Origin of the sequence: Chryseobacterium sp. G0201, from assembly GCF_003815655.1 — a bacterium.
Lineage (GTDB): Bacteria > Bacteroidota > Bacteroidia > Flavobacteriales > Weeksellaceae > Chryseobacterium.
Window position 1 is genome coordinate 2652884 of the sequence record NZ_CP033917.1, and the last position, 461373, is coordinate 3114256.

A 461373-nucleotide genomic window follows, 5' to 3' on the forward strand; every position below is an offset into this window, starting at 1 on the left:
TTCCGTCAATCAAAAAATTATCAGGAAAACAGCCTAAATATCCGGCTAATTTATCATCATCAAACGCTAAAATAAGCAATGTATGATCATCATTCGCCTTCGGATTATTAATTTGAGAATGGGCTCTGTGTGTTGTAATTGGCAGAAAATCATATTTTTTGAAATCTCCGGATGATACAAATTCTCCCAATTGCTTTTTATTAAATGTCTTTAAATGTATCATTTCCTTATGATTTTATTTTTATTGAAAATACCTTTTAATTGATAATATGTAATTTCTTTTTTTAAGATTGTATCTGCATTTTCTCCAGTTTCCATCGGGATTCTTTGTAGGTTTTTTGAGATGCTATCGAGTTTTATTCCTGCGCTTCCGAAAGTGCAGAACATTTCATTATTTTTAAATAATTCATCGAAAAAAGCCTTTTCCACTCCAAAATCAGTAAAAGGAAAAGCAAAACTTTCGTAGAGAAATTGATTGTCTTTTAAGTAATTAAATGTCTTGTTAGTCGTTTCAAGTTTTTGACTTAAAGATAATTCATGATACAAAGGATGATCCCAACTATGCGAGGAAATTCCGAATCCTTTTTGAGTTAATGATTTTAATTGATCGAAGCTTAAATAAGGCTTTTGTTCTCCTAAAAATTCATTGATATTAATTTCAAGTATTTCTGTAAGCTTATCCAGAATTTCTGTTTTATAATAATTAAGCTTTAAAATTTTCTGTTTGATTTCTGCTTTCGAATCACTTTTAAACTGAAGAATATGATAGATTTCCGGATTTATATCTTTATTTTTTTCAATTTCATTAATGATTAAACTTGCCTTGCAGCGGAACATCAGATCTTTATTATCAATGAAAGCCGGATTGATAAAATTGACGGCATAAATTCCCTTTCTTTCTAAAATTGGGACAACTACATCATAAAATTCCCTGAAACCATCATCAAAAGTAAGAAGAGCTATTTTCTTTTTAGGTTTAAAATTTCCGTTGATAAAATCTTTAAATTCTCCCCAATTTACAAACTGAAAATATGTTGAAAGATAATCTAGATCTTCTTCAAACTGCTTTACATTTTTATACTTGATAATATGGTTAAGATGGAGTAGGTTTTCATCAGAAACACAATGGTAGACAGGAAGACAATAGGGAAGAGGAAACGATTTTTTGATGTCATTTCCTGCAAAATTGGCCAGTAAATTTATGATTCGCTCTTTCATACAATAAAAAAGAATCTATTTAAATTGATATTGAAAATTTAAATAGATTCTTAAAGTTATCATTAAAAAAATTACTTTATCACTTTCATTTCATCGATAAGCCATTTAGAATCGGCATATTTATCAATAATGAAAAGAATGTATTTGGTATCAACCATGATATTTCGGCTGAAACGTGGGTCATAATTGATATCACTCATCGTTCCTTCCCACTGTCTGTCGAAATTTAATCCAACAAGATTTCCATTAGCATCCAAAACCGGACTTCCTGAGTTTCCTCCCGTCGTATGGTTCGTTGCCGTGAATCCTACAGGAACATCGCCTGTTTTATCTTTATAGTTTCCGAAGTCTTTTTTGTTGTAAAGATCGAGAAGTTTTTTAGGAACATCAAATTCATAATCTCCAGGAACATATTTTTCGATTACTCCTGCCAAATGCGTCTGGTAACTGTAAGAAACACCGTCTCTTGGCGTAGAGCCTTTCACTTTTCCGTAGGTTACACGAAGCGTAGAATTGGCATCCGGGAAGAATTTTCTGTCCTTATCCGTATCGATTTGCTGAGCCATGAACGTTTTTTGCAACGCATCAATTTTAGTCTGAAGAGAGGTGAATTGAGGATCAGCAGTTTTCATATATGTATCTCTGATTGACAGATAAAGCTGATAAACAGGATCTTTTTTCAGGTTTTTGATTAATTTATCCTGATTAGAGAAAGCTTTTTCAATATCTGCACTAAGCATTGCTCCGTTCACAGCAGTTCTTCCCGTAATAATTGAATTTTTCGAAATATCTTCAATGACAGTGATGTTTTGAGCTTCATTTTTATACTTGTCAAAACCTGCAGGTAAGAATTGTGGAGCTGTTTTGTTAGCGTATAAAGCTAATAGTTTTGCCGTCACTTTTGCATCCAATTCTGCACTGTAATCTTTGTAGAATGCAGTTAGTTTTGTTTTAAGTTTGGTGAGCTCTTTTTCATCCATTCTGCCGGATTCTACAGAATTGATGTAAGTATAATAATCACTTGCAAGCTTTAATGTTTCTGCATTTTTGATGACTTCTGTGTAATATGCATTATTTAAAGCAAAAGGTGCCTGATCGTTGTATAATTTATTTAATTGGTCTAAAGTTGCTTTCACCTCATGGTTTTTAGCGACCAAAGAACCTTCATACATTACTTTTTTCTCAACGGCGTTGGATTTTTTCAAACCTTCTACTTCACCGATCCACTTTTTCCAGTAATTGGCAACGGAAGCGAATTTTGAAGCATATTTGATACGGGTTGCATCATCGGCACGCATTTTTTCGTCCAAGGTTTTCAGAGCAACATCACGTACGTCAATTTTTGCAGGATCGACCTCTTTCATGATCTTTTCTACGGCGATTGCAGGAAGATATTCTGTTGTTTTTCCGGGAAATCCGAATACAAATGTGAAGTCATTCTCGTTTTTATCCTTGATAGAAACCGGAAGATAATGCTTCGGCGTGTAAGGAATGTTATCTTTTGAATATTCAGCAGGCTTGTTATTTTTGTCAGCATAAATTCTGAACATTGAGAAATCTCCCGTATGTCTTGGCCAAACCCAGTTATCGGTATCAGAACCAAATTTTCCAATGCTTTGTGGCGGTGCTCCTACCAAACGAATGTCTTTGTACGTTTCGATGGTGTAAGCGTAGTATTTATTTCCGTAATACATTGGTTTTACAGAAATAGATTGATAAGATTCTGTTTTTTGAGAATTTTTATAAACTTCAATATTGGTATTGATCTTTTTGGTAAGATCAGGTTCTGTAAGGTTATCAGTTCCTTCTAAAATTTGATTGGAAACATCTTTGATATCTACGATAAAATCTACTGTTACTCCCGGATTTGGTAGTTCTGTACTCATATTTTGTGCCCAGAAACCGTTTGATAAAAGATCATTTTGTACTGTAGAATGAGCTTGGATCTGACCGTAACCGCAGTGGTGATTGGTCAATAATAATCCTTTTGGAGAAATGATTTCGGCAGTACAACCTCCGTTGAACTGTACCACAGCATCTTTTATGCTTGCTTTTTGAGGATTGAAGATGTCTTTGGCAGAGATTTTCATTCCCAAATCTTTCATTTCCTTTTCATTGAGCTCTGTTGGGATCCACATTCCTCCGTATTGCTGTGCAAAAGCCATCGCAGCCGGCAAAAGAAATACAGATAAAAGTATCTTTTTTGTCATAATCAAAATTTTGCCCTAATTTACAAAGAAAAATAAAATTAGTCCTTATGAAAACGGGGAATTATGAACATTCAACTGTTAATTTTGAACATCAAAGGATATTAATTATTTTTTAATGCTTAAACATTCGTAGAATTTGTAAAAAATTAACTTAAAATCTTGATGGGCTTGATTTTTGTTCATTGATTACTAGCTTAATATTAATATATTTAAATTACTTATCATGAACAAATTACAAATTTCAGGTATTGCAGCAATGGCTTTTCTGGCTTCTTGCTCACCGAAAGAAAAAACAAGTGAACTATCATCTGTCAGTCCTAAAACTGATCCGATGTCCATTCAAACACCTATGGATACTACATCTAAAGAAACAGTTGCAACAGCTCACAATTCACAAAATTCTCTTGACTGGAATGGAACTTATGAAGCAGTTGTCCCTTGCGCCGACTGCCCTGGAATAAAGACGACTTTACTATTAAATAAAGATAAAACCTTCAGTATTACAGAAGAGTACATCGACAGAAATTCAAAAAATAACGACAAAGGTACTTTTGATTGGGATGCTACCGGAAGTGTGATCACTCTTAATGGTAAAAGTGCAAAATACAAATATAAAGTGGGAGAAAATAAGCTTTCTCAACTGGATATGGACGGTAAGGAAATCGATGGTCCAAACAAAAATCTATATGTTTTCAATAAGAAATAAGGGCAATTTGTCTTTATTTCTTGCTTTATTTTAAAATTGATAGGCGGTTATTTTAGGATCATTCATCAATTGTTTAATTAAAGTTTCATGATGTTTATTTTTTCCTGTGAGCCTCCAGGTTGTTGCCAAATTTCCTACCGTGTATTGTTGTCTTATCATCAGGTGTTTCAAATTATTATTTCTGAATAATTCTTCACAATGTCTTATTTCATCAGAGGCTGTAACGGCGATTTTATATTCTCTGATCTTGTGATTGTTATCAATAAAGTTTTGAAGATAAGTAAGTGAACTTAAAATCAATAATACCAAAACAGTTCCCAAAAGCGATAAATAAACATATCCGGAACCTACAGCCATTCCGATCGAAGCGGTTGCCCAAATCGTTGTTGCAGTGGTGATTCCATCGATTTTATTATCACCTTTAAAGATAACTCCAGCGCCCAGAAAACCGATTCCGGTAATGATATTGGCGGCTAAACGATCTGGGTTTTCAACACCAATTTTAATGGAAAGAATCGTAAACAGGCAAGATCCAAAACATACTAAAATAAAAGTACGCAGCCCTGCTGATTTGTTTCGATATTCACGTTCTGCGCCTATGAAAACGCCCAAAAGAACAGAAATAAATATCAATAACAGTTCATTTTGAATAGAATGATCCTGTAAAAATTCCATTTTTTAAATTTTAAACTTCTTTCAATAAAAATACAATAAAATCTTCATTCATAAACATAAAAAAGACTGCCTATAAAGACAGTCTTTTGGTTTGCTGTTGAGTTGAATTAATTTTTAATTAATTTCTGAGTCATCGTTTTATCTTTTGTAGATAATTTGATGATGTAATTTCCTTTTGAAAGTTCAGAAACATTGATCGAATTGTCTGTTACACTTGCTGAATTTAAAATTCTTCCGGCAACATCGTAAATTTCTGCTTTCACGATTTTTTCTTTTGATTTAATAAATAAAACATCTTTTACAGGATTCGGGTAAATGCTGAATTGAGTTTTGTCATTATTAATTTCTGATGTTCCTAAAGTATTTTGAACCGTTGTTGTATAGGTATTCGTAATAATTGGATGGTTGTAATCAAAATAAATATTGGCTTTGTTACTGAAGCTATCGCCAATGTTTAAAGTAGATTTTGTCTTGATTTTAAATGAAACATATCCGTCATTCGTAGTATTATTAAATGGAAGCTGAATATTTTCAAAGATAAATTCTACAGTATTTGGATTTGTAATTCTCGTTACAAAATTATGACTTCCGTTCAACGAAACTAAACTTGACATATCGAATTTAGAAGTATCAATAACATCTTTCACCACAATGTTTTGTGCATTTGCTGTTCCTGTATTCTCAAATCGGATTAAGTAATGAATATAATCTCCAACCTGAGCCTGAGTAATAGAAGCTCCTTCAAGACAAGTTTTATCATTTGGGTCAAAAGAATTGACAACCGTTTGGTTTAGTGTAAATGTATTGTCTAAAGGCGTTTCATCTGTTCCTGCATTGATTTGAGCTGTGTAATGAATAATATCACCTCCGTTTAAAGCCGGTGTTTGCGTTGGAGTGTTTAGATTTAAAGTTACAATAATTTCTTTCGTTTCAAAAGGAAGTAGGTTCGTAAAATTCCAGTTTAATAATCCTGTTGATTGAGAATTTGGAACTAATGTTGAGCTTAAATAATTCATCAAATTATCATTATAATTAAATGAAATTGTTCCGGATTGCGTTCCTGTTCCTTTGTTTTTGTAAACAATCTTATATTTAGCATCAAAGCCTGGTGAAGCCGCTGTAACCGGAATAATTAGTACTTCCAGATCATTATGACTTCCATTGGCTGCAATACAAAAATTCTGTACTAATGGACTTGCCTGCGTCGGGAAATTTGCCGTTAAACTTGCTGGTGAAATCGTAAAATAAGTCGGGTTTTCAAGGATTGGTGTCACTGTATGCGTACCGGTTCCCACAGCAATTGAGTAATTTCCTGAATTATTGGCTACTAAACTTCCGGATACTGTTCCGTTTGTAATAGTGAATTTTTGAAAAGCCTTATTGACATCGTTACTATCACATCCATTATTATTGCTGTCATATTTCGTATTTCCCTGAATGGTATAGAATGTTCCTCCAGGTGTGAACGAACAGTATGAATTTACAACAACATTGCTATAACCATAATTGCTCAGTGCAGATAAAGTATAGTCGACTTTATCATCATCGATACAAATAAACTGCAATTGAGGAAGATTGCTGATAGAAATACCGTATGGGAAATTCGGGCTTCCACTTTTTAAATTTATGTTTTGTAGATTATTATTAAAGCCACAGTCTATCGTGTAAAGAACCGGATTATGGCTAAGATCTAATGATTGCAAAAGGTTTTTAGTGCATTGTAATTGTGCAAGAGCAGTATTTTGACTAAGATCTAATGTCTGAAATTTATTTTCATCACATCTTAACAATTGTAATGAGCTTAGAGATGAGATGTCAATTGAACTGAATTTATTCTTATATATGTCTAAAATTAAAAGGCTCGGAAGATTATTTGCTGTTAAGTTTGTAAGATTACTGTTATTATTTAATACCAATCTTTCTAATGTGGCACAATTGGTGGCACTTACAGTCGTTAAAGCTCCATTATCTGAACATGTAAATTTCCAAAGTGCCGGAAGATTCGCAACGCTTACATTGGAAAGACCGGATCCTGATATAGAAACTGAATACAGTTGATTTGATCCCTGAAAATTGATGTTTTGTAATTGATAATTACTTAAAAGATCAACATTTTTAAGATTAGCAAAATTTGATAAATTAAGCGTAGCTATTTTTGTAGCTTGTAGAGAAAGCCCCACAAGTGCAGGACAATTAGTAACATCAAGCTGATTCATGTTTCCGCTAAATACAGTGATGTTTTTAATTGAGGAAGAAACCGGGCTTAAAGAAGTTAATGCTGCACAGCTCGTAATTTTTAAATTCTCAAGGTTTGTACAATTTGCGATGTTAATTGATGTCAAATTATTTAAAGCCTGAATTGTTAGATAATTTAGATTGCTCAGGCCGCTTACATTAATAGTTGGAGCAGCAAGACCAAATAACGTTAATGATCGAAGATTTGAAAAACTTTGAATTCCTGTGATATCTGTGATTGAAGAAACGGAAACGGTAAGGAAAGCTACATTGGCAGCTTCTGAAACTTCAATTTCTCCGTTGCTGTTGGCATCAATTTTTATAGCTTGTCCCGAAATATTACTTGCGATCTGGTTGTTTGTTGTGACATTCGCAGACAGTAATCTTGCTTTAAAAACCGGATCCGGAATATTCACAATCTGCGCCTGAAACACAGCAAACAAAATCATTGAAATGATTAAGTAGATTTTTTTCATGTATTATTAGTTATTTATAATTAAAAAGCAAAAGTAAGCCATTGAAATTGAATCTCAATGGCTTAATATGTTAAAATATTTTCAAAGATTTTACTGTTTCTCAATCAAATCCAAAAACTGCTGTTCATCCAAAATCTCAATCGTTCCGATGTCCTGAGCTTTTTTCAGCTTACTTCCGGCTTTTTCACCGACAACAAGGAAATTAAGGTTCTTAGAAACTGCAGAAATATTTTTTCCGCCGTGCTTTTCTACCATATCTTCAGCGGATTCTCTTGTGAATAAAGATAATTTTCCGGTAAAAAGGAAAGTTTTTCCATCCAAAACATTGGATAAAACTTCATTTGTATTTTCTCCTTTTTCAAGCTGAACACCGTAAGATTTTAAGCGTTCAAGCATCAAAATATTTTCAGAATTTGCAAAGAAATCAACGATGCTTACCGCGATTTTGGTTCCGATATCTTCAACCTGACAAAGTTCTTCTGCAGTCGCAGCTTTTAAATCATCAATCGTAGCAAAATTTTTGACTAACTTCTTGGCAACCGTTTCTCCAACATGTTTTATACCAATTCCGTACAATACTTTTTCAAACTGAATTTCTTTAGAATTTTCGATTCCCGTAATGATGTTCTGAGCAGATTTTTCCGCCATTCTTTCCAATGGAAGAAGTTGTTCTTTCGTTAAAGTGTAAAAATCAGCAGGATTTTCTACTAATTTTTCTCTGTAAAGCTGTTCGATCGTCTCACTTCCAAGATTATCAATATTTAAAGCTTTTCTTGAAACATAATGAATCATTCTTCCCACAACCTGTGGCGGACAATGAAGTTCATTTGGACAAAAATGAATGGCCTGATCTATAATTTTCACCAATTCCGTTCCGCATTCAGGACAGTTTTTAATGTATTCAATTTCTTTACTTTCAGAAGTTCTTTTTTCTGTGTTTATGCCTACAATTTTAGGAATAATTTCACCTCCTTTTTCTACATAGACGAAATCGTTTTCATGAAGATCTAGTTTTTTAATAATATCTTCATTATGCAGAGATGCTCTTTTTACAATCGTTCCCGCTAATAAAACAGGTTTCAGATTGGCAACAGGAGTAATCGCTCCGGTTCTTCCGACTTGATAAGAAACGCTTTTTAATTCGGTTTCTACTTTTTCAGCTTTAAATTTATAAGCCATTGCCCAACGTGGAGATTTTGCGGTGTATCCAAGTTGTCTTTGTTGTTGTAATGAATTGACTTTTAGAACAATTCCGTCAATCTCAAAAGGTAAATTATGACGTTCTGTATCCCAAAAATTGATAAATTCTTTCACTTCATCCATCGTAGAACAAAGTTTTGCTTGTTGAGATGTTTTGAAACCCCATCCCTGCGCTTTTTGAAGTAGTTCCCAATGCGTTTCTGCAGGAACTTCTTCCGAAATATATTGATATAAAACCGAAGAAAGAGAACGTTTTCTCACTTCCGCGCTGTCCTGCATTTTTAAACTTCCACTCGCTGTATTTCGAGGATTCATAAAAGGATCTAAACCTTCTTCTTCACGCAGTTTATTAAGTTTGTCGAAATTTTTTCTTGTTAAATAAATCTCTCCACGCATGAAAAACTGATTCGGAAAATCTCCTTTTAACGTCAAAGGAATATCCGAAATCGTTCTCACGTTTGCAGTGATTTCATCTCCCTGAAAACCATCTCCACGCGTCACTGCCTGAACCAATTTTCCCTTTTCATACAAAATAGAAATTGAAGCACCGTCATATTTTAATTCCGCTACAAATTCTACAGGATCATCAATTGTTTTAATGATTCTTTTTTCCCAATCTTCAAGATCATCAAAATCATAAGAGTTGTCAAGAGAATACATCCTGAATTTATGTTGAACGGTCGGAAAATTCTTCGTTACAGCTCCGCCAACACGCAAAGTAGGTGAGTTGATATCATTAAATTCCGGATACTGCGCTTCAAGATCCTGAAGTTCTTTTAATTGAGTGTCAAATTCAAAATCTGAGATGGTGGCCTCATCAAGAATGTAGTAATTATAATTATGCTGATGCAGCTCTTCACGAAGCTTTTCTATCTTTTGTTGAATGTTTTCAGGCATTGCTATTCTATCTTTTAAGCAAAAATAACTAAACTAATTGCATTTAAAAAAATAAGACAATTAAATATTTTGAGAAAATTAATATCACGTAACATATTCCAACGAATTGATTGTGTATAGAATAAATTTCATGTTAAAACTAATTTAACATAATGTTCCAATAAAGTTTAAAAAATGTTAAAACTCCCGTAAACAGACGGCTCGTAAAGTCATGATACCTTTGCACAGCTAATTTGAAGATATGAAAAAAGTAAAGATTGTATTAGGGTTGTTATTCCTGAGTTTTGGAACGATGGCATATGCACAGACCACTCAGGCATCTATTGTCGGAAAGGTTATTAATGCAGCAAACAGCGCTCAGGAGAAAGTAAAAGTCACGATTATTAATGAGTCAACAGGTTTTAAAACTGAAACTGAGACAAATTCAAAAGGAGAGTATATTTTTAAAGAAATTCCTCTTGGTGGACCTTACACGGTGATCGTAAATGATGAGAAAAAGGAAGGTTACACGGTGAATTTTGGTGATCAGGTAACGGTGAATGTTGACTTGGCAAATAGAGAAAAAAATATTGAAGAAGTTGTCATCACAGGAAACCTGAAAAACAAAATCGGGAATTTAGGTGCTGCAACAGCTATTTCTGCTAAGAATATCGGGATCTTACCCGTGAACGGAAGAAATTTCAACAATCTTACGGAACTTTCTCCATTAAGTGGAAAAGGTGGTAATTTATCCGGACAATTAGGATCTTCTACTAATTTTACGATTGACGGGATGACCGCGAAAAATCCAACATCTGCGGGAGCTACAACAAGCCGAAGCGGTGCACCATTTTCAATCTCGATCGAAGCAGTTCGTGAATTTAAAATTACAACCAACCAATATGATGTTACGCTGGGAAGAAGCGGTGGTGGTACGGTAAGTGCCGTTACAAAATCAGGGACGAATAAATTTTCAGGAAGTGCTTGGGAATATCTTAGAACAAATTGGCTTTCAAGTCCGTATGACATCAGAGGGAATAAAAGAACAAATGATTTCTCAACTTCACAGTTCGGATTTTCATTGGGTGGACCGATCATTAAAAATAAATTACACTTTTTTGTAGCGTGGGATCATCAGTTGGATTCAAGGCCATTGGTGATTGCGGATGTTCAATCAAAAGAAGACGCTTTAAGATTTGGGGTTACAAATGAAACGCTTAATCAGGTGTTAGACATCGGAAGATCAAAATACGGTGTTGGAAATTCACCACAATTCGGGACTTTTGATAAAGTGAGAAACTCTGATGCAGGTTTTTTACGTTTAGACTGGCAGATTAACCCTAAAAACTTGTTAACCATAAGAAATAACTTTACGTACGATTTAAACAAAAACGGATTGACTGATAACACGGCAATCAATTTCTTTGAATCTTATGCGAATGATAAAAACTTAGATAACAGTTTGTTATTGACATTGAGATCAAACTTAAAACCTAATGTAACTAACGAATTAAAAGCGCAATATTTATATACTTTCCAAGATAGTTATCAGAATGATCAATTGGGACATCCGGTTCCAAGAGCTATTGTGGAACGCGTGCAATCGGTTATTGATGATAAGAATAAACCAACGACAAGTTTCCAGATCGGAGGGCATCGTTTTGCCCAGGAGGGGTTTAGAAATAATGTATTCCAGATTGTGGATAACTTATATTACAACACAGATAAAATTAAATATACTTTTGGCGCAGACTTAATGTATACTGGTTCAAAATCAATATACGGAAGTGAGGTTAACGGGAGATTTCATTTTGATGGGTTAACCAATTTTAATAACCTTGTTTCAAACAGATTTTATAGAGAAGTTCCTTTGGTGGATGATACTTCTGTAAAATCTAACATTTGGAATGTTGGTATTTATGGACAAATTCAAACCAAAATTGCAAAAGGCCTTGATTTAATGGCTGGTTTAAGACTAGATTACGGTGGTTATCCGAAAGCTGAATTTAACCAGAAATTATTTGATGAAATGGGAATCAGAACGGATAATCAGATCAAATCATTTGTGATTCAACCAAGATTTCAGTTTGAATGGAATATCAACGAGGGAAATAAAGATTTCTTGAAATTCGGAGCCGGGATCTTCTCTTCGGATATTAATAATTACATGGTCATCAATAATTTAGTTTTTGATGGAAAGCATTTGGCAACAGTAGATGTTAATCCTTCAAAAATTGGTTTAACTCCTGATTTTATAAACTATAGAAATGACTACGGGACAGTTCCTACACTTGCTCAATATCAGCTTCCAACGATCAACTATACAGGGGAAGATGCTAAAATCCCGATCGTTTACAAAGCAAATATTTCTTACACTCACTTCTTTAATGAAAGATTCAGAGCCGGAGTTGCGGGGTATATGGCTTTAGGAAGAAACAATTATTTCTATTATGACAGAAATATGGTAGCAAATCCTTTTTTCACGTTGGATAATGAAGGTGGAAGAGGTGTATTTGTTCCTGTAAGTACAATAGATCCTACAAATGGAAGAGTTGACTGGAAAGAAGGGACGATCAACAAAAAATTTGGAAGAGTATTGGAACTTGTGAGTGACGGTAAAGTAAACCAGTTCTCATTCGTTGTTGATACAAGTTACCGTTATTGGAGAGACGGAGAAATTACCGCAAGTTACACATGGTCTGATATTAAAGACAATACTTCTTATAATGGAAATGTGGCCAATTCAGCGACATTGTCTACGCTTGTTCAGAGTGATCCGAGAGATTTGAGGATGACATATTCGGATAATCAGTTCCGTAATAAAGTTGTGTTGTACGGAAATTCACCAACGATTGCAGGATTTACAATAGGTTTAAGATATTCAGGAATTGGAGGAACGCGTTTCTCTCTGACTTCCGGAGGTAACATCAATGGAGATTTCGTTGATACTAATGATTTGGCGTATATTTTCCCGAATCTTACTCAGTCGTTGCTTGATGATCCTGAAGTTGGTAAAGCGTTAAAAGATTACATTACAGATTGTAATAACAATATTGCAGAAAGAAATGGTGGTAAAAACGGATTTTATGGAGTTTGGGACGTTCGTGTTGCGAAAAAAATAAAATTTGATAAAATTGGAGCATTTGAACTTTCGGTTGATATTTTTAACCTTGCTAATTTACTGAACAAAGAATGGGGTGTAAACAAATCATACGGAAACACTGCATTGTACAGAATTAAAAAGTTTGATCCGGTTACAAAACAGTTTGAATATGATAGAAATACCAGTGGTTTAGCACCTTTATCGGGAAATCCATATCAAATTCAGATCGGAGCGAAGTATAGTTTTTAAACAAAAAATATAAATGGTGAATGGTCAATTTTGCTTTGCAAGTTAATCGTTAATTATAAAATATTTACATTAAAAATTGACAACGAAGTTAATTCACTATTGACCATTCACTTTTAAAATTATTACCTTTATTTAAAAGTCTCACGGATTTTTAATATTAATATCTAATTATATTATGAAAAATTTTATCTTAGGGTTAGCAGTTTTAAGCACAGTTTCAATGAAGGCACAAACCCAGATTATCGCACACAGAGGTTATTGGCAGACGCAACCTCCGACAACGGAAAATTCAATTAAATCATTAGAAAATGCCCAGAATTTAAAAATTTATGGAGCTGAGTTTGATGTAAGAATGACAAAAGACGGTGTTTTGGTCATCAATCACGATGAGCATCACGGAAAAATGGAAATTTCTGAAACCTCTTTCAAGGAATTGGAAAAGCTGAAATTATCAAACGGTGAAAATTTTCCTACGTTAAAAGATTATTTAAAACAGGGGAAAAAAGACAAGTCGTTGAAGCTTATCGTTGAGATCAAACCAGACAAAACGAAGGAAAAAGAAGATGAATTGACCGCGAAAACCATCAAAATGATTAAAGACATGAAGTTGGAGTCTCAAAGTGAATTTATTTCTTTCAGCTTAAATATCTGCAAGGAAATCAAAAAATTGGCACCTACATTCAAAGTTCAATATCTGAAGGGAGAATTATCTCCTCAGGAGATCAAAAATGAAGGTTTGGATGGGCTAGATTATCATTACAGTATTTTCCAGAAAAACCCAACCTGGATCTCTGAAGCTAAGGCATTAGGTTTAGTTACAAATGTTTGGACGGTGAATGATGTTGCTATTTCAGACGAATTAAAAGCTCAGGGAGTAAATTTTATTACTACCAATATTCCTGATCAATTGAAAAAATAACTTTTGTAAATTTTTAGGTTAAATGTTAAGCTAAACTTCTTTAAAAAAGGAAAACTTTACTTTTAATCACTAAATACATAAGCTTGTCTCTGTTTTGAGGCAGGCTTATTTTGTTTTTAAATTAATTTAAATAAACTCTAAATGCTTGTAAATTACTTTTAATAAAGAAAAATACTATTTTATCAAAAAAGGACAATAAAGATAAATGAATGTGTTATGTTATTCATATTAAAAATGCTTAATTAGCTTAACCATCTGTTAACCAATAGGCTGTAGTTTTTTGTTAATAATCGCTTAATATTTCGTTTAATAATTATTTAATAAATGTTAAAGTCTTGTTAAGACCGTAGTCGTAATGTCGTTCTAATTTTGCGCAAACAAAAAACGATATGCGTAGAGAGACACAAAAGTTATTGATTTTGTCATTGCTGGGACTCGTCAGTGTCAATCTGGCGGCTCAGGAGAAAGCTAAAAGAGACACTATTAAAAATATTGATGAGGTTGTGGTAACAGCTTTAGGTATCAAAAGACAGGACAGATCTTTGGGATATGTTGCCGAAACCATCAAGTCTGAAGAATTACTGAGAACCCAGAATAATAACTGGTCGCAAGCACTGGAAGGGAAAGTAGCCGGTCTGAAAATTCAGACAGCAGGAGCCGGACCTTTGGGAAGTTCTACCATCAAATTACGTGGCGATATTTCCATGAATGCCAATGAGAATAATGCTCTTATCGTTATCGACGGCGTTCCGATGAATAATAATACAACAGGAACAGGTTTTTCAGCTTATGGAGCAGGTTCTAAAGCAGATTTACCGATCGACTACGGAAACGGAATCAATACAGTGAATCCTGATGATATTGAATCTATTACCGTATTGAAAGGTTCTACAGCATCCGCTTTATATGGCTCAAGAGGAGCAGGTGGAGCGATTATGATCACCACAAAATCCGGAAAAAGCAAAAACGGAAAAGTACAGGTTTCTCTCAATTCTTATTCAAGCTATGATTCAGTGCTGAAATGGCCGGATTATCAATACGAATACGGTCAGGGAACCATGCAGAAAGACACCAACGGAAACTATTTTTATTCTTATCAGGTTTCGCCAGATGGGCTTAACACAGGAGGAACGAGTAGTGCTTTCGGACCGAAATTCGCAGGACAGTATTTTTTCCAATATGACCCTACAACGGAAGGTCAAAGTGCAACAAGACAATTGTGGCAGCCTTACAAAGACAATATCAAAGGTTTCTGGAAGACAGGAACAACTTTCTCAAACAATATCGCCATAGAATCTTCGAATGAAAATACATCTTTCAGATCATCTTTAACGTATTTAAAGAATGAATGGATGATGCCGAACACAGGCTTTGATAGATTTAATGCAGCTTTTTCAGTTGATCATAAATTAAATGAAAAATTAAAAATAGGGATTAAATTAAATTATAATAAAACAAAGAGTGACAACTTGCCAGCAACAGGTTACAGCAACCAGTCGATCTCTTATTTCATGATCTTCCAAAATCCGAATGTTGATCTTTCTTGGTATGCACCGATCTGGAAATCAGGGAAAGAGCAGGTTGATCAGGTTCACCCGTTCAGTTCGTTTATTGATAATCCTTATCTGATCGCTTACGAAATGTTGAATGGTGTTGATAAAAATTTCATTACAGGAAATGTAAATCTTAATTATAAAATTACTAAAAACTTTGAAGTGTTGGTGAGATCCGGAATGGAATTAACCAACGAATTACGTACTCAAAAAAGACCTTATAGTTCAGCCAACTATCTTCAGGGGATGTACAGAGAACAGCACATCAGGTTAATGGATTTAAATAACGATGTCTTATTTACGTATAAAAATAAATTTAAAGACTTCGATTTCAGTGCGTCAGTTGGAGGAAATATTCGTTATACGGAATACATGATGAATGATTATCTGGCAGACGGACTTCTGAAACCGGGAGTTTATACAATGCCCAACGGGATCTCAAACATCAACAAATTTGCAAGACCCAATGATAAGCAGGTCAACAGTACGTATGCTTTGGCGACTTTAGGTTACAAAAATAAGGCATTTTTAGATCTTACTGCGAGAAATGACTGGAGCAGCACGCTTCCACAAGAGAACCGTTCTTATTTCTATCCATCGGTTTCAACGTCGTTCATTCTTTCAGATATTTTCAAGTTTACGTCTGAAAAATTTAATTATTGGAAATTAAGAGCTTCCTGGTCTACAGTGGGTAACGACACAGATCCTTATATGTTGATAAAATATTATAATAACAGTGATTTCGCAGGTTCTGTAGAGTCGTCGCCACTATATCCTAATCCTAATCTGAAACCTAACATGATTACAAACATGGAAGGAGGTATGGATTTTAGTTTCTTTAAAAACAGAATTAATTACAGCATAACAGCTTATCAAAACAATTCTAAAGATCAGATTGTAAGAATTCCAACATTGTGGGAAACAGGCTACAGCAATAGAGTAATTAATGCTGGAGAAATTAGAAACAGAGGGTTGGAAATGACTTTAAATACCTATCCTGTCAGAAATAAAAATTTCTCTTGGAGTGTAAACGCCAACTGGTCGATGAACAGAAACAAAATTCTTTCTCTTCCTGAAGAGTTCCACGGTGAGCCATATACAATGGGAAGTGTGGGTGGAGTAGTTTATTACAATGCGGTTGTAGGTGGCTCATTGGGTGATATGTATGGTTACGGATTGATGTATTCTCCTGACGGACAGGTGATTTTCAATGCGAGCGATGGCTTAACAGCAAAACCTACTCAGATGAAGAAGATCGGAAACGCATATCCGAAATGGAGGGCAGGTCTTCAGAACGAATTCAGATATAAAAATATTACTCTAAGTTTCTCAATTGATGGTCAGTACAAAGGTATGGCATATTCGCAATCTCACCACAAAATGACCGAACAGGGTAAACTTGAACATACTTTGGTAGGAAGAGATAATCCTGGAGGTTTGATCGTCGGAGACGGTGTTATACAAAACCCTGACGGTTCATTCTCTCCCAATACAAAAGGAGTTTTAGTATCGGCTTATTACGCAGATTACTACAGAAGAGCCAACGTGGAAACCAATACATTCGATACTTCTTTCATTAAATTAAGAGATGCCAGAATTTCATATTCTTTCCCGAAAAGTGTGACCGAACAGCTTAAGATCACAGATCTGACTTTAGCATTATTCGGAAGAAATCTTTGGATGTGGACGAAGTTCCCATTATTCGATCCGGAAGCAGCAACGCTTAACGATAACCAGATCACTCCGGGAGTCGAAATGGGGCAGTTACCGACAGCGAGAACAGTAGGTATTCAGCTTAATGTTAAATTCTAAAATTTAAAATCATGAAAAAATTACTTTTAAATATTTTATTAATTACAGGAATTGCTTTTGTTTCAGTCTCTTGTGACAGGAATTTGGATGAGGTTAACGTTGACGAAAGTAGGATCAGTGAACCTGTAGCTTCAAAATTATTGGTCCCGATCCAGTACAATATGTCTGCGGTCAACTATATGAGAGCAAACGATTTCACATTCGATATCATGCAGGTTTCTCTTGATTTTCCGAACGAAGGTAACTCTCTGAGCCGTTATTATTTAACGGAAAATACAGGTGCCGGTTTCTGGAATAACAGCTACAAATGGCTTATGCAGATCAATGATATGAAAAAAGCAGCAATAAGAGATAAAGATGTTAATTATCAGGCGATTGCAATGGTTTTGAATGCTTGGGTTTATTCAAATCTTACGGATACTTACGGAGATGTTCCGTTTTCGGAAGCTTCTAATTTGGATGGGGGTATTTCTCAACCTAAATTTGATAAGCAGAAGGATATTTATATTCAGTTATTGAATGATTTAAAGGCCGCAAATTCACTTTTTGTAACCAACAAAATGCTTTCAGGATCTGACCTTTTCTATAAAGCAGAAAGTGATGCAAACGGAATTATAAACTGGAAAAAGTTCTGTAATTCACTTTCATTAAGATTGTTAACAAGAATTTTAAAGAAAAACGGTGAAGTAAATGTTCATGAAAGAATTCAGGAAATCATTAGTAATCCTACAACTTTCCCGGTTTTCCAAAGCAATGCCGAAACTGCAAAATTAAACGTAACCGGAGTTTCACCGCTTCTTCCTCCGATTGCAAGACCACAGGATTTCACTACAGGAAGAGCTGCTTCCGCATTTTTTGTTGAAACTTTAAAAGCAAATAATGACCCGAGAATGGCTCTGTTTTTCGGTCAGGCAAAAGATTTGGCAAGTGTAAATATAGGTTATAAAGGGGCTCCGTCAGGCTATACTTATGGAACGGTATTTAATTACCAGCCTTCAAATATGAATCAGAATTTAGCAAAAGCTCCTTTAAACATTTTGATTTATCCATATGCAGAATTACAGTTCACCTTGGCAGAATTAGCCAACAAAGGAATTATTCCCGGAAGTGCACAGACTTTCTATGAAAATGGCGTAAAAGCCACCATTGAGCAATGGGGCGCTGTGATGCCGGCCAATTATTTTGCAAATCCGGTTGTGGCATATGATGGTTCTTTAGACAAAATATATCTTCAAAAATATGTCGCGTTATTCTTTGTAGATCAACAGCAATGGTTTGAAAAGAGAAGGACAGGTTTCCCGATACTTCCAAACAATGGCGGACTTTTAAACAACGGTAATCTTCCTCAAAGATTGATGTATCCTCCAAATCCTAAAGTTTTGAATACAGCTAATTATCAAACCGCAGTTCAGCAAATGGGCGGAGATAATATTAACCTTAAAACATGGTGGAATCAGTAATAAGTTGAAAAATTTAAGTCAATAATTAAGCTAAGTTTAAATTAAAGCATAAAAGTTAACTACAAACTTAAGCACAATAATTAACCACAAGATTTGTCATTCTGAACGGGAATGAAATGGGAGTGAAGAATCTCTACAAAATAAAGGTTAGATTCTTCCTACGTCAGAACGACAAACTAAGGTGCAACAAATAATTAAATAAAAGCAAAATGAATATAAAATTTTTAATGCCTTGCCTGCTAATCTCAGCAATGGCATTTTCTCAGACCTCTGTTTCAGGATATGTGTTCGAAGACGGTAACAAAAACCTGAAAAAAGAGAATAAAGAAAAAGGAATCGAAGGAGTTGCTGTTTCAAACGGAACTCAGGTTGTGTTAACAGATAAAAGCGGAAGATACAGCTTACCAATCCAAGAAAATCAGACGATTTTTGTAATCAAACCTTCAGGATATATGACGCCTGTCAACGGAAATAACCTTCCTCAATATTATTATCAATACAAACCAAAAGGTTCTCCGGCAGATTTCAAATATAAAGGAACTGCGCCGACTGGAGAGCTTCCGAAGGAATTAAATTTTGCCTTAAATAAGCAAAACGAGAACAAAAACTTCGACATTCTGGTTTTCGGAGATCCGCAACCTTACACAGAAAAGGAGTTGGATTATTTCAAAAGATCAATTGTAAATGAGGTTAAAAATACCAAGAAAAATGCAGTGTTGGGAATCAGTTTGGGTGACTTGGTTGGAGATAATTTAAGTCTGCAAAAACCTTATGCAGATGTAATGAAAGAAGTTGGTTTACCTTGGTACAACGTGATGGGTAACCACGATATGAACTATGATGCAAAAGAAGATGTGTTATCAGACGAAACGTTTGAATCGAATTTCGGACCTGCGAATTATTCTTTCAATTATGGAAATGTTCACTTTATTATTTTGGATGATATTTTGTATCCGGATCCAAGAGATGGAAAAGGATATTGGGGCGGTTTCCGTGAAGATCAGTTAAAATTTGTGGAAAATGACTTAAAATTGGTTGATAAAAATAAATTGGTTGTCGTTTCTTTCCACATTCCATTGGAGCATAAAAATGAAGATAATTTCAGAAATTCAGACCGTCAGAAATTATTTGATTATCTGACACCTTTTCAAAATGCTTTGATTTTATCGGCTCACACACACATTCAGCAACAAATTTTCTACGGAAAACAAGCAGGCTGGAACGGTTCAAAAGACCTTCACGAATTTAATGCAGGAACAACTTGCGGTGACTGGTGGTCTGGAACGGCGGATGATGCAGGATTGCCGACTTCAACCATGAGAGATGGTACTGCAAAAGGGTATTCTTTCATCAGTTTTAATGATAATCAATATAAAGTTAAATATAAAACAGCCGGAAAATCTGAAGATTATCAGATCGGTTTATATGTTCCGAAAGCGGTTCCTCATCCTGCAAAAACTTCTGCGAAAATCTTGGCTAATTTCTTCATGGGAAGCAAAAAAGACAAGGTAGAATACAGAATCGACGGCGATCAGTGGGAAGCAATGGAATATGACGAAACGTTGGATCCAAACTTTGTAATGTCAGTTTTCAAATGGGATGTTACCCCAAATCTTTTACCAGGAAGAAGACCTTCAAACCTTGAAATGTCAAAACACATCTGGACAGGCGCTTTCCCTAAAAAATTATCATTAGGAAAACATAAAGTTGAGATAAGAGCATTGGATATGTACGGAAATCAGTTCGAAACATCACAGGAATTCGAAGTTCAAAACCCGGTTCTTATTCCTTAGTTTTTCATTTTTTACTATACTTTCAAAGAAACCGACTTCATGTGAAGTCGGTTTTATTTTTTTTGATTAAAATTTAAATACAAATCCGTTTTAAACACGAATAACACAAATATTTTTCAATAATAAACACAATTAAGGTGTGATAGTATCAATAGGAACTGGCTTTAGCTCGTTTGTTGAAATTAATAATTCAATTGGCTTTAGCCAAAACTTAAAAATATTTAATTAAAACTTTTGTGATTAATAAATTCGTGTCATCTGTGAAAACATTTGTGTTCATTTGTGTTTCAATCAAAAATGACTTTCGTAAATTTGCTTAAACGAATAAAATACTATTAAAATGAATATACAAGGAAAAAACGCTATCGTTACAGGCGGTGGAAGAGGTCTTGGTAAAGCAGTTGCTTTAGCATTGGCAAATGAAGGAGTGAATATCGGAATCACTGGCAGAAACGAGGAAAACCTTAAAATGACGGTTGAAGAAATTAAAAATCTTGGTGTCAATGCAACATATGCCGTTTTCAGTATGGATAATGAAATTCATGTAAAATCTGGTATAGAGGCTTTGGCAGAACAATTAGGAGGAATAGATATCTTAATCAACAATGCAGGAATCGGCGATTTTGGATCGATCGAAGAAATGCCTTCTGAAACTTGGGAACAGGTTGTTAAAACCAATCTTTTCGGAGTGTATTATGCTGCAAAAGCAGTTCATCCTTTCATGAAAGCAAAAGGAGAGGGAGATATCGTTAATGTAGCCTCAACAGCAGCTTTAAAAGGCGGTCTGAATATGTCAGCATATGCCGCTTCTAAAGCAGCGGTAGTTTCTCTTTCTCAATCTATGATGGCAGAATGGAGAAAACAAAATATCCGTGTCATCACATTAACACCAAGCACAATTGCTTCTGATATGTCTATCCAAGGCGGATTAACAGACGGAAATCCTGAAACCGTTCTTCAACCGGAAGATTTCGCAGAATGGGTAAGAGATATCTTAAAAATGAACAGAAGAGCTTTGATTGCTAATGGTTCTATTTTCTCTACAAATCCATAATTTAGAAATAATTTTCATATCAATAGGAGCGGGCTTTAGCCCGCTTTTTTTATGTAAGCATCCGTCATTGCGAGGAGCGAAGCGACGAAGCAATCTCAAAAATTAAACAAAATTGAATGCAAAGCTTGTCATTTCGTAGGAATCTAGACTCTAATATTTTTATAAACTATGTTGAGATTCCTATCGGAATGACAAAAATGACGGCAAATCAAAAAAGTAGTTTTATTTTTGCAACAAATTATTCACATGCAAAATTATTTAGAATTCGATTTCAAAATTTCTCCGCTTCAGCCTTGGAGTGATATATTGATGGCAGAACTTATAGAGATAGGTTTTGATAGTTTCACAGAAGAATTGGAGGGTATTTTAGGATATATTCAGAAAGATTTATTTAAAGAAGAGGAGCTTAAAGCATTACCACTTTTCCAAAATGAAGATGTAAAAATTGAATACACTTTCAAGGAAATGCCGAATATCAACTGGAACGAAGAATGGGAAAAGAATTTTTCTCTAATAAATATCGATGATAAAGTATTGATCAGAGCAGAATTCCATGAGTCTGTTCCGGGAATGCATGAAATTATCATTCAGCCAAAAATGTCTTTCGGAACGGGGCACCATCCAACAACGCATTTGATGATCCAACAAATGATGGATATCGATTTTAATGGTAAAAAAGTATTGGATATGGGTTGCGGAACTTCGGTTTTAGCGATTTATGCTAAACAAATCGGAGCTGCTGAAACAAAAGCAATTGATATCGACGAATGGTCAGTTGAAAATTCAAAAGAAAATTCAGTAAGAAACGGAGTAGAATTAGATATTGAACAAGGAACTGCCGAAAATTTAGGAAAAGAAAATTACGATATTATTTTAGCGAATATCAACAGAAATATCCTGATTTCAGACATTCCGACTTATGTTTCGGTATTAAATGATGGCGGAAAATTATTACTTTCAGGATTATGTTTCTTTGATGTTGACGATATTTTAGAAGTTTGTAAAGAAAACGGACTTGAATTGAAAAAGAAACTTCAAAGAGAAGAATGGGTAAGTTTATTGCTTGAGAAATAAAACACTGCAAAATATTAATATGAAATCTTTATTTACAGTTTTATTTTTATTAATCATTCAATTTTTTTCAGCTCAAGAAGAAGAAGTTGCCTATGCTAACGGAATTTTTAATTTTGAAGAAAATAAAACTCAAAAAATATTCACAGATTGGACAAGAGTAAGACAATCACCACAGGTCGATGCTCAAATTCTGGATTCTTTACAAACCAATCAACAGGTTCTGATCGTTAAACAGGACGAAACCATTTTAAAATTGGGAGAGCGAAGATCAAACTGGTACAAAGTATCTTATCAAAAAGACGATAAAATCTCAGAAGGTTACATTTGGGGCGGAAATCTTTGTGTAGGCTACAGAAATAAAAACGGCTACGATTTTCTTTTTGGCTTAACGAAAACAGTCAACAAAAAAGACAAGCAATATCCTGATATCATTATTAATCAAAATATCGCTGCTGTAAAAGTGATTGAAGGAAATACATTAATTGATGAAGTTTCTTTTGATACAGGCTCAGGTGAAAGTCTGAGTTATGGAATGTTTACTATTGAAAGCAATCATAAGCTACAGAATGTTGAATTAACCTTAAAAGCGATGGTTTCCGGCGAAGCGTGTGGAATTGCTAGTTACGACCAATATATTCTTTTTAAGGATAAAAAACTGGTTGCTTTGCCTCAATTAATGAATGTTGGTGATGCTGATGTCTATTATCATTCCGAAGCATTTATTTTTCCGAACGATAAAGGCGGAATACCGAACGCTTTCATCTTTAAAATGGAAGAAATGGAAAAGGATGATAAAGACAGAGAAAAGAAAAAACGTGCTTCTAAAACGTATCTCTGGGATGGGAGTTCTTATAAGCTGAGGTAAAATATTTAAGTAATAAATTCTAAAACCACTGTATATTTACAGTGGTTTTTATTTTAGATAAGACTATATTATGGATTATTTTGTATACAGACTTGATCATGTTTATACGGATGAGACTCATGCGGGATGTAAATTTTTAGGATATTTTGACGACGCTGACAAAGCGGAAAAAGAAAAGCAAAGATTATTACATTTTCGCAGGTTTTCAGATTATCCCAACGATTTCTATTTGAAAAAAGTTGGATTAAATAAAATAAATTGGCAAAACGGCTTTATGGATGTTATAGGTGAAATAGGAAGAGATTATTTACCGAAAGATGATTTAGTTCCTGATTATAGTCAAATAATTAAAGAACTAGATTTAAAGACGGTCTTTAAAGTAAGCCATACTTATACAATTCATACATTTTTAGATGATGAACGAGAAATAGGTGTATTCTCTGATGAAAAAATGGCAAATGATGTTGTTCATTTCCTCAGACAAAAAGATGGGTTTAATAAGTATCCGGATGATTTTATCATTAGTGAAATTTTACTGAATGATTGGCAATGGAGTTCAGGATTTGGATAATGTCTGAAAATTATCTGAAAAATCACAATGAGTTTTTGAAGCTTTTCCCGCTTTCCACTATATCTTTTGCTTCGCTTCGCTACACAAAAGGATGCCGTTGCAATCGGGGCTAGGTTTGTGTTTATTTAAAGGTTTGTAATAAAACAAAAAAACCTCTCAATCTTGAGAGGTTTCTGTGAGCGCGTCAGGATTCGAACCTGAGACCGTCTGCTTAGAAGGCAGATGCTCTATCCAGCTGAGCTACGCACCCATTAAATAATTTTGAGAAAACTATTAAAACAGTCGGGGCGGCAGGATTCGAACCTGCGACCTCCTGGTCCCAAACCAGGCGCGATGACCGGACTACGCTACGCCCCGATTGGCCATCAAAAACAGTGTGTATTACCTTGTTTTTTGTGGGTGCAAAGATAGGATACTTTTTTAAATAAAAAAATAAAAAGAGAAATAATTTTTAATGAATTTTTAAAGATTACATTTATGTTAACTTTACCCATTTAATAACCATTGAGTTAACGTAATTAATAGTTAAAAAAATAATTTAAACTTTTTTAAACTTTTATTTTCAATTTGTAGACTAATGACTATTTTAATCGGAAAATATAATAAATCAGTATTTAATCTTTGATAGTAAAATATTGAGTTTAGTGATTTATTTAATGACAATTTAGAGTAAAAAAGTTTCCAGAAAGAAATTTTATTTGAATAATAAAATATTCAAATTCAAAGAACCGATGAAATATAGTTTAATATTGATTTTTTTAAGAAATGCTTAAAAACAAAAAGACTCACAATTTTTAATTGTGAGTCTTTTTGTGAGCGCGTCAGGATTCGAACCTGAGACCGTCTGCTTAGAAGGCAGATGCTCTATCCAGCTGAGCTACGCACCCATTGAATAGTTTTGAGAAAACTATTAAAACAGTCGGGGCGGCAGGATTCGAACCTGCGACCTCCTGGTCCCAAACCAGGCGCGATGACCGGACTACGCTACGCCCCGAATATAATTAGATTGTAAAGAAAAAATGCGGAGGGTAAGGGATTCGAACCCTTGCGACACTTTCGCGTCGACAGTTTAGCAAACTGCTCCATTAACCACTCTGGCAACCCTCCTTTTTTCTTTAATTTTTAATGATCGTTGTTCTGTTATTGCGAGTGCAAATATAGAATAGATTTCTTTATTTACCAAATATTTTTCAAGAAAAATTTGTGTATTTTTGAGCTGATAAATGATTAAAAAAATAGACTAATGCGTAAAACATTATATATCATCGGATTAAGTGCTTTCGTTTTTTCGTGTACTCCACAACAAAATGTAAAAAAAAGCTCTTATAAACCGAAAACCCCAGTATCACAGCCAAAAACGGCAGTAAAAACACAAACTCAGGAAAAACCAAAACCGCAAATCACAAATGATCATGGCGTAGAATTTTTTACTACGAATATCGCGGATGTGACAAAAAATGATAACACGGCAAGTTACGGCTCTATCGTTTCTGCAAAACCTCCAGGATATAAAGTAGTGAAAACTTATTTCCCGGCAATTGCCCAAAACTTCAGACAGAGATATCTGATATTACATTATACGGCTTTACCGGATGATAAATCTATCACAGTTCTTACTCAGCAATCTGTAAGTGCTCATTATTTGGTGAACAATACAGGAGATAATGAGATCTATCAGTTGGTAGATGAAAATAAACGTTCTTATCACGCAGGAGTAAGCTCTTGGAGAAATGATAAAAATCTTAATGATAACTCGATTGGAATTGAAATCGTAAATGCTGGTTACACGGCAGATGCTACAGGCAAAAAATTATTTGTCCCTTTCAGTGATGATCAGGTTAAAAAAGTTGCTGCTTTGGCAAAAGATATTATTACAAGATATCAGATCCCTGCAACCAATGTTTTGGCGCATTCTGATATTGCACCAACGAGAAAGCAGGATCCGGGACCGTTTTTTCCATGGAAAAAGCTTTACGATCAGTATCAAATAGGAATGTGGTATGATGAGGCTTCAAAACAAAGTTATTATGACCTGGCAACATCTACGGATTTTACAGCAAAATACAATGATCCTACATTTATTTCAAGTGTTCAGACTCAATTGCAGAAATTTGGATATGGAGTAGAAGTAAGTGCAAAATGGGATGATACTACAAAAAAAACAATTGAGGCTTTCCAGTATCATTTCCGTCCGCAAAACTATGACGGAATCATGGATGCGGAAACATGGTCGATATTACAAGCTTTAAGTCTAAAATACCCTGTAAAATAAAATATAAAGCGCATCGGTTATGATGCGTTTTTGCTATATTTAAACCATATAAAATTTAAAAAATCTGTAATGGAAAATTTCAGAAAAGAAAGTGATCTGTTGGGAGAACTGAATGTACCAATAGACGCTTATTATGGAGTTCAGACCCAAAGAGCGATTGATAATTTCAAGATATCGGGGCAATTGCTTTCTTCGTATCCTGACTTTATCAAAGGTTTGGCTTCTGTTAAAAAAGCTGCCGCAAAGACTAATTATGAATTAGGCTTGCTTAATGAAGATTTATATTTCAAAATAGCGGAAGTTTGCGACGAATTATTAGCCGGACAACTTCATGACCAATTTCCTGTAGATATGATTCAGGGCGGGGCAGGAACTTCAATCAATATGAATGCGAATGAAGTAATCGCTAATAGAGTATTGGAAAAATTAGGTAAAAATAAAGGTGAATACGAGTTTTGTTCACCAAACGATCATATCAATCTTTCACAATCAACCAATGATGCCTATCCCACAGCGATCAAAATGGGATTGTTGCAGATGAATGTAGGTCTGGTAGAAAGACTGAAAAAAATTGTTGATGCTTTCCGTGCAAAAGGGGAAGAGTTTCAGGATGTCATTAAAATGGGGAGAACCCAGCTTCAGGATGCTGTTCCGATGACGTTGGGACAGGAATTTGAAGCATTTGCAGCCAATTTGGAAGAAGATATTTCTAAATTGAATAGTAACGCAGATCTTTTTGTTGAAGTAAACATGGGAGCGACGGCGATTGGGACAGGAATTAATGCTCCGATTGGGTATGCAACACTTTGTGCTAAAAATTTGTCTCAGATTACAGGTTTTCCAATCGTTTCAGCGCCAAATTTGGTTGAAGCTACGCCGGACACAGGTTCTTACGTAATTTATTCTTCAGCAATGAAGCGTCTTGCTGTTAAGCTTTCAAAGATATGTAATGATCTAAGATTGCTTTCTTCAGGGCCAAGAGCCGGATTGTTTGAGATTAATTTACCTCCAATGCAGCCGGGATCATCCATCATGCCGGGAAAAGTAAATCCTGTAATTCCGGAAGTAGTTAATCAGGTTTGCTATAAAGTGATTGGAAATGATTTAACGGTGACTTTTGCAGCAGAAGCAGGTCAGTTACAATTAAACGTAATGGAGCCGGTTCTTTCTCATGCCATCATGGAAAACATTAATTTCCTTTGCAATGCTTTAGACACGCTTCGCGAAAAATGTGTTGTCGGAATTACAGCGAACAAAGAAGTTTGCTTAAATATGGTTAAACACAGCATCGGAATCGTTACAGCACTTAATCCTTACATTGGTTATAAGCAGTCTACACAGATTGCGAAAGAATCTTTGGAGACAGGAAATAGTGTATATAATTTAGTATTGGAAAAAGGAATACTTTCTCAAGAGAAGCTAGACGAAATCCTTGATCCTAAGAACATGCTGAAACCTCATAATAAATAAAATTTTCTGTGAGTAAGATCAACAAAACTGTCAAGGCATTACAAAATATAGCCCAGGATCCAAGCCTGCTTAATCTGGTGCTTAACGACAGAAATGTAAAGAAAAAAGAATTTCTTAAAAAATATCCTCATTTGGAAACCCTTCCTCAGATCAATCTTCTTGATCTGAGTGAAGGTTCTTTTGATGAAACTATCGATTTGTGCTTTCTGGACGGCGGTTCAATTCCTACAGATTTAGCCTTGTTAAAGACTTTAGCAAAAGGAAAGAAAAGTTATTTTGAAATCGGAACATGGAGAGGAGAAAGTGTTTGGAATGTTGCAAAAGTGATTAACGATTGCACAACTTTTAACCTTTCGGAAAAAGACCTTTTGGAACTCGGTGTAGATAAAAAATATGCCGACCTTCACGGAATTATTTCTAAAAAAAATCCTGAAATCCTTCACTTAGAAGGAAATTCAAAAACGTTTGATTTCGGAGGTTTAAACAAAAAATATGATCTAATTTTCATCGATGGTGATCATTGCTATGAAATGGTGAAAAACGATACTGAAAAAGTTTTTAAGCATCTTATGCATGAAAATACTGTTGTGGTATGGCATGATTACGCTTTTAATCCTGAAAAGATCAGATATGAAGTTTTTCAAGGGATTTTGGATGGTTTGCCTAAAGATTTTCATCAAAACTTATATCATGTAGCCAATTCGATGTGTGCGGTTTTTATTAAAGGTGATTTTAAAACCAAGGCTTTTGAAAGTTTACAGGAACCTGAGTTTTTATTTGAAGTAAATTTGAAAATAAAAAAATAGGTGAAATTTTTAATTATCATCCCTGCGCATAACGAAGAAGATAATCTCTCATTCACTTTAAACTCTTTACAACAGCAAAGTTTTAAAGACTATAAAGTTGTGGTGGTAAATGACGGCTCAACAGATCAGACGCCTGAAATTATCAAAAAATATACGGATCAGGATTCTCGTTTTGAAACCATAAATCTTCAAAAATCTGTTCATCAGCCGGGTTCAAAAGTGGTTAACGCTTTTAAAAATGGATTAAAAACTCAAGATTTGGATGAGTTTGACATCATTTGTAAGTTTGACGCAGATATTATTTTACCTGAAAACTATCTTGAAACTATCAAAAATTCCTTTCAAAATAACCCTAAAAATGGTTTGATTGGAGGACTTTTATATATTGATAAAAATGGAGAATGGGTGTATGAAGGAAATTCAAATAAACATCATGTGAGAGGACCAATGAAAGCATATAGAAAGGAATGTTTCATTGAAATTGGTGGATTGAGAGAAACTTTAGGCTGGGATAATATTGATTCTATTTTGCTTGAAAATTTAGGCTGGAAAGAAGTTATTTTACCAGAATTACAGGTGAAATTAATCAAAGTAAAAGGCGCAGATTACACCGTAAAAGAATCTGATTATTATGGAAGATATTTTTATTTTCTGGGTCTAAAAAGATTTCTCGCTTACATCGCATCTTCAAAGGAAGCTATGAAAAGTAAATCGATCCCATTTTTCTTTCAAATTATTAAGTCTTACGAAAACTGCAGATCAAAAAAATTAGAACTAAAAATCACGAAAAACGAGCAAAAAGTTATCAACAATAAGCGTTGGAAAGCGTTGAAAAAGAAGTGGTTGAAGATGTAGTTGTTTTTTTTAATTATAAAAATTTATACTATTATTTAATCGTAAACTTTGTCATTCCGCAGGAATCTAAACCCCAATTATGAAAGGTATTGTAGAGATGCTTCCAGCATGACAAAGATTATGAAAATAAAATTGTGTTTAAAAACTTTGCGTTGAAAAATATAAACTAACCAAAACTTAAAGTGAAAAAAATAGCCTACATAGAAATAGACACGCACGCAGAAATTGCACAGGATTTTATAGAAGTCATGCAGGATTCTCGTGAATTTGAAGTAGATTATTATTTTTCACAAAGAATTAAAAATCAGATAAAAGAATCAAAAGAAAATATATTTCTGTCTGACAGTTCAATGATTATGGATCAGTTGAAAATTAAAAAATATGATCTAATCATAATAGGAACTGTACATCGCTATTTTAATACTTTTCAGGCTGTTACTGAGAAATTTAATACAGCAATAATAGTTCATAACATTAATTTTACCAATATTTCAAAATCTGATTTAATTAAAAATGTCTTGAAAAAAGATATGATCTACAGATTAAAATTATGGTGGAAAGAAGGACTTTTTTATTCATCAAAAGTGTATAAAAAGGCAAAAAATCTTTTGGTATTAGATCAGGAATTAGCTTCTGAAAAATATAAATTCCTTCCTCTTTTTTACACTAAAAATATTCAGAATTCTGAGAATAAAGTATTAAAAATAGTAATTCCCGGAGGTGTTTCTCAAATGAGACGAGATTACAAAAGAGTATTTTCAAATATAAGAAAATGGGAAAACGATTTAAAACAAGGTTCACAGTCAGATAGCAAATTAATTGAATTTATATTTCTGGGAAAAGCTGAAGGACAGGAATTACACGAAATAATTGACTTAGAAAAATCTTTAGAACATATTAATATCACCTACTTTTCAGAACGTGTTTCTCAAAATGATTTTGAAAGATGGATGAGTGAAACTGATGTTTTATGGTGCCCGATCCAACAGGAAACTGAGTTTTTCAGTCAAAAAGAAATCTACGGAACGACTAAAATGACGGGGAATCTTGGTGATGCCATTAAGTATGGAAAACTGGCTGTTTTTCCTAAGAATTATCCCTCAAAATTAGATTTTATTATTCCTGAGAACGATAATTTATTGGAACAGTTTATCCAACTGAAAAATATTAAATTCGATTTTCAAAAAAATTATAACAAAAAATCAGTTCAGAAAAATTTAGAAAATGTTTTAAATAATCTGATTTAAAGCTAAAAACTAAACACCAAAAACTAAGAACTAAATACACCAAATATCCTACTTTATCTTCAAAACGCTTTTAATAAATTTAGCATTCAAATAATCCTCAATCGGGAAGATTTTCGTGAAATAATTTCCGATATAAATTAATACTAAAACAACGGCCGGTTTGTAAATCAAATTGATAAAATTATTATCAAAAGTAGGCAACACGATGGCAACGGTTATTGCTAAAGTACAGATAATTGACACGAATATCATTTCAATCGTTAACGGAGAAACTTTAAAAACAACATAATTAAAAATGATTTTAATAACATTGTAAGTCGTCAGTGAAATTGCTGTAGATAAGGCGATTCCTATTAATTTAAGATCTGTATTTTTGATGAAATAATAGTTTAGTCCGATCGTTAATCCTGCCAGTAAAAGCATCACCAAAATATTGAAACGGTAATATTTAGAAAGTGAAATAATATTCCCGTTAAATCCTGTCGCAAGATCAACCAAAACTGCTGATCCCCAGATCCAAACTACAGGCTCGTATTCTCTTAACATGGTTCCGTTTTTAGGCATAAACTGCGTTAGAAAAGGAAACCCTACCATGATGCACGAAAACAAAACGGCACCTAAAAAATATAAAGATAAAGACGTTTTTTTGTGAAATCTATCCAGTTCTTCCATATCTCCATCTGCCAATGTTTTATTGATAATGGGTGCTGAAATATTGAATAACCCCAATTGTGGAATTGAGATCAAAGATATTAGAGCATATAAAACTGAGTAAATTCCGACTTCTTCCATTCCTAAAAATTCACCAATCATAAAGCTGTTAATAGCTAAATAATTACCAAATGTTCCTAGAAATCCAAAAAAACTATAATTAAAAAACTCTTTCCAGAAATTATTTTTCTTAAAATAATCTGTGCTGAAATCAAGCTGTATTTTTTCTAATTTATTGGTGTAATAAACATATCCTAAAAGCATTAAAGCAAAGATCCCAAAGAAAAAAGCAAATGCAATTTTCTGTGATAAAGCGAAATAAAAGAATAAACAAAATGCACCTAAATTGGCTATTTTAGGGAAAAGATTATCAAAAATATTAGAAACAACGATTCTTTTATAATTGGAAGTGTATTTATTGAAAATTGCACAAAACGAAAGAATTAAAATCAAAGGAAGAATCATTTCCTTCGTCTTCCAGGCTTCCGAAAGTCTGAATTTTGGATAAAAATAGGGTAGAACGAAAAATATTATACTGAAGACAACGAAATTAATAAGAACAGTAAGCAAAGAAAGTGAAAGCATATTCTGTTTTTTGCTGTCTTTTTCTACAGTATGAAAAAATTTCACATTCGAGTAAGAAATTCCTAAAACAACAAAAGGAACCAGCATTTCTGCAGTAGGAAGGATGTAGCGCAATTTTCCGTAAAATTCAAAATCATAAGGGAAAATGAAAATTGCAGAAATTGTACCCAACAAAAAACCAAGATAACCGATAATGGAATATTTGAAGCCTTGCCTCGCTACTACGCTCATAATAATATTTTAAAGGTTCTTAGGTATAAAAATAATGTTGTTGATGTATTCCGTTTTATTTTTTTCGTCGTTAGTGTTTTGTGTTAAGATTTTTTCCGTAAGTTTTTCAAGCTCAAAATTACGTCTGTTCAGATATCTGGCTTCATATCCCCAAGTTTCAACTTCAGAAATCTCATTCCAGATAGGTTTGTCGTGATGTCTTTGTTCCATCTCAACCATTAAAGTCGGTAAAAACTGCTGAATGGTCTTTTTAGCACCCAAAAGTGTTTTCATTTCGTTTCCTTCAACGTCTATCTTGATGAAATCCAGTCTGTTGAAATATTCTATCGCAGCCCAGTCATCTAATTTCATCACTTTTACCTTTTCAGTATAGCTTTTTTCTTCACCTTTTTCTTTATACAAAGTATTCAGCGTTCCTCGGGACGCTATCATTTTACCATTAATGATCGGAACTTTGAATTCAGCGGTTGTATTTTCGTCAGAAAGTGCTAAAGGAAGAACGCTTATTCTAGGGAATAATCTTTTTAATCGTCGATACAGTTTTTTGTTGGGTTCAAAAGCGTAGATATGATCATGATCCAACTTGTTTTCCAACTGATAAAGGAAGGTTCCAACGTTGGCTCCAATATCCAGAATTACGGCTGATTTGTGCAAATATTCTTTGATCCAGACCAATTCTGGTTCTACATTACGTGCCGAAAAATTATCTTTATTAAGATGGTTTAAGGTCTTAAAATATCTTTTTTTATAGAAATTCGGACTAATATATTGTAGTTTTTCTGCAATTCTTTGGTATAAAGACATCCTTATTTTTTTGACGAACAGCAAAGATAAGCAAAAATGTTAAACTAATGTTAATTTTGTTTGATTGTAATCGTTTGATTATCAGTAGTAAGTGTAAGACTGTTTTATATAAAATGATTTTTTTATCTAAACATTAACTGTGTTATTGATTTAAGCAAACGGTGTATTCAAAAAATCATTAAAGGGTTTCATGACTTTAAAAATATTCGCCATATTTTTTGCTGCATTTTTATCTAAAACTTCTTCGTCTTTTAAATTATAAACCACAATGAAGCTTTTTAGTTTTAAATATTCGCCCATCGGATCTTCTTTTTCAAAACCTTGCGGAACTTTTTTTAATTTATCACCTTGATCAAGTTCAGGGAAGTGTTTTTTGAAATCTTTATTGTTGATAATTTTAATGAAATCATCTCCATATAAAGAAATTTCTTTTCTCACCTCCTTCAAAACAGAAGATTCGGGCATATAAATTCCGCCTGCCAAAAATGATTTTCCGGGTTCGATGTGAAGGTAATATCCGCCTTTCTGACTTCCTTTTCCCATTCCTAAAGAGGCTCCGAAATTGGTTTTGTAAGGGATTTTATCTTTCGAAAATCTTGTATCTCTGTAAATCCTGAATAATGCTTTTTTAGGATCTAATTTTGCCAGCTCTTCATCAAATTCTCCCATTTCATTGATCAAATCTTCAAGAAAAGAAATTACATTTTGCTGAGATTCTGTGTAAAGATTTTTATTTTCATTAAACCATTCGCGATTGTTGTTTTTGGTTAACTTTTTTATGAAATCGAATGTTTTTGTAGAAATGGTAGCGGACATGTTTTTATTTTAAATCAAATTTAATTAAATCTATTATATTATGCCAAATTTTATATTTGTTTTGATGATTCATAATTATTTAACTTAATAACAAATAATTTAATAATCGCCGTCCTGATTGAGGTTTTGTTACATTAAAAATAAAAATTTTATGGTTTTTCTGTTGAAATTTTAAAATATTTAAGGTTTTGGAAATTAAAATTATTAATTCCGTAATATTATATAAAAAGAAATTCAAATATTTATTGTATATTTGCAGAAATTTTATAATATTTAATGAATTTATTTACGGAGTCCAATTTAAGTCCTGACATTCTTAAGGCAGTTGGCGAACTGGGTTATGAAAGCCCAACAGAAATCCAAAAACAGACTATCCCTTTTATTCTTTCAGATATTCGCGACTTGATCGCACTTGCGCAAACAGGGACAGGCAAAACAGCAGCGTTTTCGCTTCCGATTTTGGATATGATTGACGATACGAGTCGCAAAATCCAATTTTTGGTGCTTTGCCCGACACGAGAACTATGTCTTCAGATTTCTAAAGACATAAAAAATTATTCCAAATACATGAAAGACATCAAAACTACAGCAGTTTACGGTGGAAGCAGTATTATGGATCAAATTAGATCTCTAAAGGACAAGCCACAAATCATTGTAGGTACTCCAGGAAGAGTTATCGACCTTATCAACAGAAAAGCATTAGACTTTTCTGCTATTCATTGGTTAGTTTTAGACGAAGCTGATGAAATGCTTTCAATGGGTTTCAAAGACGAATTGGAAACAATTTTAAGAGAAACTCCTGAAACAAAACAAACTTTCTTATTCTCTGCAACGATGAATAAAGAAGTGGAGAGAATTTCTAAAAATTATCTTACAAAACCACACCGTATTTCTGTGGGTTCTATTAACGAGGTTAAAAAGAACATCAAACATGAATATTACGTTGTTGGGTACCGTAACAAAAAAGAAGCTCTTAAGAGATTAATTGATGCAAACCCTAACCAGTATTCAATTTTGTTCTGTAGAACAAGAATGGAAACTCAGGAAGTTGCAGATTTCTTAATGCAGAATGGTTACGCAGCTGATGCTCTTCACGGAGATCTTTCTCAGGCGCAGAGAGATACTGTAATGAAGAAATTCAGATTGAAAAATATCGATATTTTGGTTGCAACGGACGTTGCGGCGAGAGGATTGGATGTTGATTCATTAACTCACGTTATCCATTACTCTTTACCTGATGATCCTGAAGTATTCGTTCACAGAAGTGGAAGAACAGGTAGAGCAGGAAAAGACGGGATTTCAATCTCTTTAATCAAGCCTGAAGAAAGCAGAAAATTAAAGCAGATAAAATCTACAACGAAAATTGATATCGTTGAAAAAATTATTCCAACAGGAAAAGAGGTTATCAAAGCTCAGGTTGGAGGAGTTTTCGAAAAATTATTCACAGAACACGAAGATATATTCGACTTTGATGACAGCCTGATCCCGGATCTAAATGCTTTCACAAAAGAAGAATTGGTTCACAAGTTATTGCAGTTCCAATTGAAAGATCTTGCATTGTACTACAAAGATAAACATGATCTTGTTGAGCAGAAATTCAGCTCTAGAGATGATGACTATCCTAGAAGAGACAGAGATAGAGGTCGTGACAGAGACAGAAGCAGAGGAGATCGCGATAACAGAAGTGGAGACAGAGACAGAGGAGGAAGAGAACGTGCTGGAAAACCAAGAAGAAAAAATGAAGATATGGTAAGATTCTTCTTCAACTTGGGTAAGAAAGATCAATTGAAAAAATTAGATGTTTTAGATATTATCAACAAAGCAACTACACCTGCGGGAGGTAGCAAAAAAAGAGCTGAAATTGGTGACATCGAAATTTTAGAGAAATTCTCTTTCTTTGAAATTGAAAAATCATTTAAAGGAGAGCTTTTGAATAATATTGCATCAATGAAATTCAAAGGGAAAGACATGAGAGCTGAAGAGGCGAATTAATACTCATTCCAAACTATATAAACCGGCATCAAGCCGGTTTTTTTGTTTGATAATCAGGCGGTAAGCTAATGTTAACAAAACTTAACGTCAGATAGTTTCAGGTAAGGTGCTTTTTTAGGAAATTTGCACAAAATTATAAATACTTAAAAATGGGAATTGGTAATATTTTCCACGCTTTTCAACCAAAAGACAAAATCTTCTTTGTGCTTTTCGAAAAAGTAACAGAGAACCTAGTTGCAATGTCTGAAGAATTCAACACCGGTATCAAAGATTTCGATCTTAACGATGACTCTATGTTGAAGAAAATGAGCGACTATGAACACAAAAACGATGAGCTTACTCATGAAATTTTTGTAGAATTGGGTAAAAACTTTATCACTCCTTTCGACCGTGAAGATATTCACACGTTGGCTACTGGTTTAGATGATATCGCTGATTATATTTACGCTTCAACAAAATATATCTTCTTATACAAATCTCCTGAGCTTAAGGCTTATTCAGATTTCTCTCTATTGATTCACAAAGCTTGTCTGGAAATCCAGAACGCAATGAAAAACCTTAAAGGGTTTAAAAATATGGAGCAGGTAAAAGAAGCTTGTATCAAAGTAAATTCTATTGAAAATATTGCAGATGATCTTCTTTCTAATTCTATGGTAGAATTGTTTGAAACAAACGATGCTATCAATATTATCAAAGTTTCATCTGTACTTAATTATCTTGAAATAGTAACCGATAAGGCAGAAGATGTTGCCAATACTATTGAGAACATCATGATTAAATACGCCTAAACAATATAACAAAAATGGAATTTCCGATTTTACTTGTAGTTATTATTGCACTGGCTTTAATTTTCGATTATATCAATGGTTTTCATGATGCGGCCAATTCAATCGCTACTATTGTTTCTACAAAAGTTTTAACTCCATTCCAGGCTGTACTTTGGGCAGCTCTTTGGAATTTTGCGGCTTTCTTTATTGCTGCTTATATTATTGGAGAATTTAAAATTGGTAATACAATTGCCAAAACGGTTAACGAGAACTTTATTACATTAGAAGTCATATTTTCGGGTCTTATCGCTGCGATAGCCTGGAACCTTTTAACATGGTGGTTTGGGATTCCTTCATCATCATCGCACACTTTGATCGGTGGATTCTTAGGAGCGGCTTTAATGCATGCTTTTATGATGGATTATCATGATGTGGTGGCTACTCAACCTAGTTTAGGGACTTGGGAAACTTTTAAAGCAGCTGCTTATCAGGTTACACAGCAGAGCGTTGTTAAATTTGATAAAGTGATTCCTATTTTCTTATTCATTTTTATGGCTCCGATTATAGGGATGATCATTTCGATCATTATTACGCTAATCATTGTTCATCTTTATAAAAAATCGAATCCTCATAAAGCAGATCAATCATTTAAGAGATTACAGTTGGCTTCTTCAGCTTTGTTTAGTTTAGGACATGGTCTGAATGATGCACAGAAAGTAATGGGTATTATTGGAGCTGCGATGATCTATTATCACGTGAATATGCTTCAGGATCCTGTTTATCTTAATATTCCTTCTGCGGGACGTTTCGATTATTTTGCACAACATTATATTTGGGTTCCTTTGGTTTCTTTCATCGCAATTGCATTGGGTACAATGAGTGGCGGTTGGAAGATCATTAAAACAATGGGAACTAAAATCACAAAAGTAACTTCATTGGAAGGGGTAAGTGCTGAAACAGCGGGTGCAATTACTTTATTTATTACAGACCATTTTGGTATTCCTGTATCTACAACACACACGATCACAGGTTCTATCATCGGGGTTGGATTAACAAAAAGAATTTCCGCAGTAAGATGGGGGATTACCGTAAGCTTACTTTGGGCTTGGGTATTAACGATTCCTATCTCAGCAATTGTTGCCGGAATTACCTATCTTTTGGTTACATTTTTAACTTAAAATAGAAATTTAAATAACAATCATAAACTTTGTCCATTTGGGCAAAGTTTTTTGTTTTATAAAGCCCTGAAAAATCGTATTTTTGTGGAAATTATATGATTTTATGGAATTTTTAGACAGATACCAACAAATTGTTGCGGACGCCATTACTAAGTACACTTTTAAAGATAAACCTACGGAATTGTATGATCCGATGAATTACATCATTTCCCACGGTGGAAAACGTCTTCGTCCGATCATGGTTTTAATGGCTTGTGATTTATTTGGAGGTGATCTTAAACAGGCGATAAAACCCGCTTTGGCGATCGAATTTTTCCATAACTTCACTTTGATCCATGATGATATTATGGATGAAGCTCCTTTAAGAAGAAATAAACCTACGATTCATACTTTACACGGGATCAATGTAGGAATTCTTTCTGGGGATGGATTAATGTTAAAGGCATATAAATTCTTTGAAGATCTTGAACCTGAGATTTTTAAAGCTTGTGTTAGGATTTTCACGCATACCGGACTTTTACTATGTGAAGGTCAACAATACGATATCAATTTTGAAACACAGGAAAATGTGACGTTTGATGATTATATCAGAATGATCACGTACAAAACAGGTGTTTTAAGCGCATCTTCATTCGAGATCGGATCATTGATCGCTAAAGCTAATTTTAAAGATGCTAAAGCAATTTTCAATTTCGGAAAACATATCGGGATCGCTTTCCAGATTATGGATGATTATTTGGATGTATTTGGAGATCAGGCTCAGTTTGGAAAAAAACATGCAGGAGATATTTACGAAAACAAAAAGACGGTCCTATATCTGATGGCGAGAGAGCATGCAACAGACGAAGAAAGAAAAGAACTCGACTATTGGTATTCTAAAAAGACAGATAATATCGACAAAGTTTATAATGTTGAAAAGATCTTCAGACGAACTAAAGTTGACGAAAAAGCCTTGCGTTTGATCGAAAAACACAACGAGATCGGTCAAAGCTACCTTAAAAAAATAGATATTCCGGAAGAGAAGAAAAAGCCCTTCATAGAGTTGGCAAATTATCTTTTGAGAAGAGAGAGTTAAAATATAGGTAACAGGAAATAGGGCTTAGGATTTAGTAAATCACCTAAGCCCTAATTTCTAAACCCTCATCCCTTACAAATGAAGTTCAGGACTATAGTTGACATCAAAGAATCGGAGAAAAAGATAGAAATTGAAGATAAGATATTTTCAATAGGTTCTTGTTTTGCCTCTGAAATGTCTGATTTGTTTTATGATGGTCAGCTTCAAACGGTCAATAATCCGTTTGGGACTGTTTTTAACCCATTTTCGATCAGCAATTCCATTAAGACCTTGCATGATTCGGAGTTTTATAATGAAGAGGATTTAATCACCTTTAATGATGAATTTATTTCTTTAGATCATCACACGAACTTTGACACAAGATTTGTTCATCAGACATTAGAAAAAATAAACTCTAAGATTGAAGAAGGCAATAGATTTCTTCAGGAAACAAATTGGGTCATCATAACATACGGAACTTCATTTATATATGAATTTCTCCCGAAAAATAAATTGGTTGCCAATTGCCATAAAATTCCTCAAAAATTCTTTGAAAAAAGATTGTTGACACATCAAGAACTCACAGACTCCATTTACAATACGATTTTGAATCTGAATGATATTTGTAAAGATGATGTTCAGATCTTATTTACGGTTTCGCCGGTTCGCCATACAAAAGATGGAATGGTTGAAAATCAATTAAGTAAGTCGAAATTAATTACAGCCATTCATGAAGCCATTTTGATGTTTGAAAACTGTCATTATCTTCCGATTTATGAGATTTTAATGGATGATTTGCGAGATTATCGTTTTTATAAAGAAGATATGATACATCCGAATTCTCAGGCGGTAAATTATATTTTTGAAAAGTTCGGAAGTGCTTATTTTTCTAATGAAACACAGGATTTTATTAAAGAAAACTTTAAAATAACTAAAGCTTTAGAACACAGAACGAACGACGATAAAGATCCAAAATATCTTGAGTTTAAAGAAAAACTGAACGAAAAGATCGAGGCTCAACGTAAAAAAGTAAAACATAAAATATTCTAGTTTTAAAATGATCGACTTTACAAAAATTGATTATTTAAAAGTGGGAAATGATAAGCAAAAAAGAGCTTATGAAGTTCTTATCAAATATAGAATTTTCGAAAAACTAAGTAATTATTCTCCCATTTTAGCCGGAACAATTCCGATCGAAATTGATATTGAAGGAAGTGATTTAGATATAATCTGTGAAGTCGAAAATGAGACCGAATTTATGGGAGTTTTAAATCAAATATTACCTCAAAATATTGATTTTAAGATTGAAACGAATGTAATTAATAAAGAAAATTGCATTGTTCTGAATTCTATATTAGAAGAATTTCCCATTGAAATTTTCGGACACAATAAACCCACAACAGAACAAAACGCTTATCGGCATATGATCGTCGAATACAAAATATTACTGGCAAAAGGAGATGATTTTAAACAAAAAATAATAGAATTAAAGAAAAAAGGAATTAAAACCGAACCCGCTTTTGGCTTATTAATGAACCTTGAAAGTCCTTATGAAGATCTATTAAAACTTTAAAAATAATGATTGATACACATACACACTTATATTCGGAAGAATTTGACGAAGATAGAAAAGATGCCATTCAAAGAGCTTTAGATAAAGGAATTACAGAATTTTATCTTCCTGCAATCGATTCAGAATCTCACGAAAAAATGCTTCAGTTGGAAACAGAATATCCAAATCAGATTTTCTCAATGATGGGACTTCATCCTTGCTATGTAAAGCCCGAATCTTGGGAAAAAGAATTAGAAATTGTTAAAAACTATCTTGATAAAAGACATTTTCCTGCAATCGGAGAAATTGGAATTGATTTGTATTGGGATAAAACGACTTTAGATATTCAAATTAAAGCTTTTGAACAGCAGATTGATTGGGCGATTGAAATGGATCTACCGATTGTAATCCACACAAGAGAAAGTTTTGATGAAACTTTTGAAGTATTGGAAAGGAAAAAACATCCAAAACTTCGTGGAATTTTTCATTGTTTCTCCGGAGATTTAGAGCAGGCAAAACGTGCCATTGATCTGAATTTCATTCTTGGAATCGGTGGGGTAGTGACCTTTAAAAATGGTAAAATAGACCAGTTTTTAAGCGAAATTCCTTTAGATAAAATTGTTCTGGAAACAGACTCACCATATTTAGCTCCGGTTCCGTACAGAGGAAAAAGAAACGAAAGTTCTTACCTTGATCTTATTGCAGGAAAACTGGTGAATATTTACAATAAAGATTTTTCTGAGATCGATAGAATTACGACTGAGAATGCAAAGAAAATGTTTAAAAATCAATAGGAACGGGCTTAAAACTTTAATAAAAGAAATAACTTCTATTGCTTTAACCAAAACCTAAAAAATAAAGCCTTCTCAATTTGAGAAGGCTTTTATATTATTTCTTTCTGAAAAAGCTTTTGTTTTTAGGCTTCTTCCCTGCGTCTACTGCAGGTTTCTTTTTGGTATTTGCAGTTTGAGAGGCTCTCGGTCTGTCGGTTCTGGCACCGGCAGGTTTGTTATTAGAATCTCTTTTCTGTGCAACCAGATTATCTGTATGGAAAGGATGATCTTTTACAATAGGAATTTTCATTCCGATCAGTTTTTCTGTATTTTTCAGGTTCAATAAGTCAAGTCCGTCAACAAATGAGATTGAACTTCCTTCTGCACCGGCTCTACCAGTTCTTCCGATTCTGTGAACATAGGTTTCAGAAACGTCGGAAAGCTCGAAATTAACTACATATTTAAGCTCGTCAATATCAATTCCTCTCGCTGCAATATCTGTTGCAACAAGAACTCTTGTCTTCCCTGATTTAAAGTTATTTAAAGCATTTTGACGGGCATTCTGAGATTTGTTTCCATGAATAGCTTCCGTAGAGATTTTGCTCGCCTGAAGTTTTCTCGCAATTTTATCTGCTCCATGTTTCGTTCTTGAAAATACTAATACAGAATCAGAAATATCATTCTGTAAAATATGGGTAAGAAGATCCAGCTTATCATCTTTTTCAACAAAATAAACCGATTGTTTGATGGTTTCGGCTGTTGAAGAAACTGGAGTCACTTCTACTTTTACAGGATTATTTAAGATTGAATCTGCTAATTTCTGAATTTCTGAAGGCATCGTTGCCGAGAAAAATAAAGTCTGTCTTCTCTGAGGTAAAAGTTTGATTATTCTTTTTACATCATGTACAAAACCCATGTCCAGCATTCTGTCAGCTTCATCAAGTACAAAAATCTCAAGGTTTTTTAAACTTACGATTCCCTGAGCAATAAAGTCAAGCAACCTTCCCGGTGTTGCCACCAAAATATCAACTCCTCTTCTCAGAGCAGTTTCCTGGCTTCCTTGTTTTACCCCTCCGAAAACTACCAGTTCCTTTAATGGAAGGTATTTTCCGTAAGCTTTTATGTTCTCTTCGATCTGTATCGCCAATTCTCTTGTCGGAGTCAGAATAAGAGCTTTTATATGTTTATTTTGTACTTTATTTTTGGATAAATTTTGTAAAATAGGAATTGCAAAAGCCGCCGTTTTTCCGGTTCCTGTTTGTGCACATCCTAGAAAGTCTCTGCCATTTAAGATATCAGGAATCGATCTTTCCTGGATAGGAGTAGGAGTAGTATATCCTTGTTCCTGAATTGCTTTTGCAATGGGTTCTATTAGGTTTAAGTCTGTAAAATTCAAATGAATTATTTTTTTATTTAAAGTAAAAATTCCCTCAATGTGAAGGAATTATATTTTACAAAGGTAGTCTAAATATTTTTAATTGAATTATTTCACTTTCGTCCATTGTTGGTTGTATCTAAAATTTTCAATAAACTTGTAAACTTCTGCCAGTTTTTGTGTTTTATTTTTACCATAATCTTCAATATTTTCCGATGTTCCATCAGTACGCTGAAGCTTCAAAATAGCCGTAGAACGACCGTTTACCATATTATTTCCGGATCTATAAGGAGGTAAGTTTTTGAAATCTATACCATTTAATAAATAAACTAATTTGTTGTAATCTTCTTTTTTTATAGTTGCTTCGAAAGTTCCTTCTCGTTTTTGAGAACGTTTATTTTCTGAATTAAGTTTTGGGAAATTATAATGTTCCGCCTCTAAAACTGCTGTTCTGTCGGGGTTGAGAGTCATTGTAAAGACAGGATCAAACTCTAAGTAAGATGTTGAAGTATATCTTATTGCAGCGTATTTTGGCTGGCTGCTTTGTGCATTTTGAGAATTACATGAAAAGAATAAAAAAAATGCAAAAAGAGGGAATAAGTATTTCATTTTTATGTTTTGCTGGAATCTCTCAATAATTGTTCCAAATGATGTTGCATCTGGTTTTTCAATCCAGCTAATAATATTAATGATAAAATGAATAAATATCTTTTAAATAAAAAATTCCTTCATTTAGAAGGAATCGTAATATATAAAAATGTGATTTGGTGTTTTAATGAAATTATTTCACTTTCGTCCATTGTTGGTTAAGTTTTAAATCTTCAAAAAACTTGTATACTTCAAGTAGTTTTTCGCTTCCTCTTTTTCCGTAGTCTTCCACTTGTTTTGAAGTTCCATCAGCAAAATTGACAGTTAGATATGAAGTTGAAAGATCAGATACTTTTTGACCGTATTTTTCATTTAAATTTTTAACATCTAAACCATTCAATAGAGAAACAAGCTTGTTGTAATCTGCTTCTTTTATCGTTGCTTTAAAAGTTCCTTCACGTGGTTTTGAAAACTCATCTTTCGAAGGTGTTTTTGTAAAATTAAAATGTTCCGCTTCTAAAACTGCTGTTCTGTCTGCTTTGATTGTCATTGAATAAACCGGACAAAATCCAAAACATGGTGTTGTTTTATATTCAATTGTAGAATATTTTGATTTGTTATTCTGTGTGTTTTGTGTATTCTGAGAATTGCATGAGAACATGAAAACGAATGCAACAAGACCTAGTAAATATTTCATAGTTTAAATTTGATTGGGGTATTTCAATAATTGTTCCAAAGCAACTGTTTTACTTTAAAATTAACTATTTGTTTAATTTGAGTGAAAATTATTCTAAGAATATTATAAAAATGTAAATAAAATAAGTAATTACGTAAAATTATTCTAATTTAAGTGATATATATTTGATGAGAAAACAAACTATAATAACTCATGAAAAAAACTATCATTTTATTGGCAGCAGTTTTAGGTATTACTGCAAATGCACAAACATGGAATCTTGCAGGAAATGCAGGAACAACTGCTACAGATTTTATTGGAACAACTGATGCCCAACCTTTGATTTTTAAAACAAATAATGCTGAAAAAATGAAGATCAACCCTGATGGGAGATTCATATTTTTTAACGTAAACACACCGGGGCAGCTTTGGGATAAGAATTTATTTTTTGGTGGCGGAATAAATAATGCAACAACTTTTAATAATGCAGTATTCGGAATGGGAGCATTTACCCAAAATACTGTTGGTGGCGGAAATACAGCGCTGGGAACCAATTCAATGTCTTTGATGACAAGTGGAGAAATAAATGTATCTGTAGGTTTTAATTCGATGAGAAATACTCAGGGTGGGTCTTCGAATGTTGCAGTAGGAATGAATTCATTAGAATATTTCCAGAACGGAAATGGAAATGTAGGTGTGGGGACTGGGGCAATGGGAGCCGGAAGTCTGGTAGGAGATTCTAACGTAGCTGTCGGATTAAGCGCTTTAAGATATCTCAACAGCGGAAACTCAAATGTTGTATTGGGCGCAGAGTCATTCAGAGCAATAAGTAAAGGTTCTAATAACATTAATGTAGGTTTTTCTAATGCAAGATATATTACTTCTGGAAGCAATAATATTTTTATTGGAAGTAATATAACTCCATATAATACAACTTCTCCCAATAATGAACTTAACATTGGAAATTGGATTGTAGGAAATAACGGAACAATCGGCATAGGTACTTTTACTGCTCAGCTACCTGTTGACGGTATTGCGCCAGACGGCGAAAAGTATAAACTTTTTGTAAAAGACGGTATAAGAACCGAAAAAGTAAAAGTAGACATCGCAGCTAGCAACGGATGGGCAGATTATGTTTTTGAAAAAGATTATAAATTGATGTCATTGAATGATTTGAGTCAATTCATTAATAAAAATGGTCATTTACCGGAAGTTCCTACCACAAAAGAAGCTATTGAAAATGGGATAGAACTAAAAGAAATGAATATTCTTTTACTAAAAAAGGTTGAGGAATTAACTCTTCACTTGATTCAACAAAATAAAGAATTGGTATCTCAAAAAGAAGAAATTCAAGCATTGAAAAAAGAAATCAGATCTTCAAATTAATTTTTTAAAACTTTAAATTATGAAGACAAAAATTTCTTTCATAGCATTTCTCATAGCTTTGAGTACAAACTTTTTGTTTGCTCAGCATCAGAATGACAACTGGCTGTTTGGAAATAGCAAATGGCTGTTTGATAATACTGCACCTAATGGTTTTACACATACCACTAATGTTACTCCAGCTATAAGATATACAAGTTCTGTGATCAGTGATAAGAATACAGGAGAGCTGCTTTTTTCTTGCAATGGATATAGTGTCTATAACAAAAATGGCGTTATAATGGATAATGGGAATGAAATGTTTGGAGCAGCTAATACAACCTATCAGTATCAGTCATTTGGGAATCCATCAGATCAATCCTCAATTATACTTCCAGTTCCTGGTTCGAGATTATTGTATTATGTATTTTATATTAATGGAAACAGGTATATGAATGATCAAATCTATGTGCAGGCTCTCAATCCTACCACTAATTACGGTCTTAGATATGCCATTGTTGATATGTCCTTGAATGGCGGTTTGGGTAAAGTGATTTCAAAAAACAATGTATTGTTTACTAATTCTGGAACTAATGCACTTACCTCCACATTTGCGAGCGATGGAAATTCTTATTGGATTGTAACGGCTAATAACGGCAATTATCTATCCTATAAACTAGATTCAAATGGCTTGAATACATCTCCTGTCGTAAGTCCAGGAGTAAATTTGGGTTCATTTATTAAAATTTCACCTAATGCTAAAAAACTTTTAACACGAGAATACAAAAGTGTTTGGCTTTATGATTTTAATAATACAACAGGAAGTGTGACGAGTCCTTATAATATTATCCCTAATGATAACTTTGCAGGATATTATGATGATGATAGTGGTGGCCCAAACAGCGCAGAATTCTCTCCAGACAGTAATATTGTATACTTTATTAGTGCAGGGGCTAATCTTTGTTTATATCCTGCGTGTATTGGTAATATTAGCTGGTCTGGTTTATCAATGTACAATATCAGTACAGCAAGTTTAGTAGGAGTTGAAAATACATCGATTCATTATAAATTTTCATTGAATGGATTAACTGCCGGAATGCAACTTGCAAAAAATGGTAAAATATATTTAATATATAATGCTCTACTTAATGATACTGAAGGATATGGGTATAAGGAAGTAATATTTGGAAATACGATTCCTAATACCTCAAATTTTACATCTTATGATTGGGGAGTGATTAATACTCCAAATGTGTGGAGCCCTGCAGTAAGCCCTTTAACTACGATAACACCACAAAAAGGAACTCGAAATGGGTTTTCTTTTCCTCAATTAATTCCATCTTTAGATAACATTGTCAATCCTTGTCCCGACGTTTTATATATTACAACACCGGTAACATCTTCTCAGGTTTTTCAGGCCGGAAAATCAATCTTTGCATCTTCAACAATAAATGATAATCTGAGTGTAGAATATAAAGCTGGCTTAAATGTTAATTTAAACCCGGGCTTCTTTATGAAAGGGGATTTAAGAGGAAATTTTAAAGCATATATTAGTCCGTGCACAATTACTAGTTTCAATAAAGTAGGACCAAGTAACATTGAGCCAACTTTTGCTAAGACAAGTACTATCGCAGCTTCGGAAGTTAAAATTTATCCAAATCCGGCTTCTACTGTTGTGAAAATAGACTCTGGTAAAAATAAATTAATGAGTTGGACGCTTTACGATCTTTCAGGTAAAAATATTTTGAATGGAAATGATCTCAGTGTTCCTGTTGAAAATCTTCCAAAATCCGCTTATTTGTTAATGATTAAGCTTGATAATGGAAATACAATTACTAAAAAAATTATTGTTCAGTAAAACACATTAATAATCAAGGAGAGAGAGTTTTTCTTTCTCCTTTTTTTATCTATAATAATGCATAAAACTAATTTTTAATCATGAAAAAAACTATTATTTTAATTGTTGCTGTATTAGGTTTACAGGCAAATGCACAATCATGGAATCTTACAGGGAATTCGGGAACTAATCCAACTACTAATTTTTTAGGAACTACAGATAATCAGCCTTTGATTTTTAAAACTAATAATGCGGAAAAATTTCGAATTACGGAAGGGAATAAAATAGTAGTACAAGGTATTTCTACTATAGGTTCAGTTTGGGATAAAAATCTTTTTTTCGCAGGTGGTAATGACGCTACGACAGGAGTACTTAATACTGTTTTTGGTTTTGGGGCTCTTACGCTAAATACAATTGGAGCTTCAAATACTGCTATTGGAGCTAATAGCATATCCTCCATGACAAATGGAAGTTATAATGTGGCAATTGGAGTGAATTCACTAAGATTATCTATTACTGGTGATTTAAATGTTGCTGTAGGTATGAAATCAATGGAAGGATTAGGAGAATATGTAGAAAATACTGCTATTGGTTACGCTTCATTAGCAAGAGAAAACACTATGGCTGGAGACAAGATCTCTTATAATACAGCTTTAGGAAGTAGAACGATGGCTTATTTAAAAAATGGGCAAAATAATATTGCTATCGGCTATAACGCCATCAAACTGATGAATTCGGGGAATAGTAATATTGCAATTGGTAACAATAGTGGTTACTCCCTTAGCAGTGGGAATGGGAATATCCTTATCGGAGATAACGTAAATGCTAAAACTGCCACTTCAAACAACGAATTAAACATCGGAAATTGGATCGTCGGAAACAACGGAACAATCGGTATCGGACAGTTTACAAATCAATTACCTGCAGATGGAATTTCATCAGACGGCGAAAAGTATAAACTTTTTGTAAAAGACGGTATAAGAACCGAAAAAGTAAAAGTAGATATCGCAGCAAGCAACGGATGGGCAGATTATGTTTTTGAAAAAGATTATAAGTTGATGTCATTGAATGATCTTAGCCAGTTTATCAATAAAAATGGTCATTTACCGGAAGTTCCTACCACAAAAGAAGCGATTGAAAATGGGATAGAATTAAAAGAAATGAATATTCTTCTTTTAAAGAAAATTGAAGAGCTTACACTTCACGCAATCCAGCAACAAAAACGCATTGAGGTTTTAGAAAAGAAAATGAAATAATGAGGTGTAAAAATTAAAAATATGAAAAAATTTTATATAACATTCATATTAGCTCTGCCGTTATTTTTGTTTTCTCAGGGAGAAAATGACAATTGGTATTTTGGGGCTTTTGCCGGTGTCAATTTTTCGGGAAGTACTCCTACGGTATTATACGACAGCCAGGCAGTTACAAATCTGGCAAGTGCATCTGTGAGTGATAGTAGCGGGAAATTATTGTTTTATACGAATGGTTTGGAGGTTTTCAATAGAGAACATCAGCTAATGCCTAATGGAAGTGGACTTACGCAGGAAACCCACTTTCAGATATCTATCGTTAAGCATCCTACAAATCCGAATTTATACTACATAATTAGCGGAGGTGTATTTTTATCAGGAACTAATAAAGTGCGTTATACTGTGGTTGATATGTCTCAGGGAAGTTTAGGATCAAATGGCTTGCCATTAGGAGATGTTCTGGCCAACTCTACAGGTTTGCCAATGCTGGATCAATTTGGAAATGATTTTACAACTGCAAAAGGAGTAACTGTTGTACCTCACGCTAATAATTCTGCTTATTGGGTACTGATTCAGGATGGTACAAATTTGTATAGCTATTTATTAGACAGCAATGGTTTGGCAAATACTCCGGTGGTGACTGATTTAGGAGCACCGTCGAGCTTTTCACATTATGCTTATATTAAGGCATCAGAAAAGCTCAGTTCTTGTAGTAATTTTTCAAATTATATAAGCATAACTACTCAGGATGTTAGTAACAATTATAACGAAGGTCGAGTTTATTCTTTTGATAATAATACTGGGCATTTTACCAATGATTATTATCTTGTGATAGCTAATTTAGGCCCCATTTATACAGAGTTTAATAAAAATTCATCGATTTTATATGTTGCAGCCTTAGATTTTGTTAAAAATGATGCTCCTATTTATGCGATTGATCTAGTGAATTCAACAAATACTAATCTCGTTTATAATAATGTAACACAGTCCCAGATACCCAATAATTATTTCGAAGGTATGCAGCGGAATACAAAAGGTGATATTTATGTAAAGTTTGGATATAATGATTATATTTCAAAAATTATTAATCCTGATGTATTCGGAGGAAGTAGTTTAGATTGGGCAAATTTATACTTATTGCCAGGTCTAGCAAGATCTTTTCCACAATTAGTACCTAGTCTTAAAGAAAATGAAGGCGGTGGAAATTGTGTTTCAAACATCACACTTCAAACCCCTGAAATCAACTTTATTTATACTTATCAGGCGGGAAATACGATAATCACAAAAGATAATTATATCATTGATAAAGGACGCGATATCACGATGAAAGCAGGGAATTATGTTAACCTTCTTCCGGGAACAGACATAAAACCGGGATCGAAATATCTTGCAACAATTGCAAGCTGCGAAATCCCTTGTAACCCTGAAGCTTTGGGAAAAAAGAATGTTGATAAAAACAATATGTTCTTGGATTTAAGGAAAAAAGAATCTAAAACTAACATGATGACTAATAACATCATTGATATTTACCCAAATCCTGTTTCAGATTTGTTAAACATAAAATCAAATGTAAAAATTGAAAAAGTAGAGATCTTTGATATTTCAGGCAAGAAAATAAATATAGTGTTGAATAGTAATAAAATAGATGTAAAAAGTATTCCATCAGGATCTTACATTGTTATTATTGAAACTAAAGAAGGAAAGACAACCAAGAAATTTATTAAGAAATAATAATTTTAAAAGGTAACAAAAAAGGATAAACAGCAATGTTTATCCTTTTTTTATATTGTATAAAATATTTTATCCGTGCAACTGCTTCCAGATCGCATCTTTCAGCTCCATCAAGCCTTCTCCCGTAACACCTGAGAAAAATAAAGGTTTTTTATTTTCAGGGAATTCTGCAGAGATCTCTTTTCTAAGCTCCTCATCTACCAGATCGGATTTTGAGATAGAAATAATGTAATCTTTATCTAATAATTCGGGGTTGTATTCTTTCAATTCATTCTCCAGGATTTTAAACTCTTGAAAATGACTTTCAGAATCTGCAGGAATAAGGAATAATAAGATCGAGTTTCTTTCAATATGTCTTAGGAAACGGTGACCAAGACCTTTTCCTTCCGCAGCACCTTCAATAATTCCCGGAATATCAGCCATTACAAAAGATTTGTAATTTCTGTAATCAACGATTCCTAAATTGGGCGTTAAAGTCGTAAATGCATAGTTTGCAATTTTCGGCTTAGCTGCAGAAACAGATGATAAAAGAGTTGATTTTCCTGCATTAGGGAAACCTACCAATCCAACATCAGCTAAGATTTTAAGTTCGAAAACTACGAAACCTTCCTGCCCGTCCATTCCCGGTTGTGCAAACCTGGGAGTTTGGTTGGTAGAAGATTTGAAATGTTCGTTTCCTTTTCCTCCTTTTCCTCCTTCCATCAGGATGATTTCCTGACCGTCTTCCATGATCTCACCAATGATCTCACCATCTTCATTCTTAGCAATGGTTCCGATAGGTACATTGATGTAAACATCTTCTCCGTAAGCTCCTGTAAGCTGGTTTTTAGCCCCGTTCTGACCACGCTCAGCCTTGATGTGGCGCGTGTATCGAAGGGGTAGTAAAGTCCATTCCTGAGCATTTCCTTTCATGATAACGTGGCCTCCACGACCTCCGTCTCCACCATCAGGACCGCCCTTAGGGATATATTTTTCACGGCGAAGATGGGCAGAACCTGCGCCACCATGACCGCTTTTACAATGAATCTTTACGTAATCTACAAAATTTGACATTTCTTATAATTATGAGTTATGAGTTATGAATTATGAGAATGAATTGTAATAACTTATAACTCATCACTCATAACTTTTAACTATTTTATTTTTTCTACTTCAGCAAAGAGCTTTTCAGAGATTTCGTTGATCTCGCCAACTCCGTTTACCTCTACATATTTTCCTTGCTGCTTATACAATTCAGCTACCTCAGCTGTTTTTGCATAATATTCTTTAATTCTGTTTTCGATGATTTCTACATTGCTGTCATCGTTTCTTCCACTTGTTTCACCTCTTTTCAGGAGTCTTTCAACTAAAATAGTATCTTCTACGATTAATGAAAGACATACATCAATTTTGTCGTTCAATTCATCTTTTACTATTTTTTCTAAAGCTTCTGTCTGCACTGCAGTTCTAGGATATCCGTCGAAAATAAATCCTGCGGCATCCGTTGGCTTTCTCAACTCGTCGATCAGCATATCTGTCGTTACCTGATCGGGAACCAATTCTCCTTTATCGATGTAAGATTTAGCTAATTTCCCAAGATCAGTATCATTTTTCATGTTGAATCTGAAAAGGTCACCTGTTGAGATTTGTTTTAAATTAAATTTCTCGATCAGATTCTGAGCTTGAGTTCCTTTTCCACTTCCTGGAGGGCCGAACAGAACAATGTTTATCATAATGTTGAAGGGCTTTTGGCGATTGGCAATTGGCTTTTGGCTTTTACCATTAGCTTACTTGCTTTTAGCCTTTAGCATTTTTAAGTTATTATTAAATTTATTTCTTTATTTTACTTTTTTAGGCTAAAAGCTATCAGCTAATAGCCAACAGCGCTTAATGGTTGATTTGTCCGTCAGATAATTGATATAAATTCGGAAGGTTTCTTCCTAGTTCATCATAATCTAACCCATAACCAAGAACAAATTTGTTCGGAATTTCTTTTCCGATATAATCCAGCTTGAAATCTTTCTTGTAAACTTCAGGTTTTAATAAGAATGAAGCAATTTTTACAGATTTCGGTCGCTGTGTTTCGTTAAAATATTTGAAAAGACTTTCAACCGTATTTCCTGTATCTACGATGTCCTCTACAAGGATGATGTGACGGTCTTTTACGTCCTTCGTTAATTCCATTTTCTGGTAAACGATTCCTGTAGATTCTGTTCCTGCGTAAGAACTCATCTGGATGAAAGCAATCTCGCATTCACCGGGATAATGCTTCAAAAGGTCTGAGAAGAACATGATAACTCCGTTCAAAACACCAATGAAAACAGGAACTTCATCCTTGTAATCTTCATAAATTTTTAAAGCTGTAGCTTTTACGATCTCCTGAATTTCGGCGTCCTCCAGATAAGGAACAAAAGTTTTGTCGTGAACTTTAATACTTTCCATAAAATTTTTAGTAGTTTGCAAAGTTACGGATTTTTGATGGAAATATTTTGGTGTTTTTATTGTTGATTTAATAATGAGCTTATTGAAAATTTGTGTTGAAAATAATTTTAATACAAATTTCCGCTAATATTTTCACAAATAGTACAATTCCTGTTATTCTGAATGTATTAAAGCAAGTGATGAATCAATTTTCCTCTATATTATCATAATCGTTTTCCACTCTGTTTGTAATCCCGTAGGAATCTAAACAAAGTTTTTAAAATATAGTATGGAAAGATTCGTGTCTAGATCCCTACGGGATGACAAAAAGAGCGTTTATGTCGAAATATTGAAATAACAGACAAAAACCCTAGCCCCGATTGAAGAGAAAATCCTTTTTTGAAGAAAAAGATTGCAACGGAAAGCGGGAAAAAGCTCCTTAAAAAAGTTGTAAATTGAGTGATGTAAGTTTACATTGTTGAGAATATGAGATTCTTCCTTGTCAGAATGACAAGTGTAATGTGATTGTTTCAAAATTAAAATATTTAAAAATTTCTTATCTTTGCAACTCACAAAACCCAGAAAACGATAATGTAGGATATAATTTCTTTCAGATTTAATTGAACAATAACGAAAATGTTATTGAAGTTTAACCTTAATTAAGAAAGAAATCATGCTTTTTCTACAAAATATATCTTTTGGGTTTCCTGCAGGGAATCTGCTTTTTAATTCTATTAATTTAACGATACAATCACACACAAAATCGGCTTTGGTCGGAAGTAATGGCATGGGAAAATCTACCTTGCTGAAAATCATTGCAAATGAAATTGAACCTTTGGAGGGAAGTGTCAATATTCAGGGGGATATTTTTTATGTTCCGCAGATGTTTGGAAATTTTAATCATCTGACGGTTGCGGAATGTTTAAAAATTGACAAAAAATTAGATGCACTTCAAAAAATAACGAATGGTGAAGTGGATGAAATCTATTTTGAAATTTTAAATGATGATTGGGACATTGAAGAACGATGTCAAATGGCTTTACAACACTGGAAACTTGAAAATTTAGATTTAAATCAAACTTTGGAAAGCCTGAGTGGCGGACAAAAAACGAAAGTTTTCCTTGCCGGAATTCAAATTAATCAACCTGAAATTATTTTACTCGATGAACCCACGAATCATCTCGATTTGGAAGGAAGAAATCTTTTGTATAAGCTTATCGAAAAGACGAATTCGACTGTTGTGATCGTTAGTCACGACCGAACTTTATTGAATTTGGTTGATACTATTTTTGAATTGAGCAATCAGGGAATTTCGACTTATGGCGGAAATTTTGATTTCTATGTCGAACAAAAAGAAATTGAAAATGAGGCGTTGCAAAACGATATTCATTCCAAAGAACGTGCGTTGAAAAAGGCAAAAGAAAAGGAACGAGAAACCATCGAGCGAAAACAAAAACTGGATGCGCGAGGAAAAGGAAAGCAGGAGAAATCGGGTGTGGCGAGGATTATGATGAATATGCTTCGAAATAATGCCGAAAAAAATTCTTCTAAATTGAAAAGTATTCATGCTGAGAAAATCAGTGATATTTCGGGAGATTTGCGGGATTTGCGATCGTCTGTGAGAAATGCTGATCAGATGAAAGTGAATTTTAATGATTCAGAGCTGCATTCTGGGAAAATTTTGATTACGGCAGAGGAAATTAATTATGCATATGATGATGAAAATCTTTGGCAGGAAAATCTCAATTTTGAAATCAGAAGTGGCGACAGAATTTCGATTAATGGCTCGAATGGTTCAGGGAAAACGACTTTAATAAAGCTGTTGCTTGGAGATTTGCAACCGACTGTCGGTGAAATTATAAAATCGGACTTTAATACAATTTATATTGATCAGGAATATTCTCTGATTGATCGAGATTCAACGATTTATGATTTTGCCCAACAATTCAACGACAATGCATTACAAGAATCTGAAGTGAAAACATTGTTATCAAGATTTTTATTCGGAAAAGAAACTTGGGATAAAATAGGAGATGTTTTGAGCGGTGGTGAACGTCTACGACTTCTTCTGTGCGGACTTTCCATCAGCAATAAAGCTCCGGATATGATTATTCTCGATGAACCGACGAATAATTTAGATCTTCAAAACGTGGAAATTCTCACGAATTCTATTAAAGATTATCATGGAACTTTGCTGGTGATTTCGCATGATGAGATTTTTTTAAATGAAATTGGAGTTGATAATGAAATTGTTTTAAGCTAATCACAAATTGATATTTTTTTATCCATTCCTTGGTGGCTTCGAGACTTCAGTCACCAGGGAATTGTATTATAAACGCTCCAAAATCCATTGATAAATATCATTCAGAATATCTTCTCTCATCTCTTCATTCAATATTTCGTGGCGCATTTGAGGATGCAGTTTTACATTTACATCTTTAAAACCATCAATCTTTAAATTCTCAACAGTCTGCGTAACTCCTTTTCCAAAATCGCCTATGGGATCATTTTGACCGCTAATAAATAGAAAAGGGAAGGACTTCGGAATTGTTTGTGCCCAATTTCTTGCCGTCGCTTTTTTATAAACACTGAATAACGCATAAAATGCATTGTTGGTGAAAGGAATTCCACAAAGTTCATCCTGAGAAAAAGCATTTCTGTTGGTAGGATTCAGACTGAGCCAGCTTGTATCACTGAAATTGTTGTCTTTTTTGAATTTCTGATTATTGACAATCGTAAAAAGATTATTGAAAAAAGTACGTTTATGGGGCGTTATTTTATTGACTAACGAAAAATAAGTTGTTACTAAATTAATACCAGTCAAAGATCCTCCTGTTCCCGTAATAATAGCACCCGCAAATTGATTACCCATTCTTTGCAGCAAACAACGCGTAATAAAAGAACCCATTGAATGTCCAAGAATAAAATGAGGAACATTCGGATATTGACTCATTAGGTGTTTACTCATCTTTTCTGAATCTGTAATCAATCTTTCATCCGGATTATTAAGTTGAAAGAATCCGATATCTTTTTTGTCTTTTACCGATTTTCCGTGTCCTAAATGATCATAAGTCAATACCGCAAATCTTAGATTGGCAAAATATTCTGCAATCTCCGAATATCTGCCACTGTGTTCCTGCATACCATGAACGATTTGCAAGGTTGCTTTTACAGGAATTGTTTCAGGATAGAATAAAGTGTAAAAGAGGTTGGTTTGGTCGTTTATAGTTGAAGATAGGTATCCTGATTTTTGTAGTGATCTCATGTTTGGATTATCTTTTGGTGTTTTGGAGGATGATAAAAGGTACAGAATTCATGAATTTTTATTCATCCAATCTTGATGAAATATCCATTTGTTGATGAAGAATTCTTATAATTTCAATTTCTTCATTTTTAAGATTGATTTTGTAAAATATAAAATGAGATTTCACCCTTGAACGGAAATATCCTTTTCTTATTTCACCGTAATCTTTTCCGGATGTTGGATTCTCAGATAAATACTCAATTTCATTCATGAGCAAATCAAAATAATGATCTGCCTGTTTTACTGACCAAGTTTCGAAGGTGTAAAGCCAGATTTTTTCTAAATCATTTGATGCTTCTTTACTGATTTTGTATTTCATTTAGTCAGCAGAATGTTTTTGATGAAGATTTTTCAAAAATTCTTTACGGTCAAAATTTTCAACAAAACCAGATTTTTCACCTTTTTTTAATTCGTTGATTAATTCTGTTTTCTTAGATTCCTCATGTTCAAACATTCTTAAAGCTGTTCTTACAACTTCACTTGCCGAAGAGTATTTGCCAGACTTAATCTGTTGACTAATAAAGTTGTCAAAATAATCTCCTAATAATATGGATGTGTTTTTTGCCATCGTTTTAATTTTAATCAAATATACCAATTTTTGGTATGTAGTCCAAAAATAGATTTACTATATACTTATTTCATTAAGAGTTGTCATTAAACTTTGTTAATGCTTTTCTTATGATTTATTGCTAAAAAAATATGTGTAAATATATTTCAAGCCAATTATTACTATGGCAACGGTTAAACTTATTAATACCCTACCTAAAATATCTTTTATAATCGTTTTATTTTCTATTTTTAATTCTTCATCATAGATTTTATCTCCTTTTGTTATTAAAATTCCAGAAGGCATCTTAAACTTATCTATTCTTCTACTAAATTGATTCGCGATAAATCTAGATAAAACTAAGCCTATGCTTGTTATTGTAGCACCAATTAATAATGTTCTTTCTAATGTTATTAAATTTAAATCTTTGGATAAGTCTAATTCTTTGATTATTAAATTTTGATAAATAAATCCTAAAAATAAAATTAATAGTGGAAAAAAATATATAATTGATTTATTAATATATCTTTCGTTATTTTGTAAAAACGATTGAAAATTATTCTTACGTTCTACTGTTGTTAATCCTTCGTTCCATTCCGTGGCTATATTAATAAGTTCATTTCCCAAAACCTGATTTATAAAGTCTACTTTTACCATTCCTTCCGCACGTAAAGTTAACAAGTCACTTGTTTCATCGGTATTGAACATAAAATGGAATAGGTCTTTTGGAGGTATAGCGCTACCAATTCTAACTTTTAAAGTATGTCTCTGAGGAAGATGATAATTAGGTATAGAAAATGTTAAATCCCAAGTAATACTTATTGTTTGTATTCTTTGGTTAACAAACTGCCAATTTTCTCTGTTAAACTCGTCCCATGAAGAATATTCTCTAATGTTTCCTTCTGTGAGAACAAAATTTAAAGTAACTAAAAAGGTTTCGATATTGTAGTTTTTTAATTTATTCCCAATTCTTGTATTTAAATCATGGATATCGGAAAGTGAAATTGTCTTTCTTCCTCTGAATAATTTTAATTGAGTGTCAGGTTTGGCATTTGCCCAATAATAAATAGATTTAAAGGTCTCAATATCGAAAGTCGTTTTTTTTTCTGGAAGATTTTGATTGTTTTTTTCTACTAAATCTGCTTGTGTTTCGGGTAAATTTTCAAATGTCATGTTTGCTTTGTTTTTATGGTTAGTTTTACCAAATATAAATAATAAAAATCAAGTAAAAAAAGGGAAACCGTAACATGATTTCCATCCACCCAAAAATAAAATCCACCACAAATTTGGTCACCCTATTTTTTAAAAGTAATTTTGCATGAATCTAAAAACAAAAGTAAAATATGTCAACTTACGTAGTTGTAGGTCTTCAGTATGGAGATGAAGGTAAAGGAAAAATCACGGATGTTTTATCTGCAAAATCGGATTATGTTGTTCGTTTCCAAGGGGGAGACAACGCTGGTCACACGGTTTATGTAGGTGAGGAGAAATTTGTTTTGCACCTTCTTCCTTCAGGAGTTTTGCAGTGTAAAGGTAAATGTATCATTGCCAATGGAGTAGTGGTAAATCCTAAATCTTTCATTAGAGAAGTAGGCCAGATCGAAAGCAAAGGCCTTAGAACAGACCACATTTTTATCAGCAGAAGAGCGCATGTGATCATGCCTTACCACATCCTTTTGGATACTTACCGTGAAGAAGAGCACGGAGGAACTCAGATCGGAACTACTAAAAAAGGAATCGGACCATGTTATGAAGATAAGATCGCAAGAATCGGTATCAGAATGGTAGACCTTTTAAATCCTGAGATTTTAAGAGATAAAATTGAGAAAAACTTAAAAGTTAAAAACTCTCTTTTCGAAAAATATTACGGAAAACCTACATTAGACGTTGAAGAAATTTACAACGAATTTTTAGAGATAGGAAAACAACTTCAACACAGAATCGTTGATACAGAAGTTGAATTGAACGAAGCTATCAGAGATGGTAAAAACGTTTTATTCGAAGGAGCTCAGGCGTTGATGCTAGATATCGACTTTGGAACATATCCATACGTAACTTCATCTTCTCCATCTACAGGAGGAGTTTGTACAGGAGCTGGTGTTCCGCCAACTTCACTTAAAAATCTTATCGGTGTTGCCAAAGCATATTGCACAAGAGTAGGAAACGGACCTTTCCCTTCTGAATTGGACAATGAATTAGGAGAAAAGATCAGACAGATCGGAGGTGAGTTCGGAGCGACCACAGGTAGACCAAGAAGAACAGGTTGGTTAGACCTTGTTTCTTTGAAACACGCTTGTATGATCAACGGTATCAATAACTTAGTAATTACGAAATTAGACGTTCTTACAGGAATTGAAAACCTTAAAATCGTTACTCATTACAAAACTGAAGACGGAAAAATCATCGATTATTTCACTTCTTCAACAGAAAAATTATACAACTACGAACCGATCTACCAAGATCTACCGGGTTGGAACGAAGATCTTACACAAGTAAGAAGTTACGACGAACTTCCTGACACTGCTCAGAAATACATCGAGTTTATCGAAAAATATTTAGGAATCAACGTTTACTTAGTATCTGTAGGTCCTGAAAGAAGTCAAAACATCATCAGAAAAGAATTATTCTAAGGAATATTTTCAAATAAATTTAAAAGAGACTGTCAAATTTGATAGTCTCTTTTTTTTTGTTATTCAGTGGCTTCGAGAACCTCAGCCACCAGTTGTCGCGCAAGTTTATAAAGTAGGTGGCTGAGGTTCTCGAAGTCACCGACTTTATAATTAAAAATCTCCCACAAAAAATGTGGGAGAAAAATATCATTCAACGCAAAGGGAACTTTAAAAAGCAATGCGTCAAAATATAAATTGGTTAATTAGTTTTTAGAATATTTAGCATAAGCTTTGGCTAATTTCTCATCATATTTATTGAGCTTGTACCCTCCGCCATTATAACCTTTTGCGAAATTTGCCCAGCTTTTATTTCTCAAATGAGTTAAAAGATTATTTTTCTCAAGGAATTTTCCGAAAGCTTTCAAATGTTCGCCTTCATTAATTTCCATTTTTGAAACAAAGTCGGCGGTGTCAATATATCCAAGATTTTTAGCATGAAAACCCATAATCTGGAAACTTCCCCAAGAAGCAGAAGATAACGCTGCATCTTTGAATTTCGGATCGCTTCCTAAAGTCATTGCTTCGTTTAGTCTGTCGTATTCTTTTACGCCGCCTTGATAGTATATTTTCGTCCATTTTGGATATAAAACATCTTTATGATTAGCGTTGTAGAAAGTATTTGGATCGATTCCTCTTTTTTTCAATTCATTCCAGAAAATATGACCTTCAAACAAGATTTTAGGTTTATTATTAATTAAAAATCCTTTTCCGCTGCTTTCAATTTCGTTGACGGCTTTAACGGCTGCCAATTCGAGGTTGTACTGATCTGCAAAGCTTATTAAATCACTTTCTTTCAAAAATTTATCCGCTGAATTGGTTGGAGCCGGAGCCGAATTTTTTTGTAGTAAAACCGTCCAAGTTTTCATTCCGACAATTCCATCCACAACTAAAGAATTTTTTCGTTGAAAATCCTTCACTGCTGCATCAACTTCCAGAGAAAAAGAATCTGAAATTTTGATGTTATATCCTTGTTTATAAAGAAGCTCACAAAGTGTAGTGACTTCCGGTGATTTTGTGTAATATTTTAAAAGTTTCATGGCTGTTAGTTTTTTAAGTTTTAAATAGTATGATTTTTATTCATAAAGATTTTCAGTTAGTTTGTCATTCCGTAGGAATCTAAATTTAGTTTTAGAAATAGCATAGTTGAGATTCCTACGGAATGACAAAAACTATGTATCATCCTTTAGAAAATTTTTGATTCTTTTGTTTAACTACGTCGAATCTTCGATTTCAAGACAAAAGAATTTGATAAAAAATACTTTAATTAATCGGTACTTTCGGCATTCTCTCACAAATCATCCCAATTAAAAAGTATGATTTAAATTTGACTTCCTCTCTTTGAAGTTTGTAGTCTAAATTCAAAGGATTGACGTTTACTACGCTGAAGTTTTGTTGCAAAACAGCGTAATCATCAACTCTCAATTCAATGCTGTATTCTCCGATCGGGATCATTTGGTTGATCATTCCGAATTCGTTGGTTTCTATCTCGAAGATCCTGTTGTTATTCGTTCCTTTGATGGAAATGGCGCATTTGTAAATCGGATCATTATTTATTTTATCAAAAACCCTGAACTGTACCATGGCTGAAGTTGGCTGAACCTGAATTGGAACTCTTATCGGGACAAAAATTCCGGGAACTCGTATTGGCGTGGCAACAATCGGAGTGATGGGTTTTACTGGAGCTACAGGCTGAACCGGAGTTGCAACATGCGGAGTAGGAGTAATTGGTATTAAATTTCTGACACCGCCTAAAGCACTCATATTTATTCTATTATTGAAAGCTATATTTGGATTCATTTTTGGAGCTTCGGTCACTGTTTCAAGCGCAGGTTTTGAAGCAAATTCCATGGTGGATATTTTTGCGTTTTCCGGGTTATCAGTTTTTCTTGATAAGGTGTTGAGTTGATCAGATTTTATGGTTCTAACGTTTGTTACGGCTTTCAGGAATTTCTGATTGTTATTTTTATTCACAAAAAGCTGTTGTTTCATGATCAACGGACCGAAATAGATCAGTTGATTAGGATTATTTACGGTATCGTTGGTGATGGATGGATCTAAAATTATTTTTAAATTTTTAATTAACATCATTGTTTTCGGAAATGCGGGAAGTTTAAAATCATTGGAAATGGTCTGCCCATCGGATATTTTTTTCGCTTCATTCCATTGAAAAAGAGTAGACATCATAAAATTTTTGTTGAACCAGTTTCTTTTTAAATGAACAAAAGAATATTCAAGTTCTACCGCAAGAATCACGCTTTCATCATAATCAATGGTAAGAATTTCTGATGGTAGATTTTCATTGGCATTTTTGGCTTCGGAATGTAAATTATCAAGCTCTGATTTTTCAATTCTCATGCTATTCCAGCCCGATTCATTTTCCATAAAATCATATGGAATAAAATTAATATCATGAATGGAAGAATTGCTGATCACATCCGTTTTTTCTGCTGCAGTAAAGGTGTTTTTTGCATTTTGAGCCATTGCAACATACAGATCTGCTTCGGAAGTTTTATTGATCTTTTCAAGTTCTTTTTCAATGAGATCTTTGAAACCTTTTACTTTCCATTCAGAAAAAGCAAGCTCTTTTATATTGTTGAGATTGAGTAATTGGTCGTTCCAGTTCTTTTTTTCATCGTCAGTGTCTAAACTGTCAAATATTTCCAGATGAGCAGTGATTTTATCGACCGCTGTTTCATGGTTGGTTAAATATTTTTTATAGGCTTTAAATTCTTTTGTGTCATTATTTTTAGCATCATATAATATAATGCTTTTGCTTTCAAGAATTTTATCTAAATTTTCTTCAATGTTTTTCAGGTTACTCTTATCCAGAATATCTCTGTAAATATCAAATAAAGAATTGTTAGGATTCAGATCCCAAAAATTAGCAGAAATTGGGACGGAATTTAGTTCATAAGCCACATTTTGTTTTTTAATGATAGAAAGTGCTTTTTTCTGATCATCATTCAGTAAACTTTGAGGTTTTAATAATTCCAGTTCTTCGTTTTCATACACTCTCAGAGAAGGGCAGATCATCGGCAGATCATTCTCCATCGAGCTTTGAGACGTATAAATGTTTCTAAGCTTTTGATAGACGGCAACAAAGTATTTCATGGCAATTGGTTTTTGGTTAATAGTTTTTGGTTGCTGGTTGTTGGTTTTCAGTTTAAAATCTTTGATAACTTTGCTGAGTAGAACGCCTTTGCGAACTTAAAAACAGTTAGTTTTTCAAAAAAATCTTTGCTTTCTTTGCGTTTAAAAAAACTTAAAGATTAGTCAATAATTTTATAAATAACCGACAGAAAAAAGCTCCTGCCGGTTATTCTATTGAGAAGGATATTATGATTTACCGTCTGTCCAAACTTTGATATCAGGGTTTGGATTTGGAGATTTTGGAACTACATGACATTTGTATCCGATAATATAGATACCATTTGACTGTAGTTTTTTACCGCTCCATTTTGCATCAGTTTGCGAATTTTGGTTTTCGTAATTATGGCTTCCACCGAATACGAATGGTCCGATTCCTACTGCCGCTCCGCTGCTGATCTTTGTGCTTGCTGCTTTGTACGCTGTACTGTTTTCGCTGAAATCCAGCATTACATCTCTAGCGATGATCAATTCTGTAACGATCATCGGCATCAATCCTTTTCCTTTACCATCACTGATGATGTCTCCGTTTAATGATTGTGGTGAAGTTTCGTGAAGTTTCCAGTATTTTGATTCTACAAATTCTTCGCTGAACCATCCTCTTTCCACTCTTACTTTTCCAAGTTTAAATGAAATTTTAAGATTACTGAAATCAGTATTCATCGATGTTCTCGTTGTATTTCCGCTATTTCTTGCACCAATACTGAATAATCCCATACTGAATCCCGCACCTGCACTCCAGTTATGAATTGATTTAGAATAATCACTGTGCGCACTTCCTTCATACATTGAAATTGTCGGCCAGTTTTTAGATTCTTTCAAAGCATTTGCAGAAATTGGGATTGATGGAGAATAATTAATATAATCGATCACTCTCGTTCTCTGACTGTTTCTGAATTCCGACTGAAGACGTTTTTTGATGACCAACATATGTTTTTCTTCAATTTCGCTCAGATAATTCTGAATTCTTTCAACTGCTTCTTTATAACCTAGAGATTGCCATGCTTTCAATGCTGCATCTTCTCTTTTTTTCATGTTTTTACCGTCGATAGATAAAGTTGCCATGGCATCAGGATCTCCGTTGTCGGCATCGATTCTTATTGAATTGTTAGTATCAACAATATCGTAGTATTTCATTTGATACTCGATATATTTAGAATACATCGGAGCAACAAAAGTTTGGTGTAATTCTGGCTTGTTTAAATCGTCAACAGGAGCATTTTCATCAAAATCAGGATTTTTTATTACTTTGATTTTGAAAAGTTTGTCTCTTAGTTTTTCAAGATTTTTTTCAACTTTAGGATCCATTGGAGTATCAACCACAACAGACCATTGCATTAAATCTTCGTACACTTTTGATACTCTTTTTGAAGAGTCATTAAAAATGGTGATCTGTCTTCCGTTTCCGTTAGGTGTAAGTGGCGGCAATTGAGAAGGAATCGCGTCTACCATTGCAGAAAACTGTTCCATTTGAAGATATTTACGGAATTTGCTGTCTTTCATGGCATTCTGGAATTCCTCTAAATTGGTTTTAGGATTTCCGTTGGCATCTAAGATTGGTTTTCCTGTTCCGTCCAATAATGGTTTTGGAGCCGGAGCGTTTCCGAATAATCCGTTTAATGCATAATCAAAAGTGTCTTCTGTTAACGTAAGTCCGATTGGGTCGAATGCGATAAAATCATTTGGACCGATTGAATCCGGATCTCCACCGTTGGTTACAGAATCGTAAACTTGTTTTAAAAGCATGCTCATTAATGAGTTTGATCTAGCTTCTTGAGTTAAAGTTGGCATAATTATAAGTTTTTAAATTTTTGTTGCTTACTCTTTTCGGTTTTCAGCGTTCCCCGATTTCTTATGGTACAAATGTATTTCGGGTTGAGAAAGAAAGTCTCAGTGTTTTTCCGATTTTGGGAGTGTGGTTTTTACTATTTTTTATTTTACGTTGAATTTTTTTAACTAAAATGGAATTATCATTGAAAAATAAAAATCTTATACTCCTAGTTTTTAGGCTGTTATTATTTCTAGCATAGTTAAATTTTAAGATTATTATAAAAATTTTTAAAATGTTGCAGTTTTAACAATTATTTGGCAAATATTTTGATATTGAAACAATGCTTATCGATAAGAGCTACTAAAACTAATAATCACCTTATATTAACAGTTTAAATATTTTAAGTGATGAAACACCTAAACAATAATCAGGAATTTCGCTTTAACGAGATCCTTTTCGAGCATCGTAACAAAGAATATGGTGCTTATGCTTTAAGAAATGAATCAGACAGAATACTAACCAAAGCGCTTTTTATAGGAGTGAGTTTGTTGGCTGCGATTTCAATTACCCCATTAGTAATTTCTGCGTTTAATAATGAGCCTTCTACGGTGCATGTACCGACTGATGGTCCACCGGTAGTTATCAAATTAAAAAAAGTTGATCGAATAGAAACTCCGCCTGCGCAGATCGTAAAACCAGTTCAGCCTGTTGCAACTCCTAATCAGAAGCAATATGACAGTTCTGTTCCTACACCTACAAAAGATGCTGTAGAGCCTATCAAACAAGATAAACCTAAAGATGCTACTGCTGGTTTAATAGATAATTTTAAAGGTGATCCTGTAAAGCCAGATACTTATACTCCTCCAGCTCCAGTTATTGGAACAGGAACGATACCATCTGTAAAGCCACAGCCAGTTGTTCCTGTGAAAGATCCTAACGAAATTGTTGGGTTAGGTGGTTTAAGTGTTGAAGCAGCTTTTGAAGGAGGAATTAATACTTTCAGAAATAAAGTAATAAGCAATTTTGACGGTTCAGGATTTGAAGATCAAGATGTAATGAAAACTACCATTACTTTTATTGTAGAAACAAATGGAACTATCTCAGGAATTAAAGCTGATGGTAAAGATGCTGATTTCAATAATGAAGCTATAAGAACTATTAAATCTATCAGAGGAAAATGGGTGCCTGGTAAAAATAAACAAGGTGAATCCGTAAGAAGTTATTTCAAATTTCCAATCTCAATGAAGTTTGATAATTAATATGATTATCCACAATTTGATATAATTTAAAATCTTTGTGAACTTTGCTGATTAGAACGCTTGTGCGAATCTAAAAGCATTAAGTAGTCTAGAAACCTTTGTGTGCTTTGCGTTAAAAATAACATTATTATTAAAAGCAGGCATTCAAAATTTTAAATACAAATCTTGATAGTTATCCACAAAAAGCTAATTTTTGTGGATAATTTTTTTTATACTTAAAATGCTTATTAACAATATTTTAACTCAATTTTAGTTTTCGCCATTCACTAATAGCAAAGAAAAAAGTGTATTTTTGAAGCTTAAAGTTCTAATAATGGCAAAAATCATAGGTATCGCTAATCAAAAAGGGGGAGTTGGAAAAACTACAACAGCTGTAAATTTAGCCGCAGCATTAGGGGTATTAGAAAAGAAAATATTAATCATTGATGCTGATCCTCAGGCTAATGCAACATCCGGTTTAGGGGTTGAAGATGTTCAGTATTCTACATATAACTTGCTGGAGCACAGCGTTGATACAAGAACCTGTATTAAGCAAACAGCTACACCAAACCTGGATATCGTTCCTTCTCACATCGACTTAGTTGCTGCGGAGATCGAATTGGTAGACAAAGTAAATCGTGAGTACATGCTTAAAAAAGCATTACAAACTGTAAGAGATGATTACGATTATATTATCATTGATTGCGCACCAAGTTTAGGTTTGATTACTGTTAACGCACTTACAGCCGCTGATTCTGTAATTATCCCGATCCAATGCGAGTATTTTGCGTTGGAAGGATTAGGAAAATTATTGAATACGATTAAAAATGTTCAGAAAATCCACAATAAAGATTTAGATATCGAAGGTTTGCTTTTAACAATGTATGATAGCAGATTGAGATTGTCTAATCAGGTTGTAGAAGAGGTAAACTTACATTTCCCTGAAATGGTTTTTGAAACAATCATCAGCAGAAACGTAAGATTAAGTGAAGCACCAAGTTTCGGTGAAAGTATCTTAAATTATGATGCAGAAAGTAAAGGAGCGATCCAATACATTCAGTTGGCAGAAGAAGTTTTATTGAAGAACGAGAATTTAGTTAAGAATTAAAAAAGGCTTAAAGCCAGAAGCTTAAAGCTTAAAGCATACTATGAAGGACAAAAAAAGAGCTATGGGACGTGGTTTGGGAGCAATTTTAAGTGCAGAATCCAAGGCTACGGTCAATTCTGCTACTGATGAGGGAGCAGATAAGTTTGTAGGAAGTATCGTAGAAGTATCGATTGAAGATATTTATCCGAACCCGACTCAGCCAAGAACTTATTTTGATGAAAAGGCATTAAACGAACTCGCGCAGTCTATTAAAAACTTAGGCGTAATTCAACCAATTACGTTAAGAAAAGACGGTGAGAAATTTGAAATTATATCTGGGGAAAGACGTTTCAGAGCAAGTAAACTTGCGGGATTAACTTCTATTCCTTCTTATATTCGTTTAGTAAACGATCAGGAGCTTCTTGAGATGGCTCTTGTTGAAAATATCCAGAGAGAAGATCTTGATGCGATTGAAATTGCATTAACGTATCAGAGATTGATGGACGAAATCGGTCTTACTCAGGAAAATTTAAGTCAGAGAGTAGGAAAGGACAGAAGTACAATTACCAACTCTATCAGATTGTTAAGATTAAATCCGGACATTCAGAATGCAATCAGAAGTGGTGAAATTTCTGCAGGTCATGGTAGAGCAATCATCAGTCTTGAAAATGAAGAAGATCAGCAGACTTTATTTAATTTAATTATTAAAGAAAAATTGAATGTTCGTCAGACTGAGCAGGCTGCTGCTGCATTGAAAAATCCGAAATCACCGGCTGCCAAAAAAGCAACGATTGAGCTTTCAAATAATTACAAGAGAGTACAAAAAACGATTGCTGATATTCTAGAAGTAAAAGTGGAGATCAAAGCCTCCGGAAATGGTAAAAAAGGTAAAATTGTTCTGGATTTCAAAAATGAAGACGAATTGGAATATATTTTATCTCATATTAAATAAATGAAGAAATTATTTTTCACTTTTTTCTTGTGTCTGTTTGCAATTGCCTATTCACAAGTAAATCCCAACGATACAATTCGGGTAGAATACCATCCGAAAGACAGTATCTCTGCGGCAAAACCAGCAAAATCTGAAGCTAAAATAGTTGCAGATCTTGAAGGTGCGAACGGGCCAACCAAAAAAACATTAAAATTGAATCCTACAAGAGCGGGATTATATTCTGCTGTTTTACCGGGATTAGGTCAGTTTTACAATAAAAAATATTGGAAAGTTCCTATCGTTTGGGGAGCTGTTGGAGCTGGTGTAGGAATTGCAATGTGGAACGATAAACAGTACAAAAAATATCGTGAATATTATATTGCAAAATTAAACGGAACTCCCAACGAATTTGTCGACAGTCATCCATGGTTGGATAAAGTGGCACTTGGAAATGCACAGGACAGATCCAAAAGACAAAGAGATTACGCCATAGCAATTACGGGGTTAATTTATATTCTGAATATCGTTGATGCCGTTGTAGATGCACATCTTTACGAAAGCCGTCATGACCCGGATTTAACTTTCAGTCCCGCGGTTATTCAGGATCAGTATGGCATCAATCCTCCAAAGACAGGGTTAAGTTTAAGTTATAGATTTTAAAAAATGATGAATTTTGTTCTTTAATTCATAGACTTGCTGAGTAAAACGCCTTTTTGAACTTAAAACAGTTAGATTGGAAAAAAACTTTGTGATCTTTACATTAAAAAGAACAGGTAAATAAATAAAATATGAAAATAGCATTAGTTGGATACGGCAAAATGGGCAAAATCATCGATGAAATTGCTACAAAGAGAGGTCATGAAGTTGTTGCCAGATTAAAAGAAACTCCTACTGCTGAAAACCTTAATAATCCAGATGTTGTTATCGAATTTTCTTTACCGGAAGTAGCTTATAACAATATTAAAGCTTGTCTTGAAAATCAAATTCCTGTTATTAGCGGAACTACAGGCTGGCTTGAAAAGAAAGAAGAAATTGAAAAAATTGCTGTTGAAAATAATACAGCATTCTTATACGGCTCAAATTTCAGTTTAGGCGTAAATTTATTTTTTGCTTTAAACGAAAAATTAGCTGATTTAATGAAAAATGTTGATGAATATTCTTGTCAGTTGGAAGAAATTCATCACGTTCACAAACTTGACGCACCAAGCGGAACTGCGATTTCCATTGCAGAAGGTATTTTTAAAAATAATCCCAAATTTAACGCATGGAAACTGGAAGAAACTCAAGGAGATCAATTGGGTATTTTTGCGGTGCGTGAAGATGAAGTTCCGGGAACTCACAGTGTTTTTTACAGAAGCGAGGTTGATGAAATTGAGATCAAACACACGGCATTCAACAGAAACGGTTTCGCATTAGGTGCTGTTGTTGCTGCAGAATGGATCAAAGATAAAAAAGGAAATTTCACAATGAAAGATGTTTTAGGTCTTTAATTTTGTAACAAATTCCCTACATTGTAAACTAATAGTAAGAAATAATGGGTGGTGAAAATTACTCATTGCTCATTACCAATTACTCATATTATAGATTAGGCAAGAAAAATTTATGAATTATTTTTTAACTTATACAGTATACGTTCTCATTTTATCTGTATTAATGGGACTTTCAACTTGGAAACTGTTCAAGAAATTAGGGTATAGTCCGCTATTCGCGTTTGTCCCTTTTTACAATTATTTCATTATTTTAAAAGAAACAAAACATCCGAAGTGGTGGGCGCTATTATCGTATTTACCGATCGTTGGGCCAATTATGATGTCTGTTTTTCATGTTTATTTAATGAAAAAATTTGGAAAAAGCCTTTTCCAACATCAGTTGCTTACGGTGATTCTTCCATTTATTTATATGGCAAGTGTGAACTATTCTAAAGATGTAGAGTTAGAAGATGAAAACGAATTGTTCTTGACTGACGAAGAGAAAAATGCGAAGAAGAAAGATTCTTTTATAGGTTCTATTACTTTTGCAGTGGTATTTGCAACCATTATCCACTCTTTTGTAACGCAGCCTTTCGGGATTCCTACAGGATCTATGGAAAGAACGTTGCTGGTAGGTGATTTCCTTTTCGTAAATAAATGGAGCTACGGTTACAGGCTTCCAATGCGTCCTTTAGCAATACCTTTCCTACAGGGAACTATTACGGATATAGGTGAGCCTGGTAATCCTAAGGATGATCCTAAATCTTATGTAGATGCAGTAAAATTGCCTTATGAGAGAGTTTTCCAATTCAATAAGCCTCAGAAAAAAGATATAGTTGTTTTCAACTATCCTCAGGACTCTGTACATACCGCGACTGATAGAAAAGATCCCTATGTTAAAAGATGTGTTGCTGTAGCAGGCGATACATTTGAGATGCGAGCTGGAAGACTTTTTGTAAACGGAAAGGGTGAAGCATTTTTAGGAGATCAAGAAGTTCAGCATGCATATTATGTAGAAGCTGGAAGTGAAATTGATATCAAAGACCTATTCAAAAGATTAGAGTATATTTCAATTGTACAATTGGATAATACATCTGCATATTTTCAAGAGAAAACGGAAAAGTATGGATTTAATCCTAAAAATACTGTGTATGTAATGCAGTTGACTGATAAAAGGCTACAGGCAATAAAAGCTCTTCCTCAAGTTGTTTCTGTTCATGAAGATATTATGGAGAAAGGATATGCTGCTGTTTCTTATAGGGATGCAATGAGAACAAAAATAGATACCGCCCAGTCTATTTATCCAGTAAATAAACCTTGGAATCAAGATTGGTATGGACCATTGAGAATCCCTAAGAAAGGTGATGTTGTTACGATCAATCAAGAATCTCTTCCAATGTATCAGTGGATTATTTCAGAATATGAGCATAATAGTTTAGAAAATAAGAACGGGAAAATTTTCATTAACGGAAAAGAAACTAATAAATATACAATTCAGCAGGATTATTATATGATGGTTGGGGATAACAGAGATTCTTCTCTTGATGCTAGGTTTTTTGGCGTTGTTCCTGAGGAAAATATTGTAGGTAAGCCTATGTTTACTTGGATGAGCATTGAAGGAGCATTTAATGATTCAAGTGCTTCTTTTCAAGCAGATGGTTGGAGAGTTCGTTGGGACAGAATGTTTAAAGCTACAAATACAGGTGAAGCCAACAAAACTTCATATTGGTGGATCGCAGCGATGATTCTTATTTTATTCTTTGGATGGGAATATTTCATGAAGTTATTCGGAAAGAAAAAGACTGAAGACGATTAATGATTAAAAACAAAATATTTAATAAAGTTCTCCTCACAGGAAGCTTTATAGTAATTCTTTTTATTATTGCAAAACTCACAGGAGTTTTGCAATATGCTTTTATACCTACAGGAGGAAATGAACCAACTATCAAAAAGAATTCATTTATTTTTATGAGTAATATTTTACCTTATAAAAAGTATACAATGCTAGCTTATAATCAAAATAATTTAGATTATGAAAAAGGAGTATATGTGCAAAGATTAATAGGGGTTGAAAATGATAAAATTCATATTAAAGAAGGATTACTCTACGTCAATGATAGTTTAATTGATAGATTTAATGTCAAACAAGCTTATAAAATTGATCGAGCATTTGTAAATGATTTGATGATGACAAAAGGAGTTAATACAAATGATTTCTTTCAAATTGATGAAAATTATTTTATAACTCAATTAAGTAAAACTGATCTTAAAGAAGATTTTTTTTATGAGAGATTTATAAATAAGAATAATGATTCTAATATCTTTAAAATTTACAGTAAAAATTGGAATGCAGATAATTTTGGACCAGTTATAATTCCTAAAAATAAGCTTTTTTTTCTTGGAGATAATCGGAATGCTAGTTTAGATTCACGATATTTAGGATTTGTGGATAAAGAAGATATAGTTGGAAGAATATTTTATCCTAAAAATTAATAGTATAATGCAGAATATTTTATTACCGGTATTTTATTTACCACCAATTTCTTGGTTTTCAGTTTTTTTAGATGCTGAGAATGAAATTTTATTTGAGCAATTTGAAAGTTTTCCAAAACAGACGTACAGAAGCAGAACCAATATTTTTGGTGCAAATGGGAAACTTACATTGATAATCCCAATCAGTCACACCGGGAACAGAGAGTTTAAAAATACTGAAATTTCTTATAGAGAAGATTGGCGAAGCCTTCACTGGAAGTCTATCAAAACAGCCTATCAAGGATCTCCTTATTTTGAGTTTTACGAAGACAAGTTGAAGAAAATATACGAATTAGAGGAAAAATATTTGTTGAATTTTAATTTAGAGGTCATTGAAATTCTTCAAAGTATTTTAAAAACAGAAAAGGCACACTCTTTGAATATAGAATACATCAAAAATCCTGAACAGATAAACTTCAGAGAAAAGTTCTCTGCAAAATCACCTTCTGAGTTTGAGATGGAAGAATATTATCAGACGTTTTCAGATAAATTCGGATTTTTAAAAGACTTAACGATTTTGGATCTTATTTGTAACAAAGGACCTGAATCTTTGACTTATCTTAAAAATATAAAACAATCATATTAAATATGGAATTGTCTTGTTTTGAAAGACTATTAATCTTTTAACAAAAGCTCTTCCGTATGATCTTTAAAATTAAATAAATAACGACATATGAAAAAGGTATTATTAGCAGCTGTTTTTCTAACAGGTTTTAGTTTCACTTTTGCCCAAGAAGCTAAAGTTGATTCTAATCAGGATAAAGACCTAATGACTTGGTATCACAAAGATTTTGCTACGTCAAAAGTATATGGTGTAAATACAGAAAATGCCTATAAATATTTAGAATCTAAAGGTCTTAAGCCTACAACAGTTGTTGTTGGAGTTTTAGACAGTGGTGTTCAGGTTGATCACCCGGGGTTAGTGAAAAATGTTTGGTCAAATCCTAACGAAGTTCCTAACAATGGTAAAGATGACGACGGAAACGGATATATCGACGATGTTCACGGATGGAATTTCATCGGTGGAAAGAATGGAGATATCGACGTTGATAATATGGAGGTAACCAGAGTTGTTGCTAAATATAAGCCAATTTTCGAAGGAGACGATTCCGCAAAAAATAAAGCTAATCAAGCTAAAATGCCTGAAGACTTCGCAATGTATATGAAGGCTAAAGAGCTTTTCACTAAAAAGAGTGTTGAAGGAAGACAAGCTTTACAGACATATACGATGATCAATGATCTTATTCCTAACATGCTAAGATTATTAGGAGAAAAACCTGTAACAGCTGAAAATATTGCTGCTATCAAGGCTCCTGGAGATCAAAAAGATGCAATTGCGCTTAATGTTTTGGGACAGGTAGCACAAAACCCTGAATTTCAAGGAAAATCTCCTGCAGATTTTGAAAAAGCAATGAAAGAGGAAATGAAAGAAGCTCTTGATTCGGTTACTCCTCAAGCTCAGCAATATGATTTAAGTTATGATCCTAGAAAATCAATCGTAGGAGATAATTATGATGATTACTCTGAGAAAAATTACGGAAACAATCATTACGAAGGCCCTGATGCTACTCATGGAACGCACGTTGCAGGGATCATTGCAGGATTACCTCAGGGAAAAGAAATTCAGTATGGAGTAGCTTCTAAAGTGGCTAAGATCATGTCTGTAAGAACTGTTCCAAATGGGGATGAAAGAGATAAAGACGTTGCAAATGCAATCAGATACGCTGTGGACAATGGTGCTAAAGTTTTAAATATGAGCTTTGGTAAACCGGTTTCTCCGGGTAAAACTGTTGTTTGGGATGCATTCAAATATGCTGAAAGCAAAGGGGTTTTATTGGTTAAAGCTGCAGGTAATGAAAATGAAGATATTACAGAACATGTTGCTTATCCTACAAACTACAAAAACGTAACAGACGAAAAACCGCTTGTAAATAACGTAATTGTTGTTGGTGCGAGTACAAATAATAACGACGCTTTAAGAGCTGGTTTCTCAAATTTCAATAAAAATAAAGTAAATGTTTTTGCGCCTGGTGAGCAGATTTATTCTACTGTAACAAAAGGTGGTTACAAATATCTTCAGGGAACTTCAATGGCTTCTCCTGTTGTAGCGGGGGCTGCTGCTGTTTTATTGGCTTATATGCCGGGATTAAAACCGGATCAGATTATTGAAGCTTTAGTAAAATCCAGCAATCCAAACACTACAAATGGTTTTAGTGATTTTTCTCAGGCTGGAGGTGTTATTGACGTGAAAAAGGCTGCTGAATACGCTTTTACCAATTTCTATAACGGAAAGCCTTCTAGTGTTAAAAAGGCTACGAAATCCGTAAAAAAGACTGTTAAAAAATAACTTATCTACCTGTATTTAAGGTGCAAAGATAGAAAGTCCGAATTTTTCGGACTTTTTTTATTTTTATTATGCAATTTTGGCACGGTTTTTTATAACTTTATAGTAACATAATAATAAACAACAAAATGAAAAAGTTACTACTTGCAGGGATGTTAGGAACATCACTTTTTGCAGTGTCTTGTTCCACAGTAAAGAAAGCTGAAACATCACAGAATCAGAGATCAGAGTTTCTTAAGTTAAAAGGGGATTGGCAGATTGTAAGCATAAATTACGATAAAGGTCTTAAAATTAAACCTTTTGATGAAGGGATCGATGCTCAGTGTTTTGTAGGAAGTCATTGGAGATTTATTCCAAATAACTATACAGGTGCTATTACGGTAAACGGTGGCGGAAACTGTGGTTCTGGATTTACACAGCCTATTAAATTTGAAATAAAAGACGGAAATACTTTTATGTTCAAAAAAATTGCTGATGGAACTAAAGCTAAGCAAAATTTAGCAGGATATACTTTAGACGTTATCAATCAGTCTACAGATCAGTTCTCGTTAGAACAAAATGTTCCATTTGACGGAAGTACAGTAAAAGTTGTTTACAACTTCGAGAGAGCTGGAATGAAATAATTATAAACATAAAAGATTAAAAAAAGATGAAATTTAATAAATCATATATCGGAGGCCTATTCTTATCATCAGCATTGCTATTGACAAGTTGTGAGGCAGTACAGAATTCTAATCACCAACAGAGAGGTACTGCAGCAGGAGCTGTTTCAGGAGCTGTACTTGGTGGTATTTTAGGGAACAATGTTGGTAAAGGTGGAAATGGAGCTCTAGGAGCTGTATTAGGAGGTATTATTGGTGGTGTTGCAGGTAACGTTATCGGTAACAAAATGGATAAGCAAGCTAAAGATATCAAAGAAACTTTACCGGGAGCTGAAGTAGAAAGAGTAGGAGACGGTATCAAAATTACAATGAACGAAAGTATTGTAACTTTTGCATTCGATTCTTCAAATCTTACATCTGTAGCTCAAACTAACTTAGATAAATTAGCTAAGGTTCTTGTGGATAATCCTGATACAAATATTAATGTATACGGACACACAGACAGCAAAGGAGCAGACGATTACAACATGAAGCTTTCACAAAGAAGGGCTGATGCTGTAAAAGCTTATTTAGCAGGAAAAGGTATTGCTTCAAGCAGAATGTTTGCTAAAGGAGAAGGAGAAAGCATGCCGGTTGCAACAAACGATACAGATGAAGGAAGAGCTAAAAATAGAAGAGTAGAGTTTGCTATTACAGCAAATGAAAAAATGATTAATGATGCTAAACAAGGGCAGTAATTAATTTAACATATAAATATTTTCATAAAGACCGCTTCGGCGGTTTTTTTTGTATTTTTATGCAACCATTTTTTATTTTGAATTCATTATTTTTGCAATTGAAATACCATAGATGAAGAAATATTTAAAGCTACTCCGTGTAGAGCAATGGGTGAAAAACCTTTTTGTTTTTGTCCCTTTATTTTTTTCAGGCAATATTAAGAACGTAGATTTACTTAGCAAGAGTATCTTTGCTTTTATTATTTTTTCTGTGGCAGCAAGTGTTGTTTATATCCTTAATGATTATAACGATATTGAAGCAGACAGCAAACACCCTGAAAAACGCAGAAGACCTTTGGCCAGCGGCGCCATATCAAAATCAAAAGCGATAGGAATTCTTATTGGGTTAATAATTTTAGATATCGCTCTGATATTCTTAGCACAAACCTATTTTCATGAGAATCTTTGGAAATTTGCAACCATTATTGGGATGTATTTTGTAATGAATCTCGCTTATACATTCAAATTAAAACATGTTCCGATTATTGATATTTTTATTATTGCAACAGGATTTGTTTTAAGAGTTTTGGCCGGAGGTTATATTACGGGAATTAATATTTCCCAATGGGCGATCTTGTTGACCTTTGTTTTGGCATTGGTTTTAGCAATAGGTAAACGACGTGGCGAGCTTATCAATGCTCAGGTTTCAGGAAAAACAAGGCGTGCTTTGGACGGATACAACGTACAGTTTGCAGATATCGCGCTTTCTATTTCAGTGACATTGGCAATCGTATGTTATTTGATGTTTACGTTATCACCTGAAGTTCAGGCAAGATTTCATGAAAGAGTTTTTTATACCGTAATTTTTGTTGTATTCGCTTTTTTAAGATATTTACAACAAACATTGGTCTACAACAGAACAGAGTCTCCTACAAAAATTGTTTACAGAGACAGATATATACAAGTTACCTTATTATTGTGGGTGGCTGCATTTTTAATTCAAATTTACTTTAAAAAATGAAGCCGAATTTTATACAAAAAGTTACCAACTGGGGTAATTTTCCCATAGTGGAAAAAGAAATGAAGTCTGAAGACAGCTTCAAAAAAATAAAAGATTTTGTCATCAATCATAATGAAGTCATTGCAAGAGGAAACGGAAGATGTTACGGCGATGCTTCATTGGGTGAACATATATTTTCGACAAAAAAATTAAATAAATTCATAAGTTTTGACCGTTTGAACGGAATTTTAGAATGTGAATCGGGAGTTTTGCTCTCCGACGTTCTTGAAATTTCTGTTCCGCAAGGTTATTTTTTATATGTAACGCCCGGAACTAAGTTTGTTTCTGTTGGCGGAGCGATCGCATCCGATGTTCATGGTAAGAACCATCATGCAGAAGGCTGTTTTTCGGAATATGTGATCGAATTTAAATTGATGACCGAAAACGGCGACATTATCACTTGTTCAAGAGAGGAAAATATCGATAAATTTTGGGCTACAATTGGAGGAATGGGGCTTACAGGAATCATTCTTACTGCAAAATTTAAGCTTAAAAATATAGAATCTGCCTACATCCGTCAGGAAAGTATCAAAGCAGAAAATCTGGACGAAATTTTTACATTATTTGAAGAAAGCGAAAGCTGGACGTACACCGTTGCGTGGATCGACTGCCTACAAAAAGGAAAAGATATCGGAAGAAGTATTTTGATGAGAGGTGAACATGCTTTTCAACATGAGCTTCCTCAGAATTTAACCAAAAATCCTTTAAGGTTAAAGAAAAAACTACAGCCAACGGTTCCTTTTTACTTTCCGAATTTTGCGTTGAATTCGCTTACGGTGAAAATTTTCAATCTGTTATATTATAAAAAACAGTCTAAAAAAGAAGTGAAAAATTTCATCGATTACGAAACATTTTTCTACCCTTTAGACGCTGTTAATGAATGGAATAAAATTTATGGAAAATCCGGTTTTATCCAATATCAGATGGTAATCCCAAAAGAAACAGGCAAGGAAGGAATGAAAAAAATCCTTGAAACCATCGCAAATAGCGGAAATGGTTCTTTCTTAGCAGTTTTAAAACTTTTTGGAAAGAATAATCCGGAAGCTTACAACTCATTTCCTTTTGAGGGTTACACATTGGCGCTGGATTTTAAAGTCAATTCAAAGCTGAAAAAATTGGTTGAGCAATTGGATAGCATCGTTCAGGAGTTCGGAGGAAGGATTTATCTTACCAAAGACAGCATGAGCAGATCATCGTTGACCAATTATCTTAAAAATGTTCAGAGTTCCAAATTTGTGTCTTTACAGCACAAAAGAATCATAAATAATAATTCATAAATGATAGTTCTGGGAAGTACGTCTGAGGTAGCTCAGGCTTTTGTTGAAAAGGCTTTGCAAGAAGGCGAAAAGTTTGAAAAAATCTATCTTTTTACGTCTAGTAAAGAAACTACGGAAAGATTTGCAAGACACATCGATGTGATGTTTTTACAGCAGTCTGAGGTTATAGAACTTGATCTGATGAAGGAAATTGATTATAATCAGTTTGATTATGTCAATTCAAATGTATTATTTTGTGCAACAGGATATTTGGGAGACGGAACGGAAGAAGGTTTGTATGATAATAAAAATACAGAGAAAATTATTGATATCAATTACTCAAAATTAGTTCCTGTGATGAATTATTTTGCCCAGAAATTTGAAAGCAGAAGATCAGGGACAATTATCGGATTGTCATCTGTAGCTGGGGATAGAGGAAGACAAAGTAATTTCATTTATGGAAGTGCAAAAGCGGCTTTTACGGCTTATTTAAGTGGATTAAGAAATTATTTGTTTGAGAAAAAAGTTCATGTTATGACTGTAAAACCTGGTTTTATGGCCACAAAAATGACGGAAGGCTTACCTTTAAATCCAAAATTAACGGCAACTCCAAAACAGGCAGCGGCGTGTATTTATAAGGCATTCAAAAAACAGAAAAATGTTGTATACGTTTTACCGATTTGGGGCGTTATAATGATGATCATAAGGAATATTCCTGAATTTATATTTAAAAAGTTAAAGCTTTAATTAAAATGAAAAAATTGTATTGTTTTGATTTTGACGGAACCCTGACCTATAAAGATACCATGTTTATGTATCTTAAATTTTATGATTCTGCAAAGTTTCGGGTACAATTTATAAGACACATTCCGCTTTTCATTTTATTAAAATTAAAATTGGCTGAAACTGAAAAAGTGAAGAAAAGTTTCATCGGATCTATTCTGAAAGGACAGACTCAGGAGAAAATTGAGAAAAAAGCCAAACAATTCTTCGAAGAGAATTATCCAAAAATCGTTCGCGAGAATGCTATGGATTTCATTCAAAATATCGATAGAGATAATACACAAAGTTTATTGGTTACTGCATCCCTCGACATCTGGACAAAACCATTTGCCGAAGCATTACAAATGCAGCTTGTTTCCACGCGTGCAGAGTTTAAAAACGGAGTTTTCACAGGAAATTTTATTGGTAAAAACTGCAACGGAAACGAAAAATTAATGAGGATAAAAGAGGAAATAAGCAATTCTAAATACGATAAAATCATCGCTTTCGGAGATACTTCTGGAGATAAGCAAATGCTTAAATGGGCGAATGAAGGACATTACCAATTTTTTCACTAATTTTGGGTGAGTAAAAAAGTAAAAATGAATAAACTACTTATTGGGCTTTTGGCGCTTTCTATGAGCTGTACTACTGCAGTTTCTCAGACTGATCAATCATCCAAAAAATCAGAACAAATGCAGAAAAAAGCAGAAATTCTTGTGTCAGAATCTCAGGGCGGTGCAGATCAGCCCGGATTTAGCATTATTAAAAATGAACAGGAGTTTCAAAAAGCGGTGAAAGGTGGTAGCTCAAATCTTATCGTAGAAGCCGGAACTGAGCCTGTAATTAATTATCCTAAATTTCCAAAAGATAAAAAAGTAGTTTTATATAATTTAGGAATGTTCAGATCCGGAGATCATAGAATTTCGGAAATTAAAAGTGTTTCTGTGAAAAATAATGTTCTGTATGTAGAAGTTCCGTTCGTAGAATCCGGCGGAATGGAAATACAGGTGATCTCGAATCCTTGGGTACTGTTTACCGTTCCTTCAGACTATCAATTCAATTCTGTAGAATTAAAATATTCAAAATAAAAATGAATAAAGTATATTTAGATAACGCTGCAACAACGCCTCTTTCGGAAGAAGTTATTGATGCAATGGTAGGTACCATGAAGATGAATTTCGGAAATCCATCGTCAACTCACAGCTTCGGACAGGAAGCGAAAATCCTTCTTGAAAATGTAAGAAGGCAGATCGCAGATTATCTTCACGTAACTCCGGCAGAAATTATTTTTACCTCTTGCGGAACAGAATCTAATAACATGATCATCAAATCCAGCGTAGAAAACCTTGGAGTAGAAAGGATCATCAGCTCTCCGTTGGAACATAAGTGTGTTTCTGAGAGTATTCTGGATATGAAAAACAGAAAAGGAGTAGAGGTAGCTTACATTCGTCCTAACGAAAAAGGTGATCTTGATCTTAATAAATTAGAGGAATTATTAAAAGCTTCCGATAAGAAAACGTTGGTGAGTTTAATGCACGTCAACAATGAAATCGGAAATATTTACGATATTAAAAAAATAGCAGAATTGTGTAAAGCAAATAATGCACTTTTCCATTCAGATACGGTTCAGACAATGGCTCATATGCCGTTGGATTTTTCTGATATTGCAGTAGATTTTGCTTCTTGCAGTGCTCATAAATTCCATGGTCCGAAAGGTGCCGGTTTTGCTTTCATCAGAAAAGCATCAGGATTAAAAGGAATTATCACAGGCGGACCTCAGGAAAGAAGCCTGAGAGCAGGAACTGAGAACGTTGCCGGAATTGTTGGTTTAGGTAAAGCATTAGAGATTTCTCTTAAAAACATGGAAGCTTACACCAATCATATGCAGGAAATTAAAGACTATGCTATTGAAAGGCTGTCTACAGAGGTTTCAGGCATTAAATTCAACGGAAGAAGCGCAGAGAAGGAAAATAGTCTTTATACGGTTTTAAGTGCTTTATTGCCTTATAAAAATCCTTTGATCGGACTTCAGTTGGATATGAAGGGAATCGCAATTTCTCAGGGAAGTGCATGTTCTTCGGGAGCTTCAAAACCTTCAATGGTAATGATGATGGTTTTATCTGAGGATGAAATGGATGATTGTACGCCGTTACGTATTTCATTTAGCCATATGACAACTAAAGCTGAAATTGATGCTTTGGTAAGTGCTTTGAAAGAGATTTCAAGCGACTATGCTATAGAAAAAACAAATGTTGAGCATAGATAGTCTTATTACTGAAAAGTAGTAATTTTGAATATCGAAATCGACGATTAAAAAGAATATAATATTAATTAAATAAAAAATAAAATGGCTTTAGAAATTACAGATAGCTCATTCGCGGAGATACTTTCAAAATCAAATGAGCAACCGGTATTGGTTGACTTTTGGGCAGTATGGTGTGGACCATGTAGAACATTGGGACCAATCATCGAAGAAGTAGCAACAGATTTTGATGGAAAAGCAGTAGTAGGGAAGGTAGATGTAGACAACAATCAGGAGATTTCTATGCAGTATGGCATCAGAAATATCCCTACAGTTCTAATTTTTAGAAACGGTGAGGTTGTTGATAAAATCGTTGGAGTAGCTCCAAAAGAAGTGATCGCTGAGAAATTAAGCGCACACTTATAAAAAAAATAAGTTTGATAATGAATGCCTTCCGTTTTTGGAAGGCTTTTTTTTACCAAATAATTTGCAGGTAAAGAAAAAAGTTGTAGTTTTGCAATCACAAAAAAGAAACATAGTTCTTTAAATTTACAACAACGAAAATTTGATCCGGTAGTTCAGCTGGTTAGAATGCCGCCCTGTCACGGCGGAGGTCGCGGGTTCGAGTCCCGTCCGGATCGCAAAAAGTTTTCTCAATTTACTTTAAAAAAATTGATCCGGTAGTTCAGCTGGTTAGAATGCCGCCCTGTCACGGCGGAGGTCGCGGGTTCGAGTCCCGTCCGGATCGCAACTATTAAATTAAAATAGTGCAAAATGCTTTAAAACGTATGTTTTAAAGCATTTTTTGTTTTATGTCTGTTCAAAGAGAACTAAAAAAGCACAATCTGAAAGTGACCTATTCAGTGACCTGTTGAAATAGGTTTAAGGAGGTCACTGAAAATTCAGAGAAACCCTGTTCAGTAGCTAGTTCAGCAACTGAATATCTTGTGATAAGTTTTTGCTAAGGTTAATTTTAAATCTCAAAAGCTAAACAAAATGAACAAGACATTCAATTTACTTTTCTATGTAAAAAAGGCTAAAATCAATTCTGTAGGAGAGTCTCCTATTTATTTACGAATTACAATTGATGGCAAAATATCCGAGATCAGCACAAAACGTACAGTAAAGCCTTCAAAATGGAACTCTGCGATGCAGAAGGTTAGTGGCTCTTCAGAAGAATGCAGATCACTTAATTTTTATTTAAAAACATTTGAGCAGAGAGTTTATGATACCTATCACGAGTTAATAAGAGATAAGGAAACAGTAACTTGTGACGCTCTTAAAAATAAGTTAGTGGGTAGAGGTAGATTGGCCAGAACACTCATTCCCGTTTTTCAGGATCATAATGATCGAATGGAGAAACTTATAGACAAAGAATTTGCCCAAGGAACATTAACCCGTTATAAGACCTGTCTGAAACATACCAAAGGTTTTTTGAAATGGAAATACAGTATTACCGACATTGAAATAAAAAAGATTGATTATGCTTTTCTCAACGATTTTGAATTTTTTTTAAGAACCGAAAGATCCTGTAACAATAATTCTGCGGTAAAGTATATCAAGAATTTTGGTAAGATCATTCGTATCTGTCTTGCAAATGGATGGATGGAAAGAGATCCTTTTATGAACTATCATTCTAAGTTTAATGAAGTGACAAGAATGTTTCTTAATGAAAAGGAAATAGAAGTGCTTTTTGCCAAAGATTTTAAAAATGAGAGATTGTCCTTGGTAAGAGATATTTTCCTGTTTAGCTGTTTTACAGGATTGGCATATATTGATACTCAAAAATTAACACATCAAAATATCAATTTAGGACTTGATGGCTCTCAATGGATCTATACCAAACGTCAGAAAACGAAAACTACCTCAAATATTCCCTTGCTTTCTCAAACAGAGAAAATCATTGAAAAATACAAAAATCATCCGGTATGTCTTAATAGTGGAAAACTATTGCCTATTCTTAGTAATCAAAAAATGAATGCATATCTTAAAGAGATTGCAGACCTGTGCGGAATTAACAAAGAATTGACCTATCATATTGCACGCCATACTTTTGCAACAACTATCACATTATCTAACGGGGTTTCCATTGAAAGTGTAAGTAAAATGCTAGGTCACAAAAGTATTAAGACTACTCAGCATTACGCAAAAATTCTAGATAAAAAAGTTAGTGAGGATATGATGGAATTGAAACAGAAATTTAGTGATAAAAAGAAAATTGTAATAAGCTGTTAGGTTATTTAGGTCGTCTGAAGGATTCTTGATTTAGCAATAATTTGAAAATTACTTAGAATATGGAATTGTGTAAAGTGACTTTTTAACAAAAACTTATTTCTAGTCAAACCAATTTCGTGTTCCTGCGAATAAAGCTCTCTAAAAGTTACTCTTGCATCTTCCAGATGATCGCTTTGTATTTCCAGTCATTTTTTCTTACCAGAAGAAAATCATTTATCAACTCTTTCTGGCTTATACTCATTACTGAAGAAATGTCGAAACATTTGATTGAAGATTTAAAGAGAATTTTTCAAATCTCAGCATTATAACAGATAAAAATGTGTCGCATCATTTGAATTATAAAGTGAGTTTTAAAAGAAATTTCTCTAAAAAGTGCTTTCTACAGCCTTTAAAACATAGTTTGAAATAGTGTTGCACCTAGATTACCTTAATATCTAAGGCACTATCTATTGTATACCTTGGCTTTATTAGAGATGAGAATTCAATATTATTTTCTTGTTTTTAACAATTCTTTAATTAAAACAGTGTTAATATTATTCTTTATTAATATATTTGTTAAAGTAAAAGATTTACCTTTGTCGCATGAATTTTCTGAGATTGCTTTTTACAGTCTATTTCATGGCATTATCATTAATGCCATGCATGGATGTTGCAAAAGCACAATCAAAAACTGAAAATGTATCATATTCCTATCTAAAATCTGAGCAAAACGATGCTCATTCAAAAACAGATTCTTGTTCTCCTTTCTGTTATTGTAACTGCTGCAGAATCAGCGTTACTTCCATTAAAATAAAACCTGTTTTAGAATATCGTAAACAGATAAAAGAATACTATTGTAAAAAAATTCTTTTCAAAAAGAATGACTTTGCATATTTGGTGTACGATCAAATATGGCAACCTCCTAAAATATAATTTTTATTGAGCAGACGGAAGAATTGTCTTTCGTTTAAACTGTTATGGAAATATTGCAATAGTATTGCGTTGTATTCCTACTCATTTTTGTCATTTGATTTTTAGAACAAAAAGTTGTTCCAAAAAGTATTTGTGACCTTCAATAAAAATTATATTCTAATGTTAGATAAAATCATAAGATTTAGCATCAAGAACAAGATTGTCATTGGTATAATGACCTTGTTGTTGATAATTTGGGGAGTTTGGAGCGCAACCAAACTTCCAATCGATGCCACACCTGACATCACCAACAATCAGGTTCAAATAATCACAGTCTGCCCTACGTTGGCAGGTCAGGAAGTTGAACAGCTGGTTACTTTCCCGATAGAGCAGAGTATTGCAAATGTTCCTGATATTGAGGAAACCCGAAGTATATCACGATTTGGTTTGTCCGTAATCACTGTTGTATTTAAAGAAGAGGTCGATGTTTATTTTGCCCGTCAGTTAATCAGTGAAAAACTGAAACAGGCGGCTGAAGAAATTCCAAAAGGAATTGGCACACCAGAGTTGGCTCCGGTAAGTACAGGACTTGGGGAAGTATATCAGTACATCCTCCATCCAAAGAAAGGCAGTGAAAAAAAATACGATTCCAAAGAACTTCGTACGATGCAGGATTGGATTGTTAGACGACAGCTTAATGGTACTCCGGGTGTTGCAGAGATCAACAGCTTTGGAGGCGAACTCAAACAATATGAAGTAGCTGTTAACCCTGATCGTCTTCGAGCGATGGGAGTGAGTATTTCTGATATTTTTGCAGCTCTTGAAAAAAATAATCAAAATACAGGGGGAGCCTACATTGACAAAAAACCTAATGCTTATTTTATTCGTGGAATTGGTCTGGTGACATCTCTTGAAGATGTTGGTAATGTAGTTGTTAAGAATGATACTGGAAGTGTTCCTATCTTTGTTAAGGATGTTGCTGAAGTTAGACTGGGAAGCGCAGTACGATATGGTGCCATGACATTTAATGGTCAGGTAGATGCTGTAGGTGGAGTGGTTATGATGCTGAAAGGAGCAAATAGTAATCAAGTGGTGCAGAGTATCAAAGAAAAGATACCCATCATCCAAAAATCTTTGCCTAATGATATTATTATAGAGCCTTACTTAGACAGAACAGATCTTGTCGGGAGAGCTATTGATACCGTAGAAAAAAATCTTATTGAAGGCGCATTGATCGTTATTTTCGTTCTGGTTTTATTTTTAGGAAACTTGAGGGCAGGACTGATCGTAGCGTCTGCCATTCCATTATCATTACTTTTTGCTTTGGGAATGATGAATGTTTTCGGAGTGAGTGCCAACTTAATGAGTCTGGGGGCGATTGATTTCGGGTTGATTGTTGACGGTGCTGTTATTATTGTCGAGGCGACATTACATGTTCTACAACATAAAAAGAATAAAAAAGAACTTACCCAAGCTCAAATGGATGAGGAGGTGGGATCTGCTGCATCCAAAATGATGAATAGTGCCATATTTGGGCAGATTATCATTCTAATTGTTTATATACCTATTTTAACGTTAATCGGTGTTGAAGGTAAGATGTTTACACCTATGGCTAAAACAGTTGGTTTTGCCATTATAGGAGCAACAATCCTATCGGTGACCTATATACCGATGATGAGTGCTTTGTTTTTATCCAAGAAAATTTCTCATAAAGAAAATTTCTCAGACAAAATGATGAATAAGATCCAAAAGGCCTACACTCCTTTATTGGAAAAAGCATTGAGGATCAAATATTGGTTAGTAGGTGTTACCGTTGCTATTTTTGCTGTAGCCGTATTCTTGTTCGGAAGAATGGGCGGTGAATTTATCCCTCAGATGCAGGAAGGGGATTTTGCTTTTCACTGTATTCTTCCACAGGGAAGTTCTTTAAGTCAGAGTATCGAAACCTCCATGCAGGCGTCCAGACTGATCAAGCAGTTTGACGAAGTTAAAATGGTTGTAGGTAAGACCGGCGCTGCTGAAGTGCCTACTGACCCGATGCCACCTGAAGCTACTGATATGATGGTAATCTTAAAACCACAAAGTGATTGGAAAACAAAAAAATCATATGATGAATTAGCAGATGAGATCTCTGAAAAACTTGAAGCTATCCCGGGTGTGTTTTTTGAAAAAAATCAACCGATTCAGATGCGTTTCAATGAGTTGATGACAGGGATCAGGCAGGATGTAGCAGTTAAAATTTTCGGTGAAAATTTGGATTCTTTAGCTATTTATGCTGATAAAACATCTAAGGTCATTCAGTCTGTAAATGGGGCGAGTGCTCCGCAGATCGAACGTGTCAGTGGTCTTCCGCAGATCAATGTAGAATATGACCGTACAAGAATGGCTAATTACGGACTTAATATCGAAGACGTAAATACTGCGGTAAGCACTGCTTTTGCAGGTCAGGCAGCAGGTCAGGTATTTGAAAATGAGCGAAGATTTGATCTTGTTGTTCGTCTGGATAGTTTACATCGAACCAGTATTGATGATGTCAATAATCTGATGGTCTCTACAAAAACAGGAGCACAAATCCCTCTTTCACAGGTGTCAAATATCAGTTATAAATTGGGTCCGGCACAGATCAGCCGTGAAGCTGGTAAAAGGAGGATAGTTATTGGTTTTAACGTAAAAGGGCGAGATGTAGAAAGTGTAGTGGAAGAAATCCAGCAGAAGCTTAATAAAGAAAAATTACCATCAGGATATTATTATACATATGGCGGACAGTTTGAGAACCTTAAAGCTGCCAGTAAACGACTGACCATTGCTGTTCCGGTATCCTTATTCCTGATATTTATGCTGTTGTATTTTACGTTCGGCTCATTAAAGCAGGCTACGCTAATCTTTACTGCAATCCCGATGAGTGCGATTGGCGGCGTATTTGCGTTAATGCTGCGTGGCATGCCTTTCAGTATCAGCGCAGGAATTGGCTTTATTGCCTTATTTGGAGTAGCTGTACTTAATGGAATTGTTTTAATCGGAACTTTCAACCAATTAGAGAAGGAAGGTGAAACCAATATTTTAAAGCGTGTGATGGAAGGAACTAAAACTCGTTTAAGACCTGTTTTAATGACCGCTACAGTTGCTTCATTAGGGTTTTTACCCATGGCAATTTCAACTGGAGCCGGCGCAGAAGTTCAGAAACCTTTGGCTACCGTTGTAATCGGGGGACTGGTAACAGCAACCTTCTTAACTCTGTTTGTTTTACCGATGTTATACATTATCTTTAGTACTAAATTAAAGATCAAAAACATTTCAGGTAATAAACCCCTGACTGCTGTTTTAGTTTTAGGTTTCCTTTTCTTTGGACAAACCTTCAATGCACAACAGGGTAACCCTTTAACAGTTGCGGAAGCAACGAACATCGCATTAAGCAACAATAATTTAATGCGGTCGAGAGATCTGGATATTAAGGTAACAGAAGCACTGAAACCTACTGCTAAAGAACTTCCAAAAATGAGTGTAGATGCTCAGTTAGGGCAATATAACAGTAAAAAATTCGATCAGTCTTTTTCTATATCTCAAAGTATTCCATTTCCAACATTGTTCAAAGCTCGAAGAGAGCTCATTGCGGAACAGATTAAAGGAAAACAAATCAATAAGGAGATTTCAGCCAATGAACTTGCGAGACAGGTGAGGACTTATTACTATCAGATCGAGTATCTGCAATTTAACCAGTCAAAATTAAAAAATCTGGATAGTTTATATCAGGATTTTATAAGAATTGCGACGGTCAGATTTAAATCAGGAGATATAAAAAAGATTGAAATCAATACTGCAGAAACTCAGAAAGGTGAGATCAGTTTACTGTTAAAACAAAATGAAGTTTATTTGAATAATGCATATAAAAACCTAAAAACATTATTAAATACTTCGGGGGATATCTCAGTTCCTTACAACACAAATTATGAACCTTTGAAAGCTAATTATGTACTTGACAGCACTTCGATAGCAAATCATCCAACGGTAAGATCTTACTATCAGGAGATGGCTATAGCAGAAAAAAATAAAAATGTTGAGAGGTCTTTAGGTCTGCCTGATTTCAGTATCGGTTACACCAATCAGTCCTTAATCGGTACTCAGACGATCAATGGTATGGATCAGAATTTTAATGCTGGAAATAGATTTCATGCGGCAACAATTGGCGTTACGATCCCTCTCACTTTCGGTGCTACGAAAGCGAGAATCCAGTCTTGGGAGTTTCAAAAGCAAGTAGCGGAATCTAATGCAAAATTGCAGCAAAAACAGCTGGAAGCACAACTGCAAAATGCTTTGAATCAATATCAGCAGGATGTAGAGCAGTACAACTATTATGTTAATCAGGCAATCCCCAATGCTGAGAAAATAGCTAAAGCCGGACAATTAGGATATAAAACAGGAGAAATTTCCTATGTTGAGCTTCTTTTTGCGCTTCAGACTTCCACGAATATTCAATTAAAATATCTGGAATCCATTCAACAGGTTAATCAATCTGTTATTACCATTAATTCAATCATAAACAAATAAAATGAAAATTAAATATAATTTAATATCTGCGCTGTTAATTTCTTTTTTAGCCTTAAGCTGTGGAAAAAAAGAAGCTTCTGAGGAAACGGAAGTAAAAGCAAAAACCGAACAGGCAGAGGAGGCTCATGAAGAGGCACCGCAAACAATCGCCACATTAACTGAAGAACAAATGAAAGCAGTCGGAATCTCTTTAGGTAAAATTGAGATGAAAGATTTGGCTTCACTTGTTAAAGCCAATGGTGTCTTGAGTGTTCCTAACAATAGAAAAGCCACAGTAACCTCTTTGTATGGTGGGGTGATCAAGACATTAAATGTTCAAATAGGCGACTATGTCAGAAAAGGGCAGGTCATTGCATCCATTAATAATCCTGAGTATATTCAGCTTCAGGAGCAATACCTTACAGTAAATAGCAGAATTGCATTTGCTGAACAGGAATATAAAAGGCAACGTGAATTATTTGATAATGATGCCGGAGCAAAAAAAAACCTGCAAAGCTCTGATTCTGAATTAAAAGGTTTAAGAACCCAAAGATCATCATTACAGAGACAACTTCAGCTTATGGGGATAAGCCCAGGAAAGGTAAGCAATGGGAATTTGAGATCAGGATTGGTTATTACCTCCCCGATCAGTGGAACCGTAAGTGGCATCAATGCGCAGATTGGAAGTTATGTTGATGTTTCATCTCCTGTTCTTGATATTATTGATAATAGTTCTATCCATTTAGATCTTCAGGTTTTTGAAAAGGATCTGCCTAAGATGAAAGTAGGACAGACTGTACAGTTTAAGCTGACCAATAACCCGGAAACATTGTATAACGCTACGGTATTCAGTATCGGTTCGTCATTCGAAAATGAGAGTAAAACGATCTCTGTACATGCCAATGTAACAGGAAGTAAAGTAGGGCTTATTGATGGGATGAATGTTACCGGAATGGTAAGCCTTGGAAATTCCAGCACCGCTGCAGTTCCTAATGAAGCAATCGTGGAAGCTGACGGTAAATTCTATGTTTTTGTACAGACTTCTAAAAAGCCTGAAGAACATGCCGAAGAGAAAAAGGAGGGTGAGCAGGAAGAAGCTACGAAAGAGACAGGAGCTCATACCAAAGATCAAGGGAAGACCCTGAATTTTGAGAAAATAGAAATTGTGAAAGGTTCATCAGATTTAGGTTATACTGCTATCACTACAGTGAGTAAAATTGCACCTGATACAAATATTGTTGTAAAAGGCGCATTCTTCGTCAATGCTAAATTATCTAATGCTGGAGGTCATGAGGATTAGATTTTTAAAAGCTGAAGCCTTTATATAAACCTTCAGTTGCACTAAAAATATCATTATGCTACGAGGTAAAGCAATGCATTAATTCTACCTCTAGCATAATGTTATCTTTAAATCTATAAAATCAAAGTTATGTTACTATACAAGAAAATCTCAATCTGGTATTTTATTGATCAAATTAAAAGTCAAATATTACTGATTGTTATACTAGCTGTAGGTACAGGTTTGCTGGATTTGCATCCTATCTTCACTAAAATAACCATTCCGCTAAGTATTCCCGCAATTCTTGGAACTGCTGTCTCATTGCTTCTTGCATTCAGGACGGCGCAGTCTTATGAAAGGTGGTGGGAAGCGAGAACTGTTTGGGGAGCCATCGTCAATGATTCAAGATCTTTTATCCGTTTAATAAATCAATTCGTTCCTCAAGATGGTGCGGACGTTAAAATATTTGCAGAGAGACAAATCGTATGGGTCTATGCCTTGGGTGAAGCATTAAGGAAACAGCCCTTTACCAATAAAGTAGTTGAGTATTTGCATACGCATCAAATCAACGCAGTCAATATACCCAATGCGATTTTGGATGAACATTCTTATCACGTAAGACAGATAGCAGAAAAAGGTTTGATTTCAGATTTTAAAGAAGTTCAGCTCACTGAAGTTCTCATGAGGCTTTGTGACAATATGGGAAAATGTGAACGATTGAAAAATACGGTGTTTCCAAGGGCATATAGTATTCTGATTCATACCCTGATTTATGTATTTGCATTTATCCTTCCTTTCGGATTGGAAGATTCCCAGCTTACTTTGGAAATAATTACGACGATCATTATTCCTCTGATATTTGTAGCCATTGAGAAAACAGCGATCATCATGCAGGACCCTTTCGAGAATACTCCTGTAGATACGCCAATGACCTCTATCGCACAAACCATAGAAATCAACATTCTACAGATGATCAAAGAGAAAGATATTCCTGTTAAAAAAGAAAATAATACCTACTTCGAAATGTAGAGTCAATCCAGTAAAAACATAAAATTATGAGCGACACAAATAAACAGATTGTATCAGCATCTAGTAGGCATAAGAAAAACTTACTTATCGTTCTGGCACTTAGTGGGACTTATCTGATAGCTGAAGTCATTGGAGGCATTGCAACAAAAAGTCTTGCATTATTAGCAGATGCCGCGCATATGCTGACAGATGTTGTCGGTTTACTCTTAGCATTTATTGCCATCAAAATTGGTGAAAGAAAGGCAAGTCCTAAAAAGACATTTGGGTACTATCGAACAGAAATTTTGGCTGCTGTGATCAATGCTGTTGTTCTGTTGGGTATTTCATTATTTGTTTTATACGAGGCATTTCAGAGATTTAAAAATCCTCCCGAAGTACAAAGTGGCTCTATGATGATTGTTGCAGGAATTGGACTTGTTGTGAATATCATCGGTATCCTTATCATCAGAAAGGATTCCAACGCAAGTCTTAATATGAAAGGTGCTTATTTTGAAGTTTTGTCGGATATGCTGACATCGGTAGGAGTAATGATCGCGGGCGTGATCATGCTGACAACACAGTGGTATTATGCAGATCCGATCATTTCTGCGGCTATAGGTCTGTTGATCATTCCAAGAACCTTAAAGTTGCTTATGGAAGCGGTTAATATCTTACTGGAAGGTACACCTAAAGATGTAGATATCAGCAAGCTTCGATCTTCACTGGAAGAACTTTCGGGAATCAAGGAACTCCACGATCTACATGTCTGGTCGCTTACATCAGGCGTTAATGCCATGAGTGCACATGTGATTGCAGATAATAACAAAAATCGCAATGAACTCCTGCAAATATTAATAGATAAAGCAACGACAGATTTTAAAATAACCCATACCACTTTTCAAATCGAATATGAAGGTTATGATGAATCTGAAATACATTTATAGATGAACGATCAGAATAGATTGAAAATGAATGAAATCTAAATGATCAGTTCTTTATCAAATAACATTGATTTCTAAAGAATTAATGATGTAATCACTTATAAAACTTGTTTATGAAACTAATTAAAATTAAGCGAAGCACTTATAGCCTGCTCATTAATTTTTTCTTATTATATATAGTTTTTTCCTTTGTCCTCAGGATAGGATTTTCTATTGGCAGCCTTCAAAAGGCAGACATTAGTTTTCTTTCATTGCTGAATGTATTTGCTCTGGGATTTTTATTTGATATAGGGGTAGGGATGTTTTTTGTGCTACCGTACAGCCTATACCTGCTTTTATTTCCTCAGAAATATAATAATTCGTTTTTCAATAGAGCTATGACTTTTTTTTGTTTTACTGTAGCTGTGCTTATATTATTGTTTTCATTTTTTGCTGAAGTAACATTCTGGCAGGAATTTGAAAGTCGGTTTAATTTTATTGCAGTTGATTATCTGGTTTATACCTATGAAGTAATCAATAATATTAATGAATCATATCCTTTGCCATTGCTCATTACAGCCATGTTAATAATGACTTCTTTGGTGTTTTTACTTTTCTATAAAAGGCATTACTTTACAGATAATTTTAAGGGCAGTACACCTTTTTTACAAAGATTCTTTATCTTTTTCGGATTGCTTTTCATTTCAGTCATTTACGCATTTTTTATTGACAACAGTTTAGCAGAGAATAGTGAAAACAGGTATCGGAATGAGCTGTCAAAATCAGGAATCTATTCTTTTTTTTCTGCATATAAAAATAACGAGATCAATTATGAACACTTCTATAAACTCATCGATAATAGGGAGGCGTTTAATATTGTGAGAACTGATATTCAGGAATCCAACTCAGATTACTTATCAAATGATTTCTCAATCTTACGTAACATTAAGGGAGCTGACTCCTATGAGAAGCCCAATGTTATTATGATCACATTGGAAAGTTTCAGTGCAGACTTTATGAAAACATTTGGCAACAATCAGAATCTGACCCCTACGTTGGACTCATTGGCGAATCGAAGCATTTTATTTACCAATATGTATGCTACTGGAACAAGAACCGTGCGAGGAATGGAGGCACTTTCACTTGCCGTTCCGCCTACACCGGGGAATAGTATTGTCCGCAGGAAAGAAAATGATAATCTGACCACTGTAGGATCGATCTTCAGTCAAAAGGGATATGATACTTCATTCTTATATGGTGGTGATGGTTATTTTGATAATATGAATAATTATTTCGGTAATAATGGATACACAATTGTAGACCGGAAAAGAAATTCTTTTGTAGGGGAAGATTATCAGTCTCCAAGAATACCAATAGAAGACAAGGATGTTACTTTTGAAAATGCCTGGGGTATTAGTGATGAAAATCTTTATGATCAGGTGATCAAGCAGGCCGATCAAAAATTTGCAGTAGGTAAACCGTTCTATGATTTTGTAATGAACACTTCCAATCATCGACCTTATACATATCCTGAGGGCAAGATCGATATACCCTCGGGATCGGGAAGGGAAGGAGCCGTGAAATACACTGACTATGCGATCGGGCAGTTTTTTAAAAAGATAAAGAATAAACCCTGGTACAAAAATACGATTGTGATCATTGTTGCTGATCACTGTGCGAGTAGTGCCGGCAAGAACGACATCGATGTTGCAAAATATCATATTCCAGCAATGATTGTCAACTTGAACAACAAGGAACCATTCAGAATTGAAAAAATGTGCTCTCAGATCGACCTGTATCCAACACTTTTCTCACTTTTAGGATGGACGTATGAGAGTAATCTTTATGGTAAAAATGTTTTAAGCGAAACTTATATTCCAAGAATATTTGTAAGTACCTACCAGAAACTCGGATATATGGAAAACAACAAATTGGTTATTCTAGGTCCGCAGCAAAAAACAGAGACGTATTTGTATGATAAGGAGAAAAATAAACAAAATCCAGAGATGCTATCTGAGCAGTATGTGAAAAAAGCGATAGCAAATTATCAGTCAGCCTACTATCTTTTCAAGAATGACGGATTAAAACAGAAGCAGATAAAAAAGGTAAATATAACCACAACTAGATAACGTGATGTAAAATGGATCTAAAATTTGAACTTTTACTTTCCGGAAAATTATTATTAGCACTTTTTTTTGGTGCATTAATAGGTTTCGAAAGGGAAACTGCCCACAAAGATGCCGGGGTTCGCACTTTTGGCGTTCTCTGTATGGCTTCTTGCTTATTTGTGGCCGTTGCCTCGCATCTTACAGATGACAAATCTGCAATAGCTAGAATGCTGGCGGCGATACCTGCCGGTTTAGGATTTATCGGAGCTGGACTGGCATTTAAAGATAGTTCCAAAAGCATGCAGGGGCTTACAACATCTACTGCTTTATGGGCTGCATCGGCAATAGGATCTGCCCTTGCGCTGGATATGTTTCTGTTATCATTTTTAGCAACCGTTCTAACCTTGTTTATCTTAAGTATAAACAAATTTGGCTGGTATAAAAAAATTCTAAAAATCGGAAGTCAATCAGACCAGAATATATATAAAAAGTAACCTAACAATCATTAAAAAATATTATTATGGAACATAAACACATCTACGACGAGAATGGAAAGCAGCTTTGCTGTACTCCACAGGAAGGCAAAATCTATAAAGATGCCGGAGCAAAAAAATTAGTTGAAGAAGACGTGTGCTGCGCTCCAAAGAAAAAAAAGGAACAGCATCAGCATTCAGATGATGATGGACATGATCATGGAGAAACTGATAAAACGGCTTTTCAGATGTTCTTGCCTGCGATTATTTCATTGGTACTTTTATTAACTGGCATTGCACTGGACAATTACATCAAACCGGAATGGTTTAAAGACTGGGTACGAATTGTCTGGTACGGTGTTGCTTATCTACCGGTAGGTCTACCTGTTTTAAAAGAGGCTTTTGAGAGTATCAAACAAGGTGACGTGTTTTCAGAATTTTTCCTTATGAGCATTGCAACAATTGGAGCATTCATTATCGGAGAATTTCCTGAAGGAGTAGCGGTTATGTTGTTCTATGCAGTAGGAGAGGTTTTTCAGACTCTGGCTGTGTCGAGAGCTAAGACCAATATTAAGGCTCTTTTAGATCAACGTCCTGATGAGGTAACGATTATTGAAAATAATCAGCCTAAAAAAATCAAAGCTGCCGAAGCAAAAATCGGGGATACTATTCAGCTAAAATCAGGTGAAAAACTGGCATTGGATGGAGAACTGATCTCCGATTCTGCGTCTTTCAATACCGCAGCATTAACTGGAGAGAGCAAACCTGATTCTAAAAATAAAGGTGAAACAGTTTTAGCCGGAATGATCAATATGAATAGCGTGGCTTTGGTCAAAGTCAATACGGCTTATGAGGACAGCAAACTCAGCAAGATCCTCGAACTTGTTCAGAATGCAACAGCGCAAAAAGCTCCGACTGAACTTTTTATCAGAAAATTTGCGAGAATATATACACCAATTGTAGTAGCGTTAGCTGTTTTGATTTGCATTGTACCTTATTTCTTTGTTGATGATTATGTTTTCAGAGATTGGTTGTACAGAGCATTGATATTCTTAGTGATCTCTTGTCCGTGTGCATTGGTAATCTCTATACCGCTTGGCTATTTTGGAGGTATCGGAGCAGCGAGCCGCAACGGTATATTATTTAAAGGAAGCAACTTTTTGGATAAGATCGCTGAGATTCAGAACGTGGTAATGGATAAGACAGGAACTATGACAGAGGGTGTTTTTAAAGTTCAGGACGTTACCATTAAGGAAGGATTTGACAAAGATGAGATTCTCCAATTGGTCAATGTTGTTGAAAGTAAAAGTACCCATCCTGTTGCTACTGCTGTTCACGAGTTTGTAGGAGAAATCAACAATTCAATCAATTTAGAGGATACTGAAGAAATTGCAGGGCATGGTCTTAAAGCTAGAGCTAATGGAAAAGAAATCCTGGTTGGTAATTTTAAACTACTGGATAAATTCAATATCAGTTATGAAGTAGATCCTTCCAAAATCGTATACACGGTTATAGCAATTGCTTATGATGGGAAATTTGCAGGTTTCATTACCATTGCCGACCGAATCAAGGACGATGCAAAGCAAGCAGTTGAAAAACTTCATAGTTTGAATGTAAAAGCGACTATGTTAAGCGGTGATAAAACAACTGTTGTAAAGTATGTGGCAGAACAAATCGGTATTGACAATGCTTTTGGAGACCTGCTTCCGGAGGATAAGGTCAACAAGGTAAAAGAAATCAAAGCTAGAAATGAAAGTGTAGCTTTTGTAGGTGACGGCGTAAATGATGCGCCTGTCGTAGCATTAAGTGATGTTGGAATAGCTATGGGAGGTCTTGGAAGCGATGCGACAATTGAAACAGCTGATGTTGTGATCCAAGATGATAAACCCTCAAAAATACCTATGGCAATTAATATTGGAAAGAAGACCAAAAGAATCGTCTGGCAGAATATCATTCTTGCCTTTGTGGTGAAAGCCATCGTTCTTGTACTTGGTGCTGGTGGCCTGGCTACGATGTGGGAAGCGGTTTTCGCTGATGTGGGAGTCGCTTTGATTGCAATACTCAATGCAGTTAGGATTCAAAGAATGAAATTTTAAAAGAGATTAACACACACAAAATAGGGCAAAATGTAGTATCCTGTCGCGTTAGGATACTACAATTCTAAGAAAGATTTTTCTCAAGTCATATCAATAGATTGAGTTCCCATATTTTATGGGAACAGGAAAGTCACATTAATGATATGACATAACAATATAACTGAAAGACGATTAGTAAGTAATACGAACATAAAAAGATAAAATTTGTACATGTTATGAGGTATTCGATAAAAAAAATTACGCTGTTGATTATTTTGATGAAATTTTCTCTAAGTATTTATGCTCAGGATAGTTTGTCTTTACAACCTATTGCTCATAAAGATTCTTTAATAACAAGAGATGATAACTTAGATTATAAAAAATTGATTGTTCCGGTTAGCTTAATATCGGGAGGTGTAATTGGTTTTGTAATTCCTGAGATCAAAAAGTATGATGTTAGTTTAAGAAATGAAGTTGGTGATCACAGATTAAACAATTCAAAATTAGACAACTATACTCAATTTATACCTGCAGCGCTGGTTTATGGGTTGAACATAGCGGGTGTTCAAGGAAAACATAATTTTAAGGATCGCACAATTATTTTGGCAACATCGCAAGCAGTTTCTTCGGCAATAGTTATTCCAGGAAAGTTATTGATCGGCAGGGAGCGACCTGATCAATCAAATAATATGTCATTTCCTTCAGGACATGCAGCAATCGCATTTTCAACTGCACAGTTTATGTTTAGAGAATATAAGGACAGCAATTATTGGATCGGTCTCGCGGGATATCCATTTGCTATTTTTACGAGTGTTTACAGAATCATCAATAATAAGCATTGGGCCACAGATGTATTGGCTGGAGCAGGTATCGGAATTCTTTCTACCGAATTAGCCTACTGGTTGTATCCCAAACTCAAAACTTTATTTAAAAGTAAAAGTGTAAAAACATTATCTATGATTTCTCCTTACTTCCAGCAGAGTTATCAGCAGAAAAATTTTGGTGTGAATTACCAGCTATTTTTTTAAAATGTAATATTATGGGATTTAAAAGGCGAATCAGAAGACGAATAATGAGGAGAGGAAAGCATCGACTTTCCACAGAAGATATATTCTATTTGGTGCTTTTTGCTATCATAGTAATATCCCTTATAACTTACGGATTTGAAAAATATTTTCATCCTGACAAACCTCATCATTCTAAATATCATGATAATAAAAAATAAATTAATCTGCCTACTAATACTACGATTAGTGAAATAATAAGTGATCAAAACAATAATTTTTTTCAGAGAGTCAAAATTAACATATTAGGTTTTTAATAGGACATTTAAAATTATTTAAATGTTAGAATTAATGGTGCTAAAATTTAATGTAAAATATTAATAATCAGTATTTTGTGATTTTGTTTTGGCATCTAATTTGCCTTATATTTATTACAAAATATATAAATTAATATTCACCTTTAAAATTAAATTGTTATGAACAACGAAGATCAAAAAAAAGAGACACACGACCACAAAGAACATCACGACCACAAAGAACATCATCCGCACAAGGAACATCACGAAGGCCCTGAACATGCAAATGAGCCAGAGCATCACGAAGAGAAGGAGCATCATCAGGAAAAAGAACATCATGATGAAAAAGAACATCATGATAATGATAAAAAATAAGTAGCATAGCTCTTTAGTATACTGAATTTCAATAATGGAATTCAGTATATTTTTTTAATAAATAACAAATACGTTCAGTATTTCAATTATCTTCTTAATTGCGCTTTTTCAAATTGGTGATAATTAATTAATTCACTAATGATAAAATTTATTTTGAATCTGGAAATACGTTTAATCCTACAAAACAGTATTTCTGCTTTCGGGCGCTTTACGAAAACATAAAGAATATCCACGAAGTAATAAATCTCAGATTTCTTGGGTTTCTGTTATATTTTTTATCACTCAGAAATTTTTCGCCAGTGATTAAAACTGTAATAAATATTCTTGATCTAAATTTAAAATTACATAATCAACCTATCACTGCGATGATATGAATATTAAAAAAAAACTAAAAATAGTAGCTGATAGGATCAACCACTTGGATTCACATTATAAATTATATATTTCACTTGCGTCGGCAACTTTGCTCTTTTTATTATTGCTGCGAACTAATATGGAAACATCAATAACTTTGATGATTATCTGGTTGGGATTCGCCACTATGAGTCTGATACTGTCTTGGATAACAATCCTGACTTCCCATCCTTCAGATGTGAAGCATGAAGCTCACGCGCAAGATTCAGGCAGAACCCTTATATTTTGCTTTGTAGTAGTTGCAGCCTTTGCCAGTTTGCTTGCAATCATCATACTTTTAAAAGAAACATCGGGCAAGACAGATCAAGGAATTTATGCAGAGATACTTATTCCTTTAGGTTGCGTTGCAGGATCCTGGTGGCTCTTACACACCGTATTCACACTTAGATACGCTCATTTTTTCTATTGTGATATAGATCATGACAGTGGAAGGAAAATCAAGCCTAAAGGGTTGAGGTTTCCGGAAGACAATGAACCAGATTACCTTGATTTTGCTTATTTTTCATTTGTTATCGGGATGACTTTTCAGGTTTCAGATGTAGAAATAACGTCGAAAAGGATACGGCGATTAGCTTGGATACATGGGATATTAGCTTTTGCATTTAATACTTTTATTGTAGCATTTACTATTAATATTATAGCAGGATTCTTTCAAAAATAAAAAAGAACAAGTTGAAGATATTAAACAGACTTTTCAAGAGTGGAAGATCTGTAGAACTAGTCGCTCAGGCTTTTAATGTTCATTCTGCCACTATTTACTACAGATTGTACAGAAGACAGACTTTTCTTAAACTAAAGTAAAAGCATTAAATCATTAAAAATACGTTGAAACTCCAAAACTGAATCCTGTTGTGGTTGCTGCAGGGTTCACAAAAATGTCTTTCTGTTTCTGAAACCTATAATTAAGTCTAAAAACAGTTTGTGCATTGGGTCTGAAACTGATTGCAGGCATAATACTCCATAAATTATCTCCAATTTTGCTATTGTTTTCTTTAAAATATCCTACATTCCAATCTACATATTCGAAACGGCATGCAAGGTTAACAATCGCATCTTTCCAGCCCAAGATTTTTCTTTTAATTATTGGCTGGACAATATCTACAAATCCTCCATGTTGTCTATTTCCATATTGTTGTGTATAAGTTTCCGGAACATCTACTTTTACCCAAGCCCATTCTACAGTAATAAAAGTTCCCAGATTTGGAAGTGTATTATTATAATCTAATGCAAATACCCGAACCCTTCTTTTATCGTCAACCTGAAGACCATCATCCTGAAATTTATTATAAACACCTCCCATATAAGAGACTCCAAGTTCTCCTGCTTTTTCATGTCTTGTGGCAATTTTTGCTGTTAAAAGAGGAATACCGCTATTAATTTCTTCAAAACGTTCAGGATTACCTTTGGCAGCAGGCAAGTATGTTTTGTTTTGATTATTGTCAATAATTGAATTATCAAAATTTCCTGAGAGATAAACTTCGTAGCCGAACATCCACTCGGCTTTATACATTTTGCCATAAAATCCGAAACCAGCATTACTGAATGTTGCAGGCAACATTGCTGTAGCAGATATAGGGCGATCGGTAAACTCCCATTTCGGACCGTCATGATTTTGGTTGAAAGCACCAATTGGATTCATAATAATTCCTCCTCTCAAATTAAGCAAAGGATTAAACTCTACATCAATGGCGGCAAATTCAATATTAATCTCTTTACCTCCTTCTTCTAATTCTATTTCACTCAGAAATTTAATTTTTGAGGAAATTGTAGAAGATACGAAAAGTGTCATCCTACGTAACTGAAATTGATGTCCATCAGATATACCATTAGTGCTGATATGCTGCCAATTGGCTTCCGCATAGCCACCAATAGAAACAGGTACTTTCCCTAATCCTAAGAAGGGACGCTTATATACTGCATCCATGTTCAAAGAGCGAGTACTGTCTACAGGTGTTCTTTTTAATAATTCAGGATCTATCTGTGCTGTGGCTTTTTGAAAAATTAAAATTATAATAAGGTAGATAATTTTTTTCATACTGGTTTTTTTAAAGAAATTTTCAAAAAATCCGATTTTATGTATACAGGAAATTTTCTTAAGGTCTGATCAGCAGGACCGTTTTGTACTAAACCTTTGTTGGAAAATTCACTACCATGTGCAGAACACTGTAGTTTATCTCCAAATACTTGTAACTGGGTACCCTGATGAGTACATTGCATCCATAATGCTTCATACTCAGTTTCCGAAAAACGAAATACGCAAATCGGATATTTGAGAGCTTCATTTTGAATGATTACATAAGATAATTTTTTGTCAGGATATTTTCTATCCGTAAAATCCTTCATAGGCAATATGATATAATCGTCTTTAATCGTTCCTGTAATCATTTTATTGCTTATACACCCTGAAAGAATGGGAGGAATAACAGTAAAGCCTAAACAGACCAAACTGCATTTTTTGAGAAATTCAAGTCTGTCCATAATTATAGAGATTTTAAAAATTTAATAACAACTTCTTTTTCCTGAGCTGGCAATTGAGTGTATTTGGTTCTGCTGGTTGAAGCCTCACCTCCGTGCAGCTGTATTGCTTCTTCTATACTTTTTGCCCTTCCATCATGCATTAAGAAGTATTGGCCACCTTGTGATTTTGGGGATAAACCCAGCCCCCACAATGCAGGGGTACGCCATTCATAAGTTTTTGCCGTGCCTTCTGTATAGCTATCATCCAAAGAAGCACCCATATCATGAAGTAATAAGTCTGTGTATGGATAAAACTTTTTATTGGATAATGGTGAAATTGAAGAGGATGAGGTTTTCAGTTCCGGGACATGACATTTATTACAACTTATCAGAGAGAATATAGTCTTTCCTTGTTTAATAGTAATGTTTTGTGCATCTCGTTGAATAGGTGTTTTCAATGTACGAAGGTAAAATACAACATCGGCAATGGTCTTATCAGAAACTTCGGGATCACTATTCATTCCCGAATAAACATCTTGTGGATTAAAAGTTGAAGTAATGCCCATGTCTTGATTGTAAGCATTAACGGTTTGTTGTAGTAAACTGTATGTGGATGCCTTTTTACCAAATCTTCCTATATACTTCCCTCCTTTTGGTACAGCAAAGGAGAATGGAGCTTGATATGCCGGAAGCTGAATATAATTGGGGACTCCTGAGATGCCATCATTATTAGTGTCAAAAGGGTCAGCCATTGCCAAAATATCCATATCAGAAACTAATTCAATAAAACCTAATCCTGTATTGGCAGGCGGTGTAAATTTTGAAAATGTTGCGCCGGGAGGAATTGCTTCCGGAGTATGACCCGGTATCGCCCTATTTTGCAATTGAGGACCACCTAAATGCAAAAATAAATTTCCTGTTTCGTCAATCTGTCCAAAACGTGTAAGCGTAGTAAAGGGAGTTCCCTTTCCATCACCAGCATGACAGCTTCCACAACTTGTTGCCACGAAGGTAGGACCAAGACCTTTCCCCACTGTGAAAATTTCATCGTTAAAGGCGATATCACCTCTCAAAAATTGTTGGTTTTCAGCATAAGATAATCCCTCAATGGAACCATCCAGTAATTCACTCTCATCTATCGCTGCAGGCTGAAGTTTATCACAGGCTTGTACAATCAGAAAAAGAAGATAGAAAATTATAATAATAGTTATATATCTCTTACTCATATTTTTTTTACAAATATAACAAATATTAGACTAGTCTAACTTTTTAGTTTTTGCAAGCCTAACTTTTATTAAAATATTTCAAGAGGGAGTAAATTTCAGTATCTTGGTTTTACAAACACGACGGAATAGTTCTTACCCGCAATAGATCAAAATTCCTGACAATAGAGATCCATGTCAGAATATTTTTTCAGCATTCATATAATTTTTTCTTTTAGCTTTTGATACTGGTTTAATTATAGCCATAATTAATCTAAAGTCATATCTAAATGGTTTTCACCTTTTAAAAGAGATATAAAATTCATCATTTCATTTTTAGAAAATCTTTGAAAGCAACGCTTGATGCATAAGGATAGAATCCATATTTATTAGGCGCATTCAGATCAACCATTACATAATCTAAAAAATTTGCATCATCTAACTTTTCACAAAGTACTTTGTAGACCTCGATACGCTTGTCCTGATTGTGAAAAGATATATGATCTGTTAAGACATAAGTTTTCAGGTGAAAGTTCTGGAAGATATCGAGAAATTTCTTCTTTAGATAATACAAATTAAAATGAGTTTATAATTCATTTATTTGAATATCAAATTCCAATAATAATTTTTGTTTTAAAAATAATATCCCATTTTCTTACGAGGCAATTCAATTTCGTATTCCTGTGGATAAGGCTCTCTAAAAGTTACACTCACATCCTCCCGAAGACTCCTTTCTATTTCCAGTGATTTTTCTTTATCCATCGAATATCGGGGATCTACAATCAGTGGCATCTTTGCCATTTTTGTAATGGTAACCGTCGGAAAGTGATAATCTACCTCAACGGTTCCCAATAGAAGATAGATACCACCCTCCTTAAAAGGAAACCTTCTGAGGCTATCAGGGAAGTGGGCTGTATCAAAATACTGTCCTTCGGCATCGATCCAAGTCCCGAAGTACATATCATCTTTCTTTCCGGGATGATTTTTCTTTTTGATGGGAACGTGTTTTCTTGAAATCAGATAGGCCAGCATCTTAACCTGCTTCTTATGATATTTAAGAAGATCCTTTACCAGAACGTGACCTCTGTATTTTGTTTTAAGCAGGTCAAATATAGAGAAGGAAACAGAAAAGCCTAAAATTTCAATTTCGTCGAAAGCGTCTTCAAATTTATTCTTTTCAATAACTGGTAATTGATAATTCTTTTGAGGCTCATCAAATAAAGAAATGATCTTAGTTTTATACTGCCCTTTTGATAATAAGAATCTTGCTTCGATCAGCAGTTCGTGTTTTTGTTTTCCTGTAAACCTGAAGGCTCCAATAAAAATGAGTGTTTGTAATGATTCAATACCAATGGATATTCGTTTAACAAAATCCTCAAGCGATTTGTACTCTCCATTGTTTTTTCGTTCTTCAGCAATAAATAGCTTGACCGCAGCTTCAAGCTTTTCAATGTGCAAAAAACCCAGGTATACATCAATACCATAGACCGTCGTCTGAAATTCACTGAGGTTCACACAAGGATTATGAATGGTCGCTCCTGCCATTTTAGCTTCGTGCACATAAACTTCCGTTCTGTAAAACCCACCGCCATTGTTGATGGCTGATACCATAAATTCAATGGGGTAGTAGGCTTTTAGATAAAGACTCTGATAACTTTCCACCGCATATGATGCAGAATGTGCCTTACAGAATGAATATCCTGCGAAGGATTCGATCTGCCTGTACACTTCCTGCGAAAGTTGTTCAGGATGCCCTTTTTTCTTACATGATTCAAAGAAGTCATCTTTTAATTTCTGTAAGGCAGATAAGGAGCGACCTTTACCGCTCATTGCCCTCCTTAAAACATCACCATTTTCTGCAGAAACACCGCCAAAGTGCAAAGCTATTTTAATGACATCTTCCTGATAGACCATGATGCCGTAGGTTTCTCCCAATTCTTTTTCAAAGACCTCGTGAAAATATTCGAACTGATCCGGATGGTTATGTCGGAAGATATATTCGCGCATCATTCCGCTCTGTGCCACTCCTGGACGAATGATAGATGAGGCAGCCACCAGAACCTTATAATTTTCACATTTCAATCTCCTTAATAATCCACGCATTGCGGGGGATTCTATGTAAAAACAGCCTATGGTCTTCCCGATACTTAGATATTCATTGCACTTGGTCTCATTCTTTGAAATCCTTGTATCTTCAATGTCGACAATAATCCCTCTTTTTTCCTCAATCAACTTGACTGTATCTTTAATGGTTCCTAATCCTCTTTGTGAGAGAATATCAAATTTTTCAAGGCCTATCTCTTCAGCCGTATGCATATCGAACTGTACGATTGGGAATTCTTTTGGGGGAAACTATAAAGCAGAGTAATTCGTGATCGGCTCCTCTGAGATCAGGATCCCACAGGAATGCATGCTTCTTTGATTAGGAAAACCTATAAGCAATCTTTCATATTTATATACCTCATGGACAATAGAATTCTGATCATGCTGATCTTTCGGTTTTTTAGAGAGTTGATCCAATTCATCTTTAGGAAGCCCAAACACTTTTCCAAGCTCCCTAAATCTTGATCTGCTCTTGAACTCCACATTAGTTCCACAAAAAGCGACGTGGTCTTTTCCATATTTGTTAAAAATATATTCTAGTATGGTATCCCGATTCTTCCAGCTCCAGTCGATATCAAAATCAGGAGGTGTCTTCCGGTTAAGATTCAAAAATCTTTCAAAATATAAATCAAGTTCCAAAGGACAAATGTCAGTAATTCCAATGCAATAGCTGACAATGGAGTTGGCACCGCTTCCTCGTCCCACATGCATAAATCCTGTTCGTTTGCTGTATTGGATAATATCCCAAGTAATTAAAAAGTAACCACAAAAATTTAATTGATCAATGACGCCAAGCTCTTTCTCAACTCTTGCCTTTGCTTGTATATTGTCAACAGAATATCGCATTCCCAATCCTTCATAGGCTAATTGTGTCAGCAATTTAAAATCATTCTCTTTGCTATCGGTATAATATTTTTTATTTTTTGGTGTTTTAAAGTCAAAATCGAAGCTGCAAGCATTGACAATATATTTGGTATTTTCAATGATCTCAGGATACTGACAATACTTCTCCAACAGTTGTCTTTTACCGATAAAGGTCTCATTGTTTTTACAATGATCATCTTCTGTCAATTTGGTGAACAGGGTGTTTCCTGCTATTGCCCTCAAAACCTTATGCAGTTCATATTCTTCCTCCGTCTTAAAGGTCACCGGATGCAATATGACCATTTTATGAATCAGAGTCTTAAATTCAGGATTGAACAATAGGTTTAATTCATCCTGTCTTATTCCTATAAATTCATGTTCCAACAGTTTTTCGGGCATATTTTGTAAAGGATAGATAACAAATGTATTTTCAAGATCGGGATTAGCTCTAGAAATTTCAATGCCATCACAATTGTATGCCGTCAAAAGCCTGTTGACCTCCGCAATGCCTTTTGGATTTTTGGCAATACACACGAAGTACTGCTCATTTTTAACCCGCACATCGACCCCAACAATCGGTTTGATGCCTCTTTCCTGACAGAGTTTGTAAAACTGATAGATACCGGTAACCGTATTGATGTCAGTCAGAGCCAAAACCTTTAATCGATGGTCAACAGCCAGCTGAACCAGATCTTCAACAGAGATGGTCCCGTAACGCAGGCTGTGATAAGTATGGCAATTGAGAAACATGAGTAATGCTTTATTTTAAAAATCCTGACGCTCGGCCGACACTGGAAACCCCAAATCGGTTCTTGATCTTATCCATCGTTTCATACAGTGAAATGAGCTCTTCCGTATCTTCGAAAAGATCCATCTGATGACAGCCGTGAACCAGTCCTGTGAACTTAACGCCGATCAGCCTTATTCTCATCCTTCTGGTGTATAGCTTCTTAAATAGTTCCAATACATATCTGAGCAGCGTATGGTCAGCTGAGGTGTATGGAATCTTGCATTGCTTGATCTCGGTGTCGAAATTGGAATATCGGATCTTGACCGAAACTGTTGAGGTCAGCCACTTTTCTTGTCTCAGCTGGAAAGCAAGCTTTTCAACCATCCCGGATAATATGCTTCTGATCTTTAGGATATCGATAGTATCCTGAGAAAACGTATCCTCTGTGGAAATTGATTTCCTTTCGGAATATGGGACAACGGGTGTTTCGTCAATCCCATGGGCTTTTTTCCAAAGTACAGTTCCATTCTTTCCGACCAACTCTTGCAGTACATCAACAGGCATTTCAGAAAGTGTTTTTATGGTCTTAACACCTAATCTCGAAAAGAGCTGAAAGGTCTCAGGTCCGATCATCGGAATTTTTTTAATCGATAGAGGATTCAGAAAGTTTTGAATATTGTCCTCCTTTACCTCAAACCTGCCAGTAGGTTTGGATTCTCCAGTACCAATTTTGGAAACCGTTTTGTTTGTAGATAATGCACAACTTATTGGTAGACCTGTATTCTTTGTAACCGCATTCGCAATTTCGTTTGTCCATTGATAGCACCCGAAGAATTTATCCATTCCGGAGAGATCCAGATAAAATTCGTCAATACTGGCTTTTTCCAACACAGGTACTCTTTCCTGAATGACCTCTGTCACCAGATGAGACATATTGGAATAGTATTCCATATCACCTTTGATCACTTTAACTTCAGGACATAATCTCATTGCCATTTTTATCGGCATTGCACTTCTAACGCCAAAATATCTCGCCTCATAAGAGCATGATGCCACCACACCACGATCCCCACCTCCAATGATGACCGGCAGTTTCTCTAATATTGAGTTTTTTAGCCGTTCACAGGAGACAAAGAACGTGTCCATATCCATATGCGCAATTGCTCTTTCCATATTGCAAACTTAGTCACGTTTTTAAACAAAATGCGTATATTTGTTGTCATAAATTATGACAATGTCAATTTTTGCAGATAACATCGTGTTTTTAAGAGGTAAGAAAAATCTAACGCAGCAGAAGCTGGCGGATGAACTCATTCTTACCAGATCGAGATATGTTTCTTATGAGTATGAAAAGGCAGAACCGCCAATTGATGTGTTGATAAGAATCTCCAAATACTACAATATCAGCATTGATCTTTTAGTTACTGTTGACATTAGAAAATATCCAATTGATGATATTTTGAATTTGCCCAATAATCGGGTAGTCCTACCTATTGTTGTGGATAAGGATGGTAATAATTACATTGAGATCGTTCCACAAAAAGCTTCAATGGGTTATTTGAAAGGCTTCAATGACCCTGGCTATATTGAAAAACTTATGAGGATTCTTCTGCCATTTTTAAAAAATGGAAAATACAGAGGCTTTCTGGCAGACGGCGATTCAATGCCACCTTTTGCCGATCAATCGATAATCATCGGAGAATATGTTGAAAAACTGGATGACCTCAAACTTGATAAGGATTATGTTTTTGTGACTAGGGAAGGTATCACTTATAAGACATTTTTAAAGAGAAATAAAAAATCAATTACGGTAGCAGCTGATAATTTATTTTATGAACCTTATAACATTGCATTAGGGGATATAGTTGAAATATGGAGTTATGTAATGGGAATTTTACCTAAAGACTATAAACCTTTAATGCCGGATTATGCCAATTTAAAAATGATGATTGGGGATTTGAAGACCACGATTCTAAACTTGGAAAATAAGGTTTCTAGTTTTTAAACATAGTCTGTTAATTAAAGATCTTACCAAAAAGCGAATTGAAAACACAAATAGAAATGGGATGGCATAAAGAAAAATATTTTAAAAGAAAATTGCAATGAGCCAGCTGAGTTTATTTGATACTGAAGAATTTTACGAGTTTCCAAAAGACCTTTTGGAATATAAAGAAAATTTCTTGAGCAGGGAAGAGGCGGATCGATTGAAAGACCATCTGTTTGAAACGGCTCCATGGGAACAACGTACCCAGAAAATGTATGATAAGACAGTCATAACCCCACGACTAACCGCCTGGTATGGTGATGACAAAAAATCTTATGAATCGGCTGATAATAATGCTTCAAGCACCAATCCCTGGACTCCGGAGTTGCTGGCATTAAAAGAAAGAATTGAACAAGAATTCGGTTACAGGTTCAATGGGGTTCTATTAAACCTTTATCGTGACCAAAATGATTCGGTAGCTTGACACAGAGATAAGGAAAGCAGATATGGAAAAAGACCTGTTATTGCATCTGTCAGCCTCGGTCAGACCCAGAAACTTTGATTTCAGAAAAAAAGACCATTATCAGAGCAAATATAGCCTGCCTCTTCCGAACGGTTCGTTGCTTATTATGAAAGGTGATCTTCAGGAACGTTGGGAACATAGGATTGCTAAATCCATTGTGCCTATGAAAGAACGTATCAATTTGACATTTAGGTTGATCCGGGACGCATAATGATTCGTTCTATATTGGCTTTAATATTATTTCGTTGAAATGATTTGTGATCTTGGAGCAGGGATATTGGAAGATAAATATTATACGGAAAAATTAAGATATTATATGGTTTTTTAAAATAAAATTAACATCATGGCTTGCCTTTAAATATCCTTACTTTCTATATTTTTGTCATGGAAATTCTTATTAAAGGTTTTCACGGTTATTAGTTTTTATCCCCATATTATTTGGGGATTTTTTTATGATTGTTGTTACCATATTCTAAGCTTTAGATTAAATTTAAGAAATAACAAGATAAAATAGTTAAATTATATATTCTTATCTAAAAATCTCTTTTTATAATCCTCTACTTGAAAGGAACTTGAAAAATATTTTTCTTCCAGATTCTGTATATTGTAATTTCCTACTTTCCAATTCAGAACATCTGAAGTTCTTTCCCAAATTGAATCTGAATTAAAATGATGTTCATTTTGAAAACAAGATTGTGGAATCCAATCTTTATTGTGTAATTCTGCTTCGAGTTTATATTTAATTTCATAATCAAGTGATCTAAAATAATTTATATTAACTTTTTTAGCATGTTTATCAACGTCTAGAAATGAAAATAGCTCATTGAAAAAGGAAGCGCAGTATAATTTTAGATTTTCATTTTCTGAATGGACTGAATAAAATCTAGGTCTTATTGTGTCGTCAACCATTTTATAATCAATAAGATCTGTAATGATGCATTGTTGATTTAAAACACAAACTGAGTTTAATGTTTCAAATAAATACATTATGTCTTTTGTTAGTATTCCAGACTTATCTTTAGAGTGATAAAAATTGCATATAGCTTCAGATATCGTACTTTCAGAAGAGTAGCCTTTATTAAATGCAAAAATACCTTTAAAAATTGGGGCAGGAGTATTTGTATTTCTGGCTACTTCCCATAATAGATCCATTCCATCGTTAAATTGATTAGAATCTAATGTAGATTTTACTTCTATTACAGCCCGTAGTGCTTTTTCTGGTATAACAACTAAGTCTCCTTCCCTAAATAAAGGAGAGAAATTTTGTGAATCATAAATAAGAATATCACATTGTCTTTTGCATCCTTCCACAAAACCTGTAGCTACTTCATATTTTTTGGCAAATATTTTTTTAATATTCCTCTTAATAATTCTTCACGATAGTTTCCTTTAACGGGATTGTGTTGTATTAAGAGTTCAATTCGCTGACTCTTTGATATAATTTCGTCTGCAATTCCTTCTAAAAACCTTTTTTTGTTTTCATATTCTAATGCAAATGCTGATAATTTAATGAATTTTCCTTTAGACTGCTTTTCAAAGCTTAACAAACCCTTGCTTATGCTTAATTTTATTAGAGCTTCGGCTTCATTTTCCTTTAAGTTGTAATTATTCTTATAAAAATCTATAATAACCTCTACATCAACCTTTTTTAATGGATTAGTGTAAATGATGTTTTCTATAGCTTTATAAGAAATTGAATAAATTTTTTGAAGATCCAAAAATCTTCCAAAAATTTCAGTTGATGAAGATTTTAGGTCTGGAAATGCGGTACCTTTAAAATCTTCCAATTCAATAATTGTAGGTTCATCTGGAAAATTATACCAAAACGCAGACAACTTTTTATTGGTTGGGTTAATTGTGGCAACTATTAGTTTTATTTCATCAAAATCCTTATCAACATCAATAAATCTCGTTCCTTCTTTAATTTTATCTATTGGGTACATTTTATAATTATTATTTTGTAAAACAGTGGATAATTTGATTTTCTTTATATTATCATTTTGCATTATCAATAATATGCAGATATTATAATATGCTCTCTTTGTAGGTTCTGATGTTCCTTATTTTACTGTTGAAGCTGATTCCAATTTCATAAATATTAAGATTGTCAATCCTATACTTTGCTGCATAATCTTTGTCTATGATTTGGTTCAAAGCTTCCTGAGAATCATCAGAATCTTCTGAAAATTTAAATTCCATTATATAGATTTTACGGCTGAATCGTATGACCGCATCTATCCTCCCAATATTTGTGGATTCCTCCGGAACAATATTGAATCCAAGTAACTTCAAAATCAAGAAGACATTAGCGTGATAATAACCTTCGGTTTGCTTGACAATCTCGTAAGAAACGTTTGCAAAAACAGATTTTAGGTCCGCGATGAAATTTTCAATGTCATGATTTATTAAATGATATCTCAATTGCTGGTACAATAAAACATTTTCATCCTCCAGATCATAAATTTCAATTGCATATTCAAAAGCTGATAAGATCTTTTCTATATATGACGTAAAATACGAAATAATCCAATCAGTATCTTCTCCATCATAGAGAGTATCTACAAGATGCCTATCGTTATTAATATCATCTATAAACCTTTGTAAATAATAAAGTAAGTTTTGCGGCGTAGCAAATCTATGAGGTATTAATCGTTCGAAATTGAGATTTTCCTCAATATTTAAATAAATATTTATTAGAAAGTCCAGGATTTCATTTCCTTTTGGTAGGAGATAGATTCCAACATCTCTCTGGTCATATACTGCCCTATAAAAATCATTTAACTCAAAAATATTATATGTAAAAAATTCGTGTAAGTATTGCTCTACCCTTTCAATTTTTGTCATTGGCTTGTAAGTTTATTTATAGATTTAGATTACCAATCCATATTTGCTGAGTTATCAAATATTCCCTGCAAATGATCACAAAATTTTTCCATAATATCATTATCGTGCATTGCAGATTCATACATCCCATTGCTTGCATAAGGTAATATTGTGATTAAACCTTGCCCTTGGGTATATGTGAGTGCAGGTTTTAAATTGCTGCTATTCATATCAGAGATAAAAGATTCTATCAAACATATAACTTCATTATCTTTAAATTCCAGTGTGCCTTGAAAAGAAAACCTATTTTTAGTCTTATTAAAGTTCATCATTACTGGTACAGCACCGGCTCCGGAATGAAAGTGGAATGCATTGCCGTCTTTTCCAAATGCACCGTGAGCAACAAAGTTCCTTACCTGATTCCTTATCATCAGTAATTCAATATAATATTCCTTTAACATATCGTCAGATATGACAGTATTAAATTTAGTTTTCCATTCGGCATCGATTAATTTTGTGACTTCTTCCCCTGTTTTTATTTTTTGTGTAAGGATAGCAAGATGAATAAATAGATGTTCTGTCCAGCTAAAAAATGATTCAATAGTTGAAATTGCTAACCATTTTGTGCTTTGCCGTATCTTGTAGTAATTTTTGGAACCTAGAACAAAAGTGCCATCAATAGAAATCCTTTCTTTAGATAATTTTTCTAGTTTCTTATTTTCTGATTTATATAGATTTAGAAAATAATTAAATCGTTCAAATAAATATCCATTATTATTTACAATATTTATTTCGGAACTCTTGATAGCCTCTGCTGCCAAGTGGTTAAAATATGGTCTTGAAGATTTTATCGCACCGTTAATTTTCTTAGTAATTATTTTCGCATCTTCTTCATCTTCCTTATTTTGAATAAAAACCCCAACTCCCATTTTCCTGTGTTCAATCAGAAATGCTTTACCATTAAAATCAATTGGAATAGACCAAGCCAGCTTTTCAGATCTTCCTGTGTCTTTGAAACCTAATAAATTTACAAATAGAAAATAAACTAAGTAGTAATCCTGTATCTCCCTTCCTGCATCACTTCTTTCAGCAAAAAATAATAGTTTTTCGTTTGCTTTTGTATTATCATCGACTTGCTTTATTGGAAATAATATTTTCAGGGCATTTTCTTTGTATTTTTCAATATTCATATTCTATTTTTATGCAGGTAGTTGGGTTTTCATTTTCCGGCTTTAAGCATCTTCAATGATTTAGATAAAATAATTTTAAACTATTTTAATGTGTTTTTTATATAATAAATCTAATGTATCTAAGTTCAAAATTCGAATTAATTCTTATCGATTCAACTGGCGCATTAAGATATTTGGCTAGGACTGTCTTTAATCCATTTTCATTATACCCATCAATATAATACTTCGATATTTCTTTTTTAATATCATTTCCGTTAAAGATTATTGATTCGATCACCTGGACTATTCTATCTCCAAAACCATCGTTTGTTGTTTTTTGGCTGCATTTAATTTCAATATTTATTGTCTGCGAATTTGGTAAAAATAATATAGAGTAATCCTGTTGAATTAAAATACCATTTATGAAATCGAATGATTGATTGAATGCTGGATTATCTCTTAATTTAAAAATTTCTTCTCTATAATTTCCTTTAAAATTATTAAATCTGAATTCACCTTTGCTGTCGTAATACATTTCAAATAGAATTCCATTTAGAATATGATTCTCGGAGTTTATTTGAAAATCTAGTAGTGACCTATTAAGATTTTCAAAAAATGTCATAGCGGAATTTGCCCCACCAATAGCGCATTGTAATAAATTTCTTCCTAAAATGAACATTTGGTCCTTATCTAATTGACTTACTGGTATTGTTATTAAATAATCAATTGCAGGATTTTGTTTGTACCAATTGTAGGTCTTTAGTTCTTTAATTTTTTTGTAAAATTCTGAATCTTCATAATAATTTTCATCTTTCAAAACATTCGGATTATAAGGTAGGCTTAAAATATTTAGTTTTTGATGTTTGTAAAAGTAAAAATCACCAATTAATGAGGTGTGTTCCCAAGTTGTTTGTCTTCCTCCTGACAATGCAAAAACTGTCTTTCTTACAGATTTAAATAGATCTTCGACAGCTATCCTTTCGGACGAGAGGTGCTTTATTAGTGAGCCCGTATAAATACTATTATTCTCATATCCGACATCTAAAGCACCTTCATTTGGAGATGTTGAAAATGCTATTAGTGATCCTTTAGGAGCTATAATTGGACTAAATCCAAGTGCAGTCCCGCGACCAAATGATCTTCTGCAAGCATCTAATATCACTATGTTTAATTTAGTAGGATTTTGCCTGTATATGTCAAATAAATCATTTAAAGTAATACAATTTTGTTTTGCCACATATTTATTTTCAGGAGGAATTTGCGAATCGATACTCGCCAAAAAATTCTCTCCATCTACTTCGAATCCGTGACCTGCAAAATAAAAAATAGATGCATCAAAATCTTTTAGTAAGTCGCTATATTCTTGTAAAATTTCAACTATGTTTTTTTGATCGATATTTAGATATAATTTTACCTCATAATTGTAATCTTTAAAGATTTCAGCAATTTGATTTGCATCATTTTCTCCGTTAGTTAATTCACTTCCTTTAAAGTAGTTGTTATTGCCAATTATAATTGCTAATGTTTTCATATATCTAAGTCGATTTGGATGTTTTTAAATATTCGTTGATAAAATGTAGAAAATTAGAATTTTGCAAGCTATTCTGATTACCTAAAAAGATAACCTTTAAACAATCAACTTGTGTTTTTCGATATTGATATTCTCCATCACTTTAGACCTAAATATACAAAAGATATTGTTAGAAAATTACGGTTTCCTCTCAATATGAAAAAAGTTTGTCGCGACAATAATGCAACCAAAATATTTAAATTTGGAAAAATAAAAGAACTGTCTTTTACGAATATGCAAGGTAACACACAGTAATAATATGAGCCGATGTTATTCTTCTAATAAACCTGAATTTTTGGTAAGAAAAACTTTTATAATTTCATCTGAATTAAAATTATCAGAATTGTGTGTTTCCTGATTGTTGTTACTCCCTTCACTTAAAAGATTTTCATCAAAAGTTAAATTGAGTTTTGAAGTCTTTCCCTTAGTCATAACATTTGAAGATAAATCTAACTTTTCATAATTCTTTGCAATTCCTTGTGGCTGTGTGTCAGCGAAAATTAATGGAGGGCAAAGTGGATAAGATATTTCTTCGCCTTTTTGTAAAACTTTATCACCTTTATGGTAAGGTATGTAAAATTGAATGTAAGAATCTTGGTAATATAGTTTTATCCAATGAGAAGGCAATTTACTTTCTAAATTTCTTTTTTTGAAAATTAAAACATAGGGAAATTTCACATTAAAACCAGATAACCCTTTATGAATTTGTTTGGCATGCTGTGCAAAATAGGTTTCATTTTTATTTTCCATCAAAAAATCAAAGCATAGTTTATAGTTTGCTACTTCATAATCAGGAATTACAGTTAGGGCTATTTTCAGTAAACATTTGAAAATATTAATCGGTATATAAGGATTATGTATAACATTGAATTCAATAATTCCTCCATCTTTTTTTTGAATCACACCTTCCTTACTAGATTCTATCTCAATGCCTTCAAAACCATTAAAATTATTTTTTTTAGCTACAATATTGCCATCGTACGATTTAAATGTTGGAGGAGTTTGTGTTCCTAAAGCATTAACACTTCTGTTCAAACCTAAAAAATTTGCCATATCACTTTCGTAACCTGAGAAATGATTGTTACACTTATCACATTCATAATCTGATACCCCAGAGTTATTTCCAAATAATCTTGAAATAATATGAGGCTTGCCTTTAAAGGTTGTTTCAGTGGATTTTTTACCACAGAAGCGACAGGTTCTATCTGATATTTTTTTTAGAGGACGTCTTTGATTATCTATTGGAGGAGTATACATACCTTTTAATTGATAATCATTATCAAAAGCTTTTAGATGCTCAATATTTCCATAGTATGTATAGATATTCATTGATTCTTTAAAATTAACTATAAGTCAGATTGTCGTTATTTAATTTTTGATTCAAGTATTTGCAAGTGTTCAAATATTTATTATCATGATTTGCCATAAAGTTGTTCAAATAGTTCTCCTGGTTTTTTTCCTATTGCTTTTTCAATAAGAATTAATTCATACGCCTCTAAAGCACCTTGTCGGAAATACAATTCAGATAATCTAACTTCATCAATACCAGTTTTGGCCGATAATTCTTCAATCGAGTTTTCGGAAATTTCATATTTTCTCATTAATGAACCAAATGTATTTCTACGCTTTGGATGAAATATTTTTAAATTAATATTCTTTAAAATAGGATAAACTATAGGTATGGCAATAGAGAAATTATCTCCAAAAGCGGTAATTATTAAATAAAAAGTTTTAGCAGATAGTTTTTCAACAGAACCATTCTTTAACTTACTTACTTGACCTTTTGAGAGTGCCGATTTCTCAACCAATTCTTTGTCTTGCCACTCAAGGTCAGCTAATCTCTTAATGATATATCTATCAATTTTATGAATCATATTAATATTTTAATTTCTTTGTTTCAAAATTTGGTAATTAGGAAACTAATTTGTATATTTGCTTTAGCGAATTGATAATAAGCCAAATACAGGCATATTTAAAACGATGTATCTCGAACTTAAACGACCAATTTTCCATCGAGAACCTCGTGAAATCGCTCCATGTCTAAAAGTTTCTTACTTTTGCATACGGCATGTGAGCGGTTCTCACGTATACTTTAGGTGGAAACTTTAATCTTACGTTTAAAGTGGGTTGGTCGCCCTGGTTCTAAAGTGTGAGACCGCTCCTTGCTTTTTCGCAAGTATTCTTCTCATATTTTAAAGGCATCGTTCCATATACAAAACTATATTTATGAGGACGACATTTTCAACCATTCTGCTTATTTGCCCACCGGAGTAGTCCGCTAGCAAAACAGAAAAAACTAACAGCTTTATGCCACATTTACATACTAAATGAGGAATTGGCATAACTCACTTATTACCGACACACTCCGAAATTCCTTTAATAGTAAAAGGAAAGCCAGACTACGCTTTAAACTCACACCTTAAAAGTACTCGCTTTCTTTTAATATTCCAAATTATTTTCAACACGAAGGGAATTTATTACTGAAGACAAAAAAAGTGAATGATCTGTATAATGCAGAAGTTTATGGCTTTTTTATGATTTCAATAAAATGTTTTCTCATTTAGATGACACTTACATTGAGTTTACAACTCATTGCGGCTTTACAGCTTACACGGGACACAATTTCATTCATATTATTTCAAGATGTGCTGGGGCAGGAGGTTTTGCTATGTCCTTACTGGAGCTTCCTCCCAAGCATCATCAAATAGAAACGCTAAAAACATATTCAAGAAACAGAAAGTGTAACGTAACCATAGAAAAACAAAAGCCCTTTCCACAAAAGTTGACTGCTAGCGTAGGAAAGAGCAAAGTCTAACGAATTAAACCTATTCAAAAGTATGAAAAAAAACTTTTGCAGCCTAAGTCATATTCAATTGGCTTTTGGCTTCACCTTGCTCGTCTCCGGCGTAGCAATAGGGCAGATGCGCACCATTACAGGCACTGTCTCGGAAAATAACCAGCCAGTCAAAGGTGTTTCCGTATTTCAGGAGGGTAGTGATGAAGTGGCTGTAACCAATACAGCAGGTATTTACCGTGTTCAGGTATCAGGCGAAAATCCTGTAATCATTTACCGGCATCCGGAATATCCCGAACGAAAAATCAATTTAGGCAGCAGGATAACCGTCAATATCTCATTAGGTAAAGAAAAAGAAATTGAGGAAGTGGTTCTCAACGCAGGGTATTACAAAGTCAAGGACAAAGAAAGAACAGGAAGCATTGCCAAAGTCTCTTCAAAAGACATAGAAAACCAACCTGTTACGAATGTGCTTTCCGCAGCACAGGGAAGAATGTCGGGCGTGAGCATTACCCAGAATTCAGGAGTTCCGGGTGGCGGATTTGATATTCAGATCAGAGGAAAGAACAGCATCAGAAGAGAAGGAAATGAACCATTATATATTATTGACGGTGTTCCGATTCTTTCGGAAACTCCCTCGTTGTATAGTGCCTCAATTTTACCGTATGCATCCATCAATCCTTTAAACTCGATTAACCCCAATGATATTGAGAGCTTCGAGGTATTGAAAGATGCCGATGCTACGGCAATCTACGGATCACGAGGTGCTAACGGAGTGATTATTGTGACTACCAAAAAAGGCAGAAAAGGAAGAACAGATCTAAAAATCAACACCTCTTATTCGCTCAGTACGGTAGCCAACCAATTGAACTTGCTGACTACCGATGAGTATATCAAGATCAGAAGAGAAGCATTTCAGAATGACGGCATCACCACAATTCCGGCAGCAGCGTATGATTTCAACGGTGTGTGGGATCAGAACCGAAACACAGACTGGCAAAAAGAACTCATTGGTAATACGGCAGATGCGTCTGTAGTCCAGCTTTCTTTAAGCGGAGGTTCTGAAAACACCTCCTACTTAATCAGCTACGGACATAACGAACAGACAACGGTATTTCCTGCAGATTTCAGATACAAAACTAATAATCTAACAGGGAATTTCAGTTACAGAACACCTGATAAAAAACTGGAAGTCAATCTCAGCAATACCTTTTCGTTTCAAAGTAACAATGTCCTGAATGATGATTTAACAAAGAGAAGTTTAACTCTTAGTCCGAATGCTCCAGCACTCTACAATCAGGATGGTTCATTGAATTGGGAGAACAATACGTTTACGAATCCTCTGGGTGTTTTCAAAAGCGAATATCTCAATTCTAGCAATTTTTTAAACAGTGGAGCGCAGATTTCGTACCGCTTATTTCCGTTCATTACACTAAAATTCAACGGAGGTTTAACGTATCAGAATTTTGAAGAGTTTTCATTGAAGCCCCACACGATGTACAATCCCTCATCAGGATTGACGAGTGCCAATTCCACATCTTTTAAAAACAATTCTTCCACATTCTCTTATATTCTGGAACCGCAATTGGTTGCCAATCAAAGCTGGGGAAACCACAGCCTCGAAATGTTGTTGGGAACAACCTTACAGCAGTCTGAAACCAATCAGGGTTCTATACAGGGCTATGGCTTTGAGAGCAATGCCTTGATTCAGAATTTGGGAGCAGCCAAAACAAAAGTCATCAGTGATCAGGTTAGAAACCAGTATTACTACAATGCTGCGTTTGCAAGAATCAATTATCAATTCATGAAAAGATACATTGTCAACCTTACCGGAAGACGGGACGGTTCAAGCCGTTTTGGTCCCGACAATCGTTTCGGAAACTTTGGAGCGGTAGGTGCAGCATGGCTTATTTCAGAAGAAAGCTGGATGAAAAATGTTCGATGGCTGAGCTTTGCGAAAATCAGAGGAAGTGTCGGAACTTCCGGAAATGACAGGATCGGAGATTATCAGTATCTCAATACCTATACAATCTCATCCAACATCTACAACAACATCACAGCTCTGAATCCTTCAAGACTTTATAATCCCAATTTCAGCTGGGAGAAAACATTAAAGAAAGAAATAGCACTGGAATTATCATTTCTGAAAAGCAGAATTAATTTTTCAGCAGCATATTACAACAATACATCATCCAATCAATTGGTGGGTATTCCACTGCCTGCTACGACAGGATTTGCTACGATACAGTCCAATCTTCCTGCAAAGGTTCAGAATACAGGTTGGGAGTTTGAGGCATCAATGCAGGTTTTGAGACAAAGCAAGTTTAAATACGACACGTCATTCAATCTTTCTGTACCACAGAGTAAATTATTGGAGTTTCCGAATCTGGAAGGATCAACGTATGCCAATCAATATGTTTTAGGATATCCGATGTCACTCGTCAAAGTCTATCAGTTTGAAGGGGTAAATCCTTCCACCGGTTTATACCAATTTACCGACTTTGACGGAGACGGAAAGATTAATTCTCCCAATGACAATAAAGTGATTGAAAGAATAGGCGTGAGATTTTTCGGAGGCTGGTCAAGTAATTTCCGTTACGGACAATGGTCGGCATCATTTCTTTGGCAATTTGTAAAGCAGAGAAACTGGAATTACAACCGTCAGATGCTGGTGCCGGGATCAATGAACAATCAGCCTGTGGAAGTCTTGGATGTTTGGTCTCCTTCAAATCCTTCTGGAATGTATATGCCGTACAGTTCGGGAGCCAATGCTCAAAAGAATGCTTCACACGTTTTATTCCAGAATTCTACTGCTGCGATTGGTGATGCATCATTCATCAGACTGAAAAATGTACAGCTTAATTACAGCATTCCCGTTCAGAAATTCGGAATCAGAGAAGCGATGATTTATGTGCAGGGACAAAACCTCTTGACCTTTACTAAATATTTTGGGGTCGACCCTGAATTTGTACTGACAGGATATTTACCGCCACTGAAGACCTACTCACTAGGCTTTCAGCTAACCTTTTAAAATGTTAAACTTTTTAGAATCTGACAATGTAAAAAGGTAAAGTTTTATAGAAGCAATAATTAGATACTGTAAAATTTAATCCTTTAAGAACTTGAGACTTGTTGAATGTAGGTTTTCTGTGAAAATTAAAAGTCAGATGATGTAAAAATTTCACATTCTAAGAATTGAATAAAAATTAAATCTTTAAAAAATTGAAAAAATGAAAACAAGAATAGAACATATTATTGTGGCAGCAATATTATCTGCTGTACTAACTACCACAATTTCCTGCGAAAAATTTGTAGAAACCGATTTTCCCAATAACCAGCTTCCGACAGAAGTTGTTTTTGAAGACGAGCAAACCGCTGAAGCGGCATTGGCAGGACTGTATGCAGGACTTTGGACTAACTCACTTATTTCGGGAGGCATCGACGGGATGGGTGCTTTGATGGGGACGTATGCTGATGATCTGACTTGTGTGTACACATCAGGATCAAACGGTATTTTAGATATAGCAAACAATCAGCAGGTGGCTACAAATACCGTTGTAACGACGGCTTGGACGAATGCTTATGGGCAGATTTATGCTGCCAACAGCATCATTGAAGGGGTAACCAATTCAAAATCATTAAGCCAGGCATCCAAAGACCGAATCAAAGGTGAAGCATTATTCGTGCGCTCTATCATCTACTTTAATCTCTATCAGATTTTTGGAGAAATAGCTTACACAGAAACAACCAATTATGTCATCAACAGCCAATTGGGCAGAATGAATAAAGATCAGTTACTCATAAAACTAGAAACCGATTTGTCTGAGGCGGTTAATCTTTTACCATCCGCTTACAGAAATGCAGAAAGAATCTATCCCAACAAATTTGCAGGATATATGGCATTGGCAAAGATGAAAATGCTACTGAAGAAATGGGCGGAAGCAGAAGTGCTTTGCAGTACGGTATTGCAATCATCTCAATATACATTTCAAACCGACCCTTCAAAAGTATTTCAAAAAAATGGAACCCATATCATTTGGCAATTGAAGCCAAAAAACACGAATGATGCGACCAAAGAGGCATCACTGTATAACTTTACAGGCGCACCTTTATCGTTTGTTCTCAATCTGAATCTCATCAATACATTTTCTTCGGGAGATTTGCGGAGACAGCATTATATCACGGCAGTACCTTTTAACCAACAGCTCAATTACCGCTCTTCAAAATATAAAAACCTTGCGGTCAATAATCCCAATGAATATTCAATAATCTATCGTCTGGACGAAGTCAATTTCATGATGGCGGAAAGCCTGATCGAGCAAAATAAAGCAGTAGAAGCCGTTCCGTATATCAACCGTTCCTGCCAACGGGCAGGATTACCAGCATTGAGCACTTCACTGACGGTTTCAGCAGCAACCGCAGAATTGAGAGAAGAAAAACGCAGGGAGTTTTTTGTGGAACACGGCATCCGTTTTTTTGATTTGAAAAGATGGGGATTGCTTGATCAGTTGATTCCTGTAAAAACCAATTGGAAAAGCTACCATGCTCAATGGCCGATACCCCAGAAAGAACTGCTGCTTAATCCAAACCTTAATCCCCAAAATACAGGATATTGATGATGAATAGAAATTGGAAAAATATGATGAAGAACAGGGAAAACATACTTGAAAGTAATAAGACAGTAAATACGATTCAAAAAATATTGTTGCTCCTCATTGTGTTTACTTTTCTATTGTTACCACTACCACTCAACGGGCAACATGATTTGAAAAAATTGGAAGCATTGGCAGAAAAAGCTGAAGTTCCTGATTTTCTGAAAATGTCTGATGACGGAAAATGGGTAAGCTGGCTGATGAAATATGAAAGTAAATCGCCGATGTACATTTTACAAAATGTACATGATAAGACTCAAAAGTTTGAACGAAAATCAATCAGGACTTCATTTTTTATGGGTAGTGAAAAATTCGCTTTTTTGAGTGGTGAGCAATTAGAACTAATTAATCTAATAGATCAAACTATTGAAACAAAAGATCATGTAAAGACGATTGATCAGATGAAACCGCAATCTTTATTTTTGATTCATTATGATGAGCATCAAAATAACAGACTGGAAGTTTACGGTAAAAACGGCAGAAAGATTCATGAGTTAGAAAATGTTATTAGATATAGCACTGTTGATGAAGAACTCATTGTTTTTCAGAAAAATGATCAAAATGAGACTGACGTTTTGAGGGTTGATACAAAAAATAAAAAGATCATAGCCCGCGCGTTCGATGAAGTCTTGAAAGTATGGAAAGGCACTGCTACGGAAGGAGGATATACCGTCTTTGGTAAAGACAAGCATGAATATACATTGAAGCATTGTGTTGATGGTTTACAGATTCCTCGAAACCTTGATTTGATGCGGAGTAAAAATTACCATTACGTAAATCTTGACTATTCATCAGATCCTGATGCATTATTTATCAAGCTAATCAGAAAGATTCCGAAAGAAAAAAAACTTTTAGAGTTTTGGTACGGCGTTGAAAAAGATCTCACTCATCATATTAAAGATATGCAGGTTGAAGAAAATTTTTTGTGGTATCCCCAAACAGGTAAAGTAATTCCGATGGATTCGATGTTTCATACAGAAATAGCGATTGGAAATTCCGGTAATTTTTTGAAGATAAAGAAAGACCAATCATTTGTAGATAAGAAAGATGATTTTTTCATGCCCAAAAGAGATTCCTTGTTTGTATGGAATTCAAGATCAAATGAACATCGTTTTCTTTGCGTGATTGATGAAAGACTGTATGTTTCACCTGATAGAAAATGGGTTCTTACGGCTGATAATAATGGCTGGAATCTTGTAAACACATTTACCCTGAAAACTAAAAAACAAATATCAGATCCTGAAGCTTCGCCATACTTTAAAGGAACTGAGCTTATTACCTGGGTAAAAGGTAATAATGTATGGCAACAAAATATTTTGAACGGCAAACTGGAGAGGAAAGTAACTTTAGATGGTGACAATGTTGAAATTATCAACAGTCAACACCAAAAGATTACGGAAGGGCTTCCTAGAGAAATTATTTCAGTGCCTGACAATAATTATTTATTTCGCATTTCAAAAGGTGATTTGTTGAAATCATATGTAGAGTGGGATCATCGTACAATAAAAAAAATTATAGCTGAAACTACAGATAAAATACGAAATTTCACCTATACAGATAATCATTCAAATTTTGTGTGGACGAAAGAAAATTACAATGAAGCGCCATCCATTGTATTTAAACAAAAACGAAAGAAAGATCATATCGTATTCACTTCCAATGCTCATGACAAAACTGCAGAAAAAATAAGAAAAATTCAGCTGTTTTACAAAGGAGCAACAGAAGAATCTTTAACTGCAACTTTATTTTTACCACATGATTATGATCCGGGTAAAAAATATCCTGTCGTACTTAATATTTACGAAAAACAGCAGAAAGGTACATCAGCCTTTTTGCTTCCGACATTAAAAAACGGGAGAGGCTTTAATGCAAGGTTGCTATTGGAATCAGGCTATATGGTGCTCATTCCGGATATTACATACGCAGATAAAGGATCAGGTCTTTCAGCACTTGAGTCTATTCATAATGTTCTGGATGAATTGGTCAAAATAGAACAAGTAGATGCAGGGCGTATTGCATTGACAGGACAGTCTTTCGGGGGATATCAGACTAACTTTATCGCAACGCACTCGGATCGTTTTGCTACATTTATTTCGGGAGCATCGGTGTCGGACATTGTTCATACTCCTTTTTCTTTCAATTACGATTTTGGAAGTCCTGACTATTGGCGGTATGAATATGGTCAAATGCGTATGGGTGGCAGCTTTGTAGAAAATAAACAAAAATACATGGATAACAATCCGTTGTATTTTGCTTCGGAGGTTAAAGCACCCATATTACTTTGGACAGGCGAAAAAGATAGTAATGTAGACCGTGAGGAAACCCGCTCATTATTTGTTGCTCTAAGAAAATACCGCAAACCTGTGATAGCATTGTTCTATCAGGAAGAAGGTCATTCGCTTCTTCAACAAATTGCACAAAAAGATTTATCTGTAAGAATGCTTGAATGGCTGGATTATTTTCTGAAAGGTAAGAATGGTGTTGAATGGATTGATAAACAAATGAAGGGTGCGTTGTAGCACCCTTCACCTTTTTAATTAGTTAGGAATTTCATACAGTGGATTCCCGCACGAGGTTCCGCCTGCATTTTGGAATAGATTATGAGTGTTGACTCCGTCTGACCAGGTACATACTTCACCTAAAATATCAGCCTGACATGACTTTTCCGTCATAATACATTTTTCAACAGGTGCTAACGGATCAAAACGATAACCGTTTTCCACTAAACTGTTTTTTTTCACAACGCTTGTAGCGTACGCACTCCCTGCGCCTAAAAGCAAAACTGCTAAGGGCAATGCGATTTTTCTCATTTTTTTCATGATGTAAAATTAAATTTGGTGCCTACTCTTGGTTCAGGTTTTCGGCTTCCCCTGCAATGAAATGTTGAGTGATGTTCTGCGCAAAACGATATTTAATGATTTCATTTCCTGTTAATACATAAAGATGCTGATCTGTAATATGAAACTGTACCTTTTTTTCCTTTTTGGGATTTGGTAGATAAAAACTTCCGATATATCCTTGTTTTACAGTTGAATAAACATCAATAATAAAAGAATTTTTCCATCGGTCCCTGTCTTCAAATTTTCCTATGAGATTTGATTCTATGAATAGCAGACCTGCATATACAAATGCTTTTTTATTGACTTTCAATGGGGGTTTGCTCATCTTCTTTTTTCCGTCCGAAAGTTCAGAAACCTTAATCTGCGGAATGCTTATCGTATCAATGGTTTTATACTTCGCTTTGACGGTAAGATGGTCATCCATTATCAAGAGCTGGTTTTTGTAATAGTGTACATAAACAGCAATCTGAGTGAGCGGGTCAAAATGTAGTTGTCCATCAGTATCAAAGATTCCGTCATTGGTTTTTCCAAGAATTCCCGATTTCAGATTCAGAGGATTTTTCTGCAAAGGATTCAACAATCCTAAAGTCTGCTTTTCTGAATCTTTGAAATAAGTGCTGATTGCAAAGGCATCTTTACTGATATTCACCAATTGGCTAAAGTACGCCTGTCCTAAGCTCAAGGTCTTTGCTTGATGATTTCCCAAGATTCCCTGATAGATTACAGGAACACTTCCGTCATACAGATAATAATTCTGGGCATTCACTTTCAGCTGTACTCTTTTAAAATCAAAGTTGTAACGATCCGGTAATACCCTGTTTTCTTTCGTTGCTTTAAAATTCAAATCAGTTGATGTCAGTAGAAATGGAGCGGTATAGTTCCCCAGATATACTGAATCTTTTGAAATGCCCGCAAAGTAATAGGAGTTGATCTGAAGATTGGACCGTTTTTCTTCTGTTATCGGATGCTGTAAAAACCTTCGTGTAAAATTATTTTCCTTTTTGATCATAAATTCTGATTGTCTGTACATCAGAATAATTGCTGAACAACTTACTATTGATAAGACGAGCAGCAGACTCACAGATTTAAAAATCTCCTGTCGTTTAGAATCTGAATATAAAATAACTGCAAAAGCAGCTATGATAACAGTGGCAATATTAAAGATCAGATGGGTTTTCCAATCCATTTTTTCTAAGATTCCACCACAAGAGCAAGGAATAAACTCGCTATAGTTCAGTATCATGTAGATATATACAGTGAATGAAACCATCAGAACAAAAGAACTGTATAATCCGATTTTTCTGGATCTCTCAAAGATCAATAAAATACATATTGCAAGTTCAATGACTAGAACTCCGTAAGACATGACATTTGAAAATGCACTCAATAGGGGAGATTGTGCAATCTGAATCTGAAAATTTTCAAAATCCATCATTTTACTGATACTTGCATAGCAGAAGAGCAATATGAAAAAATAGCTGACAAATTCTATAAATCTTGTTCTGAAGGTTTTCATAGTTTTCTTTTTTATCCTTTTCTGACTAAAATCCATTTGACATTTTTTCCACAGTAGGCGGGCATTACTTCGCCTTTTGAAACGTAAACTGCAGTGCTTATTCTTCCTTCAATCTCCCATTTTCCACTTTCGGTACACTTCTTTCCGGTACTTAAGATCACTTTCTGATTTTCCATTTTTTGAAACTGTTTCAGTTTAGCAGAAGTCGTATTTATCAGATCGTATCTTTCACTATCCTCCAGTGCTGCTTATCTTTTTTTGGTTCATCATCATCACCGGTCTCAAAATTATTAGAGCCATTTGTTTCTGAAGATCCATCTGCATTCTTTGAAGATTCTTTATTGTTTGGAATTTCAATACTTTGTTGTTTCTGTTCTGTCATGTCAGAAACAGATTCGGTTCTTTCACAAGACTGCATAAAGAATGCAGCTGTTAGACTTAAAAGTGAGATATACTTTTTCATTTTTTTAATAATGGTTTTAAAATTTATCCCGGCCGGTTGTTGATATTGATTAGAATTCTGATGTCGAAATTAGGAGGGTTAGGGAATTAAAAAAAACTATTGTTGCATCAATTGATACATTAAATGTCACTATTGATCAATTCTACCAACAAAATTTATTTGTATATCATTGATAATCAGTTTATTGTTTTGATTGTAAAGTTTGAAAAAGCGTTTAATTGTGTCTTTTTTATTAAATTTGAATATATCTTATCATAATGTATTATTGTAATAGAATTTTACCACTATTGTTCACTTTGTTTGTGTTTATGACACAAGGTAAAGAGATACAACAACAATCTTACAAGGAGATTTCCCGATTGATCAATTCCTACTCAGAGAATGACGAAAGAGCAATGGTTTTTGTCAAAATGTACATTGACAAAGCAAAAAATGACCATAACCTTAAAAAACTAATCCGAGGTTACGAAGAAGCCATCTATTACAGCAAAGAAACCAGCAGAAAATTATCATACGCTGACAGTGCCATTGTCACCGCTGTAAAATCAAACGACCAGGATCAGATCGCAAGAGCCTACGCAGGAAAAGGAATTATTTATTACTATAATCTAAGACAATATAAAAAAGCTTTAGAAGAATATTTAATAGCATTCAAATATTCAAAAAATTCAAAAGATGGTTACCTTAAAAATAAGATCATCTATCATTTGGGAATGATCAAAAGCTATTTGGGATACTATAAATATGCAGCCTTACATTTTGAAGAGACAGCTGATTTTTTTGAAAAAAATGCCAAACAGAGTTTAGATCGGAACATCAGGTTCAATAATGAATCAGGTTATTTTAACAGTATTTATCGCTTAAGCACTTGTTATAGAAATCTGAAATTATATCATAAGGAAGACTCCCTCATTAATATTGGGCTGGAAAGGCTTCATAACAACAGCGAGCTGATGATTGAGTTTGGGTACTTCCAGAAAGGAAGGGGAGTGCAGTTACTTAGAAAGGGAAAAGCAGATGAAGCATTGAAGCACTTTAAAGTGTCTCAAGATATTCTGAGCAACAATCAGGATTACGCTTCCTTGACGAGCGTCTATTTTTATATAGGGAAACTATATAGATCAAAGGGAAACAGAGCTGAATCGTTAAACTATTTTAATAAAGTTGATTCGCTGGTTAATAAATTTTGGTTTATTACCCCTGAGATCAGATCAAGTTACCTGTATCTGATCGATGATGCTAAAAAAAATGGGAATTCTGAACGGAAGATATATTACGCGGATCAGTTGTTAAAGGCCGACTCCATTATTAATGCTGACTTTGTGATGCTCACGGACAAAATTTATAGCGAGTATGATACGGACAATTTAATAGAAGAGAAGAAGCAGATGATCAGAGGTCATCAAGTTATTTTATATTCTTTCATTGGTGCGGGACTGGTAATCTTGTTTTTTTTAATTTGGAGGTTCAGGAAAAGAGAAAAGGAATTGAATGCCAGGTATCAGGAAGTGCTGGAAAAATTAAATACCTCAAAAGAAACCATTACTTTCGACGTCATAGCACCCGCTTCATCTGATGAAAACAGTTTAGACTTATACAGTTCAGAAATTATCGAGGACATCAAAACAAATCTAAAGATTTTTGAAGACGAAAAACAATTTCTTCAGCAGAATTTAACACTTGACATTGTTGCCAAAATGATAGGAAGCAACCGCACCCATTTATCGTATGTACTCAATGTACACTTTGATGTAACATTTCCAACATACCTTAAAGCTTTAAGAATCAAATATATCACCAATTTACTTGTAGAGGAAACTATATATCTTAGTTATAAAATTGAAACACTCGCCAAAATATGCGGGATGGCGAACAGGCAGATCTTCTCAGCACACTTTCTCGAGATCAACAGTATCAGGCCTAGAGATTTTATTAGAATGAGACAGGAAGAATTAAAGAAGACCTGACTTTATTATTTTTTAGCCCGATTTTTACGTTAACAAAAAATTGAAAAACGTATGAACGGACAAAATTTTAAAAAAAAAGTGGATCAGCTTTGGAAAGATCTTACAACGGCAGTGGATCAGATCAACAGAAGTGAGAATGATATTGTGATTCGGGCAGAAGAAATTCTGATGGAAACAGACGCTTCTATAAGACAATTGAAAGACCTATTGCGCCAATATCAATTTCCGGACTGGAGTAACGAAATATATTTCTTTAAAAATACCAAACCGCAGTTCGTAGCAGTTTATATTTACTACTCCAAAGTGCTTGCCATAGAAGCCTCAAAACCCTATGCTGATTCGCAGGCGTTAAGATCGTATTATGAAAACGAGAGATCCAATCTTTTATATTTCTATAATGAGCAAAGAGAATTCATCAGTTATTATCGTCGTAAATCTACATACTTGGACAAAAAATATTTCGTTCGGTTCAAATTTGATTTTAAGTTGAAGCTCAGTCCGGAATTGTACAGTTATGATGAGGAATTTTCCACTTCCCACGACCATATTGTGTCTCAAATAATGGCAAATGATCTTCTTGAACAATATTTAACAAATAAAATTGATTCAAAAGACAGTAAAGAAAACTCTATTGACCATATTAAGAATCTGGAATGGACAGCCCCGAAAGTTGCCCTTATTGAGCTGTTGTATGCACTTCATCAAACGAAGTGTTTTAATGGAGGTCATTCAGATCTGGCGGAAATTTTCCGTTGGGCAGAAAATTCATTAAATATTGGTTTAGGGAATTATCATAAAACATTCAGCGAAATACGGTTAAGAAAAACGGATAGAACAAAATTTCTGTCATTGCTTCAGCATAATTTTAATCAGTATTTGGATGACTTAGACCTATAGGAGAACAATTAGTTTCTACACATAATTCTCCAATTTCAAATAAGACCATATTCTATTTTCACCTATTAAAACTTATAACATCTTAAGCTGCCTTAATCTTGATGTACTATAAATTAAGAGTCCTTATCGTTTATAATTCCAACAATTGACCTATGAAATAGTATTTCATAGGAATTGTAATTGTAATCTTTCGGTAGTATCGATAAGCTACCGAAAGATCTTCTGTGTGATTTATTCATAGAGAAACTTTACACACACCATTATCAAAGAGATTTCTACTTAGATGATAGTTAAAAGTACTTCAAGCTAATTTGAATTCGATCAAGCTAATTCTTAAAAATGTCGGGAAAACTATAGTCTTAATGGGAAGGAATAAAAAATTTATATAAATATTGAATTATAATCCAATAAAAGTGTTGCTTATCGCAATGCATTGGAGGTTTTTTTTCCAATTTCAAAAAAAATCAGTTTAATCACCAGTAACCATTGATCTAAGACTCTGTATTCAAAGGATGTACAAAAGAGTCTTTCGGTAGTACCGAGAAACTACCGAAAGATATTAAGCGTGATTTTGAAATTTTGTCGAACAAAATAATTGACAAATGGCAATATCTATTATCACCAAAGAAGACCTTCAGCAATTCAAAATTGAACTATTGGAAGGCATTGAAATATTACTCAAGGGTAAGACGACCGAGCAAAAATTATGGCTTCGGAGTTCTGAGGTCAAGAAGCTTCTTAACATATCTTCAGGAACCTTACAAAATCTGAGGATCAATGGAACATTATCGTACAGCAAGATAGGAGGCTCCTTGTATTACAATTATAAAGACATCCAAAAATTACTCGCGGATAAAAAACAATAATTTTTAATACGGAATTATGAAGAATAATAAAAATATCATCGGCTTTTTTGAGCGTGTTATTGAAGATGATCGATTGTATCCCTCTCATATCAGTATGTATGTTTCACTTTTCCAGTTCTGGAGTTTGAACCGGTTTCAGAATCCTTTTCGGATCAGCAGGGAAGATGTGATGAAGTTAAGTAAGATCAGGTCAATCGCTACCTACCATAAATGCATCAGAGAACTTTATCGCGCAGGATTTATACGGTATTCACCAAGTTATAACTCATACAAAGGAAGCTTGGTCGAGATCATTGATTTTGGCACTGAAAAAGCAGGTGAAAAAAAAATATCTCAAAATCAAAATTTCTTACTAAAAGATGAGATTCGGTTTTTAGTTCCGGTGTTCAATGAAGTTGAGTTATATTTTACTGAACGGGATCTCCCATCTGCTGAGGCAGATCGTTTTTTTTCTTTTTATCGATTTAAAAACTGGAAATTGAGTAATGAGAAACCGATGAAATGCTGGCAGGCTGCTGCGAGGAATTGGATCTCTGAACTGAAAAAATCTATAAATTAAGAACAAATGAAGAATATAGATCCCAAAACTCCGATATGGAGACTAACTGTTGAAGAATTTTTGGAGGTTTCCAAAAAAATTAATTCGGAAAAAAAATATGAATATGGATTGAAAGGTTTGGCGAAAATGCTGGGATGTTCTATTTCGAAAGCCTCAGAAATAAAATCTTCAGGACTGTTGGATGACGCCATCATTCAAAAAGGAAACATTATCATCATTGATAAGGAAAAGGCATTAGCGCTTTTCGCACAAAAATAAGATGCATCACCTTGAATTAATGCAGCGGTTTTGGGATTTTAACCAAAAAAAATCAATTGGAACAACGGGAATTTCAATGTACCTATACCTGCTGAAAATTGGTTCTGACAATGACTCTTGTGATTTTCAAATTTCTGATGTTGTCATAAGCATAGAATTAGGGGTGACTAGAAAAACGGTAAAATCCACTAAAGAAAAACTCCGGAATTTAGGATTGATTCAATACCAAACAACAAGCGGACTTGCGTGTAAATACAGGTTAATAGGAGATTATCCTTCACAAATTTCTGAGCCTGAAATGGTAAGGAAAAAAGAAATTGGAAAGGAGGAATCTATTCAAAAAACAGTAGAATCCGGAGTTTCATTACTTACAGATCGTCCCGTTCAAAATTTTTCTGAAAACACCATTGATCAGGAAATTGAAAGCTATTTATCGCAAACAATACAATCCTCACAACCACAACCAACAAATCAAAAAGGGAACGATGAAAATATTCCGTCTTTGGAAGAATTTATGACGTATGCGGAAACATTAAAAATTTACGAGCCTGAGTTAGATTCTGAAATACAATCGAAATATGAGAATTGGAAAAAGAATGGATGGAAAAATAGTTCTGATAGACCTATTACCAACTGGAGATCTTCATTGAAAAGTACGTTACCTTTTATGAAAAGTCAAACGGAAAGCCATCAACTTTCACTTCAATCCATTCCGGATATCAAACGTCCTAAATCCCAAAACGGCAACCTTTGAAGCCTAGGCAAATGTCTAGGGTAAAAACACACTAAAAAATTAAATTATGAAAATATCAGATTTAAAACCCGGTCAAAAAGTAACCATCAACGGAATGCTTGCCGAGTACAAAGGAATTCAAAAAGTGAAGATCCCAAATTTCGGTAAAGTCGAGAAAAGGGTCTTCCAAGGTCAAGGCATTAATATTTACAAATATTATAACCTCAATGAAGGAGCCAAAACCCTCGTAAGCGAGAAAATCGAGTTGATATAAAATTACTAATCGAGTAATCATTTAAAATGTATCAAGAAGAATAAAAATTTCAATCCCAATTTAAAGCAATGTTATGGCTGTCCCGGAAAAGGATTTACGGTTAATCCGCAAGGAATTTGAAAATAATAATGAAGTAAATCCTGAGAGAATTCGGTTGGGAAACCATTTCGTGGACGATTTTATTTTCGAAGGTCACGAGGCTGCGGATATTCCCATCAATGCTCTTAGGGTGATATTTAATATTGTTTCTATTATCAGCAATGAGCAATTTCGTCCGGAAGACCGACCTAAACAACTTTCCTTATTCGATGAAGAGTTTGAAACCGAGAACAATATTTTCGCTTCCATAAAAATCAGGAACAATAAAATTTCGCCAAGCGGATCTACAAAGCAGGTGGTAGATGCTTATGAATTTCTTACGAAGTTCAAAATGAGCTGGTATAAATCCACTAATTCCAAAGGCAAGGAAATCAAAACTTTTGGTGGACTAATTTCTATACCTAGTTATGACCAGAGAGGTTACACCACGTTTTTAATCAGTAGTTATTGGCTTAAAAAACTGATGGTTATTCCGGAATACAATTACGTTTTGTACAATTTGGTGTACAATATCAGGAACAATAAGCATATTATTTTCGCTATCTGGCTTGCAAAACTGCCTGAAAATGGAGCTGTTTTAAAACTCTCAACACTGAACAAGAAATTTGGATTGAAGTATAAAACTTCCAAGGATTTTTGCTTCAAATTTTTAAAACCTGCAAGAATCAGTTTGAATACATTCAATACGCTTTCCTTCAATTACAAGTACAGAGGGGATTCAATTTTTATTATTCCTTATTTAACCAAAACCATTTCGAACAACAATTTATCTCGAAACACAAGAGAACAATTGGAATCAAGCGAAGCGTATCTTGACCATAGTGAAAAAATTGCCCAAAGATTAAGTTACATCAGAAAAAGATATGGTCTGCACGCTAATGAAATGCTACAGTTTTCCCATCAATACAGAAACGTTCCACAAACCAGAGTTTTGATAGAAAAGGCATTCAAAGAATTTATCCGAACAGCTCGATTGAAAGAAATTAAATCTACGGAATTTCAAGGAAACTTGTTTCTGAATGAAATTCAGGAACACATTATACAAATTTATCGACGTACAAAAATGGGAGAATTATTACCAAATGGTTACCCGATAATTATTTGAATTCGGAATTGCGCTCACCCGGAATTCGGAATTGCGGTCACTGAGGTTAAGAAAATGTTAAAGTGCCAAAATTTTTGAGTGATATTTCGGAATTGCGCTCACTCCGAAATTTAAAACCCACTAAAAATATGGATAACCATAAAAAAAAGTGGATAACTACGAGTCTTGTATTAAAAATAAATGAAAATAGAAAGTTGAATTCGGAATTGCACTCACCCGAAAACTGTTGTTTTTTCGGAATTGCGGTCACTCTACTTTCGGAATTGCGCTCACTGGAATTCGGAATTGCGCTCACCCAAAAAGTGGCTCAAAACCTTTGCCATAAGAGGATACAATGCCTCATTAAAAGTATATTAAAAGTAATTAAAAAGTCTTTTTTTTATTAAAAAGGAAAATGTGGATAAAAAATTTGCTTTAAAAAAGAAAAAAATGAATTGCGAAGAAGTAAAAGAAAAATTGAGTATAAGAACAGTTTTGGAATCGTTCAGCCTTTTTCCTGCAAAAGAAAATCGGAAAACTGCATTTTACTTTGCGCTCGACAGGGAGGAAAAAATCCCGAGTTTGTCTGTTGATTTTGTGAAAAATAAAGCATTTGATTTTGGAACCGGGAAAAGTTATGATGTGATTTCAATCGTTCAGCAAATGAATCGATGTTCAGTTTCTGATGCTTTGAAGTATCTTGAAAAATTTGACTTCTCAGTTCAAAATAATACTCAGATTGAAGATGCTGACCAAGTCAAAAATTATCAAATCATAAAAGTAAATGAAATTCAGCACCCCGCTTTAATCCAATATTTAAAATCCCGAAAAGTTTCTGAACAGAAAGATTTGGTAAAAGAAATTGAGTATATGTTGAATGGTAAGAAATATTTTGGAATTGGGTTTTTTAATAATTCAGGAGGTGTCGAAATCCGAAGTAAATATTCAAAGATATGTTTGGGCAAAAAAGATGTCACTTTGATAAAAAATGATTTGAATACTTCTAATGAAATTGTGGTTTTTGAAGGTTTTTTTGATTATCTGACTTTTAAAAATTTGGAAAGTGCAGAAAGTTCAATTTCAGATTGTTTGATTCTCAATTCTACAGCAATGCTTTTTAAAGTCGATGATAAACTTAGAGAATATGACAAAATCTCACTTTTCCTGGATAATGATGATAATGGAATTACAATCAAACAGGTTATCAGGAAAAACCTCAAAAATGTTGAAGATTGTTCTTTGTTGTACAAAGATTTTAAGGATTTGAACGAGTGGTTTTGTGCAACAAAGTAAAATGTAAAAATTCTGAAAATGATTTTAAAGAGAAATTTAATTTTAAAAATCATAAAACTGGTTAAACCTTATAAAAAACAGATTACCTAATGTTTAATTTTCCATTTTTCCTACTATCAAAACCGTCTATTTAATCACTTCTAACAGATGTTTGGCTTTTTACTATTGCAAATGTAGGACAGCATCATTCACCTAAAAAAATATTTTTGGGTTTCTATAAAAATTCTTTCCACGAGTTCCAATAATTTTTTCAGACACTCCTGAATCCTTCGGACAAAAATATTTCGAGCCACAATCCTCCAAATTTTTGGAGGATTGTGGTTTTATATGCCTGATACTCTCCTATGATCATCGGCAAAGAAAAAGACGGAACCTCAGTTATACGAATCAATTAAATCGCAGACGGTCTTTGACATCAACGGAAAAAACAACAAAATAAAACAACAAATAATTCTGCTTTTCCAATTGGATATAAGCAGAAAAAGAAAAAAAACGAGTGTCCTCGAAACCAAATCAATCAAATCGAAAATTTTAACAAACTCGAAAATAATTATTAACAATCAAAAATTAACATTATGAACATCGTAGGCAGAATTACAAAAAACGCAGAAATCAACCATTTAAAAAACGACAAGCAGGTCGTTAATTTTTCAGTAGCAATCAATGACAGCTACAAGACTAAGCAAGGCGAACGAAGAGAGCAGACCACCTATTACAATTGCTCTTATTGGCTAAGTCCCAATGTAGCTAAAATATTATCCAAAGGAACTTTGGTTGAGCTGACAGGCAGGGTAAGTTCCAATGCGTGGATTGGAAAAGATGGAGAAATAAAATCGGGACTGAATTTCCATACTTCAAACATCAAAGTACACGGAGGTGGAAAAAAGTCTGACACAGAAGAACAACCAGCTTCACAGCCACAGAAGTCAAATGCTTTTGCGGAAGATACGGACGATGATTTACCATTCTAAAAGCATTCAAATATGGAAGCACAATATAACTTTCAAATGAAAGCGAAAAGTGATAAGAATGATTGGGAAAAGGTGGAAATCTTTTCCCAATTCTATTGCGAGAGAACGACAGCAATATGGTATGCAAAAAGTCTTTCAAGAAAGTTTAAATCAGAAATCCGTCTTACAGAGGGAAAAGAACCTTTCAAAACAAGCGGAACATACATTTACGAAAACAACAATTAATACAACAAATATTATGGCAAATTGGTGCAACAATAAAGTAACATTCACAGGAAATCAAGAGGTTTTGGACAAAGTCTTGAATGTATTTCAAGAAATGATAGAAAAGGAAACTAAGGGAAATATCGGGCAACTGCCCGATTTTGTCAAGAGCAAAAACGGTCACTTCTGTGAAATTTATCGAAGTGAAACAGATGAATGTTCTTTCCACTATGAGACAAGATGGAGTCCAAATATCGAAGTATTATGGATTGTTGCAAATCATTACGATGTCGGATTTGTATTGGATTACGAAGAATCTGGCTGTATGGTTTTTGGCAAGACCATATGCGAAAACCAAATCTTACAGGATTATTTTCTCAATCAATGTGACTTTCAAGACTTCATCTACAATGTAGATACAGATTGTTACGAATTTAAAGGTGAAAATTACGATTACAAAGAGGAGATTATGAGAATCCTATTAGACAGGAAAATAAATAATAACAAACAAAAAATTGCATAAATGAAAACATCACTTCAACAAACAGAATATTTACTGATAAAAACAATAACCAACAGTGAATGGGATAATGGCGATTTTGCCATTATTCACATTTCGGGAGAATGGCAAGAAGCCCAAAAGAAAAGGCTCGAATCCGTACAGCCTTTGGAAAATGATTATGATTTAAAATGGCTGAATTATGCTGATACCAATGTTGAATTTTTTAGATTTTCGGAGGAAACACATCCCGAAATAGAAGAATGGCTTTCTGAAAAAGACAGCGTTTTCATTGAATTGGAAACTGACGAATTAAAAAAGCTCCTACAACCTGAGAATAATCTGAACTGTTATCAAATGCAGGTATTCAAAAATGGAAATGCCATCTATAATGCTTTTGGGAAACATACAGGGGAAGAATTTTGGACGAAAGAATTTTCATTATGGGAATTGACAAAATAATTCAATGTCTAAATCTAAAATTTATAATTCAAAATCTAAAATCAAAGTGTTATGCAAACCAATTTTTTCAGACAGATAGCCAAACTCAATCTTACGGGAGATTTACAAATCACACTCCGACAAGGCACAGAAAACAGTTTCGTTCTTTCCGTACTGCTCAATAATGAGCAATGCGGAGACGATGCAAGGAAAACGATTCCGCCCCTTAATTTGCGTGGGACAGCAGAAGATTTGGACAATGGATTTTTTGAGCATATTTCCACTCCATTACAAACCGCATCGGGTTTAATGGTAGATATGGAAAGTTTTATGAAACAGGTCGAAGAAGCCAAGAAGAAATCGGCAATGGAAAAAGAGAAATCTGATAAGGAGAAAAAAGAAAAGGAAGCCAAAGATAAAAAGTACGGCGAAGCCTTACAGAAAGCTGAAGAACTCGAAAAGGAGGGCAAGTATAAAGAAGCGTGGTCTGCACTTCCGAAAGGTTCGGAATTTCCCGAATATGCTGAGAAAATCCGTAAAAAGCAGGATGAATACGAAGGGCATTTTGCCCCAAGTCTTTTCTCTGAAAATCAACCTCAATCAACCGAAATTTAAACTAAAAATCAAAAATTATGTTACTCGCAACACTATTAGACAGAGTTTTTATATTAAAAGATAACGGACAGGAAATCCGCTTGACCGACCCCGAGCCAAAATGGAGTGTAGAAGCCGTAATGAATTTTTACGCCAACACATACCCGATTCTAACCACTTCAAAAATTTCAGCACCGAAAATCAAGGATGATGCCGTTGAATACCAATTTGAGAGTGTAGTTGGAACAAAAGGATAACAGGCAAATGGTGGATAGCTTTTAGATTAACGAAATGAGAACTGTATAAAGCCGTCCGCCAAAAGCTGTTGCTAAAAGGTTATCAACTATCAACCAACAACCATTAACAAAAAATGAATGCAACGAAAAACAATATCGGGAACAATTCAACCACCCGAAGAAAAAAAACAAAAACAACTGCACCAACAACTAAGGGAATACGCAGAGTGGATGCATCAAATGAAAGACAGCTCGGAAGTTCAGAAAGACCAACGGAAATCAGTTCCAATCTCTCAACTTCCGATGCTTTTCTGAAAACCTGCTTTATGCCGAAATTAAAGGAGAATGACATAACCGTAAAACAGACCAAACGTAAGTCTGCTAAAATAGAAAGGGATTTTTATAAGTCCCTTTCTCAATTAGCAAAGCATTATGATATAACTACGATGCCGACACAGCATTTTAATTATCCTTATAATATCAGCCTTGCTTTGAGAGATATTGAAGCGCAGTTGAAAACCAAGAGTGAAAATTGGCAGAGTATCCGGCTGATAAAAAAGGCTAGTAAGACCTACTTCGCAATAGAAGAGAGATGCAACACAGGGGCAACCCTGTTTTATGTTCCTGTCGTACCGCTTTATCAATTTCTCCACAATAAGGTACACAGAAAAGCAGCCTGTTTACTGTTATCAGTATGCGCTTATCTGTATAGAAATGCAGATGTCCCATATTACAGGCTGGAAGATTCTTATCTCTATTATAATTACGAAATGCTCAACGATTGGCTTGAACAGGACGAAGAAATAGAAGATAGTCAGAACAGTAAAAAAGAACTTCAACGGGCGGAAATCATTGGAGATATGATGGGACAAAAAATTTCCAATCATAAGAATGTTCTTTTTTTTGAGCAACGCTTGAAACGTTTTAGACCGAAAGACAGGTTTGATAAAGAATGTCTTCAATTGGCAGAAAAAGCCTTTAAACTTTATTGTGATTACCCTAATGAAAGCATTAAAAGAAATGCTCACTATAACAATGCGGTCAAATCCGAAGATATGGACGAAGATGACTATTACAACGAGGAAACCGTTGTCGCAATGGATAAATACATTTCCTTTTTTGCCGAGAGTGACGGATTGATTTATGATAATCTTACGAGTATGGTCAATAACGAGTTCAATGAATATGCTGAAACACAGGAACCAATGATTTTCAAAACTTTTGACGCAAGTAATATAACGGATAAAAACCTTGATTTTGAAAATCAGCTGTTTAAGGTCTTGAACGAATTGTGTCAATTGCTCAACTAATCTGTGCATACACGGCGCAAATAATTCAATTATAAAAACAAGCTATGAGAAATACAGCCAATACAATTAAGAACGAAGAAACCGACATAACCAATAATTTTGGAACACTCTACCATCCTAAATCAGCATTGGTCTTTTATGAGACAGAAGATTATAATCCCGATGGTTATGTTGAACATTTTGATATTGACCGCAACGGTAATCCCATCAACGCCCATCCATTGACCGTAAGGGAAGCACAGCGGTTATCGAAAACGCTTAATATCCAAAATAAGAAAGACAAAGATTTTCTAAGACCAAGTGGAGTTATTTCTGAAACTATACTTTTAATAGATACGTCGGAAAATGGAAAAGTGGTCTGGTACACAAAAGCACAGGAACGACATTTATTATTTACCGAGAAGCTTTCGATTCCAAACGGATTAGCGAATGTGCCACCTTTGGTATGGTGTGCTAATAAGCAGGGAATGAAAATATTCGCATTGGAGACAGACCAACGCCCCGATGTAGATACAACACTTTTACACGCTCCTTTCTTTAATGTTTATGAAAGCGGAAGTGTCTGTATGGGAACGGTTGATGTAAACATTAAAAGTTCCGCATCATTGGAGGAATTTACAAAGAAATGGGAACAATATTTTTTCAATTCTTATTTCAGCCATTTGGTAAACAGCCATAATCCGATTAAAAGAAACTTGGTAAACCTTTGGAAAAGCCTTATTGATTCAAAAGAGCCGTTTCCGACAGATATTCTAATCAATTCAAATCTAACTTTAAAAAATCTACTCTAATGATACAATTTGAGAAACCAAAAGTCCATTTTACAGATGATAGTTTGATATATCCAACCAATCCCATTACATTAAATCTTATCGGGGCGGGTGGAACAGGTTCAAAAGTATTGACCGCTTTAATGGAAGTGAACCATTCATTGATTGAATTGGGACACGCAGGATTACAGGTACGGTTGTGGGATGATGATGTAGTGACAGAAGCGAATCAAGGCAGACAGCGTTTTGCAGAATGTGAAGTAGGATTACCAAAGGCAGTTGCGCTGATAAATCGGGCAAACCGATGGTCTGGAACGAATTGGAAAGCCGAAGTCAGAAAGTTTGAAAGAGATTCTTTAGGAAGAATTCAAGAGAATATGAAATCAGCAATTTATATGTCGTGTGTTGATAATGTCAAATCACGATTTGAAATTGCTGATATTCTGAATGAATTGAAAGAGGGTAGGAGACTATACAGAAACCAGGCTAAATATTGGATGGATTTTGGAAACAATCGATATTCTGGACAGGTTTTGCTTTCTACAGTTGAGAATATAAAACAACCTAATTCTGAAAAATATCAAACAGTGTCGCATCTTCCTTATGTGACGGAAGAATTTGGAGAACTGCTTTTGCAGTCTGAAACGGAAGACGATACACCAAGTTGCAGTTTAGCGGAAGCATTGGAAAAACAAGATTTGTTTATTAATTCAGCATTGGCACAGATGGGATGTTCTCTATTGTGGAACTTATTTCGCAACGGATTGACTGAAAACAGAGGATTTTTCCTTAATCTGAAAAATTTCCATTCTCAACCCATAAAACTATAAAAAAGTCGCCTGACCAAAAGTTGGGCGGCAAAAATGCAATTCCTCCCTACGGTCGGAAACGCATTTTTGCGGAAAGCGGAACAACCCCACTTCTAAAACAATTCCGGACTTTGGCTTTAGTTTGTTTTTGAAAAAAGGTTGTAGGTTTTTAATTGAGGATGTATAAATATTTTTTTTCACCTCTATATTATCCCAAGTAATCAAAATATTTATTTTTTGTGTAGTATTGCAAATAGTAATGTATCTATTAATCTATTTTTTACTTGAAGGTTTTTTTATGACAAAGATGATACATCAAGATACAATTGAGGAGAAGTTTGGGAAAAGCAGGATTCTTTTATAGATTCAACTTTAGAACAAATCGAAAGTTTTTTTTTGTCGATGTCACTCCTTATTAGATAAACAAAAGAGTGTATATGTTCCTTAATTATAAAAATTTTCGTTCACAATTCATAAAACTATAAAGTAGTCTGAAGTATTTTTGCATAGTTTTTCTTTTTTTTTTCCGTGTTCTACTGTAATTATTTCTTGAAAACCACTTCAAAATGAACTAATCCTGATTGAAAGTTTTGAGTAAGGGAATTTACTAACGTTTACTCTTAACTATCAGATCGGAAACATTTACAAACAAATTTAATGGGTTAATAATTAAAAAGATCGAATCTTACCCTCTACTATTACAGATTTTCATATTGAAAATTTATGTGTGTAATAATATAAAGATATGTAGTAGAAAAGAAGGTAATAAAACCTAAATTAAACATTAAACAAAGCAAAGATTTTAGTACTTTTGTTAGTTGATTAACGTGGATAATACTAAAGTTAAAAATACTGAATTTCTAGAAGATATAGCAAAACTTGGTTTTGTTATGGAAGACGATTGTCTGTATTTAACAAATAAACAAAGCTCAATATCTGACCCAGAAATTCAATTTCATATTGAAAAAGCAAATGAGCTCAAGGTTTCCGCAGTTTACCTGCGTAGACAGATTACCGGAAGTTATAAGCCCCAAGTTTATTTGTTTGATTTCACAGACAGAAATTTTGAGGAAGCAGAAGAAAATGAGATAGCTGATATCCAAACACGGATATGGAGTAGTGGAGAAGCTCCTTTGGCTTGTGTGTTTTACAACACCGAAATAAAAATTATTGACTGTACCAAACACGTAACGAAAGATTACAAACCAGAGTATTTAATAAAGGATTTACAATTAGCTGGCAAAGTTAACAATCTATACAACGAGCAATTTGCTATAAAAATTAAAAGTGGTATTTTTTGGGAACAAGAGGAGCTGAAAAATAAATTTAAGTTTCAAAACTCTGCTTACGATAAGTTGATAGATAATATTCGTTTTGTTGCAAATAGGCTAACAAAAGAGTTTGAAGATGCATCTTCTGAAATAGTCAATAAGATTATTATTCAAGCTATTTTAATAAAGTATTTGGAAGAGAGAATTGATAATAGAGGCAATAAATTATTATCAAAAAAATACTTCCAGAAATACGATAATGCATCCACTTTTAATGAAGTATTGGAACAGAAGGGTAAATTTGCTGAGCTCCTTTCAGACTTAAATACAGATTTTAACGGAAATGTATTTAAATGGGAAGATGAGGAACAAAAACAACTTAAGGCATTAGATTTATCAATCGTTGCTGACCTGCTAGCAACAGATAAAACGACTTTGGGTTCCGAACAACTTGAAATAGACTTTCCAGATTGGAGGTATTTCGAGTTTAAGTTGATTCCCGTCGAGCTGATTAGTCGTTTGTATGAGGAATTTTTGGGAGAAGATAAACAAGAAAAAGGCCTCTATTACACACCTTCACATTTAGCCAAATTGTTAGTTGATGAGTGTATTCCGTTAAAAAGATATAAAGATTTTGACTTAAAAAGTTACTCGATCTTAGACCCCGCCTGTGGTTCAGGAATTTTCTTAGTTGTCGGCTTTAAACGATTAGTTCAGATTTGGAGACTTCAAAATAATATGAAGACTCCTAATATTGCTATTTTGAAATCGATATTAAAAAATATTTATGGAGTAGATAAAGAAGAGCAAGCTGTTAGATTAGCTTCTTTTAGTTTAAGTTTAGCTTTATGCAATGAATTAAATCCTGTGAAAATCATCAACGAATTACGATTTGATGATTTAACCGAAGAGAATTTAATTCATTCTGATTTTTTTGAATGCAAATCCATTGAAAACAAAAAATTTAATTTGGTAATTGGTAATCCTCCTTTTAAAACAGGTGCAATTTCAAGCTATTCAAATGTATGGGAAATCAATAATAAAAAAACAAAAATTCCACAAGGACAAATTGCTTTAAAGTTTCTTTCGGAATCATTTAGTTTTTTAAAAGATAGAGGATTGGTTTGTTTGATCATTAAATCATCTGGCTTATTATATAATAGTACTTCCAATGATTACAAGAAAGTTTTGTTTTCAAACTACAATGCAGTTCAAATTTTAGATTTTACTGCCTTAGCTGAAGGTAAATCTCTGTGGGATAATGGAGCAAGAGTCGGTTCGGCAGCTATATTTATCAAAAATGAAAAACCAGATTTTAGTAAAAATATTTTACACTTAACATTTAGAAGGACTAAGGCAACCAAGGAAAGAATTGTTTTCGAAATAGATGATTATGATTTACATTTTGTAAACCGGCAAGCAGCTATTAATAATCAGTTTATTTGGAAAATTAACTTACTCGGAGGTGGAAGAATAAAAAATCTTGTAGAGAAAGCAAATAATTGTAAATCTTTCGAAGAATTTCTTAAGGAAAACGATTGTGTTTTTGGAGAAGGTTTTAAAATAGGTTCAAATGGGAATTTGAATCCTGAATTTATTTACTCGTTAAAAACTCTTCCAACAGAAGCTATAAATGAAAATGAAATAATTATAGAGTCATTAAAGGATATTCCAAGAAATCAAAAATTTGAGAAAATTCCAAACGAATTAATATTTAAAGCTCCTAATATTTTAATCAAAGAAAATACAGGTCAGGTAAAAATTCCAATTCACCTAAACAACTATGATTTTTCTTTCCAACATAAAATTATTGGCATTTCTGGATCAATAGAAGTACTACACCAAATAAAGGAAACATTCGATAATAAAAACGAATTATTCAGATTTTTGATTTTTTCTTGTAGCGGACAGGTGCTTATTAATCTTAATACGGCATTATTGAAAAAAGATTTAATGTTTTTGCCTTTTTTTGATTTTCCTTTATCTTCATTTGATATCAATACAATAAATGATGTCAATAACTATACGCAGGATTTTCTTAGACGCGGTGAAAATTCAAAAGCTATAAGCAAAATTAGAGGAGATGAAAATATTAAAAAAATTATAGGTAATTATGGAACTGAATTTTCACGAGCATTAAATACAATCTATGAAGATAATAATCGTAAATTCAGATTGTCTGATGTTATTCAACTTGAAAACTCATTAATTGCAACTGTCTTCAAGTACGACAACGAAAATACAGAACCGAATTTCAGTAAAGACTTTTCTGCACTAAATATTGAAGGACTTACAAATAACGAAATTTCTGCACATCTCTCCGTAAATAGAATAATAAAATTATATCCTCAAAAAGATACTGTTGTTTTTGTGAAACCTAATCAATACAGGTACTGGCTTTCTTCAACAGCATATCGTGATGCGGATAAATGTTTCTCTGACCTTTCAAATTTGACAAAAGAATGATAGCAGAGGAAAATTTATATAATAAATCCAATCCTCAGATTAGTATTCCAAATACTAATATTATTTTACTTATTAGTAAACTGATGAAGTCTGTTGTACCACATTTCAAGTCATATGTAGTTTCTGATTTCTACCAAAAGAGAAAATTGAATGAAGACGATTTTACACAAATATATATCGAGCAAGCTCAAATCCTAATAAGAAAATACGATTATCCATTTAATATTAATGGACAATACCGGGATATTACAAATTTAAGCAAAGGTTTTTCAGATTTTTATTTTTATCCAAATGAACAAAATGTTTCAACTTCATCTCTTTTTTCGGTAGAAAGTAAACGCTTGCCTTCTCCTGAAAAATCAAGAGAAAAAGAATATGTTATCGGTGATAATAATAATGGGGGAATAGAGAGGTATAAAACTGAAAAACACGGCAAAGGTATAAATGAATGTGGTTTGCTAGGTTTTGTAGAAAAGGAAAATTCTAACCATTGGATGACTACAATAAACCAGTGGATTAAGGAATTGGCACAAACTGACAAGAATTGGAAAAATGATGAATTTTTATCGGAATTAGAATCTAATGCAGATTTTAGCTATTTAGGATCTACCGCTCATAGGGAAAATGGTGATGTTGATTTGACCCATTTATGGGTTATTGTAAATTAAAACCTTTCTCAAAATACAATCTTTTCGCATTGCTGAAATTAATCTCTTTTTTTATGCCTTTTATGGCAATTGGCTTTCTTTCCGAGTAGGTTATAGTCGTTGTGCAATAAATTATTCATGTTCGTTATAGGGCAATGCAACTTAACGAATATGCGAAAAAATATATAAAGCTAGACTTCATACGTGCGTAATACGAATACAGGTGGAATTCATACCTGCGTAAATCAGATACAGGTTACCTGCATAAAAGGGATTTTGCCAATCATGAAACCTGCGTAAAATACATGCAGCTGGAGTTCATACCTGCGTAAATCAGATACAGGTTACCTGCATAAAAAAGATTTTGCCAATCATGAAACCTGCGTAAAATACCTACAGCTGGAGTTCATACGTGCGTAACTTAGGTACAGGTCATCTATATAAAATAGGACAATATCAATCTTCAAACCTACGTAATATCAATACAGGTGCAATCCTATACCTGCGTAAATCAGGTGCAGGTCATTTGTATAAAATAGGATAATGTCAATCATCAAACCTGCGTAATATCAATATAGGTGCAATCCTATACCTGCGTACATTAGATACAGGTCACCTGCGTAAAATAAGTACAGGTGAAAATCATTACAATTTGATTTACAATACTATAGCTAAATTCTCACTTTACAAGCAATTAGTATTTTTCTTTCATACTTAAAGGCTTCACTTCTATACTTTCCCAATAAAAACAATAAAAGAATAAAACTTACTGATTATCAATACTATAAATTATTTTTCAGAACTCCGAAAAATAAGAGGCTTTTTTGAGCAAGATGTGTCTTTGTATATACAAACTTTTCAAGTTTGATATCCAAAGACGATCTTGCCTTTTTTGCAAAAAGGGGAAAAAACTGCGGAACTTGTTTTTTTTAGTTTAAATAATTAAATTTATTAATCTTACCGAAAGGTTCATCTCAAGAATTCCATGAGAAAGTTATCTAAGATGTTTTTTTTTGTAAAAAGAGAGCAACGATAATTCCATAAAAAATTCCCAAGAATGCTGCCACAATAACATCCGTAGGATAATGAACACCGTTGTAAATACGGCTGTATGCAACCAAAACAGCCCAGCAGACTAAAACATATTTTAGCCAATTATATTTTCTTGGTAGCAAAAAGATTAGGAATGTTGCTAAGCCAAATGCGTTCGCAGAGTGAGACGATATAAAACCATACTGACCACCTGGTCCTGCTTTGCTTAAATGTATCAAATTTTCGAGAGATGGTTCATGTGATGGTCTTAGTCTTTTGAACGCATTTTTTATAAGATGAGATGCGGTCTGGTCACAGATCGTGATCAGAAAAGCAATTGCCAAAAGTACGTAAGCACTTTTCTTTTTAAATTCTCTCATAATGATATACAAAAGAAAAGTATAAAATGGTATCCAAAACAGTTTATCACTTGCCCAATACATGATCGGATCAAAAAATGAATTGTGCTTTCGGTTTATAAAAAGAAAAAGCTGAGTGTCGAGTTGGTTTATATTTTCGAGCATAGTAATGTCTTAATAATGAATATTTTAAGTTGTTGTTATTTTTATTTGAGAGTCAATATTAATATTCCCCCGATGATCATAAAACCGCCCACAGCAATTTTCCAGGTAAATTGCTCGTTTAGGAAGAAAAAGGAAAGAGCCAGCGTAATAATTATACTTCCCTTGTCTATTAATGCTATTTCTGAAACATTACCCACCTTCATTGCCCTGTAATAGAATATCCACGAAATTGTGGTCGTAATTCCCGAAAATCCCAGCAATAAAATATCTTTTTTGGTAAGATTTGAAAAATCTTTGGCGTTATTAAATGCGAATATATTGAGCCAAATTAGAAAAAACACAAATGAAGTCCGGACAGCCAAACCTGTATCTGATGCAACATTTTTCAGTCCTGCTTTTGCTATGACTGAGGTTAAACCTGCAAATATCATCGAAATGATGGCGAAAATTTGATATTGTTTCATAAAGTGTTGTGTGAGAATATGTGATATTAAAAGGCTAACTTTTTAGTATTGAAATTAGCCTTCAATAAATTTGATATTTTGTGTATTATTTAAACGCTTTGATTCCCGCAAACTTTGCTGCACTTCCAAGCTCCTCCTCAATTCTCAATAGTTGATTGAATTTTGAAACCCGCTCACTTCGGCAGCCACTTCCTGTTTTCAAATGCCCTGCACCAACTGCCACTGTCAAGTCGGCGATTGTTGTATCTTCTGTTTCTCCGCTTCGGTGCGAGATAAAGCAGTTGTAATTGTTTTTATAGGCCAGGTCAATCGTTTCCAGAGTTTCTGTAACGGTTCCAATTTGATTTAATTTTATCAAAACAGAGTTTCCAATTTTTTGGTCAATGCCTTCCTGTAGAATCTTTGGATTCGTACAGAAAATATCATCTCCCACCAGTTCTACTTTGTTTCCTAATCTCTCCGTCAATTGCTGCCAGCCTTTCCAGTCATTTTCTCCAAGACCGTCTTCCAACAAAACAATCGGATATTGTGATGTCCAGCTTTCCCAAAGTTCAATCATCTGTTCACTTGTTTTTTGTTCTTTGGTGCTTTTGAAAAATTCATATTTGTCATTGTTCCACATCTCACTTGTTGCAGGATCTAAGCATAACGACACATCTTTTCCAGGCGTAAAACCGGCTTTGGTAATCGCTTCTAAAATGACATCAACGGCTTCTTCATTGGATTTTAGATTTGGTGCAAATCCTCCTTCATCGCCAACTCCTGTGTAATATCCTTTTCCCTTTAAAATTTCTTTTAAGGTGTGGAAGACCTCTTCACCCATTCGAATACTCTCCTTAAAGTTTGGGGCATTGTGTGGTGCAATCATAAATTCCTGAAAATCGATATTATTGTCAGCGTGTCTTCCGCCATTGATCACATTCATACAAGGTACAGGCATGGTATATGTTGATTCATCCCTGAATTGTCGGTACAGTGGGATCTTGTTAAAGGCAGCTGATGCTTTGGCATAAGCAATGGAAACGGCTAAAATGCCATTGGCACCGAGATTAGATTTGTTGGGCGTCCCATCCAACGAGATCATCAAGGCATCTACATCGTTTTGAAGAAGCATTTCTTTACCGACCAGTGCATTAGCAATAATAGTATTGACATTACTGACTGCTTTTGAAACGCCTTTGCCCTGATAGCGTGTTTTATCGTTATCTCTTAACTCCACAGCTTCCTTTTCTCCTGTGCTGGCTCCTGAAGGAGAGATTGCTCTCCCTTTAAACTCACCATTGATGGTGATCTCTGCTTCAACTGTCGGGTTTCCTCTGGAATCGAGTACTTCTCTTGCGTGTACTTTTGTAATTTTCATAATATTTTTTGATGTATTTAGGTGAATAATATTTCAGAACTAGGTTGAATAAGTAATATTTTAGTTTGTTTTAAATGGTCTTTATTCAATTTTAAAAATTGGTCGATCTTACTTTTATTATCAATAAGTTCAAGACAGGCAGGATTCTCCAAAGCAGGAATTTCCGAAATATTGTACGTAATAGTCTTATAATTCAGGTAACCTGATTTTGCGATAAAGATGTTGGCTTGCTCTATTTTGCTCTCTTTTGCCTTCTTTAACAACAATTCACCAAGGGAATTGTTCCATAATCTTTTCCAAAACGATTGATCTTTTACAGATGCTCCGTATTCGAAATAAATCCTTGCGATCACTGTTGGTTTATTTTCCATTGTGTTCATTTATTTGGTTTCGTTTATATTTTTTCCGGACTGATTTTGAAATCTGGAATGTTTTGCTTCCCCGATGACCTGTTTGCCGTAAATGCTGTTATGACCGGAAAGAAGATATGATACCACGCAGGCAATGGCCATATAGATTCCGCTTTCAGCCCCGAAGAGTTCTATTCCCATCAGCATACAGGCTAAAGGGGTATTGGTTGCCCCTGCAAATACCGCCACAAATCCCATCCCTGCCAAAAGACCTGTCGGAAGAGGGATGAATAATGACAAGGCACTTCCCAAAGTAGCTCCGATAAAGAATAAAGGCGTTACTTCGCCACCTTTGAATCCTGCTGCGAGGGTGATAATGGTAAAGGCCATCTTCAATGCAAAATCGAAAGGCGGTAATTGCTGCTCAAAAGATTGAACAATGGTCGGAATACCCAATCCGATATATTTCGTGGTTCCCATTGCAAACACAGCGACGGCAACTATGATCCCTCCCACAAAAGGGCGGAGCGGCGGAAAAGATATTCTGGATTTGAAAATAGAAGTAACATAATGGATGACCTTGCTAAAGGTCGCTGCACAAAGGCCGAATAAGATCCCTGCCAGTATACTATAGATGATTGGCAAAGCTTCCAATTGGGGAACAAGGTCGATATGATAATGGGTGTGTTTAACCTGCCAGAGGTTAGTGACCAGGTCTGCCAGTATTGCTGAAGCAAACGCAGGAAATATCGCATCATATTTTATTCTTCCTATCAGAAATACTTCGAGACCGAACAAGGCACCCGCCAAAGGTGTTCCGAATATAGAACCGAAACCAGCAGCAATAGCCGAGATCAGTAGTATTTTGCGCTCAGGTTCAGTTAGTCTGAAAGGTTTTGTGAATTGATCAGCGATTGCTCCCGCCATCTGCAATGCCGTTCCCTCTCTACCTGCGGAACCTCCAAAAAAGTGGGTTGCAATCGTTCCTAAATAAACAAAGGGTGCCATCCTGAAAGGAATAATTTCCTTTGGATTGTGGATGCTGTCAATCAATAAATTATTTCCAGCCTCAATATCCTTCCCCAGATAATTGTAAAGCAAGCCGATTAACAGACCTGCAATTGGCAGAAAAGCAATGAGCCACAGATGATTCTCCCTGAAATTCGTAGCCCAGTCCAGTGATACCAGAAAACCTGCCGAGGCAGACCCTACACAGATCCCAATGATGGAACTGATTAAAAACCATTTAACGATGTATGGGAGAGTAGGGTATTTACGGAAAAAGATCTTTGTGTGAAGCTGAGCTGCTTTGCTGTTGGATCTAAAATGCTGATTTTTGGACATAATTTACCTGATTAAATGTGTTAACATTGTCTAATCAGGCGTCATCAGCTTTTTTAGGGCGGTTGGGTAAGGAAGAGCACCATTTCCTTTCAACAAATGTACAAAATAGTTTTTAGAAAATACTATTGACAGACATTATAATAATGTTTTTCAGGGATAATACTTTTTCTTCAGCCACAAACTAACCCTTACCAATAAAATTAAAACAGGTACTTCCACAAGAGGACCGATGACCCCAACAAATGCTTGTGAGGAATGGATTCCGAAAACCGCTATAGCAACAGCAATGGCTAATTCAAAATTGTTTCCTGTTGCAGTAAATGCAATCGATGCATTTTTGTCATAAGGCACTTTCAATGCTTTACTAATGAAAAAACTGATGAAGAATGTAAGAACAAAGTAAATTACTAATGGGATGGCAACTTTAACAACGTCCATTGGTAGCTCTAAAATTTTGTCTCCCTTTAAACTGAACATCAATACTATAGTAAACAGCAAAGCATACAAAGTAACAGGTGAAATAGCCGGAATGAATTTTCTATTGAACCAATCTTTTCCTTTTAATTTAATCAAGAAATAGCGGCTCAAAAATCCTGCAATAAATGGAATTCCTAAATAAATGAATACACTCTCGGCAACATCTTTCATTGGTACCGCAATGTTAAAATTTCCTAAGCCTAGTTTTTGTGGTAATACATTAATGAAAAGCCAAACATAAAAACTATAAAAAACCAATTGGAAAATACTGTTTAATGCGATTAGCAGAGCTGCGTACTCCCGATTGCCTTTTGCCAGATCATTCCATACAATTACCATTGCAATACATCTTGCTAAACCGATCAAAATTAGACCAATCATATAGTCTGGCTCATCTCGTAGAAAAATGATAGCTAATACAAACATTAAAATAGGACTGATAATCCAATTGAGTAGCAATGATACCGACATTACTTTTTTGTCTTTAAAAGCCATTGGTAATAGAGTATAATCCACTTTTGCCAAAGGTGGATACATCATCAAAATCAAGCCTATTGCTAAGGGAATATTAGTTGTTCCGACAGACAAAGAATTTGTGACAGTAGAAATATCAGGAAAGAAATATCCTAACCCAACGCCCAAAAGCATTGCTAAAAAAATCCATAGGGTAAGAAAGCGGTCGAGGAATTTTAATTTTGGTTGCATCTTCTAATTATTGAGTTGAGCGTATTGTTCCGCTGTTAATAAATTTTCTGTTTCTCTTACGTCTTCAATTTCAATTTTCACCATCCAGCCATTATCAAACGGATTAGAATTTACAAGCGTTGGCTCGTTTAAAAGTTGCTCATTGGTTTCAATAATTTTTCCTGAAAGAGGCATAAATAGGTCGCTGACGGTTTTAATTGCTTCTACAGAGCCAAATACTTCGTCTTGATTGAAGTTATGATTAACATTCGGCAAGTCAACATATACGATTTCTCCCAATTCCTTTTGAGCAAATGCTGTAATACCGACCGTTGCAGTTTTGTTCTCAATACTAACCCAAGTATGTTCTTTTGAATAATGTAGATCTTTTGGAAGTTCCATTTTTTTAGATTTTAAAGATTAATAGCCACGTCTTAGATTTTCTGCATACTCGTTTGGAAGAGGGCTGTCTTCCACTGCCTTTGCCGCCTTTTCAAAGTCATAGTCGAAGCGGATAAATTCTACACTGATGCTTTCTTTGTTTAAAACAGAACTATTTTCATCAACTGTCAACATCACGTAACCACCTCTGATATCATTGTCTTTCGGCTTCCCAACGGAACCGATATTTACTGCGTGACGAAAATGATCTTGTCCATCAATACCCGAATTTAAAACTCTATGATATGGTTTGTGTGTATGTCCGAAACACATAATGTCGGCATCGGCCTGTTCCATAATACGAAGCATACTTTTTTCTTCACGGTCTTCGAAAAGATATTCATTTATTTTTCTCGGACTCCCGTGTACCAAAAGCAGGTTCAGTTTGTCTTCGTTCAGTTGAAATTCTACTTTTATATGTGCTGGAAGTGTGCGCAGGTACGCCCTTTCATCATCTTTCATCAAAGAATTGGTAAATGAAATGGAGATATTTCCGTTGTCCTTCTCAGCATCTGTTTTGTAGGCGCAACCGCATTCATTACTCATTCTCCCAATGCCAAAATCGTAGTTGCCTGCAATAGTTGGTATTCTTCTTTTACGGATTTCATTGACCACTTCGTTTGGCCAAATATTGTAACCTACTAAATCTCCCAAGCAATAAATGCTGTCGGGATTTCTTTTTTCAACATCTGCAAAGAATGCCTCCAATGCAGGGAGATTAGCGTGAATGTCGCTGAATAATGCAATTTTCATTTTATTTATTTTTATTTAAGAATTCTTCTATTTCAATTATTGTTTGTTTTGCAGATCTGTTTATACCAATTAATGTTGCAGATGCGTAGCCTGTCCAGTTACCATAGCCAACAAACCATAAACCTTCCATTTCCAAAGATCTGCTATCTGTGGTTTTAGCGATACCACTTTCATCTATACGGACGATTGATCTTAAGTAGGCGGTGTCATAACCAAAGCCTGTGCACCAGACAAAAGCATCAAACTCTTCTGAATTTCCATCATCCCATACCACACCTTGATCATAAATTTTATGAAATGAACCGCTTGAAACTAAAACGCCTCTTTTCTGAGCTTCTTTAACAGGAGGAACCATAACGATATTTCCTAAATTGTACTGCGATGCATCAAAGGGTTTTCCTTCTTTTTCCGCTTTGTATTTCGCTGACGCAACATTAAATAGGTAATAACCATCTACATTGTCTGGAAGAAATTGAGGTTCTCTTTTTGTAGACCATTTTGTTTCAGTAAATCTTGAAACTTCAGCTACAATCTGTGCACCTGAATTCCCTTCACCAATGACTAAAGTTTTCATTCCTATAAAGTCCTCTGGATTTTTGTAGTTTCCGGAATGAATTTGTATTCCCTTAAAACTTTCGATGCCATCTATGTTTGGAATAGTAGGGTTTCCCCAGGTTCCGGTTGCTGAAATAATTGACTTAGCTTTTATAGTGTTCTGTTGTATATCAACGATAAAAAAATCTCCATTTTTTTTGATATTATTAACCTCAAATCCCCGTCTTATATTCAGCTGATAGTGTGCTTCGTATTGCTGTAAGTAATTTATTACTTCTTGCTTAGGAGGAAATTTATTTTTAGATTTCGGCATCGCCCAGCCAGGCAAGGAACTGTAATCGGCTGGTGAAAAAAGGGTTAGACTGTCCCAAGTATGAAGCCAGGCACCTCCAGATATAATTTGTTTATCCAATATTACATAATTCAGTTTAGCTCTTCTCAAATAATATCCACAAGCTAAAGCACTTTGTCCTCCTCCAATAACAACGACGTCGTATATTTCATCCATTAATCTTTGGTTTTGATTATTTTATAATGGCAGATTAGTGAGTAAATTATGTTTAGCAGCAACCTCCGCCAGGCGTACAAGAACTGTTTTGGTTTACACCAAGTTCAATTAGATTCTTTTTTTCTTTTTCTGATGGGATTCCGCAAGCATCCTGTGCTAAACAAGCTGTAGTTTTATTTTTTAGAATAAATGTTTTTCCATTGAATTCTAAGTCATATTTTCCGATAGTATCACTTTGATATTCAACTTCAATATCAAAATCCCCGATTCCCAATTTGTCTTCAGAAAGTTTGATAATGTTGAGTAATTTGTTAGGCTTTAAACGGTGTTCAAAATCGTCTGCATTCCAAAGCTGAAAATTCACAACCTTCTCTGAACGGATGACACCGCCACAATCAATAAAGTTTTTATTAATCATTCCTACTTCTGTAACGTGAAAATGTTCCGGAACATAAGCTCCATTTTCTAACTGGAATTCAACATTTTCTAATGTTGGTAAAATTTGTTTTACTTCTGATAATTTCATAATTAAATGTTTATAGGTTAAATGCAATATTGCGATATATTTAGGTAAAAAAACGCTTAACAGCATTTTGATTTGGTAACAGTTTGTACTATTGCGGAAAAATAAGTGTTGAGAATTTCGATGGTCTTTTCGTCTATACAATAGCAGATAGCGTTTCCGGAAATGTTACCTTTTATGATCCCGGCATTTTTCAGTTCTTTCAAATGCTGAGAAACGGTAGGTTGAGCTAAGGGTAATTCATTCACGATGTCGCCACAAATACACTCATTGACTTTCATCAAATACTCAATAATAGCTATTCTGGCAGGATGTCCTAATGCTTTTGCAATAGTTGCAATTTGATTTTGTTTATCTGTAAAATGTTCTGTTTTAGTAGCTCCCATAATTGCAAAGTTTAATATTGCAATATTACGATAAATATTTTGAAGAATCCAAATTAATCCAGATTATTCTTTTTTAATCTTCGTAAGTTTCCAGACTAATCCAGATTATTCTTATTTAGCCAAAACCCATTGAATACTATTGTTTTAGAAGGTTTTAACGCCCAATTTTGTCACAGAATTTTTAATCAAAATACTAATGAAAAAATTGAGTCATCTTCTACTAACATTAATTGTACTATCAATCCAAGGTCAGGTCGGCATCAATACCCAAACGCCTGAAGCGACTTTAGAAGTTGTAGGAAAACCAAATGATGCCAATCATTATGATGGAATAATTCCTCCAAGGATTGCAGGAGACCAACTTGCGGCAAAAACATATTCATCTTCAAAAAAAGGATCTGTCGTCTTTGTAACATCTCCGGCTACCAATTTATCGGGACAAGTCATTCAAATAACTGAACCCGGATTATATTATTTTGATGGCAATTTGTGGCAAACATTTTCAAAGGAAAAGCAACCCACTGAATATAGAATTCTATTAACATTTGACCATAACAGTACTGCAGCTCTTAGTGCAACTTCTACCTGGTCCGCTCCGGTTAATTATAATGGAAATACTAATGCCTATTTAATGGCTTCCAAATTCTATACGATTGGAACCAAAAATTATGGAGGACTAAAAGGATCCGTATCATTCAGAAAAGTTAATGGTATCGTCAATGTAAAATTTCAAATATTCAGGTCGACTGATTCAGAACCAATTACTTCAGATGCACTTATAAATATTCCGGATATCTTTAGTGACATAGGGTATATCCCTAACCAGATTGTTTTTTTACATCCTGAGAATTCAACAATGCTTATTCCTGCCTTGCTTGAAAATTTTACCATAAAAATTCCTCAAGCTTCTTTAGGCGCAATATCAACATCATATTATACTTATGGAGAACTTCAGGGCTACTCAAATTGGATCAGACCCTATCTACAATAGGGTGCTAAAATTATAGCAATTAATACAAATTAAAACAGTTAATACGATTCTTAAGACCAAATGAATTTTAATAAAAAATAAAATGAAAACATTAATTTATTTTTTTCTGCCTTTCATAGCAATATCAATACAGGGACAGATTGGCATCAACACCCAGACGCCCGAGGCCACTTTAGAAGTTGTAGGGAAACCAAATGACACCAATCATTATGACGGGATTATTCCTCCACGGATTACAGGAAACCAACTCGCAGCAAAAACATATTCATCTGCAAAAAAAGGAGCTGTCGTGTTTGTAACATCTCCAGCTACTAATTTATCCGGTCAGGTCATTCATATCACAAAGTCCGGGTTGTATTATTTTGACGGTGATCTATGGAAGTCATTTATACAAGAAGACCCACTAAATACAGTTGCACTCAAGGGCAACACTTCTACGGTTGAACTTATTGTCAAGAACAGTCTTCATCTTAATTTTGATGAGAAAGAAAATTACATACTGGGCATTTCCAGAAGTCCCATCACTGGTGACTACAATTCTATTTTTGCAACCGACTCTAATATAACCTCTGGAAAAGGAAACTCAGCCAGTGCTTATGCAATGTCTCAAGGCGAAGTAACGGGCAAGCTCAATTATGGCGCAGGAGTTTCGGCATTGAATGGGATTGCAAACGGAGTGATTTCCGGAAGCAGAAATATTGGAATTGGTCCAGGAGCGATGTCCTACATTACGTCAGGAAATGATAACATATCTATTGGCTATCTGTCAGGAACAGGAAACCGAACAGGGTCTAACAATATTTTCATTGGCATTGGCGCTGGTAGTCCGGCCACAGGAAACAGAAGCGTAAGTAATAAACTAGCTATACATTCAACCCCCGTTACAACAAGTTCAACCAGCTTTTGGGATAGTATCACGAACAATTATACGGATTACAAATTTGCTTTGATCTCGGGGGATTTTTCTGAAAGATGGTTAAATATCAATGGCAAGCTAAGCGTTACACCTTCCCAAATGCCCAATGCAGACGGAGATTCATCCTATACAAAAAAAGTAGTTGCCAAAGCTGATGGCTCATTTGGTTTTGCAACAGAGACAGTTCCTAACCCTCCCTCGACCGGAACGTATATTCTGAAAAGTGTGAATGGAGTAGCGAGTTGGGTAATACCCTAAGATCAATGTAATAAAAGACTTCTACCAAGCATTTCATAATCTAAAAAACAGAACAATGACAATCTATTTCAAACTCATTATCCTGGTTATTTGTATGTGTCTCACATCCTGTAAATCTATTATTTCCAATCCTGTTAAGCCTTTAAAAGATGATTCTTTAGAATTAAATCAGAAATATGAAGTTCAGGATTTCACTACAAAAATTCATAAAATAAAAATAACATCAATTGACAGCAAAAGTATTTACGGCATTTCCAATAAAGGAGATTTTATATCAATTGATAAAAAACACATCAGGGAAGTGAAAAAAGTAAAAGTCGTGAGTTCCATTGTTGTGGGCATTATGGCAATTGCAGCGGTCATCTTCATTCCTATTTAGTAATAGCATTCATTAGATCAAACTTGATTTGAAACTGAGTATGGACGAATTAAAAGATGAGGTGATTTTGATCAGGATAAAGAGTCAAAAAAAGAAAGACTGGAAAAATCTTTGTTCCAAAAAGCAAATTTCTCTGACAAGCTTAATCATCGACTCTGTTGAGAACAGGATTTTAAATGATGAGAGGAGAAAAATATTGGCGTTCATAGAAAAACAGGATAACATTTTCGGGAAAATTGAAACCAACATCAATCAGGTAGCAAAAATAGCAAATGGTCAAAAATTTATCAGCGAAAATGAACTCAGAAATTTTTCAGATAAGTTATTGGAGATCATAATTCTGAAAAAACAACAGAACGAAATCTTTACAAAAATCTATGCAAAGCTATCGAGATGATTGTTAAGATCATGGATCCGGCAGGTCCCAGTTTTCCAGGAGTTCATTATAATGATAAGAAAATTGACAAAGGAACCGGAGAATTAATGCTGATGAAAAATTTTCCTTCCTTCATTAACGAATCAAGCAGCAAGGAAGAAGTAAGAAACTATTTGATAGCTATTTCGATTGGGAACAAAAAAGTATTAAAGCCTCAATTTCATGCGATGATCTCTACGAAATTTCAAGGACATTCGAAAGAAGAGCTTACTAAGATAGCGGAGAATTTTATGGATGAAATGAAATATAGCGGACAGCCTTTTATTGTGGTTTTTCATAAGGATACAGATAATAATCACGTACACATTGTTTCAACCCGGGTTGATAAACAGACAGGGAAAAAGATCAATGACAGTTATGAAAGGCTTAAAGCCCAAAAAGCATTAAGCGTTACAATGGAAAAATTGTATGGTCAGAAACCGGAAGAAGAACTGGAAAAACTGCTGAACTACAAAATAAGTTCGCTTAATCAGTTAGAAACTCTACTCAATAGAAATGGATATAAGATAGGCAAAAACACAAATGATGAAAATTCTTTTAACATTTTAAAAAACGGCGTAATACAGCAAACACTTTCAGGAAATCAGATTGTTTTTGATAACAGTAAAAATGATAAAAGGGCAAAGCAGATCAAAGCCATACTAAGCAAATACAAAGAATTGTATTCCACCAAGGTTTTTAAAGTGGAAGATGATAGGCAACAGCAATCGATGCTCCCAAAGGAAAAGTTACGAGAAAATGAATTAAAAATAAAAATCAGTTTTGAAAGTGAACTCCAAAAGAAGCTGAAAGATGTTTTCGGGATCGATATGGTTTTTCATCATAAAGAAGATAAAAATCCTTTTGGCTACACTTTAATCGACCACAAAACAGGAAAAGTATATAAAGGAAGTGATATTCTGAAAATGAATGAAGTGTTTGAATTTACTTATGACAGGCTGGATAAGAAGACTTTTGAAATACTGAAGGATTATAATACCCGCAGTCAGGAAACAAAAAATATCCTGTTTCAATTTTTCAATAAAAACAATCCGGAAACGCAAATCAAGGATTTTATGCTTTTTGAGAACAAAGGAAAGAAAGATCTGGAAACCTATCGAAAAGTCCAGTTTGAAGTAAAGGATTTTATTAGAAATCAAAAAAACACAAATGATGAAAAAAAAGATATTTCTATAACGACTGCTGAAGACGGAAAGCTGTATGCTGTTCATACCAGATTCCATTACGTGGGTGAACTTCAACCATTAATCGGAGAAAAGGAATATCAAAAATTTCTGAATCCGACAGGTGTAAATGAAGTGCAGACAGAAAACCGGACCGAAAACAATGAGAAATCAGAATTAAACAAAGCCGTTAACAAGATGCTGTTTGAGTTAATGAAAAGTTCGGGAACTGCAAAAGACCCTGCCGAAAATGAACTCAAAAAAAGACGAAAAAAAAGACGATAAAATTGGTAGTTGTCGGTTGATAGAAAAATCTTCTCCAGTCCAACAACATTCAACTAAAAACAAAAAACTAGACCCAATGATCATCACATTTGCCACACAAAAAGGAGGAACCGGAAAAACGACATTAGCCATCGCTTTTGCCAATTACATTTCGGCAATTTCGGAAAGGAAAATCAATGTTTTTGATTTTGATTATCAGAAATCATTTTACTACAAATGGAAAGATGATGAATTATCGGAAAGTCCGAAATTATATGAAGTGGAAATTATTGGCGATGAAGACCAACAGCCATTTTCAGACTTTGAGACCCTCATTAATTTAAAAGATAGCGATGAGATCAACCTTTTTGACTTGGCAGGGACACTCGATGCAAAATACAGCGATCTGCTCATTTACAGTGATTTTATCGTGATTCCATTTGAGTATTCAGATGTTTCTGTCAAGTCCACATTGGTCTTTATCAATATGCTGGGACTATTGGAAAGTGAGGCAGAAAGAGTATTTATCCGCTCCAAATATGATAAGGGCTACAAGTATCTGAATCAGGAAGGAATGGACATTGAGCTGAAAAAATTCGGATTGCTGCTAGAAAATCCTGTATTCAAAAAAAATGTCCTGCAAAAGATTGATACCAGAAAGCTGACCTACGAACAAAAATACGGGGTAAGAAAATCTTTCGATGAATTGATAGAATATATTAATCAAACATTGAAGATCACCCTTTGAAATAAAAAATATACCTAAGTATTAATCTCTATAACTTCAGTAAAAATGATAAAAATCTCGCTTTGCATCTTAGCTGTTTATCTGACGTATTACGCCGGAAATATCTTATACGATCTGTTTCTAAAAAAAGAAAAAGAAATCTATAAAGAAGAGACGGAGGAATTTTCGTTGTCCGAAATTTCCGAGCAGTACGAAGATCTTACTGCAACTATAGGGATTGAAGATGTAGAAAATCTCAACACTCCCAAATCCTTTAATAAAAATCCAGTCCATTCTGATATCACTGAAGGAAATGAAGAAAGACAAGATCTGGAGCATTTGAGGGAACTATTTGAATCTGAACAAGATTTGGATGAATTCGACAATCCATCAAAAAAGGATTCCACGGAAATTGAAAACCAACCTTACCCTCAAAAAGCTGAATTAAGCGATGCGTATTTTGACCAGAAAGAAAAAATACCAGACGAAATTGAAAACGAGAAACCTAACGAAGTGATTAGCGAAAACCCAATCACGGTTAGTGCAGACCAGGAAACTTCCAGAATAAAAGATTGGAAGGCGATGCTTAATCTTTCTGAAACCTTGGTTCAAATGGTGGCGAACTACGATGGATACAAAGTTTATCAATCCACGATGTAGTTAGCCAACTTAAACAAAATCTAACGCACTGATTATTAGAATTAACAGCGGATTTCCATCCGTTGTCCGGGACTTCTATGCCCAAAATTTAACACTCAATTGATTATTAACCCTTTATAAATTTTTTGAATTATGATGAAAAATTTTTTCACAAAAAACGTGACAACAAAAAAAGTTCTAACCCTAGCCTTGGCAATTATGGCAATAACCCCAGCATTTGCACAAGGAGGAGCAACCGCTATCTCCAACGCAGCAAGTGATATTACAGATTATTGGGATCCCGTAAAGCTGATCTTGAAAGCAGTGGGTGGATTGGTCGGTTTCATCGGAGGTCTTCGTGTGTATAACAAATGGACGAATGGTGACCAGGATGTCAACAAAGAGATCCTTGGTTATGGAGGAGCGATGATCTTCTTGATTGTAGTTCCGGAATTTGTAACAGCATTCTTTGCCTAGTATGGGATTCTATCTTTACAAGGGGTTGAAAAAACCCCTTGTATTCTTCGGGCTCAAAGGGAAGTACATCATTTATGCAGTCGGCGTTATCGGAGGCGGGGTGATTTCAGCATTGGTACTCTCAAAGTTCGGTCTATTAGGCTCTCTGCTTGGTCTTGCAGTCACTGCGGGAGGTGTTTACTTCATTTTCAAAAGACAGGATAAGTATGGTTTGTATGATAAAACCAAAAACTTCGATCAGATTTTAATTTTTCCAAAAAGATTACATAATAATAAACTTCTTAAGAATGGCAACAGCAAAAAAACAAGCCTTTAGCATCCCATTTATTGGATACGATTATGGAAAAGATTTCAATTGGGATTTTGATGTTCTTTTCGGACAATACGGAAACCCTATTATTGGGATTAAGGTAAAAAATATTGTCGAACAATATTCGGCAGATCCTGACAGCTATCTCAATTTCCACACGGTGTTAAATCAGGTGGTGTCGATCATTGGAGAAGGAAGAATTGTTCAGAAGCTCGATATTTTTTCTAAAAAAAGATACACCGCTGAACAATCAAACCAATTTCTACAACAAAAATATTCGGAACATTTTGACGGCAGGCTTTTCAAAACCATTGAAACGGTTCTTTTCTTTACAGATATCATCGATGATAAGCTGAAAAAGAAAATGAAGCATTATCATTTTTCGGATAAAAGCTACAAAGAATTAAGGGATAAGTGCCAAAAAGTATTGATGCTTTTGAAGCAGAACAATTGTGAACCTGAGTTTCTATTTGAGAAAGATTTCGAATACTACATTTCCGGAGTTTTGTCGATGCAGTTTTCCGAATCTCCAACATTTGATAATATCAAAAGCACCAACGAATTTTTACAGATTGGGAACCGATTCGTGAAGAATATTTCTTACGTGGATGTAGAAAATATTGATCTGCCTTCAGAAATTGAGCCTTACTCTTTTCTCGGAGGAAACGGTGCGGCAGCTGAAACGGCGGTTGATAATTTTAGTTTTATTAATGAACTGGAAGATTATGAGACCATTGTCTACAATCAGATCATTACCATTCCGCTTCAGGCACAACAACAAAGGGAGCTTGATAAAAAGAAGAAAAAACACGAAGGAGCAGCTAACAATTCTCCGTCCAACGCGATTATAGCAGATGAAATTCAGACCCTGCTTCATAATATAGCGATTGACGGACAGCTCGTTGTCAATGCTCATTTTTCAATCTTATTTTCCGCAGAAACACTGGAGAAAATGGAAAATATTCAGTCGATGATTGAAAACAAATTATTCACGAAAGGAATTATTGTTTCTAAAAATGCCTACAACCAACTCGAACTCTGGCGATCAGCCATTCCTGGCAATGGAACAGAACTTAGGGAATACGATCTATTTATGACGACAAGCGAAGCGGCCTTGTGTTTTTTTTTTAAAGAAAGTTACCCCGTGAATGAAGAATCCAATTTCTATTTACGATTTACCGATAGACAAGGTGTTCCGCTGAAAGTTGATCCTTCGGATTTACCGATGAAAACAGGAAGAATTAATAACAGAAATAAATTTGTATTAGGACCATCAGGTTCCGGAAAGTCATTTTTGATGAACAATATTATAGAGCAATATCTCACGTATAACTATGACGTAGTTATTGTTGACACTGGAGATTCTTATTCAGGAACTTGTAAATACAAAGGAGGAAGATACATCCAATACACAGAAGAAAAACCGATTACTATGAATCCTTTTCTGATGGATCAAAAAGAATTTAATATCGAAAAAATAGAATTTTTGACCAACCTGATCTTCCTGATCTGGCAAGGTCCCGATGCTGCAATGTCATCGGCTCAAAAATCCATTTTAGATAATGTTTTGATGTCTTATTACCATCAATACTTCAACTCAGGAACAGAGTGGTATGAAAATAAAACTTCTGAAGAACTCATTCTCTATCTGGGTAAATACAACATTCACGAAGATGATCTTTTTTCTGAATATGAAAACGAAGCCAAAGGACAGTATACTTACTATGACATTTTGGGAATTACTTTCGATGCCAGTTCCGATGAAATAAAGGAAGCGGGAAGAAAATTATTGAAATTTTATCATCCCGACAAGAACATTAATAACCCGGAATATGAAAGCGAAAATTTCTACAAGGTTTATGAAGCGTATGACACGCTGAACGATGAAGAAAGAAGGAAAATATACAATGAAACGCAGTTGATTTTAATCAGGTCGAATGATATCATCAGGCAACCCAGATCAGCTGAAGAATGGAATGAATCCTTTAGAAAAGCCATTATCAGAAAAATAAAAGAACTGGAAGAAAAGCTGGTTGTAAAAGAACTTTCGTTCAATGGGTTTTATGATTATTGCGATCAATTTCTTCCTATTTACCTGAATAATAAGAAACACAATATCATAGAAAAGGAATTCAATCTCCGCACCTTTTTATTTGTACTGAAAGATTTTTACAAAGGCGGAAGGTACGGAACCACTTTAAATGAAAGTGCCGATAATACGCTTTTTGACGAATCTTTTATTGTTTTTGAAATTGATAATGTTAAGGATAATCCGAAATTGTTTCCGATAGTAACGCTCATTATTATGGACACTTTTATTCAGAAAATGAGACTCAGAAAAGACCGCAGAAAAGCCTTAATAATCGAAGAAGCGTGGAAGGCCATTGCTAGTAAATTGATGGGTGGATACATTCTTTATTTATATAAAACGGTGAGGAAATTTTGGGGAGAAGCGGTGGTGGTAACGCAGGAACTGGATGACATTATTGGAAATGCAGTGGTTAAAGATTCCATCATCAATAATTCGGACACTTTTATATTGCTTGACCAGACGAAGTTCAAAGACAACTTTGATAAAATCGCTTCATTGCTATCGCTCAATAAAGTAGAGCAAAACAAGATTTTTACCATCAACAATCTCAACAACAAATTCGGAAGAAGCCGATTCAAAGAATTTTACTTAAAAAGAGGTTCAAAAGGAGAGGTCTATGGAAATGAGGTTTCATTGGAGCAATATCTCACCTACACTACAGAAAAACCGGAAAAATCGGCAGTTGAATATTATGTATGTCAATATGGCGACTATGATGAAGCATTGCGCAAAATAGTTGGTGATCTCAAAACCTTCGGAGACAGTCTGGAAAACTTAGTGTCACTGGTGAACTTATATCAAAATCCATTGGATGATAAAATCAATTCTTTCTACAGAATGATGAAAAAGGAACACAAAGGGAAGAATGTCTTCAAGACTATCACACAGGAATTAGAAGACCGCAATATCAGTTTTTCAGAATTAATCAGTAAACAAAATTACGCTTATGAAAACGTTTAGACCTATAAATTTACCAAGAGGATTTCGTCACGTTTCATCTCTGGCGAACCATATTATATTGAAGGTTTTTCTACTAATTTTCTCCTTCTGGGAGACAATGGGATTCGCTCAAAACACTTACATCGACCCTACGGTAACAGCGGCAATGATTCTTTATTCTGAAAATCTAAAAGCCAAACAGAACGAAGTCATTGATGAAACTTCAAAATTAAAGGACGCACAGACCTGGGTGGGGACTCAGATGGTGGCAGCTAATGACATTCAGAATAAAATTCTGAAGGGTTTAAAAGAGGTTTCCGGCACTTTACAAAATGGAATTCAGGCACAGGAAATCTACTCTGAACTTAATAAATGCTACAATTATTCATCACAAGTGATACAACTAGCATCAGAACATCCTGAGTATGCCATTTTTGGGGTGAAAGCTTCACAAAAAACGTATGAGCAAAGTCTAAAGATTGTTACAGATGTTTCTGATATTCTCGCTTCCGGAGAGCTGAATCTTGCAACAGCAGGAGACCGCTACAAAATTCTTCATAATATTTCAGGTAATGTCAAAAATCTGAAACTATGGCTTTTGGCGATAAAACTACGACTGGAAAAAGCCAATCGATTGGGATTCTGGAATTCCATTAATCCATTTGCAGGCTACATCAATACAGACAAAGCTATTGTTGAAAACATAATGAACAGGTACAAACGGAATTTTTAAATTTTTCTATTATGAAATCGAAAAATGAGATTTGCCGACTATGCGGAGTCAAAAAGAAAATTGTTGTCAGTTTGCTTATTCCTGTAGTTTATTTCGTATTGACATCCTCCGGTGGTGGCTCTACACCGGCTTGGCAACAGGAAAATGTATCATTTCCGATGATGGATATAGAAATCAATGCCACGATGAAAGAACACGACAGGCAAAAAGAAATGCGACAAAAACAAATTGCCAATGCTACCGTAGAAACAGCTAATAGAACCCAATGGAACCAATTCAAGGAAAAGATTACCAAAGTTCAGGACAGATTGCGGATTATTTCATTTGCCATTCAAGCTGTACCGACAGGAATAGCAATGAGCAGGGAAATAACCAAAATAACAAACAATCAGACTGCTATTATCAATGAAATAAGTGATGCTCCTTATTCAATTATTGCGGTATTGCCTTCCCAGGTTCAATTTGTTGATGATCTGCAAATGGTAACAAGGTTAGTAACAGGGATCATTTTGTCTTACGGAGCCATCAACCAAATGGAAAAATCAGAACGTAAAGTATTATTGGACTATGCTTTAGGGGAACTAAAGGCAATAAGCAGGAATTCTACGCATATGCTGCTCAAGATAAGAGATATTAAAGCCAAAGTAAAACGTAACAAAAGAGCCTTTCAATATTATGTCAATAGGGATAAGCAAGTAGTTGAAAGCATCATGGATAACATCAAATCTTTCTAAAATGAAAAAACTATTTTTTTCCGGAGTTTTATTCTTCACTGTTGCATCCGTAAAAAGCCAGCAGATAGTTATCAATGACAAACTTTTATCACAGATCACCGTAAATCACGGCGTTCGATTGGGAAGTGAACAGACTTTTTTGGATTCGTATGAAAAGCAAAAAGAACTGTATGACGATGTCAATAATAAGATAACGCAGATCATAGCCATTCAGGAATACATCTATCAACAACTGAAAAATGTGAATTCAGCCCTGACCCAGAGTAAAAAACTCATTTACCTCTATCAATATTTGGGTAAAATAGTGACGAACTCCAACAAAATGCTGGATTTATCGGCACAACATCCTGAATACGCCGTCTTGGTATCAAAATATTATGTTGAGATAGGCAAGCAAACGATCAAACTTCAGCAGGAAGTTACCCAGGATATTCTCAATGAAGATAAAGATTTTCTGATGGATGCTATGGATAGGGAAATGCTTATTGAAAAGATATTTACCCGTGTCAGAAATATCAACGGAAATATTCTGTACATCAATCTGCGATTAGAGAATGCCAAGAAAATCCCTTATCTGTATCAGGTTCCGGTTCTCCGCAATTACATCAATATAGACAAAGCCATTGTTGGCGACATCATCACTAAATACCAGTACCTCTTTAATTAAAAAATTATGGAAAATCTACTAAAAAAAATCAGTCTATTTCAGTTGCTCTTTTTTGCAGCCACTGTGTTTGCACAATTGAGTGTAAAGAGATTGAATGACCCTTCCATTGTTGCCCAGCATAAAAGAATGGTCTTTCAAGATTGGGGAGATTGGAGACCTTACCCAAAATATTTTTTAGGCATTCAAACCAATTTTGCCTACGCCACGGTTTGGGGAATGTGGGCTCCGAAAATTAACAGGGATTATAAAGATGGCGAAGACATTCGACCATTAAAACCTACCGGAGTGCAAAATCAAAGATTCGCTCAATTAAAATTTCAGGAGGAAGAGGCAAAAAATATAAAAGCAGCTTCAGACACTATTCATAAAAGAAGTATTCAGGATTTTGCCCATTGGACTTCCGCTACTGTCGATGCAGACCCTCTATGGTTATTGTATTACAAACGAATGCTAAAACCAATTACCGAATTCCCCGATACACCTCAAAATTTTCAAGAATGGCGACTGAAAGACCAACAAACGTTTGAAACACTCAGCTCAACAGGCACCATAAGAAGACTTCAGGAAGAATTGGATCTCATCAAAGAAAAATATTCAATGTCGAGAAGTATGGATATGCCAAGGGGAAAACGATTCATTATGTACCACGAAACCCTTATCAAATGGAGAAAATTTGTAACGGAATTAAGGAAGCACAATAATAAGACAACACTTCTTACAGATTATAAAAATATTTTGAAAAACCATTCAAATTATGCCTTACCACCGGGATGGATACCTGCTTCAGACCAGCAGATCGTTCACAATGTGATGAGCCAATATAAACACCGATATTAAAAATGAATAAAACGATAACCGTAACTTTTTGCGTATTCGCAATTCTACTGCCTGTCATGGGTTTCGCCCAAACAGACGGCGATTACAGTAATCTACTCCAATTTTTAAAAGGAGATGGCGCCTTTGAAAAATGGTTTATGGAGGTTTTTACCAAATTAGATAATAGTGTACAAGATAGCGCAGCAGGATCTGCTTTGGTAGGAAAAGCGATAGGCGGATTAGGCGCTCTTATGTACCTCGGATATATGGGTTGGCAAATGGCAGCAGGAGATAGAGAATGGGAAATCACCCCAATGCTGAAACCAATTCTTATCGGATTTACACTTGTTTATTGGAGCGGATTTGTCAATATGATTCAAGCGCCATTTGAAGCCATTGCAGAACCAGGAATCTCAATTTTCAGTGAGATAGAGTCTGAAGTCAATGATTTGCGGGTCGAGAGATTTAAAAAGCAACAGCAATTGCTCGATGCTGTTATAAAACTGAAAGCGGAAGAAGATGCGAAGCAGGAAGTCATTGAGAACACTACCGAAGATGCAGATGATTCCTGGTTTGACATCAGCGAGGGATTAGATAAACTCATTCAGCCCATCAAAGAATGGCAGATAAGAATGGAATTCCAAATGCAGAAATTAGTTGCAGAACTTATTGAATTTTTTTGCCTTTCCATTCTTCGGGTTTGTGTTTATCTCATTTTCTTCATTCAAAAAATATGGGCTTACATCCTGATTATTTTAGGGCCGATAGCCGTGGGGATGGCTCTTGTCCCTGGATTTGAAAGCTCTTTATATAGCTGGGTGTCCAAGTTCATCAATATTAACCTTTACACTTTTGTTGCCTACACCATAATCAATATTGGTCAGCAATTAATTGCTTCAGGCTATACAATGGAGATTGAAAGGTATGATACACTTTTATCCAACGGAACAATCACCAACCTTGATGCTTTGATGGTTTATGTTTCAAATTCAGGAATGATCTATAATCAGCTGTTCACCTGTGTTGCTTATGTTGTTACAGGAATCGGGGTTTTAATGACCCCAACCATTGCAGACAGTATTGTTTCAGCCGGAGGAGCGGGGACGATGACCAAAATGAAAAATGCTGCAGGAAAAATGGCAAGCAGTGCAAAAACAGCAATATTGGCAGCCAAAACAGGAGGCGCTTCAGTAGCAGCAGCTACAGCAAAAAATGCAGCAGCAGGTTCTGCATCGGGAAGAGCTCAGGGAGCGATGAAAAACGGAAAATAACCTTTAAAAAATACCAAAACAAAATGCTTATCAAAAATATAGAACAAAGAATTAAGATCAACAAGGTCGTTTCATTATCTGCCATTGCTTTTGCTGTTTTCATTGTTATTGCGGGATTTTTTTTTGCATACAGAATGATCGAGGATTCCAGAAAATCAATTTACATTTTAGACAATGGCGTTCCGGTACTTGCCAAGCAGACTGATGTTTTGCTTAACCGACCTGTTGAATATAAAGCTCAAATTGAATTATTCCACCGATTGTTTTTCACACTCGCTCCTGATGACACCTATATCAAAGATAATATTCAAAAGTCATTATATCTCATTGATGACAGCGGAAAAAAAGAATATACCAACTTAAAGGAAAAAGGATTTTACAATCAGATCATCGCCTCTAGTTCAATGGTAAGTATCCATACCGATTCAATTGCACTCAATATGGAAAAGAAGAAATTTTCTTTTTTTGGGAAACAGATGATCACACGAAAATCTTCTGTCATCACCAGGAAGCTCATCACCGAAGGATTCTTTGAAGACATCATTAGAAGTCCCAATAATCCTCACGGTGTGATTCTTAAAAACTGGCGAATCATCAATAACGAAGAACTATCCAATCAAAACAAAAACTCTTACTAAAATGAATACGACATTAAAACAAAAGGGTCAGAAGTGGCTGCAATGGGCAGTTCAAAATCCAAAGAAATTCTTCACCTATTCAATGATTCTACTGTCGGTTTCATTTATTGGGTCTATCATTCAAGGTGTCTTTTTCCCTTCCGACAGTACGTTCAAAATCAAACCTCCGGTTTTATACTCTAAAAATAAAACTACTCAAAATCTGAGCGTAAACAATGAGAAAGAAATGGAGAAAATTGTGACTGAACTTAAAACTTTAAAAGTGAAAAGAGACCAAAACGAACTGAAAAAAGAAGACAGCTTACGAATTGACTATCTGTTTAACCAATACCAAAAATTAAAAAATGGACATTAAAAAAATCAATTTTAAAGAAAAAAAATATGTTTTGCCACTATTGGCTCTACCGTTTCTTTTTCTTTTTGCTTACGTAGGAGCGCAGTTTGTCAAAGAGGACACGTCTGAAAAAGACAAGCCAAAAGAATTATCTCTTTCATTGGGCGACACTCAGGATTCTATTATGACAAAAAATGATGCTTATGATGCGTTTTTCAAAAAAGAGGATAACAGAACAATGCTTGGTGGATTGGATAAGGAAGAAGATAGTTTATTGAACTATGATGACCAATTGTCTTTAGCTCAAAAGAGAAAAATAGATTCATTAAAAGCAGTCAATGGCAGACAAAATCAATATGAGGCAAAAGGAAAGCAATCCTCATATTACAAGCCAAATCAACAGCAAAGGGAAGATAAAGATTACAACAGGTCTTCGGAAATCATCAAAATGCTGAATGACAAATCTTACGGAAACCAGGAAGAAAAATACGCTGATACACCTAAAGAAAAGACACAAAGTGTCCAACCAGACCCTGTAAAATATCTGAAAGAACAAATGCTCGTGATGGATTCTTTAGAAAAATCCCGTGATCCTGAGTACCAAAGTAAACTCGCAGCAGAACAAAAACTGAAGTCCAACAAAGAGAAAATGGAAGATTTTCTTAATTCAACTTTCAAGGTGAGCAAATCCGGAATCAACAGTGGTTTCAATGCTTTCTATAAGGAGAAAGAAAACAGCTTTATCAAAGCGGTCATTGACGAAAATAACAAAGGTTTTCTGGGAAGCAGGATCAGATTCCGGTTGCTGGAAGACATCTTTGTCGGAAACAAAAAAATAAGCAAAGGTTCCATTTTATATGGTCAAATCTCAGGATTTTCCATGCAAAGAGTAAATCTGAATATTGTGTCGGTTTTTACGAAAGGAGAAATCTACCCAGTCAACCTGTCCATTTATGATATTGATGGAATGAAGGGATTATACGTTCCACAAAGTGTTTTCAGAGATATGATGAGGGAAATGGGAAGTAACTCCGTACAAGGAACTCAGATGGATATGGGCGGAAAAGGATTCTTCTCAAGCATTGGATCCAGCCTGTTTACATCAACATCCAAATCAATTGCCAACCTGATCAAAGAGAACAAGGCAAAATTGAAGTACAATTCTTATGTCTTTTTAATCGACGAAAAACAACTGAAAGAATCACAAAACCAACAAAAAAAATAAATCAATGAGAACTTTATTATACACCCTTTTAATTTTCGCAGCTCAATTTTTCACAGCTCAAACAGCAACCAAGGAACAGATTATTTCCGACTTACCGGAAATTGAAATTACCGAAGGGATCAATCTGCATATTATTTCGCCTGAGCCCATTCAGTATGTGGATCTTTCAACAGAAAAACTGACTGGAGATTTACCAGCCACAAATATTGCCAGGATAAAAATCACAGACCATCCTGATTCTGACGAGAAGGGAAAAATCAAAATACCATCGGTTCTTTTTAATGGAGATAAAATCGGAGTGATAACCGTCGTTGCTCAATCTTTCATCGCTCAGTACAAAGTTGTTTACAGAAATCAGGACAACCTAAACACAATTACCAATATCCATATTCAACCCGAAGCGATGCAACCCATTGAGTTTGAAAAAATGGTTTTTTCAGATCTTGAATTAAGAAAATTCGCAATGGACATTATTCAGAAAAAATCTGAGAAAAATCCGATAAGGGAAGAAAAAAATCTCAAACTAAGCTTTCAGCTCAATAATGTCTATGTAATAAGCGACTATATTTTTTTAGATATGACCATCAAAAACAATTCTAATCTGAGCTATGACATTGAGGATTTGAAATTCTCCTTAGAAGATAAAAAAATCCATAAAGCAACTAATAACCAAAGTGTAGGTCTTACCCCAATTTTACAACTCAATCCTCAAAAACATTTCAGAAAGAATTTCAGAAACATTTATGTTTTCAAAAAATTCACCTACCCGAACTCTAAAGTAATGATGATAAGATTAATTGAAGAACAACTCTCTGGACGCACCATCGAAATGAAAGTTAACTATTCTGAAATTCTTAAAGCCGATACCTTTTAATTTTTTTATTATGGAATACTTAATTGACAATGTGAAAAATCTTTATATCGTTCTATTATTTACAGTGATTGTATTAGTGGTTTTAGATATAATTTTTGAAAAACGAAAAAATAGAAAACTAGAAAGGGAACTTGAAATCTATAAATTGGAATACCAAAAATTGGAAAAACATTTCAGTGAGTTTAAAGATAATGTGTTGAAAAATATTGAAGATGCAAGCTGCTCATACATTATTAAGAACGTCGAAAAAAGAGGAAATGAATTAATTAATCGATTGAATCTGTTGAATGCCAAACTTGTTAAAATACAGGAACATCATAAAAATTTGCAGGAACGGCAACAGAAGCTACACGATAGTTTACTAGATGAACACAAATTACTGAATCAATATTTCGAAAATTATTCTTAATGCAAGAGCAACAACACCAAATAAAGATCTATGGCTTTTTACAAAAAACGGTGTACGCAGTCGTAGCACTCGATTGTGCTTCGCTTTTCTACCTTAATGGCAATGTTCCGGTAGTATCAAACTTGTTGAAGAATTTTTCAAAGCTGAGTTTTATTTACCCACCTATCAATGCCAAATTTGCAACATTGATTCTGATTGGATTAGTGGCTGTCGGAACAAAAGCCAAGAAAAAGAAAGACCTTAATATTAGTAAAGAGATTATTGCTCCTATGATTTTGGGATTGCTGATGATTTTTTCTTCACTGGTTTGGCAGAATGAAGCAGGAAATGAAAAACTTCCAAGAGTGTTTCCCGGATTCAATCTCTATCAGGTAATCTATGCAGTTCTTTCTTTTTTAGGAGCAGTTATACTTCAAATGGGTGCAGACAGTATTTCAAAACTGGTGCAGCAGAAAATGGGAAAAGACCGATGGAATGTTGAAGAAGAATCCTTCGATCAAAATAGAGAATTGGTGAACACTGATACTTCGATTAACATTCCTTATATCTTCAGATATAACAATAAGACTTATGAAGGGTATATTAATATTGATCCTTTTAGAGGAACGATGGTCATCGGAACACCAGGTTCTGGAAAGTCGTTTGGTGTCATCAATCCTGCCATAAGACAAATGATCGCCAAAGGTTTCTGTCTCTGCATCTACGATTTTAAATTTCCTGATCTAGCACAGATTGCATACTACCATTATTTGTTGAAAAAAAGTAAGGAAGCAGACTACGGTTACAATTTCCACGTCATTAATCTGAACGAGGTTGAAAAATCAAAACGAGTCAATCCATTTCATAAGAAGTACATCCAAACTTTAGCAGAAGCCCAGGAAATGGCAGAATCAATGGTTTCATCTTTGCAAAAAGGAGGTTCCAGTTCTGGAGGTGGTTCTGAAGCTTTCTTTACCCAATCTGCGATAAATTTCCTTTCGTCCTGCATTTATTTTTTTGCAACATTCGAAAATGGAAAATATTCTGATTTGCCTCATATTCTTTCCTTTATGAATAGAAGCTATAAAGAAATTTTCGACACGCTTTTTACCAATGAAGAAATTTTCTCTTTGCTGTCACCTTTCAAGACGGCCTATGACAACAAAGCATTTGACCAATTGGAAGGACAAATCGGAACACTCAAAATTTTCCTTTCAAGATTGGCAACTAAAGAAAGTTTTTGGGTGTTTTCAGGAGATGAAGTGGAATTGAAGATAACCGACAGAGATAATCCTTCTATTATTATTCTGGCATCAGACCCGGGAACACAGGATATTAATTCTGCATTGTATTCTTCGGTATTAAACAGGACTTTAAGATTGATCAATTCCAAACACAATTTGCCGGGAGGAATTATCGCAGACGAATTTCCGACGATTTACATTCATAAAATTGATAACATCGTAGCAACTGCAAGAAGCAATAAAGTCGCTGTAATGCTTGGACTTCAGGAAATTCCGCAGCTCAGACAGTTCTACAAAAAAGAAGTTGCTGATACAATTTCTGCCATTGTCGGAAATATTCTTTCCGGATCTGCCAGAGACAAAAATACATTGGATTGGTTGGAAAAACTTTTCGGAAAAATTAAGCAAAAATCATACTCACAATCCATTTCTCAGCAAGGAACAACCACCAGTATCAATGAAAAGATGGATAATATGATTCCGGCAGGTAAAATAGCAGCCTTGAAAACCGGAGAAATGGTAGGAATGATCGCACAGGGAGTAGAAAATGATGCTGAGGAGTACAAAACCTCTGCAGTCAGCGGTAAAATTAATTTGGATAAGAAAACCATTCAAGAAGAAGAAAAAAACTATGTGAAAATGCCCTCATATTACTCCTTTGTGGATAAAAAAGGAGTTAACCGAAAAGAAGAAGTGTTGATGACCAATTTTAGAAAAATCAATAAAGAAGTGGAACTCATTGTAAATGAAAATATAAAAGCTGCATAAAATGAAAAAACTAAAATACATATTTACTTTGATGGCATTGTCCTGCAGTTACTTATCATTTGCGCAATTCAATACGATTACAGCAACAATACAAAAGAAATCTGAAAATCCGAATGTATCAGAAAAATCTAATATCGAAGAAACGGTACAACGAAAGAAGGCTAAGAAATCTTGGAAGCAAGTTTTAAATATCACCACTAAATCAGATTTAAAAAATGAAACCAAAGGTTCGACGAAATGGCTAACGAGTCAAATCGATTCTTTGAAAATGTTGATGAAAGAGTATAGCAGTGTAAAAGAAGTACAAAGAAATGAGTTTCAAAAACTGAAAGATTCTTTGATGTTGCTAACACAGAATAAATTAGAAGAAACAAAGCAAACATCAAAAAAACAAAGCTTTTTCAGCACGTATGATTTGGTTGAAGAACCGGCAGCATATTTTCCAAAAATTGTAATGCCTCTTAAAAACAAGATCACCATTACATCTTCTTATGGGACAAGAACTCATCCTATTTTCGGAACAAAAAAAATGCACAATGGGATTGATTTAAAAGCCAGCTATGAAAATGTCTATTCTGTAATGGATGGAATCGTTACTTCAGCCGGATGGGATTCTAAAGGTGGAGGGAATTACATCAAGGTAAAACATTTTAACCGTTTTGAAACATCTTACCTGCATCTCTCAGAAATATATTATCAAATAGGAGAAAGAGTAAAAGCCGGCTTTATCATTGGAAAAAGCGGGAATACCGGAAACTCCACAGGTCCACATCTGCATTTTTCGGTAAAAGAATTCGGACAAAGCATCAACCCTTCTCATTTTTTAAATGACCTTATTAAAGTAAACAATTTAATAGCAAACCATTATGAACACTAATACTTTACCAACAGACGAACTAAAAAAATACGGAATTATCAATGAAGATCTGTCATTCTCTAAAAAACTAAATGCAGATGATATTCAGAAATTTCTGAAGGGATACACCATTGTGGCGGACAACGACAAAAACAGGGCAACTTTTCAGCTTACGGATAATAATACTCAATTGAAAGTTATCTTTCTAGAAAGAGACAAAAGTATTTCTGAAATTCTTGTAAACAGTAAAAACAAAATTGAATACAGCGAAATTCAAGACATATCAAATCAAAAAGAAGCTGGATTTTCCATTGAGAAAAAAGCTTTCATTTTCGATAAAGAAACCAACAAAATAGTTGAGTTTGATTTTATTAAAAATGCAATAGAATTGACCGCAATTATTGCAGATAAAAAAAACACAGAAGAACTTAACCGTTACAAAGCAGAACTTCTAAAACTTAAATCTTTTCTGCAAGATAAAATTGTTCAGTTCCCAGAAATGGCAAAAGAAATTACGAATGATTTGAATATTGTGTCCAAGGAATTCAATACGGTTGCTGGAATCTCTGAAAAGCAAAATCACTCTCAAAAACAGGAAAAATCAAACGTACAACTGAATGTGAATGACCCCGATGTTTATCAGGATGCCAATCGAATGAGAGAAGAGGAAAGCCAGGAGCAGGACGAGGAAATTCAAAAATCGAGAGGATTCAGAAGATAAATTAAGAACTTGAAAAATGGAAGAGAATCTAACCTGGTTTGATAAGAATATAGTTCCCAGAACGAAGTCTTATAAAAATTTTGTGAAGGAAATCGAAAACACTTCACCTGAACAGTTTTTTCGGGACGGGGAGAGGCTGTTTACTGATAAAGAGAAAAAGTTTATGTCCATTCACCAATCTAAGGGAAGAGAAGTTATCATAGGTTCAAATTTTACATTGAAAACAATTTTTCATTCAAATCCCGATCTCGTTATTAGGGATACATTTAACAATACTGCTGAATTAGTCAGATTTATTGAAAAGCAGCAACTAGCCAATAAACATTTGATTTTGCAAAATAACAGGGCGTCTACTGAAATCTCTATAAGTAGCGAGTCAATAAAGCAGAAATTTCTCTCTGATCTCTGGGCTCAGGAATTGGAGAAAAAAACTGATTTAAGTTCCGGATTGGCCTATACACAAATTGATGAAAAGCAAGCTCATCATTATCGAAATTATGAAGTTGAAGCTGCAAAGTTATCATCAGAAGGGGTTCATGAAATTGAAATGACTGATCTGGAAGAAAATGCAGACTTTTTTTCAGATGAAGGTTTTGAAGAAAATTTAACCCCTGCATCTGACCTTCCGGACGGCTGGACCTGGAACGATTACGAGGATGGAAGTGGTTCGCTGAAGAGTCCAAGCGGTCATAGGTATTACAGCTATGATATGCAAACTCAGGAATATACATTACCGTACGGTCGGCGAGAATGGACAGGTATGAGAGATTTTTATGACGCTCCAAAAAGTTTGAACGAATTCAAAAGCTATGTCGAAAGCGACTTAAAAGCAAAAGCAGTGCAAAATAATCTTTATCCGAAACTTTCCGAAGAGGAAAAAAATGATATTCTCAATTACAGGATCTTTATGAAAGAAAACGAATTCATACTGGGGAACTTGCAGATCACAGCGAACCAAAGAAAAGCTTATTCAGAAAAAATGGAATTCGGAACAACAGATGGAGATTATTCTCTTACAAAGGCACAAATGGACACAATCCCAAATGTTATTGATGGTCATACGCTGTCAAAAAATGACAAATACGAATTGGCTTTCGGCCTATTGGAAAAACAGCTATATGGGGAATCCTACGAATTATTGGATAACGGTGAAATTCTAAAAAATTATCTGGATGAAAATGTTTTTTCAAGACACAGAATATTAACAATGAATGATATAAAATTTAACAATCAAAACCCAAACATTATGGAAACACAGAACGAATATGAACCATCTCAGTATCCGAAATTTCAATTAAAATATCTTGGTTTCGGAGAAGGAGAACAACTGCACAAAGATTTAGAAAATGGGATTAATGCTCCCGAAAAAGAGTTCGAAATTAAAACCACTTCCGACAAAACGATGCCTGGAAATGAAATGGAATTCACATTAAAATTCAATAAGATAGAAAATGGAAGTGTCTTTATGAATTTTTATAATGCTAAACTCACTAAAGAAAATGGCGACGTTATCTCCCATAATTTTCCGGTTAACAGGGTAAATACATTTACAGCTAAAGAAGCAATAAACTTGTTAGAAGGGCGGACAGTTAAAATAGAATTTCACAATCCGAAAACCGAAAAAATAGAACCTGCATTTGCCAAGCTCAATTTTAACGAACCCAAAACTGAAAAAGGAAATTATAATTTCCAGAATTTCTACAAAAATTATGGTGTTGATACGGCTCAGATCGTAGAAAAATCCAAACTGATCTTCGATAAGCCGGAATGGAAGGAAAGTACCATAAAATCTTTGGAAAAAGGAAATATCGTCAAGGTAAAATTTGAATTGGACGATAAAGTGGTAGAAGGCAAAGCGGTGCTGAATCCGCAATACAAAAATCTGAATCTGTATGATTCCGATATGAACAGAATCAACACCAACAAGCCTTTAGAAGGTTTGGAACAAGACAACAGGCACGAAAAAAATAACGTGAAAGAACAAAGTATTAAACGATAGATAAAACGTACAACCAATCATTTATTTCCCAGCGGTAAGTCAAATTAATTAGGCTGCCGCTTTTTTAAACCCTATATCTATGAAAAAACTTTTAATACTACCCAGCTTGTTTTTTCTTTTTGTAAGCACTTCCTGCCACAAAGAAATCAAATCCGAAAAAGGAGGAATCGATGTTGTCTCCAATGTCTATTTTGATGTTTCCAAAAATCTGGACAACATCCAAAGCTTTCATTTGTCAAGCCTTAATTATTCGGGAGATTCCATTATAGAAAGGATTCCGGATGCTGATGCTCCCGAAATAACCCAACAGATTTATTTCATTAAAGATTCATTGTGCTATACCATTGAAAATGAAAATCCCGGCAAAATTATTCTGTCAGACATCATAAAGAAACAAAAGCCTCTTCCTGTTGAAAAGAAAAAAGGAGGAACATTGTTTTCTCAGGAAAAAATCCCCAATTACAGAAACAGAAAAAATCTGAGTGATACGGTTTTGTTTAAGAAAAAATACAAACGATTTGAAATCAACTCACCTTGGATGTATACCCGGTTTTACATTTATCCCACGGATACTATTTTACCGTACTCTATTTACAAACACGCGGAAAAGGACTACCACGGAAGGCTCGAAAGGATTGATTCTTACAATAAAAAGACGGACATATTCGTGACTCTTCAATTAATATCAAGAAAAAACTGGGACAGTGAAACCAAAGAAATTTTTGAATTTAACCACTTCATAAAAAACAGAAAAAAGTGAAAGATGAAGATTTTTTTAATGAGATAAATGATGACATTTCTGTAGTTGAAGGAAATAAAAAGGAACTTATTGTTTTCACAAACAGTAAGGATACGCTTTCATTCTTGGAGCTTCTTCAATTGAACAAGCAAGTCAATAATAGAACATTGATTACCCTTAATTCAGGTTCAAATAGCAAAAAGTTCCTCAATAGATACCAGAATTATGATGGTAAAATGTTTCTTTGTCTTACCGGGGATAGAACGGGAAATGCAATAACCAGGAAAATTCTTACAGAATTTAATGGCAAAAATATCAAAGACGTTCGTCCTTTGTATGAAATTTCTGAAAATGGGAATCAAGACCTGACCGAATATCTACAGAATAAACTCAAGCTTCAAGATAAAAATACTAATTTAGTTGAACCAAAAATTTCTGAAAATGAAAGCAATGCAATTGAATCCGGAAGAACATCCGATTCTCAGCAAGTGGGAAACGGAACACCTGAACAAAACCCTGGAGAACCTAGCCCTAAGATCCAATCCGAGCAAAACGGAAGTTACGGAAGCGGACAAGCAGTGGGCAGCAACAATGCTGGAAATGGACTTGCAAGCGCAGAGCGGAGCAATTTGGGAAACCGAGACCGAGGAAGAGGATCCTATGACGACTCACAACAGAATAATGTTGGAGAGACTCAAGGACGTTCCGTGGGCGGAATCGTACCCGGGAGAACTGTATCCGATAGAAGAAGACCTGATGGAGGACTTTCCGAGATAAGTGAGGAGTCAACAAATAATGTAGAGTTAGATGCTCTTATTTCAAAATATAAAGGGCAAAAACTGAATAATGATCAAGTTGCAGAAGTAGTTTCTGCAGCTTGTTTTGTTTCCGACAATCACAAAATTAATCTGAAGGAAAATCTTAACATCACTTATGACTTAATAGAAATTTGCAGCCAATTCCAAAGTGGCGGGACGGCAAAAGAAGGGAGAGGGATTTTAGACGAATATTATACGCAGGAAAAAATTGTTGATTCAGTTCATAATTTAATTAAAGACCATTTCAAAACTCAAAAAGAGATTTCCGTTTTAGAACCAAGTGTTGGAACTGGAAATTTCATCTATGCTACTCACGGATTATCTGTAAATTCTAAAATTACAGGTTTTGAAATCAACGAGACCACCGCAAAAATTGCTAAAATTCTGCATCCCGAATCTGACATCAATCTTCGTTCGTTTGAAACTGAATTCATTGACGAAAAAGGAAATAAAAAGGACTTTTCTCAGCAATACGATTTGGTAATTGGAAATCCGCCCTATGGTGAACATCGGGGACTTTACAAAGGGTTGGGAGAAGAGCCTAAAATTTCAAAATACGAAGATTATTTCGTTAAACGTTCACTTGACTCTTTAAAACCAAACGGCGTTTTGGCGATGGTTCTTCCATCAGGTTGGCTCAACCGACAAAAGAATTTGCAGAATGCTAGTGTTTTGGAAGGTTTCCGTTTACCCAATGGCGCTTTTGCAGGAACACAAATCGGAACCGACATTATCATTCTAAGAAAAAACACTCAAAATATCTCGACGGATATTTCTAATTATTTTGAAAATAATCCAACAAGAATTTTGGGAGAAACCCGAGAAAAAACCAACCGTTTTGGTCGATTAGAAAAATATATTCACGGTAATTTAGATGAAGCTTTATTTAAGATTGAACAGTTTAAAAATAGGAATGAAACCCAGCGGATCGGAAATCTGTTTGAAGATTTGTTTTTAGAGGAAGAACCTAAAGCTGAAAATAAAGTTCCTGTACCCAAAAAAGGAAGTGCAGAAATCGAAGATTCTACGAGGATTACAAACCAAAATGAAAATGAACTCAATGTAAGAGAAACTCAAGAAAAAATTGACCAGGTACTTTCCAAACTTAATGACATCAAGTTTAAATCTCCCACAATTACGACTGAAATTAGCAAGTATCAAAAACTGCGCGAAGATCTAATCACAAAGCCGAAATCGTTTTCTGATGAAAAATTAAAAGAATTGATTGAAAAAAGTGATAGGATTATTTCTATTTACAATACCAAAAATCAGAACGAGTATAAACTTCAAACAAAACCGGAAATAAAGAAAGGTGTTTTAAAATATCAATTCTCAAAACAGGATGAAATTGTAAATACTTCCTTGCAAAATAGTTCTGATATTACGAAAGAACAAATTGAAGCATTCAGAGATACCTCTTATGACGGCACATTAAATAATCGTGGAAAGCACCATCAGTTTGCGAACTTCATTGATGGAAACTGGGTTCACGATTTTTATTATACTGAAGGAAATATTTACGCAAAACTGGAACAGCTGGAGCGGGATTTTTGCCGAAGTTCGGCTTCCAATTTTTTAATTAATGATAAAATTGGCGCCGGCACTGCCGGTCAATACGAAAAACAAAAAGCATTATTAGAAAATGTACTACCAAAAGCGAAATCGCTAGATGAGATTTATATCAGTCCGAATCACGAGTTCGTACACAAATTTGAGCTAGGTCAAATAGAGAAAGACCAATATAATCATGTTACAAAACGTACCGAATCAGTCATCGTAGATTACAATCTTGCCGAAAGATTCAAAGATTTTCTCGGCACTTTGTCAAGTGAAGCCTTTGCGGGTTCTTCAGCTTGGGAAGTAAAAAGTTTTGTAGATAATGAAACAGTTACAGGAAGCGATAAAGAGAGGAATGCGTTAGTCAGAGAAAGGCGAAAAGCTGCTGCGAATGATTTGTTTTACAAATTTGTCCGGGAGGAACTTTCCGATGATATTAGAAATCGTTTTGTAAAAGACTTTAACCGCAATTACAATAATATATACGTTCCGGATTATTCTAAATTCCCATTATTTTCCAGAATCTATCTGCATTTCAGAGGTCAGGAATTGCGATTGACCGAAGTTCAGAAAGCAGGAATCGGAAGACAGACCACAAAAGGAGTAGGGCTCTTAGCGCACGAAGTTGGTTTTGGAAAAACGCTTTCCGGAATCCTTTCGATGCACGAAGCAATGGAGAGGGGAAATGCTAAAAGACCAATCATCGTAGTTCCCAATGACAGCATTCTGAAACAATGGGTGGAAACCATTTTTGAAACCATTCCCAATGGTAAAGTCAATGTTTTAGGGAATTTGGGGAAAGATTATGACCTTTCAAAATTTGATAATAAAGATGGAGAAATTACCATTGTTACTTATGAGGGTTTCAATAATATTGGATTTTCATCAGAAATTACCGAAGAACTTTCTTCAAAATTCAGTTACATCTCTGCAAACGAAATGAAGGGCATTACCAATACGGAAAGAGACCTCCAAATTGAACTTCAGAAAGAAAAGGAGATTGAGGGAAAAATGAAGCGTGGTAAAATCTATGATTGGGAAGATTTTGGATTCGACCATTTGACCTTCGACGAAGTTCACAATGCCAATCATATTGTAGGAAAAGTAAAAATTGAGGACCGAAGATTTGCTTCCGATTTCAGAAGTCAAAACCAACAGACTTCCAAATTGGGAATCAATACCTGGATGGCAGCTCAGTACATTCAAGACAAAAATGATGGCAGAAATGTAACCTTGCTTTCCGCAACGCCTTTTACCAACAAACCCCTGGAGTATTATTCCATTCTTTCTTTAATAGCAAATAAAAGATTAGAAGAATCGGGGTATTTCAATGTGAATACATTCTTCGAGACCTTTATGGAAGCGGATAATGATATGGAGATTGATGCAAAAGGTGATGTGAAGTTTAAAGCCAATGTTCGGAGATTTAAAAACAATTCGCTGTTTCAACAACTGTTATCTGAATTTATCGATATAAAAGGAGAGGAGGATAACCCTGAATTGATTCGTCCCAACAAAATCAACAAAGAGTATAAAATTGAGCAGAATGATCTGACAAAAGATCAATATGACTTGCTCAATGAAAATTTCAGTGAAACCGAAAAGGGTGCAATTCTAACGCATATTCTCAATGCCCGATTAATTGCGATTTCGCCGTATCTATCACCATACTATGATGATGAAGAACCTTCTGTAAAAGAATTTATAGAAAATTCTCCGAAGTTGAAACAGACGATGGATTTAATAAGGCAGAACAAAAAAGATCTTCCCGAATCCGGACAAATTATTTATTCTGAATTAGCTGTTGCTCAATTTCCAAAACTGAAAGAATATCTCATAACAGAAATTGGTTACAAACCCGAAGAAATCGGAATTATTAATGGAGCGACCAATAAAAATCAAAGGATTTCTATTCAAAATGATTTTAATGAAGGAAAAATAAAAGTAGTTATTGGAAGTGAAGCCATTCAGGAAGGAATGAACCTTCAGGAAAATACAACAGATGTTTATATGCTAACGTTGCCATATAATTTTACTTCTTTGCGACAGGTGGAAGGACGGGCGTGGAGACAGGGAAATAAAAACGAAAATGTGAGAATTAATTTTATGCTGACCAATGACAGTATTGATGTTTTTATGCTTCAAAAACTACAATCTAAACAGGCAAGATATTTAGAAGCTATGAAAAAAGGTGCCGATGTTTTGGACGTATCTGATATTAGCACTCAAGAGCTTAAAACTTCCATCATTACCAATCCCGAAACCCGAGCCAATATTGAAATTGAATTAATGAAAAAAAGGATTGAAAGCGAGAAAAATAAGCATCTCGCAGATAGTGCTTTTGTCTTGAGAAAATACGAAGATGTTTTGAAAGTTCAAGAGTTAGTTACCAAAGCTGAGCATTCATATAATAGAATTGAAGGCTATTCGAAAAATGGCGATGCAAATGCTGAATATTGGGCAACCCAATTACCATCATATCAAAAAACAATTGACCTTCATAAAGTTCAAGTACAAGAAGTAATTGAAAATTTAGCTCAGAAAGGAATAGATGTTACTCAAATTGAATTTCAAACCAAAATGACTGAGGATAAGATTGCGGAACTGGATAAGAAGCTGGAAGAACTTCCAGCAGTTAGAGAAAGTCTAGTAGTTCAATATAAAATTGAAAAGGCGGAACAGTTGAAAATTAATGAGCATAAAGATTATGTAAAAGAGAGGACGATTGAAAATAGTGTTCTGTATAATGCTTTTCTGAAAGTAAAGTCTATTAATGATGTTGAATTTAAAAATTCTTTAGATAAATCACTAAATCAAATTGAAGAAATAAATTTGAAAGATGTACCAGCTGTAATCAGAAAAAGATAAATGAAATATTTTAATTTATACCTAACTCAAGACTGTCATAAAATACAGTATACTACATCCAATAATGATGCAACGGATTTAGCTAATAACAAACATAATTAGTAGATAGATGCTTATTAGTGAGTATAAAGGGCAATACGGATTTGATATTCTGCTTATAATGCAATGTTTAAGATTCAAAGTACATATTATAGCAATTAAAGAAATAATTTCATAATTTTGTTGTGTTGAAAACTTTTAGTAAACATATCAGCTTTATTATCTTACTATGTTTGGGCTTTTTTCTAATTCCAACCATAGGCTATGCTTGTGCAAAAAAAACAGCTAATACAGAACAAAAAAGCTGCTCTAAAGATCAATCTTCAAAAGCAGAACATAAAAGCAGTTGTAAGGATAAGTCCTGTAATAAGTGCAACGATGGTCACGACTGCAACGGTAAGTGTAAACACGGCTCTTGCAAATGTAGCACTTCTTCATCTTCATTAAGTTTACCTATACTGGTAGATATAAAAACAGAAAACCACTTTGCGGAAATTAAAACGCAAAAATTCGGTTTCAAACAAGCCTATTATTCTTCGGGTTACCATTCCTTTTGGCAACCGCCTAAAATAGGTTAAAACGATGGCTTGTAAGCCACAGTTATGTCTTGTCGAAAGCTAATATTAGTTTTCGTAAACTCTCTATTCCTTAATAATTTAAAAAAATTCAGAATGAAATCAATATCAAAAATATTGATGGTAATCATCGTATTACTATCAGCCGTAAATAGTTTTGCCCAAATCAAAAATGCAAAAACAGAAACCGTAAAAATATATGGCAATTGTGAAATGTGTAAAACAACCATAGAAAAAGCGGGAAATTTAAAAGACGTAGCCACGGTAAATTGGAATAAAGATACCAAGATGGCTACACTCAACTACGATAGTAAAAAAACAAATCAGGACGAAATTATGAAACGTATTGCCTTAGCGGGTTATGACAGCGAGAAATTTTTAGCCCCAGATGATGTATATGCAAAATTATCCGGCTGTTGCCAATATAACAGGGAACTAAAACCAGTTGCAAAAGGCAAAGATGATGGTATGGATATGAAAGCCGAACATGCCAACCACAACCCTAAAGAAATGGCTGCCACAACTACGGCAACTACTCAAAATGTACTACAACTGAAAACTGTTTTTGATAATTATTTTTTAGTGAAAGATGCTTTGGTAAAAACTGATGCAGGTAATTCATCTGCAAATGCCGCTGAATTGGTAAAGGCAATAAAAGCGGTAGAAATGGCAAAACTATCTACCGAGGAACATACCGTATGGATGAAAGTAATGAAAGATTTAACAGCAAATGCAGAGAAAATTGCTACAGCTAAAGACGTTTCAAAACAAAGAGAAATTTTCGCTTTACTGGCTGATAATATGTACGAATTATCGAAAGTTTCAAAACAAGAAACACCTGTTTATTATCAGCATTGCCCAATGTATAATAATGGTAAAGGAGCAAATTGGCTAAGCAAAGAAGAAGCAATTAAAAATCCGTACTACGGTTCTAAAATGCTTACCTGTGGAAGCGTACAGGAAACTATTAATAACAAATAAACCCCCTTTATTATGGACAATATGGAAAACCAACACGAAATGCATCATAATCCCGAAAATGAAGAACATAGCGGTAAACATTCTTTAGCAATGTACAAACGCTTTGCGATTATGGCGGTTGTGATGTTCGCAGCAATGTATTTCATTATGTATGCTATGATTGACGGTTTGCAGAACCTTATCCCCAACATAAATAATTTGTATATGACATTGCTGATGGTTTCTGCAATGTTGATAATAGAATTATGGATAATGAAGGGTATGTATGAAAATAAGAAAATCAATTGGGGCATTATAATAATTTCTGCTGCAATAGGTATCTTTTCGTGGTTTGGTATTCGGGAGCAGTTATTTGTTGGTGATAAGGAATTTGTAAAAGGTATGATACCACACCACGCAGCGGCAGTATTAATGTCTGAAAAAGCAAACCTTACCGACCCTGAACTGATACAGTTGCAAAAAAACATACTCAAAACCCAAGCAGAAGAAATAGAATTTATGAAGCGAAAGCTTAAAGAATTTGAAAATAAGTAAAAAAAAACATATTCATTATTATTTAAAATCATTACAATGAAAAATATAATCTTATCCATCATAACAATTACAACAATTGCAGGTGCTACAATTTCCTGCAACCAATCATCAAATAAAAACACGGAAGCAAAAGCGATTGATACTATCGCTACAGCAGAAAAACTATCCATAGAAAACCCAATGCGCAATGATTCAATGAGTGCATCTGCAATGGATACCACAGTAAAAAAAATTGAAAATCAAGAGGTAAAAGACCAGGTTCAAAACTTCTCTATCGCACCTATAGTGAAAGATTATTTGGCTTTAAAAAATGCACTTGTAGCAGATAATGACAGAGCAGCAGCCAATGCAGGTAAGCAATTATTGACGACATTTAAAAACGTAGATATGAAATCCATTCCTGCCGACAAGCACAGTAAATATATGGACATTGCTGACGATGCCAAAGAACATGCAGAACATATTGGTGCCAACGCCGGAAAGATAGACCATCAAAGAGAGCATTTGGCAATGTTGAGTAAGGATGTTTCAGACCTTATCGTATTGTTTGGCTCTACTCAGAAATTGTATCAAGACTATTGCCCAATGTATAATGATGGTAAAGGTGCTATTTGGATTAGCGAAGCCAAGGCAATCAAAAATCCTTACTATGGTAGCCAAATGCTTACCTGCGGTTCAGTGAAAAAGGAATTATAAATGAAAAAAGTTTTAAAGATAATTCTGGTAACTATGCTGATTATTTTTATTGCTATTCAATTTTATCAGCCTGCTCTCAATATAAATAAGGGGCAGGTTTATACAACCGATTTTACCCAAGTCTATAAAATGCCTGTTGAAGTTAAAGCGATATTTCAAACCTCTTGCTACGATTGTCACAGCAACAATACCAAAAATACGTGGTATTCTAATATTCAACCCATGGCTTTGCTGATGAAAAGACATATTGATAACGGTAAAGAAAAATTAAACTTTAATGGGTTTGGCAATTTAGGTAGGCGAAGGCAAATAAGTAAATTGGAAGGAATAGCAAACCAAATTAAAAACGATGAAATGCCATTAGCTTCTTATAAAATAATGCACAGCAATGCGAAGCTTTCAAAGGAGCGAAAAAAAATCATCATAGATTGGATTAACAAAACAGCCGACAGCCTTTCGACCGTAAATTAAAAATAATGCGTAAAATATAATGCAGAAAACTACGCAAGGTTGCCATAAATGCAATTTTTTTTAAATTAATAAAATTAATAAATGAAAAAGATAACACTAATACTATTCATCCTTTCTACATTTTCCTTTGTACAAGCACAGGATATGAAAGGTATGGATATGAGTAAAAAAGAAAAGGCTCAGCACACAACTTATACTTGCTCAATGCATCCCGAAATCCACGCCACAAAACCAGGCAACTGCCCAAGGTGTGGCATGAAATTGATAAAAGAAAAGACTAAAACAGTAAAACAATCATCGAACGAAAAGAACGATGAAATGCAGATGCCCCCAAAAGAGCAGCCAAAAAAGGTAGACAAAATGAACAATATGTCTATGCAAAAAGAAAAGCATCAAACCGTAAAAAGAATTGTAAATACAAAACCCCCAAAAACAGTTCGATACGAATTGTATGTAAAAGATACGCTTGTAAACTATGCAGGTAAAGAAAAAAGAGCCATTGCTGTAAATGGGCAAATACCGATGCCAACCCTAACTTTTACTGAAGGAGATACAGCCGAAATTGTAGTACATAATCAATTAAAAGAAAGTACATCGTTGCATTGGCATGGCGTTTTTTTACCCAATAAGGAAGATGGAGTGCCTTGGCTTACACAAAAACCCATTCCAGCAGGTTCAACTTACACCTATCGTTTCCCAATTATCCAGCACGGAACACACTGGTATCACTCTCATTCGGGTTTGCAGGAGCAGATTGGAATGTATGGCAGTTTTGTAATGAAAAAGCGTGAGGATGATAAAACTTTTAGAGAAGGAATTGATGATTTGCCCACCGTACCAATGATTTTAAGTGAGTGGACAAACTTAGACCCTGATAATATTAATCGTATGTTACATAATGCAAATGATTGGGCAGCTATCAAGAAAAATGCAACCCAGTCTTACGTTGAAGCCATTAAGGAAGGTCATTTCAAAACAAAAGTGACCAACGAGTGGAAACGCATTTTAGCAATGGACGTTAGCGATGTCTATTATGACAAAATTTTAATCAACGGAAATAATACTACAGATTTAAAAAAAGTTGATGGTAAAACACTAAAAGCAGGCGATAAAGTACGGTTGCGAATATCAAATGGTGGAGCATCCTCTTACTTTTGGTTGCGTTATGCAGGTGGTAAAATTACTGTAGTAGCCAATGATGGTAACGATGTAGAGCCAGTAGAGGTAGATAGATTAATCATTGCAGTTTCCGAAACTTATGATATAGTAGTAACAATTCCTAACGATGGAGTTGCCTATGAGTTTCTAGCCACTACAGAAGACCGAACACAATCTGCAAGCTATTTTGTAGGCAACGGCATCAAACAGCTTATTTCTCCGCTTCCTCGCCTTAAATATTTTGAGGGGATGAAAATGATGAATGATATGATGAAAATGAATGGGGATTTGGACGATATGGGAATGAAAATGAGCCTGAACCAAATGGATATGAATGTAGTGATGTATCCTGAAATTACTGGAGATGCGAAGCAAAAGCAAGACCACAGCCAACACAATATGAGGATGGATAACGACCCTAATCGTTATAATGCAAATGCTTTGGGAGAAATCAAAACGCTGAATTATGCAATGCTACAATCTCCTTCCAATACGGAACTTCCTAAAGATGCTCCAGTAAAAGAATTGAAATTTACCCTTACCGGAAATATGAACCGTTATGTGTGGAGCATGGATAATAAAATACTTTCAGAAGTTGATAAAATACCTGTGAAAAAAGGAGAAATTCTACGAATTACCATTTATAATAACTCAATGATGCGCCACCCGATGCACCTTCACGGTTTTGATTTTAGAGTAATTAATGGTAAAGGTGAAAAATCTCCCCTAAAAAATGTGTTGGACATAATGCCAATGGAAACTGATACCATAGAGTTTTTAGCAAATGAAGAAGGAGATTGGTTTTTCCACTGTCATATCCTATATCATATGATGTCGGGAATGAACAGGGTATTTGCTGTTGACGATTATCAAAATCCGAATTTACCTGACAAAAAACAAGCATATAATATGTTGCAAAGAGAAAGCAATATGCCACACTTTATGGTACAGAATGATTTTGCTACCAATGGAAATGATGGTGATGCGATGCTTCAAAACGCAAGATGGAGTTTAGGTACAGAATGGCGATTAGGTTATAATGATATGCACGGTTATGAGGTAGAAACTCACTTAGGAAGGTATATTGGAAAAATGCAATGGTTTATGCCATTTATAGGTTTTGATTGGAGGTATCGTAAAATGGGTATGGATGAACACGAAACCAATTTATTCGGACAGAAAAACGAAAAAGATACACGTAGAGCATTTAGTTTAGGTTTTATGTACACCTTACCAATGTTGGTTAATTTGCAAGCAGAAGTATATCATGATGGCATAGTTCGCCTTTCTCTAATGCGTGAAGACATTCCCATTACAAAAAGATTGAGGGCAGGTTTTATGGTCAACACCGATATGGAATATATGACAGAGCTAAAATATATTATCAATAAAAATGTGGGTATCCGTACACATTATGATAGTGATATGGGATTTGGTGTTGGATTATCTATTAATTATTAAAATGTTAAATCAAATGCTAAAAATCATTATTTTTCATTGTATAAACTGCGATGTATCTATTTGAAATAGTATCAAGTTTTAAGCTGAGTAAATGGAGCTTCCTTTATTGACAAATGCAAGATTATAGCATTATTTATTCATTTTATCACTGTGCTATTCAAGCTTCTCAATATCATTAAAGTTCAATTTTTAATATTTGATTAAAGCAGATACGGGTGTGAAATGCTCCAATGAAAAACAAGATGGGGGAGAATAATGTCCACTGATGTTTAGACTTTAATCGCTAGATCGTCTTTGATACAAATTGAAAATTTGTATCAAAGACGATCTAGCTTTTTTTCAAAAAGGATGAAAACTTGAAACTCATTTTTTTCTAAATTGATAAAAAATATAATTCAAATTTAATTAATTTTTGTTGCGAATAAATTTCGAATACCTATTCTTGAGTAGTTTTAATACTTTATTTCGACTCAGAATTTTTAATAAAAATAAATAAGATTGAGTTATTGTTATTTTTATTAGAATTTCTTCTCATACTGGGGGAAATCAGTTAGATACATAATAGGATTATTTGACAAATGAGTTGAGCTGTAATCATAGTATTCCATCAGGCAGAAAAATTATAACTGCAAGAGAACTGGACATATACGATTATTATCACATAGGGATTCTATATTTTCTATATTACTATAAATAAAAACTGCCAAAAAAATAGTCTAACATTTTGTGGCAGTTCGTTTAAAACTTTTATTTAAAATCAAACTAATCTTCTGTATTCTTCAGAGCCATTAACAAGTTATAGGCACCTTTTGTTACAAACCGTTTACCTCCAAGGTCCTTCTGTAATATTTCGGTATAATTGTTTTCAGAGGTTCCGGTTTTAACTTCTCTCATCTCAAACCTATTTTTGCCTTTGACCTCAAAAATGTAATATTTATTTTCAAACCGTACAATGGCATCATTTGGTAACGCAGAGGCGTTGCTTGCTTCGGTTTCGATATCAGCATTCATATACATCCCCGGGATAAGCCCTTTGTCGTAATTATCAAAATGACAATGAACTTCAACGGTATTATCAGTAGAAACATTTTTACTGATCAAGATGATTTTTGTACTGTATTTTTTATCAGGATCCGTATTGGTATATGCCAGTACAGTTTGCCCTACTGAAAGTTGGTCTATATCCTTTTCATAAACATCAAGTGCCAAGTGGATATCGGTAGGATTTACCAGCTCAAATAAAACTTCAGTAGGATTGACATATTTTCCAATATTCACATTGACAGCCGAAACAAAACCGTTAATTGGAGAATATATATTGATGCTTTTTGTAATGTTATTCGCTGTCAAACCGTTTGGGTTAATACCAATCAATCTTAGTTTCTGCTCTAATGCCTTTACCAGAACATTTTGCATCTGATAATTGGATCTAGTCTGCTCATACACTTTATCACTTGTTGCCTTGCTTACATTCAACTGTTTTTGTCTGTTGTATTCGCTATTATTATAGGAGTACTGGGCTTTGGCTACAAGATAATCCTGTTGGATCTGGATATACTGAGGGTCTTCGATCACTGCTATTACCTGTCCTTTGGAGACCTGCATTCCCGGTAGAAGTCGTGTGTATTTCAGGTATCCTCCCAAAGGCACGCTTACCGAAACTTTATTTTGCGGTGGTACATCGATCTTCCCGTTAACTTTTAATTTTGAAGAAATGTTTTGATTTCCAATGGTCCCAACTTCAATACCTGCATTCTTATATTGTGCATCCGTAAGAGTAACCATATTATTTTCCGTTTTTACCGCCACATCTTCTTTCTGTTCTTCTTCTTTTTTACCTGTACAAGAATTTAGAAGGAGTGCTGTGCATATGATGAGCATTAATCTGTTCATAATGAATTGTTTGATTTTGAATTAATTTTAAATGATGGTTTGAAAACCACAATTGCAATGATGGCGAAGACTATGGTCAATATTCCTCCGTATAAAAATTCTTTCTGAGGAAAATTTGCACCTAGAAATCCTGCGATAGGATAAGCAATAGCCCACCAAAGATGTGAAAACGCAAAGTGAGACCCGTAAACCTTGCCTTGATTTTCATGGGAAATATTTTCAGCAATGAGCGTTTCTGATGGCATCTCTGCAAGGCTTTGTCCCAAACCTGCAAAAATCCACAAGACAATCAGGACATTGAATGATGTCCAGTTTGCAAAGCTTACTGCCAGCCCTAATAGAAATACACCTGCAATTAGAGATAAAGCCCTGGTTTTCGAGCGGTCAAAACTTCCTGCAATAAATGCAGAAATAGAAGCACCGACCCCAAAACCAGCCATCACCCATCCATAGTACTTATCTTCCAGAAGGAGCGATGATTTCACATATCCGATCGTATTGACCAATATCATTGCTCCTGCAAGCGACGATACAAATTCGATGCTTAGGGCGAAACGTAAGATCTTATTTCCAAATAGTAACCTTATGCCCTTCCAGACATTTCCCCAGGTATTTGAATTTTCAGACCCGCCGGTAACACCCTTCTGTAATGCAGATGCAGGAATTGAAAGAATGAATACTGCTGCAATGATAAAGGTGATGCCATCTACAATGAAAATATCCCGTGCTCCAAGCCAGGTCGCAACAACACCAGCCAATGCAGGACCTAAGATCCCCAATAATTGATAGGTTGCAGTGGAAAGACCAACGGCCTCACGGTAATATTTACCATCAACAACCTGAGGAATGACTGTTCGGTAGGTCGGGGTAAAGAATGCGTTGAATACATTCAGAAAAAATACCAATACGTAGATCTGCCATTCCTGCGTTATAAAAGGCGGGCAGCAGACGATTCCCATCCTGATAAAATGGGTAACATATAATATTTTTTTTCGTGATATCCTATCCGCTAATACACCTGCAAAAGGAGAAAAAATGATAAATGCCGTTACCCTTAACGTCAGCGCGCTTGCCAATATGATAGCAGAACGTTCTTTCCCGAATTGATAAGCCAGTAGAGCCAGCCCCACCCATGTGAAAGCATCTCCGATAAGACTTATCGTCTGTGCCATATATAGTTTTGCAAAAGTCTTGTTTTTCAGTGCCATAAAAGGCTCTGTTAACTTTTGAACAAAGGTTCTTTTATCTTTATTTTCCATTGTTGTTGAATTTTGGATCGTAAGAATTAATTTCGATCAGACTGTTGTTGCGGTTTTTTAATGCCTCGATATACTGGTTCTGAATTTCGATAGCCTGATTGGTCAGGATCACCCATTGAAGATAGTCGATATCGCCGCCTAAAAATTGTTTCTTCGCAGTAGAATTGATGGTAGCTACATGTTTTAGTCCTGTATTCTGGTAATAATCTACAACTTCATTATACTTTTGGAAGTCGATAAAAGAAGATTGATAATTGATCTCGAAATTCTTGAGGTTGTATTCATACTCCGTTGCAGCAACAAGCTGGTTCGCTTCTGATGCTTTAATTTTCGCTTTCTGTCCTCCGTTGAATATCGGAATACCTACACCAATTACCACTGATTGAAAACGTGGTGTGCTGTTATATTCTTTATTGTCGGCTCCCATTCCTTTCATTCCCATAATATTATATCCTAAGGAAAGGCTTGGCAATAATTTACTTTTTTCTACTTCTGTTTCGGCAACCAAAATATCTTTTTTCTGCTTTAAATATTGAAGATAGGGATGTTCTGCAATGGCAATATTATCAAGAGCTGTCTGCTGTAATAAAGTATTGTCGCTAACATCAGGACTGTAAAGAACTTCCGTATTCAATAATAACTGGAATTGAAGCTGGGAAATTTCCAAATCTCTTTCGAGTTGTTTTAACTGAACTGCAATCTGACCACGCTGATTTTCAGCGGTTGTCTGTTCAAGAACATTACTTTCACCAACTTTAAAACGGAGATTGGCCTTGTTTAGAAATTCGGCATACAGCTTGTCATTTTCCTGCAATAAACTTTTCTTCTGCAATAGATAAACCATATTGTAGTAAACCTGGGCAACATTTTTACGAAGCTGTTTTTCTTTCACCCCTACGCTCAAGACACTGTTCTTCCAAACCTCTGTTAAAAGATTTTTATTGGCCGAATAAACTTTTGGAAAATTGACCGATTGGGAAACCCCTAATCTGACATCAGAATAAAAACTATTGATCTGTCCGATCTCAGCACTTGCATTCGTTGCCGGGATAATCGCGCTCGACTTAATAAGCAGTTTATTGTAGTCGCTCCTTAATTTTTCGCTCTTTACGGATAAATTATGTTGCAATGCTATCTCCGTAGCTTCTTTTAAAGAGATGGAAGACTGCGCATTTAAACTTAAAGCTCCTGCAAAAAGGAATGCAAGAAGCAATGTTTTTCCTGTTTTGATCTTGAATGTAAATTTCTTTTTTTCTATCATAATATAAAGAATTGGTAATACAAAGAGTGTAAGAAAAGTAGCCACCATAAGACCACCGATAACTACTGTTGCCAAAGGTTTTTGTACTTCTGCACCTTCTCCGGTACTCAACGCCATTGGCAAGAATCCCAATGAGGCAACAAAAGCCGTCATTAGCACAGGTCTTAAACGGACCTTAGTCCCTTCAAGCACGATTTCCCGAAGATCTGTCTTTCCTTCTTTTCTCAATCTGTTGAATTCAGAAATAAGGACAATACCATTTAATACTGCCACACCAAATAGCGCAATAAAGCCTATTCCGGCAGAAATACTGAAAGGCATTCCTCGAAAAGCTAACGCAAAAACACCTCCTATTGCCGAAAGCGGGATGGCTGTGTAGATCAGAAAAGCTTGTTTCATCGAATTGAAAGCAAAATATAATAGAATAAGAATAAGTATTAAAGCCACAGGAACCGCAATATATAATCGTGATTTTGCTTCCTGTAAATTTTCAAACGCACCACCATACGTCACGAAATAGCCAGGCGGAAGTTTAATCTGTTTGTCCACTTTATCCTGTAATTCCTGAACCATACTCTGCACATCACGACCTCTTACATTAAATCCTACAATGATCCTGCGTTGAGAATTTTCTCTTTGTATCTGATTTGGACCTTCTATAATATTTACATCTGCAACAAGACTCAAAGGAATTTGTTCTCCTCTTGGGGTGGCAATAAGCAGGTTTTGAACATCTTCTAGCCCTTGTCTTTTATCGCCCGCTAATCTTACCACTAGGTCAAACCGCTTTTCTCCTTCATAGACTGTTCCACCAACTGCTCCTGCAAAAGCGGAATTGATGACTTGGTTTACATCGCTAATATTAAGTCCATACTGAGCAATAGTTGCACGGTTAAGTTTAATTACAATTTGGGGCATACCGGTGACGGCTTCCACATAAACACCGCTGCTTCCTTGCACAGAACTTACAATTTTGCCTAATTTATTAGCGTAGACAGACAGGGTGTCAAGATCTTCACCAAATATTTTACAAACTACATCCTGTCTAGCACCGGAGATTAATTCATTAAAACGCATCGCAACAGGGTACTGAAAACTAAATGTAACACCGGGAACTGCCTCTAATTCTTTGGCCATCTTTTCTTCCAATTCTTCGTACGAATCAGCGGATGTCCAATCTTTTCGGTCTTTGAGAATAATCATCATATCGGTGGCATCTATAGGCATGGGATCGGTCGGAACCTCGCTGCTCCCTGTTTTTCCCACCACTTTTTCTACCTCAGGAAATTTTTCCAGTATAATTTTTGAGCCTTTTGAAACAGCCTCAATAGATGTGTTGACATTGCTTCCAGGTAATACGCGGGTTTCTACAGCAAAATCACCTTCAGGTAAAGATGGAATAAATTCCCCGCCTAATGAAGATAAAATAAGTATTGCCACAGCAAACAAAGCAACAACTGATATCAAAATAGCTTTTGGAATTCGTAAAACCTTTTCCAGCATCCGTCTGTAAAAGTTCTCAAGTTTAGCCATAATTCTATCCGATAAATTTTCTTTAACCTGGACTTTCTTGCTCAAAAACAATGCTGTCATCATCGGAATGTACGTCAGTGACAATACAAAAGCTCCGGCTAATGCGAAGGCTACAGTCTGAGCCATTGGGGTAAACATTTTTCCTTCAATACCCTTCAATGCAAAAATGGGAAGATAAACGATCAGAATGATCGCCTCGCCAAAAACCGCAGCATTTCTCATTCGTGTGGAGGTACTTAGCACTTCCGCATCCATCTGCTTTTGAGAAAGGACATCTATTCCGGCGTACGCTTTGGAATGTCTTATCCGATGCATAACGGCCTCTACAATAATAACAGCTCCGTCAACGATAAGACCGAAATCTAAGGCACCTAAACTCATCAAGTTTCCACTGACACCGAAAGCATTCATCAAAATGACTGCGAAGATCATAGATAAGGGGATAACAGATGCGACAATGAGACCAGCACGCATACTCCCTAAAAAGAAAACTAAAACAAATACAACAATTAGAGCTCCCTCAATCAGGTTTTTAGTTACTGTACTGATTGAGTTGTCAACCATTTTCGTACGGTCTAGGAAAGGATCGATCTCTACACCTTCGGGAAGTGTTTTCTGAATCAGATCGATTTTATTTTTTATGTTTTTGATAACTTCATTACTGTTAGCTCCTTTCAGCATCATTACAACTGCTCCGGAAACCTGCTGCTGTCCATTATAGGTCATTGCTCCGTATCTTGTAGCACTACCATATTTAACTTGTGCAATGTCACGAACGAGTAATGGAATTCCGTTGGAAAGATTTTTAATTACAATATTCTGTATATCTTCCATATTCCCTACAAGACCTTCACTTCGGATAAATAGAGCAGTAGGACCTTTTTCAATATAGGCTCCTCCCGTATTCTGATTGTTGTTTTCCAAAGCCTTAAACACATCACTTATAGAAATATTATTGGCTTTTAATCGTGAAGGATCAACTGCAATTTCATATTGTTTCAATAAACCGCCGAAACTGCTCACCTCTGCAACACCTTTAACTCCAACAAGCTGACGCCGAACAATCCAGTCCTGAATGGTACGAAGTTCCATTGCATCATATTTTCCTTCATAACCTTTTTTAGGACGTACAGAATATTGATAAATTTCTCCAAGACCGGTAGTGACTGGAGCAAGAGTGGGTGTTCCGAAACCTTTTGGGATTTCATCCTGTACTTGCTGAAGTCTTTCGGAAACCTGCTGTCTTGCCCAGTAAATATCAGTATCATCATCGAAGACGATGGTCACCACTGAAAGACCAAATCTTGAAAAACTACGAAGAGATTTCAATCCGGGAATATTGTTATTTACCTGTTCGATTGGGAATGTGATCAGTCGCTCCACATCCGGAGCGCCTAGAGATGGTGCGATAGTAATTACTTGCACCTGGTTATCTGTAATATCAGGAACTGCGTCTATGGGAAGTTTTTTTACTTCATAAATACCATAGCCAATTAAGGCTAATATAAAGAGCCCGATAATGAGTTTATTCTTAATTGAAAACTCAATTATTCTATTTAGCATATTTTAATTTGTTAAGCATTAAACATACGTACCGACGGAAGCCGGACGCACAAATACCCAAAAGAAAAACCTTTGAGAATGTCAAATGATTAACAAAAACGAGGGGGTTGCCAAATACCCTCTAAATGGGCAGATGCAACAAAGGAATTAGTATATGAAACAGGCTTTTCCTTACTTACAGGAATACTATTTAAAAATGAGAAGGTATTCAATTGAAAATAAAATACTGCAATATGGGGAGCATGAGCATCAAAAGTTTTAAAAGGTAAATTTTTGTGGCTGTGCTGTGCTAAATTATTATGTGTACTGTTGTAAGAATAATGTTCTTTTAAAAATTCGATGAACGAAGAATCATGATCTTCAGCCTCTCCATCATTGTGATGCATAACGAAATGCTGTACGAGATCAGGTAGTTTCAAGAGCTGGTTTCCTATACTGCTAGTAGACAGGAATATAATGAGAAAAAATATTGATAAGGCTCCTTTCACTTCGCAAATTTATAAAAACAAATATAGATTAAGGTAAATTTTTCGGAAAATTTTATATTAGAAGCTCATGAAGAAAAAGTTCTAATTATATTTTTGTTTTTCAGTATCAATTATAATCATCTTTTGTATTTACAATTAATAACACATTGAATCACTCAAGTTTGGTATTGTTACCTAATATTAGTGGTATTGTAAATTATTTGAATCAGGGCTTAAACAATAAAGAATAATAGCTTTGTCTTCAAATACTAAATGCTAAATATATGGAAGTTAATTATTCTGAGTACTTATATCCTAATATATTAGCGTTGGCATTATGTTACTAAATATCGCATCGATAAGTGTGTAAAATTGGTCGCAAAAAAGTAAGTCCAAAAAGTTATAATTCAAAATTTCTTCGAAATTCAAAATGTAAATTAGCAAAATGAAAATCCTGATCATAGAAGACGAAACCGAGCTTGCTAAAAGTATCTCCGAATATCTTTCGGGAGAAAATTATATATGTGAATTTGCACCCACATTCAGCGAAGCAATGGAGAAAATAGAAACGTTCCAGTATGATTGCATACTGTTGGATATTATGCTCCCTGACGGCAATGGACTTGTCATTTTAGAAGAATTAAAAAGACAGAATAAACAGGATGGCGTCATTATCATTTCTGCTAAAAATGCTTTGGATGATAAGATAAAAGGTTTGCAGTTAGGGGCAGACGATTATCTTACGAAACCATTTCACCTTTCAGAACTGATGGCAAGGATCTATTCAATTATCAGAAGAAAACAATTCAATAATTCGAATGTCATCACACAGAATGAATTGCAGATAGATCTTTTAGCAAAAACTGTTACTATTAATAATAAAACAATTATTCTGACAAAAAAAGAATTTGATTTGCTGCTTTATTTTATCGGCAATAAAAATAAGGTAATTTCCAAAAGTACATTGGCGGAACATCTCTCCGGTGATTTTGCGGATATGCTGGATAATCACGATTTTGTCTATGCTCACGTCAAGAATCTTAAAAAGAAATTATATGAAGCAGGCTGTGACCATTACTTGAAAACAGTTTATGGTACAGGATATAAATGGGAAAATATCTATAAATTATGAAGCCACTTTTAAGTAAAACCACAAGACCTTTTTTGATTTTTGTAATGATTGTTCTCGTTTTCAGTATCCCTGTTTATTATTTTGTAGTGGATGCAATATGGCAGGAGGAACTTGATGAGCACAATGAGATTGTTGCAGAAAAAACAGGATACGAATTTAACAAAATGAATGCTTCTAAAGAAGAAATACAACGTAGTATCGCTCTTTGGAAGCAGATTCAGCCGGGAACTAATATTGAAAAATTACCTGGGAATAATTTAAAAAAAGATTCGATTTTCACAACAGAAAAATACAAACCTTTTTCTGCTGATGCCACGATTGAGCGCTACCGATGTCTGAAAAAAATTATTTACATAAAAAATGAACCATATCTTTTTACGATAGAGACCAATATTGAGGAGACAGAAGGTACTGTGATGATCATCGGTGCTATTACATTATTCTTTTTTCTTTTAATTGTCACTGGATTGTTTATTTTGAATAGAAGATTATCTAAAACCATCTGGAAGCCATTTAGAGAGACACTTGATCAATTGAAGAATTTTAATTTAAACACACAAACGCAGATTGAATTTGACAAGACAGATACCACAGAATTTGAAGAGTTAAACCAATCACTAAGAAAATTGATTGCACACAATATATCCGTGTATAAAACACAAAAAGAGTTTACTGAAAATGCATCGCACGAATTACAGACTCCGTTGGCCATCTTGAAAAATAAGCTTGATCTTTTACTTCAAGATGCAAACCTGACCGAAAAGCAGTACAACATTGCCGAGGAAATGAACAAAGCTTTAACGAGAAGTTCAAGAATTAATAAAAATCTTTTGTTATTAGCAAAAATAGATAACAGTCAATTCGATAATTCTGAAAGCATTCAGTTTGATGAGATATTGCACCAAAATATGGATATTTTTAATGAACATTTTGAGCAAAAAAATATATCCGTCGTAGAGAATATTTCTTCTGACGTTGAGATGATTGGCAATAGCGGGCTGACAGAAGTTCTTATCAGTAACCTAATTTTAAATGCAATTCGTCATACTTCACGTGACGGAGCAATATCGGTGAAATTGACAAATTCAGTATTTGAAGTTGCGAATTCCGGAAGTGAAAAATTAAATACAGATCTTCTATTTAAAAGATTTTCGAAGCTTTCCGCTGAGAATAGCGGAAGTGGTTTGGGATTAGCCATCATCAGTGAGATTTGCAAATTCCATCATTGGACGATCAGTTATAAATTTGAAAATAATTTGCATATTTTTTCAGTAAAACTGTAAAATTCAAAATTTCTTCTAAATTCACTTTTAGTTTTGCTGCATAATTTAATTTATGCAAACGTTCTTCTATACTTATAAGTGCAAAACGACCTTCAATAAAAATTTCTTCCCAAATTTCAAATCATTGATATGAAAAATGTTAATGATGGCTTTTTAAAAGGAAGAGCAAAAAGCCTTACATACACTTTTAAAGGTGCTTTTCTTTTGCTGAAAACGGAACATTCGATAATGACACAGTCTTTCATCGGGGTTGTTTTCGTTGTTTTAGGCTTCTATTTTAAAATCACAAAAGTTGAGTGGATGTTTCAGATACTTGGCTTTGGACTTATTCTCACGGCAGAAAGCCTTAATACTGCAGTGGAAAAACTCTGCGATTTCGTTCATCCGGAATATCATAAAAAAATCGGTTTTGTAAAAGACATCGCTTCCGGAGCTATGACATTTGCTGTGATCTCAGTTTTAATTTTACTCACTCTAATCTATTATCCTTACTTATGAAAAAGTTATTCAATGGCAGATTTTCAGCACTGTTTAGTATTCTGAGTCTATATATTTTTTTGGCATTTGTAATTAGGATAATATTACTGATCTGGTCTTTAAAAGATCTTGAGCTTAATTTCCTACATATTTTGCGGGCTTTTTTCACAGGGTTCTTATTTGACCTGACGATGGGTTCTTTATTTTTGGCATTTTACGCCTTTTATCTTTTGATCTTTCCGAAAAGATGGATCGGATCTTTGTTTGATAAAATCATCACCTATTTTTATCTAAGCTTGATTTTCATTATTATTTATTTTAGCCTTTTGGCAGAAATACCTTTTTGGGATGAGTTTGGGGTGAGGTTCAATTTCATTGCGGTAGATTATCTTATTTACACTTATGAAGTTGTCGAAAACATCAATCAGTCTTATCCTTTACCTGTGATTGCTGTTGTTTTGGTAGGATTGATTGTTCTTACGTTTGTTTTATTTAAAAAACTGAATATCTTCAAAAACACTTTTTCTGATAAGAATTCTATCAGTAATCGTTTATTTTATTCACTTCCGGTTTTGGCAATTGCCATTATTTTAGGCTTGGTGATGAAAAACAAGCAGGCGGATTTCAGTAATAATTTGGTGGTAAATGAATTGGGGAAAAACGGTGCTTTTTCTTTTGTAACTGCCTTCAAATCAAACGAGCTTGATTATGAAACCTTCTACCCGAAACTATCGGAAAAAGAAGCTTATTCAATAGTTAAGAAGAATCTTTTACAGGAAAATCAAAAATATACAACCGCAAAATATGATGATATATCAAGGCTCACCATAGGAAATAATGAACAAAAACCTAATCTCATCCTTATTGCCATAGAAAGTTTCAGCGCAGATTTTCTGACAGAATTTGGCAATAAAGATCATCTTACGCCCAACTATGAAAAGTTGTCGAATGAAAGTATTTTCTTTACAAATCTGTATGCAACAGGAACAAGAACCGTTCGCGGGATGGAAGCTTTAACATTATCTGTTCCGCCAACACCGGGAAATAGCATCGTAAGAAGACCTAATAATCAGAATTTATTTTCCGTTTCTACAATTGTAAAATCAAAAGATTATCAGCCCTATTTTATTTATGGCGGCGATGGTTATTTTGATAATATGAATACCTTTTTTGGTGGACAGGGATTTGATATTGTTGACAGAAACAGAGGTAATCCTTTAGCAGACGAGATTAAAACACAAAGATTTGCAATTCCTGATAACGAAGTGAAATTTGAAAATGCCTGGGGAATCTGTGATGAAGATCTTTATAATCAATCTATCAAATACGCTGATAAAAGCGCTAAAGCAAACAAACCGTTTTTTCAGTTTGTAATGACCACTTCCAACCACAAACCTTACACTTTCCCAGCAGGAAAGATCGACCTTCCGCAAGGTGATAGAAATGCTGCCGTGAAATATACAGATTATGCTTTAGGAAAGTTCATTGCGGATGCGAAGACAAAACCCTGGTTTAAAAATACCGTATTCGTTATAGTTGCAGACCATTGTGCAAGCAGTGCCGGGAAGTGGGAGATCAATATCGACAGACATCACATTCCTGCAATTATTTATAATCTTCCACAGCAACAACCAACAAGAATTGATCGTTTAACTTCACAGATCGATTTGATGCCGACTTTATTCGGATATCTCGGTTGGAATTACAACACAAGTCTTTACGGAAAAGACATCAATCAAATGAAAGTTGGAGATGAAAGAGCTTTTATTGGCAATTACAGAACTTTGGGAATGCTGAAAGGAAATGTCTTCACACAGATTGACGATAGAAAAAGGTTAAAACAGTTTGGAGTTTCAGGAAATGAAAAACAGACCTTGTCAGAAATAAAAACAAAAAATCAGGAATTGGCCTATCAAACCATTTCTTATTATCAGACAGCAAGTGTGAGATTTAAAAATGGTAAAATGAAAGCTAAATAAAAACAGCCGGAATTGGGCTATTATTTTTTATCAATAAATTCCTGAACTATGAGATTAATAACTTTTCTGAAAAGCAAGAAAAGGCTTTTGTTTCGTGCGACGCTTATTACTCTATTAATTGTATTTGTAACATTAAGCTGTCTTGTTTTTTTTCTGCCACTAGAATATCTGGATATCCATATTTCAGAGGAAATACAGGAAAAGCAGACGCCGTATCTTAACACCATAATGATCTGGCTTAGTTACTTTGGAAGAACGACGGTGTCGGTTATAATGGTGGGATTAACTTCACTTTTTTTTCTGATTTTGGGCTATAAAAAAGAAACTGTTCTGCTTTTATCAACGCTTTTATCAGGTGTTTTAGGGTTAGGACTAAAAATGCTGATCAACAGACCCCGCCCGTCCCAAGATTTAGTTGTCCTTTTAGAAGAAACTAAATATCAAAGCTTTCCCAGCGGTCACGTTTTGTTTTATACTGTATTTTTTGGTACATTAATATTGATTATTCTTTATTTAAAAAATATCAAATATAAGGTCAAATTATTTTTGATTATCATTTGTCTTTCTGTGATTTTCTTCGGAGCTGTTTCAAGGGTTTATCTTGGTTCGCATTGGTTTACAGATGTTTTGGGAGGATTTATCTTAGGCGTTTTCTGTGTTTTGATTATGGGGTATTTTTACCTCAAAAACGACAGGGATATTCCGAAAAATATAAATTAAAATTCAAAATTTCTTCTAAATCAAATCTCACCTTTACCATATAATTAATAGAATATGGATACTTTGCGTGCATATCTCATTCGTGGTTTTCTACTTTCATTATTCTTTATTTTTTGTTGTAAGATTAGTGGGCAGTCAAAAAATACATTGTCTTATTTTCTTGAAACAGCAAAAACGAACAGTCCTGTTTTAAATGATTTCAACAACCAGGTACTATCAAATCGAATCGACAGTTTAAAGTTAAGAGCAACTTACGGATTCATTGTAACCGGAGAGGGAACAGTGGGATATTCCCCCAATATTAAAGGTTGGGGCTATGACAGCGCGCTGACAAACGGACAATCGCTTTTTGCAAGCGTAAGAGTTGCCAAAGAATTCATCAGCCGGAATAATCTGAATACGAGACTTATCGGTGTTAATGCAAGTATTGCACAGGTTTTAGCCCAGAAAAATATCAGTCTTCAAACGCTTAATAAACAGATTACCGACCAATATATTACGACTTACGCGAGTCAGCAACAATATAATGTAAGCAAGGAAATTATTCATTTGCTGAATCAGGAAGATATTGTTTTGAAAAAATTGACTCAGGCTGCGGTTTTCAAACAAACGGATTATCTAACCTTTAAAGTTGTCCTTCAACAAAACGAACTCACATTGGAACAGCAAAAAGCTGATTGGCAAAATAATTATGCATTACTCAATTACTTGTCTGGAATTATAGATGATACTTTCGAGCCTGTTGAAGCTCCATATTTTACTGAAAAACTGAATTCTACTTCTTTTGACAAAAGTATGTATCAAAAGGCTTTTCAGGCAGATAGTTTAAAATTAGCTAACGACGCCAAAATAATCCAATACAATTACAAACCAAAAATCACAACATTTTCGGATAGCGGTTATCAGTCTTCGTTTATAACAACTCCTTATAAAAATTTTGGATTGAGTGTAGGCGTTGGGGTTACAATTCCGATTTATGATGGTCATCAGAAAAAAATGTTGTTGCAGCAAAATCAATTATCACTGCAAACCCGTCAAAAATATCTTGAGCAAACACAAAGACAATATCAACAGATGATGTTCCAGATTAACAGTCAGATTGAGCAGTATAATAGGATAATTAATACCGCTAATGAACAAACGACTTATGCCAGAACTTTGGTTGAAGCCAATGCCAAACAGCTTCCTACGGGAGATGTAAGAATGGTGGATTTTATTCTTTCAATCAATAATTTATTGAGTCTTAAAGGAAATATCATTCAGTACAATACGACTTTATTCAACCTGAAAAACCAATTGCAATATTTAATTATTCAGTAATTATGGAAAAAATAATATTATTCATCATAGTCTCTCTTGTTGTTTTCAGTTGTAATAAAACGAGTGAAACGGTTCCTACAGAAACACCTACGACAGATGCAAAACCCAAAACATTGGTTACGGTTGCCTATCCGTCTGATACAGCTCAACTCAACAATGTAATAACACTAAATGCAACGGCAGCTTATTTGTTAAAATCTGATGTAAAAGCGAACAGTACAGGTTATATCACAAAAATGACCATCAAACTGGCAGACCGTGTCGGAAAAGGTTCGGTACTTTTCGGATTGCAGACCAAAGAAGCAAGAGCATTGGGAAATACCATCAATAAATTAGATAAATCTTTTCGTTTCAACGGAGCAACAACGGTGACAAGTCCTGCAACAGGTTATGTCGCAATGCTGAATCATCAAATCGGAGATTATGTTCAGGACGGGGAAGTTCTGGCAACGATTACCGATGCGAGCAGTTTCGGCTTTGTGGTCGATGTACCTTATGAATATCTTCAAATCATCAAAAGTAAAGGTTCTTTACCAATCACTTTGCCCGACAATACGGTTTTGCAGGGAAGAATCGCAAAAGTAATGCCTTCTGTTGATGCTATTTCTCAAACTGTGAAAGTGCTTTTACAAGTTCCCATTAACAATATTCCTGAAAATCTGATTGGTACGATCAGCTTTTCCAAAACTTCCGCTTATGGACTTTCTGTTCCAAAAATGGCAGTTTTGAGTGATGAAACCCAGTCTTCTTTTTGGGTGATGAAATTAATCAATGACACGACAGCCGTAAAAACAGACATTACAAAAGGGGTGGAAACGGATAAATATATTCAGATAAAATCCGGCAATTTGACTACGAAAGACAGAGTGATTTTCTCAGGAAATTTCGGATTGAGTAATACCGCAACCGTGAAAATACAAAAACCCTAACCTTATGAAAAAATCCTTTTTTGTAACCTATAAAAGCCCTTTGCTTGTATTAATTTTCTTAATCCTTGCGAGCGGTATTTTTTCTTACACTAAAATTCAGTCGGCATTATTTCCGCAGATTACTTTTCCGAAAATAAAAGTCATTGCCGATGCCGGACAACAACCCGTCAATCAAATGACAGTAGGCGTAACCAAAGTGTTGGAAGATGCGGTGAAAAGAGTGCCGGATTTGGAAGTTTTGAAAAGTACAACCAGCAGAGGAAGCTGCGAAATTTCTGCATTTATGTCGTGGAATGTGGATGTAGATTTGGCTAAACAACAGATTGAAAGCAATATAAATCAAGTAAGAAATCATTTGCCAGCAGATGTCAATATCGTAGTTGAAAAAATGAATCCGTCCATCCTTCCGGTGATGGGATATTCATTGAATTCAACTTCAAAAGACCCGATTGAGTTGAAACAATTGGCACTTTACACCATCAAACCTTTTCTCTCACAAGTGCCCGGCGTAAGTGAAGTGAGAATTATCGGCGGACAAGACAAAGAATTCCGAGTGGTGATGAATCAGGCGATGATGGCGAGATTGGGAATTACGCCTGCTTTAGTGGAACAGGCGATTAATAATACTAATTTCATTAAATCAAACGGATACTCCTCAGATTTTCGCTATCTCTATTTAACACTTACTGATGCTCAGATTCGTAATGAAGGTCAGTTGAAAAATTTGGTCGTAAGCAATAATGGAAACCGAATCATTTTGCTGAGTGATATTGCCCAAATTAATGTTCACAACGCAAAACAATATATTAAAGTCAATGCCAACGGACAGGAAAGTATCTTGATTGCAGTGATACAACAGCCCAACGCAAATGTGGTGGATTTAAGTAAAGCAATGGAAGCAAAAATTGCCGAATTGCAAAAAACCTTACCGAAAGATATTGCTTTAAAACCGTATTACGTTCAGGCAGATTTTGTGAATGATTCTATTAAAAGTGTAACAGATGCTTTGTGGATAGGGCTGGTTTTAGCAATTATCGTAGCAATTATTTTCCTTCGTTCTTGGAAGGCAAGTGCGGTTATTTTAATAACAATTCCGATTACGTTAAGTCTTACAATGCTTGCTCTCTATACGATGGGACAGACGTTCAATATTATGACGTTGGGAGCAATTGCCGCTGCCATAGGATTAATTATTGATGATGCGATTGTGGTCGTCGAACAAATCCATAGAACCCACGAGGAACACCCCAAAGAATCTTCAAAAACTTTGGTTCAAAAAGCGATTAATTATCTGTTGAAGGCAATGATTGGTTCGTCACTTAGCACGATTGTGATTTTCTTGCCATTTATGCTGATGAGCGGTGTTGCCGGAGCTTATTTTAAAGTAATGACCGACACGATGATTATCACATTAATCTGTTCATTTTTTGCAACCTGGATATTATTGCCAATCGTTTATTTACTCTTGTCATCAGGCAAGAAAAAAGAAAAAAATCTACAGCATCACGATGTAAAAGAAAGAAAATGGGTGGGGTTTTTTATCAGAAAACCTTTATTCAGTTATGGTTTTATTTTAATATTAATTGTTTTAACAGCAATTATTCTTCCCAATATCAGTACCGGATTTCTTCCTGATATGGATGAAGGAAGCATTGTTTTAGACTACAATTCACCTCCGGGAACTTCACTCGAAGAAACCGACAGAGAATTGAAGGAAGTTGAGAAAATTATCACTTCCACGCCCGAAGTTCAGGCATACAGCCGAAGAACCGGAACTCAGATGGGATTCTTCATTACAGAACCGAACCGGGGAGATTATTTGATTCAGCTAAAGAAAAACAGAAGCAAAACCACGAATGAAGTTACCGACGAAATCCGTACAAGAATTGATGCTTCAGGATTGCCTTTGACCGTAGATTTTGGACAGGTAATTACCGATATGTTGGGTGATTTGATGAGCAGTGTTCAGCCAATTGAAATCAAAGTTTTTGGGACAGACCAGAAAGTGATTGAAGATTATTCTCAAAAAATTGCGGCTATTGTAAAAAAAGTGAATGGTACAGCCGATGTTTTTGATGGAATTGTCATTGCAGGACCGTCAATGATTGTCACTCCGAAACTGCCTGTTTTAGCGCAATATAATATTTCGTTACCCGATTTTCAGAACCAATTGCAGGCAAATCTGGATGGAAATGTAGCCGGAAACATCTTTGATAATGTTCAGTACACACCGATACGATTATTGTACAACGAAAAAAGCAATCAGTCTTTAAGCGACATCAACAACAGTATGATTGCTTTGCCGAACGGAACTTTGAAACCTTTGAGCGAATTTGCAACTGTAAGCGTCGTCACCGGTTCTGCCGAAGTCAACAGGGAAGATTTACAGACTTTAGGAATTGTAACGGCAAGATTGGATAACGGAAATTTGGGAGGAACGATTCAGGAAATTCAGAATCAAATCAATCAGAAAATAAAACTGCCGAGCGGGTATTCTGTGGTTTATGGCGGTGCCTATGCAGAACAGCAGCAATCTTTTAAAGAATTACTGATTATTTTGGTGGTTTCCAGCTTATTGGTTTTTTCTGTGATGCTGTTTTTATTCAGGAACGTTTTGGTGGCGCTAATCATTTTATTGGTTTCTGTTTTGGGACTTTCAGGAGGGATTTTGTTATTGTATTTAACCAACACGCCATTGAATGTAGGAAGTTATACAGGACTCATTATGATGGTCGGAATCATTGGAGAAAACGCGATTTTTACTTATTTGCAATTCCACGAAAGTTTAGCTACAAAAACCAAAGAAGAAGCCGTTATTTATGCCATCAGTACAAGACTTCGCCCGAAATTAATGACCGCTTTGGGAGCTATTATCGCTTTAATGCCTTTAGCATTAGGAATAGGAACGGGAGCACAAATGCACCAACCTTTAGCCATTGCCGTTATTGGAGGATTTATCGTTGCATTACCACTTCTACTTATTGTTTTGCCAACATTGCTCAACAAAATCAATTTAAAACAAGAAGAAATAAACAATCAATAAAAAGTTCAAAATTTCTTCTAAATCGTTCCTGAATATTGTACTACAAATTTAAAATTAAATTAAAATGAAAAAATTAGCATTTCTATTAACAATGACTACTGGTGTAGGTTTCATCAGTGCACAAAAAATTCAACAGAAGGATATTCCTGCATTAGTTCAGAAAGGGTTTCAAAAACAATTTTCTGCAGTTAAAGATGCAAAATGGGAAAAAGAAAATGGGAAATACGAAGCAGGCTTTAAGTATAAAGGAGAAGAAATGAGCGTTCTCTACAATGCACAAGGCGTTTGGGAGGAAAAAGAAACAGAGATTAAAGTGAGCCAGCTTCCAGCGATGGCTTCATCTTATGTAGCTAAAAAACAATTAGGCAAAATCAAGGAAGCTTCTAAAATTACTAAAGCTGATGGTTCTGTAATGTACGAAGCTGAAGTTAAAAGCGGAGACGTTTTGTTTGATGCCAAAGGTAACTTTGTGAAACTTGCAAAAGAGTAAAATCTGATTGAAAAAAAAGAAAGCCACTTGTACGAGTGGCTTTCTTTTTCAAATTGATTATCTAGACTTTTAAAATTCAAAATTTCTTCTAAATCATTACTGAATATTGTATCAAAATAAATGTAATGTATAGAATCAGATTATTGCTCTTTTTGATAACGGTATTATGCTCGTCTATGGCGTATGCCCAAGTTGCAGGAATTACGATTTCAGGATTGATTAAAAATAAAACAAACAAACTGGTTTTGTCTTACGTGAATGTCCTGGCAAGAACAGAAAAAGATACCGCATTTGTAGCAGGAACAATTACCAATGAAGAAGGAAGATTCTCGTTAACAGGAATCAAGCCTGGTAATTACCAATTGGAATTTTCGCTCTCGGGATTTCGAAAGCAAAGGCAATCACTTTTTGTAGGAAGTTTATCCGAATTTTTAGAGATTCCACCAATAGAGCTTGAACAAGAAGCTGATAAAGAAACAAAAATCGAAGAAGTTGTTATGACAGCTTCGAAAAAAAATGAAATCAGCAATCAGCTTGATAAAAAGACCTATTCTGTCGCAGATAATATCAGTCAAAGCGGAGGTTCTGTTTTGCAAAGTATGCAAAATCTACCAGGTGTAACTGTTCACGACGGAAAAGTGCAATTGCGTGGAAATGATAAAGTAACAGTTCTTATCGACGGTAAACAAACTGCTCTTACAGGTTTCGGAAGTCAGAGCGGACTTGATAATATTCCGGCTTCTGCGATTGATAAAATTGAAATAATCAACAATCCTTCTTCAAAATATGATGCCAACGGAAATGCAGGTATCATCAATATTATTATGAAGAAAAACAAGCAAAACGGCTGGAACGGAAAAGTTGGTTTTACTTATGGTACAGGTTCTTATTGGGTAAGAAAAGAAAATCTGCCGACGATAAGACCTCAATATACGATTACGCCAAAAATCAACCCTTCGCTTTCGCTTAATTACAGAAAAGATAAGATTAATATTTTTCTTCAGGCTGATAATTTATATACTGAAACATTAAATAAAAATGAATTTGTAAAGCGAACTTACGACGACGGAACAATCATTAATTCACAATTAAAAAGAAACAGAAACACAAATTATTTGACCACAAAAGCTGGAATCGACTGGAATATTGATGCTCAAAATACATTGACAATTTCAGGATTGTACGGAACTGAAAAGATCATTGACCGTGGAGATCAGCCATTTTTTAACGGGGATTTTTCACATCGTATTCGCCTTTGGCAGTTTTTGGAGGATGAGTTGAAAACCACAATTATGGGAACGGCTTCTTATCAGCACAAATTTAAAGACGCGGGACACGTATTAAATGTTGGATTCAATTATACATTCCACAGAGAAGACGAGAAATATTTCTATGATAATTATTTGCCGACTTCAACAGGAGCTGATGCTTTTAAATTATTGTCTGACGAACAGGTTTATGATTTTACTATTGATTATGTAAAACCTTTGAAATACGGTCGAATTGAAACGGGAATTAAGCTGAGAAACAGAAGCATTCCAACCAATATGTATTTTATTCCGGGCGTCAATTCTGTTTTAGATGCCAATGCGGGAGGTTGGGCGACCTATAAAGAATTAATTCCTGCCATTTATGGTAATTATATTTTTGAAAATGAAAAATGGGAAGCCGAGCTTGGTGTAAGACTCGAATATGTGAAAATTAACTATGACGTCAATCCAAATCATCCGACTTACGAAAGTGAAAGCTACAATTATACACAGCCATTTCCAAACCTAAGATTGGCTTATAAATTAAACGACCACAATAAGTTATCGATATTTTATAATAGAAGAGTAGACCGACCGAATGAAGTTGATATCCGAATTTTCCCGAAATATGACGATGCTGAAATCATTAAAGTTGGAAACCCGCAACTGAGACCGCAATTTACCAATTCGATTGAGTTGGGACACAAATACAATTGGGATAACGGTTATCTGTATTCAGCCTTATATCATCGTTTTGCGAATGGGACAATTACCAGAATTTCAAGTATTGTTCCTGAAAGTACTTTGATCTATGCGGTGTTTCAAAATGCAGGAAAAAGTTATAATTCAGGATTGGAAATGATATGGAATCAGAAAGTTTCGAAAGCCTATTCTTTTAATATCAATGGGAATATCTACAGAAATCAGATAGATGCATTTTCGGTGGAAAATCTTTATCCACAACCCAATATTTTTTCTGCCAATCAGGAAACTGCCATTTCTGGAAATGTAAAATTGAACAACATTTTTAAATCGTCTAAAGGTTTTGATGCTCAACTAACAGCTGTTTATCTGGCTCCGGATATTATTCCGCAAGGGAAAATAGGCTCGAGATTTTCAGTGGATTTTGGTGTAAAAAAATCAGTTCAAAACGGAAAAGGAGAAATATTTTTAAACGCAACCGATTTGCTGAACACAATGGTCATTAAGAAGAAAATTCAGGGTAATGGATTTGCTTACACAAGCGATGATTATTACGAAACTCAGGTGGTGAGATTAGGTTATAGTTATAAATTTTAATTAAATATTCAATGCTGATATGAACAATCTAGTAGAAGCTGTAAGTAGCTATGTGATATTGTTTCTTTCGGAAAATCTTTCGAATGAGCTTGTTTTTCATAACATCAACCATACCTATGAAGTTGTTGCTGCGGCGAGAGAAATTGGCACTCAATGCTATCTTTCTGACAATGAAATGCTTGCTTTAGAAGTTGCTGCCTGGTTCCACGATTGTGGGTATGCAAACACATATCTCGGTCACGAAAATGAAAGTAAGAAAATAGCTGAGGTCTTTTTGGGAAATTATGGATGTGAAAAAGATTTTATTGATACCGTTTTAAACTGTATTGAATCCACAAAATATCCACCCAAACCTTCTTCACTAATCGAAAAAGTGTTATGTGATGCTGATTTGTATCATTTGACAAAAGCGAATTATCCAAAGTATGAAAAGGCATTGAGAAGGGAATTTGAAATATTTATAAAACTGATTTACACTGACGAGGAATGGCTCAAAAAGAACTGTTGGTTTCTCTCAGAGCATACCTATTACACAGATTTTGGTCAAGAAGTTCTTTCGAAATTTAAAGAGACCAACATTCAGATGCATTGTCCTAAATAAATTTTATATCAAAATTAATAAACATAAGATGTTAAAATTCACTCAAAAAACAGTTTTCAGCATTTTCATATTATTTTCAACATTTGGGAAAGTTGCTGCCCAAAATAATGATACGATTCAGGTTCAGGAAACAAAGCAAGATAGCATCGTTGAACTGAATACAGAAACAAATCATCTTAATTATAAAAGATTGATTGTTCCTACGGCCTTAATAGGCTACGGCGTTGCAAGTTTGTCAGTAAAAGGGATTAAACAACTGAATTTCTCGACCAGAGATGAGATCAATGAGCACAAACCGGATCACATCAGACTTGATAATTACACCCAATTCGCACCTGCTGCTTTGGTCTATGGATTAAATGCTTTTGGGGTAGAAGGAAAACATAATTTCCGTGACAGAAGTATCATTTACGGAACATCTATATTGATTACCTCAGCAATTACAATTCCGTTGAAACATATTGTAAAAGAAGAAAGACCGGATCAATCCAATAATCTTTCTTTCCCTTCGGGTCATACGGCGATTGCATTTGCGTCTGCACAGTTTATGTTCCGAGAGTACAAGGACACCAATTTCTGGCTCGGAATTTCGGGGTATTCACTCGCGGTTTTTACGGGAGTTTATAGAATGTTGAATGATAAGCATTGGGTTGGGGATGTCGTTGGCGGAGCCGGATTCGGTATTCTTTCCACGGAACTGGCTTATTGGTTATATCCTAAAATCAATCATTTGATAGGAGGGAAAAATCAAAATTCGGCTACTATGGTTATGCCTTTTTATCAGAATAAAAGTGTTGGGATTGGTTTGGTTAAAACCTTTTAATTGATGTCGAAAAATAAAAATATGTGGTTCTATTATGCCTTGCTTTCAGCTGTTTTTGCTGCATTCACAGCAATTTTTGCTAAAATGGGAGTATACAATATCAATTCTAATTTAGCAACTGGAATTAGAACAATAATTATTTTGGTATTGGTCTGGAGCATTATTTTTATAAGAGGTGAAGCTAAAGATATTGGATCATTATCAAAATTTAATGTTATTTTCCTTGTCCTTTCCGGTGTTGCAACTGGGTTATCCTGGTTGTTTTATTTTAAGGCTTTACAGATAGGCAACATTTCGCAGGTCACGGCGGTAGATAAATTAAGTGTAGCCATTGCTATTATTTTATCACTCTTGTTTTTTAAAGAAACATTAACATTGAAAACTGCGATCGGGGCTTTGTTGATTATCGGCGGAACTATTTTACTTGCCTTTAAATAACAAAGATCCGGTCATAAAATATTTTGACTTTTTAGTCGAATTCAAAATGTTTACAGAATTGACTTTCATTTTTGCCTCATCATAAACATCGCTTTGAAAAAACTATCAATTCTTTTCGCTTTAATATCGACAACTTTAGTCTGTGCTCAAACTATAGACAAGAAAGCATCTGACACTTTAAAAGACCATCAGGTTAAAACCATTCAGGAAGTTACCATTGTCGGCAAAAAAGCGGTTGTTGAAAATAAAGTTGATAAGATTGTTTACAATGTTGCCAATGACATAACCTCACAAAGTGGAGCCGCAATAGATGTTTTGAGAAAAGTTCCACAGGTAACGGTGGATGCAGACGGAAATGTGGAGTTACAGGGAAATCCGAATGTCAGATTCCTGATCAACGGAAAACCTTCCAGCATATTTGGGAATAGTCTTGCCGATGCGCTGGCTTCTATTCCTGCTAGTCAGATCAAGAGCATTGAAGCGGTTACTAGTCCCGGAGCAAGATACGATGCGCAAGGAACGGGCGGGATCATCAATATTGTCCTGAACGAAAACAAAGTAAAAGGAATCAACGGATTGATTAACGCGTCTGCCGGAACTCGTTTTGAAACAGGATCTTTGAATCTGAATTTCAGAAATAATAATTTCAGCTTAAATACCTTTTTCAGCGGAAATGCACAGCTGAAATCCAGAACACCTTTTTCACAAGATAGGATTTCTCATACAGCTACCACTCAAACCCGATTATTGCAGGACGGCTACACCGATTTTCAGAGACACGGTTATCGTACGGGATTGGGCTTTGATTGGACAATCAACAAAACAAACACCTTAACAGGTTACATTTCTTACAATGATTTTGCCAATAAAAGCATCGGTTTGATCAACCAGCAACAATATATTAATGATTTTTCTCATTCAACCGAACAGTCGATCATTGGTTATAGAACTTCAGACAACCGTTCTTCGGTAAATTCTATTGATGGAAATTTGAGCTATAGAAAAACGTTCCAAAAAGAAGGACAGGAATTGACGGCTGATTATGTGGTAAGTTACGGTTCGCCAAAAAGTAATTATTTGCAAACTCAGAGTCTGACAGGAGCTGTATTTCCATATGATGGCTTTTCTGGAAGCAATCCCGGAACGGATACCAGTCATAATTTGTCGGTAGATTATGTACAGCCGATCAATGACCAAATTACATTGGAAATGGGTACAAAAGCCATTTTCCAGCACATTACAACAAATACGGATGTGAATGTTTTAGATGTTTTTTCAGGACAATATGAATTTGATCCTTTCCAGTCTTACCATTTGAAATATGATGTGGGAGTTTATGCCGCATATATTTCCTCTTCATTAAAATTATTTAATAACTGGCTTGATGTAAGAGCAGGGGCACGTTACGAATATACGACGGTAAAAATAGATTATCAGAATACCAATATTCCATCATACAGTTTGCTCGTGCCGTCATTCATTTTGTCTCATAAATTTGACAGTGGCGAAACGATAAAATTAGCCTATACAAGAAGAGTTGAAAGACCGGAATATGCTGAATTAAACCCATTCTTAAATTTCAGCGATCCTCATAATATCACAACAGGAAATCCTGCATTGAAGCCGGAATTAGGGGATAATATGGAATTAGGTTACAATAAGAATTTTGAAAACGGCGCTAATCTTTCATTCACCCTTACAGAAAGGATCAACAGTCAGGATCTGAAACAAATCACTACTTTTTACCCAATTTATACGGTAAGCGGTATAAATTATACAAATGTTTCAGTAACCAGAAGAGATAACATCGGCAAGGAATATAATTCTGGTGGAATATTGTCAGGTTCTGTTGCTTTTTTAAATAATAAATTAAATCTTCGTGGTAATATGATGGTTTTTCACCGATATATCGTCAGTAATTATTTTGGGAACGTTGATATGGGAATGCGTTACCGCCTGAATTTAAATCTGAATTACTTATTTCCAAAAGATTTTATCGTAGAAGCATTTGGGAATTATAATTCTGCGGCGAAAAATATTCAGGGTAAAAATCCACAGTCGATCACTTACAGTATAGCAGCGAGAAAACAGTTCTGGAATAAAAAAGCAAGTATTGGAATTACAACAACCAATCCTTTCAACAAGTATATCAAACAGGCGACAACTGTTGAGACTGGTGATTACAGCTCATCTTCTATACGTTATTTACCGCTTCGTTCTTTCGGGATCAGCTTCAGTTATAAGTTTGGAAAAGATTTTAAAAAGGAAAAAGATATCAGTGATGATTATTTGAATGCGGCTTCTCAAGGAAATTAAATAGGGCTGATGTAAGTACTTAGATTTATATATTTTTATGTGACTGGATTAGTTTAATTATTTTATTTTACAAGTTAAAACTATTATCAAAAGTGCTGATTTTAAAGTAGATGAATCGGATTTTTCCGATTTTATAAATTTGGAGAAAAAATAAATTAGTATAATTTTTTTTAAATAATAATTTGATTTTATGATTTTAAACTAAAAAATTATGACAGATCTGAGAATTGTTTGATCCCAAAAACATATAAATTGACATACAATTGTTGACTGAGCCGTAGTGAATCAATAATTTCTCTCTTTTTTATCTATAACAAAGAAGTATTATAAATAAAACAATTGATTATCTGTTGATTGCATACTGTAGAAGAAAAAAAGGATGTTCTTAGTTTGGAAATAATTAAAAATGATCTATATTTGCACCAGTAAAAACGACGATCTCTTGATTGTTTAAAAAAGTGACCTATTCGGTGACCTCTTAAACAAGAGAACAATATAAAGCTTATGGATAGGGCTTTTTTGAAAAAATAACAAGTCCCGTCCGGATCGCAGAAGTTTTCTCAATTTACTTTAAAAAAATTGATCCGGTAGTTCAGCTGGTTAGAATGCCGCCCTGTCACGGCGGAGGTCGCGGGTTCGAGTCCCGTCCGGATCGCAAGATCTTTTAAACTCTTCAAAACATTTTGAAGAGTTTTTTTATTTTATATCGTTTGATATTTTTTAGCACATAAAATATTTACTGTTCCAGCCATTTCTTGAATTCTGCAACTCTATTTTTACTGATGAGTATCACTTCTTCACTTTCGGGTTTTACGACAAGTTTTAATTGATTTTTGCCATACACAAGAATATTGTTAATCGCTTTCACATTAATAATAAATTGGCGATTGGCTCTGTAAAATGTTTGAGGATCTAAAGTTTTAATCAATTCATCGAGACTCGAGTTGATTGAATATTGATTTCCCGAACATGTTTTAATATAAACAATATTGTTCTCAAGAAAGAAATAAGCAATATCTGAGGTTTCTAAAGAGATTAATTCATCTTTATGATAGGTAATAATTCTTTTTTTTGAATTTTCGGTTGATTCTTCGCTTGTGAAATTGTTATTGCTTTCTCTATGTTTTTCGTGAATTAAATGAAGCTGTGTATTGATTGCCGTTAAAGTATTGACTTCATCATTAAGGTTTTTAATCTCATTATTTTTTTGATTTTCATATTTTTTATAAATCATTCTAATCAGAAAGAAACTTATTCCGAGAATTGATAAAGTGGCAAGTAAGAATACAATTAAAAAAGTTAAATATAAATCAGAAATCTGCTTTTCGATTACCTCAATATTAGCGTGTGAAGCTACCATCCAATTACTGCCTTCTACAGGATAAAAACTTACAATTTCAGAGGTGCGGTTTGAGTTTCTATTAAAATTATGTATTCCCGTATTGGCTTTTCCAGAATTTAGAATTTCCAGAAAATCAAACTGCTTGTCATTATCTACAATAAATTCTGAGCTGTTTTTCTCTACTTTACGACCAATTAAAGCCGGATTGGGATGACAAAGTTCAATACCCTTTTGATTATACATACAAATAAATCCACTTTGAGTATCTGTATTGACAATGCTGCTTTGAAGATTCTGAATAACCGTTTCTTTTGAAAGACCTTGTTTAAGCTGTAGCTCTAACAATTTACCAATTTCCCTCGCTTCTCTTTTCCCGGCCTCAAACGTACTGTCGAAAACATCTTTTTTAGAAGACGAATATAAATATCGGAAGGAAAAAAAACTGATAAGTAAAATAACAATACTTATTGCGAGAAAAGTGATGGTATAAAGATTGATCTTTTTCATTGATGATGGGAGAATTTCTAATTCGCTTCAAAATTACTCATTTATTCGCAAGAAAATATTCGCTTTTAAGGTTTAAATTTTCCCTTTCATAAATGATTTAATATGGTAATGTGTTGATTTAGTATAACTTTGATTTCAGAATTTAAATAAACTATAAAATGATTCTCTCATGAAAAATAGAAATAAACTGATCTTGGTTTTGCTTATCGGATTTGTCGGTTTACAGTTTTTTCGACCTGAAGAAATTGATCACGGAACAAAAGCACAAAACCTGACCAATGTTCCAAAGGAAGTCAATGCAATTTTGAGAAGCTCATGTTTTGATTGTCACTCCTCAGAAACGAATTTAAGATGGTATGATAAAATTACTCCTGCCAATTTTCTGGTTACGTCTCACATTAAAGAAGCTCGCGGAGTATTAAACTTTTCAAAATGGGATACCTGGCCAAAAGCGCAACAGAATTCAACGATTTATTATGCGATCAACAAAGTTTTGTCCGGTGAAATGCCACTTCCGAGTTATGCCACCGTTCATTCATCGGCAAAATTGAGTCAGGAACAGATTCAAACGTTAAAAAATTATGCTTTATCACTTGCTCCTCGTAAAGTTTCGGATGATTCTCAAATAAAAGAAGCAGAAAAGCAATACAATTCTTGGATAAATGGAGAGTTAAAAAAACCTCATATAAAAGATGCTCCGAATGGAATACATTATTTTCCGGATTACCGAAACTGGAAAGCCATCAGTACAACAGATCGCTTTGATAACGGAACGATGCGAATTATTTTTGGTAATGATATTGCGGTGAAAGCAATTCAGGATCATAGAGTAAATCCGTGGCCGGATGGAGCTGTCTTTGCAAAAACGGTTTGGAAACAGCAGACGCAAAAAGATGAAAGTATTTCTTCAGGTGAATTTTTAGCAGTAGAATTTATGATTAAAGATGCTGAAAAGTATTCAAAAACAAAAGGCTGGGGCTGGGCGAGATGGAAAGGTAGTGATCTAAAACCTTATGGAGGTGATATCCCAAATTTTGAACAGGAATGTATTGAATGTCATAAGCCTGTGGCAGATCGGGATTATGTTTTTACACCACCGTTATATTTGATTTCTCAACTTAAAAAAATTCAGACAAAATGAAAAATTATAGTTTATATTTAATTTTCGGTTTTCTAGTATTGATTTCTTGTCAACAGAATTCTAAAAATATTCTAAACAAAGAAGCATCTATTCAGCAAAGTGATGAACTGAAAGAAAACCCGCTTCTGATGAATCCTATAACATCTTCTATTCAGCCGAAGGAAAAAACAATGTCGACTTTGTATGGAAATGATATTGCTTTCAATTATGCTAAAACCAATTTTAATTCTAATTATCCTAAAAATGCAGTCCTTTACGAAGTAACCTGGAAACAGAAATCCGATGATTTGTGGTTTGGTGCCAATATTCCCAAAGAGGTTGTTTCTGTTGAAAAAATTACATTTCCGGATAAAGGAGTCAGTGTATACGAAATATTCCATGAAAAGGCTTTAAAAAAGGCAAAAATGAACGATAAAACTGATGATCAGAGAAAAAGTTTAATTCTTTCTCAAAGAATGGCAGTGTCGCCGTAGTGCTTAGCACCGTATTTTTACGGTATTTTCATTGATGGTGATTATTATTCCATTTTTAGGTCTGATATTTGTATTGAGTAGAAAAACTAAAAAAGACCAATTTTATTATAATGAACATATTTGTGAAAAAATCATTCCTATACAGCTGTATAATCGCATTGTTTTTAATTTCATGTAAAAAAGAAATTGAAAAAATTAACGACACTTTAAAAGATACTTCAAGTTCTACATCAGAAACTCCTGCTGCAAAAACAGATTCGATAAAGAAAGATTCTGTAGTCATGAAAGAATCTGTACCTCCAACCATGCAGGAAACAGGCTTTTATAATGCATTTATTCTTCCAAAGGATAAAAAAATGAGAGATTCTATATATTCTGAATTCAGCAAGAAGTATAGTGAGAGAGAGCGTTATGCTATTTTAGCTTTAAACAGATTAGATTCAAAAAATAAATGGAATGCCGATACTTTGGTTGTTCCTGCAAAAATAGATACCACTTTGATGTCTTATTCACCTTTCCCAATGCAGATGGATGTGTTGAGTGGTGTGAAAAAGTTTGTTATTTTTTCTTACCCGATTCAGGCATACGGGGTTTATTCTAACGGAACTTTAGTGAAATGGGGTCCGACAAGTATGGGAAAAAAAGCAGCACAGACGACAAGAGGTCTTACGTTTGCCAACTGGAAAAAGAAATTATCGATTTCCAGCGTAAGCAGCGAATGGAAATTACCTTACAACTTCAATATTTTTAATACAGGCGGAATCGGATGGCATCAATATGACCTTCCCGGCTATCCTGCATCACATTCATGTTTAAGATTATTAATGAAAGATGCGCAATGGCTTTATTCTTACGCTGATACTTGGGTTCTGAACCCCGGAGGTGCCACTACTAAAGCAAAAGGAACTGCCGTAATGGTTTTCGGAGATTACAAGTGGGGGGCAAGAAAACCATGGAAAAAACTATTGGATGATCCTAATGCCAATAATATTTCGGTGGAACAAATGAGCAAGCTTATTGAGCCAAATATTGAAAAGATACTAAAAGAACAGGACAACAGAGAAAGAGTAGTAGATTCTATGAAAGCGGCAAAAGCACAAATCGAGCAAATGCCGGAGAATCCTAAAACTCTTGCTCCCTAAGAGTTCTGAATTTTTTCAAACTGCAATGTAGATTCTTCGGCAAATCGTCTGAGTTTCTGCATTTCTTCTTTTCCTTTGCTTTGCCCGAATCTTGCTGCTGCATAGGTTAAGAGTATGAAAAATAGCATGACAAATGATGCGGGTAATGCCCAGGGATATTCAAAAGTTTTGATCTGTTTTTCTACATAGTACATCGTGAAAAAAACCATCCAGAAGATCGAAAAAGAGAAATATAAAAACATAAAAAATGTCCAGACTGCTGAACTGGGACCAAAAACCCCTCGGATGGCAGTCTGTTCGTCTTCTATCTCTATTCTTAATGATAGTCGGGGTTTCCAGTAATTGTCGTATTCGGTTTCAACACAGATGGTTGCGACTTCTTTGTTGATGTTTCCTGAAAATTCATCTTTATGTTCGGCAAGATATTTTTTTAGATTTTCGGCATATTCTTCCTTGGTCAAATGCGTAAACATTTTGAATCTCGGTCGGGTTCTTATTTTATCTAATGTAGTTTCTTCGGTTTGCATATTTTTTTATTCTTGATAGGGTATAGGGTCTTCCAGCTCAAAACTCAACGTTAATCTCTCGGTTTTTCTCTGTATGAGAATATTAATGGTTCTGCCTTCATAGGATTTCATCAATTCCATGATCTTTTCTAAAGTCATTTCTGAGGTTTTATTTCCATTGATGGTTAATACTTGATCATCTTTTCTAAAGCCTGCTTTGTCACCGGGAGAATCTTTTCTTACTCCGGAAATCGAAAATATAGGTTTTAATACAAATTTATATTGAAATTTATCATTAGATGCAGTGAACTCACTTGCTGAACTTGTTGTTTTAGTTGTTTCAATTTTTACAAGATCTTGCTGCCATTGGAGTCCGTCCTGTTTAAAATCGAGTCCGCTCATATTAAAATGGAAAGGATCATCAAAATCCCTGTTCTTTCTTAAATATAATTTCTGATTGGGATAATCAAAACCAACCGTAAACCTACGCATGATCTCACCTCCGACAGAGCCTTTCCTGTCCACAACCAAGTGTACATGCTGAATAGAATATTCGTCAGGCATTGCTGTAAGCGGTTTTTCAAACTTAAAATCTCCCAGATAAAAGTTATGAATTCTACTTCTTTTCCCAAAGATATCTCCATTAAATCCTCTACCCAAAAAATCTTCAATATTAGGTCTGTTATAAACAAAATCTTTAATTAGTGCCGGAAAAAGCCAAATCGGATCACTATTTCCGAGGTCAATTAATAATTTTGAACTTTTCTTTTCGTTGGTCATTTCTATATCTGCGTAGATATAAGGCTTACTTTTTTCAATTGTGATGGGAAGTTCTTCAGATTTTCTAACCTTTTTTTGAAACAGGTTTTTATCACTATAAATCGTTATTTTCTTTGAAGAATAATCTATTGAAATAGGATTGTCTTTAAATAAATGATAACCAATAACTCCATTCACGGGAATCCCCACATGAGAAGAAATATTGAACTCCTGATTCACAATAATGAAAAGAGTCATTGATTTATTAATGCAGTTTTTCCCGATTACACCAATGTTGTTGTCAGATTTTAAACCATCAATACTTAGATCGCCACCCAATCCTGAAAATTTTATTTTTTCGATATTGGTGAGTTTCATTTCTTTATTTTCTAAACTGAAAAGTAATGTTTCCGCAACGCCTGTATCGAGTAAAAAAGTAAGCTCAACACCATTTATTGTAACAGGAATGAAGATTAAATTATTAATAAATTTAAAAGGAACAACCGTTTTTTTTGCATCTTTTATTTCAAAACTATTCTGGGCATTTACAAAAATGCTTAAGAATAAAATCATAATAAAATGCAGTATTTTCATTTATTGAATTTAGCAAAATTATCCTTACCGGAAATAAAAAACATTCCCAATTTTGAGAATGTTTGAATATTTTATAATAGATATTTCTAAATGAGCTTTTTTTCGCAAATTGATTATTTTGAGAAAAATTCCATCAGATCCATATAATTTTTTTGATTTACGCCGTGTCCGCTCATATATTCTCTGAAGGTAAAGTAACAACTAAGGTCATACAACAGATCGGCAGCTTTTCTTCCCCATTCCATAGGAATTACAGCATCATCCGAACCGTGCGAAACGAAAAATCGAAGGTGTTCTAATTTCTTTTTGTCTTTTACGATATTATCCAGAAGTTTTTCCTCCGGAAAACTGCTTAAACATGCTACGTAATTGAACATTTCAGGATATTTTAATGCTAAAGAATAACAAAGGATACCACCCTGACTGAAACCGCAAAGATGAGTTTTGCTTTCCGTTAATCCGTAATGATTGACGATTTTCAGAATGCTTTCCAAGACATTGTTTAATGATTCTTTTGCTTGGTCTACATCTATGAAATTTTCAGAATTATTAAAATCTATATCAAACCAAGAATATCCTTCAAACTGAGTTTCTCTCGGAGCTCTGAAACTTACGATGATCCAGTCTGCGGGAAGTGTTTCTCTGAAACTGAAAAGGTCTTGTTCGTTGCTTCCATAACCGTGAAGCATAAAAAGAATAGGAGTATTTGATGAAATGTTCTCAGGTTCTCTTACGATGTAATCTAAATTCATACAACAAAGATAAATAATAAATTATATTACGAAATCCTATATTTTCAATATTTCGTTTAAAAATTTGGCCTTAAAATAAATGGTTTATTATATGATTATCTGTGTTTTGAATTGTATTCAAATAGTAATAGGCATAATAAAATAACTATAAATTGAATTTTTATTAATTTGATATTATTTAGAAATCTTTGTTAGAAAATTTTCATAAAAGTTATTTTTATATTGATAAAAAACCTATATTTGAAACATTAAAAAATCTATTTGGAGAAATGAAGCAATTTTACAACCTTAAAAGTTTACTTAGACTTTCTTTTTTATTCATCGTATTATTTTCCACAATTTCTGTAGTTAATTCATGTAAAGATGACGACGATGATGAGGAGTTTACTGATCATATTGTTCAGTTTGAAGCAAAAATAGTTCATGGTGGTACTACCGCACCTCCGCCTATAAGTTATTTCAAGACTGTAGTTACTCAGGTAGGTACAAATCAGCAGAACACTTTTAATCCTACAGGTTTAGTGTGGTCCAGTGGTGAGTTTTTTGTGAACTCTAGCCAAGCTCAATTGAATTTAGGAGCTAATGCAGAACTTTTAAACACTGATTCTAAGCTTATCATAAGCATCTGGGTTGACGGAGAAATTGCTGAAACTGATACTGTAGTAGGACAGGGAACAAAAAGTGCTACTATCGCACACAGTTTCTTAGAGTTATAAGAAAAAATAATTAGATAATTATACTAAAAACCGCCGATAAGGCGGTTTTTTTTTGAACAATTGTCAAATGTTTATATATTATTTCTACTTTTTTCTTTTAAAATATGTTAAATATGGATTGCTTAAAATGTCACCAGGTCATAGAATTATCAAATTGCAAATATCCTTTTGCGTCTGTATTTGCAAGTTTTTTCATTTGTTAATTCTCAATTATATGATTTAAATAATGAGTAAACGTTAATTATTTTTCAGTATTAATGTATTTATTTTAATTTATTTCCAAAAAGTATGTGATAAATGTTTTTTATCTATATATTTGCTGTAGATGATAATAGTTTTTTATACGCTAAGTTTTAACAAAAATAACAACCGACAGTTATTATTCTGATGATTAAATTTTTTCTTACACTAATGTGTGAATAAGTAGGGAATAGAATTTAATGAAACACACTTAATTTAAATTAATACAGAAATAAAAAATTAGCATATGAATAAATTGTATAATATGTTTCCACAGAAGAAGAACATCGTTGCTTCGCTTGCATTAGATGTATAATTATGGATTTAATTTTAAAATTTATAAAAACAATTGTTATGAAAAGAAAACTTTTACTAATATCTGCATTGTGCGTTCTTACTACAATGCATTTTAATGCACAGACTGGTAATGTAGGGATCAATACTATTACCCCAGGAACTACACTGGATGTAAACGGAGCCATCACCAATCGTGAAACGGCTGTAGCGGTAGCAACTAATGCTGCTACAATACCAGCCAATATAAGCCTAGCGCGACTTACCGGTGCAGCTACGGCGGCAGTGGCTATTACGGCGCCTACAGCTCCCAATGCAGGACAACGCTTGATTATTTACAACAATACTACGGGTGGTTTTGCTGCAAGTCTGAATAGCTTTACAATTCCTAATGGGCAGGCTCTGGAATTTACGTACAGCAACGGAGGATGGAGAGCGACCAATGGTGGTGCAGATACTGCCGGAACAAATTGGAATATATTAGGAAATACAGGAACTTCTCCGGCTACCAACTTTTTAGGAACTATTGATAATCAGGATATGGTTTTCCGTACAAACAATATAGAAAAAGCTCGTATTGCTGCAGGTGGAAATGTAGGTATTGGCACCACAGCTCCCGTTGCTACTACGCATATCATTAATAAAGGAACGGGAGGATCATTCGTAGACGCTTCCAGTAATTTGGGAAATATGGGGCTTCGTTTGGAAAATACAACCAATGGCAATGCTGTTATCCAGCATTTTGTAACAAAAAATAGTGGCGGTGCCACAAGACAGTTTGTTTTGGGAGTAAATCCTCAAGGTTCTGGTGGTGGTGGTGTATTTGTCATGAGCCGTGATACAGCTTCTGATTTTCTGGTTGATCTTTCTAATGGAAATATTGGTGCAGGAGTTTTCCCCAGTACAAATACCAAATTTGACGTGGGAACTCCGTCAGGTACGACAGAATTTCCTATCATTCGTGTTTCTAATACTTCAACACTTGCTACAGGTAATAAAGCAATTATAGGTTTTAATGCTTATAATGGAGGCGGAGCAACCTGGGGTATGGGTACTGAGCAGTTAAGTACGAACGTATTTGACAGTAATTTTCATATTTATTATTCCGGAGGAGGGACATACGTAAAAAACTTTACAGTAGCACCAGATATTGTAGGTTCTTCTGCGTCAAGGCTTAGACTGGGAATTAATACTGCATCTCCACAAAATTTTCTGGATTTAGGACCTTTTGTAGGTTCAAGTATTACTGATGCAGTAGGCAAAAAGTTTGCTATTTATAATAGTGCTGCAGGAACCGATTTTTATGGTCTGGGAGTAAGTGCAAATGCATTACAGTTTCATGCATCATCTACACCTACCGAAGCACCACAAATGGTATTGTCTGGTAATGGTTATTTAGGAATTGGTATTACAAGCCCTACATCACCTATACATGTAGATAGTCCAAATTCTATTGTTCAGAATTTACAAACTTCCGCAACTTCTTTGGCGGGTGGAGTAATTCAGCTTAGAAAATCTACTGCTGCTGTTTCAGGTGATAACTGGGTGAATTTTATTGCTAACGGTGCTACTGTCGGTTTTATATCCAGCAACTCTGCTACAACGGTCGCTTATAACACCACTTCTGATGAGCGTTTAAAAGAAAACATCAAGAATACGCACCTTGGGATTGGTGACGTTATGAAAATTAGTGTAAAAGATTACAACTATAAAGCAGATGCAGGAAAAACTCCTCAAACAGGATTTATCGCACAGCAGCTTTATGAAGTGTTCCCAGGAGCTGTAACAAAAGGAGGTGCAGATGCTTCTAAAAATCCGTGGGCAGTAGATTACGGAAAAGTAACTCCTATTTTAACTAAAGCGATTCAGGATCAGCAAAAAGAAATTGAAACGTTAAAAAGTGAAGTAAAGGAGCTTACCCAACTGATCAAGGAAATGCAAAAAATGATTACCACAAAAATGCCGGATGGAGGTGCAATGGAGTCTACATCCGATCATAAATAACAGGCGAAATTTATTTTATTCTAAAAACATAAATACTATTTAAAACACATTCTCTATGAAAATCCCTTATGTATGGTTGTTTGAGAATGTGTTTTGTAAATGCAGACAGCGGCGGATTGATTATCAAACCATGGTTCCTATGGATAGAAATATTGCGGAGGATCCTTTTTGAAAAATTCCCAACTTTAATGGTTTGAAATTATAGGCATTTTCTAGAAATAACTTGAAAGAAAATTTATAAACACATTTTAATATATTACGATAAAGATTATTAAACAAATAAATATAGGAACGCCATAATGAATATCAAAAAAACCGTGAGATTCTCACGGTTTTTTAATTATATAGTAAATAAGATTATATTACTTTTACAATGAAATAGCTTTTCTTTCCTTTTTGAAGTAATAAAAATTTACCATCGATAAGGTCACTTTTACTAACTGTAAATGTGCCATTCACTTTTTGTTTGTTAACAGAGATCGAATTTCCTTTTATTTCTCTTTGAGCCTCACTTTTAGACTTCAAGAAATCTGATTCGGAAAGTAAATCAATTATATTTAAACCAATAATTTTAGATTGTAGCATTTCATTATTCGGAATTGCATCAAAAATTTCGGTAAATATTTGCTCATTCATATCTTCCATTCCTTTACTAAATAGAATTTCAGATGCTCTTAAGGCATTTTCATATTCTTCTCTATTGTGAACCCAAACCGTTACTTCTTCCGCCAATCTCTTTTGAAGTTTTCTTTCGTGTGGAGCTGTTTTATGATCTTCAATTAAGGCATCAATTGCTTCTTTGCTCAAGAAAGTATAGAATTTAATAAATCTTTCAGCATCACTATCTGTAGCATTCAACCAAAATTGGTAGAATTTATAAGGAGAAGTTTTCTTTTTGTCTAACCAGTAATTTTCACCGCTTTCAGACTTTCCGAATTTAGAACCGTCAGCTTTAGTGATCAAAGGAACCGTTAATGCAAATGCTTCACCTTGAGCTTTTCTACGGATCAATTCTGTTCCAGTCGTGATATTTCCCCACTGGTCAGAACCTCCCATTTGAAGCTTAACGTTATTATTTTGGTATAAATGAAGAAAATCATATCCTTGAATCAATTGATACGTAAATTCCGTAAAACTCATTCCGTCAACCCCTGCGTCTCCGGAAAGTCTTTTCTTTACAGAATCTTTCGCCATCATGTAATTTACGGTGATATTTTTTCCAACATTTTTAGCGAAATCAAGGAATGAAATATTTTTCATCCAATCGTAATTATTCACCAATTCAGCTTTGTTAGGCTCATTTCCATCAAAATTCAAAAATCTTGAAAGTTGATTTTTCAGACAATCAACATAATGTAAAAGTGTTTCTTCGTCTAAAAGATTTCTCTCTGCAGACTTTCCTGAAGGATCTCCGATCATACCTGTAGCACCGCCTACCAAAGCAATCGGCTTGTGACCGTGCTGTTGAAAATGTGCTAAAATTTTTATCTGAATAAGACTTCCAATATGCAAAGAATCTGCGGTAGGATCAAAACCGATATAGGCAGTCGTCATTTCCTTATTCAGTTGTTCATCCGTTCCGGGCATCATGTCGGCAAAAAGCCCGCGCCATTTCAGTTCTTCAATAAAAGAGTTCATTATTTTTTGCTTTAAAATTTAATGTGCAAAGATAATAAATTCAAGATTAAATAGATAAGCATTCATCGTTTATAACTTATCATTTATAATTATTAGGAGCAATTTCCAGCTTTTCGCTATATCTTTTGGGTTACGGGCTTCGCTTCGCTACGCCCGCAACCCAAAAGGATGCCGCTGCAATCTGGGCTAGGGTGATGGTCACTCTTTTCAAACGATCATTTTTGCAACAAAGTTTGTCATTCTGCACAAAATTAAATTTGCCTTTTTACTTAAAATAAATTATATTTGTTAGTAATGAACGACGAACAATTATTCCTGCTCATCAACAAAGCAAAGGAAAAAGACCAGAAAGCTCAAACCAAACTCATTAATATTTTTTGGGTGGATGTTTTCTCTTTTGTGATGAAGAAAGTAGGGGATGAAAATGATGCAGACGAAATTACGGTGAATGTTTTCTCAAAAGTACTGTCAAAACTCGATATGTACGATCCTCATTTTCAGTTTAAAACCTGGATTTTAACGATTGCTCAAAATACAATTATCGATTTTTGGAGAAAGAAAAGCCGAGACAACCAAGATCCAACCGAAAATCTGGATGAAGTAAAAAATCAATACGCAAAATCTCCCGAAGAATTAATGATCTCCAATGAAGAGCAAAAAAAGATAATCAAAACCATCGAATCTTTGGACGCCAACTATCAGGATATTATCAAATTAAGATTTTTCGAGGAAAAAAGTATCAAAGAAATTGCAGAAGAATTGGGAATTTCTGTTGCTAATACGAAAGTACGTGTCATGCGTGCCAAAAAAGTTCTCGCTGAATTATTGAAAAATAATGAGTTTGAAGATAATTAAAGAAGCCTTTTCAAGGTTTTAAATCTTGAAAAGGTTCCCGTCAGTATATTTTTTAGTTAAAAATAAACATCTTCCTTCGTCTGTGGAAGCGTAATTTTTCTCTGTTTTTCCAAGTTTCTATTTTGAAGATTAATTTTCACCCCTTTTTTAATAAAAGTTTCCTTTTTAGATTTTCCATACTCGGCAGTATTTTCAACTTCTTTTTCGAAATTAAGCTGTCCGGTTGAAAGATTAAATTCTACATTTGAAAAATATTCTTCAGGTTTTCCGTAGGTAGAATCATAGCCAATCAATTCAAAATGACCGTTCTGAAACCTATATTTATCGGTATAACCCCATTTCCAGCTGCTTCCTCCTGCTTGAGTGATCATCAAAATCCCCTTTTGTATTTCCATATCTTGGTAAGGATCTCCCATCATTCCGCCGCCTCTGCTTTCAAGAATTGCGTTTCTTGATTTTTCTAGGATAGTCCATTTTCCATTAATTTTTTTCAGAATCTGAAGTTCACGGATATTTCCCAGATCAGTTGTATCTTTTGTATTGTAAACGATCACTTTTTCAGGGATTTTATCACCATCCAAATCTCCGTCAACATATTGAATGACTTCTGAATCTTTCGGTTGAAATTCTTTTTGAGCAAAGCAAAACGTACTGAAAATAATAGATAGAAAGCAAAATGTAGTCTTCATAGAAAATATTAAGGTTTAAATTTACGAAATTATCTGTTCTATCAATGCCAGTCTTTGATTGTTTCGATAAAAAAATCCTTAACTTTGAACCTTCAATTTGAGAAATAAATGGAAAATTTAGTTCAAGATACTACCGTTCAAAAACCAAAATGGATTCGTGTAAAACTGCCTACAGGAAAGAATTACAGAGAATTGAGAACTTTGGTTGATAAATATAAATTAAACACGATTTGCCAGAGTGGAAGCTGCCCGAATATGGGTGAATGCTGGGGAGAAGGAACAGCAACTTTCATGATCTTAGGAAACATCTGTACAAGAAGTTGTGGATTTTGCGGCGTAAAAACCGGAAAACCAATGGATGTAAACTGGGATGAACCAGAAAAAGTAGCCCGTTCGATCAAATTAATGAAAATCAAGCATGCCGTTCTTACGTCGGTTGATCGTGATGATCTGAAAGATATGGGTTCAATCCTTTGGGGTGAAACCGTAAATGCTGTAAGAAGAATCTCTCCGGGAACAACAATGGAAACTTTGATTCCTGATTTTCAGGGGTTAACAAAACACATCGACAGATTGGTTGATGTAGCTCCGGAAGTGATCTCTCACAACATGGAAACCGTAAAACGTCTGACAAGAGAAGTAAGAATTCAGGCAAAATATGAAAGAAGCCTTGAAGTTTTAAGGTACTTGAAAGAAGCCGGACAAAGAAGAACGAAGACAGGTATGATGCTTGGGTTGGGAGAAACAAAAGATGAGGTTTTCCAAACGATTGAAGATATCAGAAACGCTAATGTAGATATTATTACTTTAGGTCAATATTTACAGCCGACTAAAAAACATTTGCCTGTTAAACAATTTATTACGCCGGAAGAGTTTGATGAATACGGGGATTTTGCAAGAAGTTTAGGTTTCAGACATGTTGAAAGTTCGCCTCTTGTAAGAAGTTCTTACCACGCAGAAAAACATATTCACTAAAAATACAAATCGCTTCGTTTTCGGAGCGATTTTCTTTTGTCATTGCGAGGAGCAAAGCGACGAAGCAATCTCATCAAAGAATTAAACATACAGTTTGTCATTCAGAACGAAACGAAGTGGAGTGAAGAATCTGAAATTATCACATAGAGATTCTTCCTTCGTCAGAATGACAAATTGGAGATTCTTTGCTGAGTCAAACGCCTTTGCGAACGAAAAAATATTCTCAATCATTAAAAAAACTTTGCGACCTCTGCGTTAAAATAAACTTAAATCATCCCTTCAACCTTATTCAAATGCTTCTTTTTAAACTCCGAGGGCGTTTCTCCAACATGTTGTTTAAATAATTTATTAAAATAAGAAAGACTTTCAAAACCCACTTGGAAACAAATTTCCGTGATACAGGAATTTTGCAGTAACAATAATTTAGCCTGATTAATTCTGTAATTATTTACAAAATCAGTGAAGGTCATATTGGTCTGTTTCTTAAAATATCGACAGAAAGCGGGAGTACTTAAACTTACAATTTGAGCAATTTCGTTAACGTTGGTTTTCTTATCGTAATTTTCATTAATGTAGTCGTAAATAGTTCCCATCCTGATTTTATCGTTTAGAAACCATTTTATTCGGGTGTCTTCGTTATTAAGTTCCTTTACTTCATCAGAATGAGCGAGAATGTTTAAAATTTCAATTAAACCGATCAGAGATTCGAAAGAATTTTCATCTTTCATACGATGAAGTTTTTCTACAACAATTTTTTTAGTGTCTCCTGAAAAAGATAATCCGAGGTAAGAACGGTCTAAAAGATATTTGATATTTTCAAATTCAGGAACAGGAAAAATGAGGTCTTGCAGGAAGTTTTCACGCATTTGCAGAACCAGCTGTTTGCATTCAGTTTGTATTTTATAATCAAAATTAAGGTGTGGAACATTGGAACCGATTAAGAGTAATTCACTTTCCTTAAAATCAGAAATATTTTTCCCAACATGACGGATTCCGTTTGATGCTTCTACATAAACAAGCTCTATTTCAGGATGATAATGCCAGAAAAAACAGTTTTTCAGGGATGGTGAAAACAGCTTAAAAGATTTCCCGTCTTCAAATTCAATGATCTCTTTCTGGATTTTCATTAGGTTCTATTTTGATTGATTATGATTTATAAATTATCTAAAAAGGTTAATATAGAGCAAATTTATATCATTTCAGTTAAAGTATAAAAGATTATTTCTTTCGAATTTTGCATTTTTAAAATAGTAAAAAATATCGGGATGATTGATAAAAGGATAATTCCACTCGCAATAGGTGGATTGGGAATCGGAACTACAGAGTTTACGGTGATGGGGTTGCTGCCTGATATTGCAAAAACTTTACAGATCACAATTCCGGAAACGGGACATTTGATCTCTGCTTATGCATTGGGAGTAGTGGTTGGAGCACCATTATTAATAGGATATTCCGTGAAGTTTCCACCTAAAAAAGTATTGATGGTGTTGATGGTCATCTTTACCATATTTAATGCTTTATCGGCTATTGCGCCTGATTATACATCGATGTTGATCATAAGATTCCTGTCTGGTCTACCGCATGGAGCATTTTTCGGAGTAGGAACTGTTGTTGCATCAAGGCTTGCCGGAAAAGGGAAGGAGGCATTTTATATATCATTAATGTTTACAGGACTTACGATAGCCAATCTCGCGATGGTTCCGTTGGTAACTTATATTGGCCACACTTTTCACTGGAGATGGTACTTTGCAATAGTCGCTGTCATTGGTTTGATAGCTTTAGTTTCATTAAAACTTTGGCTTCCTGCAATGGATAAAAATGAAGACACTCATTTCTTAGAAGAACTTAAATTCTTAAAAGGAAAACAGGCTTGGTTGGTATTAATGATTACAGCAATTGGTTTTGGAGGACTTTTCACTTGGTTCAGTTATATCACTCCTTTAATGACCATTGTTGCAGGGATTAAAAGCAGTCAGATGGCTTACGTAATGGTTCTTGCAGGAGCAGGAATGGTTGTCGGGAACTTGGCCGGAGGTTTTTTATCGGATAAATTAGGTCCAGAAAAAACTTGTTCGCTATTACTTTTCTTAATGATGACTTCATTAGCAGGTGTATTTTTCCTTTCTGAATATCAAAGTCTGGCGTTGGCATTAACCTTTATTTGTGGGGCATTGTCGATGTCTGTAGCTGCACCAATCAACATCATGATGATGAAAGCAGCGCCAAAAAGTGAAATGATGGCGGCAGCTTTTATGCAGGCAGCTTTTAATATTGCAAATGCGATGGGCGCTTTCTTTGGCGGAATTCCTTTGGAACACGGATTATCATTCAATTACCCTTCATTGGTCGGCGTTGGAATGACATTGATAGGATTGATTATCAGTATCCGATATATGTATCTGTATCGATCATCAAAATCTGAAGAACTCAATGTGGAATGCGTTCCATGTGATAAATAACGAAAAAGAGAAGCAATTTGCTTCTCTTTTTTATTTGAGATTTAATCTTTGAAATATTTTCTGAGTTTCCAAGCCATTTTTTCGTGCTCCTGCATCAGTTCTGTTAAGAAATCAGAAGTTCCTGCATCTTTATACTTTTCATCCGTGTCATCTACAAATTTTCTTAAGGCTCTTACAATTGATTCGTGATCACTTACCAATTCTTTCAGCATTTCCTGATTAGTAGGGACTTTTCCGGGAGTTTCCTTTAGTTGAGATTGGCTTGCAAATTCAGAAGTTGTTCCAATTGCAGTTCCTCCCAACGTACTGATTCTTTCAGCAACATCATCGATGCTTTGAGCAACCGCAGTATATTGTGATTCAAAAAGTAAATGAAGTTCCATGAAATTATCACCTGATAAATTCCAGTGGAATTTTCTTAATTTGATGTAAAGAATGTTTCCGTCCGCAAGAACGTTATTTAAAATACCATGAATCGCTTTCAGGTTTTTGTCTGTAATTCCTAAATTGGGTTTCATATTAATTATTTTTTTAATGTGTGTTGATTATTATATGAAGTTTTTTAAATTAAACCTCGACTTCATTTCCGTTTTTACACCAATACAAAGCGTTGTATAGATTTTCTTTTGGGAAAGACTTGAATTCACCCGGCATCAGAACACTGAAGATATCTGTGAAGTTCTGTACGCCTTCTTTATCCGTTACAATGGCTGCTCTGTTCCATTTGGTTAAATTTTTTAAGCCTAAAAGCATATCCTGCAACCATGCTCCCGCAGTGAAATTACCAAGATCTGTGTCGAGATAGAGGAGATAATTAAGTTCGTCAAACTCTTCAATTTTCTTATTCACGTGAGGAATGACAAGGTTTTCAAAATCTTGTTTTGTGATTTCGCCCGTGGCGCTGAACGCCGCAACATTTTCCGGAGCTTCTGGAATAATCGTTATCATAGTATATATTTTAGAGTGGTTTGAGATTATGTTAAATAACAATAATTAAACCACAAATATTCCGGAACCGTTAAAAAAGTCATAATTATTGCTATAACAGATTTAAAATATTAATATGGATTTAAAATCTAATGAACCATTTTGGCTTTTAAAGAACGGATTAATGACATCATATCCATCACTGAAATCAGATGAAGAATGTGATGTTTTAATTATCGGCGGCGGAATTACAGGAAGTTTAATTGCCCATCAAATGGTGGAAGACGGCTACAAAACAATTCTTATTGATAAACGGGAGGTCTGTAACGGAAGTACCTCAGCGACAACTTCAATGCTACAATACGAAATAGACGTTCCTCTTTATGAATTAATTGAAAAGATAGGAGAGAAGGGTGCAGTTGCAAGTTATAAAGCCTGTTCAGATTCAATTGATAACCTTGAAAAACTGACCAAAAAGATTAAATCCAAAGCTGGTTTTAAGCGAAAAAAATCTTTATACTTTGCATCAAAAAAGAAAGATATTTCTTGGTTAAAAAAGGAATTTGAAGCCCGAAAAGAAGCCGGATTTGATGTAAAATGGCTTGAAGCCAAAGAAATATTAGATAAATTCGGTTTTGAAAACACTTTCGGAGGCATTGTTTCAAAACAGGGAGCAAGTATTGATGCTTTTAAATTTGCTCATGAATTATTTGATTTAAATGTAAAAAAAGGATTAAAAATTTTCGATAAAACGGAAATGAAATCGGTTAAATATTCAAAAGGATATAATTTGGTTTCCACAACAAACGGACCTCAGATAAAAGCGAAAAAAATTATCTATTGTATTGGTTACGAAAGCAAGGATTTAATTAAAGAAGACTTTGTTGATTTAAAAAGTACCTTCGCAGTCGTTTCTGAAATCGATCACGATAAATTCAAAAATATAGCCGACACCCTAGTCTGGAATACCGACGAACCTTACATCTACATGCGTACGACCGATGACGGCAGAATGCTGATTGGTGGGGGGGATGAAGATTTTCAAAATCCAGAAAAGCGTGATGCTTTACTCGACAAAAAGGAAAAGGAAATTTTAAAAGTTTTAAAAAAAATAAAGCCCGATTATCATTTTTATACCGATTTTGTATGGGCCGGAACTTTCGGTGAAACGAAAGACGGACTTCCATATATTGGTGAACATCCAAAATTTAAAAATTCGTATTTTGTTCTTGGTTTCGGCGGAAATGGAATCACTTTTTCAGTCACCGGAATGGAAATGGCTTCTCAGTTTATGAAAAATAAAAAACATCTTTTGTCCAGATATTTTAAGTTTGGAAGATAGAAGTTGGTGACTGAGGCACTCGAAGCCACCAATAAAATTGATAATAAAAAGTTTCGGGCTTCGGCGAAGCCGAAGCCCGAAACTTCAAAAAAAGCTGCCAATTAAGGCAGCTTTTATAACAATTACGAACTATATCCGTTTCTTTTAGCCAATTCAAGAATAGATTTCTCAATAGCTTTTCCAAGATCATCAGAATCTGTGCTTCCACGTTTTTTCATTTCAGCATCAATGAAATCCTGACGTTTTTTAGATAATTCTTCAATTTCCTTTTGAATTTTATCGCGGGCAGCAGATTTTACGGCAACTGCTTTTTTCACTTCTTCTTTGCTTTTTCCTTTTAATTCGGCGGGAAGCTCATCTTCTTTTACGGTTGTAATAAAATTGGCATCTTTTTCCGCGCGGTCTACCAAATCCCAATGTTCATTGTTGTAAGCATTCTTTTTAGATTTTGCTACTGTTCTTTCAACAGCATTGGCTGCAGACTGAACCTCAGCGTTTTTATCCTGAGCGATTTGTTTGGTTTTGTATTCCGAACCTCTGCTTCCGTAATAAATATAAGTATCATTCAGTTTTGCGTTGCATTCCGAAATTTTCACATCATAAGGAGTTTCAATGTAGATCACTTTTCTGTCGCTGTCGATATTAAAATATTTCCCGTCACCCAAAGAAGCTCCGTTTTGCCAGAATGATTGAATTCCTTCATCTCTGTTTCCACAAAAGATCGTATTTGTATAGATTTTCTTTGTTTTTGCGGTAGAAATTACCTCTTTATAATTGATTTTTCCCTGATCAAATGGTTCATTTCCTGCAATATAGATCAACTTCATGCTTTTATCATTTTTGTCCCAATTCAGATTCATCGATGCATCACGAATAACAGCTCCACAATATTCGCTTCCGCCATTGGTTCTCAAAGCAAATAATTTTTCTGAAACTAAGTCCAAATCCTGCGTTAAAGGAGTAACTTGTCTGATGTAATTTTCATCTTTCAATCCGTCATTTCCGTACTCGTAAAGGGCTATTTCTATTTGTGGTGCCTGTCCGCTGTATTTTAAAGTGGTTAACGTATTCACAATATTCCAAAGTCTGGATTTTGCCTGATCGATTAATCCGTCCATACTGTTTGAAGTATCCAACAGCAATGCAACCTGAATTTTATTGTCTTTGCTGATGATTGAAGGTTTCGGATCTTCACTTTGGATGAAGTTTCTTTGTGCTGTAGCTACAGGATTTCTTTTGATGCAGCCAACTTGTGAAGGATTTTGAGCACTTAAAAATGCTGTTCCTATTGCTAATGTTAAAATTTTAAAAGTTGTCATAATGAATATTTTATGGGGTTATCTGCTGTAATATTGAATTTGCATGTCTTTCGGATAATTTCACTTCGTAGGATAAATTAATCTTATCTGACTTCAACGTTTCATAGTGTATTACCTTAAATTCCTACAGTAAAATTATCTGAATTAAAAGCCGAAAATTCGAAGACTTGGTGAAATGGCATTTTCGCTTGGTGAAATCTATAATTGACTAAAAAAAGAAAGACAGCCCTTTCGAACTGTCTCTTAAATCTGTTAATTAAAGAATCTCATATCTTGTTTTGATGCTGTATTTCAGCTTGATATTCTCAATGTTGTCGAAAGAATAATCTACTCCTGCATCGGCAGCTTCCAACTGTACATTACTCCTCATGCTTTTGTAGGCTACGGGAAGAACAGAATCGCTCATATAATCTTCAATTTCTACGATTTCAAGCGGAGTTCCGGTCTTTTTACCGATGCTTTCCAATAAGTAATCTGCTTTTTCTCTGGCAGCTTTCAACGCATTTATTTTAACCGTTTTTCTGAAATCTGCAATTTTTGTATTCTTGACTTCAGCGATATTCAAATTGCTTACCCATTTTTGGTTCAGATCTTCAAAAAGCTTACTCACATTGGTTTTTGCACTTACTTTAAACTGAAAACTCTTCGTAAATTTCGTTGTCTTAGAATAAAGATTTTGATACATCGATTTGAATTTGATATCTTCATTCTTCACGCCGTCATTTTTCAGTGTTTCAAATAAAAGCTTTTCGTTATCTGCGAGCTGATTTTTATTGTCAGCTTTGATGTCGATGTTAAAAATGATTTCATCCGGTTCTACTTCCATTTCAGCAACTCCCGTTACTTCAATTGCGTTTTTCTTAATTTCCTGTGCGTTGATCAGACTTCCAAATGTTAATAATCCGATCACTAAAAAATGTCCTAATTTCATAATTGCTTGTTTTAAATTTTAAACTTCTAGAGTAAAATTAGTCACATTCAACACTTGAAATCCGGAGACTTGGTGAAATGAGGTTTTCACTTGGTGAACTTTTGAATAGGCTATTTTTTATTTTTCTTCAGGTCATATTTCACGGTAAGACTTAAGATATACTGAATTCCAATTTCAGGTTTGCTTTCATTGATCACCTTATCAAAACCGGAATAATCTGTTCCTTCATAATAATAAGTTTTTGCTTTTCTTTCTTCTTTTCTAATATATGAAACATCGTATCTGTTACTCATATAGCTTACGTCAGAGCTTTCAAAAGCAGAATAATGCTGATATTGGCTTTTTGGAAATACATAAGAAAACCCTGAATTTGCTGTTGGACTTCCAATAATCTCTTTTTTAAATAAATTGAAATAATTATCTTTCTTTTTATCTAAAACTGAGTAAGCTTCTTTTAAAAGATTTTCCTGGATCTTGTCGATATCTGCATTCATATAATCTACTTTGATAACATCGTAGATTTTAAAATCAGAGGCTTCATAAATGATTTTTTCAATCAATGCATATTTATCTACCGTAATAATGATGTTTTTCTTGGTTTCAAAGCCTTTGTTTTTTTGAGTGACGCTGTTTAGATCAGAATTAACGTCATAATCATAGGTTTTAGTCTGTGAAATAAAATCAACAAAAACATTATCTTCTTTAATGCCTAAAGATGATATTTTCTTAATAAAACCATTGATTCTTAGATTGATACCTTCGATTGATTTTTTAGGCGTTAAAGCTTCCTCATTTACTCCAAGAATAATTTTGTATTTATCCGCAGTCTGATTCATCAATACTTTTACACTGATCACCAAAGTGGAGTCTGTCGTGTAATAATTGTTATTGGTTTCAGTAAAAACTTTTACAGGACGATCATATTGATTAGAATTTCTGTAAATCTGATTTCCTCCGACCTGAGCTTTTGTATTCAGGAATGTGAAAGCTGTAAGAATTACAATAAATAATAGATTTTTGTTTAAAATAGAAATATTTTTCATAATGATTAAGTTTAAATTATGCCACAAACTTAATCACGTAATCATTTGAAAAAACGGAATAAATGGTGAACAGAACGTTTAACTTGGTGAGTGTTTCTGTTCAATGAAAAATAATTATTATCTGTTTGTCAGAATAATAGACTTACCATTTTGAGTAATCAGTTTCTTTTCTTCAGAAAACAATTGATTTCTTATAATGATCTCATTTTGACTTTGCGAAATTTTATAAGTGTTTGAGCTAAATAAAGCGTCATTTATGAAATGTTCAAACAATTTTGTAGAATCTGATTGATGTACAGAATAAAAATCAACCTTGTACTTGTTGATTCCCATATGGTAAAATTTGTAGATAATTTGTTCGTTGAGGTCGCTTGAAATTACTTTTGTTTCAATGAATTTATTTTGTTCAAGAAATGAGCAACTTTGAAGAAATAAAATTGATAAGAAGCTGAAAATAAAGATCTTTTTCATAATAATTGGGTGTATTACAAAGGTAATGAAAGCGTTTTCTGTTAATGTTAACACAGTTTCAACTTTGTTTTACTAAATAGCTTTATATCAGATTTTTAATGATTGAAACTTGGTGAACGACCAATTTCACTTGGTGAATAGTTTTTGAGCAAACTATATATATGTATATCTTTGTTTTATGAAAATGCTTCGACTTGTTGTGCTTCTTTTTTTGATCTGTTTTGGGAATGAAATCTATTCTCAAACCACAAATGTTGCACAGGAAGTTACCACAGAAAGTAAAAAGCTTAAAAAGGCAGTTGACAGCAAAGATCAGTCTGCTCAGGCCGATTCTTATTATAATATCGGAGAATCATTTTTCAACAACGGGAATTTTTCTAAAAGTGAAGAATATTTTACCAGATCTAAAAATCTCTACGAACAGCTTAACGATAAACCTAATATCGAAAAAGTAACCCGAAAATTGGCTCAGTCACAAGAGAAACAAAACAAAATCACTCCTGCAATCAATAATTACAGTCGCGCTGCGGAGGTTAATTATTCATCAAAAAGCAAAGCGGTTAATTCTAATGATGCGGCAAGACTTTCTGCACCTTCGCAAGATATGAAAGCTGAAGCAATTCAGAATAATATTGATCTCAGCCAAAAGGAAAATGAAAAAGAAGATCTCGCAGCGAGTTACAGCCAAATGGCGGATGTAAATATTCAGCGGAAGGATATTCCGAGAGCGGAAGAGAATTTAAATAATGCCTATAAGGTTTCTAAAAAAGGCGCACCTCAGCAAGCGCTGGAAATCAATCAAAAATTAACGAATTTTTACGTTGAAAATAAAAACTTCGATAAAGCGATTGAAGCGAAAAAGAAAGTTCTGAAAGAAGATTTTGTTAAAGATAATTCTCAGGAAAAAGTCAATCAAATTCAGGAATTAGCAGATATTTATATCAAAAAAGATGATGCAGAAGAAGCAATAAAACTATTAAAAAATGCTTACGGAATCGCATTGGAAAAAGGTCATACATTAGAAGCTCAGAAAAGTGTTAAAAGGCTGGACAGTCTTTATAATATTGCAAATAATACGAACGCTTCTATTCAATTATACAGAGATTTTTTGGGAAAATTACCTAACTTGGTTTCCAAAGACCGAAGTTTGGTTGATAATAAAATTCTGGAAGATACAGAACAGAGAATTTCACAATTAGAAAAGGAAAGGGAATTAAAAGACGAATTGATTCGCAAGAAAAATATCTTTAATTATAGCCTGATCGGAGTTTTAATCGTGTTGACAGGTTTAATTATTTTTATTTTCAGGACATTGAAAAAAGTTCAGATCAAGAATAAAAAAATTGCCTTACAATCGCTTCGTAGAGAAATGAATCCACATTTTATCTTCAATAGTTTAAATAGTGTGAATCATTTTATTGCAACCAATAATGAGTTGGAAGCCAACCAATATTTAACCAAATTCTCAAAACTGATGCGTGGCGTGATGGAAAATTCCACTGAAGATTTTATTCCGTTTCAGCAGGAATTGGATCTCCTCCAAAATTATCTCGCGTTGGAAAAAACTCGTTTTTCAGAAAAGTTTGATTACGAAATTGAAGTTGATGAAAACTTAAATATGCAAAGTCTAAAAATCCCTGGAATGCTGGTACAGCCGTTTTTAGAGAATGCAATCTGGCACGGATTACGCTACAGAACGACGAAAGGGTTTTTAAAATTAAGTTTCGAAAAAGACGATCAAAACCTAAAAATAATCATTGAAGACAACGGAATCGGAATTGAAGAAAGCAAAAAGCAAAAGACAGAACACCAAAAAAACAGAGAAGGCCGCGGAATGAAAAATACGCTGGAAAGGATTGCTTTGCTGAACGATTTGTACAATCAGGATATTCAATGTAAGATCACTGATAAGAAAACCGAGCCGGGAGTTTTGGTAGAAGTGAGCTATAAATTGTGAAAAAGTAAATAGTCAATTTTTAATATTTACCTAATCAATAAATCCTATTTTCTAAAACCTAAAAACATGAAAATAAAAGCCATAATCGTAGACGACGAGCTTATTGCAAGAGAAGTTTTGAGGAACTACATCACAAAATACTGTCCTCAGGTTGAGATTTTGGGCGAAGCGGAAAATATAAAAGAAGCCGTTCCTTTGATCGCGGAAAAACAGCCTCAACTTGTTTTTCTTGATGTAGAAATGCCTTTCGGAAACGCTTTTGATGTGTTGGAAGCTACAAAAGAATTTTCCTATGAAACAATCTTCATTACAGCATTTTCACAATATTCTTTGCAGGCTTTAAATAAATCTGCGAGTTATTATATTTTAAAACCGATTGATATTCAGGAGCTAATTTTAGCGGTAAATAAAGTAGCAGAAAGTATTGAAAAGAAAGATGAACTCAACCGTAATAAAATTCTCCTTGAAAATTTAAAGTTAAAACCTGAAAAACAGCAATTGATTCTCCCTACTTTACAAGGTTTTGACGTGGTAAAAACAGAAGATATTGTAAGACTTCAGGCAGATGGAAATTTTACGCAGGTCTACCTTACGGATCATTCCAAAAAGATGGTCTGCAGATTTTTAAAACACTTTGATGACCTTTTAGAGCCTCCTTTTGTAAGGGTTCATCGTTCGCACATTATCAACACCAATTTTGTAAAGTCTTACCATAAAAGTGGCACGGCAATACTTTCAGACAACACTGAAATTGAGGTTTCCGGAAGTTTTAAAGATAACTTTTTGAAGGTTTTTTCTTAAAGCTAAAAGCCAATTGCCAATAGCCAGTAGCAATTTCAGGCATTATTTTTGAAGCTTTTATAATAACGACGAAATTTATATTATTATGAAAAATATTCAGAAAATTATCCTTCCCGTATCGTTGGGAATTTTGGGTTTAATTATTCTCAATTCATGTTCAACAGGAATTCCTAAAGGTGCAACAGCTATTAACAACTTTAATGCAGAAAAATATTTAGGAAAGTGGTATGAGATTGCCCGTTTCGATTATAGATTCGAGAAGAATATGGATAATGTGACGGCGACTTATTCTCAAAATCCAAATGGAACAATCCGTGTAGATAACAAAGGTTATGATTACGTTAAAAAAGAATGGAAAGAGTCAATTGGAGAAGCAAAGTTTGTAAAAGATAAAACCGAAGCCAGATTGAAAGTTTCATTTTTCAAACCAATCTGGGCTGGATATAACGTCATTGATATTGACGAAAATTATCAATATGCATTGGTTGCCGGAAGCAGTTTAAAATATATCTGGATTCTATCCCGAACTAAAGAAATTCCTGAAAGTATCAAACAACGTTTTCTAGAAAAAGCTAAGAAAATAGGCTACAATACAGATGAATTAATCTGGGTAAAACATGATTAATCGTCATTGCGAGGAGCGAAGCGACGAAGCAATCTCTTAATAATCTTAATAACTTAAAATCTTAATGTTCCAATTTTAACCATTAAGTTATATTAAGAGTTTAAGAAAAATTAAGTTTAACTCTATTTTAGGGAGATTGCTTCGTCGCTTCGCTCCTCGCAATGACAAAAAAATTAATTCAAACTTTTATACTCCTTCCATTCCTCAAAACGATGATCAATGGCAAGTTTCATCAAGTCATAATTTTCATAGGTGTCTTCAATGTGATAGAATGTTTCATATTCATAATCACTTTCCTCGGCTTTACCGTCAAAAATATTGATATAATCTGTGGCGAAAGAACTGAATTTATCCGCAAAATCTGTTTCATCCACATAATAATCTTTTGCGAAGCTATTTCCAAGATCATTAAGCTCATATTCTGTGAATTTTCCGTCACATACTTCAAGGAGAAATTCTGCTCCGGTAATTTCTCTTCTTTTTAAACTTTCAATTTCATCTTTGAAATCTTCTTTCATTTCTTCGGAATGCAGATCATTGTGAATGCACCAATTCAGAAACATTCCTGTATGTGTGGCGCCATTTTTCGAAGGAAGCCCTTCTGGAAAATCTCCTCCATAATGCCATGAAGCATCATCATATTTAGACATAACTTTAATTATAGTTTTAAACAGTTCAAACCAAAGATATAAAAAATCGTTTTCTTTTGTGCACTACCCAGAATTTTCCGTCATTTGCAGGAGAATTTTTTCAAAAATCATACTATGGAAAAAGCTGTTCTTATTACTATTGGTGACGAGATTCTTTCGGGAAATACCGTTGATACCAATTCTAATTTTATTGCTACTGAACTTAAAAATATAGGTGTAAAAGTTTTACAAATTTTCACCATTTCGGACGAGATTGAAACCATCAAAAATACATTAAAAGATGCTTTTGAAATTGGAGATCTTGTCATTACAACCGGCGGTCTGGGGCCAACCAGAGATGATAAAACCAAAAAAGCACTTGCCGAATATTTCAATGATGAAATTGAATTGGATGAGGTTACTTTTGAGCATTTGAGAAAGTATATGGAAAAACGTGGCCGTCTGGAAATTCTGGAAAGAAACCGCGAACAAGCCTTTGTTCCTACAAAATCTACGGTTTTTCAAAATAATTTCGGAACCGCACCTTGCATGATGATGGAGCAGGATGGGAAATTATGTTTCAGCCTTCCTGGCGTTCCTTATGAAGTAAAACCTTTGATTAAAGATCAGATTGTTCCTTATTTAAAAGAAAAATATAGTCTTAATTATATCACCACAAGAATTATTTCCGTAGTTGGAATTCCTGAAAGTATTTTAGCAGATATCGTTGAAGATTGGGAACTTGCCCTTCCTGAAAACTTGGCGTTATCCTATCTTCCGATCGGAACCAGAGTAAAGTTAAGACTGACTGCCACAGGAGAAAATGAAGTGTATTTGCAGCAACAATTAGAAGAAGAAATTCAAAAATTACTTCCTTTAATTAAAGATAATGTAATCGCCACGACGGAGGATAAAATTGAAAAAATTCTCGGTGAACTTTTAATTGAAAGAAAATTAACGATTTCAACGGCTGAAAGCTGTACAGGAGGAGAATTGGCTAAAATGATCACTTCAAATTCCGGAAGTTCAAAATATTTTCTGGGCGGAATTATTCCTTATGCCACAGAAAAGAAAATTGAGATTTTAAAGGTTAAAAAAGAAACGGTTGACGAATTCACTGTTGTAAGCGAACAGGTTGCTCAGGAAATGGCAAAAGGGTGTCAGAAATTATTTGACACAAATATTTCTCTGTCGACAACCGGAGTTGCAGGCCCCGGAAAAGGTGAGGATGGTAAAGATATTGGGACGGTTTTCTATTCTATCAGGGTGAATGATAAAGAGCTTAGTTCAAAATTATACATGCCACATCTAGAAAGGTCGGATTTTATGAATTTTGTATCACAGAAAATTCTGCAGGATTTGGTGGGAATTTTAATTTCAGAATAAATTTTAATAGTAAAAGTTACTGATAATCAATATTAAATGATCTATTTTAAAAAATAGAAATTTCCAGTAACGAATTGTAGAAAAAACATACTTATTGTATAAATTGTTATTATAATGAAAAAATTAACGCTTTCTTTGTTTTTACTAGCAGGAGTTTGCTCACTAAATACAGTGAGTGCACAGACTAAAGCTACTAAAACAGCAGTGAATACAGCAGATAAAGGTTTAGACCTTAGTTTGATGGATACATCTGTACGTCCACAAGACGACTTCTATAACTATGTAAGCGGAACTTGGATGAAAACTGCCAAGATCCCTTCTGACAAACCTACTTGGGGTAGTTTCAACAAATTGGCTGATGATACGGATAATCACTCAATGACGATCTTGAACTCTCTTTTAAAAGACAAATTTGCTGACGGAAGCGAAGGTAAAAAAATCCAGGATTTGTACGCAACGTATATGAACATGGATAAGAGAAATGCAGACGGAATCAAGCCTATTCAGGAAAACATCAATAAAATTGATGCGATCAAAAATCTTGCAGACCTTCAAAACTACTTTATTTCTGTAACGAAAGACGGAGAAAATACATTATACGGATGGGGAATTGATGCAGACTTGAAAGATTCTAAAATGAATGCTGTTTATTTAGGTAACGCTTCTTTAGGATTGGGAAGAGATTATTACCAAAAAGTAAACGAAAAAAATACAGAAGCTCTTGCTGAGTACACAAAGTACGTAGCTTCTATGTTGAAAGAATTAGGATACAAAAATGCTGATGCTGCTGCAAAAGGAATCGTTGATTATGAAAAAAGCATTGCTAAAACATATTTAACGAACGAGCAGAGCCGTGATAACACGCTTCAGTACAACCCAAGAACAATGGCTGAGCTTTCAACATTGGTAAAAGGTGTTGATATTCCTGCTTACCTTAAAAAAGTTGGAGTAACTACAGATAAAGTAATCATCGGAGAGATCGGATATTACAAAAACTTCGATCAGTTGGTAAATGCTAAAAATCTTCCTGTAATTAAGGATTATTTGAAGTTCCACATGATCCACGGAAGTGCTTCTTATCTTAGCGAAAAACTAGGAGATACAAGATTTGCTTTCTATGGTAAATATCTAAGAGGCCAACAAGAGCAAAGAGCGCTTAACAAAAGAGGATATGAGTTAATCAACGGTTCTCTTGGTGAAGCTTTCGGTAAATTATATGTTGAGAAATATTTCCCTGCTGAAGCTAAAGCTCAGATGGTTGAATTGATCGATTATTTAAAGAAAAGTTTTGCAGTTCACATCAATGGTTTAACTTGGATGTCTGCTACAACGAAGGTTAAAGCAATGGAGAAACTTAATAAGTTTACTGTAAAAGTTGCTTACCCTGACAAATGGAAGGATTATTCTAAATTAGAGATCGTTCCTGAATCTAAAGGTGGAAATCTATATTCAAACCTTCAAAACCTTTCAGAATGGCAGTACAACAAAGATTTAGCTAAAATCGGAAAACCGGTTGACAAATCAGAATGGGGAATGACTCCACAGACTGTAAATGCTTACTACAACCCGGTAAACAACGAGATCGTATTCCCTGCAGCTATTCTTCAGCCACCGTTCTTCAACCCACAAGCTGATGCTGCCGTAAACTTCGGTGGAATTGGTGCAGTTATCGGTCACGAAATGAGCCACGGATTTGATGATTCAGGTGCGCAATTCGACGCAGATGGTAACTTGGTGGACTGGTGGACTCCGGCAGACAAGGCTAACTTCGAAAAAGCGACTAAAGCTCTTGCTTCTCAATATGACAAGTATGAGCCTGTAAAAGGGACTTTCGTTAACGGTACTTTCACAAACGGTGAAAACATCGCTGACTTAGGTGGAGTAAACATCGCTTACGATGCATTACAAATGTACTTGAAAGATAAAGGAAATCCTGGATCAATCAGTGGATTTACACAAGATCAGAGATTCTTCTTAAGCTGGGCAACCGTTTGGAGAACGTTATCAAGTGAGAAATACATGGTGAACCAAGTGAAAACAGACCCACACTCTCCTGGATATTTCAGAAGTTTCGGTCCGCTTATTAACGTTGATGCTTTCTACAAAGCATTTGACGTAAAAGCTGGAGACAAATTATACAAAGCTCCTGCAGACAGAATCAAAATCTGGTAATAATCAGATCATAATATTACAAACCGTTCAGAAATGAGCGGTTTTTTTATTGGTGGCTGAGGTTTTCGAAGCCACTATTATTAATCAAGAGTCCTTCGACTCTGCTCAGGATGACATCTCTAAAAAAGCACTTTACAATAAGAGCAGATAGTATTAGGAATGTCATCCTGAGCGGAGTCGAAGGATCTCAACATAATTAATAAACAGTTTTTTAATCAATAGGAACGGGCTTTAGCCCATTTCCAACTTCAAAAATTTCAAAAAAGGCTTTAGCCAAAACTTAAACTTGCACACATACACACTTTTTTACTTATAATCACAACTTATGACTAATAACTCAAGATCATTTATCAATTATGATTAATCATTTATAACTTAATTCGTATATTTGGTAAGTTTGTGTAAAATCAAAAATTATCTTTAATGAAAAAGCTAAATATTGGGATACTTGCTCTTTCGGGTATCGTATTTTTAAATTCTTGTGGTACGGCAAAAACTGCCGAAACAAGTAAAAAAACAGAACCTCAAGTGGTTGCTGTAGAACCGGTGAAAGAACAAGCAAAAGAAGAGGGGATCAACTTATCTTATATGGATAAAAGTGTGCGTCCACAGGATGATTTTTTTAGCTACGTTAACGGAAATTGGGTGAAAACCACTCAAATTCCTTCTGATAAAGCGAGCTGGGGATCTTTCAATGCGTTGAGAGAAAATGTGGATGATGCTTCTTTGGATATTTTAAACAAAATCTTATCTGAAAAATATGAATCAGGCTCTGAAGGTCAGAAAATTCAGAATCTGTATGCATCTTTCATGGATACAGCGAAAAGAAATGCTGACGGACTGGCTCCGATCAAAGGAGACTTAGCAAAGATCGATGCCATCAAAAATATTAATGATCTTCAGAAATATTTGTTGGATGCTACAAAATTGAGCGACAATTCTTTCTACGGATGGAGAGTAGGCGCAGATATGAAGAATTCTACGATGAATGCGGTATATCTTGGCGGTCCCGATCTTGGTTTGGGAAGAGATTATTATCAAAAAGTAAACGAAGCCAACACGAAAACGTTAGCTGAATATCAAGTGTATGTTGGAAAATTATTCGGAGTTTTAGGATATAAAAATTCTGATGCAGCTGCAAAAAATGTAGTTGATTTCGAAAAGCAATTGGCCAATTATCTATTGACTCTTGAGCAAAACAGAGATGCTAATTTAAGATATAACCCTAAAAATGTATCTGAATTATCAGGTTTGGTTAAAAATATTAACCTCGCTAAATATTTAACGGATGCCGGAGTAAAAACCGACAAAGTAATCGTGGGTGAATTGAAATATTACCAGAATATGGATCAGTTCATGACGCAGAAAAACCTTCCGTTATTGAAAGATTACTTGAAATATCATATTATTAATGGAAATGCTTCTAATTTAGATGAAAACTTAGAACAAATCCGTTTTGATTTCTATTCAAAATATCTTCAGGGTCAAAAAGAGCAGCGTCCGATGAACAAAAGAGGGTTAGCTCTTGTAAATGGCGTGCTTGGTGAGGCTTTTGGTAAATTGTATGTTGAAAAATATTTCACGCCTGAAGCAAAAGCTCAGATGGAGACTTATATTGATTACATTTTAAAATCATTTAAGACTCACATCAATGATATGGATTGGATGTCTCCTGAAACAAAAGTAAAAGCTCAGGAAAAATTATCCAAATTCACGGTAAAGATCGCTTATCCGGATAAATGGAAAGATTATACATTATTAAAGGTAGAATCTCCTAAAGCGGGAGCAACTCTATATTCTAATCTTCAAAATGTTGCTGAATGGCAATATCAGAAAAGTTTAGACAAAGTAGGAAAGCCTGTTGACAAAACAGAATGGGGAATGACTCCGCAGACGGTAAATGCTTACTACAGCGGTTCAAATAACGAGATTGTATTCCCTGCAGCAATCCTTCAACCTCCTTTTTACAATCCAAAAGCTGATGCAGCTGTAAACTTCGGTGGAATTGGAGCGGTTATCGGTCACGAAATCTCTCACGGATTCGATGACAGCGGTTCTCGTTTTGACGGCGATGGAAACCTAAATAATTGGTGGACAGATACCGACCGTAAAAACTTTGACGCTAAAGTGGGTCAGTTGGCAGCACAATACAGCGCTTACGAACCCGTAAAAGGAAGTTTTGTGAACGGAAAATTCACAAGCGGTGAAAATATCGGTGATTTGGGTGGAGTAGCAGTGGCTTACGATGCCCTTCAAATGTACCTTAAAGACAAAGGAAATCCGGGATTAATCAGCGGATTTACACAAGATCAGAGATTCTTCATGAGCTGGGCAACAGTTTGGAGAACAAAAGCTACTGATCAGTATATGACGAATCAGGTTAAAACAGATCCGCACTCGCCTGGAGTTTTCAGAGCATTCGGGCCTTTGGTTAATCAGGATTCTTTCATCAAAGCTTTCGATATTAAGCCTGGAGACAAAATGTATAAAGCTCCTCAGGACAGAATAAAAATTTGGTAACATAGCCAAAAATTGTTAGAAAAGAAAAACGTATCAGAAATGATGCGTTTTTTTATTTATTTTTCATAGTTTAGTGACATCGTAAAATCGTAACTTTAGGTTATAAATAATACGTATAATTAAATATTTCAAGAAAAATCTTAACAAAATTTTGTATGTTACAGTTTTTTTTTAAATTTAAACATTGGATTGGTAAGTTATTTGATGAAGATAAAACCAATTCACACCAAAATCTAAAATCTCAAAATAATAATAATATGGCAATGTTTAATTATGGTGTTGGCGGCAACGAGGTAAAAGTAGACGCTAATGAAGCTATTCAGGAAATACAGGAGAATAAGTCGCTGATTGTGAGTCAGCTTACAACCGACGAATCTTACGTACCTGAAATTGTAACAGGATTAAAGACTGTGGATGATGTCTTCAAACATTTCCAACCTTCTGTTTCTGTACAGCACGAAACACAGGACGGCAGTGTGGTAGAAGAAGAATTCCGTTTTCAAAATCTTGCGGACTTCACTCCCAAAAATCTTACTCAGAAATCAAATTACTTACAAGAACTTAGCATGGAACAGGAGCAATACAATAAAATTGTCCGTCAGCTGAAAACAAATAAGATTCTGCGTAATATGCTGGAAAACGATCAGACAAGAGCTGCGTTTGTGGAAGTATTGAAAGAAGTGGCACAAGAACTTGAAAAATAATCTAAAGACTTTACATTAATCATGGATAGCAAATTACAAGCGGCAGAAAACCAACAACAAGGTCAACAGCAACAACAGGGAGGTCAGCCGAAAGGTAACCCGATCGCCGAACTCAACAAAATTGGAGGTTTCGGATTTGTTGAATCAGTTGTGGATGGCATCGCCAACATGAACCCTACAAGAAAAGCTAGGAAAGAAATTTTCCTTACCGATAATAATAAGACAGATGAAAGAAAAGAGTTGCTTCAGAAAATTAATCTTTGGGTTAATCTTTTAGAAGGCAACGAATCTGCTGATAAAATGGCTGATACCTGCAAAACAAAAGCACTGCAGGCAGACCAGAGTTTAAAAACAAACTTAAAAAATACGCTGGACGCAGTTCGTCAACTGGAAGTAAACTACAGAACAGTCGCTCAGTTTTACAAAAATACAGAACTTGACAAAGTTGACAACGTAAGCATCGTTAATGCAACTTTAGAGCAGGTTTCAGATCTTGATAATCCGCTATTTATTGATGCGGTTTCCGAAGAATTTAAGAATTATTATGACCGTTTGGATCTTAGAGATAACTATTCTATTTTGGCGATCCCGGGATATTTAGGATCAAATAAAGTGATCGAAAAATGGGCAAAGATCTGTAATGAAAACAAAGTAATGTTGGTTACGGATTTTGCTAATCTTGATAAGCCGGATGATGTGGTAGATTTATTCCATTCTGCGAATCTTACAGGGGGTGAATTACACAGAAGTAACGTAATTATGACGTGTAACTGGCTTGTGGGCCGTGGAAGAGCTGAAGAAGTAGGTGAAGAGGAAAATGTAGAGCTTCCGCCGTCAACTTCATTGGCAGGAAAAATCCATAAAACATTGATGTCTCAGGTTGCTGCCGGTAAAAAACACGGTAACATTAACGAGGTTGATGCTGTAAAATTCGAATTGAAGAAAAGTGAAATTTCTCAGCTTGAAAAAATGGGATTGGTTCCTATGGTTAACGAATATGGTAAGATCATGGCTTTCTCTGCAAAAACATTGTTTACAGGAGATAACATCGGACTTCAAACATATTCTGTTGTTCGTGTATTCGATTATGTAACTAAAGTTTTATTGGATTTCTTAAACAGAAGAGCCTTCGAAAACTGGAATTCTAAAAATGAAGATGATCTTAGAAGACAGATCGTTACATTCTTAGACGGTATCAAAGGTGCTGATAAATTGATCGAGAAGTTCAAGATCGTGCGTTTTGAGCAGGACAAAGTAAACAAAGACAGAGTATGGCTTGATATTCGTTTAACACCTTATTTTCCTACAAAAAGTTTCGTTATTAAATTAGACGGACACAAAGGAGATGATGGTAACGAATGGGAATCTCAATATACTCAGGACTAGACTAAATCAAATTTCTATACTAAAAAACCGATGCATTTTTTACATCGGTTTTTTTCTACCAAATCACAAAATAAATAATATGAAAGGCAGGTCAATCTATCTTTTGCCGATTTTTCTTATGGTTTTTGCAATAAGCTGTGAAGATAAAAAACTTCAGGGTCCGGAGCATACAATAGATCTTTTTAAAGACCAGCGCCAGGAAGGCAAAGCGTATGTAATGAGCGCAGAGGAATCCAGCCAGGCGAGTGCTATGGTGATTGCGAGCTCAAATGTAAAGCTTGTTGATAGCTATTCCGGACGTGGAAGACCTATTTTTATTTATAAAGTTAATTCCGGGGAAGTCATAAAAACAACAAGAGACTCCATAGTGAGCTTTCCTTTTCAGTTTCTTTCCAATCAAAAACTGGATTTGAAAAAAGATGCGATGTATGTTTATCTTCAAAAGCTTGAAGGCTACCGTTTTATCGCAAAAGATAAAAATCTTAGATATCAATGGTTAAAAGATGCTCCGGTTTATTCCGTAAAAGCTGATCAATAAAATTTTATCTTTGCAAATATTAAAAGATGCTTATAAGCTCTGTGTGAAGAAAAGTAGATTTTGAATTATAGATTTTAAATTTTGAATGTTTAATATTTAATATTCATCATTTATCAATTATAATTTATCAATTATTTTTTGTGTCATGCTGAGTGGAGTCGAAGCATCTAACAATAATGAAGAAGAAAACCTTTGGAAAAAATAGAAAACTCAAACTTCAAGCATATTGGCACCAAACTCTTGGCTTGGTACAAACAAAACGCTAGGGATTTACCTTTCAGACAGACAAAAGATCCTTATAAAATCTGGATCTGTGAGATTGTTTTTCAGCAGACAAGGATCAATCAGGGACTTAATCATTACAACAATTTCATCAAACGATTTCCGGATGTGGAAACTTTGGCCAATGCTGAAGAAGATGAGGTTTTGCTCTATTGGAAAGGGCTGGGATATTATTCCAGGGCGATAAATATCCATAAAGCAGCACAACAAATCATGATTGATTATCAAGGAACTTTTCCTCCTGATTATGATGAAATTTTAAAACTGAAAGGTGTAGGGAAATATACTGCCGCTGCGGTTTCAAGCATCTGTTTTAATGGAAAAATGCCTGCAGTTGACGGAAACTTTTACAGAGTTTTAAGCCGAGTTTTTGCGGATGATTTTGATATCTCTAATTCCAGAGCTTTTAATTATTTTTCTGAATTGGCAACTCTAGTTTTGCCCGAAAATGTGGGCGATTTCAACCAGGCGATGATGGATTTAGGTTCCGAAATCTGCAGACCTAGAAACCCATTTTGTGGAGAATGTCCTTTAAATGAAGAGTGTTTAGCTTTTTCATTAAATAAAATCTCTGAATTTCCTGTTAAGACGAAAAAAGTTAAAGCGGAAGATTTAGGTTTGAAATATTATTTCGTTCACAGAAACGGACAGTTTTTAATTCAACAAAGAAAAGATGATTTCATCTGGAAGAAGTTATTTGAATTTCCACTTGAGATTTCGCAAGAATTAATGCCTTTCATTAAAAGTGCGAAAACAGTCAATCATAAACTGACACACAAGAATTTAAGCATAGAAATTTTTAACGTAGAAGTAGATTCTGATGCTGTTTGGACAGATTTTATTGGTAAAAATCAATATATCATTACAGATTTTGAAGGTTCTCATGAAAAATCCTTCCCAAAACCTTTGGAAACATATATCCAAAACTATCATACGGCGTATAGCATTCTGTGATGTCATTGCGAGAAGCGAAGCGACGAAGCAATCTCTAAAAAGTAACTTGAGATTCTTTCACTACACTTCGTTCTGTTCATAATGACAGTAACGAATTTAAAAACTACTTTGCTAAGTCAAACACCATTGCGACCTTAAAAACCGTTATTAGTTAAAAAAATCTTAGCGCCTTTTGTATTAAAAACAAATAAAAATAATAATTAAATAAAATTCAAATCCAAAACTCATTGAAATCCTGAAATTTGTCTTCCTATATCTGAAATCTAATTTGTACTTTTGCAAAATGATTAAAAAAGTCATTTTTATATTTGCTTCATTGCTTTTAATATCATGTGGAAAAGATCCTGTTCTAAAACCCTATGGCGAACTGAGATTAGAATACCCCACACCAAAATATCAGAAATTTGAAAACAACTGTGCTTACACATTTGAATACTCAGATTTTGCAAAAATCACCGATGCCAAAAAAACATGTTGGTATTATTTGAATTATCCTAAAATGAAGGCAAAACTGTTCGTGACCTATTATCCGATTCAGAATGACTTTGCTGAACACATCAAAGAAGCTGAAAAAATGGTGTATGAACATACCATTAAAGCTAGTTCAATAGACACAAAATCTTTCGAATATCCTGAAAAAAAGGTATACGGAAATTTCTATGAGTTAAAAGGACAGAGTGCTTCAAATCTTCAATTTTACATTACAGACAGCACAAAACACTTTGTGACTGCTTATTTATACTTTAATACAAGACCGAAACCGGATTCATTGGCTCCTGCTGTGGATTATATCAAAAAAGATATGAAACATCTGCTGGATACTTTTGAATGGAAAAAATAATTACTTTAAAAAATACATTGAAAAATATATGAAACTTTTAGTTGTTGGAAGCGTTGCGTTTGATGCAATCGAAACACCATTTGGTAAAACAGATAAAATTTTAGGAGGTGCTGCCACTTATATCGGGATCACTTCATCTATTTTGGGCGTAAAATCCGGAATTGTTTCTGTAGTAGGAGGAGATTTCCCGCAAGAACACCTTGACATGTTTACAAAAAGAGGCATCAATATCGAGGGACTTGAAATCGTAAAAGAAGGAAAAACATTTTTCTGGTCAGGAAAATACCATAATGATCTGAATACAAGAGATACTTTAGCGACTGAAGTAAACGTTTTGGAGAATTTTGATCCAAAAATTCCTGCTTCAATGCAAGATTCTGAGATCTTATTACTTGGAAACCTTCACCCTGGTGTTCAGTTGTCTGTTCTTGAAAAAATGAACCAACGTCCTAAATTGGTTATTTTAGATACAATGAATTTCTGGATGGATTCTGCTTTGGATATCTTAATGGAAATGATCTCTAAAACCGATGTAATCACGATTAATGATGAGGAAGCAAGACAACTTTCAGGAGAATATTCTCTTGTAAAAGCTGCTAAAAAGATCCACACAATGGGTCCAAAATATGTTATCATTAAAAAAGGGGAACACGGAGCTTTACTTTTCCATGATGGTAAAGTGTTTGCGATTCCGGCTCTTCCGTTAGAAGATGTGTTCGATCCAACCGGAGCAGGAGATACTTTTGCAGGAGGTTTTGCAGCATATTTAGCTAAAAAAGGAAAGATAGATTTTGAAACAATGAAGTCTGCTTTGATCGTTGGTTCTGCAATGGCATCGTTCACAGTTGAAAAATTCGGAACGGAGAGAATCGAGGAAGTAACCGAAGCTGATATGTTCAGTAGATTAAGACAATTCAAGGAATTGACGACATTTGATGTAGAAGTACAATAAATACGTCTTTTTAAGAAATATTTATAATAAAAAATTTAGCATAATTCATTAAGAATTCTAAATTTGCAACTTGTTTAAAATAGTAAAATGACAAATAAACTAAAGATCACTTTTCTTTTTGGAATTTTCATGATTTTGTTCTCAGCAAATATGATGAAAGCTCAACTAAAACCTGGAGAACTAGTGGATGGTATTGCTGCGGTAATTGGAGATGAAATTGTTCTGGAATCTGATGTGAGCGAACAAATGAATTATGCCAAACAGCAGGGAGCTTCTAATACAGATAAATGTGAGTTTTTGGAGAACTTGATTAATAATAAACTTCTTGTTTACGAAGCAAAAAAAGATACTTTAATTGAAAACCGTTCTGCTGCGATCAAAGAACAGGCAAATGGGAAATATGCTCAGCTACTTTCTCAGTTTCCGGATGAAAAGACGATGTTGGCAGCTTATAAATTTAGAACGGGATACGAAATGAAGAATGCTATCGAAAAGATCGATACAGACACCTATTACGGTCAGGCAAAATACCAAAGAATTACAGAGAAAGCAGACGTTACTCCTAACGAAGTTACCGATTTCTTTAATCTTTATAAAATGCAGTTACCGGAGATCAAAGACGAAGTTTCTCTGGCTCAGATTGTTATGAATCCTAAATTGACGGAAGCTCACAAGCAGGAAATTATTGCTAGACTTAACAAAATTAAAAAGGATATTGCAGGAGGAGAAAGTTTTGAAAGTCAGGCAAGAATTTATTCTGAAGATCCGGGTTCTGCGCCGAATGGAGGTTTGATGAAGAATATTTCAAAAGGACAGATGGTAAAGCCATTCGAAGCTGCTGCTTTGAACCTTCAGGAGGGAGAAATCTCAGATCCTATTGAATCTGAATTTGGATATCACATCATTCAGTTGGTGAGAAAAGCCGGAAAAGTATACGATGCAAGACACATTCTTTTGATGGCAACGCCTACTGAAGACGAAATTAAAACGGCTAAAGTAAAGTTAGACAGCATCAGAACGCTGATCATCGATGGTAAAACGACATTTAAAGATGCTTCATTCAAATTTTCTGATGATAAAAGAACTAAATTTAATGCAGGGATAATTCCCGGAGCAGATGGTTCAAACAAAATTGAAAGAGAAAGTATTCCCGGATCAATCAGCTACGAATTGGCAGGTTTAAATAAAGGAGATATTACAAGTGCTTTTGATGATGAAGATGAAAGAAAGAGAAAGGTTGTAAAGATCGTAAAAATGGAAGATGTAATTCCTGCTCACAAAATTACAATGGAGACGGATTACGACAGAATAAAGCAGATGGCTCTTAATAAAAAGAAAAATGAAATGATTGAGAAGTTTGTAAATTCAAAATTACCGACCACATTCATATCAATAGATGGCCGTTATGATTCTTGTAACTTCAAAGGAAACTGGAAGAAAGAATCTCTTAAAAAATAAGATCAAAACCTTCAGAATTTCTGGAGGTTTTTTTTGTGCCTAAAAGTCCCGTAAAACCTTTGTTTTTATTATTTTTACAGCATGAGCAATTTTATAGATTTTAATTCAGCTAAAAAACTTCACGAGATGCAGCAAAGTCAAAATAGAATTACAGAACTATTTAATATAAAATACCCTATTATTCAGGCTGGGATGATCTGGCATTCCGGATGGAAATTGGCTTCTGCGGTTTCTAATTGTGGCGGATTAGGTTTAATTGGCGCAGGAAGTATGTATCCTGACATTTTAAGAGAGAACATTCAAAAATGCAAACAAGCTACAGATAAACCTTTTGGAGTGAATGTACCTATGCTATATCCGAATTTGGATGAAGTGATTCAAATCATTCTGGAAGAAGGCGTAAAAATCGTTTTTACCTCTGCCGGAAATCCAAAAACATATACAGAAACTCTTCAAAAAGAAGGATTGAAAGTTGCTCACGTGGTTTCTTCCACAAAATTTGCAGTAAAATGCGAAGATGCAGGTGTTGACGTGATCGTAGCAGAAGGTTTTGAAGCCGGCGGACACAACGGAAGAGATGAAACAACAACCTTTTGTTTAATTCCAAATGTTAAGCAACATATTTCTAAACCATTGATTGCAGCGGGTGGAATTGCGTTAGGCTCACAAATGAAAGCTGCCATGATTCTTGGCGCAGACGGAGTTCAGATTGGATCTCGTTTTGCCGCAACCATTGAAGCCAGCGCACACGAAAACTGGAAAAAGAAAATCACAGAACTTAATGAAGGCGACACTCATCTTACTTTAAAAGAATTGGCACCCGTAAGAATGGTCAAAAATAAGTTCTTTAATGAATTGGAGGGTATTTACCAGACAGGAAGAAATACGGAGGCTTTGGTTGCTTCTTTAGGCCGTGCAAGAGCCAAGCGTGGAATGTTTGAAGGCGATATGGAAGATGGAGAATTAGAAATTGGCCAGGTTTCAGCATTGATTCATGATATTTTACCGGTAGAAACTGTTTTCAGTAATTTGTTGAGAGAATTTGAAGAGGCAAAAGCGCCTAGTTTTTAATTAAAGTTTAAATTGATGACAGGGAGGATTATAGATGTACAGGGTAAAAAACTTTATATAGAATATGATAATTCGTTTAAAAATAAACCTACAATCGTCTTTTTGCACGATTCTTTAGGCTGTACACAACTTTGGCGGGATTTTCCGGCTAAACTTTCAGAAGCTACTCAATGTAATGTTTTAGTGTATGATCGTTTGGGGTATGGTAAATCTTTTCCTATGCTTTCTCATGAAAGGGAAAACAATTACATGGAGCTCGAAGCAGATCTGCTAAGCGATTTATTAAAAGAATTAAGCATAGACAATGCAGTTCTTTTTGGTCATAGCGATGGCGGTACAATTGCTTTAATTGCCGCTTCCAAATATCCTCAAAGCGTAAAAGCTGTAATTTGTGAAGCCGGACATATTTTCGTGGAAGACATTACGGTTAAAGGAGTTTCTGATGCTTTTGAAGCATGTAAAACAAACGATTTACCGGAACGTTTAGCAAAATATCACGGTGATAAAGTTCCGATGATCGTTAAAGCTTGGACTGAAATCTGGTTAAGCGATAGGTTCAAAAGCTGGAATATTGAATATCTTTTAAAAAATATCACAAGTCCATTACTTTTTATTCAGGGAGAAACTGATGAATATGGAACGTTGGATCAGGTTGAAAAAACGGTCAGTCAGGTGAGTGGAAGTTCAGAAAAATATATTATTCCGAATGTTGGGCACACGCCACACAAAGAAGTTCCTGATTTAGTTTTAAATAAATCGATTGAATTTATCAATAAAATATTGTAAAATTAAGATTATTATACAGTGATTTTATCAATAGGAGCGGACTTTAGTCCGCTTTTCAATTTTAATCTGTTCACTCGGCTTTAGCCAAAACTTATAAAAGACTAATTTCAATCTCAATATTTTCTCTCGCCTGAACTTCATATTTTTCTTTAAGATAATCTGTTTTGAAAATATTTTCCAATGATGAAAAATGCTGAAGAACTTTTTTTCTCCCAGGTTTGTAAAGAAAATCAGGATAAATGGAATACTCTTTTCTTATCTTTTTTGTATAATCAAGATAGGTTTCAACATCTTTTCCAAGAATTAAAAGATCTGCATCCAAAAGATAATTGGTGTCTTGATCATCAGATTTTTGGTGTGCTTTTGTAGCAATAATTTGGTTGAAAATTTTATTAATTGATTCTTTATTAATATTCAGTTTTTCAAGTCTTGTTTTCGCAAACTCTGCACTTTTTTCTTCATTGGATTTTGAAGATGCATCATAAATTACATCATGATAAAAAACTGAAAAAGAAATAATATTAAAGTCTGAAATCTTATCTTTTACAAATTCAAGTTCAGAAAACATGTTTTGGAGGTGTTCAAAATTATGATAATGTCTGCCTTTTTCAGAATATTTCTTTTCAATTTCCAACCATAGGTTTTCAATCAAATCTTGATCTTGGGTAAATTGCAAACAAAGCTGATTGAATCTGTCTTTAAGTCTCATCACAAAATATTTTAAATAAAAAAGGAACTTAAAAAGTTCCTTGATTTGCTTCGATAGTTGCCTTTAGGTCTGCCCAGCCACCGCCGTTGTAACCGTCTTTCAAGCCTTGAGAATTAAGATATTCCAATGCTTTTCCGCTTCTGTTTCCGCTTCTGCAGAAGATGATCACAGGCTTTTCAATAGATAAAAATTCTTCTTTTCTATCTTCTACTTCACCTAACGGGATATTTTTTGCACCTTCTATATTGCCGTCCATTTCCAATTCCATTGGTTCACGAACGTCGATTAATTCATAGTTTCCTGATTTTAATACTTCTGTTAAAGACATAATTCTACTTGTATTTAGAGTTAAAATATAGACAATCGATCAATGAAATAAATTGTTGTTTTAATTCATTATTCAAAGCCTAAACAAATTTATAAAATAATCTTAGTTTTGCAATGTAAAAATCATGAATTCGAATGCCAAAAAATATTCACAATTAATTAAATCCAAAGCCGAGCGTTTTGGGTTTCAAAGTTGTGGTATTTCGAAGGCAGATTTTTTAGAAGAAGATGCCAGAAATCTCGAAAAATGGTTGAAGAATAATTTTCATGGTGAAATGAAGTACATGGAAAATTATTTTGATAAAAGGCTTGATCCAAGATTATTGGTTGAGGGCTCAAAATCTGTGATTTCACTTTCTTATAACTATTTCCCAAAAGAAAAAATTTCAACATTAGAGAACTATAAAATCTCGAAATATGCTTATGCAGAGGACTATCATGAAGTTGTAAAAGAAATTCTCCGTGAAATGGTTGATGAATTAAGAGAAGAAATAGGAGATTTTGATTGCAGGGTTTTTGTAGATTCGGCGCCGGTTTTGGAAAGAAGTTGGGCCAGAAAATCCGGAATCGGATGGGTAGGAAAGAATGCAAATCTGATTACCAAACAAAACGGTTCCTTTTATTTTTTAGCAGAAATTATTTGTGATCTAGAATTAATTCCCGATCATGAAACGACGGATCACTGCGGAACGTGCAGAAAATGTATTGATGCATGTCCGACAGATGCTATTGTTTCTGAAAAGCTGATCGATGGAAGTAAATGTATTTCCTATGCAACCATTGAATTAAAAAGTGAAATTCCCGATTCTTTTAAAGATAAAATGGAAGACTGGATGTTTGGCTGCGATATCTGTCAGGATGTTTGTCCGTGGAATCGATTTTCAGCGCCTAATCTCCAAACCAGATTTGCACCGAATGATGCGCTCAAAAATTTCAAAAAAGGGGAATGGAAAGAGCTTACGCAGGAATTATTCTCAGAAATTTTCAGAAAATCTCCTGTAAAGAGAACAAAATTTGCAGGTTTGAAAAGGAATATTGAGTTTTTAGAAGGATCTTCCGAGTAATTTTAGGTCAATTTTTTGGTGATAAATCCTTGTCTGGAATTTTTCGGTTCCAAAATTAAAGCGGTTAATCGACCATTCCTTAGAATTTCTGCTTCAAGGAGGTTAAGATTATTTAAGTAAAAATTGTTTAAAAGTCTTTTCCTAAAAAGAAAAAATGACTTTCAAAAAGATAAAATCTCTTAGAAAATCAACGTTTTTTTTGTACTCTTTTTGGAGCAGTTTTTACTCTTACTTTAAATCTTTTCTGAGATTTGATGTTTTTACGCATATTTGTGTATATTTCGTAACTAAATTTAATCATTTTTCCGATTAAAACAAATACTTTTACGAAAAATTATTAATTAAATTTTATTCAAATACATGAGTGTGAAGATGGTATTAATGTCTATCCTTAAAATTCTAGGTGTCATTGTAGGAATTATTGTTCTGTATGGTCTAATGGCTTATTTGCTGCCGTTTATCAAGATCTCAGCAAAGGATGACGGTGAGAAAAAAGAAATTCCTATTTATATTTACACGAACGGAGTACATACCGATATTGTAATGCCTGTGAAAAACGATATGCAGGATTGGAGCACAAAAATTCCTTTTACCAATACAAAATCAAAGCGAACGGATTACAATTATGTTGGTATCGGCTGGGGCGATAAAGGGTTTTATCTGGATACTCCGACTTGGGCTGATCTGAAATTTTCAACGGCTTTTAAAGCGGCATTTTGGTTAAGCGAATCTGCAATGCACTGTACATACTACAAAACAATGAAAGAAGGGGATGATTGCAAAATGATCATGATCAGCAGATCACAGTACAAAGATCTTACAAAGTTTGTTGAGGATAAATTTGATAAAGATCAAAACGGAAATTTTATTTTGATTCCTACCAATGCGGTCTACAGTGATAATGATGCTTTTTATGATGCTCAGGGAAATTACAGTTTTCTCTACACTTGTAATACCTGGTCTAATGATGCCTTAAAAGCTGCCGGACAAAAAGCTGCATTCTGGACGCCTACAGATTCCGGGATTTTTCAACATTATAAATAATTAAAAATTTTAGTCCAAAACCTGGAGTCTATTATCTGATATCTAAATATTATTTTTAATCATTTTTCCTAATTTCTCAAGATCACTTTCCACGCGGTCGGTCCATTCCAGACCGTAATTTAAACGCATGCAATTATTATATTGATTGTGTTGAGAAAACATTCTACCGGGAGCAAAGCTTATTTTTTTACTGATAGCTTCATCATACAAATCTTCTGTGCAGATTCTTTTGTCGAGTTCAAGCCAGAGCATAAAACCGCCTTTAGGCTCAGAAACTTTGGTATTATCAGGAAAATAGTTAGCCACTGCTTTTTGAATTTGAAGATAATTTGAATACAATTTATTTCTAAACATTCTCAAGTGATGATCATATCTTCCATATTCAAGAAAATCAGCAATAACATCAGAATAAAATGATGGACTGCATACGGTCTGAACCAGTTTTTGGCGAATAATTTTATCTTTAAACTGCCCTGGAGCCACCCAGCCGACACGATATCCCGGTGCCAATGCTTTGGAAACAGAACCTACCCACATCACAAGACCCGCTTCATCGTAATATTTACAGGGTTTTGGCCTTTCTGAGCCAAAATATAAATTCCCGTAAATATCATCTTCTATTAAAGGAACATTGTATTCGGTGATAAGCTTTACCAGTTGTTTTTTATTTTCATCAGACATTTGAAAGCCTAATGGATTGTTAAAATTAGTCACGAAACAACAGGCTGATATTTTGGGTAAAACCTTTTTCAAAGCATCTAAATCTAAACCATCAATTGGATGAGTCGGAATTTCCACGGCTTTTAAACCTAATAGATGAATGGACTGTAGTATGCCAAAATATACAGGACTTTCAACAGCAACGGAATCTCCGGGTTTTGTAACTGCCATAAGACAGTGATAAATGGCATTCATTGCACCCGAAGTGATTACAAGATCATTTTCAGTTATTTTTCCTTCAAGAATCAACGACCATTTTGCGATTTCTCGACGCAGATGCTCGTTACCTTGTACGGGTTCATAGTTGGTACCGCTGTCATTTTTAGCCTTCACAACATTCAGCATCGATTTTTTCAATTTTGCTAAAGGAAGAAAACTTTTTCCGGGAATTCCCAACGCAAATTGAGTGAGATCCGGATGAGAAATGGTTCCAAAAACCTTATCTATCAAATCCTGAGGTGGTTTTTCTAATCCTGATTCTTTAATTTTTATGACGGAAGGAAGTGCCAATTTCCGTTTTGAGGTCTGGCTTACAAAATATCCGAATTTTGGTCTGGATTCAACAAGAGAACGGCTTTCCAATTCCATATACGCAAGCTTGATGGTGTTCAAACTTACATTATATAATTTCTGGGCACTACGAAGAGAAGGTAATCTGTCGCCAAATTGCAGGGTTTCACTCTGTATCTGTTCGGTAATTATTTTTGCTATTTTAAGATATAGAACATCTTTAGCCATAAAAAAGGGAGTTTTTTAAGTAAATATATGGAATTATTGATCTTTTTTCTCAAATATTTAACCAGTTTATCATTCTTTCAATAGTGGTTTTCAATTGTAAAGGATCACGATAATTACCAGAATTATTTCTTTTAAAATATCTGCTGGCTTGAAAAATGAATTTCTCTTTTTCTTCTGTATTCAGATCTGATTTTTCATAAATAACAAAATCGTTTTGTCCCTTCTTGTTGATGATAAGACTTGCAAACGCTATGATGTTACCATTCTTTTTAACCATTAGAAACGGAATGCCAAAATTATCAGTCACTGTTTTTGCGTTGGAAGTCTGAAGAAAAATTTTCTTTAATTCTACCATATCTCTAATATAAACTTCAGAGATTTGAAGGTGTTTTTGAAGCTGAACGGTCGTTTCCATAATACTTTGCTTTATATATTACAAAATTATGGAGTCTTTAATTATGGTTACAGATACAGAAGTCTATATTATTGTGGGTACAGAATTTTGTTTAAACATTATATCTAAAACAAAATAATAACCTCTAAAATTTGATTGTTTTAAAGGTTATTAATGGTGAAAGATTATTTTTAATGTAATAAATCTAATTCGTAAATCTGGGAAGGTGCATCAAATAGCTCAGAAACAGAATCTTTAACAAATATAAATCCATTATCCTTAAAAAATTGAAGGTGAGGATTATTTTGATCAATATTGATCCAGATGCTGTCTGTAAATTTGATGGCGGATTTTACTTTATTCCAAAGGGAAGGTCTGACTTCCGAATCGTATTCCGGAAGTATACCAAATTCCATCAATTCTGTCATTTTTTTGCCTTCAGATGAGTCGGAATAACTCGAACCGCTTTTAAATAAGCAATATCCTGCAGGCTGATCGTCTACAAAAACCATAATAAGCTGATTAGAAAGATCATTCAAAATATTGATCATTTTTCTATGATCCAAATGTTCTTTGATATAATTTTCTATGGTGTCAAGCGGAATATGTTCTTTATAAATATGTCTGATAACGGCTTTTTTTACATCAAAAAGATCGTCAACTCCTTTGTCGGATCCTACTGCGAATTTTGAAACTATCTCCATTGGATTCTTTTTTATTCGAAGGTAAGGGATTTTTTAACTTAAAAATAGATACAGTTTTATAAAATAGAATCGGTACAGTTGTTAATTTTGTAATTTTGTTAAGAACAGTTAGATTTAAAACCTATGCAGGCTTACAAATATGAAATATTTACTTCCATAATCGAAGACCAGATAAAAAGTGGAGCGGTGAAAACGGGAAACCGTTTGCCTTCGGTTAGAGAGATCAAAGAAAAATACAAATTAAGTATAAGTTCGGTTCAGAGTGGGTATGATTATCTTGTGATGAAAGGTTTGGTTGAAAATATTCCTCGTTCCGGCTATTTTGTAGCTTTTAATTCAAAAGAGAATATTCCTGAAAGATCATTAAAATCGCTGCCGATTATAAAGAATACAAAATTTAATAAAAATCTGCAACTGACTTCTATCAGAAATAAACATGTTGAACATGGTTCGTTTAATGTTACGGCACCTACAGACCTATTGATTCCTCAAAAATTGATCCTAAGAAAAATGCAGGAAGTAATCCGTGAAAAAGGTGCATCACTTCTCCGTTACTATCCACTGAACGGTTCGCAATTGCTGAGAGAGCAGATTTCAGGTCGGGCTGCTAGATACGGCTGTAAGCTCAATGCAGAAGAATTGATCATCACAGATGGGGCTTTGCAGGCGCTTTACATTGCGTTGGCATCTGTAACAAAAGCAGGAGATGTGATTGCGGTTGAAAGCCCTTGTGTGTTTTCTGTTTTGGAGGTGATTTCTAATTTGAAGCTTAAAGCAATAGAAATTCCGGTGCATTATAAAGAGGGGTTTGATTTACCATATTTAAGAAAAATTTGTAATGAAAATAATATCCGGGCAGTGATTGTAACCCCGAATTTTCATAATCCCACAGGAATTTTGATGACGGATGATGCTAAAAAAGAGCTGTTGTCAATTGCTGAAATTCATCAGATCCCAATCATTGAGAATGATATTTACGGAGATCTTTATTTTGGTAGAGAACGATCTTCCAACATTCGGAATTTTGATGAAAGCGGTTTGGTGATGACATTTTCTTCATTTTCAAAAACTCTGGCACCGGGGATCCGCCTCGGATGGCTTAATCCGGGCAAATTTTATGCTGAAACTGAAAGGTTAAAATTTTCTCTCGGCAGATCTGTTGCACCAATTTATCAGGAATTAATGATAAAACTTTTGGAAAGTAGCAGTTATGACAGGCATTTGCGCACATTTCGAAAACAATTGGAAAAACAAGCGATAGAATTATTAGATGTTTTAAGAAAATTTTTTCCTGAAAATTCCTATTTTCACAGACCTCAGGGCGGGTACAGTATTTGGGGTGAGTTGCCAGAAAATGTTGATATGGAAGCTTTTTATCAGTATTGTGAAAGTCAGAAGATTTTATTTACTCCAGGATATACTTTTTCGTTTACAGAGGAGTATAAATATCATTTTCGGGCGGTATTTGCTGATCGTATAACTTCGGAAAGTATTTTTTCTTTGAAAAATCTTGGTGAAAAAGTTCAGGAGTTTTTAAATTAAATTCTTTCAATAATATTTAAAAAAATAAAAACCTCTGAAATCATTGATTTTAGAGGTTTTAGTACCCAATACCGAAGAAATATCGAAACATTTGGTGGAAGATTTAGAAAGAATTTCGCAGTTATCAGATGTGAAATATTAAACTTTATAGATGCTTTAGATTAAAAATGAAAAACCATTTAATCGTATATTTTAGAATTGTTCTTATGATATTTTCATTTTCTTTGCCATTTATTTTCACTAAAGGAGCATATGAAAATATGATTTCAAAAGGTCATTACTTGTGGTTTATCTATTTTATTTTAATTTTTCTTTGGACAATTTATTTTTTAGTGAAAACTAATTATTACGAATTGGTCAATGCAAAAATTACACTTTATAGTTTTATATTTGTTCTATACCTAAATTTGGGTATTATGCGCGATTTTAAGACGATAACAAATCTCAAAAAACGATGGATAAATCTACATTATTTAGCTTTCTCTATTTTATTCCTTAGAAAAATAAAAGTTTAAACAGGTTTAATATTAATAAGAATACTTAACAATAAAATTTTTGCTCGGCACAATCATTGCATTTTCTTACAAAACGTAAGACAATGAAAGCAATTTGGAACGGTGCCATTGGCTTTGGATTAGTCAATATTCCTATTAAAATTTATTCTGCCACAGAAACCAGTAAATTGGATTTGGATATGCTCGATAAATCCGATTTTTCGAACATTAAATTCAAAAGAGTCAACGAAAAAACAGGCAAAGAAGTTAAGTGGGCAAACATTGTGAAAGGCTATCTCATGGAAGATAAATACATCGTTTTGGATGAATAAGACTATGAAGCTGCAAGTCCTGAGAAATCAAAAATTCTTTCCATAGAACATTTCGTAAAAGAAGTTGAAGTTGACAGTGTCTATTTTGAAAATCCTTATTTTCTCGAACCACAAAAGAATGGAGAAAACGCGTATCGACTTCTATTAAAAGCCTTATCGGAAACAAAAATGGTTGGCGTTGGAACTTTCGTTCTCCGTGAAAGTGAAGCGATTGGAATGATTCGACCATATAATGATGATGTTTTAGTGTTGAACAGATTACGGTTTGCTCAGGAAATCCGAGATTACAAAGATTTAAAAATTCCTGCTAAAAAAGCTCCGAAACCTGCCGAACTCAAAATGGCGAAAAGTCTTATCCAACAGTTATCTGAAAAGTTTGATCCGACCGTTTACAAAAACACCTATTCCGAAGAATTACTGAAGATCATTAAGAAAAAAGCAAAAGGTAAAACCGTAAAAATTAAAAAGTCAGAACCTGCAAAACAGGGCAAAGTGATTGATTTAATGGCTCAGTTAAAAGCCAGTTTACAAAGTCCAAAATCTAAAGATGCATCATAATGGCTCTCAAAGATTACAACGAAAAACGGAAATTCGACGAAACAAGCGAACCGAAAGGAAAAGCAAAAAAAAGTAAAGACAAACTTATTTTTGTAATTCAGAGGCATGCTGCGTCGCGTTTACACTATGATTTTAGATTAGAAATGGAAGGCGTTTTGAAAAGTTGGGCAGTTCCGAAAGGTCCGTCTTTAGATCCAAAAGACAAACGCTTGGCGATGGAAGTTGAAGACCATCCGTACGACTATAAAGATTTTGAGGGAAATATTCCCGAAGGAAATTACGGAGCCGGACAAGTTGAAGTCTGGGACAGCGGAACCTACGAACCTTTGGATAATACAAGCAAACTTTCGAACGAAAAAGAATTATTGAAAGAATTAAAAACAGGTTCGTTAAAATTCATTTTACATGGCAAAAAGCTGAAAGGTGAATTTGCTTTAGTTAAAATGAAAAACGCAGAAAACAACGCTTGGTTATTAATTAAACATAAAGATGATTTTGCAGAAGAAAATTATGACGCCGAAGAAAATACAGCCAAAAATTCTCAGGTAACGAAATTTTTAGAGGAAAAAAAAAGCCTAAAAAACAGCAAAAAGAAGTCATAACTTCTGAAACAAAACCTAAATTTCAACGATTTAATTCTTTAGTTGACGAGAAAAAACTTAAAATCTTCATTAAACCGATGCTTGCCAAATCCTTTGAAAAAGCATTTGATGATGAAGACTGGATTTTTGAAATAAAATGGGATGGTTATCGCGCAGTTGCCGATCTCAGCAATGAAAAACCTCTCTTCTACTCCCGAAATGGAGTTTCTTTTTTATCAAAATTTGACAAAGTTTCGCAGGATTTTGACCAACAGAAACACAAAATGATTCTCGATGGCGAAATTGTTGCTTACGATGAGAATGGAAAGCCAAATTTTCAATTGTTACAGCAAATTGGAGATAGTCCCAATTTAGCCTTAGTTTATCAGGTTTTTGATCTGCTTTGGCTCAATGGTCATTCTACGGAAAAACTTCCATTAATTCAACGGAAAGAGCTTTTAAAAGAAGCTTTAATCGAAACTGATGTCATTAAATATTGTGATCATATTCCGGAAAAAGGCATCGCTTTTTTTAATCAAATGAAAAAAATGCAATTGGAAGGAATGATTGCCAAAAAAGCCGACAGTTTATATATTGAAAATAGCAGAAGTTCAGATTGGTTGAAAATAAAATTCACCAATACAGAAGAAGCTATAATTTGCGGATTTACAGAGCCACGCGGTTCGAGGGAAGGTTTTGGAGCATTAATTTTAGGGAAATATATTGACAGAAAATTGACTTATTCCGGACACACAGGAACAGGTTTTAATAATGAATCTTTGAATCTGCTTCATGAAAGACTGAAAAAATTAGTTGCAAAAACTTCTCCTTTTGAAACAATTCCTAAAACAAATATGCCTGTAACATGGACAAAACCTGAATTGGTCTGCGAAATAAAATATTCTGAAATTACCAAAGACGGGATTTTCCGACATCCTGTTTTTGTGGCGATCCGTGAAGATAAAAATCCTGAAGATATTAATGAAAAACCTAAAGAAATGAAAGCCAAAACACCATTAAAAAAGACTTCAACTTCCGAAAAAGAAAAGGAAATCACTTTAGACAAACATAAAGTAAAGCTGACCAATCAGGATAAAATTTATTTTCCAAAAGACGAGATTACAAAAGGTGATGTGATTGAATATTATCAATCTGTCGCCAATTATATTTTACCGCATTTGAAAAACCGTCCGTTGTCATTAAACCGCTTCCCCAATGGAATTGAGGAGCAAAGTTTCTATCAAAAAGATGCAAGTGACAATATTCCTGATTGGATAAAAACGACGCAAGTTTATTCGGAATCTAATGATAAATACATCGATTATATTTATTGTAATGACAAGGCAACGTTGGCTTATTTGAATAATTTAGGTTAATACTTCAGGTTTAGTTAATGATATTCGTGAAAATGATGTCGTAACATATGACGTACAAAACGGTAACAAGGGGGTTAACGCAGTTAACGTTAAAATAGCTTAAATTAAGAAGAAAGCTTATAATAACTTTTTTCTCAATATAATAATTAGCAGAGAACTATAAACGTTCTCTGCTATTTTTTTTAATAAAGGAAAGTAACTGTAATTTTTAATATTAATTACTAAAATGTTTGTTTTGTAAGGTTTACGGATTGCCTGGGATTTAGGCTATAGTTTCTATTTCAAGGGCAATTCCATTTCGTATTGTTTAATATAAATATCCATTCCTATATCTTTAAAAAATTTCAGTGTTTCTTCTGAAGTACTATCAATATTTATAGCAGAAACATTTTTTCCATAATTTGTTGAAATGTGTTTTAAAAGTTGCCCACCAACGCCTTTTCTTCGGTAATTTTTGTCAACTGAAAGTTGATGTATCCTTTTTATTTTTGGATTAAAAATCGTGTAACCTAATAATTTCTCCTCGTCATATATTCCAATAGAAATGTTAGCATTTTTTAGCTTTTCGACCGCTGTAACTGAATTTTGCCAAGATGGTTTCAAATTCCAAAAGGAGTTAAGCTTTTGCCAATCATACACTTCCAATTTGCGAATTTCAAAATCATTATTGGTATGGGTTATATTTAATGAACCTTTATAACAATTTAATTCTCGGATAATTTTGAAACCTATGTTCTTGTAAGTTTTTATTGCGGGTTCATTTGTGGTTATCACTTCAAGTAACAATTTGTCAATATCATTTTTGCGCAAAATTGGCAGAATATATTCATACAATTTCACGGTTAATTTATTTCCTCTTTTGGCTGGAATTACACCAGTTCCTGCATTATAAACAATTTTTAAGTTGTTGATAATGTCATATCCATGAAGTATGAAAGCAATTAACTGATTATCCTCGAACGCTCCTACAGAAAATTCAAGTTTAATACTGTTGCTTTTTATTTTGTCTTCCAATTGCTCTTTAGTCAGGCAAAAAGGAACAACGTAGTCTGAAAATGACAAATTGAAAACTTCTAAAAGTTTTTCGGTTGGAATGTTCTCTAATGTTTTTAGAATAGCCATAAATTACAATAAAATTAGTTGGATTAAGCAATATATTTTTTCGTATTGAGTTTGTTTGCTCACCTCAAACTTTTTTTTTGAAGCTTCACCCTATTAGAAGTTTATAGGCTACCTGTCTTATTTTTTTGGTTTCTACATTGTTTTCAAAAACAGGAAAACGTTGAACTAAATTACCTTCCATCAATGTAAATCTATCTTGCCCTTTATAATCAACGTTAATTTTGTTATTTTCTACAGTTGGTTGAAAATATACAGAGATCATAGATTTTTTGTTGTTTACAGAATAAGCATATACATTTTCTTTATTACTGATATCTTTGGTGAATACCACCAATTCAGGTGAACCGTCGGCATCTAAATCATCAACTTTTGTATTCGTAACTGATTGTTTGTGAATGTTTTGAATTTCGTTAAACTCATTTGAAAGTCCGAAAGTAGACACACTGAGTTGTGTTGATCCATTTTTTTCAATAGACGAAATATTAAAGCCAACATCTTGTAAATTTAAAATTTGGCTGAACTTTGTTTTATCAATTTGAGTTTCGTCTAAAGGCTCATTAATTTTGGTATAAGTATCTGCAATACTCGTTCCGCCTGAACAATAAAAATTGAGGATGCCGCTATCTTCTTTTTTCTCGGTTTCGATGGTAATGCCATTTTCGCTGAAACGAAACATTACCTTTTTATCTTGAACAACCGATGTGTAGGTATTTTCATCAAATTTTTGGGCAATAACGTCAAAGGTGCAAGTAGGTTTCTTTTTGTCTGTTCTTGAACGAACTGCTATTTTTAATTGATTATCGCTTTCTTTACTCACAATAACAGCAACCCAATCGTATCCTTCCTTTCTTTGGTTGTACGAATTGTTCACATAATTTCCTTCAAAATTATTATTTTCAGCAACTTTTTGTTCTGTTTGATTTTCTTCTTTTTCTTGCTTTTTGGTTTCGGTAGTACAGCTGTAAATCAATAAGGTCATCGTTGTAACGAATAGAACCTTTTTAAGATTTGTCATAATTATTTTACTTTAAAATTTTGTTGTAAAGATACCACTAAATAACTAGTTTTCGGGGTTTTGCGATGATAGAAAATGAATCATAAATGTTCTATTTTGGAGAAAAGTTCAATTGAAAAAATACGGTGGAATTTTGCATTTCAGCCGCCATATTTCCAGACCAATTAGTTGATGAGTTATCATTTTTTCATACCTCTAAAAATAATGAGTAAAACTTTTATATCATTAGAGATAACATGTTAGATCTATTATGGAGCAGTACATAATTGAGTAGAAGGATCATATACATTACTGCTAGGACAAGTGCTTAGTAAACATATTGATAGTTACCCCTGTTCTATCATTTTGCAAAAAAGGAAAAGCATTCAATATTGCCCATATCGGTAGCTCTTCATTATGGATTTTATATCAGTCCCTGAATTTTCTAAGAAATAGAATATCCCTGAAAGAACGGTAAGGAATTACTGTGCACAAGGTAGAATTAATGGAGCCTTTTTAACTGGTAAAACATGGAATATTCCACAGGACGCTTTACCTCCTCATAAGGATGTTACCAAGAGATTTAGCAATAATCCATTGCTGAACAAATTGAAGGAAGAAAAGGATATGAAGCTTAATGGCGGAATTTATCACAGAACCCAGATTGATTTGACCTACAATTCCAACAGAATAGAAGGGAGTAAGCTAACCCATGATCAAACAAGGTATATTTTTGAAACCAATACCATTGGAGCATCTGGGGAAAGTATTAATGTGGATGATATTATCGAGACAACCAATCACTTTAGAGCCATAGATATGATTATTGATAAAGCTAAAGCAAAATTAACGGAATCATTGATAAAGAATTGCATCTTTTAGTAAAATCCGGAACATCCGACAGTGCTAAAGATTGGTTTAATGTGGGTGATTATAAAAAGTTGCCGAATGAAGTTGGTGGCAATGCAACAACAGTACGTGATGAAGTTGCGAAATATATGAAAGAATTACTGACGGGCTATCATGCAATTAAAAGTAAAACAATAGAAGATATCATTAAGTTTCATTACAATTTTGAGATTATTCATCCTTTTCAACATGGAAATGGGCGTGTCGGCAGGCTGATTATGTTTAAAGAGTGTCTGTCTAAGAATATTGTTCCTTTTATCATCGATAATGACATAAAACTTTACTATTATAGAGGGCTGCAGGAATGGAAGAATGTCAGAGGCTATTTATTAGATACTTGCCTTGCTGCGCAGGAAAACTATAAGATAATCTTAGAATATTTTCAAATTCCAGCGTGATATTGTAAAATAGTTAAGGTATCTACTGTACATCAAAGCCACATATTAATTCTAAAGACAGTTGTCAATCTCAGTTATTATTCTTTAAACTTATTAATGTTAAAGCCCAAGTTTTCACTGATAGTATTACGGAAAAAAGATAAACCGAAGCCTATTAGATATTGCACTTAAATGTGGCTATTACGACCATTCGCATCTTAGCAATGAAATCAAGCGAAATACTGGACTTTTACCATCACTACTTTAATTTGTCGCATTTTTACAAAGTGCAACTGGCTGTCAAAAAGTAACTTTGCAGAAACATTACAATTTAAAACAGATGCGAAAAATATCACTTTTCATTGCAACAAGCTTAGATGGCTACATTGCAAAACCTAATGATGACCTTAGTTTCTTAAAACTCGTTGAAAAGGAAGGAGAAGACTATGGCTATGCAAAATTTACAGATACAATTGACACATTAATTATTGGTAGAAGAACCTATGATTATGTGCTTAAAGAAATCGGCTCATCTCATTACAACAACGGAAAAAGAGATGTTTATGTCATAACAAGAACTGAAAGACCGCAAGAAGGTAGAATAATTTTCTATACAGGAAACATAACCGAATTGGTCAAGCGACTAAAGGCTGAAAAAGGAAAAAATATTTATTGTGATGGTGGTGCAGAAGTAATAAATGAACTATTGAAACACGATTTAATAGACGAGCTAATAATTTCGGTTATACCTGTTTTATTAGGCAATGGAACAAGACTTTTCAAAGATGGAAGACCTGAACAAATACTTGAATTTATCGAGGCCAAAACATTTGATACTGGATTGGCACAACTTCATTACAAGCGAAAAAAATAAAAAACAAATTCGGACAGTATTGGTTTTGTGTGTTAGCAGGTCTAGTGGTTTTTTATAGAGTTTTGTGCTCAAAACCCGCCAATACACCTGGCATTTAATTGCTATAACTTAATCTCAAAAAACGATCAAAGTAAATTTTTATATTAGTCGGATAAATAAGTTATATAAATCAGATTGAGACAATGTGTAAATTTGAAAGTCATAATGCATTTTAAAAAGACATTTAATGAAAAAAAATATATTACGGAAAATTAAAATAGACAATGAGACTTACTTATGGAAAAGGTTGCATGTTCATTTAACAAATTATGAACACTCAAAATGCGTTGAAAAGGTTGTGATTTATCTTGAAGGACATAAAAAATCTCCGCTTCAACTTTCGTTTCGAGAAGAGGATAATTTAACTCTTAAATCAGATATAGAAAAAGAAAAATGGCGCGTAGGATATCCCGATGATGGAGTAATTTGGTTGTATAAGTATGAATCTCCTTTACCTAATAATAAATCATACCCAGTTAATGAGCAACAAACTGTTGATATCAATTTGAATCGGCCAGCTGTTATAGCTCTGCTAGTTCAATATGTCGATATTTTCTTCATAAAGATTGGAAACCAAAAGAAAGTACAAGGCCATACATTATTGAAGATGCTTTGAGATTCTTTGAGATAATTGCATTGCCTAAAGGTATAACATGAGTAACGAGAAACCTTATTTTATATTATTGTAACCTGGACGATAGAATAAATGGCTTACTTATATGTAGTGATTAGAAGTGTGATGTCCTAATCGCTACATTTATCTAATTTTAAGGCTTTACAAATAGGCAAAGTTTCGCAAGTCGCGGCGGTAGATAAATTAAGTGTAGCCATTGCTATTATTTTTATCAATCTTCTTTTTTTAAGAAACATTAACATTGAAAACTGCGATTGGGACCTTGCTTATTATCGGTGGAACGATTTTGTTAGCTGTGAAGTAATAAATGTTTAATAATCTATTAAATCTTTTTGACTTTCTAAATAAGTATTGCTTTCAAACAATTATATATAGCTCCTAAATGAAAGCTATACAATTTATACAGCACAAATTTCACATCATTTTTCACCGACGAATCAATATATTCTCCTTTGGTAAATACCAGGTCATATTGTTCACGTTGTGTTAACTGTGTAAATTCGTAAAAAGATAGTTCTTTCATTTTCAAATGTATTAAATTCCTTTGATTCCTGTTGGGTGAAAACCGGCGTGGATGCGAACTCTATTTTTGCATATTAAGGAAACTATAAATTTGTTATTTTTGTACTATGAGCGATAAAGGTAAATTAACAGTCATTGATAAAGATTTGGTTGAAAATATTAAATCTATCATTTTATCTGGAAGGAAGAATATTTCTCATAAAATTAATCAAGAATTAATTTTAACTTATTGGAGAATTGGAAAAGAGATTGTTGATACCGAGAAAATAAATAATCTTGATAATAAAACATCCAGACAAATTATTCTGAATTTATCAAAGCTTCTAGGTCAAGAGCTGGGTAGAGGCTTTTCTCGTTCCAATCTATTCAATATGAGGAAATTTTATATTGAATATCCTGATGTCCAAACAGTGTCTGGACACTTAACCTGGTCATTTGTCTGCGAGCTTTTAGTAATCGAAGATAGAACAAAGCGAAGTTTTTATGAAAATGAAACTATCAATTCAAATTGGTCATTTCGCGAAATGAAAAGACAGATTGATAGTTCACTCTATGAAAGGCTTTTGCTTTCACAAGGAACTAAAAATAAAGAAAAAGTATTACAGTTAGCTCACAAAGGACAGGAAATAACAAATGCTGAAGATATTTTAAAAAACCCCTATGTTTTTGAATTTCTGGGAATTCCTGAAAACAAACCGATTTTGGAAAAGGATCTGGAAGCGAAATTAATCAGGCATATTGAGGACTTTTTACTGGAATTGGGTCGTGGATTTATGTTTGTAGGATCCCAGCAGAGAGTTACGATAAATAATACTCACTATTATGTGGATATGGTTTTTTATAATAAGATTCTACGTTCATATATCTTAATTGAATTAAAAACGACTAAACTCAATATAGCTGACGCAGGACAATTAAATACATATCTGAATTATTATAAAACAGAAGTTAACGAAGAAAACGATAACCCTCCGATAGGAATAATTCTTTGTGCTGAAAAAGATGAGATTACAGCCGAATATATTTTGGGTGGATTTGAAAATAATGTTTATGCTTCAAAATATGTGACAATTTTGCCTGACAAACAAAAACTGATCGAGGAAGTGGAAAATGTTCTAAATGAGTAATCTGTATAGTATTCTGATATTTATAAAGCTGCTCAAGCAGATATTTTTAAATGCGAAAACTGTATTTAATATTTCCAAAAAGTGAGACACTGTCTAACATTTGGAGCTGGTGCCACTATTTTGAGATTTTAAAGTCATTTACAGAACAAAATATTTGAATTTTGTCTTGCCTCAAAAAATAATTTATTCAGAGACTTTTTTTATTAGCGTAAATAAATATATTTGCAGGGATTCTCATGTTTATTGAGTTTTCATGGTTATTAGTTCTTAGTCTCCGATTTATTCGAGGACTTTTTTTGAATATTTTTACGATTAAATATACATCCAATACCAAGAAAATAAGGAAAATATTAATAAATTTATATCTCAATAAAAATTTATGGGGCTAGACTGGAACAAAAGTTTCTTTCTCTTTTACATAAATCACCTAAAATTCTGTCAGAAGTAAAAGAAATACAACACGTAATCCTCTACAGTTTATTACTTTTAGTATTTACATTATCGTGTTCTAATCCAATCCAGCAAAATCCAATCCAGTTTTCAAAATTGGAGTAGGGAGAAAAATGGCCATTTTCGGTGAACGAAGTTGAAGTTTATTGTTCTGGCTATAAAGAGATTTACTGCAAAGCAAGCAATGGAAAGACATATGCTTTAAATGGAACTGCTAAAGGTGCTTCGCACAATAATACTGATATTAGTAATGTCACAGAGATATGACTGGATGATCCAAAGTGGGATGGAGTAAAAATTTCATACGGAGATTTTATTACGAAAGGTCTGGAACTTTGTAAAAATAAATAGCAGGAATTTTATTAGACTCATTTTAGATTCTTACGATATCTTAGAGCCTGTTTAAATTTTGTTCAATAATAATTTTATAGCAGATAATTTGACTATGTTTTCAGCAGACTCCATGAGAAGTTCATAGTTTCTACAGAGTCTTCTGTCATTATCAAACCAAGAAAAAGTACGTTCTATAATCCATCTTTTATGAATAGGTTCAAACTTGTTTTCCTTTTTGTTATTGCGCATAACGATTTGAATTATATATCCAAATTTCATTCTTATTTCTTCAATGATATCTCCTCTATAACCTCCATCGGCAAGAATCACCTGAAGAGGAATCAATAAATACTGAAGCGTTTTCATTAACAGCAGTGCTGCTTTACTGTCATGAATGTTAGCTACACTTACCATTACTGCCAACAGAAAACCGTTTTTGTCTACCACAATGTGCCTTTTGATTCCTTTCACTTTTTTTCCTCCGTCGAAACCATTAAGTGAACGGTTATTTCCCCAACGAACACTTTGGCTGTCCATAATTCCTAAACTTGCCTGCGCTTTCTGACCTTTTTTCGTCGTACTTTCTCCCTTAATTTTGATAATAATAAATCGAAAACTTCCAGATTTGACCATTTTGCATAATAGTAATAAACCAATTGCCATTTAGGAAAATTTGAGGGTAGAAGCCTCCACTGACAGCCTGTTTTCAACAAATAAAGGATTGCATTCCAAATGATAATTAAATCATATTTTCGTTATTTTGATAATACGTTATTTAATGGTCTTATAGTTGCTGAACTTTGATCACACCAAATACTTTATTAATGAAAAAGCAGAGTACAAAAAGTAATGAAATGGGTGAGGATGTGTCAAAAGCCCATATCAATTCAAGAGAATCCTCATTACAACAAAAAGAAAACCATTGGGATTCAGTATTGACAGATCCAGTGATAAAATATCCTAAACCACCTTTTAAAAGGCAGTCTCAACCCTTCCCAGGATTAGCAGGTAAGATGGATCCAGTGCCTGATCATGGTGAAAAAAGTTATATAGGCTCTGGAAGGTTAAAAGGAAGAAAAGCTTTAATTACTGGTGGAGATTCCGGTATCGGACGGGCAGCTGCTATAGCATATGCTAGAGAAGGAGCTGATGTAGCAATAAACTATCTTCCTGAAGAAGCTGCTGATGCTAAAGAGGTAATCGCTCTCATAAAAAAAGCAGGCCGCAAAGCTATTGCTATTCCGGGAGATATAAGAGATGAAAGTTTCTGTAAAACATTAGTATCTAAGGCGGTTAAGGAATTGAACGGTATTGATATCCTGGTAAATAATGCTGGTCATCAGAAAACGCACGAATCCATAATGGATATAAGTACTGAAGAATTTGACAGGACTATGAAAACCAATCTTTATGCACCGTTTTGGATCATAAAAGCCGCATTACCACATCTCGAAGCAGGATCATGTATCATTGGTCTTTCATCAGTACAGGCTTATGATCCTTCTGAGGATCTATATGATTATGCACAAACAAAGGCAGCGACCACAAGCTATATCAAATCATTAGCCAAGCAATTGGGATCAAAAGGAATCCGTGTGAATGGTGTCGCTCCAGGACCCGTTTGGACTGCTCTTGAGATCAGCGGAGGGCAAACACAAGAGAAAATTGAAAAATTTGGTAAAGAAACTCCATTCGGCAGACCGGGACAGCCTGCTGAGCTTGCTTCCATCTTTGTTCAGCTTGCTGATAACAGTGCCAGCTTTACAACTGGGCATATATATGGTGCAGCAGGTGGTAATGGGCAACCATAAAAAAAATGTATTTACTCAATAGAAGGTGCTCCTTTAAGCACCTTCTATTGATGTAAATATATAATTACTTTTAGTGAATTTTCTTTTTCAACACTATCATCATCATGATCTATAAGTCATTGAAGAAATACATCTTTTGTAATACATTTGACACAAATCCCCGATAAAAATAGATGTCGAAGTGATCCTGATCATATTAAATTGAACTAATTTTTTCGAAATTGGCAACTCACATAAAAAGCTTTGATTGGGCAGTAAGAATTTTATTTATCTAAACTATTTAACTCTTAAGGTTCCGTTACTAGCCAAATATTTTGAGAAGTGATTCAAAAAATGATCATTAAAGACGTGATCTTTATTAAATATTGCTTCGATATTAGTAATAATTTTCACCTATAGTTTATAAAATGAAAAAGAATTTTTTTGACAGATTTGCAGATTGGGCTGCCTGTTTTGCAGGAAGTCCAGGTGCATTTATCGGGGCAAGTATTTTGGTAATTATCTGGGCAGCTACCGGGCCAATATTTAAATTTTCTGAAGTATGGCAAATGGTTATTAACACGGGAACCACCATCGTTACATTTCTCATGGTTTTTCTAATCCAAAAAGCACAGAATAAAGATTCTAAAGCCATACAGATAAAGCTTGACGAATTGATTTCAACTCATGACAAAGCCAATAATCGAATTGTAGATATTGAAGATTTGACAGAAGATGAACTGGATGAGCTTCACAAACTATATGAGAAGTTTGGCAAGTTCCCTAAAAATCACGAAAACAGAAAGTAGTTGGAATTTAAGTAGATTGGATTAATTTTAAATTAAGAACCTCGAAAGTCATTGTCTTTTGTGAAGAAATGAATAATGTACGATATATTATAATGAAGGAATGCTCGAAAGAACATTCCTTTTTATCTATAGGATTAAACTGTAATATAATTGTCCCCCCATGGGGACATGCACAAAGATCAATACATAATTTTTCGGTTTGTAATCCGGACTATTTTTTCTTGCTCCATTTTTTTTATAGCTCTGATAGTCGTTTCAACACATAATCCTGTTAAAGAAGCTAATTGTTGACGTGTCATGGGAACTTCATACGTAAATGGAGTTTTATTTTCTTGATCATGCTTCATGAGCTCCAATACTTCCTTAATCCTTTCAACTGCACTGGGAGAAGATATTTTCTTCATGAGAATAAATTTACGGTACAGGTTCTTTGATAAGGATTTACAAAGTTCCAAATAATGATTAGGGTGTTGATCTAAGTAATGCGTTAATTTATCTGCACATAATTTAAGAATAGTACAATTCGAAAGAGCTACGGCATTTACGGGATATGTCTGCTCTAGATATAACATATAATCTCCTACGGGATCTTTTGAACTTAGTATACTTTGAATAAATTCTTTACCTGAACTATTATAGTTGTTTAGTTTAACATCACCGTCAATAATCTGAAAATAAAATTTGGGACTTACGCCTTCTCGGAATATGTAATCTCCCGGATTGTAATATTGTTCTACAGCTCCAATAGCGCGTAAAAGTTCTTCTTTAAAAAACATAATATTAATTTTTGTGGTTAGTGATAAGGGTGGATTTAAATTCCCGATATAAGGATCATTAAAGTGCCATGGGGAATCGTAATTTTACTTCATGTTACAATATATTTTTTAATAAACAATCTAACTTAGAGTTGACTAAAACCCATAAAGTGAATCGTGCCATTTAAATTAAATATTTATCAGCGACTTCCGGATGAAAATTGCTGAGGCTCCATAATTGGTTATGGAGAAATTATAATTAATCGGTAAATTATATGCAACAAATATAATGCAAATGCTTTATAAATGATATGCTTTGAATCATATAGTAGTATATTTACTATTATTTATGATTATAAAGTTAGTTTATTGTAAAATATAAAATACATTGGTAGAGGCAGTCGAAAACCAATTTTAAGCTTTATAATTTAAATATGTTAATTAAATCATAATTGTTTTATCTTAATCCTATATTGCGATTTATATATGGATTAAAGTACCTCCTATAATTTGAGGTAAAGACAGCTCTCTCAAATACGAATTATCATGAGTAAGTTTTAGTAAAATATTTTACTGTTAATCAATTTTAATATATGATCACTTTCCATTTTCTTAATAGTTCTAATCACGGTTTCAATTCGTAAACCTGTGATGGCAGCCATCTGTTTTCTGGTTAAATACACTTCAAATGAATATTTTTCTTTGTTATTGCTATAGCTTTTAAAGTAGTCAAGAATTCCCAAAAGTCTAACCTCTGGTCTCAATGATAAATTATGCTGCATCATGACAAATTTTTGATAGAGTCTTTCAGATATGAATTTGTTGATGTCGAGAGAAACACTGGGATGATCACCAAGTAATTTAAAGAAGTTGTCTTTTGGAATGGTAATGATTTCACAAGGTGTTAATGTTATCGCATTGACAGGATATTTTTCGGTGATAAAAAGAAGTAACTCACAAACGCTCTGTCCTGAAAACAAAATACTTTGAATAATCTCTTTCCCATCTTCATCATAATGATTTAATTTAACTCTTCCTTCTATTATTTGATAATAACGTTTTGGAGTTTCACCTTCCTGAAATATTGTTTCATGGGGCTTAAACTGTGATATTTCTGCACCGTATAACTGCAAAAAATTTTGATCGATAATCATAATAGTATTATGTTTTTGAATTAAAGTTAATAGAATATCAAATATTAAATATTCCTGATTATACTAGATCTTTTAATAATAAATAGTATAATTCTTATATAAAGATAATATAAAAACCAGCAACCAAAAATCTCTTGATTGTATTGGTTACCTAAATTTTTAAATACATATAGGTAAAATTGTTCCTTTGACAGATTGACATTTTGTACTCATAATTCGTACGTATGATTTAGGTCATACATGTGAAATGTCCTTTACCGTTACCTTTGTATGCTGGTTAATTGCACACTTATCAGTGATATATGTCGCTTTTTTTTGTTCTGCAATTTAATTAGTACAAGTTTAATACCCCCTAATAATTTTTTCAATATGCTGGTTGATGAAGATTTACTCTTTCATTATGGAGGACAATTAGTGAAATTCACCAAAAATGATATGATATTTAGAGAATCGGAAATACCAAAATTTTATTATCAGATAAAATATGGCAATGTAAAAATCAACAATTATCATCAGGAAGGAAAAGAGTTTATCCATAGTTTACCTTCGACCGGGCACTGTCTTGGAGAAACTTTTATATTTTCCGAAAGACCTTATCCCGTCAATGCAGTAGCAATGAATGATGTAGCAGTTATTAAAGTTGGAATAGCCAGATTCTTTGATCTGATTCACAGTGATAAAAGCATATTATTTAAACTTTATCAATATACCTCTGAAAGAATGCACTACCGTTATGTGATGTTAAATAATTTATCATCCACAAACACCTTCAGTAAAATAATCTGTGTGATGGACTGTTTGAAGCAATATCATAATGTGACAGAACAATACGCTTATCAAATTCCCTACACCCGTCTTGAAATTGCGTCGCTAACAGGGCTAAGAATAGAAACAGTGATAAGAGTATTAAAAAAGATGGAACGTGAAAATATTGTAAAAAATATTGGTGGAAAAATATTTTATTAGTACTTTCAGTCATACCTATTTATCCTATTGCCGGTTTGCCTGTTACTTTATCATTTGATGCTATCTGATGATTGGAATAAATTTAACCAAACCAAAGAGTTTAAAAAGCATATTCTTTTATACCTGAAATAGATAATTCGGCAATTAATATTTATAATTTTTTCATAGGTATTACTACAATAAATTATTGCTATATGACTTAAGTCATAGGGTAGATTTTTATGGATTTGTAATTTTGAAATACACCATAAAAATAAAGATTATATGAACACCAATTACTAAAATACTGACACAGATTAATCTGTGCTGCTTACTTTTTTATAATATTTTATAGAAAGTTGAGGTAATGCACTCTATTTTCTAATAGGCGCGACCCAATTAGTTGATTCTCTTTTTTTACAAAAGAAACTTTATTCAGAATATAATAATGAGTTGGATAATCATCCTAAAACAATCTGGTGTATCGCATTATCTGATACAGTACATTAAATACTAAGTCAACATCACCTACATCAAATCGTAAAACAAGAAATATGGAAAATGAAAATTTAGGATCAAACCAGAAGCGTGATCAACTTCAAGACCATACAACGGATAACAGCAACGAAAAACTGACCACTAATCAGGGATTAAAGATCAATAACAACCAAGATTCACTGAAAGCAGGCGAAAGAGGACCTTCTCTTCTTGAAGATTTTATTCTAAGAGAAAAAATTACTCATTTTGATCACGAACGAATTCCAGAAAGAGTAGTTCATGCAAGAGGTTCCGGTGCTCACGGTGTTTTTAAATTAAATAAAAGTCTGGCAAAATATACAAAAGCTAAATTTTTAAACAATATAGACGAAGAGACTCCTGTATTTGTGCGTTTTTCTACCGTTGCCGGAAGTAGAGGAAGTACAGATCTGGCTCGGGATGTAAGAGGGTTTGCTGTAAAATTTTATACGGAAGAAGGCGTTTATGACTTGGTAGGTAATAATATGCCTGTATTTTTTATTCAGGACGCTATAAAATTTCCAGATCTGGTTCATGCGGTAAAACCTGAGCCGGATAATGAGATTCCACAAGCTGCTTCAGCTCACAACACTTTTTGGGATTTCATTTCATTAATGCCAGAGAGTACCCATATGATCATGTGGTTGATGAGTGACCGTGCGATTCCGAGAAGCTTCCGTATGATGGAAGGTTTTGGCGTGCATTCATTTAAATTTATCAATGAACAGGGAGATGTACACTTTGTTAAATTTCATTTTAAACCCAAATTGGGAGTCCATTCGGTGGCGTGGCCCGAAGCACAGAAGATTTCAGGAAATGATCCTGATTTTCATCGACGTGACCTTTGGGAGGCCATTGAGAACGGAGCTTTCCCTGAGTGGGATTTCGGAGTGCAGGTAGTTCCTGAAAAAGATGAACACAAATTTGATTTTGATCTCCTTGATCCTACAAAAATTATCCCGGAAGAGCTTGTTCCTGTGGAACTTGTAGGGACTCTAACATTAAACCGAAATCCGGATAATTTCTTTGCAGAAACAGAACAGGTAGCATTTCATCCCGGTCATATTGTTCCCGGCATAGATTTTACCAATGATCCTCTTTTACAGGGAAGACTTTTCTCGTACACCGATACTCAGCTTACCAGATTAGGCTCTCCGAATTTTCATGAAATTCCGATAAACAGGTCTATTACAACCATTCACAATAATAAGCGTGACGGACACATGCGTCAGCAGATCGTTAAAGGAAAAGTAAGTTACGAACCCAATTCAATGGGTGGGGGTTGTCCGTTTCAGGCTATGATGAAAGAAGGAGGTTTTGTCTCTCAGGAGGAGCGGGTAGAAGGACATAAAGTAAGGGCAAGAAGTTCAAGTTTTGTAGACCATTATTCTCAAGCAAAATTATTTTACAACAGTCAGTCTGCCTTTGAAAAAACGCATCTGCAAAATGCATTGGTTTTTGAGCTTTCAAAAGTAACGCTTCCTGTCATCAGAGAACGAATGGTTGGTCAGTTAGCTTTTGTAAACAAAGATTTGGCAAAGGAAGTGGCATCCAGATTAGGTGTTGAGGTTAAAATTCTCGATCAGCCCAATCAAAGTATTCCTGCAGATGCCGATCCAGCAAGTCTCCAAAGTGCAGAAACTGAACCTTCCTTAAAATTTTCAGAAGCGCTGAGTATGGCCAATACCGTTAAAGATACCATTGAGAGTCGTATAATTGGCTTTATGATGACTGATGGGTTTGATGCTGCTTCTACCGATCATTTAATAGAAAAATTAGAAGGGCAGGGTGCAGTTGTACAATATATTGCTGATTCCGTAGCACCGGTAAAATCTTCGGACGGCCAGACGTACATTCCGGATCATTCATTATCTACAACTTCAAGTGTTTGTTTTGATGCCCTGTATATCTGTGGCGGTGCAAAATCTGCAGAAGGCTTTGTAAAGCCTGGAAATAAAAATATGACGGTTGATTTTATTAATGAAGCATTCCGTCACTGTAAAGCCATTTACTTTGGATATGATACTGAAGTAATCAAAAACCTTACAGATATGGCATCGATCAAACATGATGATCCTGGAGTAATTTCTGCTAAGGATACTGATTCTGATGACTTATTTGTTGAGGCGATAGCTAATCACAGGGTATGGCAGTTTGAAAAAGAAAGAAACGGATTAGTATAAAAAATGAGTAGAAACTACTTGACATTCATATCAACACCAACAAATTAAAATATTATGAAAAAAACAATTCTAATCATTGTAGCCATTGCTGCAATAACGGCATGTAACAAAAAAGAAACCACTACTGTTGATCATTCAGCTGATCATAGCGAAATGTCAGCTCCTGTGGATTCGGGTGCAATGCCTGAAGATTCTCTTTCAACTTCCCAAACGTCTTCTGAAGCAACATCATTAAATGATCAGGATCGAAAATTTGCTGATGCAGCAGCAAAAGGAGGAATGATGGAAATGATGGCGGGAAAACTTGCATCTCAAAATGCGACTAACTCAGCGGTTAAAAAACTGGGTGAAATGATGGTAAAGGATCACACTAAAGCCAACGAAGAATTACAACAATGGGCCTCTAAAACTGCTTACACTTTGCCTACCGGTTTAGATGCAGACCAACAGAAGGCATACGATGATCTGAAGGCAAAAAAAGGAGCTGATTTTGATCGTATGTATACCGATATGATGGTTAAGGATCATGAAAAAACAATAGCTGATTTCAAGAAAGAAGCTGCTGACGGTTACGAATCCTCTCTGAAAAATTTTGCCGCTAAAACGCTTCCCACTTTAGATCATCATTTAATGGAATCTAAAAAAGCAAAAGATGCTGTAAAATAATGTCGAATAAATATCCGGTAATCTATCTTGAAAGGGTTATCGGATATTATTCGAAGGACGTTATATTGTTTCTGAAAATCTGATGCTGACGGTTCGATGGTTTAAATTATTTATTTACACCCCAGAAAATTAATGTTTATAAAGACAGTGTTTAATCATTAATGCCGCTGCATTTTATTACTGGAATAATCTACTGGCTTCAAAACCTATCATCATGAGAAATTCCAAATTACCCAATGCTACAGCAGTACTAGTGCTCGGAATTTCTTCTGTAGCCTTATGCTGTTGTTACGGAATCCCGGGAATACTTACCGGAGGCATCGCTCTTTTTCTTTACAGAAAGGATAAAAAAGTATACGATAAAAATAAAGCAGGTTACTCCAATTTCGACAATTTAAAAACAGGAAGAATGCTAAGCATTCTTGGGATAAGTCTAAGTTCCCTTTGCCTCATTTATTTATTGTTGGTACACTATCTTTAGTTGTTAAGGGATGGGGATATCCTCTACCATTGCTGAGGTATAAAAAACTTTACCCAGATCTTACGTCAGCCATTTTAATCAGATTACAATTTGAAGTGGCCAACGCATCAGCTTTTTAGGGTCTAATGACCACATATAACGAATAAACACCAAACCATAAAATATAACAATATGAAAGCAGCAGTTTTTCATTCGCCGGGTAACATTACCTGCGATACCGTCGATGATCCGAAGATTGAAGATCAAAATGATATTATTCTTCGTGTAACTTCTACCGCAATCTGTGGTAGTGACCTTCACATGTATTCGGGAGGAATTCCTCAGCCACGTCCTATGGTAATGGGACATGAGTTTATGGGAATTGTGGAGGAAGTAGGAAAAAACATCCATCATCTACAAGCGGGCGACAGAGTTGTTGTACCATTTCCGATTGCATGCGGAGGGTGTTACTTCTGCCAGCATGATTTACCATCAGGCTGTGAAAACTCCAATATAGAAAATTATGGTCCCGAAGGAGGCTTGGTTACTGAAAAAGGAGGTGGAATGTTTGGTTATACCGATCTGTATGGTGGGTATAATGGCGGGCAGGCACAATATGTAAGAGTTCCTTATGCTAATTTCGGGCCTAGAAAGGTTTCTGATTCATTGACCGATGAACAGGTGCTTTTTCTTACTGATATTTTTCCTACAGGGTATACCGGCGTAATGTGGGCGGACCTTAAAGGTGGAGAAACGGTAGCCATTTTCGGTGCGGGCCCTGTGGGATCAATGGCCGTAAAAAGTACTATTCTTCATCATGCAAACAAAGTAATTGTTATTGATACCCTTCAATATAGACTGGATCAGATAAAAAATCTTACAGGATGCGAAACCATTCTTTGGGAAGACGCTAAACAGACTGTTGACGAAATCAGAAGCATGACCAATGGCAGAGGTGCCGATTTATGCATAGATGCTGTAGGTTTTGAACCGGACAGAAATCTGATGGATAGAGCAAAGGCAGTTGTCAATTTTGAAAAAGGTTCTATCAAAGTGCTGGATGCGTGTATGAGTGGAGTAAGACGCGGAGGTTTTGTTTCCATATTAGGAGTCTATCCCATGAATTATGACAATTTTAGGGTAGGTCAGCTTTTTGATAAAGGCATTACGCTTAAAGCGGGGCAATCTCCGGTTCATGCAATCATTGATAAATTAATGAAATATGTGGAAACCGGGCAGGTAAAACTCGATGATATCATAACGCACCGCCTTTCCCTTGACGAGGTGGCAAAAGGATATGAAATATTTGATAAAAAGCAGGACGGATGTGTAAAAGTCGTGCTTGATCCCTGGAGATAAGTAAATCTCTATAGTATTAGGAGAGACGTATTCTTAATTAATTAAAATGTATTCTCATGGAATTTAAACAGTCTTTGTTGGATTATATCGGCGGGGCACTGAAATCTGCCCATGAATCAGTTTCTGTGGCAGAAAGTGTTACTGCTGGCTGCCTGCAGTTTTCATTTTCGCAGATGAAAGATGCCTCTGAATTTTTTAAAGGTGGCATAACCGCCTATACTCTTGAGGAAAAAGTAAAACTTTTGAAAGTTGATGAGCAGGAAGCGATAAAGTGTGATTGTGTTTCTAAGGAAGTTGCCGATGAAATGGCGTTGAATGTTAGTGCATTATTCAATACGGACTGGGGAATATCTGTCACCGGATATGCAACTCCTGTGAAAGAATCGGATCAAAAAATTTTCGCGCATTTTTCATTCGCCTACAAAAATGAAATCATTTTATCCAAAAAACTGGAACTTCACCATAAAACAAATGCTTCAATAGCCCAGCTGTATTACGCGGAATTTATTCTCGGATGCTTTAAATGTGAACTCAATCAAATGATTATTTTAAAATAAACAATATGGAAATCAAAAATCAATATGTACTGATCACCGGTGCAACCAGTGGAATCGGATATGAATTGGCGAAATTATTCGCAAAAAATGGCTACCATCTGGTTATTGTATCGCGCAGTCATGATCAACTGCTTGAAAAAGCCAATGAATTTAAAAAATATGGTGTTAAGGTGGTAACCCAGGCAAAAAATCTCTTTAAAGAAGATGATGTTTTTTCTATGTATGCCGAACTTAGACTCAACGATATTAGCCCGGAAATATTGGTGAATGACGCAGGACAGGGCTTCTATGGAAAATTTGAAGATACAGATATACATCGGGAATTGGATATTGTCAGGCTCAATATAAATGCAGTTCTGATTTTAACCAAACTTTTCCTAAAGGATCGTATCAGCAAAGGATCAGGAAAAATACTGAATCTGGCTTCAATTGCAAGTAAAGCACCCGGTCCATGGCAATCAGTTTATCATGGAAGTAAAGCTTTTATCTTATCATGGTCTGAGGCGATTCGTGAAGAGTTAAAAGATACCGGAATTACGGTTACGGCACTTCTTCCAGGACCGACCGCTACAGATTTCTTCAACAAAGCCCAGATGAACAGAAGTAAGATTATGGAAGATAAAGAGAGTTTCAGCACTCCGGAAGAAGTGGCTAAGGATGGCTATGATGCTCTGATGAATGGAGAGGATAAAATAATCTCGGGGTTGAAAAATAAATTAACGGTAGCCATGTCTAATCTGGCAAGCGATAGCATGGCAGCATATCGTATGGGAAAAATGCAGGAACCACAGGATGTATAAATTTTAATAGTATGGAGAGGCTGCAATTGGAGAATAAATCAGTGCTCATTACAGGAGCAGACAGCGGAATAGGTAAAGCAATTGCCTTATTATTTGCCAAAGAAGGTGCGGATATTTCGTTTATCTATTATAAAGACGACAAAGATGCAGAGAAAACAAAATTGGAAATTGAAGCTCTAGGAAGGCGTGCTATATGTTTTGGCGGAGATATCAATGATATAGATTTTTGTAAAGTAACCGTCTCAAAAACAGTTGCCGAGTTTGGGAAAATTGACATTTTGGTAAATAATGCAGGAACACAAATTCCTGCAGATAATATTATTGACCTTACAGAAGAAAACATCCGAAAGACATTTAATTCCAATATCATTGGAATGATTTTACTTACCAAGGAAGTTTTTTCCCATTTAAAAAAAGGGAGTTCCATTGTTAATACGACCTCCGCAGTGGCTTATATGGGGCATGAAGAATTATTAGATTATTCAGCTACAAAAGGGGCAATTGTTTCTTTTACGAGATCGCTGGCATTACAGGCGAAACCTAAAGGAATTCGGATCAATGCAGTAGCACCTGGACCGGTAGCGACACCCCTTACTAAGAAAACTTTTGGTGAAGAAGAAGACGATCAAAGCAAGCCTCCACTGGAAAGAAATGCTAATACGGATGAGATTGCTTCAAGTTATCTGTTTTTAGCTACCGATGCTTCAGCACAGATGACGGGGCAGGTTCTCCATCCGAACGGTGGGCTCATTGTCAACGGTTAAATTATGGGTTATGAACGGAGTAATGATTCAGTTTTTTCATTGGTACCATTCCGGGAATTTATGGAATGAGTTTGCAGAAAAGGTGGGTTATTTAAAACAGCTTGGTTTTACTGCGGTATGGTTTCCTCCTGCAACAAAGTGCTTTCTCGGTAAGGAAGGCCGGGGTTATGACGTATATGATCTATATGATTTAGGAGAATTTGACCAGAAAGGTAGTATTGCAACCAGATACGGAACTAAGAAAGAATACCTTAAAGCAATTGAAGCAGCACATGAGGAAGGTATGAGTGTATATGCCGATATTGTTCTTAATCACAGAATGGGTGGAGACGAACCAGAAAATATCTTTGTACAACAGGTTGAGGAGGATAATCGTATTAAGACTATAGAACAACCTTTTGAAGCATCAGCAATGACAAAATTTACTTTTTCTGCCCGGAATGGAATGTATTCAGATTTTAACTGGGATCATCGTTGTTTTAGTGGAATAGACTGCATTAAGAGAAATGGAGAAGAGGTACTGGGTATCTTTAAGATTATAAATGAATACGGCACGGAATGGAACCCTTCAGTGAGTCATCAGCTCGGAAATTATGATTATCTCATGGGCGCCGATGTAGAATACAGAAACCCAGATGTTATTCAGGAGATGAAAAACTGGATCAAATGGTATCTTGAAAGTACCAAAGTCGACGGGGTAAGGTTGGATGCCTTAAAGCATATTTCTTCAGAATTTTTAAAAGAGTGGATTACTTATATTAAAACAGAAATTAATTCTGACTATTATATTTTGGGGGAGTTTTGGAAAGAAGAGGCCGGAAAAATAAATTATTTCTCTGATGAAATGAGTAATTTAATTTCATGTTTCGATGTGCCCCTACACTATAATTTTTTCAAAGCATCTGAAGAAGGAGATCAGTACGACCTGCGTCAGATTCTTGATAATTCTTTGTTACAACAGATGCCTGTTTTTACCGTTTCTTTTGTTGAAAATCATGATACACAAAAGCTTCAGGCGTTGGAGTCCACTGTTAAAGAATGGTTTAAACCAATAGCTTATTCCATCATTTTGTTATCAGAAAAAGCCTATCCATGTGTCTTTTATCCTGACCTTTTCGGAGCCAAGTATTCGGATATGAAAGACGGTAAAGAAATACATGTTGAAATCCGTAAAGTTGAGATCCTACCAAAATTAATGGAGGCAAGACAACAATTTGGATACGGCTCACAAGTCAATTTTTTTGATGATCCCAATTGTATTGCATTCATGCGTATGGGTGATAAAAAGAATAAAGGCTGTCTGGTCATTATTTCAAATAATGGAAAAGCCTGCAAAGAAATAATGTGGGGTGAAGAATATTCAAATGCTGTATTGTATGATTTTTTGCAACAAAGACAAGAAGAAATTGTGGTGGATAACAATGGTAAAGGAATCTTTAAAGTAAATGCAAGGTCAGTAAGCGTTTGGGTTAAAAAATAAATCTTCACTGATGCAAACCCTATTTTAAAAATAAATTCAATCAAATAAAATCAAGTATCAATGAATAAACATAATTTCTTTTACCGCAACAGTTTAAGTATTGTTCTTTTTATATTGATGTTTGTCTGCCTGTACGGGCAGGTCATGACGGGTTGGAAAACTGAAAACAAAGAATTGGCTGAAGAAGGGCAGAATCTTTTAAGTATCGGAGAATATCTACACAGCGGCCATTTTGTTCATGCCACTTTTGAAAACTGGGAAAGTGAATTTTTACAAATGATGCTGTATGTTGTTCTGACTGTTTTTCTCAGACAGGAGGGGTCAAGTGAATCAAAGTCTTTGGATGAAAAAGAAGATGTTGATAAAGAACCTCGACCTCATTCCAATGCACCATGGCCGGTTAAACAGGGTGGTGTATGGCTTATTCTCTATAAACATTCACTATCAATTGCTTTTGGTATTCTTTTTCTTATCAGTTTTACCTGTCATTTTTATGGAAGCTATGAAGAATACAGTGGTGAGCAGATTGCTAAAGAACTGCCTGTGATGCCGATTCAGGAATATTTGTATGATGCCCGTTTTTGGTTTGAGTCGTTTCAAAACTGGCAGAGTGAGTTTTTAGCAGTTGCTTCGCTGGTTATCCTTTCAATTTGGCTCAGAGAAAAAGGCTCTCCGGAATCAAAGCCAGTTGATATGCCGCATAATGAAAATTAAATGTTTAGTTACACAAAAAAATACGAAATGAAGCCACAATTGATCACAGGGGTACCCCCGCAAGAAAAAGGAAGTTTTCACGATACGGAAAGTATTCGTTTAGCTAAAGATTTTGAAGATATAGTTGATTTGTATAAGACTTTAAAACATCGCCTTTTGTCAGTAAATTACTGGAATTATTATGCTAGTGGAGTTGGTGCGGATTTTAAACTGCACGATAAAAATGGGATTTTAAAAAAGAGATTACCTGAAAAAGGAGATTTCATTAGGATTGATATTCCAGGGCCGGGCAATTTTGAAGCAAGAGGGTTTGATTGGGTCGAGATAACAGATATGTATGAAAATTTATCTGCTAATGATGAAATTTTGGAGCAGCTGATTATTGAGTGTAAACCATCGGGGATACCGGGTAAAATAAATACGCACACCGCACACTTTTACACGGGAGATGCAAGCTCTACCTTTATTGTATCACGAGGGAAAGACTTTATAAAAGCAGGTATTTACGGACGTAACGAGACACCGAATATGGATGCTCAGATCGCAGACAAAGCAAGGAATTTAGCTATTGCCCTTGGAGGAATGGTGGGAATTTCAAAAATTCAATGGAAAATTTTGACAGATGGGTTAGTTGAGTTTCGATCCTGGTGATATATAGATTTTGAAATCATATTAATTCTTCTAAAGAAAGTAATAATTACTATCTAAAAAAATGTTAGAGGGATTCTATTCTTTCTTATCATATAAATAGCTGAAGAGTAAAATTTAATAAAATTTAATAAAATTTATGAATCGATTATGATCATTGTCATAGGATTTGCCTTACTGAGCTTGTAGCTTTGATACACCAAATTAAAATATGTTATATGAAAGCAATAATCTCTTTAGCTCTTCTTCTCGGGCTTTTGACAATCAGTTGTAAAAAAGAAGTACAAACAGCACCACCAATTACTACTGATACATCTGCTACAGATTCAATGAATATAAATTCCACTCGGCCAGACACAACAGGTGCTACATCAAGAAATCAAAATGATAGTGTTGCCACTATTAAGATGAAGGATTCAGCTGGCGTGAGCTCTAAATAGGGACACGTATAATTTAACTTATTACAGAATAATAGAATAACTAAAAGTATTATTCAATCATGTTTCACACTGTTTCTACGGTGTGCGGGAATTGTATTGTCTAAACATTAAAAATAAACCGACTGTAGTCTGATACTAGTCAAGGACTGCGGTACATCACTAAATATTAATTTCAAAAAGTAAAATTTATGAACACTAGAAATTCAAACAACAGAAGTTCAGGCAGAAATTCATCAGATGATGACCAATCAATGCTTGAGGAAGCGTACCAATTAGGTTATGAGCATGGTTATAACGACGGAAGTGAGGATGAGGAGTACGATGATGATTTCTCAGATTTTGAAGACTATTTCGATGAGGAAGGAGGGTATGATGACGAAGATTATGATGACGATTATGACGACGATGATGATTATGATTATGACGACGATGATGACGATGATGACGACGATGATGACGATGACGATAATAGGGGCAGAGGTTCAAGAGGCGGAAGCAGAGGTTCAAGAGGCGGTAGTCAAAACAGGGATAGTCAGGGAAGATTTAGTTCTGGTAGCAGAGGAAGTTCTGGCAGTAGCTCTCGTGGAGGATCCCGTTCAGGTTCTGGATCAAGGTCAGGAGGAAGCGGAAGATCTTCAGGATCCGGATCTGGGTCAGGATCAAGATCAAATTCAGGATCAGGAAGATCAGGATCAAACAATGGAGGAAGCTCAAGAAACTCCAATTCAAGATCGGGCGGAAACAGTGGTTCAGGAAGAGGGCGTAGTTCAAGCTCCGGTACAGGAAATAGCCGTGGATCAAACTCCGGTTCAGGAAGCGGCCGTGGCTCTAATTCTAACTCCGGGTCAGGAGGTAGTAAGAGAGGTTCTAATTCAGGAGGAGGAACATCAAAAAGAGGTTTTGCTTCAATGAGTAAATCTGAACGTACAAGAATAGCCAGAATGGGAGGTCAGGCTTCTCATGGTGGTGGAAGATCTTCAGGATCCGGCAGATCCGGATTCGGAGGCAGACGTAATTCATAATTCTTTTTAGGCTGTCTCTGTGAAAAAGGGGCAGCCTTTTAACCTTTTAAATCCCATTATCTTATGGCAACTAAAACAACAGAAAACACGACAACCGGTGCTGCTGACAAAAAAATGACAGTAGAGAATGCTACAGTAAAAGAAAGTGAGATGAAAAATGCTCCGCTGCATAAATTTTTTGTAGATGCACTAAAAGACATTTATTACGCTGAGCATAAATTAGTAGATGCGTTGCAGACTATGCATGACGCAGCAACAACCGAAGAGCTTAAAGATGCTTTTGAGGATCATCAGTTACAGACTAAAAAGCATATAAGCCGCTTGGAGAAAGTTTTTAAACTCATTAATGAGAGTCCAGAGCAGAAAAAATGTGAAGCAATGGATGGATTGATTAAGGAAGGCGAAGAAATCATTAAATCTACGGAAGAAGGTACGATGACAAGAGATGCAGCTCTGATAATCGCGGCGCAGAAGGTAGAACATTACGAGATCGCAAGCTATGGAGGCCTAACGCAACTTGCTATTACTATGGGACACGATAAGGCTGCTGAGCTGTTAGAAAAAACACTGCAGGAGGAAGAAGATACAGATTATAACCTTACGGAGATTGCAGAGACTAACATTAATTTTGATGCCCAGCAGGAAGATTAAACATATAAAATTTAAACAAGCCATACACTATCAGCTGTATGGCTTGTTTTGAATAATATAAAGTAGCCTTCATTTAAAGAATAAACACTACCCTAATTTCGTTAATACATTAATGAAATACAGATCAATTTTAAGTTCGTAAAATCTATATTATAAAGTATCATGGAATTTAACAAGATCCTTTTGGAACAAATCAATGAAGAATTTATGAGTTGTGATCAAACCATTTCCATTGCAGAAAGTGTTACCGCTGGTGCGATGCAGCTTGCGTTTTCGGAAATGACTAATTCAAAATTATTTTATAAAGGCGGTATCACGGTACATACTCCTGATAAAATAGTAAAGCTTTTGAAGGTCGAGGCTTCGGAGATCAAAAATTCTAATTGTGTATCCAGCCTTATTGCTGACAAGTTGGGAGTGTATGCATCCACAATGTTTGAAAGTGACTGGTGTATTGCTACATCCGGATACTGTACACCGGAAAGACATTCGGTATTTGAAATTTATGTCTATTACTCGATTCTGTATAAAAGACAGATTGTTTTTTCAGATAAAATAGAGTTCAATAACTATAAAAATAAACTTAGCCCTCTTTTTGTAAAGTTATATTACACGGAAGAGATTTTACGAAAATTTCTAAGCCATTTGAAACTGACCCTTATCCTAAACAGTAGAGAAACTAACGACAGATCAACATTATAAAAAGAAGAAATAAGTATAAAATTCAAGCCTGACTTTTAACTTACACGCTTTGCAAGACAGTCTTCAATTTTAAAGAATATGGTCTTAGAAAGTTCAATCCATATCAATTTATTTTAAAATTGTATTTTAAATGGACCTTCAAAATAGGTTTCATACGTATCCAGGAGATTTCCTTCCTGATCATAAACTCCAAGTTTTAGATTTTGTTTTGACAGTGTTATCTGTTTTTCAGGAAAGCTTATGTTAATGGTTCCTTTCCCAATTTTGTCACGTTCGACTATTATTTTACTGGAAGCGCTGAAGGTAATTTCACCATTTGCTGGTTCTAATATTCGAATACTGACTACTTTTTTGTCATTTGTTTTATTTAGAAAAGTAAAGTTATAAGTATTGGTAATCTTTCCGTCCCGCACGAAAAAGGTACTGCCTGCGGGTTTAATAAATTTGGCTTCCATATCGGCACGGTTGTAAAGAAGATATCCCAATAAAAATTGTAAAGCAACTAAAAGAATAACAAAACCTTTCATTCGCGCATTAAATTTAACAGGCTTACCGGTCTCTATTTCCTTTTCTGAAGCATATCGTATTAGTCCTCTTGGTAATCCTACCTTATCCATTACTTCGTCACATGCATCAATGCAAGCTGTACAGTTGACACATTCAAGCTGCTGACCATCTCTGATATCAATCCCTGTGGGGCAGACCACAACACATTGATAACAATCAATACAGTCGCCTTTTCCCGCAGCTCTCCTGTCTTCACCCTTTCTCCATTTTGCTCTGTTCTCCCCTCTGTTAAAATCATAAAAAACATTGATCGTTTCTTTATCTATCAGTACTGCCTGTAATCTTCCGTAAGGGCAAACCAATGTGCATACCTGTTCCCTAAACCATGCAAAAACAAAATAAAATGCAGCCGATAGGAGAATCATAACTATGAAATTGGTCGGATGTTCAAAAGGCCCCTCTTGAACAATCCTGAAAACCTCCTTATATCCCACAATATACATAAACATAAAATGGGTAAAAATCAAAGAAAGTAAAATGAAGATGGACCATTTCAAGCTTCTTTTCCCTATTTTTTCAGCATTCCACTCCTGACGGTCAAGCTTCATCTGTCTGTTTCTATCACCTTCTATAGCATATTCAATTTTTCTGAAAACGTTTTCCAGAAAGATCGTCTGAGGACAGATCCATCCACAGAATATTCTCCCAAATGCAATTGTAAATATAATAATGCATATTAATGATACGATTGCTCCCAAAGTGAGTATGAAAAAATCTTGAGGGTAAAAGGGCTGACCGGCAATAAAAATCTGACGGTTAAAAACATCAAATTGTAATGAGGGGTTACCATTTATCGTGATAAATGGGAGTGCAAAATAAAATAGCAGTAAACAAAAGGCTACTAAATTCCTGTAATTGGTATATCTGCCTTTAGGCTTTTTGGGAAATACCCACTTTCTTTTACCGGATTGTTCCATTGTACCAATGGAATCCCTGTAAGTTTCCGGCTCTAATACCTGTCCCTCGCCGCCTTTAAAATCTGATATATTATGATCTTTCATGTGCTGTTTTTTATTTGATTACGGCTGAAATAAATGTTCACCAATGTTGAGGTAATTGTCAGCTATTGAATTTCATTATCAATTTTTTTTAAATCCGACATTGCAGGTCCGTTGAGCAATTTGCCTTCAATATCAAAACGTGATCCGTGGCACGGACAGTCCCAGGAAACTTCTGAAGGATTCCATGCCACATTACAGCCCGTATGGGGACATATGGGGCTTAGAAGATGTAATTCATTTTTACCATCGCGATAGGCCGCATACGTATTGCCGTCATGCTTGATTATTCTTCCCTCACCACTGCTTATCTCATTGAGTTCAGTAATTTTATCTGCCGAAAATTTATCTTTTACAAAATGCATAGAAGCATTGACCACTTCATCGAGAATGTTTCCTGCGCTAGCTATAGGCTTGATACGTGCCGGAGACAGGAGTTTGGCTAACTCTGTTATTTTATTCTCCATTAAATCGGGAATAATCAGTGAGCTCATCGATCCGAAAGTCATTCCATTACCTGTGAAACCTGTAGAAATATAAATATTGTCTTCACCCGGTATTTTTCCAATATAGGGTAAGCCATCTGCAGACTGATAATATTGAGATGACCATTTTGCCGTAACTTCTTTATACTTAAAATTGTTATCTACATATTCCATGAGATCTTCAAAATGTTTTTCGGTATCATTTTCATCACCGGTTTTATGGTCGAAACCTCCCACAATTAGGAAGTAATTATTGTCTGATTTATGATAGCGGGCATAGTGATATGGATCATAAAGATCGGCAGTCTGCGCCATGGATTTTACAGGGTTGGCAAGCTTCAGAGTAACCGCATAGCTTCTATAAGGAGCCAAAAGAACACTGAAACGGTTGTTTCCTGGGGGAATATGGGTAGCCCAAACTAAATTTTTTGCCGTGAATATTGTTTGATTGTTGGTTGTAACCGTAACGATTCCGTCTTTATTTTTTAAATCTGTAACTTGTGCTCCTGTGACAATTGCTCCGCCTTGTTTAATGTATTCTTTGAGTAACTTATTGATATATCTGAGCGGGTGAAATTGTGCCTGACCTTTAATTTCAATGGCTTTTTCAAATTTCAGGGTAAATGGAATGCTGTAAACCTGTTGAGTATCTATTCCTACTTGATGATGGGCTTCTAAGATATCATCCAATTTTTTTGATTGCTTTCCATCAGTACTGAAAAGATAATAATTACATTCGTTAAAGTCACAAGAGATATGGTATTGCTGAATATTATGTTTGATATACCGCACTGTTTCTTTTGCGGAATTGGCCAGTAATACCGCTGAGTTTTCCCCAAAATTTTTAATGATTTCGTCGTAAGATGAATCAAAAAAATTATTGATATGTGCAGTGGTTCCACCGGTTGTTCCAAATCCAGGATTTTCTTTTTCAATGAGAAGACAATTACGACCTCTATTCTGAAGTTCCTTTGCTAAAGTCACTCCTGTTATTCCTGCACCAACAATGATGGTGTCAAAATCATATGCTGTATAAGTTTGTAACGCTTCTTGCTCTATGTTATACTGCCATAAGCTTTTATTATTACCGTCTCTGTTCATAATAATTTTTTTTAGTGATTGGTGTAAAAGAAAAGTGCCGGCATACTTTTAATGAACCGACACCCAGGTGTAAATAATTATCTTTTTTTAGTAAAGGCTCCATAAATGATCAGAACAATAATGGCTCCTAGAACAGAGATTCCTATAGTTCCCAGATCCCAGGGATTTCCATCATCCCCAATTCCGAGTACCCCTGCAATAAAACCTCCTACCAATGCGCCCACTATTCCAAGAATACTGGTTGTAATCCATCCTCCGCCTTGATTTCCAGGCATTAAAAACTTGGCGATTGCCCCTACTATTAATCCAAAAAGGATCCATGCTAAAATTCCCATAATATATTTTTTTGTGATAGTAATGTGGTTTGTGTTAGTAGGCAGAGAACCAAATGTATACCAATCAGATCCATCAACAGCAGCGGAAAATTAATAATTATTATACTATGATTATGGTCATAAATGATGTGAATTATAGCGGAAACTTTCCAATTTTCAAAGAATTATAAAAACTTTCAAATAATAGAATTTAATGAGGGTAAGAAGGACCGATGAAATAATGTTTTGCTGCGGTATCTTGTATTCCATAATTAATTCCGATATCTAATTTAAAGTCTTTGACAACTTCTATTTGAATTGCAGCATTAATAAAATTGGAAAGCTCATGGGCTTTAAAATTATAGGTGTAATAAGTTTCAGCTATCCAGTCTATTCCTTTTGATAATGGAGACTAATTGTCAATGTTTGCAGGAATTCAGTATGCATTTCCGGTTGATCCAGATCCTTGAATCTATCCACTTCCACCTGTAGACCCAATTTCCATTTTCAGATAACTTATAGGACATAGATACAATTAGCCCACCTTCCAGGCAGCTCTCTTTATCATATTTTGAAGTAGGCAATTTGACGTAGGGAAGGATTGCCAGAGCAAAGTCACCATGGTCGTTTCCTATTACATTCTGTTTAATCCTGAATGTTATATCACCTATTCCGTCAGTTTTTACTCCAGAATTTGAAATTAGGTCTGTTCCTTTTGCCGGCCGTAGGTTTGAAAACCAATCTGTATGGCTGTGCTTCCCGTGATTCCAATTTTTAAATTTGCCTGATTGATCAGTAATGTGCTTGTTTCCAGTAAATCTGGTTTTTCTTTTATCAGCCTTATTATATCCGTTTCATATTGAATATGCCCAGCATCGATCGTGTAGGGAGATTCTGTAACATCGGGACGGTCAGTTTCCATTTCCCTCATATGCTCCTTTGGTACAGGATGAAAAAGTGAATAGTTCAGATGCTTTTGCTGTGCAAGGCACACCGCTGACAGACATACAACACTAAACGTTAACTTTAAAAAAAATGAAAATTAGTCATGGTTTTTATTTTAAGTTTTTGAAACTAAATCGTCGAATCTTTCACCGTTTTATCAGGAGTTTTTTCAGCAGTTACTATGTTTTTCGAGTCTTCTTTAGATACTATTTGCGGGCTCCATTTTGCATGTTTTGAAGGTTTAAGTTGATGCCCCATTTTTTTAGCGTAGACCTTAGTAAATTCTGCACCAAAGAAAATAATCTGACAGGTGTAATTAATCCACAACAACAGCAAAATAACAGTCCCGGCAGTACCAAACGCAGAACTGGGATTGAACGTTTCAAAATAAAAAGTGAGGATATACTTTCCAAGTGTAAACAGTGCAGCAGTTACTGCAGCTCCAACCCACACTGATTTCCATTGTAACTCAACATCCGGCAGAATTTTGAACATGGCTGCGAAAAGAAACAGTGTAACCAGAAAGCCTACAACAATATTAATAATATTCACCAATACCAGGGTTTCCAACCCGAAACGGTGGATAACCCAATCGTTAGCAAGACCGATGAAAGAACTCAGCAGCAAGGTAATGAGCATAAGAAATGCAATGACAATAATCATCCCCAGAGAATTCGCACGGTCGAGAAGATATTTTTCCCAAGCCTTTTTAGGAGTTGCCACGATATCCCACAGCTTATTGAGGGATTTTTGAAATTGGAAGAAAAGTGAAGTTGCCCCAAAAACAAGCGTAACGATTCCAATGATTTTCATAACGATGTTCTTTTTATCCACCATGCCGGCTACGACCATTTCTTCAAGACTCTTACCAACATCTTTCCCCATCATGCTCCCGATAAGTTTAGTGATTTCTCCCCGTACCGCTTCTTCACCAAAGAATATACCCGTGAGCCATATAACTATAATTAAGAGCCCAGGAATCGAAAAAATGGCGGTATAGGCTAAGCTGGCAGCCTCGGTTCCCAGATCCCGTGCATTCCAGTCCTTGTATGTCCCTTTAAGTATTTCCCAAAAATTATTAATTGCTTTCATGATGTATAGTATTACCGGTAAAAATCAGGTATATAATTTTTACTTACCAATGTGAAACAAACAGAATCAAAAGGCTATTACTTGGATATCACTTCCGATTCTTAAATTAGTCTGTGAAAATTATGATAGAGTTTCTTAGATATGAAACAGATTATTCATCTTTCTTTTTATAATGTTCAATGTTATTGAACTGATGGTAAGATATGCGCAGCTGTCTCAACTGTTCCGCAATTATCTTTGAACTTTCGCTGCAAAGATCACCGCTTTTCAATGCATTATCGTATGCTTCAATGGCATGTTTTTCACCAAAAACTACATTCTCCAAGGTTTCTTTATCACTATTACTTGTCGGTATGGAATTTTTAATATCGATCCAGGTCCGGTGTAGACTACCAGCCAATGATGATGCTTCCTCATCAGGATTTCCACCTCTTTCAGTAATGAGATTAATAATTTCATTCTTCATTATTTTTGACTGAGAGATCATTTTATCATATTCACCCTTTAGATCAGAATAGCTTTCCCAAACTTTTCCTTCTACGCTTTCAAAACCTTTAATTCTGTCATTGGTAATATGAAGTAATTCATTAAGTGCTGAAATTGTTTTATTATTTTCCATACTGAATATTTTTGAATGATTGAACAATAAATATGCCTATACTATTTATTTTGTGGTATGTTAAGGCTTTATTTTTATAAAATTCGCAAACGGATAATGTGTGAATCTATTAGATCTGGGATTTAATTATTTGAACAGCAGTTTATTAATTATTGTTATACATAAAAAGTGTTATTTTTAAAAACGCAGTAGTAAAATCTTAATATCATTTGCTGTATACTGAAGTATTTTTAAGTCTTATTCCTATATTTTACATGGCATACTCATTACGCTTGCTTGCAGGGGTAATGAGTATTACTTAATTTTATCATAGATGAATTTGGTAACCATTGCACCGAAAATATAGTATCCGACGGTCATGAATTTCTTTTTATTATTCTCTGCTACAGGATGATCATTCAAACCCATTTTTTGAGGAAGAACAATGGCTCCTATTCCGGCTGCAATTCCGCTTGCGAAATTATGATTTGTTGCTGTGGTTCCATAGTAAATAGCGTTGCTCACAATGTCACCGGCTAAAGTTGCTGCATACAATTTGTCAGGATCAGAAATTTCAAGTGCTGTAGAATCGGTTACTTTTTTTAACGCTTCTTCGCCCACCTCATTGATATGGGGTACGTTGTCAAAATTTTTTCTGATGATTTCGTGGAGTAGGTTAAGTGCGATGGCTCCGCCTAAACCTGCTAACATTTTCTTAAGCATAATATTTATTTTAAAAGTTAATTTTTATTATTTTGACCATTTTTGCCAGGTTGCAAAATCATTCTTATAGAAGGATTATTGGTGATAAATAATCTGAACCATTCCAAGGCAAGTCTTACTCTGTTTCTAAAGCCTGTCAATGGAATGATATGTATAAAAAGCCAGGTAAGCCATGCAAAAAAACCTGTATAAGAGAACTTAGGCAGATCAACCACGGCTTTGTATTTTGAAATAATGGCCATGCTGCCTTTATCTTTATACATAAAAGATTGTAAAGGTTGCTGATTATGGAATTTTATAAAATTTTTAGCGGCTAATTTTGCTTGTTGAATAGCAACCTGAGCAAGCTGAGGATGTCCTTTAGGATAATTTTTATCCGTTAACTGCAAACAGATATCTCCTAATGCCCAGACATTATTAAACCCTAAAACTCTGTTGTATTCATCAACCAATAATCTTCTTCCTTTACCTATACTCGTTTCGGGAATACCCAATACTTCACGACCGATTACCCCCGAAGTCCAGATGAGTGTTTCTGTTTTTATTTTTCTTCCGTCTGATAGTATAACATTTCCCTCAACGTAATCTTTTACCGAAACGTTCAGAAGAATATTAACGCCGAGTCTTTTTAAATTATCATAAGCGGTTTTTTTTGCAGCATCGCTCATAGGAGCCAACAAAGAAGGGAGCGCATCGATCAGATAAAGATGGGAGAGATTAAGTGCAATTTCAGGATATTCCTTTTCTGCGACAAAGGCACCCATCTCAGCGATCATCCCTGCCAGTTCAACTCCGGTAGGTCCACCCCCTGCAATCACAATATTCTGTAACCTTTCTGCTTTATTCTCATCTTGATTTCTTGAAGCTTTTTCAAGGTTTAGCAGTAAGTGATTCTTAATATATAAGGCTTCATTAATGGTTTTCATAGGCAACGCACACTTTTGTACATGATCTAGCCCAAAAAAATTAGTTTCGGTTCCCAGCGCAAAAATCGCATGATCATATGTTATTGAGCCGGTATCTGTCTCAATGATCTGAAGTTCTGTATTAATGGATGTAAAACTTCCCATATGATACTGAACATTTATATAATCTGAGAATAACTTTCTGAATGGATAGCTGATGTGTGAAGGTTCAATAAATGCAGTAGCTACCTGATAAATTAACGGAGGAAAGAAATGGTAATTATTTTGGTCAACCAATGTAATAATGAAATCATTAGATTTAGCAATAGTTTTGATGAAATTAATACCTGCAAAACCTCCTCCTATGATGACGATATGTTTTTTCATAAAAGAATATTTTTATGATTGGTGTAATAAAATGTAATCAATAATAAGACCAATTTCCCCGATAAATGGTTTTGTGGTACTTTTTATAAATACATAAATATCAATAATCATAATTAAAAATTTATAAACCGATTGATTCTAAATATTTACATTTGCTAAAATCACTATTATATTCTTGGATGTAAAAATTTGGATGAATGTATAATATATTCTAAGAACTGCACATCTGGCAAAATACATGTTCTATTTGTTACTGAATCGAAAAAAAGTAAACATAAGAAAAGAAGAACAATTTCAACAGACTTTATTACGAAAAACAGTCGTAATAACAGGCTCTAGCAGTGGAGTAGGAAGAGCTGCTGCAGAAGATTTTGCTTTGGAAGGATGTAATATAGGTATTAGACTATTATGTAATGGCATACAACAATGGGTATTCTATTGATGATATTATTGATTATAATATTTGGGAAGTATGTGAGCTGCTGATGGAAAAAGATAACGATAAGGTAAAATGGCCGCAATATTAATTGAGCCTGTACCCTGATGGCAGATCTATAGACTATGACAGACCTAGTAGAGGAAAACACGATTGGACTTTTGTTGAATACTGGCGTGGAGAAAACAAATATAACGAAGAAGCTCTAAATACATATTTTGGAAAATATATGACATAAAAAATCGAACGTAAAATGTCGGATGGACAATATAGCACCTTAATTGTTTCACATCTTCATTTAAGTCTACTACTTTTAGTGATAAACTTTTATTATATCCGCGAGCTCCTATATTATGTGCAACATCATACTTGTGTTCAATAGTTCCATCGTCATATAAAGTATAATCATTATCAAGACCTCCTCTTGAATCTTCAGGGTAAGCTATAGCCCTTTTTTCCATGTGTAAAATTTTTATTCAATCAAATATACAAAAAATAGAAATCTTCTTTTTTCATATATTTGTCGTGATCCTCATGTTAATCGTGAGTTTTCAGGTTATATTAGTTATATATCCTCGGCTATGGTCGGGGATTTTTATTTAAAATTTTCTCAAAATAAAATTATTTTTTAAATTTACATATCTCTTTTAGAGATATAATTTTTTTTCATCATTTGTGTTTTTTAACCTCCCAGTACCTATGGGAGGTTTTTTTGTAAAAAATTGGTGTCTTTATTATGATAATAATTTTCACTTAAAAATATAATTACGAATGGAATTAATCCTGATGTAATTATAATTTTAAATTGTTTAAAAAAGTTTTCCACATTAAGTAGGTTTTGTTTTCATACCTTTGAGTGTTCAATTAATTTAAATACTTAATATTTAAGTATTTAACCTCCCATTTTTTTGGAGGCATTTATATCTTTAGGTATCGGTTAGCTCAAATTTATCGACTATCTAATGTATGTATACCTCCTTCGGGAGGTTTTTTTTGTGGAAAATTCGTATATTTATAATTGTAAACAAGTTTTTCAATTACGATCGTGTGAAAGCCATTCTTTTAATTAAGAGTGGCTTTGTCTTTTTTAAGGTGTAATTATTTTTGTGGAAAACTTTTTAATGCGTCAAGTTCTGTCGTATAACGGGTTTTGCTTTGCGGAAATATTGTAATTTTAATTATGCAAATTTCTGGAATTGTTTTGAAAATTTTCGAAGAGACAGAAAAAGATGATTTTATAGAAAGAATCATCAGGATAAAATCGTTTGAAAAAGATCAGGTTCTGGATGTTTACTGTTATAATAAGCTTGCATTTAGAACAGGATTTTTAAATATAGGTGAACAATTTACTTTCTCAATCATTTTAAGAGGGATTGAAGTAGGTAAAAAGCAGGAAACATAGATAGTATTACAAAAGCTGATAAGTCCAGATTTAGTACTTACAAAAGATCATCCATTCGTTGATGTAGAATGGATAAGAAAAGATTATAGAACACCTACTAAATAAAAATACGCAGCCTTTTAGATTAAGAAAAGTTTAAAAAGTTAATTATTTATTGTATATGACTCTTATTTATGGGTTATTTGCAAACTAAAATTAATAATATGAATATTCGATTCGAAACAGTAAACAAAATTAATGTAAATAACGACATTGCTAAACAAGCTCTTGATCTAGCAGAGGAAAGATTGTGACATTCGATAGTTTGCAGGAAGAGACGGATAAATTGCTTTTTAAATTAGTAGAGAATCAAAATATTTATAGATCCTATATTCTGATTACAACGTAACTTATTTGTAGGACAATTATTTGTATAGTTAGTCAAAAGTATGAGATCTGGCTCCCTTAGTTAAATGTTTTATAGATCTTAAAAAACGATAATAAATAAAATTAAGTTTTCAATTTTCGATTGGATGAACTTTATGCCAATATAGTTTTGAGCCTTGAACAAATTAATTTCATTGCTAATTAGTTTAATTTTGTTTATCATTTATAAAAATATAAATATGAACAAAAGAATTTTAATTACAGGAGCGGCAAGCGGTTTTGGAAAAATTGCTGCTTTTGATTTAGCAAAAAAAGGACATAAGGTAATTGCTACGGCACAAGTGTATCCGCAAATGAGCGACTTGATTAGAGAGGCCAAAGAGCAGGGTGTGGAGTTAACCGTAGACAAGCTGGATGTAACCAACCAAACTGATATTGATTATATAACACAAAAGTATGACATTGATATTTTAATAAGTAATGCTGGAATTATGGAAGGCGGCCCAATTGCGGAGCAACCTATAAGTTTCATCCGCTCTATGTTTGATGTTAATGTTTTTGGCGGACTTCAGTTAGCGCAAGGTTTCATCAAAAAATTCATTGCTGAGAAAAGACCTGGTAAAATTGTATTCACAACTTCTATGGGCGAATTATGGACTGTTCCCTATGTTGCCGCTTATTGCGCATCTAAGCATGCAATGGGTTCTATAGCAGAAGGTTTAAAAACCGAATTGGCTCAGTTTAATATCAAAATTGCAACTTGTAACCCTGGAGTTTTTGGTACTGGTTTCAATGACCGTGGCGTAGATACGATCAATCGCTGGTACAATCCTGAAGTTAATTTCACTCCGCCATCTGCATTTGATGGAACTGCGGAAGCTTTGGCAAATCAGTTAGATCCTCAATCTATGGCAGATTGCATTGTTGATGTAGCTTTGGATGAAAACTCAAACTTTAGAAATGTACACCCAAAAGAAACTGAAGATTTTGTGAAACAATTGCAGGCGGAAGCTTGGACAGCAAAAAGCTAAATAAAAATTTCTGAAAGCGCAGTTATAAAAACTGTGCTTTCTTTTATTAATCAAAACTTAAAAAAATGAACATAAATTATAACGACGCAACCAAAGCATTAAACGCTTCCATACAAAAAGCAAAAGAACTAAACATACCTGTAAGCCTTGCTGTTGTAGATACAGGTGGACATCTGGTCGGATTTGCAAGATTAGACAGCGTTTTTGGCGTGATAGAATTTGCCATAAAGAAAGCGAGAACTGCTGTAATGTTTGGTGTAGATAGTGATATAATGGGAACAATTGTTTCAGGAGCAGAAACCCATGGTTATGGAATGTTGAATTCAAACGAGGGATTATTAACTATAGCAGGCGGTGTTGTAATCAAGAATAAAGAAGGTGACATCATTGGTGCCATTGCATCTTCCGGAGGTTCACCACAACAGGATAAAGAAATTGCAAGTGCCGGGATGGCTGTACTCAATTAAATTTAAGATATTTGCAGTAATGGAAGCAAAGCATGAAATAATTTTTGATAAGTTGGTTTATTCTTGTGTTTATGAAAAGCATAGAGGAAATGAAGAATTTATTCCTGAACATTTTTTAGGATTTCAACTGTCGGGCGAAACACACGCTTTTCACGCAGATGGAAATACTGTTATTCCGGAAAATACCATAGTATTGGTTAATAAAAATCAACTCATTCGAACAATTAAATATCCTGCAAAATCAGGGAAGTATCAATTTTTATCTATAATGTTGGATAAAGAAACGTTGCGACAATATGCTCTGGAAAACAAAATCTTGATAGAAAAAAAATATGTTGGTAAGGAGAAACTGTTTTTTGAAGCCGATGATTTTCTGCTAAATTACTTTGTGTCACTGGCACCCTACATCAATAAGAAGAAAGAAGCAACGCCACGATTGGCAGATTTGAAAATCAGGGAAGCAATAGAGTTATTACTGCAAAGCACCCCAGATTTTAAACAAATTTTATTCGATTTTTCTGAACCTTACAAAATGGATTTGGAAGAATTTATGAATCAAAATTATATGTTTAATGTCTCTGTGGAATCTTTTGCAAAACTTACCGGAAGGAGCCTTTCTGGTTTTAAGCGTGATTTTACCAAAACATTTGAAACGACGCCAAAGAGGTGGCTACTTGCAAAACGTCTGGATGAAGCCTATTATCTTATCAAACATAAACAAAAAAAACCAGCCAATTTTTATTTGGATTTGGGTTTTGAAAACCTATCGCATTTTTACGTTTCTTTTAAAGAAAAATTTGGTATAACCACTTCACAAATCTAATAGATGGACTTCATACAATATTTACAAATCTGGACAAAAGCCGATATTAATCAGGGGAGATGGATGATTGGAATAGCTGTTCTTATTATTTTGCCTATTTGTATTATGCTTATTAAAACTGGTAATTCATTTCAAAAAGGAATGCTGATTCCGCTCGGTTTACTATTTTTGATAGACGTGGGTTATGGTGGGTATTTATTGTATTCCAAACCAAAAAGCATGGAAAAAACGAAGAAAAGTTTTCAACTAAATTCAGAAATAACATTTGATAATGAGGTGTTAAAAGTCAAAGTAGACCATAAAAGCTATACAATGACGAAATACATTTGGGCCGGTTTACTAATACTTTCAATAGGTTGCTTTTTCATTTTAAAGAAAGAATACTTACAAGGATTAGCGCTTGGCTTCGCAGTAATATTTTTAGGAATGCTATTGATTGATGCATTTTTACATCAAAATCTTAAATTGTATCTTTCAAACTTTGTTAAATGATATTTTGAGGTTCACAAATACAGTTAAAAAGGATTTTACTTCAGGTGGATTGGGATTTTTAAATTAAACTTTGTTCGTTTCGATCTTTTATATTGTCCTGAAAAATCACTAATTGATAAACTAAATCTTACAAAACAATAATAACAAATAAATGAATAATTTTTTTAATTACTTTCTATAGTACTATGAGGGTGGAGTTTCAGCTTTACCTATCATCTCCGCCTTTATTTTAATGTTTAAATCCATTTATATATACTGTTTACAATAAAATTGTGAATTCCAGATTTTAACAAATTAACAAATTGATTTTATAGGTTGATTAGGAGTATGTGTAGTTTGGAGTTGTACAAAATACAGTTATTTTATAGTAGAATATCTCTAAATGATTATATTTCATATTTTTAACAAGAGGAAATAACGTTAATATTTACAGATAAATGATATTGCAACATTTTATTTTGTGCATCTATTGTTCATCTTGGTATTGTAAAACCTTATAAATATTTTTGATATTCTAAAATTAGCTGAAAGTATTTCAATATTCACATAATAAAAAAGATATTTATAATTTATACATTGGAACAATTTTTATTAAAAACTGAAAAAGGATTACAGCACTCGTTTACTAATAAATTTGTTAACAGAGAAAAACAATTAAGAGATTCCATTGACAAAAACCTGTGATAATTTATTTTTGTGAGGAGGTGATGGTGTAGGAAAATCATAATTAGGAGTTAAAATATGAGAAGAATTTTCAGAGAGCTTATAGAGCATTGCGATACTTTTAGTTAGAATAAAAATCCAACATTTTACAACATTCAAATTTCAACCCTCCCAAATAACCCTAGCCCAAAGATACAAACACTGAGACTACAAGAATTTTAAACTATATTAAATGTTAAATTTATTTTAATAATTCACGATATTTTGATTTATATCATATTATTGTATATCTTTAAAACAACAATTAATCATAAAACAAATACCATGAGTCAAACCATTTCAAATGAGGAATTTCACGCGATCATAAAACAACTTCCAAAACCGCATTATCCATTCCCTGATTTTATTCATCCTGATTTTCAGCAACAGCGAGAGGAATATTATACTTGGATTGATACAGAATACATGATCCACAGTAAGGAGGCACGTGAAAAACATAAACAACATGAACTAACCGATATTGCATCCCGAGGTTGTCCTTTTCTAAAAACAATTGCTGAACTACGTCCCTTAGCCAATTATACAGCTAATGGAGCAATGATGGATGATTACTTTGACCGTTGTTCCCGTGATGAAATGTATAAAATAACTAATCGTATAATGGCATTGGTGACTGGTGATAATCCAGTAGAGCCTAGTGAAAATGGTATCTTTCACTTATTTTGGGTCTTGAGACAAGATGCCATTAAATGTGGAATTCCAGAACATATTTACAAAAGGTTTACAAAATCAATGAAAGACGTATTTATAGGCTATGCAGAAGAAAAAATATATTACAGAACAAATACAATACCTCCTTTATCTATGTATCTGCTTATCCGAGAAGAAACAAGTGGTGTCAAGCCTTATTGCTATTATGTCGCTCTACAAAAAGAATATCGCAATATACCTAATGATGTTTTTGATCATCCTTTTATTAAACGCATATACACTCTTTCTTCTTTAATGATTGGTATACACAACGATATTATTTCGTTACCAAAAGAACTCAGCCGTGAAGGAGATACCATGAATCTTGTAAAAGTCCTACAGCAAGAAAAAAAAATATCATTAACACAGGCTTATATGAAAGCTCTCGAACTACATGATATTTATTTAGAAGAGTTTTTATTATTGCAAAAAAATCTTCCCTCTTTTGATAATTACCAAGAACTTGTTTATAATTATGTTCAGGACTTAGGTATTATGATTGCAGGTGTTTACGCTTGGCATGCAAACGACACATTCCGCTATAAAAATAATGGTTATGTGGAAGGAGAGTATCCCACCTAAAGTAATTTTTATCGCTAAAAATTGTAAAATAATTTTATTTTGAAAAATAGCCCAAACAAATATATTAAGGACTATTTTAGGGATATAAATAATAAAGAGACTTTCTCTCAATGATGCAAAATGGCATGATTGTACGCAGTTTCTGATTCATCGATAGTGAAAATTACATCCTCTTTAAGTGGTCAACCAACCGATTATTTACCGTCATTTCGCGTAGCTTACTACATTGCGTTTTCAACTTAGAGAAATTAAAAGCTGAGAAAATATAAAAACGAAAAGCTACAACTGTGAATATCTCAAATATTACAAAGGACCTGAATGGGAAAGTACTTTAGATAAAGAATTGAATAACTTTCTCAGGGCTGATGAACGTAAGTATATTTTATCAACAAAAAACCACGCAACGCAAATCATAACTTTACAATCCTCCCAGAAAAAAAACTGAATGAAGAAGGCAAGATATCAGATTACAATTATGTAGCTCTTGAAATCAACTAAAAGAATTGTATGATCAGCAGGGTAAATGCGAACGTATTAAAATTTCCCTTATCCAAGGCAATTTTCGGGCATTAATATTTATTTTACTAATTTATTTTGTATCATGTTACCATTTGGTTTACTTGGTGAATTTTCAAAAATGATTGAAAAATTTGGTGAAAATATTATCTGGCTTACCATTCCATTCAGTATGATTTTAGGTTGGGTTTTCTTGGTTTTAGAACAAATAGGCGAAAGCACAGAAAATCCTTTTGAGGGTAGTGCGAACGATATTCCCGTTACACAAATAAACCGGAATATAGAAATTGATTTAAGAGAAATGCTGGGTGATAAAGACCTGCCGCCGGCAATTATAGTTGACAATAATATTTTAATGTAAATGAAAAAACACACACGAGATTATGGAACATTTAGAATCCGTTAAAAAATGGTATCCGAAAGCACTAACATCTATCGATACCGTTAATCGTTTATTGGACACGATTGAAAAGCATATCGGCTTAAACAGATTAGTTAAGAATGGCAATTCGGCTTGTTACGGTGCAGCTAAAGGTGCATTGGGGAAACTCTTTCTGCAGGGCAGATCATTGAAGAAAAGATTACTTTACTAGACTTTCAGATGAACATCATTGAGCAGATCTTCTTTCATCAGAAAGACCGAATCCTGAATGCTGAAAATCAAATATTTGAAGCGACAGAAGTTATGTATGAAGCCATTGATGAAAGAATAGAGGTATTGGTGCAAGAAACCAATTATCCTGGCAAATATGTAATTTTAGTAGGAGCAATTTTCATTAATGGAGATAAAGACATGGGATCATTCTGTCAGTTTAAAAAGTTCGATTATATAGATCTAGAAATGCAAAAAAGAAAAAGCTTGATGATAGAATATTATGAATAGTTAAATTTAAAGATTTTAAAATTTAGATTGGGCAACCAAAAATATTACATTATATGGATCTTATTCCGATGGTTACTTAGATATCGGCGTTATATTTCCAAGTTCTGCTTGTAAAGTAATGAAATAGCTTCCAGGCTGATTGAAGGTCAGGGTTCTAGCATCTTTATTAGAGATAATAAAGTGATATGCAAAGAGGACTGGCAAAGTGTAAAGTTATAATATTCAGAAACAGTGAAACTCTACTCTGCAGCCAAATGTGCATGGAACAGGGCTGTAAGTATTAAAGTCAAAGGTCCTTAAAACGCCGCTTACATGAGTAACTAAACCCCTATACCCTATACCTACATTGGTATTATATTACGAATGCGCAAATTATCAAAATAGTTGTGAATACGTCACCCCTTCGTAGACTAATTTAGTAGAAAACTAATATAGTGTTACGAATATGGAAAAGACAAAAGAAATAAAAGATTATTTAAATTATCTAAAAAAAGTTCAAGTATTAAAATATGCAAAAGAACGAGGTAAAAATAAAGAAGCATATGAATTTTTCGGTATAAAAAAGAGCACCTTTTATAAGTGGAAAAAAGAATATGAAAAACAGGGTGAAAAAGGTTTATTAAGGAAAAAGCCCCTAGCATATAACTTTCCAAATCAAATAAAGCCTGAAATTGTTGAAAAAGTATTAGAGCTTCGCCAAGAACATAAATTAGGTACTTGGAGAATAAAATGGTATTTGGAGCGCTATCATGATATCATCATTTCAGAATGTAGTGTTTATAGAATTTTAAAAAGAAATAAAGTAGAACGATTAGATAGGAAAACAACTCGGCGCTCTATGCATAGCATTAGATATGAAAAACAAACCCCTGGACATCATGTACAAGTAGATGTTAAGTTTCTAATTTTCATAAATGAAGGTGGAATAAAGATAAAAAGGTATCAATATACAGCAATCGATGATGCAACACGCATCAGGACTTTAAAAATATACGAGAAGCATACACAAGAAAGTTCCATTGATTTTATAAACTGTGTTGTCGAAAAGTTTCCTTTCAGAATTAACACCATACAAACAGATAATGGACATGAATTTCAATCTAAGTTTCATTGGCATGTACAAGATTTAGGGATGAAACATCGATTTATAAAAGTAGGAACGCCTCAATTAAATGGTAAAGTTGAACGTTCACACTTAACAGATAAAAAAGAATTTTATCAACTTTTAAGTTATATCGACGACGTAGATTTGAATCAAAAATTACAGCAATGGGAAAATTTTTATAATTTCAATAGGCCACATGGATCGTTTAAAGGAAAAACGCCTTATGAAATATTAAAAGCTAAGCTAAAATAATTATCTTTAAAGTCTACGAAGCGATGAAGTACGACATTTCAAGGCAAAAGCAGAAGTTTCAAACTTTTTTTGTGAAATTTTAATTAGCAATATAAATGGCTCAGTCTAGGGTAGTTATCACTATTTGTTCTATTTCCTAGTGAAGATATTGGTTAATAAATACGATAATAAAGTAAATAAAGCCCCTATCAAGGAGCTTTATTAAATAATTAATCGGTAGATCTTCCATTTCCACCTCCACCTGAACAGTCTTTTTTCACAACAGTCTTTTTTTCACAAACAAGAAAGCATAAATAGTAAGTTTTAGTTACCTGATAGGTAATTTTACAATCTCCTTCTTTAATTGTAATCAGACATGTTGTCTCTCTATAGCATTGTGTAATTTCAGGTTCTACAGCCTTTAATGTTTTTGCACTGATATTTGTTGTTCCTAACGTTGCAAATAATATTGCTGCGAATAATGTTTTTTTCATCTTATTGATTTTAGAAGTTAATAATAAATGTTTTTTAATTTAATATTTCTTATGAAGATTTAATTTTTTTTGATATTTACTATGAGTTATTGAATTGGTATTGCTATTACATCTAATTGATCGGTTGGGGTAGTCCCAAATGTTGCTCTTATTCCTATTGGATCCCCTACATAGGCATATATATAGCCAACTAATCTTATAGTATGAGTTCCCTCATTTAGCACAATACTTCTGCTTCCATTTAGATGAAAGTATCCAAAGGCATAGTTTTTTGCACTGTTTGTAAAAGGTATTCCGGAATCGATGAAGTCAGTAGAGTTTAAAATAAGTTTTACACCCACTTTTTTTGAAGCACCATCTGTAAGGATTGCTCCATTATATCCAACAATATTGGAAGCAGATAAATTATAAGAAATGTTCACGATAGACTTTTGGGATAGAGTAAAAGTTTTTGTTGCTAAAACAGGAGTTGTTGTTTCTCCATTTAAAGCAGATATTGTACTTGTTATTGTGACAGCGTCAATTCCGTCTACTCCTGTAATAATTATAGGTGTTAGGTTAGGCATCAATTTCGTGGAGCCTATTACACCATTTTTGTCGGCCACCAGAGTTTTAACAGCTATAAAAGGTTGGTCTTTATTTGGAGATCTGGTTCCATCAGGTTTTGTGTAAATAACATTTAGACTTCCGTCTGTGGGAAGAGCTCTTATCCTTTCAACCCCATTAATATCTAAGGTTTCTGTTGGATCTGCTATATTTACTCCCACTTGAGCGTGAATTGACATACCGAGCGAGACTGCAAAAGCAGTTAATAATTTTTTGTTCATTTTTGTATTTTATGTTTTTGATTAGCCAACTAATTAAGTCAACCTGTGTTTTAAATATGGTCAGCAAACTTATATAATTATTACTATGAATAAAAACTTAAGAAGAAATGATTTATGAATTTGTGATTGTATTTTAATAAATCCTATTGGCGAGAAATAACCAATTAATTATTCATAAATAGTTAAGTGAACTAATTAGATGTAAGTGTCATATAAGTGAATTTAAGTACTCTAACAAATTTTGAGTATAAGCTTATTTCGGAAAAAATTACATTATGGTTTGTTATAAATCATTTTGTTATGATTTATTTTGTTGGCACAAACGATGATAAATTATGAAAAAAAATTCTTTGATTCTTTTCTGTTTTCTATTTTCATTTGCTCAACCTAGATCATTAAATGAACTACAAATTGACCATGAAATTAAAAAAAAACAAAATATCTCCCCCAATAATTTCGATAAAATAATTACTCTATCCACAGATATTTATTGGATAGCTAAAACTAGAAATTATAAAAAAGGGATCCTTGATATTAATAGTTTACTTATTAACAACTATTTTAAGATAAGAAACGTTACAAAAGTCTTACAGTTGAGTAAAGAAATAGAAAAACTTGCAACCGAAAGCAAAAATGATACAATACTAGCAAACATTTACAGAAGTAAAGCTGCCGCACATATTGAACTAGGCTATTATAATCAAGGGCTTAAGGAACTTAATAAAGCTATAAATATAGTCGATAAAATTGAGTATATAAATGATAGAAATTATTTAAAGGCTCTTACATATCGGGAGTTCGCAGCCTACTATATCCATATCAATGCGTCAGTAGATTCTGTTTTATATTATCAAAATAAGTGCTTACAAAGCGCGCTAAGTATACAAAGTGATAAAGCTTTTGTAAGAAAAAAATCTTTTATACTTGTTAAATCTTACATGAACATAGGAATGATGAATGTGGCTTTGGGGCGTATGGATGATGCTGTAATACATTTATCGAAAGCATTGGTAATTTGCCAAAATGATAAAAAAGGTTATATCCATGGCGATCTTGAAGTTAGCATACTCAATGAACTTGCATGGATTTATTATGAGCAAAAAAAATTTAATATTGCTGCCCACTATGCTGGAAAAGCAGAAAAAAAAGAATTACAAGCAAGTTTACCTTATGTTCGTAGGGATATTTATGAAATATCTTTTAAAGTATATTCAGCATTGAAAATTAATGCATCTTCAAAGAAATATACTAACCTTTACATCAAATTAAATGATAGCCTTACTAATGTTGATAAGAATAATGTGAATATTATCACTGAAAAGAATACTACTCATAAAGAGCAGATCAATACAGGGTCTAGAGTTAAAAATTTATTACTAATTCTTAGTATTATTCTAGTAATTTCTGTTTTTTATATCGTTGTAAAAGTACTTTATCCAGGCCATAAGATTAGTGCGAAAAACCTACATGCAGCTGACTTAAATGAATTAATACGCAATGAGTCTTCTATAAAAAATCAATCATCTAGCGAAATTCCAATTGAAAAAAATGTAAACATTCCCGAACATACTTTAAAATTGATAGTGTTAAAGCTGAATAAATTTGAAAAATCCCAGAAATTTATAAAAAAGGATATAAGCTTAACTTCTCTTGCAATTGAACTAAATACCAATACTAGATATCTTTCTGAGGTGATAAAACAGAACAAAAAGAAAAGCTACAGTAATTATATCAATGGATTAAGGATAGAATATATAAAAAATAAACTTATTGAAAATCCTGTTTATCGGGAATATAAAATAAGTTATCTAGCAGAGGAATGTGGGTTTTCTTCCAGGGAAGTTTTTGCTGTTACTTTTAAAAAAGAAAACGCTGTTACTCCTTCTTATTTTATAAATAGTCTCAATAATTTCCCCGAAGATGATCCATCCATAGATTAGCTTTAATGATAACCGAAATTTATTTATCAATATATTAATACAATTAAAATACTCTTATATAACAAATATCATATTATTGGGAGTAATTAGCATTTCAAATTTCAATAAATTAGAGATATACTTATAGTTACTTATAGTAATGAATTCCGAATTTTTATATAGTTTTTTTCTTCAACACTATACTATATTCATATACTTAGGGATTATAATTTGGCAACGTTTGGTTTTAGCGTTTTTATTATATTATCTGAAGCTGGCAAAACTTTTTATTTTAAAAGAGTTTCAAGCTACTTCATTGCCGATTCGATATTGATTCAAAAATATCAACGTTGGAAGATTTATAAAAAAAATGTTGCCGAAATTGAAACTCTCATGAAAAACTTATGTTAATTTTGAATTAAGTAAAATTTTAAATTCATATTGATTTTCTTCATATCAGAAAAAAATTATATTAAGATTGCATAACATCTATTATGGATCACAATAAAAACGAGTAATCGATTAGGATTACTCGTTTTTAGTAACAGCCATTAGAATTATATTATTGATTAATAAAAGGGTTGGACCATTTTTTATCAATATATACATTTTTACCGGAAAGGGTTTTAAGGAATGCAACGAGTGCCTTTTTTTCTTTTTCTGTGATCCTTAGACTATTGGCTACTGCTAAGCGTATATCGAGTTTAGGATTCTGAATGCTTTTTGGTATATTATTATAATGATCTACTACACTTTCTAACGTATTAATAAGCCCAGAGTGCATCATAGGTCCGTTAGATGCTCCGGTACTATTTACAAGATCTCGCAAAGATGGAGATTTTGTAACGTTTATATCAATACCGCTACTATTGATGATATTAATGATTCCATTATTGCTAGAGATAGGAGCTATACTGAATTCAGGAGCTCCATGGCACCCCGCACATCCAAGACCACCAGCTACGCGATCACCTGTCACCACCAAGCTTAATATCGGGATTTCCATGAAAAGTTTTTTACCTAAGTTTTCTTCTAATGTAAAATTAGAAAATGACGAAAAATCTGAAAAAACATTAGCCCTGCCCTGATCATATTTAGAATCAAAAGATGTAATACTTCTGATAAATTGAGCTAATGCGTTCTGTATTTTCCGCTCTGTAATGTCAACACTGCCATAAGCTTTCGTAAATAGTTCTTGATAGTAGGATAGACCTTTAAGTCTTGTGATTAGATCACTAACAGAAAGATCACCATTAGCTCCGCTAAATCCCATTTCTATATGGTCTTTAACAGGCATTGTGGTCTGAGTTTCTAAAGTAGCCGCTCTTTCATCCCAAAAAAAACGGGATTCAAGAGAAAATCTTGCGTTGATCAATCTCATTGAATGTCTTCCTGTGTTTCCGTTAACGCCTTGACTTGCAACATTGTTGTCTCCAAATGCCAGTTCCTGCTTATGACAGCTTGCACATGAAACAGTATTATTTGATGAAAGATTCTTATCGTAAAACAATACTCTTCCCAATGTGGCACCCCTATCTGTTATTGGATTTAGAAAAGAGGTATTATCCTGAAGAATATAGGAAGGGATTTCCTGGTCTGCATAATTTGCTAAATTATTGAGATTAATATTATCACCAAAAGCTGCTGTTAGAGCACTGGACATTTTGGAATTGGACAATGCTGAAAGTTGAGAATTTTCTTCAGAAATTGGTTCATATAAATTATCACTTTGACATGATATGATAGCCAGTGTAATTAAGGGAATAAAGAATAATTTTTTATTTTTCATATAAGAAGTATTTAAAATGTTCTGATCAATAAGAATGTTAAAAGGCTTATTAGTATACATAATGGACTGTAAATAAGGGTATCTTTTTTGGCAAAAGACGAACTGGTTATTTTTTTAAAAAAGCCTATGTATCGGAAATCTCCGATCGCTCTTATAAAAGATAAAATGGCTGTTATCCATAAAATAAGTAGCGAAAATCTGTTTGGGAATACAATTGCAGATGCTAAAGCAAAAAAAAAGAGCCTATAATAAAAAAAGAGAAAGCACTTGGTTCAAAAAGTGGAATTTCTTTTTCTGTTGTGGGAACTGCAAAACGTTTGCCCCACGTACCTCCCAATGCCCAATAAAAGTGCTGGAAGGAGATTGATAGGATAATAATCAATAAGATATATTTAATTATATTCATACAAGAATGTTCTAAATTTTAAGATTTGAGCCAGTTTTGTATAATATTTTTTCCTTTTGGAGTAAGAAAACTTTCAGGATGATATTGTAATCCGGTTATATCATATTCGTCATGCCTAATAGACATGATCGTGTTTTTATCATCCGTAGATGTTATAACTAGGTTTTGGGGTAAATTGTCTCGCTCTATAAGCCAGCTGTGGTATCTTGCGACTTCTATCTGATCAGGTAAATGTGCATAAATTTTTTCATTTTTGTTAAGTGAAATTAACGAACTGACTCCGTGGTAAACTTTAAAAGTATTGGTAAGACGAGCTCCAAAAGCTACTCCAATTGCCTGATGTCCTAAGCATATCCCTAATATTTTTTTTGAATCTTTATAAGCTTTAATCAAAGGAATACATAATCCTGCATCCTGAGGTATTCCAGGTCCAGGTGATAGAATGACAGCATCGTAATTTTTAACTAGTTCCAACTGAAAAGTATTATTTCTGTAAACGTCAATCTTATATTCGCCACATTCGGAAACAAGATGTTTGAGGTTGTAGGTAAATGAATCATAATTATCTACAAGTAATATTTTTTTCATGATAGGTATTATACAAATTCTTTTAGAGTGTTAAGAATTAAGGTGATTTTATTGTGTACTTCTTCGAGCTCTTTATGAGGATCAGAGGAAATGACAATTCCTGCTCCGGCGCGGTAGGTCATCACTCCCTTTTCAAATAAAGCACTTCTTATAAGAATAGCTGTATTGATATCGTTATTAAATCCGATCCAGCCGAGTACCCCCCCGTAATATGATCGACTGCTACTCTCTATTTCGTCAATCAACTGTATTGCCCTGTATTTAGGAGCTCCGCTTAATGTGCCAGCAGGTAAAAACTCTTTGACTAAACGGATTGCATTATGGTCTGTATCTAGTTTTCCTTGTACTTCACTTACCATATGAATGATATTATTATAATGCTCAATAGTCTTTAGCTTACTAATTTTTACGTCTTTTGCATATTTGCTGAGATCGTTCCTTGCCAAATCTATCAGCATATTGTGTTCGGCATTTTCTTTAGGATCTGCCAACAGTTTTTTTTCCAATAATGCATCTTCTTTTTCATTCATTGTTTTTTTGTAGGTTCCTGCGATAGGTTTTATAATTGCTAAACCATCTGACGAACTGAAATGGGTTTCCGGTGATGCCCCGGCTATTGTATAATTTTCTTCTTCCAGAAAATAATAATACTGAGCCTTGTTTTTTTTTAAATCAACAAAAAATATCCATGGATCACCTCCATAGTTTCTGGAAAATCTTCGGGAAACCACAAGTTGAAATACATCTCCTACTTGGCAGTGATATTTTGCTCTATTCACTTTTTCTAAAAATTCTTCCTCCGTACAATCTGTTTTTTCTACATTGGATGCAAAAAAACCTTTTAGTTCTATATTCAAATTGGTTTTCAGTTTTTCTGTCATCTCATTGATCTCAATTTTTTCCCCATCGTAATAATTATTGATACATGTAATCTTTGATAAGGTAATATTGAAAACATATAAATACCGATATAGGGAAAATTTAAAAAGGGGAAAATCACTGTTCCCTTTTTTTTCAGCATATTTTTTTAAAGAAATATTTTCTACGAGCTGTAAAGAATCGTAACTACTGAAACCTAAAAGCCCATTATATGGATGCGAATCATTCCCCGGGGTGTTTTTTCTTTGCCATTCAGCTGTTATATCCCAAAAATCACTTTTATTAGTTTTTATTATTTCTATTTTTCCTCCTGATCTGCAATGAAGTTCATTCACATTATTTGACTGTAATGACGCTATCGGCTCTGTTGCAATAAAAACCAATCTATGATTTTCATTGTTTACTGCCTCAGAAACTTCAAACCAGATGGAACTTGCTTTTTTCTTCCTTAAAGCGTTGTAAAAGTTCTTCATATCAAAGTTCTCGGGATAATCTGAACTTAGATGGGAGGAAGATATCTTGTTTTTTTTCATGGATTTAATGGGTTAGATCATTTATTATTTTATTTAATAGGGCAGAGGTTTGTTTCGGATACTGGAACATGAAAAAATGACCTCCTTCTATAGAAAAATAGCTGGTGGTATTGGATGTATGAAGATTCCAATCTTTATAACTGTCTTTATTATTATAAAGCTCATCATTTTCCGCCATAATTATTGCCAAAGGTGTTTTAACAATAATCGACGGCCAGTCGTCAATAGGATTTTGTGCTAAAAGAGCTATATCTTTTTCCATCACCTGCAAGCGCTTATGTTGTACTCTCTGAAAAAGAGGTGTATTTTTATTTCTTTCGTATTTCGTCGGAAGAATATCAGACATTAATGCGTTCCGTTTTTGTCTTGACATTGCTTGTTCTGCTGATTGAAACAAAGGAGCGCGCATCCCTGAAACTATTAATCCTTTAGAGGTATAATGGTCCTGCAGGTTATATGATAGCAGCAAAGCTAAAATGGCTCCCATACTATGCCCCCACAAGATAAAAGGCTGGTTTTTACATAGAATTTTGCTCCTGATTTTCTCAGAAATATCTTCTATGGTTTCTTCTAATGTTGAATGAAATGGTTCTTCGCTTCTCATTCCCCTTCCCGGTAGTTCTATATGGTGTACTTGTATGTTTTCCACATTCAGACCGTAAGTGACATTTGACAAAGAGGAAGCTGAACCTCCGGCATGAGGAATACAGAATAATAATATTTTGCCTTCCATTTAAATAGACAGTTTACTTTTATCAATTGACATTATTGTTATTTTCCCTTTTACGCAAAGGGAATTTTCTACCGATGCTTCGACATGAAGAGAGCAGGCGGGGCCTTTTCGCCAATCTATACTGACCTCTAGCTTTAATAAGTTTCCTGGTAGCACTGACTTTAGGAAATTAATCTGAACATTTCCCAAAACTCCTACTAATGATCTTTCTTCTGTTGGGAAAAACTTTCCTTTTCCCCACTCCATGTCATCTAATGCCAGCATGAGTGATGAAGCCTGCGCGAGTGCTTCTGTAATAAGAACTCCCGGCATAATAGGGAAATCAGGAAAATGACCTGCAAAATAGGGCTCACCCATAGAAACAGCTTTTACAGCGGTTAATTCTTTTCCGGGAATATAACCAATTACTTTATCTATCAATAGAAAAGGATGTCTATATTTTAAAATTTGGGAGATCTGATAAGATTCTAATAAAGTTTCCATTTATTTTGCTTTTCCTATTATAGTGAGAATCATGGTTCCTGTTTTATCAACTGAGAGAACCATGATGTTTTCTTGCTCTGTCTTGTAGATGTTATTTCCTTCAAATATGGAAATAGCAAAGGCTATTCCCAGCATTCCACCTGCGTTATCATTATCTCCAAATAGGTTTTCAGGATAAACGACAGACTTGTTCACTCCATTTTTTCGTAACAATTTTTCAAAGGTAGCTTCATCAATAGCCGAAGTGCCTCCGGAAAAAATGATGGTATCAAAATTGAATAAAGCTGCCATATTCGAAATACTGTGATATAAGAATACTTCTATGCGGAAATCCTCTGTATGTGTTTCAGAGTGAATTTTTTTAATTACACCTAAAGGTTTTCTGCCTTTTTCGGACAAGGTTTTCCTGCGTTCTAAAACCATAGCAATCCCTAATTCTGTAGATGCTGGTCTGTGCTGGTTATTATTTCCTCTGCGAATTGATTCCTGATAGTTATTTCGTACTTCTGTAGAGGCAATAATCCCGTAATCTGTGATTCCTTGTTTTAAATGGAGCGAAGCAATATCCAATGCCTGAAGACTTCCTGCCATCCCTGCACATACACTGAAATTCGGACCTTTTATTCCTGCCTGAATGGCCATCTGGCTGGCTGCTGCATTGGCAATCGTACTTGGGGCTTTCATAGGGCTTACACGGTCCGGGCCTTGATTTTTTGCAGTTAAATCAAAAATAAAACAATCTTCAAGGTTTGAAAGTTCTGTACCATCATAAAGACCGATTCTTTCGGGGACTTCATCAATTTTTGATTTAAGGTCTCTTTTATATATCGCATGAAATGCGACATTACAGTAAAGAAGTGTTGCTTTGTTAAGAAACCTTTGTCCTTTTTGTTTCAAAAACTTCTGAGGATCATGATCTTCGATAATTAGGGACTTTGTCTCTGCTTCTTTCTGTAAGAAAAATTTGTCAATATCTGTTCCATACGGGCTATTGAAGCCTATTACAGAAATTACTATATCGTTATTTGAAATGTTATTTGTCTTCATATTTACTGAATATTACACTGCATATATTTCCGCCAAATGCGAAAGAGTTACTAAGAACATGATCTATTTTGTTTTCAATTTCGGGAGAAGGCTGAATCCGGAAATGAGCACTGAACGCTTCATCTATTTTTTCTGTATTGCGATTTCTAGGAACTTTTTGATGATGTAATGAAAGTGTTGCTGCCACTGCTTCCAAAGCACTTGCTGCCCCCATGCAGTGTCCAAGCATAGATTTGAGTCCATTTACATATAAATTTTCTGTTGTTCCTTTGAAAACATTGCTCATAGCAGTTACCTCATGTGAATCATTGGCTCTTGTACCAGTCCCGTGGGCGCTTATATAGGTGATATTCTTTTTATCAATCTTGCTGGAGTGTATCGCATTGTTCATAGATAAGATAGCACCAGATCCTTCTGGGTCAGGGGCGGTGGGATCATATGCATCACAGGCTAGGCCATATCCTTTTATTTCACCATATATTTTCGCTCCCCTTGCTAGTGCATGTTCCAGTTCTTCCAATACTAAAACAGCAGCTCCTTCCCCTACGATCATTCCGTTCCTGTTCTGATCGAAAGGTTTACAATTATCTTTTGACATGGCTCCCAATCGGTAAAAAACGGTGTAACAAGATCTAGTAAAAGGATCTGCCCCTCCAGCAATAATTAAGGAAGATCTACCTTCACGTATCATAGAGTAGGCAGTACCTATGGCATAATTTCCTGCTGCACAGGCTGTAGGAATAACCATATTTGTTCCACCGAGATTGTAATATTTCGCTATACTGGCACTCATTTCAATGGGTCTAAAATAGGTAAGCATTTCTGCTGCTTTGCACGAAAGATCTCCATGTTCTATTTCCAGATTCCACTGATCTACAGTTCTTTCTACAATATCCTGATTACCGTTTGTAGTGCCTAAAATAACACCATAATTATTTTTTTTGGTGAATCTTTCAAAACCAGCATCTTTCAGCCCCATATCTATCGCAGCGGCAGCGTAAGTAACTGCTTTTCCATAGGGTTTAAAATGTGCAAGCAATTCAGAATTCTTATAGTCTTTTTCCAAATCTACTTCGGCAGCGCGGGTAATCCCTTTATATTTGGATGAATCTAACTTGGTGAGTTCACCAACGCCTGATTCCCCATTCATTAATTTTTCCCAAAATGCCTCTTTTTCACAAGCTATTGGGCTTACTACCCCCATTCCTGTAATTACAATTCTTTTCATATATAGTCTTTTATAAAGTTAACCCTCCATCGATAATGAATGTCTGTCCGGTGATATAGTTGCTTTTGTCTGAACATAGAAAAGTTACTAACTCTGCGATCTCTTCTGTTTTACCCATTCTTTTCATAGGAATCATCTGATGTATTCTCTTTTTATCCTGTTCGTTCATTTTGGCGACCATTTCAGTATCAATAAAACCTGGTGCAACAGCATTTACCTGTAAGTCGAATTTTGCAAATTCCAATGCTAGTGTTTTGGTTAAAGAAATAATAGCGGCTTTAGTTGCTCCGTAATTGGCCTGTCCCATTGCTGCTTTTACTCCCGAAATAGATGATATATTTATAATTTTTGAATTTTTCTTACGAATGAGAGATCTTATCGCTGCTTTAATTAGGTAAAATGTTCCATTGAGGTTTGTATCAAGTACACTGATCCACATATCTGTGGTCATGCTGAAAAAAGGAGAATCCATTGTAATCCCTGCATTATTTATTAAACCATATAGTGAACCTAATGGAGATTTTTCTATTTCGACGATTAAAGATTTTGATTGCTCTTCATCTTTTATATCAGCATGATAAAGCAATATCTTACCCGGAAATTCTGCAGAAAGTTTGTGAAAAAAAAACTCTGCAGTTTCTTTCCCATGATTGTAGGTAAATGATACAGATGCTCCTGATGAAAGCAATTGCTGCACAATGGCTTTGCCAATTCCTCTTCCACCACCTGTTACTAAAAAATGTTTGTCTGTTAAATCTATTTGCATAATTGTTTATATATTATTGAATATAGAAGGATCTCTGCTGCTGGTCTGTATTTTGGAATTTAAGCTGTTCATAAAATCTGTTTCATTTCCGAAGCTACTTGCTAGTCTGTGGCCATATGCAAGAATTTTACTGTTAAGTTCAAAACGACGTTCCTTATAGCTGCTCAATGCTTCTTCCAATGAAATTTCACCATCAAAATATTTTGAAAGCCAGATGAACAGTTCTCCAGTATCTTCAACAGCTAGGTTCATACCTTGTCCTGTTACGGGATGAATGGAATGCGCGGCATTTCCTAAAAGTATGATTTTCCCTTTAAAATATTGCTCAGAATGCATACTACATAAAGGAAAAGTGAGGAAGTTATCTAATGAGTCTATCTGGTTCAGCATATCATCACTGTGGGTAACGAATTTTCTCAACCGACTGATCAAATTTTCTCTATTTTCTGATTCTTTCAGAGCTTTCCCTTCTTTTATATTGAAACCTAAAACACATCGAGCCTCTTTATTGTTGATAGGGTAGAAGTAGGCTAATCCTCCGTCCTGATCTATATACAGTCGATTGAGTTCTTCCACACTGGATGTAATAGGATATTTATTAAAATACATTACATGATCATAATAGTTTATATGGGCTTTTATGTCTGCATACTCTCTAACCATCGACTGAGTACCATCTGCTCCAATGAGAAGGGGACAATATATTTCTTCTCCAGACTTGAGCGTAATATATACTCCTTTTTTAGCTTCATTAATTTTTGAAAATGACTGGTTAACAAGTAGTTCTATGGTATCTATTTTTTTTATTTTATCATAAATGACTTCCAATAAAATACTGTACGGACATACCATGAAATATCCTCTTTCATTTTCTGCCTTATAATCAATTTGGTTTACATGGATTCCATTATAAAACACACCGAGCTGATCCCTGATTCTGCATTCTTTATTCAGGAGCTCTTGGAGCAACCCATATTTTTCTAGGATATTAATTCCAGAGGGTTTTAAAATATCGGCTCCATTCATATTGACTTTAGCATTTTTTTCTAAAATCAGGACTTTTTTACCTTTTGAACCTAGCAGCCACGCTAAGAAAATTCCGGCAATTCCAGCTCCAATAATACAGGCATCATATTCTTTATATTTTGGTTTTTGATTCATACAAATGATTCTATTTTAAGATTTGAGAGTAACAGCTCTATGCTTTTTCTATAAACTTGATCCGGAATAAAAGAGTGATCCATTACGTTGTATTCTTTGCATACAAGATCTACTAATTCGTCCTGTGAAAAATTATCTTTACAGGTACTGACAAATTCCATTAGTGCTTTACAGCTTAATAGGCTGTTGGCCGGAGCGGATAAGGCCTCTACTTCTGTAAGTATGCCATTATGTCCCAAAATAATGGTTTTTGCATGCAGACGTCCCAGTGTAAGAATACTCTCTATAAACTGGCCTACATGATCAAATGCCAATGGGAGCCATTTTTTTTTGTTGATGATTTCACCTAGGGCATCAGACACGAATAAGATATCTTTTTCCTTATTATAGATACTCATAGAACATCGGCTGTGACCAGGAGTATAAATAATTTCCCAAAGTCCTGATTCAGTTTCTATTTTTTGTTTATCATATACAACTACAAAAGAAATTTCAGTCAAATTGGCTGATCCAGATATTTCTTTATCTGATATGAGTGAATTAAGCTGGCGTATTTTTTTTACATATTTTTCATTACGAAAGTTTTCTGCCGTATTTATCGAGGTATAGATTTTTACATTTTCTAGATAAGGATATATATATTCTACGGTGCCGCAATGATCATAATGGGAGTGTGTAATAAACCAGTATTTGATTAATGACAAATCAAATACATGTTCTTTCAATTGAGTCAGCAGAATTTCTACATCCCGTGTTAATCCTCCTTCTACCAGCATGTATTCGTGACCTTCTTTTACGAGGTAGACCGGGTTAGATACTGTTCCTAAGATAGTTAAGATATTGTTTATTTTTCCTATTGTCTTGATCCACATTTTGTTATGAATTAAAATCGATATAAAATACTTCCCCATGTTGCTCCGGAGCCGTATCCTACTATAAGTGCCAGTTTTCCAGCTCTTTCTTCTGGACGGGTATTCTCCATATATTCACTCAACGTAATAGGTAAGGAACCAGAAGCAATGTTTCCATATTTGTGAACATTAACCTGTACTTTATCTTTTGGAATTTCCAGATTATGTACTACTGCATCAAGAATTCTCATATTGGGTTGGTGAGGGATAATAACATGTATATCTTCAATTGAAAGATTATGCTTTTCAAAGGTCTGTATGATTATTTCTGTGAAATTTTTTACGGCATGTTTAAACATGGTTTTGCCATCCATTCTAAAATGAGGGCATTTGCTTTGATCTCCGTTGAAGGTTTTGCCTGACGTCCCGGGACTTTCAGTCCAAAGCAGTTTGAAATAATTTCCATCAGCGTGTGTTGATGCATGCAATATCCCTTTATTTGGATCTTCTGAAGCACTTAAAACCACTGCTCCTGCACCGTCACCGAGTAATATGGAAAGATTCCTTCCTTCATTAGAGTAATCCATTCTTTTTGATAAAGCTTCTCCACAACATATTAATATATGCTGATGAGTTCCTGTTGCTATAAACTGTTTCGCGATATCCATTCCATAAATAAGGCCGCTACACTGTGCTCGAATATCGAACACAGGAATTGTATTTTTTAGAGAAAGCATTGGTTGAATGAGACAGGCCTGGGAGGGATCATGGTGATCCGGACTCAATGTATTCACAATCAACATATCGATGTCTTCCGGTGAGAGACCGGCCTTTTCTATTGCTTTTTTACAGGCTTGAACCATCAATACACTTGTGGTTTCATTTTCAGAAATATGTTTTCTGGTAAGTACACCTGTGCGGGTTTCTATAAATTCTTCCGTAGTATTCATCCGTTCAACAATTGTTTTATTATCTATCGTTGCAGAGGGTAGAGCATGGCCAAAGCCGGATATGACAGTATTCATTAGTCGTAATTTTTGTTCATTACATTATCTATATCCTCTCCTTCGGTAGATTTTTTTTTGAAATATTCTATAGCATCTTCCACATCTTTTTCAAACCTGTTTTCTCTCCAGATTTCCATGTTTCCATTATCATTCGGATCGCAGATTCCAAGTTCTAGGAAGAATCTCATCAGGGGTGCCATAATTCTGGAATTGATTTTTTGCCGGTTTTCACTTTCCAATACTACTGGGATCAATTTCTTATAGTCTCTGAAGACAGGATTCTGAAAACCAACACGGGAATATACTACGATACTGCATACTGACATATCAAGCATACTTCTAAGCATTGGAGCTGTGCTTTCGTGCGCTTCTTTCAAAAATTCAGGAACTATATCTATGAACTCGCGGATCATATTTTTCCCCCATTCTATATGTCTAGCTTCTTCTTTATGATGTTCTACCGCTACTGCTCTTGATAATGGTGAAATTTCCTTACTGTTGCAGTCTTCCATTGCATTGTTTTCTGCCAACCACTCAATTAGAATAGTAAGATAGATAGCTTTTAACGGAAATTCAGACATTCCAGCATTGTGACTGTATATTTCTTTAAGGTTTAAGGGGCTGGGGAATGGCTTGATTTGAAAATGATTCATTGCTTTCTTGAAGACCATAGCATGCACAATTTCTTCTTTGCAGAAATGGTGCATATATTTTACTACTTCGGGAAATCTTTTAAGCGAACCGTGATTTACAATCTTCATATAATATTCTGATACAAGATTTTCGAATACAATGAATGTGTACCACCAGGAGCCTGTTTCATAGAAAGACAAAAGCCTTCTTTCTTCTTCAGTGGCAAGGTCATAATAAGGGGTGCCGTAGATTGCAATATTTTCTCTCTTTTTCAGCCATGCATTTTCTATAGGCTCATCCCAAGGATGGTCTAAAAGCAGACTCATTTGTTTTTTTTCGGAAGCTTTGTTTAGTTTTTCCAGTAAACTGGTAAACTTTGGGCTTAGTGTTTTTTTTAGGTTACTCATGTGTTTAGTGTTTTTTCATATTTAATAATTTTCCTTGAGTAAATCCGAAGCACATTGCTGTTTCATAGCCGGGACCCCCAGACCATGTACTGACAAGTTTTACTTTATCATTGGGAAAATTGCTTAAGAGTCCTAAATTGGTCTTTGGAAGCATCTTGTAAGCGAAAGCTGAACCCTTGGTAGCAAAAGTGAATTTATAATTGGTCTTAGGTGTTGAAGCTTCAGTGTAAATCATTTTTGATTCTATCTGTGGAAATGTTTTAAGGACTCTTCCGATCAGTTTTCTCTGAATTTTTTCTTTTCTCTGATTGTATTCATTTTCAGACAGATGGAACCAACGGTCTCCGTGATCTAAAATAATAAACTGAAGAATATAGCCCCCCCCTGGATCTACTCGATGGTAATTGCTTACACTCAATGTGAAAAGATCATAGTAGCGGTCAGTTTCAAAATCTTCTTCTGTGAAATCATCTCCTGTATCTGATACTAAAAGGTATTCGGGTGAGATAATTCCCAGTTCTTCAGGTGGAACAGATAGTACAACAAATACACAAAAGTGTCCCCATCCAACGGTGAAATTTTTTAGGACTTCTTTAAATTCCTGTGACTTTTCATCTTTTTTCAGCATTCTTACAACGTCTTCAGGAGCACATGTTGCAATTATCCTTTTTGCTGTCACCATTTTTTTTCTGGTAGTTACAAGCATATGATCACCCAGATCTTCCATTTCATATACCGGGTTTTTCTTTAAGAGTATTCCACCGCGGTCTAAAAATTCTTTTAGGAGCATATCTGAAATACGTTGTCCTGTTCCTTTCATAAATGCAGGACCGCCGTAGAACATAGCATAGAGGCAGTGAAGAAAGTAGAATGCATTGACTTCATTGGAGATTGATCCTGAATAAATGGCAATGGGGCTAAGTACCTCTATAATGTCAGGTCCTTTAAAAATGGTTTTAAAATAATCGCGGGCTGTAATCTTTGATAGCCCCCTGCTATCTCTCAAAATATCTCTGTTTATAGTATATTCATTCATCAGCTTCCTAAAAAACATATAATGCTGATACCCGTGAGATTCTATATCCTGAAACATTTTTTTTATTCCTGTCAATTCATCCGGGAAGTGGGTAATGAGCGTCTTTTTTATATCTTCTGGCTCGGATGGAAGTTTGATGAATTGTTTTTTATAGACTACTGTTCCAATTTCTTCGTGTAATTCGAATTCGTCAAGTAATGTCTGTAGATCCAGTCTTTTAAGGGTATTCCACAAATTTCCGACATTTTCTTTGAGCCCGCTTACTTTATGTTGGCTGCAGTCAAAAACAAATTTTCTTTTGTTCCTATAAAAATTAGTAGCATAGCCACCTACTTTATGGTGAGCCTCGCTAATAACAACCGAACTACCTTCGGTAACTGCTGCCACACCGTACATAAGCCCACAGAGCCCTGCGCCTATTACTAATTCATCGACTTGTAAATTTTCGATCATTACTAAATTTTTTTTTTTTTCCAAAAAGAACCCTCCCCACTTCCTTATGAGAGAGGTTCTTAATGTAAAGATTTCCTTTAAAGACTATTATCAAAAGATTTTACTAATATTGGAGAGAGTTAATATGCTAAAATATTTAAGTTAAATGCATAAATATTTTTTGTACAGTTAAACAGTTACTTCTTCTTCCAGAATTGTAACAATATCTTGAGGTGTTTTCATTTTAATAAGAACCCCTTCATCTAGGCTGATATTAAATTCTCTTTCAAGTTCAACCAGAACTTCCAACCCCATTAAAGAGGTTACTCCTATTTCGGTTAATAAATTTGTGTCTGGTTTGATAATAGTAATATCACATTCAGCAATGTCAGCTAAAATATAATATACCTTGTTAAATAATTCTTGATTTTTCATATATATATTTATTAATAGTTAATAGTTAATAGTTAATAGTTTCTGTATGCCATACTTGGGCTCCAAATCCCCATCCGATTCCTGCACCGGCAAGTACAATTTTATTATTAGGTTTTATTTTTTTATTTTTTAATGCAATGTATAATGTCATAGGGATCGATGCGGAACTCAAGCAGCTGTATTCTTCTACGGTAGTGGTATATTTATCTCTTTTTATACCTATTCCCATTGCCCACATCCTAATAAGCATTCTGGATGGTTGATGGAATATAAAATGATCTATATCCACTATAGATGCTTCAGCTTTTGCTAAAGCTTTAAAAACAACCTCTGGAACATTGTGAGGTACGAATGTCTGCATCTGGCTTGGAGCATCTTCTCCTAATGAGAAATAGGGGCGGACGAATTCTTTTCCAGTTTTATACAAAGGAATTCTCCATTGTAATGTTGCGATTTCATTATGGGTAGGGATACTCTTGTAATGGGAGGAAACTAATTTGCCATCTTCTTTTGATCTTCCAATGATCACAGCGGCAGCACCATCTCCAAAAAGAGATGCTGAGGGTAAAGAAAAATCTGCAATCTGTGTAAAGGTTTCCGCAGAGCAAATCAGTACATTTTTGTATATACCAGTTTTGATATAATCCGATGCTATCTGCAGGGCCACCAAAAATGATATGCATGCTTGGTTGACTTCTAGGGTCATCACTGAGTGTTTGCATTTCAGTTCAGTTTTTAAATGTTCTGAAATTCCAGGGAAAATTTTATCGTTATCCTTATCTGACCATCCGGTGATAGTGCATGTTGTACCTATGATCATATCTATATCTTGTGTAGAAAGTCCTGCTTTTTCTATTGCTCCCAGTGATGCTTTCATGGCAAGTTGGGAACAGGACTCGCCTTTCTTTTTGTCTATCATGTATCTCCCTTCCATACCCCAGTTCCTCCACCAGTTTTTCGGAAGATTCGGAATCGTAGAAAATGGAGGCATATTATTAGTGTAATAGGTTTCAGGAAGGCCTATGGCTATACTTTTTATTGAGGAATTATATTTCATTTGTAATTTTTAGGACTGAATACTGGGCGAGAAATGGATTGTACGATATTAGAGTGAGTGAGTTTTGTTTAAGCAGCTGATTTTCTTGTAAACTCCAAGGAATAGTATTCATGGCTAAAGTATTTTCAGTTTCCTGTGATGAAAAGTGTTCTGAAAACCATTTTTCAGTGATTACTTCGGTCTGTTGTTCTTCGAATTTTATGATGATATTTTTCAGTTCAGAGTTGATAGTTTTTACAAGAAAAGGACTATAATTCCAATTCACTCTGAAAATATTCTCTTTTTTTAGAGCTTCTTCATTTCCTGCATTGAAACTTAAACTAGCTTTCGATATTTCAGAAAAAGGAATATGGATGTTTTCTAATTCAATTTTGTTATTATTTGATTTAAGTACTAATGCATTTACCGCATCAGGAATACAAAATCCGTTTTGATCATCCTTTAGAAAAGCAGAAAACTTATTTGACTGAATGATCAATGCATAGTTATGCTCAGAATTTAATAAGAAATCAGATGCGATTTTTATCATATTTCCTAAGTCACTATGAAACATTTCGAAAACAAATGCATTTTTTGCATTCAAACACTTTTGTACTTCATGTCCAACTCCGGGAGCTGAAGTGTTTCTCAAAGGAGTGGTATCATAAATTGAAATAGAAGCATTAATAATTACGCCTAATTCATCTTGTGAAATATTATTTTTATCCAATAATCGGCGGCTCACTTCTGCAGCCCAAATAGATAATGATTTTTCTTTTTCAGTTTCGTAAACTTGGCATTGAAAACCACTATGCATTTTACCGCGAATACCAATTATATTTACTCCAGGAATTTCGCAAACTGCATCTATTATTTGCATATTTTTACTATTAATAATTTGAGTTATGTTAAATTGTCTTGTAGCCTTTTTCTGTTGACTTTCCCATTGCTATTTCTTTTTAATTCTTTTATAAAATAGATTCTGGAAGGAGCTTTAAACGTGGGGAAATTTTTTGATAGCATTTTTTGAATCTTATCAGAAAGAACCTCAGTGTTTATTCCAGTTTTTTCCACTACATATAATACTGATTGAGCAAGATTATCGTCATCAAGATAATAGGTAATTGCACACTCATGGACCTGTTTGAAGTTCTGTAATACATGATTCTCAATTTCAATTGGATTTACCCAACGTCCATTTACTTTAAAAAGATCATCTTTTCTGCCATGATAGATGTAGGAACCATCATATCTTTGAGAACATAGATCTCCTGAAAAACACCAACCTTCTTTATACCTTATTTTATTGAATTCTTCTGGTCCCCAATATGAACTGAGTGTACTTTTGGGAGGATAGATGCATAGTTCTCCTATCTCTCCATAGTTTTCTATTGTTTCATAAGGAGCATCTATCTCGCTTATCTTTACATCGTATCCAAGAACTGGAACCCCTAAGGATGCATTTTTACTTTGTTCTTTTGGCTGATAGTCACACATGAAAATATGTCCTATTTCTGTGGATCCAATTCCATTGGTAATAGTTTTTTCAAATATAGTTTCCCATTGCCTTATGATAGATTCCGGGAGTGGAGAACCTGCGGACATAAATAGTCGTATACTATTAAATTCTTTTTTTGAAAAGTCTTTGTGTTGATGAAGAATTTCCGAATAAACTTTTGGGGTAGCAAATAAAACTGTAGGCTTATAAAGCCTCATGTTTTTTATAAGATTATCTATAGCAAACCATTTTTCATCAATTATGACTGTAGCTCCTGTTATCAAAGGAAAAAATAAACTGTTTCCCAACCCGTAACCAAAAAACATCTTTGAAATGGACAATATTATATCTTCTTTAACAATTTCCAATGTCTTCTGTGCAAATAACTCCGTATTTATTAACATAGTATTGTGTTTGTGCTGTACCGCCTTTGGATTACCAGTAGTACCGGAAGTGTATTGCCAAAAAGCAATTTGATTATTTTCCTCGTATAAAAATTCCAAACCTAAATGACTATGTGAAAAGTTTTGAGGGAACAAATATTTTTGTAAATAATTAAACGACCCATTATCCATTATTAATGGATCATTTATTATAATACAATCATTTATTATGTAGCATGAGTTATGGATAACATCATACAGCCGAAGGTATTGGTTATTATCTATTATAGTACCGGTGGCTTTCGAATCTAGTAAAATATATTCTAATTCCGAATCTTTAATTAATGGATTTAGGGGAACGGGAATACAACCAATAGATATTAAAGATAAAAAAGAATAAATGAACTCTGGTGAATCATTCATGATAAGTAGAACCCGATCTCCACAATTAAATTCTCCTGTAAATCTTAAGCAGGATGCAAAAGCTATTATTTTGTCAGCAATTTCATTTCCCGATACGTTCTTAATGCCATAGAGAATCTGGTTTTCATTATTATATAATAATAAATTTTCAATGATATTCTTTGTTATATTCATAGCGTATGTATATTTGTTATCTCGACATCAATTTAAAGTCAGATGATGAATGGGCTATTTTTTATTATGATTTTTACAAGTGACTATTATATGTTGGATACACTTGGTTGAAAAATGTAGGTAGATAGTTTGATTTAATTTTTATCATTTGTTTGTGAATTAAAATTTACAAAAGTATTTTGATTCACGAACGCTTAGATTGCATTTAAGATCTCTGCGAAATTATAAATACAATATTGTAAATTTGTTGGTGTTATGTTATGTTTTTTGAAAAAAATTAGTATTTCTTTGGTACTTATGCAATGAATTTGAAACATTATATGTTATCATTGTGACGCTACAAAAAAAGGCATATAATTAATAAAATATTTTAATAAATAGTTTTATTTGTAAGTATGCTGATATTTTGATTAAAATAATAAAATATAATTAAGATATTATGAATTTTAGAATTGTTATGAATAAAGGTGCATATATGTATATTTCTGCTTTTTTATAAGTGTATAGAATCTATATTTAAGATGTGTATTTCTCACTGTTATTATACCATCTCATTCTTAATACATAACATTCTATTTTTTACAGATGATATACTTCAGCTTTAGCTTGACAAAATCTGGAAACAAATTGCAATGAGATAATCACCTCTATGCATAAATAATTATAAGTTCAATGTTTATGATGTAAATAAAATCATTAGTAAGACTATAACCAATGATTAGGATTTTGACTAGGATCTTTAATATGAAAATATTTTTTTGATATGATAAAGCTTACCAATCATTTTTATTTTTCTCTCTAAACTCCCGAGTATTTTCATCTTTTCAGGTTAATTTTTATTTTTTTTTTTTTTCAACGAAAAAAAGTAGAGAGTGTCGTATGCTTATTTAGCTGTAATAATGCTGTTTTTTAATTTTTTGACATGTGAATAATTCCGAAATTATCACATGTTTTTTTTTAAGTAGCGAATTTAATCTTGTATAATTGCACCAGTTTATGACGATAATGTTAACGTTTGTTAACGAATGAAAGAACTATTATATTATGAATATGGGCTTTTTGCTCTTCTCTAATTTTTAAATGCCATCATTGAGAAGATATAAAAATCTATATTTAAATTGTATGTTTTAAGAGTAGTGAATAAGGGGTTCTATATTCTTATAAATATGATCGATCAGTAAAATTTTCAATTATAAATATCGAGGTGCATATTGTAAAATATGAAAATTCTTCCATATCAGACTAACTTACGATAAAAATACAAAAAAGACGAAAAAAAATTATTTGAAGAATGAGAAAAATTAATTTAATTACATTATTTCTATTTACAATTGCCTCTGGACAAGTGGGAATTAAAACAGAGAGTCCAACTGAAATCCTAGATGTTAATGGTACAGAGAGAGTTAGGGAACTTCCTAAACATCAAATGGTAAATGCAATTTTTACTAAATCAGATGGAACAAGATCAGATAATAAGGATCAAACCTTTATCGCTGTTAAAACTGTGGTAGCTGATGCAAATGGAGTATTAGGCTATGTAGATGGTTTACCTGGGAATATACCATCCACATCAAAAAGAATTACGATAGGGTATTGGGCAGGGTTATGGGATGGAAACTATTATGCATTAGGAGGGACAGGATTTCCGACATTTAATTCTCAACTTCAAAGCAAACTTAATTATGGAACTAATGGTATTTATAACAAAGTAGACGGAATAGATTTTTTACAATTCGAAACAGCGCAGTTAACTAATTATACTGCACTACAATTAAAAGCTATTGTTGATGTTTTCTGTATTGGTGTTCAATTTGGAGTAGACTTGGATGCTACAATAATTGCAAAAATTAAGGAGTTTTCGGATCTTGGAGGAGTAGTTATTGTTGTTCTTGATAGTGGTAGAAATACACCTGCTCATCAAGGTTTTGGGGGAACGGGTAATGTAAATGCAGGACCTAATTTTTCACCTTCATATTCAATTGCAGGAACTACGGGTTCAAGTGGAGTATTCGGAGCCGTACCCGGAAATACTATTATAGCAGGTGCGCAGTCAACTGGTAGGGTATTAAATTCTCAATTGCCTGCAGGAGCTGAAATTTTAGCGAGAGAAGGTGGAACTGCAACAGCCCAAGCTGGAATCTGGATTACAGGAACTAACGGCAGAGTTATCTTCTTTTGGGATGAAGGAGTTTTTAGAAATTCTAATATTTCAACTACCTATATCGATACCGACCAAGAAAAATATCTCCATAACATTATGGCTTATGCATTTAATAAATTAAATCTTTAGTTAATCACGAATTATTCAAAAACATTCATTGATATCGCATATATAGAAGAAAAGACATTTAACATAAGAGCAATATGGAATCTGAAAAGCTTTTTTTATGTAAATTTTGAAGATTTTCTTGCCGTTATTTCAAGGTTTATAATCTTGTATTAAAACTTTTAAGAAAAGTTTCTTTTATATATGCTGGTATTTTTTACCAAGTTGAAGTATAATTTACTAGTAATCATCCGATACTGTTATTTTTAAAAGCTCTAACAACAGCTTGAGAATATACTTAGTTTAAAACAAGCTTATTGTATATCATAGAATGATTTAACAGATCTTTAAACTATTATTCTATAACGAGCCAATATCTCGGATTCGAAAAACATTAACCATATCTAATTAAAATAAATGAATCTTACAGTAGCTTCCATTGTGTATAACGAATCTGAAAACTTAGATCGTTTTTTAAGTTCAATTTACCAACTAGCCAATGAAATTATTATTGTTGATAGCTTTTCTACAGATCAAACAAAAAAAATTTGTCTACAATACCCAAATGTCCGTTTTTTTGAAAAAAAATTTGATGGTTATGGCAGCCAAAAAAACCACGCAATTGGTTTGTGTTCCGCAGAATGGATTCTATTTCTCGATGCTGACGAGGTACCTGATGATAAATGTAAAGAGGAGATTATGAACATTGTAACCAATGGTTCCGTATCGCAATATGATGTTTATAATATAAAATTAGATAATATCTTCCTTGGATGCTCTGTCCGCTACGGGGGGTGGGGAGATGTTTATAGAGAACGATTGTTCAGAAAAGGAGCTGGTAAATATTCAAATGATATTGTACATGAAAAATTCATCACGAAAAGTGAGGTAGGAAAACTATCTGGAATAATTAATCATTACACATATAGAAATATTAACCATCACATAGAAAAAATAAACAGGTATTCTCAAATGATGGCAGAAAAAATGGTATTAGATGGCAAAAAGCCCAGTATATTTAAAATTATAGTAAGCCCCCTATATACTTTTATTAAAACTTATTTTCTGAAGTTGGGATTTTTAGATGGTATAATAGGATATTATTGTTCTAAGACCCTGGCTTATTATACTTTTTTGAAATATCTAAAAGTATACGAAAAGTTTAAAAATTAGCTCCATGATTTATTTATTTTTCATATCTATACCAATCTTCATATTTGTTACTTTTCATTTTCGGCTGTATTTACTATTATATCCTAATGAAAGATTGATAGTTCTGATGTATCATAATATACATGAAAATTCTTTTGATGACCTATCAGTCGAGGTAAGTAATCTTGATAAACAATTTAAATATTTAAATAAGAGAAAGTATACTTCTATTTTTTTTAGTGAAATACATCACCCAATTACATCAAAAGTTATTATAACTTTTGATGACGGTTATAAAAATAACTTTGACTACCTACCGGATTTATTAGCTAAGCATAACCTTAAAGCAGTGCTTTTTATATCTACTCATTTTATACAGCATGGATATGATAATAATATAATGATGACATTTGAAGAACTCCGAAGCCTGCCTTCAAATTTATTTGAAATTGGACTTCATAGCCATTCTCATAAAGATTTCAGAACACTTACCATGGAGCAAGCCGAAGATGATTTAAAAATGAATATGAAAATCTTAAATGAGGAGAAAATTAATTACTGTAGTGTTTTTGCTTATCCATATGGAAAATATATAAAAGAAAAAAATCAAAAAGAAATTTTTTTTAATATTCTAAAAAAGCTAGGGATTAATGTTGCGGTAAGAATAGGTAATAAGGTAAACAGTATAAAGACAACTAATCCTTTTGAAGTTTGTCGTATTGATATAAAAGGGCAAGACTCTTTAATAAAATTTAAATTAAAGCTTATCTTGGGGAAACTCAATTTTTTTTAACGCCAATAGTATTACAATAAGCGTTGTGGTTTTTTATAATCAAATGCTTTTTGAATTTCTATTTTATTCTCCTTGCTGGTTATACTTGCTTATCCATTTATACAAAGTAGTTTTTGGAATTCTGTATTCATTTATAATCTGTAATTTTGTTTTATTACCATTTTCAATTTGTTCCAAAACAAAATCTACCACTTCCTTTGTGTAAATATTTTTCCTATAATGTGGTAATGAGGATTTTTTGTTTGAAGTAGTATTATAAGATGCACTGGCCGGAGGAGCATATAAAATAAGGTGTTGAGAATAAACTCTAAAAAAATCATATTCAAGTAAGGTACTCAATCGTAGAATAATTTCGCTGTCCAGAGTCCTTTGGGACTGTATTGATTTCCATTCTAATTCAGTACATTTTAAAAACTTACAAATACGGAATGAATCAAATCCTTTTTCTGTTACACGTGCACGTATTAAGTTTCCGATATGGATATTTTTTAAATCAAGAATCATGAATATTGTATATTTAAATTTATATTTTTGATGAAATTATATGATCAGTTTTAAAGTATCCTTTCAATACTTACACTGCTGTCTGCTGAACCTCCAAAATTGTAACTGCTTATAGACCACGAAGAACCATCCAGAACAAGACGGAATGTAACGTCATTATTAACATCCAGAAATAAGACACCGTCCGTAGAAACAAGATAATTTCCAACATTGATAAAAGGAGATGCAATTCCGGACATGTAAGCCTTTTCTACTCCATTCACCACAACGACAATTGTAATTCTGGCTCCGTTAAAATCAAATCCGGCCGTAAAACCACTGAATAGCACATTAAAATTAACCCTGTATAATCCCTTCTGTCTTATTCTGAATGTTTCAGAATTTCTTACAACAGACAGATAATCAGAAAACTGTGAACTATTTGTAGGAACAGAAAATTTCAGATTGTCCGAACTGCAAAGCTGTAAAAGCTGTCCGAAAAGATCAGACGTAGAAAGGCACGTCATATTTGTACTGTTAATACTCGCCCTTGTCCACGTTGTTGATTTATTTTTAGCGTTAAAAGCCTGCTTCCACTTTGTTCCGTCATAAACTTTGGTAAGACTTTCCGCTTTATTGTACATCAACATCGCTTCCATTGTGGCATCGTCATCGTATTTATCGGGTTGAGCAATGTTGTATTTTGGTAAGACAGTTTCGTTTTCTGCAACGGGAAGAATCAATACTTTTTGTACGGAATTTTGAAGTTCCAGCTGAGTATTCGTACTTGAAAGCGTTGAACCTCCAATCACAACCTGGGAATTTGCCAACATAAATCCCAACATACCTATAAATGCTAAATATTTTTTCATGTGTTTTATTTTTAAGGGATTATCTTAATTTTTGAATATTAACGAAGGTTTCTCTATGATCTGTTGAATTTGAAAAAGTAGAGATCACAGAATCCGTATTTACAGCTGCCTGAAGCCTTATTCTAGAATTTGCAGGTAACGTAACCGAAGCAGAAACACTTGCGCTTTTATTTCCTCCTTGTCCAAGATCAATGAAGATTCCGCCGTAGAGTTTGGTTTCTTCAAATGCCAGTGTAGACCAGGTTGTTCCTCCGTCATAACTTACATCAATACTTACCCAAAAAGTAGCATCCTTACCCAAAGAACCTAGAGAAAAACCTCCAAATCCTGTAACTCCGGAAATATGATACAGTCCGGCTTGCGGTATTTGGATCACATTATCGCTTCCACTTGTCGGCGTTGTTGTATTCAGATTATTGACTAATAATTGAGACCTGTTTGTGGTTGGAGAAAGAGAAATAGTCTGTTTACTGTTACTTCCAAAAAACGCTAAAACACTACACGTGCTTACCGTTATCGGAGTAAACGGCGGAAAAGGATTAGGAACCTGTGCACCTACACAATTCCATGTTTTAGAATTATCTGCCTTTCTTCTCGTTAAAAAAGGATTATACCAACCTCCAAGCTGAAGCGCAGGAATCCAGGTTGTTCCGTCATATTTATAATACTGTTTATCTTCTTTATTGTAAAGAATTGCACCTTCCAGAGGCGCTTCATCATTAAAATAATCTTCCTGAGTATTATTAAATAACGGAAAAGTTGTAATATTTTCAGCACGGGTAAAAATCACCCCTTTTGTGGCATTTTTTATGTCCAGCAAAGCATTTTGATGAGCAGAACCAGCCGTTTTGGAAATCATCACCTGTGCATTGAAAAACGTTGCAGAAAGTAAAGCTACAGCCGATAAGTATATTTTAGGATACATAATTTTAGAATTAATGATTTATAAAACAATTTTTTCGAAAATCAGCTCACCTGATCCATACGTATTGTTGTTCTGAAAGCTGGTCGATGAATTCACCAAAGGTGAAAATCCGGATTGCATAAAACCCTGCAAGCGAAATTTTTCTCCGGCATTTACCTGCAAAACTATCGATCCGTTGAAGACAGGTGAATATCCCAGATTGTCATTATCACTTGTAAAAGATTTGTAATCAATTGTCGAGAATGCTGTAGGCGTTGCAACTGCGGCTTTTTGGAGTCTTAATTGAATCTCATCCGTATTCAGTCCGTTAAAAGTTGCATAAGCTCTGTAAGTAATTCTGTATAAATCTGTTTCGTTTACAGTTACAACATTTGAAGCTAAGGAAAGGTTAATAGAACTTCCCTGAAAATCTACACTTCCGTTGTTGGCAAGCTGTACAATTCCTGAAGCCGTACAACCATACGGTGGAAGAAAACCTCCGTTACAGGAAAGGTTAAGATTAGCCGAACGCGAAAAGTGGGCAAAATACTGTGGTCTAACGTCTACAACATAATTGTAGATACTCGACCAATTGGTGCCGTCGTGCTCATAAATTGTACCATTGTCTTTACTGTAAGTTACTGCCCCTCTGAAATTGTTATCATTATCGGGGTCTGCCGCATTGGTAATTTGTGAAACTACGGGAATCAACACCGCTTTTGACGGTGTGGTAGATTTCACATCCAGAATAGAATTCTGATGCGGTTCGTGATCGGCGGGATTGGGAGCAATAGCTATTTGAGCATGGCATAAAGTTCCCAAAACAAAGAGCGAAATAAAATAGTGTTTTTTCATATTAATTACTGTTTGGTTTACAAGGAACAATTTGTTGAAATTGAATTAAACTCTATTTTTTTTCAGGAACCTAATGTTAGGTTAAATTAGGTGACATTTATATTTTTAGAATATTTTTATGGAATTGATTTGAGGGGATTGAGTCTAATTCGATTTCAACATTTTATTAGTGCAATGATAAGAGCAATAATTCCTTGATCAAAATGTTAGCTGTAAGAGATTCAGAAATTTTAACAAGTAATATCTTTAGAAATAGCTTATCTATAATGAACTTGCCCCTAATTTTGAGATACATTTTTATACTAATTTTTTTAAGCTGAAATCTAAGGTTCATAAGAGTTAATACTTTTTTCTCTATGTAAATTATCTAACCTCGAGCTTTGTTTGATGATACCTAATTTAATGTTTATTAGAGAGAGTCGTTTGCAGAAAGTAAATTTGATTTTGTCTAATCTTTAGATGAGAATGATAAATGTGCCTTAGTAAATTAGCAATTCTATTTTACAATTAATTTTTTTTATAAAAGAAACCATATTATTACTTATAAAAAGCTGCTTATTATATTATACAATTAAATTATGCCTAATCCTTAATAACTTTAAAAATTTTAGCCTCTTTCACTCTGGGTCATGATAAAGTACATGCCATGAGTAGAGCCTGTTCTTTAACTGATTAGTTGTCCGGTATGTTTAAATTTATTTCAGACCTATCACTAAAATTAATAAATAAATATCTTCTTAGGGACGAGCTCAAAAATAGCTTTCAATTTCACTTGCTTCCTTCAAAATTTAATTAAAAATACAGTTGTGTTTTTTATATAAAAATGAGGGATAATTGGTGAGATACATGTTTTTGATATTCTTCACCTTATGATGAAAAAATGATATAAAGCTAACATTATAAATTAAATATTAGAAAAAGCCAATATCATTTGCAAAAAATGTGCAATATATATATCAAAAATGGGCTAGTTTATTTTCCTGACGGTAATATCTGCTAAACTTTCATTAATTGAAAGGGAGATAATCTTCGATTTTGAAAGCATGGTTACAATTATATCTATAAGTACTTTTATCTCAAAAATCGTGACAAGGCTAGCTTATTATTCATTTTTTTTAAGCTGACTGATGTAATAAGAAGGATTTACCCCTGTCTCTTTTTTGAAAATAATAGCAAATACTTCTCTAGAGGAAAATCCTGCTACCGTTGCTAAATGACTGATCTTATATTCTCGATATATAGGTGTTTCGTTTAAAATATCGATTATATACTGAATTCGTAATCCGTTTATATAGTTATTAAAAGTTTTTCCTTTATAATGTTTAATTATCTCTGAGAGGTATCTCGGATTTGTTTGTAAAGAATTTGATAAAGAGCTTAGGCTAATCTCATTTTTTAAAAATTTTTTAGATTTTTCAAATTTATCGAGTTTAACTAATATGGATTGTATAGTGTTTTCAGATATTGTTATTACATTTTGTAGATGTCGAGATGTGTTAGGAACATGTAGAGTTTGAGAAGCGGTAATTTGATTATCAAGAAGACGAATCTCATCCTTGTCCGGTAGTATTTTTACAACGTTTTCATCATTTTTAAATAAATGTTTCTTTTTTCTTCTCCAAAATATTATAGCTAAAAATATTAGAATTAACATTATAAAATTTACGATTAAAATATAGAGTAAATTACTTTTATGTCTATTTTCTTGCTCAGAGAGAAGCCGTTTAATCAGCGCTTCTATCGACTTTTTTCCAGTTTTTTTTAAACTATCGTTAAGATTGATATATTCCTCTGAAAATTCTTTTGATGCAGGAATGTCATTTATTCGCACATATGCTTTAAGTAAGGTTTCTAAAATATCTTTTCTTATGTAAGGTATTGGATAAATTTTTTCTATTTCTTTCGCTTTTTTGGCACATTCGATTGCTTTTTTATATCTTTTCTGAGAAAGATAAAATTTCCCCATTTCACTTAACAAAGTTATTTCCTCGTTTTTTGGAAGACAATGATTTTTGCTACTGTTTTTATATATATTAAGTGATTTGATAAAATATTTTTCGGCGACGATATTATTCTTTTCTGTGGAATATATTACTCCCAAATTCATTTGTTGAAAAGCAATAATTTGGTATTTTTGATTATTATACTTACTCGTATCTGCAACTTTATTTACTTCTGAAACACTTTTTTTTATGTAAAAGCGAGTTGAGTCTTTATACATACCTAAATTTTTATGGTATCTGGCAATGTTACTATAGATTACTGAAGTTTTGAAATATTTAGAATCGTTAGTTTTTATTTTTTTTGCATCGTTAAGTGCCTTATGTAGTTCTAATAAAGAATAAGAATTTAATCCTAATTCTGAATATGACAATCCCTTTAATCTATAACTATCGGCTAATATTTCATAGTCGTTAAAATTTTTGGCTAATTCTAGTGTTTTTTTGCTAAGTTCCAGTACTTTTTTATAATCACCCTTCCAGTAATAAATAGTCATTAATAAATTATTACTGTCCATTTCGCCTTTTTTATATGCCAAAGCAACAGATTTATGATTACTTTTGAGTAATTGGTCTAGTGCCTTTTGACAGTCTGTATTAGCTAATTTTCTTGAAGTCCTGATTGACTCGTTAATTTTCTTTTCTTCGTTTGTTATTTTTTTTTCTTGTGAATATAAATACGTGAAAATTAAAAATGTTAAAAGAAAAATAATCTTTTTTGCTACCATATTGTTCTTGTCTTTGAATCAATTTTTATGCTATTGATTGTTATTTTTAAAAACGTGCGTAATAAATTCAGAAATTATTTGCCTTTTATAAAGATGAAATTTGTGACTGTAGAATTGGTGGTATTATTGAATTAAGGAGGATTATATAGGTGATATTATTTTCATATATCTGTTTGATTTACATAATTTTAAATCTTAATAAAAGAATTGTAGTATTATTATTAATTGAAGTTATTTTAGTTAGCAAATTATCCAATTACTTTATATAGAATTTAAAAGTAATTTGAAAAAAGTTTAATCAATTGTACAGATAAAAACATGCTTGATATTTTTGTTGAGTATAATTAAGTATATAGGCAAGTAGGTGTGAGTACAGCTTTTCTGGCAATACATAAAATATGTATTTAATATTGTCATACCTAAAAACGATGGTTAAAATTTAATAATAATTAAACACAAGATATATGAAAAATAAATTCAACTGTACTTCTTTATTAGTATATATTGATTCTATAAAAGTGAAGTTAAAATTTGAAATAACTAATATAAAATACTGGAATAGCAGTACAATTACTTAAGTATAAGCATACATTTTATCTATAGGAAAATCAATCATGATTAAAAGTACACTTATGAAAGCGTACTGTGCCTTAATTACCAAAATCTGTCATAGGGTACGATCTCCATTAATAAACATAGTATAAATTTATATAGGATCAATTTTAAGGCGCTGATTATATTTTTAGTAATTTACATTTTAACTTGTTATATCAGTTTTCTTATTATTTTGATTGTGTTCCGTTTTATGCATACAATTTAAAATTGAATCTATGTAGATATAATTATATCATAATAAATACTAATCCTTGACAATATTAGTGATAAATAGTAAGAGATAAATTACTTGAATAAGTTAGATTAATTGGACTGGTATTGAAGATTAATCTAAATAGGAAGTTAAGATCCTACATATAGTGATTCTTACCAGATAATGGCTGTTATTTATCACTGTTTAGTGATAAATTTCTATAAAACAAATAAAAATTCTATCATATACTTCATTAGCTCAATGTCCAATTCTAGGCTTAGTTTGAAAAGTCAAGTGAAATTTTGTTCAACCCCAAAGTAATGCTTATTCGATATATTTTAAGCATTACTATATTATTTCCAACACAAAAAAGATGAAATTAAAGTATATTTACACATACATCGTAAGTAAGAGACGGCTGATAAAAGATGAAATCGAATTTGAAAAAAGCTTGTTCTTCGATATTTACACTTTGGTTTTTGTTTTTATTTTATGGTGTAATGCCATATTGAATATGTTTTTTTTATATAAACCTTTTTATGCAGTGGTTTTTATTGTAGTAGGATTTTTTATGCTAAGTACTTTTATATGGCCAAATCCTGTGAGATTCAATAGGCATTTGCTTATATTTTTGTTTTTGTCTTTAGGTGTTGCAATATTTTACTGTGATATTATAACGGGAAAAGAAGCGATGAGTTATTTGTCGTATATATCACTTAGTATAGCAACCGCATTTTTTTTTGACTTTAATAAAGATAAGTATATTATTTTCTTAATTGTTGGCTCCTATGTATCTTTTTTTTTAATTAATATTATCACAGATTACACAGTATTTTTATATTTAAAACAAGACTTTTCTTCGCTTGAACTCTGGTATATTAGCATTTATAAGACGTTTGAGATTACCTTCTGTACATTTGTAGGAATGTATTTTATTCATAGAAAAGAAAAGATGATTATCAAATACTATATTGAAAAAGAAAAATTTAATGTTTATATTAATAAAACAGATAAAATAGAGTATTCTGATGGATTGTATGAATTAGCAATGAGTAAAAATTCACTTTTTATAACTTATTTTAAATCTGAGTTTCCTGATTATTTTAATAATATTTTGCAAACTCATCCTAATCTAATTTCTTCTGAATTAGAAATTTGTGCATTAATAAAAATTAATCTAAGTACAAAAGAAATAGCAATGGCTACTAATACAACAGTTCGTGCTGTTGAAAATAAAAAATACAGAATTCGAAGAAAATTCAATCTGCCATCAGAAGTAGATCTTAATTTGTACATTATAAATAAATTTTAATTGACTACTGGGTAAAATATTAAATTTGGTCTAAATAAGTGATTAAATAATTTTGAACTATCAAAAATATTTTCCTTAGTGCACAGTAACTTAAAGCAATGTAGATTTTAGATTAAAATTAAAAATGAGTTTTGAGTTAATAGTTCGCATGAAATTTCATTTGACCATTTATAAGCTTCATTCTATTTCATAATCAATATTCCTTTTAAATGTACGTCTTCAAACCAACTTAGACATTTTAGTTTAAATCCTTAATGAGGATTTTCGATTTATAAACTTACTAATTTTTGTTGATTATATATTTGTCTTCTTTTTCGGATGGATTCCGCTTTTGTTTGCTTTCTTTTTTCCAAAATCTGTTCTGATCTTCCGAAGTACACATCTGCCGGAGTGAGGTTATTTATCAACTCGTGATAGCGCTTGTTATTGTAGTTTTCTACAAGCTTCTCCAGTGCTTGTATGAGTTCCTCGGGATGATAAAAATGATTTAGTTTCACTAGATTTTTCATCGTTCTGTGATAACGTTCAATCTTGCCCTGGGTCTGTGGATGCATCGGTTTTCCGTGAACTTGTTTCATCTTTAAATCCTCCTTCAGATAGGTTTTCAGCTCATTGGAGACATAGCAGGAACCATTATCTGAGAGCAGTTTTGGTTTGACTTTGGTCTTTAATTTCGCTTTTTTAATGGCTGTATCCACTGTTCGTTTCACATCTTCAGCTTTCATTGAATCGCATAACTCCCAGTGAATGATGTAGCGGCTGTAATCGTCCAAAATCGTGCTTAGATAGTACCATCCCCAGCCAATGATGTTGAAATAGGTAAAATCTGTCTGCCACATTTGATGCACAAATTCGGTTTTGTCTTTGAACTCATTTGCTGCTGAAAGAAGAAAATGATTCGGTGCCGGGATTAAGTCTCTTTGCTTCAAAATACGGTAAACACTAGATTCTGAAATAAAAACACCTTGCTGATCGGTAATTTTGTAGGCTAGTTCCCTTGCAGACAATTCGGTGTGTTCCAAAGCGATTTCTACCACCAAATCTTTCTGTCTTTCAGGAATGCTTTTCCATTGTCTTGTGTTTGTCCTTTTCGTAGTTTCCAAGCCATCATAGCCGTATTCGAGGTAGCTTTGATACCATTTGTAAAAGCTGCTTCTGGCAATTCCAAAACTTTCCAGCGTTTTTTTTACTCCGGCTTCACTTGTAGTCACAGTTTGAATAAGTTCGTATTTCTCGGCGGCTGATAATCTCATATATTTTCTGTATTTATCGATTAATCCAGCCTGTCTAAACTTTTTTTTACAATGTCATAACGAACAACCAGATCAGCCACGATCTCTTTCAAACGTGCGTTTTCCTTCTTCAGATCTGATACTTCATCACTAGTAGCTTCTCGAGCTACATCTCCATTCAGACGCTTCTTTCCTGCTTCCATAAACTCCTTGTTCCAAGCATAGAACTGCGATTGTGCAATGTTATGGTTCCTGCAAAGTTCGGCTACAGAGGTCTCCGCTCGAAGACCTTCCATCACGATTAAAATCTTTTGCTCTGCAGTGAATATTCTGCGGGTGTTCTGCCATATCTTTTACGAATTTCTCTGTCGTTTTCTTTTTCGGTGCTGCCATAATTAAAATTACTCTTTTTATGAAAACACTCCTTAACTTTTTAATATCTAATGTCTACTTTTTTGCTGACGATTTACACTTTTATATAAGATTTTTCGGTCAGGATTCTATATTGCTAATAATAACGAAGAAAATTTTGGGCTGTATAAAGCACTGTCTGTAAAATGATTGTTTGTCCTGGGTTATTTTGAGTTTATTTAATCGAAAGCTTATTTTTTGATAGTAATAGCATCTTGACATTGATTTGCTGTCCTTTAAGCTAAATCTAATGTATAAATGGCAATAGTAGTAACCTACTATTAACAAAATTTGGTATCAATGATCCATATCGCTTTTGTTAAAAAAATAGTAGTAGTTATAACTTATATATCAAAATAATATAAAAATAGGTAATTCTGTAAATAAAAATATTGGAATAGACGGAATATATATAGCACAAAATGACAATAGTTTCATCGAAAATGATTTATTGATTTTATTAAGATCAGTTGCATTAATTTTAAATATAAATTTCGTTGAAAAAATTTTATATGAAAATGTTGTAATTATATGGTTATTAATTAATTGTATATTTATGAGTAGTAGTAAGTACTAAATAGAGTAGAAATAATTGCTTTTTTTTTCACGATTATGAGAAGTAGTGTTTATTATTGTACCGTCTTAGAATACAAAAATATAAATTGTCTTTAAGAAAAAAAACACAAATGTCTTACATTAAAAGTGCTGGGGGAATTCCCCCGGCTCTCTTTGAAAAATTCTCTGAGTTTGTCAAAATACAACCGTAATTAAGCTTTTTTATCGGTAAAAATGAAAGTGTAATCTATATAGAATTCTCTGACATTTTACTGAGAATTTAAATTGAGTAAAGACTTTTGTGAGCTAGAGCGTTAAAATTAAGCGTTAAATTTTAGATCACATATTATTAAAATACAAAAAAATGAAAAAAAACATGTTTTTAGTAACCATTTTGGTTTCTTCCTTAGTATCTGCTCAGGTTGGTGTAAACACTGTTCACCCTAAAGCTACTTTAGATGTTATGAAGGGAATTTCAGCAACACTTCCTGAAGGAATTATTGCACCGAGATTAACAGGGGATGAAATAAAAGAAAGAGATGGACTTTACAATGTAACTCAAAAAGGAGCTATTCTTTATGCTACCTCGGGAGTAGGGGCTGCATCAATAAAAACTGCAGGTATAACGGACGAAGGGTATTATTATTTTGATGGTCTAGCCTGGATGAAAATGGGTAATAATAATGAACCATGGTATAATCAAGCAGATGGAAAGCCTGCGAAAGATAATACTCAAAATATTTACCAAACTGGAAATGTATCAATAGGTTCCCAAATACCCATAATTCCATTTGTATCCAATGGAATTATGATTACTCCTAAACTATCTGTAAAAGGTGATATGGCTGCAACAGGAGCCTTTTACACAACAACAGGTAAATATGCGGATTATGTTTTCGAGGATTATTTTGATGGAAAATCTAAAATAAACGAAGCGTACAAATTTAAATCACTAAAAGAAATCGATGAATATATTAAGAAGAATAGGCATTTGCCTGGTGTCACATCAATTAAAGATGTATTAAAAAGCAATATAGGGTATAGCTATAATTTATCAGAATTATCTATTCAGCAATTAGAAAAGATAGAGGAGTTGTATTTGCATGTGATTAATCAACAGAAACAAATTGAAACTCTGAAAGAACAATTAACAGAAATAGAATTTTTACTACCTAAAAAAAACACCAATTAATTTATTTATAAGTTTTTATGATGAAAAAAAAATATAAAGAAATAAAAAAAAGTACAATAATATTTTGTTGCTTGTTGAATGGAGTATTATTTTCTCAAACGGGTATTAACACTATCAATCCTCTAGGTCCTTTACATATCGATGGTGCAAGAGATAATCAGGCTGTTCCGACTACGACACAAGCAGGCAATGATATTATTGTTACACAATCTGGTTATGTAGGAGTAGGAAGATTAGATCCGATAGTAAAATTAGATATAAGATCTGAAGAATCGCAAAATGCTATAGGATTGGGACAAACGACAATGACAGCCAGTGACGCGGGAGCGGGAGCAATAAGATATGAACCCATTTTAGCGAAAATCCAGGTTTCTGACGGGAATACTTGGACCTCAACACTAGTTAATCCTACAAAAGCTGTTGTCGTAGCGAGGATGATTACACCATTTTCCGTAATTGGAAACTCTGATGTTAATATAACAGGCTGGAATGAAGTAAGGGATCTTTCAAACAGCTTTGATTCATCGACCGGAATTTTTACTGCCCCAAGAACGGGAGTTTATACATTTTTAATGACCTATAACTTTGTTTCGGGTTCTGTGGAAAATTCTTCAATGGTTATCAGTCAATTTTATAGTCCTTCTACAAATGGTATCTTAGCTCGGTCATTTAAAACTTTTGCGCTTAGTAATGAAGATGCTCAAGTTGGAGGCTCTGCAAATATTACCTTGAAGTTATCAATTAACCAAACTGTCAGGCCTCAATTATATCAAAATATTGCAGGTCCTAGTGCAAGAGCTTTACGGGTAAATTCTGATTGGGCAAATCCGGATGCTGGCTTTAATAACCTTACAATAATTGAACACTAAAAATTACCATGCAACATACAATTTTATTTAGACTTATTTTTTTTATCCTCATTATTACTTTTATAAAAATAAATTCACAAACCGGAGTTTTAACCCAAAATCCGTCACATCCTTTACATATAGATGGGGCTAATGATAATAGTAATACACCAACTATATTACAATTATTAAATGATGTTGTTGTGACAAATGACGGTAAATTAGGAATTGGAGTAATAAATCCTAGAACCAAAGTAGATGTTCGTTCTAGCGATCAGAAAGGTATTATAGGATTGGGGACAAATATACAAACAGCATCAGTAGCTGGAATTGGAGCTATAAGATATAGTTCTGGAAATATTATACAGTATTCGGATGGAGTAGGTTGGCATGATTTGCCGATGACACTCCCTCCAAAAGTATTGGTATTGGCTAATAAAAATTCAACTCAATCACTTATTAATAATAATACAATACAAGTCGTTGATTGGAAGGAGGTTATGGATGATCAGTCTAATTTTGATCATATTTCAGGGATTTTTACTGCGCCACGGCCTGGATTTTATATTGTTTCTTTCAATGTTACATTAGCGGTAGCAAATATTGCACAGAATTCTAGAATTGAAACTATTATTGAAAGTAATGAACTTACTGATAATATTACTACCTACAGAAGTGTAAATTCATATCCTGCTTGGAATATTTCTACAGTTAATAATATCGTAGGTGGTAATTGTACAGCTATTTTTAATTTATCTGCTGGAAGTACTATTCAATTTAAGGTCTTTCATAATTTTGGAGGTAATAGGTATACAAGTACTGAAAATAATGGAACCAATAATAGTATTAGCATTTATGAACTATAAAATATGGAAAAAATGAGATTAAAGAAAAATAATATCTGGCTTTTGACATGGACATTGATAGTGTTTCTACCCAATAAGATCTATTCTCAGATGAGCATAGGCAGCCCAAATTCGAATACAGCAAATGCAGTAGAAGTGGACGCAAATGAAAAATTTATCATTGACAAAATTGGTAGAATTGGAGTAGGAGTAGCTGCTCCTAAATTAGCAATTGATCTTAGAAATGGAACTAATGGCTCTATGGCAATAGGAATGACAAATCAGTCAGCTAATGAAGCTGGAGCAGGTGCCATACGATATAATCCAAATCCAGCAATTGGCGTGCAGGGCTTTGTAGAATATTCTGATGGATCTGTTTGGATACCTATTCTTCCATACGGGAAACCACGAATTGTTGTTATGGCAGAAAAAACAAATAATAATTGTACTGTCTTTGAGCAAGGTCTTTGGCCTGTAGGAGACTATACAGACGGAATTCCTGGTAAATCGGCTACATATCTTACTTCTTGGAATGAAAAACTAGATTCAGATTCTGGTCAGCCTAGAAGTAACTTCAATCCTGACACAGGAACTTTTATTGCACCACGATCGGGTGTCTATTTTGCTACTTTTACATTCGCCTTGGCTCCTAATCAAATTAACACAAACTCTGGACAAAATCAGACAGAAGCAATATGGGAAGTTCGAAACGCAGCTGATTCTATAATTCAAAGAGTTAAAACTAACAATGGTTATTCGCAAGAGACTGGTAATTCTCCAAATACCGTTGTTGCAGGGTCTGCATGCACAGTAAGTGTATATTTGAATGCAGGAGATAAATTAAAACCATTTATATGGATAAATGTTGCATGGGATTCAGATAAGCGTTCACTCCTCAATACAGGTGGTTATAATGTTTTGACCATTGTCGAACAATAAAAAAATATTTATCGAAGCAAATTATAATATTAATAGCATTAAGCAAGGTTTTTTATCCTAAGTGATAAAGACCTTAAATATAATTTTAAATTTGTCAATCATTTGAAATATTTTATATTTTTTGCCTTTTAACTAGAAAATATTAATTGAATTATTAATAAGGTACCATTAGCAAAAAATTAAAGGCCTAAAGGTAGCAGAACGAAAAAAGGTTTAATCAAAATATTTTGAAGACTTAGATGGGAATCTTTTTTTCAAATGATTGCGTAACAACTTTTAAAGCTAAGCATAAGAAAGCTATTCCAAATAAGATAATAGTAATTGTGTTAGCTTTTTTAATAAATGTATGATTTTATTTAATTACTAAAATAAATTATTTCAAAGTACTTTGAAATGTGAAGTGAGTTGAAAAAAATACATTTATATTTTATAATTATCTTGAAATTTTCAGAAAAATAATTGGAGTTTTACTCTTGAAGTTCCTTATGAATGGTCAAAAAAACAATATTCTCACATCATCGATTCGTGGACTGACAAGAGCCGTTTTTCTAAGTCAAAACGCACTAAAAAATTCTGATATTTTCGAATAAAATAGTGAGATATTCCGTAAATGTTACATATTCTATTTCTCCCAAATAAAAATAATTACTAATATTGTTTATAAGTTTTTTGAATTTATGGAAAGCAACATTTAGTCAGCATTTTATAATCCCTCCACTATAAATGTTGACTATTGCTTTTCTTTTATATTAATTTAAAGTTGGTTTATCGTATCTTCGCATAAGTATTATGTTGGAATTAACTTCATATATCAATGTTATGTTGAAAGGCTTGAATTTTAAAGAAGGTAAATAATCAACTTTGGAATAGGCAATAAGATAGCCGTTTATTTTCGAAAAGAATCCCAAAAAATTGCAGTAGTCCTTAACCATATAGTCCTTTTTTATTGTAATTAATATTGAACTAAAGGGAATCTGATCATGAAATAAACAAAAGTGAAGGATATACAAAATAGATGTTTATAAGATGGAATGGCGAGAAAATAAGAATATGCATTACTGATACAAATAAATGTTTAATGTAGACAAATGAACCTATATAGTATTAATTTTTAGTTAAAAGATAATTTGTAAGATCAAGCTGAAAAATAAATAGAGAATGGTTAAAAAACTATCTTCATTTATATCAGAAATATTCAAAAAAAAAAAGTTAGATAAAGACGAAATAGAGTATGAAAAAAGTCTATTTTTTGACATCTATACTTTGGTTCTTGTATTTATTCTGGTATGTAATGTTATCCTTAATGTATTTTTTCTCGACGAGCGTATTTATGCAGGAATTTTCTTCGGTATGGGGCTTTTTATGTTATGTACTCTACTATGGCCAGATAAAATTCGGTTTAACAGATATTTATTATTTTTATTGTTTCTTCTTTTAGGAGGGGTGGTTTTCTATTGTGATATTGCAAGCGGCAAAGCTGCTATGAACTACTTGTCTTACATATCTTTAAGCATAGCTATAGCATTTTTTTTTGATTACAATAAAGATAAGTATATCATAATAACCCTGGTAGGGCTGTTTATTTTTTATTTTTTACTAAGTATTATTACTGACTATTCTGTATTTGCATCTATTCACCAGAATCTTTCACCTCAAGAACAATGGTATATAAGGGTATATAAAGCGATGGAAATCTGTTTTTGCACTTTTGTAGGTATGTATTTTATTTATCGAAAAGAGCAAATGATCATAAAATATTATATAGAGAAAGAAAAACTACATGATTTAATAAAAAAAACAGATAGATTAAACTTTTCAGATGGACTATATGAGCTAGCAATGAGTCGAAATTCATTATTTATAACCTATTTCAAATCTGAATTTCCTGTATATTTTGAAAATATTTTAAAAACCTGCCCTAATCTCATTTCTTCAGAACTAGAAATTTGTGCTTTACTAAAACTAAATTTAAGTACAAAAGAAATAGCACAAGCTACAAACACAACTGTACGTGCTGTTGAAAATAAAAAATACAGGATTCGGAAAAAATTTAATTTGCCATCGGACGCTGATCTTAATTTATACATCATACAAGCTTTTTAAAACTAAAGTAATTTGATATAGTGTCGGTTAAAATTAAAAGCTAGTTAGTTAGCTGATGAAGATGTTAGGAGTTGATCCTTTTTTAAATTATTGATAAAATAAGAAGGGCTGACACCGGCTTCCTTCTTAAAAACAACGGCAAAAACTTCTCTCGATGAAAAGCCTGAGACATCGGCTAGATAACTTATTTTATATTCCCTATAAATCGGATTATCACAAAGTATATTTATAATATAGTTGATTCTTAAACTATTAATATAGCTGTTATAACTCTTTTCTTTATATCGTTTGATAATTTCAGATAAGGATCGGGTATTGGTATTTAGATCATTGGCAAGAGAGGTGAGGCTTAGATCTTTTTTTAGGTATTTTTGAGATTTTTCAAACTTATTCAGTTTTATTAGTATAGTTTTAATCGTCTCATCAGTTATATTAATTGTTTTGTCAATACTTACTATATTTTGTTTAGTATTATCTATAACTTCTTTATTTAAATTATCCGTTTTTTTTATATTTTTTATAATTTCCTTATACTTTGCGTGAAGTTTATTCTGATTTTGTTTCCAGAAATAAAAAAAAATTCCTATCAGAAAAAGACTAATGATAAATATAAAAATGAAAATACTGTGGACATTGTTAATATGTACTTTTTGTTGCTTTTCAATAATTTGATTTACGGGAGTATTTATGGTTTTTTTTTCTGCGTTGACAAGACTGTCATTGAGCTTAGTATAAAGGTTCATATACTTTCTTGAACTTTCTTTTTCACCCAATTCTACACAGGATTTAAAAATGACCTCATATATATCCCTGCGAATGTAAGGTATACTTATATGTTTTTCTAAATTTTCTGCCTGTTTAGCATACTTTTTAGACTCATTATATTTTTTTTGATCATAATACAGCCACGCAAATTCATTAAACACTATAATTTCAAGATTCTTGTTAAGATCATCTTTTTGACATATAATAAGTGCCTTTGAAAAAAAAGATTCAGCCTCCTTTATATTTTGCTTTGCATTGCTTGTCTTTCCTAGATTGATATATGTAAGAGCTAGTGTATGATTTTTTTTATTCACAAAATCTTTATTTGAATCTACCTTAATAATAGTTTCAAGACTTTTTTTTTGATAATATACAACAGAATCAACAGGTAAATTTATATGAGCAGAGTGACTAGCTAATCCGATGTATATAAGGGATTTCAAATAATACTTACTATTTTTTGATTTTATCTTATCTGTGATTTTCAATGCTTTACTAAATTCTTTGTAGCTTTCATCATTAAAACCTAATTCAGTATAAGAGGATGCTCTTAATCTATAAGTATTTGCCAATATCTCATTATTTTCTTCTTCTATTGAAAGACCTTCGGTAGCTTTTCCTAATTCTATCACTTTTTTATAATTTCCTAAGTCATAATATTTAGCCATTAAAATATTACCACTTTCTAAAACGCCCTTCGTATAATTGATGTCTTTCGAAAGGCGATATGTATTTTCAGATAGTTCAAGTGATTTTTTGGGGTTAGTTTGCGAAAGTTCTCTCGCTTTTTTAATATCACTATTAATGCTAGTGATTATTTGAGCACTTAAAATGCACGGAAAAATAAAAAATAGCAATAGAATAAATTTCATTTTGAGTTTTTTTGATCATTAAGTTATTTGCAAATTTAAGTGTTCTTTTCCTAATAAATTATCTGTGGCCAATTAAATTATGGCATGTTATCGTTTTTATTTAGCGACTTGAGTACATTTACTACGTAAAAAGGAGTTAATAAAAACCCTATGTTTCGATTATTTTGCTATATCAGTTAGATAAAGCCGTAAGTATATATGAGTGACGATAATTTCGTGTGAGATATTCCGAACTTATAACAAAAAATATTTTTTTTGTTATAAATAAAACTTTAAAATTGCATTTGCATTTAATAGTACCTAAATCATCTAGAGAAGAATAAGAAAATAACTTATGTAGTATATAAATTAAATCTCCTAAAAAAGGAAAGAAACAAATCAAAAATAAAATTTGATAAATGATAATACAAATACATGATGAAAAATAATCCTCCAGATTACAAAAAAATCTACTGTGATCTTATTAGTATAAAATATCCAGAAAAAACCCATCTATTCAAGCATTTGCTTTCAAAAACAAAATTGTCCACACTTGATGTAATGGAATTTAGCACTCTACTTTCAAAAATGGGTACCGAAGATACTCTTAAATTCAATCAACAACATAGATCGTATAATAAATCTGCAATTTATCAGATATTAGAATATCAGAAAATTAATAAGATAAATAATTCTCAATTGGCAGAGCATTTTAATTTAAGTAGGAATACTGTTGCAAAATGGAAAAAAAAATTTATTATAACAGTGTAATTTTAATTGAAGAAAAAAAAATATATTAAATTATATTAAAATTATACCTCATTTAATTATAACTTTTATATTTTCTGTATTTGCTTATATTGTGTATTAAATTATAAATAAATGTTTATTCATGCCGCTTTGGGTCGTGTGTCTTGCAGTTGTATTTTCGGAAAATGTTACATCAATCTTTTTGTAATTCATAATTAATTATTGAATTTTGCATGAAATTATAAAATAGACAGATGTTTTTTTTTATATGGATAATTTGAGGCTAAAGTTTTCAAGTAAAGATATTACCAAAATATGATTCTATATTAACAGGGGTAGTTTAAGTACTTAATAATGTATATGCTATTACATAATACAATGGATAGTAAAGATGGAATTATTATTTCTATTTTGTTTTAAGTATCGTTATTTTCTTCTCTAAGTTATATTTAAAGCACAAGTTGCTATTCGTATTGATTTTTAAGTCGCTTTTTTGAATTGATAAAAAATTGAAATTATCCGTGTACTGCATATAATGGGAGCAATATATGGATATAGTTTTGTAGATGAGAATATTGCAAAAAATATAGATGTAATATTACTAAATTTTAACTGTTATCACCTAATATTTTGTGATAATGTAAATGGTAAACTATCAATTAAATTTTGATAGTTTATGAAAACAAACAAAAACAAATGAAAAAAATTAAATTATTTCTTGTTGTCTCGGCAACAGTTTGTTCCATATCTGTATATGGGCAATCTCCAGGAGGGGTAACTACAGATTTAGGATTATGGGTAAAAGCAGATGAAGGCTTTACACCATCTCTATGGTCGGATAAATCAGGTAATAACTACCATCTTACCCAAAACAGCACTACGTTACAGCCAACTTTGTTAACTACAGGAGCAAAATTCAACTTTAATCCTGCTGTTAATTTCGACAGTAAAGTAATGGGTAATAATCAAGTCGCTAATCAAGGGGGTAATAACAGTATATCTTTGTATTCAGTGGCATCACTTGAAACTGATTCTGGAGCTAATACACTTATCGGAATAGGAAATGCTGGAGACAATCCTCATTTTGGAGCTTATCCTAACGCTACATTTATGATGTATACCAGTTTATATGGATCTTCTGCAAACCCTGCAATTGATATGTCAAAATCTTATCTGATGTCTGGACATTGGCAGCATAATGTTGCGGGAACAGCTCGTATTGAATTGAATGGTTTTACTGCAAGGTCAGGTGGAAATCAAGCTTCTCCGGCTGGGAATTTTCTTGTAGGAAATGATTTTATTAATACACCCAATCAACCATGGAGAGGTTTAGTTCCAGAAGTAATTGCGTACACAAGCCCTAAATCAGGAAATGAAAATCAAAGGGTTAATAGTTATTTAGGTATTAAGTATGGTCTTACTTTACGCACAGGGGGGACAAATACAGGAACATTTAATTATCTTTCTTCGGCAAGTACGACAGTTTGGAATGGTGCAGGGAATGCGGCTTATCATAATAATGTATTTGGAATTGCGAGGGATAATGCAAGTGCCTTACATCAGAAGCAATCCAAGAGTGTCAATCAGGATCAAAAATTGATCATTGGAGCGGGTACATCTTTATTTAGCATGAATTCAACCAATACAAATAATCTAACAGACGGACAGTTTCTTGTTGTCGGAGATAATGGGATGAAGCAATCATTAGCAGTCTCCTTACCATATACTTCTGCTCCAGGAGGAAAAGTCAATTATAGATTTTCAGCTGTATGGAAAGTTCAGAATACAGGAAATACGGGAACTGTAATTGTAGCATGGCCAAAAGAGATTTCCAATTTACATCTGGTACGTTCTTCCGATGCATTGTTTGATACATCTGATGAATTTATTCCGATGGCGGGTACAGTGACCATCAGTGGAGTTGAATACAATACAGCTACTGTAACTTTTACTGATGGAGATTATTTTACATTTGCAGGCTATGGTAGAGGTCCGGGAGGAGTAACTGCAGACCTTGGATTATGGGTAAAAGCAGATGAAGGCTTTACACCATCTCTATGGTCGGATAAATCAGGTAATAACTACCATCTTACCCAAAACAGCACTACGTTACAGCCAACTTTGTTAACTACAGGAGCAAAATTCAACTTTAATCCTGCTGTTAATTTCGACAGTAAAGTAATGGGTAATAATCAAGTCGCTAATCAAGGGGGTAATAACAGTATATCTTTGTATTCAGTGGCATCACTTGAAACTGATTCTGGAGCTAATACACTTATCGGAATAGGAAATGCTGGAGACAATCCTCATTTTGGAGCTTATCCTAACGCTACATTTATGATGTATACCAGTTTATATGGATCTTCTGCAAACCCTGCAATTGATATGTCAAAATCTTATCTGATGTCTGGACATTGGCAGCATAATGTTGCGGGAACAGCTCGTATTGAATTGAATGGTTTTACTGCAAGGTCAGGTGGAAATCAAGCTTCTCCGGCTGGGAATTTTCTTGTAGGAAATGATTTTATTAATACACCCAATCAACCATGGAGAGGTTTAGTTCCAGAAGTAATTGCGTACACAAGCCCTAAATCAGGAAATGAAAATCAAAGGGTTAATAGTTATTTAGGTATTAAGTATGGTCTTACTTTACGCACAGGGGGGACGAATACAGGAACATTTAATTATCTTTCTTCGGCAAGTACAACAGTTTGGAATGGTGCAGGGAATGCGGCTTATCATAATAATGTATTTGGAATTGCCCGTGATGATGATTCAACATTGCTTCAAAAACAGTCAAAAAGTGCTAATTCAGATCAGAAATTAATTATTGGAGCAGGCACTTCTTTATTTAACATGAATTCAACCAATACAAATATTCTTACTGATGGACAGTTCCTTGTAGTGGGGGATAATGGGATGAAGCAGTCATTAGCAGTCTCTTTACCCTATTCTTCTGCTCCAGGAGGAAAAGTCAATTATAGATTTGAATCTTTCTGGAAGGTTCAGAATACAGAAAATACAGGAACAGTAATTGTAGCATGGCCAAAAGAGATCTTAAACTTACATTTGGTTCGTTCTTCTGATACCTTATTTGATACATCTGATGAGTTTATCCCGATGGTCGGTACTGTAACCATCAACGGAGTAGAGTACAATACAGCTACTGTGACTTTTAATGACAAAGATTATTTCACATTTGCAGGGTATGCTCATGCACCTGGAGGAGTAGTTAGAGGACTGAATTATTGGTACAGAGCAGATAAAGATGCCGTAAATACGGGAGGTGGAACAGACGTCACTTCTTGGAAAGATTTTTTCTCCGGAAAAGTGTCTATTCAATTAGGTACAAACCCGCTTCCAAAATATTCAGTTGGAGCTGTCAATTATTTTAATTTTAATCCAGGGATTAATTTTACAGCAGGAACCCAAACTTTGGGTACTTTGGGAGTAAGAACGTTTTTTGATGATTCTTATGATGTGTTTACCTTTACTAAAGAAGGTATGAGTAGTGGAGGAAATCATCCTAGCATATTCAGATCTTTGGTGGATAATTCACTTCTTACAGGTGGTATACGAAGATGGGATGGTTTAGGTATTTTAATGGATAACCGTATTGAAAGATTGTCAAATGTGGGAGGTAATACAGATTATTATGGGATACCGGCAGGAGCATTCTCTGCAAGTATACCAAGTATTATGTATCACACATTTACAACGCTTACAACATCAAAGGCGCTCAATGGTGCTTCGAATTTTGCAACCACAACTCACAGTGGAACTGGTGTTAAAAATTTAAATGGTGGACATTTGTTTGGGAATTCACAATTTTCTGGTAATGGAAGTGACAACCAAGGTTTTATAGGTAATTTAGGAGAAACTATTATTTATGGGTCAGGAAACCTTACCGAAACAGAACGAAGAAGAGTAGATTCTTACATGGCCATCAAGTACGGTATTACTTTAGGACGTGTGGCTACAAACCATTATTTATCATCTACAGAAGCAATGGTTTGGGACGGTACTGCCAATGCCACATTTAATAACAACATCTTCGGAATCGGACGTGATGATATTTCGGCACTGCACCAAAAAGTATCAAACAGTGTAAACAATGGAACGATCCTCACAATGGCTACCGATAATGATTTTGCTTTAGAAAATATTGCAGCGTCCAGAACTACTATTTCAGATGACCAAGAATTTTTAATTGCTGGAGACAACAATGTGGTTAGTATTCCTATGCAGACCATTAATTTTGGAAATGGGAGTGCTAAAATCATCCAGAGAAAATGGCTATTCCAAAGAACTGGCACCACAGAAAATATATTTATCCAGGCAAATCTTTCAGCTTATGAAAGTCAGTTCTATAATCCTAGCTCAGTATATATGGTCATTGCGGATGATGCTGGTTTTACAGCTAATAGGATATTGGTACAGGGCACAAAAATTACAGGAAAATGGGTTTTTAACCATGATTTCGATACAGAAAATGAGAAACGTTATATCACATTTGCAACAGTTGAAAATACGATTTGCTACAAGCCGGGAGCTATTGTTACATCAGAAAATCCGGCATTAATCAGTAAGATAGGAATTAGTTCCTTAACAAGAGTCGGAAGTCAAAATGCTGATAATTGGCCTGCTGTACGTAAGGGAGCGTGGCTGGTTCTGGAGGCAAGAACAAAAGGTTTTGTTGTAAATAGACTATCCTTTAATGCTTCGGGAAATCCAGTTGGAATTCCTGAAGCTGATTTTGTCGAAGGAATGCTGGTTTATGATACCACTAACAAATGTTTGAAAATGTATACTTCTCAGGATGGAGGAACTACATTCGCTTGGTCTTGTATCAATACACAAACTTGCCCAGATTAATAATAATTTTTAAGAACTTTACTATAAATAAAGGTTAATGGATAGTAAGGTTCTTAATTTTTCAAAACTCATATACAATGATTAAAAATATAATAGTAATTAGCGGATTTATAATGTCTTTATCTTTACAGGCCCAGATAGGAATAAGTAGAGAAAGTGTAAGTAATGGCTCAGTTTCCATACAATTTGGAGATAATGAAAATAAAGGGTTGCTTCTTCCATATGTCACTGATAAAACAGAGATTATAGAAAATGGAACGATTATTTATGATACTTCAGACTTTAAAGTAAAATATTTGAAAGATACCAATACGTGGTTCGATATGAGTGTTGATTTATTAGGAACGGCAGATTTGAGTATTCAGGCGGCTGACAGGATAGAACAGCCAGGTGCAAAGATTTGTATTAGTACAACCGCAGGGGGAACGGATACAACAAAAGGAATTCTTGTTCTCGCAGATACAAATAAGGCGATGGTACTGCCTAAAGTGGCAAGTCCTCATTTGAATATTATAAGTCCGAGTGCCGGAATGATAGTATATGATACTGTAAAAAGACAACTTGCAGTGTATAATGGAACAGCGTGGACATTTTGGAAACCTTAGGTGAAAAACATCGGTTTGAACTAGATATATAAGAAATTGTATTAAACACCGTATTATTTAGTTCAGGTATTTTTCTTTTATCAGTATTCCTTATAACACAGTATTTCTTATAGAGACTTTGGCTCTACGGTAAAAGATAGGGTAGGTCATAATTGAAAGTGAGGATCCTGATCTTAGTACTTAACACAATGAGCGAATTAATCAAAACAGTACGGAAAGCTCTGGTACTGTTTTGATTTCTAACAAAATTTCTATTTTATTTAAAATTAAGATGGTACGTCAGCAACCTCTCTTTTATCAACAAGTAAATCTTAAGAAGATGCGTCTTAAAAAGCTGGATTTATCGTTAAATTTGTTAGGATGATAAAACTCGATTAAAATTTTAATTAGAAATATGATTCTAAAAATTGTTCTTCCGATCAGACATTTTTATTTACAACAAATTAAAAATAGGCTGTTAATTTAATCACTAAACTAACATACTTAATTTTTCATGAGTAGAATAGTTATTTAGATTATTGTCCATTTCTTGATCATTTTGGAGAATGTCGCTAAAATGATAGCTGATGCGAGAGTGTGTTTGGTTGTAGTAGGTATATACAGTTTTATACCTAATTCTGGCTTAAATTTATACGGTAAAGCGGCACCACTGTTCCGTCTGAAGTTACTGGAAGGTTTATATTCTGCCACCTGAAATTCATCAGTTGGAAGGTCAAAAATTTCGCTTTTCATAAAAAATTTTCCACTTACGCCAGAGGAATACCCAGCAGTAGCCTTTAAAACTAAATTATCTGATATTTCATGAGAAAAATATGGTCCTACAGCAAAGTTTAGAAATCCCAATGACTGTGTTGTGATGTCAAAATTTCCAAGATTGTTATCTACCAGAAATTTGGTTGGGTGTATGGGAAAACTACTGAAACTAAAATGTCCACCCATTCCCCATTTTTTCGAGAAAAAATAGGCTCCTTCAATACCAACCTCAAAACCCACCTCCTTCTTGTCAGTAAGGTCAGACTCCTTTAAAAAGTTGGTTGTAGACAAAGTTGATCCTACTTTCAGAGATACGAAAGACGGATTTCCATTTCCTTCAATATCGGCAAGCATCTCCAAATTGTCACCTTTATTTTTATAAATCTTATCGATAAAAAAATAACCTAGTTCTGTAGAAATAATACCTATTCCTGCTAAAACATCGGAAATCCAATGTCGATTATTTAAATTTCTTCCCAATCCGGTAATCGCAGCAGCACTATAACCACCAATACTATAAGCAGGATTTACCAATCCGTACGCTTTGTGTAAAAACTGGCATTGGTAAAAGCCATTGATGTATGTCCAGAGAGAAAAGAATTTTTACTGGATCCGTCTGGGCGCTACTTTTGACGTATATTTTAACGAATTAACAATAAGTCTCATAATACCAACACTAGCGGCATAAGATAAGGTAGCTCTTCCTATATTATTTCGTCCTTTCACTCCTGCCAACTTGAGTCCATAAACCGCTGCTGTAGGTGCATACTGTAGATAATTATGATATCCGACCTTAAAAGTAGGAATAAATCTGTTTCTGATTTCACGTATATTCTTTCGCTCTCCCCAAGTTGCAGCAGAAGCAGTGAATAGTAGCGCAGGTGCTGTTGATTTTCTTATCCATTCCCTTTGGAATAAGGTTTTTTGAGATTGAGAATTTTGAATCAAAGGGTCATCAGGCAGTGTCTGGAGTTTAAGGGAATCTTGACCATAATTGAGGCAAAACGGTAGGATGTTTACTGATAAACAAAATAGTTTTCTTGTATAGTCCTTTTTAAATTAGTTTATATTTTCTTAGTATTTGTGAGGTGTCAAATAGTGAAATAATAATAAATTTGGAATATATATATATATATATATTATTGAGGAATGTTGAATTGCAATCAAGATGTAATAGAAATTCAATAAATATATTTTTTCATTCAAATTGTTTTGCTAATCTTGGAGTTTATGCAATTTTATGAACTCATCTTTAAAAAAGCAATCATTACATGTTATAATTTCCGAATTCACTACTGACGTTATTTTGATTTTTTAAAGGATAAGTGATGTAGTTTTTTTAATTTCTTCTGTTTGGATAATCATTTAAATTTGGATTTTAAGAATTTTATATTACTTGTATTTTGAATTTTAGCACTTTTTTGACCACTAATTTTTATCAATTTATTAAGCAGTAATTTTTCGCCAAATTTTTGGTGGTTTCATGGGTGTCAGGAAGATATAGGATATATTTTATGTGTAATAAATTACGAATATATTACAGTTGTACATGTACTTTATAAAACAGAGTGTACTACATTTGACAATAAAATTTATCTTTATGAAAGTCACTTTAAAAACAATGTTTATTATTACACCATTTTTAGTTGTAATCTCTTGTGAGGCCGTTCCTGTGGTCTATGACGCACCTCTTGAGCCTGGTCAAAATGTTTACCAAATACAAGGAGGAAGCAGAACTAGTAATAATTACAATACTACTACCAATAATAATAATAATAATAATAATAATAATAATAATAATAATAATAATAATGCCCTTGAGCCAGGTCAGCTACAGATGCAGTCCCAAAGTGATGACAAAATTCCCGAGCCTGGACAGACTGAGATGACAAATGAAGAGGAAGGTAATGTGCCAGAACCTGGACAATCAGAAATGAAGTCTGATTCAAACTAATAAAATATAGGGTAATAATACGTCAAATTATAATTATTATATTAGGCATCTTTTTTAGCATATTTTCGTCAGATTTAAGATCACAATCTAAAAATGGATTTTCGGGAAAATTTTCTAGTGAAGGAGATGTTACTGCTCCAGGTCTCATGATTAGGGAGTTGTCTTAACAAGGGCCCAAGCTGGAGGGGATTTCCTATTATCAATCTAATGAAAACGATCTAACTTCAGGATCGCTTTCGCTAAATGGTTATGTAAAAGATAATAATGGATTTATTCGTTTTAGAGATCAAAAAGGAAATGTAGTAGGTGATGGTTCCATTGTTTTAATAGATGCAATACGCTTTACTTTAAACAATCTACGAGATCGATAATGTTACCTTCCACAGCCTATTTGTATCAAAAAAAAGAAGACGTTGTTACTGGAGTTGCTAACTTTGTTAGGACATAATTCTTACTCTTTAACTTTAAGAGTATGAAAAAGATCAGAAAAAATTACAGTTTAGAGTTTAAGATCCAAGAAGTATCTTTAATTGAACAGCGAGGCAATGTCTCGTTGGTGGCTCAAGAATTGGGGATTTGCAAAGAAAGTCTAGTCAATTGGAGAAAGCTTCACAAAGAAGGTAGGCTTACCAAGGAAAAACAAATTTCCTCCGATCCCATAAGAGAAGAGTTACTAAGGCTTCGCAAAGAACCTAAAGAAACAAAGCTTGAGCGTGACATCTTAAAAAAGGCGGTAGACATCTTCTTGGTGAGAGACGGGTAAGATATAAATTTATCAAAGAACACGCTAGAGTGTTTCCTGTCGGGAAGATGTATGGGGTATTAAAGGTGAGTAGGAGCAGTTTCTATCATTGGAAGAAAAGAAAACGTACTATGCAATCAGAAGAAGAGCTATTTTATCTGCGGAGATCATCAGTATCTATCATTGGAGCTGTGGCCGATATGGAAGCACATGGATTGTAAGGGAACTGGAATCAAAAGAAATAAGAGCTTCTCGCCCTTTCGTTGCCAAACTGATGAGAGAGCTTGACCTGAGAAGTATTGTAAAGAAAAAATTTAAGCAGACTACCAATTGGCTACGCCGAACCACTTCGTTAGGTTTCATCTCATCGATACCCTGTTGCCAGAAATTATTTAAATCAAAATTTTCAGGTTAAAAACAGCAGAGAAGTATGGGTTTCTGATATTACCTATATCCGTACAGGCCAAGGTTGGTTATATCTTACGACAGTTATTAATTTGTTTGACAGAAAGGTTATAGGGTGGTCGTTAAGTGATATGATGAAAGCTCAGGACACCAGTATTGCTGCCTTGAAAATAGCACGACTTCATCGTTCTTTACAGGATCATGATAGTTTAATTTTTCATTGACTCCGTCGAAATATCATTCATCGACTGAAAGGAGATAATCTTCGATTTCAGACAGAGGGATACAGTATGCCTGCACAGAATTTACGTCAATAATCGGAAAAAACATTATCCGAAGTAAGAGCGGAATTGCGAAGCATATCACGAATACATCAAATGAAATGAAAATTGATGAGTAAAAGGAAATTGCTATGATAATGCTGTAACAGAGAGTTTTTTCAAGATCTTAAAAACGGAATTTATTTATCAATATTTAATGTCTAATCAATCTAAAAATGTAGCGTAAAGAGTATATAAATTTTGTCTCAAAAATAGTTGCAAGTTCTGGGCAAATTGTATATAAAGATGATGCAATTAGGGTAAACGTCAAAAATTATGGCTGGAATTCATCAAAAAGTGAATTCTATCTAACGAATTTTAATTTACATCCAGTTCTCAGCAAAGAAATGTTTTTTAAAAACTCAAGGTATCAGGATAATTATTTTGAACTCAAAGGTGATTGTGCATTGCTTTCAGTTGAACAATTTGGAAAACTTTCTTCAGACTCAATATTATCGTTTAAGCAGATAGGTTTTGATGACCTTCATTTGATTATATCAAGAGATAAAAGTTTACCTCCTAAGCCTCTCCAGCATAAACTGATGCCTACTCAATTAATAAGTTCTGTAAAACTTCCATTTTCCATTGATACGATTTCATTGAAAAATAACACTGTTGTTTATAAAGAGTTCGAAGTAAAAACGAAAGCATGGAGTGAGATTCCATTTTCTGCTTTAAATGGAAATATAGTCAATGTAAGTAATCATATAAACAGAAGAGATAGCAATTTGGAGGGAAAATTATTTACAGCTGATATAAAGCGATTTTCGTATAGAGAATCATATGTCGATACCTTGGCCGGGTTTAGTGCTGATGTAAACTTTTCTGCAATAGATTTGAGAGATTTTAGCAATATGTCGCGAACTGGATATAACCTCTGGATATGCAGATAACTTATACAGCTCTTTGAAAGGAAATCAATATGCAGCAACAGGAAGCATGAACTTTAGTTATGACGGGTTAAAAGTAAAATTTCTTAATCCAGAGTACAAAAATGGTTGGCGTTTTTCTCCAAAAGTGAAAACATTTGTTTTTAACTTAATTTTACCAAACAGTCAGCATAAAACAACTATGATGTTTGCAGAACGAGACCAAAATAAATTTATTTTTAATTATTGGATCAAAATGCAACTCAGTGGATTGCTATCAACATTTGGTTTAAAAAGCGATAGAAAATATCTCAAAACATATAATAAAAATCACGAACACGATAATCTTCCCGAGATTACTACGGTTTCTGAAATTGAACATGATAAAAGTAATTAGTAAATTTTTTTAAAAACATTGTTATAGTAGGGATCTCAGGGATAAATCTTAGACAGGTACTATACTATCGCTTTTATTTCTAATATTAGCTTCATTTAAATCATTAAGAATATGGATTTTTTTAATCATATTAAAACTGTTATCAGTATCATCCTAAGTTTAGGGATAGGGTGTCTATTGAATGGGACGGTAAAATTTATTCAACACCCGGGAAGAACAAAGCCATATTGGGTTCATTTACTGTGGGTATTATATTTATTTCTTTTAATGGTTCATTTTTGGTGGTGGGAGTATACATTGAGAGGGGTTAGATTGTGGACCTTTACAGAATATATATTAATCATAATGTATATTTTACTTTATTTTACACTCTGTCAGCTCTTATATCCGGCAGATGTAAAAGATTATGGAGACGATTATAAGAATTATTTTTTATCAAGAAAAAAGTGGTTTTTTCTTTTACTTATCGCTGTTTTTTTTATTGATATTTTCGACACTTTAATTAAAGGTCCTTACTATTTGGAAAAGTTGATGCCTATATATGCTATACGGATGATCAGCCACATTTTACTGTGTGGTACTTTTATTTTTGTAAAAACAAAGCAATCTGTTTTTTATGGAGTTATGGTATTATTCTTTATTCTATTTGAACTGTATTTTATCTTTAGTAAGTTCTACAATGATTAAAATCTTATTTTAATTTTGATACATAAACTTATTTTTAGAATTTTATTATAGGTAACAAGTTTTAGAAACGTGAACAAATTAAGAGCTTACCACCTTTTAATGGACAGATTAGCTGAAGAATATCTAAATGTTCTTAAAAAAATAATATCTTTTATAATTTCAATCCTTAATTATTAAATTATGAAAAAACCACTATCACAATGTCAGTATGATTTGTCATTGGAACAAGCTGAAGATTATTTAAAAACTATTTTTCCTCGTGTTTCACGTACTTTTGCCATTACAATACCACAACTTCCTTCTCCATTACGTCGCGTTGTAATGAATGCTTATCTCCTAGCACGAATACTTGATACAATTGAAGATGATTATGCATTGACTATAGAACAAAAATTTTATTATGGAAAAAAGTTTATTTGGATTTTAGAGAATGATATAAAAAGCGCAAAAGAGTTCGCCTTAGAAATTGCACCCAAGTTATCGATTCAGACGAATGAAGCTGAACGTGAGCTTATGTACAATTTACCGCTAGTACTAAAAATAACACAAACGTTCAATGCCAGGCAAAGACAGGCAATCCAACGATGTGTAAAAATTATGTGGGATGGAATGCAGATTTTTTTAAAACAGCGAAGTGAAAGTGGTCTTGAGACATTAGAGGATTTAAATATTTATTGTTACCATGCTGCTGGTGTTGTAGGAGAGATGCTGACAGAACTTTTCGCAGATTATTCTAATAAAATAGCACAAAATAGTGAAGAAATGCAAAAACTGGCAATATCATTTGGAAACGGATTACAAATTACAAATATTCTTTTAGATCACTGGGAAGATCGTAAAGAAGGTTTTTGTTGGTTGCCACGTAGCTTGTACGGGAATGACCTATATCATCTTAAACCTGAAAGCTACAACGAAAATTACAGAAAATCGCAAACTGTAATGGTAAATATTGCTTATAAAAATTTACAAGAGGCTTTAAAATACACATTATTAATTCCGGAATCCGAAGCCGGAATCCGTCGATTTTTATTTTGGACAATCAGTTTTTCTTTGTTTTCACTAAGTAGAATACAAGAAAAACCTTCTTTTTCTAAGAAGGAAGAAATTAAGGTGCCCCGTACTAACATACTAAAAGTCATAATGATTACTCGAATTTTAGGAACAGGAGATAAAACATTAACCAATTTTTTTAATTCAGTTTCTTTAACTATACCAGATCTGAACTTGTAACTATTTTTGAGACAAAATTTATATACTCTTTACGCTACATTTTTAGATTGATTATACATTAAATTTTGATACTCTCTTGTGGTTAAATTTCCTAAGGCTGAAATCGAAGATTATCTCCTTTCAGTCGATTATCCAAAGTTAATCTTAATCGAAAGTTAGAATGAAAAAGTTACTTAACAATATGATATTCCCTGTAACTTTTGATAATTATATTTAAATAAAAACAAAATCTAGTAGTTATCATTGTTATAAGTTGATATTTTAAATATTTAAAAATGTTTAATAGAAGTTGTTTGGAGTTGCTACTTTTGTTAGGACACAATTATTATACTCTTTACCTTTAAGAGTATGAAAAAGATCGGAAAAAATTAGAGTTTAAAAATTAAGTAATTTTAGTCTCAAAAAACGATTACACTAAAAATTGAAAAACACCAATGATTAATTATTGGTGTTTTTGCTTATTATCACAGTGATTAATTTGTAGGCTCAAATTTTTTAATTGCTTCCAATGTAGTTGGAGTAAATAAATTGACCAGATTTCCGTCAGGATCTCTAAATAAGAGAGAATTATTTCCCCAAGGCATTATCGTTGGCTTTTGGACAATATATGGTTCTAAAAAAGTTGTTAATCTATTATATTCTTTTTCTACATCCTCAACCATAAATTCAATAATTGCTGTACGGTTTTTAGCTGCCTAACTACTCTTTCACCACCGAAAAGTAATTATTCTAATAGATACTAAATTCATAATGTTTAATTTTCTGAGACAAAAATAAGTTGCATTTGTGACAATAGTCTGTCAGTAGTCCTTGTTGTGTTTGAATTAATGGTAAATATTTAAAGACATTTCTCTAATATGGACTACCAATATTCTGAAACAAGTTACTAAGGAAAAAATTGATGGAAACCTCGTTCAAAGATAGGTATCTTTAAAAAAGATTTTTTTGTCTATTAGAATTCTAGTTTGAAAGTTTCTTTTCTTGGAAGTTCATCAATTAGGTCTTGAAAATTACTGTCGTCTGGCCGTGGAAAATTAGCATTATAAATCTTTCCTTCACGATCAATAATCATAAACCTTGGAATAGCATTCACACCCAGTTTTGCTAATGCATTTGGATCTTCAACCCACGATTGTTGCACAGGTGTTTTTTTATTTTTTATATCAAGTTTCCATTTGTTCTTATCCTCGTCTATGCTAGCAGATAGAAAAACCATTTTATCGTCATACGCATAATGATTTGCAAAATATTCAAAAACGGGTGTTGTCTCCTTACATGGTCCACACCATGTTGCCCAAAAGTCAATTACAACATATTTTCCTTTAAACTTTGTAAGATTAAATTTCTTGCCACTCTGATCAAAAAATGCAATCGCTGGAAAGGGCTTACCTTTTTGCTGATTGTTAATTACCTGAAGCTGACCGGCAACATACTTTCCATATTTTTTGTCTTTAAACTCACCTACTTTTGAAAGGAATAATTTATTTCTCTGTTGCTCATCCTTAATCAAATCCATCATCTTTATGAGTTGATAAGAAAGAAGCTGATCTCTTTCTAATCCTAAAGGCATTTTTGATATTTTGCTGAACGCTATACTATCGGGGCTTTTAGTCCCTTCTTCAGGTAAAAACCTCTTGATTCTATAATTTTTATATTCCTGAGTGGAAAGCAATATTCCAGATGGTTTTTTTAAAGTGCTTTGCAATTCATTAATAAACTCTTTTGGAGGGACAAATTTTTTATCAATGAAAGATGTCATTTTTTGAAAATCATAAATAGCATTCAGCATATTCACAGCGTTTTTTTGTTGCTGAAATTTTCTGAAATCATCTGCAAAGTAAATATTCTCCTTAGTACGGTAATTAGCAAGATACTTTTCTCCTTCTTTCCACTCAACTTTAGCTTCCCTATAAAACTTTTCAGGTGTATTGGTGAATTGTTTTTGAGGAACTATCCAACTATAAAACTTAGAATTTCTATTACTGTTGGCCGTGATAAATTCGTTTTCTGCCTTTCGGGTTCCTTTCATTATGACTTTAAAATTTTTCGGATCAATTTTGATATCAAACTTCAAATGATCTCCTTTTGACAAAACAAAAATATGCGATTTCTGACCTATGATAATTCGATAATTATTTAACGTGATATTCTTTTTAGATTTCCAAAAAAAATTTCCTTCTTTCACGGGAATTTTTGCAATTGGCTCTTCAATCTCTTGGGAAACTATAGTTATCTCATTTATTTGTTTTGAAGATGCTACAAAGCCTTCAATAATAGTTTCACTAGTTTTTTTCACAGGATAAATAGGTTTCGTAATAAAAAAGTATAGTGCAACAGCAAGTGCAATTCCAAATAAAGTTCGCACAAATGTTTGAGTGTTTTTAATGAAGGCTGTCTTAAATCCACGACAACTGTACCAAACATAGCCGATCAGAAGAAAAACAATCATCCAAAAGATACCCATATATTCAGAATAATTAAAGTAACTGTTTAATTCATAGGAATCAGGATAAGATAGAGTTACATTAATATTATTATATGGCGAAAAATCAAATATCAAAGATCTCTGATTAGCAACTACGTTAAGAACAAGCCCTAAAATGCCTATGACAAAAGGCCATATGAATCCTGAGATTATAATGGAAAGCATCATTTGTAAAGAGATTACCCCTAATGCTACTACAAACAGACGAAGAAATATTTGTATAAGCCAGAGTATATCAATGCTGTAGTCTAGATTCGTTTGGGGAAATATAGCTTGAGTAAGAGAGGCAAAAAAAGCTGTAGAAGCGAAAAATAGTATTTCAGAAATCAGAAATAGCGCAACGACAACAAAAAATTTCCCTGTATAAATACTAAATTTACTTAATGGTTGGGTTTCTAAAAATGTCCAGCCATTATTTTTATGATCTATCTGAGCTACTCTGGTTGCACTTATAATAATAAACAATATTAATAGAAATTCACCATACATACTTAAAAGGGATAGGAAACTTTGATGTATTGCTGATTTTTCAACTCCATTGTATACTCTGCTATCTTCAAATATAATTTTAGTTGCAAATGAGAGAATCGGAGCAATGACTGCAAAAATAACGGCTAAAACAAATAATCCTAGATTTTTAGTTTTCAGCCATTCTGCAGCAAAAGCTGTTTTTATATAATGTAATTCTTTTTTCATTGCTTAGTTTTGTTTAGTAATTTCCATGAACCATTCTTCAAGTCCACCTGCGGCAACAATCTGATAAATTTTTGCGCCAGATTTCACTAAAAGAGTTGTGATTGTGGCGATTTCTTGCTGTGAATTGGTTACGATCAAGATCTCAGTTTCAGATTTTAGTTCTACAGAATATTGATCTTTAAGTAAATCCCTATATTTTTCTGCATCGCTCAGCTGAAATTTAGTTTTCTGGAATTTATAAAGGTTATTTAAATCTTCCTTGCTACCCTCAAATTTTATCTCTCCATGAGAGATTATGCCGAGATGCGTCACCATTTTCTCAATCTCTAATAGAAGGTGACTTGAAATCAAAATCGTTACCCCTCTTTCACGGTTGAGTTTAATAAGCAGTTCACGTACTTCAAGCATTCCCTTTGGATCGAGACCGTTTACTGGCTCGTCTAAAACCAGGAGTTCAGGATCACTGATGAGTGCCAAAGCTATTGCAAGACGTTGTTTCATGCCAAGCGAGTATTTTTTCATCTTAATATGTCGTGCGTGAAAAAGCCCTACTGTTTCTAAAACATCATCAATCTTTACTGTATCTAAATTTCTGATGACGCAGACAATTTTCAGATTGTCATATCCCGACAGATGATCATAAAATGCCGGGTAATCAATCAAACAACCGATGTTTTGTAAAGCCTCAGGATAAATTGAAGAAACATTTCCCCCAAAAACTTTTACCGAATTTGAGTGATCGTTGAAAAGTCCCATGATAAGGCGCATTGTTGTAGATTTTCCGGCGCCGTTCGCACCAAGAAAGCCGTATATTGATCCTTTGGGAACTTTAAGATTCACATTTTTAAGGATAAGCTTTTGACGGGTGAAGCCAAAATTCAAATCCTTAATTTCAATGATATTTTTCATGTCGTTTATTTTTATGATAATCTATAGATTATTCTAAAGCAGTGATTAGTAATATTTAAATTTTCAACGATTTAAATCACACATAATATTTTTTCTCTTATAAGAAAGAATGATGTTTTTGCACAATCAAATCTTTATTTTTGGATAGTGTAAAGAATCTCCAGACAGAACTTTACAAAGTATTGTCATAAAGTAAATTTTTCATTCATGTTTGCGTGATTTTACAAATCGTCAAAATTTGAAGCAAAAATCTCATTCATCTCATTAGAAAACTGCGGAGTATAATTTAACCCAAGAAAGTCTTCTTTTGGTAAGAAATATACTCCACGGATGTCTGTATCTGAGTTTTCGGTTGCGAGCCCGAAAGAACGACTACCGGAGATGGACTGGAAGAGGATCAGTTCACGGGATTTTAGGCTATAGATGGTCGTATTGAATTACTTAAAATAGCGGGATTTCAGAATATCATATTGGGTCAATCCTCTGTGTTCCGGTGAATCTTCTATTTTTTGTTTCCATGAAGAATCTAATTTGTCTAAAATATATCCCAATGCAGCTCCTTTATCATATGATGTTCGTTTTGTCAGTAATTGATGGTAAGCCTTATTGGAAATTATAAGCTCTAATAACTGCGAAAAAGTAAATGATTTACCTTGTTCATTGGTGTTAAAATGTTTGTCTTTGGCAGTAAGATCAGAAAATCTATGTTCTAAGTATTCTGCGGTGCCTTCTATGGCTTCACTGTTCTTTTCAGCGATAAGCTGTGGCCATTTTTTAAGTCTGATATCACGAATTTCAATCCATTGTTTCATGATAGAATCAAGTTTTTTGGTATCTGTGGCTTTTAATCCTTCGTCCAGCAGTTTATATTCTTTTCTCAGGAGATCAAAATTTTCTTTATTGTATGGATAATTTTCTATGTAATCCCCTCCATCTTTATCGTAGATCCACTTTTTTTGGACATAAAGATGAAAGGCTTCATGTAGAGAAAAGTAGTTGAAATCCGGAAAAATAACTTTTTTATCAAATAACTCAGGATAAAATTTAAAAGCCAGCATTTCTTTATTCTCTAATGTTGAATACCTGAAAGCTCCAGGAAAAAAATATTTTAAAGATTCACTTCCTAAATATCTTGCTAAGTAAACGTCTTTCAGATACGGATTGCCTGGAAAATTGATCTTTTTATACTTTTTCGTATTCACCCATTTACTGGTGTTAACTAAGTATATGTATTGGCAGCTGAGTTTTGATTTATCAGACCGAATTAATATTAATGGCTCCTTATTATATTGATATGCCGACGTCCAAAGCTTATCTGCTGATTGATCAAATGTTTTATACTGTAAGGTTAATTCATCAAACATTTTCTGATCGGTTGGGTCTAACTCGGAATAGCTGTCTGGAGAAGGTTTTAACAAGAAATATGCTAAGATGAGAACTGCGATAGTCAAAAAAAAGATCACGAAGTGTCTTCTTTTGACATTTTTTTTTAAAATTGTCATAACTTTTTTTCATTTGTATTTCCGGCAAATTTAAACAATTTATTCTATCTTTTTTTTTCTCTGAATATTTAACTAATACGTATTAGTTCATTTTGTATTTAATATAATAATCATACTAAATTATCAGAATTGAAATCTAATTAAAATCTCTTTATGTGGTTTAAAACATTTATTTTCACCTGTTATAATTCGAATAAAAATGAACATCTTTAATCTCGAGTTGCTAATTTTGTTAGGACACAGTTCTTATACTCTTTAACTTTAAGAGTATGGAAAAGAGTATCTTTAAGTGAACAGCGAGACAATGTATCCTTGGTGGCTCAAGAATTGGGGATTTGCAAAGAAAGTCTAGTCAATTGGAGAAACCTTCACAAAGAAGGTCGGCTTACAAAGGAAAAAAAAATTCCTCCGATCCTATAAGAGAAGAGCTACTGAGGCTTCGAAGGGAACTTGAAGAAACAAAGCTTGAGCGTGACATCTTAAAAAAAGCTGTATGGATCTTCTCGGGGAGAGACGGTGTCCATATCTTTTAAAAGTTTGGCATTTTCTGTAGAAATAATAACGTTATCCTTCAAAAGATTTTCCTTGTACTGCTTTTGAGCTTCAATTGATTGTTGTTCTGTTTTAGAAGATGTATACAAAAATACTATAAAACTTGTAATTAACATAATGAAGGAAGTAGCCCAAACATATAAACTTAATTTAAGCATCTTTATTCTTTTATTGTTCTACACTGCTCTTTCTGTTCTGTCCTTGTAAAAGGAGTTTAAATGACTCAAATCAGGCACTAAACGCAATGTTTTAAGTTCTAATATTTTCAATTCTATTTCTGTATTCTCTTATTCGATTTTTGAGACGGAATTTTCAAACTTGTTTGCAATATTTTCTTGATTTTGTATACCTTCTTTTAATTGCACTAAACTTCGCGAAATTATTTCGGCTAAATGGTTATTAGTATAATCTTCCATCGTATTCTTTGCTTCATGGAAAGTTAGATATTTTTCAGATGTAGAAATATTTCTAAATAAAATTTAGCTTTTTTTATAATTTATAAGATTAATTTTAATAATGTTTATGAATACTTAAAACTAAGCTCCATTATAATGAGGTTCTTGTTTCAAATTTCAGAAAAACAACGGATCCAAAAATTATTTAATTTATTTTTATAAGTATTTGTTTTCAAATACAATTAAGCATAGTTTTTGTACACCCTTATTTGCCAAAATTAGAATCATGTGTTATAATTTCAATTCCAAAGGTGTAAACCTCAAAAAGGCAATGACAGATTTTAATGCTGAAGAAATTGGTACTCCCAATTTCATAATAGGGCAAATCAATGCTTTTAGTAAACAGACAGAACCAACAATTCCTGCAATAGTTAATCATAACGGGATTGTATTAATGCCTACATATTGGGGTACTAAAGAAATAAAAAAACATCCAACCTCTGGCTTAAACTTAAAATCGGAAAAAGCATATTTCGTATTTGAAAATAATACTTTGAAATACTACCTTCAACAAAAATCTCATCATCAAATTCATATTCAACGCATATGCCACCATAACTAAGTAAAAGTTCTTCGCTTATTAGCATAATCTTACTTTTCAATAAATATTTTTTTAAAGCATCAAATAATAAACCATTTAAAGCCAATTTTTAGCATATAATCAATAATATTGGATTATGTGATCCTTTTTTTTTATTTTTTGTGCTTTTTTTTAATAGTTATGCAAAATGTAAATATTTCAATTATTTATTCTACTCTCACTTTAGATAATCGCAACTTTATCAAAATATTTGTTAATGTCTTTCAGTTCAATCACACTAAACTATCTACTATTGTAAATTAAGCTAAAAGATATCCGACCATATACATAACCATCATAAAGGCTTAATCTTATTTTAGCATTTTATTTAAATGAAACTGTTTACATCTTATAATAAAAATGTTCTTCAATACACAGATGATTATAATATCGACAAGCTAAGTTCTGAAATTAAAATGCTTACCTCGATTTTTTCCTACATTCTTAACTCATCTTTAAATGTTCCCCACTTTATATTTAATACGGCGAATCTAAATACAAAACGACAGCAAATACCGCATTTTGTGGTATTTGCTGTCGTTTTGAAAATAATTTTAGCAATATTTCCGTATTTCGGCTTAGTTATCTGGTGGAAGTCGAAGCACAAAAGTTCAGTTTTGCAGCAAGTTCAATCGAAGAACGGAACTTAAATTTATAATTTCTGTCATATTGCCAGACTAATGTTCATGGCAGTATGTGTCTGTCATCGGATTTAAACCTTTTCTACGATTATTTGAATAGATATAGCAAAATGACAAAAGACAATGCTCTAAAAAATAAAGACTTTATTTTTTGATTTATTAAAAAAAATTAGTTAATTACAATAGCTGCCACTTCAATTTCAATAAAAACATCAGCTCTAAACAAACCTTTCACTTCCAAAAGCGTGCTTGTTGGTGGCGTTTCAAGATTGACATACTGGTCTCTTACTTCTCTGTAACTGGCTGTTTGCGTAATATCTGTTATGAAAATTCCCAGTTTTATAATGTCGTTCATACTTGCTCCACAACTTTCTAAAATAGCTTTTACATTTTCGAAAATCTGAACAGTTTGTGTTTTTACATCATTACCCACTAATTCTCCTTTTTGATTAAGAGGAATTTGCCCAGATAGAACTAACATTTTCTGATTTTCCAACGGAATTTCTACAACCTGAGATAAACCTTTAATATGAAATACTTTTTCCGAATTTTTAAATTTTATCATTTTTTTGAATATTTAATGATGCAAATTTCCACTTTAAATAGAATAACAAGATTGCTAAACCTTTCATCTTTAATGACTATTTCTTTCAAGTATTTTTGATAACGATAAAAAATGCCCGCAAGAGTTTTGTAATTTTGAAAAAACTAGAACAATATGAATGTTGTAAAAAAAGTGGAGGATAATAATTTGTATCAAGGAACGCATATCGTGCTAACATCAAATAAAATTGGAACGACTGAAATTTGTAGGCAACAACACAAAACTCCGTTCCATAAAACGAATATGCTCAAAGAACATTTTTTATTATTTTCTGTAGAAGGAACAAATGAATTACAAATTGGGAATCAGCTAATTTCTTTAAAAAAGGGAGAAATGTTGTTGCTTAAAAAGGCAACTTATGTTGAGATTGTAAAAAGGGGCGAAGCAAAAGACAATTTCATGTATGAAAGTGTATCCTTTTCTCTAAAAAAAGATGTTATTCTTGATTTTATTAAGTTAATAGAAATGGATGAATATTCTAAAAATAGCACCTCAGATAATGAAGTTTTAATTCATCCGTACGGAATACGGTTACAAACCTTTTTAGCATCATTAAAATCTTATTTTGATGATAACGAAAGAATTAGAACGGGTTTATATAAGCTTAAAGTACTGGAATTGCTTTATGACCTTTCGGAAGAAAATCCGATATTCTTACAACAATTATTGAATCTTAATCGTAATGAAACCAGAGATTTGATGAATGTTGTAGAAACAAATTATCTCCAATCTTATACTCTTAAAGAATTGGCTTATATTTCAGGACGAAGTTTGTCGGCTTTTCATCGTGAATTTGTTGAATCATTTCAAACTACACCTGGAAAATGGATTCAAGAAAAACGGCTGCAAAAAGCTAAAGAATTAATATTTTCTACTCAATTAACCATTGCAGATATTTGTAATGAGGTAGGATATGAAAATGTTTCACATTTTTCTCGTTTATATAAAACTCATTTTGGATATAATCCTAGCGAAACGAAATCTCGTTAAAATAGTGATTTGAGATATCTTCTTTCCATTAGTTATATTGCTTAAAATTGATTCTAACCTTCATATTTATGCGTTGCATCGATATGATTTGTACAACTGTCGTAAAATAATTTATGATACAAATAAAATTTATTATGATTGTTTTTGAATACCAAGAAAGCCTCTAGTGAAGTAAAATTGAAATCCTAACTTGCAAAAGTTAGATTTTTTTATTTGCCATTTCTTTTATTTCTTCATTATTATTATGATCATTTTGTGAGATTTATAAATGATCGTTCGTGAGATTATTTTTAAAAATTGGAAGAAGTTATTTGAATAAAATGTTTACTTTTTTTCTCAATTTATTTTCTAAGTTAACTTCTTTTCTAATTTCTAAAACCGTTTATAAAAGAGGTTTTAGAATCCTGTAATCAGCAAAATTAATGTTTTCATCACTTTCATAATTATTAGTTTAAGTGAAAAATAAACTAATACATTTTAGTTAAATCTTTAGAAAAAAAAAGCGAAGGATAAATTGTTTAAATTTGCCGGAAATACAAATGAAAAAAAGTTATGACAATTTTAAAAAAAAATGTCAAAAGAAGACACTTCGTGATCTTTTTTTTGACTATCGCAGTTCCCATTTTAGCATATTTCTTATTAAAAAAACCTTTTCCTGACAGCTATTCCAAGTTAGACCCAACCGATCAGAAAATGTTTGATGAATTAACCTTACAGTATAAAACATTTGATCAATCAGCAGATAAGCTTTGGACGTCGGCATATCAATATAATAAGGAGCCACTAATATTAATTCGGTCTGATAAATCCAAATACAGCTGTCACTACATATACTTAATTAACACCAGTAAATGGGTGGATACGAAAAAGTATAAAAAGATCAATTTTCCAGGCAATCCGTATCTGAAAGACGTTTACTTAGCAAGATATTTGGGAAGTGAATCTGTAAAATATTTAATTCCTGGAGCTTTCAGGTATTCAACATTAGAGAATAAAGAAATGCTGGCTTTTAAATTTTATCCTGAGTTATTTGATAAAAAAATTATTTTCCCCGATTTCAACTACTTTTCTCTTCATGAGGCCTTTCATCTTTATGTCCAAAAAAAGTGGATCTACGATAAAGATGGAGGAGATTACATAGAAAATTATCCATACAATAAAGAAAATTTTAATCTACTAAGAAAAGAATATAAACTGCTGGATGAAGGATTAAAAACTACGGATACCAAAAAACTTGATTCTATCATGAAGCAATGGGTTGAAATTCGTGATATCAGACTTAAAAAATGGCCGCAGCTAATCGCTGAAAAAAACAGTGAAGCCATAGAAGGCACCGCAGAATACTTAGAACACAGATATTCTGATCTTACTGCCAAAGACAAACATTTTAACACCAATGAACAAGGTAAATCATTTACTTTTTCACAAGTCTTAGAACATATCATTAAAAACAAGCCTTATCATGAGTATCTGGCAAGACAAGCATCGTATGATAAAGGAGCAGCATTGGGATATATTTTAGACAAATTAGATCCTTCATGGAAACAAAAAATAGAAGATTCACCGAAACACAGAGGATTGACCCAATATGATATTCTGAAATCCCGCTATTTTAAGTAATTCAATACGACCATCTACAGCCTAAAATCCCGTGAACTGATCCTCTTCCAGTCCATCTCCGGAAGCCGCTCTTTCGGACTGGTGACGGAAGACTCGGACACAGATATTCGCGGAGTATATTTTACCAAAAGAAGAATTTTTTGGTTTAAATTATATTTCGCAGATTTCTAATGATACGATTGATATTTCGTACTATGAGATCGGGAGGATTGTCGAATTATTACAGAAATAATCCAAATATTCTAGAAATGCTGGCAATTCCGGAAAGCCTGTATTCAAAATGAAAATCTGTTGATGGGTTTGCTGAAACCTAAAGATTTTTTTTCAAATTATGCAAATATGCTTTTGCAGGTATGCGATTTCATAAATCTAAAAACCAAAAGGACTCAATAAAAAAAATTAAATATTATTGATAAAGGAAAAAAATAGATCCTTGATTTCGGTGAAATAGATGCTAATTTTGTTTTATACTAAGTATATACTAATGAGCGAAAAAGTATTGATTATTATCGATATACAGAATGAATATTTTGAAAAAGGAAATCTTACATTGACCAATCCAGTTGACGCAAATCTGAACGCAGTTAAAGTTCTTACGCATTTCAGAGCGAAAAGTTACCAGTTGTACACATACAACATCAATCGGCTGATCCGGTATCGTCCTTGTAATTTAGGTGAAGATTATAATCTTCCTTTCTCACAAACTCCAGATTATCAATATACGCGCTTCTACATTACACACCTTCCGGATGATGAATGATAATATAGCATTATTATAATTATATCAAAGTGGTACTGCCCTTACTGCAAATGATTGGATGTTTGTAAGAAGTACTTTTTTTGAATAAAATTTAAATACAATTGGCCAAGTGAAACTCAATCTGCGGACATAACATGACCGACATTAATAAGCTTCCAAATGACAAGCTTAGGAAACGCCCATTATTTTGTATACAAAGGAGATCGTTTTAAAATATATTCCAATGGGGCGGTATATGATCCATCTGTTGTTGTCCAAAAGGCTTTATGGCTATTGTTATAAATACTGGCATTGTTATCCATGTAGATTTGTAAAGTCACTTTAACATCGTATTGCTGCGAACTGTCACTAATCGACGAGGAAATACCTTTTGCTTTGACCTTGTCTCCATCTCCTTTAATAGTTGTATTGCTGTTGCCAAAGGTCGAACTGGACAAGTATCCTTTTGTCTGGCTTATTGTGCCTTCTATAATATATTCTGTGCCTAAAATATCGCAGAGGTTTTTCATTGTAAAACCCATTATTTTCTCGCGGGTTACACCTGCCTGAATTAAGGCTGCGTTAGCCGTTCGAGGATCAATAATTTTATAACCTGACGAATGTTGTGAAAGGAAATCATACACATCTTGTTGTGCTTTAATTCCTATTTCTTCCGCACCTTGTTGGTTGTCCAGTAGGAAGGTGAACGGAAGGATGGCAATACGGTTATGATGTTCGGTTGAACTGGCTACCATTGATATGGGATCTTTCTGACGCAATTGTGCTGTTTGATTTTGAACAAAATCTTCCACCCTCCCGCTAGAATGGGTAATTTTAGCAACATCAATCTTTTTAATCACATACTCTGCAGTTTCCCCACTATAGATAAACGTGATTTCGTTATCCGTGATCCGTAGAATTTTGCCTTTGAGTATTTCTCCACTGTTTTTTTGAAGGATATCTTCTTTACTAGTCTGATTTCCTTGAGCAAAAGTTTCGGTTGAAAAGAAAGCAAAAAAAATGATAATGTAAAATTTCATAATATGATTGTTTAATCAAAAATAGTAATTTTAATTCTTTTAAAACAGCTTATCAATAATAATTTAATTATAACAAGCCAATTCTTTTAATACATAAAATCCAGTGTAATAATAAATTTTCTTCTGACTTTTCCTTCGTTTAATGTCTATGAGAGGGTAAGCTGTTTATTTTTTTACGTCTACAGCATAGAATCATAAAACAAAAATTACTGGTAGTACTGCTGTAATTTATCGTTGAATGCCAGTTGGATACTACGGACTGTTTAATTATACTAGTACATTAGAAAGTTTGCTTTACAAATATCTTTTGAAAGGATCTTAATAACTATATTTGTTAATATACTCGCGACACATGTTTACTGATGATAATATTGACCGAAAGAAAGAAATTACTGAAAGATATCTAGCTTTTTTAGATAAACATATTGATGATGTGCTTAAACATCGTGTTTCTGAATTTATGGAGCTTAATAAAATAGCTTCTGAGTTAGCAATTTCCCACAATCATCTTAACGGATACTGTAAAAAATGAGCTGGGTAACCACCCCTGTCATTTTTATGATTTGAAAATTATTGAAAAAGCAAAGCTGATGCTAGTAACATCAAATTCTTCTACGAAGGTTGCAGAAGCACTAACTACTTATAATCCTTCAAATTTTTCTTAGTTCTTTAAAAAATGGACCAGCATGACTGATTGATAAGAATAAAAGAACAAAAGGAATTACGAAATTCTCACAACTTCCGAAAAGTTCACCATGTAAATATGGTTTTTATTGTTGATTTTTGTAAATGTTAATAATAAAAATATACAACTATGTCAACACACGATGTTAAAGGAAAAGTAGTTTTAATTGCCGGTGGAGGTAAAAATTTAGGAGGATTACTAAGCAAAGATTTTGCAGCAAAAGGGGCAAAACTAGCCATACATTACAACAGCGAAAGTTCTAAAGCTGAAAGTGAAAAAACTTTGGATGAGGTTCAGGCTTTGGGTGCTGAAGCATTTTTATTTCAAGGTGATCTAACCCAAGTAGAAAATATCACCAAATTTTTTGATGAAGCCATGGCTAGATTCGGAGGCATCGATATTGCCATAAACACGGTTGGGATGGTGTTGAAAAAACCATTTACAGAAACAACTGAAGAAGAATATGATTTGATGTTCGGCATCAATTCAAAATCAGCATATTTCTTTTTGCAGGAAGCTGGTAAAAAAGTGAATGATAACGGTAAAGTCTGTACCATAGTTACTTCATTATTAGCAGCTTATACAGGCTTGTATTCGACTTATGCGGGTGCAAAAGCTCCAGTAGAGCATTTCACAAGAGCAGCTTCTAAGGAATTCGGAGGTAGAGGGATTTCAGTAACAGCAGTTGCTCCCGGTCCTATGGATACACCTTTCTTCTACGGACAGGAAAGTGCTGATGCAGTAGCATATCACAAATCCGCTTCAGCTTTAGGAGGTCTTACTGACATCAAAGATATTGCTCCATTAGTGGAGTTTTTAGTAACTGACGGATGGTGGATCACAGGGCAGACTATTTTTGCAAACGGTGGCTATACAACCAGATAATTGATTAAAAACCAGTTGTTATTTATTTAACATCTGGTTTTTTCATTTTCAACATCTATCTTAAAATAATGAACGAACAAAATAATGTAATCAGAAAACAGCCCAAGCATACTTTCCCTAAGAAAAAGGTTTTGTGTTTGGTTTCCAATGCAGCACAACTCCACGGGATGGAGGTTGGATTTTTTGCCGAAGAAATGACAAGACCATTCTTCGATTTCATCAATGCGGGTTATGACGTAGATGTTGCTTCTCCAAAAGGCGGAAAAGTAGTATTTGATGGACATAGCAATCCAGAAAACCCAAAAGGAGCTTATCCAAATGATTTAATAAGCATAGGTTTTGTTCATCATACTACATTTGGAAAATGGATGGAAAACACATTTTCTATTGCGGATATCAACGTTGCCGATTATGATGCAGTTTGTGTGTCGGGTGGTGGAGCTCCATTGATCAATTTTATAGATGATTTAGAACTACATAAATTAATAGCAGATTTCTATGAAGCAGGGAAAATAACTTGTTTAATTTGCCACGGAACATCTTTGCTATTATGGACGAAATTGAGCGACGGGACACTTCTCGCAGATGGAAAGACCTGGACAGGATTTGCTGATAGCGAAGAAAATATGATTAATGAAATGTTTGGAATGACGGTAAATGATTATACCATCGAAACAGAAGCCCGTAAAAATCCAAACACCAATTTTGAAGTAGCTGGCCCGTTAGAGCCCTTTGCAATCAGAGATGGAAGATTAATTACCGCACAACAACAGCACAGTAGCTTTTTGGCATCTCAATTAGTTATTGAAGCTTTATCAGAATAAGCTGTTTTTTCAATGAAAACGGGAAATAGAATATTATCTGTTTTTCGTTTTCTTTTTATCCTGCCTGTATTTGGAAAACACAAATGAAATTAAAAACTAAATATCCGAAACTCTTACAAACACTTGCACTAACTGTGTTTTTTACTTTTTCGATGCAATTTTTTAAGGCTCAAGATATTGATGGTGTGAGTTCCTTTTTGGTGGCCGGTGAGTATGGATATTCCTAAAAACAATAAATTACTTATTTATGGCGGTTTTAGCCCTACCGATCATGTAAAGGCACTTTTGGTTTTGCCAAGTTTTAGAATAAATAAAATACTTAACGCTTACACCTGGCTATACCCATGTAAATGTGGATTTGGAAAAAGACAGTACACTCGTAGAAAACCAACTATTGGCAATGGCTACGCTATCTTTTCCGATTGCAAAAAACTGGACTATCGCAGATAGGAACACCTATTTTCATAGATTTAGGAGTAATGCAGATGATCTTTCCTTTTACAGAAACCGATTGGGAGTAATTCACAAGACTGAAATTTTTAAAAAGCAGGTAAGCATTTTTTTACACGACGAAGTATATCTGAGTTTGGATAACGGACAGTTTACACGCAACCGTGTTATTTTAGGTGGAGATATAAAACTCATAAAATGGCTTACTCCACAGGTAATGTTGATGTACCGGAGCGATAAAGCAACAGGAAACAAAATTTTAGGCTGGCTGGTTTTTACGATTCCATTGGAAAATTTCGGACTTTTTAAATAGCTACGATACAGAATTATCATTCAGAAATTTAAACCATTAAACAAAAAAATATGAATAAGTACCAATCACTTTTCGACACACAAAAAAAGTTTTTCTATAACGATGTTTCCAAAACCTATGAGTGGAGGATGGATCAACTCAACAGGTTGGAAAAAATGCTTACTGAAAATCAGGAAACCTTTTGCCAGGCTCTGAAAACAGATTTTAATAAACCTCCATTTGAGCAGCTGTTCGAAATTACAGTTCCATTAGGAAATATAAAATACTACAAGGAAAATCTTAAACAATTAATGACTCCCGAGCTGGTTTCCATACCAAAAGGATTGGAAGAAACCGGGAACAGAGGGGTTATTTACAAAGAACCTTTTGGGGTAACTTTGGTCATTGGCCCATTCAATGCGCCGATTTTATTGTTGCTCGACCCTGCCATAGCAGCTTTGGCAGCGGGAAATCCTGTTATTCTTAAACCTGCAAATACAACACCTACCGTTGCAGCTCTTTTTCAGGATCTTATTCCAAAATATTTTGAACCTGAAGCTGTAAATATTGTTACCGGAGGAAGAGAGGAAATCACGACATTATTAGAGCTGCCTTTCGATTTTATTTTCTTTACAGGAAGTTCTGCTGTTGGCAAAGTAGTCATGCGCGCTGCTGCTGAAAATCTTACACCAATAGTTTTGGAATTAGGCGGTCAAAACCCGACCGTGGTTGATGAAACTGCCAATCTTGATATTGCTGCAGATCGCATTGCTTGGGGACATTTGGCGATTTCCGGTCAGTGGTGTATTGCTCCGGGTTATGTATATATACACGAAAGTATTGCCGACGAATTTCTGGATAAACTGAAAGCATCTGTTATAAAAATGTATGGCGAAGACCCAAGTCAAAGCCCTGATTTTGCAAGGATGATCAGTGAACACGATACCGAAAGGGTAGCTTCTTATATCATCCCCGAAAAAGTAGTTTTAGGGGGAAGATATGACGTAAAAGCCAGATATGTTGAGCCAACTATTTTATATCCGAGCACTTGGGAAGATCCCGCCATGCAACAGGAAATTTTCGGACCAGTTTTTCCGATTTTGGTGTACAACGATCTAAAAGAAATTGTAGAGATCATTAAGCGTAAACCAAAATCTTTGGCAGCTTATTTCTTCAGCAAAAATCAGGCGAATATCGATTATTTCTTAAATTCGGTTTCTTTTGGCGGTGGATGCATCAACCAGACCAATCTGCATTGCTGGATAGACAGTCTGCCTTTTGGCGGTGTTGGCTATGCCGGAATGGGCAAATATTATGGCAAGGCCGGTTTTGATACTTTAAGTAATACAAAAGCGATGTTGATAGGAAATCCCGATTTGGAACTAGACGTTTTTCCACCGTATGAAGGCAAGGATATTACGAAAAATTTAAGTGTTTTTGGGTGAGAAAATATAAAAGTAGAAACCATCGATCTGATTCTAAAAGCAATTCTATAAACTAAAAATATGATACTAAAAATTATTAATTCAGTGTTAATGCTTGTTGCCATATTTATGGGCTTGAAACAGGGGTGGGCAATGTTTTCTGGAAAACCGGAAATGATAGAAATGTTTGGCAAATGGAACATCAATAAAACGGGTTTAATGGTCATCGGAGCTGCAACAATGTTGAGTGCCTTGCTGATTATTTTTCCGAAAACCTTTGTTTGGGGCAATTTTTTAATGGCAGCCGGTATTTTATTAATTATCTGCTTTCATCTGTTTGACAAAGATTTGAAAGGCGTGGCAATAGAATTGCCATTTCTTTTGCTGAATCTAATAATTATTTATTTACAGCATCCACTTAAAAACGGCTCATTATAAACAGTAAATTTTCAATGATGAAAACATTTCCGATGATTACTGTTCTTGCTGTTAGTCTTTCGCTTACGGCCTGTGGACAATCAAAAACTCAAAAAACAGAAAAAACAACAATTAAAAAAATACAAAAAATGGATACGAACAAACTTACAAACAAAACTGTAAAAGCCGCTTTCGATGCTTGGCAAAATGGTGACAGCAAAACATTTCTATCAAATTTTACTGCAGATGCAAAACTGTATGATGACGGCAGTCCCCGCAACTTTCAAAATTTTATAAAAGAAGCCTGTGGACACGAAAGATTTACCAGCATAGAAAAGGTGGAAAATGAAGGAAAAGATATTACCGGAAATTTCCACACAGAAAGCTGGGGCGATTTCAAAACCTATTTTAAGTTTAGCATTAATGGTGATGGTAAATTTGACAGATTAGATATTGGGCAGGCTGAATAGTTTAAGTTCTTACATCTATTCTAATTCGATGAATGAAACAATAGCTTTTTTTCAAAGTAAAAAATACGAATTATTGCTTTTTGCACTGATTCAACACCTGTTCATAGGTGTTTTTCTTACTGATCTCGATTTCTATACCCGGATTGTATGGCCGATCAACATGCTGATATTGGGACTGGGAAGCATTTTTATATTTACTGGCAAACACAGTTGGAGACATTGGCTCAGGAACCTTCACTTTATTGTCGTACTGCTTTTGCCCATCGGTATTCCGGCTTTTAAAGATGTAGCTTGGTATTTTACTTTCCTTAATATTAATTATGTTATTTTTTTTGTATTTCTGTTTTTAGAGTTGCTTCGCTTTTTATTGAAGCCCGGATATATTAATAGTGATATTATTTCGGCATCAGCATGTGGTTATTTTTTATTGATAGAGATCTCGGTTTTCTTATTGCAAACATTCGAATATTATAATCCTTTGTCTTTTAAAGGAATAGATACTTCTTCGCCAGCGGGTATATTTACAGATCTGGTCTATTTTTGCTCTATAACGTTTACCAGTATTGGTTTTGGAGACATTACGCCCAATCACCACATTACCAAACTTGTTACAGCGTTTATTGGAGTTACAGGGCAATTTTACACGGTCGTTTTGGTGGGGATATTAATAAGTAAATTCTCTTCAAAAAATTAAATTTATATGAATATAAGTTCTCATTACAAACTCAGGCATTTTATTCCCTGGACAAGAGTTAAGATTTATAAAATGTTGATATTAAGTATAATTCCGACGCTTCTGTTTTATTTTCTTGATTGGAAATGGCTGGCGATTCCTTGGGTTCCGGTGGCCTTGTTGGGAACAGCGACTGCGTTTATTTCCGGGTTCAAGAATACTCAGACTTACAACCGTACATGGGAAGCGCGACAGGTTTATGGAGCCATTATCAATAACAGTCGAGCCTTTGGGATCATGACAAAAGATTTTATCCGTTCAGAAGATAAAGTCCTTGAAAAACAATTACATCAACAGATTATTCACCGTCATTTTGCGTGGCTTACTGCATTGCGTTTTCAGCTTAGAGAAATTAAAAGCTGGGAAAATATAAAAACAAAAAGTTACAACCGTGAATATCTCAAATATTACAAAGTACCTGAATGGGAAAGTAATTTGGATGAAGAACTAAATAGCTTTCTCAGTAAAGAAGAGTTTCAATATATTTTATCAACAAAAAACCAGGCAACGCAAATCATTGCTTTACAATCTTCTGAGCTAAAAAAACTTAACGAAGAAGGCAATATATCAGATTACAATTATATTGCTCTGGAAAATCAGCTAAAAGAATTGTATGACCAGCAGGGAAAATGCGAACGTATCAAAAATTTCCCTTATCCTAGGCAGTTTTCGAGCATCAATTTGTATTTCACTAATCTGTTTTGTATCCTGTTACCATTTGGTTTCCTTAGTGAATTTTCAAAACTTGTCGAAAAATTTGGTGAAAATATTATCTGGCTTACTATTCCTTTTAGTATGATTTTAGGTTGGGTTTTCTTGGTTTTAGAACAAATAGGCGAAAGTACAGAAAATCCTTTTGAAGGAAATGCCAACGATATTCCTGTTACACAGATAAGCAGAAATATAGAAATTGATTTAAGGGAAATGCTGGGCGAAAAAGATTTGCCACCAGCGATCGCTGCACAGAATAATATTTTAATGTAAATAAATAAACACAAACAAATTATGGAAAATTTAGAATCCGTTAGAAAATGGTATCCGAAAGCATTAACATCCATCGATACGGTTAATCGCCTGTTAGACACGATTGAAAAACATGTAGGCTTAAAACCGAACCAATTAATGCATGCCGACAGTATGTGTTGTGACGATGTGAATGCGATACAATATCCACCAAGAGCTTACGAGATGTTGGGTCCTTTTCATTTGGGAGGTCTTGACGGTTTTCCATTTGCAGGAATCACGGGAATGAATGCATTTGCTCATCACGTTCCGGAAGATGGGGCAGTGATCGTATTTTATGCGCCACATATCGGGGTTACTAAAGATGGAACTATCGGAGAAATAAGCAGAATAGGGCAGAATGGTAATTCGGCGTGTTGCGGCGCTGCTAAAGGAGCATTGGGAAGACTTTTGGCAGGAGAAATTATTGAAGGGAATATCACTTCATTAGACTTTCAGATGAATACCATTGAGCAGATCTTCCTTCATCAGAAAAATCGAATCATAAATGCAGAGAATCAGATATTTGAAGCTACGGAAGTAATGTATGAAGCTATTGATGAAAGGATAGAAGTATTGGTAAAAGAAACCAATTATCCATGTAAATATGTAATTTTGGTTGGTGGTATATTCATTAATGGTGATAAGGATACAGGCTCATTCTGCCAGTACAAAAAATTTGAATATATTAATTTACAGACCAATGAACGGAAAAGCCTGATGACAGAATATTACAAATAAACAAAAGGGAGGTAATAATCCTTCTACAATTTTTCTAAATATAAAAAAAACAAATAATTTTACTGAATGCAAAAGGATTCTACTTTAAAATATTCAAATTCAAGAAGTACAGAAATAACCCAACAATATTTTAATTTTCTGGACCAGCATATTGATGATGTAATCAACGGGCGGGTTTCAGAATTTCTAGAAATAAGTCAGATAGCTTCGAAATTAGCTGTTTCTCATAAACATCTTACAGATACTGTACAAAAAGAAGTAGGCAATCATCCCTGTCATTTTTATGATTCAAAGATTATAGAAGTAGCAAAAAAAATGTTGATAAGCACCAATTTGTCCATTGCAGAAATAGCCCGAAAATTAACCTATGACCCTTCAAATTTTTCAAAATTCTTCAAAAACTGGTCTGGCCAAACCCCTGGGCAGTTTCGTAAGATGCATTATAAGTGATGATTTTGTTTGTCAATTTAATCTTCATTTGATTTTTAGTTTGTATTTTTCAAAATTTGATTTTAGTTTTTAATTTGCTCTAAACTAAAATAGATAATTAAGGTGGCGCCTGAAGAGAAGTAATCTTTTGCTCTCTAATAATTTCTAATTTGTTCCTTATTCATAATATTTTATTTGTGCTGTATGTATTTTCAATTAGGGATTTTTACTACAGAGGTCATCGATTTTAATGTTATACGTGATTTCATAAGCTCAATATCATATTATAATAAATTACAGATTGGTCATTAAAGAAAATTGATTTTAATACAATGATGTTTTTTACGCAGAAATTGCAAAATAATGATTGTGAGATTTTCGGAATCTCTCCCTTTCTATAAGCCTTGACTATATTGAGCTAATAGTGTCTGTTTACAAGAGTTGATGCTTAGTAATTATTTGCTTAAGTATAAAGGTAAATTCATTTCCATTAAATTCTTAATGATGCGTTTATCTACGACTTTGCATTAAGGAGAATAGTTGTTATATAATTTTTCACTGAATAAAATTTGAAATTGTTAAAATAGCTGCTGAAGTTTCAGCGATTATACAAACATAAAACTTAATTTCGCAACCAAAACTTAATAACTAATTTCATGAAAAAAATTAGTCTTTTACAGTTATTTCTACTATCATGTTTTTTTAACGGACAAACAATCACTAAGCAGGAAATTGATAGAAATATAAATATTGCAAGCAATGTATCACTAAGTAATCCTATTAAATCTTTGCAGCTTGCTGAAAAAACATATAAAGATTCAAAAAATATTAATTGTCGTTTGGGAATATTAGAGAGCGGTAATATAATGATGACCAAGTATTTTGATAATGGAAACTTTAAAAAATAATAGAACTAAGTACAATAATACAAAAACTTTCAATTGAGGAGAAAAATAATGAGATCCTTGCGAGTACTTACCGATTGAGAGCTTCATTATATACTGAATTGGGCTTTAATGAAGAAAGTTTAAAAGAGTTTAAAAAAGCACTAAATATTACAGAGAAAATTACAAAAAAAATTACAAGTACTATCAAATGTCTTTAATTTACATAGGTTTTGCTAGTCACGCTGCCAATATTAATGCTCCCATAGACTCTGTTATTTTTCTGCCAAAGAAAAAGCCTTGAGACCATCATAAAAGTGTATAACAGCAACGATTATGCTGTTAAAAAAGGCTTTACTCTTGCACTAACTTATATTAATTTGGGTATGACCAGTAACGCATCCAAAAAGACTAAGGAAGCAGAAGAATATTTTTCCAAGGCACTTGCTATTTGCAAAAAAGACAATCGAAACAAAAACCTTAAAGTAACCGTTCTTAATGAATTTGCTTGGCTCTACTACGATCAAAAGAAATATGAGGAATCTACTAATTATGCTGAACAGGCCAAAGTGTTAGAAAAGTAAGTCAGAGCTCCGTACATACGTGGAGATATTTATGGGGTTTTATTTAAATCCTATGTGGAACTTAGCGAAAAAGAAACCTCTAAAAAATACATGCACTTGTACACCAAACTTAACGACAGTCTGGTTAATGCAGAAAAAAAGACGATTAATACTCCCGTACAACATATTGTTGATAAACAGAGTGAAGTTCATGAAAGCGGTCTTAAAAAAATACTGACCATCATTTTTGTCCCAATTGTATGTGCATTAATTATTTTATATTTTTTATGGAAAAGAAATCAGCAAAAACTTCATCTTAAGTATGAGAAGATCATTGATAATTTTAAAAAAAAGAGAGTACAGTCGAAAACAATAACTCAACTAATAACCCTACTAATTGTAATGATAAATCGATTAATATTATAGATGCTACTGTTCAAAGTATATTACAAAAATTGGAACTTTTTGAAGATGGTCAACAATTTTTAAAACAAGACCTTAGCCTCACTTCGCTTGCTCATGATCTAAACACCAATACCAGATCTCTTTCTGAAATCATTAAGAAAATTAAAAACAAGAATTACAATAGCTACATTAATAATCTAAGGATTAACTATATGGTCAACTTACTTGCTTCCGATCCCAACTATAGAGAATATAAGATCAGTTATTTAGCTGAAATTTCGGGATTTTCTCACGAGAGGTCTTTACAATCACTTTTAAAAAAGAAACGGGCATTAATCCTTCATATTGTATCAATAATTTGAAAAAAGATTATGATGAAACAAAAGTTTCAAAATATATTATTATTAAAGTAAAGTTATCCTACAGAAACAATAATCCAAAAGTTGTCCGGATGTTTTTATATTAAAGCTAGAAAAAGAAGCCTCCTTTTAAGATTGTAAAAATCGAAAGGAGGCTATTGAAAAATAACAATTTTTAATTAAAGCCTTCAGTGAGTAAACGACCATTTAAATTGATAAAACTACTATGAGCAATGATGTCGCTTAGTTTTGAATCATATGCTTCCATGTAAAGAATATTATCTTTAAATGTTCTTCTTCCACTATAAACACTGATATTTATTAAAACATCTTTACTAGCTAGTAGATCATACAATTCCTTTGGGAAACTTATATTTGTGACCTGAAATTCATTCGATTGGTTGATCTCTTTTTTTTCAATATCAAGCGATGTAAGCTTAATACCTGTTGGCCCCAATAGTTTTTTAAACTTTTTAGGTATTAAATTTTCATCAGCAACATCTCCGTATAAATAAAGTGAAGCTATAACAGATTCTTTACTTTCCTTCAATTTCTTTACAGCTTTGTCTGAAAGATTAACCTCTAATCTAAAATCAGGTACGATAATCTTGTCGCCCTGTATCTCTAATTGCGTTTTTTCAAGAGGTCTTTCCGTAACTAATATTTCTTTTTCAGGTTGTGAAATTGATTTTTGGTCTTGCTCTTTAGTTAGTTCCTTTATTTTTTCTTTGCAACTTGACATTAGCAAAAAAGTAAGAAGGGTCAAAATTGAAAGTTTTAACTTCATCTATTTTAGATTTATTAAGATTTGATATTAGGGTATGTATTTTATAAAATCAGCATGCAATACATCTTCTGTAATATTTGTGGATTCAGTAGTCGTATTTCTCATCCACTGGCGATGCTCCACTGTATTAGATGAAGAATTTGAACCGATAACCCGCTGTTCCATATTGTAAAGAATGACCGCGTCAGCTCCTTTTTCTTTTGCCGTTTGAACCACTTTGTCCTGAATCTCTTGGTAGCTTGATCCTAATACCCCTGAAATACCATCTACCTTTCCTATTACTTCATAGTTTTTTTTAACGTCGTTGGTATCCAGAAAAACGTCAATATTTTGAGTTGGACTGTAGTTTTTACCGATGTAGTTCACTGTTGGAGAACAGCTCATCATTGAAACGAGTACCCCAACAAGTAAGAACTTTTTAATAGTTTTATTGTGAGTATTTATTTTATTTTCTAGCATTTTAAAGTTTATTTAGTTTTTTCAGGTTTCCAGCGTAAATTATGATATATGAATAATCTTTATGACAAAAACAGAGATCTTTGAAACAGTATTTCTTCTGAATTTTAACTATTTCATTTCCGTTTGTCCAGATTCTACAACGTTATCATCTTCGTCATCATCATCACCTGTTTTCATTGTTGTCTGTCCGGGCTCTGGTCCATCGTCGTCGCTTTGTGACTTCATTTTGTTCTGGCCAGGTTCAGGAATATTGTTATTCTGGTTATTGTTTGTTCCATTGGATCCCTGCTTTTGAAAAACAGTTTGTCCAGGTTCTAGAGGTGCATCATAATTTGTTACCGTTCCACAAGAATTTAAAAACAAAATACGCATGATGACAAAACTTGTTTTAATTGAATTTTCATAATATTTATAATTGAGTTATAGTCTACGAATGTACTAATGTTTGAAGATCTAACTGCTAAGAATGGTGGGTGCTTATGTGAAGAATTCTTATTTTATCACATCTTTATCGAATGCCGCAGACTTTGTATCATGATACATTTAGGAATTTCCGAAATTTGATAAAATATGAATCAAAAAGAAAAACCTAATCATTATAAAACTTACTGAAGATAAAATAGAGCTCAAATAAAATAAAGAATAATACCATGGCTCCATACAAAGAAGATCTTTTAGTCTTTAGAAATGCGAAAATACCAAGTAGTGAAATGTGACTGATCATCCGTATGGCATACACCGGCATCAACTTTTCTAAATATTCGTGACCTTTGATCAAGGTATCGAAGATATCGATCAAAAACACAACTATCAGCAGGAGAAATAACCATTTTTTCCTGGAGAAGAAATAATTTTTATAGTTATCTCCATAATCTTTTACATCTGCAGGATATAAGAGTTGACATGATGTGAAATAAAGAATAATATACATAATGATAAATATGTATTCTGTAAAAGTCCACATGCGGACGTCCCGTAAATTATATTCCCACCACCAAAAATGAATCATTAAAAGAAATAAATAGAAGACCCATAAAAGATGCACCCAATAGGGTTTGGTTCTCCCCGGGTGTTGAATAAATTTTACAGTTCCATTCAACAAGCAACCTATTGATAAACCTAAAATGATACTAATTACGGTTTTAATATGATTGAAAAAATCCATATTTTTTTAGTTTTTACATGATTTTAGAAATAGCCTCTATGATAGATTACAATTGTGATTCAAAATGCATTTTCACTAACTTTCAGTATATATATAACTATTTTTTTGACTCATTTTCAGCAACAGTATTAATCTCAGGAAGTTGATAGCGTTGATGGTTCTTATTAAATGTTTTCATATATTTTTTGTCACTTTTTAAACCAAATGTTGACATTATACCACTGAGTTGCATTTTAATCCAATAATTAAAAACAAATTTATTAGGATCCCGTTCTACAAACATCATTGCTGATTTATGATGACTATTGGGGATGAGTAAGTTGGCTGCGAATGTTTTCATTTTTGAAGAGAAATACCAACCGTTTTTTCCTTCAGGATTAAGAAATTTCACTTTTAACCCGTCATAACTAAAGTTCATGCTTCCTGTTGCTGCATATTGATTTCCTGACCATCTGCTATACAAGTGATCAGAATATCCTGAACTAATATCTAACAAACCCATGGGTCTTGAAACATTGCTGAAATCTTTCAGATCAATTGCTGAGAAATGTACATTTGCTCTGAAACCCGCCAGCGAATCAACGTATGATTCTTTGTAAGAAAATCGGTTGATATCTGCTTGAAATAAATTACCGGTCAAATTTAGTTCAAGACTGTCTTTTCGATCTGCCTGATTGCTTAGATTCATGATGTTTCCATCTAAAGAGGAAAATGGAATCTCACTCCATGCTTTCGTTTTTACTTCGAACTCTTTATAAACAACAGTGTTATTTTTCAATGAAATCGTATCAATGGAAAAGGGTTGTTTTATTGAACTTATCAATTGAGTAGGCATTAACTTATGTTTTGCAGGTTTCCTGGGTAAAGTTTTGTCTCTTGAAACGATCAAATGAACGCCGTCTAGACTGATCTTATTCAATGAAAATGCCGAGTCCGAAGAAAGGCTGCCTACTTTTGCAACTGAAAGGGATACCGAATCTCCCTTGAGTTCAAGATAATTATCCTGATATTTTGTGTTCTTAAAAAATATTTCTCTGCTGAGAACCGGATGCAAATTAAAATTCGTCAAATGGAATGTGTTTTTCAATGAATTCCATCCGTAATTTTGAATGTCTGCCGTTATTGCAGCATCTCTGTATACAATCTGCTCACCTTTGAAAGCAACCTTTTTTATGATACTGTTTAGGTCAAATGTCTTGTGTCTATTCAAAATAAATTCATCGTCAATATAACTTCCGGAATTATTATTAGCTTGTAAATGCATACTGTCCTTTTGAAATTTGAATGATGCATCAGACCAGTTAAGAGATAGAGTAGAAGACAGTGTTGTCACATCATTTTTGCGAAATAAATTCCCTCCTTTTAATTGAAGTGATAGTTGCGGAATATTCAATTGAAATTTTTCACTATCCAAATTTGAATCCAATACACTGATATTTAGATTATCAGATTTGATCATCTGTGAGCTCTCATTAAAACTTCTCATATTTTGCGCTGCTAGATTTACGGTACCACTATATTTAAATGAATCATTCTCTTTTTCTTTGATGTAGCTGACCTTTAAATTGTTGACTGATACTGATTTGATTTGAAAAGGTATCTTGGGCGTATGGAATGATTGGGAATTGTTTTTTTCTTTAGAGTGAATTTCAATCTGACCATTGTCAACGGATACTGATTTAAAAGCCAAAATATCTGGTTGAGTAGAGTTGAATTTTCCGCTGAAAAAAAGTGTTGGCAAAGAAATCTTCTGTAATCCTTTATCTGAATTGGAAAAGAATCGTAAATTCTGAACGCTTCCAAGGTTATTTTTAATATAGATATTCGCAATATTTCCTCTTGTATTTTCTCCGAGCAGTCTAAAGTCCGAAATATTTAGACTTAGATCTTTCCAAGTAAAATAGTTTTTGTGAGATCTCATATCCGTCAGTAAAATATTATTGCCTGAAAACCCAATTTGATTTGTTGCAGTTTTCCTGCTAAATAAAAATTTATCAATCCTTAGTTCGGCAACTCGTATATCAGGTAAATCTTTTTTATGTCGAGAAGCTATTGTTTTAGGAGGATTGTTAACATCAGAAATAAGACAATTAATGTATAAAGAATCGACTTTTATAATTTTAGATTTCTGAAAAAGATCCCAATCGAATGCTTTCCAATAGACATTTTTAGCTTCTACAGAATTTTTATTTTGTTGAAACTTTAAGTTCTCTGCCCAATTTTGGCGATAAAGTCCGGCAAATTTATAGTTTCTTAAGTTCAAAAGAAATTTGTTTGATCTCAAATGAATATCGCCAATTTCAAGCTTGTGAATGGAATGCTTAATGTCGACCAAAGAATCACTGCTCAGTGTTCTGTTGAGTACAATTTTTGCATTTAAGTTTTTTGCATGAAGAACAATATTGCTTTTGGATGAACCTTTGTAATTGATTGTACCGCCCGCTATTACCAATTGATCTACATTGATCATCTGTTTTAGCTGATGCAATGTCATAAAAAGCCCTATGTTCTTTTTATCTTTTAGTGACGTTTTTGATTTGTGATTTTTATTTATAATTCTTTTTCTATCATCAATAATAATGAGTGGCTTTAAAAGCTCAGCTTGATCAGCAACCAGTTTTTTCTTTAATAAAGCTTCAAGATTGACATTTCTCAAAATTAAAGAAGGGGCAGAAAATACCATTGCTTTCTGTATTTTCTGCTGAGTGGTCGGGCGATAGTTGACGTGGCGAAAAATGATATCATTGTTCTTGAATAAAAATTCCTCAATGGTAAGCTTATGCAGACTGTCTTTGGAAAAAAATGCAATTTTCTTCATATTAAGATGTACACTGTCTAACGTTATCTTTGGATCTTTGCTCGGTCTGAGTGATAGATTATAGACCGTTAAATTAGCCGTTTTCCCTGCTGAGTTTTTCAACCTTCCGTCAGGCTTTTTTTGGACTACAGATGCATTTTCAATTTCAAAAAATTTAATATTAATGAGTTTAAATATTTCATTTTTGACTTTTTTATTTTTTGCACTGCTTTTCTTTAATTTATTCTGATGATCATAAAGAGTCATAACCGGGTTAGTACACCTTACTGTATCAAGCAGCAGTTCTTCCTTTTGATAAGCAGCAGGAAGGTGCTTTGAATTAAAACTGAAGCGGTCTGCTTTAAATTCCATTGGCCCATTTTTATGATCATCTTTTTGATCGATTAGTAATGAATCGACAATGAAATGTTGATTTTCACTATTAAAATGTAAAGAACTGAATGCAACGGTAAGATTTCGATCAGGAAAGACAATAGATTGTTTACCGACTGAGAGACTAATGTGATCAGAGCCCAGCAAATGATTGTCGTCGCTATTTACTTTTACAAAATTTCGAATAGATAGGTTAATGTGTTTTAAGGTAACAGATTTTTTATTTCCTTGTTTAAAACTGATTGATGCGTTCTTTATAGAAAGATTACTTAAGTTAAAAGACTGTTGTGTCTTCTTCAAAAAAGATAAAATGTCAGAAGGCCGAAAGACAGTTTTGCTTTTTAATCTTTTTTTGGGATTTGAATACACTTCAACATCGGGATTGATAATTTCCAGACTGTCAACCAAAATCTTGTTCTTAAACAGCAATCCATTCCATGAAGTAAGCGAAAATTTCAGTTTTGACAATTTTACATTGTAATAAGAATTGGCTCTGCTGGTGTCTTTGCAAATCAGCATTGATTTCTCAAGCATAAGAGATTTCGACCAAAGGGAAACTTTAGCTCTTCCGGTGTCGAAAATATATTTTCCATCCGTTTGATTGTGCACGATAAACTTTACACTTTCTTTAAATCGATGAATGATTATAAAATACAGCAATCCTGAAATCAAAAAAAGAATGCCTAAAAAAGCAATAACGTAATATTGTATTTTTTTTCTAAGCCTTTTAGATTTCATAGTAGCCAATGTTTATAATAAATTCTAATCAGAGTTAATTTTGAGAAGCGACAGCCTTTATTTTCTCCTTGCTCTCTAGCCATGAATGAAAAACGGTGTACATGATCGAAGTAATGATTGCTCCCTTGAACATTCCTATAAATCCCCAAGCTGCCAAACCTCCAATTACCGCGATAAAAAGAATGATAAACGGAAGTTTGCCTCCGCTTTTTGCGATGAGAACAGGTCTTACTAAAGATTCAGCAACCCACATGAAGACAGCATATAGGAGTAAAAATATAGTTGTCCCTGTTTGTCCCTGAGTAGTAACCCAAATGATCACAGGTAGCCAAACCAACATCGGTCCTATTTGTATTAGCACCAAAACAAATACGATGGCCGTTAATAAAAATTTAAAGTGAATTCCGGCAATAGCAAAACCAATCCATGAAAAAACCGCTGCAAGAAAAGCTGTTCCTATAACACCCACAGAAACTCCCTTAATGGCATTGTTTATTGAATTCAGTAGTAAGAGTCCATCTTTTCTACCGAGAAGATGTGCTAAAGCGGACTTGATTGGAATAAGCTTATCTTTTCCTCCCACTAAGAAAATTGCAGAAACTACAATTCCAAAGATAACTTGTAAACCTGTTCCTGCCAAGCCTAATCCTCCTGTCAGTAAATAGTGCAAACCATTTTTTATCTGATGTTCATGTCCCAAAACTATTTCTTTGGGATTTTGTTGAAGCTGAATCCAAAAGTCGGAAATACCTTGACCAGCATACGGTAATTCAGTTATATTTTTAGGGAGTGAGGGAACGCCCTTTGTTTTTACTTCAAGAACAAAATGCTCAACATCCTTGATATGCTTTCCTAATGCTGTGATCATAAAAATGAAAGGTACAGCCATCAAAATAATAAATAATACTGAATAAAGGGCACCTGCCAATTTTCTTCGACCTTTAAGCAAGACCGTAAAATACTCAAAAGCCTTAAAAAATGAAACATAAAAAATCAAGGCAAAGGTGAAAACTCCAAAAAATATTTTGAGTACGTGATATAATGCAACCAGCATTATTAGTAGTACAATCAATAATAAATTGTTTTCCATTGGACTACGCAAAAAAGTTTTTTCACTCATACCTGTGAAGTTTATTCGTTATCATCCTTAAAGGAAAATTTTAGTAAAGACCATTCATAGTGTATAGTTAACTATCTCAAGATCAATCCTACAACAAAAGCCAAGAGCATATCTAAATGTATTCAATTACGAGATAAAAGGCGGCGCCATAAATTCGACCTGTTACCAATGCTGCGGTTACATATTTTTCCTTTTGAAAAATTAAAGGGACATCATTACATAAAATCATCTCGCATCATTCCTCCTACACAACCTGTTACCGTACCAATCATCATGACAATGATCGGTTGCATCTTCATTTGAATAGCAAGTTTACATTCTAAAATTGTAAAAACTACTATACCAACAGCATCTAAGATAAGAAATGTTTTCCTAATTTTATAGATACATTTTGAATTGAATGTTAGGAAAAGTGCAGCTACTGCAATTAGAATTGAATAAATAGTATGTTCAACTCAAGTCATAGGATAATGTCCCAACATTATATTACGGATTGTGCCACCTAGGTAGCACTCATGACTTCGGCAACAATAGCAATGACGAACAAAAAATGCAGTATAATTCATATTTTCTATTGATTATCTATACAGAATTGCTTCATGAGGCAAAGAGCTTGACGATGTAGTTTGTTTGAATACCGTATTAGCCCCTGCACTGCTCAATGTTCCATCGGCTATTGATATTCCTTTTTGGTCTCTGAATCTTATGTAAGCGATGCCATCTTTGACGTATCCGTTAACAGATAGCATACCTGTATCTAGCTGATCGTCTTTTGTACTATAGTTCGCTATACCCTCAATCTTGCTTCCTGATTGAGTGATTTCAAACAATATAATCCCTTTTGCAGTGATATCTCCTTCATTGGAATATTTTCCTGTATAACTTCTGCTGTTCGTCACTTTCTTTTCTGAAGTTAAGTTCTCATTTTTAACATACAAGTAAGCAGCAGTGGGTAAGATCGAAGATACAGTAGTTTGTATAAAATATACAGTAGAAGCGTCTTTTAATATAATGGAGCCGTCAGCAACTACATTACCTCTTTGATCCCGAAAACGAACGTAACCTCTTTTATCTTTTACATAACCGTTTACGGAAAGTGAACCTGAAGTCTCATCATCTTTATTAGACATATAATAACCTAGACCTTCTAATTTAGATCCTTGTTGGGTCAGCTCAAGTATCATTAATCCTGGAGCAGTAACATCTCCCTCACTGGAAAATTTTCCTGAAAATCCATTGCCAGATTGCGCTTTATAATTTGACATAAATGTGCCGCAAAAAAGACCTGCTAAAATGATTAAAGTTTGACGTATCATTATATTATTTAGTTTATTATTAACAATCATTTTAATTAGAATCGTCATCATTATCATCATCATCTCCCGTTTTCATTTCAAGCTGACCCGGCTCAGGAGTTTTGTCGTCACTTTGAGATTTCATTTGTAGTTGACCGGGCTCAGGAATATTATTGTTCTGTCGCACAGGCGATTGATTTGGATAAACATTTTGATCAGGTTCAGGTGGAGGATCGTACGTTGAAACAGCGAAACAAGAATGTAATAGTGACAACAACGTAATGATAAATATTGATTTTAAAGTAATTTTCATAGTAGTAAATTTTAACTACAAATTTAGTACGGTTTACTACGATTGACATCATCAAAAACTCGTAACATTGTGATATATTCGTAATTTATTACAATGAAAATAGGATTGTTACACTGTGATTGTTCTTACTATGACAATCAGTTATATCAGCTATGACAATCATTATATCAGGTCTATTTGTGAAATTTTAAGTCAATAAGGTTTGAAAATAGCTGTAATAATTTAAATATATTTACATCGGAACACTTTTTTTATTTAAACAATGATCTATAAGAAATATTTAGTGGGAAATTCCAAAATATTATCAATGCGTATTGTAGGTTTATTTTGTAAATCTATATGTAGTTTATTCGGAAATCATCACAACTATTTATTGTGTATTTACTGATGAGTTGATAAAATTGCAACAGTAGTGGATTAAGATTAAAACATAAATATTGTACTTACTTATTCATCACTTTCAAAGTGTTAGCTTGATTCAAACTTTTTTGATACGCAGTAACTAAGATAAAGCTGAACCGACATGATTAACATCTAAGTTTTTGTGATAGTGCAGCAGATTTTAAAATCAAAATATTAAACTAATTAAAATACTATGAAAAAAAAACTATTTATTTATCGCTAAGCATTTTACCTTTTTCACTTCAGTATGCTCAGGACTCACTCAAAGTTCAAACGATTTCACAAACTTTTGAACAACAAAATTCGCAAACGAAGAAACCCTTTTTCCAAAAAGAGTGGGTAAAGATGTCTATAGCACCGACATTACTATTCAGTGCCTCAGCTGCGACTTGGGGAGAGAGAAAAAATATCCGTGAAATTAGAAACAGATACATTCCCACTTTTAAGGTAGGGTATGATAATTATCTTCAGTATGCTCCAGCCGCAACGGTATACGGTCTTAAGTTAGCTGGAGTAAAGGGGCGAAATAATATTGGAAGAGCTACATTATCTTATGCAGCTAGTATCGGGATCATGGCCGTTATTGTTAATTCTTTAAAATATACTGCGAAAGTAGAGCGTCCAGATGGCTCAAGTAAAAACTCTTTTCCTTCAGGTCATACTTCTATGGCATTTACCAATGCCAGTTTTCTACATAAAGAATATGGAGTGGTTAGCCCCGGGTATAGCATTGGTGGGTATGGAGCAGCTGCAATTACTGGTTTAGGACGAAATTTGAATAACAGGCATTGGATTTCAGATGTCTTGGCAGGTGCCGGTATTGGTATACTTTCGTCAGAGTTAGGATATTTTTTTATCGATAGAATTTATAAAAATAAAGGGGATAATTTAGGAATGTTAGCAGATCTTGAAAGCAATGGTAACCCATCTTTCTTATCCCTTAAAGTAGGATCAGCTTTGTCAACCACAAACTTTTTAAAAGAATCTGAACTCACGGATAAAAAAGAAGTCGGTTTTGAAGCTGGTATTGAGGGAGCTTATTTTTTTTCTAAGAAATGGGGGATAGGAGGAGACTTCAGTTTCAGTAGTTTTCCTATAAATCCAACACGATTTCCATTAGATGATGATATTGGAAGCTTTGATATAACAACACAATCTTTAGGATTTTTGAACTTTGGTGCAGGTCCTTATTTTTCGCATGAAATCTCTGATAATCTTAATTTAGTATTAAAAGCTACAGCTGGCTATTCTTCAGGAGCCAGTGGGAAGATTTTTGTAAAAAGTGAAATTTTTGATCTGCCAACAGATGAATTTCAGGTCGCAGAATATAAGCCTTCCAGTAATTTTAGATGGAATACCGGTGCAGCACTAACTTATAAATTTAATCCAGAATTGGGTGTGACCTTATATGGAGATTATAATCAGACACAATCTCGTATTAGCTACCACTTCAGCGATGTTATCCAAAATGATCAGTCGATGAGTGATAATCTAAATAACGACTCATCTCATGAAAAAATAAAATACATTAGTTTAGGTCTCAAATTGACAGCTTACTTTTAAGGTAAATCTTGCAAATATAATTTTAGGTATATTTTTTCATTAGTGAATATGATATAAGGTTAGTAAAAGAGACCAATTATCCTTGTAAATGTTTAATTTTGGCAGGACACCTATATCAATGGAGATAATGATATGGGATCTTTCTGCCATTATAAGAAATTTAATTATATCAATCTTGAAATGCAGAAGCGGAAAGTCTTATGACAGAATAGTATCAATAAAAAAGGTCAAATTAATTTGACCTTTTTTATTTGAAAGTACTAGTTATTAATCTGTTTATCAGTTGATGTATGTGAGAAATTGCGAAGTGCAAACAAAATTGGATAAATTTCACAATTCTTGCTTAATTTTCTCAGCTCTGAGCTGAGAAATAAAATATGATGGAGTAACTCCTGTTTCTTTTTTGAAAACCGTTGCAAAAACTTCTCTGGAGGCAAAACCGCAGACTTCTGCTAAATAGCTAATTTTGTATTCTCTGTATTTAGGCTCTTTATAGAGCAACTCTGTTATATAATTAATTCTAAGTCCATTAATGTAACTGTTGAAACTCTTGCCGGTATGCTGTTTGATGATCTCTGAAAGATACTTTGTGTTGGTGTTAAGAGAATTTGCCAGGTAAACACGACTTATATCTTCCCGGATAAATTCTTGTTCTTCTTCAAATTTGGATAATTTTTCAAATAAAACAGCACTTGTTTTAGAAGTAATATGAACACTATTGTCGCGAATAATTTTAGTGCTGTCAAGATTATTTATGATTTGTAGTTTTACTTCCTCTTTATTCTTAAGAGATTCTATAATTATTTCATATTTCCTGTGAAGTAAAATTTTATTTCGTCGTCAAAAAAAATAGCCTAATAGTATAATAAGGATAATAAGTAGTGAAGATATTATAATAATTTTTTGAATATTACTCTTATTGATTTTCCCTTGCTCATCTATCATATGCCTGGCAGGAGTATTTATTGTCTTTTTTTCTGCATTTACAAGGCTGTCTTTCAAGCTTGTATATAGATTCATGTATTTTGAGGATTCTTTTTTTTCCTATTTCTACTTGTGCTCTGAACAGAACTTCGTAAATATCCCTTCTGATATAAGGCTTGCTGATCTGCCTTTCAAGTTTTTCTGCTTCTATCGCATAGTTTATCACCTTATCATATTCCTTTTGATCATAATATAGCCAGGCAAACTCATTTAGAGTAGCTGCTTCTAAATCTTTACCCACATGATACTTCGGGTTTTTGCATATTTTCAAAGCTTTGAAAAAATACATTTCTGCATCTTTTATTTTTTTTGAAGCAATACTTGTCATTCCCAAATTAATATACCCTAATGTCAAATTATAATATTTCTTATTCAAAAAATCTTCACTGTCATCTATTTTAGTTGCTGTTTCCAAACTTTTTGTCTGATAATAAATTACTGAGTCTAGTGGAGCGTTGATATGGGCGTTATAAGAAGCCAGTCCTACATATATAAGTGATTTTTGGTAAAATTTATAATTTTTACTTTCTATTTTATCGGCAACAGTTAGAGCTTTTAAAAATCCTTTATGACTATCATCATTAAAACCCAATTCAGTAAAAGAAGATGCTCTTAATCTATAGGTGTTGGAGAGAATTTCATAATCAGCAGTTTCCAGAGATAGTTTTTCGGCATCTTTACTAATTTCAATAACTTTCTTAAAATTTCCAGTATCGTAATATTTCATCATCAGAATATTACAGCTTTCCTTCATTCCGTTTTTGTAATCTATAATTTTAGAAAGGCGGTATGTATTGTTAGAAATTTCTATCGCTTTTTTAGGATCTCTTACTGATACTTTTTCTGCTTCTTCTTCTATATCATGATCAATTTTTGATCTTGTAATAAGTTGCTCAGAGTTTTGGGAATAAGTTATTCCGAAAATCATACAGGATAATAAATAGTAAAGGGTTTTCATAAGGTGTGTTTTTATTTGTTTTTTAAATTAATAGCATACAGAAATGCGAAGGCAGAAATTACTGATATTAATAGTCTGCAATTTATTACAAATAAAATTACAATGTAAATGTGCCATAATAAATTTTGTTATAAAACCACCTGTTTTAAGGAACTTATATTTCTACATCCCGGCATTTTTTGTAAAATAATCATTACTCTATTTTTTTTTATTATCAGTTGATTATCAGTGTTTTTTTTTGTAAAACAATATAATTGGGCGTGATTTGATTGTCTTATTGTTAGCTTTTCCGAAAACCTTACTTACTGTCGTTTTCTCTACGAAATTTAAGCTATAATATTGTCAGGTATTTGATGGTATACAAGAGCTGTATTTTCCTCTTTTATAAATCTAAATGAAGAAAATTTATTTATTTAACAGCAGAGCCTATATTGCATTTTGTGCAAAAGCTCTGCTGTTTCCCATTTTCTTCGCTTCTATAATTTTAATATCTGCACATCCAACTGCAAATATTAAGGTAGAAAATATAAAAGAGAAAATTTCAGAAGCTGTTTCCGATTCTCTTTCTCAAAACACGGCTAATTCTCAAGTCGTAAAAGTTTTTTTATCAGATGGTATTACGATCTATAATACCGAAGAATTTAAGGGTAATGTAGAATTCGTACAAACCAAACCAACAGTACATATAAAGAAGAAATCACCAGTCTTACAAGTTTCAAAAAACACTCCGAAATCTTATCTAAATAAACATCAAAAAGTAGAAAAAAAACGTGTAGTTAATGTACAGTTCAAGCGTATTCCTTCTGAATCTAATCATTTTATTTTCTCTAAAAATAAAGAGTATCTCATAATAATACCCCCTACAAATATACATTTAACAATACTGGCACTAACAATATTATTTGAGAATTACATCTCCATTCCTTTCCAGAAAAAAAATAATTCTAAGTATATGATATCTTTTGCCAATGAAATAAGTCATTGCCAAATGCACATCCGTCCGCCACCTACAGCTTAGAAGTAAATAACAAATGTGAATTCTCACAAAAACACATCCTTCATTCAATCACAATATTGTTTAGAACAAATTGAAAAAAAGCGAATGTGTGGGTCTGGCGTAGCCAATCTTAACAACAATCAAATAAGCCATTTGTGTATTCGTGAGCAAAACAAAAAGTAGATGCCGTGGATACACTAATTAACAATTTTTTTAAAAAAACATTTTAAAATGAAAAAAAATATCATTTTTTTAGTAGCTCTTTTATTAAGCTCAGCAGCTTACTCACAAGTAGGCATTAATAATGAAACTCCGAAAGCAACTTTAGACGTTGCAGCAAAAACACCTAGCACAACAGCAGAAGGAATTATCGCTCCGAGACTATCGGGTGACGATATTAAAGCAAAAGATGGACAGTATCTTGCAGATCAAAAAGGAGCTATTGTATATGCAACATCAGCTGTTGGTACACCCTCTGTTAAAACAGCCAATATCACAACAGAAGGGTACTACTACTTTGATGGAGCAGTTTGGGTGAAATTTAATAGCGGAACCGGAGCTTCTACACCAGAGCCTTGGCAGATTCAGGGAACTACTAATCCTGCTACTACCAATACCCAGAATATCTATCAGGCTGGTAATGTTTCCATAGGTTCACAAACACCTATTGCACCTTTTACATCCAACTCAGTTACCATTACACCAAAACTATCTGTAACAGGTAATGTGGCAACAACAGGATCTTACTACACAACCACAGGTAAATATGCCGATTATGTTTTTGAAGACTATTTTGATGGAGCTTCTAAAATAGATGAGACATACAAATTCAGATCATTGGAAGAAACAGCGGCTTACATCAAAGCAAACAAGCATTTGCCAGGCGTTACCTCTATCAAAGATATTTTGAAAACAGAAAATGGTTATACCGTTAATTTATCTGAATTATCGATCCAGCAATTGGAAAAAATAGAAGAATTGTACTTGCATACCATCGAGCAACAAGAAGAGATTTCTAAACAAAAAACAGAAATCAACGACTTGAAGTCTCGTATGGAAAAGTTGGAGCAGCTTCTTGTAAAAGAAAATAATAACAAGTAATCCAAATTCCTTTAAAAAAAATGAAAAATATACATAAAGGAATCAATACAATACTGGCAATTTCGGTATTGTATTGTTCGGTCGGCTTGGGCTACGCCCAAACCCAAACTGGTATAGGTACTAGAAATCCGCTGGGAGCTCTGCACGTAGATGGCGCAAAAGACAATGCTGCCACACCAACAGCGGGACAGCTTGCCAATGATGTAATCGTAAATGCTACTACAGGCTTTGTAGGAGTAGGTGTTCTTGCACCTACAGTTCCTCTTGATATGAGATCAGCAGGTGTAGATAATGCAATAGGTATAGGTACTACTACGATGACAGCCGTAGCGGGAGCTGCTGGTGCTGTACGTTATGACGAAGTTAATGTACCAGTTGGAGCAAAAATAGAAGTGTCAGACGGTTCTGTCTGGAACAAAATATATATATCTCCGATAAAAGCCGTAGTGGTAGCTCGTAAAATTACAGGGCTATCAGTCGGAACTTCTGCAACTAATATTAATGATTGGAGTGAGGTGCGCGATACGAGCAACAGTTTTACTCCAGGTACAGGTGTTTTTGTTGCACCACGTACCGGAACATATACCTTTTTATTGACTTTTAATTTTGTAAGTACGGTTATTAATGATGGCTCCCGGGTAGAATCGCAGTTTTATAGAACATCAGGAACACCTGCTATTTTAGCAAGTGTTTATAAGACATTCGGTCAATCAATGACTGGCACTTCCAATGATGCTAATAGTACTCGATTCACACAGGCAGGAGGTTCAAGTACCGTTACACTAACCCTGAATCAGAACGATGCTGTGGTGCCAAGGGTACTGCACAATCTTACAAGTGGTAATATTTCATTGAGGGTTACAACTAATGCTTCTGATCCTGCAAATCCGGATGACGGGTTTAATAATTTAACCATTATAGAACATTAAAAAACAGATTATGAAAAAGAAAGTGAATATTATATATCAGCTGCTGGTTTGTACTCTGATTTTTTCTACAGGTACTATCGCGGCACAGACGGGGGTGTTTACTCAAAACCCATCCACTCCTCTGCATATAGATGCAGCAGATGATAATACAGCTACCATCAGTGCAACTCAGTCAGCAAATGATGTGGTGGTAACTGCGGCCGGTAATTTGGGCGTGGGAGTTTTGGCTCCTTCTACCAAAGTAGATCTTCGCTCGGCTGATCAAAAAGGAATCATCGGTGTGGGTACCAATACACAAACGGCTATTACGGCCGGTGCTGGTGCTATACGTTATTTTGTAGGAGATGATCCTGATACTCCTGCAGTAGAAGTTGGGCATTTACAGTATTCTGATGGCGAAAAATGGGTGGCTTTGTCAACTGCACCACCAACAAAAGCATTAGTAAATGCTAATAAAAGCACTGTACTAGGCACTGCTATCCCTAGTAATTCTTCTACTGAAACTTATATAGATGGGTGGGCTGAAGCTATTGATGCGGATAACAATTTTGTTCCTGGTACCGGAATATTTACGGCACCACGTAAAGGGTTTTATCTGGTATCTTTCAATATTACTCTTGCAAGTGGTACTATAGCAAACAACAGTTATATAGAAACAATTATAGAAAGTAATCAAGCTACAAATAATATTCCGGTTTATAGAACATACAATTCTTATCCTGCATTTCAAGCTGCTCCTTTAATTAGCAATTTTGTAAGTGGCAATTGTAATGCTATTTTTCAACTTGAAGCAGGTAATACCATTAGGTTTAAAGTGAGACATACCTTGGGTAGTGCGAGAAATATTTATACTAATGCCCAATTTAATAATATAAGCATTAGCGAATTATAAAAAGTATAACAATGAGAATACAACATAAAATAAAAAGCTTGGCTTGTATGAGTATACCGATGGTATTGTTTGTAACACAGGCTAATGCACAGATGGGAGCAGGCACGAAGAACTCTACAAATGCCACCGAAATTGTTACTACTGCAGGAAATGTAATCGTAGATAATACAGGGAAGGTAGGGGTATTGGTTTTCAATCCTCAAGTAGCTATGGATTTGCGTAGTAGTGGTATCAATGGTTCTGTAGCGATAGGAAATACCACCCAGACAGCGGCAGCTGCCGGTAAAGGTGCAATGCGGTATGTTAACAGCCCGGCTATTGGGGTAAAAGGATACTTGGAATTTTCTGACGGTACCAACTGGATAGGTTTTTTTCCAAAGGGGAAACCACGTATTGTAGTAATGGCTAATAAAGCCACACAGGATACCTACGTATTTGAAAGTACAGATGCTGTTGGAAGTGGAACTGAAATAGGTCCAAAAGCAGGTATTGTTCAACGTCGTTCGTCATATTTAACCAATTGGGCAGAAAAATTAGACTCTGATTCTGGTGTACCAACAAATACCTTTAATCCCGCTACGGGAGAGTTTGTAGCGCCAAGAGCAGGGGTATATTTTGCTACTTTTACATATGCTCTGCAACCTGATGATGTAAATACAGGAGGTAATAACCAGACAGAAGCCATTTGGGAAGTTAGAAACTCAGCAGGAGTCATTACTCAAAGGGTAAAAACAAACAATGGTTATGCTTCAGATACTGGAGCAGGTACAGTACCAGTAGGTTCTGCCTGTACAGTAAGTGTTTATTTAAACCAAGGGGATAAATTAAGACCTTTTTCTTGGATTGCAGTACAATTTGCCCCAGATAGCAGTCTTAGCTTGTTCAATGTTTCAAATAGTGGTGTTTATAATGCCCTTACGATTGTAGAACAGTAAAAATAATGATGGATGATAGTAGAAAGGATCTTCATCCATCATTATTTTATCATTCGGAACCACCTGCGCTTTGAGTACCCTTGCGAGGAGGAAATTCATATTGCAAAAGGGAGTGTAGTAATTCCAATCTATTGGAGGGTGGCGATCTGCCAAAGGCAAGATTGACGGACTGGTTCTGTTGATAAAATAAGCGTTCGCTTAATAAAGCAACTCGTGTACAAAAAAGCAAACTCATTTGCGCATTAGTGGAAATGAATTTATATCACGAATGCACGAATAGTAACAAATCTTTAAATAATAAATCAATACCTTTTTTTCACTTTGAAAGCCTCCATTTTTCTGAAGCTGAAAAAACGGCAATAACTACAGCATTACAAACCCTTCAAACCTCCTTACCGGAAAAGTTAGCTTCACTTACTGCCGAAGAACGCCAACAATATGGGAGTATTGTAAAATGTTTCTATATATTCAAACACAGAGTTTTCGTAATGCTACTTCATCATTTTTAAAAATGAAGTCCACTCGATTGCTAAAATCAAGTATTTACATTTCAAATAAAACAACTTATCCTCCTGCGATTTGTTCGTAGGAACTCTCTATATAATATTCTTATTTTTTTTAATCGATGAGGATATTTTCTTATCAAAGTATGTATTTCCCATGTTTCTTGATCTATTTATAAAGAGTTGTTTTCTGTGTGTAATTATTACTGTTTTTTTAATTACTTTAATAGTTTGTTCAGTCTCGTTGAGCATTTCAATAATGTAGTATATTCTACAATTCAAATTGCTTAAAGAAATTTCAGAAGTAGGATTTTGTATGGAGTTATTAATCTTCCTGTCGTATCAACAATTGATATAGATTCGACAATTTTAATCTTTGAGATATTTAACACTTCGGAAAATGGATTGGATAAAACTTTTACAAAGTTACTTTTCTGATAAGATTCACTTATATCAAGAGTGTATTGTTAAGCAACAAATAGTAAGAGTGTATTTAAAAATTAAGTTGTTATACCTAACCCTTACTGTAGGCTAAATTAGTCTACCTGCAATCGTTGATGTAACGAAAGATCTTAGATTGGCATAAGTATCATTAGGATCTTTAAAATATTTATATTTGAAATGTTTTTTGCATTCTGTCCATAAAGAAACTTACCATTATGCAGATTCCACTGCTCGCAAGTCTTCTCCATGAAAAATAAAAGAGTATTTCTCATCACTTCTATTTTATATTTCAAATTACAATTTTCTAGAATCAAAATTTAATGGAATTATTTCATTTAAATATCTTTCATAAATAAACCAGTAAAAAGGCAGCTAAGGTATAGCGGTCAGCCCATTCTTTGCCAGCCAAAAGACTACGGCATAAACGGTTTCCTCCCTAAAGGTTTCCTCCAATTATTCCGTTTCCTTTTGGCTTTTCCCCTTTGATCGCTAAGATTATCTGCTTTCTTTTTTCCGGTTTTTCTTTTGAAAAATATTCAGCGAAGCCTGAAAGGCTTTCAGAGAAAGGACGGAGAAGAGATTGAGAACAATTCAAAATGTACAATCTTAAAAACAACGATTATGAACATTATCGGAAGACTGACAAGGGATGCGGAAGTACGCAACTTGCCAAAAGATAAAAAAGTAGTCAATTTCTCAATTGCTACCAATGACAATTATCGCAACAAAAAAGGAGAACGAATTGAAAAGACCTCCTATTTTGAATGCTCTTATTGGATTTCTGAAAAGGTTGCCGAGTTTTTAACTAAAGGAACTTTAGTAGAACTCAATGGCAGAGCCTACGCAACAGCATGGATAGGAATGACGGAGAACCACACGCAGGAATGAATTTTCACACATCCCAAATCAAAATTCACAGCAGTGGCAAAAAGAATGATAACACCAAAATAAAACCTTTCAGAAAGACGAACGACACCAAGCCAAAATCTAACAGCAATGGCGGCGATGACGACCTACCATTTTAAACATTCAACCAATTATAATCTTTAAATATTAAAATCATGGCACATAATTTAAATTTCAACAGCAAAACAGGACAGTATTCTTTTTTTAGTGTAAAAGAAAAAGCATGGCATAATTTAGGACAAATTGTGCAGGACTACCCAACAAGTGAAGAAGCAATAAAATTTGCAGGTCTTGACTACGAAGTGGAAAAATCTCCATTGTTTACAAAAGGTAACGGATTTACTGAAAATGAAAATGGTATAGAAATATCCAATTCAGCATTGGAAGTTCAGAGCTATTTTGCAAATATCCGAACAGATAACAACTCAATATTGGGGGTAGTAGGTAAAGACTATCACATTGTACAAAACTGTGAGGCATTTTCATTTTTTGATTCTATTGTAGGCGGTGGAGACGGTATTTTATACGAGACAGCAGGAGCATTGGGAAATGGTGAAAAATTTTTTATTACTGCTAAACTTCCCGATTACATTCGTGTTGGTAATGGTGATGACATTACAGAAAAATACATTTTTCTTACAACTTCTCACGATGGAAGCGGAAGCATAACTGCTGCATTTACTCCTGTCCGCATTGTCTGTCAAAACACTTTAAACGCTTCATTGAAAAATATGAGCAATATCGTACGAATCAGACATACAGCAGGAGCAAAACAACGTTTGGAAGATGCTCACAAAGTTATGGGATTAGCGAATATATTAAGTAAAGAATTAGAGAGCACTTTTAATCACTGGTCAAAAATTACCGTTGGAGACGATGAAATGAAAAGACTGATTCAGCTGGCACTTTGTCCTAATAAAGAAACTCTAACTCATTTACAGAAAGGAAATTTTGATGAAATTTCAACACTATTTAAAAATACGGTCGATGATGCATTTGCATATGCGATGATTAGTGAAAGTCAGCAAATGGAAACAACCAAAGGAACATTATATGGTGCGTACAATGCCGTTACTGGATATTTTCAGAATGTCAGGAACTATAAAAATAATGAAGCCAAATTGCAGTCGATTGTTATGGGTGGAACTGCTCAAATGAAATCTCAAAAAGCTTTTGAATTATGCGAGAAGTTTGCAGGTTTCGGAGCTGATTCAATTTTGATGAACTAACTTTTAATCATTGTAATTACGGGAAAAACAAATCTCTGCCGTATTCAGAGTACAAAATATGAAATTCAATATTGTAAACGAAATAAAACTAAGCTATTCAAGAAAGGGAAACTGTGAAAAGCTGATTACAACTTCACGGGATGCTGTCAAAATTTTTAAAGAGCATTTTGATAGCGAAGAAATAGATTACCGAGAATTTTTTTTTGCCCTTTATTTAAATCAGGCAAACAGAGTTTTAGGAATAAAGAAAATTTCTGAATCTGGAATTTCGTCAACGATTGTTGATGTGAGAATTATTATGCAGGCTGCACTTTTGTGTAATGCATCAGGAATTATTTTAGCACATAATCATCCATCGGGTAATCTGAAACCATCGCAGGAAGACTTGAATATCACGCAAAAAATTAAGGAAGCATCGCAGTTTTTGAATATTCAACTGCTCGACCATTGTATATTAACTTCCACTGCTTATATATCATTTGCTGATGACGGTCATTTGTAAATATTAAGAAAAGAAAACGGCAATCTTTAGGTTGCCGTTTTTTCCAATTCGGGCGAAAAGACAATTCCTTCCTGTGGTCGGAAACATCTTTTCGCATTTTTTAAGGGGCAATAACTTTGATGAATTTGTGCTCAGTAATTCAAATTTTCACCAAAGATATTGTAGGGTATGATGTGGTCTATTTAAGATATTCCGATAATTTGTTTACGTTCGTAAAAAAGAAAATTTCTCTTTACTACTGAAAACTTCTTTTTTGTTATGCAAAAGTAACCCAATACGCCATCAATACAGACCTCCAGATTTATTAAGTTACTTCATTACTATTTACTTTAATTTGCAAATTGTACTCTTTCTCATCAATATAAAATCCCACAATTAAAGTGGGATGTGTTACAGCTAATCTTTATTATTGAGTTGAAAACTAACTTGTTTTTCATTTCCAAAACTATCGTAAATCCAGACATCAAAACTTTGCGAAACAGTTGAGGTTGAGGTGTAATACAATCTAAATTCTTTTTCGCTAAGCTCGTATGAATCATTGGGTATGTAAGCTGGTTCATTTTTATAACGCAGTGTTCCATTGCCATCAAACTGAAAATACCTGAGATAATACTTAGTTTCGGTATAATTACCTTTTGGAATAATTTTCAATCTGATTTCAACAGTTTCTCCATTAGCAATATCTTTTCGAATTGGCATAATATGGAGTTCAAATGGGAAATTTTGCTGTATATCCAAATCATCTGTCGAGCAGGATGACAGACTCAATTCAAAAAGTATCATGACCGGAATAATCAGTAGTAAAGCAAGCCCTTTTTTTATGATGATTTTTATATTTTTCATGGGTAAATATTATAAATTAATTCTTATTCCCAGACCTGAAGAAGGTCTGATCAGTTCACGAGAGGAATTCCACAGGGCTTTTGCTTGTACATGAGGGAGCAAAACAATTCGGTCTGAAATATAAATTTCTACAGAAACTTTCCCGCTGGTTCCATAAACAAAATTGGATTTACTCAAGATCTCAGCTCCGTCAAAAAGCAGATCATTTCCTTTATTAATACTTTCAAAACCTGCTGTGGCAGATAGTGAGAAGTTAATTAGAACATTTTTTTTACGATCTGATATCAGATTAAAACTGTAACCTGCTTCAGCAAGAAAAGTTTCAATGGGTATTGTGACCTTTTTATAGTTTTGTTTCTCATTCAGGTATTCAAAACTGAAAAAACTGTAATTTCCTTTCCCTGACTGAATCGTTATTACTGTGTTGAGAAAATAATTCTCGCTTTTAGAATCATTTAAAAGAAATCCGGCATTCAATTCAATCGCTTTCTGTCTAGGAATTAACCGCTGAGCTTTTGTTGTTACGCTCATCAGAAATAAGCCTATGATATAAAGTTGTAGCCTTTTCATGTTATTTCAGTTAGGTTAATATCTTTAAAAACAGATGCGCCAATCAGGTCGTTGTTGGTAACCTGCATTTTTAAATTCCGACCGCCGTTTTTTTCTAAAATTTCTATTTCTAAGATTTGACCCTCCATCAACGTAAACTGATCCAGCAGGAAAATATCAAATGCTTCATCATGCTCTTCGACCTTCGGAATTGTGGAATAATTCCGAAGCGGAGACAATATCCTGTCCTGCACAACTGTTCTTTTTAATTTCTTCTCATCCACAATCTTAAAACTGATGAAATCGACGGGATACGGAATATTTCCGGAGTTTTTAAGGTGTATGATAAAATAGTATTTACCTTGATGAACATACAAACCTCGAAGCAAAAACTGAATTCCAAAGCTTTTGTTTCCGATGTGCTTGATGGTTCTTTTCGGATTTTTGTACAAGGTTTGCATCATCAGTTCTGTCAGCGAAGATGAGCTTCCATCCATCTCATCAAAAGTTACATCTGCAGCATATTCCTTTTCATTATTACGCTGGAGTTTAAGCAGATCGTAATTTAAAGTATCTGGATAAGAGCTGTAAAAAACATCGAAGCTGTAGAACTTCCCATCTTCAGTGACCACTGAGAAATTGGTTTCTTCTTCAAAATCTCTTGTTGATGCTTTTACCCGTAAAACATTGGCAACATCATCAGCCTTGTTGGCAATCAGGTTTTCACTTCCTAAATCAACATATTTAATAGGTGAAGGAAATAATAAGTGTGTTGTTTTATTATACGTAACTTCCATTTTGTAGGATTCAAGCCTTGCCTGATTCAGTGACATCAAACCATCTTTATCCTGTGCATTGACTGAATGGTTGATGATGATAAATACTAGCAAAGTCATCCATTTATTTAAAATATTTTTCATTGAATTTTAATTTATTATTGGTTATTTTTTAGCCACCAAAAAAATTTGATGACCGGCTTTTACAGTAACTTTAGGCGTTCTGACCTTTCTCTGGAAATATCCTGAAACTCCCTGCACAACTCCACGTGTCAGATCAGAAGCTATTTGCTGGCCTGCAGATTGAGTCATCATAATGTTTGTTCCGGATGACTGGCTCATATTGGCAACTATGTCATTCACCGTATTTTGTTCCGGAGTATAGGGAATGTATAAACCCAATTGACCGTCATTATCGTGAATAGAAATTTCGACAGGTTGTATTGAGCCGCGATACTCGATACTTGATATTTTCATCTGTAATCTTCCACCTTGAAATTTGCAAGAAGCCCTCAGTACAGTTCCTGCTGGTACTAATATTTTACCTAACATCATGGGTTCAGAAAGTCGTAATGAAATGAAACTTTCAGCAGTGACTATCTGGGTTTGATGGATTACTGCCCGTATGCTGTTCCGGGTTATTTGATTGTTGACCTGATTACCTTGGATACCTATGAAATTGTTTCTGTTCAAACTCGCTAGAAACATACTGTCAACAGGCTCACGGTACAAAGCAGATATTACATTTTTGTTGAGATGCTTTACTGAATTAATCTTAACCTTTGGTTGTGTTGGCTCAGATTTCACAGAGGTATCGGATGGTTTTGTCTCTACAAAATTTCCATTTTGATGAGAAGATGAAGGAAGATATTTTGCTGCCAATTGGTAAGATTTTTCCATCAGTTCCAACTGCTCATCAATTCCGCTACCTTTCGGTGTAGAATTATTGTGCAGAGATTCATTTTTTAATCTTGAAATCTCTTTTTTCAGATTGCTGACTTCCTGATCATCCCTACTGTAAAAGTTTCCCAAAGTTTGTTGTGCATTACGGTAACTGTTCATCGCATTTTGGTCGCCATGCGTCAGCATTCCCGACTGGTCGGTCGGGTTTAATTGAACGGATTGACCTGGTGAAAGATTGGTTGCCTGACCATCATTCCAGTAATCAGATAATGTAGTCAAAGTGTTTCTCTTTTCTTCATTTTTCTGTTCCAGCAGTTGCTGTTCATATGCTTTCTGCTTATCAGACTGCAGTTTGTCATCAGCTGCCTGTGGAACTGCTGAATTAAAACCGACATCTTCAATGAGAAGATTCTTCTCTTTGGGTTTAAAAATGAGATAGAGACAACCTGCACACACAACAGCCATTAAAAAATAAATAAGTGGTTTCTTGAATTTTTCAAATCTTTGCAGATTGCTCAATGACTGTTCCTCGTTAGCCATCCTATCGGAATTGCCTTCTGTAAGTCGTATCTGGGTTCTGTTCTCGTTATTCATTATGAGGGGCTTTGTTAATTATACTTTGAGGAATTCCCTGAATATGACTAATGGAAAGGATATTGTTTCCGTTAGATGTTTCGTACCAAATGTAGGTGATGGTTAAAACCGTCAACATCACATATATTCCTAAAAAGAACTTTGTCAATGTTCTCTGTCTGCTGTTGCTTAAGGATTTCCAATGGTTTTCGATCGAATCGATATATCGGTCAACTACTATTCTAAATTTTTTCATAATGTACATTTTAGCGTTCAACAGTTTCGATATCTTTATTTTCGATAACATTGAATTTTTCCATCGTAAATCCTTGGGGATTGTTGTCAGACCTTACAGAATTGACAAGCATACAGCTGGTAATTAAACTTCTCTTGGTCAGATTGCTCGATCTGTAGATAAACTGCTTTGCGAAGGTCTCAACCTGGTACGGGTAGCTGTCAAAGTTGGCTGAAACACTGTCTATCTCAATTCTCTGCTGGATATTCCCTGAAATAATTCTGTTGTAATATCCTTTTTCTGAAAGGTCTTTGTAATAATTAAATGCAGACTGATCAGCTAGATTGAATGCTCTTTTTACATTACTTTCAATCGCATTTTTATCCGGTGCAATCGTGAAGAAGAGTTCATGAAAACGTCTGACATGCTCTCTTGCTTCAACGGGTCTGTTCAAAGACATGTCCTGAGATAAGGCAACCATCAATGATTTGCCATTATCCAATACATAAATTTTCTGACGCTGTTCTTCAGCAAACTCGTATGATTTGTATACAACAACCCCTACAACTCCGAAACATAACAGGGCAAAAATAAAAGTGAATAATCTGATTTGCCTGAAACTGTTTTCGATATTTTTTAAGATTTTAAATTCCATATTTTTTGTTTTAATTATTTTAATAACCTTCCTGAAATATTTCCTGTTGCTGAACCGGCAGCTGCTCCTGCAACGTTTCCGGACTTCGATGCGGTCTGATTGACATTGCGCATAAAGTTTCCTGCACCTCCAGCCTGAATAACCCAGCCTGTTACGGTTGGAACAGTGAAGTAACCTATGATTCCGATAATCATGTAGATGATGTAAACGGTGTTGGACGTATCCGGAATAAAATTAGGATCAGCCAACATCTCTATGTCCCGTTCCAAAATCAAAGTCTGTATTTTTGCAAGGATAGCGCTGAAAATATCTGCAACAGGTAGCCATAAATACACACTGATGTATCTGGTCAACCATTGCGTGAGTGTTGATTGAAATCCATCCCAAACCGATATGGCAAAGGCGATTGGACCGAGTATGGACAGAACAATTAAGAAAAAGGTTCTGATGGTATCAATAACGAGTGCTGCTGCCTGAAAGAGAATTTCCAGAAATTCTCTAAAGCCATCTCTGATTTGTTTTTTAACTTCAAACATCTGCCTTTCCATATACATTCCTGACATCGTTACCAGATCCGATGGAGACCATCCTAGTTCTTCCAGTTTTTTATCAAACTCATCATCTGAAATCAGATATGCCATTTCAGGATTTCTGAGCATGGCTTCTCTTTCCAATAAATCTTTTTTCTGCTGAAGTTCATTCATATCCAAAACCTGATCCTCCAACATGGAATGACTGCCTTGAACAACGGGGCTTAAAACCCCGTTGATACTTCCTAAAACCAATGTTGAAAAAAACATAATGCAGATTCCGATAGCAAATGGTCTCAACATTGGAAATAGATCAATGGGTTCAGCACGGCTAAGTGCCTGCCAAACTTTAATGGCTACATAAAATAGTGCTCCCAATCCTGCAACACCCTTTGCAACTGCTGCCATATCTGCACACATCGGCATCATCTCATCGTAGACTGTTCTTAAAACTTCGTGTAAGTTTGTAGGCTCCATCTTACCAATACTTTTGATTCGACGTTCCATACAGATTAAGCACCCGTTGGGTGTTGTTCTGCTTCTTGGCTCTCAGGTAACTGACAGAAATATTCTTGTTCGTATAGTAACGAACCAGATTGTGATAGTCTTTTACAGCCTTATATACTTTATCAATAATATCCATCCTTTCTTTATCATTTAATGAAAGACTGCTGGTATTGACAATCTGTTTGAGCTCTTTTAAAAGTTCTGTACTTTCATTCAGTAATGTGGAATAGCCGTTCGCAATAGCAGTTAGTTCCTGAGCATTAAAGTTGGGATCATTCAACATTTTCCCGAAATTGTTCACATACATTTCGGAAACATCGCCAACCAGTAATACAGTCTGCTGAACTTTTCTTGCATCCTTGACGAGATTGTTCACAGCTTTAAGTTTATCATAATATTCCTTACCCTGTTCGTAGACTTTCTTGACTTCATTGAAGTTTTTGACCACATTGGAAACTGTATTGGATGTCTGAACAATTTCATTGGCTGAATTCAAAATTCCTGAAGCCAGATTGGCTGGGTCTGTCACTACAAATTGTGCTTTTGCTGTGGAGGTCAACGCCACCGCTGTAACCATCATCGTGGTCATGATTAAATTTTTCATTGTTGTAAAATTTTAATTGATTAATTTTCTTTTGTCGATTTGATTCGCTTTAGCGAAATCCTCTTGATCGCATGCTCGACATTGCCATCAAGTTCGTAAGCCAGGTTCATGACTTCCATTTTTTCTGTTTCTTCCGTCGTGTATGCTAAGTATTCTTCGGTAGAAACTTCCGTAGCGTAGACTGCTGAATGCGTTCCTCCCAATCCAATCCAGACTTCTTTGTAAAGTCTTCTCGGATCATTGTTCATATTGATGGAAAGTACCTGAGCTTTTTCTTTATCCGTTAAACCCAGCATCGCCTGGATATCATCAAACTTGTTCATGTACTTTCGCTGATCCAGTAAAATCTTACAGTCGGAATTGTTGATGATACTTTCTTTGACAATAGGAGACTGGATAATATCATCTACTTCCTGCGTTACGACAATGGCTTCGCCGAAGAATTTTCTGACGGTCTTAAACAGATATTTGATATATTCCGCCATGCCCTCTTTGGCAATAGCTTTCCAGGCTTCTTCGATGAGGATCAATTTTCTGATTCCTTTGAGTCTTCGCATTTTATTGATAAAGACCTCCATGATAATGATGGTCACAATAGGAAATAGGATTTTGTGGTCTTTGATGGCATCGATCTCAAATACAATAAATCTTTTGGATAAAAGATCAAGCTGCTTGTCTGAATTGAGCAGATAATCATATTCGCCTCCTTTATAATAAGGCTCTAAAACATTAAGAAAGTTCGCAATGTCAAAATCCTTTTCTCTGACTTTCTTTTTTTCAAGAACAGATAGATATTCTTCTTTTACAAATTCGTAAAAACCGTTAAATGAAGGATAGTCATTGTTATTTTTAATCTTTTCGATATATCCGCTAACTGCGTTGGACAGCGCTACTTCCTCTGATCTTGTGGGCGGTTCGTCATCTCTTTTCCATAGGGTGAGGATTAAGGTTTTAATGCTTTCTCTTTTTTCGATATCAAAGATGCCATCATCGGTGTAAAAGGGATTAAAGGCAATCGGATTGTTTTCCGTATAAGTAAAGTAAACGCCGTCTTCTCCTGTGGATTTGCCTTTAATTAATTCGCAGAGCCCTTGATATGAATTTCCAGTATCAACCAATAAGACATGAGCTCCCTGTTCATAATACTGCCTGACCATATGGTTGGTAAAGAATGATTTTCCGCTTCCAGAAGGTCCGAGAATAAATTTGTTCCGATTGGTAATAATTCCCTGTTTCATCGGAAGATCAGAGATATCCAAGTGAATAGGTTTTCCTGTTAAGCGATCCGCCATCTTGATTCCAAATGGTGAAGGTGAATTCTGATAATTGGTTTCCTGCGTGAAAAAACATACTGCGGGCTCTATGAACGTATAGAAACTTTCTTCTGCGGGAAAATCTGCTGCATTGCCGGGAATACCAGCCCAATATAAAGTCGCTGTATCTGTTGTGTTATGGCGGGGCTTACATTCCATAAGCGACAACGCACTTCCTGTATCATTTTTCAACTGCTTTAATTCCGCAGGATTATCAGACCATGACATCACATTGAAATGAGCACGGATGGATTGCAGTCCGAACGAATGGGCTTCATTCAGGTATTTTTCAATCCATTCTTTATTGATCTGATTGGCTCTGCTGTATCGCGCCAGCGAGTGCATATTCCTTGCAGACTTCTCAAATTTTGCCAGGTTTTCTGCACTGTTGTCGATAAACAGATACTGATTATAAATGTGATTGCAATTGAGGAGCAGTCCCACTGGAGATGCAAATGACAATAAACAGTCGCTTCTGTCGGTGCTTAGTTTTTCATAACGGCTGTGAGAAGAAATTCTTCCCGGTAAATCGTCAGTATCAGAAAGCGTATGCAGACTGATACGATTATTGCCGACTCTCATTTCTTCTGCTCCTAAATGTAAATCCTGTAGGGAAGGGTTAACGTCTCGGGATAATGTCAGATATTGCTCAAGTAATCCCGATTGTTTTTCTGTTCCGGTAATCTCATTCTCCGTCATCCGTTCCAAATGAACATAACCACTGTCATTCATGATTCTTTCAAACTGATCGACTGTTTCCATAAATCTGCTCATTATCTCCTTATCCCTGATTTCCTTTGGAATAAGCTTTCCTTTGCAGAGCGATGAGAAATTACTCTGCATTCTCATTCTCTCTTTGCTTGTTTTGGTAAGAAAGAGGTAGCAATAATGGTTTAAAAATGGTCTCTCGTTAAAATGCCTCTCAAATGATTTGGATAAAAAGCTTTGATCTTCTTTCGATAAGTCAGGATTATAGTTTTCCTTGATAAACCAATCCTGCTTGTGAACAATCGTGAAGTCAGGCAAGGTCTTAATAGCTTTAAACCAAGCTGAATGAATGGCTTCATATTCAGAGGAAGCAACGGTAAATAATTCCGGAAGGCTTACTTTAAAACAAACCGTAACATCAGCATCTTTTGATATAATACAGCTTTCTTCTACTGCCAGCAGTGGAAATTTACTTTCCAAAGTAGCGGCTTTCGATTGATTTCTCATGCTGCAGCTTTTTTGGAGTTGGATTTTAGATATCTCAAGATTGACTTTCGGCTGATGATGTATTTAGGATGCTTTTTGTTTGCACCCAGTTTCATCAATCCGTGTTCTCCATATTTTCTGTTGAGTGAGAAAGTCTGCCAGATCAGTAAACTGGCACTTATACCTCCTAATCCCAAACAGAAATAAGTACTGACTCCTGCCATGTACATAATCATGACCACAATTAAAAGACCTAACAGACCGCCTGCGAAAATGAAGAGGTACTGCGCTTTTAGTCCTTTGAACTCTACGGTTCTTCCGATTCCTTTATTAATGTTATAGGTATTCATAATCATCAATTTTAAAGGAAGAATGAACGGAGAATAGTAGCTGCAACAATCAGGAAGATACAGGCTCCGAACCAGCTTGCAGCAGTTTTACTGGTGTCAGGGTCGCCACTGCTGAATTTGTTGTACACTTTTACTCCTCCAATGAGTCCGACGACTGCTCCAATGGCATAAATGAGTTGCGTAGCCGGCTCAAAATAGGAGGTAACCATTTGAGTGGCTTCGTTGATTCCGGCAGTTCCGTTTCCCTGAGCGGATAGATTGATGCTCATGAGTAAAGCTACTGCTGAAATCAGAAGCTTTTTTCTTTGTTTTTCCATAATGTAAACAGTTTAAATTGTTAGCATTACCCACAGTATGTGGGCTATGGGGACAAAGATGTTGGGTATACTGATGTGGAATCAGAGTATGACTTTAGAAGAGTTTACTTGGCTTTAATAGGTTGGGAAGTTTTTTCTTCTCGTTGCGTGGAACAGTGAATTACTTAGTGTTTTTATAAAACACCATCTACAGGGTAAAGAATTTCTTGTGGAGGCAGTTTGAGGCTGAAAAAAATAGCTAATCAACACTTATTAGTTAAGTTTGATTTTTGAATTTGAAAGGAAATAATTGAAAATTAGAATGAATTATTCTGACAATTTTACTCTTCGTTATTCGTTGTCAAAACATTTCTATTAGATTACAGTCAACGTATAATATAAGTCCAATATCTAACAAAATATTATCACTATTGACATAAAAAAACCTGGCCGAAACCAGGTAAAAACTAATAACCATGAAAACTCAAATTAAACATGAGAATCGTTTCTTTTTGAAGCAATAAGAATGCCCAAAAATTCTAAAAAAAATATAATTATAGTTATATAGTGTTAAAAATGGGTTAAAAATTATTGTTAAGTAAAATGAGTAATGTCAAATCCGTTAAAATTTTTGTTTTGGTAAAAAGAAGAATTAGAATTGTTTGCAGAAGAAAGGCTTCTGTCCAATAGCTCAGCAATCTTTATAGAAGCTCCTTCAATAGAATTTTCTAATAAATTGAATAATTCGGTTCCATGTATTTTTTGAATAATTTCTGCCGCTGTTTCCTTGTGAGATAATTCTGACTTTTGATCTTTCAGAAATGCCTCCACGGTATTTAATTCTTCAAAGGTTACCCCTGTGGCTAAACCGTTATCATTATCGAAAATTTGATATTGACTCCATTCTTCTTCCTCTTCCTCAAAATCTGGAGTACTTCTGAAAACTTTATCTAATTCTTCCTGCGGAATTTGAATGTCAACTGTTTTATTGTTGATCTCTTCTTCAAAATTAGAAATTCTGTGCGTTTGTTTTTCAATACGGGACTCTCCGTCGTTGTTTGGCAATGTCTGGCTTTTTACATATTGAGACAGTCCCATAATACTTGAAGATGGTTTGGTATTTTCAGATGTAATTTCTTTTTCTAATCTTTTTTGAAAGACAATTTTTTCTTTCATCATCAATACAATGATAATCAAAAGACAGACTAATATTAAAATTTCCATAATTAAAAAAGGGGTTTAAAATGTTCATTGAAGTCCGAAGTAATAGCTTCCTCAAATAGTTCAAAATGATGTTCAAGAATATTATCCAGGTAAGCATAAAGAGGAATTTCATCCTGTCCTATAACCTGAATGATGCGAGATAATCTTTCATGATATTCTTTGCGGATATAGATGGTTTTATCTCCTCGTTTTTTCATCGAATGGCTAACAAGAAATTGTATACCATAACTCTCCATATTTTTCAGCTTTGAACTCTTTTTTTGATGTTGGACAGCTTTTTTTTCAAGAACATTCTTTTTATTAATTTCTGAGTTTTGAATCCCTGAATTATCAGTTTCAGGAATCTCTAAACCTTCTTTTTTTACACCATCGACCATCATGTTCATCATCAGTTCTTCGTTAATATCTGGAGTAATGTTTTTCTTGATGTTTTTTTCCATAACTAGATTTGAATGATTTTTAAAAACTCAATGAGAAAAAGGTCAAGCCTGCAGGCTTTCAATAAATTTTCATCCGCAGGCAGCAAAGTGGAACGGAAAACTGTTTTTGAATTTTCTTCACTTTCTTTCCTGAAACGGGTAGAATTTTTAATCTGACTATCCATTAAATTTAATCCCAGTTGGTGTATCAAGTCATTGTAAATGTTATACAAAGGTGTACTCTCTCTGCCATCGACCTGATTCCAGAATAAATGGATACTTTTAAGGGATGTTTCTCCTTTTTTCATAATAACATCCTGTAAAAGTTGGCTAAAAACTAATGTGCTTTCCATAACTAACCGGTCTGCTGTGATGGGGGTAAAGATATGATGCATTCCTGCCAAAGCTTTTAGGATTCCCGGAGTATTAACGGTTCCCGGAAGATCAAAAAAGATGATGTCAACAGGATTAGGTGATGTTTCTGAAAATTCGTGTGCAGCTTCTAAAATATGATCTGCCTTATATTGCAGTATAGGATAAGCTTTTTTGTTGATGGTTGTAAATTGTCTGTAAGCCAGTTTTTTTAAGTGCAGATTTTCCATAACCATAGCGAGATCACGGGTTTTCATTTTCATTAAACTGTGTTGTGGAAAGTCTGCATCTAATACCGCAATATTATAGCCCAGTCGATAATGTAAAATGCTCGCTAAAAGAGTCGTAAAGGTACTTTTTCCTACACCTCCTTTTTGTGATGAAAAAGCAATAAATAAAGGTTGTTTTTTGGTGTCCATATTTTAAAAATTAAGATTTAAAAATTATTAATTTCATTTTTTAAGCTTGATTTCCAGCTTTCATGCATTCAGTCCTATACTCACTTTAACTGTCAGTCAGTTATGAAAGCCATCATGCTTTCGGAGCTTCAGCTTACCTTAGAATAAATATTTCTTGATTGCAGGATTGCTGGTTTCTTAGCTTGCTGATATTCTGGACGGCGTGATTGAGTTCTGGCTGTCTTTCTATAATTTCAGGATCCCTGCTTTATTGATTGCCAGAATGTTTGCAATCCGGAATTCCTTCTATTTAACTGTCATGATTGCCAGACTGCTGTATAGAATTCTTTAGCAAAGAACTTATGAATTTCTTTCGCCTCCATTAAAGTGGTTGTCTTTGACTGTGAAAGGTTGGATTTGCGTAATCTTCCAGTAGATTGTTTGCTGTTCACTATGTTTTACTTTGTAAAACAATAACTTATAAATATAACATGAGTGCTTCAAATGAAATTTTTGAGATAAGAGATAAAAGCATAAAGCTTTCTAAGATTGTTATAATGGTCTGTCCCGATGACAGATTATGGTGTTCGAAAGAACACAGCAAGTTGTGTTTTGAGTGCCTCATAACTGTTTTTTGTGCCTCAAAACAACTTGCTCCTGCAGAGGGCTGGAAAAAACTTCCGAAGTCAGTTTTTTATAAATTAAAATAGATGGAACATAAAAAGAACATAAAACAAAATAAGGGTGGAAGAAATCCTAAGATTAATCCAAGGGTACATCGACATGTTTTTCGGTTGACTGATGATGAAAATGCACGGCTTTTAAGTCTTTTTGAAGCTTCCGGAATGAATAATAAAGCCAAATTTATTGTTTCATTATTGTTCAATAAGGAAATTAAGACAGTAAAAATTGATAAAGGAACATCTGATTTTTACATGAGACTGACCTCTCTTTTTGGTCAGTTTCGTGCCGTTGGTGTAAATTATAATCAGGTAGTTAAACTTTTATACAGTCGTTTTACTGAGAAAAAAGCAGCCGCATTTCTATACAAGTTAGAAAAACAAACTGTTGAAGTAGCTAATCTTTGCAAGAAAATCATTGAGTTAACTGAAGAATTTAATCAAAATCATCTTAAAAATAAATAAGCATGATTGCAAAAATTGGAAGAGGAACTAATTTGTTTGGAGCTTTAGCATACAATCAGCTGAAAGTTGACACCGAAAATGGGGAAGTATTATTGATGAACAAAATGATTGAAACAAAAGACGGAAATTATACCGTTGCCCAGTTGGCAAAATCCTTTGAACCCTATTTAATTGCCAATAAGAATACAGAGAAAACAACATTGCATATTTCTCTTAACCCAGATCCTAAAGATAAAGTTTCAGATGAAGATTTTGTGAAAATTGCTCAGGATTATATGAATGAAATGGGATATGGAGAACAACCTTTTGTAGTGTTTAAGCATACAGATATCAACCGTACCCATATTCACATTGTAAGTATTGGAGTTGATGAAATGGGAAAAAAAATATCTGACAAGTTTGAAAAAAGAAAATCCATGAAAATTTGCCGTGAAATTGAAAGAAAATATCGACTTTCCAACGTTGAAGATAAAAAACTTACTCAAAAAGAACAGATTTTCAGTCCCGTAGATTATCAGGAAGGAAATATTAAAAGTCAAATGGCTTCTGTAATTCGGAATATTTCGAATTATTATCAATTTCAGACGATGGGAGAGTATAATGCTTTACTTTCATTGTATAACATCAGCTGCGAGAAAGTGGATAAAATAGAGAATGGAATTTTGAAGAATGGACTGTTGTATTTTGCTTTGAATGATAAAGGCGAGAAAGTCAGCCAGCCTTTTAAAGCATCAGTATTTGGTAAGGAAGCCAGATTAAGGGCTTTAGATAGTCATTTTTTGAATTCGAAGAACAAACTTAAATTAAGCTCTGTTCATGAAACCTTGAAGGCGGCTGTGACTTTGGTAATGAAGAGTCAACCCAATGAAACCCAATTTAAAAGTAAACTGCAGGACATGGGAATCAGTACCGTAGTGAGACGTAATGCCTCCGGAAGAATCTACGGAATCACTTTCATCGATCATGAGTCTAAGTCAGTATGGAATGGTTCCAGGCTAGGGAAGGAATTTTCGGCTAATGCTTTTAATCAATTGTGGAATGAAGGTAATAATCTAAAAAAGCAAATGAATAATGAAAGTGAAAAAGTAAAATATACTCGAGATAATCCTGAAATTCCATACCCAGAAAAACCTCATGAATTATTTAATTTTTTACATGATAATTCAGATTCTAAAATAGATGGATTAGGTAGCATCTTACCGGGAAGCCATAGTGAAGATTATGAAGAATTGGATTTTGAGAATCGAATGAAAAGGAAAAAGAAGAAAAATAACAGTAGATTTAGAGGATAATTTTTATTCTCTGTTAATAAGATATTTTAAGAACCAATTGGGAATATGATCTTCATCAACATGTAAGGTAATGATTTGATTTTCCATTTCAGCAATCATATTCATTTGGTCAGAATTGTCAAACAAATAGGCTTTATCAACCAATTGCATGGCAGGGTAGAGGTTTTCTAAAGTTGCTGTGTATCTTTTTTTAATTCTATCTGCCGGTACCGCATGACCTCCTTTAAAAACTCTGTTATCTACTCTAGAAACATTTACATCAGAGTCGTCGATGCACACGAAATAAAGATAAGTTTTATAACCCAGTTGTCTGGCTAACTTGAGCTCATAGAGTTTGGAAGGATGGCTCATTACAGACTCAAAGGAGAAGGAGATGTTGTCTATTAGAAGTTGCTTTCGAATAAAAGATGAAATGAGCGCAGCAGAATAACTGTTTTTCTCATTTGAAATATCTAAGATTACGTTTTCTGAAATTTTTAATTCAATAGAAAAACCTTCTTTTGAAGCTTTTTCAATGAGACTTAGTGAATCCGGTTCAGTAAGAAATCTATCCAGGTCAGATTGAGTGAGATCGAGATTAAAAGAAGATAGATCTAAAAATTTTTTTTCTGAAATTTCTGATTCAATATTATCTGAATTGACAAATAACCCTGGATTGAATTTGTTTTTAATGAATTCTGAAAATAAAGTAGATTTTCCAGAGCCATTCGGACCACAGAATATGCGAAGTCTTTTGGTCATAAATGTATTTTACTTCCTTTTTTTAGACCTGTTTTTTCCGTAACGATCTTAGAAATATTTCCTATCTCTGTTGTCGTACTTCCTTCGATACGGTAGATTTTACCATCTCTGATTACCTCATATGAAATACCTAAAGCTCTTGAAATCCTCTGAGAATTTTCCGAAGCTCTCCTTGCAGATCGTAAAAGACTTCTGTTTCTGTTAGTACTTTGTAATATTCGTTTCGTTCTCTGTTTTCTTCTGTCTGACATTATTGAATAAATTGTACTTACGAATATACGAAATATTCTTTAAGAGATAATTTACAAATTTTCTTTCATTATTTTTTATCACTGTGCAAAAGACATTGGAAACCCTTCATTTGAATATCTTTTGCATTTATATTCGTGCTTATGTTTTGATGTAATTAAACTTAAAAAAAAATTTAATAATTCATTTTTTATAGAACAGATATGTATTCTTTAATCCTTCTTTCCATAAGGAGAGTTAATCTCAACAGCCCTGTCACATAGAAGATGTGTAAAGTAAGATTTATGCCCTGTTTTATTATCAGTGTAAACTTCACTATCCCATGTAATCGTCAGTTGCCAGCTGTCCCACTTTCTCATTTTATGGACATAGGGATTAAATGAACATTTGATCTCAAAATGCTTTTTGTTTTTATCACCCTCGAAACTTACGATGACGGAATTGTGATCGGGACTTGTTTAATCAACGATGGTCGCTTTGAGTTTCATTTAAGAGATTGTTGTTTTTTAGTACGTTTTTATATTCTAAATCATTTTCTGTCTTGGCAGACCTATTTCATGTTCCTGCGGATAAGGTTTTCTTTGTGTCATGCTGACATCTTCATGAAGTGTTCTTGCGGCCTCCAATGACTTTTCTTTATCCATAGAATATCTGGGATCAGGAATGAAGGGCATCTTTGCCATTTTATGAATGGTGATGGTTGGAAAATAAAAATCTACTTCAACGGTTCCCAACAATAAATAGCAGCCTCCACCCTGAAAAGGGTACTCTTCAAGGCAGTTCGGGAAGTGTGCCGTGTCAAAATACTCTCCCTCGGCGTCGATCCACGTTCCGAAAAACATCGCACCTCTTTTCGTGGGGACATGTTTTCTAGAAATAAGGTAAGCGAGCATTTTGATCTGCTTTTTATGATGCTTGACCAGATCTTTAGCCATAACAGTTCCCCGATATTTGGTCTGCAACAGATCAAAGGGACTGTATGACACTGAAAACCCTAAAATTTCAATTTCATCAAAAGCATCTTCAAAAGGATTTCTTATAATGGTTGGAAGTTGATATTCTTTTTGAGGTTCATCCAGTAAAGTTGGATGCCTGAATGCTGACTGGTCATTTCCAAACAGGAATCTTGCCTGAATCAAAAGCTCATGCTTTTGTTTTCCGGTAAACCTGAACGCCCCGATAAAGATGAGGATCTGCAGGGTTTCAATTCCAATCGGTATTCTTTTGACAAAGTTTTCTAAGGAAGTATATTCCCCGTTATTCCTTCTTTCTTCAGGAATCATCAGGGCGATTTTACCTTCAACTTTCTCAATATGCATCAACCCTAAATAAACATCAGTTCCATAGACCGTCGTCTGATATTCGCTGAGATTAACACAAGGATTTTTGATGGATGCTCCTGACATTTTGGCTTCATGGACATACACCTCAGTCCTGTAAAATCCACCACCATTGTTAATGGCACACACCATAAATTCAATAGGGTAGTAGACTTTCAAATATAAACTCTGATAACTTTCTACAGCGTAAGAAGCAGAGTGTGCTTTGCAAAATGAATATCCTGCAAAGGATTCGATCTGACGGTATACTTCTTTAGATAATTGTTCGGGGTGTCCCAGTTCTTTGCAGGATTCAAAAAAATGGTCTTTTACTTTCTGCAATGCAGATAACGATCTTCCTTTACCACTCATGGCTCTTCTTAAAACATCGCCGTCTGCTGCTGATAAACCTCCAAAATGTAGGGCTATCTTGATAACATCTTCCTGATATACCATGATCCCATAGGTTTCACCGAGTTCCTCTTTAAATACATCATGAAAGTATTCGAACTTGGTAGGATTATTATGTCTGAAAATATATTCTTTCATCATTCCACTCTGTGCTACTCCAGGACGGATAATGGAAGAAGCCGCAACCAAAACCTTATAGTTTTCACACTTTAATCTTCTCAGCAAGCCCCGCATGGCAGGACTCTCAATATAAAAGCAGCCAATGGTTTTACCAATACTCAGATAACTATTGCACTTCTCTTCATTTTTTGAAATCGTCGTGTCTTTAATGTCCACCGTAATCCCTCTTTTTTCTTTGATGAGTTCTACGGTATCTTTGATGGTTCCGAGTCCTCGTTGAGAAAGAATATCAAACTTTTCAAAGCCGATTTCTTCAGCAGTATGCATATCAAACTGAACAATCGGAAAACCTTTGGGAGGCATTTCGAGTGCAGTGAAATTGGTTATAGGTTCTTCCGAAATTAAAATACCGCACGAATGCATGCTTCTCTGATTCGGAAACTTTTCCAAAAGTTTGCCATACTTGTGAACGAGTTTAAACACCGAATTGCTATCATGTTCCGACATCGGCTTAGTTGCTAATGCATCTAATTCTTCTTTTGGTAAACCGAAAGCTTTTCCCACTTCCCTGAAAATGGAACGGTACTTAAATTCTACATTAGTTCCGCAAAATGCGACGTGTTCTTTACCGTATTTGGTAAAAATATATTCAAGGATGGTATCTCTTGTCTGCCAGCTCCAGTCGATATCAAAATCAGGTGGGGTTTTTCTATTCAGGTTCAGGAATCTTTCAAAATACAAATCCAGTTCCAGAGGACAGATATCTGTGATTCCCAAACAGTAACTGACAATGGAGTTGGCACCACTTCCTCTCCCCACATGCATAAACCCCATGCGGTTGCTGTATTGAATAACATCCCAGGTGATCAGAAAGTAACCACTGAATTTTAACTGGTCGATGACTCCCAGTTCTTTTTCTACCCTGGCTTTAGCTTCGGGATGATCCTTTCCATATCTCGTTTCCAAACCTTCATAGGCGAGTTGGGTCAGAAGCTTAAAATCATTTTCACGGCTGTCTGTGAAATGTTGCTTGTTTTTCGGAGTTGAAAAATCATAATCAAAACTGCATTGTTCAATAACTGTAACCGTATTTTGAATGATCTGAGGGTAATGGCGATAGTAATCCAGCAGTTCTTTTTTATTGACAAATGTTTCGGTGTCTCTGCAGCAATCGGCATCACCTAATTTACTGATCAAGGTGTTGTTATCAATTGCTCTTAAGATCCTATGGAGATTATAATCCAGTTTGGTTGTGAAGGTAACAGGCTGTAAGATCACCATTTTATAAATCAGCTTTTTCAAATCGGGCTTTACGAGATAATTCAATTCTTCAGGTCGTATTCCGATATACTCGTTTTCCTGCAAAATTTCAGGAATGTTATGCAAAGGATAAATAACGATGGTACTTTCAAAGATTGGGTTGTGTTTTGGAATTTCGATTTCATCACAATTATAATGCGTCAACAAGCGGTTAATCTCTCCGACACTTTTCTGGTTTTTTGCCAGACAGATATAGTAGAGTTCATTTGTGACTCTAATCTCCACTCCAACAATAGGTTTAATATCATTGTCATTACAAAGTTTAAAAAAATCGTAAATTCCTGTAACGGTATTAATATCCGTAAGTGCTAAAGTTTTTAGCTTGTGATCCACACCTTGCTGAACCAGATCATGAATAGAAATGGTTCCGTACCGAAGGCTGTGATAGGAATGGCAATTGAGAAACATAATCTTGTTTTTATCTTAAGAGTCCAGACGCTCTGCCCACACTTGAGGTTCCAAACCTGTTTTTGATCTTATCCATGGTTTGATATAAAGAAATTAATTCCTCGGTATCTTCGAAAAGATCCATTTGATGGCAACCATGAACGAGTCCCGTGAATTTTACTCCGATGAGTCGTATTCGCATTCTTCGGGTATAGACTTTTTTAAAGAGTTCTAGTACGTATTTAAGCAAAGTATGGTCTGCTGAGGTATAGGGAATTCTGCACTGCTTGGTCTCTGTATCGAAATTGGAATATCTGATCTTAACAGAAATGGTTGACGTGAGCCATTTTTCCTGACGTAATTGGAAAGCCAACTGCTCTACCATACCTGACAAAATACTTCTCAGGTTCTGAACATCAATCGTATCCTGAGAAAAAGTGTTTTCTGTGGATATTGATTTTCTTTCGGAATACGGAACGATCGGAGTATCATCTATTCCATTGGCTTTTTTCCAAAGCTCAGTTCCGTTCTTACCGATCAGCTGATGTAAAACTTCGACAGGTGTTTCAGATAAAGTCTGAATGGTTCTTACTCCTAATCTTGATAAAAGCTGAAAGGTTACATTACCGACCATTGGAATCTTTTTAATGGAAAGAGGGTTTAAAAATGGCTGGATATTCTGTTCCTGAATTTCAAATCTACCGGTAGGCTTGGATTCTCCGGTTCCGATCTTTGCCACTGTTTTATTGGTGGACAGCGCAAAGCTTATCGGTAATCCGGTATTCTTGGTGACCGCATCGACAATTTCGTTTGTCCACTGGTAGCAACCGAAGAATTTGTCCATACCTGACAAATCCAGATAAAATTCATCGATGCTTGCCTTTTCCAAAACAGGTACTTTTTCCTGAATCACATCTGTGACCATATGCGACATTTTGGAATACATATCCATGTCGCCCTTAATGACTCTCGCTTCAGGACATAATCTTAATGCCATCTTGATAGGCATCGCACTCCGTACACCGAAAAACCTTGTTTCATAAGAGCAGGATGCTACTACACCACGGTCTCCACCTCCTATGATCACAGGTTTTTTCTCCAGTTCGGAGTTTTTTAACCGTTCACAGGAAACAAAAAACGTATCCAAATCCATATGCACTATCGCTCTTTCCATGTGACAAAATTATTACGTTTTATATCAAATTTTTGTACATTTGTTGCTATAAATTATAGCAATGTCAATTTTATCAGAAAATATGCGGTATTTGAGAAGCAAGCTCAGTCTTTCGCAACAAAAGGTTGCTGATGAGCTCTTAATTACCAGAGGTAGATATGGTAAGTATGAAGATGCCGCCGCAGAGCCTCCACTTGAGATTTTGATGAAAATCTCAAAATATTACAATGTCAGCATCGATTTACTTTTGACCATCAACGTCAGCAAATATTCTATCGATGACATTACGGAACTTCCGGACAATAGGATCGTTCTGCCTATAAGGGTTGACCAGAATGGAAACGATCAAATCGAGATCATTTCACAAAAAGCTTCTATGGGATATTTAAACGGATACAGTGACCCTGAATACATAGAAAATCTTGAAACTATATCATTGCCTTTCTTAAAAGGTGGTAAGTTCAGGGCATTCCCGGCTGACGGAGATTCGATGCCACCTTACAAAAACGGAACCTACATCGTAGGAAAATATGTCGAAAATCTTTCCGACCTAAAAACGGACAGGACTTATGTTTTCATTACCGCTAATGATGGCATCAGTTATAAAAGGTTTCAATTTCATGAAGCAGATGGTATCTGGGTAAAGGCTGACAATCAATTTTATGAACCTTATAAAATCCCATTATCTGAAATTAAAGAAATCTGGGAATTTGCCTGTAGTATTAATACAAAAGAGTATGAGCCTGATGAATTTGCAGAACATCATATTCAAAATTTCATCAAAGAAATCAAGACCGATATAAAGCAGATCAAGGAAAAAATTGGAGATAAGAATTGAATTCATCTGAATAAAGCGTAAAATGAAACGAAAAAACTTCCCCGAAGGGAAGTTAAAAACACAAATGATGAAAAAAATCCCGCATAAATACGGGATAAATCAAATATAATTATTTTAACAGAAAAATACAATGACCCAGTTGAGTTTATTTGAAGCAGAAGAATTTTATGAGTTTCCAAAAGACCTTTTGGAATACAAAGAAAATTTCGTGAGCAGAGATGAAGCTGACCAGCTAAAAGATATACTGTTGAAAACAGCATATTGGGAACAACGGACTCAGAAAATGTATGATAAAACAGTTCTGACACCACGCTTTACTGCCTGGTACGGCGATACAAAATCATACGATTCAGCTGACGGTAATACTACCAAAAGAAATGAGTGGACTCCTGAATTGTATGCTTTAAAAGAAAGAATTGAAAAAGAATTTGGTTACCAGTTTAATGGTGTATTACTAAATCTTTATCGTGATAACAACGATTCCGTCGCTTGGCACAGAGACAAAGAAAGCAGGTATGGAAAACGTCCTGTCATCGCCTCCATCAGTATCGGACAAACCCGAAAATTTGATTTCAGAAAAAAAGACCATCATCAAAGCAAATACAGCCTTCCGCTTCCTCACGGTTCACTCCTCATCATGAAAGGCGATCTGCAAGAAAACTGGGAACATCGAATTGCCAAATCAACAGTAAAAATGAAAGAACGTATTAATCTGACTTTCCGGCTACTTAAATAATTTTATGCAAACGGAAATGAATTAAATTGTAAAGGATTTTAGCAGAATCTTTTATATGAAAAGTTGTAAATTTATAATCAAAACTAGCAACTATGAATGATCGTGAATCATACACAAAATTTGCCTTCGAAGGTGCAGATTTATTTTATGTTGAACTGAGTATGGTCTCTTTTAAAAACTATCTTAAGCTTATTGAAGATAATTTTGATCAGCAAAAAAATATTCTAACTGATAGGTATAATCAGTTTAAAAATTCAAATGAGGATAATGATAATTTCCGATCTCCTCTTCATATGACATCTGAACAGCTCTATGAGCTAGAAGAAGAATTTGTTCAGAGGTTTCGTCAGTCTTTAATAATTCAGCTTTTTTCATATGTTGAACGTGACTTAAAAAGTATTTGTAATAGCCATTCATCTTCTACCGAAAGTATTTATTCAATTATTGATTTAAAAGGAAGTAATGATCTAGATAAAATCAAAAAATATATGTCTAAATCAATGAATATTGAAATTGCAAAATTTTCTCTGTGGCCATTTATCAATAGCTTAAGGATTTTGAGAAATAAAATTGTTCATGAGGATGCAACAATTCAAGCTAACGATAATGACTTTAATAATTTATTTGCTTTTGCGAAAAATCGATTTAAATTGAAATCTGATAATCCGAAACCGATTTTCTATACTATAAAGTTGTATGACCAAATCTTTTTAAATGAATGTATCAAAAATGTTGAGGATTTTATGAAAGAGATAATGCTTACCTATAAGCCCATTTTTAATAAAGTATAGTATGGGAGCAATTATAAGGTCACTTCAGAATTGTATCAATTCAATTTTGGATGTTGTGGTGATAAAAATAGGTTTGGTTATTACGGAAGAATATCTTTTGGAATTGTTGAGAGAAGAGTTTCCTGATTCATATTTTGAAAGTTACGAAGAATCTACCGACGTTGGAATCCGCGTTAGATCTGAAGATTTTGATATGTATTGTTGGAAAATCAGACAGAGGTTAGGTGAATTGGAGAACATTTCCCCTTTAATTGTTCAAGATGTTGAAAAGTGTTTAGAATGGATGGAACAGGGGATTGATTATATGGGATGTGTACGACAAATTTTAAGTTTGGCAAGTGAACATTTTGATCGTGAAAATCCACAACTATTAGATACTAGGCCAATAATTGAAAAATTGATTGAAGAAGATAAGTATCCTTTCGAAGTCATAAAACAGGCCTTTAATGATATAATACATCAGCAGCAACTGTCTAATAATATTACTCCCACTGAGGAAATTCTGTGGGATGGTGGTGTAAGCTTGGAAGATCTTTTTAAAAAAGAGCATATTCCAATTAATGAAGATGAATTTATAGATCAAAAATTCATCAACTTCCTTCAGGCTAATCCAAAAGAATTGGAAGCTATGCATTGGAGAAACTTTGAAAGACTAACAGCAGAATTTTTTAATCGTCAAGGTTACGAAATTGAATTAGGCCCTGGAACAAACGATGGGGGTGTTGATGTCAGAGTCTTTAATAAAGAGGATAAAACCAAACCTTATATCATTATACAATGTAAAAGACATAAAGAAAGCAACGAAGTTAAAATTGAAACTATAAAGTCTTTTTATACGGATGTTGCTTTTGAAGAAGCAGGAAAAGGACTTATTGCTACAACCTCAAAAATAGCTGCTGGTGGTAAAAAAGTGGTGTCCATTAGAAAATATCCTCTGGAATTTGCTGAAAATAAGGAAATAATAGATTGGGTAGATAGAATGTGCAAGAGAATTGTCTAATAGAAAGTGAAATTTTTAAGTTTATCAGATGAGTACAGTATTTAAAATTAATTGGGATATTTTCAAAACAAAGAACGAAAACCCAACAAAAGCCTTTGAAGATTTATGCTATCATTTATTCTGCAGACATTATCATTTTTATGAAGGTATTCGCGCAGATTTTAATCAGGCTGGACAAGAAACGCATCCTGAATTAAGTGCTGTCAACAATATGAACGTAGGATTTTAGGCTAAGTTCTTTGAAAATGACAGGAATTATTATCATCAGATAAAAAGTTCAGTTGAGATGGGAGATAAGAACACAGCAATTAAACTATTTAACAAATTCTATGATTTTTGCGATTTGCTTTTGAACTAATAAATCTAATTGCTTGTGTTTTCTATTAACTAAAAAAAGTCGGAATTTTATTTCCGACTTTCCTTTTATCTGTAAAACTTTCCTTCAGCTTGAAATCCTTTCGGTGGCATAAACGGAAGATTTTCGAGTTCTGCTTTCTCTCCGGTTCTTACATAAAATTTACCGATATTTTCCCCATCTTTTCCCATCAGATAGTGCTCGGTTAGTCTTTCAAGCCAACCATAAACAACAGCTCCGACAAATTTTTTATAGTGTCTTTTATCTGCTGACGGCGTATCATAAAATCTTTCTGCACCATTTGCTTCCGGATTTTTTAAGTGATCATATTTCCACCAGACAGTAATCATAATTTCTTGGTAGCTAATCTCCCTCCAAAGAATAGCACAATTCTGACCAAATAATTTAGTTAAAAAATGTCCATCCATATTTCCAGCTTTTCCACGCTGTTCATTATCAACAATAAAATTGATTTTTTTCTGCTGTAAAAGTTCATTAATTGCTGCAACAATTAAATTTCTGTAAGGGTCTTTGTTAAGAGATTTAACAGTTTCCTGTTTCTTAATTGCAACAACCTTTTTTAATTCGTTTTGAAAACTTTTCCAAGAATGAAAACCACAGTTTATAGAGGCTCTCTCTAAAGCGTCAGTGTGTGTTATACCTTCAGCTTTTTTAATTGATTTTGCCATATGCTTGATATAATCAGCAGTATAGCCTTTAATTTTTGGGACCATAATAACTAGTTTAATATCGAAAAAATGACACCTGCCTCTCAAGTTTTCAAATTAAAAACTCGTTATTGGTATGTAAATTTTATACTACAGTACTGAAACAGTTTCGCTATGACAAGTGGCAAGCTTCTGCAAAAGCTTTAAACAAATATAGGAATTTTATTTAATCATTGATTAATTAAGAGCGAAATTTTAAAAGAGATTGATTAAATTGCATATACTAATATTGAAATTTTAATGATAGAAGATAAAATCGGTTACAATAGCTCTTATATTAATCTCAACTTAATTGATGAGTTAGATTATTGTCTTGGAGGCTATGGAAAGCCAAATGTGGAATTTTTATTTTCCTTAAATACATTTGTTGAAACTTTTATTGCCTCATCGGAGTTTTACACATCTTTGGATGAGTTAAATCATTTAAATTTAACTACACCAATACTTTTCCCAAATGGGAGGCCGGTTTTAAACTTAATAGCTCGCTATGGTGGGTTAAAATTTGTTGATGGGGTAGTTGATAATCCCGGTTTAGAAATATATCGCGGAAATCTTTTAATAAGAAGCAAAAGAGAGGCACAACAAGATTTTATCCTTGATTATGGTCAAAATATTCAAGAAAAATTCCTGATTAATACTGGTATAGATCAACAATTAGAAACCATTCCATTAATTAAATCGAAGTACGAAGAAGATGATTTTATTGTATCAGAAACGCGCAATTCGTTAGATGAGCTTGTATCAAATTTAATAAATGTATCAAAATCATCAAGTATTCAAACTTCGTTACCAATACATTTGTACGGGAAACAATTAAATGCTTTAAATAAAACTCCTTATTCTATACAATCTTTAGATATGGTTGCGAAAATTCACCAAGCTAAAGTTGAAGATTTAAAAAATAACTTAAACTATCAATATTTACCAATACCTTCATTTACGAATATTTTACTTAGTAGTGTTAGTTCTATTAGTGAAATTCCTTATAAACTTGGCCAATTAAGATTAGACTTTCAAGAATTGAGAGATCAGTTCACACAATTAGAAACTGATATACATGATTCTGCCACAATGAAACAGCAAATGGATGCTTATGACAAGTTTAAAGAATTTTGGATTGTATTCAATAAAAAATATGTAGATCGTAAACACCGAATATTTTATGGCGATTTTGATTTTACAAAAGATTCAGATATTGATAGTGGCGTAGAATCAATGATAGACGGTGCAAATTTTGAAGACGCTTTGAAAGATGTAAAAATTACTAAACTGGTAGGGAATGCTATTTCTAAAAGTTACTCTTGGTATAAAGATCGAAAAGTTATCAATAGATTTAAGGGCATTACAAATATCTGGGAATTATTTGAAAACAGTAATTCCATTAATCAACAATTAAAACATTTCGAAAGACTTTTCGGGGTTACTTTTAGCAATGAAAATATTAATAGGGTTCACGAATTCGTTAATAAAAAACTAAAGAATATAACAAAAGAAATTTCTAACTAATTATGCCTTTTTTTAATAAGCGAAAGTCAAGCGGTATTTTTATTCCAAAAGGTAACGGATTTGTAGAATACACCGGAGATATTGGGAATGGATCCATTGCTTCTGTCGCAGAATGCTTTGGTTACAAAATTGACCAATTACATTCTGAACATTTTTACGAAAATATTAAACCAAAAATTTACACAATTGAATTTGAAGTTTTTACACGTAAAATTGCTTTTATTGTTACCGATGCAAATGTATCTTACTTAAGCCAGAAAGATGTAAATAAATATTTGAAGAACTTTTCATTAAAAAAAGTTTATAATACTCTCCGAATCGATGATATTCTAACACAGGCAGTTGAAAATGGTAGTTTTGATGTTGAATTTCTATCAAAAGTATTAAAATTAAGTAATATATCACTTAATGGTATGTTCTACTCAGAAAAAATTGAAACATACTTATATTTCACTAATGGAATATTGACCAATTTTCAAATGGATGACGGTTTAGTACCATATTCAAGACATTTAAAGGAAGTTAACAAAACTATTTTTAATTGGATTTTCGAACTGGCTTACAAGTATTGGCCGAATGATGATTTTAAGGCAAAAAGAGAAATTAATATTCAATGTGAAGCTTGGAGTAGAATTCCTAAAGCTTTTGGAAATGAATATATAAATCTTCACCGAACTGAAAATGGTGGATCTAATTTACATATGCTTTTGGTGTGTCATTACGGATATCCAATTAATTTGACTCAATTTGATGAAATTAATCATGGTAGATATCATATTAGTAGTGATGAAACATCTAATGTGATTACGATTCAAATGGGAATATTTATATACTATTTTGATAAATTTGATGAATCTCTTTTATCATTTGAACAAGTAATGTAATTGCAAAAAAAAAATTAACATTTAAATCTTTCAAGGAAATCATGAAATTTTTCATTGGAACCTAAGAAATATATGAAAAATAACCCAGCAAATATGCAGGGTTATTTTTTAGACCCAAGTCACTAAAATTTTATATAACATATAAATAAGCCTTGCATATAAAGATTGTTTGATATCTGGTTTTAATACTGAACTCTAAATATCCTGTAACGAATTTATTATTTCAATGTTGATACAACCGTATTTATATTTATCATTATAGAAATTAACATTTAATTATTTTCATTAAGTTTTTCTTCTCCTTCATCATTATTTTTACTAAAATCTTCTATATTGTCAATTAGGTTTTCTTTTAACTTCAAAATTGCTATATCTATATCGTGGATAAGACCTCTTCCCATGCCCATTTCAGCATACCAAAGACCATAATTTTCTTCAGGAATGTGGGGGTGTACTATTTTTAAGATATTATTTTGTTTAAAAATATGTTTTGCCATTGTGCTTAAATGAAGTAATTCTTTTGCGGCTTCGCTCTTGTCTTTTTTAGTGCCTTTTTCAGCACGGTTATTTTCATATCTAAGTTGCCCGACAAGAGTGGTAAGTTCTAAAATAAGTTTGTTACTCATGACTTTTGTTTTATTGTTTAAAAATTTTAATCGATTATAATTTTATAGAGCGTCTTCCATACCATTATTTGACTTCTATAATTTACTACATATATTTTTTTTAGATTATCCAGTTGATCTACTGGAATGTTTCCTATTTGAAATATTCTTTTTAACTTATCTTTTATAGTATCAAAATCGGTGTTAACCGAAATAAATACACCAAACTGAAAATTTAAGTACGCAATTCCATAGTTGAGTTTTATAATGTCTTTTGCAATTTTTTCGTCTGTAGTGTTTGTGGTTTTAATTTCAATAATTAATTTTTGATTTTCCGAGTCTTTGTCGATTTGACCCTTATGGAGCACTAAATCTGGATTAAAGTTTTTCTGTTCAACGGTATAATCAGTACCAAGTTTATTGATATCAGACAATATTTTTTTTCCAATTTCACCATTAAATTTTATTCCATTGTATTGAGTTTTTTTTATTCCAGCAATTAATTTTAATTTATAATACAGTTCATAAGCAAAAACTCTCTCTGTTTTTTGAATAGTTTCATGATGATATGTCCAATTACAGTATTCATCTTCAATAGTCGTTATGGCATAAAATAGGTCTTTGAGAAATCTAAAGTCTTCATTCATAGTTTGAGTACGATGGTTAATAATTTTACTTAAATATATTTCTTTTTGAATTAATGTATTAAAATTTTTTTTCGGTACTCCGAAAAGGTAGTGATTTTATGTGATGTCCATTATCCAATTTTACTTCAATAAAGTTGATCAACTGTTCAAACCCTATTAACATGAAAAAATCACGTTATGAATATCGAAAGAACAGAATTCATTGTATGGATGGAGCGAATCATGGAACGATTTGACATTCTGAAAGAGCAAGTAGACAATAATCAATAAAGATTTATGGATATTGATGGTAAGCAATTGCTCGACAATCAGGATGTGTTGTAATTATTAAAAATTAGTTCAAGATCCTTAAAGAGTTACAGAACTGCCTTATTGTACTAACTGCGAAAAATTGTATTATCTTCATCCTATTAAAATTTACTGTAATGAAGGAAAATACATCTGAAAATTAATCGTATAAATTTTTTTAATTCGTCATTTCAATTGCTCTGCATAAATTTTTATATTCCTGAAATGCATCACCGAACTCTTTGGTAAACTCAAAATTGCTCATTTGATATTCTTCATTCACGCCTGTGGATGTCGATAAATGTATTCTGCCATATTGAACTACAGGTATCTGATAATTATTTTTAAATCTCTTATCGGGTGTGCCATTTTTATTAACCTTTGCCCATGTTTTTCTGATAATTTTAGAGTCTCTTGGAACAGAAGATGTTTCGGTGAAGCTGACAGAAGTAGTCATCAGGTTGAGTTCATCAAGGCCAATGATTGCAAAGTTTTGATTATTGGTATACATTATTACAAAAGTGGGGTAGAAGTAAAGATCTGCTCCATTTATGTTTTGGAAATATAGTGCTTCATAGTTAGATTTTATAATGGGAAGAGATTTTAAACCTAACTTAGTTTCTCTTCTGTTTACCAATGTGCTGGCATTAGATCTTGCTGCTACACGATCTTGAAAATGTGCACCCGTAATGTCCCAAATACGATGTGATGTACATAAGTTTTTGAAGGCATTATAAAAACGTTCGTATTTTCTTTTTGTTGGATCATCAAATTGCACATCAATATTAATTGCAGAATTGTCAATGACAATTTTTGTTTCAATGATGGCCTCTTTTTGAGCATTAATATCTTGATTGATTGTTTGAACAACCTTTTTATTTATTAAGCCATAAATCAATATATAGCTAGCTATTTTTTTTGTTTTAGAAAAGGATAGGGCTTTTTTTATTTTCTTTAAATCTGTCTCCAATTCAATTTTTTGCCGTTGTGCTACTAAAATAGATTCTTTAATTCCTGACATATCCTGCGATGTGATTTCGTGTATATCTGCACTGAAAATATTATCAGAAAGATTTCGATGATAATCAGGAACAGGAAGCGGTTGATTTTGAGGTTGTGGAGATCGTGATGATGAAGATCCTGAAATTTGATATGAATTTGAAAAACCCAGAACGCTCGTGTTTAATCTAGTTCCTGAAGAACTAAAATTTAAGCTAGCTCCCCTTAGTCCAATGCTTGTGGAGATACCTCTTTTGCTGAAATTTAGATGTACACCCGGTACAATTTTAATTCTTTTTCTATATGACCAAGCCATGGTGATAATTTTTTAATTATTGCTAGTACAAATCTAGATCAACAACCGTAAAAGGTTTTACGGGAAACCATAATTACCATATATTTATTAGCTTTTTATTTCACTCAGCTTTTTCTTTAATTTCTCCTTTTCACCGCTTCCCGTGGTCGAAAATCTTAACAATGGAACTCCATATTTTTTTAAAATTTCATTCTTCATAGCATCCCTTACACCTTGTCGGCTTTCCTTTTTATGATACTCGTAACCATCTACTTCTATCGCTAAGACAGGATTTTTACCGAGCTTATTATAAATCAGAAAATCAAGATGTGTAGCATGATGTTTAGCGTATTGCTCTTCCTCTTCAGAAAGTTTGTCAAAATCCAACAGAAGATTTCTTAAAGGAAAATGCAGAACCACATCATATTTGGAAAATTCCTCCTTAGATAAAAGTTCTCTGACCAAAGAGTACATTAAATTCTCGCTGTCGTAAACCGATTTTTTCTTTTGATCTACTAAGAGAGCTATTCGTTTCTCTTCATAGTCTTTGTACAGATAATCAAAAATAGAGTGTAGCTCACTGTTGATGATGGTGAAATTATAGTAATCAATATACCTGATCAGGTCAGAGATATTATTGTCTTTCTCACTCTCATTTCCATTGACTACCAGAATCAACTGATCTTTTGCTCTGGAGATGGCAACATTCAAACGATTCGGATTATCCGTGAAATCAGATATTTCATTATCTACCGTGGAAATGATAATTACATCATTTTCTCTTCCCTGAAATTTGTCTACTGTATCTGCAACGATATCTGTTCCCTTGAAAATACTTTGTAGAGCAACTGTCTGATTTCGGTACGGCGTAACAATCCCAAATGGAATATTTTCCAGCTGTTGTTGAGGAATTATTTCCTGTGTTATAACATCAATCTGTCTTTGATTCATCCGTTCTCTGGCATGATTTCCGGCTACGGTTTTGTAAATAAGCAATGGTTCTCTTTCTGAAGAAGGATCTGAAAGAATTATCAACTGATTGTTGTAAAATTTTCTGTTACAGAATTCAATGATTTTCGGATGACAGCGGTAGTGTTCTTTTAAAAGTGTTTTCGGAATATTTGGAAATAATTCTGTTACCGATGATAACAAACTGTGGTTAGAATATCGGTAGGGTTCGATTAAATCAAAAGACTGAAAAATAAGATCAGTTTTTTCTTGGGTTTCTTTATTGACTACATTTGGAAGTTGTTTTGTATCACCAACAATAATAGCCTGTTTTGCGCAAGATAGAGCAAGAACTCCGGTTGCTAAATCTACCTGTGAAGCTTCATCGATAATAACAAAGTCATACATAATATTTTCGGCCAAACTTTTCCTTAGTGAATAAGTAGTACTCATTATGACAGGATAGTCTTTAATGAAATCTTCCGATTTGAAACGGAGTTGGTAACTTGTATATTCCGGTCGTTCTTTTCCTTTGTATTTTTTGTAAAGTTGATTCTTAAAAAGCTTCATGGAAACATCCGTATATGTTTTCAATTTATTATTGAAAGAGAAATTATGCAAGATTATTTCTACATTTTTCTTTCTTGATTCGAGTTCGGAAATTTTTACCTCATAATATTTAGACTGAACTAGACGGATTAGTTCAACATAAGGCAGTTGATAAAAATTTTTGTCTCGAATTCCATAGAAAAAAGGAAAGCTTAGTTTACGCCACCAGTTGAGTTTTTTACCGGATTGCTCGTAATCTTCAAGAACAATCCAAAGAGAAAGCAGCTGGTCTGAACTGATATTCTTTTTAAAATTTATGTTTGTAAATAAAGATGTTGAGGTAACAAAATGCTGGTACTCCGTTTTGATATTTTCAATTTCAAGTTTCAGCAACGCCAATTCATTTTTCAGCTCAAGCTTTTCGGATATTTCAGCAAAAAGTTGAGTGTTTGATTCACGGGATATCTGTTCATCTTCTTCTTTTAGCCTGAAATCTGATAAATCAGGAATTTCTGTTTGAGCGTCGATAAACTCTTTTTTATTCTGAATGCTTCCCAACAGTGCTGAAATAAACGAAATACCATTCTTCTCCAGTTTTTCAAAAACATTTTTTGTTGCAGAGTTATTGCTTGAAACTACCGCCACACTTTGATTGTTCATCACAGCATTAGCTATTATATTAAGGATAGTTTGTGTTTTTCCAGTTCCTGGAGGGCCTTCAATAACACTTAGCGGATTTGAAAAAGCATCATTGACCCCATTTTTCTGACTCAGATTAAAGCCAAATGGAAAAATCTCAATGGGAGAGGAATAAATATTTTTCTCTGGTTGTTTTTGATTAAAATAGTTGGAAAGAATTGAATTCTCTGGAATAAATGAGATTTTTTCGTAACTATTGGCAAGAATATTATTGCCCTCTTCTGTTTTTAAGCCAATAGTCTCAGCAATTTCTTTAAAATAATTGAAAATATTTTCTGCTTTTTGAGTTTGTAGAGCAGATTTTATAATCTTAATCTTACTCTGATGATACGAATAAGATTTACCATTGCTTTTATATGTAACTACACATTTATTTCCCTCGAAAGAGTAGGATTCTATTTCATCGGTTCTGTCTTTGCCGTCGATGTAAATGGCTTGGGATTTTAATTTGGAAATTGTGTTTTTTTGCATCGGTTTATTAGTTCATTACAAATATAATAAACTGTACCAGAAAAATTGTAAAGTCGGAAGATTTGGAGAATTATTATAAAAAATGAAAAAAACATTGTTGAATGAGGATTCCCGTAATTGACATATTTATTTAATTGCCACTTTTACGATGCTAACAAATAAATAAAATAATTATGGCAAAAACAACAGCTTTTCACAGCATCAAGCAAACCGTACACCACAACAATACTTCGTGTACGGAGGGTAACAACATTGAAACAGAAAACAAGCGGAGCGGAACTGGCGGTAAGCCATTGTGTTCGCACTGCGCTAGACTGTAATGATTGTCTAATTTTAAGGCTCATCGAAAGATGAGCCTTTTAGATTAATATCTTAAAAACATATTATTTGCTAATAGATTACTAATTGCATTTTATCAGAACCATTTTTACAATTAATATATCTCATCTGAAATTTAAGACTATTTTAATCTTATGAACAATTCTCATTTCAAAGTAAAAACGTTTTTATAAAATTGAAATGTGGTTGCTGATTTGCTCAATATGATTTTTTATAGACCATTTTTTAGGAATTCCTAGTCCTGGGTAATGACCACTTTTGTAACTATCCTGAAAGCCTGAAATACCGGTGGTTGTAAAAATCTTATTTGTATCAACAAAATCAACAAGTTCTGTCAGAGCATCATTATACTTTCTTGCAATTTCACTTTGACCATCTTTATCGTCTGAAACAAAATGATAAATAAAAATTGATGAATGATTGATGACGGTCAAATGTAGCGCTACTGAAAAAGCTGCAAAACCTGTCGTATCATTATTTCCAATGATAGTAAAGTCTCCAAATCCTAACGCATTTTTTGAATGGTAATCAGAAATATTTGTTTTAAAAATATTCTTAGGTGGATAATCAACGTTTCTACTTTGTTTGAGAAATCCATCATTTATCAAAACACTATTATTATTTGATACTTGCTCAATGTAGCTAGAATCAACCAAATCAGCTAAAAAGATATTATATTCAATAGTACTCAGGCTTTTCAAAAACTGTCGGTCATCGAATTCAAATCCATGAATTAATGATTTTTTTAAAGTTGGAAATGATTGAATATAATTTGCAATTTCAAGTTTCTCAGTTTCTTTTCGAATTACGTATGCTATTGAAAAATTTTGGTAATTCTTTAATGCATCATTTATAAAGTGTTCTGTAATCTGTTTAATATCTGGGAATCTTTTTTTTCCAAAATTTAGCACAAGAACAAAATGTATGTTTTTAGATATTAATTTTGCTATGTTTTTTTTACAATTTGTAACGTTTGCAGGAATGATAACAGGTATAACATTATCATAATGCTTAACGTCTAGTTCACAAAGAGCATCTAAATCAAACTGCTTTGCGTTGATGAAAGGAAAATACATGGTTGTAGTTTTTATATTAAAGAACTAATATATGTAATATTTCCAATTAATTATGCAAAATGGTTAAACAATTCATAATGTTATCGCAATTTGATTTGTTATATCGTTTTGTGAAAGAAATAGGTTTTAGACTTTCAGGAAGTAGTGATATTAAATTGATTTGCTCATCTTTAAATTGTCTTAATTTCAATGCTTCGGTAACTAAGTGATGAGCCTCTTCTATAGCTATGGTACAAAATAGACCATAACAATATGAAAATATTTGAGTATTGGGGATTTTTGGAATATAACCAAATGTTCTTTCAATAATGTATAAATATTCAGGTTTCCTTAATGCATAAAATAAACTCTTATGAGTTACGTTACTTAAATTACTGATAGCTTCTTTTTCTAAAATAATTTTACAATTATCATCAAGAACATATATTCCTGCAGAATGCGGAATTATTCTTTTAACTTTACTTAGATGTTTGTGTGAAATTACAACATTCAAAAATTCAAAAAAATTTTCATAATCACTCATTTGTGATTTTAATCGATCTGTAGAATCAATATCTGATTTAATTTCATAAACTGTTGAAGTTCCATTAAAAACAGCGAGATCGGCTTTAGATTTACCAACATTAAATTCCGGAATTGTCACACAATCTTTAATGCGGTGATTTTTAAGAATAATATCTTTTAAAACGATATTCTTGTAGACATATTCATTCTTATATTTTTTTGATAAAAGCTTATAAAAATTAACATATGCCTTTTCAAGTGTAAATTCTTTATAGTCTATGCAAAATTCTTTAAATGTATTAACAATAGCATTAATCTCTTCCTCGTCCTGCAATGCAAAAGAATTAAAGCTAGCAGTTGAAAAGAGCTTTGAAATTTGTATATAATCTGACTTGTTAAGCTTAGATTTAATTTTCATGTTTTACGTAGCAGTCAAAGGTAATAATTAATTTGAATATCTTTAAAACAGTATTTTATGTATTATGTCATAGTCTTTATAATATCTAGTTTAAATATCTAATTTATCACAACTTAGTTAGTCCTAAATTTTCTTATTATATTTCTTTCTTGGGGGAATATGCGATTTGGAAGCTTTAAGCAGAGGAGAATTAATTCCATGTCTAACAAAGATATATTACAGAAATTACTTTCTTTACGGTTTCCCGCAATATCTGTTAAATGCTTGTATCTATATTTGAAAAATTAAAAACATCTAATTATCATGATAACTTTAGCGACAGTTCTAATAGGATTATTTTTTATATTTCTAATCAATTTCCTAATAATAAAATCTAAAAGGGCTCAATTTCCTAAGCAAACTGAAACTCAAAATCTGAAGTTAACAGAGAAAACTAGAAACTTAGTAGTGGTTTTAGGATTACTGTTAATATTTTTTTCAGTACTCTACATTAACTTTTATTATCAATCAGCAACAGAAATATTAGCTGAGAAAGAAAAGAAAGAAGAATTGGATAAACTTTCTCGTAAAAAATTAGCAGAAGACAACGAAATAAAAAGATTGCGATTAACTAAAGAGGAAGTTGAAATTTTAAATCAGCATGAAATTTCAGTAAATTCCCTATCAGAAGAAGTCAAAAATACTTACTTAATATTAAAATCACAAAAATATTTTGTGGATACGGAAATTCTAAGATTCAGCGGTCTTTCTAAAAAAACTAAAGATTCTGAATTCGAAAAGAGAGTAGAAAAAACTAGAGACTCATTAGTGAAAAATGAAAGTATAATTGGTAAGAGACTGATTGCTAATTCAGAAAAAAAGCAATCTGCTGAAGAATCTGCAGTACGTTTGAAATATGGTGAAGATTTTAGAAATTTATTACTTGACAGAAATTTAGATATTAAGGTTAAGGTTTTTGGAAAAAATAATAAGAAAATGAAGTTAACATATGTTTTTTTTAATGATATTTGGTTTAGGAAATTTGAAACTCAAGGATATTTTGATATGATACACGAAAAAGGTTTTACACATATCGAGTTATCAGATGGCTATGGATATGGTAAAGGAATGCAATATGGTTATTAATTGAAAGAGCAATTTAACTACAGCTCCTCATAGTCTGGAAACTTCGAAGAATGGGTTTGTTCTGAATTATTTAAGCTTGTATTAGAATCACTTGGTATCCCTGATGAGTTGAAAGGTTCCTGTCCAATAGATTTAACGGGATATTATAGAACACAAACTTAATAGCTGAGAGTATAAATTCTTTCTCTTTTGAGTCAAAAACTAAAGAAATATATTTAAATTAGACGATAAAGTTAAAAACATACCAAAATAGTATTAATGTATTCTCAAAATGAGATTGTAAAGAAAGCATTTTAAGAAAATTCTAAATAAGTAGATACCTCTTTTTGTTTTGAATCAATATCTTCTTTTTTTATTGGTAAATCAGAAAAATAAGCAGAACATATCAGATCTAAGGGTGAAATTCTGCGATGAGATTCTGCAATATCTTCAACATTCAAACCATGATGGTCAGCAAAATTTTGTAAATAATTATACTCCTGATGAGTTTCTCCAGTCCACTCGGTATAATCAATATAATTTTCTTCTAAAAATCCTTTTAAAACATTTAGACAGAAACCGGTGCAAGTCATTGTTTGACCAATTTCCTTTTCAAAAAAATGTTGACCATTTAAGTCAAAGAACTCTCCGGAATAAAAGAAACCATATCTAGGATTTGCCTTTTTTTGAATTTGTTTGCACATCACTATAAATGAAGGAATGATTTGTGGATGAATTGTAAAGGTAATTTTATGAAAACAATTTGATCTTATATCTTTATCGTACTTGATAGCATCAGTATCTTCCCCGGTGTAATGGTACTGATATGTTTCATCATTGTACTTTATAATAAATACAGAATGAAAAGGATTTCCATCGACATTTTTCCAACAACCTATCGCAATGAAATCACTTTTATAATTCTTTTCTGTGGCAGTATTTATGAGCTCCAACATATTACATTTTGTTCATTTGAAGTTCAAAATTACTTAGTACACTATTTCTTATACCTTTTATGTGTTCATTATCTTTCATCCCCTTACTTATAATCAGTAAGGTTTTTAATTCATTGATATCGTCAAATAAATTTATCGAGGCTTTTAACATGGTAGCCATATCAGCGATTACTGATGGAGAGCTATCAAAAAAATCGTATATTATATCTAATCTATCAATAATATCGTCTTTCTCCTGTAATAGATCAATAAAACTTCTAAAACGTGATATTTGATCTGTAGCTAAAAATGCACAATGAATAAAAGTTGGTTTTACTATATCATTATCAGCAATCTTCTTTTTTACTAAACATGATATATTTTGAAATAAAAAATCTTTAAGTTCTAAAGCTTCAGAAATTGTACATTCAATAGTTTCCTGACCACCACCAGAATATTCTAAATGATAATTTATGGTTTGCCCACCTACCTCATTAAATTTACCGGTAAGAATTCTAAATTCATTTCTATACGATTTATATTTAGATTTTTTTTTAATCTTAGTGGCGTTCTTAATTCTCTCCTCTAGCTTAATATTGGAATAAAAAAATTGATATTGTAAAACATCGTTCTTAATTTCATTCTGGATATCACGAAGATTTTTAGTAATAATTCCATCGTCAGATTTACCTTCTATGGCTTCATCTATTTTCCCATAAATCGTCTGAATTTCATACTTAGAGCCATGAACAACAGCCGCCGCAGAACCTTTTTCAATCGAGAAGATAACATTTTCAGACACAGTTGCTGCAATGTTTTTTAACGCATTGGTAACTTTCAAAAACGACTCTAAAGCCGTTATTGACATCTTATCTAACTCGACATCAATATTTTCTGCTAAGTCTAATTTGATCTTTATATTAGTATCTTCCATTGCAATGGTAAATTTATAATAATTTTTCATCCTTAAGACATTTATAATAAAAAAGTATTAAAAAACTTACATCATTTCAAGAATGTACGAATAACCTTTCACGAATAAGGATGCGGAAAAGACTTTGAGATCCCTGCAAAATGCTGTATGGAAATATCAATGAAATAAGTATTGAGTGATTAATCTTTTGTATATTCGAAAAAAACTAAAACCTAAATTTCCAATGAAAGATAAAAATGATGGGAATATTCTTTTTTATGTTGCTTTAGCTATACTTGTAATTTTTGGAGTTCTTGGATCGACATATATGATACAAAGTTCTGAAGCTGATCGTGGAACATTCGGTGATATGTTTGGATTTGCGAATGCTTTATTTACTGGCTTATCAGTTATTGGATTAATTGCAACCATATTACTACAAAGGAAAGATTTAAACCACCAGAGAGACGAGCTTCATCGGCAAAATATCGCAAATTTTAGACAGAATTTCGAGAATACATTTTTTAATATGATTAATGTCCATCATCAGATAGTCAATGCGATGACACTTACATATTCTGAAACTAACAGGCATTCAATTACAGTTCCTGTTGTTGTTAATGCTCGAGGTGTATTTAGATACTTATTTGGTATAATTTACAAATCATTGAACACAGTAGGAGATAATTTTCATAAAATATACAAAGAACAATACCTCCATTACAATTATCATTTGGATCACTACTATAATAATTTCTACGAGGTGATTAAATTTATTGATGAATCAGACTTGATTGACAATAAATTAAAAAACAGATATTCGGAAATATTAAGTAGCCAATTATCTGAACATGAAAAGTTAATGATCTTCTACCATATCATATATTATCCGAGCAGAGGATTAAAGAATTTAGTCGAAAAATATGATTTAATCAAAAATTTCAATTACGATAATACTGTAAGTGATTTTTTATTAAGTAAGTATAGTCCAAAATTAGATTAATCACTAAGCAAATAACCTCACCAAAATACACCGAATACGAAAGTCTCACTAAAACATTGAGGTAGACTTCTTAATTTGATGCTAACTGTAATGAAATATGTTAAAGATGTGATTTTCGGAGAAAAAGAAAAAGATTTGAGATATTACTGCTTCCACTTTTTACAATTATTCTTGTCTCTTACACATATTTCAAAGGCTTTCCTATCGTATTAAGAAACTGTTGAAGTTAACGGAGACCGAAAGAATTCCTAAAATTGCAAGCTGATTTAATAACCTTTTAATTTTATAGCTCGTGGAAAATACGATAAGTTCAAAGCTGATCAGTGATTGAGAAATGTAATAATATCAGATGTACTTGTGTTATCATTCAAGTTTTAGTAAATATTTGTAGGTTTTAAAGGCTTTCCGAGCAAACCGTTAAAAAATTAACGTCATTCGTATGTTTGCAGTCTAATGATACAATTCATTAGTGTAAACATATGGAATTTTTGATTGGAAGTAAAGTTTACTTCGGAATTGTAAAGAGAGTGATCAAAGGTAAATTGAAAATATTTTTCGACACGCATGATACATACTATATACAAAATGGATTCGATCTGCCCTGACTTTTGCTGTAGTAGAATGAAATGCAGATGGAAAAGCTTTAGAGATTGGATGCTTGACTTAGTAAATAATAGGATAAAAAATCCAATAATTTGCCAGAAATAAACGAAGCCTCTTAATCGAGGCTTTTATTTTTTTATATTTTGGAATAATTCTTCTAAGGTAACATTTTTTTTACGACAGATTTTAGCAATTGTCTTTACAGACATATTGTAATCGGTTTTCGATGTGCCTAGTGCTATATTTTTTATTCTCCTAACAGTACTTTCTTCTATATCACATTTTAAAGCAAACTCTCTCTGTGATTTTGCTTTTGAAATCCAGTTTGTGTATACATATTTGCAAATAGCAACTATTAATTCTTTCTCATCGTCCATTATAACAAATTAATAGAAAGAGAAAAAAAATAGTGCGGTTTTCTGTGCGCAATAATAAAATATTGTTATATTTGTAAAATAGGTTACTGTAATGTAACTTTGCGATACTTCAACGAATATTAGAAGCTATTGCTTAGAATCTTGTACTAGAAAACTGGTAATTTTATTGAGACAAGAGGATAAGTATAAGCTCACGACCTAGGCGTGGGCTCTCTTATCTGTCTCATGGTATACCAGTACCTCTAGTTCGGATATTGTAGAGTCCATGCTGTTTTTTTTCATGCCGTCCGTTTTTTCTACAAAACAATCTAAGCCCGCTTTACCACATAGAGTATCTTGACATGATACAATAGGGTGTACAACCTATTGCGGCTTTTAAAGCTTACTTGGACACATTTTTCATTCATATTAATTAAGACTTTCAATGCCTTTTGGTTTCTGGTTACATATTTTATGCAGTTTGCTGAAAGGCATTTTGAAAGTTGAATCAACACGAGATATTTTACATATATAGAAGAAATGAAATAAGCATCATCCTTATAACAAAGAAGCCCTTTCCTAAAAGTCGACTAAAACAGCAGGAAAGAGCTAAAGTTTATCAAGGAGTTTAATTAAAAACCCATACAAAACTATGAAAAAATCCTATTATAACATAGGAAGCATTGGCTTTGTTTTCATGTTGACCGTTGTTTGCGGGAACATAAAGGCTCAGACCAAAACTGTCACGGGAAAAATTACCGTGAATAACCAGCCTCTGTCAGGGGTCAGTGTTTCTCAATCAGGAAGTGATCAGTTCACTGTTACCAATATTCAAGGTAACTATCAACTTCAGATCTCAGGAGAAAATACTGTCCTTCTGTTCAGACATCCTGACTATTTGGAACAAAGAATTTCTGTCGGAAATGAAGCCGTTGTTGATGTAAAACTCTCAAGAAAAGATGAGAAAGTACAAGGGATTGAAGAAGTCGTAGTAAACGCAGGTTATTATAAAGTGAGGGATAAGGAGAGAACGGGAAGTATTGCCAGGGTTGGTGCAAAGGATATTGAGAATCAGCCGGTGACCAATGTTCTTTCCGCAGCACAGGGAAGAATGGCGGGAGTTAACATCACTCAAAGTGGAGGAACACCCGGTGGAGGTTTCAAAGTAGAGATTCGTGGACAGAATTCTCTTCGAACTATGGCAAGCAGTGGTATTGACGGTAACGTCCCTCTGTATGTTGTAGATGGTGTTCCCATCGGAGGTGAGCTTAATTCAGGAATTGCCGGAACAGCGATTCCTTCAGGAAACATTAATCCTTTGAATAGCATTTCACCGCAGGATATTGAAAGTCTCGAAATTCTTAAAGATGCTGATGCTACCGCAATTTACGGTTCAAGAGGTGCTAATGGAGTAGTGTTAATCACTACCAAAAAAGGCAGTTCAGGAAAGTTAGGACTGTCGTTTAATTCTATGTATTCACTTAGTCGGGCACAGTCTCAACTTGAAATGATGGATACTCAGGAGTATCTTTCCATGAGAAAACAGGCTTTTGCCAATAATAATGTGACCAATTATCCCGCAACAGCCTATGATGTGAATGGTGTATGGGATCAGAACAGATACACCAATTGGCGAAAAGAACTGATCGGAAATCTGGCAGAAGGCAGCAACACGCAGGTGTCTTTGAACGGAGGGAGTGAGACAACTAATTTTTTAGTAAGCTACGGTCATACAGAACAGTCAACAGTGTATGACAAAGATTTCAGGTACAAGACCAATAATATTTCATCCAATATTTCACACCGCTCTAAGGACAGACGTTTTGTTCTGAATATTTCTAATCTTTTTTCAGGTCAGAAAAATAATGTTTTTAATGAAGACCTGACAAGAGTTGCACATACACTAGCTCCAAATGCTCCCGCATTGTACACAGCAGACGGAGGAATCAACTGGCAGAATAATACATTCTCCAATCCTGTAGCATCATTTAATGCAGACTATTTCAATACGCAGGTACAGTTTATGAATAACTTCACTACGGAGTATGAAATTTTTAAAAATTTAAGGATTAAACTTAACGGAGGAATTACCTATCAGACCTTCGAGGAAAAATCACTCAGACCTAATACTATTTTTAATCCAGCGTTTGCAACAGGTCAGTCAAGTGCTTATTCTCAATCTTCCAGATCTGAACAGAAAAGATTTTCTTATATATTGGAGCCTCAACTGAATTGGAACAGAACATTTGGAAAAAACAGCTTCGATGTTTTGGTAGGAGCTACCTACCAGGATGATTCAGTTTCTTTATTATCGATGTCAGGAACTGGTTTTGAGAGCAACGCATTTATAGAAAATATAGGGGCAGCACAAACCAAAGTCATCAATGATCTGTATACGACCGAATATAAATATGCTGCAGTATTCGGAAGGCTTAATTATCAGTTCAACAAAAAATATATTCTGAACGTAACGGGTAGGAGAGACGGAAGCAGTCGCTTCGGACCCGGAAATAAGTTTGCCAATTTTGGCGCAGTGGGTGCGGCATGGCTGTTTTCTGAAGAAAGTTTTTTTAAAGCAATGAAATGGCTGAGTTTCGGAAAATTGCGGGGAAGCTATGGTACAACAGGAAGTGACAATATCGGAGATTATCAATATTTAAATACCTATACATTATCTTCAAACTCAATTTACAATGGAGTAACTGGATTGATTCCGTCAAGACTCTACAACCCTGATTTCAGTTGGGAAAAAACTACTAAAATGGAAGTGGCTTTAGAATTAGGGATGTTTCGTAACCGCCTGAATATAACAGGAGCCTGGTACAGAAACAGATCATCCAATCAGCTGGTAGGCTATCAGCTACCTGCAGTCACGGGATTTACCTCAGTTAATGCAAATTTGAATGCGACTGTACAAAATACGGGTCTTGAATTTACTTTGAACGCAGGTGTTTTCAGAAATACACCTTTAAAATGGGAAACTGCTTTTAATATCAGTGTGCCTGAAAATAAACTGATTTCATTCCCAGGGTTGGAAGGATCAACATATTCTAACACTTATGTGATTGGTAGATCCGTCAACATCATAAAGCTATACAATCTTGAAGGTATTAATTCTCAAAACGGACAGTACATATTCACAGACTATAATAAAGATGGTAAGATTTCATCACCTGAAGACAGACAGATAATTGAAGATCTTACAGTAGAATATTTTGGAGGATGGAGCAATCAGTTTAGTTATCAGAACTGGAATCTTTCCTTCCTGTTCCAATTTGTAAAACAGCGTTCAAGAAACTATAATTCAACAATGACTTCGCCCGGTTTATTGAACAATCTGCCCAAAGAAGTATTGAATGTATGGTCACCTGAAAATTTGGACGGGTTATACATGCCGTATCGTTCCAATGTGAATGCTATGCACTCCCTCTTTCAAACGAGTACCGCTTCTGTTTCTGATGCTTCTTTTATAAGGCTGAAAAATATTCAGTTAACCTATAAAATTCCTGTTTCAGAAAACTCTCCTTTCAGAGAGCTGAGGGTTTATTTCCAAGGTCAGAATTTGTGGACATGGACAAAATATTTCGGAATCGATCCTGAAATCGGAGCCAGCAATTTTTTACCTCCTTTAAAGACCTATTCATTAGGTTTTCAGTTTAACCTTTAATCAAACATTATGAAAAACTATAAGATATTCATTGTAGCGTTGTCTGGACTATTAATTTCAACACTAAATATTTCCTGCGAAAAGATGATTGAGGTGGAGACTCCATCTAATCTTTTGGACTCAGAGCAGGTCTTTGAATCGGTGCAAACCGCTAATGCTGCACTTTCAGGATTGTATGCTGACCTTTGGGATAATTCTCCGCTGGCAGGAGATAAGAGCGGATTGATATTAGGTCTCTATACTGACGATCTTAGTTATTACTCGCAATCATCTAATAACGGTCTAATGGAGTACTATCAAAATACCGTTATTGATTCCAATCCTTTGGTGAGTGCTTATTGGACTAATGCATATCAGAAAGTGTATATGGCGAATGCCATTATCGAAGGCGTTGAGGCATCAAATACAATCAAAGGTGATGAGCGAAGCAGAATATTGGCAGAAGCTCTTTTGATCAGATCTGTACTGTTTTTTTATCTTCAACAGATTTATGGTGATATACCTTATCCTGTAACCACCAATTATCAGATCAATCAGACGATTTCAAAAACATCCTCTGTAGAGGTTTTAGAGAGAATAGAAAGTGACCTTAAAGATGCTATTACGGGATTGAAAGATGCTTACCGTAATACAGAAAGGATTTTCCCGAATAAGAAGGCGGCTCAGCTTATGCTGGCAAAAACATTGATTACCGAAAAAAAATATGGTGAAGCAGAGCAGATTCTGAAAGAAATTATTCAAAGTCCTCTCTATGCAATACAAAACGATATCACTAAAGTGTTTGATAAGTCAGGAACTCACATCTTATGGCAGCTCAAACCAAGAAATACAGGAGGTTCCACAAAAGAAATACAGTCTTACTATTTTACTGCTTCAGCTCCTGTGAATATTGCTTTGTCTCAAGATTTGATCAGCAGTTTTTCTACAGGTGATCTTCGCAGAGAGAATTGGATTTCAAGCCTTTCCGTAGGAACAAATACCTGGTATAGAGCAAATAAGTATAAAGTATTGACGAATAACACCACAGAGTATTCGATAGTGTTCAGAATAGAGGAAGCGTACCTTTTACTGTCAGAGTCCTTAGCTCAGCAAGGTAAAACGCAGGAAGCAGTATTACATCTTAACAAGATCAGACAGCGCTCTAATCTTCCGGCTTTGTCAAATTCTATCTCTCAACAGGTCTTAATGGATGAATTGGTTAAAGAGAATAGGAGTGAGTTTTTTACAGAAATGGGGAATCGTTTTTTTGTACTAAAAAGATTTGGAAAGCTTGATAATTTGATAACCGTAAAACCAAACTGGAAGACTTATTTTCAGAACTGGCCTTTACCTCAGAAAGAACTTTTACTGAATCCCAATGTTAATCCTCAAAATCCAGGTTACTAATATGGGAAAGATATTTTTAATGGGTGCTTTATTAAGTTTCTCTCAATTTTTCAGTCAGAAGACTCAGTTCGGTTCATATGATAGTATCAGCAAAAATTTTAAAAACTATTACACATTGGGTAATCTCAAAGTATCCGACGACGGCAGATATTCTTCTGTAAAACAGATTTTCAAGAATAATAGGGACACTATGTTAATCACTGACCGGAAGAAACCAGGAAGTCCAATCTTGAAACTCATTAAGAAAAACCAATATTTTTCTTTTATCAGCAATAACAGAATATTGGCACTAGGAGGAGGTGAAGCAGAATTGATTACTTTGCCCAACTTAAAATCCGTACGTTTTTCCGAGATCAGTAAAGTTGCTTTTTTGAGAAAACAAGGTCATTATTTGATGTTAGGTAAAGACGACATCTTAAAAGTTTTCGATGCTAAAGACAAGAGAATTTCTGAAATGAGTCATGTGAAAAGTATATTTACAGACGAAAATAAATTTGCTTTTGTCATTCGTGAAAAAGATGGACAAAATGAAGTTTTTCAGTTTTTGGATGGACATGAAAAATTACTGTTCTCGACAAGTTCACAAATTAAAAGGATTGATTTGTCTGCTTCACAAAAGCATTTGATGATAACTGAACTTACTGGTGAAAATTCTCAGCTACAGATAACCTTTATTAACTCAGAAGATCAAAAGATTTCATCTTTTATGGTGGGCTCTTCATCTGATGTTAATGTGGTAAAAGTTTTTGAATCGCGAGATGGCAGTTCGTACCTCATCGATGTACAAAGAAAAGTAGTAGAAGAGAAAACAATTCCAGAGGTTTGGTATGCCAATGATGGCAATCTTAAAGCAAAAACTGAGTTTGCGGTTCGTCATGAATATTTTAATTGGAACACTGGTGAAAAAACATTGCAAATTATTCCATCAGATCGTTTTCCCATGTTTACTGCCACCAATAATAAAAGGTTTTTGCTGGCATTTGATCCTTATACCAATTACAGGTATGAGACCAGATTTGCAGTCGTTGACCTGTACCTCTACGATTTAGTAGATAAAACATTTACAAAGATTTTAGCCAATTCGGAAGATTTGATGGTGTCGTCGAAGGGAAATTATTTGTTGAGTTATAATTATAATAGCAAAGAATGGTCTGGGATAGATCTTCATGATAGAAAATCTTTTCACATTCCGAAACACATTAAATCAAGACCGATCTTTGATGAAAATGAGAATTATGCGTTTTTTGAAAGCAGAGATGGCTTGTATCGTTATGATTTGAAGTTGTTCAAAACAGAATTGGTAGGTGGAACTGCTGGATTGGAGTCGTCAATTTCCGGATATTCCAGCATTGAACTGACAAATTTTAATAATATTCATTCTTATTATTTAAATAATCACGGAAATTCTTTGCTCCAGCTGAGAGATAATGATAATAATTCATCATGGCAGGTTTATGATAATAATACATTTCGAAAACTGCTTCCGTTATCTTCTGAGAAGGTATCTGAAATAAAATGGGATGATCAAAAAAAATATGCTTTTGCAATTGAAGAGAATTACAATATACCCACCAAATTGATTTATCGGGAATTATCCACTTCAAAATCACAAAAAAAAGTTTTGAATCCCGGAAATCAAAAGGATATGGAAGCAAAAAATATTCGTCAGGAGATCATAGACTATCGCGATAGTTTTGGAAATCCATTAAAGGGAACACTCTACTATCCAACCCATTTTAATGAGTCTGAAAAATATCCGCTGATTGTATACATCTATATGCGACAAAGTACGCTTTCCAATGATTATGATTTTCCAAGTACTGGTCCTGCAGGATTTGATTTAAGGACACTGCTGAACAAAGGGTATTTCGTGTATAAGCCCGACATTGTCTTTAGCAATCGTGGTTCAGGTTTGTCTGCTCTAGATTGTGTACATAGTTCGATTGATGCATTAGCCGACATCAAAGGAATTGATCATCAAAGACTGGGCTTAACCGGACATTCAATGGGTGGTTATGAAACCAATTTTATAGCTACGCATTCAAAAAGATTTAAAACCTATATTGCCGGTTCAGCGCATAGTGATGTCGTAAGAGCATACTTTTCATATCATTATGATTGGGGAATCCCTTACACATGGCAGTTTGAAAACGGTCAACATTTTATGAATGTTGCATTTTCAAAGAATAAGGAAATCTATTTTAAAAATAATCCTATTCACTACGTGGAAAATGTCAGTGCTCCAATCCTCATTTGGACTGGCAAAAAAGATGAAAATGTCCGATGGGATCACACAATGGAGTTCTATATAGGACTGCTACGAAATAATAAACAGGCTATAGCTCTCTTCTATCCCGAAGGAACACATAATTTAGGAAAAGATACTGAAGAAGCCAAAGATCTTAACCGAAGATCTTTTGATTGGTGGGATTATCATCTGAAAGATAAAAAAGATATTCCATGGATTGATAAACAAATGAAAAAGGACGCTGATTAAGCGTCCTCATTTTTTATGGTGCAACCCTGTAAAGCGGATTGCCACATACTGTTTCACCCATTTCTCTCAGAACAGATCCGTCTTCGGTCCATTCACAAAATTGAATGCTAACAATGTCACTACAAGGTTGATCCGCCTTTAGACAAATGCCTTGTTCTGCATCGAAGTGATATCCGTCAACGATAGCACTTTTACTGTTGTCTGCTTTGCTTGAAGCAAACGCTGCTCCTGTACCAATTAGTACAACGAAAGCAGAGAAAAATAAATTTTTCATAATTAAAAAATTAGAAATTGGTGCCTACTCTTTGTTCAGGTTTTCGGCTTCCCCTGTTTTAAGATTTTGAACGAGAGGTTTTCTGTAATTATACCGTACAAGCTTTTTTCCAACAATACTGTAGAAATATTCTTTTCCTGCCAGATAATCACTCACTTTATTATTACCGTTATTATAGATATAGAAACTACCCAAATATTCATTTTTGTCATTTCTGTAGATGTCAATCACTCCCGCTTTTTTCCATTGATCAGAAGATTCATTTTTCCCCATTAATGAAGATTGAATGAAAGATAATTTCCCCTGTGAAGATATTCTTTGATTTACCTGAAGGGGTGGAGCGACCATTTTATGCCTTCCGTCGGATAGTTTTTTAGTTTCTATTTTTGCTGTTTTAGTAGTATCAATTGTATTTAGCTTTTGAAGAATATTTAAATTTTCATCCGATACTGTAAACTGATTTCTGTAATTATACAGATATAAAATTCTGAAAGGATTGTTGCTATAATTTAATTGTCCGTCACTATCAAAGACGCCGTCTTTTTGCTTCTGTATAAATCCCTGATGTAATTTTACTTTAGGAAAACTGTTTAGTGAAAGTGATGCTAAACTCAAATCTCTGGTTGTACGATCGAATGTTCTTATAATAAAATTAGTAGAATCTTTGACAATAATCTGCGAGAAAAACGCATCTTGATAGCTAATTTGCCTAGCATTTGGATTTCCAAGTTTTCCTCTGAAAATAATAGGCACTGTACCATCTGTAAAATAATAGTATGGCGAGTGAACTATTATTTTAATGCTTTTAAAAGGATAATTTAAGTTCTCTGGAATTATTTTTAATTTTGATGTAGTCTGTAAATTTTTAGAAACTGCAGTCAAAATCTGCGGATATTGATTACTGCCTAAATAAAGATGATTGGAGTCTTCACCGGCAAAATAATAATGGTCACTATCAAGATTTAAGCTTTTATCTTCAACAACCGGATATAGCAGAAATCTCCGTGTAAAATTGTTGTCTTTTTTGATAATGTGTTCTGAACTGAAAAATAGAAATACAATCGTAACGCAGCTCAAAAGGTTTGAAAATCCTAATAGAATTGCTGTTCTCCTCTTTGGACGATTGTTCTCTTCCTCATCAATCCATACAGAAATGCCACCAAGTACAACACAAAGAATATTGAAAATCAGATGTTCTGTCCATCCCATTTTTTCAAGAATGCCACCACATGAACAGGGAACAAAATCACTGTAATTTAGGATGAGAAAAATATAGATGGTAAATGCCGACATGAGCGCAGTTGAAGAATACAATCCGATTAAATTTGTTTTTGGAATTGCCAGTAATACAACGATTAGCAATTCTAATATAATTACAGCATAAGAAACAAATCCTGCATATGCACTTAAAAGAGGAGATTGACCAATTTGAACCTGAAAATTCTCAAAATCCATTGCTTTGCTTATAGCAGCATAGCAAAAGAGCAGAATAAAAAAGTAGTTTACAATTTTCGGAATGTATGGGATTAGTTTTTTCATGGCTTTGTTCTTTGGTTTTGATGATTAGTTTTCTAACATTCAAGAATGAGAACCCATTCTATTTTTTTTCCGCAATAGTCCGGCATTTTACAGCCTTTCATTGCTGGATATGTGGTTTTAAAATTCCCCATACTCTGCCATATTCCACCTATTGGACATGGTTGATCGGTCGTGCAAAATATGGAGGTATGAGGAATCATTGTTTTATTTTTGATAGTCAATATTTGAGATTCGCAATTCTCAACTGTTATGGCTTTATTTTCCAGTCATGGGTATCTTTTATGGGTACATCTGGATCAGGATATAATTCAGTATTGGTTGAAGAGGTAGAATCGGATTCTCTGGATTGCATTTTAAGAGTTACCTGATGAGCTAGATTTATGTCTTCCTGAAAATCTTCCTGAACGTCTAAGCTTCGTGTACAGCTTGTTGCCATTAGGGCAAAAAGCATTATTATTGTTATTGGGATAAATTTTGTCATTTTTTCTAATATTTTGTTGGTTTATCCCGGCCGGATTTGAAAGAATTCTTAAGCCAAATGTAGAAGGTTGAAACCCACGAAAAAAGCCTATTGTGGCTGTATTTTAAAATTAAGACGTCACAATTTTAAAATTAGGACAGACATGAAATGGAGCTAAGAAGGGTCTGAGTGAAGTTTATCTGGCTTTTGTGAATAATAAGTCGATAGAAGTTTGAAATCCCCTTTATTTTAGAGCATTTTGCTTAATTTTGATACCATCCAGATCAAAATATTACGAATGACAAAATCCAAAACACTATCGTTGCTGTTTTTGATGTATCACATCAT

The 461373-nt window shown here is 34.0% G+C and carries 420 protein-coding genes, 8 tRNA genes, 6 pseudogenes and 1 riboswitch (2 of these 435 only partly in view); of the genes and pseudogenes, 259 read left to right on the forward strand and 175 right to left on the reverse strand.

Annotated features, from left to right (window positions below; genetic code table 11):
* From EG348_RS11965 to EG348_RS11975, 3 genes are all read right to left on the reverse strand, one after another.
* A protein-coding gene (locus EG348_RS11965; RefSeq protein ID WP_123983341.1) for a GNAT family N-acetyltransferase crosses the window boundary here: on the reverse strand, nucleotides 1-223 show its 5' portion. Its footprint begins 857 nt before the window's first position; only the first 223 of its 1080 coding nucleotides appear in the window; the start codon lies at nucleotides 221-223; its stop codon lies beyond the left edge, outside the window.
* The gene (locus tag EG348_RS11970) at nucleotides 220-1218 is read right to left on the reverse strand and encodes a polysaccharide deacetylase family protein (protein ID WP_123983342.1); all 999 of its coding nucleotides are present in this window, start codon (nucleotides 1216-1218) and stop codon (nucleotides 220-222) included. Before EG348_RS11970 ends, EG348_RS11965 begins: the two co-directional genes overlap by 4 nt.
* Before the next feature lie 71 nt (nucleotides 1219-1289).
* On the reverse strand, nucleotides 1290-3428 hold the full coding sequence (locus tag EG348_RS11975) for a S46 family peptidase (RefSeq protein ID WP_123983343.1): 2139 nt from the start codon (nucleotides 3426-3428) through the stop codon (nucleotides 1290-1292).
* A 223-nt stretch (nucleotides 3429-3651) separates the two neighbouring features.
* Here EG348_RS11975 and EG348_RS11980 point away from each other — a divergent pair, with 223 nt between their 5' ends.
* Complete coding sequence (locus EG348_RS11980; RefSeq protein WP_228414722.1) at nucleotides 3652-4134, forward strand: copper resistance protein NlpE; 483 nt, start codon at nucleotides 3652-3654, stop codon at nucleotides 4132-4134.
* A gap of 30 nt (nucleotides 4135-4164) precedes the next feature.
* Here the strand turns inward: EG348_RS11980 and EG348_RS11985 are convergent, their stop codons facing one another.
* The 3 genes from EG348_RS11985 to ligA form a co-directional block, all read right to left on the reverse strand.
* Nucleotides 4165-4809, reverse strand: a complete 645-nt coding sequence (locus EG348_RS11985) for an MgtC/SapB family protein (RefSeq protein WP_123983344.1) — start codon at nucleotides 4807-4809, stop codon at nucleotides 4165-4167.
* A gap of 107 nt (nucleotides 4810-4916) precedes the next feature.
* Nucleotides 4917-7520 carry a T9SS type A sorting domain-containing protein gene (locus EG348_RS11990; protein ID WP_123983345.1) on the reverse strand — a complete coding sequence of 868 codons (2604 nt, stop codon included), beginning with the start codon at nucleotides 7518-7520 and terminating at the stop codon, nucleotides 4917-4919.
* A gap of 90 nt (nucleotides 7521-7610) precedes the next feature.
* Nucleotides 7611-9617: an NAD-dependent DNA ligase LigA gene (gene ligA, locus EG348_RS11995; protein WP_123983346.1), complete on the reverse strand. Its 2007-nt coding sequence runs from the start codon at nucleotides 9615-9617 to the stop codon at nucleotides 7611-7613.
* Between the two features lie 241 nt (nucleotides 9618-9858).
* Between ligA and EG348_RS12000 the strand changes: the two genes are divergently transcribed.
* From EG348_RS12000 to EG348_RS12040, 9 genes are all read left to right on the forward strand, one after another.
* The gene (locus EG348_RS12000) at nucleotides 9859-12948 is read left to right on the forward strand and encodes a TonB-dependent receptor (protein ID WP_123983347.1); all 3090 of its coding nucleotides are present in this window, start codon (nucleotides 9859-9861) and stop codon (nucleotides 12946-12948) included.
* A gap of 175 nt (nucleotides 12949-13123) precedes the next feature.
* The gene (locus tag EG348_RS12005; RefSeq protein WP_123983348.1) at nucleotides 13124-13867 is read left to right on the forward strand and encodes a glycerophosphodiester phosphodiesterase family protein; all 744 of its coding nucleotides are present in this window, start codon (nucleotides 13124-13126) and stop codon (nucleotides 13865-13867) included.
* A gap of 389 nt (nucleotides 13868-14256) precedes the next feature.
* Entirely contained in the window at nucleotides 14257-17232 is a 2976-nt protein-coding gene (locus EG348_RS12010) for a SusC/RagA family TonB-linked outer membrane protein (protein WP_123983349.1), read from the forward strand.
* An 11-nt stretch (nucleotides 17233-17243) separates the two neighbouring features.
* Nucleotides 17244-18692 (forward strand): SusD/RagB family nutrient-binding outer membrane lipoprotein, encoded by a 1449-nt coding sequence (locus tag EG348_RS12015; protein ID WP_123983350.1) that lies wholly within the window; start codon nucleotides 17244-17246, stop codon nucleotides 18690-18692.
* A gap of 209 nt (nucleotides 18693-18901) precedes the next feature.
* Nucleotides 18902-20485, forward strand: a complete 1584-nt coding sequence (locus EG348_RS12020) for a calcineurin-like phosphoesterase C-terminal domain-containing protein (RefSeq protein ID WP_123983351.1) — start codon at nucleotides 18902-18904, stop codon at nucleotides 20483-20485.
* Between the two features lie 340 nt (nucleotides 20486-20825).
* On the forward strand, nucleotides 20826-21539 hold the full coding sequence (locus tag EG348_RS12025) for a 3-ketoacyl-ACP reductase (RefSeq protein ID WP_123983352.1): 714 nt from the start codon (nucleotides 20826-20828) through the stop codon (nucleotides 21537-21539).
* A gap of 246 nt (nucleotides 21540-21785) precedes the next feature.
* Nucleotides 21786-22613 carry a 50S ribosomal protein L11 methyltransferase gene (gene prmA, locus EG348_RS12030; RefSeq protein ID WP_123983353.1) on the forward strand — a complete coding sequence of 276 codons (828 nt, stop codon included), beginning with the start codon at nucleotides 21786-21788 and terminating at the stop codon, nucleotides 22611-22613.
* Between the two features lie 19 nt (nucleotides 22614-22632).
* On the forward strand, nucleotides 22633-23478 hold the full coding sequence (locus EG348_RS12035) for an SH3 domain-containing protein (RefSeq protein WP_123983354.1): 846 nt from the start codon (nucleotides 22633-22635) through the stop codon (nucleotides 23476-23478).
* A gap of 70 nt (nucleotides 23479-23548) precedes the next feature.
* On the forward strand, nucleotides 23549-24049 hold the full coding sequence (locus EG348_RS12040) for a hypothetical protein (RefSeq protein ID WP_123983355.1): 501 nt from the start codon (nucleotides 23549-23551) through the stop codon (nucleotides 24047-24049).
* Between the two features lie 176 nt (nucleotides 24050-24225).
* Here the strand turns inward: EG348_RS12040 and EG348_RS12045 are convergent.
* The 5 genes from EG348_RS12045 to EG348_RS12065 all read right to left on the reverse strand — a co-directional run bounded on the left by EG348_RS12045 (nucleotide 24226) and on the right by EG348_RS12065 (nucleotide 25156).
* Nucleotides 24226-24299 (reverse strand) — tRNA-Arg (locus EG348_RS12045).
* A 32-nt stretch (nucleotides 24300-24331) separates the two neighbouring features.
* Nucleotides 24332-24406 (reverse strand) — tRNA-Pro (locus tag EG348_RS12050).
* A 456-nt stretch (nucleotides 24407-24862) separates the two neighbouring features.
* A tRNA-Arg gene (locus EG348_RS12055) sits at nucleotides 24863-24936 on the reverse strand.
* A gap of 32 nt (nucleotides 24937-24968) precedes the next feature.
* Nucleotides 24969-25043: transfer RNA gene (locus EG348_RS12060), tRNA-Pro, on the reverse strand.
* Between the two features lie 28 nt (nucleotides 25044-25071).
* Nucleotides 25072-25156 (reverse strand) — tRNA-Ser (locus EG348_RS12065).
* Between the two features lie 136 nt (nucleotides 25157-25292).
* On the opposite strand from EG348_RS12065, the gene EG348_RS12070 reads away from it, so the two are divergent.
* The 5 genes from EG348_RS12070 to EG348_RS12090 all read left to right on the forward strand — a co-directional run bounded on the left by EG348_RS12070 (nucleotide 25293) and on the right by EG348_RS12090 (nucleotide 30699).
* On the forward strand, nucleotides 25293-26321 hold the full coding sequence (locus tag EG348_RS12070; RefSeq protein ID WP_123983356.1) for an N-acetylmuramoyl-L-alanine amidase: 1029 nt from the start codon (nucleotides 25293-25295) through the stop codon (nucleotides 26319-26321).
* A gap of 69 nt (nucleotides 26322-26390) precedes the next feature.
* Nucleotides 26391-27791: an aspartate ammonia-lyase gene (aspA, locus tag EG348_RS12075; RefSeq protein WP_123983357.1), complete on the forward strand. Its 1401-nt coding sequence runs from the start codon at nucleotides 26391-26393 to the stop codon at nucleotides 27789-27791.
* Nucleotides 27792-27799: 8 nt separating this feature from the next.
* Nucleotides 27800-28597: a class I SAM-dependent methyltransferase gene (locus tag EG348_RS12080; RefSeq protein ID WP_164463287.1), complete on the forward strand. Its 798-nt coding sequence runs from the start codon at nucleotides 27800-27802 to the stop codon at nucleotides 28595-28597.
* Nucleotides 28598-29452: a glycosyltransferase gene (locus EG348_RS12085; RefSeq protein ID WP_123983359.1), complete on the forward strand. Its 855-nt coding sequence runs from the start codon at nucleotides 28598-28600 to the stop codon at nucleotides 29450-29452. It begins immediately after the preceding gene.
* A 182-nt stretch (nucleotides 29453-29634) separates the two neighbouring features.
* Nucleotides 29635-30699, forward strand: a complete 1065-nt coding sequence (locus tag EG348_RS12090; RefSeq protein ID WP_123983360.1) for a hypothetical protein — start codon at nucleotides 29635-29637, stop codon at nucleotides 30697-30699.
* Between the two features lie 48 nt (nucleotides 30700-30747).
* Here EG348_RS12090 and EG348_RS12095 read toward each other — a convergent pair whose 3' ends face one another.
* From EG348_RS12095 to EG348_RS12105, 3 genes are all read right to left on the reverse strand, one after another.
* Nucleotides 30748-32226: a lipopolysaccharide biosynthesis protein gene (locus tag EG348_RS12095; protein WP_123983361.1), complete on the reverse strand. Its 1479-nt coding sequence runs from the start codon at nucleotides 32224-32226 to the stop codon at nucleotides 30748-30750.
* 9 nt (nucleotides 32227-32235) lie between these two features.
* Nucleotides 32236-33030 (reverse strand): FkbM family methyltransferase, encoded by a 795-nt coding sequence (locus tag EG348_RS12100; RefSeq protein ID WP_123983362.1) that lies wholly within the window; start codon nucleotides 33028-33030, stop codon nucleotides 32236-32238.
* 150 nt (nucleotides 33031-33180) lie between these two features.
* Nucleotides 33181-33846 carry a DUF2461 domain-containing protein gene (locus tag EG348_RS12105; RefSeq protein ID WP_123983363.1) on the reverse strand — a complete coding sequence of 222 codons (666 nt, stop codon included), beginning with the start codon at nucleotides 33844-33846 and terminating at the stop codon, nucleotides 33181-33183.
* Nucleotides 33847-34122: 276 nt separating this feature from the next.
* Between EG348_RS12105 and EG348_RS12110 the strand changes: the two genes are divergently transcribed.
* From EG348_RS12110 to EG348_RS12140, 7 genes are all read left to right on the forward strand, one after another.
* Nucleotides 34123-35838, forward strand: a complete 1716-nt coding sequence (locus EG348_RS12110) for a DEAD/DEAH box helicase (RefSeq protein ID WP_123983364.1) — start codon at nucleotides 34123-34125, stop codon at nucleotides 35836-35838.
* Nucleotides 35839-35987: 149 nt separating this feature from the next.
* Nucleotides 35988-36626, forward strand: a complete 639-nt coding sequence (locus tag EG348_RS12115) for a DUF47 domain-containing protein (protein ID WP_072412441.1) — start codon at nucleotides 35988-35990, stop codon at nucleotides 36624-36626.
* A gap of 14 nt (nucleotides 36627-36640) precedes the next feature.
* Nucleotides 36641-37783, forward strand: coding sequence for an inorganic phosphate transporter (locus tag EG348_RS12120; RefSeq protein WP_123983365.1), 1143 nt, complete (start codon nucleotides 36641-36643; stop codon nucleotides 37781-37783).
* A 103-nt stretch (nucleotides 37784-37886) separates the two neighbouring features.
* A complete protein-coding gene (locus tag EG348_RS12125; RefSeq protein WP_123985066.1) occupies nucleotides 37887-38858 on the forward strand; it encodes a polyprenyl synthetase family protein in 972 nt (323 codons plus the stop codon).
* 78 nt (nucleotides 38859-38936) lie between these two features.
* A complete protein-coding gene (locus EG348_RS12130; RefSeq protein ID WP_123983366.1) occupies nucleotides 38937-39887 on the forward strand; it encodes a GSCFA domain-containing protein in 951 nt (316 codons plus the stop codon).
* A gap of 7 nt (nucleotides 39888-39894) precedes the next feature.
* Nucleotides 39895-40410, forward strand: coding sequence for a DUF4269 domain-containing protein (locus EG348_RS12135; protein ID WP_123983367.1), 516 nt, complete (start codon nucleotides 39895-39897; stop codon nucleotides 40408-40410).
* Nucleotides 40411-40415: 5 nt separating this feature from the next.
* The gene (locus EG348_RS12140; RefSeq protein ID WP_123983368.1) at nucleotides 40416-41183 is read left to right on the forward strand and encodes a TatD family hydrolase; all 768 of its coding nucleotides are present in this window, start codon (nucleotides 40416-40418) and stop codon (nucleotides 41181-41183) included.
* 94 nt (nucleotides 41184-41277) lie between these two features.
* On the opposite strand, the gene EG348_RS12145 is transcribed toward EG348_RS12140, so the two are convergent.
* The 3 genes from EG348_RS12145 to EG348_RS12155 form a co-directional block, all read right to left on the reverse strand.
* Nucleotides 41278-42558 (reverse strand): DEAD/DEAH box helicase, encoded by a 1281-nt coding sequence (locus EG348_RS12145; RefSeq protein ID WP_123983369.1) that lies wholly within the window; start codon nucleotides 42556-42558, stop codon nucleotides 41278-41280.
* Between the two features lie 87 nt (nucleotides 42559-42645).
* Nucleotides 42646-43146, reverse strand: a complete 501-nt coding sequence (locus tag EG348_RS12150) for a DUF6438 domain-containing protein (protein WP_123983370.1) — start codon at nucleotides 43144-43146, stop codon at nucleotides 42646-42648.
* A gap of 172 nt (nucleotides 43147-43318) precedes the next feature.
* Nucleotides 43319-43822: a DUF6438 domain-containing protein gene (locus EG348_RS12155; RefSeq protein WP_123983371.1), complete on the reverse strand. Its 504-nt coding sequence runs from the start codon at nucleotides 43820-43822 to the stop codon at nucleotides 43319-43321.
* A gap of 192 nt (nucleotides 43823-44014) precedes the next feature.
* On the opposite strand from EG348_RS12155, the gene EG348_RS12160 reads away from it, so the two are divergent.
* The 4 genes from EG348_RS12160 (at nucleotide 44015) to EG348_RS12175 (ending at nucleotide 49981) form a co-directional block, all read left to right on the forward strand.
* Nucleotides 44015-45187 carry a hypothetical protein gene (locus EG348_RS12160; protein WP_123983372.1) on the forward strand — a complete coding sequence of 391 codons (1173 nt, stop codon included), beginning with the start codon at nucleotides 44015-44017 and terminating at the stop codon, nucleotides 45185-45187.
* Nucleotides 45188-45206: 19 nt separating this feature from the next.
* A complete protein-coding gene (locus EG348_RS12165; RefSeq protein ID WP_123983373.1) occupies nucleotides 45207-47021 on the forward strand; it encodes a 3-coathanger stack domain-containing protein in 1815 nt (604 codons plus the stop codon).
* Nucleotides 47022-47101: 80 nt separating this feature from the next.
* Entirely contained in the window at nucleotides 47102-48256 is a 1155-nt protein-coding gene (locus EG348_RS12170; protein WP_123983374.1) for a hypothetical protein, read from the forward strand.
* A gap of 21 nt (nucleotides 48257-48277) precedes the next feature.
* Nucleotides 48278-49981, forward strand: a complete 1704-nt coding sequence (locus EG348_RS12175) for a T9SS type A sorting domain-containing protein (protein ID WP_123983375.1) — start codon at nucleotides 48278-48280, stop codon at nucleotides 49979-49981.
* A 69-nt stretch (nucleotides 49982-50050) separates the two neighbouring features.
* Here the strand turns inward: EG348_RS12175 and obgE are convergent, their stop codons facing one another.
* From obgE to hpt, 3 genes are all read right to left on the reverse strand, one after another.
* Nucleotides 50051-51034 carry a GTPase ObgE gene (gene obgE, locus EG348_RS12180; RefSeq protein ID WP_123983376.1) on the reverse strand — a complete coding sequence of 328 codons (984 nt, stop codon included), beginning with the start codon at nucleotides 51032-51034 and terminating at the stop codon, nucleotides 50051-50053.
* Nucleotides 51035-51114: 80 nt separating this feature from the next.
* The gene (locus EG348_RS12185) at nucleotides 51115-51693 is read right to left on the reverse strand and encodes an adenylate kinase (RefSeq protein WP_123983377.1); all 579 of its coding nucleotides are present in this window, start codon (nucleotides 51691-51693) and stop codon (nucleotides 51115-51117) included.
* 154 nt (nucleotides 51694-51847) lie between these two features.
* Nucleotides 51848-52402 (reverse strand): hypoxanthine phosphoribosyltransferase, encoded by a 555-nt coding sequence (gene hpt, locus EG348_RS12190; RefSeq protein WP_072412416.1) that lies wholly within the window; start codon nucleotides 52400-52402, stop codon nucleotides 51848-51850.
* A gap of 652 nt (nucleotides 52403-53054) precedes the next feature.
* Here hpt and EG348_RS12195 point away from each other — a divergent pair.
* The gene (locus EG348_RS12195; RefSeq protein WP_123983378.1) at nucleotides 53055-54644 is read left to right on the forward strand and encodes an ABC-F family ATP-binding cassette domain-containing protein; all 1590 of its coding nucleotides are present in this window, start codon (nucleotides 53055-53057) and stop codon (nucleotides 54642-54644) included.
* A 66-nt stretch (nucleotides 54645-54710) separates the two neighbouring features.
* Here the strand turns inward: EG348_RS12195 and EG348_RS12200 are convergent, their stop codons facing one another.
* The 4 genes from EG348_RS12200 to EG348_RS12215 all read right to left on the reverse strand — a co-directional run bounded on the left by EG348_RS12200 (nucleotide 54711) and on the right by EG348_RS12215 (nucleotide 57405).
* Nucleotides 54711-55646 (reverse strand): alpha/beta fold hydrolase, encoded by a 936-nt coding sequence (locus EG348_RS12200; RefSeq protein WP_123983379.1) that lies wholly within the window; start codon nucleotides 55644-55646, stop codon nucleotides 54711-54713.
* Nucleotides 55647-55704: 58 nt separating this feature from the next.
* The gene (locus EG348_RS12205) at nucleotides 55705-56004 is read right to left on the reverse strand and encodes a type II toxin-antitoxin system RelE/ParE family toxin (RefSeq protein WP_123983380.1); all 300 of its coding nucleotides are present in this window, start codon (nucleotides 56002-56004) and stop codon (nucleotides 55705-55707) included.
* Nucleotides 56005-56253: a type II toxin-antitoxin system ParD family antitoxin gene (locus EG348_RS12210; RefSeq protein WP_123983381.1), complete on the reverse strand. Its 249-nt coding sequence runs from the start codon at nucleotides 56251-56253 to the stop codon at nucleotides 56005-56007.
* A gap of 108 nt (nucleotides 56254-56361) precedes the next feature.
* Complete coding sequence (locus tag EG348_RS12215) at nucleotides 56362-57405, reverse strand: hypothetical protein (RefSeq protein ID WP_123983382.1); 1044 nt, start codon at nucleotides 57403-57405, stop codon at nucleotides 56362-56364.
* Between the two features lie 170 nt (nucleotides 57406-57575).
* On the opposite strand from EG348_RS12215, the gene EG348_RS12220 reads away from it, so the two are divergent.
* Nucleotides 57576-58862, forward strand: coding sequence for an adenylosuccinate synthase (locus EG348_RS12220; RefSeq protein ID WP_123983383.1), 1287 nt, complete (start codon nucleotides 57576-57578; stop codon nucleotides 58860-58862).
* 242 nt (nucleotides 58863-59104) lie between these two features.
* On the opposite strand, the gene EG348_RS12225 is transcribed toward EG348_RS12220, so the two are convergent.
* The 3 genes from EG348_RS12225 to EG348_RS12235 form a co-directional block, all read right to left on the reverse strand.
* Nucleotides 59105-59938 (reverse strand): N-acetylmuramidase domain-containing protein, encoded by an 834-nt coding sequence (locus EG348_RS12225; protein ID WP_123983384.1) that lies wholly within the window; start codon nucleotides 59936-59938, stop codon nucleotides 59105-59107.
* A 223-nt stretch (nucleotides 59939-60161) separates the two neighbouring features.
* Complete coding sequence (locus EG348_RS12230) at nucleotides 60162-62012, reverse strand: hypothetical protein (RefSeq protein ID WP_123983385.1); 1851 nt, start codon at nucleotides 62010-62012, stop codon at nucleotides 60162-60164.
* A gap of 225 nt (nucleotides 62013-62237) precedes the next feature.
* Complete coding sequence (locus EG348_RS12235) at nucleotides 62238-63839, reverse strand: hypothetical protein (protein ID WP_123983386.1); 1602 nt, start codon at nucleotides 63837-63839, stop codon at nucleotides 62238-62240.
* 387 nt (nucleotides 63840-64226) lie between these two features.
* On the opposite strand from EG348_RS12235, the gene EG348_RS12240 reads away from it, so the two are divergent.
* The 33 genes from EG348_RS12240 to EG348_RS21995 all read left to right on the forward strand — a co-directional run bounded on the left by EG348_RS12240 (nucleotide 64227) and on the right by EG348_RS21995 (nucleotide 98464).
* Nucleotides 64227-65078, forward strand: a complete 852-nt coding sequence (locus EG348_RS12240; protein ID WP_123983387.1) for an energy transducer TonB — start codon at nucleotides 64227-64229, stop codon at nucleotides 65076-65078.
* A gap of 313 nt (nucleotides 65079-65391) precedes the next feature.
* Nucleotides 65392-66165 carry a ParA family protein gene (locus tag EG348_RS12245; protein WP_123983388.1) on the forward strand — a complete coding sequence of 258 codons (774 nt, stop codon included), beginning with the start codon at nucleotides 65392-65394 and terminating at the stop codon, nucleotides 66163-66165.
* Nucleotides 66166-66205: 40 nt separating this feature from the next.
* Nucleotides 66206-67096, forward strand: a complete 891-nt coding sequence (locus EG348_RS12250) for a ParB/RepB/Spo0J family partition protein (protein WP_123983389.1) — start codon at nucleotides 66206-66208, stop codon at nucleotides 67094-67096.
* The gene (locus EG348_RS12255) at nucleotides 67097-67735 is read left to right on the forward strand and encodes a DUF5683 domain-containing protein (RefSeq protein ID WP_123983390.1); all 639 of its coding nucleotides are present in this window, start codon (nucleotides 67097-67099) and stop codon (nucleotides 67733-67735) included.
* Between the two features lie 128 nt (nucleotides 67736-67863).
* Nucleotides 67864-68565 carry a 4-hydroxy-tetrahydrodipicolinate reductase gene (gene dapB, locus EG348_RS12260; RefSeq protein ID WP_123983391.1) on the forward strand — a complete coding sequence of 234 codons (702 nt, stop codon included), beginning with the start codon at nucleotides 67864-67866 and terminating at the stop codon, nucleotides 68563-68565.
* Nucleotides 68566-68677: 112 nt separating this feature from the next.
* A complete protein-coding gene (lepB, locus tag EG348_RS12265; protein ID WP_123983392.1) occupies nucleotides 68678-70360 on the forward strand; it encodes a signal peptidase I in 1683 nt (560 codons plus the stop codon).
* On the forward strand, nucleotides 70360-71037 hold the full coding sequence (lepB, locus tag EG348_RS12270) for a signal peptidase I (RefSeq protein ID WP_123983393.1): 678 nt from the start codon (nucleotides 70360-70362) through the stop codon (nucleotides 71035-71037). The genes lepB (EG348_RS12265) and lepB (EG348_RS12270) overlap by 1 nt, the downstream gene beginning before the upstream one ends.
* A gap of 7 nt (nucleotides 71038-71044) precedes the next feature.
* Nucleotides 71045-71662, forward strand: coding sequence for a WbqC family protein (locus tag EG348_RS12275; RefSeq protein ID WP_123983394.1), 618 nt, complete (start codon nucleotides 71045-71047; stop codon nucleotides 71660-71662).
* 87 nt (nucleotides 71663-71749) lie between these two features.
* On the forward strand, nucleotides 71750-73423 hold the full coding sequence (locus EG348_RS12280; protein WP_123983395.1) for a S8 family serine peptidase: 1674 nt from the start codon (nucleotides 71750-71752) through the stop codon (nucleotides 73421-73423).
* A gap of 125 nt (nucleotides 73424-73548) precedes the next feature.
* On the forward strand, nucleotides 73549-74043 hold the full coding sequence (locus EG348_RS12285; protein WP_123983396.1) for a lipocalin family protein: 495 nt from the start codon (nucleotides 73549-73551) through the stop codon (nucleotides 74041-74043).
* A 26-nt stretch (nucleotides 74044-74069) separates the two neighbouring features.
* Nucleotides 74070-74759 (forward strand): OmpA family protein, encoded by a 690-nt coding sequence (locus EG348_RS12290; RefSeq protein WP_123983397.1) that lies wholly within the window; start codon nucleotides 74070-74072, stop codon nucleotides 74757-74759.
* Nucleotides 74760-74871: 112 nt separating this feature from the next.
* Nucleotides 74872-75759 (forward strand): decaprenyl-phosphate phosphoribosyltransferase, encoded by an 888-nt coding sequence (locus tag EG348_RS12295; protein ID WP_123983398.1) that lies wholly within the window; start codon nucleotides 74872-74874, stop codon nucleotides 75757-75759.
* The gene (locus EG348_RS12300; RefSeq protein WP_123983399.1) at nucleotides 75756-77075 is read left to right on the forward strand and encodes an FAD-binding oxidoreductase; all 1320 of its coding nucleotides are present in this window, start codon (nucleotides 75756-75758) and stop codon (nucleotides 77073-77075) included. The genes EG348_RS12295 and EG348_RS12300 overlap by 4 nt, the downstream gene beginning before the upstream one ends.
* Nucleotides 77076-77801 carry an SDR family NAD(P)-dependent oxidoreductase gene (locus EG348_RS12305; protein WP_123983400.1) on the forward strand — a complete coding sequence of 242 codons (726 nt, stop codon included), beginning with the start codon at nucleotides 77076-77078 and terminating at the stop codon, nucleotides 77799-77801.
* A 5-nt stretch (nucleotides 77802-77806) separates the two neighbouring features.
* A complete protein-coding gene (locus EG348_RS12310; RefSeq protein ID WP_123983401.1) occupies nucleotides 77807-78394 on the forward strand; it encodes an HAD family hydrolase in 588 nt (195 codons plus the stop codon).
* Nucleotides 78395-78418: 24 nt separating this feature from the next.
* The gene (locus EG348_RS12315; protein ID WP_123983402.1) at nucleotides 78419-78907 is read left to right on the forward strand and encodes a hypothetical protein; all 489 of its coding nucleotides are present in this window, start codon (nucleotides 78419-78421) and stop codon (nucleotides 78905-78907) included.
* A gap of 2 nt (nucleotides 78908-78909) precedes the next feature.
* Complete coding sequence (locus tag EG348_RS12320; RefSeq protein WP_123983403.1) at nucleotides 78910-80085, forward strand: cysteine desulfurase family protein; 1176 nt, start codon at nucleotides 78910-78912, stop codon at nucleotides 80083-80085.
* A gap of 81 nt (nucleotides 80086-80166) precedes the next feature.
* A complete protein-coding gene (gene trxA / locus EG348_RS12325; RefSeq protein ID WP_072412364.1) occupies nucleotides 80167-80487 on the forward strand; it encodes a thioredoxin in 321 nt (106 codons plus the stop codon).
* Nucleotides 80488-80628: 141 nt separating this feature from the next.
* Nucleotides 80629-80702 (forward strand) — tRNA-Asp (locus EG348_RS12330).
* A 33-nt stretch (nucleotides 80703-80735) separates the two neighbouring features.
* Nucleotides 80736-80809, forward strand: a tRNA-Asp gene (locus EG348_RS12335).
* A 248-nt stretch (nucleotides 80810-81057) separates the two neighbouring features.
* A complete protein-coding gene (locus tag EG348_RS12340; protein ID WP_123983404.1) occupies nucleotides 81058-82296 on the forward strand; it encodes a site-specific integrase in 1239 nt (412 codons plus the stop codon).
* A 618-nt stretch (nucleotides 82297-82914) separates the two neighbouring features.
* Complete coding sequence (locus EG348_RS12345) at nucleotides 82915-83208, forward strand: DUF6660 family protein (protein ID WP_123983405.1); 294 nt, start codon at nucleotides 82915-82917, stop codon at nucleotides 83206-83208.
* Between the two features lie 159 nt (nucleotides 83209-83367).
* Nucleotides 83368-87732 carry a CusA/CzcA family heavy metal efflux RND transporter gene (locus EG348_RS12350; RefSeq protein WP_123983406.1) on the forward strand — a complete coding sequence of 1455 codons (4365 nt, stop codon included), beginning with the start codon at nucleotides 83368-83370 and terminating at the stop codon, nucleotides 87730-87732.
* A 1-nt stretch (nucleotide 87733) separates the two neighbouring features.
* Nucleotides 87734-89011: an efflux RND transporter periplasmic adaptor subunit gene (locus tag EG348_RS12355; protein WP_123983407.1), complete on the forward strand. Its 1278-nt coding sequence runs from the start codon at nucleotides 87734-87736 to the stop codon at nucleotides 89009-89011.
* A 129-nt stretch (nucleotides 89012-89140) separates the two neighbouring features.
* Complete coding sequence (locus EG348_RS12360) at nucleotides 89141-90019, forward strand: bestrophin family protein (protein WP_123983408.1); 879 nt, start codon at nucleotides 89141-89143, stop codon at nucleotides 90017-90019.
* Between the two features lie 26 nt (nucleotides 90020-90045).
* Nucleotides 90046-90942 (forward strand): cation diffusion facilitator family transporter, encoded by an 897-nt coding sequence (locus EG348_RS12365; protein ID WP_123983409.1) that lies wholly within the window; start codon nucleotides 90046-90048, stop codon nucleotides 90940-90942.
* A 374-nt stretch (nucleotides 90943-91316) separates the two neighbouring features.
* Nucleotides 91317-93047, forward strand: a complete 1731-nt coding sequence (locus tag EG348_RS12370; protein ID WP_228414723.1) for an LTA synthase family protein — start codon at nucleotides 91317-91319, stop codon at nucleotides 93045-93047.
* 11 nt (nucleotides 93048-93058) lie between these two features.
* The gene (locus EG348_RS12375) at nucleotides 93059-93520 is read left to right on the forward strand and encodes an MgtC/SapB family protein (protein ID WP_123983411.1); all 462 of its coding nucleotides are present in this window, start codon (nucleotides 93059-93061) and stop codon (nucleotides 93518-93520) included.
* A gap of 26 nt (nucleotides 93521-93546) precedes the next feature.
* A complete protein-coding gene (locus EG348_RS12380; protein WP_123983412.1) occupies nucleotides 93547-95595 on the forward strand; it encodes a heavy metal translocating P-type ATPase in 2049 nt (682 codons plus the stop codon).
* A 215-nt stretch (nucleotides 95596-95810) separates the two neighbouring features.
* Nucleotides 95811-96602, forward strand: a complete 792-nt coding sequence (locus EG348_RS12385; protein ID WP_228414724.1) for a phosphatase PAP2 family protein — start codon at nucleotides 95811-95813, stop codon at nucleotides 96600-96602.
* Nucleotides 96603-97054: 452 nt separating this feature from the next.
* Complete coding sequence (locus EG348_RS12390; RefSeq protein WP_123983413.1) at nucleotides 97055-97249, forward strand: hypothetical protein; 195 nt, start codon at nucleotides 97055-97057, stop codon at nucleotides 97247-97249.
* A gap of 370 nt (nucleotides 97250-97619) precedes the next feature.
* Nucleotides 97620-98324, forward strand: coding sequence for a DUF1345 domain-containing protein (locus EG348_RS12395; RefSeq protein WP_123983414.1), 705 nt, complete (start codon nucleotides 97620-97622; stop codon nucleotides 98322-98324).
* 11 nt (nucleotides 98325-98335) lie between these two features.
* On the forward strand, nucleotides 98336-98464 hold the full coding sequence (locus EG348_RS21995) for a hypothetical protein (protein ID WP_262696681.1): 129 nt from the start codon (nucleotides 98336-98338) through the stop codon (nucleotides 98462-98464).
* A gap of 13 nt (nucleotides 98465-98477) precedes the next feature.
* Here EG348_RS21995 and EG348_RS12400 read toward each other — a convergent pair whose 3' ends face one another.
* From EG348_RS12400 to dinB (EG348_RS12425), 6 genes and pseudogenes are all read right to left on the reverse strand, one after another.
* On the reverse strand, nucleotides 98478-99698 hold the full coding sequence (locus tag EG348_RS12400; protein ID WP_123983415.1) for a hypothetical protein: 1221 nt from the start codon (nucleotides 99696-99698) through the stop codon (nucleotides 98478-98480).
* On the reverse strand, nucleotides 99695-100141 hold the full coding sequence (locus EG348_RS12405; protein WP_123983416.1) for a ubiquinol-cytochrome c reductase iron-sulfur subunit: 447 nt from the start codon (nucleotides 100139-100141) through the stop codon (nucleotides 99695-99697). Before EG348_RS12405 ends, EG348_RS12400 begins: the two co-directional genes overlap by 4 nt.
* Nucleotides 100142-100143: 2 nt before the next feature.
* Nucleotides 100144-101193 carry a di-heme oxidoredictase family protein gene (locus tag EG348_RS12410; protein WP_228414725.1) on the reverse strand — a complete coding sequence of 350 codons (1050 nt, stop codon included), beginning with the start codon at nucleotides 101191-101193 and terminating at the stop codon, nucleotides 100144-100146.
* A gap of 454 nt (nucleotides 101194-101647) precedes the next feature.
* Nucleotides 101648-101896 carry a hypothetical protein gene (locus EG348_RS12415; protein WP_123983418.1) on the reverse strand — a complete coding sequence of 83 codons (249 nt, stop codon included), beginning with the start codon at nucleotides 101894-101896 and terminating at the stop codon, nucleotides 101648-101650.
* Between the two features lie 59 nt (nucleotides 101897-101955).
* Nucleotides 101956-105039: pseudogene (locus tag EG348_RS12420) on the reverse strand (DNA polymerase III subunit alpha).
* Between the two features lie 10 nt (nucleotides 105040-105049).
* Complete coding sequence (gene dinB, locus EG348_RS12425; protein ID WP_123983419.1) at nucleotides 105050-106192, reverse strand: DNA polymerase IV; 1143 nt, start codon at nucleotides 106190-106192, stop codon at nucleotides 105050-105052.
* Between the two features lie 61 nt (nucleotides 106193-106253).
* Between dinB (EG348_RS12425) and EG348_RS12430 the strand changes: the two genes are divergently transcribed.
* From EG348_RS12430 to EG348_RS21855, 3 genes are all read left to right on the forward strand, one after another.
* Nucleotides 106254-107024 (forward strand): XRE family transcriptional regulator, encoded by a 771-nt coding sequence (locus tag EG348_RS12430; RefSeq protein WP_123983420.1) that lies wholly within the window; start codon nucleotides 106254-106256, stop codon nucleotides 107022-107024.
* A 97-nt stretch (nucleotides 107025-107121) separates the two neighbouring features.
* Nucleotides 107122-107487 (forward strand): alpha-ketoglutarate-dependent dioxygenase AlkB, encoded by a 366-nt coding sequence (locus tag EG348_RS21850; protein WP_228414726.1) that lies wholly within the window; start codon nucleotides 107122-107124, stop codon nucleotides 107485-107487.
* Nucleotides 107488-107527: 40 nt separating this feature from the next.
* Nucleotides 107528-107737 (forward strand): alpha-ketoglutarate-dependent dioxygenase AlkB, encoded by a 210-nt coding sequence (locus EG348_RS21855; RefSeq protein WP_228414727.1) that lies wholly within the window; start codon nucleotides 107528-107530, stop codon nucleotides 107735-107737.
* Between the two features lie 308 nt (nucleotides 107738-108045).
* Here EG348_RS21855 and EG348_RS12440 read toward each other — a convergent pair whose 3' ends face one another.
* From EG348_RS12440 to EG348_RS12470, 7 genes are all read right to left on the reverse strand, one after another.
* The gene (locus tag EG348_RS12440) at nucleotides 108046-108837 is read right to left on the reverse strand and encodes a DUF6602 domain-containing protein (protein WP_123983421.1); all 792 of its coding nucleotides are present in this window, start codon (nucleotides 108835-108837) and stop codon (nucleotides 108046-108048) included.
* A gap of 11 nt (nucleotides 108838-108848) precedes the next feature.
* A complete protein-coding gene (locus EG348_RS12445; protein WP_164463288.1) occupies nucleotides 108849-109532 on the reverse strand; it encodes a hypothetical protein in 684 nt (227 codons plus the stop codon).
* Nucleotides 109533-109551: 19 nt separating this feature from the next.
* Nucleotides 109552-110370, reverse strand: coding sequence for a PD-(D/E)XK nuclease domain-containing protein (locus EG348_RS12450; RefSeq protein WP_123983423.1), 819 nt, complete (start codon nucleotides 110368-110370; stop codon nucleotides 109552-109554).
* Nucleotides 110371-110399: 29 nt separating this feature from the next.
* On the reverse strand, nucleotides 110400-111539 hold the full coding sequence (locus tag EG348_RS12455; RefSeq protein ID WP_034976031.1) for a hypothetical protein: 1140 nt from the start codon (nucleotides 111537-111539) through the stop codon (nucleotides 110400-110402).
* A gap of 97 nt (nucleotides 111540-111636) precedes the next feature.
* Nucleotides 111637-113049 carry a caspase domain-containing protein gene (locus EG348_RS12460; RefSeq protein WP_123983424.1) on the reverse strand — a complete coding sequence of 471 codons (1413 nt, stop codon included), beginning with the start codon at nucleotides 113047-113049 and terminating at the stop codon, nucleotides 111637-111639.
* 309 nt (nucleotides 113050-113358) lie between these two features.
* Nucleotides 113359-114417 (reverse strand): hypothetical protein, encoded by a 1059-nt coding sequence (locus EG348_RS12465; RefSeq protein WP_123983425.1) that lies wholly within the window; start codon nucleotides 114415-114417, stop codon nucleotides 113359-113361.
* A gap of 83 nt (nucleotides 114418-114500) precedes the next feature.
* On the reverse strand, nucleotides 114501-114962 hold the full coding sequence (locus tag EG348_RS12470; protein WP_123983426.1) for a transcriptional regulator: 462 nt from the start codon (nucleotides 114960-114962) through the stop codon (nucleotides 114501-114503).
* 963 nt (nucleotides 114963-115925) lie between these two features.
* Here EG348_RS12470 and EG348_RS12475 point away from each other — a divergent pair.
* The 3 genes from EG348_RS12475 (at nucleotide 115926) to EG348_RS12485 (ending at nucleotide 123053) form a co-directional block, all read left to right on the forward strand.
* Nucleotides 115926-118913 (forward strand): SusC/RagA family TonB-linked outer membrane protein, encoded by a 2988-nt coding sequence (locus EG348_RS12475; RefSeq protein ID WP_123983427.1) that lies wholly within the window; start codon nucleotides 115926-115928, stop codon nucleotides 118911-118913.
* Nucleotides 118914-119112: 199 nt separating this feature from the next.
* Nucleotides 119113-120498, forward strand: coding sequence for a RagB/SusD family nutrient uptake outer membrane protein (locus EG348_RS12480; protein ID WP_034976025.1), 1386 nt, complete (start codon nucleotides 119113-119115; stop codon nucleotides 120496-120498).
* Nucleotides 120498-123053 carry an alpha/beta hydrolase family protein gene (locus EG348_RS12485; protein WP_123983428.1) on the forward strand — a complete coding sequence of 852 codons (2556 nt, stop codon included), beginning with the start codon at nucleotides 120498-120500 and terminating at the stop codon, nucleotides 123051-123053. The genes EG348_RS12480 and EG348_RS12485 overlap by 1 nt, the downstream gene beginning before the upstream one ends.
* 18 nt (nucleotides 123054-123071) lie before the next feature.
* Here the strand turns inward: EG348_RS12485 and EG348_RS12490 are convergent, their stop codons facing one another.
* From EG348_RS12490 to EG348_RS12500, 4 genes are read right to left on the reverse strand one after another with little or no spacing between them, the layout of a single operon-like run.
* Nucleotides 123072-123353, reverse strand: coding sequence for a DUF6520 family protein (locus EG348_RS12490; protein ID WP_034976021.1), 282 nt, complete (start codon nucleotides 123351-123353; stop codon nucleotides 123072-123074).
* Between the two features lie 22 nt (nucleotides 123354-123375).
* The gene (locus tag EG348_RS12495; protein ID WP_040995564.1) at nucleotides 123376-124890 is read right to left on the reverse strand and encodes a MauE/DoxX family redox-associated membrane protein; all 1515 of its coding nucleotides are present in this window, start codon (nucleotides 124888-124890) and stop codon (nucleotides 123376-123378) included.
* Nucleotides 124891-124901: 11 nt separating this feature from the next.
* The gene (locus EG348_RS21710; protein ID WP_155859112.1) at nucleotides 124902-125066 is read right to left on the reverse strand and encodes a hypothetical protein; all 165 of its coding nucleotides are present in this window, start codon (nucleotides 125064-125066) and stop codon (nucleotides 124902-124904) included.
* 38 nt (nucleotides 125067-125104) lie between these two features.
* Nucleotides 125105-125353 (reverse strand): hypothetical protein, encoded by a 249-nt coding sequence (locus EG348_RS12500; protein ID WP_123983429.1) that lies wholly within the window; start codon nucleotides 125351-125353, stop codon nucleotides 125105-125107.
* A 308-nt stretch (nucleotides 125354-125661) separates the two neighbouring features.
* On the opposite strand from EG348_RS12500, the gene EG348_RS12505 reads away from it, so the two are divergent.
* The 20 genes from EG348_RS12505 (at nucleotide 125662) to EG348_RS12600 (ending at nucleotide 143622) form a co-directional block, all read left to right on the forward strand.
* Entirely contained in the window at nucleotides 125662-127320 is a 1659-nt protein-coding gene (locus tag EG348_RS12505; protein ID WP_034976012.1) for a helix-turn-helix domain-containing protein, read from the forward strand.
* 51 nt (nucleotides 127321-127371) lie between these two features.
* Nucleotides 127372-128217 carry an RteC domain-containing protein gene (locus EG348_RS12510; RefSeq protein WP_034976009.1) on the forward strand — a complete coding sequence of 282 codons (846 nt, stop codon included), beginning with the start codon at nucleotides 127372-127374 and terminating at the stop codon, nucleotides 128215-128217.
* Nucleotides 128218-128819: 602 nt separating this feature from the next.
* Complete coding sequence (locus EG348_RS12515; RefSeq protein WP_034976006.1) at nucleotides 128820-129083, forward strand: helix-turn-helix domain-containing protein; 264 nt, start codon at nucleotides 128820-128822, stop codon at nucleotides 129081-129083.
* A gap of 16 nt (nucleotides 129084-129099) precedes the next feature.
* Complete coding sequence (locus EG348_RS12520; protein ID WP_034976004.1) at nucleotides 129100-129642, forward strand: hypothetical protein; 543 nt, start codon at nucleotides 129100-129102, stop codon at nucleotides 129640-129642.
* 6 nt (nucleotides 129643-129648) lie between these two features.
* Entirely contained in the window at nucleotides 129649-129900 is a 252-nt protein-coding gene (locus EG348_RS12525) for a DUF3853 family protein (protein ID WP_034976002.1), read from the forward strand.
* Nucleotide 129901: 1 nt separating this feature from the next.
* Complete coding sequence (locus EG348_RS12530; protein WP_034975999.1) at nucleotides 129902-130654, forward strand: hypothetical protein; 753 nt, start codon at nucleotides 129902-129904, stop codon at nucleotides 130652-130654.
* Nucleotides 130655-130700: 46 nt separating this feature from the next.
* Nucleotides 130701-130907 carry a hypothetical protein gene (locus tag EG348_RS12535; protein ID WP_034975996.1) on the forward strand — a complete coding sequence of 69 codons (207 nt, stop codon included), beginning with the start codon at nucleotides 130701-130703 and terminating at the stop codon, nucleotides 130905-130907.
* Between the two features lie 73 nt (nucleotides 130908-130980).
* Nucleotides 130981-132111 (forward strand): hypothetical protein, encoded by a 1131-nt coding sequence (locus tag EG348_RS12540; RefSeq protein ID WP_034975993.1) that lies wholly within the window; start codon nucleotides 130981-130983, stop codon nucleotides 132109-132111.
* Nucleotides 132112-132540: 429 nt separating this feature from the next.
* Nucleotides 132541-133383, forward strand: coding sequence for a toprim domain-containing protein (locus EG348_RS12545; RefSeq protein ID WP_123983430.1), 843 nt, complete (start codon nucleotides 132541-132543; stop codon nucleotides 133381-133383).
* A 575-nt stretch (nucleotides 133384-133958) separates the two neighbouring features.
* The gene (locus EG348_RS12550; RefSeq protein ID WP_123983431.1) at nucleotides 133959-134354 is read left to right on the forward strand and encodes a single-stranded DNA-binding protein; all 396 of its coding nucleotides are present in this window, start codon (nucleotides 133959-133961) and stop codon (nucleotides 134352-134354) included.
* 12 nt (nucleotides 134355-134366) lie between these two features.
* Entirely contained in the window at nucleotides 134367-134579 is a 213-nt protein-coding gene (locus EG348_RS12555; protein ID WP_068941697.1) for a hypothetical protein, read from the forward strand.
* Nucleotides 134580-134592: 13 nt separating this feature from the next.
* A complete protein-coding gene (locus tag EG348_RS12560) occupies nucleotides 134593-135081 on the forward strand; it encodes a hypothetical protein (RefSeq protein ID WP_123983432.1) in 489 nt (162 codons plus the stop codon).
* Complete coding sequence (locus EG348_RS12565) at nucleotides 135082-135519, forward strand: hypothetical protein (RefSeq protein WP_123983433.1); 438 nt, start codon at nucleotides 135082-135084, stop codon at nucleotides 135517-135519.
* Between the two features lie 51 nt (nucleotides 135520-135570).
* On the forward strand, nucleotides 135571-136113 hold the full coding sequence (locus EG348_RS12570) for a PRTRC system protein E (RefSeq protein WP_123983434.1): 543 nt from the start codon (nucleotides 135571-135573) through the stop codon (nucleotides 136111-136113).
* A gap of 17 nt (nucleotides 136114-136130) precedes the next feature.
* Entirely contained in the window at nucleotides 136131-136349 is a 219-nt protein-coding gene (locus EG348_RS12575) for a PRTRC system protein C (protein ID WP_034975966.1), read from the forward strand.
* A gap of 113 nt (nucleotides 136350-136462) precedes the next feature.
* Nucleotides 136463-137638, forward strand: coding sequence for a hypothetical protein (locus EG348_RS12580; RefSeq protein ID WP_228414728.1), 1176 nt, complete (start codon nucleotides 136463-136465; stop codon nucleotides 137636-137638).
* A gap of 44 nt (nucleotides 137639-137682) precedes the next feature.
* Nucleotides 137683-138429 carry a PRTRC system protein B gene (locus EG348_RS12585; RefSeq protein ID WP_123983435.1) on the forward strand — a complete coding sequence of 249 codons (747 nt, stop codon included), beginning with the start codon at nucleotides 137683-137685 and terminating at the stop codon, nucleotides 138427-138429.
* A gap of 2 nt (nucleotides 138430-138431) precedes the next feature.
* Nucleotides 138432-139238, forward strand: coding sequence for a PRTRC system ThiF family protein (locus EG348_RS12590; protein ID WP_410494146.1), 807 nt, complete (start codon nucleotides 138432-138434; stop codon nucleotides 139236-139238).
* A gap of 806 nt (nucleotides 139239-140044) precedes the next feature.
* Nucleotides 140045-142954: a class I SAM-dependent DNA methyltransferase gene (locus EG348_RS12595; RefSeq protein ID WP_123983437.1), complete on the forward strand. Its 2910-nt coding sequence runs from the start codon at nucleotides 140045-140047 to the stop codon at nucleotides 142952-142954.
* Nucleotides 142951-143622 (forward strand): hypothetical protein, encoded by a 672-nt coding sequence (locus EG348_RS12600; RefSeq protein ID WP_123983438.1) that lies wholly within the window; start codon nucleotides 142951-142953, stop codon nucleotides 143620-143622. The genes EG348_RS12595 and EG348_RS12600 overlap by 4 nt, the downstream gene beginning before the upstream one ends.
* A gap of 977 nt (nucleotides 143623-144599) precedes the next feature.
* On the opposite strand, the gene EG348_RS12605 is transcribed toward EG348_RS12600, so the two are convergent.
* From EG348_RS12605 to EG348_RS12655, 11 genes are all read right to left on the reverse strand, one after another.
* Nucleotides 144600-145157, reverse strand: coding sequence for a phosphatase PAP2 family protein (locus EG348_RS12605; RefSeq protein ID WP_027381137.1), 558 nt, complete (start codon nucleotides 145155-145157; stop codon nucleotides 144600-144602).
* Between the two features lie 41 nt (nucleotides 145158-145198).
* Nucleotides 145199-145621: an EamA family transporter gene (locus tag EG348_RS12610; protein WP_027381136.1), complete on the reverse strand. Its 423-nt coding sequence runs from the start codon at nucleotides 145619-145621 to the stop codon at nucleotides 145199-145201.
* A gap of 85 nt (nucleotides 145622-145706) precedes the next feature.
* Nucleotides 145707-146981 carry a phosphopyruvate hydratase gene (gene eno / locus EG348_RS12615; protein WP_027381135.1) on the reverse strand — a complete coding sequence of 425 codons (1275 nt, stop codon included), beginning with the start codon at nucleotides 146979-146981 and terminating at the stop codon, nucleotides 145707-145709.
* A gap of 17 nt (nucleotides 146982-146998) precedes the next feature.
* Nucleotides 146999-147352 carry a DUF190 domain-containing protein gene (locus EG348_RS12620; RefSeq protein ID WP_123983439.1) on the reverse strand — a complete coding sequence of 118 codons (354 nt, stop codon included), beginning with the start codon at nucleotides 147350-147352 and terminating at the stop codon, nucleotides 146999-147001.
* A gap of 9 nt (nucleotides 147353-147361) precedes the next feature.
* Nucleotides 147362-148675, reverse strand: coding sequence for a voltage-gated chloride channel family protein (locus EG348_RS12625; protein ID WP_027381133.1), 1314 nt, complete (start codon nucleotides 148673-148675; stop codon nucleotides 147362-147364).
* A gap of 28 nt (nucleotides 148676-148703) precedes the next feature.
* Nucleotides 148704-148771: riboswitch (Fluoride riboswitch) on the reverse strand.
* 54 nt (nucleotides 148772-148825) lie between these two features.
* Nucleotides 148826-149857 carry an ACR3 family arsenite efflux transporter gene (arsB, locus tag EG348_RS12630; RefSeq protein WP_027381132.1) on the reverse strand — a complete coding sequence of 344 codons (1032 nt, stop codon included), beginning with the start codon at nucleotides 149855-149857 and terminating at the stop codon, nucleotides 148826-148828.
* A 3-nt stretch (nucleotides 149858-149860) separates the two neighbouring features.
* On the reverse strand, nucleotides 149861-150238 hold the full coding sequence (gene gcvH, locus EG348_RS12635; protein WP_027381131.1) for a glycine cleavage system protein GcvH: 378 nt from the start codon (nucleotides 150236-150238) through the stop codon (nucleotides 149861-149863).
* Between the two features lie 18 nt (nucleotides 150239-150256).
* A complete protein-coding gene (locus EG348_RS12640; RefSeq protein ID WP_027381130.1) occupies nucleotides 150257-151030 on the reverse strand; it encodes a metallophosphoesterase family protein in 774 nt (257 codons plus the stop codon).
* Between the two features lies 1 nt (nucleotide 151031).
* Nucleotides 151032-152093, reverse strand: a complete 1062-nt coding sequence (locus EG348_RS12645; protein WP_027381129.1) for an ArsO family NAD(P)H-dependent flavin-containing monooxygenase — start codon at nucleotides 152091-152093, stop codon at nucleotides 151032-151034.
* A gap of 52 nt (nucleotides 152094-152145) precedes the next feature.
* Entirely contained in the window at nucleotides 152146-152619 is a 474-nt protein-coding gene (locus EG348_RS12650; RefSeq protein ID WP_027381128.1) for a DUF6428 family protein, read from the reverse strand.
* A gap of 56 nt (nucleotides 152620-152675) precedes the next feature.
* Nucleotides 152676-153002, reverse strand: coding sequence for an ArsR/SmtB family transcription factor (locus EG348_RS12655; RefSeq protein ID WP_002981116.1), 327 nt, complete (start codon nucleotides 153000-153002; stop codon nucleotides 152676-152678).
* A gap of 196 nt (nucleotides 153003-153198) precedes the next feature.
* Here EG348_RS12655 and EG348_RS21860 point away from each other — a divergent pair, with 196 nt between their 5' ends.
* The 32 genes from EG348_RS21860 to EG348_RS12815 all read left to right on the forward strand — a co-directional run bounded on the left by EG348_RS21860 (nucleotide 153199) and on the right by EG348_RS12815 (nucleotide 187758).
* Complete coding sequence (locus EG348_RS21860; RefSeq protein WP_228414729.1) at nucleotides 153199-153993, forward strand: hypothetical protein; 795 nt, start codon at nucleotides 153199-153201, stop codon at nucleotides 153991-153993.
* An 82-nt stretch (nucleotides 153994-154075) separates the two neighbouring features.
* Nucleotides 154076-155167, forward strand: coding sequence for a hypothetical protein (locus EG348_RS12665; protein ID WP_027381126.1), 1092 nt, complete (start codon nucleotides 154076-154078; stop codon nucleotides 155165-155167).
* A 55-nt stretch (nucleotides 155168-155222) separates the two neighbouring features.
* Nucleotides 155223-155546, forward strand: a complete 324-nt coding sequence (locus EG348_RS12670) for a bacteriophage spanin2 family protein (protein WP_123983440.1) — start codon at nucleotides 155223-155225, stop codon at nucleotides 155544-155546.
* Between the two features lie 40 nt (nucleotides 155547-155586).
* Nucleotides 155587-155943: a hypothetical protein gene (locus EG348_RS12675; RefSeq protein WP_027381124.1), complete on the forward strand. Its 357-nt coding sequence runs from the start codon at nucleotides 155587-155589 to the stop codon at nucleotides 155941-155943.
* The gene (locus tag EG348_RS12680) at nucleotides 155940-157430 is read left to right on the forward strand and encodes a relaxase/mobilization nuclease domain-containing protein (RefSeq protein ID WP_027381123.1); all 1491 of its coding nucleotides are present in this window, start codon (nucleotides 155940-155942) and stop codon (nucleotides 157428-157430) included. Before EG348_RS12675 ends, EG348_RS12680 begins: the two co-directional genes overlap by 4 nt.
* Nucleotides 157431-157506: 76 nt before the next feature.
* The gene (locus EG348_RS12685; protein ID WP_027381122.1) at nucleotides 157507-158157 is read left to right on the forward strand and encodes a ParA family protein; all 651 of its coding nucleotides are present in this window, start codon (nucleotides 157507-157509) and stop codon (nucleotides 158155-158157) included.
* 45 nt (nucleotides 158158-158202) lie between these two features.
* Complete coding sequence (locus EG348_RS12690; RefSeq protein ID WP_027381121.1) at nucleotides 158203-158796, forward strand: hypothetical protein; 594 nt, start codon at nucleotides 158203-158205, stop codon at nucleotides 158794-158796.
* Nucleotides 158797-158931: 135 nt separating this feature from the next.
* Complete coding sequence (locus EG348_RS12695) at nucleotides 158932-159252, forward strand: DUF4134 domain-containing protein (protein WP_371462110.1); 321 nt, start codon at nucleotides 158932-158934, stop codon at nucleotides 159250-159252.
* 1 nt (nucleotide 159253) lies between these two features.
* Nucleotides 159254-159568 (forward strand): DUF4133 domain-containing protein, encoded by a 315-nt coding sequence (locus EG348_RS12700; RefSeq protein WP_027381119.1) that lies wholly within the window; start codon nucleotides 159254-159256, stop codon nucleotides 159566-159568.
* A complete protein-coding gene (locus tag EG348_RS12705) occupies nucleotides 159540-162614 on the forward strand; it encodes a TraG family conjugative transposon ATPase (RefSeq protein WP_027381118.1) in 3075 nt (1024 codons plus the stop codon). Before EG348_RS12700 ends, EG348_RS12705 begins: the two co-directional genes overlap by 29 nt.
* Nucleotides 162601-163326: a hypothetical protein gene (locus EG348_RS12710; RefSeq protein WP_228372496.1), complete on the forward strand. Its 726-nt coding sequence runs from the start codon at nucleotides 162601-162603 to the stop codon at nucleotides 163324-163326. Before EG348_RS12705 ends, EG348_RS12710 begins: the two co-directional genes overlap by 14 nt.
* A gap of 71 nt (nucleotides 163327-163397) precedes the next feature.
* On the forward strand, nucleotides 163398-164060 hold the full coding sequence (locus EG348_RS12715; protein ID WP_228414730.1) for a hypothetical protein: 663 nt from the start codon (nucleotides 163398-163400) through the stop codon (nucleotides 164058-164060).
* A gap of 1 nt (nucleotide 164061) precedes the next feature.
* Nucleotides 164062-164727, forward strand: a complete 666-nt coding sequence (locus EG348_RS12720; RefSeq protein WP_027381115.1) for a hypothetical protein — start codon at nucleotides 164062-164064, stop codon at nucleotides 164725-164727.
* A gap of 6 nt (nucleotides 164728-164733) precedes the next feature.
* On the forward strand, nucleotides 164734-165564 hold the full coding sequence (locus EG348_RS12725; protein ID WP_123983441.1) for a hypothetical protein: 831 nt from the start codon (nucleotides 164734-164736) through the stop codon (nucleotides 165562-165564).
* Nucleotides 165565-165566: 2 nt separating this feature from the next.
* Nucleotides 165567-166814 (forward strand): membrane protein, encoded by a 1248-nt coding sequence (locus EG348_RS12730; protein ID WP_027381113.1) that lies wholly within the window; start codon nucleotides 165567-165569, stop codon nucleotides 166812-166814.
* Nucleotides 166815-166837: 23 nt separating this feature from the next.
* Complete coding sequence (gene traK / locus EG348_RS12735; RefSeq protein ID WP_027381112.1) at nucleotides 166838-167452, forward strand: conjugative transposon protein TraK; 615 nt, start codon at nucleotides 166838-166840, stop codon at nucleotides 167450-167452.
* A 1-nt stretch (nucleotide 167453) separates the two neighbouring features.
* Nucleotides 167454-167807 (forward strand): hypothetical protein, encoded by a 354-nt coding sequence (locus EG348_RS12740; RefSeq protein WP_027381111.1) that lies wholly within the window; start codon nucleotides 167454-167456, stop codon nucleotides 167805-167807.
* Complete coding sequence (gene traM, locus EG348_RS12745) at nucleotides 167803-169011, forward strand: conjugative transposon protein TraM (protein ID WP_027381110.1); 1209 nt, start codon at nucleotides 167803-167805, stop codon at nucleotides 169009-169011. Before EG348_RS12740 ends, traM (EG348_RS12745) begins: the two co-directional genes overlap by 5 nt.
* A gap of 4 nt (nucleotides 169012-169015) precedes the next feature.
* Nucleotides 169016-169885, forward strand: a complete 870-nt coding sequence (locus EG348_RS12750; protein ID WP_027381109.1) for a DUF4138 domain-containing protein — start codon at nucleotides 169016-169018, stop codon at nucleotides 169883-169885.
* A gap of 10 nt (nucleotides 169886-169895) precedes the next feature.
* The gene (locus tag EG348_RS12755; protein WP_027381108.1) at nucleotides 169896-170294 is read left to right on the forward strand and encodes a hypothetical protein; all 399 of its coding nucleotides are present in this window, start codon (nucleotides 169896-169898) and stop codon (nucleotides 170292-170294) included.
* Entirely contained in the window at nucleotides 170294-172285 is a 1992-nt protein-coding gene (locus EG348_RS12760) for a type IV secretion system DNA-binding domain-containing protein (RefSeq protein ID WP_027381107.1), read from the forward strand. Before EG348_RS12755 ends, EG348_RS12760 begins: the two co-directional genes overlap by 1 nt.
* Before the next feature lies 1 nt (nucleotide 172286).
* Complete coding sequence (locus EG348_RS12765) at nucleotides 172287-173162, forward strand: M23 family metallopeptidase (protein ID WP_027381106.1); 876 nt, start codon at nucleotides 172287-172289, stop codon at nucleotides 173160-173162.
* On the forward strand, nucleotides 173152-173862 hold the full coding sequence (locus EG348_RS12770; RefSeq protein ID WP_027381105.1) for a hypothetical protein: 711 nt from the start codon (nucleotides 173152-173154) through the stop codon (nucleotides 173860-173862). The genes EG348_RS12765 and EG348_RS12770 overlap by 11 nt, the downstream gene beginning before the upstream one ends.
* 16 nt (nucleotides 173863-173878) lie before the next feature.
* A complete protein-coding gene (locus EG348_RS12775) occupies nucleotides 173879-175861 on the forward strand; it encodes a hypothetical protein (protein ID WP_051289369.1) in 1983 nt (660 codons plus the stop codon).
* Nucleotides 175862-175940: 79 nt separating this feature from the next.
* Nucleotides 175941-176621, forward strand: coding sequence for a hypothetical protein (locus EG348_RS12780; RefSeq protein WP_027381104.1), 681 nt, complete (start codon nucleotides 175941-175943; stop codon nucleotides 176619-176621).
* Nucleotides 176618-181843: an Eco57I restriction-modification methylase domain-containing protein gene (locus EG348_RS12785; RefSeq protein ID WP_081413998.1), complete on the forward strand. Its 5226-nt coding sequence runs from the start codon at nucleotides 176618-176620 to the stop codon at nucleotides 181841-181843. Before EG348_RS12780 ends, EG348_RS12785 begins: the two co-directional genes overlap by 4 nt.
* A 303-nt stretch (nucleotides 181844-182146) precedes the next feature.
* Nucleotides 182147-182329, forward strand: a complete 183-nt coding sequence (locus EG348_RS12790) for a hypothetical protein (RefSeq protein ID WP_027381103.1) — start codon at nucleotides 182147-182149, stop codon at nucleotides 182327-182329.
* A 224-nt stretch (nucleotides 182330-182553) separates the two neighbouring features.
* A complete protein-coding gene (locus EG348_RS12795) occupies nucleotides 182554-183438 on the forward strand; it encodes a DUF3347 domain-containing protein (RefSeq protein ID WP_123983442.1) in 885 nt (294 codons plus the stop codon).
* A gap of 12 nt (nucleotides 183439-183450) precedes the next feature.
* Nucleotides 183451-183972, forward strand: coding sequence for a DUF305 domain-containing protein (locus tag EG348_RS12800; RefSeq protein WP_027381144.1), 522 nt, complete (start codon nucleotides 183451-183453; stop codon nucleotides 183970-183972).
* Nucleotides 183973-184008: 36 nt separating this feature from the next.
* A complete protein-coding gene (locus EG348_RS12805) occupies nucleotides 184009-184668 on the forward strand; it encodes a DUF3347 domain-containing protein (protein ID WP_027381143.1) in 660 nt (219 codons plus the stop codon).
* Nucleotides 184669-185139, forward strand: coding sequence for a heme-binding domain-containing protein (locus tag EG348_RS12810; protein ID WP_027381142.1), 471 nt, complete (start codon nucleotides 184669-184671; stop codon nucleotides 185137-185139).
* An 81-nt stretch (nucleotides 185140-185220) separates the two neighbouring features.
* Complete coding sequence (locus EG348_RS12815) at nucleotides 185221-187758, forward strand: multicopper oxidase domain-containing protein (protein WP_123983443.1); 2538 nt, start codon at nucleotides 185221-185223, stop codon at nucleotides 187756-187758.
* 762 nt (nucleotides 187759-188520) lie between these two features.
* On the opposite strand, the gene EG348_RS12820 is transcribed toward EG348_RS12815, so the two are convergent.
* The 4 genes from EG348_RS12820 to EG348_RS12835 form a co-directional block, all read right to left on the reverse strand.
* Nucleotides 188521-189651, reverse strand: coding sequence for an efflux RND transporter periplasmic adaptor subunit (locus EG348_RS12820; RefSeq protein WP_034752218.1), 1131 nt, complete (start codon nucleotides 189649-189651; stop codon nucleotides 188521-188523).
* On the reverse strand, nucleotides 189648-190910 hold the full coding sequence (locus EG348_RS12825; RefSeq protein ID WP_123983445.1) for an MFS transporter: 1263 nt from the start codon (nucleotides 190908-190910) through the stop codon (nucleotides 189648-189650). The genes EG348_RS12820 and EG348_RS12825 overlap by 4 nt, the downstream gene beginning before the upstream one ends.
* On the reverse strand, nucleotides 190900-195267 hold the full coding sequence (locus EG348_RS12830) for a CusA/CzcA family heavy metal efflux RND transporter (RefSeq protein WP_027379040.1): 4368 nt from the start codon (nucleotides 195265-195267) through the stop codon (nucleotides 190900-190902). Before EG348_RS12830 ends, EG348_RS12825 begins: the two co-directional genes overlap by 11 nt.
* 89 nt (nucleotides 195268-195356) lie before the next feature.
* Nucleotides 195357-195653: a hypothetical protein gene (locus tag EG348_RS12835; protein WP_123983446.1), complete on the reverse strand. Its 297-nt coding sequence runs from the start codon at nucleotides 195651-195653 to the stop codon at nucleotides 195357-195359.
* A 526-nt stretch (nucleotides 195654-196179) separates the two neighbouring features.
* Between EG348_RS12835 and EG348_RS12840 the strand changes: the two genes are divergently transcribed.
* From EG348_RS12840 to EG348_RS12910, 15 genes are all read left to right on the forward strand, one after another.
* A complete protein-coding gene (locus EG348_RS12840) occupies nucleotides 196180-196866 on the forward strand; it encodes a response regulator transcription factor (protein ID WP_027379039.1) in 687 nt (228 codons plus the stop codon).
* Nucleotides 196863-198149, forward strand: a complete 1287-nt coding sequence (locus EG348_RS12845) for a sensor histidine kinase (protein ID WP_027379038.1) — start codon at nucleotides 196863-196865, stop codon at nucleotides 198147-198149. The genes EG348_RS12840 and EG348_RS12845 overlap by 4 nt, the downstream gene beginning before the upstream one ends.
* 129 nt (nucleotides 198150-198278) lie before the next feature.
* Entirely contained in the window at nucleotides 198279-198647 is a 369-nt protein-coding gene (locus tag EG348_RS12850; protein WP_027379037.1) for a diacylglycerol kinase family protein, read from the forward strand.
* On the forward strand, nucleotides 198644-200605 hold the full coding sequence (locus tag EG348_RS12855) for an LTA synthase family protein (protein ID WP_027379036.1): 1962 nt from the start codon (nucleotides 198644-198646) through the stop codon (nucleotides 200603-200605). The genes EG348_RS12850 and EG348_RS12855 overlap by 4 nt, the downstream gene beginning before the upstream one ends.
* A 48-nt stretch (nucleotides 200606-200653) precedes the next feature.
* Nucleotides 200654-201325, forward strand: coding sequence for a phosphatase PAP2 family protein (locus tag EG348_RS12860; protein WP_027379035.1), 672 nt, complete (start codon nucleotides 200654-200656; stop codon nucleotides 201323-201325).
* A gap of 54 nt (nucleotides 201326-201379) precedes the next feature.
* The gene (locus EG348_RS12865; protein ID WP_081413925.1) at nucleotides 201380-202645 is read left to right on the forward strand and encodes a TolC family protein; all 1266 of its coding nucleotides are present in this window, start codon (nucleotides 201380-201382) and stop codon (nucleotides 202643-202645) included.
* A gap of 2 nt (nucleotides 202646-202647) precedes the next feature.
* The gene (locus EG348_RS12870) at nucleotides 202648-203574 is read left to right on the forward strand and encodes an efflux RND transporter periplasmic adaptor subunit (protein ID WP_027379034.1); all 927 of its coding nucleotides are present in this window, start codon (nucleotides 202648-202650) and stop codon (nucleotides 203572-203574) included.
* A gap of 4 nt (nucleotides 203575-203578) precedes the next feature.
* A complete protein-coding gene (locus EG348_RS12875; RefSeq protein WP_123983447.1) occupies nucleotides 203579-206617 on the forward strand; it encodes an efflux RND transporter permease subunit in 3039 nt (1012 codons plus the stop codon).
* Between the two features lie 64 nt (nucleotides 206618-206681).
* On the forward strand, nucleotides 206682-207107 hold the full coding sequence (locus tag EG348_RS12880) for a PepSY-like domain-containing protein (protein WP_027379032.1): 426 nt from the start codon (nucleotides 206682-206684) through the stop codon (nucleotides 207105-207107).
* 125 nt (nucleotides 207108-207232) lie between these two features.
* Nucleotides 207233-209656, forward strand: coding sequence for an outer membrane beta-barrel family protein (locus EG348_RS12885; RefSeq protein WP_027379031.1), 2424 nt, complete (start codon nucleotides 207233-207235; stop codon nucleotides 209654-209656).
* 19 nt (nucleotides 209657-209675) lie between these two features.
* Nucleotides 209676-210257: an HD domain-containing protein gene (locus EG348_RS12890; RefSeq protein ID WP_051289162.1), complete on the forward strand. Its 582-nt coding sequence runs from the start codon at nucleotides 209676-209678 to the stop codon at nucleotides 210255-210257.
* Nucleotides 210258-210285: 28 nt separating this feature from the next.
* Entirely contained in the window at nucleotides 210286-211080 is a 795-nt protein-coding gene (locus tag EG348_RS12895) for a phosphatase PAP2 family protein (RefSeq protein ID WP_027379030.1), read from the forward strand.
* A 21-nt stretch (nucleotides 211081-211101) separates the two neighbouring features.
* The gene (locus tag EG348_RS12900; protein ID WP_027379029.1) at nucleotides 211102-211518 is read left to right on the forward strand and encodes an EamA family transporter; all 417 of its coding nucleotides are present in this window, start codon (nucleotides 211102-211104) and stop codon (nucleotides 211516-211518) included.
* Nucleotides 211519-211611: 93 nt separating this feature from the next.
* Complete coding sequence (locus EG348_RS12905) at nucleotides 211612-213834, forward strand: outer membrane beta-barrel family protein (protein ID WP_051289160.1); 2223 nt, start codon at nucleotides 211612-211614, stop codon at nucleotides 213832-213834.
* A 581-nt stretch (nucleotides 213835-214415) separates the two neighbouring features.
* A tRNA-Asp gene (locus EG348_RS12910) sits at nucleotides 214416-214489 on the forward strand.
* A gap of 81 nt (nucleotides 214490-214570) precedes the next feature.
* Here the strand turns inward: EG348_RS12910 and EG348_RS12915 are convergent.
* Nucleotides 214571-215683, reverse strand: coding sequence for a LytTR family transcriptional regulator DNA-binding domain-containing protein (locus EG348_RS12915; RefSeq protein WP_123983448.1), 1113 nt, complete (start codon nucleotides 215681-215683; stop codon nucleotides 214571-214573).
* 169 nt (nucleotides 215684-215852) lie between these two features.
* On the opposite strand from EG348_RS12915, the gene EG348_RS12920 reads away from it, so the two are divergent.
* The 3 genes from EG348_RS12920 to EG348_RS12930 all read left to right on the forward strand — a co-directional run bounded on the left by EG348_RS12920 (nucleotide 215853) and on the right by EG348_RS12930 (nucleotide 218439).
* On the forward strand, nucleotides 215853-216824 hold the full coding sequence (locus EG348_RS12920; protein ID WP_123983449.1) for a heme-binding domain-containing protein: 972 nt from the start codon (nucleotides 215853-215855) through the stop codon (nucleotides 216822-216824).
* The gene (locus tag EG348_RS12925) at nucleotides 216821-217297 is read left to right on the forward strand and encodes a hypothetical protein (protein ID WP_123983450.1); all 477 of its coding nucleotides are present in this window, start codon (nucleotides 216821-216823) and stop codon (nucleotides 217295-217297) included. Before EG348_RS12920 ends, EG348_RS12925 begins: the two co-directional genes overlap by 4 nt.
* Before the next feature lie 122 nt (nucleotides 217298-217419).
* Nucleotides 217420-218439, forward strand: a complete 1020-nt coding sequence (locus EG348_RS12930; RefSeq protein WP_164463289.1) for a L,D-transpeptidase — start codon at nucleotides 217420-217422, stop codon at nucleotides 218437-218439.
* On the opposite strand, the gene EG348_RS12935 is transcribed toward EG348_RS12930, so the two are convergent.
* The 3 genes from EG348_RS12935 to EG348_RS12945 form a co-directional block, all read right to left on the reverse strand.
* The gene (locus EG348_RS12935) at nucleotides 218436-218966 is read right to left on the reverse strand and encodes a hypothetical protein (RefSeq protein WP_123983452.1); all 531 of its coding nucleotides are present in this window, start codon (nucleotides 218964-218966) and stop codon (nucleotides 218436-218438) included. The two genes, EG348_RS12930 and EG348_RS12935, sit on opposite strands and share 4 nt — an antisense overlap.
* A 6-nt stretch (nucleotides 218967-218972) precedes the next feature.
* Nucleotides 218973-220277, reverse strand: coding sequence for a PDZ domain-containing protein (locus tag EG348_RS12940; RefSeq protein ID WP_228414731.1), 1305 nt, complete (start codon nucleotides 220275-220277; stop codon nucleotides 218973-218975).
* Nucleotides 220278-220411: 134 nt separating this feature from the next.
* Complete coding sequence (locus EG348_RS12945) at nucleotides 220412-221050, reverse strand: alpha/beta hydrolase (protein ID WP_123983454.1); 639 nt, start codon at nucleotides 221048-221050, stop codon at nucleotides 220412-220414.
* A 269-nt stretch (nucleotides 221051-221319) separates the two neighbouring features.
* Between EG348_RS12945 and EG348_RS12950 the strand changes: the two genes are divergently transcribed.
* Together EG348_RS12950 and EG348_RS12955 are read left to right on the forward strand one after the other, a co-directional pair.
* Nucleotides 221320-221766 carry a hypothetical protein gene (locus EG348_RS12950; protein ID WP_123983455.1) on the forward strand — a complete coding sequence of 149 codons (447 nt, stop codon included), beginning with the start codon at nucleotides 221320-221322 and terminating at the stop codon, nucleotides 221764-221766.
* A gap of 594 nt (nucleotides 221767-222360) precedes the next feature.
* Nucleotides 222361-224304 carry a tail fiber domain-containing protein gene (locus EG348_RS12955; RefSeq protein ID WP_164463290.1) on the forward strand — a complete coding sequence of 648 codons (1944 nt, stop codon included), beginning with the start codon at nucleotides 222361-222363 and terminating at the stop codon, nucleotides 224302-224304.
* A 357-nt stretch (nucleotides 224305-224661) separates the two neighbouring features.
* Here EG348_RS12955 and tyrS read toward each other — a convergent pair whose 3' ends face one another.
* A complete protein-coding gene (gene tyrS / locus EG348_RS12960) occupies nucleotides 224662-225942 on the reverse strand; it encodes a tyrosine--tRNA ligase (RefSeq protein ID WP_123983457.1) in 1281 nt (426 codons plus the stop codon).
* 294 nt (nucleotides 225943-226236) lie between these two features.
* Between tyrS and EG348_RS12965 the strand changes: the two genes are divergently transcribed.
* Complete coding sequence (locus tag EG348_RS12965; protein ID WP_123983458.1) at nucleotides 226237-226797, forward strand: RNA polymerase sigma factor; 561 nt, start codon at nucleotides 226237-226239, stop codon at nucleotides 226795-226797.
* 56 nt (nucleotides 226798-226853) lie between these two features.
* Here the strand turns inward: EG348_RS12965 and EG348_RS12970 are convergent, their stop codons facing one another.
* Nucleotides 226854-227486, reverse strand: a complete 633-nt coding sequence (locus tag EG348_RS12970; RefSeq protein ID WP_123983459.1) for a hypothetical protein — start codon at nucleotides 227484-227486, stop codon at nucleotides 226854-226856.
* 108 nt (nucleotides 227487-227594) lie between these two features.
* Here EG348_RS12970 and lipA point away from each other — a divergent pair, with 108 nt between their 5' ends.
* Nucleotides 227595-228461 (forward strand): lipoyl synthase, encoded by an 867-nt coding sequence (gene lipA, locus EG348_RS12975; protein WP_123983460.1) that lies wholly within the window; start codon nucleotides 227595-227597, stop codon nucleotides 228459-228461.
* 81 nt (nucleotides 228462-228542) lie between these two features.
* On the opposite strand, the gene EG348_RS21715 is transcribed toward lipA, so the two are convergent.
* Nucleotides 228543-228692, reverse strand: coding sequence for a hypothetical protein (locus EG348_RS21715; RefSeq protein WP_164463291.1), 150 nt, complete (start codon nucleotides 228690-228692; stop codon nucleotides 228543-228545).
* 35 nt (nucleotides 228693-228727) lie between these two features.
* Nucleotides 228728-229588: an AraC family transcriptional regulator gene (locus EG348_RS12980; protein ID WP_123983461.1), complete on the reverse strand. Its 861-nt coding sequence runs from the start codon at nucleotides 229586-229588 to the stop codon at nucleotides 228728-228730.
* 138 nt (nucleotides 229589-229726) lie between these two features.
* Here EG348_RS12980 and EG348_RS12985 point away from each other — a divergent pair, with 138 nt between their 5' ends.
* Complete coding sequence (locus tag EG348_RS12985) at nucleotides 229727-230920, forward strand: MFS transporter (RefSeq protein ID WP_228414732.1); 1194 nt, start codon at nucleotides 229727-229729, stop codon at nucleotides 230918-230920.
* A gap of 41 nt (nucleotides 230921-230961) precedes the next feature.
* Here EG348_RS12985 and EG348_RS12990 read toward each other — a convergent pair whose 3' ends face one another.
* Nucleotides 230962-231438: a Dps family protein gene (locus tag EG348_RS12990; RefSeq protein WP_123983462.1), complete on the reverse strand. Its 477-nt coding sequence runs from the start codon at nucleotides 231436-231438 to the stop codon at nucleotides 230962-230964.
* A 49-nt stretch (nucleotides 231439-231487) separates the two neighbouring features.
* Nucleotides 231488-231868, reverse strand: a complete 381-nt coding sequence (locus tag EG348_RS12995) for an STAS/SEC14 domain-containing protein (protein WP_123983463.1) — start codon at nucleotides 231866-231868, stop codon at nucleotides 231488-231490.
* A gap of 115 nt (nucleotides 231869-231983) precedes the next feature.
* Here EG348_RS12995 and EG348_RS13000 point away from each other — a divergent pair, with 115 nt between their 5' ends.
* A complete protein-coding gene (locus EG348_RS13000; RefSeq protein WP_123983464.1) occupies nucleotides 231984-233189 on the forward strand; it encodes an NAD(P)/FAD-dependent oxidoreductase in 1206 nt (401 codons plus the stop codon).
* Nucleotides 233190-233311: 122 nt separating this feature from the next.
* On the opposite strand, the gene EG348_RS13005 is transcribed toward EG348_RS13000, so the two are convergent.
* From EG348_RS13005 to EG348_RS13020, 4 genes are all read right to left on the reverse strand, one after another.
* Nucleotides 233312-234508: a VWA domain-containing protein gene (locus tag EG348_RS13005; RefSeq protein ID WP_123983465.1), complete on the reverse strand. Its 1197-nt coding sequence runs from the start codon at nucleotides 234506-234508 to the stop codon at nucleotides 233312-233314.
* A gap of 256 nt (nucleotides 234509-234764) precedes the next feature.
* Complete coding sequence (locus EG348_RS13010; protein WP_123983466.1) at nucleotides 234765-235439, reverse strand: SIMPL domain-containing protein; 675 nt, start codon at nucleotides 235437-235439, stop codon at nucleotides 234765-234767.
* A 110-nt stretch (nucleotides 235440-235549) separates the two neighbouring features.
* Complete coding sequence (locus tag EG348_RS13015) at nucleotides 235550-236482, reverse strand: SIMPL domain-containing protein (RefSeq protein WP_123983467.1); 933 nt, start codon at nucleotides 236480-236482, stop codon at nucleotides 235550-235552.
* Between the two features lie 117 nt (nucleotides 236483-236599).
* A complete protein-coding gene (locus EG348_RS13020) occupies nucleotides 236600-236953 on the reverse strand; it encodes a hypothetical protein (protein ID WP_123983468.1) in 354 nt (117 codons plus the stop codon).
* A 178-nt stretch (nucleotides 236954-237131) separates the two neighbouring features.
* Here EG348_RS13020 and EG348_RS13025 point away from each other — a divergent pair, with 178 nt between their 5' ends.
* The 3 genes from EG348_RS13025 (at nucleotide 237132) to EG348_RS13035 (ending at nucleotide 240336) form a co-directional block, all read left to right on the forward strand.
* The gene (locus EG348_RS13025; protein WP_123983469.1) at nucleotides 237132-238910 is read left to right on the forward strand and encodes a histidine kinase; all 1779 of its coding nucleotides are present in this window, start codon (nucleotides 237132-237134) and stop codon (nucleotides 238908-238910) included.
* A gap of 66 nt (nucleotides 238911-238976) precedes the next feature.
* Complete coding sequence (locus tag EG348_RS13030) at nucleotides 238977-239711, forward strand: LytR/AlgR family response regulator transcription factor (protein ID WP_123983470.1); 735 nt, start codon at nucleotides 238977-238979, stop codon at nucleotides 239709-239711.
* Between the two features lie 85 nt (nucleotides 239712-239796).
* A complete protein-coding gene (locus EG348_RS13035) occupies nucleotides 239797-240336 on the forward strand; it encodes a lipocalin family protein (RefSeq protein WP_123983471.1) in 540 nt (179 codons plus the stop codon).
* A 173-nt stretch (nucleotides 240337-240509) separates the two neighbouring features.
* Here EG348_RS13035 and EG348_RS13040 read toward each other — a convergent pair whose 3' ends face one another.
* Nucleotides 240510-240986: a hypothetical protein gene (locus EG348_RS13040; protein ID WP_123983472.1), complete on the reverse strand. Its 477-nt coding sequence runs from the start codon at nucleotides 240984-240986 to the stop codon at nucleotides 240510-240512.
* Between the two features lie 114 nt (nucleotides 240987-241100).
* On the opposite strand from EG348_RS13040, the gene EG348_RS13045 reads away from it, so the two are divergent.
* The 12 genes from EG348_RS13045 to EG348_RS13100 all read left to right on the forward strand — a co-directional run bounded on the left by EG348_RS13045 (nucleotide 241101) and on the right by EG348_RS13100 (nucleotide 256015).
* Nucleotides 241101-242351 carry a CinA family nicotinamide mononucleotide deamidase-related protein gene (locus EG348_RS13045; RefSeq protein WP_123983473.1) on the forward strand — a complete coding sequence of 417 codons (1251 nt, stop codon included), beginning with the start codon at nucleotides 241101-241103 and terminating at the stop codon, nucleotides 242349-242351.
* Nucleotides 242352-242465: 114 nt separating this feature from the next.
* Nucleotides 242466-244523, forward strand: coding sequence for a M13 family metallopeptidase (locus EG348_RS13050; RefSeq protein WP_123983474.1), 2058 nt, complete (start codon nucleotides 242466-242468; stop codon nucleotides 244521-244523).
* A 423-nt stretch (nucleotides 244524-244946) separates the two neighbouring features.
* Nucleotides 244947-247043 (forward strand): M13 family metallopeptidase, encoded by a 2097-nt coding sequence (locus EG348_RS13055; RefSeq protein ID WP_123983475.1) that lies wholly within the window; start codon nucleotides 244947-244949, stop codon nucleotides 247041-247043.
* 155 nt (nucleotides 247044-247198) lie between these two features.
* Nucleotides 247199-247747, forward strand: coding sequence for a type VI secretion system contractile sheath small subunit (locus tag EG348_RS13060; protein ID WP_123983476.1), 549 nt, complete (start codon nucleotides 247199-247201; stop codon nucleotides 247745-247747).
* A gap of 21 nt (nucleotides 247748-247768) precedes the next feature.
* On the forward strand, nucleotides 247769-249133 hold the full coding sequence (locus EG348_RS13065) for a DUF5458 family protein (protein WP_072412544.1): 1365 nt from the start codon (nucleotides 247769-247771) through the stop codon (nucleotides 249131-249133).
* A gap of 79 nt (nucleotides 249134-249212) precedes the next feature.
* Complete coding sequence (locus EG348_RS13070) at nucleotides 249213-249671, forward strand: hypothetical protein (protein WP_123983477.1); 459 nt, start codon at nucleotides 249213-249215, stop codon at nucleotides 249669-249671.
* Nucleotides 249672-249863: 192 nt separating this feature from the next.
* On the forward strand, nucleotides 249864-250907 hold the full coding sequence (mutY, locus tag EG348_RS13075) for an A/G-specific adenine glycosylase (protein ID WP_123983478.1): 1044 nt from the start codon (nucleotides 249864-249866) through the stop codon (nucleotides 250905-250907).
* 283 nt (nucleotides 250908-251190) lie between these two features.
* Nucleotides 251191-251748 carry a gliding motility lipoprotein GldD gene (gldD, locus tag EG348_RS13080; RefSeq protein WP_123983479.1) on the forward strand — a complete coding sequence of 186 codons (558 nt, stop codon included), beginning with the start codon at nucleotides 251191-251193 and terminating at the stop codon, nucleotides 251746-251748.
* A gap of 28 nt (nucleotides 251749-251776) precedes the next feature.
* Nucleotides 251777-252700, forward strand: a complete 924-nt coding sequence (locus tag EG348_RS13085; RefSeq protein ID WP_123983480.1) for a PfkB family carbohydrate kinase — start codon at nucleotides 251777-251779, stop codon at nucleotides 252698-252700.
* A gap of 87 nt (nucleotides 252701-252787) precedes the next feature.
* Nucleotides 252788-254158, forward strand: a complete 1371-nt coding sequence (locus tag EG348_RS13090) for a peptidylprolyl isomerase (RefSeq protein WP_123983481.1) — start codon at nucleotides 252788-252790, stop codon at nucleotides 254156-254158.
* 81 nt (nucleotides 254159-254239) lie between these two features.
* Nucleotides 254240-255229: an NAD(P)H-dependent flavin oxidoreductase gene (locus tag EG348_RS13095; RefSeq protein WP_228414733.1), complete on the forward strand. Its 990-nt coding sequence runs from the start codon at nucleotides 254240-254242 to the stop codon at nucleotides 255227-255229.
* Nucleotides 255230-255244: 15 nt separating this feature from the next.
* Entirely contained in the window at nucleotides 255245-256015 is a 771-nt protein-coding gene (locus EG348_RS13100) for an alpha/beta fold hydrolase (RefSeq protein WP_123983482.1), read from the forward strand.
* 91 nt (nucleotides 256016-256106) lie between these two features.
* Here the strand turns inward: EG348_RS13100 and EG348_RS13105 are convergent, their stop codons facing one another.
* Both EG348_RS13105 and EG348_RS13110 read right to left on the reverse strand, forming a co-directional pair.
* Nucleotides 256107-256724, reverse strand: a complete 618-nt coding sequence (locus EG348_RS13105; protein WP_123983483.1) for a hypothetical protein — start codon at nucleotides 256722-256724, stop codon at nucleotides 256107-256109.
* Nucleotides 256725-256752: 28 nt separating this feature from the next.
* On the reverse strand, nucleotides 256753-257052 hold the full coding sequence (locus EG348_RS13110) for a rhodanese-like domain-containing protein (RefSeq protein ID WP_066750942.1): 300 nt from the start codon (nucleotides 257050-257052) through the stop codon (nucleotides 256753-256755).
* Nucleotides 257053-257176: 124 nt separating this feature from the next.
* On the opposite strand from EG348_RS13110, the gene queG reads away from it, so the two are divergent.
* On the forward strand, nucleotides 257177-258115 hold the full coding sequence (gene queG / locus EG348_RS13115; protein ID WP_123983484.1) for a tRNA epoxyqueuosine(34) reductase QueG: 939 nt from the start codon (nucleotides 257177-257179) through the stop codon (nucleotides 258113-258115).
* Nucleotides 258116-258481: 366 nt separating this feature from the next.
* The gene (locus EG348_RS13120; RefSeq protein ID WP_410494126.1) at nucleotides 258482-259159 is read left to right on the forward strand and encodes a TIGR02117 family protein; all 678 of its coding nucleotides are present in this window, start codon (nucleotides 258482-258484) and stop codon (nucleotides 259157-259159) included.
* Nucleotides 259160-259201: 42 nt separating this feature from the next.
* Here EG348_RS13120 and EG348_RS13125 read toward each other — a convergent pair whose 3' ends face one another.
* The 3 genes from EG348_RS13125 to EG348_RS13135 form a co-directional block, all read right to left on the reverse strand.
* Nucleotides 259202-260617, reverse strand: a complete 1416-nt coding sequence (locus EG348_RS13125; protein ID WP_123983486.1) for a PLP-dependent aminotransferase family protein — start codon at nucleotides 260615-260617, stop codon at nucleotides 259202-259204.
* A gap of 49 nt (nucleotides 260618-260666) precedes the next feature.
* On the reverse strand, nucleotides 260667-261032 hold the full coding sequence (locus tag EG348_RS13130; RefSeq protein WP_123983487.1) for a hypothetical protein: 366 nt from the start codon (nucleotides 261030-261032) through the stop codon (nucleotides 260667-260669).
* A gap of 170 nt (nucleotides 261033-261202) precedes the next feature.
* Complete coding sequence (locus EG348_RS13135; protein ID WP_123983488.1) at nucleotides 261203-261715, reverse strand: hypothetical protein; 513 nt, start codon at nucleotides 261713-261715, stop codon at nucleotides 261203-261205.
* A gap of 123 nt (nucleotides 261716-261838) precedes the next feature.
* On the opposite strand from EG348_RS13135, the gene EG348_RS13140 reads away from it, so the two are divergent.
* From EG348_RS13140 to ligD, 4 genes and pseudogenes are all read left to right on the forward strand, one after another.
* Nucleotides 261839-263257: a PLP-dependent aminotransferase family protein gene (locus EG348_RS13140; RefSeq protein WP_123983489.1), complete on the forward strand. Its 1419-nt coding sequence runs from the start codon at nucleotides 261839-261841 to the stop codon at nucleotides 263255-263257.
* 598 nt (nucleotides 263258-263855) lie between these two features.
* A pseudogene (locus EG348_RS13145) lies at nucleotides 263856-264641 on the forward strand (Ku protein).
* Complete coding sequence (locus EG348_RS13150; protein ID WP_123983490.1) at nucleotides 264641-265243, forward strand: DNA polymerase ligase N-terminal domain-containing protein; 603 nt, start codon at nucleotides 264641-264643, stop codon at nucleotides 265241-265243. Before EG348_RS13145 ends, EG348_RS13150 begins: the two are co-directional and overlap by 1 nt.
* A gap of 77 nt (nucleotides 265244-265320) precedes the next feature.
* Entirely contained in the window at nucleotides 265321-266598 is a 1278-nt protein-coding gene (gene ligD, locus EG348_RS13155) for a non-homologous end-joining DNA ligase (protein WP_228414734.1), read from the forward strand.
* Nucleotides 266599-266874: 276 nt separating this feature from the next.
* Here the strand turns inward: ligD and EG348_RS13165 are convergent, their stop codons facing one another.
* Nucleotides 266875-267720, reverse strand: a complete 846-nt coding sequence (locus EG348_RS13165; protein ID WP_123983491.1) for a GNAT family N-acetyltransferase — start codon at nucleotides 267718-267720, stop codon at nucleotides 266875-266877.
* A gap of 85 nt (nucleotides 267721-267805) precedes the next feature.
* Complete coding sequence (locus EG348_RS13170; RefSeq protein ID WP_123983492.1) at nucleotides 267806-268735, reverse strand: hypothetical protein; 930 nt, start codon at nucleotides 268733-268735, stop codon at nucleotides 267806-267808.
* A 588-nt stretch (nucleotides 268736-269323) separates the two neighbouring features.
* Here EG348_RS13170 and EG348_RS21865 point away from each other — a divergent pair.
* From EG348_RS21865 to EG348_RS21875, 6 genes are all read left to right on the forward strand, one after another.
* Nucleotides 269324-269596, forward strand: coding sequence for a hypothetical protein (locus tag EG348_RS21865; RefSeq protein WP_228414735.1), 273 nt, complete (start codon nucleotides 269324-269326; stop codon nucleotides 269594-269596).
* Entirely contained in the window at nucleotides 269584-270021 is a 438-nt protein-coding gene (locus EG348_RS21870; protein ID WP_228414736.1) for a Fic family protein, read from the forward strand. The genes EG348_RS21865 and EG348_RS21870 overlap by 13 nt, the downstream gene beginning before the upstream one ends.
* A gap of 319 nt (nucleotides 270022-270340) precedes the next feature.
* Nucleotides 270341-270874: a dihydrofolate reductase family protein gene (locus tag EG348_RS13185; protein ID WP_123983493.1), complete on the forward strand. Its 534-nt coding sequence runs from the start codon at nucleotides 270341-270343 to the stop codon at nucleotides 270872-270874.
* A gap of 226 nt (nucleotides 270875-271100) precedes the next feature.
* The gene (locus EG348_RS13190; protein ID WP_123983494.1) at nucleotides 271101-271529 is read left to right on the forward strand and encodes a hypothetical protein; all 429 of its coding nucleotides are present in this window, start codon (nucleotides 271101-271103) and stop codon (nucleotides 271527-271529) included.
* A 647-nt stretch (nucleotides 271530-272176) separates the two neighbouring features.
* Nucleotides 272177-273196 (forward strand): YhcG family protein, encoded by a 1020-nt coding sequence (locus tag EG348_RS13205; RefSeq protein WP_123983496.1) that lies wholly within the window; start codon nucleotides 272177-272179, stop codon nucleotides 273194-273196.
* 576 nt (nucleotides 273197-273772) lie between these two features.
* On the forward strand, nucleotides 273773-273913 hold the full coding sequence (locus tag EG348_RS21875) for a hypothetical protein (protein WP_228414737.1): 141 nt from the start codon (nucleotides 273773-273775) through the stop codon (nucleotides 273911-273913).
* A gap of 135 nt (nucleotides 273914-274048) precedes the next feature.
* On the opposite strand, the gene EG348_RS13215 is transcribed toward EG348_RS21875, so the two are convergent.
* Together EG348_RS13215 and EG348_RS22000 are read right to left on the reverse strand one after the other, a co-directional pair.
* Nucleotides 274049-274642, reverse strand: a complete 594-nt coding sequence (locus EG348_RS13215) for a transposase (protein WP_228414738.1) — start codon at nucleotides 274640-274642, stop codon at nucleotides 274049-274051.
* A pseudogene (locus EG348_RS22000) lies at nucleotides 274642-274692 on the reverse strand (hypothetical protein); the annotation flags it as partial. The pseudogene EG348_RS22000 and the gene EG348_RS13215, both read right to left, overlap by 1 nt.
* A gap of 300 nt (nucleotides 274693-274992) precedes the next feature.
* Here EG348_RS22000 and EG348_RS13220 point away from each other — a divergent pair.
* Nucleotides 274993-275790: an SDR family oxidoreductase gene (locus tag EG348_RS13220; protein WP_317126970.1), complete on the forward strand. Its 798-nt coding sequence runs from the start codon at nucleotides 274993-274995 to the stop codon at nucleotides 275788-275790.
* Nucleotides 275791-276197: 407 nt separating this feature from the next.
* Entirely contained in the window at nucleotides 276198-276578 is a 381-nt protein-coding gene (locus EG348_RS13225) for a low affinity iron permease family protein (RefSeq protein ID WP_123983498.1), read from the forward strand.
* Between the two features lie 179 nt (nucleotides 276579-276757).
* Here the strand turns inward: EG348_RS13225 and EG348_RS13230 are convergent, their stop codons facing one another.
* Both EG348_RS13230 and EG348_RS13235 read right to left on the reverse strand, forming a co-directional pair.
* Nucleotides 276758-277354, reverse strand: a complete 597-nt coding sequence (locus EG348_RS13230; RefSeq protein WP_123983499.1) for a Crp/Fnr family transcriptional regulator — start codon at nucleotides 277352-277354, stop codon at nucleotides 276758-276760.
* A 536-nt stretch (nucleotides 277355-277890) separates the two neighbouring features.
* Nucleotides 277891-278487, reverse strand: coding sequence for a Crp/Fnr family transcriptional regulator (locus tag EG348_RS13235; RefSeq protein ID WP_123983500.1), 597 nt, complete (start codon nucleotides 278485-278487; stop codon nucleotides 277891-277893).
* Nucleotides 278488-278856: 369 nt separating this feature from the next.
* On the opposite strand from EG348_RS13235, the gene EG348_RS13240 reads away from it, so the two are divergent.
* From EG348_RS13240 to EG348_RS13310, 15 genes are all read left to right on the forward strand, one after another.
* Nucleotides 278857-279453, forward strand: coding sequence for a Crp/Fnr family transcriptional regulator (locus tag EG348_RS13240; protein WP_164463292.1), 597 nt, complete (start codon nucleotides 278857-278859; stop codon nucleotides 279451-279453).
* Between the two features lie 533 nt (nucleotides 279454-279986).
* Entirely contained in the window at nucleotides 279987-282131 is a 2145-nt protein-coding gene (locus EG348_RS13245) for a catalase (RefSeq protein WP_123983502.1), read from the forward strand.
* 54 nt (nucleotides 282132-282185) lie between these two features.
* Nucleotides 282186-282797, forward strand: a complete 612-nt coding sequence (locus EG348_RS13250) for a DUF4142 domain-containing protein (RefSeq protein WP_123983503.1) — start codon at nucleotides 282186-282188, stop codon at nucleotides 282795-282797.
* Nucleotides 282798-283011: 214 nt separating this feature from the next.
* Nucleotides 283012-283278, forward strand: coding sequence for a CCC motif membrane protein (locus EG348_RS13255; protein ID WP_123983504.1), 267 nt, complete (start codon nucleotides 283012-283014; stop codon nucleotides 283276-283278).
* 171 nt (nucleotides 283279-283449) lie between these two features.
* Nucleotides 283450-284616 carry a zinc-dependent alcohol dehydrogenase gene (locus EG348_RS13260; RefSeq protein WP_123983505.1) on the forward strand — a complete coding sequence of 389 codons (1167 nt, stop codon included), beginning with the start codon at nucleotides 283450-283452 and terminating at the stop codon, nucleotides 284614-284616.
* A 56-nt stretch (nucleotides 284617-284672) separates the two neighbouring features.
* Nucleotides 284673-285173, forward strand: coding sequence for a CinA family protein (locus tag EG348_RS13265; RefSeq protein ID WP_123983506.1), 501 nt, complete (start codon nucleotides 284673-284675; stop codon nucleotides 285171-285173).
* Nucleotides 285174-285178: 5 nt separating this feature from the next.
* Entirely contained in the window at nucleotides 285179-285973 is a 795-nt protein-coding gene (locus tag EG348_RS13270) for an SDR family NAD(P)-dependent oxidoreductase (RefSeq protein WP_123983507.1), read from the forward strand.
* 11 nt (nucleotides 285974-285984) lie between these two features.
* On the forward strand, nucleotides 285985-286737 hold the full coding sequence (locus tag EG348_RS13275) for an SDR family oxidoreductase (RefSeq protein ID WP_123983508.1): 753 nt from the start codon (nucleotides 285985-285987) through the stop codon (nucleotides 286735-286737).
* 10 nt (nucleotides 286738-286747) lie between these two features.
* On the forward strand, nucleotides 286748-288217 hold the full coding sequence (locus tag EG348_RS13280) for an alpha-amylase (protein ID WP_123983509.1): 1470 nt from the start codon (nucleotides 286748-286750) through the stop codon (nucleotides 288215-288217).
* 60 nt (nucleotides 288218-288277) lie between these two features.
* The gene (locus EG348_RS13285) at nucleotides 288278-288931 is read left to right on the forward strand and encodes a DUF6766 family protein (protein WP_123983510.1); all 654 of its coding nucleotides are present in this window, start codon (nucleotides 288278-288280) and stop codon (nucleotides 288929-288931) included.
* 27 nt (nucleotides 288932-288958) lie between these two features.
* A complete protein-coding gene (locus EG348_RS13290; protein ID WP_123983511.1) occupies nucleotides 288959-289582 on the forward strand; it encodes a hypothetical protein in 624 nt (207 codons plus the stop codon).
* Between the two features lie 215 nt (nucleotides 289583-289797).
* Nucleotides 289798-290019 carry a hypothetical protein gene (locus EG348_RS13295; RefSeq protein WP_123983512.1) on the forward strand — a complete coding sequence of 74 codons (222 nt, stop codon included), beginning with the start codon at nucleotides 289798-289800 and terminating at the stop codon, nucleotides 290017-290019.
* Between the two features lie 188 nt (nucleotides 290020-290207).
* Nucleotides 290208-291041: a KGG domain-containing protein gene (locus EG348_RS13300; protein ID WP_123983513.1), complete on the forward strand. Its 834-nt coding sequence runs from the start codon at nucleotides 290208-290210 to the stop codon at nucleotides 291039-291041.
* A 63-nt stretch (nucleotides 291042-291104) separates the two neighbouring features.
* Nucleotides 291105-291692 (forward strand): ferritin-like domain-containing protein, encoded by a 588-nt coding sequence (locus EG348_RS13305; protein ID WP_073174693.1) that lies wholly within the window; start codon nucleotides 291105-291107, stop codon nucleotides 291690-291692.
* A gap of 162 nt (nucleotides 291693-291854) precedes the next feature.
* Nucleotides 291855-292394: a CinA family protein gene (locus EG348_RS13310; RefSeq protein WP_123983514.1), complete on the forward strand. Its 540-nt coding sequence runs from the start codon at nucleotides 291855-291857 to the stop codon at nucleotides 292392-292394.
* A 113-nt stretch (nucleotides 292395-292507) separates the two neighbouring features.
* Here EG348_RS13310 and ccoG read toward each other — a convergent pair whose 3' ends face one another.
* The 10 genes from ccoG to EG348_RS21720 form a co-directional block, all read right to left on the reverse strand.
* Nucleotides 292508-293962 carry a cytochrome c oxidase accessory protein CcoG gene (ccoG, locus tag EG348_RS13315; RefSeq protein ID WP_123983515.1) on the reverse strand — a complete coding sequence of 485 codons (1455 nt, stop codon included), beginning with the start codon at nucleotides 293960-293962 and terminating at the stop codon, nucleotides 292508-292510.
* A 62-nt stretch (nucleotides 293963-294024) separates the two neighbouring features.
* Nucleotides 294025-295545, reverse strand: coding sequence for an FAD-dependent oxidoreductase (locus tag EG348_RS13320; RefSeq protein WP_123983516.1), 1521 nt, complete (start codon nucleotides 295543-295545; stop codon nucleotides 294025-294027).
* A gap of 77 nt (nucleotides 295546-295622) precedes the next feature.
* On the reverse strand, nucleotides 295623-295880 hold the full coding sequence (locus EG348_RS13325; protein WP_123983517.1) for a GlsB/YeaQ/YmgE family stress response membrane protein: 258 nt from the start codon (nucleotides 295878-295880) through the stop codon (nucleotides 295623-295625).
* A gap of 398 nt (nucleotides 295881-296278) precedes the next feature.
* Complete coding sequence (locus EG348_RS22080; RefSeq protein ID WP_410494147.1) at nucleotides 296279-296659, reverse strand: transporter; 381 nt, start codon at nucleotides 296657-296659, stop codon at nucleotides 296279-296281.
* Nucleotides 296560-296781, reverse strand: coding sequence for a hypothetical protein (locus EG348_RS21885; RefSeq protein ID WP_228414739.1), 222 nt, complete (start codon nucleotides 296779-296781; stop codon nucleotides 296560-296562). Before EG348_RS21885 ends, EG348_RS22080 begins: the two co-directional genes overlap by 100 nt.
* Before the next feature lie 152 nt (nucleotides 296782-296933).
* Entirely contained in the window at nucleotides 296934-297896 is a 963-nt protein-coding gene (locus tag EG348_RS13335; RefSeq protein ID WP_123983518.1) for a YihY/virulence factor BrkB family protein, read from the reverse strand.
* A 151-nt stretch (nucleotides 297897-298047) separates the two neighbouring features.
* A complete protein-coding gene (locus EG348_RS13340) occupies nucleotides 298048-298515 on the reverse strand; it encodes a PA2169 family four-helix-bundle protein (RefSeq protein WP_123983519.1) in 468 nt (155 codons plus the stop codon).
* 294 nt (nucleotides 298516-298809) lie between these two features.
* A complete protein-coding gene (locus EG348_RS13345; RefSeq protein ID WP_123983520.1) occupies nucleotides 298810-299217 on the reverse strand; it encodes a hypothetical protein in 408 nt (135 codons plus the stop codon).
* A gap of 17 nt (nucleotides 299218-299234) precedes the next feature.
* Complete coding sequence (locus EG348_RS13350; RefSeq protein ID WP_123983521.1) at nucleotides 299235-300509, reverse strand: NAD(P)/FAD-dependent oxidoreductase; 1275 nt, start codon at nucleotides 300507-300509, stop codon at nucleotides 299235-299237.
* A gap of 570 nt (nucleotides 300510-301079) precedes the next feature.
* Nucleotides 301080-301406 (reverse strand): hypothetical protein, encoded by a 327-nt coding sequence (locus EG348_RS21720; protein WP_164463293.1) that lies wholly within the window; start codon nucleotides 301404-301406, stop codon nucleotides 301080-301082.
* Nucleotides 301407-302125: 719 nt separating this feature from the next.
* On the opposite strand from EG348_RS21720, the gene EG348_RS13360 reads away from it, so the two are divergent.
* The 10 genes from EG348_RS13360 to EG348_RS13405 all read left to right on the forward strand — a co-directional run bounded on the left by EG348_RS13360 (nucleotide 302126) and on the right by EG348_RS13405 (nucleotide 310277).
* Nucleotides 302126-302347: a hypothetical protein gene (locus EG348_RS13360; RefSeq protein ID WP_123983522.1), complete on the forward strand. Its 222-nt coding sequence runs from the start codon at nucleotides 302126-302128 to the stop codon at nucleotides 302345-302347.
* A gap of 605 nt (nucleotides 302348-302952) precedes the next feature.
* Complete coding sequence (locus tag EG348_RS13365; protein WP_123983523.1) at nucleotides 302953-303744, forward strand: SDR family oxidoreductase; 792 nt, start codon at nucleotides 302953-302955, stop codon at nucleotides 303742-303744.
* A gap of 65 nt (nucleotides 303745-303809) precedes the next feature.
* Nucleotides 303810-304211 carry a GlcG/HbpS family heme-binding protein gene (locus tag EG348_RS13370; RefSeq protein WP_123983524.1) on the forward strand — a complete coding sequence of 134 codons (402 nt, stop codon included), beginning with the start codon at nucleotides 303810-303812 and terminating at the stop codon, nucleotides 304209-304211.
* A gap of 19 nt (nucleotides 304212-304230) precedes the next feature.
* Entirely contained in the window at nucleotides 304231-305034 is an 804-nt protein-coding gene (locus EG348_RS13375) for a helix-turn-helix domain-containing protein (protein WP_123983525.1), read from the forward strand.
* A gap of 3 nt (nucleotides 305035-305037) precedes the next feature.
* Complete coding sequence (locus tag EG348_RS13380) at nucleotides 305038-305526, forward strand: hypothetical protein (protein WP_123983526.1); 489 nt, start codon at nucleotides 305038-305040, stop codon at nucleotides 305524-305526.
* A gap of 987 nt (nucleotides 305527-306513) precedes the next feature.
* Nucleotides 306514-307521 (forward strand): terpene synthase family protein, encoded by a 1008-nt coding sequence (locus EG348_RS13385; RefSeq protein ID WP_123983527.1) that lies wholly within the window; start codon nucleotides 306514-306516, stop codon nucleotides 307519-307521.
* Nucleotides 307522-308122: 601 nt separating this feature from the next.
* Nucleotides 308123-308398, forward strand: coding sequence for a bestrophin family ion channel (locus EG348_RS13390; protein WP_164463294.1), 276 nt, complete (start codon nucleotides 308123-308125; stop codon nucleotides 308396-308398).
* Nucleotides 308399-308420: 22 nt separating this feature from the next.
* Nucleotides 308421-308630 carry a hypothetical protein gene (locus tag EG348_RS13395; RefSeq protein WP_123983529.1) on the forward strand — a complete coding sequence of 70 codons (210 nt, stop codon included), beginning with the start codon at nucleotides 308421-308423 and terminating at the stop codon, nucleotides 308628-308630.
* 8 nt (nucleotides 308631-308638) lie between these two features.
* Nucleotides 308639-308920: a hypothetical protein gene (locus EG348_RS13400; RefSeq protein ID WP_123983530.1), complete on the forward strand. Its 282-nt coding sequence runs from the start codon at nucleotides 308639-308641 to the stop codon at nucleotides 308918-308920.
* A 445-nt stretch (nucleotides 308921-309365) separates the two neighbouring features.
* Nucleotides 309366-310277: an IS481 family transposase gene (locus tag EG348_RS13405; protein WP_123983531.1), complete on the forward strand. Its 912-nt coding sequence runs from the start codon at nucleotides 309366-309368 to the stop codon at nucleotides 310275-310277.
* 209 nt (nucleotides 310278-310486) lie between these two features.
* Here EG348_RS13405 and EG348_RS13410 read toward each other — a convergent pair whose 3' ends face one another.
* Both EG348_RS13410 and EG348_RS13415 read right to left on the reverse strand, forming a co-directional pair.
* Complete coding sequence (locus EG348_RS13410) at nucleotides 310487-310750, reverse strand: hypothetical protein (protein WP_123983532.1); 264 nt, start codon at nucleotides 310748-310750, stop codon at nucleotides 310487-310489.
* Nucleotides 310751-310836: 86 nt separating this feature from the next.
* On the reverse strand, nucleotides 310837-311577 hold the full coding sequence (locus EG348_RS13415; RefSeq protein ID WP_123983533.1) for a hypothetical protein: 741 nt from the start codon (nucleotides 311575-311577) through the stop codon (nucleotides 310837-310839).
* 335 nt (nucleotides 311578-311912) lie between these two features.
* On the opposite strand from EG348_RS13415, the gene EG348_RS13420 reads away from it, so the two are divergent.
* Nucleotides 311913-313517, forward strand: a complete 1605-nt coding sequence (locus tag EG348_RS13420; RefSeq protein ID WP_123983534.1) for an AraC family transcriptional regulator — start codon at nucleotides 311913-311915, stop codon at nucleotides 313515-313517.
* Between the two features lie 541 nt (nucleotides 313518-314058).
* Here EG348_RS13420 and EG348_RS13425 read toward each other — a convergent pair.
* From EG348_RS13425 to EG348_RS13515, 18 genes are all read right to left on the reverse strand, one after another.
* A complete protein-coding gene (locus EG348_RS13425; protein WP_123983535.1) occupies nucleotides 314059-315285 on the reverse strand; it encodes a cytochrome-c peroxidase in 1227 nt (408 codons plus the stop codon).
* Nucleotides 315286-315296: 11 nt separating this feature from the next.
* The gene (locus tag EG348_RS22085; protein WP_123985072.1) at nucleotides 315297-315500 is read right to left on the reverse strand and encodes a DUF3995 domain-containing protein; all 204 of its coding nucleotides are present in this window, start codon (nucleotides 315498-315500) and stop codon (nucleotides 315297-315299) included.
* A 209-nt stretch (nucleotides 315501-315709) separates the two neighbouring features.
* Nucleotides 315710-316279, reverse strand: a complete 570-nt coding sequence (locus tag EG348_RS13440) for an anthranilate synthase component II (protein WP_123983537.1) — start codon at nucleotides 316277-316279, stop codon at nucleotides 315710-315712.
* Between the two features lie 8 nt (nucleotides 316280-316287).
* Complete coding sequence (locus tag EG348_RS13445) at nucleotides 316288-317691, reverse strand: anthranilate synthase component I family protein (RefSeq protein WP_123983538.1); 1404 nt, start codon at nucleotides 317689-317691, stop codon at nucleotides 316288-316290.
* 4 nt (nucleotides 317692-317695) lie between these two features.
* On the reverse strand, nucleotides 317696-318424 hold the full coding sequence (locus tag EG348_RS13450) for a thioesterase II family protein (RefSeq protein ID WP_123983539.1): 729 nt from the start codon (nucleotides 318422-318424) through the stop codon (nucleotides 317696-317698).
* Nucleotides 318425-318907: a 3-hydroxyacyl-ACP dehydratase FabZ gene (gene fabZ, locus EG348_RS13455; RefSeq protein WP_123983540.1), complete on the reverse strand. Its 483-nt coding sequence runs from the start codon at nucleotides 318905-318907 to the stop codon at nucleotides 318425-318427.
* Nucleotides 318908-319954, reverse strand: a complete 1047-nt coding sequence (locus EG348_RS13460; protein ID WP_123983541.1) for a beta-ketoacyl synthase N-terminal-like domain-containing protein — start codon at nucleotides 319952-319954, stop codon at nucleotides 318908-318910. It lies immediately after the preceding gene.
* Nucleotides 319941-321182, reverse strand: coding sequence for a beta-ketoacyl-[acyl-carrier-protein] synthase family protein (locus EG348_RS13465; RefSeq protein WP_123983542.1), 1242 nt, complete (start codon nucleotides 321180-321182; stop codon nucleotides 319941-319943). Before EG348_RS13465 ends, EG348_RS13460 begins: the two co-directional genes overlap by 14 nt.
* Nucleotides 321183-321192: 10 nt before the next feature.
* Nucleotides 321193-321948: a 3-oxoacyl-ACP reductase FabG gene (gene fabG / locus EG348_RS13470; protein ID WP_123983543.1), complete on the reverse strand. Its 756-nt coding sequence runs from the start codon at nucleotides 321946-321948 to the stop codon at nucleotides 321193-321195.
* A 6-nt stretch (nucleotides 321949-321954) separates the two neighbouring features.
* Nucleotides 321955-323109 carry an FAD-dependent monooxygenase gene (locus tag EG348_RS13475; RefSeq protein ID WP_123983544.1) on the reverse strand — a complete coding sequence of 385 codons (1155 nt, stop codon included), beginning with the start codon at nucleotides 323107-323109 and terminating at the stop codon, nucleotides 321955-321957.
* Nucleotides 323106-323981, reverse strand: a complete 876-nt coding sequence (locus EG348_RS13480; RefSeq protein ID WP_164463295.1) for an MBL fold metallo-hydrolase — start codon at nucleotides 323979-323981, stop codon at nucleotides 323106-323108. Before EG348_RS13480 ends, EG348_RS13475 begins: the two co-directional genes overlap by 4 nt.
* 11 nt (nucleotides 323982-323992) lie before the next feature.
* A complete protein-coding gene (locus tag EG348_RS13485; RefSeq protein ID WP_123983546.1) occupies nucleotides 323993-324985 on the reverse strand; it encodes a 3-oxoacyl-ACP synthase III family protein in 993 nt (330 codons plus the stop codon).
* On the reverse strand, nucleotides 324985-326007 hold the full coding sequence (locus EG348_RS13490) for a diiron oxygenase (RefSeq protein WP_123983547.1): 1023 nt from the start codon (nucleotides 326005-326007) through the stop codon (nucleotides 324985-324987). Before EG348_RS13490 ends, EG348_RS13485 begins: the two co-directional genes overlap by 1 nt.
* A gap of 4 nt (nucleotides 326008-326011) precedes the next feature.
* The gene (locus EG348_RS13495; protein ID WP_123983548.1) at nucleotides 326012-327496 is read right to left on the reverse strand and encodes a phytoene desaturase family protein; all 1485 of its coding nucleotides are present in this window, start codon (nucleotides 327494-327496) and stop codon (nucleotides 326012-326014) included.
* 168 nt (nucleotides 327497-327664) lie between these two features.
* On the reverse strand, nucleotides 327665-327910 hold the full coding sequence (locus EG348_RS13500; protein ID WP_123983549.1) for an acyl carrier protein: 246 nt from the start codon (nucleotides 327908-327910) through the stop codon (nucleotides 327665-327667).
* Between the two features lie 25 nt (nucleotides 327911-327935).
* On the reverse strand, nucleotides 327936-328967 hold the full coding sequence (locus EG348_RS13505) for a 3-oxoacyl-ACP synthase III family protein (RefSeq protein WP_123983550.1): 1032 nt from the start codon (nucleotides 328965-328967) through the stop codon (nucleotides 327936-327938).
* Complete coding sequence (locus tag EG348_RS13510) at nucleotides 328957-329826, reverse strand: hypothetical protein (protein ID WP_123983551.1); 870 nt, start codon at nucleotides 329824-329826, stop codon at nucleotides 328957-328959. The genes EG348_RS13505 and EG348_RS13510 overlap by 11 nt, the downstream gene beginning before the upstream one ends.
* A 23-nt stretch (nucleotides 329827-329849) precedes the next feature.
* Nucleotides 329850-331424: an AMP-binding protein gene (locus EG348_RS13515; protein ID WP_123983552.1), complete on the reverse strand. Its 1575-nt coding sequence runs from the start codon at nucleotides 331422-331424 to the stop codon at nucleotides 329850-329852.
* 1291 nt (nucleotides 331425-332715) lie between these two features.
* Between EG348_RS13515 and EG348_RS13520 the strand changes: the two genes are divergently transcribed.
* From EG348_RS13520 to EG348_RS13530, 3 genes are all read left to right on the forward strand, one after another.
* The gene (locus EG348_RS13520; RefSeq protein ID WP_123983553.1) at nucleotides 332716-333714 is read left to right on the forward strand and encodes a hypothetical protein; all 999 of its coding nucleotides are present in this window, start codon (nucleotides 332716-332718) and stop codon (nucleotides 333712-333714) included.
* 393 nt (nucleotides 333715-334107) lie between these two features.
* Nucleotides 334108-334863: a glycosyltransferase family 2 protein gene (locus tag EG348_RS13525; protein WP_123983554.1), complete on the forward strand. Its 756-nt coding sequence runs from the start codon at nucleotides 334108-334110 to the stop codon at nucleotides 334861-334863.
* 106 nt (nucleotides 334864-334969) lie between these two features.
* Nucleotides 334970-335635 carry a polysaccharide deacetylase family protein gene (locus EG348_RS13530; protein ID WP_164463296.1) on the forward strand — a complete coding sequence of 222 codons (666 nt, stop codon included), beginning with the start codon at nucleotides 334970-334972 and terminating at the stop codon, nucleotides 335633-335635.
* 63 nt (nucleotides 335636-335698) lie between these two features.
* On the opposite strand, the gene EG348_RS13535 is transcribed toward EG348_RS13530, so the two are convergent.
* The 5 genes from EG348_RS13535 to EG348_RS13555 form a co-directional block, all read right to left on the reverse strand.
* Nucleotides 335699-336139, reverse strand: a complete 441-nt coding sequence (locus tag EG348_RS13535) for a helix-turn-helix domain-containing protein (RefSeq protein ID WP_123983556.1) — start codon at nucleotides 336137-336139, stop codon at nucleotides 335699-335701.
* Between the two features lie 50 nt (nucleotides 336140-336189).
* A complete protein-coding gene (locus EG348_RS13540) occupies nucleotides 336190-336990 on the reverse strand; it encodes a hypothetical protein (protein ID WP_123983557.1) in 801 nt (266 codons plus the stop codon).
* Between the two features lie 19 nt (nucleotides 336991-337009).
* The gene (locus tag EG348_RS13545; protein ID WP_123983558.1) at nucleotides 337010-337915 is read right to left on the reverse strand and encodes a hypothetical protein; all 906 of its coding nucleotides are present in this window, start codon (nucleotides 337913-337915) and stop codon (nucleotides 337010-337012) included.
* Nucleotides 337916-337933: 18 nt separating this feature from the next.
* Nucleotides 337934-338749 carry a hypothetical protein gene (locus EG348_RS13550; protein WP_123983559.1) on the reverse strand — a complete coding sequence of 272 codons (816 nt, stop codon included), beginning with the start codon at nucleotides 338747-338749 and terminating at the stop codon, nucleotides 337934-337936.
* Nucleotides 338750-339851: 1102 nt separating this feature from the next.
* On the reverse strand, nucleotides 339852-341477 hold the full coding sequence (locus tag EG348_RS13555; RefSeq protein ID WP_123983560.1) for a helix-turn-helix domain-containing protein: 1626 nt from the start codon (nucleotides 341475-341477) through the stop codon (nucleotides 339852-339854).
* Between the two features lie 1181 nt (nucleotides 341478-342658).
* Here EG348_RS13555 and EG348_RS13560 point away from each other — a divergent pair.
* Nucleotides 342659-343597 carry a helix-turn-helix transcriptional regulator gene (locus tag EG348_RS13560; protein WP_123983561.1) on the forward strand — a complete coding sequence of 313 codons (939 nt, stop codon included), beginning with the start codon at nucleotides 342659-342661 and terminating at the stop codon, nucleotides 343595-343597.
* Between the two features lie 269 nt (nucleotides 343598-343866).
* On the opposite strand, the pseudogene EG348_RS13565 reads toward EG348_RS13560, so the two are convergent.
* A pseudogene (locus tag EG348_RS13565) lies at nucleotides 343867-345222 on the reverse strand (IS3 family transposase).
* Nucleotides 345223-346159: 937 nt separating this feature from the next.
* Between EG348_RS13565 and EG348_RS13570 the strand changes: the two are divergent.
* The 5 genes from EG348_RS13570 (at nucleotide 346160) to EG348_RS13590 (ending at nucleotide 351722) form a co-directional block, all read left to right on the forward strand.
* Nucleotides 346160-346987 (forward strand): hypothetical protein, encoded by an 828-nt coding sequence (locus EG348_RS13570; RefSeq protein ID WP_123983562.1) that lies wholly within the window; start codon nucleotides 346160-346162, stop codon nucleotides 346985-346987.
* A 74-nt stretch (nucleotides 346988-347061) separates the two neighbouring features.
* On the forward strand, nucleotides 347062-347856 hold the full coding sequence (locus EG348_RS13575; protein ID WP_228414741.1) for a hypothetical protein: 795 nt from the start codon (nucleotides 347062-347064) through the stop codon (nucleotides 347854-347856).
* Nucleotides 347857-347864: 8 nt separating this feature from the next.
* Nucleotides 347865-348701, forward strand: a complete 837-nt coding sequence (locus EG348_RS13580; RefSeq protein WP_123983563.1) for a hypothetical protein — start codon at nucleotides 347865-347867, stop codon at nucleotides 348699-348701.
* A gap of 90 nt (nucleotides 348702-348791) precedes the next feature.
* Entirely contained in the window at nucleotides 348792-349619 is an 828-nt protein-coding gene (locus tag EG348_RS13585) for a hypothetical protein (RefSeq protein WP_228414742.1), read from the forward strand.
* A gap of 1158 nt (nucleotides 349620-350777) precedes the next feature.
* Nucleotides 350778-351722 (forward strand): helix-turn-helix transcriptional regulator, encoded by a 945-nt coding sequence (locus tag EG348_RS13590; RefSeq protein WP_123983564.1) that lies wholly within the window; start codon nucleotides 350778-350780, stop codon nucleotides 351720-351722.
* 44 nt (nucleotides 351723-351766) lie between these two features.
* Here the strand turns inward: EG348_RS13590 and EG348_RS13595 are convergent, their stop codons facing one another.
* Nucleotides 351767-353359, reverse strand: a complete 1593-nt coding sequence (locus tag EG348_RS13595) for a helix-turn-helix domain-containing protein (protein ID WP_123983565.1) — start codon at nucleotides 353357-353359, stop codon at nucleotides 351767-351769.
* A gap of 414 nt (nucleotides 353360-353773) precedes the next feature.
* On the opposite strand from EG348_RS13595, the gene EG348_RS13600 reads away from it, so the two are divergent.
* From EG348_RS13600 to EG348_RS13610, 3 genes are all read left to right on the forward strand, one after another.
* Nucleotides 353774-354109 (forward strand): helix-turn-helix domain-containing protein, encoded by a 336-nt coding sequence (locus EG348_RS13600; RefSeq protein ID WP_228414743.1) that lies wholly within the window; start codon nucleotides 353774-353776, stop codon nucleotides 354107-354109.
* Nucleotides 354110-354784: 675 nt separating this feature from the next.
* On the forward strand, nucleotides 354785-358963 hold the full coding sequence (locus EG348_RS13605) for a hypothetical protein (protein WP_123983566.1): 4179 nt from the start codon (nucleotides 354785-354787) through the stop codon (nucleotides 358961-358963).
* Between the two features lie 113 nt (nucleotides 358964-359076).
* Nucleotides 359077-359568 (forward strand): hypothetical protein, encoded by a 492-nt coding sequence (locus EG348_RS13610; protein ID WP_228414744.1) that lies wholly within the window; start codon nucleotides 359077-359079, stop codon nucleotides 359566-359568.
* A gap of 510 nt (nucleotides 359569-360078) precedes the next feature.
* On the opposite strand, the gene EG348_RS21895 is transcribed toward EG348_RS13610, so the two are convergent.
* Nucleotides 360079-360855, reverse strand: coding sequence for an outer membrane beta-barrel protein (locus EG348_RS21895; RefSeq protein WP_228414745.1), 777 nt, complete (start codon nucleotides 360853-360855; stop codon nucleotides 360079-360081).
* Nucleotides 360856-361921: 1066 nt separating this feature from the next.
* Here EG348_RS21895 and EG348_RS13620 point away from each other — a divergent pair.
* From EG348_RS13620 to EG348_RS13650, 7 genes are all read left to right on the forward strand, one after another.
* On the forward strand, nucleotides 361922-362275 hold the full coding sequence (locus tag EG348_RS13620; protein WP_123983568.1) for a hypothetical protein: 354 nt from the start codon (nucleotides 361922-361924) through the stop codon (nucleotides 362273-362275).
* Between the two features lie 472 nt (nucleotides 362276-362747).
* Complete coding sequence (locus EG348_RS13625; protein WP_123983569.1) at nucleotides 362748-363038, forward strand: transposase; 291 nt, start codon at nucleotides 362748-362750, stop codon at nucleotides 363036-363038.
* A gap of 88 nt (nucleotides 363039-363126) precedes the next feature.
* The gene (locus EG348_RS13630) at nucleotides 363127-363432 is read left to right on the forward strand and encodes an IS3 family transposase (RefSeq protein ID WP_123983570.1); all 306 of its coding nucleotides are present in this window, start codon (nucleotides 363127-363129) and stop codon (nucleotides 363430-363432) included.
* A 37-nt stretch (nucleotides 363433-363469) separates the two neighbouring features.
* Complete coding sequence (locus EG348_RS22090; RefSeq protein WP_410494148.1) at nucleotides 363470-363646, forward strand: hypothetical protein; 177 nt, start codon at nucleotides 363470-363472, stop codon at nucleotides 363644-363646.
* Between the two features lie 443 nt (nucleotides 363647-364089).
* Nucleotides 364090-364635 carry a hypothetical protein gene (locus EG348_RS13640; RefSeq protein ID WP_123983571.1) on the forward strand — a complete coding sequence of 182 codons (546 nt, stop codon included), beginning with the start codon at nucleotides 364090-364092 and terminating at the stop codon, nucleotides 364633-364635.
* Nucleotides 364636-364648: 13 nt separating this feature from the next.
* On the forward strand, nucleotides 364649-365008 hold the full coding sequence (locus tag EG348_RS13645; protein WP_123983572.1) for a hypothetical protein: 360 nt from the start codon (nucleotides 364649-364651) through the stop codon (nucleotides 365006-365008).
* Nucleotides 365009-365875: 867 nt separating this feature from the next.
* On the forward strand, nucleotides 365876-366925 hold the full coding sequence (locus tag EG348_RS13650; RefSeq protein WP_123983573.1) for a squalene/phytoene synthase family protein: 1050 nt from the start codon (nucleotides 365876-365878) through the stop codon (nucleotides 366923-366925).
* Nucleotides 366926-367398: 473 nt separating this feature from the next.
* Here EG348_RS13650 and EG348_RS13655 read toward each other — a convergent pair whose 3' ends face one another.
* From EG348_RS13655 to EG348_RS13680, 6 genes and pseudogenes are all read right to left on the reverse strand, one after another.
* A complete protein-coding gene (locus EG348_RS13655; protein WP_228414746.1) occupies nucleotides 367399-367587 on the reverse strand; it encodes a VOC family protein in 189 nt (62 codons plus the stop codon).
* 290 nt (nucleotides 367588-367877) lie between these two features.
* A complete protein-coding gene (locus EG348_RS13660; RefSeq protein WP_123983574.1) occupies nucleotides 367878-370106 on the reverse strand; it encodes a redoxin family protein in 2229 nt (742 codons plus the stop codon).
* A gap of 3 nt (nucleotides 370107-370109) precedes the next feature.
* On the reverse strand, nucleotides 370110-371015 hold the full coding sequence (locus EG348_RS13665; RefSeq protein ID WP_123983575.1) for an ABC transporter ATP-binding protein: 906 nt from the start codon (nucleotides 371013-371015) through the stop codon (nucleotides 370110-370112).
* A 248-nt stretch (nucleotides 371016-371263) separates the two neighbouring features.
* Nucleotides 371264-371440 (reverse strand): annotated as a pseudogene (locus EG348_RS13670) (DNA polymerase beta superfamily protein); the annotation flags it as partial.
* A 12-nt stretch (nucleotides 371441-371452) separates the two neighbouring features.
* Nucleotides 371453-372517: a hypothetical protein gene (locus EG348_RS13675; protein WP_123983576.1), complete on the reverse strand. Its 1065-nt coding sequence runs from the start codon at nucleotides 372515-372517 to the stop codon at nucleotides 371453-371455.
* A 479-nt stretch (nucleotides 372518-372996) separates the two neighbouring features.
* Nucleotides 372997-373227: a hypothetical protein gene (locus EG348_RS13680; RefSeq protein ID WP_123983577.1), complete on the reverse strand. Its 231-nt coding sequence runs from the start codon at nucleotides 373225-373227 to the stop codon at nucleotides 372997-372999.
* Between the two features lie 523 nt (nucleotides 373228-373750).
* Here EG348_RS13680 and EG348_RS13685 point away from each other — a divergent pair.
* Both EG348_RS13685 and EG348_RS13690 read left to right on the forward strand, forming a co-directional pair.
* Nucleotides 373751-374086 (forward strand): hypothetical protein, encoded by a 336-nt coding sequence (locus EG348_RS13685; RefSeq protein ID WP_123983578.1) that lies wholly within the window; start codon nucleotides 373751-373753, stop codon nucleotides 374084-374086.
* A 350-nt stretch (nucleotides 374087-374436) separates the two neighbouring features.
* Nucleotides 374437-374754 (forward strand): hypothetical protein, encoded by a 318-nt coding sequence (locus EG348_RS13690; RefSeq protein ID WP_123983579.1) that lies wholly within the window; start codon nucleotides 374437-374439, stop codon nucleotides 374752-374754.
* A gap of 160 nt (nucleotides 374755-374914) precedes the next feature.
* Here the strand turns inward: EG348_RS13690 and EG348_RS13695 are convergent, their stop codons facing one another.
* Complete coding sequence (locus tag EG348_RS13695) at nucleotides 374915-375310, reverse strand: RidA family protein (protein ID WP_123983580.1); 396 nt, start codon at nucleotides 375308-375310, stop codon at nucleotides 374915-374917.
* A gap of 153 nt (nucleotides 375311-375463) precedes the next feature.
* Between EG348_RS13695 and EG348_RS13700 the strand changes: the two genes are divergently transcribed.
* The 4 genes from EG348_RS13700 (at nucleotide 375464) to EG348_RS13715 (ending at nucleotide 378719) form a co-directional block, all read left to right on the forward strand.
* On the forward strand, nucleotides 375464-376339 hold the full coding sequence (locus EG348_RS13700; RefSeq protein ID WP_123983581.1) for a helix-turn-helix domain-containing protein: 876 nt from the start codon (nucleotides 375464-375466) through the stop codon (nucleotides 376337-376339).
* Between the two features lie 552 nt (nucleotides 376340-376891).
* Entirely contained in the window at nucleotides 376892-377959 is a 1068-nt protein-coding gene (locus EG348_RS13705; RefSeq protein WP_123983582.1) for a hypothetical protein, read from the forward strand.
* 81 nt (nucleotides 377960-378040) lie between these two features.
* Nucleotides 378041-378130, forward strand: coding sequence for a hypothetical protein (locus EG348_RS21900; protein ID WP_262696682.1), 90 nt, complete (start codon nucleotides 378041-378043; stop codon nucleotides 378128-378130).
* Nucleotides 378131-378443: 313 nt separating this feature from the next.
* Nucleotides 378444-378719 carry a hypothetical protein gene (locus EG348_RS13715; RefSeq protein WP_123983583.1) on the forward strand — a complete coding sequence of 92 codons (276 nt, stop codon included), beginning with the start codon at nucleotides 378444-378446 and terminating at the stop codon, nucleotides 378717-378719.
* A gap of 182 nt (nucleotides 378720-378901) precedes the next feature.
* On the opposite strand, the gene EG348_RS13720 is transcribed toward EG348_RS13715, so the two are convergent.
* Nucleotides 378902-379738 carry a hypothetical protein gene (locus EG348_RS13720; protein WP_123983584.1) on the reverse strand — a complete coding sequence of 279 codons (837 nt, stop codon included), beginning with the start codon at nucleotides 379736-379738 and terminating at the stop codon, nucleotides 378902-378904.
* A gap of 814 nt (nucleotides 379739-380552) precedes the next feature.
* On the opposite strand from EG348_RS13720, the gene EG348_RS13730 reads away from it, so the two are divergent.
* The 12 genes from EG348_RS13730 to EG348_RS13785 all read left to right on the forward strand — a co-directional run bounded on the left by EG348_RS13730 (nucleotide 380553) and on the right by EG348_RS13785 (nucleotide 389558).
* Nucleotides 380553-381308, forward strand: a complete 756-nt coding sequence (locus EG348_RS13730; RefSeq protein ID WP_123983585.1) for an SDR family oxidoreductase — start codon at nucleotides 380553-380555, stop codon at nucleotides 381306-381308.
* A gap of 68 nt (nucleotides 381309-381376) precedes the next feature.
* Nucleotides 381377-382132, forward strand: a complete 756-nt coding sequence (locus tag EG348_RS13735) for a type 1 glutamine amidotransferase domain-containing protein (protein WP_123983586.1) — start codon at nucleotides 381377-381379, stop codon at nucleotides 382130-382132.
* 352 nt (nucleotides 382133-382484) lie between these two features.
* The gene (locus tag EG348_RS13740) at nucleotides 382485-382895 is read left to right on the forward strand and encodes a DUF2490 domain-containing protein (RefSeq protein ID WP_164463297.1); all 411 of its coding nucleotides are present in this window, start codon (nucleotides 382485-382487) and stop codon (nucleotides 382893-382895) included.
* A gap of 50 nt (nucleotides 382896-382945) precedes the next feature.
* Nucleotides 382946-384319: an aldehyde dehydrogenase family protein gene (locus EG348_RS13745; protein WP_123983588.1), complete on the forward strand. Its 1374-nt coding sequence runs from the start codon at nucleotides 382946-382948 to the stop codon at nucleotides 384317-384319.
* Nucleotides 384320-384379: 60 nt separating this feature from the next.
* Complete coding sequence (locus tag EG348_RS13750) at nucleotides 384380-384736, forward strand: DoxX family protein (protein ID WP_123983589.1); 357 nt, start codon at nucleotides 384380-384382, stop codon at nucleotides 384734-384736.
* A 14-nt stretch (nucleotides 384737-384750) separates the two neighbouring features.
* Nucleotides 384751-385185: a hypothetical protein gene (locus EG348_RS13755; protein WP_228414747.1), complete on the forward strand. Its 435-nt coding sequence runs from the start codon at nucleotides 384751-384753 to the stop codon at nucleotides 385183-385185.
* Between the two features lie 28 nt (nucleotides 385186-385213).
* Nucleotides 385214-385879: a potassium channel family protein gene (locus EG348_RS13760; RefSeq protein ID WP_123983590.1), complete on the forward strand. Its 666-nt coding sequence runs from the start codon at nucleotides 385214-385216 to the stop codon at nucleotides 385877-385879.
* A gap of 6 nt (nucleotides 385880-385885) precedes the next feature.
* The gene (locus EG348_RS13765; RefSeq protein WP_123983591.1) at nucleotides 385886-386902 is read left to right on the forward strand and encodes a bestrophin family protein; all 1017 of its coding nucleotides are present in this window, start codon (nucleotides 385886-385888) and stop codon (nucleotides 386900-386902) included.
* A 21-nt stretch (nucleotides 386903-386923) separates the two neighbouring features.
* Nucleotides 386924-387661 carry a hypothetical protein gene (locus EG348_RS13770; protein WP_123983592.1) on the forward strand — a complete coding sequence of 246 codons (738 nt, stop codon included), beginning with the start codon at nucleotides 386924-386926 and terminating at the stop codon, nucleotides 387659-387661.
* Nucleotides 387662-387727: 66 nt separating this feature from the next.
* Nucleotides 387728-388111 carry a helix-turn-helix domain-containing protein gene (locus tag EG348_RS13775; protein ID WP_123983593.1) on the forward strand — a complete coding sequence of 128 codons (384 nt, stop codon included), beginning with the start codon at nucleotides 387728-387730 and terminating at the stop codon, nucleotides 388109-388111.
* Between the two features lie 635 nt (nucleotides 388112-388746).
* Nucleotides 388747-388998, forward strand: a complete 252-nt coding sequence (locus tag EG348_RS13780) for a hypothetical protein (RefSeq protein ID WP_123983594.1) — start codon at nucleotides 388747-388749, stop codon at nucleotides 388996-388998.
* A gap of 293 nt (nucleotides 388999-389291) precedes the next feature.
* Nucleotides 389292-389558 carry a tetratricopeptide repeat protein gene (locus tag EG348_RS13785; RefSeq protein WP_123983595.1) on the forward strand — a complete coding sequence of 89 codons (267 nt, stop codon included), beginning with the start codon at nucleotides 389292-389294 and terminating at the stop codon, nucleotides 389556-389558.
* 918 nt (nucleotides 389559-390476) lie between these two features.
* On the opposite strand, the gene EG348_RS13790 is transcribed toward EG348_RS13785, so the two are convergent.
* From EG348_RS13790 to EG348_RS13830, 9 genes are all read right to left on the reverse strand, one after another.
* A complete protein-coding gene (locus tag EG348_RS13790; RefSeq protein ID WP_123983596.1) occupies nucleotides 390477-391088 on the reverse strand; it encodes a hypothetical protein in 612 nt (203 codons plus the stop codon).
* A gap of 27 nt (nucleotides 391089-391115) precedes the next feature.
* The gene (locus EG348_RS13795; protein ID WP_123983597.1) at nucleotides 391116-391547 is read right to left on the reverse strand and encodes a hypothetical protein; all 432 of its coding nucleotides are present in this window, start codon (nucleotides 391545-391547) and stop codon (nucleotides 391116-391118) included.
* A gap of 108 nt (nucleotides 391548-391655) precedes the next feature.
* Complete coding sequence (locus EG348_RS13800; RefSeq protein ID WP_123983598.1) at nucleotides 391656-391919, reverse strand: hypothetical protein; 264 nt, start codon at nucleotides 391917-391919, stop codon at nucleotides 391656-391658.
* A gap of 217 nt (nucleotides 391920-392136) precedes the next feature.
* A complete protein-coding gene (locus EG348_RS13805; RefSeq protein ID WP_123983599.1) occupies nucleotides 392137-392712 on the reverse strand; it encodes a hypothetical protein in 576 nt (191 codons plus the stop codon).
* Nucleotides 392713-392809: 97 nt separating this feature from the next.
* Nucleotides 392810-396640, reverse strand: coding sequence for a hypothetical protein (locus tag EG348_RS13810; protein WP_123983600.1), 3831 nt, complete (start codon nucleotides 396638-396640; stop codon nucleotides 392810-392812).
* A gap of 34 nt (nucleotides 396641-396674) precedes the next feature.
* Nucleotides 396675-397712 (reverse strand): AI-2E family transporter, encoded by a 1038-nt coding sequence (locus EG348_RS13815; protein WP_164463298.1) that lies wholly within the window; start codon nucleotides 397710-397712, stop codon nucleotides 396675-396677.
* A gap of 263 nt (nucleotides 397713-397975) precedes the next feature.
* Nucleotides 397976-398059 (reverse strand): TRIC cation channel family protein, encoded by an 84-nt coding sequence (locus tag EG348_RS22095; RefSeq protein ID WP_410494149.1) that lies wholly within the window; start codon nucleotides 398057-398059, stop codon nucleotides 397976-397978.
* 279 nt (nucleotides 398060-398338) lie between these two features.
* Complete coding sequence (locus tag EG348_RS13825) at nucleotides 398339-399076, reverse strand: hypothetical protein (protein ID WP_123983602.1); 738 nt, start codon at nucleotides 399074-399076, stop codon at nucleotides 398339-398341.
* Between the two features lie 31 nt (nucleotides 399077-399107).
* Nucleotides 399108-399368, reverse strand: a complete 261-nt coding sequence (locus tag EG348_RS13830; protein ID WP_123983603.1) for a hypothetical protein — start codon at nucleotides 399366-399368, stop codon at nucleotides 399108-399110.
* 747 nt (nucleotides 399369-400115) lie between these two features.
* Here EG348_RS13830 and EG348_RS13835 point away from each other — a divergent pair.
* On the forward strand, nucleotides 400116-401333 hold the full coding sequence (locus EG348_RS13835; RefSeq protein ID WP_228414748.1) for a phosphatase PAP2 family protein: 1218 nt from the start codon (nucleotides 400116-400118) through the stop codon (nucleotides 401331-401333).
* 330 nt (nucleotides 401334-401663) lie between these two features.
* Here EG348_RS13835 and EG348_RS22030 read toward each other — a convergent pair whose 3' ends face one another.
* Nucleotides 401664-402161, reverse strand: a complete 498-nt coding sequence (locus EG348_RS22030) for an AraC family transcriptional regulator (protein ID WP_317127010.1) — start codon at nucleotides 402159-402161, stop codon at nucleotides 401664-401666.
* 106 nt (nucleotides 402162-402267) lie between these two features.
* Nucleotides 402268-403275, reverse strand: coding sequence for a hypothetical protein (locus EG348_RS13845; protein WP_123983605.1), 1008 nt, complete (start codon nucleotides 403273-403275; stop codon nucleotides 402268-402270).
* A 394-nt stretch (nucleotides 403276-403669) separates the two neighbouring features.
* Between EG348_RS13845 and EG348_RS13850 the strand changes: the two genes are divergently transcribed.
* The 5 genes from EG348_RS13850 (at nucleotide 403670) to EG348_RS13870 (ending at nucleotide 408129) form a co-directional block, all read left to right on the forward strand.
* Nucleotides 403670-404293, forward strand: a complete 624-nt coding sequence (locus tag EG348_RS13850) for a hypothetical protein (protein WP_123983606.1) — start codon at nucleotides 403670-403672, stop codon at nucleotides 404291-404293.
* Nucleotides 404294-404503: 210 nt separating this feature from the next.
* Nucleotides 404504-405373 (forward strand): hypothetical protein, encoded by an 870-nt coding sequence (locus EG348_RS13855; RefSeq protein WP_123983607.1) that lies wholly within the window; start codon nucleotides 404504-404506, stop codon nucleotides 405371-405373.
* 20 nt (nucleotides 405374-405393) lie between these two features.
* Entirely contained in the window at nucleotides 405394-406302 is a 909-nt protein-coding gene (locus tag EG348_RS13860; protein WP_185145478.1) for a hypothetical protein, read from the forward strand.
* A 10-nt stretch (nucleotides 406303-406312) separates the two neighbouring features.
* A complete protein-coding gene (locus EG348_RS13865; protein WP_123983608.1) occupies nucleotides 406313-407194 on the forward strand; it encodes a hypothetical protein in 882 nt (293 codons plus the stop codon).
* Nucleotides 407195-407205: 11 nt separating this feature from the next.
* Nucleotides 407206-408129 carry a hypothetical protein gene (locus EG348_RS13870; RefSeq protein WP_123983609.1) on the forward strand — a complete coding sequence of 308 codons (924 nt, stop codon included), beginning with the start codon at nucleotides 407206-407208 and terminating at the stop codon, nucleotides 408127-408129.
* Between the two features lie 1383 nt (nucleotides 408130-409512).
* On the opposite strand, the gene EG348_RS21725 is transcribed toward EG348_RS13870, so the two are convergent.
* A complete protein-coding gene (locus EG348_RS21725; RefSeq protein WP_164463299.1) occupies nucleotides 409513-409671 on the reverse strand; it encodes a hypothetical protein in 159 nt (52 codons plus the stop codon).
* A 26-nt stretch (nucleotides 409672-409697) separates the two neighbouring features.
* On the opposite strand from EG348_RS21725, the pseudogene EG348_RS13875 reads away from it, so the two are divergent.
* The 3 genes and pseudogenes from EG348_RS13875 (at nucleotide 409698) to EG348_RS13885 (ending at nucleotide 411713) form a co-directional block, all read left to right on the forward strand.
* Nucleotides 409698-410101 (forward strand): annotated as a pseudogene (locus EG348_RS13875) (single-stranded DNA-binding protein).
* A gap of 36 nt (nucleotides 410102-410137) precedes the next feature.
* Nucleotides 410138-411211, forward strand: a complete 1074-nt coding sequence (locus EG348_RS13880) for a DUF932 domain-containing protein (RefSeq protein ID WP_123983610.1) — start codon at nucleotides 410138-410140, stop codon at nucleotides 411209-411211.
* 58 nt (nucleotides 411212-411269) lie between these two features.
* Entirely contained in the window at nucleotides 411270-411713 is a 444-nt protein-coding gene (locus EG348_RS13885) for a JAB domain-containing protein (RefSeq protein WP_123983611.1), read from the forward strand.
* A 396-nt stretch (nucleotides 411714-412109) separates the two neighbouring features.
* Here the strand turns inward: EG348_RS13885 and EG348_RS13890 are convergent, their stop codons facing one another.
* The 14 genes from EG348_RS13890 to EG348_RS13955 form a co-directional block, all read right to left on the reverse strand.
* Nucleotides 412110-412556 (reverse strand): DUF3872 domain-containing protein, encoded by a 447-nt coding sequence (locus EG348_RS13890; protein ID WP_123983612.1) that lies wholly within the window; start codon nucleotides 412554-412556, stop codon nucleotides 412110-412112.
* Between the two features lie 9 nt (nucleotides 412557-412565).
* Nucleotides 412566-413126 carry a conjugal transfer protein TraO gene (locus tag EG348_RS13895; protein WP_123983613.1) on the reverse strand — a complete coding sequence of 187 codons (561 nt, stop codon included), beginning with the start codon at nucleotides 413124-413126 and terminating at the stop codon, nucleotides 412566-412568.
* Nucleotides 413123-414025 (reverse strand): conjugative transposon protein TraN, encoded by a 903-nt coding sequence (gene traN, locus EG348_RS13900; protein ID WP_123983614.1) that lies wholly within the window; start codon nucleotides 414023-414025, stop codon nucleotides 413123-413125. The genes EG348_RS13895 and traN overlap by 4 nt, the downstream gene beginning before the upstream one ends.
* Nucleotides 414026-414046: 21 nt before the next feature.
* Nucleotides 414047-415378, reverse strand: a complete 1332-nt coding sequence (gene traM, locus EG348_RS13905) for a conjugative transposon protein TraM (protein WP_228414749.1) — start codon at nucleotides 415376-415378, stop codon at nucleotides 414047-414049.
* Entirely contained in the window at nucleotides 415371-415613 is a 243-nt protein-coding gene (locus EG348_RS13910; RefSeq protein ID WP_123983615.1) for a hypothetical protein, read from the reverse strand. Before EG348_RS13910 ends, traM (EG348_RS13905) begins: the two co-directional genes overlap by 8 nt.
* 10 nt (nucleotides 415614-415623) lie before the next feature.
* Complete coding sequence (gene traK, locus EG348_RS13915) at nucleotides 415624-416247, reverse strand: conjugative transposon protein TraK (protein ID WP_123983616.1); 624 nt, start codon at nucleotides 416245-416247, stop codon at nucleotides 415624-415626.
* A 14-nt stretch (nucleotides 416248-416261) separates the two neighbouring features.
* Nucleotides 416262-417254, reverse strand: a complete 993-nt coding sequence (gene traJ / locus EG348_RS13920) for a conjugative transposon protein TraJ (RefSeq protein WP_123985082.1) — start codon at nucleotides 417252-417254, stop codon at nucleotides 416262-416264.
* A gap of 1 nt (nucleotide 417255) precedes the next feature.
* Nucleotides 417256-417873 (reverse strand): DUF4141 domain-containing protein, encoded by a 618-nt coding sequence (locus EG348_RS13925; RefSeq protein ID WP_228414877.1) that lies wholly within the window; start codon nucleotides 417871-417873, stop codon nucleotides 417256-417258.
* Between the two features lie 35 nt (nucleotides 417874-417908).
* Nucleotides 417909-420416, reverse strand: coding sequence for a TraG family conjugative transposon ATPase (locus tag EG348_RS13930; RefSeq protein WP_123983618.1), 2508 nt, complete (start codon nucleotides 420414-420416; stop codon nucleotides 417909-417911).
* Nucleotides 420413-420745, reverse strand: a complete 333-nt coding sequence (locus EG348_RS13935) for a DUF4133 domain-containing protein (protein WP_123983619.1) — start codon at nucleotides 420743-420745, stop codon at nucleotides 420413-420415. Before EG348_RS13935 ends, EG348_RS13930 begins: the two co-directional genes overlap by 4 nt.
* Before the next feature lie 11 nt (nucleotides 420746-420756).
* Nucleotides 420757-421062: a DUF4134 domain-containing protein gene (locus tag EG348_RS13940; RefSeq protein WP_123983620.1), complete on the reverse strand. Its 306-nt coding sequence runs from the start codon at nucleotides 421060-421062 to the stop codon at nucleotides 420757-420759.
* Nucleotides 421063-421635: 573 nt separating this feature from the next.
* On the reverse strand, nucleotides 421636-422265 hold the full coding sequence (locus EG348_RS13945) for a conjugal transfer protein TraD (protein WP_123983621.1): 630 nt from the start codon (nucleotides 422263-422265) through the stop codon (nucleotides 421636-421638).
* Between the two features lie 2 nt (nucleotides 422266-422267).
* Entirely contained in the window at nucleotides 422268-422705 is a 438-nt protein-coding gene (locus EG348_RS13950) for a DUF3408 domain-containing protein (protein WP_123983622.1), read from the reverse strand.
* 2 nt (nucleotides 422706-422707) lie between these two features.
* Entirely contained in the window at nucleotides 422708-423475 is a 768-nt protein-coding gene (locus EG348_RS13955) for a ParA family protein (protein ID WP_123983623.1), read from the reverse strand.
* A gap of 689 nt (nucleotides 423476-424164) precedes the next feature.
* Here EG348_RS13955 and mobA point away from each other — a divergent pair.
* A complete protein-coding gene (mobA, locus tag EG348_RS13960) occupies nucleotides 424165-424599 on the forward strand; it encodes a conjugal transfer protein MobA (RefSeq protein WP_123983624.1) in 435 nt (144 codons plus the stop codon).
* Between the two features lie 2 nt (nucleotides 424600-424601).
* Nucleotides 424602-425891 carry a conjugal transfer protein MobB gene (mobB, locus tag EG348_RS13965; RefSeq protein ID WP_123983625.1) on the forward strand — a complete coding sequence of 430 codons (1290 nt, stop codon included), beginning with the start codon at nucleotides 424602-424604 and terminating at the stop codon, nucleotides 425889-425891.
* A 3-nt stretch (nucleotides 425892-425894) separates the two neighbouring features.
* Here mobB and EG348_RS13970 read toward each other — a convergent pair whose 3' ends face one another.
* The 5 genes from EG348_RS13970 to dinB (EG348_RS13985) all read right to left on the reverse strand — a co-directional run bounded on the left by EG348_RS13970 (nucleotide 425895) and on the right by dinB (EG348_RS13985) (nucleotide 431612).
* Nucleotides 425895-426632, reverse strand: coding sequence for a hypothetical protein (locus EG348_RS13970; RefSeq protein ID WP_123983626.1), 738 nt, complete (start codon nucleotides 426630-426632; stop codon nucleotides 425895-425897).
* Nucleotides 426629-426883, reverse strand: a complete 255-nt coding sequence (locus EG348_RS13975; protein WP_123983627.1) for a hypothetical protein — start codon at nucleotides 426881-426883, stop codon at nucleotides 426629-426631. Before EG348_RS13975 ends, EG348_RS13970 begins: the two co-directional genes overlap by 4 nt.
* 210 nt (nucleotides 426884-427093) lie before the next feature.
* Complete coding sequence (locus tag EG348_RS21730) at nucleotides 427094-427240, reverse strand: hypothetical protein (protein WP_164463300.1); 147 nt, start codon at nucleotides 427238-427240, stop codon at nucleotides 427094-427096.
* A gap of 165 nt (nucleotides 427241-427405) precedes the next feature.
* Nucleotides 427406-430459 carry a DNA polymerase III subunit alpha gene (locus EG348_RS13980; RefSeq protein ID WP_123983628.1) on the reverse strand — a complete coding sequence of 1018 codons (3054 nt, stop codon included), beginning with the start codon at nucleotides 430457-430459 and terminating at the stop codon, nucleotides 427406-427408.
* A 10-nt stretch (nucleotides 430460-430469) separates the two neighbouring features.
* Complete coding sequence (gene dinB, locus EG348_RS13985; protein WP_123983629.1) at nucleotides 430470-431612, reverse strand: DNA polymerase IV; 1143 nt, start codon at nucleotides 431610-431612, stop codon at nucleotides 430470-430472.
* Nucleotides 431613-431673: 61 nt separating this feature from the next.
* Between dinB (EG348_RS13985) and EG348_RS13990 the strand changes: the two genes are divergently transcribed.
* The 5 genes from EG348_RS13990 to EG348_RS14010 all read left to right on the forward strand — a co-directional run bounded on the left by EG348_RS13990 (nucleotide 431674) and on the right by EG348_RS14010 (nucleotide 435206).
* A complete protein-coding gene (locus EG348_RS13990) occupies nucleotides 431674-432450 on the forward strand; it encodes an XRE family transcriptional regulator (protein WP_123983630.1) in 777 nt (258 codons plus the stop codon).
* A 130-nt stretch (nucleotides 432451-432580) separates the two neighbouring features.
* Nucleotides 432581-433186, forward strand: a complete 606-nt coding sequence (locus EG348_RS13995) for an alpha-ketoglutarate-dependent dioxygenase AlkB family protein (protein ID WP_123983631.1) — start codon at nucleotides 432581-432583, stop codon at nucleotides 433184-433186.
* 92 nt (nucleotides 433187-433278) lie between these two features.
* Entirely contained in the window at nucleotides 433279-433977 is a 699-nt protein-coding gene (locus tag EG348_RS14000) for a hypothetical protein (protein WP_123983632.1), read from the forward strand.
* Between the two features lies 1 nt (nucleotide 433978).
* Nucleotides 433979-434977 carry a restriction endonuclease gene (locus EG348_RS14005; protein WP_123983633.1) on the forward strand — a complete coding sequence of 333 codons (999 nt, stop codon included), beginning with the start codon at nucleotides 433979-433981 and terminating at the stop codon, nucleotides 434975-434977.
* 28 nt (nucleotides 434978-435005) lie between these two features.
* Entirely contained in the window at nucleotides 435006-435206 is a 201-nt protein-coding gene (locus EG348_RS14010) for a hypothetical protein (protein ID WP_123983634.1), read from the forward strand.
* A gap of 194 nt (nucleotides 435207-435400) precedes the next feature.
* Here the strand turns inward: EG348_RS14010 and EG348_RS14015 are convergent, their stop codons facing one another.
* The gene (locus tag EG348_RS14015; protein ID WP_123983635.1) at nucleotides 435401-436066 is read right to left on the reverse strand and encodes a hypothetical protein; all 666 of its coding nucleotides are present in this window, start codon (nucleotides 436064-436066) and stop codon (nucleotides 435401-435403) included.
* 234 nt (nucleotides 436067-436300) lie between these two features.
* Between EG348_RS14015 and EG348_RS14020 the strand changes: the two genes are divergently transcribed.
* A complete protein-coding gene (locus EG348_RS14020; RefSeq protein WP_123983636.1) occupies nucleotides 436301-437566 on the forward strand; it encodes a hypothetical protein in 1266 nt (421 codons plus the stop codon).
* Between the two features lie 2 nt (nucleotides 437567-437568).
* Entirely contained in the window at nucleotides 437569-438450 is an 882-nt protein-coding gene (locus EG348_RS14025; protein WP_123983637.1) for a hypothetical protein, read from the forward strand.
* Nucleotides 438451-438722: 272 nt separating this feature from the next.
* On the opposite strand, the gene EG348_RS14030 is transcribed toward EG348_RS14025, so the two are convergent.
* The 6 genes from EG348_RS14030 to EG348_RS14060 all read right to left on the reverse strand — a co-directional run bounded on the left by EG348_RS14030 (nucleotide 438723) and on the right by EG348_RS14060 (nucleotide 446288).
* The gene (locus EG348_RS14030) at nucleotides 438723-439076 is read right to left on the reverse strand and encodes a hypothetical protein (RefSeq protein WP_123983638.1); all 354 of its coding nucleotides are present in this window, start codon (nucleotides 439074-439076) and stop codon (nucleotides 438723-438725) included.
* A 26-nt stretch (nucleotides 439077-439102) separates the two neighbouring features.
* The gene (locus EG348_RS14035; RefSeq protein ID WP_123983639.1) at nucleotides 439103-439702 is read right to left on the reverse strand and encodes a hypothetical protein; all 600 of its coding nucleotides are present in this window, start codon (nucleotides 439700-439702) and stop codon (nucleotides 439103-439105) included.
* 466 nt (nucleotides 439703-440168) lie between these two features.
* Nucleotides 440169-441305, reverse strand: a complete 1137-nt coding sequence (locus EG348_RS14045) for a DUF4236 domain-containing protein (protein ID WP_123983640.1) — start codon at nucleotides 441303-441305, stop codon at nucleotides 440169-440171.
* Nucleotides 441306-441392: 87 nt separating this feature from the next.
* Nucleotides 441393-443951 (reverse strand): AAA domain-containing protein, encoded by a 2559-nt coding sequence (locus EG348_RS14050; RefSeq protein WP_123983641.1) that lies wholly within the window; start codon nucleotides 443949-443951, stop codon nucleotides 441393-441395.
* A gap of 506 nt (nucleotides 443952-444457) precedes the next feature.
* Nucleotides 444458-445366, reverse strand: coding sequence for a sce7725 family protein (locus tag EG348_RS14055; protein WP_123983642.1), 909 nt, complete (start codon nucleotides 445364-445366; stop codon nucleotides 444458-444460).
* A gap of 46 nt (nucleotides 445367-445412) precedes the next feature.
* Complete coding sequence (locus EG348_RS14060) at nucleotides 445413-446288, reverse strand: sce7726 family protein (protein ID WP_123983643.1); 876 nt, start codon at nucleotides 446286-446288, stop codon at nucleotides 445413-445415.
* Between the two features lie 303 nt (nucleotides 446289-446591).
* Here EG348_RS14060 and EG348_RS14065 point away from each other — a divergent pair, with 303 nt between their 5' ends.
* Nucleotides 446592-447413, forward strand: a complete 822-nt coding sequence (locus EG348_RS14065; protein WP_123983644.1) for a hypothetical protein — start codon at nucleotides 446592-446594, stop codon at nucleotides 447411-447413.
* Between the two features lie 293 nt (nucleotides 447414-447706).
* On the opposite strand, the gene EG348_RS14070 is transcribed toward EG348_RS14065, so the two are convergent.
* Both EG348_RS14070 and EG348_RS14075 read right to left on the reverse strand, forming a co-directional pair.
* Nucleotides 447707-448348 carry a hypothetical protein gene (locus EG348_RS14070; RefSeq protein ID WP_164463301.1) on the reverse strand — a complete coding sequence of 214 codons (642 nt, stop codon included), beginning with the start codon at nucleotides 448346-448348 and terminating at the stop codon, nucleotides 447707-447709.
* Nucleotide 448349: 1 nt separating this feature from the next.
* Entirely contained in the window at nucleotides 448350-449291 is a 942-nt protein-coding gene (locus tag EG348_RS14075) for a hypothetical protein (RefSeq protein WP_123983646.1), read from the reverse strand.
* Between the two features lie 193 nt (nucleotides 449292-449484).
* Between EG348_RS14075 and EG348_RS14080 the strand changes: the two genes are divergently transcribed.
* The gene (locus EG348_RS14080; protein ID WP_123983647.1) at nucleotides 449485-450243 is read left to right on the forward strand and encodes a putative phage abortive infection protein; all 759 of its coding nucleotides are present in this window, start codon (nucleotides 449485-449487) and stop codon (nucleotides 450241-450243) included.
* A gap of 731 nt (nucleotides 450244-450974) precedes the next feature.
* On the opposite strand, the gene EG348_RS14085 is transcribed toward EG348_RS14080, so the two are convergent.
* Nucleotides 450975-451223 (reverse strand): helix-turn-helix domain-containing protein, encoded by a 249-nt coding sequence (locus EG348_RS14085; protein WP_123983648.1) that lies wholly within the window; start codon nucleotides 451221-451223, stop codon nucleotides 450975-450977.
* Between the two features lie 631 nt (nucleotides 451224-451854).
* On the opposite strand from EG348_RS14085, the gene EG348_RS14090 reads away from it, so the two are divergent.
* Genes EG348_RS14090 through EG348_RS14100 form a run of 3 tightly spaced genes read left to right on the forward strand, consistent with a single transcriptional unit; the run spans nucleotide 451855 to nucleotide 458752 of the window.
* On the forward strand, nucleotides 451855-454869 hold the full coding sequence (locus EG348_RS14090) for a SusC/RagA family TonB-linked outer membrane protein (protein WP_123983649.1): 3015 nt from the start codon (nucleotides 451855-451857) through the stop codon (nucleotides 454867-454869).
* 9 nt (nucleotides 454870-454878) lie between these two features.
* Nucleotides 454879-456255, forward strand: a complete 1377-nt coding sequence (locus EG348_RS14095; RefSeq protein ID WP_123983650.1) for a RagB/SusD family nutrient uptake outer membrane protein — start codon at nucleotides 454879-454881, stop codon at nucleotides 456253-456255.
* A gap of 1 nt (nucleotide 456256) precedes the next feature.
* Entirely contained in the window at nucleotides 456257-458752 is a 2496-nt protein-coding gene (locus EG348_RS14100) for an alpha/beta hydrolase family protein (protein ID WP_164463302.1), read from the forward strand.
* Nucleotides 458753-458765: 13 nt separating this feature from the next.
* Here EG348_RS14100 and EG348_RS14105 read toward each other — a convergent pair whose 3' ends face one another.
* The 3 genes from EG348_RS14105 to EG348_RS14115 all read right to left on the reverse strand — a co-directional run bounded on the left by EG348_RS14105 (nucleotide 458766) and on the right by EG348_RS14115 (nucleotide 461046).
* Nucleotides 458766-459026: a hypothetical protein gene (locus EG348_RS14105; protein WP_123983652.1), complete on the reverse strand. Its 261-nt coding sequence runs from the start codon at nucleotides 459024-459026 to the stop codon at nucleotides 458766-458768.
* A 24-nt stretch (nucleotides 459027-459050) separates the two neighbouring features.
* The gene (locus tag EG348_RS14110) at nucleotides 459051-460565 is read right to left on the reverse strand and encodes a MauE/DoxX family redox-associated membrane protein (RefSeq protein ID WP_123983653.1); all 1515 of its coding nucleotides are present in this window, start codon (nucleotides 460563-460565) and stop codon (nucleotides 459051-459053) included.
* A 247-nt stretch (nucleotides 460566-460812) separates the two neighbouring features.
* Nucleotides 460813-461046, reverse strand: coding sequence for a hypothetical protein (locus EG348_RS14115; protein WP_123983654.1), 234 nt, complete (start codon nucleotides 461044-461046; stop codon nucleotides 460813-460815).
* Nucleotides 461047-461323: 277 nt separating this feature from the next.
* Between EG348_RS14115 and EG348_RS14120 the strand changes: the two genes are divergently transcribed.
* Nucleotides 461324-461373 carry the 5' end (the start) of a helix-turn-helix domain-containing protein gene (locus EG348_RS14120; RefSeq protein ID WP_123983655.1) on the forward strand. Its footprint extends 1654 nt past the window's final position, so 50 of the gene's 1704 nt are visible here — the first part of the coding sequence; it begins with the start codon at nucleotides 461324-461326; the stop codon falls past the right edge of the window.

Excerpts from the sequence above, each read along its gene's own strand:
- EG348_RS11970 (WP_123983342.1), bottom strand. The coding sequence starts at position 1,218 with ATGAAAGAGCGAATCATAAATTTACTGGCCAATTTTGCAGGAAATGAC.
- EG348_RS11975 (WP_123983343.1), bottom strand. The coding sequence starts at position 3,428 with ATGACAAAAAAGATACTTTTATCTGTATTTCTTTTGCCGGCTGCGATG.
- EG348_RS11980 (WP_228414722.1), top strand. The coding sequence starts at position 3,652 with ATGAACAAATTACAAATTTCAGGTATTGCAGCAATGGCTTTTCTGGCT.
- EG348_RS11985 (WP_123983344.1), bottom strand. The coding sequence starts at position 4,809 with ATGGAATTTTTACAGGATCATTCTATTCAAAATGAACTGTTATTGATA.
- EG348_RS11990 (WP_123983345.1), bottom strand. The coding sequence starts at position 7,520 with ATGAAAAAAATCTACTTAATCATTTCAATGATTTTGTTTGCTGTGTTT.
- ligA (WP_123983346.1), bottom strand. The coding sequence starts at position 9,617 with ATGCCTGAAAACATTCAACAAAAGATAGAAAAGCTTCGTGAAGAGCTG.
- EG348_RS12000 (WP_123983347.1), top strand. The coding sequence starts at position 9,859 with ATGAAAAAAGTAAAGATTGTATTAGGGTTGTTATTCCTGAGTTTTGGA.
- EG348_RS12005 (WP_123983348.1), top strand. The coding sequence starts at position 13,124 with ATGAAAAATTTTATCTTAGGGTTAGCAGTTTTAAGCACAGTTTCAATG.
- EG348_RS12010 (WP_123983349.1), top strand. The coding sequence starts at position 14,257 with ATGCGTAGAGAGACACAAAAGTTATTGATTTTGTCATTGCTGGGACTC.
- EG348_RS12015 (WP_123983350.1), top strand. The coding sequence starts at position 17,244 with ATGAAAAAATTACTTTTAAATATTTTATTAATTACAGGAATTGCTTTT.
- EG348_RS12020 (WP_123983351.1), top strand. The coding sequence starts at position 18,902 with ATGAATATAAAATTTTTAATGCCTTGCCTGCTAATCTCAGCAATGGCA.
- EG348_RS12025 (WP_123983352.1), top strand. The coding sequence starts at position 20,826 with ATGAATATACAAGGAAAAAACGCTATCGTTACAGGCGGTGGAAGAGGT.
- prmA (WP_123983353.1), top strand. The coding sequence starts at position 21,786 with ATGCAAAATTATTTAGAATTCGATTTCAAAATTTCTCCGCTTCAGCCT.
- EG348_RS12035 (WP_123983354.1), top strand. The coding sequence starts at position 22,633 with ATGAAATCTTTATTTACAGTTTTATTTTTATTAATCATTCAATTTTTT.
- EG348_RS12040 (WP_123983355.1), top strand. The coding sequence starts at position 23,549 with ATGGATTATTTTGTATACAGACTTGATCATGTTTATACGGATGAGACT.
- EG348_RS12070 (WP_123983356.1), top strand. The coding sequence starts at position 25,293 with ATGCGTAAAACATTATATATCATCGGATTAAGTGCTTTCGTTTTTTCG.
- aspA (WP_123983357.1), top strand. The coding sequence starts at position 26,391 with ATGGAAAATTTCAGAAAAGAAAGTGATCTGTTGGGAGAACTGAATGTA.
- EG348_RS12095 (WP_123983361.1), bottom strand. The coding sequence starts at position 32,226 with ATGAGCGTAGTAGCGAGGCAAGGCTTCAAATATTCCATTATCGGTTAT.
- EG348_RS12100 (WP_123983362.1), bottom strand. The coding sequence starts at position 33,030 with ATGTCTTTATACCAAAGAATTGCAGAAAAACTACAATATATTAGTCCG.
- EG348_RS12105 (WP_123983363.1), bottom strand. The coding sequence starts at position 33,846 with ATGTCCGCTACCATTTCTACAAAAACATTCGATTTCATAAAAAAGTTA.
- EG348_RS12110 (WP_123983364.1), top strand. The coding sequence starts at position 34,123 with ATGAATTTATTTACGGAGTCCAATTTAAGTCCTGACATTCTTAAGGCA.
- EG348_RS12115 (WP_072412441.1), top strand. The coding sequence starts at position 35,988 with ATGGGAATTGGTAATATTTTCCACGCTTTTCAACCAAAAGACAAAATC.
- EG348_RS12120 (WP_123983365.1), top strand. The coding sequence starts at position 36,641 with ATGGAATTTCCGATTTTACTTGTAGTTATTATTGCACTGGCTTTAATT.
- EG348_RS12125 (WP_123985066.1), top strand. The coding sequence starts at position 37,887 with ATGGAATTTTTAGACAGATACCAACAAATTGTTGCGGACGCCATTACT.
- EG348_RS12130 (WP_123983366.1), top strand. The coding sequence starts at position 38,937 with ATGAAGTTCAGGACTATAGTTGACATCAAAGAATCGGAGAAAAAGATA.
- EG348_RS12135 (WP_123983367.1), top strand. The coding sequence starts at position 39,895 with ATGATCGACTTTACAAAAATTGATTATTTAAAAGTGGGAAATGATAAG.
- EG348_RS12140 (WP_123983368.1), top strand. The coding sequence starts at position 40,416 with ATGATTGATACACATACACACTTATATTCGGAAGAATTTGACGAAGAT.
- EG348_RS12150 (WP_123983370.1), bottom strand. The coding sequence starts at position 43,146 with ATGAAATACTTATTCCCTCTTTTTGCATTTTTTTTATTCTTTTCATGT.
- EG348_RS12155 (WP_123983371.1), bottom strand. The coding sequence starts at position 43,822 with ATGAAATATTTACTAGGTCTTGTTGCATTCGTTTTCATGTTCTCATGC.
- EG348_RS12160 (WP_123983372.1), top strand. The coding sequence starts at position 44,015 with ATGAAAAAAACTATCATTTTATTGGCAGCAGTTTTAGGTATTACTGCA.
- EG348_RS12165 (WP_123983373.1), top strand. The coding sequence starts at position 45,207 with ATGAAGACAAAAATTTCTTTCATAGCATTTCTCATAGCTTTGAGTACA.
- EG348_RS12170 (WP_123983374.1), top strand. The coding sequence starts at position 47,102 with ATGAAAAAAACTATTATTTTAATTGTTGCTGTATTAGGTTTACAGGCA.
- EG348_RS12175 (WP_123983375.1), top strand. The coding sequence starts at position 48,278 with ATGAAAAAATTTTATATAACATTCATATTAGCTCTGCCGTTATTTTTG.
- obgE (WP_123983376.1), bottom strand. The coding sequence starts at position 51,034 with ATGTCAAATTTTGTAGATTACGTAAAGATTCATTGTAAAAGCGGTCAT.
- EG348_RS12185 (WP_123983377.1), bottom strand. The coding sequence starts at position 51,693 with ATGATAAACATTGTTCTGTTCGGCCCTCCAGGAAGTGGAAAAGGAACT.
- hpt (WP_072412416.1), bottom strand. The coding sequence starts at position 52,402 with ATGGAAAGTATTAAAGTTCACGACAAAACTTTTGTTCCTTATCTGGAG.
- EG348_RS12195 (WP_123983378.1), top strand. The coding sequence starts at position 53,055 with ATGCTTTTTCTACAAAATATATCTTTTGGGTTTCCTGCAGGGAATCTG.
- EG348_RS12200 (WP_123983379.1), bottom strand. The coding sequence starts at position 55,646 with ATGAGATCACTACAAAAATCAGGATACCTATCTTCAACTATAAACGAC.
- EG348_RS12205 (WP_123983380.1), bottom strand. The coding sequence starts at position 56,004 with ATGAAATACAAAATCAGTAAAGAAGCATCAAATGATTTAGAAAAAATC.
- EG348_RS12210 (WP_123983381.1), bottom strand. The coding sequence starts at position 56,253 with ATGGCAAAAAACACATCCATATTATTAGGAGATTATTTTGACAACTTT.
- EG348_RS12215 (WP_123983382.1), bottom strand. The coding sequence starts at position 57,405 with ATGACATTTGAAAATTTACCCGAAACACAAGCAGATTTAGTAGAAAAA.
- EG348_RS12220 (WP_123983383.1), top strand. The coding sequence starts at position 57,576 with ATGTCAACTTACGTAGTTGTAGGTCTTCAGTATGGAGATGAAGGTAAA.
- EG348_RS12225 (WP_123983384.1), bottom strand. The coding sequence starts at position 59,938 with ATGAAACTTTTAAAATATTACACAAAATCACCGGAAGTCACTACACTT.
- EG348_RS12230 (WP_123983385.1), bottom strand. The coding sequence starts at position 62,012 with ATGAAATACTTTGTTGCCGTCTATCAAAAGCTTAGAAACATTTATACG.
- EG348_RS12235 (WP_123983386.1), bottom strand. The coding sequence starts at position 63,839 with ATGCCAACTTTAACTCAAGAAGCTAGATCAAACTCATTAATGAGCATG.
- EG348_RS12240 (WP_123983387.1), top strand. The coding sequence starts at position 64,227 with ATGAAACACCTAAACAATAATCAGGAATTTCGCTTTAACGAGATCCTT.
- EG348_RS12245 (WP_123983388.1), top strand. The coding sequence starts at position 65,392 with ATGGCAAAAATCATAGGTATCGCTAATCAAAAAGGGGGAGTTGGAAAA.
- EG348_RS12250 (WP_123983389.1), top strand. The coding sequence starts at position 66,206 with ATGAAGGACAAAAAAAGAGCTATGGGACGTGGTTTGGGAGCAATTTTA.
- EG348_RS12255 (WP_123983390.1), top strand. The coding sequence starts at position 67,097 with ATGAAGAAATTATTTTTCACTTTTTTCTTGTGTCTGTTTGCAATTGCC.
- dapB (WP_123983391.1), top strand. The coding sequence starts at position 67,864 with ATGAAAATAGCATTAGTTGGATACGGCAAAATGGGCAAAATCATCGAT.
- lepB (WP_123983392.1), top strand. The coding sequence starts at position 68,678 with ATGAATTATTTTTTAACTTATACAGTATACGTTCTCATTTTATCTGTA.
- lepB (WP_123983393.1), top strand. The coding sequence starts at position 70,360 with ATGATTAAAAACAAAATATTTAATAAAGTTCTCCTCACAGGAAGCTTT.
- EG348_RS12275 (WP_123983394.1), top strand. The coding sequence starts at position 71,045 with ATGCAGAATATTTTATTACCGGTATTTTATTTACCACCAATTTCTTGG.
- EG348_RS12280 (WP_123983395.1), top strand. The coding sequence starts at position 71,750 with ATGAAAAAGGTATTATTAGCAGCTGTTTTTCTAACAGGTTTTAGTTTC.
- EG348_RS12285 (WP_123983396.1), top strand. The coding sequence starts at position 73,549 with ATGAAAAAGTTACTACTTGCAGGGATGTTAGGAACATCACTTTTTGCA.
- EG348_RS12290 (WP_123983397.1), top strand. The coding sequence starts at position 74,070 with ATGAAATTTAATAAATCATATATCGGAGGCCTATTCTTATCATCAGCA.
- EG348_RS12295 (WP_123983398.1), top strand. The coding sequence starts at position 74,872 with ATGAAGAAATATTTAAAGCTACTCCGTGTAGAGCAATGGGTGAAAAAC.
- EG348_RS12300 (WP_123983399.1), top strand. The coding sequence starts at position 75,756 with ATGAAGCCGAATTTTATACAAAAAGTTACCAACTGGGGTAATTTTCCC.
- EG348_RS12305 (WP_123983400.1), top strand. The coding sequence starts at position 77,076 with ATGATAGTTCTGGGAAGTACGTCTGAGGTAGCTCAGGCTTTTGTTGAA.
- EG348_RS12310 (WP_123983401.1), top strand. The coding sequence starts at position 77,807 with ATGAAAAAATTGTATTGTTTTGATTTTGACGGAACCCTGACCTATAAA.
- EG348_RS12315 (WP_123983402.1), top strand. The coding sequence starts at position 78,419 with ATGAATAAACTACTTATTGGGCTTTTGGCGCTTTCTATGAGCTGTACT.
- EG348_RS12320 (WP_123983403.1), top strand. The coding sequence starts at position 78,910 with ATGAATAAAGTATATTTAGATAACGCTGCAACAACGCCTCTTTCGGAA.
- trxA (WP_072412364.1), top strand. The coding sequence starts at position 80,167 with ATGGCTTTAGAAATTACAGATAGCTCATTCGCGGAGATACTTTCAAAA.
- EG348_RS12340 (WP_123983404.1), top strand. The coding sequence starts at position 81,058 with ATGAACAAGACATTCAATTTACTTTTCTATGTAAAAAAGGCTAAAATC.
- EG348_RS12345 (WP_123983405.1), top strand. The coding sequence starts at position 82,915 with ATGGCATTATCATTAATGCCATGCATGGATGTTGCAAAAGCACAATCA.
- EG348_RS12350 (WP_123983406.1), top strand. The coding sequence starts at position 83,368 with ATGTTAGATAAAATCATAAGATTTAGCATCAAGAACAAGATTGTCATT.
- EG348_RS12355 (WP_123983407.1), top strand. The coding sequence starts at position 87,734 with ATGAAAATTAAATATAATTTAATATCTGCGCTGTTAATTTCTTTTTTA.
- EG348_RS12360 (WP_123983408.1), top strand. The coding sequence starts at position 89,141 with ATGTTACTATACAAGAAAATCTCAATCTGGTATTTTATTGATCAAATT.
- EG348_RS12365 (WP_123983409.1), top strand. The coding sequence starts at position 90,046 with ATGAGCGACACAAATAAACAGATTGTATCAGCATCTAGTAGGCATAAG.
- EG348_RS12370 (WP_228414723.1), top strand. The coding sequence starts at position 91,317 with ATGACTTTTTTTTGTTTTACTGTAGCTGTGCTTATATTATTGTTTTCA.
- EG348_RS12375 (WP_123983411.1), top strand. The coding sequence starts at position 93,059 with ATGGATCTAAAATTTGAACTTTTACTTTCCGGAAAATTATTATTAGCA.
- EG348_RS12380 (WP_123983412.1), top strand. The coding sequence starts at position 93,547 with ATGGAACATAAACACATCTACGACGAGAATGGAAAGCAGCTTTGCTGT.
- EG348_RS12385 (WP_228414724.1), top strand. The coding sequence starts at position 95,811 with ATGAGGTATTCGATAAAAAAAATTACGCTGTTGATTATTTTGATGAAA.
- EG348_RS12390 (WP_123983413.1), top strand. The coding sequence starts at position 97,055 with ATGAACAACGAAGATCAAAAAAAAGAGACACACGACCACAAAGAACAT.
- EG348_RS12395 (WP_123983414.1), top strand. The coding sequence starts at position 97,620 with ATGAATATTAAAAAAAAACTAAAAATAGTAGCTGATAGGATCAACCAC.
- EG348_RS12400 (WP_123983415.1), bottom strand. The coding sequence starts at position 99,698 with ATGAAAAAAATTATCTACCTTATTATAATTTTAATTTTTCAAAAAGCC.
- EG348_RS12405 (WP_123983416.1), bottom strand. The coding sequence starts at position 100,141 with ATGGACAGACTTGAATTTCTCAAAAAATGCAGTTTGGTCTGTTTAGGC.
- dinB (WP_123983419.1), bottom strand. The coding sequence starts at position 106,192 with ATGGAAAGAGCAATTGCGCATATGGATATGGACACGTTCTTTGTCTCC.
- EG348_RS12430 (WP_123983420.1), top strand. The coding sequence starts at position 106,254 with ATGTCAATTTTTGCAGATAACATCGTGTTTTTAAGAGGTAAGAAAAAT.
- EG348_RS21850 (WP_228414726.1), top strand. The coding sequence starts at position 107,122 with ATGAGCCAGCTGAGTTTATTTGATACTGAAGAATTTTACGAGTTTCCA.
- EG348_RS12445 (WP_164463288.1), bottom strand. The coding sequence starts at position 109,532 with ATGCAAAATGATAATATAAAGAAAATCAAATTATCCACTGTTTTACAA.
- EG348_RS12450 (WP_123983423.1), bottom strand. The coding sequence starts at position 110,370 with ATGACAAAAATTGAAAGGGTAGAGCAATACTTACACGAATTTTTTACA.
- EG348_RS12455 (WP_034976031.1), bottom strand. The coding sequence starts at position 111,539 with ATGAATATTGAAAAATACAAAGAAAATGCCCTGAAAATATTATTTCCA.
- EG348_RS12460 (WP_123983424.1), bottom strand. The coding sequence starts at position 113,049 with ATGAAAACATTAGCAATTATAATTGGCAATAACAACTACTTTAAAGGA.
- EG348_RS12465 (WP_123983425.1), bottom strand. The coding sequence starts at position 114,417 with ATGAATATCTATACATACTATGGAAATATTGAGCATCTAAAAGCTTTT.
- EG348_RS12470 (WP_123983426.1), bottom strand. The coding sequence starts at position 114,962 with ATGATTCATAAAATTGATAGATATATCATTAAGAGATTAGCTGACCTT.
- EG348_RS12475 (WP_123983427.1), top strand. The coding sequence starts at position 115,926 with ATGAAAAAAAACTTTTGCAGCCTAAGTCATATTCAATTGGCTTTTGGC.
- EG348_RS12480 (WP_034976025.1), top strand. The coding sequence starts at position 119,113 with ATGAAAACAAGAATAGAACATATTATTGTGGCAGCAATATTATCTGCT.
- EG348_RS12485 (WP_123983428.1), top strand. The coding sequence starts at position 120,498 with ATGATGAATAGAAATTGGAAAAATATGATGAAGAACAGGGAAAACATA.
- EG348_RS12490 (WP_034976021.1), bottom strand. The coding sequence starts at position 123,353 with ATGAAAAAAATGAGAAAAATCGCATTGCCCTTAGCAGTTTTGCTTTTA.
- EG348_RS12495 (WP_040995564.1), bottom strand. The coding sequence starts at position 124,890 with ATGAAAACCTTCAGAACAAGATTTATAGAATTTGTCAGCTATTTTTTC.
- EG348_RS21710 (WP_155859112.1), bottom strand. The coding sequence starts at position 125,066 with ATGGAAAATCAGAAAGTGATCTTAAGTACCGGAAAGAAGTGTACCGAA.
- EG348_RS12500 (WP_123983429.1), bottom strand. The coding sequence starts at position 125,353 with ATGAAAAAGTATATCTCACTTTTAAGTCTAACAGCTGCATTCTTTATG.
- EG348_RS12505 (WP_034976012.1), top strand. The coding sequence starts at position 125,662 with ATGACACAAGGTAAAGAGATACAACAACAATCTTACAAGGAGATTTCC.
- EG348_RS12510 (WP_034976009.1), top strand. The coding sequence starts at position 127,372 with ATGAACGGACAAAATTTTAAAAAAAAAGTGGATCAGCTTTGGAAAGAT.
- EG348_RS12515 (WP_034976006.1), top strand. The coding sequence starts at position 128,820 with ATGGCAATATCTATTATCACCAAAGAAGACCTTCAGCAATTCAAAATT.
- EG348_RS12520 (WP_034976004.1), top strand. The coding sequence starts at position 129,100 with ATGAAGAATAATAAAAATATCATCGGCTTTTTTGAGCGTGTTATTGAA.
- EG348_RS12525 (WP_034976002.1), top strand. The coding sequence starts at position 129,649 with ATGAAGAATATAGATCCCAAAACTCCGATATGGAGACTAACTGTTGAA.
- EG348_RS12530 (WP_034975999.1), top strand. The coding sequence starts at position 129,902 with ATGCATCACCTTGAATTAATGCAGCGGTTTTGGGATTTTAACCAAAAA.
- EG348_RS12535 (WP_034975996.1), top strand. The coding sequence starts at position 130,701 with ATGAAAATATCAGATTTAAAACCCGGTCAAAAAGTAACCATCAACGGA.
- EG348_RS12540 (WP_034975993.1), top strand. The coding sequence starts at position 130,981 with ATGGCTGTCCCGGAAAAGGATTTACGGTTAATCCGCAAGGAATTTGAA.
- EG348_RS12545 (WP_123983430.1), top strand. The coding sequence starts at position 132,541 with ATGAATTGCGAAGAAGTAAAAGAAAAATTGAGTATAAGAACAGTTTTG.
- EG348_RS12550 (WP_123983431.1), top strand. The coding sequence starts at position 133,959 with ATGAACATCGTAGGCAGAATTACAAAAAACGCAGAAATCAACCATTTA.
- EG348_RS12555 (WP_068941697.1), top strand. The coding sequence starts at position 134,367 with ATGGAAGCACAATATAACTTTCAAATGAAAGCGAAAAGTGATAAGAAT.
- EG348_RS12560 (WP_123983432.1), top strand. The coding sequence starts at position 134,593 with ATGGCAAATTGGTGCAACAATAAAGTAACATTCACAGGAAATCAAGAG.
- EG348_RS12565 (WP_123983433.1), top strand. The coding sequence starts at position 135,082 with ATGAAAACATCACTTCAACAAACAGAATATTTACTGATAAAAACAATA.
- EG348_RS12570 (WP_123983434.1), top strand. The coding sequence starts at position 135,571 with ATGCAAACCAATTTTTTCAGACAGATAGCCAAACTCAATCTTACGGGA.
- EG348_RS12575 (WP_034975966.1), top strand. The coding sequence starts at position 136,131 with ATGTTACTCGCAACACTATTAGACAGAGTTTTTATATTAAAAGATAAC.
- EG348_RS12580 (WP_228414728.1), top strand. The coding sequence starts at position 136,463 with ATGAATGCAACGAAAAACAATATCGGGAACAATTCAACCACCCGAAGA.
- EG348_RS12585 (WP_123983435.1), top strand. The coding sequence starts at position 137,683 with ATGAGAAATACAGCCAATACAATTAAGAACGAAGAAACCGACATAACC.
- EG348_RS12600 (WP_123983438.1), top strand. The coding sequence starts at position 142,951 with ATGATAGCAGAGGAAAATTTATATAATAAATCCAATCCTCAGATTAGT.
- EG348_RS12605 (WP_027381137.1), bottom strand. The coding sequence starts at position 145,157 with ATGCTCGAAAATATAAACCAACTCGACACTCAGCTTTTTCTTTTTATA.
- EG348_RS12610 (WP_027381136.1), bottom strand. The coding sequence starts at position 145,621 with ATGAAACAATATCAAATTTTCGCCATCATTTCGATGATATTTGCAGGT.
- eno (WP_027381135.1), bottom strand. The coding sequence starts at position 146,981 with ATGAAAATTACAAAAGTACACGCAAGAGAAGTACTCGATTCCAGAGGA.
- EG348_RS12620 (WP_123983439.1), bottom strand. The coding sequence starts at position 147,352 with ATGGAAAATAAACCAACAGTGATCGCAAGGATTTATTTCGAATACGGA.
- EG348_RS12625 (WP_027381133.1), bottom strand. The coding sequence starts at position 148,675 with ATGTCCAAAAATCAGCATTTTAGATCCAACAGCAAAGCAGCTCAGCTT.
- arsB (WP_027381132.1), bottom strand. The coding sequence starts at position 149,857 with ATGCAACCAAAATTAAAATTCCTCGACCGCTTTCTTACCCTATGGATT.
- gcvH (WP_027381131.1), bottom strand. The coding sequence starts at position 150,238 with ATGGAACTTCCAAAAGATCTACATTATTCAAAAGAACATACTTGGGTT.
- EG348_RS12640 (WP_027381130.1), bottom strand. The coding sequence starts at position 151,030 with ATGAAAATTGCATTATTCAGCGACATTCACGCTAATCTCCCTGCATTG.
- EG348_RS12645 (WP_027381129.1), bottom strand. The coding sequence starts at position 152,093 with ATGGATGAAATATACGACGTCGTTGTTATTGGAGGAGGACAAAGTGCT.
- EG348_RS12650 (WP_027381128.1), bottom strand. The coding sequence starts at position 152,619 with ATGAAATTATCAGAAGTAAAACAAATTTTACCAACATTAGAAAATGTT.
- EG348_RS12655 (WP_002981116.1), bottom strand. The coding sequence starts at position 153,002 with ATGGGAGCTACTAAAACAGAACATTTTACAGATAAACAAAATCAAATT.
- EG348_RS21860 (WP_228414729.1), top strand. The coding sequence starts at position 153,199 with ATGAAAAAATTGAGTCATCTTCTACTAACATTAATTGTACTATCAATC.
- EG348_RS12665 (WP_027381126.1), top strand. The coding sequence starts at position 154,076 with ATGAAAACATTAATTTATTTTTTTCTGCCTTTCATAGCAATATCAATA.
- EG348_RS12670 (WP_123983440.1), top strand. The coding sequence starts at position 155,223 with ATGACAATCTATTTCAAACTCATTATCCTGGTTATTTGTATGTGTCTC.
- EG348_RS12675 (WP_027381124.1), top strand. The coding sequence starts at position 155,587 with ATGGACGAATTAAAAGATGAGGTGATTTTGATCAGGATAAAGAGTCAA.
- EG348_RS12680 (WP_027381123.1), top strand. The coding sequence starts at position 155,940 with ATGATTGTTAAGATCATGGATCCGGCAGGTCCCAGTTTTCCAGGAGTT.
- EG348_RS12685 (WP_027381122.1), top strand. The coding sequence starts at position 157,507 with ATGATCATCACATTTGCCACACAAAAAGGAGGAACCGGAAAAACGACA.
- EG348_RS12690 (WP_027381121.1), top strand. The coding sequence starts at position 158,203 with ATGATAAAAATCTCGCTTTGCATCTTAGCTGTTTATCTGACGTATTAC.
- EG348_RS12695 (WP_371462110.1), top strand. The coding sequence starts at position 158,932 with ATGAAAAATTTTTTCACAAAAAACGTGACAACAAAAAAAGTTCTAACC.
- EG348_RS12700 (WP_027381119.1), top strand. The coding sequence starts at position 159,254 with ATGGGATTCTATCTTTACAAGGGGTTGAAAAAACCCCTTGTATTCTTC.
- EG348_RS12705 (WP_027381118.1), top strand. The coding sequence starts at position 159,540 with ATGGCAACAGCAAAAAAACAAGCCTTTAGCATCCCATTTATTGGATAC.
- EG348_RS12710 (WP_228372496.1), top strand. The coding sequence starts at position 162,601 with ATGAAAACGTTTAGACCTATAAATTTACCAAGAGGATTTCGTCACGTT.
- EG348_RS12720 (WP_027381115.1), top strand. The coding sequence starts at position 164,062 with ATGAAAAAACTATTTTTTTCCGGAGTTTTATTCTTCACTGTTGCATCC.
- EG348_RS12725 (WP_123983441.1), top strand. The coding sequence starts at position 164,734 with ATGGAAAATCTACTAAAAAAAATCAGTCTATTTCAGTTGCTCTTTTTT.
- EG348_RS12730 (WP_027381113.1), top strand. The coding sequence starts at position 165,567 with ATGAATAAAACGATAACCGTAACTTTTTGCGTATTCGCAATTCTACTG.
- traK (WP_027381112.1), top strand. The coding sequence starts at position 166,838 with ATGCTTATCAAAAATATAGAACAAAGAATTAAGATCAACAAGGTCGTT.
- EG348_RS12740 (WP_027381111.1), top strand. The coding sequence starts at position 167,454 with ATGAATACGACATTAAAACAAAAGGGTCAGAAGTGGCTGCAATGGGCA.
- EG348_RS12750 (WP_027381109.1), top strand. The coding sequence starts at position 169,016 with ATGAGAACTTTATTATACACCCTTTTAATTTTCGCAGCTCAATTTTTC.
- EG348_RS12755 (WP_027381108.1), top strand. The coding sequence starts at position 169,896 with ATGGAATACTTAATTGACAATGTGAAAAATCTTTATATCGTTCTATTA.
- EG348_RS12760 (WP_027381107.1), top strand. The coding sequence starts at position 170,294 with ATGCAAGAGCAACAACACCAAATAAAGATCTATGGCTTTTTACAAAAA.
- EG348_RS12765 (WP_027381106.1), top strand. The coding sequence starts at position 172,287 with ATGAAAAAACTAAAATACATATTTACTTTGATGGCATTGTCCTGCAGT.
- EG348_RS12770 (WP_027381105.1), top strand. The coding sequence starts at position 173,152 with ATGAACACTAATACTTTACCAACAGACGAACTAAAAAAATACGGAATT.
- EG348_RS12775 (WP_051289369.1), top strand. The coding sequence starts at position 173,879 with ATGGAAGAGAATCTAACCTGGTTTGATAAGAATATAGTTCCCAGAACG.
- EG348_RS12780 (WP_027381104.1), top strand. The coding sequence starts at position 175,941 with ATGAAAAAACTTTTAATACTACCCAGCTTGTTTTTTCTTTTTGTAAGC.
- EG348_RS12790 (WP_027381103.1), top strand. The coding sequence starts at position 182,147 with ATGCTTGTGCAAAAAAAACAGCTAATACAGAACAAAAAAGCTGCTCTA.
- EG348_RS12795 (WP_123983442.1), top strand. The coding sequence starts at position 182,554 with ATGAAATCAATATCAAAAATATTGATGGTAATCATCGTATTACTATCA.
- EG348_RS12800 (WP_027381144.1), top strand. The coding sequence starts at position 183,451 with ATGGACAATATGGAAAACCAACACGAAATGCATCATAATCCCGAAAAT.
- EG348_RS12805 (WP_027381143.1), top strand. The coding sequence starts at position 184,009 with ATGAAAAATATAATCTTATCCATCATAACAATTACAACAATTGCAGGT.
- EG348_RS12810 (WP_027381142.1), top strand. The coding sequence starts at position 184,669 with ATGAAAAAAGTTTTAAAGATAATTCTGGTAACTATGCTGATTATTTTT.
- EG348_RS12815 (WP_123983443.1), top strand. The coding sequence starts at position 185,221 with ATGAAAAAGATAACACTAATACTATTCATCCTTTCTACATTTTCCTTT.
- EG348_RS12820 (WP_034752218.1), bottom strand. The coding sequence starts at position 189,651 with ATGAACAGATTAATGCTCATCATATGCACAGCACTCCTTCTAAATTCT.
- EG348_RS12825 (WP_123983445.1), bottom strand. The coding sequence starts at position 190,910 with ATGGAAAATAAAGATAAAAGAACCTTTGTTCAAAAGTTAACAGAGCCT.
- EG348_RS12830 (WP_027379040.1), bottom strand. The coding sequence starts at position 195,267 with ATGCTAAATAGAATAATTGAGTTTTCAATTAAGAATAAACTCATTATC.
- EG348_RS12835 (WP_123983446.1), bottom strand. The coding sequence starts at position 195,653 with ATGCATCACAATGATGGAGAGGCTGAAGATCATGATTCTTCGTTCATC.
- EG348_RS12840 (WP_027379039.1), top strand. The coding sequence starts at position 196,180 with ATGAAAATCCTGATCATAGAAGACGAAACCGAGCTTGCTAAAAGTATC.
- EG348_RS12845 (WP_027379038.1), top strand. The coding sequence starts at position 196,863 with ATGAAGCCACTTTTAAGTAAAACCACAAGACCTTTTTTGATTTTTGTA.
- EG348_RS12850 (WP_027379037.1), top strand. The coding sequence starts at position 198,279 with ATGAAAAATGTTAATGATGGCTTTTTAAAAGGAAGAGCAAAAAGCCTT.
- EG348_RS12855 (WP_027379036.1), top strand. The coding sequence starts at position 198,644 with ATGAAAAAGTTATTCAATGGCAGATTTTCAGCACTGTTTAGTATTCTG.
- EG348_RS12860 (WP_027379035.1), top strand. The coding sequence starts at position 200,654 with ATGAGATTAATAACTTTTCTGAAAAGCAAGAAAAGGCTTTTGTTTCGT.
- EG348_RS12865 (WP_081413925.1), top strand. The coding sequence starts at position 201,380 with ATGGATACTTTGCGTGCATATCTCATTCGTGGTTTTCTACTTTCATTA.
- EG348_RS12870 (WP_027379034.1), top strand. The coding sequence starts at position 202,648 with ATGGAAAAAATAATATTATTCATCATAGTCTCTCTTGTTGTTTTCAGT.
- EG348_RS12875 (WP_123983447.1), top strand. The coding sequence starts at position 203,579 with ATGAAAAAATCCTTTTTTGTAACCTATAAAAGCCCTTTGCTTGTATTA.
- EG348_RS12880 (WP_027379032.1), top strand. The coding sequence starts at position 206,682 with ATGAAAAAATTAGCATTTCTATTAACAATGACTACTGGTGTAGGTTTC.
- EG348_RS12885 (WP_027379031.1), top strand. The coding sequence starts at position 207,233 with ATGTATAGAATCAGATTATTGCTCTTTTTGATAACGGTATTATGCTCG.
- EG348_RS12890 (WP_051289162.1), top strand. The coding sequence starts at position 209,676 with ATGAACAATCTAGTAGAAGCTGTAAGTAGCTATGTGATATTGTTTCTT.
- EG348_RS12895 (WP_027379030.1), top strand. The coding sequence starts at position 210,286 with ATGTTAAAATTCACTCAAAAAACAGTTTTCAGCATTTTCATATTATTT.
- EG348_RS12900 (WP_027379029.1), top strand. The coding sequence starts at position 211,102 with ATGTGGTTCTATTATGCCTTGCTTTCAGCTGTTTTTGCTGCATTCACA.
- EG348_RS12915 (WP_123983448.1), bottom strand. The coding sequence starts at position 215,683 with ATGAAAAAGATCAATCTTTATACCATCACTTTTCTCGCAATAAGTATT.
- EG348_RS12920 (WP_123983449.1), top strand. The coding sequence starts at position 215,853 with ATGAAAAATAGAAATAAACTGATCTTGGTTTTGCTTATCGGATTTGTC.
- EG348_RS12925 (WP_123983450.1), top strand. The coding sequence starts at position 216,821 with ATGAAAAATTATAGTTTATATTTAATTTTCGGTTTTCTAGTATTGATT.
- EG348_RS12935 (WP_123983452.1), bottom strand. The coding sequence starts at position 218,966 with ATGCAAACCGAAGAAACTACATTAGATAAAATAAGAACCCGACCGAGA.
- EG348_RS12940 (WP_228414731.1), bottom strand. The coding sequence starts at position 220,277 with ATGATTTTATTCTTAAGCATTTTTGTAAATGCCCAGAATAGTTTTGAA.
- EG348_RS12945 (WP_123983454.1), bottom strand. The coding sequence starts at position 221,050 with ATGAATTTAGATTACATCGTAAGAGAACCTGAGAACATTTCATCAAAT.
- EG348_RS12950 (WP_123983455.1), top strand. The coding sequence starts at position 221,320 with ATGAAGCAATTTTACAACCTTAAAAGTTTACTTAGACTTTCTTTTTTA.
- EG348_RS12955 (WP_164463290.1), top strand. The coding sequence starts at position 222,361 with ATGAAAAGAAAACTTTTACTAATATCTGCATTGTGCGTTCTTACTACA.
- tyrS (WP_123983457.1), bottom strand. The coding sequence starts at position 225,942 with ATGAACTCTTTTATTGAAGAACTGAAATGGCGCGGGCTTTTTGCCGAC.
- EG348_RS12965 (WP_123983458.1), top strand. The coding sequence starts at position 226,237 with ATGAACGACGAACAATTATTCCTGCTCATCAACAAAGCAAAGGAAAAA.
- EG348_RS12970 (WP_123983459.1), bottom strand. The coding sequence starts at position 227,486 with ATGAAGACTACATTTTGCTTTCTATCTATTATTTTCAGTACGTTTTGC.
- lipA (WP_123983460.1), top strand. The coding sequence starts at position 227,595 with ATGGAAAATTTAGTTCAAGATACTACCGTTCAAAAACCAAAATGGATT.
- EG348_RS21715 (WP_164463291.1), bottom strand. The coding sequence starts at position 228,692 with ATGATTGAGAATATTTTTTCGTTCGCAAAGGCGTTTGACTCAGCAAAG.
- EG348_RS12980 (WP_123983461.1), bottom strand. The coding sequence starts at position 229,588 with ATGAAAATCCAGAAAGAGATCATTGAATTTGAAGACGGGAAATCTTTT.
- EG348_RS12985 (WP_228414732.1), top strand. The coding sequence starts at position 229,727 with ATGATTGATAAAAGGATAATTCCACTCGCAATAGGTGGATTGGGAATC.
- EG348_RS12990 (WP_123983462.1), bottom strand. The coding sequence starts at position 231,438 with ATGAAACCCAATTTAGGAATTACAGACAAAAACCTGAAAGCGATTCAT.
- EG348_RS12995 (WP_123983463.1), bottom strand. The coding sequence starts at position 231,868 with ATGATAACGATTATTCCAGAAGCTCCGGAAAATGTTGCGGCGTTCAGC.
- EG348_RS13000 (WP_123983464.1), top strand. The coding sequence starts at position 231,984 with ATGGATTTAAAATCTAATGAACCATTTTGGCTTTTAAAGAACGGATTA.
- EG348_RS13005 (WP_123983465.1), bottom strand. The coding sequence starts at position 234,508 with ATGACAACTTTTAAAATTTTAACATTAGCAATAGGAACAGCATTTTTA.
- EG348_RS13010 (WP_123983466.1), bottom strand. The coding sequence starts at position 235,439 with ATGAAATTAGGACATTTTTTAGTGATCGGATTATTAACATTTGGAAGT.
- EG348_RS13015 (WP_123983467.1), bottom strand. The coding sequence starts at position 236,482 with ATGAAAAATATTTCTATTTTAAACAAAAATCTATTATTTATTGTAATT.
- EG348_RS13020 (WP_123983468.1), bottom strand. The coding sequence starts at position 236,953 with ATGAAAAAGATCTTTATTTTCAGCTTCTTATCAATTTTATTTCTTCAA.
- EG348_RS13025 (WP_123983469.1), top strand. The coding sequence starts at position 237,132 with ATGAAAATGCTTCGACTTGTTGTGCTTCTTTTTTTGATCTGTTTTGGG.
- EG348_RS13030 (WP_123983470.1), top strand. The coding sequence starts at position 238,977 with ATGAAAATAAAAGCCATAATCGTAGACGACGAGCTTATTGCAAGAGAA.
- EG348_RS13035 (WP_123983471.1), top strand. The coding sequence starts at position 239,797 with ATGAAAAATATTCAGAAAATTATCCTTCCCGTATCGTTGGGAATTTTG.
- EG348_RS13040 (WP_123983472.1), bottom strand. The coding sequence starts at position 240,986 with ATGTCTAAATATGATGATGCTTCATGGCATTATGGAGGAGATTTTCCA.
- EG348_RS13045 (WP_123983473.1), top strand. The coding sequence starts at position 241,101 with ATGGAAAAAGCTGTTCTTATTACTATTGGTGACGAGATTCTTTCGGGA.
- EG348_RS13050 (WP_123983474.1), top strand. The coding sequence starts at position 242,466 with ATGAAAAAATTAACGCTTTCTTTGTTTTTACTAGCAGGAGTTTGCTCA.
- EG348_RS13055 (WP_123983475.1), top strand. The coding sequence starts at position 244,947 with ATGAAAAAGCTAAATATTGGGATACTTGCTCTTTCGGGTATCGTATTT.
- EG348_RS13060 (WP_123983476.1), top strand. The coding sequence starts at position 247,199 with ATGTTACAGTTTTTTTTTAAATTTAAACATTGGATTGGTAAGTTATTT.
- EG348_RS13065 (WP_072412544.1), top strand. The coding sequence starts at position 247,769 with ATGGATAGCAAATTACAAGCGGCAGAAAACCAACAACAAGGTCAACAG.
- EG348_RS13070 (WP_123983477.1), top strand. The coding sequence starts at position 249,213 with ATGAAAGGCAGGTCAATCTATCTTTTGCCGATTTTTCTTATGGTTTTT.
- gldD (WP_123983479.1), top strand. The coding sequence starts at position 251,191 with ATGATTAAAAAAGTCATTTTTATATTTGCTTCATTGCTTTTAATATCA.
- EG348_RS13085 (WP_123983480.1), top strand. The coding sequence starts at position 251,777 with ATGAAACTTTTAGTTGTTGGAAGCGTTGCGTTTGATGCAATCGAAACA.
- EG348_RS13090 (WP_123983481.1), top strand. The coding sequence starts at position 252,788 with ATGACAAATAAACTAAAGATCACTTTTCTTTTTGGAATTTTCATGATT.
- EG348_RS13095 (WP_228414733.1), top strand. The coding sequence starts at position 254,240 with ATGAGCAATTTTATAGATTTTAATTCAGCTAAAAAACTTCACGAGATG.
- EG348_RS13100 (WP_123983482.1), top strand. The coding sequence starts at position 255,245 with ATGACAGGGAGGATTATAGATGTACAGGGTAAAAAACTTTATATAGAA.
- EG348_RS13105 (WP_123983483.1), bottom strand. The coding sequence starts at position 256,724 with ATGAGACTTAAAGACAGATTCAATCAGCTTTGTTTGCAATTTACCCAA.
- EG348_RS13110 (WP_066750942.1), bottom strand. The coding sequence starts at position 257,052 with ATGTCTTTAACAGAAGTATTAAAATCAGGAAACTATGAATTAATCGAC.
- queG (WP_123983484.1), top strand. The coding sequence starts at position 257,177 with ATGAATTCGAATGCCAAAAAATATTCACAATTAATTAAATCCAAAGCC.
- EG348_RS13125 (WP_123983486.1), bottom strand. The coding sequence starts at position 260,617 with ATGGCTAAAGATGTTCTATATCTTAAAATAGCAAAAATAATTACCGAA.
- EG348_RS13130 (WP_123983487.1), bottom strand. The coding sequence starts at position 261,032 with ATGGAAACGACCGTTCAGCTTCAAAAACACCTTCAAATCTCTGAAGTT.
- EG348_RS13135 (WP_123983488.1), bottom strand. The coding sequence starts at position 261,715 with ATGGAGATAGTTTCAAAATTCGCAGTAGGATCCGACAAAGGAGTTGAC.
- EG348_RS13140 (WP_123983489.1), top strand. The coding sequence starts at position 261,839 with ATGCAGGCTTACAAATATGAAATATTTACTTCCATAATCGAAGACCAG.
- EG348_RS13150 (WP_123983490.1), top strand. The coding sequence starts at position 264,641 with ATGGCTCTCAAAGATTACAACGAAAAACGGAAATTCGACGAAACAAGC.
- ligD (WP_228414734.1), top strand. The coding sequence starts at position 265,321 with ATGCTTGCCAAATCCTTTGAAAAAGCATTTGATGATGAAGACTGGATT.
- EG348_RS13165 (WP_123983491.1), bottom strand. The coding sequence starts at position 267,720 with ATGGCTATTCTAAAAACATTAGAGAACATTCCAACCGAAAAACTTTTA.
- EG348_RS13170 (WP_123983492.1), bottom strand. The coding sequence starts at position 268,735 with ATGACAAATCTTAAAAAGGTTCTATTCGTTACAACGATGACCTTATTG.
- EG348_RS13185 (WP_123983493.1), top strand. The coding sequence starts at position 270,341 with ATGCGAAAAATATCACTTTTCATTGCAACAAGCTTAGATGGCTACATT.
- EG348_RS13190 (WP_123983494.1), top strand. The coding sequence starts at position 271,101 with ATGAAAAAAAATATATTACGGAAAATTAAAATAGACAATGAGACTTAC.
- EG348_RS13205 (WP_123983496.1), top strand. The coding sequence starts at position 272,177 with ATGAGCGATAAAGGTAAATTAACAGTCATTGATAAAGATTTGGTTGAA.
- EG348_RS13215 (WP_228414738.1), bottom strand. The coding sequence starts at position 274,642 with ATGGCAATTGGTTTATTACTATTATGCAAAATGGTCAAATCTGGAAGT.
- EG348_RS13220 (WP_317126970.1), top strand. The coding sequence starts at position 274,993 with ATGGATCCAGTGCCTGATCATGGTGAAAAAAGTTATATAGGCTCTGGA.
- EG348_RS13225 (WP_123983498.1), top strand. The coding sequence starts at position 276,198 with ATGAAAAAGAATTTTTTTGACAGATTTGCAGATTGGGCTGCCTGTTTT.
- EG348_RS13230 (WP_123983499.1), bottom strand. The coding sequence starts at position 277,354 with ATGTTTTTTAAAGAAGAACTTTTACGCGCTATTGGAGCTGTAGAACAA.
- EG348_RS13235 (WP_123983500.1), bottom strand. The coding sequence starts at position 278,487 with ATGATTATCGATCAAAATTTTTTGCAGTTATACGGTGCAGAAATATCA.
- EG348_RS13240 (WP_164463292.1), top strand. The coding sequence starts at position 278,857 with ATGCTGGTTGATGAAGATTTACTCTTTCATTATGGAGGACAATTAGTG.
- EG348_RS13245 (WP_123983502.1), top strand. The coding sequence starts at position 279,987 with ATGGAAAATGAAAATTTAGGATCAAACCAGAAGCGTGATCAACTTCAA.
- EG348_RS13250 (WP_123983503.1), top strand. The coding sequence starts at position 282,186 with ATGAAAAAAACAATTCTAATCATTGTAGCCATTGCTGCAATAACGGCA.
- EG348_RS13255 (WP_123983504.1), top strand. The coding sequence starts at position 283,012 with ATGAGAAATTCCAAATTACCCAATGCTACAGCAGTACTAGTGCTCGGA.
- EG348_RS13260 (WP_123983505.1), top strand. The coding sequence starts at position 283,450 with ATGAAAGCAGCAGTTTTTCATTCGCCGGGTAACATTACCTGCGATACC.
- EG348_RS13265 (WP_123983506.1), top strand. The coding sequence starts at position 284,673 with ATGGAATTTAAACAGTCTTTGTTGGATTATATCGGCGGGGCACTGAAA.
- EG348_RS13270 (WP_123983507.1), top strand. The coding sequence starts at position 285,179 with ATGGAAATCAAAAATCAATATGTACTGATCACCGGTGCAACCAGTGGA.
- EG348_RS13275 (WP_123983508.1), top strand. The coding sequence starts at position 285,985 with ATGGAGAGGCTGCAATTGGAGAATAAATCAGTGCTCATTACAGGAGCA.
- EG348_RS13280 (WP_123983509.1), top strand. The coding sequence starts at position 286,748 with ATGAACGGAGTAATGATTCAGTTTTTTCATTGGTACCATTCCGGGAAT.
- EG348_RS13285 (WP_123983510.1), top strand. The coding sequence starts at position 288,278 with ATGAATAAACATAATTTCTTTTACCGCAACAGTTTAAGTATTGTTCTT.
- EG348_RS13290 (WP_123983511.1), top strand. The coding sequence starts at position 288,959 with ATGAAGCCACAATTGATCACAGGGGTACCCCCGCAAGAAAAAGGAAGT.
- EG348_RS13295 (WP_123983512.1), top strand. The coding sequence starts at position 289,798 with ATGAAAGCAATAATCTCTTTAGCTCTTCTTCTCGGGCTTTTGACAATC.
- EG348_RS13300 (WP_123983513.1), top strand. The coding sequence starts at position 290,208 with ATGAACACTAGAAATTCAAACAACAGAAGTTCAGGCAGAAATTCATCA.
- EG348_RS13305 (WP_073174693.1), top strand. The coding sequence starts at position 291,105 with ATGGCAACTAAAACAACAGAAAACACGACAACCGGTGCTGCTGACAAA.
- EG348_RS13310 (WP_123983514.1), top strand. The coding sequence starts at position 291,855 with ATGGAATTTAACAAGATCCTTTTGGAACAAATCAATGAAGAATTTATG.
- ccoG (WP_123983515.1), bottom strand. The coding sequence starts at position 293,962 with ATGAAAGATCATAATATATCAGATTTTAAAGGCGGCGAGGGACAGGTA.
- EG348_RS13320 (WP_123983516.1), bottom strand. The coding sequence starts at position 295,545 with ATGAACAGAGACGGTAATAATAAAAGCTTATGGCAGTATAACATAGAG.
- EG348_RS13325 (WP_123983517.1), bottom strand. The coding sequence starts at position 295,880 with ATGGGAATTTTAGCATGGATCCTTTTTGGATTAATAGTAGGGGCAATC.
- EG348_RS21885 (WP_228414739.1), bottom strand. The coding sequence starts at position 296,781 with ATGGAAACTGACCGTCCCGATGTTACAGAATCTCCCTACACGATCGAT.
- EG348_RS13335 (WP_123983518.1), bottom strand. The coding sequence starts at position 297,896 with ATGAAAGCAATTAATAATTTTTGGGAAATACTTAAAGGGACATACAAG.
- EG348_RS13340 (WP_123983519.1), bottom strand. The coding sequence starts at position 298,515 with ATGGAAAATAATAAAACAATTTCAGCACTTAATGAATTACTTCATATT.
- EG348_RS13345 (WP_123983520.1), bottom strand. The coding sequence starts at position 299,217 with ATGCTTAAGAAAATGTTAGCAGGTTTAGGCGGAGCCATCGCACTTAAC.
- EG348_RS13350 (WP_123983521.1), bottom strand. The coding sequence starts at position 300,509 with ATGAAAAAACATATCGTCATCATAGGAGGAGGTTTTGCAGGTATTAAT.
- EG348_RS21720 (WP_164463293.1), bottom strand. The coding sequence starts at position 301,406 with ATGGAAAAAAGGGCTATAGCTTACCCTGAAGATTCAAGAGGAGGTCTT.
- EG348_RS13360 (WP_123983522.1), top strand. The coding sequence starts at position 302,126 with ATGCAAATTTCTGGAATTGTTTTGAAAATTTTCGAAGAGACAGAAAAA.
- EG348_RS13365 (WP_123983523.1), top strand. The coding sequence starts at position 302,953 with ATGAACAAAAGAATTTTAATTACAGGAGCGGCAAGCGGTTTTGGAAAA.
- EG348_RS13370 (WP_123983524.1), top strand. The coding sequence starts at position 303,810 with ATGAACATAAATTATAACGACGCAACCAAAGCATTAAACGCTTCCATA.
- EG348_RS13375 (WP_123983525.1), top strand. The coding sequence starts at position 304,231 with ATGGAAGCAAAGCATGAAATAATTTTTGATAAGTTGGTTTATTCTTGT.
- EG348_RS13380 (WP_123983526.1), top strand. The coding sequence starts at position 305,038 with ATGGACTTCATACAATATTTACAAATCTGGACAAAAGCCGATATTAAT.
- EG348_RS13385 (WP_123983527.1), top strand. The coding sequence starts at position 306,514 with ATGAGTCAAACCATTTCAAATGAGGAATTTCACGCGATCATAAAACAA.
- EG348_RS13390 (WP_164463294.1), top strand. The coding sequence starts at position 308,123 with ATGTTACCATTTGGTTTACTTGGTGAATTTTCAAAAATGATTGAAAAA.
- EG348_RS13395 (WP_123983529.1), top strand. The coding sequence starts at position 308,421 with ATGGAACATTTAGAATCCGTTAAAAAATGGTATCCGAAAGCACTAACA.
- EG348_RS13400 (WP_123983530.1), top strand. The coding sequence starts at position 308,639 with ATGAACATCATTGAGCAGATCTTCTTTCATCAGAAAGACCGAATCCTG.
- EG348_RS13405 (WP_123983531.1), top strand. The coding sequence starts at position 309,366 with ATGGAAAAGACAAAAGAAATAAAAGATTATTTAAATTATCTAAAAAAA.
- EG348_RS13410 (WP_123983532.1), bottom strand. The coding sequence starts at position 310,750 with ATGAAAAAAACATTATTCGCAGCAATATTATTTGCAACGTTAGGAACA.
- EG348_RS13415 (WP_123983533.1), bottom strand. The coding sequence starts at position 311,577 with ATGAACAAAAAATTATTAACTGCTTTTGCAGTCTCGCTCGGTATGTCA.
- EG348_RS13420 (WP_123983534.1), top strand. The coding sequence starts at position 311,913 with ATGAAAAAAAATTCTTTGATTCTTTTCTGTTTTCTATTTTCATTTGCT.
- EG348_RS13425 (WP_123983535.1), bottom strand. The coding sequence starts at position 315,285 with ATGAAAAATAAAAAATTATTCTTTATTCCCTTAATTACACTGGCTATC.
- EG348_RS13440 (WP_123983537.1), bottom strand. The coding sequence starts at position 316,279 with ATGAAAAAAATATTACTTGTAGATAATTATGATTCATTTACCTACAAC.
- EG348_RS13445 (WP_123983538.1), bottom strand. The coding sequence starts at position 317,691 with ATGAAAAAAAACAAGATATCTTCCTCCCATCTAAGTTCAGATTATCCC.
- EG348_RS13450 (WP_123983539.1), bottom strand. The coding sequence starts at position 318,424 with ATGGAAGGCAAAATATTATTATTCTGTATTCCTCATGCCGGAGGTTCA.
- fabZ (WP_123983540.1), bottom strand. The coding sequence starts at position 318,907 with ATGGAAACTTTATTAGAATCTTATCAGATCTCCCAAATTTTAAAATAT.
- EG348_RS13460 (WP_123983541.1), bottom strand. The coding sequence starts at position 319,954 with ATGAAGACAAATAACATTTCAAATAACGATATAGTAATTTCTGTAATA.
- EG348_RS13465 (WP_123983542.1), bottom strand. The coding sequence starts at position 321,182 with ATGAAAAGAATTGTAATTACAGGAATGGGGGTAGTAAGCCCAATAGCT.
- fabG (WP_123983543.1), bottom strand. The coding sequence starts at position 321,948 with ATGCAAATAGATTTAACAGACAAACATTTTTTAGTAACAGGTGGTGGA.
- EG348_RS13475 (WP_123983544.1), bottom strand. The coding sequence starts at position 323,109 with ATGAATCAAAAACCAAAATATAAAGAATATGATGCCTGTATTATTGGA.
- EG348_RS13480 (WP_164463295.1), bottom strand. The coding sequence starts at position 323,981 with ATGTGGATCAAGACAATAGGAAAAATAAACAATATCTTAACTATCTTA.
- EG348_RS13485 (WP_123983546.1), bottom strand. The coding sequence starts at position 324,985 with ATGAATACTGTCATATCCGGCTTTGGCCATGCTCTACCCTCTGCAACG.
- EG348_RS13490 (WP_123983547.1), bottom strand. The coding sequence starts at position 326,007 with ATGAGTAACCTAAAAAAAACACTAAGCCCAAAGTTTACCAGTTTACTG.
- EG348_RS13495 (WP_123983548.1), bottom strand. The coding sequence starts at position 327,496 with ATGATCGAAAATTTACAAGTCGATGAATTAGTAATAGGCGCAGGGCTC.
- EG348_RS13500 (WP_123983549.1), bottom strand. The coding sequence starts at position 327,910 with ATGAAAAATCAAGAATTATTTAACAAGGTATATTATATTTTAGCTGAC.
- EG348_RS13505 (WP_123983550.1), bottom strand. The coding sequence starts at position 328,967 with ATGAAATATAATTCCTCAATAAAAAGTATAGCCATAGGCCTTCCTGAA.
- EG348_RS13510 (WP_123983551.1), bottom strand. The coding sequence starts at position 329,826 with ATGCAAATAATAGATGCAGTTTGCGAAATTCCTGGAGTAAATATAATT.
- EG348_RS13515 (WP_123983552.1), bottom strand. The coding sequence starts at position 331,424 with ATGAATATAACAAAGAATATCATTGAAAATTTATTATTATATAATAAT.
- EG348_RS13520 (WP_123983553.1), top strand. The coding sequence starts at position 332,716 with ATGAGAAAAATTAATTTAATTACATTATTTCTATTTACAATTGCCTCT.
- EG348_RS13525 (WP_123983554.1), top strand. The coding sequence starts at position 334,108 with ATGAATCTTACAGTAGCTTCCATTGTGTATAACGAATCTGAAAACTTA.
- EG348_RS13530 (WP_164463296.1), top strand. The coding sequence starts at position 334,970 with ATGTATCATAATATACATGAAAATTCTTTTGATGACCTATCAGTCGAG.
- EG348_RS13535 (WP_123983556.1), bottom strand. The coding sequence starts at position 336,139 with ATGATTCTTGATTTAAAAAATATCCATATCGGAAACTTAATACGTGCA.
- EG348_RS13540 (WP_123983557.1), bottom strand. The coding sequence starts at position 336,990 with ATGAAAAAATATTTAGCATTTATAGGTATGTTGGGATTTATGTTGGCA.
- EG348_RS13545 (WP_123983558.1), bottom strand. The coding sequence starts at position 337,915 with ATGTATCCTAAAATATACTTATCGGCTGTAGCTTTACTTTCTGCAACG.
- EG348_RS13550 (WP_123983559.1), bottom strand. The coding sequence starts at position 338,749 with ATGAAAAAACACTATTTTATTTCGCTCTTTGTTTTGGGAACTTTATGC.
- EG348_RS13555 (WP_123983560.1), bottom strand. The coding sequence starts at position 341,477 with ATGGTAGCAAAAAAGATTATTTTTCTTTTAACATTTTTAATTTTCACG.
- EG348_RS13560 (WP_123983561.1), top strand. The coding sequence starts at position 342,659 with ATGAAATTAAAGTATATTTACACATACATCGTAAGTAAGAGACGGCTG.
- EG348_RS13570 (WP_123983562.1), top strand. The coding sequence starts at position 346,160 with ATGAAAAAAAACATGTTTTTAGTAACCATTTTGGTTTCTTCCTTAGTA.
- EG348_RS13580 (WP_123983563.1), top strand. The coding sequence starts at position 347,865 with ATGCAACATACAATTTTATTTAGACTTATTTTTTTTATCCTCATTATT.
- EG348_RS13585 (WP_228414742.1), top strand. The coding sequence starts at position 348,792 with ATGAGCATAGGCAGCCCAAATTCGAATACAGCAAATGCAGTAGAAGTG.
- EG348_RS13590 (WP_123983564.1), top strand. The coding sequence starts at position 350,778 with ATGGTTAAAAAACTATCTTCATTTATATCAGAAATATTCAAAAAAAAA.
- EG348_RS13595 (WP_123983565.1), bottom strand. The coding sequence starts at position 353,359 with ATGAAATTTATTCTATTGCTATTTTTTATTTTTCCGTGCATTTTAAGT.
- EG348_RS13600 (WP_228414743.1), top strand. The coding sequence starts at position 353,774 with ATGATGAAAAATAATCCTCCAGATTACAAAAAAATCTACTGTGATCTT.
- EG348_RS13605 (WP_123983566.1), top strand. The coding sequence starts at position 354,785 with ATGAAAAAAATTAAATTATTTCTTGTTGTCTCGGCAACAGTTTGTTCC.
- EG348_RS13610 (WP_228414744.1), top strand. The coding sequence starts at position 359,077 with ATGTCTTTATCTTTACAGGCCCAGATAGGAATAAGTAGAGAAAGTGTA.
- EG348_RS13620 (WP_123983568.1), top strand. The coding sequence starts at position 361,922 with ATGAAAGTCACTTTAAAAACAATGTTTATTATTACACCATTTTTAGTT.
- EG348_RS13625 (WP_123983569.1), top strand. The coding sequence starts at position 362,748 with ATGAAAAAGATCAGAAAAAATTACAGTTTAGAGTTTAAGATCCAAGAA.
- EG348_RS13640 (WP_123983571.1), top strand. The coding sequence starts at position 364,090 with ATGTTTTTTAAAAACTCAAGGTATCAGGATAATTATTTTGAACTCAAA.
- EG348_RS13650 (WP_123983573.1), top strand. The coding sequence starts at position 365,876 with ATGAAAAAACCACTATCACAATGTCAGTATGATTTGTCATTGGAACAA.
- EG348_RS13655 (WP_228414746.1), bottom strand. The coding sequence starts at position 367,587 with ATGGTTGAGGATGTAGAAAAAGAATATAATAGATTAACAACTTTTTTA.
- EG348_RS13660 (WP_123983574.1), bottom strand. The coding sequence starts at position 370,106 with ATGAAAAAAGAATTACATTATATAAAAACAGCTTTTGCTGCAGAATGG.
- EG348_RS13665 (WP_123983575.1), bottom strand. The coding sequence starts at position 371,015 with ATGAAAAATATCATTGAAATTAAGGATTTGAATTTTGGCTTCACCCGT.
- EG348_RS13675 (WP_123983576.1), bottom strand. The coding sequence starts at position 372,517 with ATGACAATTTTAAAAAAAAATGTCAAAAGAAGACACTTCGTGATCTTT.
- EG348_RS13680 (WP_123983577.1), bottom strand. The coding sequence starts at position 373,227 with ATGCTTAAATTAAGTTTATATGTTTGGGCTACTTCCTTCATTATGTTA.
- EG348_RS13685 (WP_123983578.1), top strand. The coding sequence starts at position 373,751 with ATGTGTTATAATTTCAATTCCAAAGGTGTAAACCTCAAAAAGGCAATG.
- EG348_RS13690 (WP_123983579.1), top strand. The coding sequence starts at position 374,437 with ATGAAACTGTTTACATCTTATAATAAAAATGTTCTTCAATACACAGAT.
- EG348_RS13695 (WP_123983580.1), bottom strand. The coding sequence starts at position 375,310 with ATGATAAAATTTAAAAATTCGGAAAAAGTATTTCATATTAAAGGTTTA.
- EG348_RS13700 (WP_123983581.1), top strand. The coding sequence starts at position 375,464 with ATGAATGTTGTAAAAAAAGTGGAGGATAATAATTTGTATCAAGGAACG.
- EG348_RS13705 (WP_123983582.1), top strand. The coding sequence starts at position 376,892 with ATGACAATTTTAAAAAAAAATGTCAAAAGAAGACACTTCGTGATCTTT.
- EG348_RS13715 (WP_123983583.1), top strand. The coding sequence starts at position 378,444 with ATGAGCGAAAAAGTATTGATTATTATCGATATACAGAATGAATATTTT.
- EG348_RS13720 (WP_123983584.1), bottom strand. The coding sequence starts at position 379,738 with ATGAAATTTTACATTATCATTTTTTTTGCTTTCTTTTCAACCGAAACT.
- EG348_RS13730 (WP_123983585.1), top strand. The coding sequence starts at position 380,553 with ATGTCAACACACGATGTTAAAGGAAAAGTAGTTTTAATTGCCGGTGGA.
- EG348_RS13735 (WP_123983586.1), top strand. The coding sequence starts at position 381,377 with ATGAACGAACAAAATAATGTAATCAGAAAACAGCCCAAGCATACTTTC.
- EG348_RS13745 (WP_123983588.1), top strand. The coding sequence starts at position 382,946 with ATGAATAAGTACCAATCACTTTTCGACACACAAAAAAAGTTTTTCTAT.
- EG348_RS13750 (WP_123983589.1), top strand. The coding sequence starts at position 384,380 with ATGATACTAAAAATTATTAATTCAGTGTTAATGCTTGTTGCCATATTT.
- EG348_RS13755 (WP_228414747.1), top strand. The coding sequence starts at position 384,751 with ATGATGAAAACATTTCCGATGATTACTGTTCTTGCTGTTAGTCTTTCG.
- EG348_RS13760 (WP_123983590.1), top strand. The coding sequence starts at position 385,214 with ATGAATGAAACAATAGCTTTTTTTCAAAGTAAAAAATACGAATTATTG.
- EG348_RS13765 (WP_123983591.1), top strand. The coding sequence starts at position 385,886 with ATGAATATAAGTTCTCATTACAAACTCAGGCATTTTATTCCCTGGACA.
- EG348_RS13770 (WP_123983592.1), top strand. The coding sequence starts at position 386,924 with ATGGAAAATTTAGAATCCGTTAGAAAATGGTATCCGAAAGCATTAACA.
- EG348_RS13775 (WP_123983593.1), top strand. The coding sequence starts at position 387,728 with ATGCAAAAGGATTCTACTTTAAAATATTCAAATTCAAGAAGTACAGAA.
- EG348_RS13780 (WP_123983594.1), top strand. The coding sequence starts at position 388,747 with ATGAAAAAAATTAGTCTTTTACAGTTATTTCTACTATCATGTTTTTTT.
- EG348_RS13790 (WP_123983596.1), bottom strand. The coding sequence starts at position 391,088 with ATGAAGTTAAAACTTTCAATTTTGACCCTTCTTACTTTTTTGCTAATG.
- EG348_RS13795 (WP_123983597.1), bottom strand. The coding sequence starts at position 391,547 with ATGCTAGAAAATAAAATAAATACTCACAATAAAACTATTAAAAAGTTC.
- EG348_RS13800 (WP_123983598.1), bottom strand. The coding sequence starts at position 391,919 with ATGCGTATTTTGTTTTTAAATTCTTGTGGAACGGTAACAAATTATGAT.
- EG348_RS13805 (WP_123983599.1), bottom strand. The coding sequence starts at position 392,712 with ATGGATTTTTTCAATCATATTAAAACCGTAATTAGTATCATTTTAGGT.
- EG348_RS13810 (WP_123983600.1), bottom strand. The coding sequence starts at position 396,640 with ATGAAATCTAAAAGGCTTAGAAAAAAAATACAATATTACGTTATTGCT.
- EG348_RS22095 (WP_410494149.1), bottom strand. The coding sequence starts at position 398,059 with ATGAAGATGCAACCGATCATTGTCATGATGATTGGTACGGTAACAGGT.
- EG348_RS13825 (WP_123983602.1), bottom strand. The coding sequence starts at position 399,076 with ATGATACGTCAAACTTTAATCATTTTAGCAGGTCTTTTTTGCGGCACA.
- EG348_RS13830 (WP_123983603.1), bottom strand. The coding sequence starts at position 399,368 with ATGAAAATTACTTTAAAATCAATATTTATCATTACGTTGTTGTCACTA.
- EG348_RS13835 (WP_228414748.1), top strand. The coding sequence starts at position 400,116 with ATGTCTATAGCACCGACATTACTATTCAGTGCCTCAGCTGCGACTTGG.
- EG348_RS13845 (WP_123983605.1), bottom strand. The coding sequence starts at position 403,275 with ATGAAAACCCTTTACTATTTATTATCCTGTATGATTTTCGGAATAACT.
- EG348_RS13850 (WP_123983606.1), top strand. The coding sequence starts at position 403,670 with ATGAAGAAAATTTATTTATTTAACAGCAGAGCCTATATTGCATTTTGT.
- EG348_RS13855 (WP_123983607.1), top strand. The coding sequence starts at position 404,504 with ATGAAAAAAAATATCATTTTTTTAGTAGCTCTTTTATTAAGCTCAGCA.
- EG348_RS13860 (WP_185145478.1), top strand. The coding sequence starts at position 405,394 with ATGAAAAATATACATAAAGGAATCAATACAATACTGGCAATTTCGGTA.
- EG348_RS13865 (WP_123983608.1), top strand. The coding sequence starts at position 406,313 with ATGAAAAAGAAAGTGAATATTATATATCAGCTGCTGGTTTGTACTCTG.
- EG348_RS13870 (WP_123983609.1), top strand. The coding sequence starts at position 407,206 with ATGAGAATACAACATAAAATAAAAAGCTTGGCTTGTATGAGTATACCG.
- EG348_RS13880 (WP_123983610.1), top strand. The coding sequence starts at position 410,138 with ATGGCACATAATTTAAATTTCAACAGCAAAACAGGACAGTATTCTTTT.
- EG348_RS13885 (WP_123983611.1), top strand. The coding sequence starts at position 411,270 with ATGAAATTCAATATTGTAAACGAAATAAAACTAAGCTATTCAAGAAAG.
- EG348_RS13890 (WP_123983612.1), bottom strand. The coding sequence starts at position 412,556 with ATGAAAAATATAAAAATCATCATAAAAAAAGGGCTTGCTTTACTACTG.
- EG348_RS13895 (WP_123983613.1), bottom strand. The coding sequence starts at position 413,126 with ATGAAAAGGCTACAACTTTATATCATAGGCTTATTTCTGATGAGCGTA.
- traN (WP_123983614.1), bottom strand. The coding sequence starts at position 414,025 with ATGAAAAATATTTTAAATAAATGGATGACTTTGCTAGTATTTATCATC.
- traM (WP_228414749.1), bottom strand. The coding sequence starts at position 415,378 with ATGAATAACGAGAACAGAACCCAGATACGACTTACAGAAGGCAATTCC.
- EG348_RS13910 (WP_123983615.1), bottom strand. The coding sequence starts at position 415,613 with ATGAAAAAATTTAGAATAGTAGTTGACCGATATATCGATTCGATCGAA.
- traK (WP_123983616.1), bottom strand. The coding sequence starts at position 416,247 with ATGGAATTTAAAATCTTAAAAAATATCGAAAACAGTTTCAGGCAAATC.
- traJ (WP_123985082.1), bottom strand. The coding sequence starts at position 417,254 with ATGGAGCCTACAAACTTACACGAAGTTTTAAGAACAGTCTACGATGAG.
- EG348_RS13925 (WP_228414877.1), bottom strand. The coding sequence starts at position 417,873 with ATGACCACGATGATGGTTACAGCGGTGGCGTTGACCTCCACAGCAAAA.
- EG348_RS13930 (WP_123983618.1), bottom strand. The coding sequence starts at position 420,416 with ATGAGAAATCAATCGAAAGCCGCTACTTTGGAAAGTAAATTTCCACTG.
- EG348_RS13935 (WP_123983619.1), bottom strand. The coding sequence starts at position 420,745 with ATGAATACCTATAACATTAATAAAGGAATCGGAAGAACCGTAGAGTTC.
- EG348_RS13940 (WP_123983620.1), bottom strand. The coding sequence starts at position 421,062 with ATGGAAAAACAAAGAAAAAAGCTTCTGATTTCAGCAGTAGCTTTACTC.
- EG348_RS13945 (WP_123983621.1), bottom strand. The coding sequence starts at position 422,265 with ATGGAAATTTTAATATTAGTCTGTCTTTTGATTATCATTGTATTGATG.
- EG348_RS13950 (WP_123983622.1), bottom strand. The coding sequence starts at position 422,705 with ATGGAAAAAAACATCAAGAAAAACATTACTCCAGATATTAACGAAGAA.
- EG348_RS13955 (WP_123983623.1), bottom strand. The coding sequence starts at position 423,475 with ATGGACACCAAAAAACAACCTTTATTTATTGCTTTTTCATCACAAAAA.
- mobA (WP_123983624.1), top strand. The coding sequence starts at position 424,165 with ATGGAACATAAAAAGAACATAAAACAAAATAAGGGTGGAAGAAATCCT.
- mobB (WP_123983625.1), top strand. The coding sequence starts at position 424,602 with ATGATTGCAAAAATTGGAAGAGGAACTAATTTGTTTGGAGCTTTAGCA.
- EG348_RS13970 (WP_123983626.1), bottom strand. The coding sequence starts at position 426,632 with ATGACCAAAAGACTTCGCATATTCTGTGGTCCGAATGGCTCTGGAAAA.
- EG348_RS13975 (WP_123983627.1), bottom strand. The coding sequence starts at position 426,883 with ATGTCAGACAGAAGAAAACAGAGAACGAAACGAATATTACAAAGTACT.
- EG348_RS21730 (WP_164463300.1), bottom strand. The coding sequence starts at position 427,240 with ATGAGAAAGTGGGACAGCTGGCAACTGACGATTACATGGGATAGTGAA.
- EG348_RS13980 (WP_123983628.1), bottom strand. The coding sequence starts at position 430,459 with ATGTTTCTCAATTGCCATTCCTATCACAGCCTTCGGTACGGAACCATT.
- dinB (WP_123983629.1), bottom strand. The coding sequence starts at position 431,612 with ATGGAAAGAGCGATAGTGCATATGGATTTGGATACGTTTTTTGTTTCC.
- EG348_RS13990 (WP_123983630.1), top strand. The coding sequence starts at position 431,674 with ATGTCAATTTTATCAGAAAATATGCGGTATTTGAGAAGCAAGCTCAGT.
- EG348_RS13995 (WP_123983631.1), top strand. The coding sequence starts at position 432,581 with ATGACCCAGTTGAGTTTATTTGAAGCAGAAGAATTTTATGAGTTTCCA.
- EG348_RS14000 (WP_123983632.1), top strand. The coding sequence starts at position 433,279 with ATGAATGATCGTGAATCATACACAAAATTTGCCTTCGAAGGTGCAGAT.
- EG348_RS14005 (WP_123983633.1), top strand. The coding sequence starts at position 433,979 with ATGGGAGCAATTATAAGGTCACTTCAGAATTGTATCAATTCAATTTTG.
- EG348_RS14010 (WP_123983634.1), top strand. The coding sequence starts at position 435,006 with ATGAGTACAGTATTTAAAATTAATTGGGATATTTTCAAAACAAAGAAC.
- EG348_RS14015 (WP_123983635.1), bottom strand. The coding sequence starts at position 436,066 with ATGGTCCCAAAAATTAAAGGCTATACTGCTGATTATATCAAGCATATG.
- EG348_RS14020 (WP_123983636.1), top strand. The coding sequence starts at position 436,301 with ATGATAGAAGATAAAATCGGTTACAATAGCTCTTATATTAATCTCAAC.
- EG348_RS14025 (WP_123983637.1), top strand. The coding sequence starts at position 437,569 with ATGCCTTTTTTTAATAAGCGAAAGTCAAGCGGTATTTTTATTCCAAAA.
- EG348_RS14030 (WP_123983638.1), bottom strand. The coding sequence starts at position 439,076 with ATGAGTAACAAACTTATTTTAGAACTTACCACTCTTGTCGGGCAACTT.
- EG348_RS14035 (WP_123983639.1), bottom strand. The coding sequence starts at position 439,702 with ATGAATGAAGACTTTAGATTTCTCAAAGACCTATTTTATGCCATAACG.
- EG348_RS14045 (WP_123983640.1), bottom strand. The coding sequence starts at position 441,305 with ATGGCTTGGTCATATAGAAAAAGAATTAAAATTGTACCGGGTGTACAT.
- EG348_RS14050 (WP_123983641.1), bottom strand. The coding sequence starts at position 443,951 with ATGCAAAAAAACACAATTTCCAAATTAAAATCCCAAGCCATTTACATC.
- EG348_RS14055 (WP_123983642.1), bottom strand. The coding sequence starts at position 445,366 with ATGTATTTTCCTTTCATCAACGCAAAGCAGTTTGATTTAGATGCTCTT.
- EG348_RS14060 (WP_123983643.1), bottom strand. The coding sequence starts at position 446,288 with ATGAAAATTAAATCTAAGCTTAACAAGTCAGATTATATACAAATTTCA.
- EG348_RS14065 (WP_123983644.1), top strand. The coding sequence starts at position 446,592 with ATGATAACTTTAGCGACAGTTCTAATAGGATTATTTTTTATATTTCTA.
- EG348_RS14070 (WP_164463301.1), bottom strand. The coding sequence starts at position 448,348 with ATGTTGGAGCTCATAAATACTGCCACAGAAAAGAATTATAAAAGTGAT.
- EG348_RS14075 (WP_123983646.1), bottom strand. The coding sequence starts at position 449,291 with ATGAAAAATTATTATAAATTTACCATTGCAATGGAAGATACTAATATA.
- EG348_RS14080 (WP_123983647.1), top strand. The coding sequence starts at position 449,485 with ATGAAAGATAAAAATGATGGGAATATTCTTTTTTATGTTGCTTTAGCT.
- EG348_RS14085 (WP_123983648.1), bottom strand. The coding sequence starts at position 451,223 with ATGGACGATGAGAAAGAATTAATAGTTGCTATTTGCAAATATGTATAC.
- EG348_RS14090 (WP_123983649.1), top strand. The coding sequence starts at position 451,855 with ATGAAAAAATCCTATTATAACATAGGAAGCATTGGCTTTGTTTTCATG.
- EG348_RS14095 (WP_123983650.1), top strand. The coding sequence starts at position 454,879 with ATGAAAAACTATAAGATATTCATTGTAGCGTTGTCTGGACTATTAATT.
- EG348_RS14100 (WP_164463302.1), top strand. The coding sequence starts at position 456,257 with ATGGGAAAGATATTTTTAATGGGTGCTTTATTAAGTTTCTCTCAATTT.
- EG348_RS14105 (WP_123983652.1), bottom strand. The coding sequence starts at position 459,026 with ATGAAAAATTTATTTTTCTCTGCTTTCGTTGTACTAATTGGTACAGGA.
- EG348_RS14110 (WP_123983653.1), bottom strand. The coding sequence starts at position 460,565 with ATGAAAAAACTAATCCCATACATTCCGAAAATTGTAAACTACTTTTTT.
- EG348_RS14115 (WP_123983654.1), bottom strand. The coding sequence starts at position 461,046 with ATGACAAAATTTATCCCAATAACAATAATAATGCTTTTTGCCCTAATG.